Genomic DNA, 461,373 nt, shown 5'->3' on the forward strand with positions numbered 1-461,373 from the left:
CAATGGACTCCTGGCTCGCCGGCTGCTGGTTCCGCTGCCTGCTTGCGGAGGCCTACGCCAAAGTCGGGATGCGCGATGCCGCCTTGCGCGCGCTGGACGGTGCGCTCGCGACCGCAAGACGGACCGGCGACCACTCCTACCTCCCCGAAGTCTACCGCCTGCAAGGCGAGATCACCCTGTCGGACGGGGATCCGTCCTCGGTGCAGGAGGCCGAGGACCTGTTCAACCTGTCGCTGGAGATCGCGCGCAAGCAGGGCGCGCTGTCATGGGAGCTTCGCACCGCCGTCAGCCTCGCGCGCCTGTCGTACGAAGCCGGAAAGCGCGAGCACGCCAGTCTCCTGCTCGTACCGATCGTCGGAAGGTTCAGCGAGGGCTTCTCCACGCCGGACCTGAAACAGGCGATGCAATTGATCGACGAACTCGGCGCGGACGCGCCTGTTCGTGCACAGGCCGATCCCGTAAGATGAGCGATCTTGCCGCCGCGCGTGCGCGTTACGTGGAGCTGATCGCAAAGCGCGAGCGGATCTCCTCGACGCGCCTGCTCGAAGCCCTCGCCACCGTTCCGCGCGAAAAGTTTCTGGCGAAGGGACCCTGGCGCATCAAGAGCGAGGCGGCGCGCTTCTATCGGCTGACGCCGGATGCCGATCCCGTTCATCTCCAGGACAATGTGCTGGTCGCGATCGATGCGCGCCGCAAGCTCGACACCGGACTGCCGAGCCTGTGGGCGCACTTCATCGATTTGCTCGACGTCGGGGAGAAAGACCGTGTGGTCCAGATCGGCTGCGGGCTCGGCTATTTCTCGGCCGTGCTGTCGAAGATCGTGGGCCCCAAGGGCAGGGTGCAGGCAATCGAATGCGACGAGCGGCTTGCGGCGCGCGCCGCGACCTATCTTGGCGCCTATCGCAACGTCGCGGTCGTTCATGGCGACGGATGCGAGGACATCGGCGAACCCGCCGACGTGATCATCGTTCATGCCGGCTTCTCGCAGCCGCATCCGCTCTGGCTTCGGTCGCTTCGTCCGCGCGGCCGGCTTCTGGTGCCGCTGACCCAGCGGGACCGCGAAGGCGCCGCGCTCAAGATCACCCGCAAGGGCAAGGGGTTCGAAGCCGAGGCTGTGCAGCAGATCCGGATCTTCCCCGGTCACGGTCGAGGCGTGACCGCGCTCGACGACCGCGTCGCCGACTGGTGGCAGCGCGCCTCCGCGCTGGCGCCGTTGCGCTTTCGCGGCATCGCGCAGGGGCTGCCGTCGGATGGCTAATGCTTCGTTTCATTTTACCTTGATTGCGAATGTAAGTATTCAACACGCCTCGGCGCCGCTATGAGTACGGCCTGATCGCCATAAGAGCGCGCGCCATGCATTCCGTTGCCCTGCTGACCGCCAGCTACGCCAAGGATATCGAGCGCTTTTCGCTGCTCAGCGAGAGCATCGACACCTGGTTGACGGGTTACACGCGGCATTATGTTCTCGTTAACGATGAGGATCTGCCGCTGTTCGCGCGGTTCGCTTCCGACAAGCGCGTCATCGTTCCGGCCTCGCGCTATTTGCCGAAATGGCTGTGGGCGCTGCCGCCGGCTCTGCAGTTCATCAGCAAACGGCGCGTCTGGCTGTCGCTGCTGTCGTCACCCGTTCATGGCTGGCACATCCAGCAGATCCTCAAGATCGCCGGCGTCCTCAACGCGCCCGAGCAGCGCGTCTGCATCCTGGATTCGGACAATCTGTTCTTCCGCGAATTCGACGTCGGCCAGTATGCCGGCGGCGAGAAGACGCCGCTGTTCGTCACGCGCAACGGGATCGACGCCGCCCACCCCTTGCATGTCCTGTGGCTCCGCACCGTCGATCAGCTCCTTGGCATCAAGGACAGGTCCTTCCCCGCGGACGACTATGTCGGCAATGCACTGGTGTGGGACAAGGACACCGCGCGCGCGATGACCGACGCGATCAAGTCGGCGACCGGATTGAACTGGGTTCTGGCGCTGTGCCGGAAAAAGAAGTTCTCGGAATATCTCATGTACGGCCATTTCGTCGCGAACGCGCCCGCTCATCTGGCCACTCATCGGGTCACCGAGGACAGCATCGCGGTCTCGCATTGGGATGACACGCGCCTCGACCGCCCAGCCATCGAAGCGATGATGCGCGCCGCTTCGCCCGACCAGGTTGCGCTGTGCATCCAGTCCTATTCGTCGACCTCGATCGACGACATCCGCGACGTGTTCCGCCTCAGCTCGCGCGACCGTCGCGGTCCGAGCCTGTCGCCCGATCACATGGGCGATGCGGTTGAATTCGAAGCACCGACGAAGACGCGCTAGGGCATGATCCGGAAAAGTGTGCAGCGGTTTTCCGAAAAGATCATGCTCAAAGTAAAGCCGCTTAAGCGTCCCTCGTGAACTTGCCGATCACGTTCATGAACGGCTTCGGCTTGAACTCGCCGTCGAGCGGCAAAGGACGGTTCGGCTGCTTGTCGGCGCGGGCAAAGGTGCCGTTGATCCAGCTGTAGCGGTCCGAGAGGCCCCAGGTCAGGATCGAGCGCACCGGTCCGCTGGTCGAGATCGCGGTCAAGAGATCATCGACGCGCTTGGCGACGATGGCATCGCGCTCCGCCGGCGTCCCCGTCAGCTTCTGGTCGTCGACATCGAGCTCGGTGACATACACCTCGAGGCCCCAGGCGCGCAGCTCGGTGACGAATTCGGCGAGCCCATGGGTGTCGATCTCGAGCTCGGCATGCAGATGCGATTGCAGTCCCACGGCGTGCAGCGGCACGCCCTGGTCGAGCAGCTCCATGATGAGTTGGCGGTAGGCCGCGCGCTTCGCAATGAACGTGTCCTTGGCCGACTCGATATCGTATTCGTTGATCGCGAGCTTGACGAAGGGGTCGGCCGCGGCCGCCGTGCGGAACGCCAACGGAATCCAGCGATTGCCCAGATGCTGCGTCCAGAACGACTCGCGCCGGTCTTTTGGACTGCGTGGATTGTCCGGGATCGGCTCATTGACGACGTCCCACGACGTCAGCTTGTCCTTGTAATAGGAGACGACCGTGCCGATGTGGTCGACATAGGCGCGCTCGACACCCTTGGCATCCTTGATCTGCTTGGTCCAGTCCGGAATATCGTGATACCAGGCGAGCGCGTGCCCGCGCATCGTCAGGTCGTTCTGCCGGGCGAAATCCAGTATCGCGTCGGCGCGTTCAAAGGCAAAGGTGTGCGCGTCGGGACGCAGCATCGGCCATTTCAGCTCGAGCACCGGAACCACCTGCGTGCAATAGGTGCTGATGGCTTCGCCGAGCCTGGGATCGGCTTGCAGATCCCAGAGCGTGGCCGCGGCACCAAATCCCTGATAGCGCTGGGCGAGTTTCGACGCCGGCGCTGCGGACGCCGATGCACCGGCCGCGAGGGCCGCCGCGCTGCCGAGGAGAAATTCGCGTCTGTCGAGCCTGGTCACGGCATTCCTTAATCGCACCAACGCGCCATCGTACCAAGCGACGCCTTGCAACGCCGGGGTTTCCCCTCGTTGGGTTAACTTTGCCATCTGCGAAATCACGGTTCCTTTCGGTGGCCGTGCCGCCGTCAGGGAAGGGCAAATTTAACGCTAACCCGCGAAAGCGGCCTCAAAGCCGCATTCGCCGCCCGATCTCCAGACTTATGTGACATTCTTGAGAGATGCTGCGGCGCAATTCGCTCGCCCCGCCATGGTCCAATTGATGAACGGCCGTCACACTCGCAACAATGTTGCCGGTCCCGTGCTCGCATGCTGAACCGCCATTTCTCGATCTATCTCGTCGCCTACATCCTGCCTGCGGCGGTGGGCTTCTTCGCCGTCACGGCCTACACGCGGCTGCTGACGCCGGCGGAGTACGGCGTCTATGTCGTCGGCATCAGCCTGGCGGGCATTCTGGGCGCGATCTTCTTCGCCTGGATCAAGCTGTCGGTGTCGCGCTATCAGGCGATGTCGGCCGAGGTGGATTTCCGCGGCACCGCAATGGTCGCCTTTGCGCTCACCGTTGCCGTCCTCTGCGCCACCACGCCGCTGGTCTTCCTGTTCCGCAGCGATCTCAGCGTCGGGCTGCTGCTTGCCAGCATGTTCGTCGCGATCATGGCGAATGCCGTCGATGTCGGCCAGGAGTTCGAGCGAGCAAAACTGCGCCCTTACAGATTCGCGGCGATCTCGATCGTGCGTAGCGTGTCGAGCGTCGGTTTCGGCCTGCTCGGTATCTGGCTGGGCTGGGGTGGACTGGGACTGCTTGCCGCGTTCGGCCTGGGTTCGCTCGCCGGGATCATCCTGAACCTCGTCGGTGACCGCACCAGGATCGCGCGCTTTCAGCGCAGCCAGTTCATACAGCTCGCGCGCTACGGCCTGCCGCTGACGCTGGCCGGCCTGTCCGTTGCGGTCTACTCGGCCTGCGACCGCCTCATCGTGGCTTATTTGCTCGGCAAGGACGCCGCCGGCATCTTTGGCGTCGCCGCCGATCTGCCGCGACAATTCATGGTCATGATCGCATCCAGCGTCGCCGCGGCGACCGTGCCGCTGGTGTTCCGGTCATTGTCGGACAAAAACACAGAGACGACGCGGCAGCGGCTGACCGAGAGTCTCGAGCTTCTGCTCGTCGTGGTCGCGCCCGTCGCCGTCTGGCTCGCGCTCGCAGCCGACCAGGTTGCCGGCACGCTCGTCGGCGTCGACTTCCGCGCCGGCGTGTCGGTATTGCTGCCGACGCTGGTGCTCGCGCGCTTGTTCGGCATCGCCAATCAATTCTACGTGCAGATCAGTTTCCAGCTTGCAGAGCGACCGTTCATGCTGGCGGCGCAGTCGTTCCTGACGCTGGTCGTCAGCGTGGCGTTGATGTTCGTGCTGGTGGCCGGCCATGGCCTCTACGGCGCGGCGCTGGCAACGCTTGCGACCGAGGCGATCGGCTTCCTCGTTGCCGTCGCCCTGATGCATCGCGCCCATCCGGTCCCGTTCGACCTCCACCGCCTCGCCGGCGTTGCCGTCTCCGCCGCGGCGATGGCGGCCGCGATTCTCGCGGCACGATCCCAGGTCAATGGCATCGGCCTTGTCCCACTCATGGTCGTGAGCCTTGCGGGCGGCCTCGCTTATGTCGCCGCAGCGTGGTTGCTGAACGTCGCAAATGTCCGGACGCTGTCGTTGCGTTTCCTGCGAACCTTCAATCGGAAGGCGTTAGGCGTTTAGCAGCGGCGTCTGACGAGGCTCGTCCTCACCGTCTGAAGCCCTGAAAGCGCCGCTTGACTTGGCGATGGCTCGGTTTCGACCGGAAGCGGTCCAGGTGGTGGGCGATTTTGTTGCATCCTTGGCCATAACCGTGCTTCTTGGGCGGCATGTCGGGAGCAGAGCAGATATGAGCCAAGGAATACCGGAAATCCGCGCATCGGCGCAGTTGCTCGCCCGCTATCGCGAGCCCGACAATGCGCGGGGTGTCCTCGAACTGGCGATTACGGCGATACCGTTCGTCGTCATCTGGGCTCTGATTTGGGCCGCTCTTGACCAGGGCTATTGGTTTGCCCTCCTGCTGGAGGTGCCCGCCGCGGGTTTGCTGGTCCGCCTCTTCATGATCCAACATGATTGCGGACACGGCTCGTTCTTCCGCGGCCGCGTTGCCAACGATTGGGTCGGCCGTGCCCTCGGCGTGATGACACTCACGCCATACGGCTACTGGCGGCGTAACCATGCAGGCCATCATGCGAACTCCGGCAATCTCGATCAAAGGGGGTTGGGCGACATCGACACGTTGACCACGCGCGAATTTCTCGGGCGGTCGCGATGGCGTCGGACGCTGTATCGCTTGTATCGACATCCCCTGGTGATGTTTGGCGTCGGCCCCTCGTATTTGTTCATCTTGAAGCACCGATTGCCGGTGGGGATGATGCGTCGCGGCTGGAAACCCTGGCTGAGCACGATGGGCACGAACATCGCCCTCGCGGTTCTCGTCGTCACGATGATCCAGCTGGTCGGCTATGGGCCGTTCCTGCTCGTGCATCTGCCGATCATTGTTCTGGCGGCGTCGATCGGTGTCTGGCTGTTCTACGTCCAGCATCAGTTCGAGCACACGCACTGGGCCCACGACGAGACCTGGAATTTTCACGACGCCGCGCTGCACGGCAGCTCTCACTACCAATTGCCGGCTGTCTTGCGATGGTTCACCGCAAATATCGGCGTCCACCACATCCATCATTTGTCCAGTCGAATTCCCTACTATCGCTTGCAGGACGTGTTGCGCGACAATCCGCAGTTCGCTGGTGTCGGGCGGATTACGCTGCTCCAGAGTTTGCGGACCGTGCGGCTGACCTTGTGGGACGAGGAGCGGCAGCGGCTCGTCTCCTTTGGAGAGGCGGCCTTGTTTGGAAAGGGAGCCAAGCTTGTTTGAAAAGGCAGCCTTGGCCCCAGCGGTTTCGCTTACGCCGCCCCCGCGCGGCCGCCGAATGGCGTGAATCCGCGCGTGCGGGTGTTGGGTTGTCTGTGAACGGTCGATCGGAAGGCCTGGGCGTTCAGCGCCCGTTCAAGGTGGCCCGCCGTCCGACGCCGGGCACTGGCAGCCGTGTCAGCGACCCCCGGTCATTCTGTCGCAGCGATAGACCGCCAGCTTCGGCCGCGCGCCGCCCTTCCGCCTGCATCAACCGTCGTATATGAGATTTATCGCCGGAACGTGCCGAATGTCGCCACAGACGGAACGTAAGGCGGCTGCGATTTCTTAATTCAAAGATCGCAATCTGATCAATGACCGGCGGACTGGCATTTCGACCGAGGATGGCATGAGAAACCTGATGACAACGGCGCAATCCACCGTGGCGATGCGGCGTTGGGGGCCTCCCGGAATTGTGACCTTGGCGGCGATGCTCGCCTTTGCGGCCGTGGCCCCGGCCAATGCGGCCAAGCAGGCGCGTCAGCCGGCCGAGGCGGTGGCGCCGCGCGAGGCCGGCGAACCGATCATGGCGATCGTGTCGATCAAAAGCCAGCAGGTCACCTTCTACGACGCCGAGGGTTGGATTTTTCGCGCGCCGGTGTCCACCGGCACGACGGGACGCGAGACGCCGGCCGGCGTTTTCGCCATCGTCGAGAAGGACAAGGACCACCACTCGACCATGTATGACGATGCCTGGATGCCGAACATGCAGCGCATCACCTGGAACGGCATCGCGCTCCATGGCGGGCCGCTGCCCGGCTACGCCGCTTCGCATGGTTGCGTGCGGATGCCGTTCGGTTTCGCGGAGGGCCTGTTCGACAAGACCAACATCGGGATGCGCGTGATCATCTCGCCGAACGACGCGGCTCCGATCGACATCGTTCATCCCGCACTGTTCATGCCGAAGCGGGACGCCATTGCCGCGGCGCCGGGCCAGATCGGCAAGCTCTCCGGCGAGGCCGAGGAGGCCACAAGGGCGGCCGACGAGGCCAAGAAGGCCGCGACTTTGGCCGCGAAAGAGGCGGCATCGCTGCCGGCCTCGCTGCGCAAGCTGGAACAGCAGAAGACCCGCGCTGACGCCGAGCTCGCCTTCGCCGACAAGCAGCTCGCGGCCGCGAAGACCGATCAGGCCCGCGCCAAGGCCGAGGATCTGAAGCAGAAGGCCGCCATCAGGGCCGCCGACGCGGCGACGCAGCTCGATGCCGCCAAGGCCGCCGCACAGCCGAAGCGCGATGCGGTCGCGGCCACGAAAGAGGCCGCCAAGGCGGCAGCGGCCAGGAAGGCCGACGCCGTGAAGGCTGCGACCGACGCAAAGCTCGCGCTCGAACCGGTCTCGGTCTACATCAGCCGCGCGACGCAGAAGCTCTATGTGCGGCGGAATACGCACAAGCCGGCACCGGACGGGGGCGGCGAGGTGTTCGACACCAGCATCGAGGTTCCCGTCACGATCCGCAATCCCGACCAGCCGCTCGGCACGCATATCTTCACGGCGATGGCGAAGAACGATATGGGCCTGCGATGGAGCGTGGTCACGATCGAAGACAGCGACAGCGCCAGGAGCGCGCTCGATCGCATCACCATCCCGCAGGAGGTGCTCGATCGCATCGCGCCGACCGCGTTGCCGCGGTCCTCGATCATCATCTCGGACGAGCCGCTGAGCAGCGAGACCAACTACCGCACCGAGTTCGTCGCGGTGCTGAGCAACCAGCCCCAGGGCGGTTTCATCACGCGCAAGCCGACCGCGCCTCCGATGGCCATGGCGAGCGACGATGGCTGGGACAATGGCGGCAACGGTTTCGGCTTCTTCTTCCAGCGCGACCCGAACCCGCAGCCCGTCAATCCGCGCCGGCGTGGCCAGTATCAATACTATCAGCCGGCGCAGCCGATGCAGCGGGGCTTCTGGTAGGAGGCGGGCAGATCGAAGCCCGTTACGACCGCCGCGCCTCGATCACGATCGCCTGGATCTTGCCTTCGATCGGTCCGGACCCATGGCGCGTCCGGATCGCCGCGGCGACGATGTCGGTCGCAGCCTGAAGCTTGCTGGCATCGCGTGCCTCGATCTCGCTGCGCAGCGGCGTGCCCTGGCAGAGCGCGATCGCGACGTGCTCGGGCGACGGCGCGCGGCTTATTTCAGCTCGCGTTTCGATCGATATGTCGCGGAAGCCTGCGCGTTCGAGATCGGTTCTGATGACGGCCTTGTCGTGATAGCCGTGCGGCGTCCGGGCCATGAAACGAGGCGGGTCGTCGGGAAACAGCTTTTCGAGCGCCACCGTCGCTTCATGCGTCAGCACATTGTCCTCGATGCGATCCCAGACGTTGAACACGAACGTGCCGCCATCCTTCAGGACGCGCTTCACTTCCCCGTAGGCCTTGAGGCGGTCCGGAAAGAACATGGCGCCGAATTGGCAGCAGACCACGTCGAAGGCGGCATCGTCGAAGGGCAGGGCCGATCCGTCGGCCTGGCGCCACGAGATGCGATCGTCGTCTGCCTGACGCTGCGCCGCGACGGCGAGCATCGGCTCGTTGAGGTCGGTGGCGACATAACGGACGCCGCGCGGCAGCGCCGCCGCCACCGCGCGCGTCACGGCGCCGGTGCCTGCCGCGATCTCGAGCAGCACGGAGGGAGAGCGGGCCGCGACACGTCTTGCGATGTCGTCGGCGTAGACGGCGAAGATCATCGGGACCAGATATTCGTCGTAGAGTTTCGGGATGGAGCCGGCGAAAACCTTGTCAGTGTTGGACATGCTTGCCTCGCTGAAGGTTCGGACACGAAGCTCACGTTACCATGAATTGCCGTCTAACGCGCCAGCTGCGCGGTGAACCCGGCCGATGCCTGCATCGCCTTGCCGGCCGCCGGCGTCATCGGCTCGCGCCGACCTCGCGAATCGGCCGCGTGCCATCCCAGCTCAAAGCAGCCTGCCGGACCTTCTCGAAGAACGGCCCCTTGGCGCCGCTGATGTCGGAGATCTCGATCACGGTGCCTGGATGGGCCTGGGTGTCGAAATAGGCAAAGCGCCCTCTGTCCCCGCCGATTTGGCCCTCGTGGCCGATCCTGTAGCCGAGCCCGAGCGCCTTGTCGTAGAGCGCTTGGTAGTCGTGGCTCCAGTAGGACATGTGCTGGAGGCCTTCGTGGCCGGACTCGAGGAATTCCTTGTACAGCGAGGGCGCGTCGTTGCGCTGCTGGATCAGCTCGATTTGGAGATCGCCGGAATTGGCCAGCGCGATGCTCATCTCGACGGCGGAGTTTTCGCCGCGATGGCGAAACCAGTCGGTCTTGACCCGGTCCATGTAGTACCAGGGACCGACGCCCATCACCTCGATCCAGTGCTTCATCGCGGCGTGGATGTCCCGCACCACATATCCGTTCTGGCGCACCGCGCCGAAGATGCGGCTCATATCGGCGCCCCCGTTGTCACCTCGTTCACCTGATCTCGATTCACTTCACTTCAATGCCCGCGTCCTTGGCGACCTGCTTCCAGGCCGCGATGTCGCGGGCGTTGATGTCACGCTGCTCGTCGCCCGGCACGAATTGCGGCGTGATGCCGAGCCCCAGCAGCTTCTCCTTCACGGCCGTATCGCCGAGCGCCTCCTTCAGTGCCGCCGACAATTTTCTCGCGATCGGCTCGGCGAGGCCCGCAGGCGCATACATCGCCCAGGACAGGCTGCGGTCGAACGGCACGCCCTGTTCCTTGTAGCTTGCGACATCCGGCAGGCTCGGTGAGCGCTCGCCGCAGGCCGCCAGCGCCTTGATCGAGCCGTCCTTCACCAGCGGAGTCGCGGTCGCCATGTCGAGCGTCGCCAGCGAGATGTGGCCGCCGAGCAAATCGCCGGCCAATTTGGCAATGCCGTTGAACGGCACGTGGTCCATCTTGATTCCGGTCTGCTGCATCAGGATTTCGGCGCAGAATTGTCCGGTCGAGCCCACGCCCCAGCTCCCGTACTGGATCGGCTCGCCCTTCTTGGCCAGCGTGATCAGGCCCTTGATGTCGTTGGCGGCAAAATCCTTGGTCGCCACCAGCATGATCGAGGACGTGCCGATGCGCCCGATCGTGGTGAAGTCCTTGATCGAATCGTAGGGCAGTTTCGGATAGATCGCCGGCGCCAGCACATGCGTGGTCATGCCGCCGACGGTGATGGTGTAGCCGTCATTCGCGGACGCTGCGACCATCTGGGTGCCGAGCGTGCCGGCAGCCCCGGTGTGGTTCTCGATATAGACGCTCTGTCCGAGCGTCTTGCCCATCCTGTCGCCGAGCAGCCGGCCGATCACGTCGCCGCCGCCACCGGCCGCATAAGGCAGCAGCATCCTGATCTTGTGTGTGGGATAGGCGGCCGGGTCCTCGGCGCGCGCAGGCAGTATTGCCGAGGACGTTGCGACCAATGACAATGTTGCGGCGCGCAGCAGACGAAAATGGACGAAGCGCGCCATGACCTAGTCTCCCCAGATTGCTCTCCGCTTCTTTGAGAGCGGAGTTGAAACGAACGATCCTTCGTACGGTTGACTAGCGAACGATCGTTCGTTAGTCAAGTTTGCATGGCTGTCCACACCACCAGCGCGGCGGAAGCAGCTGCGCCCACCACCCGCGCGCGCATCCTCGCCGAGGCGCTCGATCTGTTCGCGCAGAGCGGCTATGGCGGCGCCTCGATGCGCGAGCTCGCGCGCCGCGTCGGCATTCGCGAGAGCAGCCTCTACAATCACTTCGCCGGAAAGGCCGCGATCCTCGAGGCGATCGTCAGCGAGCACGGTCCGGCCAGCTCGGCGAGCCGGCTGGAAGAGCCGCGCTACAAGCAGCTCGCGCGCCAGCCCGCCGCGTTCTGCCGCCAGTTTGCATTGGACCTCGTCGAGCAATGGTCCGATCCGCGCGAGCACCAGTTCCAGAAAGTCATCACCGCCGAGCGCAATCGCGTGCCCGGCATCCGCGCCAAATTCGCCGATCATTTCTACGCGCGCGAGCAGAGCATGATGACGGATTACTTCCGCGGCTTTGCACTCGCCGGCCTGGTCTCGACGCCGGACCCGCGCGAGACCGCGCGGCTGTTCGCGGCAGGGCTGATCTACATCCGTCTCGAACATTACGTGATGGGCGCGGCACCGTCGCCGCGGCCGAAGGTGATCGAGGCGATCGACCGCTATCTCGCCTTCTTCCTGTCGCTGATCGCGGCGGATGGCGGGACGCGGGACAACAAGAAACGAAAAGCCAAGGGAGAGAATCGTGGCAAGGCTGCCCCTGATTGATCCGGAGACGACCAGCGGCGACATCCGCGCCTCGTTCGACCGCATGCCGGTCAAGCTGAATATTTTCCGCATGATGGCGCACGCCGAGGCCAACATGATCCCGGCGATGCGGCTCGGCAACTCGATCCTGCACAAGCAGAAGCTCAGTGCGGTCAATCGCGAGCTCCTGATCCTCCAGGCCGCCCAGCTCGAAGGCGGCGCCTATGAATGGCGCCAGCACGTGCCGATCGCGCTCGGGGTCGGCTGCACGCAAGCACAGGTCGATGCGGTCGAGCGCGCCGATTACGATGCCGCCGCCTTGAGCGAGGCGGAGCGCGCGCTGCTGAAATTCGGCCGCGAGGTGGTCGAGAACGTCCGCGTTCCCGAGGCAATCTTTGCCGCCATGCGCGAGCATTTCAGCGACCAGGAGATCGTCGAATCCATCGTCGCGCTCGGCTTCTACATGATGATGGCGCGTGTCACCGAGGCGACCGAGACCGATCTCGATCCGGCAGCCGGCATGAAGGTGTATGACGGCGGCAAGACATAGGCGGCTCGCATGTCCGAAAATCCCGACACCAGGCCCGACCGCTATGTCCGCCCGCCGAGTGCGGAATCGCTGGGCGAAGCGCCGGGCAGGGGGCGCCTTAGGGGCCGCCGCATCCTGATCGTCGGCGGTGGCCAGCGCGTGTTCGATGCCGCCACCGATCCGATCGGCAACGGCCGCGCCATGAGCATTCTGTGCGCGCGTGAGGGCGCCAAGGTTGCGGTCGCCGACCTCAACCGAACCTCGGCCGAGCACACCGTCAAGCGGATCACCGACGAAGGCGGTGAAGCCTTTGCGATTGCCGCCGACGTCACGGCGGAGGCCGACGTCCTGCGCATGATCGACGTGGCGCATCGCGCCATGGGCGGGCTCGACGGCATGGTGCTCAACATCGGCACCTTCGGCAAGGTCGGGCTCGATGCCGTCAGCCCGGAGGAGTGGAATGCGATCTACGACGTCAACGTTCGCGGCCCGATGCTGTGCTGCCGCGCGGGCCTGCCGAAATTCGACAATGGCGGATCGATCGTCTTCATCTCCTCCATCGCCGCGCTGAAAGCCGGCTCGCAGATGGCGGTGTATGATTCCTCGAAAGCCGCGCTCGGCGGCCTCATGCGCAACATCGCCCATCTCGGGTCGCGCCGCGGCATCCGTGCCAATTTGGTCTATCCCGGCCTGGTCGACACACCGAACGGCCGCGAGGCCGGCGCCGGCCGACCCAACCGTGGCAAGGGCCATGTCCCGTTCGGCCGTCAGGCCACCGCCTGGGAGATCGCCTATGCCGTGCTGTTCTTCCTCTCGGACGAGAGCGTCTATGTCACCGCGCAGACGCTCGCGGTCGATAGCGGCCTGAGCGGGATGTGAGACGGCGTCTCGCGCCTATGGCCGGGGGCCGCGCGCTTGGCAGATCAGGTGGTCGAGCGAGACGCGTCCCGGCCCGTAGGCCATGATGCCGAGCGCCATCGCCGCCCAGGTGATGTGGATCGGCCAGCCGTCAGGCACGGTCAGCTCGACGATGACGGTCATGAACAGCAGTCCGAGCGCCGCAAACCGGGTGCCGAAGCCGAGCAGCAGGAGGATCGGCAACATGATCTCTCCACATCCCGAGAGGAACGCCATCACCGTCGGTGCCGGATAGTGATAGGGCCCGCCCGGCAGATGCAGCATGAACTCGTCGCTGAACAACGTCACCGCGGTGTCGTTGAGCCTGAGGAAGCCTGCCCATTTGAGCATGCCAGAACGCCAGAACGGAACCGCCAGCGCAAAGCGGAGCACGAGCTGAACGACCGACGGCGAGGCGATGGTCTGCACCAGATGATTGGCCTTGTCGACGAGGAGCCCGAGCGAGGGGAGGCCGCCGCCCGCCTGCATGCGTTGGTCCGTGATCATCAGACGTCTCCGAAAGCGATTGAAGTGAAGGCGCCTGCCTCGATCAGGCCGGCGATGTTCGAAGCGAGGTCGAAGTCGGCCGCCGCCTCCAGCGCGCGTGCGGCGGCCTCGCCGAGCGGCCGACCCGACATCAGGCTGCTCGCGAATACTGCTCCGCCGGGCGGCAGGTGCCGGACCACGACATCGAATTCGGCGCGGGTGACCAACGCGTCTTCCGGTGTCGCAGCGTCGATGTGCCCAACCGGCGACGTGTCGCGGTTGGCGGCGAATATCGTCACCGCCGCGAATTGCGACTGCACGATTCCCGCCGCCGGGTGCCGTACGAGGACGAGGTCGCCCAGCCGCTCCGGCGCAACCGCGGCAAGCTGCGCCGGCGACAGCGGTGCCGCGTCGGCGGCGTGATAGGCATCGAGCCAGGCCCGCTCGATGCGTGCGACATCTGCGAGCCATGGCATCATCTGCGCATGCTCATATTGCGCAATGAAGTCCGCGAAGTCGCGGCCGTAGTCGAACAGCAGGGGTGAGATCGGCGGCGTCAGGCGAACGTGGAAGCGGGCCATGGCGCGGAAGAAGTCGATGCCGGTGATGCGCTGCACCGCCGGATAGATCGCAGCGAGCGCGTCGATCAGGCTGACCGTGACGTTGTTGCGGTAGACATCGTAGCGCTTGCCAGGTGCCTTGCCGTTCGGGCCGGTCACGATCTCAGGCGCAGGGCGCACCGGGTCCAGCAGCGCCGGTGCAAAGGCTGCGGCAAAGCAAAGGTCAGGCTCAGGCGGCATGACGATCTCCCGTCAGCTCGACCGGGCGGCAACGATCGAGGATCGCCTGCGCAGCGGCCGCCTCCGCTCGCAGGACCGGCCAGTCCGGGATCTTGCTGTCCCACTCGATCAGCGTCGGCACGCCGCCGCGGCGCCGGACGACGATCTCGTACAGCTTCCACACGGCGTCCGCGACCGGGCCGTCATGGCTGTCGATCAGCAGCAGATCGCCTTCGTCGTCGACCTGCTTGGCATGGCCGGCGAGATGGATCTCTTCGACGCGCGGCAGCGGAAAGTCCGCGAGGTAGTCGAGTGCCGAGAACCCGTGATTGGTCGCGGATACGAAGACGTTGTTGATGTCGAGCAGCAGCCCGCAGCCGGTTCGTTCGGCAACAGTGCGGATGAAATCGGTCTCGCTCATCGACGATTCGCGAAAGGCGACATAGGTCGACGGGTTTTCCAGCAGCAGCGGGCGGCGGATCGCGTCCTGCACCTGATCGATGTGATCGCAGACGTTTCCGAGCGTTGCTGCGGTATAGGGCAGCGGCAACAGATCGTTGAAGAAGCTGGTCTCATGCGTCGACCAGGCGAGATGCTCCGATACCAGCGCGGGCTGGTAACGCGCCACCAATCCGCGAAAGCGGGCCAGATGCGCCTTGTCGAGCGGCTGTGGTCCGCCGATCGACATGCACACGCCATGCAGTGAGACGGGATGGTCGCGGCGGATCGCTTCCAGCGCGCGGTGCGGCGGTCCGCCTGCGCCCATGTAGTTCTCGGCATGGACCTCGAAGAAGCCGCGCTGTGGTTTCGCGCCCAGAATCGCCTGAAGGTGTTCGGGCTTGAAGCTGGTCCCGGCGACGTCGCCGATCGGCGCGGAATAGCGGAGGGGCACCGCAGACATGTCAGGCGCGATTGCCGTCGTCATGGTTTCTCTCCGCTGTTCCTTGTTGTGGTGGCCGCGACGCAGCGCGTCAGACCGGCTTGAGCGAGCCCTTCTTGCCGCCCGGCAGGTCGATGCTGGTGCAGGTGCCGCCCTGAACGAATTTCCATGCATTGCCCTGGAAGTCGGCGGTCGAGGTGCCCTGGCAGGTCGTGCCCGGTCCGGCCGCACAATCGTTCTGGCCCTTCAGCGCGACGCCGAAGCATTTTTCCTTCTTGGCGGCGACGGCCGCATCGCCCTCGGCCTTGGTCAGCGGAGCAGCAGCGGCCAAGGTCGCCAGTGCGGTCGACATGGCGCCGGCGAGAACGAGCGTGGTCACGGCAAGTTTGGCAGACATCGAAGTTTCTCCTGTTCGAGATGGCATCGCCTGGCAGGCGAAGAGCGCCTTGTTCGTTCGCCTCGCAGCCGGCTCGCGTTACCGATCGAGCAGGTCACGAGTTCGTGAGGCCGTTAGATGGGCGCACGGGCTGTGCGCTTGGATCGGATTAGCGGGTGACGGGCCGGTCAATCCAATGCCTAGTCTCTATCGAGACGTTAGCCGGAGAGCATTGGCGGCGGCACGCGGTGCCTGCCACAGGTAACGAATGCACGCGTGGCACGTAGAGCGGTAACAGGAGGTGGCCGGTCGCCGCTTTGCCGGAGAACGGAAACAGCGATGAATGTTGATCCCGGACGGCACCTGCGCGCGCTCGCGAAGCTGACGGTCAGCATCCGCCTCGCCGTCTCGGCGCTGGTTCTGACTGCGATCCTTTTGACCGCCGCCCTCTCCAGCCTGTTGTGGTGGCGCACGGCAGAGGCGGCGAGCCGGCAGCTCGCATCGACCATCAACGAGCAGATCGTGGCCGCTGTCCGCAAGGAGGTCGCCGCGATCGTGGACGAGGCGCGTGCGGCCCACACCGCCATTCGAACGCTGTTCTTGCAGAACGTGCTCGACACCCGCGAGGCCGACAAGCGCGAATTCGTGTTCCTGTCGCAACTGCAATCGCAGGCGACGATCTCCTGGGTCGCCTTTGGCTGGCCCGACGGGACCTTCTTCGCCGCGCACAAGCTCGGCGACCGCCGCCTGGAGATGATGGAGATCTCGCTGACCGATCATGCCGGCCAGCGCCGCATCGACGAATACGAGGTGGTGCCCGGCGACATCGAGTTCGCCAATCGCCGCTTCGAGCCGACCGATTTTCGCGTCGCCGATCGCGCCTGGTTCAAGACCGGGCTGGCGGCCGGGGAGCCGGAGTGGTTCAAGGTCCTGGACCATCCGACCGGCGAGCGGCCTTCGATCGCCTTTGCCGGTCCGATCGACGTCTACCAGGAGCGGCAAGGCGTCCTGGCCATCGTCATCGAGTACACCAGGCTCGCGCGCTTCCTCTCGCAGCTCGAGGTCGGGCGCACCGGAACGGCTTTCATCATCGACGGCAGCGGCGAGTTGATCGCGGCGCCCGACAAGGACGCCGACGAGCTGCACGTTGCGAAGGGCGATACGACGCTGCTACCGCTGGCGCGGATGGCACTCGTGAAGGCGGGCGAGGATGGCCGCAAGGAAGCCTGGCGAAGCCGGCTGACGTCGGCTGGCGCGGCTTACGAGGTGGCGCTGACGCCGCTGCCGTTTCCCGGCTGGTCGCTCGCAACCGTGATCCCCGAGGCCGAGTTTCTCGGTCCGGTCGAGACGACGTTGCGCCGCCTGATCCTCGGCCTTGGCATCGGCGCCGTGCTCGCAGCGCTGGCCTCGGCGATGCTGGCGCGTTCCGTCATCGCCGCACCGCTGTCGCGCGTCGTCGGCGAGCTGCGTCATGTCGAAGCCTTCGCGCTGGAGCAGGTCCGCCGCCATCCGTCGCGGCTCAAGGAGATCGCAAGCCTGTCCGGCGCGATCGCCGAGATGGCGGCCGGCCTTTCCGCGTTCCGCAAGTTCATCCCGGCTGATCTGGTCCGCTCGCTGTTGCGCCAGGGCGTCGAGGCAAGGCCAGGTGGCAGCATGCAGGAGCTCAGCGTGATGTTCGTCGACATCGCCGGCTTCACCGGGCTGTCCGAGCGGCTCGGTGATCGCGTGGTGCCGTTGTTGTCGCGCTATCTCGACCTCGCCTCAGAGGCCGTCGTCGCCAATGGCGGCACCATCGACAAGTTCATCGGCGACGCCCTGATGGCGTTCTGGGGCGCGCCGCAGCCGCAGGCCGACCACGCGCTGCGCTGCTGCCGCGCGGCGCTCGGCTGTTGCAGGGCGATCGCGGCGTCGGGCCTTGCCGACGATCTTGGCCAGCCGCTCCAGATCCGGATCGGCATCAATTCCGGCCGCATGCTGGTCGGTAATATCGGTTCCGAGCTGCGCCTGAATTATACCGTGATCGGCGATGCCGTGAACGTCGCAAGCCGCCTCGAGGGCGCCAACAAATCCTACGGCACGCAAATCCTCATTGGCGAAGCGACCGAACGTCTCGCACGCGGCGCCATCATCACGCGCGAGATCGACAGCATCGCCGTGTATGGACGCGAGGAGGGTTTTGCGGTCTACGAATTGGTCGGACTCGTCGGGGAGGACGGCGGCGAGACGCTCGATTGGATTGTCCACTATGAACAGGGCCTCGCCAACTATCGCGCGCGCCGGTTTGCGGCTGCACTCGCTGATTTTGAAGCCGTGCTGAACATGCGCGGCGCGGATCGCCCGGCTCAATTGATGCGCGATCGCTGCCGGCTGTTGATTGAGAGCGCGCCTGATGTTGCGTGGCGCCCGGTCGCGGCACTGACGACGAAGTAGTCGCAAAAGATTGGTTGCTGACGGACGAGAGCTGGCGACGATCCTGTCCGCATGATACGCAACTGACACTCGCCCCCTTGCGCTCCCGGACCATCTCAAGACATGAAAACCACACTGCTGAAATCCGAGGACTATACCCGCTCGCACTGGAAGAACGGCGGCGGCATCTTTACCGATATCGCGGATGCCCATCGCGCTGAGTCCAATGCGAAGGATTGGGACAGCCTGCTGTGGCGCTTCGCAGCCACCCCGATCGTGGCGCCCGGGCCGTTCTCCCATATGCCCGGCATCGATCGTTTGCAAATGGTGGTCGGCGGCCGCGGGCTGGTGCTGAAATCGCCCACCGAGGAATTCGACGAGCGCGAGCCGTTCACGACGGTGCGCTTCACCGGCGAACTCGAGATCGTGACCAGGCTCGAGGAAGGGCCAGTCGAGGTGGTAAATTTGATGGGCCGGCGCGGTGCGGTGGCGCTTGAGCTCGAAGCGCTTAAGGCGCCCGGTGAGCGGCGATTGTCCGCCGGCACGCATCTGATCTATGCGGCGCGCGGCGACTGCGGCATCCGTCTCGACGGCACGGATTTTTCGATTTCGCACGAGGACACGTTGAAGGTCGAACTGACGGGGGCGTCGACGCTTGCGCTTGTGTCGGGGCTGGCCGTGCTGAGCTCTATTCAAATCGTCGGCTGAACCGCGTTCCAGCCCGCCGGAGCGGTGCGCACAATCCGTGCAACTGGCTAGTTGACGCCATCGCGCCGGAGCACGATATCTGCCCTGATGCAGCCGCTGCCCCGAGCACGATGTGGGCAGCCACGATATGAACGGGCAGATATGACCGCGCGAGACAAGAACGCCACGCTATCCGACGGTGTCGTCGATTGGCTGATCAACGGCACGCGCGACGAGCGCTTCATCGACAAGATCTTTGCCGAGATGTGCATCCGGCTTCAGCAGGCCGGCATTCCGCTGGCGCGGTCGACGGTTCACGTGCTGATCCAGCATCCGCAATGGCTGGGCGCCCGCTTCATGTGGGCCGACGGCATGCGCGAGGCGGAGATTGCGCGGGTCGACTACGACGTCCGCGAGCGGTCCGAATACATCGGCAGTCCTGCCAACGAGATGTTCGACGGCGCAACCGAGGTGCGCGAGAATCTCGAACGCGACCCCGCGCTCGGCCGCAAGCACACGCTCTACCGCGAGATGCGCGCGCAGGGGCTGACCGACTATGTGGCCTGGCCGCTCTATCATACGCTCGGCAAGCGCCATCTCGTCACCTTTGCGACCAACCGGCCCGGCGGCTTCGACGACACCCATGTCGCCGCCCTCAAGAATATATTGCCGGTGCTGGCGCTGGTCAGCGAGATCCGCATCAAGAACCGGCTGGCGCGAACGCTGCTCGAGACCTATGTCGGCTCCCACGCTGGCGAGCTCATCCTGGCCGGCGCCACGCGGCGCGGCACCGGCACGACGGTGCGCGCCGCGATCATGATCTGCGATCTGCGCGACTTCACCAAGATCTCCGACAATTGGCCGCGCGACGACGTCATCGATCTGCTCAACGATTATTTCGACGCGATGTCGGAGCCGATCGCGCGGCATGGCGGCGAGATCCTGAAATTCATCGGTGACGGCCTGCTCGCCATCTTTCCGCTCAGCGAGCCCAACGCCGGCGCAAACCTGCTGCATGCCGTGACCGAAGCCCGTCAGGCCATGATCGCGCTGAACGCGCGCAACGACGGCACCGGCCGCGCGCCGCTGAACTACGGCATCGGCGTCCATGTCGGCGACGTCATGTACGGCAATATCGGCTCGTCCACCCGGCTCGACTTCACCGTGATCGGTCCCGCCGTCAACATGGCCTCGCGCCTCGAAGCCTTGACCAAGCAATTGGGAAAGACGGTGCTGCTGTCACGCGACTTCGCCGATCTCGTCGGGGGCCAGTTCGATCTGGAGCGCGTTGGCGAGCACGGTGTGCGCGGCTTCAGCGAGCCGATCGAGCTGTTTGCGTATCAGGGGTGAGGCAAGGACCATCACTGTTTCGATCCGGTCCAGCTTCCGACACATCCATCGGATCGCTGGAACGTACCGGAGCCGCTGCGGCCTGAAAATCGCCCGGACATGGTCCAACTCAGGCTTCCGGCGGCACCGACGCCGGAGGTGGAGCCGTTCGGACTGACTTGGGCGGTGCCGTACTGTCCCACCAGCTTGCCGCCGGTGATGACCACGGTGTCGGTGGATGTGCCGCAGGACGCGCCGACACTGGTCAGCACCCATGCTCCGTCGAGATTGCCGCCTCCGCCGCTCTTTTGCGGCGCGCGGCGCGGCCCGTCGTCTGCGGGCTTGCCGCGTCGTGCCGGCTTCGAAGGCTCGGTTGCCCGCGGCGTCTCGCGCGAACCGGACAGCGATTTTTCGTCATTGCCGATGCTGCCGCCGGCGCTCCCCGACTGCGCACGCGCCATGTCCGGCAAGGCGACGATTGCGAGTGTGGTGGACAACAGGGTGGCTTCACAACAAGCGCGAAAATGGCTTTGCATATTGCACTGGTTTCAAATGAACAGGTGTTGACGGCGGATCGTATTGCCAATGGGCGAGTGTGTCACTACGCTTGACCTTGGGTAGCCCAAACGTTGCTTCGATCGGCCGCACGTTCATGCCAAAATTCCTCCGCATCGGAATCCATCAGTCGAACGTATCGGGTTACACGTCGAAGGCGTGGTGCGTCCGGCGCGTCGGCACGGCGATCCTCCTGAAATGGGGCGCCGTGGAGGTCCAGGGCGCCGGTGACGGACGAAAGGTCTACTGGACCCGTCTGCCGCAGGAGAAGACCATTCGCTGCGGCAGCGCGCAGCGGGCCCAGGACTACGCAAAGGCCGCGATCGCGCGGCGCCGCAACCATCGCTATGAACCGCTGGCCGGCGCGATCGTGCTCCGGCGCCGACCGGCCGCGGGCAACACCGAACTCAAGCGAGCGCTCGCCACGATCCTGATCGTCGATATCGTCGGCTCCACCGCAAAAGCCGCAAAGCTCGGCGATGTCCGCTGGACCAAAATCATGGGCCATTATTACGCGGCCGTCCGCAAGGAGCTGAAGAGCTCGCGCGGCAAGGAAGTCACGACCACGGGCGACGGCGTGCTGGCGACGTTCAAGACGCCGGCCGCCGGAATCAATTGCGCGACCGCGATCCAGAAGGCCGTGCGTACGCTCGGCCTTGAGATCAGGGTCGGCCTGCATGTCGGCGAATACACGGTGAGCGGCACCGAAGCGGTCGGCCTCGCCTTCCACATCGGCACCCGCGTCGCCGCAAAGGCGCGCGCCGGCGAAGTTCTGGTCTCCAGCGCGGTGAAGGAGCTGATGACGACGCAGTCCGAGATCCGCTTCAGGGATCACGGCGTGCATCAGCTCAAGGGCGTGCCGGAGCGATGGCGGCTGTGGCGGGTCGAGGGCTGAGGTGATTGGGCGGGCCGCATCCGCGCCCTCATCTCATCTGGACGACGATTTTCCCCTTGGCCCGTCCCTTTGCGAGATAGCCCAGTGCCTCTTTCGCCTGTTCGAACGGAAAGACCTTGTCGATAACCGGCCGGATGCGCTCGGCCTTGAGAAGCTCGCCGATCTCAGCGAGCTGGCTGCCGTCGGGATGCACGAACACGAACGAATAGTCCGCGCCGATCTTGCCGGCGTGGCGAATGATCTTGCGGCTCAGCAATCCGAACAGCAGCACCATGAAAACATTCATGCCCCGGGCGCGCGCGAACGCGGCGTCCGGCGGCCCGATGAGCGAAGCAATCCTGCTCCCCCGCTTCAGGATCCGAAGCGATGTCTCGAGCGCATCGCCCCTGAGCGTGCCCAGCACCGCGTCGTACTCCCGCAGCACCGCTTCGAATTGCTGGGTCTTGTAGTCGATCACCTCGTCAGCGCCGAGGCTGCGCACCAGATCGATATTGCCCGTGCTGGTCGTCGTCCCGACTTTTGCTCCGAGATATTTCGCGAGCTGTATCGCGAATGTGCCGATCCCGCCGGCGCCTGCGGGAATGAACACCTTCTGGCCTGGCTTGAGACGTATGTGCTCGCTAAGAGCTTGCCATGATGTCAGGCCGACCATCGGGATCGAGGCCGCGTGCACGAAGTCCAGGTTCGGCGGCTTGAGCGCGGCGGCATCCTCCGGCACGATCGCGAATTCGGCGAGAGCGCCGGTGCCGAGATCGAAGATGCTGGCAAAGACGGCATCGCCGGGCTTGAAGCGGGTCACGCGGCTTCCGACCTCGACGACGATGCCCGCGAGATCGCTGCCCAGCGTGGCCGGCAGCTGAAACTTGAGGATCGGCTTGAACGTCCCTTTCGGAATCATGTTGTCGATCGGGTTCAAGCCCGCGGCGTGAACCTGGACCAGGATTTCGTTCGGCTTCGGCGTCGGCCGCGGGATCTCGGCCAACGCGATCTGGTCCGGCTTGCCGTAGCGCTTGAAGACGAGGGCTTTCATTTTTTCTCTCGGTCCGGAGATTCTTCGCAACGGCAAGCTTGCGGCCGGTCGCACGCCGTCAGAAAGCCCGCGCGGTGCGGGCGGGCTGTGGCGCCGCCACCACGTCGAGCCGCAAATCCTTTCGAAGCCCGGCATCCACCAGGGCTGCTGGCGCAAACCGGCGTAGCAATCGCAGGCGCTTCGCAAGGCTGCCGGCCGCGTATTTGAGTTGCGGGTGCGCCGCGCTCGCGGCCTTCAGCACGGTCTCGGCCACGACGCCAGGTTGTTCGGCCGTCGCCATCACCTCGTTCACCCGCTTGGTTACGCCGGCGCGCGCCTCGCGATATTCCTCGAGCGTGGCGTCGGGCTCCATGAAGTTCGCGTCGAACGGCGTCTTGGTGTAGGCGGGCTCGACCACGGAGACCCGGATGCCCCGCGTGCGCAGTTCATGGTCGAGCGATTCCGAATAGCCCGCCACCGCGTGCTTGGTCGCGGCATAGAGCGCGCCATAGGGCATCGGCAGAAAGCCAAGCACCGAGCCGATATTGATGATGCGGCCATTGCCTTGGCGGCGCATGTGCGGCACGACGGCGCGCGTCATCCGGATCAGGCCGAAGAAGTTCGTCTCGAAAATCGCGCGCGCCTGCTCCATCGAGCTCTCTTCCGCGCCGGCAGGGGCAACGCCGAAGCCGGCATTGTTCACCAGCAGGTCGATGCGGCCCTCGCGCCGGATCACTTCGCCGACGGCGGCTTCCACCGACGCATCGCTGGTGACGTCGAGGGCCAGCATCTCGAAGGCTTGCTTGCCCGCCTGCGCGCCCGCCTGCTGGTGCCGAACACCTTATAGCCGGCGTTGGCGAGCCGCTCCGCCGTGGCCTGGCCGATGCCTGAGGAGGCGCCGGTCACCAGCGCGATATTCGGTGTAATCCTGTTCATAATGCCTCTCCGACGCCACTACCGGGCCTGAAATCGTTTGATTACGATCGTAACTATTGATATACATGACGATCGTAATTATAAAAGTCAAGCCCCGTGCCCGAGGATCGGTCCCATGCGCGTCTCAAAGGAACAGGCCGCCAAAAATCGCGAGCATATTCTCGAGACCGCCTCCCGCTTGCTGCGGGAGCGGGGCATCGCCGGCGTCGGTGTCGACGCACTCGCCGAGGCGGCCGGAATGACCCACGGCAGCCTGTACAGCCAGTTCGGCTCCAAGGAGCGGCTGGTCGAGGAAGCCGTGGCCCATGCGATCAAGGCCAAAGGGGAGGAATTGCCCGAGGCGTTCGCGCTCGAGGACTATCTTTCGCAATATCTCTCGCCGGGGCATCGCGACGATCCCGCCGCCGGCTGCCCCTTCGCTGCGCTCGCCTGTGAGGTGTCACGTCAAGGCGGCGGCCTGAGGGCGCGCTTCACCGCCGGCGTGCGCGGCACGATCGCCCTGCTGAGCAGCCGGATGGCCGCCACGCTGAAGCCGCGGCAGCGCGAGGACAAGGCGCTCGCAGCCGCCGCCGCCATGGTCGGCGCCCTCGTGCTGGCCCGCGCCGTGGACGATCCCAAATTGTCGGACGATATTCTTCGCGCGACGAGGAAGTCGCTGGCGGGGTGAGGGCGCCTCTCGGGGGACGCCAAAAAGCCGGAACAAAATTCCGGTGTCGACGTTCGATGTCGCGGATAGCCAATGGCAATGGCTGCCGATCTTCGACATCGACACACGTTTCGAACGCGCATGGATGATGACAGCGATCTGGTGCTCGGCATGTTGGCCCTGGCCGTCGCTGCCGTCCTATTGGTGGCGGGCGAGCTCTATCTGGTGACGCGGCCGGAGCCGCTGCAAACTCATGCGCCGGCCGCACCGGTCGTAACATCGTCGGCCGAAACCATTTTTTGTCATGTCGATATTGGAGCGTAAGCAGACCAACTCGAAGAGGTGGGCCATGGGAAGCACTGCAACTGTTCCGATGCTGTCGCCTGAGGGCGGATTGACACATTACCTGGCGGAAATTCGCAAGTTTCCGATGCTGCGGCCCGACCAGGAAATGGCCTACGCGAAGCGATGGCGCGAGCATGGCGACCGTGAGGCAGCCTATCATCTGGTCACAAGCCATCTGCGGCTCGTTGCCAGGATCGCGATGGGATATCGCGGCTACGGTCTGCCGGTTGCGGACATCATTTCCGAAGGAAACGTCGGCCTGATGCACGCCGTCAAGCGCTTCGAGCCGGAGCGGGGCTTTCGGCTTGCGACCTACGCGATGTGGTGGATCAAGGCGTCGATCCAGGAATACATCCTGCGGTCCTGGTCGCTGGTCAAGATTGCCAACAGCGGCGCGCAGAAGAAGCTGTTCTTCAAGCTTCGCCGGACCAAGGCGGAAATATCCGCCCTGGAGGATGGTGATCTCCGCCCCGAGCACGCCAGCCAGATCGCGCGGCGGCTCGGCGTGCAGGAGAACGACGTGATCGAGATGAACCGGCGTCTCGGCGGCGACCTGTCGCTCAATGCTTTGGTGCGCGACGCCGACGGCGGCGAAGTCCAGGACTGGCTCGTCGACCCCGCGTCCGGTCCTGAAGCCGATTACGCCGAGCGGCAAGAAACCAGACGGCGGCGTGAAGCCCTCGCCGCCGCGCTGGACGTCCTCAAGCCGCGCGAGCGCGACATTCTCGAGGCGCGTTGGCTCTCCGAGCCGCCGCTGCGACTCGAGCAGCTCGCGGCGCGGTATGGCATTTCACGCGAGCGGGTGCGGCAGATCGAAATGCGCGCGTTCGAAAAGGTTCGGGCTGCCATCGGGGGGCGCTTGGCAGCCGCCTCTTGAAACCAAATCGCCGCCTCCTAATTCTTTTGGCAACTCCGACCGAAACATCGAGCACAAGCAGGTGCCTGACGAGCTGATCGTCCGGGCTTTGCAGCGCCGGTGCGTGGCCTTCGCCGCGCGCCGAGCTGCCAATCGACCACCAAGACAGGAGATAAGGAGAAACGACAATGGCACTACGCGATCTCATTCCGTGGAACAACGGCTCACGCAACATGGCCGTTCAGCGCGGCGAAGCCGGCAATCCGCTGCTTGCGCTTCACCGCGAGATGAACCGGCTGTTCGACGACGCCTTCCGCAGCTTTGATCTCGGCCCGTTCGGCTCCTCGACCGCGATGGGCTGGCCGAACGTCGAACTCGACGAGAGCGACAAGGAAGTCAAGGTTGTCGCCGAGCTTCCCGGTCTCGAGCAGAAGGACGTCAACGTCGAGCTTGCAAACGGCGTGCTGACGATCAGCGGCGAGAAGAAGAGCGAAACGGAAGACAAGGAGCGTCTCTTCAGCGAGCGTTACTATGGCCGTTTCGAGCGGCGCATTCCGGTCGATGACGTCGACCAGGACAAGGTCGCGGCTTCGTTCAACAACGGCGTTCTCACGGTCACCCTGCCGAAGTCACCGGCGGCACAACAGAAGGTGAAGCGGATCGCAATCAACAGCAAGTAGGCATGAAGCGGGCGGGAGCCAGCGCTCTCGCCCGCGCCCGGCCGGCGTCCGCATTCGCGTCGATCCGTTGGCTGCAAAATTTTCCGGAACGTCCGGAAACTTCAATTCCGGTCTGGCGTTTTGCGGTCGGTTTCCAAGTTCTGGGAGTCGCACATGAAGAAACTTGCTTTGGTCCTGACGATGATCTCGGCGCTGTTCGGGGCGGCCGCTTCGCCGGCGGAAGCCCATGGCTGGCGCGGCGGCTGGCACGGCCATTGGGGAGGCCCGGGTATCGGCTTCGGTCTTGTTGCCGGCGCGCTTGCGGCGGGGCTCGCGGCCGATGCCTATTATGGCCCGCGCTACTATGGCCCGCCCTACGGCTACTACGGACCGCGCGTCGTGCGGCGGGCCTATTATGTGCCTTACGCCTACGCTCCGCCGCCTTATTGGGATCCCTGGTGGTGACGAGACAAGGCCCGGACCATCATCCGGGCCTTTTGCGTGAGGGCAATCCGTCAATCGTTCGCGGCGCGCCTATTTGCGGTTCGCTCCCGTGGAGCCGGAACCTGGGATAGCCTGCTGGCCGCCTTGGGTTTGCCTGGTGTCGTTGTCGCTTGGCCGTGTCGTCGACGATTTGGCCGGTGCGTTCGCGCCGCCGCCATTGTTGTCCGATGACGTGTTGAGGCTGGAGGCTCCCGCGCCCGTCGTGCCGCCGGTGCTTGAGGAATCGATGCTCGACCCGGTCCTGGAGGCACCCGCGCCTTGTGCGAATGCGGCAGGGGGAAATGCGAGAGCCGCGACGAGCCCTGCGAGAACCAGCTTTTTCATGTCCGCTCCTATGCTTGACGTCGTCACATACCGTGCCGAGGCAAAGATTTGGGGACGCGCGTGTTCCTGCGCGGGCGCGGAAATACGCACCAGCGACGATTAAGTCATCCCGGACTCATCGCGCCCGGGGCGATCAATTCCTGCGCTTGCGGCGTCAGCTCGTAGCGGTCGCCGGCTTTCACCAGCCAGCCCGCCTCGATCATGCGTCGGGTCATGCCTGCGCTGCACAGCGGGTGGCTGCCGCCGGGATGAAACAGCGCGCCCTCGCGTTCGATCAGGTAGCCGTAGAGCCGCGCCTGTCGAAGCGGGTTTTGCATCCCTGGTGTGGGCGCCTCCATGGTCTTTCGCGCAGTGCTCCATGATGGGTTGAGATGACGGGCCGATCCCCGTCAGGCGGCCCCGGCCTGTGGCCCGGGGCGGGGCTTCGAGCCGAGGCCGCCATTGCCGGAATCGCAAGGACCCGGCGCGGCCCAATACGCAACGGCCCCAGGTCGTTCCTACAAACCTATCGGCCGTTGCACTTCCCGGATTGCTGCCGGCGAGGCGAAGCGCCTAGGCCGACCAACGATCCTGCTCTTCCTGGTGGGCATGCTCGTTCAGCCGTTCGGCGATCTGATCCGCGATCTTCTCCGACGCGGCCGAGGCGACCGGCTCGCCCTTGTGGGTCCTGAGCTTGTCCTTGTCGGCTTCGATGGGGAAATCGTCGGGCTTCAGTCCGGGATCCCTGGTCATGGCGCGCCTCATTGTGTCTCGCATCCGGAAAACACCGATGCAGGCCGTTCGTTGCTGGAACAATGAAGCTGCGATCGAGAGTCACAGCCCGGCGCAAGCGCCGCGCTGCTCAGGCCCCGCCGACGGCCCGGATCACGGTCCCGCTGCCGCCGCAGGTCGCGCAGGGCGCGCCGTCGATCCGCCCCTTGCCATGGCAATCGGGGCACACATCTTCGCCCGTGCCCGTCGTTCCCGGTGCGGCTTCATCGCCGGGGTTGAGCGCCGCCGAACCGGCCGGCGGTGTCCCGGTCGATGTCCCAGTCTTGGCGCCTTGCGCGTCGGTCTTGGTCATCTGCACCTCCTTCGAAAAGACCGCAACGCGCCTTGCCGCAGGAAGTGCCAATCGAGGATGTCAGGTGCGGTGCTATCGAGAAGCACTTCGCCGGCGGCATCCGCGCGAACTAGCCGGGCGGGGAGGCCATCACCCCATCATCACCGCACGCCTGTACCCTTGCAGCGCTGGCACTTCACCACCTTGTCGCCCTTCTTGAGCAGGCCTTTGCCTTCGCAGTTCTTGCATTTCTGCTTCTTCTTGATATTCGGGCCTTTTTCACTGGCCATGGGAGTCTCCTGCCGCGGGAGGGCGGACTGGTGCTTGGTATAGGCCGGACTCGGGGAGGGCGGTAGGGCTACTATTTTGCGCTCGCGAAAGCACCCGCCGCGTAGACGATTTTGCCGCCCACGACCGTCAGCAGAGACGCCGTGGCGCCAATTTGCTCGACGGGGACGGACAGGAAATCCCGATCGAGGACCGCGAAGTCGGCGAGCTTGCCGGTCTCCAGCGTGCCGCGCCGCGTCTCGTCGAAGCAGAACCACGCGCTTCCCACGGTGTAGAGGCGCAAGGCATCTTCGCGGCTGGGTGTTTCGTCGGGGCCGCGCGTCGACAGTCCGCCGACGGTCTTGCCGTCGAGCATCCATTGCAGCGCCACGAACGGATTGTAGGATGCGACCCGATGCGCATCCGTGCCGGCCCCGACATGGACCCCGATGCGCAACGCCGTGACGAGGGGCGGCATGCTGCGCGCGGCTTCGCCGGCCTGCGCCACGATACGGTCGCCGCCGAGATACATCGCGTCCTGCATGGTCCAGCCGACGCCAAGGGCTTTCATGCGCGCCAGCGTCTCGGGCGAGGTGTTGTCGAGATGAGCGATGGACCAGCGCAACGGCGCGAGCGGCGTCTCCTTGTTGACCTCGTCATAGAGGTCCAGCAGGTGATGGACGGATTTGTCTTCCTGCCAGTGGATGGTGACTGTCAGTCCTTGCTTGGCCGCCCAGCGAATGATTTCGCGGAACTTGTCCTTGGCGGCCGCGTCGGGCGCATTGTTGTTGTACATGGCGCCGGTGATCCGCTCGCCTAGTCCGTTGAACCGCAGCATGTCGTCGCCGAATCCCATCGGCAGGAACGGCGTGAGAGACTTGTACTCATCGAATTCCGCGCCGACATTCTGGGCGAACAGGCTGAAGGCAACCCGAACCGACAGCGATTTTTCACGCCAGAGCTTTTGCAGGGCGGCGTAATGGCTGGGATAAATGCTGAAGCCGCCGGGATCCACGATCCCGGTCACGCCAAGACGATTGAGCTCCGTGAAGAACTGCCGGGTCCCGGCGACATTCTCTTCGAAATTCGGCCTCGGCAGCCGATCGAACAGCGCGGAGATACTGACAATGGAGCCGTTGAGCCAGCCCGTGGTGTCGCCCGACGCGGCCGTGATACCGGCCGGCAACTGATCCGCGGACATCCCGAGCGCTTGTTGCGCCTTCGGCGTCATCAGCACTGCCGAATAGAACAGCTGGATGTAAGCCGGATTGTCGGGAACGGCCGACATCACCTCGGCGAGCGCTGGCCGCCGCTTCTCCGCAAATTGCAATTCGCTCCAGCCACCGGCCACGATGATCCAGGCCGCCGGCCGCGCTTTTGCCGCCTGGCGCAAGCGTTCCATGGCCTCGGGAATCGTCTTTGCGCCGATCCAGTTGACCTCGGTCGCGTAGGTGAGGCCGGCGCGCACCGCGTGAATATGGGAATCGATCAATCCCGGAATGATGGTGCGTCCACCTGCGTCGACACGGCGCGTCGCGGGCCCGATCAGGCCTTCCATGGCATCGTTGCTGCCAATTGCGACGATCTTGCCGTCGCGGACTGCGAGCGCCTGCGCGATCGTCGATGCGGGATCCAGCGTCACGAGCTTTGCGTTCGTGACAACGAGGTCGGCCTTTTGTGCGTAAGCCAAACTGGCCCAGCACGAGATCAGCAAAATCGCCAGAAGCTTGCGCATCATCAGTCCCGAAATGAGAGAGGCCGAAGCGGCGCCACACATCCGCCGCCGGATGCGCCCGCGGACATCGCGTGTCGCAACGGGGAGTGTGGTGATCCTGACCGTGTCTGGCACCAACAAAATCGGCCGGTCCACCGGAAAATTTGGTGACGGCTCAAGCAGTTGATGTTACAGCCCGCCTTCTGCTGCCGACTATCGGGTACGTGCCGATAGCCACGGCATCGAGAAGATCGGAGATATGCTGCTCAAGAAGCTCGGTACCTGATCAGTTGAGCCGCCGCTCGATAAGGCGCTGCACCCAATGTTCAATTGTAGCGCTCGGGATTGTGACGCCGCCAAATGAAACGAACAGATCGGCGACCGCCTTTTCGACGGCGGGAGCGAGCGCGGACAGGGGCGTGTCGAGCGGGATCTCCACCTGCGCGGTGATCTGATCATCATGTGCCGTACCGCCCATGATCGTATCGAATGGATCGGCCCACCGCGAGAGCTGACGCCCGGCAAGTCCCTTCCAGCGAAATGCAAACGCGAGCGTCGTTTTATCTGGCTCCCAACCGAGTGCCTTCGCGTATGAAATACCGACGGCAATTGCTTCGGCAACGCGAATGATAGTTATGACTGGATCAAGCGCAGTTCCAGGCTGAACTCGATCTGGAACGCCGTCATCCTGAAGCACCCGGTGTAGGTAGAATTCGCCTTTTGGGTTGAGCCTCCAATAGTCCAGGTGAGCGGACCACCCTGTCACGATTGAGAAAATCAACGCCTCGAGGCATCCGCCTGTCACCTTGGGGCGATTGCGCGCGTCGCTTGCCGCTCGAGTGTCGTGCCAAACTGGCCAGCCCGTATAATTCGGATTGCTTGATGCGATCGTATTTATGAATGTTTGATCCGGTTTCGCTGCGGGATGCGCTGGCTCAATGACGAGAGCCACACTCCATGAACCGAAGTCCACAAGCTGTTGTTCTTCGGCGCTGAGTTGTCTTGCGCCGATGGCGCTCGAAAACAGCTTCTCGCCCTCGTCGAGAAGAGTGGTGCTGCGCTCTGAGAGTGTCGGTACGGGAGGCGGTAGGGACGTGCCGTACTGAGCAAGGCTTGCGAGCAAGCCGGGCAAGTCGCGGCCGGCAAGATGCCGCCGCAGGAAGCGGCCAATGTCGGCCTCGCGATTGTCAAAGCAGATCTCTAGAATATCGCGCCAGTCAGCCGGTCTCGCTTCGGACGAACTCGGAACGCCGTTAGAGGCAAGTGTGCGGAAGTAAACTGCTCCGACCCGAATTCTTGTTCGACCTCCATCCTGGAGATCGCGCGTAGCTGCGACCGGGGTCTTCACGCCCGGTGGGACGACGATCACCGGATGCTCCTTGCCATCGCGGGAGCCAAACGCGACAGCAATCTCAAATGGCTCCTGCGAATAGCGCGAGATGATTGCTTGGATGTCATCGAGATTGAAGATTGCCCGTACATTCGCAGGTCTATTGGCAGTATCAGGCGCGAGCGTCTTATCGTCGAAGCCGATCAGCATATATCCGCCATTTCGATTGCGGAGCGCGAATGTGGCTTTGACAATTTTTTCGATGCCCGCAGGTTGAGCCGGGTCGATCCACGTCTTTATTTCGACATTGAGTGCTTCAGCAGGAGAAGCGACTAAGCTGTCGATAACTGATTGTTCGAATTGCATCTTGAGTAATGAGTGAGTGGGTGATTGGCCAAGCGCGGAACGCAAAAGGAAATCCTATGTTGACGCGACCTAGACAGTCAACCATGGAGCGCATAGATTTATAGTTGTACCCTGTAGAAACGAGCAGCCGGTCAGGAATGCACCGTAAGCGCTCCGCTGGTTTAATGCGAGCACTCCACGGCCGACGCAAAAGCGTCGGATGCGCATAAGCCGAAAGCCATCACGCGTATCTGTTGGAAGGTCGCTCGATCAAAATCAGTTTCTCGGAAATTACGGTGACAGTGCACTCAATTGTGAGCCTTCGAACGCGCGAAAGCGGTCGGGCTCATTGAGTGCACCGTTACGGTAATCCAGTAGCGGGTGCACTAGACCGCAGACGCGGACGGAAATGGAGTGAATTTTTCCGCAATTTCTAACCGTTTCGATCAGTAGTATAACCCACCTTTGAAGGTTGAGAATCGTGGCGCTCATTGATCCGAACAGAGTTAGATATCCCCCCGTTGGTCGCTGTATCTATTGCGATGGCACTGAAGGTCTCTCGCGCGAACACATCATTCCGTACTCGCTGGGGGGAACGTGGGTCTTGCAAAAGTCAAGCTGCACGGCGTGCTCTCACATCACGAGGGACATAGAGCAGGATGTTGCTCAGAAGATGCTCGGCACCATGCGGGCGCAATTTGGCTTTCCAACTCGTCGGAAGAAGAACCGCAAGAGCCACGCGCGGTTTTCGGTACATCGCGGCACCGGGCGACAGGACCTCACGGTCCCGATGGATCAGAGCCCAACATCCCCGGTGGCGCTTCCAGTGCTGCCGCCGCCCCTTATTCTATCTAGTATAGAGCCGGTCACAGGACCGACAGAAATCGAGATGCAGATTTGGACTATTGAACCCGTCGGCGACCAAAAAGAGCGGTTCATTGCCTTACTTGGACCGGAAGGTGGCTCCGTATCGGTCGAAATGAACTTCCCGTTTCGGTCTTTCTTCAGAATGCTTGCCAAGATCGCCCACTCCGCTGCAGTAGCACTGTTCGGGGTTGACAGTTTTAAGCCCCTGCTGCGCGAACAAATACTAGGAACCGCGCGGCTAGACATCTCACATGTCGTTGGTGGCTGGACGAAGATCGCAGCAGCCCGACCGGAGATGCCGTGGGCTATTGAGCCTGGGATCTACGACTGCAAAGACAAACGATATCTCACAATGAAGATCGAACCGCTTCGTAACTTCCAAACGCCCTGCTACTGGGTCGTGGTGGCGGAAGCGTCGGACGAACTGGTGATGAGAGTTCTCGGCCGTGACCCGCGTATGATAAGCCAGTGATGCGTTCATATCGCGCAGGGTGATACCGCCTGTGCCAGCTCCCCGTCATGCCTCGTCGAAATCGACGCGTCCCTCGTTGTCGCGCTTCGCCTGAAAAACGGCGATTTGAGGGTTGAGCGCCTTGGCCTTGGTGACGATGTCCTGCTTGTCGGCGTCGGTTATGGCGGCACCGAGATAGAGTTCGGTAATCTCCTCCGGATGATAGGCTAACGTGTTCCACGGCTCCTCGCCCTCCCTTAAGGGAATGACAAGGCGGTATTCACCCTCGTGCTGCCACGCGAGAGTCTTGGCATAGGCAATCTTGTCGAGCGCGGCCCGGCATCGGGCCTGGAGATTGCCGAACAAGCCGCCCGCGATGAATTCCAGCGTGTCGTCGTAAAGCGGAGGCCGCTTCTCGCCGTAGACCACGGGCTTGAATAGCTGAAATTTGGAATCTTTCGCAGGACTGGGCTCGATTCTGATGGCAATGCCCTTGTGGTTCTCGGCATAGCCGCTCCACATCGCCTCGGAATGCCGGTGGGTCGTCACGCAGAGAACACGGCAGCCCTGCATATAGTCGTTGATTTCCTTTATGAAGGAGTCCGCGCGCGCTCGCATATGCTCCACATCGAAGACCGGCTTGCCTCCCTTTGCAATCTCGGCCTTCACCATCTCGGCGGCTTGCGGGTTGGTGCGGTAGGCGTATTGGATGAGGGCGACCTTTTCCCGCATTGGCGAGCTACACGTCGGCGGATCGTCGAGATGCTTTAAGATCACATCCGTGAAGCCGTTCGACAGCCGCGTCAGCGCGGCCTCTGTTTCTTCTGGGAAGAGGCTGTTGATGGTCAGATCTTCGATGTCGTTGAAGTCCGACGGCTTGGCGTGCTTGAAGGTCCTGTTGCCGAGCGTCAGCTTTGCGCCTTCGACATTCAGATATTTATAAAGGGGCGGCAACGACATGGGTCACCCGCGGGGCCAATGCGATAATAGAATCCGCCAAATCTGCCATCCTTCCGGTGTCCGTGGAAGAACGTTGCATTCACAAATGGATCGATCGGATCGCGCCCAGCAATACGGTGACACCGTATTGCTCAATGAGAGGGACGAAATGTAACCAAAGGAATTGCACTGGCTAGACTTCCGGGGCGCGCCTTATCTCTCTACCCGCCGGCCTTGGTGCCAAAATAGAACCCTATCACTACTAGAGCGATCTCCTTGAGCCACGACGCCGGAGAGTCGCTCAGAAATGACGCCAGGCAGAAGGCGCCTATGACGAAGAACGCCAAGTTCGCCTTGATGTCCATTGCGCCGAATGCGAAAGTATCTTTAGTAACCCCGATGATTTGTGAGAACCAATAGATCACAAACAAGATGATAACCAGCTGTAGGATCGGGCGCGTGAAGGTCCAGATCCGCAACATCGCGCCAGAAATATCTTCTCCTACGGTCCTCATGACCTCGTTGGTGCTGTCCCCGGCACGAAACCTGAAGTAGACGTTCAGTCCATATAGGGTGACGTATGCGATTCCCAGAAAAACTAGGGCTGTGATCATCCAGCCGATTACAGAGTTTGGATCGTACCTGAGCTGCTCTGTCATGTGAAAAGCCTTTTGTTTCAAGCAATTACTAGTTGTAGCACGAGAAATGGGCTCCGGCAAAGTTCAGCTGTGTTGCGCAATTTTGGTACAATGACAGAGCACTTCATCAATGAGCCTTCGAACCCGCGAAAACGGCCGGTGTGATTGCACTGTCACCGTCTGTAAGGATGAGTTGATATGAGTGCTCTCACCTATTTGGCAGTCTGGCGCCTTATCTCCGGCAGAATTCGCGGGATTGAGAAGGCGGCTCTGGTGCATGCTGGTTTCTTAGCAGGTAGCGGCAAGTCGGCTCACGGCGCGGACAAGGACCTGCAGCGTCATTGTGTAGACATCCTGGATAGCATCGAAAAGTTTCAGAAATCGTTCGGAAAGTTGCTTCCCGACGCTGCGCATATCGCAATCGAAAGTTTCGTCGCCGATGCCGGAAGCCAGATACGCGGTAACACAGCTGGCGACGCGATGTTGGTCCGTACGGTTATCGTGAAGCTCGTGGCCTTCGAGGCTGAGATGACCTTCTGCCTTAACAGTCCGACGGAGAGCGTCCGTTCAGCATCTGAACTAGCATTCATGCACCTTCAGCGACTTATTGTGGTGGATGAAGAATATCGAAACAAATGGCAGACAGCGTTCGCCACTCATGAGACGCATTGCGAAAGACTAGGCGGAGTGCATCTTCTTTGGCACGGTATTTGGGCTTTTAAGGTCGATGCCAGCGGAGGAAAGACGGACCTAGTGTATCAAGAGCCGCTTCGGACTGGCACAATCCCCGTTGCTCTTGGAATGGTGCTGACGGAGTGGAAGAGGGCTGCTAGTAAAGCTGAGGAGGCATTTGCAGACGCAAAGCAACAGGCCGCCATCTATTCCGGCGGGGTGCTCGGTGGTGTAGAGTTGGCAACGCACCGCTACCTTGTGATAGTTACCAAGAACCAGATTGTGCCGCCAGCGGACATCATTGATGGTGGGGTTGTCTACCGACACATCAACATCGCAGTTGATCCCCAATCGCCTTCCGTGACTGCAAGGAAGTTGGCAAAGTAAGGTGTTACCTTGCAAGACACCGAGGTGACGCACAATCTGCGGGTCACATCGTCTTTGCTTTAGTCTTTCGGAAGCTGGTGGGCCCGGCAGGACTCGAACCTGCAACCAGACCGTTATGAGCGGCCGGCTCTAACCATTGAGCTACAGGCCCCGCCGCGAGACGGCCCGCGGGAGGCGCGGCCGGCAACGGTGCGCGGTTCGTTTACAGGGACGGAGGCGGGGGTGCAATGCTGGCTCGGGCGGTCGGAAACGCCGGCGTGGCAAGGCCCGATTTTTTTGAATAACCGAAATTGGCGATGATGCCCTTATAGTCCTGTTTTGCCCGACGGCGCAAGCCCACCTCGCCGAGCCTTCGCCCTCGCTCCTGGCAATCGCGTCAGCGGGCTCGGTTTCGATTCTGTAACCCCTTGTGATCCCTAGATCTTTCTACTGTGCATGGGGTTGTTTTCGCACATTTTGTTGGGAGGGGTCTTCCGATCCCCTCCGATGTCGCGTTGACGCACTGCAGGCGCGCGGCAGTTCCACAGCGCTAGTCCACCGACACGCCGGCGAACTCCACCACCTTGCGCCACTTCTCGGTCTCGTCGGTGACGAGCTTGCCGAACTCGGCCGGCGTCATCGGCTTGGGGATGCCGCCGGTCTCGGTGAGGCGCGCGACCAGCTTCGGGTCCTTCAGCGCCTCGTTGACGGCCTTGTTGAGGATCTCGATCACGTCGGCCGGCGTGCCCTTCGGCGCGGAGATGCCGTAGAAGCCGACCGATTCGAAGCCGGGCAACGTCTCGGCGATCGCGGGAACGTCAGGCACGCTCGGCCAGCGCTGCGGCGAGGTGACACCGAGCGCGCGAACATTGCCGCCCTTGGCCTGCTCCATCGCGGAGGGGAGGTTGTCGAAGATCAGCTGCACCTTGTTGGAGATGATGTCGGGGAACGCGATCGCAGATCCCCGATAGGGCACGTGCACCATGTCGCACTTGCTCATCACCTTGAACAGCTCCGCCGACATGTGCACCGAGGTGCCGTTGCCGGACGAGGCAAAGGAGATTTTGCCGGGATTGGCCTTGCAGTAGTCGATGAACTCCTGAACCGTCTTGGCCGGGAAGGCGTTGGAGACCACCAGCATGTTGGTAAGCTGCATGATGCTCGCCACCGGCACCGTGTCGCGCAGGAAGTCGAACGGCAGCTTCTTGTAGAGCGAGGTCGAGATCGCGTTGTTGGGCGCGACGAACAGCAGCGTGTAGCCGTCCGGCGGTGAGGTGATCGCGGCAGCGGCCGCGATGTTGCCGCCGGAGCCGGTGCGGTTCTCGACGATGAATTGCTGGCCGAAGCGGTCGGTCAGCCACTGCGCCATGATCCGCGCCACGATGTCGACCGGGCCGCCGGCGGAGAAGCCGATGATCCAGTGCACGGGACGGTCGGGATAAGCGGCGGAGGCGGGAGGTGCGGCGCCCAACAGCGTTGAAAGGAAAACCAGCCCGAAAACACTGTTACGCAAAATTCGCAACATGACGCCTCCCATTGTTCTATTGTCGTTGGGCTGCATGCTTTCACAAAATCGGGGCGCTGCCTACATCGCCGCAAGTCGATGTTGACGCGCCCCCGCCGGGACCGACCATGAGATTCGCGATCACCCTTGTTCTCGGCGCGGCGCTGCTGGTCAGCCCCGCCGCCGCTCAAACCGGAGGCAACGCCATTCCGACCACGACTCCCAGCCTGACGATCAGCTTGGGCACCGCGACGCCCGGCGGCGGCTTTCCGCTCTATGGCAACGCCTTTGCGCAAGCGATGAACGTGGCCGATCCGCAAACCATCATCGCCCCGCGCAACACCAAGGGCAGCAACGAGAACATTCCGCTGCTGGAGAAGGGCGAGCTCGATCTCGCTCTGGTCGCGGGCGAGCCGGCCTATGAGGCCTTTGCCGGCATCGGCCGCGTGCCGGTACGGTTGAAGATTCTCACGGCGATCTATTCCAACCCCGGCATGTTCGTGGTGCGCGCGGACAGCCCGTACAAGTCCATCCGCGATCTCGTCGGTCAGCCCGTCGCGTTCGGCGCCAAGGGCTCCGGCCTGCCGATCCTGGCGCGCTATGTGCTCGATGGTCTCGGGTTGAAGCAGGACGAGGACTTCAAGGCCGTCTATCTCGACCGCGCTGGCGACGGCCCCGCCATGGTCGAGGACGGCCGTGTCGCAGCACTCTGGGGTGCCGGCATCGGCTGGCCCGGTTTTTCCGCGGTAGCCTCGAGCGCATCAGGCGCGCGCTTCATCGCGCCCAGCGCCGAGGACATCACGCGCATCCGCGCCAAGCACGCGTTCCTCAAGCCGCTCACCGTGCCGGCCGGCAGCTATCCGAACCAGTCCGAGCCGATCGCCTCGCTCGGGTCCTGGAGCTTTGTGCTGACGCGCGAAGATCTGCCCGACGATGTCGCCTATCGCCTCGCGAAGACGCTTCACGGTGTCGAGCCGGCATTCTGCAAGCAGCTCGCGCAAGCCTGCGAGACCACGGCCGCAAACACCGTCGCGGCCGCGCCGAAGCCGGAGCTGATCCACCCGGGCGTGATGAAGTATTTTCGCGAGATCGGGGTGGTGAAGTAGGGCGCGGTTGTACCCACAATCGTCATGCCCGGGCTTGTCCCGGGCATCCACGTTCTTGGCGCCGCTCGGAGATCGTGGATGGCCGGGACAGGCCCGGCCATGACGACTTCCCTCGCGCGTCGCTACACCCTTATTTCTTCACCATCGCGCACGCCGGGTCCGGCGGACCGAACGCCTTGTCGCCCGAGATCGTCGTGAGGATCTTGTAATAGTCCCACGGATATTTGCTTTCCTCCGGCGTCTTCACCTGCACCAGCCAGAGGTCGTGCACCATCAGATTGTCCTCGCGCAAGCGGCCGTTGCGGGCGAAGAAATCCTCGATCGGCTTTTCCCGCATCTTGGCGGCGACCTTGAGCGGATCGTCGGTGCCGGTGTCCTTGATGGCGTTGAGATAGTGCATCACGCTCGAATAGACGCCGGCCTGCCACATCGACGGCATCTTGTTCATCTTGGCGAAGTAGCGCTTCGACCATTCGCGGGTCTTGTCGTCCAGGTCCCAATAGAACGAGGTCGTCAGCAACAGCCCTTGGGCCGCCTGCAGGCCGAGGCCGTGGATGTCGGTGATCAGCGCCAGCAGCGCCGCCATCTGCTGGCCGCCCTTGAACACGCCGAACTCGGAGCCGGTCTTGATCTCGTTCATGTTGTTGGGCGGACCCGCGGCGATGCCGATGATCTTGGCCTTGGAGGCCTGGGCCTGCAGCACGAACGAGGAGAGGTCGGGCGTTGCCAGCGGCGGCTTCACCGAGCCCAGCACCTTGCCGCCATTGGCGGTCACCACCGCCGAGGCGTCGCGCTCCAGCGAATGGCCGAAGGCATAATCGTCCGTGATGAAGAACCAGCTGTCGCCGCCGCGCTTGACCACCGCGTCCGCGGTACCGACCGCGAGCGCACGGGTGTCGAACACCCACTGGATCGCATAGGGCGAGCAGAACTTGCCGTGGAAATCGGCGGTGCCGGTGGAGTGGGTGATGAACAGCCGCTTCTTCTCGTTGGCCATGTTCTGCACCGCGAGCCCGACCGCGGAGACCGGCACGTCGACGATCAGATCGACTTGGTCGACGTCATACCAGCGCCGTGCAATCGCGCCGCCGATGTCGGCCTTGAGCTGGTGGTCGCCGACGACGATGCTGATCGGCTTGCCGAGCACGGTGCCGCCGAAATCGTCGATCGCCATCTGCGCCGCCGTCACCGAGCCCTGGCCGGTCGGCGCCGAGGCCGGACCGTTCATGTCGGTGAGCACGCCGATCTTGACGACGTCGTCGGACACCTGCGCCATTGCGGCGCCCGGCATCAGCGCTGCCAAGAACGTCGCCGCAAAGCCGGCAGCGACCGGCAGACCAAATCTCGTTGGCTTCATATTTGTCCTCCCCTGATCCGGCGCGTTGGCCGGTCTGCCCCGGGTATGGCCCGGCTGAATTGGTTTCTTTTGCAACTATTTGGGGGCGGGCGTCAACGTCAGGCGGCGAAGCGGATTTGTCCGGCCGGGGAGGGATCGTAGCCGGTCAGCTCCTCGGCGCGCTGGAGCAACCGCTTTTCGCTGAGGAACCGGATCAGGCCCTGCATGGCGGGGCGGAAATAGCTGCGCTGCCGCATCGCGAGGTCGAAGTTCTCCCAGACCAGCGGCACGAAATCGAGGCCAGCCGAGCGCGCCGACGCACGCGTCGCGATGCCGCAATCGGCTTGTCCCGCGCGGACGATCTCGGCGAGATCCGGCCCGGTCAGGGCGGGCGTCTCGATCCGGCGCAAATCGCGTGTCGAGGCGCCGGCGCGCTTGAGCAGCACATCGAGCAGCATCTGCGCGCCCGTGCCCTGTTGCCGCATCGCCACCTTGGCGCCGAGCGCGAGCACGTCGGAAAGGCCGCGCAGCCGCTTGGGATTGCCCGGCGGCAGCACGAGACCCTGCTCGCGACGCACGAACGCGACCAGCAATGCATCATGCAGGTCCGGAGCGTCACGCAGGACCGTCGCATTGGCGTCAGCGGCAAGATTGCCGTCGGCATCGAGGCTGTGGAAGTGCATTGCCACGGCCATCACCTCGTCCCGCTGCAGCCGCTCGAGCCCGCGCGCGCTGCCCTCGCTCATCGATCCCAGCCCCGAGCCGGATTCGCGCAGCCCCCAATCCAGCAGCTCGTCCTGGCTGCCGCCGACGACCGGCGGCGGCTCAGCGATCAGCATGCCGGCCGGACGCGCCAGTCCGGACAGCACCCAGAGGTCGAGCTCATGTCGCGGGAAGAGCCACTTTCCGGTCACCTTGGTGCATGGGATCGCGCCGGTGGTGACGAGTTCGTAAAGCTTGCGTTCGCCGAGCCGAAGATAGTCGGCGGCTTCGCTGGTCGTCAGGAATTCCATCCTGCATTCCTATGCAAATTCTTGCTTCTTTTTGACGTTCGACGCAGGTGGAATTCTGCATTTCAAGATCTGTCAGCAAGGACCATGCCCGATCATCTCGCTGCTTTGCAACACATCCCCACGCGCGATCTCTGCTTTGGTGAACGATCCTGAATCGCTCGCGTGAGGCGGATCTCGCGGCAGTCGCGCGCACCGCATTGCCGGAATTTCCCGACACGGCGGGCACAACGAGCAAACGCGTCACGAGTGCGGCGCAATCGATCAGCATCATGAGCGCGTCATAGCCAGTGGGAACCCGATCATGGCCGTCCGCCGCCTCTCCGTTGCACTCGCGCTTCTCTGCGGCCTTGCCGCAGGCGTTGCGGCGTCATCCGCGGAGGAACGCGCCATCGTCATGGCCACGACCACCGCGACGCAGGAGTCCGGCCTGCTCGACTATCTGCTGCCGATCTTCCGTGAGAAGACCGGCATCGAGGTGACGGTGATCGCGCGGCGCGCCGACGAGGTGCTCGAGGGGGCACGAAGGGGCGAAGTCGACGTCGTGCTGATGCATGCGCGGCCACAGGAGGAGAAATTCGTGGCCGACGGTTTTGCCGCGAGGCGCTTCGACGTGATGTACAACGACTATGTGCTGATCGGGCCGAAGAGCGATCCCGCCGGCGTGAAAGGCAAGGACATCGCGACCGCGCTGAAGGCGATCGAGGCCAAGGGCGCGCCGTTCGTGACGCGCGGAGACCGCTCGGGCACGCATGCCGCGGAGCTCGCGCTCTGGATCGTCGCCGGCATCGACATCGCCCGCACCAAGGGTGCCTGGTACCGCGAGGCCAAGCAGGACATGGCTTCCGCCCTCGACGCAGCGCGCACGGCGAACGCCTATGTGCTGTCCGACCGCGGCAGCTGGATCGCTTTTCGGGAGCGCGGCGATCTCGACATCATGGTCGAAGGCGACAAACGTCTGCTCAATCAGTACGGGGTGATGCTGGTGAACCCCGCGAAATTTCCGAACGTGAAGAAGGAGCTGGGGCAGGACTTCGTCGACTGGCTGATCTCGCCCGACGGACAGGCGGCGATCGCCGGATACAAGGTCGACGGACAACAACTGTTCTTCCCCAATGCGGACAAGTCCGGCGGCTGACGTTCGTATCGCCAGCGGTTGCCAAACCGGGCGATGCATGATCCATCATGGCGCATGACCCAGCGCCTGCCGCCATCACTGACGCCGCTCGACGCCGCGCTCGCCGCGTTGCTGACAGGGTTTGATCCGCTCGCGCCGGTGGAGTTGCCGCTGAGCGAAGTGGCCGGCTGCATCGCGGCAGGCAATCCGCTGCTCCCAGCCCGACCGTCTCGTGACGTCGCTGCCGCGGACGGCTGGGCGTTCTGCGCCAATGATCTGGTCGGCGCGTCGTCCTATTCGCCGCTGCCTCTCGGAACAGCGCCCCCTTGGGTCGATGCCGGCGACGCGATGCCGGCGGGATGCGACTGTGTGCTCGATGCCGACGCGGTCGAGGTATCTGGTCCGCTCGTCCAGGTGTTGGCGGAGAGCGCACCGGGGCAGGGCGTCAGGCGCGCTGGAAGTGACATCGACGGACGCACGCCTGCCGCGGCAGAGGGGTATCCGGTCGGTCCTGGCGCTCTGCTGCTCGCGTGCGCCGCCGGACTGGACCGACTGAGCGTGCGCCGTCCGCGGCTGCGCATTGTCAATGTACCAGGCGCAACGGGGACCATGTATCTGATTGCGGACATCGCACGCGCCGCAGGACTGGATGTGCAAACGCACGAGGCCGGCGCGCGAGACGCGGGATCGATTGCGGGGGCGTTCGGCGCGCCCACCTGCGATCTCCTGCTGACGATCGGCGGCAGCGGTGGAGGTCGCAAGGATGCAGCCGTCACGGCGCTGGCTCGGCATGGTCATGTGATCGCCCATGGTCTTGCGCTCCAGCCCGGACGCACCGCCGCAATCGGGCGGCTCGGAACCATTCCTGTTGTCGCCTTGCCCGGATCGCCGGATCACGCGCTCGCGGTCTGGCTCGCGCTCGTGCTGCCGCTCGTCAACCTTCTCTCGGCTCGGCTGCCGCGCCGACAGGTAACCTTGCCGCTTGCGCGAAAAATTGCATCCAGCGTCGGCATTGCCGAAATGGTCCTGCTGGCCGAGGAACATCATGCGTGGGTGCCACTTGCGGTAGGAGAATGGCCGCTCCAGGCAATGGCCCGCGCGGATGCATGGCTGCTTGTTCCCGCCAACCACGAGGGATTTGCAGCGGGCGCGCCGGTCGATGCCTGTCTGATGCGGGAATGATATGGGTTTAGCATGACCATGATCCCGCAATCGCAAGTCCGCAGCGCGCTCGAGCAGGAGCAGTTCCTCAAAATCCTTTCCCGCGAGGAGGCCTTGGCTCGCTTCGAGGCTGCGCTGTTCCCGCGCGCGATCCCAAGCGAAAGACGCAAGCTCGCCGATGCACTCGGCGCGTCGCTCGCTGAAGACATCACTGCGCCAATCGACGTACCGCCGTTCGACCGTTCCAATGTCGACGGCTTCGCGGTGCGCTCAGCGGACCTTGCCACAGCCGGCGAAGGCGCGGCGGTTTGCCTCGGCTTGAATGGCGAGACCATTCACTGCGGCACTGTGCCGGCGCTGCAAGTGGCGGCGGGAACGGCAACGCCGATCGCCACCGGCGGTCCGCTGCCGCGGGGTGCCGATGCCGTGGTCATGGTCGAGCATACCCAGCCGGCGGGATCGGGTGCGATCGACGTCCGTCGCGCGGCCTCGCCCGGGCAATTCATATCCTACGCAGGGTCCGATATTGCGCACGGCGAGGCGCTACTGCGCGCCGGCACGATCATCGGCTCGCGCGAGGTCGGCATGCTGGCGGCCTGCGGTCTTGCCGAGGTGCGCGTCGTGCGCAAACCTCGTGTGGCCGTGATCTCCACCGGCGATGAACTGGTTCAGCCGGGCGAGGTGCTCGCGCCTGCTGCGATCTACGACACCAACGGCGCGATCGTCACTGCTGCGATCGACGAGAACGGCGGAGAGGCGGTTTTCCTCGGCGCCATTCCCGATGACGAAGCCCAGCTCGAAGCCGCCATGCGGCGTGCGCTGGCGGACGCTGACATGCTGGTGCTCTCCGGCGGCACGTCGAAAGGCGCGGGCGATCTCTCCCATCGCATCATCGGCCGGCTCGGCAAGCCCGGCATCATCGCGCATGGCATTGCGCTCAAGCCCGGCAAGCCGCTGTGCCTTGCGGTGTGCGACGGCAAGCCGGTGGTCGTCCTGCCGGGGTTTCCAACCTCGGCGATGTTCACCTTCCACGACATGATCGTGCCGGTGCTGCGCAGAATGGCTGGACTGCCGCCGCGCTCCGATGCCAAGGTGAACGCGACCGTGCCGGTGCGCATTGCTTCCGAGCTCGGCCGCACTGAATTCGTCATGGTCTCGCTGGTCCAAGGCAAGGACGGCTTGATCGCTTATCCCTCCGGCAAGGGGTCCGGTGCGATCACGTCGTTCGCGCAGGCTGACGGTTTTCTGCGCATCGACGCGCTCGCCGACCAGATGCCGGCCGGGAGCGAAGCCGAAGTGACGCTTTTCACGCCGCATGTGCGGGTGCCCGATCTCGTCATCGTGGGCAGCCATTGCACTGGCCTCGATCTCGTCACGGCGCAACTCGCGCATGCCGGCCTGACCGTGCGCTCGATTGCGGTCGGCAGTCTCGGCGGACTTGCGGCGGCACGGCGCGGCGAATGCGATCTTGCGCCGATCCATCTGTTCGATGACAAGAGCGAGACCTACAATACGCCTTACCTCGTTGAAGGGCTCGAGCTCGTGCCGGGCTGGCGGCGGATGCAGGGCATCGTGTTCCGCAAGGGCGACAAGCGTTTCGAAGGCGACAGCGCGAAGGACGCCGTCGCCGCGGCGCTCGCTGATCCCTCCTGCATCATGGTCAACCGCAACCAGGGCGCCGGCACGCGCATCCTGATCGACCGGTTGCTCGGTGGTGCGCGCCCGGACGGCTATTGGAACCAGCCGCGCTCGCACAACGCGGCGGCCGCAGCGGTCGCACAGCACCGCGCCGACTGGGGCATGACCATTGCACCGGTCGCCCATGCGGTCGGCCTCGGTTTCATTCCGCTCGCCGAGGAACATTATGACTTCGCGCTGGTGACGGCGCGCAAGCAGCGTCCTGCGGTGCAAGCCTTTCTCGCCGCACTCGGTTCGGACGAAGCGCGCGCCGCGCTGGAGCGGGCCGGATTCCGGCCGGCGTAGCGCTTGATTAATACGCCGCATCCAGTGCGGCCAGCCGCTCGGCTTCCGCGATATCCTCGACCGTGTTGGCATTGAAGAACGGATCGAGCGGCTCCGTCGGCCACGTCACGGTCGCGAGCGGATAACGCGCTGTCCAGCGGTCGATCTTGCGGAGGTCCTCGACCACCAGCGCGTGACGCAGTTCGTCGCGCAAGCCAACCCGCCACAAGCCGATCACCGGATGCGACTGGCCGCCTGATGCCGCAACGGCGAGCTCGGCATTCGCCGCGATGCGTTCTTCATGCAAGCGCGCGATCAAATTTCGCGGCAGGAACGGGCAGTCGCCGGCGGCACTGAGCACCCATTCCACCTCAGGCCGGTTCGCCGCGGTCCAGTCGAGTGCGGCAAGGATGCCGGCGAGCGGACCGGGAAAGCCGGGCACGTCGTCTGCGACGACCTGCAAACCGAACGCGGCGAAGCGGGCGGGATCGCCGTTGGCATTGAGGATCAGCCCGCTGCATTGGGGTGATAGGCGCGCGATCACGCGTTCCAGGATGGTGCGGCCGCCGATGGTGCGCATCGGCTTGTCGCCGCCGCCCATGCGCCGCGCGAGGCCGCCGGCGAGCAGCACGCCTTGCGTGGTCGGAAAGCTAATCGTCACCACTTTCACCCTTGCGCTTGTGCTTGGCCGATTCCTCCTCGACATAAGCGAGGTTCTGGTCGTAGACGATGCGCTCTGCCCCCGACAACGCGATGAACCGTTTGCCGCGCGCGCGGCCGACCAGGGTCAAGCCCACCTGCCGGGCGAGATCGACGCCCCAGGCGGTGAAGCCGGAGCGCGACACCAAAATCGGAATTCCCATGCGGACCGTCTTGATCACCATCTCGGAGGTGAGTCGTCCCGTGGTATAGAGGATCTTGTCGGATGCATCGACGCCGTGGCGGTACATCCAGCCCGCGATCTTGTCGACGGCGTTGTGACGGCCGACATCCTCGGTGTAGCAGAGCGGCTCGCCCTCCCTGCACAGCACGCAGCCGTGGATCGCACCGGCCTCCAGATAGAGCGAGGGCATGGTGTTGATGGTCTGAGTCATCTGGTACAGCCAGGAGGTACGCAGCTCCGCCTTCGGCAACGCGACGCTCTCGACCGCCTCCAGCAGATCGCCGAAGGCGGTGCCCTGCGCGCAGCCCGATGTCTGCGTGCGCTTCTTCAGCTTGGCTTCGAAATTGGTGTGGTGCTCGGTGCGCACCACCACCACCTGCAGGTCGTCGTCGTATTCGACGTCGGTGATCGCGTCATCATACTTCAGCATATTCTGGTTGAGCAAATAGCCCAGCGCCAGATATTCCGGATAGTCGCCGATCGTCATCATGGTGACGATCTCCTGCGAATTCAGGTAGAGCGTCAGCGGGCGCTCCACCGGCACCTTGATCTCGATCCTGGCGCCGGACTGGTCGGTGCCGGTCACGCTCTCGGTGAGGCGCGGGTCGTCGGTGTCAGGGACGATCAGGGGCACTGGGGCTTTGTCGATCTTCATCATGGCCGCGACGTTAGCATGACATTCGGATCAAGCCGATATAAGCATGGCCGGCGGAAAGCGGAAATGTGCCTTCTCGTCATTGCGAGCGCAGCGAAGCAATCCAGAATTTATCCGCGGAGGCACTCTGGATTGCTTCGCTGCGCTCGCAATGACGGAACGGGCGGTTCCAGCCCCGTGATACGGCTGGCGGAGATCACATTGTGATGAAAGTCATCGGCCTTGCAGGCTGGAGCGGTGCGGGCAAGACCACGCTGTTGACGCGGCTGATCCCGCATTTCAATGCGCTTGGCTTGCGCGTCTCGGTCATCAAGCATGCGCATCACCAGTTCGACGTCGACGTGCCCGGCAAGGATTCTTGGCGCCATCGCGAGGCCGGCGCGGCCGAGGTGCTGGTTGCTTCGTCAAATCGCTGGGCGCTGATGCACGAATTGCGCGGGGCGGCGGAGCCGCGCCTGCCGGAACTGTTGAGCAAATTGTCGGCCGTCGATCTCGTCGTGGTCGAGGGTTTCAAGCGCGAGCCACATCGCAAGATCGAAGTGCATCGCGCCGCTAACGACAAGCCGTTGCTGTTTCCCGATGATCCCGGAATTTTCGGGATCGCGGCCGATGTGGCCATTGAAACCCGACTGCCGACCGTCCATCTCGACGATATCGCCGCCGCCGCGGAATTGCTGCTGCGCGCGGCGATGCCGGTCGAGGAAGCGGTCGCGAAAAGCGCTGCGATGCGCTGACGAGGCACCATGGCGCAACTGTCGGACGATTGTTTTGCTTTTGGCGGACCGATGATGTCGGTCAATGAGGCCGTGGGTCTGATCACGACGCGCGTCAACGCGATTGTCGATCTCGAAACCGTGGCGCTCATCCATGCTGATGGGCGTGTGCTGGCCCGCGATATCGCGGCGCCGCTGCCGTTGCCGCCCTTTACCAATTCCGCCGTTGACGGCTACGCCGTGCGCAACGCAGATCTTCCTGATAGCGCCGAGCGGGCACTCCCGCTCGACGGCCGCATCCAGGCCGGCGGTCTGGCACTGGTGCCGATCAAGGCCGGCCACACCGCGCGCATCTTCACCGGCGCGCCGATGCCGCCGGATGCCGAAACCGTCTTCATGCAGGAAGACGTCCGCCTCGACGATGCCGGACGAGTTGTGCTGCCGCCGGGGCTGAAGCCGGGCGCGAACGTCCGCCCTGCGGGAGAGGACATTCCCCAAGGCCATATCGCGCTGCGCGCAGGCCAGCGCTTGCTGCCGCAGCATGTCGCGCTCGCGGCGGCGTTCGGCCTGGTCAGGCTCGATGTCGTCAGGCGCATCCGTGTTGCAGTGTTCTCGACCGGTGACGAACTGGCCTCGCCCGGCGAGCCGCGCGCGGCCTCGCAGCTGTTCGATTCCAACCGCTTCATGCTGATGACGATGCTGCGCCGGCTCGGCTGCGACGTCAGCGATCTCGGCATCTTGCGCGACGAACGGACGTTGCTCGCGAATGGCCTCAAGCAAGTCGCCGGCACGCACGATCTGATCCTCACCACCGGCGGCGTATCGACCGGGGAAGAGGATCACGTCAAGGCGGCAGTCGAGAGCATCGGCTCGCTGGTGTTGTGGCGGATGGCGATCAAGCCTGGCCGGCCCGTGGCGATGGGCATCATCGAGGGCACGCCGCTGATCGGATTGCCGGGCAACCCCGTCGCGAGTTTCGTCACCTTCGCCCATGTGGTGCGGCCGACGGTGCTGGCGCTTGCGGGCAGCCTGCCGGCGCCGCTGTTGCCGATCCCGGTGCGCGCGGCGTTCACCTACAAGAAGAAAGCGGGCCGACGCGAATATGTTCGCGCCTCCTTGCGACGCACGCAGGACGGCGCACTCGAGGCCATCAAGTTTCCACGCGAGGGGGCTGGGCTGTTGTCCTCTCTGGTCGACACCGACGGCCTCATCGAGCTCGATGAGGAGGTCACGCGTGTCGAGCCGGGGCAGAGCGTGGGTTTCTTGTCCTATGCCGATCTGCTCTGAGTCTGAACGTGATGTTGGCACTGCCTTGGCGTTGACGCCATCGGCCCCTCCCGCCATGTTGCGCCGATGACCAGAACGACGCTCGATCTCACCGGACTGAAATGCCCGCTGCCCGCCCTGAAGACGCGCAAAGCGCTGAAGCCGTTGCAGCCGGGCGATCAGCTCGAAGTGTACTGCACCGATCCCCTGTCGGTGATTGACATTCCGAACCTGATCCGGGAGACCGGCGACACGGTGGAGATCACCGAGCGCAGCGACGCGCGTATCGTGTTCTTGATTGAGAAGGCCGATCGATCGATAGAAAATCTCAATGGTGCGCCGCCCACTTAGCCGGCGGTCACTCGGTTGATACCTACCTTTTGTCTATCGACATCGATCATCACTTCTGCCCCAATCGAGTTCCTCCGTCGAGACACGGAGGTCGAGTCGTGCCTGCGATATGCGGAGCAAATGGGCCATCGAAAGAAGCCCGGCCGTGGCGTCGGGCATAGTCCCCCAGGTAAGGGGTTTAACGTCTCGGATGCGCGTGACGATCCTGGCGCGCGTCGATCATTGTGCGGGGCAGCAGGGACAAAGGCTGCGCTGCAACGGCTGAGGAACAGGACCGTCGTGGCAGGCCGTTCAGAAGGGCGGCTTTAGGGGAGGAATGCATGTCTACCATCGAGAGCGCTGGAACACTTTCGGGTGCCGGCGCAGGTTTTCTGGATCGCGAGCGGACCATCGCGACCGCCGGGTTCAATCGCTGGCTGGTGCCGCCGGCTGCGCTGTGCATCCATCTCTGCATCGGCATGGCCTACGGCTTCTCGGTGTTCTGGCTGCCGCTGTCGCGCGCGATCGGAGTGACCGCGCCGAAGGCGTGCGCAGAGATGTCGCTGTTTCAGGAGCTGTTCACGACCAGCTGCGACTGGAAGGTCGCTAGCATGGGATGGATGTACACGCTCTTTTTCGTGCTGCTCGGTATCGCGGCTGCGGTCTGGGGCGGCTGGCTGGAGCGCGTAGGTCCGCGCAAGGCCGGCTTCGTCTCGGCGCTGTGCTGGTGCGGCGGCCTCTTCCTCGGTGCGATCGGGGTTTACACCCATCAGCTCTGGCTGTTGTGGCTGGGTTCGGGCGTGATCGGCGGCATCGGTCTCGGTCTTGGCTATATCTCGCCGGTGTCGACGCTGGTGAAGTGGTTCCCGGACCGCCGCGGCATGGCGACCGGCATGGCAATCATGGGTTTCGGCGGCGGCGCCATGATCGGCGCGCCGCTGGCGAACCTCTTGATGAACTACTTCAAGACTCCGACCTCGGTCGGCGTCTGGGAGACCTTCGTCACGATGGGCGTCATCTACTTCGTGTTCATGATGATCGGCGCGTTCCGCTATCGCTTGCCGCCGCCCGGCTGGCAGCCCGAGGGCTGGACGGCGCCGTCGAAGGCCAACGCGATGATCTCGAAGGCCAACGTTCATCTCAACGACGCGCACAAGACGCCGCAATTCTGGCTGATCTGGTGGGTGCTGTGCCTGAACGTGTCGGCCGGCATCGGCGTGATCGGCATGGCCTCGCCGATGCTCCAGGAGATATTCGCCGGCAAGTTGATCGGCCTGCCTAACGTCGGCTTCAACGCGCTCGATGCGGGACAGAAGGCGCAGATCGCCGCGATCGCCGCGGGCTTCGCCGGATTGCTGTCGCTGTTCAACATCGGCGGCCGTTTCTTCTGGGCATCGCTCTCGGACAAGATCGGGCGCAAGAACACCTACTATACGTTCTTCATCCTCGGCATCGCGCTCTACGCGCTGGCGCCGACCTTTGCGGCGATGGGTTCGAAGCTCCTGTTCGTGCTCGGCTTCGGCATCATCCTGTCGATGTATGGCGGCGGCTTTTCCACCGTGCCTGCCTACCTCGCCGACATGTTCGGAACCCAGTTCGTCGGCGCCATCCATGGCCGGCTGCTGACGGCGTGGTCCACCGCGGGCATCATCGGCCCCGTCGTGGTCAACTACATCCGCGAGTTCCAGCTCGCGGCAGGCGTGCCGCGCGACCAGCTCTACAACACGACGATGTACATCCTCTGTGCGATGCTGATCGCGGGCCTGATCTGCAACTATCTGATCAAGCCGGTCGATTCGAAATGGCACATGAAGGAGGCTGATGTCGCCAAGTTGCAGGCGGCAAGCGCCAGCGCCGCCGCCGCCGGGCCGCACGGCTCCTACGGCATCGGATTTGGCGGGCTTGACGCCAAGGCGGCGCTGTTCTGGGCCTTCGTCGGCGTCCCCCTGCTTTGGGGTGTCTGGAAGACATTGGAGAGCGCGGTCAAAATCTTCTGATCCGCCGTCGAGACAGAAGCGGGATGCTCATCAGGCGTCCCGCTTCGTTGGCCTTTCAGACATCATCAAGAATGGGACTTAGGGGGATTGAAATGATTCGCACCCGAACTTGCCTTCGAATTTGCCTTGCGGCCATGTTGCTCGTCGCTGGGCTTCATACCGCATCCGCGCAGACGGCGACGACACCGGCGGCACCTGCTGCAACGAGCGAAGCAAAGCCCGGCAAGATGAAGCTCACCATGCAGAAGCTGAAAGACATGAAGGCGAAGTGGGCGACCAACAAGCCGAAGCTCAAGGCTTGCCGCGCCGACGTGAAGTCCAAGGGACTCGCCGGCGACGACCGCTGGTTCTACATCGAAGAGTGCATGAGCAAGACCTGAGATCGGGTTCCGTCTGATGCACGCGCAAAGGGGCATGGCGGGCGACCGCCTGCCTCCTAAATCATTCTAGAGACGCTCTAAATTGTCTTGCATCTGGCATACCAGAGATTAGAGTTGCGTCGAATTCGGATTGGTCGACGCGACGCAGGAACCGGTGGCTCCGTTGATCGAGCCAGGAAATGAGGCCTGATTGCCTTGGCGATCCGGCCTGAACTCATCACGCATTTGAAGAGAACGCGACGTCTCCATGAGCAGCAACGACGACGTTCACAAGGTTCGCGAGTTCGAACATCCCGGCCAGGGACGGAAGCGCGCCAAGTCCACGCCCAAGGGGCGACAGGTCGATCCCACCGCCGCGCACGAGATCGAGCAACTGCTCGGCGATCGGCCGCGGCGTCGCGACCTGTTGATCGAATATCTGCACCTGATTCAGGATAAGTACCGCCAGATCTCGGCCGCGCATCTCGCTGCGCTCGCCGACGAGATGAAGCTCGCGTTCGCCGAGGTGTTCGAGACTGCAACCTTCTACGCGCATTTCGACGTGGTGAAGGAAGGCGAGCCCGATATCGCGCCGCTGACGATCCGCGTCTGCGATTCGCTGACCTGCGCGATGCTCGGCGGAGAAAAGCTGCTCGCCGATTTGCAGGACGCGTCCGGTCCCGGCATCCGCGTGGTGCGTGCGCCCTGCGTCGGTCGCTGCGACACGGCGCCGGCCGCGGAAGTCGGACACAACTTTGTTGACCATGCGACGGTCGCCAGTGTCACGGCGGCGGCGAAGGCTGGCGACACCCACGCTCATCTGCCCGAATATGTCGGCTATGACGCCTATGTCGCCGGCGGCGGCTACAAGCTGCTCAATCGACTGCGCTCGGGCAAGCTAGCGACGGACGACCTGCTGAAGGCGCTCGATGACGCCTCGTTGCGCGGTCTCGGCGGCGCCGGCTTCCCGACGGGGCGCAAATGGCGTGCGGTGCTTGGTGAACCCGGCCCGCGGCTGATGGCGATCAACGGCGATGAGGGCGAGCCCGGCACGTTCAAGGATCGCGTCTATCTCGAGAGTGATCCGCACCGCTTCCTCGAGGGCATGCTGATCGGTGCCCATGTGGTGCAGGCCTCGGATATCTACATTTACCTCCGCGACGAATATCCGGCCTCGCGCGAAATCCTCGAACGCGAGATCGCAAAGCTCCCGCCGGGCGGTCCGACGCTGCACATGCGCCGCGGCGCCGGCGCCTATATCTGCGGCGAGGAATCCTCGCTGCTCGAAAGCATCGAGGGCAAGCGCGGCCTGCCGAGGCACAAGCCGCCTTATCCATTCCAGGTCGGCCTGTTCGGGCTGCCGACGTTGATCAACAACATCGAGACCTTGTGGTGGGTGCGTGACATCGTCGAGAAGGGTGCCGACTGGTGGAAGGGCCACGGCCGCCATGAGCGGCACGGCCTGCGCAGTTTCTCGGTCTCGGGCCGCGTCAAGAATCCCGGCATGAAGCTCGCGCCTGCTGGCATCACCGTGCGCGAGCTGATCGACGAATATTGCGGCGGCATGGCCGATGGCCATCAGTTCTATGCGTACCTGCCGGGCGGCGCGTCCGGCGGCATCCTGCCGGCGGCGATGGACGACATCCCGCTCGATTTCGGCACGCTGGAAAAATACGGCTGCTTCATCGGCTCTGCCGCGATCGTGATCCTGTCGCAGAAGGACAGCGTGCGCGCGGCCGCGTTGAACCTGATGAAGTTCTTCGAGGACGAGAGCTGCGGCCAGTGCACGCCGTGTCGCGTCGGAACCCAGAAGGCCGCACTGCTGATGCAGCAACCGGTCTGGAACCGCGCTCTCCTGGACGAATTGAGCCAGGCGATGCGCGATGCCTCGATCTGCGGGCTTGGACAGGCGGCATCCAATCCGCTGTCCACTGTGATCAAATATTTCCCTGACGAGTTCAAGGAAGCGGCCGAATGACGAAGATTACGTTCGAGCTCGACGGCAAGCAGGTCGAGGCCAATGCAGGCGAGACGATCTGGCAAGTTGCAAAACGTCAGGGCCACGAGATTCCGCATCTGTGCTATTCGCCCGCGCCCGACTATCGCCCCGACGGCAATTGCCGCGCCTGCATGGTCGAGATCGAGGGCGAGCGTGTGCTCGCGGCGTCCTGCAAGCGCACGCCATCGGTCGGCATGAAGGTGAAGACCGAGAGCGCGCGCGCTGTGTCCGCGCAAAAAATGGTCATGGAGCTGCTGGTCGCCGATCAGCCGGCGCGCGAGACCTCGCACGATCCGGACTCCAAATTTTGGCACTGGGCCGAAACCACGGGGGTCACCGAGAGCCGCTTCCCCGCCGCCGAGCGTTGGGCGACCGATGCCAGCCATCCGGCGATGCGCGTCAATCTCGACGCCTGCATCCAGTGCGGCCTGTGCGTGCGCGCCTGCCGCGAGGTCCAGGTCAACGACGTCATCGGCATGGCCTATCGCAGCCACGGCTCGAAGATCGTGTTCGACTTCGACGATCCCATGGGCGAGTCCACTTGCGTTGCCTGCGGCGAATGCGTGCAGGCCTGTCCGACCGGAGCGCTGATGCCGGCCGTGATGCTGGATGAGGCGCAGACCCGTGTCGTCTATGCCGACAAGAAGGTGGATTCGCTCTGCCCGTTCTGCGGCGTCGGCTGCCAGGTGACCTATGAGGTCAAGGACGAGAAGGTGATCTATGCCGAGGGCCGCGATGGCCCGGCCAATCACAACCGCCTTTGCGTCAAGGGCCGCTTCGGCTTCGACTACATCCACCATCCGCATCGACTGACTAAGCCGCTGGTGCGGCTGCCGAACGCGAAGAAGGATTCCAACGACCAGGTCGATCCTGCCAATCCGTTCACGCATTTCCGCGAAGCGAGCTGGGAAGAAGCGCTCGACATCGCGGCCAAGGGCCTCGTCAAGATCCGCGACGAGAAGGGCGTGAAGGCGCTGGCCGGCTTCGGCTCGGCGAAGGGTTCCAACGAGGAGGCCTATCTGTTCCAGAAGCTGGTGCGTACCGGCTTCGGCTCCAACAACGTCGACCATTGCACCCGTCTGTGCCACGCCTCGTCGGTCGCGGCGCTCTTCGAAGGCCTGAGTTCGGGCGCGGTGTCGGCGCCGTTCTCGGCGGCGATGGACGCCGAGGTCATCATCGTGATCGGCGCCAACCCGACCGTGAACCATCCGGTCGCCGCGACCTTCATCAAGAACGCGGTCAAGGAGAACGGCGCAAAGCTGTTCGTCATGGACCCGCGCCGGCAGACGCTGTCGCGCCATGCGACCAAGCATCTGCAGTTCAAGCCGGGCTCGGACGTCGCCATGCTGAACGCGATGATCCACACGATCATCACCGAAGGGCTGACCGACGACCAGTACATCGCCGGCTACACCGAGGGGTTCGAGGACCTCAAGGAGAAGATCAAGGAATTCACGCCGGAGAAGATGGAGGCGATCTGCGGCATCCCGGCGCAGACCCTGCGTGAGGTCGCGCGAACCTATGCGCGGGCAAAATCGTCGATCATCTTCTGGGGCATGGGCATCAGCCAGCATGTCCACGGCACCGACAATGCGCGTTGCCTGATTGCGCTGGCGCTGATCACAGGCCAGGTCGGTCGCCCCGGCACCGGCCTGCATCCGCTGCGCGGCCAGAACAACGTGCAGGGCGCTTCCGATGCCGGTCTGATCCCGATGTTCCTGCCGGACTATCAGCCGGTCGGCCGCGACGACATGCGCGGTGCCTTCGAGAAGCTGTGGGGCCAGGATCTCGATCCCGTGCGCGGTCTGACCGTGGTCGAGATCATGAACGCAATCCATGCCGGCGAGATCAAGGGCATGTATATCGAGGGCGAAAACCCTGCGATGTCTGACCCCGATCTCCAGCATGCGCGCCATGCGCTCGCCATGCTCGATCATCTCGTGGTGCAGGATCTCTTCGTCACGGAGACCGCGTTCCACGCCGACGTCATCCTGCCGGCCTCGGCGTTTGCCGAAAAGGAAGGCTCCTTCACCAACACCGATCGCCGCGTGCAGCTCGCGCGCCAGGTGATCAAGCCGCCGGGCGATGCGCGGCAGGATCTCTGGATCATCCAGGAGATCGGCAAGCGCATGGGCCTGCCGTGGAATTATGCCGGTCCCGGCGATGTCTTCACCGAGATGGCAGAGTTGATGCCGTCGTTGAAGAACATCACCTGGGAACGGCTGGTCCGCGAGGGCGCGGTGACCTATCCCGTCGACGGTCCCGACATGCCCGGCAACGAGATCATCTTCACCACGGGCTTCCCGACCGCGAGCGGCCGCGGCAAGATCGTGCCGGCTCACGTCATCCCGCCGGACGAGATCCCTGACGCCGAATATCCGATGGTGCTCTCGACCGGCCGCGTGCTGGAGCATTGGCACACCGGCTCGATGACCCGCCGCGCGCAGGTGCTCGACCAGATCGAGCCCGAGGCGGTTGCGTTCATGTCGCCAAAGGACATGCACAGGAAGAAGCTCGCGCCCGGCGATTTCATCCGGCTCGAGACCCGCCGCGGCGCGGTCGAGGTCAAGGTGCGCTCCGACCGCGACGTTCCCGAGAACATGGTTTTCATGCCGTTCTGCTACGCGGAAGCGGCGGCCAATCTCCTGACCAACCCGGCGCTCGATCCGTTCGGCAAGATCCCGGAGTTCAAGTTCTGCGCGGCCAGGGCCGAGCGCGCGGAGATGCGGGATGCGGCGGAGTAGGACGGCGCCGTCATTGCGAGCGAAGCGAAGCAATCCAGACTGCCTCCGCGGCAAGATTCTGGATTGCTTCGTCGCTTCGCTCCTCGCAATGACGGTGGTAAACGTGGCACATGTCCAAAGCCACCCCAGCCACACGCGTGCTCACAGCCGCCAGTGTTGCCTTCACCGTTCACGCTTACGATTATGATCCCGATGCCGAGAGCATCGGCCTCCAGGCGGCCGCTGCGCTTGGCGAAGACCCCGCTCGTGTCTTGAAGACGCTGATGGCGCTGGTCGACGGCAAGCCGGTCTGCGTGATCGTCCCGTCCGACCAGGAAGTCTCGATGAAGAAGCTCGCCGCTGCTGTTAGCGGCAAGTCGGCGCAGATGATGAAGCCGCCGGAGGCCGAGCGCCTCACCGGCTTCAAGGTTGGCGGTATCAGCCCATTCGGGCAGCGAAAGCCCGTCCGCACCGTGATCGAGCAGAGCGCGCTCGCGCATGATTACGTCTACGTCAATGGCGGTCAGCGCGGACTGCAGGTGCGGCTCAGTCCAGGCGATGTGCGGGACGTCTCGAAGGCGATTGCGGCAGAACTGGTCGCCTGAGCGCCGCGCTCTGCTACTGCTTTTGCAACAGCTTCAGCCGACAGCGCAGCGCTTCGCGGATGTGTGTGCGCGCGAGCTGCTCCGCTTTGCCGCCGTCGCGAGCCGCGATGGCTTCGATGATGGCCTGGTGCTCACCGTGGCTGGTCGAGGGGCGGCCCGATATCGTGAACGTGGTTGGACCGAGCAGTGCGATCCAGTCCTGCAATTCCCGTGATGCGTTATCGAGATAGCGGTTGCGCGCGGCGCGGCAGATCGCTTCGTGGAAGGCGCGGTTGAGCCGTGCCAGTTCTCTCGCGATCTCGGCCGCATCGGTCTCGGAGGCTTCGACAAAAGCCTGCTCGATATCACGGAGGGCATCGACCTCCGTCGCCGAGGCGTGCTCGGCGGCAAGTCGGGCGGCGGCGCCTTCCATGATCTCGCGCATGGCGTAGAGCTCGAGCACCTCGGAGATGTCGAGGTTGCGTACGATCAGGCCGCGGCCGCCGGCGGGTTCGACGAACCCGCGTGCCGCAAGCCGCCCCAGAGCCTCGCGCACCGGCGTGCGGCTGACCTTCAGCCGCTGGGCGACCTCTTCCTCGCGCAGGCGGTCGCCGGCGCGATAGCTGCCGGCCTGCAGCGCCTCGCAAAGCGAGCGGAACACGGCTTCGCCCAGCGCCACGCCGCCGCCGCGCGCGATCGAGCCGCCTGCCTTTGTCGGACGTCTTGCCATCCATCCTCATGGGCTCGCGCATCCTGCCCATGCAGCGATGGCGCTTGCCGGACGTCTGTATATCTTTGTATACAAAGGTGCGCAATGGTTGTCGGATTGACCGGGGCCGCCGGCGGGGCAGAATGTCTCCAACTTCGTCGCATCGGGCAGACGGCATGAGCAGCAAATACGATGTGCTGGTGATCGGCGGCGGCAACGCGGCGCTGTGTGCGGCGATCAGCGCGCGACGTGGTGGGGCGTCGGTTCTGGTGCTCGAAGGTGCGCCAAAATTCTATCGCGGTGGCAACACGCGCCACACCCGTAACATGCGTTGCGCCCATGACGAGGCGACCGAAATCCTGACCGGCCCCTACACCGAGGAGGAGTTTTGGGAAGATCTGCTGCGCGTGACCGGCGGCCAGACCGACGAGGTGCTCGCCCGGCACATGATCCGCGAGTCCAAGGACATCTTGAACTGGATCGTCGAGCAGGGCGTGCGCTGGCAGCCCTCGCTCGGCGGCACGCTGAGCCTTGGCCGCACCAACTCGTTCTTCCTCGGCGGCGGACGCGCGATGCTGAATGCGCTCTATCTCACCGCCGAGAAGCTCGGGGTCGACGTCGAATACGACGCCGAGGTCACCGACCTCGTGATCGAGGACGGCATGTTTCTCGCCGCTCGCCTCAAGCGGCCGATCATGGGTGACACCGAGATACGCGCGACGTCGCTGGTCGCCGCCGCCGGCGGGTTCGAGGCCAACATCGAATGGCTGAAGCAATATTGGGGCGACGCCGCCGACAATTTCCTGATCCGCGGCACGCCCTATAACCGCGGCTCGATCCTGAAGATGCTGCTCGCCAAGGGCGTGCAGGAGGTCGGCGACCCCACCCAGTGCCATGCGGTCGCGATCGACGCCCGCGCGCCGAAATTCGACGGCGGCATCATCACGCGCCACGACTCCGTCGTGTTCGGCATCGTCGTCAACAAGCACGCGCAGCGCTTTTATGACGAGGGCGAGGACATCTGGCCGAAGCGCTACGCGATCTGGGGCCGGCTGGTGGCCGCGCAGCCCGGCCAGATCGCCTACATCATCTTCGATTCCACCGTGGTCACGAGCTTCATGCCGACGCTGTTCCCGCCGATCGCCGGGCAGACCGTGGCTGAGCTCGCCGGCAAGCTCGAGCTCGATCCGGCCGCGCTGGAAAAGACGATCACCGAATTTAATACCGCGGTGCAGCCCGGCACCTTCGACCACACCATTCTGGACGACTGCCGCACCGAAGGCATCACGCCGCAGAAGACGCATTGGGCGCGGCGGATCGAGACGCCGCCCTATCTTGCCTATCCGGTGCGACCCGGCATCACATTCACCTATCTCGGCACGCGCGTAACCAGGGAAGCACGGATGCTGATGGCTGACGGCAAGCCGTCGGCGAACATGTTCGCGGCCGGCGAGATCATGGCCGGCAATGTGCTCGGGAAGGGCTATGCCGCTGGCATGGGCATGACCATCGGCAGCGTGTTCGGGCGGATTGCAGGACAGGAAGCGGCACGCCACGCGAAGAACTAGGACGAAGAAAAGGCAAGGGAGGAACCATGCCACGCACTGCGATTTCTGCGATAGCGGCGCTGCTGATCGTCGGCCACGCCCATGCGGCCGAGCCGATCACGCTACGAGACATGGGTTCGTTCCATGTCGGTGGCCGTCCTGTCGAAATCTCGGGCAAGCCGGTGAGGGAGGTCGTGTTCGCGCCCGGCGGAGTGCCGGCCAAGGTCGATCCCAACGGCACGTATCAGGTCGAGCAGATGTACGTGCAGTATTTCCTGCCGGCCAACGAGAAGGGTGCCTATCCCTTGCTGATGTGGCACGGCGGCGGATTGACCGGCGTCACCTACGAGACCACGCCTGACGGACGTGAAGGCTGGCTGAATTATTTTCTGCGCAAGGGGTGGGCGGTCTATAACTCCGACGCGGTAGAGCGCGGACGCGCGGGCTGGGCGCAATACCCCGATATCTTCAAAGGCGAGCCGGTCTTCCTGACCACGGCTAATCCGTTCGAGCGTTTCCGCATCGGTGATGGGCCGAACTCATACGATCCCGATCCCGACAAGCGAAAATTGTTGCCGGGCAACCAGTTCCCCGTCGAGGGTTACGAGAATTTCGTCAAGCAGAACGTGCCGCGCTGGACCACGACCGACGATGCGACCATCGCCGCCTATATCGCCGAGATCGATCGCATCGGCCCCTCGGTGCTTCTGTTCCACAGCCAAGCCGGCACCTTCGGCTTCAAGGTCGCGCAAGCGCGTCCCGACAAGGTCAAGGCGCTGATTGCGATCGAGCCGGCCGGCATCGGCGATCCCGCCAAGGCGGATGTGCTGAAGAACATCCCGACCCTCATCATCTACGGCGACTATATCGAGCGCGATTCGCGCTGGCCCAAGATCCGCGCCAATGGCATCGCCTTTGCGGACGCCATCAAGGCAGCCGGGGGCAGCGTCGACATCGTCGATCTCCCGCAGGCCGGCATCAAGGGCAATTCGCATATGGTGATGATGGACAAGAACAACCTCGAGGTCGCGGCCCTGATCCAGAAATGGCTCGAGGGCAAAGGTCTGACGAAGTAAAGCCATGCACGGCACCAGAATTTTGGACGAAGCCGACCGCCTGATGACGGTCTGCAATTCCTGCCGTTACTGCGAGGGTCTTTGCGCGGTCTTTCCCGCGATGGAGATGCGGCGCGCCTTCTCCGACGGCGACCTCAATTATCTCGCCAATCTCTGCCATGGCTGCGGCGCCTGCTACGTCGACTGCCAGTTCTCGCCGCCGCACGAATTCAACGTCAACGTCCCGCAGACGCTGGCGATCGCGCGCGCGGAATCCTACGCGGCCTATGCCTGGCCGCAGGCGCTGTCCGGTGCCTTCGCGCGCAATGGTCTCGTCATCAGCATCGTCACCGCGCTCAGCATGGGCGCCTTCATCCTCGGCTTTGCGGCCCTGAACGACCGCAGCGTGCTGTTCGGCGTGCACACCGGCCCCGGCGCGTTCTACAAGTTGATGCCGCACAACGCGATGGCGGCGTTGTTCAGCGCCGCCTTCCTTTATGCGATCTTCGCGCTGGTGATGAGCGTGCGTGCCTTCTGGCGGGATATCGGTCCGCCGATCGGCCGTGCGGACGGCGGCTCGATCTTTCAGGCGATACGCGACGCTGGTGAGCTGCGCTATCTCCACGGTGGCGGCGTCGGCTGCTACAATGAGGATGACAAGCCGACCGACCGGCGCAAGCTGTTCCATCACCTGACCTTCTATGGCTTCCTGCTCTGCTTCGCCGCGACCTCGGTCGCAACGCTGTATCACTATTTGCTCGGCCGCGAGGCGCCGTATCCGTGGTGGGATCTACCGGTGGTGCTCGGCACGCTCGGCGGCATCGGCCTGATCATCGGGCCGATCGGCCTGTTCGTCGCCAAGATGCGGCGCGATCCGGCGCTGCTCGACGGGCAGCGCTACGGCATGGATGTCGGCTTCATCGCCATGCTGTTCCTGACCGGGTTCACCGGCATGCTGCTTCTGCTCTTGCGGGACACCGCCGCCATGGGCCCGCTGCTGGCACTGCATTTGGGGGCAGTGTTCGCGCTGTTCATCACCATGCCCTACGGCAAGTTCGTGCACGGCATCTATCGCTTCGCGGCGCTGGTGCGTTACGCGCAGGAGCGCCGCGGAGAAGCCGGTTCTTGAGATTCAGACGGTCGGAAGCGGCCGATGGGGCATCGCGCCTCGCCTGATTAAGGCGCCTCGTGCATGTCTCTTACGCCACCTCGCGCTCCGCGCCCGAGGCCTGCTCGCGGGCCATCGTCGTCGCGGTGACGTAGTCGGTCTTGCCGGTGCCGAGCAGCGGCACCTTGTCGACCACCATGATCGCCGCGGGAACGGTCAGCTCGGATGCGCCGATGGCCTTGGCCTGGCCCTGCATCGTACTGCGCTCGGCACCCTTTTCCGTCGTCAGCAGCACGACGCGCTCGCCCTTGCGCGGGTCCGGGATCGACACGGCAACCGATGCGGCCTGCGGCCACAGGGTCGTCGCGATGTTCTCGACCGCGGACAGCGAGACCATTTCGCCGGCGATCTTGGCAAAGCGCTTGGCGCGACCCTTGATGGTGATGAAGCCGGCCGGGTCGATCGCCACGATGTCGCCGGTGTCGTGCCAGCCCTCGGCGAGCGGTTCGAGCACGCCGGGATTTTCGGCCCGCAAGTATCCGAGCATCACGTTCGGTCCGCGCACCGAGAGGCGTCCGCCTTCCTCGATGCCGGGGACCGGGTCGAGGCGGCTTTCCATCAGCGGCGACAGGCGGCCGACCGTGCCGGGGCGGTTGGCCATCGGCGTATTCATCGCCAGCACCGGCGCGGTCTCGGTCACGCCATAGCCTTCGAGGATGCGGATGCCGTAACGCTCCATGAAGACCTGCCGGGTGCGATCCTTGACCGCCTCGGCGCCGGCGATCACCAGGCGCAGGGTCCGGAAGTCATAGGCATGCGCCGAGCGGGCGTAGCCGGTGAGGAAGGTATCGGTGCCGAACAGGATTGTGGCGCCGGTCTGGTAGATCAGCTCGGGCACGATCCGATAGTGCAGCGGCGAGGGGTACATGTAGATCGGAATGCCCGCGAGCAGCGGCATCATCATTCCGCCGGTCAGCCCGAACGAGTGGAACACCGGCAGCACGTTGAACACCTTGTCGTTGGCATTGGCATCGACCCGTGCCAGCGCCTGTGCGGCGTTGGCAAGGATGTTGCGGTGAGACAGCACAACGCCCTTGGGTGTGCCTTCCGAGCCGGACGTGAACAACACGACGGCCGGATCGCTCGCCTGGCGAACGACGCGCGGCGTAGTACCGGCGAGCAGGCCCTTGATCTTGTCGGCCGTGCCGATCGAGGCGCGGACATCCTCGAGATAGACCACCCGGACCTCTGCGGAGATCGCAGCCATCAGCTTGTCGAGCTTGCCCTTCTCGATGAAGGCCTTCGACGTCAGCACGGTCTTGACCTGCGCGGCCTTCATGGCGGCGAGCACGTTGACCGGCCCGGCCGAGAAGTTGAGCATCGCCGGGACCCGGCCCATGTTTTGCAGCGCCATGAAGACGACGGCGACGCCTGCGGAATTCGGCAGCAGCACGCCGACATTCTCACCGACAGCGGTGCCGTTCTCCAGCTTCCGGCTCAAGACCTGAGCGCCCAGGATCAGCTTGCGATAGGTCAGCTTGGTACCGAGCGCGTCCTCGACGATGACCTTGCCGGTGTCGCGGTCGCGATAGGCGTGTCCGAGCGCCTCGAACAGGGTGTGATCGAGCATGGCGTTCTTCACCATGGCGTCGATCATCACGTCCTGAAGTGCTGCGCCCGCGGCGTTGCGGCGCGTCTTGCCCTTGAGCGACGGATCGACCGGAAGCTTGACCGGCGGCAGGATGGTGACGGTCACCCGCGGAAACCACGAGCGCTTGATCTGGCTGCCGTTGAGATAGCTGAGATGTGAGCGCTGGGCGCCTTCGATGCGGACCGGGACGACGACCGCGTCGGCCTTGTCCGCAATCATCGCGGTGCCGTCATAGACCTTCATGAGCGAGCCGGAGACGGTAATGCGTCCCTCCGGAAAGATCACCACCGGCTCTCCGGCGGCGACGAGCTTGATGAGATCACGCGCGGCCAGCGGCTTGCTGGGGTCCATGGTGTAGTGCTTGACCACCCGCAGGAACGGCTTGGCCCACCAGGCCTTGGCGATGCCGGCATCAACCGCGAAGCTCGCGTCGATCGGCAGCACGGCGTGCAGCAGCGGGCCGTCGATCAGGCTGACATGGTTGGGCGCGATCAGCATGCGCGTGCCAGCGGGCGGCAGGTTCTCCAGCCCGCGGACCTCGGTGCGGAACAGCGCGCGGAACAGCAGCCCGCCAAAGTCACGCACGCCTTCCTTGCCCCACTTCGTCAGCACGAACCAGACCGCGCCGAAGCTGGCGACGCCGAGGCCGAAGAAGATCCAGCCGATGTGCAATCCGCCGGCCTGCAGCAGCGCGACGAACAGCGAGCCGGCCACCATGAAGGCGGCCTGTAGCACGTTGCCGGCGGCGATGATGCGGGCGCGCTCGGAGGGGGCGGACCAGGCCTGGACGGCGGCGAAGGACGGAACGACGAACAACCCGCCGCCGAATGCGAAGGCGACGAAATCGAGGAGCATGCGCAGGCCCGCGAACGAGGTCGCGAAGTCCCCCGCAGTGATGTCCTGTCCCTTGGTGCTCATGCCGATCGCCCAGGCGAGGTCGAGGCCGGCAAACCCCATCATGATGGCGCCGATCGGCACCAGCGCGAGGTTCGGGCGAACGTGGCTCAGATTCGCGGCGAACAGCGAGCCGATGGCAATGCCGATTGCGAAGACCGCGAGACACAACGTCACGACACCCTCGGTGCCACCGATGACCTCCTTGACCAGCGCCGGCAGCAGCGAGAGCACGATGGCGCCCACCAGCCAGAACCAGGAGGCGATCACGGTGCCATCCCACAGCCGGTGGTCGGCGTGCAAAGTCTTCAACAGGCCGAGCGTCGAGGTCCACGGATTGGCGTTGACCGGAAGATCGGGTGCAGACGGCGTCGTCGCGGGAATGCGGGAGGCGAAGATCCAGGACAGCAGGGCCAGCACGACCACGGCCGATGCGACCCAGCCCATATGCGCGGAGCCGGCCACGAACTGGCCGCCGGCAACGGTGCCGAGCAGGATGGCCATGAAGGTCGCACCTTCGACCAGCGCGTTGCCGGTCGCGAGCTCGCCGAGCTCGAGCTGGTCCGGCAGCATCGCGTATTTCACGGGACCGAACAGCGCGGCGATGACGCCGAACAGTGCGAGCGCTGCGAACAGCAGCGGCACCGAGTGCAGGAAGAAGCCGGCCGCGGCAAAGCCCGCGGCAAAGATCTCGGCGAATTTGAGCCGCCTTGCGACGACGGATTTGACATATTTGTCGGCGAGCTGGCCGCCGAGCCCGGACAGGATGAAATAGGGGAAGATGAAGACGGCGCCCGCGACCGTCACCAGCGCATCGCCGTGGCCGGTCGCGGCACTGTAAAGCAGGATGATGACGAGTGCGTTCTTGAGCACGTTGTCGTTCAGCGCCGAGAAGAATTGCGCCCAGAACAGCGGCGCGAAGCGGCGTGACGACATCAAATCCCTGATCATGACTAGTCCTGTTTTGGAAACGCTGTCTGAGGTTGTTTCATTGTCGGATGGACGTCGGGACCGGAGGAGATGCGACGGGCATTTGCGGGTTGACGACGATCGTCCCGGCCTGCTCTGCGCCTTTGCCTTCCGATCCTGTTGGTCTCCGCGTGGCGTGGTTTGGTTCGCAAATGGTTGGTCGCGCTCTGCCACGCCCCGGCAAGGGTGGCGTGCGCGCCTCAGGTGAGATGGGCGAGGCGGCGAAAGGGCGAGAGGCGGCCGAGCAGGCTAATGCGGCGGCCCTCATGACGGGCACGGCCGCGGTTGGCCCGCCACATCCGGAAGGTGGCGCGGCGCTCAGCCAGGACACCGGCGATGTCGCAGGCATTTGCGATACGATCGATCGGCCCGGTCGCGAACCGCAGGAGGGCGCGGCCAAATCCGGTCACGAGAGCTGTGGCGTCATCGACGAAGGTGGAAGCGATATCAACAGCGAGGGTTTGCATTTTGCAGGTCTCCGGGTTAACTTGAACATTGTTCAAGTGAGTATCATGAAAATGAACAATGTTCAATACGAATCGTTGCGAGACCGAAAAAAATCTCGGCGGCGGCGGCAGATCGTGGAGATCGCTCGCAACATTATTGCGAGTAAAGCGCTGAAATCATTGAAGGTTCGGGACGTCGCGGACGCCGCCGGCTGCTCGGTTGGGAGTGTCTACAACGAGTTCGGCGACTTCGACGGGGTGATCCTGACCGTCAATCGGGAGACGGTTAAGGCGCTGACGGTGCGGCTGGGGCAGGTTCCCGCCGAGGAGCCCGTTCGCCAGCTCTACGGGCTTGCCACGACCTACCTCGAATTCTTCGCGGAGCAAGCCAATCTGCTGCGCTCGCTGTTCGAGCATCGGATGGAGGACGACCGCCCTTACCCTGATGACATCCTTCAGATGGTGATGGACGCCTTCGCGCTGATGCATGCGCCCCTGGTACGACTGCTTCCGAATGCAGACGACGTGCAGATCGCGCTGCTGTCACGCACCCTGTTTTCCGCCGTGCACGGGATCATCTCGCTCGGCCTCGAAGAGCGCATGGTGGCCGTACCGCCGCAAATGCTGCGCCAGCAGGTCGATCAATTCCTGGATGCGCATCTCGCGGGGCTGGGGATTCTGCCAGTACGATAAAGTGGTGAGCGCTGCTACGCGCTGGCGGACTTGCGTTGCCGAGAGGTGACGACGAGGACGTCCGTCGTCCCGTTGTCGACCTGAACACGGTTGCGTCCGTTCTCCTTGGCGCGATAGCAGGCGGCATCCGCGCGCCGCATCGCGTCCTCGAGCGTGGTGTTGCCGTCGGTGATGCAGGCAACGCCGATGCTGGCGGTCACTGCAAAGCAACGATCGTCCCACGCGAAGACGGATAACTCGAGCGACCGGCGCAGCCGTTCGGCGATATCCACGGCGTCGTACGGCGTGCTTTGCGGAAGGATTAGGCCGAATTCGTCACCGCCGAGCCGGGCCACCAGATCATGCGGCCGCCGCTCCTGTTGCAGGAGACGCGAGATCTGGCAGAGCAGGCGGTCGCCGGCGAGGTGACCGCAGCTGTCGTTGACGTCCTTGAACTGGTCGAGATCGAGCAGGATCAGGCCGAGCGACCCCGCCGCGGTGTCGTCCAGCTCGCTTTGCAGGCGCGCCTCGAAGGCGCGGCGGTTGGACAAGCCGGTCAGCCAATCGTGCGACGCCTGCCAAGCCAGGCGCTCCTTCTCGGTATGCAGGGCATCCTCGAAGGCCTGTCGTTGCAGCACCAATCGCCGCGTGTGCCAGATCAGGAGCAGGATCAGGATCACGGCCGTGACGATATTGACTCCAGTCAGCGTCATCTTGATGGCGCGCGAGCCTTCGCCGAGAACGGTGGAGAACCGCTTGGCGTGCACCGTGAACTGAGTGTTGAGCTCCGACAGCCGCGACGACAATAAGTGCAGGCGCTTGCTGTCCTGAACGGGCCCGTTCTTCAGCTCTGACCGGATGACCTCGCCGAACACGCTGAGCTCCAGCAGCATGGGGTCTGTGGCAGCCCACTCGCGGATGGCTTCCTTGAGAAAGCTGACCTGTTTGAAGTAGCGAAACAGCCAGATCAATCCCGGCACGTCATCGGGATGATTGCCGCCTTGCAGGAAGCCGATGCGGGCGGCCTCGACGTCGGCCGGATCGCGCTCGAGCGCCCAGCGCGCGAACTCGTCGCCGATGGGAACGGCCAGCGAGGTCTGATATTGCGCAAACTGGCTGGCGTCGCCCGAATGCAGATAGAGATTGAGGAAATAGACGGCGTTCTTCTGCGAGCGCGACCACAAGGCTTCGCCCGCGACATAGGCGCGGACCGAGGACATCACCTCCAGGCTGAATCCGGCGATCGCCGCCTGCAGCAGGACGACCGTGACGAAAGGCGAGACGAGCTTGATGACGTGAAGGAAGTTGCGTCCCTTCGTTGATGGCGCTGTTCTGCGAAACACGTTGCGTTCCCCAAGTCGCTCAACGACCCCAGCGGAGCGATCCGCTCATAACGCGGATTACGCACGAAAGGTGCTTAACTCGACTTGAAAATGCCGGGAGACCGCGTCGCAGGGTGAAGGCGTTGTGAAGCGGATGCTCGCAGATCGTCGCAAATGCCGTCGAACCGGAACTGACGCGGCATCGGCGAGCCGATGTCGCGCATTTGCCCCAAGCGGTTTACCTGATGGAAATAGAATGCTCTGACGCTAGACCAGCACCGGCTTGCGCACGCGGCCGGCGTCGCCGAAGACGCGCAGATAACGTTCGATCTCCGAGGGCAGGCCGGTCGCCTTCTCGGGATTGTCGGAAAGCTTGACGGCCGGATGTCCGTCGACCGACGACACCTTGCAGACCAGCGAAATCGGATCGAGGTTGAACGAGCCGTCCGGCGTGCAGCCGACGAAATCATTGGTGAGATTGGTCCCCCAGCCGAAGGAGAGCCGCACCCGGCCGGTGAAGTGGTGGTAGGTCTCCTCGATCGAGCCCACGTCCATCGCGTCGGAAAACACCAGCAGCTTGTCCCTGGGATTGCGGCCCTTCTGCTCCCACCATTTGATGATCTCCTCACCGGCCTGGATCGGCGGCGCGCTGTCGGGACGGAATCCGGTCCAGTCGGCGACCCATTCCGGCGCATCGCGCAGGAAAGCCTTGGTGCCGAAAGCGTCGGGCAGCGCGATCAGGAGGTTGCCGCCATAGGTCTGGCGCCACTGGTCGAGGATGCGATAGGGCGCCCACCGCAACTCCTCGTCGTCGCTGGCGAGCGCCGCCGCGACCATCGGCAGTTCATGGGCGTTGGTGCCGATGGCTTCGAGATCATTGTCCATCGCGAGCAGCACGTTGGAAGTGCCGATGAAGGACGGGCCCAGGCCTTCCTTCACGGCCTCGACGCACCAGCGCTGCCAGAGGAAGCCATGGCGGCGACGGGTGCCGAAATCGGAGAGCCGCAAGCCATCCAGCTTGCGCAGGCGTTCCACCTTGGTCCACAGCTTGGCCTTGGCGCGGGCATAGAGCACGTCGAGCTCGAAGCGGCCGCGGCCTTTCATCGCTGCGCGCGAGCGCAATTCGTTGAGGATGGCGAGCGCAGGAATCTCCCACATCGTGGTATGGCTCCACGGCCCGTGGAAGTGCAGCTCGTACTGGCCTTCGACCTTGCGCAGCTCGTATTCAGGCAGCCGGAATTCGGCGAGCCAGCGGATGAAGTCCGCCGAGAACATGTGGGTCTTGCCGTAGAAAGTATTACCGGCAAGCCAGATCAGCTCTTTCTTGGTGAAGCGGATGGTGCGGGCGTGGTCGAGCTGGGCGCGCAGTTCGCCCTCGTCGATGATTTCGGCGAGCCGCACATGGCGCGATCGGTTGATGACCGAGAATGTCACCTGCTGACTCGGGTAAGATTCCCGAATCATTTGCAACATCAATAGCTTGTAGAAGTCGGTATCAAGCAGGCTGCGGATGATGGGATCCAGCCGCCAGCTGTGATTATAGGTCCGGCTCGCAATGTCGGTCACTGTCATGGGGGAATTCTAGCGTGGCGGCCCCGGCGCAACCAGTGGGTTTGACGGGGATCAGGTTTTCGCGGGGCCGGGGTGCGAGGCCGTCGCCGCCACGGTCTCGAGCTGGCTTCTGATCCAGCGATGCGCCGGGTCCTTCTGATAGCGCTGGTGCCAGACCATGAACATCGGCAGCTCGGCCAGGGTTCGCGTGCGCGAGGCCAGCGGAATCCGCGCCTGCGCTAAGCCGTGCACCACGCCGGGCGCCAGCAGGCTCGGCATGCTCGCCAGCATCTGCGAGCCACGCAGGAAGGACGGCACGCCGGAGAAGCTCGGCACCGAGATCGCGATGTCGCGGTGGAAGCCGTTGGCTGCAAGCCGGCGGTCAAAGTCGAGCCGCTCATTGTCAGTGTAGACCACCGTGATGTGACGCGCCGCGAGATAGGCGCCGCGCGTAACCGGCGCAGCACGCGCTTTGGGGTCGTAGTAACAAACGTAATGATCTTGCAGCAGGCGCTTCTGCACGATGTCCACGCCGGACGGCGGCAGCGGCGTGATCAGCAGATCGCAGCGGTTTTCGCGCAACATCGCGGGCGAGGGCGACTGCGAGGGGATCACGCGCAGGTTCAGGCTCGTCACGTGCGCGGCGACATGATCGAAGAACCGCGGCAGCAGCAGGTCGCGCTGGAAGTCGTTCGCGGCGATTGTCAGCGAAAGCTGCGCGTTCGCCGGCTCGAACGTGACGCCGCCGGCAAAGCTCCGCATCTCGTCGATCAGCGCTCGCGCCTTTGCCGCGAGCGCCTGGGCGTGCGCCGTGGCCACAATGCCGCGGCCGGATTTGGCAAACAGCGGATCGCCGACGATCCGCCGCAGCTTGTTCAGGGTGTGGCTGACCGCGGACTGCGTCAGCCCGAGCCGCGTCGCGGCCGCCGTTACCGAGCCTTCTTCCAGCACCGCCAGGAACAGCTCTAGCGCGTGGCCATCAAGCGCCAAGTGATCGATTTTGTTCATGGAATTCATTATAATCGATCTATTTATCTTGAGAATAGGCGGCGCCATCATCTCCCGATAAGTCGTGCGCCCCAACGGGAGCGCCACAGGGAGAGACAACGCCGATGCATGCCCAGGCGCCAGCCTTGCGGGAGCCCCGCCTCAACCACCCCGAGCCGTTCACGCCGCCGCTCGGTGACGGCGGCTTCTTCCAGCGCGACCGTTCCATGCATCCGCCCGCGCACGCGCCGGGATACAAATCCTCGGTGCTGCGCTCGCCGCGCCAGGCGCTGCTGTCGCTTGAGAACTCGGTCTCGGAGATTACGGGGCCGGTGTTCGGTCACAACGATCTCGGAGCGCTCGACAATGATTTGATCCGCAACTACGCCAAGGACGGCGATCCCGTCGGCGAGCGCATCATCGTCCACGGTCGCGTGCTGGACGAGACCGGCCGCGGCGTGCCGAACACGCTGGTCGAGTTCTGGCAAGCCAATGCAGGCGGCCGCTACCGGCACAAGAAGGACACATATCTGGCGCCGATCGATCCGAATTTCGGCGGTTGCGGTCGCGCGCTGACCGACGACACCGGCTACTATTGTTTCCGGACGGTGAAGCCGGGACCCTATCCCTGGCGCAACTACGTCAACAGCTGGCGTCCCGCTCACATCCACTTCTCGGTGTTCGGCTCGGGCTTTGCACAGCGTCTGATCACCCAAATGTACTTTGAGGGCGATCCCCTGATCCCGGTCTGCCCGATCCTGACGACGATCCCGGACAAGGACGCGCTGGAGCGTCTCGTCGCGCCGCTCGACCTCAACGCATCGGCTCCGTTCGACTCGCTCGCCTATCGCTTCGACATCGTCTTGCGCGGGCAGCGCTCCACATACTTCGAAAATCGCACCGCAGGGAACTAGGTCCATGCCCCAGCCGCTCAACTACCTCAAGGAAACCGCCTCGCAGACGGCCGGACCCTACGTGCATATCGGGTTGATCCCGGCCATGGCCGGCTTCGATATTTTCGAGAAGAATTTCTCCAACGTGCTGGTGACGCCGAACACGCAAGGCGAACGCATCACGCTGGAGGGCAAGGTGATCGACGGCAGCGGCACGCCGCTGCGCGACGTGCTGCTGGAGATCTGGCAGGCCAACGCGGCCGGCCGCTACAACCATCCGGCCGATCGGTCGACCGGCGCGCTCGACGAGGAATTTCGTGGCTGGGGCCGCGCCGGCTCCGACTTTGAGAGTGGTCTCGTCACGTTCGAGACCATCAAGCCGGGCGCGATTATCGACAAGACGGGCCGCAGAGGCGCTCCGCACATCAATGTCTGGATTGTCGCGCGCGGTATCAACATCGGTCTGAACACGCGCCTCTATTTCTCGGACGAAGAGGCCGCCAACGCCGCCGACCCCGTGCTCAACCTGATCGAGCAGCCGGTCCGGCGCTCGACTCTGATCGCAAAACGCAGCGAACGCGCCGGCAGGATCGTGTATTCCTTCACGATCAATTTGCAGGGGCCGGAAGAGACGGTGTTCTTCGACGTGTGATCGTCTCAGGTCTCCTCGCCATGGAGCTGCGCGCGAAACGCGCGCGGTGACACGCCCGTGGCGGCCGCGTAGACCCGGCTGAAATAGGCGGGGTCCTCGAAGCCAAGCGCATAGGCGATCGTCGAGACCGGCAAATTGGTGTAGACGAGGTTGCGCCGCGCCTCGCGGATCAGCCGGTTGAGGATCAGGTGCGAGGCGGTGTCGCCGGTTGCTGCCCGCGTCACCCGGTTGAGATGGGTCGGCGTGATCGACAGCGCACTCGCATAGTCCGCAACGCTCCAGCGTTCCAGATGATGCTGTTCCAGCAGCGCCTCGAAGCGGCGGAATAGTCCGCTTTCAGCCGTGCCGTTGCCACCGCCCTCGCCGGTGAGCGCGCGGGCGACCAGCCCGATCATGGCCGCCGACAGTGCACGCAGCACATGCGCTCGGCCGAAATCGCGCGCGGCGTGTTCGGCAAAGATCTGCTTCATGGTAGTCCGGATCTGCGGAGTGCCGCGTATCACGGCCGAGCGCGACAAGGCACCGCGCAGTCCTTCGGAGGCGAGCAGCGCTTCGTCCAATATTTCCGCGGCGATGGTCAGCACCCAGCCCTGGGTATGAGGTACGAAACGGAAGCCATGGACGTGGCCGACAGGTACGTTGACGATCTGCATCGGCTTCAGCTGCACCACGCGTCCGTCGAGCGTGGCTTCGCCGCCGCCGCGGTCGATCAGCAGCACCTGGTGCAGCCGGGCATGGCGGTGCACGGCCAGCGTCCAATCGTGCAGCACCGAGCGCGACGCTATCGTCTCGCAATGCACGACATCGGGCAGATCGCCGGACTCGCCGAACAAATTGTAGACCCGGATCGCCGGGGCGGGGGCTGCGCTTCTCATGTTCGAATAGTACAAGACAAAGACGAAAGCCTCCATCGGTCAGCGGCGCTGAATCTGCAAGAAAGTGCAGAGGAGGACGCAAATGTGAAAGTTCAGGTCTGTATCGTCGGCGGCGGGCCGTCCGGGCTGCTGTTGTCCCAGCTCCTGCACCTCAAGGGCATCGACACGGTCGTGCTGGAAAAATCCAGCCGCGACCACGTGCTTGCCCGGATCCGTGCCGGCGTGCTCGAGCACGGCTTCGCCAGGCTGATGCGCGAGGCTCAGTGCGGCGAGCGGATGGACCGCGAGGGCGAGATCCACAAGGGATTCGAGATCGCCCATGACGGCGTGCTCTCCCAGATCGACCTCCATAAGCACTCCGGCGGCAATTCGGTGCTGGTCTACGGCCAGACCGAGCTGACGCGCGACCTCTACGAGGCGCGCGACCGCCTCGGCGGCAACGTCGTGCACAATGCCGAGGACGTGACGCCGCACGAGCTGACCTCGGATCGGCCTTACGTGACCTATCGTTCGAATGGCGAGACCGTCCGAGTCGATTGCGACTATATCGTCGGCGCCGACGGCTTTCACGGCGTCAGCCGCAAGTCGATCCCGAAGGACGTGCTGCGGGAATACGAGAAGATCTATCCGTTCGGCTGGCTCGGCGTGCTGTCGCGCACGAAACCGGTGTCGCCGGAGCTGATCTATGTGAAGCACGAGCGCGGCTTCGCGCTGTGTTCCTTGCGGTCGCAAGTGCTGAGCCGCTACTACGTCCAGGTGCCGCTCACCGACAAGGTGGAGGACTGGAGCGACGATGCGTTCTGGGCCGAGCTGAAGCGTCGTTTGCCGGACGAGGTTGGCGGCCGCCTTATCACGGGACCGTCCATCGAGAAGAGCATCGCGCCGTTGCGCAGCTTCGTCGCCGAGCCGATGAGCTACGGCCGCCTGTTTCTCGCCGGCGATGCCGCCCACATCGTGCCGCCGACCGGCGCGCGCGGGCTGAACAGCGCGGCCTCCGACATCTACTATCTCTACCACGCCATGCTCGCGCACTATCAGAACGACGATGATTCCGGGCTCCAGGGCTACTCCGCCAAGGCGCTGGCGCGGATCTGGAAGGCGCAACGCTTCTCGTGGTGGATGACGATGCTGCTGCATCGCTTCCCCGACCGTTCCGAGTATGAAGACAGGCTGCAGCAGACGGAGCTGGAATATCTGCTGTCGTCCGAGACGGCGCAGCGTCTGCTGGCGGAGAATTATGTGGGGTTGCCGTTCTAGCGTGGAGTGGATCCGAAAAGGCGGTGCGACGCTGCGCTACTTTCCTTCTAGAATGTTCACCGGGGTCCAATCCGACCCCGGTGGATTTGTAGCGAGCGCAGTCGCGCGCTTGCCAAAAAGCGCTGACGCCGGATCCATTTCCGCCGTTCGCCCGAACGCATCAGCCGCCTTCGCAAAATCCCTTGCCCGCCAGCACGCCAGCCCTTCCGCATACGCGGCGGCAATTTTCGTCTGCCCGGCACTCTCCGTGCCCTTCTCCGCGAGGGGCTCGAACACCTTGATCGCCTCGCCGCGTCCTATCACTTTGATGGCGTCGAGCTCGCGCCAGATGAAAGTATCCCCTGTCTGTGCGACAGTCGTTTCTGACGCCATGATGGAGGTGCCATAATATTTGTTGGCGCCTTCGAGCCGCGAGGCGACGTTCACGGTGTCGCTCATCACGGTGTAGTTGAAGCGGCGGCGGGAGCCGATATTGCCGACCACGGCCTCGCCGCTGTTGAGCCCGATGCGGTGCGACAGGCCGTGGCCGGCGAAGGCGGCGCTGCCGGCGTTGAGCTCCGCCAACTTTTCGTGACATTTCAGCGCGGCATGGACGGCGTGGCGCGCATGCGCGGGATCGTCGGCGGGCGCACCGAACATGGCGACAATGGAATCGCCGATATATTTGTCCACGTAGCCGCCATGGCTCTCGATGATGTCAGTCATGGCCGACAGATATTCGTTCATCAGCGTCACCAGCTCGCCCGGCGTCATTGACTCGGCGATGGAGGAGAAGCCGCTCAGGTCGGAGAAGAACATGGTGACGTTGCGCATTTCGCCGCCGAGCACCGGCATCTTGCCGGAGGCCACCATCGTCTCGATCACTTCGGGCGCGAGATAGAAGGCAAAGCTCCTGCGCAGGAAACGCTCGTCACGATCGGACAGCACGAAACGGTAGCCGATGATCATCGCGAGCGCGGCAAGGCTTGCGAGTGCCGGCTCGGTCAGCGGCAGCGCCAAGGCGTGGACGAATGCACCGACGGCCACAGCGGCGTATACCACGGTGAGGCCGAACCATGCGATCAGTGCGCCACCCGGTGCGAGCACGCACGCCGCGCAGGCCACGATCGCCGCGAACACGATGGTGAGAATGCTCCGCAGTGGAAAGCCGAGCTCGGTCACCGCATCGCGTTCGATCAGATTTCGCACTGCGTTGGCGTGCACGAAGACACCGGCGACGTCGCTGCGCGCCTTTTGTACGGTGCTTGCCGCGGCGGGCTGGGCGCATCGTGGCCCCGGTGTTCCGTCATACCCGCCGGACAGTCGCATCGAGGTGAGCTTGCGATCATCGAAATTCAGGGCGGTGCCGAGCAGCACGACCTTGCCGCCGAAGGCGCGGCGAAAGAAATCGCGGTCGCCTGTTTCGACGCAGGCTCGCAGATCGGCGAAGGAGAAAGTCGGGATATCGTGGCCCAGTCCTCGAAAATTGAGGGCCAGTGTATTCGGCACCGCGCTCGGAATTGCATAACCGGACAATTCGGTCGCGCCGGACGGTGCAATCTCGGGCTTTCCATCGAGCGCGCGCGCGGCGAGCTCGACCGCCATCGCGGGGACCGGCTTGCCGTCGATCGAGAAGCTCAGCGGCATTCGCCGGATTACGTCGTCAGTGTCAGTATGGACGTTGAGGGCGCGGATATTGTTTCTCACCACCAATTGCTGCGCGCGGTCGGGCCTTTCCTGATGGTCGTTGCTCAAGATCTCGCCGAGCACCAGCTTGCCGCTGTCGGACAGCTTCCGCAGGGCGATGAGATAGTCTCGGTCGAATCCCTTTAGTCGCGCGCCAAGCGGCGCATCGCCAAAGGGAATCTCCGACTGCTCGATCGAGCTCGGGAAGATGACGTCGAAGCCGATCACCTTGGCGCCGCCGTCGTCGATGCTGCCGAGAACCCGGCCGATCTCGCGGGTCCAGGTCTGCGTTGGCGATCCCTTGAACGGCGGAGTGTCGTAGGTCTCGCCGTCGATAGCCACGACGACGACCGGTGATGCCGCGGGATCGCGGTGGTCGCCGACAAGCTTGCCGCGCAGTGCTGTGAGGATGTCGAGCGACAGGCCCTGCAGCGTCTGCAACGGCGGAGACGCCACGACGGCGCCTGCAAGAAGCGCAATCAGGATCGCTGCAACAATGTCCCGTCTGCCGATCCGCCGCATCGCCCGTCGCTAGCTGCCTATTCGAGCCGCAGCAGGCGCCCGACGATCGGCGTCGGCGACGACGTGGCGCTGGGATCGACCTGGAAGGCGTAACGCTTGGTGCCGAGGATGGCGAGATAGCTGCCGCCCGGCGTCAGCGACTTCCCGGCCTTGGCGAAGTCATAGAACTTGCCTCCGACCATCGTCTCGCTCTTGAGCGGCACGCTGATCGTGGGCTCCTTGCCATCGGTGCGCTCGATCACCAGGGTGCTGCCGCTCTTGGCCTGCACCAACGGCGCGACGCCGTAGAGCGTCGGCAGCTTGGCCGGAGCGTTGCCCTTGGCGTCCGACCGCATGGTGCGGAAGGTGGTCGCGGCACTCTGGTTCGCCTCGCGCTCCGACAGTTTTGCCGCGTTGGTATCGCAGGGCACCTTTTCCCGCTTGACCTCGCCGAGTTGCACGGTGCTCTGCTCGGTGCCGACCATGACGACACCTTCGCTGATAGTCTCGCGCTGGCACGATTTGAGATAGCTGAGCGTAATGGTTGCCTTGGGCCCCAGCTTGATGATCTTGCCCGGCGCCACATAATCCATGAACGCGACGCCGTCGACCTTGCCTTGCACATCCTCGACGATAGCGGCCGGGGTCTCCGCCAAAGCGGGGGCAGCAAGACAGCATGCGCCGACAACAGCGCCGATCAGGCTTTTCATGGCAATTCTCATCCAATTCGACCGATATTTGTCCGGTCCCCGCCCAGGCCCGATGCTTAGCAGCGAAACGCCCAGGCAAGTGTGACCGGAATCACTCTCAGATATCAGTGCACTCTATCAGGAAGAGGTTCAAACCGGCGACCGGAGAAGAAGTGCGCCGGCAAGCTGTTGGCCGGATGGATCATGTCATTCGGCTGGGACGGCCTGGACCGGGTAGCCCTCCGCTGCACTCTCTATATCTATAATGGGCGCGAGCGTGGCCTCGGTCTTCTGATACGGCGTCGCCTGCTGACCGGCGGCGATCTCGACCACTTCCTCCCAGCGCGACAGGAAGGCCTCGACACAGGCCGGGTCGAACTGCCGGCCCTGGTTTTCTTCCAGATAGTCTCGCGCCACGTTCAGCGGCATCGGCTGTTTATACGGCCGTCGCGTCGTCAAGGCGTCGAAGACGGCGACGACCGATGCCGCTCGTGGTTACCGCCCCCTTGAGTGACGGCCAGAATTGGAGCAGGACTTTCCGCAATAAGTTTCAACAATTTCTCATTTATGCGTCGTAATCTCGCGGTCATGGAAAAGCGCAAAGTACGCCGACGGCGCGTCTTCAAAGCCGCAATGATCCAATTTCCCGGAGGCGCCTTCAGTTGCGTGGTGCGTGACCTCTCGGACGTCGGAGCCCTCTTGGAGGTACCAGGTCAAATTGGCATTCCGCACGAGTTCAGTTTAAGCATTCCGACGGCGGAATTGCAGCGGCCGTGTCGAGCCGTGTGGCGTTCGGCCAAGGGCATCGGGATCGCTTTTGTGTCCGAGGAGACAGTTTTGTCGTAGACGCAAATCTGACTTTCTCCCACGGCTGAAGTATTTCAGGTACAATGCTCATTAGGGGTCGGTTGTGGCATCTGTGCTTCTGGTTGAGGATTAATCGCTTATCCGCATGATGATTGCGGACATGCTGGCGGAACTCGGTCATAGCGTCGCTGGTGAAGCTAAAGATTGCAAAGCGGGCTCTTGTTTACATCTGCATCGGGCATCGATGCAGCCATCCTCGATATACTGCTGGAAACAGATAGTTCTGAACCGATCCCAGAATTGCTGAAAGGCAGGCGCATTCCGTTTGCGTTTGCTGGCGGATACGGTGCCGACGGGTGAAGGGGTTTAAGAACCCGTCTTTGAAAAACCATTCCCTCTCGAGGAGCTTGAACGCGGTTGAGCGTCTCTGTTGCGCTAGCAAAGCTCAGCCGTTTGTTGCAGGACGCGGGCCAGCTCTTCCTCCGAGAACGGCTTTCGGCATGGGAGGGACGACTGGTCGGGGCTCCCCAAGGTCCCCGTGCCCGGCTGGAGGCGTCGGCACGAGGAAGCCGTTAACGCGCGCAGCCTGTCTCGCTGGGTCAGACGCCGAACGAACGCGTTATCTGCTTTGCCATGACGAGAACCGCATCAGTATACTTCCCGTTTGATACTTGATGATCGCACAACGCCAAAAAAAGCAGCGCGAAAGTAGCAATCATGCACGCTTTGAGCATAACGGTCTCTCCCACGAAGAGACTGCCAACCGAGCAGGTTTAGACGATAACTAGCGGAACCGAAGTCGCTGCCGCGACGAGTTGCTGGCTCTCGACATTGGCAATGACCTATTAAGGTTCCGTAAAATCAGAACTAAAGAGGCAAGCGCCGGCGGGACTGCAGATCTCTGCAGTCGACCCGGCGAGTGCGCCTGATCAGCCTTGCCGCCGCTCACGTTGCGCCACTCTCGAGATCGAAGCTGCCGCTTAGCGGACTTGAAGCCCTTCTGTCACCGGCCAAAACTGGCCTGCTTGCTGATCAATTTTGGACGATTCCAGTTTGCTTTCTGACTATCAACAAGGGGAGAGCGCGGTGCCCGCTGTGCCACCGGCGCAATAGGTTGCCATTTGCACAAAGCTTGGCGATTCGCGAAAGAAGGTCATGAAGGCGGGCGAGAATAGTGGCAGCAAAAGCGAACAAAAAGTACCCCGCCGAAGCGGGGTTGTTGATGCGATGCTGGTCAATGCTAACCTTTAGCCATGCATTCTTTGACATACGCCCGCTTCTTCGACAGATGGAGCCCCTGCGCAGAAGCCTCCTTCTTGCATACCTTCTGCCTCGTGAGCCACTCGGGGCTCTGCGTCGCACTCCCTGCAAGCGCAGGCGTGGCGATTGCAGCTGCCAGCGCAGCGGCTGTGATAACGGCAATGTATTTCATAAAATCTCCAGAAGTGTGATGCACCGAGGACCATGTTAGGTTCCCTGATCACGAAGGCAATGTAGAGGGCGCTCAAAATAGCATCAAACTCGCTCGCGCTTTGAATAATGAAGAGGCAGCCTGGCGAAGAACCATGCAAGCGCGCGCTACCTCCCGTCTTCTGATTTCGGCGAAGTTCGTTTTCATGCCGACTTCTGGTCGTCCACACAGCCGAAAGTTGGCGAGCCGTCGTACACCGGCAACAGGCACGACGCGTCGCCCCAACTTCCGCTTGTGGCCCTGTCCGCCCTCGATGATCAATTGCAGACTATAGGGCGCTCGTGACCTACGTTCGTCGTTAATCAACCCCGCTGAAGGGCACGCGCCCACACGGCGGTGGAAGGTTCGGGGATGCCGTACCTTGCAGTACCCAGGTCCGGGTGGTTCAAATAATGCAGCGGAGCGCGCGCTGCGGTTTTCCGGAATTCCTTCAAGCGCCGGGGCTGATGTCGATTGCCGCTGTGCGCCGGGTCGAGACCGCCGACGACGGCATAGAATTGTTCTGAGTTTGTCGCCTGCGTTGCGCATGCGGCACCGGCAATTGAGCAATCAGCTTTGCAGTCCGTTAACCGTGCCGCAATACGCGGCGTATGGGTCATTGTCACGCCCTGGAGTTGATTGCAAATACGTCTGAATACTATGACGGATGTTTTTCATGCTGAGCGACGGCAAATATGCGGCCTGGTTCAGGACTCCGCGTGGCCAGGGCACGGGCCTTGTGGACCTTGTCGACGGGCGGATCTCCGGCCGTGACAGCTTCTTCACCTATGGCGGCTCCTATCAGGTCCATGAGCAGAGTTTCACGGCCGTCCTGACCGTTAAACGTCATACCGAGGGCAACCCGAGCGTATTTGGTCCCGATGAGGTCGAGGTCAACCTGACGGGCAAATGCAGCGGCGCGATGGCTACTTGCTCGGGCACAGCGCGAGAGGTGCCAGACGTTCGGTTCGAGTGCACGCTGATCTATAGTCAGGAAGGAGCACTGCCAGCCGATGCCAAGAGCGCGGTCGTCAAGCTCAATCCCGATAAATTGCCCAAGGGGCTCGACAGCCGGTCGCGGTCGCGGGCGCGGGCGCCGTTCGCGCCCGGGTGATTGGGGGGCGTCTCCCGGGTGCGAGTCGGTAGGTAAAGCAAAGCCGCTCGGACGGGCGCCCTCGAGTAGCGCCGTAGCGGGCCGGCGGCTTTGCAGTGGTCACAGGCAGTCCTCCGGCAGGATCAGGTTGCGACACGGCAACGCAACCGACAAAGCTGCGACCTTTAATCTGGCCTGGCTTCAGGCTCGCTAGGTTAGAATGGCAGCCAAAGACGGCATCCCTGGACGTTCTGCTCTGCCGGAGAACCGACCGCTCGACAAGCTGGCCTGCCTCCGTTCTGATGATGTTTCCAGAAATCGACAGCCGCACGCGATTACTCCGGCAGCTGAGCAAAGAACTCCCCGCTCGTCCTGCTCGCTCGCCCCCGCTGCTTTCGAAAGCGCTGCAAGCGAGCGTAGACCGCCTGACGCGTGCGGCCCAGCTCTTCTCCGATCTCGTCAGCTGTGGCGCCCTCGCCGAACAGCGCGAGCAGTCTCCCCTCTTCGTTCGGCAACCACGGACGCGTTAAGGAGCGATTATTGGTCATCCGCAAAGCCCTGCAACGTTCTAAATGCGCGGCGGCGCCGGTCGGCGCGACGGGTCCGGAGATCGGGAGGGCCGCTCCGTGCGTGGCGGCGCTGGCAAGCGGCCTGGCTCAGGCGCGCGGTTTCCGCGCGTCATCCATGCTGCTAGACGCGCGTAACTTCGCCTGAGAGCAGGCACCAACCAGGTCGATACATCATCGCGGTCCATGCCGTCCAAGAATGCCTTGAATCCCTTTAAAAAACATTCATGGCTGATCATCAATGGCACGAAGCCTCCCGATGATCGAAACTGGACCGTAAGACGATACTGCAGGACATTGCACACCGGCAAAGCTCACCCCGGGTTTTCAATCAGCATCACCGCCAAATTCCAGACTCCCGCGCGATCTCCATTGGGTTTCCACCGGAAGATGCCCGCCACACCAGAATCGCGCTCGCTCTCCTGCGAAGCCGTTGAGCGGGTGGCGCATCCGGTGACGAGGCGACTGGGCAACGACTCCCCGGTAGATGGCGGAAACTGCGTCAGCCCGCTCCGACAAAAGATCGGCAGGCCGTACGCTGGCGACCAAATTTCATGCTCGCGGCGGCGCCGCCGAGACCCCCCAACCAATAGGCGGCCAACCGCTGGCAAAAGGATGAGCCTGTCTGCGAGCTGCAGGGTGGGTGCGAGCGTCCATGATTATCCTTCGAGCAGATAGTCGGCGAGCTCATAGAGAAAGATCAGCCAACCCAAGGTGCTGAGCGTTATGGCTGCGATGTACGTGATCTGGCGCGCTTTGTCGGACATTGCATCTTTCGATCAGCCCTCCAGCTGTAAGCCTTGATGGGCGGCCCGGCTGCTCAGAAAGCTTTCGCGTTACAATCGCCTTCGCATGAATTTTGCGCGCCGGCGTGCCGACACGGCAGCGCGCACGCCGTAGCCGCACAGGCCACCGGCAAGAAATGCGCCGAGCGCGATCGCGACTACCAAATTCAGATCGACCACAATCCGTCCTATGCCAAGTTTTCCCTAACGTCCTGCTGGCTGGAAGCGTTCCTCCATGCTCCCCAGTATCCTCTTGGGCCCTGCGCCCGGGCGCGTATTGGCCGCCCCAAAAGTGCGCGGACGGCGCCGGCCTCACTGTAGCTGGCGCGCATGCATTTGGCCGCAGAGCTTGACTTCCCGAGGCTGGCGCCCCGTAATCAGGTATTCGGAGTCGATTATGGACAGCCGTATTTTGGTTTCTGCATTTGTTGGCGTTTTTTGCTTCGTTTTGATCCTGGCTTCGATCACGACCTACAGGCACATTTCGCATGGGTCGGAGCCGGTCATTTCAAGGCCGAGTTGACGCTCCGATAAACAAAAAGACCGCTCAAAGGCCTCTCTGCTGCTGACTGGGCTGACATCAGGCGGCGCCGACAGCTGATGCTCAGCTATGTCGGCGACAAGCAGCCGTTGAACCAACTCCGCAGAAAGCCAGCATCATCATGCTCAATTGGCAGGTGCGGGGATCGCGCTATGGTAGTGACCGCGACGTTGTCGAAGTGGTACTGAGAAGGCCAATTAGAAGCGGCAGATGCGGGCAACGCAGCAGTTATAAGCGGCTGCGGGACGCCGCTGCCTGCCTGTAGGGCACCTCGGCGCAACGCGTTGCTCCTGTGTTTCCAGGGATTTCGCCGAGGTTACGAAATGCTTCGTGCAAAACTGGAGAACAGGTCCGCGCTTCTCGCTAGTGGACGCGACTTCCTTTGTCACCGGCTTTGCATACGCCGCACCTCACCGGCGGGACGCCTCTTCGCGATCGTGCCTGCGATCGACACACGTAATTCGCACATTCAATCATCAATCTCAAAAGAGACTTCATGATGGTTTGCCGCCTGCGGCTGGCGGAGGAGCACATGACTTACCTCAAACCACCGCGGGACGATGGCTGCTCGGCAGCTGACACACTCGCCGACTTCTATTTCGTCTCGCATAAGGGCGTGCTACAAGGCTCCGCTATCGGCGGCGGCGCCGAAGCGCTCGGCTCCCGTGCTCCGGACCAGGTGCGGACCTCCAGGCACGGGGGCCGGATTGGCGCTGAATTGCCATCGTAATTGGCGCAATGGCGCCCGCTTGTAGTGGCGACCGTGGCTACACGTCTCGGCAAGCAATACCGAAATTGTCACAAACGAGAGCGAACGACTCCTTTGCCTTCGCATCCTCGAAGCAAAAACGGGTTCCGACCTCCGCGCGATCGATCCACCAATCAAGATTCTTGCCTTTGGCGATGCGGGAAGCTTCGCCGCGCAGGAGGTCCAGTTGTCTTCCGGCAGCATGAACGACAAGGCAATTTTCTTTGGGCACTACTATCCTCCCATGGCGATCAGAAAGTCGCGATAAATCCAGGCAAATTGGATAAATAAATTGCGGTGGCGGCCATCTTGACTCTGGCGCAAAGCACTGTGAACACGAACGCTGCAGCAGGTGACTGCTGCGGCCGGCGCGTCAAAATCCGGGTGGAAAGCTCGAAGCCCCCGGTGAACCTCGTACCGGAGATTTCCGGGCTCTGATATGATCCAGTTCACAAACGGCAGCGTGCTCAACATGCGTCGAAGTGCGGGTGTATCAAGCTCCTCGGCAGCTTGACGGCCTTGAAAGGCGATCGCGCTGTGACGCGTCCTCTCGGCATGCAGAGCTGGGCGAGGCCGCTGCGTAATACGGTATTTTGTCCCGGTACCAGAGTCGCGCTGCCGATCCATCCGTTGAGCAAACGAGAGAATGTATTTTGGGCGCATCCGAGAGCTTTGAGGCCGCTGTCCAGCCGGCTCTCCGAGCGGTCGCGAAACTCTACGCTGCAAGTTGAGGATCGGCAAAGCTCTCATCCGCCTCGGCATCCGGGCCCAGGCCGTCCAGGCTCGCGATCAACTTGTGTCATGACAGCGAATATTGCACCGCATCGTCAGAAGTGGTGATTGACGGCCAAGCTCAAGGAGCGCCCACGTGAACGCCGCGAGCAAGCTCATGCTGACTTTGCGGGGGTAGGAGCCGTTGGTTGCTCACGGAGCCCTTTCGCGTGCGCGCCGAGGGGCGCGACCGTCGTGACGATGGCGACAATCAGTGCGGTCCAGAAGCACACGTCGAACGCGATCAAAAGTAGTTTGCGCATCTTGCTGCTCTCGCCGATGAACGGACCGACGCGGCCGAATATGTTGGCGCGCCGGCTCCGCCATGAGGGCCCCATCGGGGCAAAGCACGGTTTGAGCACGCTAGTTTGTGAGCGTCGACAACCGGACTCTCGGATCAAGCTTGATATCGCGCGGGCAGGTTGATTCTGGAAAGCCGGCCCGCGAAAACTCGGCCCGGCTAGACCACGAGGTCGCAAGCAGCATCAAGATGTTGTTCTACCCGTCGAGCCAAGCATCGATGCGAGGCTTAACAACTAGGAACCTAAACAAAAACGCCGTAGCAAGGACGAAGAATACTGCGGTAGTCGTGTGCATTGCGCTTGCTCCTGCAGGCCCCGTTACTTTTAATAACCCGACGCCTCACGTGTCGGTTGTTGCGGTTCTGGGCCTGTAGTTAAGGCCGCTGCCGTTTGGCTGCTGACCTGACGTTGGGGGCCCAAAATCGAGATCGCAGATAAGCTTTCTGGCTCCCGAGTTAGATCCGGGCCGGGCAGGCGCGTGCTTGGGCAAGTGGTTTCCTCCGCTAACGCGGAAGGGCCTGCCCAGGGCGAGGCGCTGTTTCAGGTCGAGGCAGACATCCAAGAAATGTCCTGATCAGGCATCACAGGGAAAGCTATGGCTGAGCGCGCTGATCTCGCAGCTACGTGGGCGTGTTGATCTCATGAGTCGAATCCTCCAGAAAGGGGCCACCCTTGGAATGTCCGATGTATGCCAGCCGACGTACTGGTGCTTGCGCTGCGACTGAAATGCGTGAATGGAATGCTGCATTCAACGAGGCGCGGACCGTCGAGGCGACGCTTCGATATGCGACCTTCGAAGACGGGAAGGTGGCGACATTGAAGAGCTCGGTCGTATGGAAGAAATAGCAGCACGAGATGCGATGAAATGAATCGACGGCCTTGTAGACATGCCGCCCGTGCTATCGCTTGCGGTTGAATTCGCCGGTAGCTCTCGGTTTATTGTATAAGTGCTTCCAGGTGCGAGCTTTAAGCCTGCACCTGAGCCAGGTTATCCGGTTGATTTAAGCGGATGCGCCTTCTGGTGCCAGGCCCAGGCGGTGCGGATCACGGTCGACAGATCGGAATGTCGCGGCACGAAGTCCAGCACCTTTCGGGCGGCCGAGGGGTCTGCGACGAGATAGGTGGGATCACCGGCGCGGCGCGGCTTGACGACATGCGGCACCTCGCGCCCGGTCTCCTGCCTGATGGCAGTGAGGATCTCGCGCACCGAGAAGCCTGAGCCGGTGCCGAGATTGAAGCTGCCGCCAGCATGCCCCAATTCCAGCAGCTTCAAAGCCGCGACATGGGCAGCAGCGAGATCGGCAACGTGGATGTAGTCGCGGATCGCGGTTCCGTCGGGCGTGTCGTAGTCGTCGCCGAACACGGCGAAGTCGACATGCCCCTGCAGCGCCATCATCGCGCGGGGAATAAGATGCGTCTCGTTTTCACGCAATTCGCCGATGCCGCCTGCCGGATCGGCGCCGCTGGCATTGAAATAGCGCAAGCAGAATGCGCCGAAGCCGTAAGCTGCACGGTAGTCGGCGAGCATGCGCTCGATCATCCACTTCGAAGCACCGTATGGGTTGATCGGCGAACAGGGAAAGTCCTCCCGTAGCGCCTTGGAATCGGCACTACCGTAGACTGCGCCGGTCGAGGAGAATACGACGCGGCGGCAGCCGGCGTTGCGCATCGCCTGGAGCAGTGACAGCGTGCCCTGAACGTTGTTGATATAGTATTTCTGCGGGTCGCTCATGGACTCGCCGACAAGGCTCGCCGCCGCGAAATGCATCACCGCCTCGATTTTGTGATCGGCAAAGGCGCGAGCCAGTGTCGCGCCATCGAGCAGATCGCCCGTCACCAGCTCCCCTGTAACGAAGCCGCGATGACCCGTTGTGAGATTGTCATAAACAACGGGCCGATAGCCAGCAGCGAAGAGGGCACGGCAGGCATGCGAGCCAATATAGCCCGCGCCTCCTGTGACGAGAACAGTCGGTCGGTCGGTCATGTATGCTTACCCCAAAACGAGCGCAACGATCATCCAAGCCGCCGTTGCTAGCAGTAGATTCACGCAAAGCACAAGCAGCGCAAGGGAGAGCCACCGAGGTCCTTTGCGGCGCAAGCGGGCGAAGTGGTGCCTCAAGCACGATATGTCGCTCGAAAGGCTCTCGGCACAAGAGGTAGCTTTCGGCGGCATAGCAAGCGACGGAAATTCGAGCGAACTCAAGCAAATGCCTCTCGATTCACATATGGGATTGGACCGCCTGGCAGCAAACATCCGGAGCATAGAATTATCGCGTCCGCCTGCAAGCAGGTCGGTTCAGAAACGCCTCGAGGATCCAAGACGTCAGGGTTTGTTCGGCTGTATGGAGCGTACAATGCCCATTTTGCTCCTTCTCGGGAACGAGACATTCCGGGGCCGCTCGCCCGCAGGCCCCTCAACTTCTTCCATTGGGGTCACGCGTTCATCGCCCCCGCTTGTTTAACTTCAATTGACCATTTTGCCGCGAAAAGGTCCCGCGATCGCGCCGTCGCAACATTACCTTCAAACCTGCAACCTAGGTTGAGGCCCATAACAGGAAATGGACAGGGCATGCCTCAGATCTGGATGACTTATCAGGAGCTTGGGACACTTTGCGGAGTTAGTGCTGATCAGGCCAGATTGCAGGCTCAGCACCTGCTGCTGGATCGGCGTAGGAGCCGTGATGGAAACACCCGAGTGAAGTTGAATGCTCCCTTGATCGCCCGGTTCCTCGAGACAATGCGCGAAGCCGAGCCTGATCTCGACGACGCGATCGCTGCATTGCGCGATACTCACCAGCAAATGTCAGGAGGTTTCAGGCCGAGAAAGGTGAGTCTCGGCCGAGGAGCCGCCTAGCACGCCGCTCGCTCCTGACATCTTCGATCCGGTATGATCCTTCAACCGGAATTCTGCGCGACTGACAGTGTTCCACAGCGCATCGGGGGCAATGGGTACGGTCGGAGGATGCCATGAAGGAGCCCTGGCATCTTGCCGGTGCGACGTTGTTGCGCTCCGTCTGGTCGCGAGACAGTCGCTGGTTGCGAACGGTCAATTTGCAGGCCGAGCTCAAGGATGGCAACAACGTGCCGATGAACACGAGTACCGGTTAGGCAGGCGGAAGCCGGGTTCGACAGCGGCACGAAGGTTGTAACCTACACGGGCACGTGTTCCGATCTTCATGGGCCCGGCGCGGTCGACAAGAACGCCGGCACTGCCCTCGCATTCAGGTCGGCGTCGAGCCCGATCAAGGGCACGGGGACCTTCAGCGATATGCAGCCTGCGAATCTTCTGGGCGACAAGTTTGACGCGAACATCCACAGCGCGGCCATCGCCGAGCTGCGCGGACCGATGGCGAAGCAAGTCCACGTTTGTTCTTGACATCGGTTGATATGGTCCGCGTGGCGGAGGCCGGCGTTAGGTGGTCGGGCGGGGCAGAAAAGCAAGGATTGTCTGAGCAAAGAGGACGCCGACGATGCCGCCGGCCGCCCTCCTGCAGAACCTCCATGGCTGCGAAGCTGTGATCTGGGATCAGCATTTGTGCAAGCCCGAGTCCAGTTGCGACTGCGATTACGAGGCAGCAGCAATCCGACCTGGCAGCAGAAAGGACAGGAGAAAGCCAAGCAGGCCGTAAACGCTGAAGCGCTCAATGACAATGACCGATAGGACTCGGCATGGCCGACGATCACGGGCCTTCCTAACAGCCGGGCTAGCGTAGCGTAAGTGATGAGCGCAAGGCAGAGTCCGGCTGCCGTCATGAGATGATTGCGACGCATGTTGTAGCATAACCAATCCGTCGGCGGCATCGCTGCGAAAGGCATGAATATCGTTAAGGCGGTACAACTACCAGTGCTGTGCAGCCTTTGAGGACTGCGCGGCGAAACTGTGCAAGGCTTTTTCTAAAGCAACCTGTCCCCGATTGGGTCCCGCGCGGCCAGGCCAGCAGTGCGGTCTCGTTAATCGGAGTAGGGGTTGCAGTCGAGCGCTGCGAGGGCGAGCAGGTTGCCGAACTTCCGTGCGCCGGAGGCGATAGCGTTTGAAGTGTCCCCCGTAGCATCGTTGCCCTCCGCTTCGTTAGTCGGTGGGATTGCTCAAATGCATTTAGTGCGAAGATGGCCAGGAGCGCTTGCTGCATGAACAGTCTTTGGTGGGGCGTTGGCCCAAGCTATTGAAACGTGCGGCCCAACGAGACAGACGCCAGGCGTGATCCGAGCCATTCAGGCGGCGATTGAAAGTAACGAAGCCTCCGATTGCCGTGCAGTGGAGCTCGTTCGGAGGTGGCTGTCCACCCAGAGTACTCAGACTTTCTTGGCATTCTTTGGCTTGAACGAAACGCCGAGCCGCAGCGCCATGCGCTTGATCGCTTCAGGTGGTCGTCCGAGCTGTTTTGCTGCATCTTCCAGCGAGATCGAAGACTTCGCCAGCTCCATGAGCCGGCGATCCTCTTTGAATGACCAGGGCCTGCGTGCCATTTTCTCGGTTGATCCTCTCGTACACAAGACGAAAGCCGCCAAGCGGATGCTCAACGGCTTGCTCGGTTGGGCTGGGCATTTCGAAAGCCCGGTGAAGAGAGGGATAGGAGATCTGGAAAGTTTCGCAACAAACACCGGGTGTTAAGCTAACTCTTCAACCTTACCGGACGCAGCCGCGAGCCTGCTTGCCTTGCTGCGGGGCGACTGATCGGGTTTGGCCCGGTACTTAACTTTGGTGCGAGATCTGAATTGCGCGGACTTGGCCAAGGCGCTAGTTGCAGGTAATCTGCGCCGCCATCATTTGGGTGTAGACGGTAGAGATTATGTCTGGTGTGTATTTTGGGCTCAGGTGGCTTCACGCAATAGCCAGTATTAACTTTGGTATTTGACGCAGGTTGCAACATGATTGCTCCAGGCAACGCGCCTCCCCGAAGATATTTTGTTGATGCAGTTGGTCGGCGGGTTCTGATTGGCCTGACGATCGAGGAAACACAAGAATTCGAAGGCTTGGATCGGAAACAGGCCGGGCAGGGCACGAGCGATCGGGACGGAGAGACCACGAGTGCGCTCGGGCCCGATGAACAGAGATGGATGGCGCTTTACGAGAAGCATGACAGCGCTTGGCGGAACTGGATCGTTCACGCGGTCTGTGTCTAGTCGTTAAATCTTCATTAACCACAGAAGAGCGATCTTCTTCGAACGCTGATCTCGAACGAGTATTTCATCCATGTTCCAGCTGTTTCTGAGTGCTCGCAGCCAGAATTTCCTTCGCCGTGTCGGTGTGTCCGAATTTCGGGTGCGCTCGGCTGATCGAGACGCCGAAACCGATCAGCATCGGGTCGGAGCGATCATGGCTGCTATCGAGGGTGCTCTGGAGGCGGCGGAACGTGAGCGGGCGGGCCTTGGCCGGCGGGTCGACGATGTGTTAGCCCGAGCGGCGGTTACTCTTGGCAACGGCGACGACGAGTATCTGCATCGGGAGCCGCTCGATAGCCATCATCACGACCTGTTCGACGCCGAGATCGTAAACAGCCAGAAGCGGCTAAAAGAGCTTGGGACTGCGATCGCCCACTTCAGGTTCGTCAAGGTGGCCATGCAGAGCCGGTTCCCGGATTTTCGGCCTTGAGCGCCTTGGCGGCTTCATTAGACCCCAAGCCGTCGCGTGTGTCCTGACGCGAAAAAAGCTGACATCAGTGCGATCGGGCGCGGCTTAACGGACCTGGGCCGTTGGCGATCATTCCTCCGCGTGTAGCAAATCTCAACAGCGCGCCGCCGACATAACTGATTTGCAGCAGGACGGCAAAGGTTGCAACAGAACCGCAGGCTTGCCAAAGCGATTGCGGCGAGATCGCGCAAATCGCGACCGCCCCAACAAGAATAACAGGCACGAGGACGAAGACTCCGTACCGCAGACCGAGGACCAGCCCCGTCGAAATACTACCTGCTATCAGCAACATCGTTCAGGGACTCCAAACCGTCCCCTAGCTCTAGTGCCGGCGGTCTAAGATTGGCTGAAGTCGATGCTTCAATTTGTCTGCAACATGAACTTTGTTGGACATGAATCTCAGGCCGGCGCGGACGGCAGTTTCGGAAGTCCTAGAACCCATTGCAAACGAGCCAACTGCTCAACTGGGCGGCTATACCAAGGGTGTGTGTTTCCATCCCTCATCAGGTTTGGGGGCCGACCTGGTCTTGTGTCCGTCAGACTACCTCGCGGTTACGATGGAGTTTATGTTTGCTGCATTGGTTGTAGCCGCGTCCAGCGGCGCCATGATCTTGATGAATTCGGTCGACGGAGATTCTGCGACCGAAATCACGTCGTGATCACGCATTCTGAACGAATCTGCCTGGAACCAGCCGTCAGGTTTGCTCATATCGAACTTGTAAACGGCAGGTACCTCAATTGTCGGGAATCCAGCTACATTGAGGCCAACGCTTTCCATCAGTCGCCTGGGCTCGAAACGGTAGACGAAAACAGATTTTGAGTTGGCGCGGCTGCCGTCGAGACCGCCAGCCTTGGCCAAGGCTTCAGCCAGTGACATCTCCGCATTTTCGAAGGTAAAGCGACGATTGTTGGTGCCACCAATGGAGCCGGGCGAAGGTGTGGACCCGAAGGCCATGAATACCCGCGGAACGCGGGTCAGGAAAACGACGTCTCCCGGGGATAGCAATACGTCTTCGGAAGGTCGCTGGACCACGCTTGAAACGTACTGCGTGTAAGTTCGGTTTCCCCGCTTGAGAGTGACGGTGACCTCATAGTCCGGAAACTTGGGGCCGCCGGCCTTGGCGATCGCCGCCAGCAAATGCAGTCCACCCGGGTCAATCGGGAAACGCGACGGGGTGTTGACCTCTCCGAGCACGCTGACCTGGTTACCTCGTTGTTCGGCGACAGCCACGACGACTTGCGGCTCGATTGCGCGGTCCTTGAGGCGGTCGCGGATGATATTTGACACCGCGCGCGGATTTTGCCCTGCGACCCTGATTGACCCGGCGTAAGGGATGTTGATGCTTCCCGATTGATCAACCTGCTGTCGCGGAATGTCGACGAAATTGCCGGACCTGACGCCGGCTTCACCGGGAATGAAAAGACCTCCCGCCTGTGCCTCAAATACGGTGACAGTCAGAATGTCGCCCACGCTAATGGGCGCTTCACGATAGTGCCCGCCCGGTACAGAAGCGAAGGAGATGCCTGTCGCATTGGTGATCGCGTTCGACGCTGTGAGGACGACCGGATTGACCGGCATCAGGACATAAGGAAGCGGTGCGGATGGGGCCGTGATGATGGCGGCATTCTCGTGAACGGCAGCGGCATCCGGTGCGTCCATCGGAATGACACCAGCGCAGCCGGTCATCATCACAAGGACAAGGGCCAGCGCCACGACCTGATGAATGCTGATCTCAATCGATGGTCTACTTGTTTCGCTCGCCACTATCACCTCACGCCGTCCGTTTACTGCGCTCGAGCGTAGCAATCATCCTATCGTCGAGTCACTCTCATCGGGTTTTATCGAAAAGAAACGCGCGACTTTGTGGCCTTCCTGCAACTTACTCGTAATCCATTGTCAGCTTTTGTGATCAGAGACTAGGCAACATGTTTGCTTTCTCGCCACAATTGATTTGTGAGCAAAGTTTGCCGCACGAGAGACATCTTTGGGACATGATCGGCATCAGAGTTCGCGCGAGTTGCTGCGCGTACATCATCGAGCGACAGCACGCCTCGAACGCAACCGGGCTCGTTCGAGCTCATCTCCGGGTAGGAACCGTCAGCTCAACGCCGGAAAACTGGTGCGAGGGCAATGAACGATCGAAATGTAATATTCTGGAAGATGAACTGACGGGCATGCCAGAGATGGCGTTGATGCCGATGTTTCGAGAGCAAGTCTGCCTCAATTATCTCCATCGATAAAGATGTCGCAAACCACGAGGACGCGCGGAACGCATCCCGGAGGTCGGCGTTTGATCTCTGGCCGACCTCGCAGGGCAGGGTCGGTTCAAGCTGATGCTGTTAACTCAACGTTGCCCATCCCGCCAAAGGGAGGTGATAGCCGAGTGGAACTCGGGAGGTAGATAAAACTGTATTATTTGGTTTGAGCTGCGCGAAACAGCTCGCATGTCAAAAAGCCCCCTTGGAGCCCGCAAGAGGCTGACGACGGGGGCGTTAATGTCTACTGCAAACTATGGATTTTCAGCTGACTTTTCCGCGGCTCCGAGCCGTGAGGCTGTCGATGGGCTCGCGGCAATCGCTTCGGCGCTTGACCAGGGGTTCGTCGGGGCGGCCAAGTCACGCGGTCAGTTTCTTGATATCTGCGCGATCGCGCTGGGCTGGGCCGTTCTCGTTGCCGTCGTCCTTCACCCTGAATTGCAGCTAGCGGCCATCGGAGTCGGTATCGCACTATTTGCCGTGCGACCGGTGTGGCGACTGGTCCTCGGACCCGCCGAGCAGACCTGTCCGCTCCGGCGTTCGGCGAATCGTTCCGCTCTCCAATACAGCTAGGACGCGCCCGCCCCGCCCGGCAGCTCGCTGTCCGAAGTGGGAAGCTCCAACTCGCCCATCTGGATGGGATAGGAGTGTGAAGTCTTGTCCCACACCAGAGGCCGGCCGGAAACGCGGTGGCTTGTATAGATGCGGACAGCGCGCCATGTGGCAAAGAAATTGACGAAATTCCCGACGATGAGCCGTGGCGCCGACATAAGAGCATGGCGCAGATTGTAAATCATGCCAGTGAAGATCATGCGGTTCAGCAGCCGCCATATGAGGAAGCAGAAGGTCACCCAAAATAGGGTCTTCGCCCAATCTGACGACAGGATGGCGTAAGAAAGCTCGTGATTGGGGTCGAGATACCAGCGGAAAGCTTCGAACAGGATCAAATTCGCCATGGCGAAGTAGGCAAGCATGACCGCAGGACTGGTGATCACACCTTTTCGGTCGCGCGCCAGAAAGTACTTCGTGCCGAACTTGCCCTTCCAGCCGATTTCTTCGGTCCCCTGAAAGACGATCCCCAGCAACCATCGGGCGCGCTGCCGGTACGCTGCTTCCAGCGCGGAGGGAAAGAATTCACGCGTTGCGATCGGAAGGCTCCGGTGGAGGATGCCAGGATTGCCGGTATCGATATCGATGTCGATGGCGTACTTCGCCGGGTAGGCGATGAAGGCGGACTTGAAACCAAGCTCCGAAACGCGAAAGGCGATGTCGTAGTCTTCGGTGAAGGACGTGACGCGGAAGGCTTCGCCCTGGTTCTGGTCGACGAGATGAAGCATCGCTTCGCGGCTGAAGCAGGCGGACACGCCCGCGCAAGGGATGACGCCGGAGATGCGTTGCCGGACCTCGAGGTCCTTGGTGTGCATTTCCGCAAACTCGTCCATGTAGATGCCGCCGATCAATGACAGAACGGGGCGAGAGAACGAATAGACCGGCAGCTGAACGAAATCGTAGAGATCGACGAGTTTGTTGAAGAGCTTCAACTCGAGAGGATGAATGAGATCCTCGGAGTCGTGCATGACGACCCCGGCAAACTGGATCGATTTCTCGGCCTCGAACATGAAGATGTCCGAGACAATCTGGTTCAGGCAGTCTGCCTTGCTGGTCGGACCATCCCGGGGTACCAGGACCATATGAATGTTCGGATAGAGGCTCTGCGCCTTTCGGATCTCATCCTGGGTCGGCGGATCGTTGAGATAGACGCCGACGAAATAGTGAGCTTGTTGATAGCGAAGCAGCCGGGAGTTTGAAGACAGCATGGAAAAAATAACGTCGTGCTCTTTCCAGCATGGGATCATGATCGCGATTGGCCGCTCCGGCAGCTGCTCGAGAAGCTCTACGTCGGGCAAGTCCCTGGTTCTCGTGATGCCGAACAGCCGCCCGGTCCAGTACAGCACATCCACCACGAGATCGTCGAAGCTGGACACAACAATGATGATGCCCGCCACGAGCATCATGATCTCAACCGAATAAAGATACCACGGAAGATAGGCGGTCAGATTGGCCATGAGTCAGGATGCATGCCGAAGAGGAGCAATTGTTGCTGGTTTCTGGTCCTGGCCAGTCACGAAATACCGGTAGAGGACCTCGACGATTCGGCGGCTGGCGTGCCCGTCGCCATACGGAAATACGGAGCGCGCCATCTTCGTATATTTTGCCGGCGTTTTGTTTAGCTCGTGGAGCGACTTGAAGACTGCTTCGCGAGAGGTCCCCACGAGCTCTACAACGCCCGACGCGACTGCCTCCGGACGTTCGGTGACGTCCCTCAGGACCAGGACTGGTTTGGCGAGGGCCGGAGCCTCTTCCTGCAATCCCCCACTATCCGTCACGACGCACCAGGCATTCTGGATGGCCGCGACCATGGCCCGGTAGCTGAGGGGTTCAACGAGATGAATCCTGGGGTGACCAGAGAGAACCTCCATGGCCGCCTCGCGGGCGTTCGGGTTCGGATGGACAGGGAAGTAGACGCCAACATCCGGGGTGAGGTCGACAAAAGCTCTCACTGCCGTGAGAGCATCCCTCAATCTCGTGCCGAAATTTTCTCTGCGGTGCGCAGTCAGCAGTATCATGCGTCTCGCCTGAAACTCCGGCGGGGCAGGCGGCCTGGTGGCGGCGATTTCCAGGAGCGAGTCAATCACCGTATTGCCTGACACGAACACCTTGTCTCTCGGCACGTTCTCATTGATCAGGTTTTGAGCCGCTGCTGAAGTTGGGGCGAAATGTAGCGCTGACGAAACGGCGATTGCGCGCCGATGGAATTCCTCAGGGAAGGGCGCGTCGAGCTCGGGGGTCCGCAATCCGGCTTCAATATGAACGAAGGGTGCCTTTCGGTAAAATGCGGCAACCGAGGCTGCATATGCCGTGGTTGTGTCTCCCTGCGCGATGACACAGTCCGGTTGTTCGCTTTCGAGAATGCGATCCAGTCTGCCGAGAAGTCGACTTGCGGTCTGCGCGGGGCTAAGGGAGGTCCCACGGTGCCGGATTGCAATGTCAGGTATGAGTCCGAATTCGGCCAGTGTCAGATCAAGCAAGTCGCTCTGTTGACCGCTGGTTACGACCCTGACGTCGGCCCATCCTGTGCCGCGCAGGCGCCGGATAACCGGCGCCAGCTTGATGACTTCCGGCCGGGTGCCGATGACGACAAGAAAGGTTCGAACAGGAATAGAACGCGTGAACTCGTCCCGATGCGGGAGATGCATGTCCGAAGCCCCAAAATCGACTCGCCAGTGCGGTCGATGCGCCGCACAAGGCCGAATTATCTGTCGGTATTTAGGGGAACCAGCTTAATCGGAGCCCGCCCTTCATACAAATGATGTTTCGGCAATCATGAAGGGAAAACAAAGCATTGGCAATACAGGGTAAATGTTACCCGAAAAATGAGCAGGCCGGAGGGGAGCAGCTGGTGCCAGACGAGCGGGTTATACGGTTGCCGAATCGCGCCATACACTGGCCTCATACCCGTCGATGACCTGGCTCGTGTGGGTAAATTCCTCGAGCTGACGCAGGGGTTCGATAACTTTTCGGGCGATCAGGACTGTGTTGGGCTCGGCGTGCTTTTGCATATGGCCGGCCACATCGATGACCCTGTCGGAAATGGTCTCCAGTGGGGTCGAGTCGTCGAAATAGACGAGACCGGCGTTGACGCCGCAGCGCACAGAATAATCGGCCTTCGAAATCTTCACGTCCCGGTTGAACCCCTTGAGGCTCTTGATCACGTCCTTGCCGGCCTGGCACGCGTCCTCCACGTGAGCAAAGCAGGCCATGACCCCGTCAGGTGTCCAGGCCGTCTTCAAGACACCGCGGGCCCGGAATATGCGCTCCACCAGCTTTCGGTATTCAGCAAAGTCGTACTGAACCGACGCGGGATCCTCGCCGGTTTTCATCTGGGCAGATCCGACGACATCAACCGCCAGAAACGCAACTTCTCGTCCGAATGAATCGAGTTTTTTCTTCGTTTCAGCGAACACCTTCAAAAGGTCTTGCCGGTTTACCGCGTTATCGCTTTCCGCGACTCTCAGTTTGCTCTCCAGCTGCTTGTCGAGGGCGGAGCCCGGTTTCACACCCTCCTTCTCGCGCCACTCCTGCGCAGAGGCTCTAAGCAGGCGGCGGTTGAACGAGTGCTGGCTCCTTTGAGCCAAAGATCCAACCGTGAAAGTAACGAGGATCGCCAGGCCTATCAGAATCCAGTCAGATCGATCGGCGCCGGCAATGTTCGTCGGTATGTAATGATGAAGGAGCGGTGATGCCTTCTTGAGAATAAGGTCCCGCGCGTCCAGCAATGTTGCCGAGAAACTGGCCCCCTTCGGATTGTCGAAAAGAAGAAAAAGCTTGGGAGCGAGCAGCGTAAGCGCGAGGGCGAATGTCGCAATTCCAAGCAATCGCCGTGCTGTGAAAAGAAAACTCACAACGAACGATTTCCGCGCTTCCCTATAGACCACTTAATCATCTCCAGAGCGACCCAGGCGATGCGGGTCCCGCCGGACTATAGCCCGCGTGCGACAGCGGGCGCAATTGCCGGACAGCATCCATCCGGGATGATGCTTTCGAGACTCGCGCAGCTAGCCTGAGAGTTCAGTGAAGTTGCATTGCATGAGGCGTCACCGTCAATCCGGCGTTTGGCTGGCGAAAGTCGGCCGGGGTGGTCGGTGAAGTCGGCGGTGTGGCACCTTGTCGGCGACTTCAGACCGGGACGCCCGTCACGGATAAGGGCGCTTTCGTATGATGCGCGTCCCTGTGTGATCTCTCAGTTCGATGCACTCGACGTCCGGACAAGTGTGCAATGAGGCACGCCTCCGTGCGGATCACAAGTGTCAGCTTGCTGAAGGCCTTGAATGGCGCCGGCCATTGATCGGGTGACGGCAAGGCGATCGTGCAGTTCGTTTCAAAGCCGACGTGGAAGACTTCTTCCCGATGGTCGATGCGATTGAGGTCCGCAACACCCAGGCTCGGGGACGGCGGTGCTCAAACAGTCCAGCTCACTTGATACCGGGGATTGCGTCGCGGTAGTCGCGAAGGATTTCAATCCCCATATGGAGATCACCTGGGACTATAGGCCTGCTGCTGTAGCTGCTTTACCCGAGCCCTCCATACGGGCCGTGCTCATTTCTGGCTTCGCGGGCACCAGCTTGACGGCTTATGGGCGCAAGTCGAGGCCAGCATTAAGGGCCATCTGATCCGTGATCAAGGTTTGATACTGGGCGGCCTTCGGGCGGCCTTTGCCAGCCTGCAGGCGCGGTATAGCAATTTGGCCCATCAAGGGACGCGGAGGGCCACCCGCTCCTCGGCCGATGCTGGCGGCAAACCGGACATCACAGTGCGAGCCGTTTGATGGCGCCTAGCCGAGACGAAAGACGCGACGGAAAACCTTTTCGGCGAGAAACGAGACGAAAAACCCAACCCAGCCACCAAGCGCTTTTTCCAGTGTGTCGATCAGGCGCGGGTCTCGATCTGGAACGACGAACTGCGCAAACTCGAGTCCAACGATAATCCCCAGGATAGAGATCGCGACCAGCCTTGGGCGATCAGGGACTGAAAGCCGAAAAAGGAAGCCGAGTACGGCGTAAGCGCAGAACCGTTCAAAAGCTGTGATCAGCTCTGTGTCGGTATTGACAAGAGTTGGCCTCGAGGAAAGCCGGGACAGGGTCGCAAAAACAATAAAGGCAAGCCACCCGAGGGTGGCGAGGCGCAACAGGATTCTGGCTGCTCGCATAAGACGTGAAACTCCAACGAAGTCGGGGTGCGATAAGGCAGGCGCACTCTGTTGGCCCCGGCCGCAGCCAGGAGGCTCAGGAGCAGGCCCGTGCTGGTACAGGGGGCAACCTGGCAGTTTGCGTTGCACCCGAAACTGATCGGAGAAGCGAAAGTGGGAAGCACGCGTAAACAGCCCGGCAAGGCTGTATTTGCCTGCATTGTTCGGCCCGGAAGGGGCCGGCGCGCGCAAACCACAAGGCTGGCCGAAGGCTTCTGCTGAACCACCTGAAAAGGTAATTCGCTGTGCTCAATATTGGCCGCGCAGCTTGACATGGACAGGTTCTGACCGATTGTCGAGCGTCCGTGGGGGTTTGGTCGACGCCAGGCTATTGCTTGTCAAGCCACGCGTCGATCCTGGGTTTAAACGCGACAAAGGACAACGAGAAGCAGGCACCAAGCACAAAGCAGATGGATGCTATCGAAATCGCACACTCCTGTTCGCCTGGGTAGACTCATGTGCTGCCAAGCAGGATTGTTTATTCGAATAACAAGGCAGCCAGGTAGCCGATCGGTTGCCATACCAACCAACCAATCGCGGCAAGCCAGACGACAGTAACGACGACCGCACTTGCACTGAATACCAGAGGGAAGAACAGGTCGGAACGTTTGCGGCTCTCAATCGCCACATCACTTTGATCTGCTGTCTTGTCGAACATTGGGGTTTCTTGACCTTCGACTGCGGCTGTGGCCTTGACGTCCGGCTGCTTACTGGATTGTCTGCAATCCAAAGTCGCATCTTTTAGCTCAGCCGCCGCTCGATTCGCTGAAAGCTCTTTCACCAGAGCTATGTGCTTGTGGGGGACGACCGCTCATTCGAGGCTCCGGACGTGCGGCGACCTCGCCCAGCCGCTGTCCACGGACCCTCTGAACAGGTTCTCAACCATCGTGTTTTCCTCCGGCCGTTCGATACGCGTGCAGAACACAGCGTGCCGCTCGATCTGCTGATACAGCTCTTCGGCGCGCTCTCTCGCCTTGTCGATAGCGGGAGGGAAGCCCAATCTGTCATGGGTGAGCGCTTCATGGTCCGAGGGTCTTTGAATGACATCCGCGCGCTCCAGCAAAAGGTGGGCCGCCAGACCTGGGGGCGTTGCTGGCGGCCCATGCCGGACAGTTCAAATCGTGGTCTTCGGGGATCGACCTGGGGGCAAGACCATCCGCGACCGGCGCGACAAGCATTAGCCGGGTGCGCCCCTGGTCTCAAGGACAGGTTCGGATTAACCTCACTTCTCAAGGTTAAGGGAGATCCCGTCTCCGTTAGCAACAAGGCAGGACGCTCAAGGCCGTCTCTGCATCAGTGGCGGCGCGCCGCCCGCACGTCGTATCGGCACAAGCCCTCCGGCAAGCAACGCGCCGAGACCAGTTGCGATGGCCAGGTTGAGCTCGATCATTGTTTGCAATCCCCATCTCTGTCGGCAGTATTCTCGATACCTTGCCAGCCGGTGCCGTTCCCAAGTACGTGATCGGGCTTGCGGAACGAAACCGCCGATACTGGCCTATCCCTGCAACAGCTGTCCGGAGGGCAAGATGTCCCGCTTCACCACCTGGGTCATTGCCGTAATGTTGGTCTCTACACCTGCGCTGGCGCAGGTCGATCTGCGACAACCAAACGGGCCCGTTGACTTGCGTGTCGATGGACGTCCGAACAAGCGCGAGGGCTTGCCGCCGAGCGCCGCCGATAAAGGTAACAGCAGTCGTCAGAACTCGATTTACCAGAGCGATTGCGCCGAAGTGGATCAGCTCAATCCAAATGCTCGGCCGCGCTATCAGGATAGAGTGCGCCGAGCCTGCGACCAATGAAAAGAAAGACCGCCCGAGGCGCTCTCTGTAGTTGTTGATGAGCAATTGAGATCAGGCAACAAGCGGGCCTGCTTGCGACGATGTCAGGCTGGAAAGCGTACACCATGAAAGCCGGAGAGCATCATCGACGAGGTTGATGGTTCAGGCACAATCAATGTGCCTGACGTATAGCTCGTCACTCCGGCGTATGGATCGTCAGTTGCCGGCAGATTTCCGCAAAACTGAAGCTGGATGCTGAGTTGGAAAGTAATCGCCTGCGAAGTTACCGAAGCCGACCAACTTGACCCCGTGATTGGTGCCGCTGTTCTTGAACAGGGTAGGAGGAAAGGTCCGAAGACGTAGTGATCACCGGACGGGCTCAAGATACCTCTCACCAAGCCAGGCGTCGGGTTGAAGTTTGTCGCCAAGCTAAATTCAATCCGGTCCGGAGTGTGCCCTGCTCCAGTTGTCGCGTCGAAGTGGGCTCGTGATTCTACCGAAGGGTCCTTTGAGAGTGCTTGAGAACCCGACGCCTGAGAACGCAATTTACAACCGCACTCTCTGACAGGTCCTTTTCATGGGACCCCTGGTCGGTTCTTCAGCCCGATTTCGCTATCGACATCCCGATTGCCCCGGCGAGGATCGAAACGCATCCAGCCAGGATCAGCCAATGACCGGTCTGCAGTTCTGCGAAGTAGCTCATAAATGCGCCCACGAAGACAAAAGACCATTCGGCTCTATGGTTGCGGGCGAGTCAATCCGGCACGGAAGCAATGACTGCCACTCCGTGCTGCTTGATTTCTCAGTTGGTTGCACTGCGATCATCGAATCGGCCAGGGTCTCGCCTGGCAGTGGTGCCCGCGTCGGAGGGATTCGCGTTGCTGGTCATGGTGGCACCGGTGCGAGGCATTCACGATCCTTCTCATGTTTGCGCAATGCTGGTTCATTCTCCGGCACGGCCCGGTAACTCTGTTCCATGGCTTCCAGGCTCCGGGCGGCCAAAACAGAAGTTGACCCTTTTGGGGACGGATCCATGCGCATGTCGTTTGGAAGCCGACCCACAGGGCTTCTCGGCTCATATTTGGTGCCGAGCGTAAGTCAGACTGTGGGGAACCTGGTTGAGCAGGCACGGGCGCTCAATCCAGGCATGCCGCCGGGCGCTCAGGAAGACCGGGCGGCGGTTATGACCAATCCATCCGACAAGGCCCTCGTCCAACCTGACGGCGAATCCTTCAAAGAGGTGGCGCCCCTAACGGGGCAGGAGCAGGACGATGACGCCGGAGTGAAGGTGCAGGAACGTGCTGGCGCACAACAGCCAGTGCAGCGTCGCCCTGCCTTAACCATGCTTCGGGGCAGAGAGCCGGCGCCTAAATTCATGTTGCTCCGCACAGACAACGAGCCTAAGCTTAAAATTGCTAACAAAAAGTTATTGGGACGTTTGTCAAAAGCCGATTTTTGTGGTTCATCTCCCCGATTAATTTGCCGTTAGAATTTGGTGAAGTTTGATGTCGATTGGTTCGGATATTCGCGAGAAAGAAGCGCGTCAGGTCGACCAGGCGCATGTCCAAAAAGGAACAATCTGGTCGTCGGACTTTATTCCCTACGCATTGTCTACCTCGGACGCGCTCGTCATCATTCTGGCGAGCATTGGTGGTGGAATAGTCTACCATCTTGCAGCGGGCAGCCCCGTACCGAGCCTGCTGCCGTGCTGTGCGGTCGGCCTCATGGCTGCATTCATCTATATCCTGCGTATGAGCGGGATCGGCTATTATGACCTGCCCGACAGCGCCAAGCCGGGGGTCGAGATCACGGAAATCCTCGTTTGCTGGTTCAGCACCGGAATCCTGCTGGCGTTCTTTGCCTTCATCCTGAAAATCGGCGGAGATTATTCGCGCGGCACCTTCTTCGCTTTTTATCTGGTGACTCCGATCGGTCTCCTGGCTGTCCGCAAGGCGACCAAGACCAATTTGGCGTCGGCTGTTGCGAAGGGGGGAATCAGACGCAGGGATGCAGTCCTTGTCGGGGATCAGAGAGAGCTTCTTGCCCTTGCCCCGAGAGATCGCCTCGCGCTGTTCGGGGCAACGGACGTCAAAGAGTTCTTGTTGAGCAGCGAGCCCGATTGCGAGAAGCGGCTGGCTGCCGACGAAGGCGTTTTTGGCCAGGTCGGGGCCTTTGTTCGTCGCAACAACTGCCGGGAGGTGCTTCTGGTGCTCCCCTGGAACGATGACGCGCGAATTGAATTTGCGCGGGAGAAAGTCAAGAACTTACCGGTTTCCTCGCGGTTGCTGCCGGATTTGCACGTTCGATCGCTGTCCAATTTCGTGTCGTCGGCGCGTCAACGGGTGCTCGCCGTCGAAATCCAGCGTGCGCCGCTGAGCGCGGTCGAGCGGGTCGTCAAGCGTGCGATGGACATCCTGGTTGCTGGACCGGCTCTGGCTGCACTGCTTCCGATTTTTGTTCTCACGGCGATTGCCATCAAACTGGACAGTGAAGGGCCGGTCATTTTCCGTCAGCGTCGAAAAGGCTTCAACGGCAAAGAATTCGTAATGCTGAAATTCCGCACTATGAAAGTGCAGGAGGATGGTCCAGTCGTGGTTCAGGCCAGTCGGGAGGATCCGCGGGTGACGCCGATCGGGCGCTTCCTGCGGGCCGCCAGCATCGACGAACTCCCGCAATTGCTCAACGTTCTTACGGGTGAGATGTCTCTGATCGGTCCCAGACCTCATGCGCTTGCCCATGACAGCTATTTCGAGAGAATCCTCGAAGACTATGCCTTCCGGCATCATGTCAAGCCAGGGCTGACGGGGTGGGCGCAGTGCAATGGCTCCCGGGGCGCCACGCCCACCGTGGAGGCCATCGCCGAGCGCGTAAAACTCGATCTTTGGTACGTCAACAACTGGAGCCTTTGGCTCGATGTCCAGATCCTGATCAAGACCTTTTTCGAGGTTGCCCGAAAGCGGAATGCCTATTAGCGCGAGAATTGCGTGCGGATCGCAACTGCAGGATTGCTTTCCCGCGGTGACATCAATTCGCCAATAAATTATTCTTAGCTTCTTTCTTTCAATGGCTTGCACTTATTCCATGCCGCGAAGTACCAACTTTGCGGGGACGGAAATAAATCACACTTGGAAAAATGTGAAAAAATGGAACATCATTCAACATATCGAATCATGATGTGCCGAGTTCACGCAGCGGAAGCTGCTACGCTACGACGGACGGATGAAGAAGCCCAATCTGGAAAGCATGTCGCTGGATGAGCTCTGGCAGCTACACGAGGAGCTCAATGAGCTCTTGTCGGTACGGCTGAACGCCGAGAAGCGAGCTCTTGAGAAGCGGTTGGCGCAGCTTCGTCGTGAGAATGAGGCCGCCAATCCGCCCGTCGCTCCCTCTTCGCGCGAACGACGGCCTTATCCTCAGGTTCACCCCAAGTATCGCAATCTGAGTGCTCCCTACGAGACATGGTCGGGTCGGGGAAAGCAGCCGAAATGGCTCACGGCCGCACTACGGGCCGGCCGCTCGATCGACGACTTCCTGATCTCAGGCCGCCGCTAATTCGGATCTGGAATTGATCGCGCCGTTGCAGCGCTCCATTCAGCAAGGAGGAGGCCCCAGGTGAAACTCGTTATGGCCCTGATCATCGGCCTTGCCTTGCCTCAGCTCGCGCAGGCATCGACGGAAGATTTCAGCCGCGCGAAGCTCCGGCTCGCCGATGCGGCAAGTGAAGCTTGCACGGCCAATTGCGACAATCAGAACGCAGCATGCAAGCGGGTCTGTCCGACCACCCTCGGCGCTCCATGCTTCGCGTCCTGTGACAGCCAGGCGCAGGTCTGTCGCCAGAGTTGCCAACCCAGGTAAGATCTACCGGGACCCCTGCTCGGTTATTCGGAGCTACGGCAGTCTCGAAGCCAATCTGACCGTGCACTTTTGCGCCTCGTCAGAAAGCTTCTGTGCAGCCCTGCCGTCCCGAGAGGACCGGCTTGAGGCAGGATCAGTCTGGTTCATTCCCCGCACGCTGAAACCCGCCGCCCGGGATCCCGGGCCGGAACGGCTTTTACGTTGGATTAACCATGATGATTTACCAGTTGTTTACGCTCGAATTCCCGCGCGTGCGCCTTTTTATGTTCGGAGCTTGCTTTGCCGATGTCTCGTGGCCACCTCACGGGTTCTGTGGTTTGCCTGCTCGCAAGCCTCGTCGCCGGCTGTGGCGCCCCGGGAATCGTCAGTCCGACCCTGAACGTTCAGCCCAGGTTATCAGGCCAGCCGGTATCCTTCGAGGCGAACGCCCAGGACCTGATGCCGACGGGTGCCATCGCGCTGCCGTCACCATCATCCAGGGCAGTCGCCACCGTTGAGGGTGGCGACGGCCGGATGATCGGCTCGGCAGCGGCCAAGTCAAGCTCGGTGGCTGCCAATGGCAATGTCGTCCTCAATCTGGCCAACGTTCCCCTACAGCAGGCAGCCAAGACGGTTTTGGGAGATCTCCTCGGCGTCAACTATGTAGTCGACCCCCGGGTCGACGGGGTTGTTTCGGTCCAGACCAGCAACCCGGTCTCCAAAGCGGATGCCCTCGAGATTTTCCAGACGGCCATCGCTCCGATCGGCGCAGTGCTGGTACAGAACCGTGGCATTTACCGGATCGCTCCGGCCGACCAGTCTGCGACCGGGGCTGTAAGCACTGTCCGCGACGCTACCAACAGTGCGGTTACCGGCAGTGGCGTTCGCATCGTCCAGCTGAAATACGTCGCAGCCACGGAAGTGGCGCGCGTGCTCGAACCGATGGTGCCAAAGGGAGCTATCGTGCAGGCCGACGATGGACGCAACATCATCGCGCTGAAGGGCTCACAGGCCGAAATCGACAGCATGCTCGACTCGGTTTCGATCTTTGACGTTGATGTGATGAAGGGCATGTCATTCGCAGTCGTACCTGTCAGGGCAGCTCAGCCTGAAAGGATGGTCGACGAGCTGAAAGCGGTATTTGCCTCGGACAAGGAGGGTCCCCTGAAGGGGAGGGTGCGGTTCATCGCCAATACAAGGCTCGGTGCAATCCTCGTCGTTACCTCCAATCCAGGATATATCCCGCGCGCGCAATCCTGGATCAGGCGACTTGACGCCCGCGCCAGCGGCACAGAACCGCAACTTCACGTCTATCAAGTCCAGAACCGGACAGCCGGTGAACTCGCCGGAATCCTTCAGTCCATGTTCTCGCAAGAGATGAAGGTCGTGCGCCCGACAAGCCGCAACGTCGCGCCGAAATCGAAGCAGATCTCCTTCGGAAGCGATGCGAGCAAATCCTCGGCGACCGGCATCGGCGCTTCGGACCTCACCATGCAAGCAGGTTTGGGGAAAGCGGCAGACACGATGGTGGCATCGCGCTCTTCAAACGGCGATCCCGACGGAGCGTTGGCTGACATGGTGGACAACAACACGGCATCCAGCACGGGCGCTGAGCCAGTGATGAAGATTGTTGCTGACGACACCAAGAATTCGCTGCTGATCATGGCCAATGAGCGCGACTACCAGCGTGTGCTGCGCGTCGTGCAGGGTCTTGACGTGGTGGCGAGCCAGGTCTTGATCGAGGCTGTGATCGCGGAGGTGACCCTTAATGATGATCTTCAGTTTGGGCTGCAGTGGCAATTTGCGAAGAATGGAACTCCGACCGCAACATTCTCCAATGCTCTTACCGGCGGCGTGGCAGCCGCGTTCCCCGGTTTCAACTATGCCATCAACACTGCGAACATAGCGGCGACCCTGAGCGCGCTGAACGCCCTGACTCATGTCAATATCATCTCCACACCGTCTCTGATGGTGCTCGACAACAAGACGGCGCGTCTTCAGATCGGCGATCAGGTTCCGATCACGACGCAGACTGCGACGAGCACGGTTACCGCCCAGACGGCAATCGTGAACTCCATCACGATGCAAGATACGGGCGTGATTCTCTCAGTGACCCCGCGCATCAATGAGAGCGGGCGGGTACAGCTCGATATCGAGCAGGAAGTCAGTAGTGTCGTCAGGACAACGACGTCGAATATCAATTCTCCCACCATTCAGCAGCGACGGGTCAAGACGACGGTTGTCGTGAGCGACGGTGAGGTCCTGGCGCTGGGCGGCATGATCCAGGACAGCGCCAGCAAAAGCAGCAACCAGTTGCCGATCCTGGGAGACATTCCGGGGGTTGGTGCGTTGTTTGCAAACAAGAAGGACGCGGTTGCGAAAACCGAGCTCGTCATCTTGATCACGCCGAAGGTTGTTCGCGACGGGACCGAAAGCCGGCTGGTCACCGAAGAATATCGCCGCAAGATGAATGTCTATATGCCGCACGCCACAACGCGCCAGCGGGCGCCCCTCAATACCGCGCAGCGCCTGGTGACGCCGTGATACGAGGCGCTCGGCTGGTCTCCCGGTTGGTTAGCGTTTGCGCATTGCCGTATCTATTGGCCGGTTGCTTGACCAGCCAGCCTTACGTGATTGATCCGCCGCCACCCTATATGCTGTTGCCCGTCGATGAATCCATGTCCTGCAACGCGATCGCGGGCTCGTTCCGCTTCTCGGTCAAGCGCGCTGCTCGCCTCGAATACTGGCTCGCGGCAGGATCGCTGGCGGGCTATGATTCCGACCGGTTTCCGCTCGATGCACCAAAGCAGCTGGCTGACGAACGCCGGCGGCTGGATGCTCTGACCGATCTTCAGCGTACGAAAGGATGTACGGTGCTCGAGCCTGGTCCCGCTGTAGCCGAAGAGAGAGAGCGGCTGGAAGAATCGGCGAGAAACTCCAGGTCTCAGGCCGTTCTTCGGTCAAAGGGTTGAACGTCCTGTGTCGGCTTTATAGCTTGAAGCAGGTCTGGGCCGGGCCGCTGTTCGGCAGTTGGCTTGCGGCGGCGCCTGAGATGATGTCGCCACGTCGCCATTCGCGGATGACGTAGGGTTGAGTGGAGGCTCCTCCAAATGACACCAGAGCTTCCCGAATGTACCGTGACCCGTCGATTGCGCGGATGTCGACCCGAACAGTGAAGCTCCCGGGCAGGGTCGGGCGTCTGGCTTCGGTCTGCCCCGGATTGAGGCCCATCAGCAGGCGCAAGGCTGGTGTCATCACCTCTGGCACAGGCTCTACCCGGCCCGATAGAGTAGTTGTGTAGCGGATTGCGGAACGGAGCAATGCGGGCGACATGCCGTCGATCTGATCCAGCTCCAGGATCGTTGAAAAGCCCAAGCGTTTTACGTCGTTCGGCGCGTTCGTTGGTGCGGTCTGATTGCCGGTGAGCGGGGTTTGACTAGCGGTCTCTTTGTGCTGGAGTGACTTCCGGAAATTGACGACGTTCTCGGCAATTCTGTCCCCGAGCGCCTTGTCCTTCGCGACCGCCACGAAAAAACGCTCCAGGGTCGGCAGCCCGGCGGCATTGATGTCGATCTTGCCGACCTCCTCCTCGACGACTATTTCGGCCTGCTCGCCTCCGGGCATTCGGCATTTCTTTGGAAAGCCGGTATCCGGCGTCGGCGAGAGCATGCTTGCGATGGAAAAATTCACGGCACTTTCTGCAGCTGCAGCCGCTGAGAGCACCGAGCCGTCAGCCAGCGCGGTCCTGGCGCGATAACGGGCGCCAACGATCACGGCTGCACCGAGCAGCGTGAGGAGACCAAGACCCCAGATCACCGTAATCAACGCGAAGCCGCGGCGCCCGCAGGAGCCGAAGGGATGGCTGTTCGGGACTTCGCGACGATGCCGCATGCGGCGACATGCAGGCGCAATCGACATGGACCGTCCTTGCAAGGATTGACCTCGTTCGCCGCATCGATTGCGAGTTCGTATATGAAAATGGCAAATAAAGTATGAAAAGCCTTAATTAACAAAATCGTTCTAGCGTGTGGATGGCCGGATGTCAGGATCTCCGAAAACCCATGCTCGCCCATGCACAGACATTGATATGCGAGGAGTCGCCGACGACGGGTTTGGTCAATGTTCCCAAGCCGAAGGAGGACGGCTTCGCCGATGCGTTCTCAGCGCTTCTGGTGCGCGAAGGCCTTGTCGATGCAGGAGCGATTGCCCGGGCGAGGCGCGCTTCGGAAGCCGCTTCCGAGCGCCTGGATATCGTCATGGTGAAGCTCGGCCTGCTTTCGGAGGCTGATCTCTGTGGTGCATATGCTGCTTATTGCGGGCTCGAGGTCGTGCGATCGTCCGATGTCCCGGCGCAACCGGTGCTCGCAGATCGCCTGAAGCTCCCTTTCCTGAAGACCAGTCGCACATTGCCGATATCGACTTCCAACGGGGCTCTGCTGTTAGCAACTGTCGATCCGTTCGACGAGGAGGCGCACAGAGCGATCGGCTACATGCTTGGCCGGAAGGTGGATCTCGCTGTCATTGCTCCTGCGGACATTGAGCGCGCATTTCGCAAGCTCTACCAGGATACTGGTGCGCAAGCATCCGGCGACGATCAGGGCATTGTCGCGCCCGGCGTAGCGGATGGAAACGAGATTGACGTCGAACGCTTGCGTGACATCGCCAATGAAGCGCCGATCATCCGTCTGGTGAACCAGATCATCGCAGGTGCAGTCGAGCGTGGAGCGTCCGACGTCCACATCGAGCCGGGACGGGACACAGTTCTGGTTCGAATCAGGCTTGATGGATTTCTACAACAAGAGCGCGTTGTGCCATCGACGCTCAAGGCTGCACTGACGACACGCATCAAGATCATGGCAAGGCTGGACATAGCCGAGCGTCGATTGCCCCAGGATGGGCGTATCAAGACCGCAGTCCGCGGAACCGAGATTGACGTGCGCGTCTCGACGCTGCCGACGGCGTTCGGCGAGAGCCTTGTCCTCAGAATTCTCGACCGGACCAGGGTCGAACTGGATTTTTCCAAGCTCGGTCTCGATCAAGACATTCAGGCGGGGCTTCATCGTCTCATGTCGCTGCCAAGCGGCATCATTCTGGTCACGGGCCCGACAGGAAGTGGCAAGACGACAACGCTATACACTGCGTTGAACGAGCTAAATCGCCCGGAATCGAAGCTCTTTACTGTTGAAGATCCGATTGAATATCAACTCGCTGGCGTCAATCAGATCCAGGTCCAGCCACAGATCGGGCTGGATTTCCCCGCCGCCCTTCGCTCGATCCTGCGCCAGGATCCGGACATCATCATGATCGGTGAAATCCGTGATCTGGAGACCGCCCGCATAGCCGTTCAGGCGTCGCTGACCGGTCATCTTGTATTTTCCACGCTCCACACCAACAGTGCCATCGCCGCGATCACCCGCCTGATGGACATTGGCATTGAACGTTATCTGCTCGCCTCGACGCTCACCGGTGTGATGGCTCAGCGTCTGGTACGCAGGTTATGCCCGCACTGCGCGTGTCCAGCCGCCTATCGCGCCGAGGTTACGTCGCGCCTGAAATGGCCAGTTCCGGAAGGTCTTGCAATTGACTGGTCGGGTGCACGTGAGGCCGTCGGTTGCGACGCCTGTCACGGCACCGGTTATCTCGGGCGAACGAGCGTTGCCGAGCTTCTGGTTATTGATGACGATGTGCGGGAAGCGGTTGGCAGACGCAATAACGATCGACGGACCATGATCTCTCTCGCACGACGTGCGGGTTTTCACACGCTCTACGAGGCCGGCCTCATCAAAGTCTCTCTCGGTGAGACGACGATTGAGGAAGTGCTCAGGGTCTCGCGATCGAGTTAGGGAGCATCGCGTGTCCACTTTCCAGTATCGTGCTTATACCAGGCAAGGCGTCGTTACCTCGGGCACGATCGTCGCCGAAGAGCTGGATGCGGCGGTCGAGGCGCTCTACAGCGCCGGCCTCACGCCAGTGGAGACAGTGCTTCGTGCGGACAGCCGTTCACATTCGACTACCTCTCTGATTGAACCCGGAAATGCTGGTTTGCTTGGGCGGGGCTCCAGGCGCGTCGGACTGAAGGAGCTGTCTGCATTTACCACTGAGCTTGCGTCCCTCGTGAGTTCCGGCATTCCGGTCGATGCTTCATTTCGAGTGCTCGCCGGCCCTGGCGCATCACCGAGGCGGATTGCCCTCGCGAACGGATTACTGAAGGATATCCTGGCCGGCCTGCAGCTGTCTGAGGCCATGGCGCGGAGGCCAGAGGTTTTCCCGCCTGACTACATTGCAATCCTGGCAGGCGGAGAGGCCGGAGGACAGACGGCACAGGCGCTCATGCTGATTGCAGAAATGCTGGCTCGGCGGGTTGAGATCAGAAACAAAATCCGCGGATCTCTGGTCTATCCTGCAATTCTGTTGCTGATGTCGCTGATGTCGATTGCCGTGATCATCTTCGTGCTCATTCCGAATCTCACGCCGATTTTCTCTGACTCAGGTCTGCCCCTGCCCGGCATTCTGGCAGTCCTTGCCGATCTGCCGGATAGTTGGGCCCGGCTTCTGCTTTGGTGCGTACTGGCGGCGATCGCTGGTTGGATCGCCTGTCGCAGGATAGTCAGTGACGAACAGACGATGAAGAGGCTCGATCATCTCAAATGTCGCCTCCCTGTCGTTGGATCTCTCATCCAGCGACGTGAGGCGAGCCAGTTCGCTCGCTCGGCGGGCAGCCTCGTGGAAGCCCGGGTACCACTCATGGCCGCGCTGCAAACGGCACGCTCATTGGTGAACAATCGATATCTGAGCGCCCGTTACAGCGAGGCAATCAGTCAGGTGCCCGAGGGCAAGGCGCTGAGTCAGGTGCTCGGTGGATCGGGGTTGATTCCTCCAGCAATGATACGCCTTATCGCAGTGGGCGAGGAGACCGGCCAGCTTGCAAAAATGCTCGTCCGCGTCGCTTCCAGCCTGGAAAGTGAAGTTCAGGGCAAGATCGAGCAACTTGTCGGACTTCTGACTCCGCTACTTACCGTCGGGATCGGGGGACTGGTGGGAGCCCTGATCCTGCAGGTGATGAGCGCAGTTCTGTCCATCAACAATCTGGCGTATCAATGAAAAGGATCGCTTCCGGTTCTGGCGGTTTCTCGCTGATAGAGACACTCGTTGTGCTTTCGATCATAGCGCTTGTCTCGGCCTCTGTCATGGCAGCGAAGCCAAGAACAGCGGCTGCGCGGATTAACGCCGAAGCTCGCTCGATTGCAGCGAGTCTCCAGCTGGCCCGCAGCAGGGCCCGGGCTCGCAACGCTGAAATTGTCGTTGGCGTCGATACGCAGAACGGCCGCTTCGGAGCCATCGACGCGATGCGCCAGTTGCCTGCGGGTATGGAGCTGGCCCTGACCGTCGCTGTGACTGAACGACATGGTGCAGTCGGGGGCGTACGATTCTATCCAGATGGCCGTTCGAGCGGTGGAGAGATCCTGCTCACTTATCGGGGGCGGAGGGAGCGCGTCGTCGTCAACTGGTTCACCGGCGACTCGAGAATCGAGTGATGTCCGCTCGCACTTCTACATACAGTTCGCCCACTCATGGCAGGCGCCTCGCAGCCCAACGCGGCTTCACCCTGATAGAAGTGCTGATCGCCTTCGTTGTGCTTGCCGTTGGCCTCGGCACTCTGGTGGTTGGAATCACGACGGCTTTGCGGGCTGATGCCAAAGTGCATAACAAGCAGGTCCTTGATCAGATCGCTGAATCCAGGCTTGAGATGGTTGGCCGCGCCGCCCCCTTCAGGAGCGGTCGTCGCGAGGGGCGGATCGGGCGATACCGCTGGCGCGAGATCGTGACGCCCGTTCAGCCCGCTAAACTCCGAACGCCGGATGGAGCCGCTCCAGCGGGAACCCTGTTGATGATGTTATGGGTTGAGATTGTCGTCCAGGATGAGGCAGGAGCAGAAGTCAGGCTGGCCGCTCTCAAGCTTGCCCCAGGACAGAAGCAATGACCCGACTTCGGCTTAAAAGGCTTCGCAGATCCTGTCAGCACGAGTCCCAGCGCGGGCTTACCTTGATCGAGCTTCTGGTGTCGCTGGCGATCCTGACGATCCTCTCCGGCTTTATCGTCGGAGGATTGTCTATGGCTGTTCGTGCCTTTGATGCAGACCGACGCAATAGTATCGAAGCGGCGACCAATGCGGCGCGAGAGAGCCTCCGCAGCCTGATCGCTTCGGCCATGCCTGCGCCCGGTGCGAAGCAGGCCGGCAGCTTGCTGTTTGATGGACAACAAGAAGAATTGCGCCTCGTCGTTCTGAGCGAGGGGCGCACCTTGCAAGGGGGCTTGCAGGACGTCCGCATTCGTCGCCGTAACGATGAACTGATTGTCGAGGTATTCGGATTGTTGAAAGAAAGCGAGGCTCGCAAGTCGCCGGTTTCCTCGACGACCATCGTCACGGGCTTGCGCGACATACGTTTTCGCTATTTCGGAGTCGCTGGCAGGGAAGGCGATGCTGTGTGGCGCGACGACTGGATCAAGGCCGCGCGGTTGCCTGCGCTGGTCGAAATAAGCGTGAATTTCAGGGACACGGGACGCAACGGTCCCGCGATGATCGTGGCGCTTCGCAACGAAGGGATGCCGGGCGGCTCGTAACCCACGCCCGCGTTACGCCTCGTAAACAATTGGTAAATATACTCGACAGATCGATGTTCGGACTTGCAGGGAAATCAGGCCGATGACCGACGTCTCGGTGAGCAGATTGCAGACCCCGCGTGCGCTTGCGGAGGGGTGGCGGCAATTCACCCATTGGTGGATGGATGAGTTGCGTGAGTGCATGCCAGCCGCCTGGCGTCACGCGTTGCAGGCTCGAAGTGAAAGGCGACTATTCGTCTGGACGGAGGACGATACCGTCGTGTGTCACCTGGTGGCTCCGCCTGGCGTTCGGGAATGCCGCTTCCAGGCAAGTCGTCTGAATCGCCTGCAGCTGGATGAGTGGATCAAGGAATGTGGATGCACCGGCGATGCCGTACAGGTCGGTGTCGTACTGCAGTCCGATCTTTTCTTCCAGCGCGAGTTCAGGCTGCCTCGATCAGAGCTCGACGCGCTGAAACGGATTCTCGCGCAAGAAGTCGTTCACCGCACGCCGTTTCAGCTTACCGAGATCTGGCATGGTGTGACGCCGGACAAGCCTTCGAGTGACGGCGTGGCGGGCTTTCGCCACTGGATCATTCCGAGGGATCGGGCCGGGTCCGAGATTGCCCGGCTGGGTTTTCAGGTATCCGAGATCGACTTCATTGCGGTCAAGCCGGTGACTGGTACTCCGATCGCCGTTGTGACCCTCGGAGAAAGCCGGCAGGAGGATCCAGCCTGGGTGTTGCGAGCGACCCGCATCCTTGCGCTCGCTCTGCTGGTTGTGACGATGACCGGTATGCTCGCATTCGAGTGGTGGCAGTCAAGGCGAGCGGCGGGGCTCGAGGAAGAACTTTACCAAGCAAAGCAGGGCGTACAACTTGGGCAGCAGGGTGCAGGATCGCCTGCGCAACTTGTGGCGCTCAAAGCTGTGCCGGGCAGCCTCGCGGCCTGGGACGAACTGTCTCGTGTCATTCCGGACCATACATTCCTGACGGAAGTCCGGGTTGCCGGGGGCACCATCACGTTATCTGGTCTGTCGTCTGATGCTGCCCGACTGGTGCGGATTCTGGACGGTTCCCGGCTTTTCACGGGAGCAACTCTGGTCGGGCCGATCACGCCGGATGCCAACGAGCAGCGGGACCGGTTTCGCATGAGCCTGAAGCTCCGGAAGGGTGCGGGCCGGATTGCGATGCCGGCGGAGAGGCCACAATCATGACTGGCGCACTTCTCCGGCGGCGGCTGATTTTCTTCGGCATGAACTGTGCGATCGTATCGGCTGTATTCTTTGCGATTATGGGCCCAATCGCCTCTCATTTCGCCGAGCGAAACGATGACATATTGGATAGCGCAGCGCAGCTCGCACAGATCCGGCATGTCGCAGATGAGGCGTCTAGGATCGCCAAGTCCTCTCCATCGGATACTGACCCGTATCTGCCGGGAGCCGAGGAGCGTGTCGCGAGTGCAGACCTTCAGGCCAATCTACAGGCCGTGGCCGGCGCGAAGGGTTTGGCGGTGCAGGCTGTCCGCGGTCTGGCGGGGCGTCGGGCGGGACAGTGGCGAGCAGTTGCGGTCGGGCTGGAAGTCGAGGGCGCGGCTGCGGCCATGCGGGAGCTTATTGCCGCGATCGAGACGCAAACGCCGTTCCTGTTCATCACAGACCTGTCGCTACGAACGCTCGCCGACGGAGACGATATGCGTATGCGCGCAAGCCTGACGGTTGAAGGAGCGCTACGTAGCTCGCCTGCTTCGACCGCCGGACCGTTGTTGACCGAGAACCGGCACGACAGCGACGCGAAGGCGGCGAACAAATGACCGAGCTGGTTTCCCAAAACACTCGGTGGCAACACTGGCAATCAGCCCTGAGGTCCCGTCTTGAACTGGCGTCCGCGGGTGTTCGCCGGCGTCTGCCGGGTCAAATCCCCAGCCGCCGCGAGCTGAAGTCCTTGGCGCCTCTCAGGCGAGGATTGCTGGTCGGCCTTTCCGTGCTGACCGTGCTCGCTGCCGTTGGGCCGATCCTGGCCATCGTGTCGTTGGAGCTGGCGATCGCCAACCAGTCGGCGTCAGGCGGTGGTAACCGAGCATCGGCGGGTCGGGAGAGCCGGAGTGGCGGAACCTACGAGAACATCCTGCAGCGTCCGCTCTTTTCCAGGAGCCGCCAGCTTCTGGCTGTGGCCGCGCCTCCTGCCGTTGTCCCATCGACATCGACGCGAGCGATGCTCGACCCCAGCGTCGCGCTCAGAGGTGTCTTCATCAACGGCGAGCAAGCCAAGGCGTTTCTGACCTTTTCGGAGAACCCGGTGGGGTTCTGGATCGCATTGAACGAGCAATGGTTGGGCTGGCGGCTCTCCGAAATCAGGCCGAACCAGATTGTGCTCGAGTCTGATGGTGAACGGCAGACCTTGCAGCTGACTGTCCTGGCGAAATGATCGCCGAGCTGCGCAAAACAGTGACCCGGACCGGACACTATTTGGCGCGTGCCCTGGTTTGCCGCGAGCCCTATCGAGACCAGGTAATGGTCGTTTGGGTCCTTGTTGCTGGATTAATCTGGATTCTCACGACCGGGTCTGCCAATCAGACGTGGACCATTTATCTGTTGCTGAGCGTGATGCTCGGCTCACTCCTGGCAGCTATCTGCGCCATCGACGCCCGTTTTGGTATCATCCCGGACAGACTTGTCGGAGCGCTGGCTGTCTGCGGCTTCGCAGCAGTGTGGCTCCTGGATCTGGGCGAGATAATGTACCGGCTTGCGGAAGTCGTGTTCGTGCTGATCGCGATCGTGGCTTTCCGTTCGATCTATCGTTGGGTCCGTGGTTACGACGGGTTTGGCTTTGGCGACGTCAAATTTCTCGCTGCCGCTACATTGTGGATCGGCTTTGGTTCGCTGCCGGCCCTGCTTTTGATCGCCGTCGTCTCGGCGCTTGCCAGCGCCTTTCTGCTCAGGTCTGCGCGATACGAAGTCGAGGGCCGGCATGCCATTCCGTTTGGCCCCCATCTCGCCATTGGGCTATGGCTGGCGTGGGTATTCGATCCGATGGCAATCCTTCCTGGATAAACAAGCAAGCGGCGCCGGGCCTCTAGCCCGAAGGCTTGTTGGCAGATCGAACGAACTGAATCGTCGCGACGACGGCAACGCCGACGCAGCCGGCTACGATCTTTTCGGACGCGTCCATCAGGGTGCCGTGCCGATCGGGAGTTAGTGTTTGAAGCAGTTCAAAAACCACAGCGATGCCGGCTACGATCGAGCATGTCACAAGCGGACGCCGTGGGTAAGCCAGTGCGAACAGGATGCCTAGCATCGAGAAGGCGATCACGTGCTCCAGGTGCGCCCACGTCGCCATGTTCGCCCCGAACAAAAACGGCTTTATTTTTCCGTAGACGACATAGATGAATTGGACCTTGGTCAGCGTCGCATAGCCAATCAGGGACACCATTCCCCAGGCAGCAATTGCAAGCGTCGTCGTGACGGTCGATCTGTTCATGCTCCTTTTATGCAGGGCAAAGGGCCAAACGTCGATAACTTTTAGCGATGAGTGCCCCTGGCACCACGGTACCTTGCATTGGTCAGTGCATCTTAACCATCGTCTCGCTGGAAGCTTAACCACATCTCAGGCGAGAAGTACTTGTCTGGTCCATGACCAGGATAGACTGATCACCGTCGCGCTTTGATCACCGTCGCGCTTTTAGCGGTGGCCGAACAGAGGGAGGAGATCCATGCAAGCCAGGACGTTCACACTAACCACCGTTGCAGTATTGGCCATGTTCGCGCCTTCCATGGTCGAAGCGAACGACAGGACGGGACCTTATCGCAAGCCTCATTGGCGCAACGCATACGGTTACGATGCCCGCCTTTCGCGGATTGTACCTCCTGTTGTGACGGTCGTGACACCAGATCTCTCCTACCCGGTCGGACGTTACGCCAACAACAGACTGGACGATGGTTACGACTATCCCTTCGGATACGGCGAATACGCGATTTATGGTAAGTGGGCGCGAGACGCCTATGGGCGGCCCGACGTGGTGCGGTGTCGTCTGGTCTGGTTTGACGGGCCGCGATTGCGCACTCTCAACCGTTGCGATTAATCGGGTCGAGTGCCGACGGATCGGTTTACGGCGCTAGCCGGGGGGCGTGAGCCGGCAGCAAGCATCGATCAAAATACGGCGTGAATGAAGATCACTTCCCGTTGCCATGCATTCGCTTGAGCTCATTCCGCTTGGGCCTCTTGGTTGCCAGGGTTGAGCTTTCCTTTCGTACGGCCTTGCGAAGCGCGAGAACCTCTGCATAGCGCAGGCATAGAGACTTCTCGACCGGGTCGAGCACAATGCTCTTGGATATGTTGATGCGCTGCAAGTCGACTACTCCCGCAACCATTCAGGTTGGCTTCTGACCTTACGAGCTATGGTGCGGATTATAGGAATTGCCGGATCGCGCGACAAACAGAGTCGCTGGTTAAGCTTGATGGCCGATCTGGCACATCTATCAGTGCCGTTAACTTGCCGAAAAGCTTAACGCCTGCCTTGCGCGCAGCCTGGCATTTTCACCGGGTTACTACGCCCGTATTCAGGCTGGCTCGAAGTTACCCGTTCTATTAACCCGATGAACACGGGACGCGATGAGGATACCCCGAAGTACGAGCGTATCTGTTTGGGGGCATCATGACCGTCGACACGCGTAAATCTTCAGCGCCACGTCGCTTCAGAAATCTTCGTCATGCCAAGCCGCGATCGGCGGCGGCCGGCTATACGTTGCTGGAGTTGCTCGTTGTGATGGGCATTCTCGCGGCTTTGACTGCCATGGCGACACCGCAAGTCATGGGGTATTTCGGAAAAGCCAAGACGCAATCGGCTCAGCTTCAGATCGAGAACATCAACACGGCTCTCGAGATGTATTATGTGGAGAATGGTTCATATCCGAGCCCGGGCGCGGGACTCCGGGCGCTGGTTGAAGCGACTCCGGAAGCTCCTCGCTGGAATGGCCCATATTTGAAGAACGCCAGAACCTTGCAGGATCCCTGGGGTCGGCCCTATCAGTATTCCGTCACCGAGCAGGGCGATTACAATGTCTACTCGCTCGGGCCAACCGGAAAAGGAACTAAGAAGACGGGGCCAGCGGTGAGCACGAATCGCGCCTGGGCAGACAACGGGTGAGACGGCTGATGTCCCTTCATCTTCCGAAGGGGTGTCGGGTGCGGCGAGTCTGAAGAAGCTGGGCTTTGATGTGGCGACGTAGGTCGCGAGCTTCGGGAAACAGTCGATCGGGACTAGGCCAATAAACTCCGTGCTTGATGCACGTTCATTTCCGGTTTTGCATTCCAGCGTATGCGCCTTCAAGCCAAAAACCCGGCCCTAAGGTCCCGTTCAGAACTTTCGCGAGTGTGGGCTCCGGCGAGCGACAGGAATGTGGCTGACGAAAACCGTGCTCGCGCGGGGCTCAGAGGTTCCTGTGGTGCTAAGGGGCGACTGAAAGAAGTCTTCCGGAAGACATTACGTTACACTTCCGTTCCAGCATCGCGCAGTTGATCGTCTACTCGTACCGGGCTGTCGTCCTGCATCGAATGTTTGAGCCAGGGTACCGCCCGGCAAGCCGCCCTTTACGTTTTCGAGTTGGAACGGGCCCGCCTAATTGACATGTGCCACGTGACCGCGCCGCGGAGCTTTGATCGATCCGCTCGCGCTTGTTCTGCTTCGACTTCTTCCCTCAGCTTGAGTACTTCCTGGTGCATGCGGCCGAGAGCTTCGGATGGCGACTGGCTGTCTGAAGTCCTGGTTTGCTTTTTGCCCATGGGCAGAGCAATAGCGCAGCTCGCGGAACAAACAATACGACTCGGTTTTTAACCTAACCGGTCAACCTTACCGTGTGATGCCCCTTCGTCTGACGACTTTGTCAGCAGGCCGACCGTTGCGCAACTGTTGCCGGGAAGTCCGGAAGTTCTATTGGTGCGGCCTGGGCGGCAATTCGATGCGGTCGCTTTAACGGAGTGCCGCAATATATCGAGGAGCGTGAGCTATCCTGGCTGGTGGATCAGAGAATACCCATCGCCCGTTGTTTTTGTGGTCTGCTGGCTCATGCACCTCGTTTACGTCGAACCTCGATCTCCACGTCGAGCTAAGCCGCACCATGCGTTCTAGGAGAACCATAAAAATTGAGCAGCAGTTTCAACGCAGTTGAAGCACGTCTGGCTTAAGATGGGTAGGCTTGGAAAGGGAGATATCGCGATGAATTATCCGCCTGATCACGGCCTGCCACTCGTTCAGTTGAAGGAGCGGCGTCGAGAACTTGTTGTGGCGCTGCGAAACCGCGTGGGTGAGATCGACGACGAGGAAATGAGGCAGATCGCGCTCCTTCAACAGGCAATCTCTGCCTTCGAAGATGTGATCGCCGACCTGGATTGCGAGCAGAGCGAGACTGCCTGGGACAGTGCCGATCGGTCCGTTCGTTCACTCCCTATATTCGGACGGCGCAGCATCGTTCATTCGCCAGCATAAAACCGATGTTGTAAGCGCTTTTACGGGCCGCTTGCTGCATGACAAAGTGATCTGCGGTCTGCGGTTTGATATTAAAGTTGGTCGTGCAGTGCATGCTGCTGTCACCGAGCCGATGCGGCGGCTTGAGGTCTTCACCGTGGCGGTGATTGGCGGAAGCAGCGGCGACGGCGAGGTTTGGTTTGTTTCTGAGGTCGTGGCGAGTTGGCAACTTGCTGTGTTCTGTTGCGTGACGACATGGATTGTCGCTGCAGCACTCGTTTGGCTGGCGTGAATTGCCGAGCAGCCGAAGGGCGGTCATTCCGGACAGAACGAACCATGGTGGTAACGCCAGATTGCAATAAGATGAAACAAACCGGATTTGGAACACTTAGGAGCCTTCATAGTTCATGACAACAGCATCTTGGTATGCCGATTCATCCGAAATTGTGAACCCCCAGTGCGAGCGCTGTTCTTACAACAGCGGCCCTTGCTTTGGCGCCCGGAGGGGAAGCAGCAGCTCAAAGAGAGCCCATCGATCCCTCGCGCCTGAAGCCGTCGCAGAAGAAATGTAAGATCAGCCAGAGCGCTCGATGCGGCCGCTCATAACGGTCTGGTTGCAGGTTCGAGTCCATCGCATCCCCTACCGTGGCCAGTCGCCCGCGAGCCATCAGCTTCGCCGGCAAGAGCCGGCTAGTCGTCTGAGGATAGCGAAGGCTGACGGGTGGATCGTCGATCAATGGGGCGACGACTTTCCAGTGTCAGAGAACGCCCGTCCACTCATCGTTCTGTTCCTGCAGAACGTTCCGATGATGCGGGCGAGACTTCTTTATTGGTGAGATGCCGACTATTTCGGTCCGCCGCTTGATCCCGCCGCCATGCCACCCTCGGGGGCAGCTTCGTCCGATGTTGCGAAAAAGACGTAGGCGAGCATGTCGCCTCGGCTCGTTGGAGAGGCCTGCAGCTTTGGTATCTTGGGGCGGAGTCGGCGGTCTGGCACCGCTGCGCAGTTCAGCCTTGTTATCGTCTTGAGCGCGGCCATCTCCCCGCCGCGTTTTCTCGCATGTGCCAGTGCGCTCCGCATGAAAGGCACGCGCTTACGCAGCTAGCCCGCTTTGCGACCTTGGCGACTGCGGCTTTGATGCCCGTCGAGCGTAGGATACGACTAGCTTGACACCGCTCAGGCCGGGGCGGGTAAACGTTTGCGGGAAAACGGTTCAGAGGGTCTCGGCCTTCTGAGGGGCCGGTGTCGATAGCACTTCGGCGGACCGTCTCTGTCACGCCGAAGCAACAGATATGATGCGAGCATTCCGGCGCACCTTCACGTAAGCGGTGTCGATGAGAGATAAGGCCAGTCGCCTCGATCAGAGGGCGACGAAGGCTTTTTACCTTGTTCATCGATCTCGCTACACGGGCTGGTGCCCTCGCGTTGGCCTGTCGTCCCCATGATCTGTTGCAGATAGCGACCCAGCGGGTGATGGCCTGAACGTAAGCCTCCTGAACCAAGGCGGTTCGCCGACGCTCTCGGACCCCCGGAAAGCAGGAGCCAAACGGTCGCGGGTCACCCGGATTCGGCGGCGTTGACCGCCGCGCCGGGCTAGGGTGTGCCGGGGTCTTCCAGGGGGCCCGAGGCCGGCCTTCGACTTCAATCAGACGGCAGCAGAGTCGAACATCTTGCCCAAGAGACCGACATCCGGGTCTTCACTATGTCGGCGATCCGCGTTTGGCGTGTGAAAACTTGTTCTACGGAGAACCGCCCGCAACCATGCAAAGCCGCGCGCCCGCTACGGCGCTATTGGGAGCGCGCGTCCGAGCGGCTTTGCTCTACTGAGCTAAACCACCACTGCCAGTACGTCGTGCCAAGCTGATGGTTCCTTGTGGTGCGAACCAATCCGGCCAAAGGTGTAGCAAACAGGCTGGAATCGAGTCTTGTGGGTGCCGTGGCAACCGCTATGCGGACGGGAGCCATGCGGCGTGCGGGACAGGCCTCGATGGAAGAGAGAATCCAGCGCGATATTAATCTTTTCGTTCTTTGTTCTGGTAGGTCGCCCAGACTAATCGAATCCGGGCGCTTGGCGGACGACCGCCCGAACAGCAACTTTTGGCTGCAACGCTCCAAATCGCCTGCTTCTAGGTTCAAGCATGAACCGCAATTGTTCACATCGTGCATTTCGACAACATGAATTTGGCCCAACGGCTCTGCCCACAAATCGGTGCGAGCACCGACGCCTTCACGAATTCGTCGCTAAGGCAATTCGTGACACATCAACAGCCATCAGAGCCAAACCGTCCAAGTCTGACGTCACGAGGATGGTTGAGACGGTCTGGCTTGCGCCGCAAGCCGGAATGCATCTTCGACTTCGTGCAGCGGATTGCTGCGTTCGTGCGGGGCAACGTTCATCAATCGCTCGCTTGAACTCGGAGGCAAAGCATCGCGCTTGAGGAGGGTGGTCTGAAGGGGCAGCTGCGCAGTCAATTACGACCGAGCGTCCTTCCCTACAAAGACATGTACTTTGCACAGATCCCGGCAAGTCCGGGTTGGCGGCGCATACCGGCCTTTGGAACGAGCCGGGCCTGCGGCCGAACTTGCGAATTAAGCCGCCGCTACTTGGCGCGCGCCCTTTTTACAGTCTTCAGAAATTCTTCCGGTTCGACTTCTAGCTTATCAGCTAGACGACCGATGATCTTGATGCTGACGTGATACACGCCCTTTTCGAGCTGGCTCAAATAGCTACGGCTTATCTTGGTTTCCAACGCCAGTTCGTCTTGAGACCATCCCTTGCTATTGCGTAGACGACGCAAGTTTGTGGCGAATGTCTCCCGCAAATCCATGCGGGAAAGGATGCCGCTTGCTCAGTATATTGCACCTCGATATACTCAACAAAGCGCATCTTCCAAGAAGCCCTGTGAGATTATGCAGACACCGCCGCTTAATCCTGACGTGGCTGACCTGGCGCCCACCGAACCAGCGTTGACCTCATATGATGAGCAGCACGTGATTACCTACATTCGGCTGCTGCAGGCCGATGGTGAGGGAGCGAACTGGCGGGAAGTAGCCCGATTAGTTTTACATATTGATCCCGTCAGGGAGCCGGAGCGCGCCCTCAACGCTTACTTGAGTCACCTTTCTCGCGCTAAGTGGGTATCTGAACAGGGGCGTCTTTTCGGGAAAAAGCATAAATGAGAAGAAATCCGTCCTCTAAAAGTTCAGGGTGAAAATCCTTTCTCAGATCGACCCGCGGTGCGCCTGGGGCACCACGTGGTGCTCAAATGGGGACTTCCTACAACGGAATTGTTAACAAGTATGGCGCCGCAATCTCAGTGGGTTGCCCGTAATGGAATTGAGCTCATGCCTGAATTCAATTGGCGTTCGCCCGCGTCCTACCTAGACCTTCAAGACGTTGAAACTCCGGACATCGCTTGGGAGTGCCTACGTCACAATGTGGATTATCAACGCGACTACGATGCGATGATCGCCAGCCGCCCAGATCGCCAAGTGACGCCGGAATTCAGGAGGAAGTGGGGTATCTGCTTTCGCCCATGACCCGCGGCGGTCATTCAGGCAGGAGACCATCCACTGGGCGCCGGAAGTTCTTCCGTGAGTCGTCTCAATCGCGCTAGGGCGGCCACCCTTCGACCCGGCGGCTGCATCTCCCCGTTCTCTTGACCTCGCGTCCGGGGTAGACATGTCGCAATGATGATAATTGGCACGCGGTCCGCGCGTTGGCGCGGTCGATCGTTGTCTTGTCCAGCAGGAATGTCGCACATCCGAGGCTGCTGAAGAAGACGACCGGACACCGATGCCTTTTGCAGAAAAAGCAAAGTGATGACCGGAGAGGATCCTTCTAAAGGTTCCGGAACAAGCGCAACCATAATTCAGCCCGCGAGCGTCGAACGGCAAAGATCGATGCCGTAATGGGCGATCTGCGACTGCCGATAGGGGGAAGAGTGATTGCAGTACTTGCTGATCAGTATGTGCGAGAGCAGCGCCAATGTTGCCAAGCCACCATCGATAAACGGTTCCGGCGCGCCGGAGTAGGCGACCGTGTTGCAGGCTCGGCAGGTGTATTTAGGACGCGTGGTACGCACTACGTGAAGCTGCGCCGGCACCCAGTCGAGCATCTCGCTGACGCTCTCGCCAAGGTGAAGAGCACCGCCACAATAGCTGCAGAGCCTGCCGTGGACGTCGAACAGAATGTGTTGTCGTGGCAGGTAATCCGGCGACGCTCTGCGTCGTGGCTGCGTCGCCTTGTCTTCCGGAGCGGTCATCGGTTGCGCTTCCGCGCGCCAATTTCGCCGTCGAGATCCTTCAGACTGAGAGCAAGCCGGTCGGGGTTGATGCGCTCGGAGCTGCGTCCGAGTGCATGCGTTGCAGCAAAGAGATGACCGGAGAACGGGTCCTTCTTCAGCACGTCCTGAACCAGCATCGCGAGTCCGTCCATGCCTTTCCGCATGTCACTGTAACCGAGCGCCAGGTGCACTTTCAGGCCCGCTGGAACTATCATCATGGCGCCATTTTTCCGCTTTCGATCTGTGCTCGCGCGGCATCCGGATCGATTCCGGCCGGAGCGAAGATGCGACTTCCATCGGAGAGGCCAACGACCATCATGCCCTCCGGCGGACGCACGAGATCGCGCAGAACATGCGCTGCCGGAGCGTCGTCGGGGATCACCACTCGGGCGAGCTTCGAGCGTTTCTTTGCACGATGCCAAATTGCGAACGCCAGCGGAACAGCAGCCCGGTGACGATCCCGCGCTTGCGCGCAACGGCAGAGACCTTGGCGCCGGCTGCTCGGTTTCCTTCGCGATCGCGAGCTTCTCCTCATCGCTGAAGAAGCGCCGAACGGGCGCTCGAGGCGCCGTCGGATCGCCGATTTCCGCGGCTGTCAAGCGACGTTCGGGGCCGAGTTCCTGGCACTAGTGCTAGGGCGAGCGAGCGGAGGGGTGAAGATGCGCGCGCCAGTGATTGCGAACTCGCCGGCGTCCAGTCGGTCACGCCATTTGCGCAACGAATGCGGCGACAGCTGCATTGCAGCGGCGTAGGCGCGCAGCCCCATTCCGCTCCAATTCATCGCCTCCACATGCATTGCCCAGAACGCCTGAGAGGCCCGATTGCGGACGTCCGCAGTAACCATGAACCTGCGCTGCTTCTGCTTTCGCAGCGCCTTTTCGCGTTTGTCCCGGCAGCGCTCGCGGCGCAATTCCGTCTGATATTTCTCGAGCTTAAGCGCAGTCTCGTCGCCGGCGAGCCGCTTCAGCCAGCGCCGAAACGTGCTCTCGGTGAGGCGTTGCTGAAGGCAATATTTACGGATTCCGAGATCGCTTCGGCGCCGTGCCTCGATGTGCAGCGACCACCATTCACGTCGCGCTTTGTTCTGGAAGTGTTTCGGTCCCACCAGAGAATCTCCACAGCAGCAGAGAACCCGAAATAGAACGACATCGCACGAGGAGGAAGATGTGCAGAAACCGGACGCTTACGAACGCCCGATTAGGAAGGCTCTTCAAATCGGGCTTCGAGAAACCGGTGCACGGCGATAGCTGCCGTGTGGCCGAATCCGGAGCCCGGTGCGACGACTTAGGTCGTCGTTGCCACACAGGAGAACTCCGATGAAACTCTACGTTGGATTGGACGTCGGTCTTGAAGAAACCATCCTTTGCATCGTCGATGGTAAGAGTCTCACAGTTCCGAAGCGAAGGTCAGCACGGAGCCTGAGGCGATCCGGTCCGCTGTGGAGAGCTGCGCGGATCGCCTCGATAAGTGGGAGTCTAGGCGTCATCGCCTGGCATCTGGCTCCATCGCGAACTACAGCCAGCCGGGCTTCCGATCATTGTCGTGGAAGCGCGCCATATGCGTGTTTCGTTATCGACGATGCGCAACAAAACGGATCGCAACGATGCGCGCGGCATCGCGCAGATGATGCGGCTGGGCGTACCGCGCCGTCCATGTCAAGAACACCGAGACTCAGAAAATGCGCTCGCTGCTGACCAACAGGAAGCTCCTCAAGCGTAAGCTGATCGACCTTGAAAACCACGTTCGTGGCACGCTGAGGGCGTACGGTCTGATGGTTGGAGCGGTTGGCCGCGGAGGATACGAAGCGCGGGTCCGCGAGCTCATCGAGCACAGCGATCCGGTATTTTCCATGATGATTGAAGCCATGTTGGACGTACGGCGAGCGATCTTCGAGGGCTACGAACGATTGCATAAGGTGCTCCTGCAGGTCGTCCAGCATGCCATCTGTCGTCGATTGATGGCCGTGCCTGGCGTCGGTCCTGTTGCCGCCCTTTCGTTCAAGGTCGGTGTTGATGACCCTCTTCGGTTTGCACGATCCCGGACAGTCGGCGCGCATTTTGGCCTGACGCCAAGACGACACCGGTCTGGAACGTCCATCGACTACGAAGGCCGAATTACCAAACAGGGCGACGTCGCGGTTCGCGAGGCGCTCTGCGAGGGGGCGGCAAGCCTGCTGCTGCGGGTCAGGAAATGGTCGGCGTTGCGGGCGTGGGGCCTGCGGATCGCCAAACGGTCGAGCATGCTGTGCGCGATCGTCGCGGTCGCACGCAAGCTTGCGAGCATCCTGCACAGGATGTGGGTCAATCAGACCGATTTCCACGTTGGGTTCGGCGCCAGGGTCACACAAAGATTGCGTTTGAAGCCTGCGCAGTAATTGCTGCGGGGACGCAAAAGTTTAGCGCTGGTGTTGCGGCCGGCATGTTGAGAAGGAGCAATAACTAGAGATCCGCGCGCGCGGTGAGCGTCCCGTGGCGGGGCCGCGAAACGGGAACGTCCGCTACCTCTTGCCTGCTGCCATCTAGTGATGAGAGCGCCAGACTGCCTGGACAGCCCTGTTTACGGACCTGATGAAGAGCATGCGACGGCCGATGTGCTGAACGCGAAGGAACGCATGGATCCCGCCTGGTGAATGCCGATCGCAAGCGCGGTTGTGGGGACACTTGTGCGTTGTTGATGCAGGGAGTCGGTAATGGCTGAAGTGCGAAGAGTCGAAGAAAAGCGTAGGAATGAGTTGACTTTGAACGCCCGATAAAGACCGCCCGATAAAGACGGCCCGATTAAGACGGCGAGATAAAAGGGGCTCGCCGGTCGAACAACAAGCCATTGGCACGGCTTCAGTTTCGGCGTGCCGTTCAGTTGGGGCGCGTGCCGCGCCTTCCCGTTTGAACAATGCATTCAAAGGCATCTTCGGCACTGTGGGCACTTTTTGCGCCTAGACGGGCGGGCGTGACCATTGGCGACCGCGACTTCCTGTGCGGCCTGAGCGTATCTGCAGCACTCGGGTGCCAAGGTCCACGACCTTTCATCAGCCACATGCTAGTGTCGCCAAGAAGGCCCGACATGTCTCGATTCCGGCTGCCTGTAGCATGCGATAGCGGCTAGCCGTTCGGCCATCGCAGGCCAACCCCAGCCACAGCCGGTTGCAGCCCGGCACGGCGTCTCCTCGTGAAGGTGCTTGCTGGTGGTTGAAAGGGCAATCCTTCCGCTCAGGGCGATCACCGCTCAGCTCCACTGATGGCCGTCTGTTGTACCTGAAGCGCGATGGCGGAACCCGAGGTGGTTGGCGCGCCGAGCTCTTCTGTTTGGTAGAGACCGCGCAGGCGGCTTTTGATGAGCGGTGTCAGGACGCCAGCCATTTATTCTGTGCATCATCTCACCCGTTTCCGGCGAATTGACCGACCTCAGAGCATTCACGCGCGACCTGGCAAAGCTGATTAAGATCGAGCTCGGTCGTGTCCCCAGTGGTGGTTTAGCTCGGTTAGCAAAGCGGCCCGGACGCGCGCCCCCAAGAGCGCCGTAGCGGGCGGGCGGCTTTGCGGTTGCCGCCGGCAGTTCTCCGGTAGGATCGGGTTGCGACACGCCAATGCAATCGAGGAACACGACCGACGAGACAACCTGCGCACGCTGGTAACGAACACCCCCGACGCCGATCTTCTGCGCGAGCTGATCGGGTTTGCCGCCCGGCTTCTGATGGAGCTGGCGGGAGGCGAGACTGGCCCAGCGCAACGGTTACGGCGACCGGATCCGGGCGACCCGGCGCGGTCGAGCTGCACATCCCAAGCTACGCAAGGGCTCCTGCTTTCCGGACTTCCCGGAGCCGCGACGGATGGCCGAGAAGGCGCTCACCGCCGTGATGCAGGAGTGTGCAGGGCATTCGACTCGCTTCGGTCGACCATCTGGTGCAGGCATGGGCATGACCGGCATCTCCAAGAGCCAGGTCCGCCGAGCTGCGGCGAGATCGACGACAAGGTGCAGGCCTTCCTCGCCCGTCCGATCGAGGCGACTGGCGGTATCTGTGGATCGACGCCACCTACGTGAGATACGCCAGAATGGCCGCAGAAGTCGCGGTGATTGTCGCGGTCGGCGTCAACAGCGACGGCCGGGGAGGTTCTCGGGATGGACATCGGGCCGTCCGAGGCCGAGACGTTCTGGACGGCGAGGTGGTCGGCATCTTCCCCGATGAGAACGCGATCGTTCGCCTCATCGGCGCGACACGAACGTGCGGCATCAGCACCTTGAATGAAACGCCGGTCCAGATGCTCAGCGCCTAACGGGCGGCCGCGGCACTCCCGGCGCTCTAATCCGCAATTGGATCGGCTGCCGGGAGCATTAGGGGCTGGAAATCGAGCCGTGCCATTTTCACGTTCAGACGACAATACGTAGAAGATCGGGGTACGGTAGTTTTCCGGAGTCCATTTTCAGAACGGGGTGTTCTACCGTAGGAACACCGGCGAGATTTAAGCACCAATTTGTTGATTTTTCCCGGGATGGCCGCAGTGGGGCTGGAACCACGCTGCGGCCTTTCGCCTGAGCGAACCCAATTCGTTGTTGAACCGTACCTGGCGAAGCAATCTTTGGCGGGAGGGTCTGTGAGCATCCAAGTCATCCTGGCGAGTATGTTGGAGCGCGAGCTGGCGGCGCGAGGTGTGCAATCATTGGGGCATTCCGATTGCATGGAGATCGTTGAAAACCTCCTCGGACGCTTGAAGGAGCTGGACCGGGAATTGGCGGCGCGAACCATCGAGCAACGCTGAAGGCTCCCTCGATCGAAGGAGAGACGGCCCCGGCTTGGAGGGTCATTGGGAGGATAGGGCCGGGGCCGCTCCGCTAGCTTGGGCGAGCCAGCGAAGCAGCAAGCCGGGCAAGGACGCCCGGTTCCTACTGCAGTCGCCAGCGGATCCTGGCCGGGCGTAACCGGCCGCAGCGTGTAGAGAAAGAGGTAGTTGATCTTCTCGATATGGATTCTGCCGTCCTGTACCGCCTCGATACCCGAAGCGAGCAGAGCGAGTTGGCGGGCGGCGACTTCCGGATGGGCAAACGGACGTTCGGCGATAAGTTTCATTGCTGGAATCAAGCCTCGACCCCATCCCTGGCCTGACTTGGCCGCGGCTGTCATGCCAGTCGCAGACAATTGCACAGATCCTGTGGAAGCGTGTCCAGCCGCAATTCAACCGCGCGATCGCAGCAACGGTCGAGGTGTTGGAAATCGAGGTTACCGTTCGCGCCGCCTCTGCTCACAGGGCGGCAAAGTGAGTGTTACCGACGGCAGGAACGCTGGAGGGATCTCGGGTTTGGTGGCTTGTCTAGTCCAAGAGGATTCCCCATGTCCAATCGAGATCGGAATTACCGGGACAACCCCATAGCCTGGGTGGTCGTCTCAATTGTCGTGATCGCCGCTATCGCGGCAGTTTTCTACAGCACTGGTAACGACACCACCGCGTCCAACCAGACCAGCGCGCCAGCAACCAAAGCCAGCTCGGCCAACCCATCCACAACGACGGGGTCGGGCACCACTTCTCCCGCAAGCGCGGCATCCACGGCACCTGCAAACCCCGGGACAGGGTCGAATAGCCAGCGCAGACGCGGGTCCGGAGTTGACGTGATCAGGTCGAGCGGCCGCCCAACCGGCCTCATGTTCGCAGCGGCCAGATATCGACGAGCGCTGAGCGTCGGACCCGACAGGCGGCCCCAAATGCGCCAACGGGCTCTTGCCCTCACTGCCTAACCAGTTTGGCCCGCATACCGGCCATCATCGTGTAAGCAAGGCGCCGCCAAATCAGGTTCATCTGGATTGGCAGGTTGGCATCCCCGTGCTCGCTGCTGTCACCATCCTGCCCGTATGTTTCACCGTGATTTCGCCGGTCGGGCGATCGACTTCCCGAGCCGGCGCGGACTCGACCACTCGATAACCTGCTGCATCCTCTTGCTGCGATCACAAACTCGGATCGTGAAAGCACCTTGTGATCACCCGGCGGCTCGGCGCCGGGCGCCCCGCCCTTTGCAATGCCGACGGGAAACTCAGGCCGGCAACGTCGTCGAGGCCATTTGAGCCGCTTCGGACCATTGGCATCTCGCCGTCGGCCTGGAGCACCCGGATAACTCGCCCGGTTTCGGATGTATCAAAGCGAACACGTTCGTGGAGATTTGCGAACACCAGTTCTTCAGGTTGCCGATCAACACCGGCTTTGCCGAGTGGACCAAGACTCAATTTATGTTCGTTTGTCGCAGAGGATCCTGAGTGGCGTTTGATCGGAGAAACGCGAGGAGAGACGAAAAACCGAGATCAGACAATTCGAGCTTGAAATTTTTGGACTTGAGGGGACGTGTCGGTCGCGGCGTCCGGCGCAACCGGACAAAAATCGGCTTGTTGTTTTAACAATCCGAACCTTGTCTGATCCGCTCGCTTTTACGAGGAGAGCGCCGATTCCGCGACAGCATGAAGGTGCAGCTTTACATTCGCTTTGATGCCGGCATCATCGCTTTGGTCTTGTTAATCGATCCATGAGAGTCGATAACAGTTCGAACGCAAACGAAAGTTACATCTGATGCGCTTCTTCGTCTTGCTGATGCGGTGAAGATCGCTTTTCCTTTGGGGCGGGACGACGGTCGCAGGGTTGCGGCGCGAGCGCGATTTGCAATCGACTCGTAATTGAAAAGATTGCCGGCAAGGAATTCACAACGCTGGCTTATGTCGAACGGATGCGAAATTTATGCCGCGAAGGCGCAAGGGGGCGAGAGTTCAGCTCAACGCCGCTCGTCAAGAGGAGTGCGGACAGCTTGCTCACAAGGCAGCCTCGATCTTCAGGGGCAAAGGCCGGGATATTACCGCAGGCTGCCCTGCCGATGAGATTGCGGCCATGGAAGAAATGTTGAGGAATTATAATATCTCGAACCACACCCCAAAGCGTCGGGTTCGTCACGCAGACGACATCGCAATTGCGGATCTCCTCTCGATTTACCTTGAGGCGCAGCTAGAGAAGCTTCGGGAGCGCTTTAACGTGGATGCCAAGCGCGAAGATTCCATTCCCGACGTTCGCAAGTTCAAGAAGCGAATTGGACGGCTAAACGATTGGTGGGGAGCAAAGATGTTGGGTGAACTTAACGGAGAGGCATGTCGTTCCTATGCCAAACAGCGTTGTAAAAGGGGAGGCGCGCGCCGAGACCTTGAAGATCTCCGCGCCGCGATTGGCTACCATGCGGCCGAAGGATATCATCGGGAAATCGTTAGAGTCTCGCTGCCTGAGAAGGGCCAGCCGCGAGATAAGTGGCTGACGCGTAGCGATACGGCGAGATTGATCTGGACTTGCTGGCGCTATCGCGAGATGCAGAAAAGGTCACACCGATCCGCGGACGACGTAAAGCTCCCGACAAGCAGACGTCCGCTGCGCCACCTTGCTCGGTTCATCTTGCTTGGCGTCTATAGCGGGACTCGTGCCGGAGCGATTGCGGCCGCATCCCCCAATCCGGGGATCGGTCGCTCCTATGTCGACCTGGAGCGTGGGCGATACTACCGGCTGAAGCGGGGAAGTTCTAAAACTAACAAGCGGCAGCCCACGGTACCAATACCCATGCGCCTGCTGGCCCACCTGAGACGCTGGCATCGGATTGATCCGGAGGCGCAGCATTTTGTCGAATACAACGGGAAGGCAGTCAAGTCGGTCAAAACAGCGTTCAAGAGTGCGGTGAGGCTGGCGGGGCTCGGTCAGGGTATCTCACCTCAAACACTGCGACATACAGCAGCGACCTGGCTCATGCAAAGGGGCGCGGACCCTTGGCAAGCAGCAGGTTATCTCGGAATGTCGCTCGATGTGCTGCTCAACACCTATGGTCATCACCATCCTGATTATTTGTCTGATGCAGTCGACAAGATCGCGAAGCGAGATCCCGTGAGAGAACGAAAACCGCAGACTTCTGGTGCTGTCATTCCAATCAAACGGCGAGGCCTCGTGAGCTACTGATACACTGGAAGCTCGATTCGATCCTCTGGCCAAATCGTTCTGCGTTACTCCTATGTCGCCCGGTTTTCACGAACGCAGAGGCGACCGCAGCCGAAGCAGGCGCCTGAACTTCAAAATGGACACGGAAAGGGGGAAAACCGCTGCTACGTTTTGCGGATCAAAAGGCCATTGCAAAACTGGGAACCATTTCTGGAGCCACCATCACGCCAAATGCCTCGGCAGGAGCAACCTATAGCGCCACCTTCCTCGACCGGCGAAGCGGAATTCGGCTGCTTCTCGCAGAAGCTTCGTCCCAGGGTGTCGTCGTTGTAGCTCACGGTGGAGCGTCCGCGCCGAAATTGGGGCGAGCAAGGCTTCAACTTCAGTATGTAGCTTTGGCCCGAAACCAGGTAGCCGTGTCAGTGCTGGTGATATCCAGCTTACACCCTGTGCAACTCTTAAGGAATACCGCGCTCGTCCCCCCGGGGCCAGGAGCCGCGGGACAACCCCGGGTGCGGGCGGCGCTCTGGACGCCTGAGGTGATCCGTGACGATGTTGTCAAGGGCTGAGAATAGCTTGATATCCGACGCACAATCGTTCGAATTGTTACCGGTCAATTTCCCGTTGAGTTTATCCTCGTAAGTGGGTGCAATTATCAATCGCGGCCATCTACGATCAATGGGATCACAATCTTGGGATTACGCGTGGGAACGTCTTTCAGCCTGTGATGAATTGCGTGAGCGAAATCATCCGACTGCTGTCGCGGAACAGGTGCTGCGGCTCTGGTAGCTGCTTGCTGGGCGCTGACTTCGGCCTCAGGATTGTCGCTGACCGAGCGCTTGCGTTGAGCTAAAGGTACTTTCATGGTTCTGGCACTTACATTGATTGCTCTGGCATGTAATCCGGGAGATCGGTTGCTGGATCTCTCTGCCAAACTGCCACGAGCCGTCAAGACTGTCGACGTCCTGATTTCTGTGGAGCCATTTTACGCCCGGTTGTATCTCTACCAGCCTGGTTTTCCCGACAGCTCGCAAAGTTGCTGCCGCAACCAGCCCAGCTCGGTGCTCAAACTTCCGGTCATTGACGGACGATTCTGCATTAAGCAGAGCCAGTCGCAGATGAAATGGAAGTTGCAGATCATCGGTCGGCCCGACGAGGAAATCTAGACGGCTAGTGTGCCTGTTCAAGGAGGTAGTATGCAACAGATACGTAAACTGCGCACTAGCTGGAAGTTTGCTGCAAGATATTTGGCCCCGGTCCGTAAGAAGAAGGCCACGCGAGGCCAACTGATGGGCCTTGGCCACATTGTGAATCTGTTGTTCATTCCAAATTTCAGCGTTGGCGTAACGATAACAGTATTCGGAGAACTGAAAACAAACTTCTGCCCGGACATTGTGACGTAGTTATATTCAACCTTTGTAGTCCATTGCGTCGTCGGAAAAGCATATTCGATCCGCCACCGTACAGTGCGCCACCGTTGGTATTTGAAACGAAGGTGGTCGTCGTATTCAAGGCCAGCGGCGAGTTGATCGCGAGCGTTTGCGTCACCCAACCATAGCCCACCTTGCCGTAGAAGAGCGTGGAATTAACGGCATAACCGAGCGCAAACCAATGCTGGTTGTCCAATTGAATTGCCCGGTTGTTTTCGTGAGGCCGGCGGGTCCTCGAGTGGAGGAAGTCGATGACGAGGGCTGGAGCTCATCCAGTCACCGTCGATCTCTGCACCCAAAACAGCCGAACTGATTTGATAGTTGAACCCTGCCTGGAGCCCGCCAATAAAGCCAGTGTTCGTCGTGTTCCAAGGGCACCAAAAGTCCTTGTGGTCTTTTGGGAATTCCAGGCCGCACCCAAATTATAGCCAGCGTAGAAGCCTGTCCAAGTGTAAGCGCTGTTTCGGTCCCACCTTCCATTGAACGCGTCGAGCGAGGAATGATCGATCTCTGATTGGAGATCGGCTTGTGTATAAGTTTGACCATATGCTTGAGCCTAGGACCTCGGTTCGTCGCTCTAGCTAGCCACGGCTCAGAACCTCCGCAGATGACCAAGCTGATCACGATGTCTGCCCGAAGGCTTGGAGAGACCCGCTGGGCCCTTCGGTTATCGAGCCGACGCGAAGTACCGCTTCGACGCGCTCTTGCGCCGCGCCATTTCGCGAGCGACCTCCCAGATCCTGTTGGACGATTTTCTCGATCGTGCCTCCTCAAATCCCCGGCCGCATCCGGGCTGCTCCATCGGGAAAAATGCCATCAACCCGAGCGGCAGCGCTCTCGAAGGAGACGATCAGGAAAACACGGAAGCGCAAGGCCGCGTTCTCATTGAAGCGGTCGTTGAGCCTCAACCTGAAACAACCTACTGTGCTGATATTCGCGCAACGTAGCAAGACGAGTGCCGTCTGGCAAAAAGGAGTTGTGAGCGCTTCAATCGAGCGGATCGTTTCCCTTCGGCTGCTGCAAGAACTTCATCGTGTGTCCGCGCGCTTCACGGTCGCGCGGGGCGGGGCGTTCGGACGGGTCGCGGCCGAGCTTGGACTGCAGCTCGACGAGGTCGGTGAAGACGTCGGCCTGGCGGCGCAACTCGTCCGCGATCATCGGCGGCTGGCTGGCGATCGTGGAAATCACGGTGACCCGCACGCCGCGGCGCTGAACGGCCTCGACCAGGGAGCGGAAGTCGCCGTCGCCCGAGAACAGCACTATCTGGTCGATGTGCTCGGCGAGCTCCATGGCGTTCACGGCGAGCTCGATGTCCATATTGCCCTTGACCTTGCGGCGGCCGGAGGCGTCGATGAACTCCTTGGTCGCCTTGGTGACGACGGTGTAGCCGTTGTAGTCGAGCCAGTCGATCAGCGGCCGGATCGAGGAGTACTCCTGATCCTCGATGATCGCGGTGTAGTAGAACGCCCTAAGCAGCGTCCCGCGGCTCTGAAACTCCTTCAGCAGGCGCTTGTAATCGATGTCGAAGCCCAGAGTTTTCGCCGTCGCGTAGAGATTGGCTCCGTCGATGAAGAGCGCGATCCTGTCGGTAGAGGAAGGTGACATTGTGGCTGAGCCTTTGGCAGCGCGTTGAGGGAGCGGAGCAGAGCCCGCTCGAAACATTCGGGGAGCATTATGAGGTCCGCTAATTGTGATGGTGCGCAGCCTGCTTCGTCGTTGACCACGCTGTGCTCTGGAACTCAGGCTGACACGGCAAATCAAGACGGGCAAGTCTGACATACTTTCTGCGTACTGAAATCCTGCTCCTGTTTGGTGGAAATGATTTAGTTCAGATCCGCGATGCATGTCATGAGGCCTGCAAATTCGCTCGCTCTGATTGCGCAATCGCAGGCGTGGCCGCGCCTGGCGCTGTTCCGTTTCCGGCAAACTGGGACCGTGCTTTTCGTGGGAGCGGCGCGAACCAAGCATGCCCCAGTACATGGCCAGACGAGCGATATTTCATCTGCGCTAATGACAATCTCACATCGAAACCGTACGCGCTGGAGCTGAACCGGAGTCAATTTACTTCGGCTTCTTTTCCCTCTAGTCTCCGGCAAGTGGTAAAAGAAATTTTTGATTTCGGAGCGCTTATGCCGAGTGCAATCGAGTTGATCGTTGAGGGGTATGCACGTCTGAAAGACCGCGAGTCGCTCGAGCATCTGAGAATGCACCGCCAGCGCCTGGCCGTCGACCTGAAGGCAAGGGCGGGGTTTGACTGCCGCCCTTCGATCGCCCAGCTGGAAGAGGACATCGCTACTATTGAGGCGGGGCTCAGAACGCTTTCCGGCCCAGTCGCCGGGTAGATCGGCTAAGGCCTGCCGCAGACGGGACCAGCGAGAAGGCCGCCCGAAGGGAAGGTGGGGTGGCGCGAGACCAGGCGTAAGGCGTCCTGCCGCGGATGGGCGCGTGCACCTGACGTTTGCATTTGGCGTAGCTGCGAAAAAGTGCTGCACCAATCTTGCGCACGGTCCAGGTACATTCCACTCCCGCTTGCTGTCATCCAGAGCGAAGCTGGCAACAGCGGTAGATGGAGCAAATTGCCCCGCCGCAGCTTCTTGATCAGTGCCGCGTAATCGGGAGTGCCGCCTGGCACCCTAATTCCAAGGGTGCAAGTCCATACAGCGGCCTGGACTGTCGGCTGCGGGAATTAACAGGGCAAACCGCAAAAAGACACAACCGAGGCTTTGCCCTGTTAGATTCAGAAAGCTTCAATAACCGGCGCCTGTGGCGGGTTTTCCCGAAGAGGGTGTAACGGGAATTCCGGGTCTTCAGGACGGGATCGGAAATCGAAATTCGCTGAAACGGGGGCGTCAAAAGAGCCCGGACGGCCGGGATGGTGTCTCCCATCTTGACTGCTTAGGGCGGTCTTTTGCTCGCGAATGTTGACTTTGGACTAAATGTTAACGATATTTAACATGTTGAAAAAGGAGCTTTTGTCACGATTTAAAAAAAGGGCGAGCAGATGATTAGAAAAGGCATTTTATTTTCTACAGCCGCTTTGTTGGTGGCGGTAACCTGCACAGCAATCCCAAAAGCAAGCTCGGCGTCTGTCGCGCTGACCGCAGACGGCAATGCACTGGGTTTCAGCTTGAGCACATTCGCTATTACCGATCCGGGCAACACAGGCTCATTTAGCTTTGGCCCGTTCGGTCTCGCTGCCACAAAAGATGGCCATGTTTTCGTTTCCGATTACGCCCAGAGCAAGACTTGGGTATTCAACAACGTCGCAGGTCAGCCGGTGCAGACACCTGCAACTGCTACCTCAACGCTCAACAATTCTTTCGGAACTGTCGGAGCGACTGCTGTCGGAAACACGATTTGGGGCGCTGGCCAAGGGAATGGCAACGTTGGCGGTACCTTCACAACGTATAACACGAGCCTAACTACAGTTACGCCCCAAACCGTCACGGTCGGCGGCTCCCCTGTCCACCCATACCTGGGCATGGCAGCAACACCTGATGGCCATGTCATTGCCACGACGGATAGCGGGCGAATTATAGAAATTACTCCTGGCACTTCAGAAGCGCGGGTGATTACGAATGCTTATGCAGACGGCGTCTCCGTGAGCCCGGATGGTACGAAAATCGTTGCCGAAGTTGCAGGTACCGTCCAAGTCTTTGACCGGGCATCAGGAGCGCTGCTCCATACCTATTTTCCCAATAACTCTCCGGACGGGACCGGCGTGATCAGCGGCGGCGCGTTGGACGGGTTTATCATTGCAGCGGGAAACGACGGGACGGTCGCCTTGATCAATCCTGGCAGCGGCGACATCAAAACAATTGTGAGCGGCATCACCCGCTTTGACTACACCACAGCTGATCCGACAAATGGATCGCTATTGATCGATGGTTCGGAAGGCATCTTCCGCCTTTCCTGCGAAGGCTGCTCGATTGGCAGTCCACCCGTCGTCGCGGGCGTGCCTGAGCCTTCCACCTGGGCCATGATGATCCTTGGTTTCGCTGGCGTCGGCTTTATGGCCTATCGTCGCCGCAACCAGGCGTCGGCCCTCACCGTGGCCTGATAAACCAGCCGCATCAATCTGCTGAAAGGCCGCCTTCGGGCGGTCTTTTTTTGTGCCGGTCGGAGATTGATTGAACGGACGATGGTCATGCTCGCCGTCGCCTATGGGCGCCCTGCCAGATTTCGCGGGAACAGGTGAGCACCTCAGAGATCAGACGCCGGGAAAAGTCGGAATCTCGCCTCGAGAGACGACGGATCGGGCGCCTTAAAAAGGCTAAGGCCCTTAACAAGCATTCTAATCGAAATTTAATAAAATCAGGAACAAGTGGCAATGTCGGCTCTTATGCCTGCGATCCGGCGCGCTGTGCGCCGCGTCACGATGGAGACTGACATGAGGTTATTACTATCGGGAATTGCGGCACTTGCCCTGACCGCAGCAATTCAGCCCGCCCAGGCAATGGTGGTGGGTAGCTTAGGGGGCGGCACCGGTCCCTTTCTCAGCCTGAGTAGCGCCGGCCTGAATGGTGGATCGGTCGCCACACTGACCGGAGGCACGGTCTACACCAGCGACGAGCCGTTCGCTGACATCCCAAAGGGAGGGGTCTACGGCGGGACATTCCTCGCAGCCGGTCCGACCTCCGGTGAGCCTGCGGTGCTCACCTTCCAAAACCCGATCAACTATTTGAGCTTTCTCTGGGGGTCTCCGGACACCTACAACCTGCTCCACGTCACATCGACGACCGGGACCTACGACTTTACTGCGAGCAGCCTGAATTTCGCCGTGACGAACGGAAATCAGGCATTCTCCCAGTATGTCCAGTTCAATGCGACGCCGGGAGACCAGATCCTCTCGGTCAGCTTCAACAACAGTCCCGCGCAGGACGCCTTCGAAACGGCGAACTTCAGCGTGTCTGCGGTTCCTGAAGCGTCTACTTGGGCGATGATGATCACCGGCTTCTTCGGCATCGGTTTCCTGGCCTATCGGGGTCGACGTCAGAGCGGCGCCGCGTTCCGGCTGGCTTAGCTCCGACCTTGAGAAGGTGGGGCCGCGCTGCGCGGCCCCCCAACGTCTGTTGTTCCAAAACCAAACGTTTTGAAGTCACTGCAGTCTCAACTAGGCTTCGACTTTCCCAATTATGCTTTTGAGGCGTTGTTTCATGCACACACGCTCCAAACGATACATGCGGCGTCATCGTGCCAAGCAAAGAGCATTGCGTCACCCTCTTCCTGCCGAGCCATCCGAACGTCTCCCTGTTCAGATCAAGCGAGCGATGGATCGGGCGATGCCCGGTTCGACACCACCGATTTGGTGGTTTCCGACGAGCGGCGCGCCAGTGGCTGGCGTTCTCAGGCCATAGCTGTCCGCGTCGCAACCAGGCGCCCGCCCTTCAACTGCCACTGATAGTCGGCCCCGTCAGTGCGCAGAAAGCCGCCATCGGGCGGCGGTCTTTCTTGCGCCGATTGGAGAAAATGGATCTCGAGCATCATGCCTGTAACCTCAAAGGGAAGAGCGTTCATGCTCGTCGCCGCTTGATATTCGCCTCACAACGATGTCCTGACGTCCATGTTGGGACGGAGAGCACAACGCGCGCGACGTGGATTAAGGTTTACGCACTGATTGAGATGCAATTGTTGGAGGCGCCAGTTAGGACAAGGCATGCCTGAGAGAGTGCGCCATGTTGCCTATGTTGCGGCTATCACCGTTGGCACGGCGGGGTGGCTGTTCTTGTTATATGAGGTGGCCGAACACCTCATCGGAGGGTAGTGGCGCCCTTTACATCGGATCGAGGTCGCTCCGTTGCGAATTCAGCTCGATCTGGCGGCGAGCCCGTCGCGCCGGGACTAAAGCCCGGATTGACGAGGGGCATCTACTGGTTCAACTTAGCCTTTTTATTGAAAGATATGGCCATGTTTTTCTCACGGGCGAATGCTTCGAAACCGAAAATGACGCTTAGGGCATTCTCGAAGATGCTGCGGGCCGAGGCCCAGAAAAGCGATGCGACCACGATCGCAAATCCTCCAGTTCCCATCCTCGCACAGAAGATCGTCTCCGCAATGCGGAATGGAGAGCAAGAAGACTCTGCGGGCGCGGCAAACTGATCTCGCCTCCCCGTGCCTTTCCTCAATTGATTTCAGTACTACCGATAAGAGGGCACGTTTTTCATGCTCCGGGTCGTTATCACTTTGGTGGTCATTTGGATTGCGATCAATCTCCTCTTTGTGGTGTTGGTCATTCCGCCGCGCAAGTCCCAATCCGAATCCGATCCATTGTACCCTGTTGAGAGTGATAGAGCCGTCGGGCGACGGGGCTCGAAATCGGATCGTCCGCCGACGCCATGGCAAACCGCGGTTTCCCTAGTCTCGGGTGCATGTTTCTCGCTCGTCCCTCTTTTCGTTGCCGCGATTGAAACGATAAGGCGATTGTTGGGAAAGAGCAGACGCTGAAATTCCCGTCAGTCAGAAGCTGCAGAGTTGTGTCCGTTATGAAGGCGGCCGCGCATCGGCCGCTTCGCAGCGGTTAAAACTTGCCAGCGCCCGAGCTTCTTCCCAAGTTTGAGTTGGCTCTTGCCGGCGGGCGGCCGCACCGCACCGGCTTTTGGTGTTTCGCTGTGGCGAAGGCTCCGCGCCAGCTCCCGTCACTCACACCAGGGTCATGGCTAAAGACCCGGTTCTCCAACCAAGCGGCCAGTGTGTCGTGTGCAGTGTAATCGGTCCGCCAGCATTCAAGCGCGATGGGGTTTGGACCAGTGTCGTGAACGCGTCTTGTTGAATAGCTCATCCCGGAAGGCGACGCCGCACCTTAAGGAAGGCGTACTGCATGGGTTTGCCGGACGCAGAGAAAAGGCCGCCAGAGGCGGCCTTCCGTTCATAAAATCGAGCGGTTGCTTTTAGGCGCAGCGCAGGTGGGCTGACGACCGCCGACGGTAGGTAACGACGCCGATCCCCGCGAAACCAAGCAGCATCATGGCCCACGTGCCGGGCTCGGGGACTGCCGCGATGGACGTCACCGTGATTTCTCCAGTCACTGAATTGGAGTGACCGACAGAGAACTTGCTCACATCGTCAATTGCGAGGGTGAAAGTTCCGCCGCTCCAAGAATAACTATGCGCCGTATTATCAAAGTCGATGGAAACAGCACCGTTCTGACCTTGCTTAACCTGCCCTTTCACGGTGGCGGCGAAGGCGCTGGCTGCCCCGTTCGGTGTCACGTTGCTGGGCAGCGTGAAAAGCACCTCAAGCGTGAATTTATCGTTGGTGTAATCGTGAGTACCTGGTGAAAGAGCGAACGTGCCCAAGTTGATGGCCAAGGTGTCATCAGTGCTGCCGCTGAATGTGCCGAACGTATAAAGGAGGTTCGGATTGTCTTTTGGTGTCTGCGAAAACGTATTGCAGCCCAGACCAAAGCAGCCTGCCGTAGTTCCGGCAAAAAGAACCGCCGCCTGCGCAGGCTCCGCGGCAAAGCTCAGCGCCAGCATTCCAGCGCCGACCATCGATAAATATTTCATTTCAAACCCCCGGCCGCGTTAATAATCATCTAACACTCTCGTTTTAATATTAAATATTATTAAAGGGGTCAAGCCTAAATTGGTCGCTTGGTGCCCTAAACGGCGCCATGGTTTAAAAGAATGGTTACGCGCAACGGTGAACTTCTTTCAAGCTCAGAGCGGCGGAAAACGTTGTTCGCTCAACGAAAAGACCGCCCGAAGGCGGTCTTGGTACTCTACGGTCGCTCCGATTCAAGCAGTAATCGAGACTGTCCCAGGCCGGCGACGATAAGCTAAGAAGCCTACTCCCGCAAAGCCCAGGATCATGAGCGCCCATGTGGAGGGTTCAGGGATTGCGGTGATAGCGATGTTGTCCAAGCCGCTCGCGTGGTCACCGTCGATGCGCGTTGCCGAAAAGACCAGGTTCTGGCCGTCGATAGCCGTGAAGCTCCATGTTGAGGAAACCCAAGACAAACCCGGATCGATCGTCTTAGAAAGCCCACCATAGCTCACAGTGAAGGGGTCTGCGCCGTAACCCGGGCGCGCAACGCTATCGAATGACACCGTGTAGCTCTGGCCAGCCACGAGGGTGCCAGTATCAATAGTGATGACGCCGAGGTTCGAGCTGGAATAACTCTGAAGGAAGGCGGCGTTCGTGCCCGCACCGGGGGCCGCCGGAAAGCCCCACGCCGGCGCGTTGTTCTGGACTCCCGAGGTGCCCGAGAAACCGACACCCGAAAGCGAAACCGAGCTCCCCGACGGCTGAGAATATCCAGCGGTATCGGAAGCGTAGGAATATTGGCCGGGAGTCACGTTCGAAGCTTCAAAGTCCACGACGAGCACGGAAGCCGAAGCCGCGCTTGATGCCATCGCGAGAGCGGCGGCGGCCAGAAAGAGAGCTTTCATAAATTCCTCAAGGTTAACGAATCGACGTGATGTGTTGCCGGTGTTGCATGTTGCTCCTGCCCTATCAAGACCGGGTCCCCCCGGGGCACCACATCTTTGCTCTTGCTGGCAGCGCCGTGATCCAGAGGCCTGTTGCTCAGCCAAGGATTATCCTCCGGTCCTTGGCTGTTGCTGCGGTCCTCCTGTCAGAGCTCCCCTAGACGCGGGCCTCTGAGCTACTCCAAGCTGAGAGATCACAGGCCAAGCCGCGGCGACCAAGAAGCTAGATTCGAGCTGACACGGCAAGGTCACCGGCACTTGTTCCGGCTCTCTCTCCGCGCTGCGGAAATCGGCCGGGAGGCGATCGCTGCAGCCGGAGCGGCCAAACCCTGGAGCTGAGCGCGGCGACCGCTAACGCTCACCTGCGCTATTAGCCAGAACTGTACGGAGATGGATTGGAACTCAGGAGCGCCGGGCCGAACGAGGAAAGCCGGCGAGCCCCGAGCCCGCCGGCCTCCTGCGATAGCAGGGATGGTGCAGCTCAAATATGTTTGACGACAGCGATCCTACGGCATAAATAAGCGATAGCGACGTCGATCAACACTCGGTCGCGATGCTTAGAACCCGAGCAAAAATGAAATGCTAACGAGCTGCGCAAGTGATGCGCCTCGGAGCTTGCTGGTTTCTGGGCTTCTTCATCACCCAAAACTCCTGCTCTGTGCGCGCATGCCGCCGATGGAGTGGAGATGGTAAAGCAGGATGTGTCCCATCGGGGACCCGTCTCGGAGACCGAGACTTACGAGGTAGGCTACGGCAAGCCGCCCAAGGAAACCCGTTTCGGTGCACGACCCCAGCCTCACCGAGCTGGGCGAGCTCGCGCGAGCGCATCTCAGCACGCGGGAACAGACATTGCTGAGCTGCTCGATCGACCGATTGAGATCCAACGCAATGGCAAGCGGCAAAAGGTGCATCCTCACGAAGCGATGCTGGAGGCCCTGTTCCTAGGTGCCATGGCTGGCAAAATCGGTGCGCTAAAGCAATTCCTAGCGGAATGCACGCGCGCAGGCTTGCTGGAGCCGTCGCTCGCCCTTGCCTGCGGGGCGGTGCAGGCTCCTCGTGACGTGCCGCTCGACCTCGCAGGCTACATTATTCGCAACGAGGGGCTACCGCCTTGGGACGACCGAATCCTCAAGCACTATCGGGCTGAGTATGAGGCTGATGTTGCCAGAATCGCTGAATTGAAAAGGGAGGCGTTGGCGAAAGCCCGGGCCGATGGCGAAAATGTCTACTAAATCGGATGATAGTGACGCGGTCTCTGCACCGGGGCGCACCCCTCCGCCGGTCGAAAGTCCGTTTCAAAAAAGGACAGTCCGGTAATGCGCGCGGTCGCCCCAAAGGCGCTGTCAACGTGCACGCCCGCACCAAAAAGTTTGCACACAAGACGCTCACGGCTCGCGTGTCGGGCAAACAACAAAGACTTAGCCGACTTCAGCTCGTTATTCTCAAGCTTCAAGCGCTGGCGGCCGAAGGAAAGCCTGCTGCCGCGGCGCTGATGAGCAAGGTTCGAGATCGCGCGGCAGTAGCGCCAACTTCCGACTCAGGGATTCTCCTTGTTCCGGCCGCGGTGTCACTGGATGAATTTATCACGCGAGAGCTCGAGCGAACCAAGGACGCTATTCAGCCCGGCACGGCCATCAACCTAGAGGCCGAAGAGTTCATAAGAGCCGCGCGCGGCGAGCCTACGGCCTTGGGCGAGGCCTTACTTCAATTTCACAGGAAGTACGTGGGCTAGCCAAGATGCCTGAGCAGACTTCCGCAAGCCTGTACGAGCTGTTTGATGAACTAGACGTCCGATACTGGGAGAGGCTGATCAAAAGCGGCACCAACCCGAACAAAGAGCAGCTTGCCGCCCTAATAGAGGCCAATGCGGCGAAGCCGCTGCCAGCGTGGCTCAATCCCCTTATCCTGAAGGGGCTGAAGGGGGAGCTGAAAGGCAAACCGGGGCGACCGAAAAAATCAATGTTGGACGACGTCCGGTTTGAGGTCGCTGTTGCCGAATACAAGCGTCTGCTGAAGGCGTTAGCAGTCCGGGAGGAGGGGAGCGTGAAAGGCGCGAAGAAGCGCGCACGCTCGACGGTCATCGAGCCCCGGCATCAACGTGCAGCGAAAATGGCCATCAAGAGCTGGGGCCTGCGAATGGATTGGCGGTCTCTCCTGAACGAGATCTCTTCAAAGAAATAGCCTACCGATTGTTCTGAATGCGATGAGGGGTAATCCTTCTTAGAAGCTCCCGTGTAACAACCAACGGAGCCCCTCTCAGATGAGTCGTCAACAACCGAAGCGTCAACTCTCAATCGTGTACCAGGCTATCACCGACCTCAAACCTCGCGCCAACAATGCCCGGACGCACTCCAAAAAGCAGGTTCAACAAATTGCAGCTGCAATCAAAAGGTTCGGATTTACAAATCCGGTGCTAACGGACGAAAGCAACAGCGTCATCGCCGGTCATGGCCGGCTAGAAGCCGCCAAATTGCTCGGTCTCAGAGAAGTTCCGGCGGTTCGGCTATCCGATATGACGGAGCCAGAAATCCGAGCGTACGTTATTGCGGATAATAAGCTTGCCGAAAATGCAGGTTGGGACAAGAACCTACTCGGGATCGAATTCAAGTATCTCTCGGAGCTTGAGATCGATTTCGACGTAACAATTACAGGCTTTGAGGTCCCTGAGATCGATATTCTGATCGGCACTGCAGCTCACATCTCGCCGGATGGCGACACAGACGAGTTTGTCGAAGCGGGTTTGGGGCCCGCCATCACTCAACCAGGTGACCTTTGGCAAATCGGCGAGCACCGTCTGCTCTGCGGGGACTCAACCAAGGCCGAAATCTACCGGGCCTTGCTCGGCGACAAACGTGCTCAGATGATCTTCTCGGATCCTCCCTACAATGTGCCGATCGAGGGGAATGTCTCAGGGAAGGGCGAAATCGTTCACGCTGAGTTCGCCATGGCGTCGGGCGAAATGTCCAAGGCAGACTTTACGAGCTTCCTTGCTTCGGTTTTCCGAAACCTTGCCGACTATGCCATCAATGGTGCGATCCATTTTCAATGCATAGACTGGCGGCATATTGAGGAAATGCTCGCTGCCGCTAACGGCGTTTACCGCGAACTTAAAAACGTTTGCGTATGGGCGAAAAACAATGCCGGCATGGGATCGTTCTACCGCTCTCAACATGAGCTTGTCTGTGTCTTCAAATCCGGCTCCGCACCACACATCAACAATATCGATCTTGGTCGCTTCGGTCGCAACCGAGCGAACGTGTGGAACTATCCAGGCGTAAGCGCTTTTGGTGAAGGCCGCTCGGACCTTCGATTGCACCCGACCGTCAAGCCGGTTGCTATGGTTGAAGACGCGATTCTCGACTGTTCGCGGCGCAAAGGAATTATCCTCGATCCGTTTCTGGGATCAGGGACGACTTTGATCGCGGCGGAGCGGACCGGACGTATCGGGTGCGGCATTGAGATCGATCCGCACTACTGCGACGTCGCGCTCCACCGTCTCAAGGCGGTATGCGGATTGGACGCAATACTGGAAACCACCGGCGAACGCTTCGAAGACGTCGAGACCCGAAGGGAAGAGGAAAACGCCCGCGGATTGGCCCAAGCCGCTGAATAGCCTCACGACGGCCGGCACCGATCTCGTGTGCCGGCCGATTTGTGCGCAGTCTGCACATTCGCGCCGGGATTCAGCCGAAATGCCCCGCTCGATATTGGCGGTGGCGTTTTTGCGCTCACCGAACATGAAGTTCTATCGGCGTATCCTGATGCGGAGCCGGTGCAAAGGCAGCAAAGCGCCGCGCAAGAACGTTTTATGATGCGGGGACATGTCGCTCATCATCTTTGTTGCTCGGTCGTTGTTCGAGAAGCTCAGTCCTCGGGTCGTTCTTCCCCACCTTCGTTGCCGGCAGTCGTCCTCAGGCGCTTCAGTCCTCGTCGCTGTCGTGCTCGAGCTGCTTTCTCGTAGCGATTCAGACCTGCGACCTGCTTCATTTGGTGGGGTTCTGTGCAATCCATCAGATCGGTAAGCATCTTTAGCCGAACCTGGCGGATGTCAGCCAGCCAATGTCGGGCTCGTGCAAGATCCTTGGCTGCGTCCGCTCGCGACTTGTCTGCCGCTTCAGCTGCGAGCGTCATGCTAAGCGCCTCCAGCCTCGGTCTTTCGTTATCGCCCTCGCTCGATAGTCCGTGTCGATATGCGTTGCGGCTCGATCGTGTTTTTCCCTTGATTGTCCTGGGGCCGGTGCTCTTGGTCGCATTTGCCCGATTGGCTTCGATTTGTCGTTTCGATGTCATTTGACTCACCTCATCCTTGCGCGGCGATGCTGGCCGTATCCCTTCGCGCCGCAACCTGATCAAAATTCTGAGGTGAAAAATAGCAAGAATCTTGCTCCAGAAAGGACTGGCAATCTTCGGCGACTGGAGCGTTACTGAGTCGGCCGGGCGCGATCCCGGCACCGGTATCTGACCTCGCGGACGCGGGGCTTAAGGCAGTGCGGCGGACAACGTCGCAATCGCCTTCAGCGTCGCGTAAACAGGAGATACCATTGCGTACCATTGTGACTGAATCTGTGGCAGGTCCACGGACCCCCATCGTCAAATTCAACCCCAACGACCGGCGCCATTTCATCGGTGGCTCGGACGCGCGCACCATTATGGGCGACGACCCGGATGCGCTCGTTCGGCTGTGGCAGGAGAAGCGGGGGGACGTCGCACCGGAAGACCTCACCGGTAATCTCATTGTTCAGCTCGGTACTGTGACTGAGGTGCTGAACCGGGCTTGGTATCAACGATGCTCTGGCCAAACCATCAAGGACATCCAGAAGCGAATTCGTCATCCCGTGCACAAATGGATGGGCGCGACACTGGACGGCGTCGTCGAACAGACAGGGGCGGTCTTCGAAGCAAAGTTCATGCTGCCGTGGTCGTTCAGCGAGGAAGCTGCGGCGGAAAGCATATGGCGCAGCTACAGCACAACATGTGGGTGACGGCCGCGCGGAACGCCGTACTCTCGATCATCACCGGAGGTGGCAAGTGGGTCGAGATCACGGTTCACGCTGATCCGCTCTATCAACATCTCCTGCTCACGGCGGAAAAGAAGTTCTGGCGTTGCGTTCAGAGCGGGGAGCCGCCCATTCTCTTCAACATCGAGACGCCCCGTCCGAGGCTTGAGGCCGTCAAGGTCGTCGACATGTCCGGGTCGAACCTGTGGGCAGATCTCGCAGCCGTTTACCTTCGGACCCGAGAAGCCCATGGTGAGCACGAAGCGGCCAAGGCGGATCTGAAAAAGCTCGTACCGGAGGATGCCAAGGAGGCGGCCAGTCATGGCATCAGGGCCAAACGCTCCAAGTCAGGCGCTGTCAGTTTTGAGGGCCAAGCTGTCGCAGAGGTGGCCCATGCACCAATCCAGTGAGCGCATCGGGACCATCGCTGCGGCCCTTGCGCGGGCCCAGTCCGAGTTGATGAACCCCGAGAAGACGCTGACCGCGGTCATTCGGTCACCGTTCCCTCGGGAGGAAGATCGGACATTTCGGTATGCCTCGCTGGCAAGCGGACTGGAGATCGTCCGCAAGACGCTGAGCCAGCAGGAAATCGCCACCATCCAGACCACTCGGGTTGAGCAGCCTACCGGGCACATCCATCTCACGACCCTGCTGGCCCATGCATCCGGCGAGTGGATCTCGTCGGACTGGCCGGTCTGTGCCTCCAAGGACGTCGAGGCCCCACACCGGATGGGGGCGGCGCTGACCTACGCCCGGCGCTATGCCCTGTTCGCTCTGGTCGGAATTGCCGGAGAGGACGATTTGGACGCGCCCGACACCCAGGCAGGACCTTTAGTGGCGGCCGAGCCACAAACCGCCTCAGGGACGAAAGGAAAGCCTCCCAAGAGCGTCTTGAACCGACCCCCAGTCCTGCCTCCTGAGCGCTCGGCGGAATTGCTGAACCGGCTACTGGCCGAGCTCGCCACCCAGGTGGACGGGGAGGGCCAGGGCGGCCTCCTTGCTTGGGCCAAAGCAACCCTCCCCCTCAAGAACAGGCTTCGGGAAGCGGATGCGAGAGCTTTGGAGGCCGCTTATGCGGGCAGGCTTGCGGAGCCAACCGGGGCGGGCGCCGATCTCCAGGTCCATCTAACTTCGCCAGCGGAGGAGGCTGATTCCGACCCGCCAATGCCGCCGGATCTAAGGCTGCGTGCCACCGAACCACATCACCGGTTTGCGGATCCAGGCGGCAGCCTTGCTTTCCCAAAGGAGCCGCCTCGGAAACGAAGCAAGGCACATCTCAGTTTCGTCCGGGGATTGCCGTGTCTCATCTGTAAGCGGACGCCGGTCGATGCGCACCATCTCAAATTCGCGCAACCGCGTGCGCTTGGGCGGAAGGTCAGCGACGAGTTTACCGTTCCTTTGTGTCGGCCCCACCATCAGGCTCTGCACCGGCAAGGTAATGAAAAGGCATGGTGGGCGGACATGCAGGTCGATCCGCTGCTTGCTGCGAGGGATCTCTGGGCCACCAGCCCAGTTCATGAGACTGGGAGCGCACCACCGTCATACTCAGAAACACCGAGTGCGCTGGAGGCACCGCCAAGATGAACGCGCCGTTCCAAATCGCACTACGCCCGAGTTACGTTGCGCCAGAGGAGCTGGAAGTCCTGCGACCTGAGCCTCTATTGTTGCCCGGAGAAAGCCGCGAACAGTACGACGCGCTCCAGCGCATTGTTCTCGGAGACATCGCGCCGAGATCCGCCATCGAGTGCTTGCTGGCGTTCGACGTAGCGGAGCTGTCCTGGGAAATTCGCCGCTACCGGTCGCTGCGTCACAAGCTGCTGGAGGCCTTTCGGCATCGAGCGGTCGAAAGGGCGTTGAGCCAAATTGATCTTGTCGGTATCGACGACCGCACAAAGCAGCTCGCAAGAGCGCATATCGCAAAGAATGTGGTGGACTGGCGAGTCAATCCTAAAGCTGCGGCTGAAATCGACCGTCGCCTCTTGGCGTACGGCTTCGATCAAACATCTATCAGTATGGAAGTCTATTTGCAGGTCCGCGAGCAATACGCTTTCTTTGAGGGGCTGATCAATTCAGCCTCTCTCCATCGTTTCAACCTGCTCCGCGAAATTACTCGGGGGCGATTTGCTAAGACAGCAAATCTGGCGCGGTGAAAGGAAGGCTGCAGGCAAAGTACGCAAGTCAAGATTAGGCGCAACGTAATCTTGTGCCGTCGAGAGCAGAAGAGCGGTCACATCTATGGTCTGTTCGGCCGCACTGCGACATATCTCCGGCGCGATGCGCCGACCAGCACGTAGAACGCCAATTCGAGTTGAGCGCTTTTGCCGCGCAAGCTCCGTCACGAGCACTAACCTCTCATGATCGATCTGCGCCGTTTAGCCCGCACTTTTTTGCGGTCCGCCACGCCAGCAAAAGCAAGTGGCATGGTGAGAACCTTTCCTCGGTTAACCGAGGATTGAGAAACTCGCCCGAAGGCCTTGCGAAGGCTGATTCTCCGCGGCACAATTAGAAATTGATCAAGGCGCGAGATTTTTATGAGGCGGCCGAGCATTGCGGAAACTCTATCACTCTATCTGCACCGCGCAAAGGTGGTGCATGCGGAGTTCGGCTTTCGGGAGTTAATCGGTCGCGTGCTTAGGCGACTGGGCTTCCAGGACCGGGCGATAGCTGCTTGGCGAAAGCAGAAGATGGAGGCAGACGTCAATTTTGACCAACGCTTTGGTACGGATACAGGAGGAGTGCAAAACCTCGCAGGCCAGGGTGGCATCGTTGGCGAGAATGCAAAGCATGGCCTTGCGCACATCGCGACCGAGCCAGCGCAATTCAGTCAGATAATGCAGATGCTTGATCTGCCGCTTTCAGAGTTCACTTTCGTCGATCTTGGCTGTGGCAAGGGCAGAGCCCTAATCCTTGCCGCACAATTTCCATTCAAGGCGATCATTGGAGTGGATTTCGTGCCGTCGTTCGTTGAAGCCGCTCGCAAGAACGTCAGTGTTGCAGCTGCCCAAGGACTACGAGGGGACATACAGGTCTTAGTCGGAGACGCAGCGCAGTTTGTTCTGCCTTCCGGGGCAGCGCTCGTGTACCTCTACAATCCATTCGATTCACACGTGGTCCGGAAAGTTGCCTTGCACCTGCGGGCTTCCTACGAAAGCGATCGCCGTCCAATTTTCATCGTCTACTCCAATCCCGTTCACATACACGAGTTTACAAGCTGCGGCTGGCAGCCTGTAATTCAAGGCAGCGGGTGGGTAGCCTTTAATTATCTCGACTGAAAATCACACTCTGTGTCTCAGGAGAACTGCGCTCTCAAGAATTTCGCGCTGTTGCTTCATATTTTTCAACTGCCAGGCGACGCATGTTCTCTTATTTTTTCTCACGAATAGCTCATACGAAGATTGTGAGCAGCCTCGCGCTCGGCCTCGCAATTCTAAGGCACGCCCATCTTCTGAAACGGATGCTATTCGCGCGGCGAGCTAGTGCGCTCGGTCGCTATCTTCGCGTTCGCCCGGAGATCATCGAGATCGTTTACGGTCGATTCATTTCCGCGAACTGGGATGCTGCAACGAAACTCAATACCGCGATAAGCCATGTCGAAACGGTCGAGGCAATTGGAGGGGCGCTAGGTGCAGAGGCGGACATTGTCACCGATCTGATCGAGCTGCCCGAGGGTTCTGGTTACAGGATCAGTCTTGATCAGCCGCGATGGTTGCTTAGAGAAGGTCAGCTCGCCTTGAGTCTGTGGGGAGGCCCTGACCGGATCTTCAGTGTTAGCTTCTCGTTGCGGGCGGATGCAGCTGGACTAAATGCTTTCATCGGGGGAATTCAGGGGCGACGGCAGGTTGAGGGTGAGGAGGATGTTCTCGAGCGCTATAGGCGTTTCACAAAATGTGCCCATGGTGTTCGCCCTAGAGATTTCATCCTTGAGGTCTTCAAGGTGTTCTGCAAGGTCATTGGCGTTGACCACATTCTAGCCGTAGCGCAAGCCAACCATCCCCTTTCCGGAAAGAGTGACGGATTTTCACTGGCTTATGATGAGATTTGGCAGGAGCGCGGCGGCCAATATGATGGTCATGGATTTTACGCCTTGCCCATTGGTTTTTCGACCAAGGCAGAAGATGAGATTCCGGCCAAGAAGAGGAGTCAATATCGAAAGCGTAGCGCAATGTTTGCGGATATTGAGGACCGATTGTCCGAACGCCTGGTGAAGCAGCGCTTGGAGAGGCCCCGCCCTGCAGCTGAGCTTCAGCAAGGTGACGTAAGGAGCCTGGATACACTGCTGCGGTTTCTGGCTTACGCAGGCGCAATATTCGTTTTAGCGTCCACGAACTTCATGGGCGGGACCTGGATTGGATTTGCGGTTGGCTTGGCTTTCGTCCATGCGACCTACTGGATGCTGAAGGGGAATATCCCCGAGCGAGCTGGCGAGCGAATAAGGACACTGGCTCGACTCAGGCGGAGCCCTATAGCTGTTCGTGCAGGAGTAGCGATAGCCATTCTCGCCTTGGGATTGGCCGTTGATGTCCAATTGGATGCGGACAGAGCGCTGGGAAGAATCTTCAAACTCTATTTCATCCTTGTGTTCGTAAGTTCTCTTTGTCTCGGAACGCGTGTCACCTTAGTTGTCGGTGCGGTTTGTCTTGTGGCTCTTAATTTTCTGCACCTACCACCACGATACAGCTTTGCGATCTCGAATTGGCAAGAGGCCCTGGATCTGCTGACGTTCGGCGCTATGGCAGCCCTAGTTCTGGTGATACCTCGACTCTTGCTCGCTTCCATCGAGCTGGGCGCGCTCAAGCGCCGGCGCATTAGATAGGGCTTTCAGCCACATGAGGCAGCTTAGCTAGCACTCCCACCGTTCGGGATGGCCTTGGAGCTTGGATGTCTGTTGGTCTGGGCGTCCAGTTAGGGGAACTTGTATGCGTCGCTATCTGAGCGGCGAGGATCACGATCAACGTGCCTACGATTTCAACGATTTAAAAGCTGAGTGGGTACTGCAAGACCTGCCTGAGAGCACGCCAATTGCCGGTCGTGATGACTCCAATGCAATCGCGACGGCCAATTCTCAAGAGATGCTGGCCGCAAGCGTTGCCGCGCGTGTGCTTCGCGACAGTAAAATCGACTTCCTCCAGATGTGTGTCCGCTTCCAGGCCGGTAAGCGCTGAACCGCCCTCATCCATTGACACGTTACGGAACATGCCGGACATTGAGTGCATAAGGAGTAGCGTGATGAATTTATTATCCCGAAGCCTTTTAGTCCTGCTTGCCGGCTTGGCCTCGCCATCGATTGCGTTGGCTCTCCCAATCGTAGCAGTCGGAGATACGTTCACCGGAACGATACGGATCGATCCGTCGACCCCTTGTTCGTCCTGCAGCGTTTCGAGTTCGACTGTCTATGAAACGTTCAGCAACGCGGGATCCATCTCCGTTGATCTAGCAGGCAACCACTTTACGGGTAGCTCACTGTACATCGAAGTCTCCTATGACAATACGCCCAATGGGCAACTTGGCCAATGGGCGGGATATACGCCAACGCTCAGCGGCGGGATTCAGGTTCTGCTAGACGGGCCATATCGTTCCACTTCGATCCTGCCTTTGGACCTAACGCAGTATCAGCCGTTGCCTCCAATCGACCAGATATCTTTCAACGAGGCGGACTCGACAGGCGCGCAGTATAGCTATGCTGGTAATTTTACGTCGCTGACGAAGCTCGACGGGCTAGGCAACTTCGCCTTTGAAGGCACCGTTACCCAATTCGAAGTCTTCTCCTCGGCAGTTCCGGAGGCTTCCACTTGGGTGATGATGATTATTGGTTTCCCAGGCATTGGATTCCTTGCCCTTCGCCGCCGGATCCTAATGACGTCGGACGCTACCTGGCCCTTGCAGACCTCAATTCTGGCGACAAGAAACTGCCTTCGGAGTTAGCTCGTGGCGCGCCTTGTCGCCTGAGGATTGAAGCATCATTCCGCTGGTACGACGGTCTTATCGGGCGACCGCCGCAGCCGGTCGATCAAAAGATAGATCACCGGCGTCGTGTAGAGGGTGAGGATCTGAGAGACGAACAGCCCGCCGATGATGGTGATGCCGAGCGGGCGGCGAAGCTCGGTGCCGGGGCCTGTCGCGATCACGAGAGGAATGCCGGCGAACAATGCCGCCATCGTCGTCATCAGGATCGGGCGGAAGCGCGCCTGGCAGGCCTCGAAGATCGCCTCCGCCGAAGACAGGCCACGCTGGCGTTCGGCATCGAGCGCGAAATCCACCATCATGATGCCGTTCTTCTTGACGATGCCGATCAACAGGATGATGCCTACGAAGGCGATCACCGTCAGCGGCGTATTGGTGAGCTGCAAGGCCAGCAGCGCGCCGAGGCCCGCCGAGGGCAGCGTCGAGATGATCGTGAGCGGATGGGCGAGGCTCTCATAGAGCACGCCGAGCACGATATACATCGCCACCAGCGCGCCCAGGATCAGGAGCGGCTGGCGGCCGCTGGTCTTGGCGAAATCGCCGGCATTGCCGTCAAAGCTGCCGCGGATGCCTTCCGGCATATGCAGTTCCTCGACCGCGCGCTGGATGTTCTGCGTCGCTGCTTGGAGCGGCACGTCAGGCAACAGGTTAAAGGACACCGTGGTCGATGGGAACGATTGCGAATGGTGGACGGCGAGTGCGGCGACCCCCCGCGTCGCATGCACCACGGCAGACAGCGGCACCTGTACGCCGCCCGAACCGGCGACATAGATGCGGTCGAGGTTGGTGGGATCGACTTGAAACTTCGGGTCGATCTCCAGCACGATCATGTACTGGTTGCGCTGGGTGTAGATGGTCGAGATCTGCCGCTGCGAAAACGCGTTGTTCAACGCGTTGTCGATGTCCTGCACTTTGACGCCGAGCATCGATGCCTTTTTGCGGTCAATAGAGAGTGTCAGCTGTAAACCGTTCGGATCGCGATCGCTGGAGATGTCCGTAATCCCCACGACGGTTTCCAAACGCTTCGCGACGATAGGAGCCCATTGCTGCAACAGGCCGAGATCGGTGCTGGTGAGTGTATATTGGTAATTAGAGTCGCTTTGCCGTCCGCCGGCGCGCACATCCTGGGCGGCGAACATGAACAGGCGAATCCCGGCGACCGGATAGAGAGCGCGGCGCAATCGATCGATGACGCTTTCCGTGGAGACAAACCCGCGATGCTCAGGTGGTTTCAAGTTGATGAACATGGTGCCGCGGTTTGCGCCTTGGCCTCCTGGGCCCCCGCCGCTTCCGACAACTGAGCCGAGACCGGCCACGGCCGGATCGGCGAGAACAATGTCCGCGAGCTGTTGCTGCAAGCCCAGCATCGATTGGAACGAGGTGTCCGCGGAGGCGCGCGTTGCACCGATGACGAAACCGGAATCGTCAGTCGGAAAATAGCCTTTCGGGACCTTGATATAGAGAGTAACCGTCAAAGCGATGGTTGCGAAAAACACCAGCAATGTCAGGAATGGGAATTCGAGCGCGACGCCGAGGGTGCGGGTGTAGAACGAGACCGTACGCGACAAGAAGCCCTCGACGAGGCGGTCGAATAGTGTCGCGCTTCTGGAAGTGGTATGCCGGATGTAATGGGCGCAGATCATCGGCGTGACGGTCAGCGATACCAGAGTGGAGACGAGAATCGCGAACGTCAGCGTCAGTGTGAATTCTCGCAGCAGGCGGCCGACAATTCCATCCATAAAGATCAGTGGAGCGAAGGCAGCGACCAGCGAAAGGCTGATGGAGACTACAGTAAACCCAATTTGCCGCGCGCCTTCCTGCGCAGCCTGGAATGGTTGCATACCCAGCTCAAGATTGCGGTGCATGTTCTCGATCATGACGATGGCATCGTCGACCACAAAGCCAACCGAGATCGCAAGTGCCATCAGTGAGAGATTGTCGATCGAGAAGCCTGCGACCCACATACCGGCACTTGTTCCAGCAAGGGCGAGTGGCACCGAGACGCCGGCGGCGATCGTGGGCGGAAGCCGGCGCAGGAACACGAACACGACGATCATAACGAGGAACGCGGTTGCCAGTAGTGTCCATTGCATGTCCACCACGCTGGCACGGATTGTGCCGGTGCGATCGACGAGAGTGGAAATCTCGACCGCGGCTGGGATCCACTGCTTCAGCGCCGGGATAAGTGCTTTCACGCGGTCAACCGTGTCAATGACGTTGGCGTCGCCTTGTTTTCTGATCTCGATGAGGACGGCCGGCTGCTTGTTGAACCAGGCAACCGAACGAACGTTTTTGACGGAGTCTTCGATTTCGGCGACGTCGGAGAGACGCACGAAATTACCGTTGGAGCTCTTGATGACGATGTCACGAAATTCCGTCGCCGTGCGCATCTGGCGATTGACCGACAAAGTCTCGCTTTGGTGCTCGCCATTGAAGATCCCGACGGGCCCAAGCGGATTGGCGTTGATCACCGCGGTTCTGACGTTGTCGGTTGCGATCCCAGCGTTCGATAACGCCGTGGGGTTGAGCTGAATTCGCACCGCCGGCTGATCCGCCCCGCTGACCGTAACATTTCCAACACCTGGCACCTGCGCGATGCGCTGCAGTAGTACGGTGTCGGCGACGTCGTAGAGAGCGCTGGTCGAGAGTGTCTTCGATGTAAGCGCGAGGACGTAAACCGGGGCGCCGGAGGTATTGGCCTTCCCAAAACGTGGCAAGGAAGGTAGGTCGCTCGGAAGATCGGGCACCGAGGCGTTGATTGCGGCTTGAACGTCCCTCGCAGCGCGATCGAGGCTCCGACCGATGTCGAACTGAAGGAGCACGCTGGTCAGACCGAGCGTGCTGGTCGAGGTGATCTGGTTGACGCCCGCGATTTCGCCAAGCCGCCGCTCAAGCGGTGCGGCCACGGTGCTTGCCATGATGGAAGGATCTGCGCCGGGGCGAAACGCGTAAACGAAGATGGTGGGAAAATCGACGTTCGGCACGGACGCCACCGGCAAGAACCTGTAAGCGACGATGCCAAGGAGCAGTAGCCCGATAGAAAGCAGTGTGGTGCCGACGGGGCGTCGAATGAATGGTTGTGAGATCGACGGCATCGCCTTTACGTCGCTACCTCACGGGTCAAAATTTCAGACGGCGCCGAGCCGTGCTTTTTGGTTGCTACGGTCCGGAATCGCCTGCCAGCAGTGCTTGTTCGCGCAATACCCGCAACCGGACCGGCGAACCTGTTTCGAAAGTTTCCGCCATTTGAGGTCTACTGACGATAGAAGTCGGCCTCGGCATTCCATGCCGCAACCTCGCTCCAATTGAATTCCGCTTCGTTGATCCTATCCACGTTAATGCGGGTCATAGGTTCGGTGAATTCAGTTTGTTGGAGCAATTCGATCGGGCAAGGCATGTCTAATCGGGCTTCCATTTCGCGAGCGAAACGTTGGGCAAACGCTCCTTGGCTTTCGACGTAGAAGGACGGATTAGTGCGAACAATACCGTTCTTCGACGGCAAAAACTCGCAAAATCTAGCGTACGCGACGGCAAGCAGGTCAACGTGAATATTGTCGCGTACGTAGAGCGGGGTCTTAACGGAGGGCGTCTCACCCTTGTACCATGCTTGGATCAGGTAGTTGCAAAAACGGGGTTCTTCGAAGGGGCCGAACGGATTGGGAATGACAAATTTCCCAAGACTGAAGCCCATGGTCTCGCTCAGGAAGCGGAAGTACTGCCAGGTCAGCCCCTTCGATAGCCCGTACGGCGAGAAGGCCCGCAGAGGCTCGTTGCCGGCGCCCTCATCCTGCTCGAAAATTGAGCCGGTTAGGATGACACCCGAAAGACCTTTGTCATTCAAGGTTCGAAGCGTCGTACTCAGATTGAGCACGTTCTCGGATGTTGCGCGGAGTGCGTCGAAATTCGCGCTTCGGTAATCGTTTGTTTGTGATGCGTGATGACAGAACAGATTGAAGTGCCCCTGCGCCGCGACATCGAGGAAGCGTGCGGAACCGAAGGAACAATCGTGTACGACTTCAGCAACCTTGCTGAGTTTCGACACTCGCTGGCCACGAAGTCCCGAATAGTTGCTTGAGCGGAGAGGGGCGGTGACGCTGTGACCCCTTTCAGCCAGTGCTTTGGCAAACCAAAGCCCTGTGAAGGAACTAGCTCCAGTCAGCAGAATTCTCACGTCAGCCCCCGAAGCAGCTCCGTTCCGTGAAAGGTTGGACTGAAATCCGGCCAAGCCCTATCTTTCGAAGAAACTTCGACGGGCGTGTTGGGCCATTCAATATTGAAGCGAGGGTCATCAAATCGGATGCCCCGCTCCTGTTCCGGTCCATAAAATTCGCTCACCATATAGAATGCTTCGGTATCATCCGAAAGCGTCAGGAAACCGTGTGCGAAGCCTTTCGGCACCAAGAGCATCAGGCGGTTTTCGGCGGTCAGCTCGATGCCGAACCATTTTCCGAAAGTCGGAGAATCCGGTCTGATGTCGATGATCGCATCGTACAGTGCTCCGCGTACGCAGCGGACCACCTTGATTTCGGCGGCCGGCGGCAATTGATAATGCATGCCACGGAGCGTGCCGGCCTTCGCGCTGAGCGAATTGTTGATCTGAACGGCTGACATTGGAGCGCCCGCCGCATCGAATTCCTTCTGGCAGAAGAGCCGGGCGAAGAAGCCGCGATCGTCTCCGCGCTTGTCCAGTTCGATCGTGTAGGCGCCGAGTAGAGAGGTCTTGTGGAATTTCATGCGTCTCTCGAAGTCATTGCCAAAAGAGGTCGGCAGTAAGTCGTTCGTTTGCAATGTGCCCCTTCAGGGTACGAAGCCGCATCAAAGCGGAATCTCTGAAATCCCTGTCTGAAAAGTTCATCGTAGCGAGACCAGTGCAAAGATTTCGGACGGATTGTGCGATGGGCGTGGCGGGCACATGCGAAGGAGCAAGCTTCGCGAATAACGAGAAGTCCACCTGATAGGATCGTTTGTCGGGCGGTGCGTCCCGGTTGATGCTGACCTTAGTACCGGGCAATTCGGCTGCGACAACTTCCGCAAGCTCCTTCACTTGATAGTTGCCATTCGTGCTTCCCACGTTGACGAGGAGTACGTCGCCACCATTATCCGCGCATCTGCTAATGGCCCATTCGATGGCGCGTGCCATATCGGACACATCAATGAGCGGACGCCACGGCGATCCATCGCTCAGGACGGATATTTCCTTAGAGGCAAGTGCGTTTGCGACGAAGTCATTGAGCACGAGGTCCAGGCGAAGTCGGTCTGACATTCCACAGGCCGTGGCAAAACGCAGGCAGGTTACCGTCATGTTGCCGGCATTGTGGGACCGCAGCGCATTTTCCATCGCGACTTTGGATCGAGCATAGGCCGTGAGCGGATTGAGCGGGTCGCCTTCCCGACGAGGGCCACCCTCTGCTGCACCGTAGATGCTGCAGCTCGAGGCGAACACGAAGTTCTTTACGCCGCGCTCCGCGGCCATTCGCGCAAGCGCGATGCTCGCACGTTCGTTGATCGCCTCGGTTACGCTCTCGAATTCGGTGCCCATCGGATCATTAGAAATAGCAGCCAGGTGCACCACAGCGTCGACACCGTCTAGGAGCTCCGCCGGAAACCGCCGGATATCGCCGAAATGTAGTCGATCCAGGCGGGTTTCAGGCAGTGTTGCGGCGGCGGTGAGGTTGTGGGCGAAGTAGCCGCTGTCGAAGCCGATCAATTCGGCGGACGGAAGGGCCTTTCGCAGGTGCCGAGTCAGGACTGGGCCCACATAACCCATAGGGCCGGTGATCAGAATGCGCATTTTGAATGGTCCGTTCAATTTACCAAGTTTTCCATGGCGCCTTATTATTTGCCCAAAGATCTTCGAGGTAGCGTTTGTCCCGAAGTGTATCCATCGGATGCCAGAACCCGCGATGGAAGAAAACGCTCAGTTGAGCTTCCTCGGCGAGATTGGTCATGGGTTCCTTCTCCCAAACGGTGGCATCCCCCTCGATGTAGTCACCGACTTTTGGTGACAGCACAAAGAAACCCCCATTGATCCAGCCGCCATCCCCTTGCGGTTTTTCCTGAAAGCCGGTCACACGGTTGCCCTCGGATTTGATGGCCCCAAATCGTCCCGGTGGCTGAGTGGCGGTGACGGTTGCAAGACGTCCTTCTCGCTTGTGAAGTGCGATTGCCTCCGTAATATCAATGTCTGCGACGCCATCACCGTAGGTGAGACAGAACGCGTCATCGCTCCCGACGAAGGGCAGAATCCGCTTGATCCGGCCACCGATCATCGTCTGTTCGCCCGTGTCTATCAAAGTGACGCGCCACGGCTCAGCATGCTTGTGAAGCACCTCCATTCGATTTTCTCGGAGGTCGAAGGTGACGTTGGACTGGTGCAAAAAATAGTTCGAGAAATATTCTTTGATGACGTATCCCCGATAGCCGAGGCAGATGATAAATTCGTTGATGCCATGGCTCGAGTAAATCTTCATGATGTGCCAGAGGATTGGCTTTCCTCCGATCTCGATCATCGGCTTTGGTTTAACATCCGTCTCCTCGGCGAACCGCGTCCCGAGACCGCCGGCCAACAAGACTGCTTTCATACGGGTACCACCGTTCTACGAGACGTCGGGGCCTGGGTGACATACCAGGCGAATATGAATTGTAACTCCGAACTACACCAAGGGCCGGCTTCTAGCCAGAGGCCAAATTATTGAAATGCCCAAATGGTTTATTTAAAAAACGTGCGAATGCTGTTCCGAAAATGAGCATGAGGGATACTGAAGAAGTTCGTCCAGTTCACGTGACTAACAAATTGCGAGAAGTAATATCCTACCTCCAGCCAATGTAAAAGATCCTCATGGTTTCTGTTTCGCGAAAGCAGGATTCTCTACCTCAATCAAGGCAAAACCTTTTCTGAACACGCTGTGACGGACTAGATCGAGAAGCATGTGGGGCGGAGTCGGATCGTGCTTGCGGGTGAGCCGCACGCGCAGGGACCAGAGAGCTTGGCCCAGGATGGCGCCAACGTCGACCAATGCTGCGTAGGCGGGGCCATGGTTCTTAATGAAGTAGCGGCGGCGGGCTTCCAGCATGTATGGGGGGAGCGGCTTGGGCGATGAATTGACACCCGTGGACTGCCCGACAAGATGCACTACCCGGCTGGCCGGGACGTACCAGGTCGGCCATCCCTTTTGGCGGGCGTTGAAGCAGTAGTCGATATCGTCGAAATAGGTGTAGTAACCCTCGTCGAGCAGTCCGACTTCTTCGAGAACCCGCCGTCGGATGATCATGCTCGCGCCAGAGACCCAATCGGTGGGGAACGTCTCGTCACGAACAGGCGGTGCGACAATCCAAGGCCTCAGGAGCCGGGTGACGAGACCTAGCTTCAGGTTGGCTTCAAACTCGCTGAGAGGCGACTGGAAGCGAAACGCGGAGCGTTGCGGCGTACCGTCGGGATTTTCCAGCCGGCTGCCGGCCACGCCAACGGCCGGGCTATGATCCATGAAATCGACAAGGGCCTTGAAGGCGCCGGGGCGGACAATGGTGTCGGAGTTGAGCAGCAGCACGTAATCGGGCGGATCGGCACTGTCGAGCGCCGGGCGGATTACCGCGTTGTTGCCCCCAGTGAAGCCCAGATTAACGGGCAAGGCCGTGAGCGTACACCACGCGTCCCAGCCGTTGTCCTCGATGGTGACGCTCAATCGTTCGGCGGAATCGGCCCCGGTCCCGTTCTCGCAGAGCGCGACGTGAGCGCCCGGAACGCTGCCGATCTCGGCCGCGACCGAATGCAGGCAGTCGATGGTAAGATCGGTGACGCGGTAGCTGACGATGACGATGAGGAGTTTCACTGGGATAAGACCGATCTGCAGCAGAGGGAGATGCCGATTTGAATGTGTCAGTGCCAGGCCTGCGCACGCTCGGAGGGTGTCCAACCCGATCCCTATAGCATGATGGATTTACGCCAGACGAGGGGGGTGCGACAGCGGTGGTTAAACCGTCGCGTCGTTGAACTTCCCCGCGCGTGAGGCAGTTAGTGAAGGGCGGCGGCTCTTGCCCGGCAGCAGCCGCGCGCTAACAACGTCCCGTTCGGGCATGCACGCACCCGGCGCGATCCGTTCAGATCCCCGGCGAGGCCGTGCCCATGGGCCCCATCCTGCCCTCGAACCCCGGGCCTCGGGGCATTGGCTCTGGTGGCGCTGGTCACGTCCTCGATACTGCCGGTGGCCGAAAGCCGGCGGGCGGCACATCGGCTTTTCGTGATATCCCACACCATGCGTTGACCGTATTCCCAGCGGCTTAGCGGCGTAAACCTTTTCGATACCGGAACACAACAGGATCGACCATCGAGATCAATCCGGTTAACTGGGAGAGCGACGGGAATGCCGGACATGACGCCCCACAGCGGCGGATGGCGCCGGCCCGGCAGGGCAGGGGAATCGTGGCGCCGCGGGAGGGCCTGCGCCGGCGAACCGCCGCCACGACCCGGTGGCGGGCATGGACCGCCTTGGCTTGGTCGTCGGCCGGGTCTCAGGTTGCCCTGATGTGACTAGCCTAGATTGTGCGCCGTGCGGTAAAACCGCGCCATCGCGCGATAAATCGTCCGAACCTTTACCGCAACCGATGATTGGACTTCACGATGACGTCGAGAATGGACCGCAGAACCTTCCTGCAGGGCGTGAGCGTCGCGTCCTTGACCTCGCTGCTGCCGGCCAGCGAGATTGCGGCGGCGCCCGCGCCGTTGGCGGCGGCTAGGTCAGCTTCATCAACCACCAACAAGAAGCTGCAGGTGAACTTCAATTTCCTGCAGACGGGAGGGGATTATCCTTTCTTAAATCACCTTAAGACAGCTCAAGCTTGGTCTTTTGTTGATAGCTCTGCACGTCCCACCTCACCGGCGCCGAATACATTGGATAGCGATGGTTATCCACTAACGCTCTCAAACGGGGGGCTAACTACGGTCTTCTTTATTCCTTCTCAAGATCCGATGAAGGGGCGTCCCGGCCGCTACGTTGTTACTTGGGAAGGCGACGGCACCATTAGTACGCCGGGCACCGCAGTAAGTGGCGCAAAGAGCGGGTTGAATGGTCGCTACGAGTTCATCCCGAGCAGCACGAGAGTTGTATTCTCCATCACCGCGACGAATCCCGCGAATAGGATTCGAAACATCAAATATTTTCACGTGGCCGACGAAGCTCGGATCAAAGCCGGGGAAGTCTTCGCAGTAGACTTTAAACAACGGTTGGCCGACGCAAATTTCGGAGTTTTCCGTTTTTTGAATTGGCAGAACGGTAATTTCTCAAATGTCACAACATGGGCGTCGCGGAAGCCAGTCTCGTATGTTTACTACGCGGGATATGAGCTACGTGGAAGTATATATGCTGGGATCACGACTAACCAGGGGGACAATTACTCAATTTCGTTTGGCTCTGGGGCACCCAACGACAAGCAAACAATTACTGTGCTTTTCAATGCAAACGCCGCGACGACTACTCCAACGCTCAATCTAAACGGCGCTGGGGCTGTTCCCATAAGAAACCAGTTTGGATTGCAACTGGACACCACCGAGAAGCCCAGCCAGCGTTACGCGACCCTCGTCTATGATCGCTCCCTCGGAGTTTGGCTGAAAAAAGGGGGCGACGCGTCTGGATTCAACCAGGGTCTGGACAATGGTGTTCCTCTGGAAATTTGCCTCCAGCTTTGCGTTGAGATGGCCGTTCATCCCTGGTTTGTCACACCTTATCTCGCTGTTGATCCCGCTACAGATTTTATCGCTGGTTTGGCTGCGTATTGCAAAGCAAAAGCGCCAGTTTGGATGGTGCCTCGATTTGAGGTTGTCCCCAACGAATGTTGGAACAGCGTATTCTGCGCAACACAAATTGGATATCTCAAAGCAAAGATTCGCTGGCCCACGGGCGGATCATACAACATCCACAACTGGGCTGGCATGGTCGGCTCGATCGGCGGTCAGGCTGTTAGCGCCGTGTACGGTAACGATGGTTCGAAATATCAAACCATCTGCGGCGTGCAGCAGTCATCTGAGCCTTCCGCAAGCCGTGACCGCTTAGCCTCCTCTGCCTACGTCGCTGACGGCGGTACTGCGGCGAGTAAGTGGATTACGCACGTCGCACCCGCCTGCTATTTCGGAGCTTCGTACTCTTGTGCTCAGGAGGTTGCTGCAGCCTACAAATATTCGTTGGCCGACACTGCTATGCGAGCACAGCTCGCTACGGATTTTGTGAACAGTACACTCGTCACTGTAAATTCAAACAACGCGACGGGGCCAATAACAGTCAAGATTGCATCGTTCACAGCTTGGAAGACGTGGGCAGCCGGCTTTGGCGTAAAGCTCACCGCATATGAAGGAGGATGGTCGCCGGACTATCCGGCTACGGATTCCAACTCACCTATCTCAGGAGCAACGAAAGGCAATCAGTGTGTGCTTACCTTGGCTACGACTAATGCTCCAAACAACTCTGCTAGCAAAACCGGCACCGGTGCTGTGCCAGGCATGATGCTCAAGATTACAGGTGTCAATGGCATGGTGGAGCTGAATGGAAATACCTACAAAGTCATATCGGTTAACGGAAACAGCGTGACAATAGACGTCAATAGTTCAAGTTTCGCTCCGTACACCTCGGGTGGCACCGCGTCGTATCAGGGCGACGCTGTAAATAGGACAGCGTTGCGAAAAGCATCGAAATCCTCAAATGTTCTCCCTATCGCGTGGAAGCAGTTCTACACGGGCTTAGCGGGATTGGGCACGGAGTTTCCCTCGGTTTTTCAGTTCGCTGGTGCTGACAATAGTTGGTCTGTGCTCGATCCGGACATTTACTCATCGTCAACCTCCCAACAATGGAATGCCATCTTGACATTTGGCCGATAGTTCCTGGGCGGCACAGTCCCTCTAGGAGGTAACTCAGACGACCCTGCCTTTGGTGGGACGTTCGCATTGATTCTTCAATTGTGTCCTTACCTTAAGGGTGTCGTTCACCTTTCGTTGGAGGCTTACATGTAGTATCAACAGCCTGTCCTTGACCGGTTGCATTGGCCTTTTTGAATGACTGGCAACATCTTCAGCTATTTTGTCCTCTTCGCTTGGCCTGCTGTAGTTATATTCTTGTTTGTTTCGCGCCCTCAAAATCAAGCGCTTATATGGAGTGTCCTTGGAGCGCAATTGATTTTGCCCGAAGTTACGTCCTTCAAAATCGAGATGCTTCCTGCTCTCGATAAGAATTCCGTGGCGGTTATTGCCCCTGCATTGGCTTGTACAATCCTCGCTAGCCCGAAGGTGCGCCAAAATAACCAATGGGGTTTGACCGAGTTTTTATTGGCGACCTATCTGGTCTGCCCTCTTGTCACTTCATCGTTTAACGGCGAGCCGATAATACTCGGTTCAAAAATTTTACCCGCGGCAGGTTATTACGATGCAGTCTCCGCTTCAATCATTCAGCTTCTAAATCTGCTGCCATATCTTCTTGGCCGACGATTGCTAGGAGCTAGTCCCGACACCGAGCAGATTTTGAGGGCCTTGGTTCTGGCGGCCCTCTTCTATTCTCTGCCAATGCTGCTCGAGATACGGCTTAGCCCCCAACTTCATCATTGGATTTATGGAGTATTCCAGTCGTCGTTCGTAAACGAAGGGCGTCTTGGGGGCTTTCGGCCGACAGTATTTATGAAGAATGGTTTAGCTGTCGCTTTTTTCTTGCTGACCAGTCTCATTGCAGCAGCAATGTTCTGGAGAATAAGGAGAACCGTCTTCCATTTAGCTCCCGGGTGGTTTGTTCTGTATCTAGGTGTACTCCTCGTTCTTTGCAAAGCTGTTGGAGCGTTGGTTTATGGTTTGATCCTTGTTCCTGTCGTTCGGTGGATCCAACCAAGACGTCAGATTCAGATTGCGATGGCGTTAGTGCTTATTGCGCTTTCGTACCCGATTCTGCGCGCCTATGACTTTTTTCCGACGGACTCGTTAGTTGAAACTGCCAAAGAATTTAGCGTGGATCGCGCCGCATCTTTGAAAACTCGTTTCGATCAGGAACAGCAACTTCTTGTGCACGCCTCAAGCCATTTCTTTTTTGGGTGGGGACGCTTCGGCCGAAGCCGAGTTTATGACGAATACGGTAAGGATGTCACTCTGTCGGACGGCCGATGGATCATAACCATGGGCACATTCGGGTTTATGGGATTCCTTGCGGAGTTCGGGCTTCTGGTTCTTCCGGTGCTGAGAGTTGCAAGCGCGTTCCATCGCGTCAAGACCTACCAAGAGCAGTCGCTATTGGCGGCTCTCACGTTGATAGTTGGCGTCAGTTGTATCGAACAATTGCCAAACGACTCCTTGGGTCCATGGATGTGGTTGATTGCTGGTGCGCTTGCTGGAAGGGCCGATGTCTTGCGAAGGACGAAGAAGCCTGGCATGTCGCATGCGATTCCGGTTGCTCCAGCTAGTCAAGTGATGTGAGGGCGCAGCATCCGTTTGTCGCATTGTAGTCACACCAGAGCGAGCGAAGGTCCTCAGTAAGCATGATCAATCGGCATTCGACTTCGTTTAGGCATCGCGTTTTTCTGGCTGGCGCATGGAGCGTGTCTGGCTACGCACTCAGCACCATAATCCGATTTGGAACAAACCTTTTGATGACTAGGCTGTTAGCGCCTGAAATGTTCGGGGTGATGTCAATCGCAACCACAGTAATGGTCGGGCTGGCAATGTTTTCCGATGTCGGACTGAAGCAGAGTGTGGTGCAGAATTTGCGTGGCAGCCAAGCTGACTTTCTCAATACCGCTTGGGTAACTCAGATCGTACGCGGATTTGTGCTTTGGCTGTCGGCTGCGGGTGTTGCGCTTATGATCTTAGCGTTGAATCGCGCAGAATTATTGGCTTCTTGGAGCGTTTACGCCTCGCCAGATCTTCCCTATGTCATTCTCATTGCCGCGACCACTGCCATTTTTGCAGGATTCGAATCCACCAAGTTATTTGAAGCTAGTCGGGATATATCGCTAGGTCGCGTAACCTACATCGACATCGGCTCACAATTAATTGGACTAGCAATTATGCTGGCATGGGTAAGTGTCGATCACTCGATTTGGGTGCTCGTCGCCGGCGGCGTGTCATCGAGCTTAAGTAGAATGATCCTGAGCCATGTCTGGCTCCGGGGTACTTCAAATTCGTTCTCGTGGAACTCGGCTGCATTTTCGGAAATTGTGAAGTTTGGCCGGTGGGTTTTTCTAGCTTCGATTCTGGGATTCTTCGTCATAAACGGGGACAGGCTTCAAATTGGTGCGCTTGTTGATAGTAAGACCTTCGGCGTCTATGTAATCGCAGCTCTCACCTTTGGTGCGATCGAACAAATCTTCGTAAAAGTGATAAGTGACGTATCGTTTCCGGCCTTGAGCGAAATCGCGCGGCAGCGCTCCACGGAGTTGCGAAGAAAGTATTATCAGTTTCGACTATTGTTTAGTTGTCTCGCAAATGTCAGTGCGGGCGCTCTGCTGGTATGCGGAGCTGCGCTCGTCTCAAAAATGTATGATCATCGCTACATGGATGCCGGGTGGATGCTGCAAACGCTCGCGCCATGTCTCCTTGCCGCTCCGTTTCAAGTCTCTTCACAATGCTTCGTGGCCGTCGGAGACTCTAGAGCGCTGTCGCTTCTTGCAGCTGTTCGCTTCGTTGCCCTTTTCGCGTTCCTAACTTCAGGGTTCTGCTTGGGTGGATTGCAGGGTGCCTTGTGGGGGATTGTCTTGAGCAGGCTGTCCAATTTGCCACTTACGTTTTATTATAAAGCGAAGCATAGCATTCTGGACGTCCGGATGGAGGCAAAGCTGCTGTTGTTCATGATCCCCGGTGTAATCGTCGGTTTCGGAATAGATCGTCTGATCGCCAAATAGGGCTAGCGGCTCCGATGCCTGAATATTGATGGAATATTAGATGAAGCTTTCTATATGTGGATCGTTTGGATTCGGGAACGTCGGGGATGAAGCGATACCTCTGGCAATAGCTGATCTTGGACTCAGCCTGGGTGTTCTAATTGAACCTATAGTGATTGGTCGATATGACGAACCGGCACTGGCAGAGGTAATCGGTTGGTCAAATCGCGATAAGGAGCGTCGCGAGACGTTGCGCGGAGTGCCACTGGTGTTCAGCGGTGGGGGAATCATCGACAGTACTCCCAACGCAGTTCTGTTTCGATGTTCTAAACTCTTGGAGCGCGGGTATGCCTCTAAGGCGAGCGTCTTTGGCGCTTCAGTGGAAGCGGGTGTTAGTTACGACTGGCGTTGCAGGTGGCGTCTCAAACGCCTGTTGAGAAGTATAGGCGTAGTCTACACCAGAGATGATCTGTCGAACAGAATGCTAAAGTTGATTCTTCCGCAGATAGAAGTGAAGACGATCGGAGATTTGGTGCTGTGGTTGAAGCCGAAATTTGATGAGAAGATCTGCCTCCCGACGCGATACATTGCCGTTAATCTTGCTCAGAGATGGAGCGGTGATCCCGCTTGGCAGCAATGGATTGTAGTGGAGTTGGCGAGCCTGTCGAAGCTCCTCAATCTGGGGATTGTCTTTGTTCCGATGACTGGCGAATACGATGACGATCGTATCGAGCATCGCCTTATAGCTGAGAAGCTCCGGCTCGTCGCGCCAGAAATCGAAGTCCAATGTCTCGAAGAGACGTTGAATCCTCGGCTCGTCGCAGGCATTTTTGCGAAAGCGGAGCTTGCCGTTTCTATGCGGTTGCATGGCTGCGTGATTGCTTTTGCTCAAGAGACCGCATGCGTGGGCATTGGCTATCACCCAAAGCTGTTTGGCTTCTTCGAGACGGTAAACCTTACAGGCGCAATCATCCCTACAAGCCCGCCTGCCATTCAAACAAAAGGAATATACGGCTATTCCTTCGCAGATTTAGGAGTAAAGGATGGGGACTTGGTCAGAGCTGCCCAGGACTCATTGAGTGAGATCGATTTCTCCATGCTATCGGTCCTAAAGGAGCGCTCGGCGGCGGCTTTTCTGGATATTCTTGGTCTAGCCAAATCCACTGCGACGTCAACGCGCAACGTGCTCAGGGTATAAAATGCGTGTCACCTTTGTTTTGCCTACTGTCGAGTTCAGTGGCGGAATCAGAGTTGTCTCAGTTTATGCCAGAGAGTTAATGAAAATGGGGCATCGCGTTTGCCTTGTCTCTCCGCCTCCAAAGCGGCGCTCGTTTTGGTCAAGGTTGATTGGCGATAAGCATGGCGAGAGCGAACAAGCAAGATCGTTTTTGGACGATGAGATCTTTGATCATCGGGTTATCGATCGGTGGCGACCGATTCGCGACGAAGACGTGCCTGACTCCGATGTTGTAATTGCTACTTGGTGGGAAACTGCGGAATGGGTCAATGCATTAAGTAGAAGCAAAGGGGCCAAGGTCTATTTTATCCAGCACCATGAAGTCTTTCCATATCTTCCGGTAAATCGATGTAGGGCGACTTATCGTTTTCCAATGCATAAGATCGTAATTGCTCGCTGGCTTAAGGAAACGATGAGTGCAGAGTATGGCGATAACAGTGCCGACCTTATTCCCAATAGTGTTGATAGGTCGCAATTCTTTGCCGCACCAAGAGGTAAGCAGTCAGTGGCGACGGTGGGTGCTCTTTACTCTGTCGCGCCGTTTAAGGGATTCGATCTAACCTTGAGAGCAGTCGCGCAGGTCCGAGAAAGGGTTCCGCATCTGAGGTTTTGTGTTTTTGGGAGCGCTTATCCGGTCGAGCGATTGGCGCTGCCGTCGTATACCGAATTCCTTCACTTACCGTCTCAAGATGATATTCGTCGTTTGTATTCAAGATGTGATGTCTGGGTAACGGCTAGCCGGACTGAAGGCTTTAATCTCCCCGCGATGGAAGCTATGTCGTGCGCCACTCCAGTTGTTTCTACGCGTACCGGTTGGCCTGAAGAGGCGATAGTATCTAAGTGGAACGGCATTTTAGTCGATGTTGAAGACGTAGAAGGTCTAACCCGCGGAATCGAATGGGTACTTTCGTGCGATGAATCGGCTTGGATGACGATGTCTCGAAATGCACAGCAAACCGCGGGCGAAGGATCTTGGGAAAAAAGTGCCCGACTATTTGAGAGTGCGCTTATGAGGGCGATTATGAGATCCCAACACGGAGAGATATAGCGCTTTTGTAAGACGCTGCTTACCATAGATATCGGCGGAAAATTTTAAGCTCGGACAGATTTGCCACTATAACCAGGAGTTAGTCGATTCAACTCCATCGATGCGAGAAAAATTGCAGAAGGTAGTGCCACTAGGCAGGTTTGCCTTTGTCGATGCGCTGCGCGGCTTGGCTGCGCTTGCTGTTGTGCTGTTTCATGCGCTAGAGGGTGGGCACATTCCAACGCTTGAGGAGGCTATGCCGGTCTGGCTGAAGTTCGTCTTGAGCCATGGTAACGAGGGTGTTGCCGTCTTCTTTGTGCTAAGTGGATTTGTGATTGCGCACTCGTTGTACGCTGTACGGGTGACGATCCCCATTTCAATTAGGTTTATGGCGCGCCGGTCCATCCGTTTAGACCCTCCATACTGGGCGGCCATTGTCGTAGCAATTGCGTTCGGGATGGCGTCCTCCATCATTGTGCCTGGGAAGATGCTGTTTGATGTGTCGGCGGCCCAACTGCTGGCGCACCTTTTTTACCTCCAGGACATCCTAGGCTATCACAGTCTCAACACGGTTTTTTGGACGCTGTGTTTGGAAGTTCAGTTCTATTTGCTGTACGTCGCGATGCTGCTTATAGCTCGGAATAATCCGGACTTGCCACACCAAGGTCGAGTAGCGCCTACGATCTTGACCGTTGCGATGATCGTTAGTCTGCTTTGGCCGACGAGAGTTGTGACGTCCCCTTTTGGGAACGGATCATTTCTGCCTTTCTGGCACGGCTTTCTCATAGGCGCGTTGGCGTATTGGTCATGGCGAAATCGTAACCTCGTCCCGTTACTATTTGCCACCATCGCAATACTTGTGGCGTTTACGAATTGGAATCCGTTCTCCATCTGCTGTGCCATTGCTGCGTTGTCCCTTTGGGCGGCTGCGTGCTCGGGCTCCATAAAAACGGCCCTCGACTGGAAATGGCTTCAATTTCTTGGAACGATCTCCTACTCGCTTTACCTTATCCACAATCCGATTACCGGAGCCAGCTTTCGAGTTGGGTACATGATTACTGGACATGCTTTCTGGTGGGAGCTCATATGGTGGTCTCTGTCACTAGTGGCGTGCATTGTGGTTGCGTATGCCATGTGGTGGCTTGTCGAGCGCCCGAGTATTGGCATGGCGCGTCGACTTAAGCTTCTTCCAGGGACTTCAAATAGTGCAGGCTGAGATGCGAGCTCGCTTCGTTGCTAGGCTCGGCATTCTCGCTACCTTGGAAAGGAAGCTCCACCGATCATTCCGATCGCGACGAGCCCAAAGCCGCAAGCGGCAATAACCTTGCCGCGCCATGGAGTGAAGTATTGATCTCTTCGAAGCTTGATGACGCGGTCAACGCAGAGAAACAATGCGGAAGCAATGATCAGCCCCAGCATTACTGAAAGAGAGTGAGAATAAATGGATCCCTCCAGGCCGAGGCGGGAGAATGCTGCGTTTATGACAAAGGTCGCAATCCAATGATTCAAGTACATTGGAAATGAGATGCCGCCGAGGAATGACAATACCCGGGAATGCGGCCCTCGTTGAGCGAGGAGCATGACAATGCTGATTGCTGTTGCCGGAGCGCCTATCCTATAGGGCACAAAATCCCTATAGGTCGCGGCGAAACAAGATGTGGCAATGACGGCTAGTGATCCGATGGCCCATCTCCGAGAGTGCCAGTCTCCAATTTTTGCGCGGATGACTGCTGCGAGAACGCCCAGAGAAATGGACCCGAAATAGCTCCACCATGGGCTTGCCATTGTAACGGCCGCGATCGCGCACCAGAACCAGACCGACCGTCCGAAGCGGATTGGAACGGTTATCAGGAATGGCGCTAGCAGGTAAAATTGTTCTTCGGCGCAGATGCTCCAAAAATGATTCCCCGTTCCCGAGAGGGGCATCTGGCTTACAGCGGTGCTTAGCTGAGGTGGACCAAAAAAATTGTAGACGAAGGTGAAGTCGTAAAAGACGAACTCGAACCATTTCAGCGTGATGTTATCTTTGAGGAGGCTCGCGATCACTAGCAATGAAATCGCGAGAGAATAGGGAATCCAGATACGAGCGGCCCGATGAAAATAGAACCGCGGAAGGTCTTGTTTCGATCGCAGCAATATTCCGCCGATCAACCATCCGCTCAGCGCAAAAAAGACCTGAACTGAAAAATCTCCAGCGTAATACCAGATGTGTGCGCCGGAATGCGAGAACGCCACCATCGAAGCTAGAACAATGCGTAGTACGTCAAAAGCAGGAAAGTATTCTGATTTCTCTGTCTCGGCTTTTTCAGACATGCCAACCAAAAGTTTGCGTTACCCCAAATGAGGGCTTGAAAGGCGTCCGTTCTAGCTGGGTTCTAGATCCAGTCTAGTCTGAACTTGGCCTGATACCCAGATGCGTTGATGCGTTCACGTAAGGCGTTGGTCGCTTCCAGGAGGGAAGGCTGCTGCGTTTCGTGCGTCTCGACAATCGCCAGATCAATCAGGTCCATTGCTCTCGTATCGATCAGGCGATTGACCACCGCTATTTCGGCGCCCTCAATGTCGATCTTGAGCAACCGGACCGGCTTGTTAAGGGAAGTCACGAACTCGCTCAGATCAATGCATTCGACCTTGGTGTGCCGAGCGCTGGATGGGCTTTCGTGAACGAACGACGAGGCGACGGTTGATTCCAGGTCGTCCCAGTTTTCATGGGCGTTTGGGCTGTTCAAGACCAGTGAACATTTTCGATCCATCACACCCTTGTGGAAGCACGAGACGTTGGGCGTCAGTGAAAAGCGCTTGCGCAGAACCGAGAAGCAAAGTGGATCGGGTTCGAACGCATAGACGGTCGCACCGGTCCGCGCGAAAGATGAGGTAACGTCTCCCACATTGGCGCCGCAGTCGATCAAGACGTCGCCATCCCTGATATTGATCTCCAGTCCGATGGGGGCGAGGTAAAGCTTTGGGTCCAATCGGATCTTTTGTTGAATGCGTTCCACAGCGCCATTGTATCGAATGGAGCGTCTTAGAAATTTGTTCAACTGCATGCTTCCGCCTGTCGAATGGGCATCGTCGGAAAAGACATCATTGTCTGTTGGTTTCGGTCTCACCAAAGAGCATAGCGTAGCCCGAAATTGGCCCGCTACCAAAAACCGCGCCTAGCAATCGGTCCACCGCGGCCGGATAGGATTGCGACCGATCCAGAAATTGCAGGGAGAGCGACTGGCATTCGGCCCAGATCTGGCTGCGCAATGCAGCCGATTCGATCAGCGCGACGATCGCTTTGACGTAGCTTCCGACATCATCCGTTTCGGCGCGAATGGTCGCCGGGCCGATCACATCGAAGGCGTTGGCGACCTGGCTGGTGATGACCGGAAGGCCCGACAAGACCGCCTCCGCACACACCTGGGGCATCCCCTCGGTGAAGTCGCTGCGGGTGGGAACGATCGCGGCATGCGAGGCCGCGTAGACCCCCAGCAGCGCATCGCGTTCCAGCCGGCCGTGAACGTTGATCAGGTCGCCCAGCCGTTCCTGTTCGATGATCGTTCGGAGTTCGGGCAGGGCAGGGCCGTCGCCGCAGATCTCGAAGACGACCTTGACCGGCGCGACAGCCTCGAGCTTCGCAGCCATCTGCGCGATGTCCAGTACGCCCTTGTTCCGCTCTGCGCGCCCGACAAAGACGATGCGGAAGGGGCCGGCCTCATAGGGGAGCGCCTGCCTGAAGCCATCGGGTCTGAACTGGCAGCGATACTGGAAGAACGGTGTCCGATAGCGCGATTCCGAGACAACCTGCCGCTCGCATTCGGGCGAAACGCCGATGGCGCCGGCCGCCGCAAAGCGGAAGAACAGGCGGTTCAGGGCGCGGATGATCCGCGGAACCGGCCCCGCAGGAGGAAAGCCGGCGGGCCACAGCACGTTGTGCAGGTTGACGGCAACGGGGATTCGCAAGGCGCGAAACAGCATCAGAACGAAATAGTGGGTCGATCCCGAATCGATGATGGCGACGTCTGCCCCGAAGCGGGCTGCGCGAAACGCGAGATAGGCTCCGTAGAGAATCTGCGAGAGATGAAACAGCAGTCCCCCGCGGTTCCGGAGCGGCTTGGGCCGGTTTTCCATCGCGATGGTTTCATCCTCCAGCCGATCCACCTTGACATGCGAGGAGATCGCAAGGGTCTCGATCTGGCACGCCCTGCAGTAGGCGAACAACTGTTCGGAGAACGCGATGCTGGTCTCGTTGATAGCTTGGCCGGCGATCTGCCGCTTGCGCGCGCCAACGATATCTCCTGGTCCCAGCGCGGTGAACAGTCGCAGCCCGCTTTTCATCGCCTCGCCTCCAGCTTGGGTTCCAGCGCTACGACAATGCCCCGCCACGCCCGCCGGGGCCCCCCGCGCGGCGGCGCCGGAGCGGCGGAACTGGGTAAATTTCTACTGTGCATGGGGTTGTTTTCGATATTTTTGGAGATCGGAGGCCCGGGCCGAACGGGGCGTGGTCCGCGGCCGGCCCAACGAAGAGACCATGCTCATCGGGTCGCCTCCAGCCATGGCTCCAGCGCCACGCCGATGCCGTCGTCGACCATCCGCTGGCGATCGGAGGCCGGCTTCCAGCCGAGCTCGGCCCTGGTGCGCGCGCAGTCGAAATAGGCCTTCTGCGTGCGCGATTCCCAATCGGCATAGCTCGGCCGGCGGATCCGGTCGGGGTGCTTGACCAGCACCTTCACCGCCCATTTTGCCAGGTCCGACAGGTAGAACTTCCAGATCGGCTGATGAATGATCGTCAGTTTAAGGTCGCCGCGCTGCTGCAGCTCCTGCAGGTAGTCCCGTGCCGTCAGCAGCGGCTCGTCGACCAGATTATAGCTCTTGCCGTCAATGCCCGGCGCATCGAGCGCGCGCACCAGCGCCGCGGCGACGTCCGTTACCAGCACCAGCGGCAGCTTGTTGCGCCCATCGCCCCACACCTCGCAGACGTTCTCGGAAAAGCGGCCGACGCCCCAGTGGAACGGGCCACCGCCGCGGCCGATCACGATGCCCGGCCGCAGGATCACTAGCGGCAGGCGCCGGCTTCGGCTCATGTCGGTCAGGATCTCCTCGGCCATCGCCTTGGCGCGCGCATAGTAATTGCGTCGCCCGATCGCAGGGTCGAGCGGCGTCGCCTCGGTGATGGCGCCGGCCTTGGCGCCGGCGTAGTAGGAATCGATCGTGCCGGTATAGATCAATCGCTTGATGCCGGCGGTGAGGCAGGCCTCGCCGACCAGCCGGGTCGGCTCGACGTCCCCGGCCAGGTATTCGTCCCAGGTTTTGCATTGCGCATGGGCGAGGTGGTAGACCACCTCGATCGCCCGCAGCGCGCTGTCGAGGTCGGCGCGCTTGCCAACGTCGCCGCGCACGATTTCGAGGCGGTCGAAGCGGAATTCCTCCAGCGCCAGCGCCGATCCCCGCACCATCGCGCGGACGCTGTGGCCGGCGGCGAGCAGCTGACGGATCAGTTCCTTGCCGATAAAGCCGGCGCCGCCGAGAACCAGAACCGTCGGTGCCACGGCAAGATCGGGCCGATCTGTGGCGTTGGTGAACTCCTGCGCCGCAACTGAGGTATCGATGCCAGAAGCTTCGATGACCTTAAGGCATTGTGCGATCACCGCGCGGCCGGTGTCGCCGGCAATACGAACATCCAGCGGCTGACGGTGGCGTATTGCGGCATAAAACGCCGCAGTACTGTCCTGGATCGAATTCTGGTAAGGGTTGCCGCGTCGAACTAGCTTCAGCTTTCCAAAAACATACCGTCCGAGCACGGCAAGCGCCTGCGCGCGCAGCTGAGCGGCCACCGCACGGCTCCGTTTGAAGCGATCGAAATCAACGTCCAGCGGGGTACGCCTATCAACTACGCAGGTATCGGCATCAAAATCGAGCAAGGCCGATCCGAACAGGCCTCGAACGTAGATCGTCCGCTGAGGAAATCCCGGAGAGAAATTGATGTTGATATCGACGGCGGTACGCCCCGCGGTCGCTCGCATACGCCAGCGGCGAAAAATGCTGCCGCGGTTAGGTAGTGTTACCTTCCGGTCGGCGATGACGGATGCCTCCTTTAGCTCGCCCACAAGATCCAGCATCGCAGACAAAAGATGAGGACCGGTCTCAAGGATGACATTTCCGGGATTGCGCAGCATCCAGCTATCAAATGGGCCGAAACGAATTTGCCCCAGTTCGTAGAAATGGTTGAACGTTATATGATCGATGAGCCCAAGCTCTTTGGAATGGACGAGGTCGCGCAAGCTCTGGAATGCTGTCGAAAACAGAAAATTGTGGCTAACGCCTAGATACAGGCCCCGCTTCTCGGCGAGCGCGACCAAATCCTCGGCATCTGCCGTTGAAGTGCACATCGGCTTTTCGAGGAATACGTGGACGCCGGCCTCGAGCGCCTCCTTTGCTTGCGCGTAGTGAAGATCGGGCGGCGTGAGGATGTGGACGCAATCGACTCGTGCGGACTCGAGCATCTTGGAAAGGGAATCCCAAGCGTGAGGGGCGTTCCAAGCATTAGCGAAGGTTTCAGCTCTCGCAAGGTTTGCGTCACAGGTCGCAACTAGTTGCACGTCGGCAACTTCAGCTATCGCCCGTGCGTGAAATTGCGCAATGTAACCGGTCCCCACAATCGCCGTACGCAGGGGATCCCGGTCGCTTGTATTTACGGGCATCGGTCCAAATTCCTTATCATCGATTCCATCTACTTGTGTTCGATTAGTCGGGGGCGGCGTCCCAACAGCCGATCACGCCAAAATTGGGTCACACCAATCCCCTCAGGAAAACGCGCTAAGATCTGGAAGGAGGCGAGGCACATACGATCAGACATAGAGCCCTTAGCCTTGAAAAACAGGCGCGCCAGCTGCATCGGATAGACTAACCAGAAGATCCATCCAATTTGGGGATACCGGAGTGAGACTATGGCTAATCCCAATGGTAGCAAGAGGGCCCAGGCGATTGCACGCCGCGTCTCACGAACAAAGTGACGTTCTGGAGCAGAGCCATGCAAATCAGCCCCCTGCGCAAATGCATATCCCGCACGCCTGGTCCTTCGCCACCACTGAATAAAGTGTACCATCGAGGCATCGTGGAGTGCCATTTCGTCAGGGAGTCGCCAGATGCGCCAATTAGCTCGCCGGATTCGAACGCATAGCTCGTCTTCCTCAGCTGCAATAACGTCCTCGCGATAACCTCCAACAGCTCTAAGTACATCTGCGCGAAGCAGTACGTTACCAGCGAAGGCAAGAATCTCTCCGGTGGGGCGTTTCCATTCCTGGTCACAAAGCCAGTTGTACACAGACCGGTCTGGATGCCGCTCTCGAAGCAAGCCACACACGGCAGCAACGCCATCCTCGGCATCGAGGAACGTCACTGCTGCTTCGAGCCATCCATTGACGAGCTCGCAGTCGCCGTCCAAAAACTGAACGTAGACCACCTCGGGCAGAATTGTGAGAAGCCGAGCAAAGCCTGCGTTGCGGGCGCGCGCTGCGGTAAATGGGATGCTAAGATCAAGTTCAACGACGTCAGCTCCAAAGGTGCGCGCCTTTGCAACCGAACCGTCCACCGAGCCCGAGTCGACGTAAACTATTGTGGCCTTTCCAGACACGGAGCGTAGGCAGGTAACGAGCCGCTCTCCTTCGTTACGGCCGATGATGATTGCGCCTAGCCTTTTGGGATAGGCAGAAATGGTGCGAACGGATGTCTCGATCAAATTGCAATCCCGTCAAAGCAAATAGAGCGCATTCTGAAAAACCGGCCACTCGGACCTCTGTCGGTTTCAGCCGAAAACAAGATACGATGGCTTTTGCTGAGCTATCATCTCTCAGAAGAAATCGCACCATTTTCGCCATTCTTAGTCAATTTTCCTGGGTAACCTACAGCCACTCCAAAAGACGCAACATCATGCAGAACAACGGCGTTGGCGCCAATTCGGGAGTGAGATCCAACAATGATCGGACCGAGCACCTTTGCGCCTGCTCCAATATCTACATGGCCGCGAACTTCTGGAACACCGCCACGACCTCTGCTGCCAAGCGTGACCTGATGAAAAATCAAACAATTCACCCCGATTTTGACGTCGGGATGAATAACAATTCCGTTGGGATGGGGGATCAGCAGACCTCCGCCAATCTCACAGGTGAGAGGAATTTCTGCACCTGTAACTATGCTCCAAAAGCGATGTCTAAGGGCAATTAGCTTGCAGCAGATACGGCCCAAAATCCCGCCTCGGGCACGCCAGTACTGATAGCGTCGAAGCGTCCGGAGCAGCTTGCGACCGGGATCCCAAAATCCGTTCGGAACCTCTCGGGACCAATCTGGCATTTCAGCGCTTATTAGTCTGTCAGACGTTGAGTTCAATTGTGTCGCCCGTGTTAAATTCAGCAACAGTAGTTGACGCGAGGACCAATGCCAAAGCTTTCCAATACTTTGGGCTTGACAATATTCTTAACTATCCCGTTCGGTTCATGTTTTCGAGGAGATCTCATGTAAGAGCCTGCGCCGAGGGTATCAAAGTCCCCTTCAGATTCGTTGTAAGCCATAAATAAAGAAATTTCTCGCCTAGTCCCATTATCGAGATTAATTATGGGACTCCGATGCGCTTTCGAAGTGTCTGGTAAACGTGGTATCGATCTGGTCTCTAAAGCTTTTGATTGGTTGGCATTTTTTAACTGTTCGCGCGAGATTAAATTGAAACTTCCTTCAGCGGTTTGCTTTTCCTCCCAGCGCCCTCTTCAAAAAATTGTAGAGTCGAAAATCCTTGGCGCCGGTGAAAAAATCAACGAGGTTGCGCGGCAGGTCTATGGCCTGCTCGGTCTGCCCGTCGACGCCATCGATTTTAGGACACTAATGGAGACGATGGATGCCGCCGTCGCCCAGCGCGAGGCATTTCTGATCTCAACCCCGAACGTCAACTTCCTCCTTAAGAGCCACCGCAACGCAGCCTTTCGTGCCAGTATCCTCCACAGTGACCTCTGTCTCGTGGACGGAATGCCGCTGATATGGATCGCGAAACTCCTTCGCGTGCCGATCCGTGAGCGGCTCGCCGGTAGCGATCTGTTCGGCAGGCTCAAGGCAAGGGCCGACCGGCCGCTGCGTGTGTTCCTGTTCGGCGGAACTGGCGATCTCGCCGTACGGGTCGGAGTCAAGCTGAACCTCGAGAAGTCCGGCCTCGAATGCGTTGGCGCGCTCAATCCAGGCTTTGGCACCGTCGACGATCTCAGTTCCAGCGAAATCATCGAGACTATCAATCGCAGCGGAGCTGATCTTCTTGCGGTTTTTCTGAACGCCGAAAAGGCCCAGGCATGGCTTCTCCACAATCACGCCCGCCTGACCGTTCCAGTCCGTGCCCAATTCGGCGCTACCATCAATTTCGAGGCGGGAACTGTGAAGCGGGCGCCCCAGCTCCTCCGTAGTACCGGTTTTGAATGGCTGTGGCGCATCAAGGAAGAACCCTATCTTTGGCGCCGCTACTGGAGTGACGGCTGCTCCCTCTTGGGCCTCCTTCTTTTTAGTGTACTTCCGCTTGCAGTTGACGCTGCCCTGAATCGGCCGCGCGACAACCTTTCGGTGCAGTTCCGCGATGGCGGTGACCATGTCACGATCAGTCCGATTGGCTCGGCAGCCGGCGCCGATGTCGAAAGGATCGTGCCTCTGATCGATCGCGGTCTCGTGGCCGGAAAGCCGATCAAATTCGACCTCTCCCGGACATCCCATATCGACGGTCGATTTTTCGGCGTTCTGCTCGCGTTGTCGCGTGAACTGGCCAAGATGGGTCAGTCGCTCGATGTTTCGGGAGTACCGCCCCGTCTTGAGCGCTTGTTCCGCTTGAACCGGTTCGAGTTTTTGCTAGCTAGTGACTAGCTGTTCGCCGCTATTTTGCGTGCAAGGATTATGTGAGCAAACGATGTCGAATTCTCATGCGGTAAAGTCCCGTTCCGTCCGCAGATCCGTGAAGCTGTCGGCGGTCTCACTCCTCGCGCTGCTGCTCGGTGCGTGCGGTTCACCCGAACAACGCGCCCAAGAATACTATGAAAGCGGCATGGCCCTGACCGCCAAGAAAGATGACCTCGGCGCGAGGCTCGAGCTTCTCAAGGCCGTGAAGTACAAAAGTGACAAGGTGGAAGTCTGGAGGGCCCTGGCCGGGATCGATGAGCGCACGAAGTCGAGCTCGTTGTTTCTCGATCTGCGAAGGATTGTTGAACTCGATCCAAAAGATACCGACGCGAGAGTGAAGCTCGCGAGGATCATGGTCGCCGGTGGAGGCGCGGAGCCGGCAATCAAGATTCTAGATGCCGCCAACGAAGGTGATAAGCCGAATGCCGGGTTACACGCGGTAAAGGCCTTGGCCTTGGTGAGGATGAACGATTCCGCTGGCGCAGTCCGCGAGGCCCAACGCGCTTACGATATCGATCCCACCAACATTGATGCCGTTACCTTGCTCGCCTCCAAGAAGCTCGCTGACGGCGATAGCGGCGCCGCGATCAAGATGCTTGACGCGGTTCCTTCGGAGGCTCAGGAAGGCGACCGATTGCGCGCGACACGCTTGCGGATCGACATCCTCCTCAGGAAGGGCGATCTTGCGGAAGCGGAAAAGCTGGTGCGTCAGCTTGTAGCTGACTATCCGCAAGAAACCTCAACTCGCCTTCAGCTCATCCAGATTCTTACAGCCGAACGAAAATTCGATGATGCCGAGAAGGAATTGCGGGCGCGTGTCGCATCCAGTCCGACGGATAGCAAGCTTGAGCTTGACCTTGTTCGCTTCCTGAACACGTTCAAAGGTGCTGACGCGGCACGGGCTGAATTAGAGTCTCGGATTAAATCCGGCGGCGACGTGTTCGACTACAGATTCGCGTTGGCCGAGCTCAATTTCATAGGAAATCGCCAAAATGATGCGATCTCGGATTTGCAGAAGCTGGTGTCAGAGACCGGCAACGGCGACCAGAAGTTGAAGGCGCAGGTCAGGCTCGCCGAAATGTTGACTGCTAAGGGCGACAAGGCCGCGGCAGAGCCCTTGATCGCGGAAATTCTCGCGAAAGACCGCCGCAATTCCGGCGCGCTTCGCCTGCGGGCCGCTTTCAGCCTCGACAAGGGACAGACGGATAGTGCCATTGCGGACCTGCGCGAAGCGCTTGCAGACCAGCCAAAATCGCCCGAATTGCTGATTGCTCTTGCGCTCGCGTATGAGCAAGGCGGGAAGCCTGAGCTAGCGGACCGCCAATACGCGGAAGCCCTGAAGAACTCCAGCTCAAATGTCGAGGTTGCCCTAAGATATGTCGCTTTCCTTCAGCGCCGGAACGATGCCGTGCGAGCCGAGGACGTTTTGACGGACGTTGTAGCTCGATACCCCGGTAATCTGCAGGCGCTTTCTTCGCTCGCACAGATCAAGCTCAGTCGTCAGAATTGGGATGGTGCCCTCGCGCTTGCGCAGACCATTGCCGCTAATAAGGATGGTCGTGTCGTTTCTGACCAAATCAAGGCCGCAGCATTTGCTGGCCAGCAGCGCATTGGCGAGAGCATCGCCGCGCTTGAAGACGCCCACAAGGCCGCGCCGGATGCGATCCAGCCGGCGGTTGCGCTGGCATCTTCCTATATTCGGGCCGACCGTGCTGCCGATGCGGCGACTGTCTTGCAGGAAATGAACAAGCGTTTTCCTGATAATGCGGAGCTTTGGGTCATTCTTGGCCAGACGAGACTGGCGCAGAAGAAAGACCAGGAAGCAGTCATTAGTTTCCAGGAAGCGATCAAGCGGAAGCCAAAGGATCCGTCCGGCTATAGCGCTCTGTCGGATTATTACATCCGTGTCAAGAATTACGATGCTGCCGGCACCGTCTTGCAAACCGGCTTGAAGGAGAATCCTCAAAACATGGCTCTGAGGATGTCATCCGCGAGCCTTCAGATCTTGAAGAATGACAATGCAGGAGCGATTTCCCAGTACGAGTCGATTTTGAAGGAGCAGCCGCAGGCGCAGTCTCTGATCGTGATCAACAATCTTGCCAGTCTGCTCCTCGATACCCGGTCCGATAAAGAAAGCCTGGACCGAGCTGCTGCATTGGCGGAAACGCTGAAAGCGTCAAATGTACCGCAGTTCCAAGATACGCTGGGATGGGCACGCTTCAAGAAGGGCGACATCAAGTCGGCCATCGCCATTTTGGAGCCATCGGCGGCGAAATCGCCGAACCTCTCTGCGGTGCATTATCACCTGGGTCTCGCCTACGCCGCGGACGGTCAGGCTCAGAAAGCCAAAGAGGAGCTGGAGACCGCCGCCAAGCTCGAGCCGGATGGCAGCGAGCTCAAGAAGAACATTCAGGATGCTTTGAAGACGCCCTAATTTCCGTGCGGGAGGACGAGGAAATTGTGGGTCGCAACGAACAGTACGCTGTGGGAATCGGCAGCGCCGGTGCCTGATACCGTCGGGGTTCCGCTCAATGGATCAAAGATCCTCGTTCCTGTGCTGGCGAAGCGATGTTGGTAGCGATAGCTAAACTGCAAGGATACGTCCCGTACGGGATTGTAGCCGTAAGTTGCAGAGACTGAAGCGTAGTCAGTTGTCGTCCCGGTGATCTGCCGGTTGCCACTGGCCGAGATTGTCAGGTTTTCGCGGCTGTTGATCAGATAGTTCACGCTCGCGTTAACGATGTCGCGTTTGACCAAAGAACCTACTATGCTCGGTCCAACAGACTGACTGGCACTGAGCGAGAGCGTCGCGGTCTTCATGAATTTGTAAGTGAGAATGGCATCGCCAATCCAGTCGAGGGTAGTACTACCGAGTGGGCTGCTCGAAGTCACTCCGCCTATCGCCGACGTCGAAACGCCGCGATCAGTTACCAGATAAGCAGCGCCGATATTGCCCCTGAAAGAAAGCAAAGAGGACAGGGCGGTGTCTACGCCTACCTGATTACGAAAGATGCTCACCTCAGTGCCGAATGTATTGTCGTAGGCGAGCAACTCGGCTTCGGACGATAGGCTGAGACCAGTCGTGGGACCAACGCCGTGTCGCCAGGATCCTCGCGCCAAAGTATCAGTAAATGCAGTCCCACCACTCGAAGGCTCGTAATATGTGCGAGTTGATGTCGCGAATAAATTGATGCTGTCACGGGCGTTAAGCGATCGATCGATTCCGCCCCTCGCCGTGAACCGGTCTATCGAGCCTGCTACGGGTAAAACGACGCCCAGATCGTTCAACAATGCCAATGAAGTGTTCTGCTGCGTCCAGATGGCGTCGACGAATTCTTTGTCGAAGCGGTTCTTCCCGAACTGCTCGTAGTGAGCCTTCGCCCCGTACGAAAGAAACTCCGAGGACGTTCCTTCGGCGCCTGGTCCCCAGTACTTTCTGTAAGAGCCATCGCCATCGAGGACGAGCTTGGAGGTGGGAGTTAACGCCTCGGCGGTCCCCGTGATTGTCGAGTACGAACCGACGGAGCCGGCTGGAGATGATCTCAAGAACTGGTTGCTGTTGAGTTCAATCGTCTGACTTTCCGAGGTGCGGAGCGACCAATCCCACGCGAAAGCGGTCGTCGGTGTAAGCCCGAGCGACATCGAGACCGCGATCGCAATCCTCTTCACAGTTGGTCCCGCCCCGGGTGCACCTTAGGTTTCGTCTAGTCGAAGAACCCTCGTTCTGGCACCATGATGACGTCGCCGGCTCTCAACGCAACGTTACCTTCGAGATCCTCACCGGCCTCATAAGCCCTGTAGTTGAACACGAAGATTGTCTCATCGCCCCCCGGGGCGCGGCGGCGCACCTGTATCCGCTTCTTCGAAGCGTAGGGGCCAAGCCCCCCGGCAAGCGAGATGGCCTGCATCAGTCTGGTGGGCTGCCTGATGACGTAAGGGCCTGGCCGCAAAACCTCGCCTGTGATGAAGATCTTGGGCTTGAGGTCCTCTTCGGGAATGTCCTTGGGGGCGTTGGCCAGTGCGACCGTCACGTCCAGGGCGTCATCTTTGTAGTTTGGCTTCAGCTTCGCTCTGAGCACGTTTTCGAGCGCAAGGGGGGTGAGGCCGCGGGCCCGGATATGGCCGGCCAGCGGAAAGGCGATCTCCCCGAGGGGGTCAACGACCACATTCCGGTCGAGCTTCGGATCCTGCAGCACGGTGATCGAGAGGGTGTCTCCCGGCTTCAGCGTCTGGGAAAAGGCGGATGTGGCAAAGATTGCCATGAACAGTGCCAGCAAAATCGTCCGCATGTTGGTTCCTCTTCGCGAAGGCTCGGATGTGCGAAGTTAAAGTATTAACCCTAATCTTTGCTGAAGAACTCAAGCGAAGACCTGCCCGAGCGGGCAACAGCGGGAAAATAATGGATTTCAGCTACTTAGGGAACCCGGGACAGCTGCTTCACGGGAAAAATGCTGTACTGTTGCTTGTCTGCAATAACGTCCCGAACCAATTGATCGCTCACGACCTTTTGGTCATTGGCGAACCCGTACACCAGAGCGGTGTCGCACAGGACATTGATCATTCGGGGAATCCCGCCGCTGGCGTCCCCGATCAATGCGCAGGCCTCCTGGGTAAACAGCGGGCGTGGGGCGCCAACGGCTTGAAGGCGAAAGGCGATGTAGTTGGCAACCTCCCGGGCGTCCAGCGGTCGCAAGTGAAAATCCGACGAAATCCGCTGGGCGAATTGGTGCAGCTTCGGCAACAGGAGCAAATCTCGCAACTGGGGCTGCCCCACAAGTATAAGTTGTAATACTTGGAACTTGTCCGCGTTGATATTTGAAAGCATCCTCAGGTGCTCAAGGGCTTCCGGCTCGAGATTTTGCGCTTCGTCAATGATCAGGACCGTTCGCCGGCCAGTTGCAAATTGGCCATGGAGGAAGTCTTGCAAGTTCTTGAAAAGATGAGGATAATTTCCGTCAAACGGTTGCCCTAACGCCATCAGGATCCACTGCAAAAGCTCCTCGCGTCCTTGCGGCGACGTGGAAATCAATCCCAGTGTCAGCGTTGGGCTGAGCTTCTTGAGCAGGTGCCGAACGAGGGTTGTCTTGCCGGAGCCGATCTCGCCGGTGATGACGGTGAACCCGGCGTTGTTCATGATGCCAAACTCCAGCATCGTGAACGCCATAGAGTGCATCTTGCCCCAATAGATCAAATCCGGGTCGGGCAGGATCGAGAAGGGCTTCTCGCGCAGCTGGTAAAATGACTCGTACATCCTGCCGTTTCTCTAGCCTACCTCGACCGCCTTATAGCTGAACCCTCGGAAAGCTCGCTATCGATTGCCAAGTCTTGAACGAAATTGCCTAAACAAACGACTCAAGATCATCATTAAGGCTGACGATTTAAAAGCTGTCGCGACGCAATAATTCATGAGCCTCCATGCAATTTCGATGCTAAAATCATTTCAAAGTTTCATACCGCGCACGGACTGGGCCCACTGAAGAGACGTTTCCGCGCTTTGCAGGTCGTGAGCAACCGGGTTCCATAAGACCATGCTGCAGAAGATCGATTTCGAGGACAGTTTTGACGCTCCGGTGGAACAGGACCGGTCGCATCTGTTGAGACCATCCTACTATCTGGACATCATCAAACGACGTTGGGTCGTTTTCCTGGTTCCGTTTGTCTTGATTGCGGCGGCAGGAACCGCGGCCGTGCTGATCTGGCCGCCGACCTACCTTTCCGAGGGCAAGATCCTCGTCCAGTCACAGCAGATCCCGACGGAACTCGTGCGACCAACGGTGACAAGCGCCGCGCAAGAGCGAATCCAGGTTATTCAACAGCGCACGATGACGCGCGATAATCTCATCGCGATCGCTGATAAATTCCAGCTGTTCCCCGAGAAGCGGACGCTAATGTCGGTCACCGAGTTGGTCGACCTGATGAAGAAATCCACCAAGATCGCGCCAGTCGATCCGATCCTGGATTTCAAGCGGCAGACGCGGGCGGCTTTGGAGAATCCGACGATCGTCTTTTCGGTTGGTTTTGAATATGGGGATCCAGCCGTTGCGGCTCGTGTTGCCAACGAGCTGATGACGCGAATTTTGAATGAAGACCTTCGCGACCGAACCAGCCGTGCGACCGATACATCGCGCTTTCTGTCTCGAGAGGTCCAACGTCTGCAGACCGAGAATACGGCGCTAGATGCAAAGATTGCTCAGATTCGGATTGCTCAGGGCAAACCTGCAACGGGGTCCGGTCAGGATCAGCCGCCCAGCACGCTTGCGCAAATGAAGGCGGAGCTAGTCCAGAAGAGCGCGCTTTATTCGGACAAGCATCCGATGATCCAAACGTTGAAGCGCCAGATCAAGGCGATGGAGAATGTGGCTCAACCGCCGGCAGCGAATGGAAACGACGCTGCGGCGGCTGCAAGCCTGGATGCCCTTGTTGCACAGCAGGAGGGTCTACAAAAGAACCTCGAAGCTGCCACGGCCAAGCTGATGGCCGCGAGGCTTGGCGAAACTCTCGAGAAGGACCAGCAGTCCGAAAAGCTCGAGGTGATCGAGCAGCCCACCGCTCCTCAGGAACCCATCAAGCCGCATCGCCCGAAGCTGCTAGCCCTCACCATTGCGTTCGCGTTGGCAGCCGGCGCGGGCCTCTCCTTTGTCCTTGAACTGACCGACAAGGCTGTCAGGCGCAGCAGCGATTTGTTCACCATTGTTGACAACCGTCTTATCGTCCCGATTCCTTATATCGCAACGAAGGCCGAGTTGCGCCGCGCGAAGCGCCGCAAGATCGCGGCAATCGTGCTGGCGGTCGTGATTGTGGTCAGCCTCATTGGCGGCGCTTACGTCTTCCTGCCACCACTCGATCTCATGCTCGCCAAGGCGCGGGCAGGGCTGTTCCGGTAACTCAGAGGTTCCCATGGACTCGATCAAGCAGGCCGTGGAGCTCGCGCGCTCCGGTGACAGTCTGGCACATCAGGAGTTCATCGGTGGATCGAAGCCGATTGCAACGGGGCAGGAGACTGCGTCCGCGCGCGAAGTGCGCCTCGATGTGGATCATCTCGAGGCCAATCGCATTGTGGCGTTCGCGACCGGGAGCGAAAGCGGTCGCTATTACGACATGCTGCGGACCCAGGTGCTTCAGGAGATGGACAAGAAGAACTGGCAATTCCTGGCCATTACCTCGCCTACAGCTGGATGCGGAAAAACCGTGACCGCATGCAATCTGGCGATGAGTATTGCGAGGCTTCCTGAACGTTCTGCGGTGGTTGTGGATCTCGATCTACGAAAGCCAATGGTCGCAAACTACCTCGGCTTGCCGCCGAGCGGCGGGGTGCTGAGTGTGCTGGACGGGCAGGTGCCGATTTCGTCCGCTGTCATCAAAGCGGGAGTGGGACCTAACAGCCTGTTCCTGTTACCTGGCTCGATACCGACGTCCGGCTCGTCTGAATGGATGTCTTCGCAGACGATGACGACCTTGCTTCAGGCAATCAAGCGGGAGTTCCGGTCCCACACAGTGATCTTTGATTTGCCCCCGATGCTGCTTGGCGATGACGTGATTTCCATTCTTCCTCGCATGGATGCCGTCTTGCTCGTGACCGGCGTGGGAAGCTCATCCGTGGCTGACGTCAAAGAATGTCAGAAACACTTAGACCGTGTCCCGGTCGTGCGAGTGGTCGTGAACAAGGTGTCGGAGGATGTGGATACCTACTACGGGTCTTATTATTGAGTAGCATCGATCGATCAAGTAGGAGGGACGACGGAGGTCGTTTCATTGCGTATCAATCGTTCCGGGGGGAACGAAGGCCGCAATCTCTGCCGCAGGTACGAAGTACTTCGCGACGTCGTAGTTTTCTTCTTTCTTGGTGACCTGATTGATCCGCTTTTGGCTGATCTTACGACTCATGATGCCAAGCAGGCACTTCTCCTTCACGTCAAAAACGCCTGATCCCGAGTTGCCCGTCTTAGCCACGTCCACAATGGCTGTGCTGAAGCGCCGAGCTCCCAGCGGAATTCGGTCAGGGGCAATGATGTGAGAGCGAACGACGGCTTCAGGGATGACAGTGACGACCTCCTGGCCTGGTCGAGGCGGAGCGTCACACAGACGCAGGCGCCGTAGCCTCAACCGCATGGGCAAGAGGTTTTCTTCCACGGCCAGCAAAGTGAGGTCCGTTCCCTCGAGCTTGCCCTCCTTGACGACCTGGGTGGGGTACTCATGATCGGCGATCGTGACTTTTGGCCGTGTGAACCAGGTTCGCCCCCCCACGTGAGCCGCCGTCAGGAATTTGCCTTTTCCAAGAAAAATGCCGTAGCCAGGCCCCCATGTCTGCATGGGGGTCTGGTGGATATTCACCGCATAAGCAAGCAGAGTATCTTCCGGCATCTGTGCGGTAGCCGCTCCAGCCGTCGGGAGCTGCAACGTCAGGTACACCAAGAGCCCAACAAAAGAACCAGCTGCTCTGCGACCTGCGGAGCGAGAATGATCACCTGTGTTGTACCTGCCTACCGAGCGCATCGTGATCCAGGGCAATCAGGATTTTCCCAGGAAGAAGCCTCTTTCCTGGGCAGGCAGCGCAACCAGCAAATCCTTGATGAATTGATCCTGCAATTTGAACGAAGCTTCCTTGCTCAGGCCGATCGTCGATATTCTGAACAAGGACCCGTCGGGAAGGATGCCGCGTAAGCCGTATTTCAAACGGCTGATCTGATTGTCGACGACCCCGTTCGAGACGTCATCGCCGATCTTCATCCAGTAGGTGATAGGCTCGAAGCGCGACTCGCGCTCTGCAATCAACCTCGTGACCTTCAGCGACCCACCGGAATAGTTCAGGCTGGAGCTGTTCTTGTCCGAGACGCGAAATCCGTTAGCCGTGTAGCAGATCTCGGGGCGGTGCGCCTTGAGCTTATAATTTTGCACCGGGCCGTATGCGACCAGCAGCATGACGATGTGACCGGCGCCATCCGTGTAGCCCCGTGCCACTTCCTGGCTGTAAACTTTCGCGGAGAGGGGATCCGGGGGCTGCACAAAAGCTTCGGGGTCTACAGGCTTGACCGGGCTGATCTCGGGGACAAGCTTCCAGTTCGCGAACTGTTTCGGAATGACTGTTTCCAGGCTTTGGGAAGCCGTGGTACGGGCCATCAATTGCCGGGGCGCAAACAGCTCGGCAGCTATGGCGGTCCCCGCAATTGCAATTGCCGCGAGAACAACCCCAACTCGGTTGGACTTCATTGTGTGCTCCTGTTCAAACAATCGATAGCCGTCCATTGGCCCAAAATATAGGGGCGACAGCCCTGAATTACCTCACGAAATCGTCACGAGAGGTTCATTGTCCATAAATCCCGGCATTAATCTAAATATCTGAATTTAAGCCCGGCTCAACCTCGTGTCTCGACGGCCGCGGTATAGCCACCTAATGATTGAGCTTACATTTCCTGTTCCGAGCAAGTCTAGGCCGCTCGGCGCGTATCATGATCAACTGCAAACACGGAGCGTCAGGTGAAAAGGCTTGCCAATTTGCGCACTTGGGGCCTGGCCCTGTTCCTGACCGCGTCCGGTCTTGCCTTGGCCTCGTGCGGTCAGCAAAGCGGGGAGAAGGCAGCTGCTACCAAAGGGCAGGTGGTCGCTCGCGTGGGCAACGAGGTCATTACGACGCAGGAGCTCGACAATGAGTTCAGGCTGGCCGGCATCACACCGGACAAACAGAAAGATCCAGAGGTTCTAAAGCGCGTCCTCGGTGAGATCGTTGTTCGCAAGTATTTGCTGCAGCAGGCCATGAACGCGAAACTGGACCGCGAGCCGGGAGTCCTGTTGGATTTATTGCGCGTGCGTGAGCAGGTTCTTGGCAACGCGGTGCTGAACCGCGCAGCATCAGCCAAAGCGCCGACCAAAGCCGATATCGACCGCTACATCGCGAAAAACACATGGAAGTTCGCCGATCGCAAGCTGTTCAGCGTCGACGAAGTCGTCATTCCGCTCACTCCTGCCACCCAGAATTTTGTAAACGCCAACAAGGACGCCAAATCGCTGGACGAACTTCTTCAGCAACTGACAACAAGCGGAATTCCACATGGTCGCCAGCTCGGCGTACTCTCGAGCAGCGACCTGCCTGAGGAGCTTGTCGGATTAATTCAAAAGCGGAAGGACGATGATATCTTCTTCACCAGGATCGGCTCAAACGGGCTCTTCTTCAAGGTCAGGGCTGAGGAAGCTCGTCCGATCGAAGGAGATGCCGCTGTCAATCTGGCGCGGCAGATGATCCGATCGGACGCCCTTGCAGCAGAATTGGGCCTTGCGGCCTATTCGGCGAAACTCGAAGCCAAATACGAGGGCGAGTACGCCGACCTCATGAAGCAGGGGGAGCCCAAGTCGCAATGACCCGCATTCGAGTTCGTCCGCCCAGCCATTCCCTTTTCACCAGCGTGGAACATGGCAACATTATTTGACGTCGTCACCGTTACGAGCTTTGTCGGATTGGTCATCGCTTTCTTTCAGTTCTCCGACCGCGAGATCCGGACTCTCGTCTATTTTATGCTGTCAGGTATCGTGTTTGCCGTTGCCAATCAGGTCGGCAATGCCGGGCATTATATCCTCGCCGGAATTTTGATCCTGGCGGGAATAGGGTTTGCCGCACTGGTCCTCAAGAGATAGTCGATTGTTGGCGCAGGCAAGCGATGCTAGTTTCTACGTCCAGGTGGAATTGATATTTAATTACAGAGCTTGAATTGATGACCGATATCCATATCCGCAAGTCGCTTGGAACTGGTCTGTCCGCTTCCCTGCTCGGGCCCGTATTGATGGGGGTGGCCATCCTCGGCGCCTACACGCCCACCATTCGAGGCTTGATTAACGGCCCATGGCAGACGGAACAGGAGGGCCACGGTCCCCTTATCATCGCAGCGACGCTGTGGCTGATTTGGCAATCGCGCGACCGCGTGATGCGCGCCAAGATCGCACCTGCACCGGTCATGGGTTGGGCCATCTTGGCCATCGGATTGGTGTTTTTGTACCTTTCGCGGTTGCAGCAAGGGCTGCTGACCGTCGAAATGGGGTCGATCTTGCCGGTGATCGTTGGATCGATCCTGATCTGCGCGGGTTGGCCTACGCTTCGGGCCTTGGCCTTTCCGCTCAGCTTTCTGGTCTTCGCGGTGCCGATGCCTGACTGGCTCGTCGACGCAATGACGGTCCCGTTGAAGGTCTTCATTTCCGATACGGTGACTCGAGTCCTTTACGCTGCGGGCTTCCCTGTCGCGCAGAACGGCGTCATGATCATGATCGGATCCTATCAGCTCCTGGTCAAGGATGCTTGCTCCGGCATGAACTCGATTTTCGCCTTGTCCGCGATCGGGGTGTTTTACGTCTACGCATTCAGATGGAAAGAAAAGCTCCGCAGCTTCATGCTCATATTGGGGATCATTCCTATTACGATCCTCGCCAACTTTTTCCGCGTGTTTGCGCTGGTGCTGATGGCCTACTATGGCGGCCCTGATCTTATCGAGGGCACCATTCATGATCTGACAGGAATCAGCCTGTTTGTGGCAGCGCTTCTCCTCCTGTTCGCTTTCGACGGTGTTCTCGGAATTATCGGTAGCCTCGTGACGAGATCGCGGGGCAAAGTGGCTGCTACGTGACACGCCCGCCGGTGATCTTGAGCTCCGTTGTCCAAGACTAAGTGGGGTAGGGGCGCCGACAAAGGTTCTAGCCTAATGTCGGGCCCAATCGATGCGGTTCTCTCAGGAAATCCGCCGCGACACGGTGGCTCTCTTAAGGGCTGACCATGAGTCTTACCTATGCCATTCCTGACCTCCATGGCCGGCTCGATTTACTCGAGCGGGCGTTGTCGCGGATTCTCGAGCACGTCGGTCCTCAGACGGCGCGTGTCATCACCCTGGGCGACTACGTTGATCGAGGACCGAACAGCCGCGAGGTGATCGAATTCCTGATGCGGTGGTCGTTTCCGAATTTGCAGCTAACGGCCTTGAAGGGGAATCACGAGGCGATGATGTGGGAGGCTTGCAACAATCTTGTCGAAGCTACGTGGTGGATCGAGAACGGGGGCAACGAGACGTTGGCTTCCTACGGCGAGTTCCTTCCCGGCATGCCGCTTCGGACTGTGGTTCCACCGCATCACCTGGCATGGATTGCTGAGCTTCCGACCCTGTTTGCCGACTCGAAGCGCGTATTTGTGCATGCAGGATTGGATTCACGGCTTCCTCTCAGCCAGCAAAGCGAACGGACGCTGCTATGGAAGCGCTATCCCAAGCGAGGGGCGTCGGGGTATGGCAGCCGGCATGTTGTCCACGGACATGATGCGGACGAACGGGCACCTTTAGTGTCAAGTGGCAAGACAAACTTGGATGCAATGGCCTGGAAGACGGGGCGTCTCGTCGTGGGAGTGTTTGCAGAAGAGCATCCTGGGGGAGCGGTCGAGTTTCTAGAGGTAGTCGAAAGTCCGCTCTGATTACGACCGCCCCGAAAGAGCTAGGCCTGTTTCAACTACGCTGCCTGAAACAGTTCGGCTAAACGCAGGGACTCACGATCGATGTCGTGAAGATCGATGACTTTTGTTCGAGCGCTCTCTCCCATGCTTTCGATCTCCTCGTCGGAGCATTGGAGGCAAGCCTGCATGGCGGTCGCAAGGCTGTCCACGTCTCCCGCGGGAACAAGCCAGCCGTGCTTGCCCGGCTCGACCAATTCAGGAATACCCGCGACGAAAGTGCTGATCACGGGACGTCGCAGCGCCATGGCTTCCATGAGTACGACGGGAAGGCCTTCTGCGAAGCTTGGTAAGACCAGCGCCCTGGAGGCCAGGATGTGCCCCCGCACTTGGTCGCTTGTGATCCAGCCCGTAATTCGCACGACCGCCTGCAACTGGAGTTGCTCGATGCTGTGCTCCAGCTCTGCTCTCATCTCGCCATCGCCCGCAAGAACAAGCTCGAATTTGACGCCCGCGTCGATCAGCCGTCTTGCAGCCTGCAGCAGCAACAGCTGCCCTTTTTGCTCAGAGAGTCTTCCAACACAAACAAGTCGGGGTATCTCAGTCGGCTGCCTTATTGTGTCATGCTCGTAGAAGGCGGGTTCAAGGCCGCACCTCACAACCCTTATTTTTTTCCATTGTTCGTAGCCGATCTGACGGAAAAGTTGACTGCGTCCAAACGAGCTGATTGCGACAACAAAGCTGGCGGACCCGATCTTTTCTGCCAAGCCAATGAAACCGGCCTTGTCGAATTCCTCCGGACCGTGGGCTGTGAAGCTCCAAGGTGGCCCGCCCAACGCGTGGGTCAACATTGCGACTTCAGCGGAGTTGGTGCCGAAATGGGCATGGAGATGCTGCGCGTTTTCGGCCCGCAACAAACGATAGATCAGGCACGCCTCAATCAGATAAACAAGGTGGACCGGAAACGGTCGTTCCGCCCGTCGCCCCAGCCTCCATACCAATGCCAGGGCCTTAACCATGTGAACTGGTCGCGATGTAAGCACACAAAGGAATGCGAGCAGAAGGCCCCTGCCGCCCCGATGAAGGACGAAATGTGTGCGCTGCGCTTCAATCTGATCTTCTGGGCTGAGAGGGTCCTCGTTGCCCCCTCGGATTGAGATGCGCAAGATCTCGTGCCCTTGACGTTCGAGCGCGAGAATCTCTCTTCGGATAAAGCTGTGGCTGACTGCCGGGTAGCGATTAACCAGATAGGCGATTTTCATTGGTTCGATCTTGAGGTGTCTTCGAACTGGGCATGGAGATTTGACTGTTGGGTCGTCCTGTTTGTAGCTTCGGAAGCAGTGAATAGCTGTAAGGCGACCAGACCGTTCTTGTTGGAGCATTGTTGACCCCAATGAGTATCCTCGGCCCTGCGGAAAGCAATGGATGTTGGTATTTCTTACAGCATTGAACGCATTGGCGTTAATTCCCACGCTGGTGCTCTTTGTCGAAGTGCTGGGAGCGGTAGCTTCGCGCGATAAGGTGGATGTGCAAATCCCCCAGACGCCCGGCCCGGTCGTCATTGCCGTACCGGCTCACAACGAGAGTTGCGGCATCATCCCCACCTTGATGGACCTAATCCCTCAATTGAGAGAGTGCGATCGTCTGCTCGTGGTGGCCGACAATTGCAACGACGATACGGCAGCAGTTTCGGCCGCACAAGGCGCGGAGGTGCTCCTGCGCGACGAGCCAGATCGACGAGGCAAGGGATACGCAATGGCATGGGCTATCGCCCATCTAAAAGACAATCCGCCTGAATTCGTTCTCTTCGTGGATGCGGATTGTCGGCTGCAGCCAGACTTCGTCTCAAAGACGCTCGACCATTGTGCACAAACGGGTCAGCCTGTTCAGACGCTTTATCTCATGACAAGCGCGCAGGGCGTTCAGGTCGACCAACTTGTCGCAGAGTTAGCTTGGCGGCTGAAGAACTGGATAAGGCCACTGGGGCTACATCATTTTGGCCGACCGGTACAACTGACGGGTGCGGGGATGATGTTCCCCTGGGGGGTGATTGAGTTAGCGCCACTTGCCAGCGGCAACCTCGTCGAGGATTTGAAGTTGGGATTGGACCTGGCTTTAGGCGGCACACCAGCTCGCTTCCTGCCGACAGTCCGAGTAACCAGCGAGTTTGCAGCAACAGAGCGAGGTGCTGAAAGTCAGCGGAAACGTTGGATCGAGGGGCACTTGCGCATGATCGGGGGTTACGTCCCCCGGTTAGTGGCGGCGTCGATCGCGACGCGCAATTTGGACGCGCTGGTTCTCGCGTGTGATCTCCTCGTGCCCCCATTGTCGCTTCTCATACTGATAGCGTTGGGCATGGTGGCGCTGGGAGGCATCTATGCGTGGCTCGGAGGGGCGTTGCTTCCCACAGTGTTGGCCGTTTTGAACCTCTCGTTGCTTGCCGGAGCGCTGGCCTTGGCCTGGCTGAAATTTGGCCGGGACATTTTGCCCGCATCGCGAATTCCTTTGGTGCTAGGGCAAGTTTTGCGAAGGTTCCGTCTCTTGGGAGTCCTTGCGCGTCGGAGCTCTTCCGAGTGGGTACGCACGGATCGCGGTAGACCGGAATAGTTTAAGCGCTGTGCCTCACTGCCCGGGCACCAAGTTCGGCGATCTTTGAAACTACCTGGCTTATCCGTGCTTCAGCGGTTGAGAGGTGCCCGCGTCGCCTCAACTGCATAGTAATTATGCAGAACCTGTCAACGTCGACAGTTTGATGCGGTAGCCAATTATCGCGCGAGATCCAGGATTGAATCCTGCCATCGAGCATCTGCGGAGTTCAACTTTGCGCTGTCGACTGAGTACTTGCGGCTGCTGCAGAAATGTCACGGTGCGACAAGATATTCCTTAAGCAAGCGCATATGTCGCTTCAAGACTCAAAGCACTCGATGTAAGTGGGCATGCCGGCTCCGAAGAGGTCCTGAAAGACATGTCGAATCACATGCCCGACCCGATCACGCGAGTGCTGCTGGCGGCGCTCAATGCCGCCGACGACGTCGTTAAGCGTAAGTTAGATCTTGCCGAGACCATGAGTGGCGAAGTTGCTTCAGTTGCTAAAGCATTGTCGGAATTGACCACCATTCAGCTTCCAATCGCGGATGATCGACAAAATCGCTTCGCGTCGACGATTTGCTTAAGCATGGAAAAGTTCAAGTCAGCCTCTTAATGAGGCTCCGCGATTCAAATCGACAGGATATAAGTCCTTTTTGAATAGTCATTGACGAGAATCTTATTTTGGCTGAGATTCGTGACAACCGAATCATGAGTAGGTTATTTGGGGGACTGGGAAGATGATATTTAGATCGATTATGGCTGCGGCCCTCGTTGTCGGATTTGCTTCACAGGCCTCCGCGAATTTAGTGTCCAATGGTGGGTTTGAGGCTGGCGATTCTAGCTGGACTATAGTTGGCGGTGGCGGGTTTCCTCCCTACACCGGTATCGATACGTTTGCCCCTCATACGGGAGACTATGGAGCATTTATCGGCACGGCAGATAGCTCATCATTTAGTCAGTCCATCCCGACAATGGCGGGCACAGCTTACACGATCTCATTTTGGCTTCAGGTCGAGGCCGATGGGTTTCGTGTGGCAACTCCGAACAGCTTCTCAGTTAGCTTGGGAGGAACGACGTTCGCCTCATTGAGTAATCTCGATATATCGATATATCAGCAGTATTCTTATACCGTCGTTGCCACTCAGAACAATGGTTTGCTGTCTTTCGTAGGCTCGGATAGTCCAGCTTTCTTGGATTTTGACGATATATCGGTCACGGCAGCAGTCCCAGAGCTGTCGACTTGGGCGATGATGATCGTTGGCTTCCTGGGCGTTGGGATCGTGAGCCGCGCCTCTCGTAGATCCAAGGCGCGCCGACAGCGTCTCACCCCTTTTCTCTGAGGGCTTTGAAGCCCTGTCCCACGAGCGAGCGGGCAGTCCAATTACATAGAGTGACCCTTAAGACCGTCCGAGCGAGGTCAAATGATAGGTCACGCGCCCCGATGCGCGAGCCCGCAGTTTGCCTTACCCACTTATGTCCCCGTGGCCGATTGGCGCTGAATGTGATGGCCCCGGCCTTTTCAAATCGAGGCTGCTTCAATACAACTCTGGGTACGCGAAGCCGGATGATAAGCCTAACTTTGCTGCTCAGTGATTCCCCGGCCAAAACGAGCTTCAATGGGATTGCGGCATTTAATCTCCTTAAATTTTAAATATTGATTGACTAGAACAAATTTACACTTTATTGAGCAAGGGCTGTCGGCAATTTTGTAATCCTTAAGAAGGAGTTTCATCGATGAAAATGATTGGAAAGGGCATTGCTGCGCTAGCTTTTGCAGTAGCCTTGGGGTCGTCCGCCCACGCGGCGGTCGTAACTGTGACGGCTGGCGCGCCTGGCTACCTTGGGCCCGCGAATGCCATTGGCTTTGAAGATGTCGGCACTGGTAACATCACCGCTGCTGGTTTCACTCGCTCTGGCGTGTCGTTCTCCAACATCGGTTCCGTGCCGTTGGCGATTACGCAGCAGGGTAGCAACGGCAACGGCGCTAATCCTGCGGGCTTTCCGAGTGGCAATACTTACGTCTCGGTGCTGCTCAATGGCCTGCTGCAAGTTAGCTTTGGGTTGACCAATTCGATTTCGCTGTTTTGGGGATCTATTGACCCCTCGAACGAAATCACGTTCTACAACGGCAACACGCAGGTGGGACAGCTGTTCGGATCTGGTGTGACCCCTCAGCTTACCGCGGACGGGAACCAGGTTTCAGATAACTCGAACCGATTTGTGACGCTGAGTGACACCGACGCCTTCAATCGAGTCGTGATCACTTCCGGTCAGAACTCGTTCGAGCTTGATAGCTTCGTTGCTCCGGCGGTTCCCGAACCTGCCACTTGGGCGATGATGATGCTGGGCTTCCTGGGCCTCGGCTTCATGGGCTACCGCAAGCGCAGCAAGACGGGCGGCGCTTCGTTCCGTCTCGCGTAAAAGTGCGAAGATACATCCAATAACGAAGGGCCGCCATTTTGGCGGCCTTTCTCGTTTCGGGATGGTGTCCCGGGTCTTAACAAGACGTGAGAGGGGCGCCCGCGCCTTAACAAGGAGACATGCCATGAACATTATTGGCACTTGCATCGACTGCTTTCCGGCATGCAGCAGCTTCCTCCTCACGTGTGGGGTCGCGACGGCCGCTCTCGGATTGGCAATCTACCGTTCAATGGCAGGGCATGCGACCGGCGCAAGCTGGGAAGCAATGGGAATAAGACAACGCGCGGCGTAGCTTTCGCGAAGCGGCTCTCGTCCGGCTTGGCCGGGGCGAAGTCCATGTCCGACCTTCTTCGGGGGGCGACCTTTTCGCCTATGTGTCGCGTACATCCTGAGAAGGTATCATCCGTGGCCAATTCAAATGCGTGGCCTTCCAATTTGATCGTCGGACTCGCGATGCTTCTCCTGGATTGGGTCGGGTGTGCCGCGGCGGAAACGACGCGCATCAAGCGGCCGGCGCCGAGCCCGGAAGAAGCCCAGAACATCGCTGTGGACATCGCCAAGAACGACGGGCTTCTTCGTGAGGGCGACATCATCGTGACCCCGCGGGGATTTCTGGTGTTCAGGGGCGTTGCCTCGGACGGCTACACCAATGAATTCGAGCCCGTGCCAAATCCTTTGAACCAGAATCGCGGTCAGAAGAACTAAGGCCGCAGGAGCAACTGGGCATCACCACCTTAACGTTACGGATGCTATTTAAAAAAAAGCTGTCCGGTTTCCGCCAAATTAACGACATGGGGTCGGGAACAGGCTAAACAACGGGTTAAAGGGTCCGCGTTCGGGCACTGCTGGAGAATTTGGAATGCTGTCTCGCTCGTTTTCGTTCGCTGCGTTTCTGGCCGCTGGCCTGGCGTCGTCGTCCGCGCTTGCGGGCGTTGTGTCGGTGACCAGCTACGACATGAATAACGGCAACGGGTCGACCCAGTATACGTTTGGCTACGACTACCTTGATTTTACTTACAACGGCGCCAATGCGTCGACCAATGGATCGAACAATCCGGTCCCCAACAACTCTACGCCGCAAGTTGGAAAGCTGACCGGAGGGACTGGCCTGCTCACCGACGGCGTCATCGCCAAAGAAAATTATTCCATGGTCAGCGGAAGCATCGCGACCGGTGGAACGGTCATCGGCACCCCCTATAACCTGGCTTACGCCGGCGGGACGACGCAGTATGTCGGTTGGAAGTATCAGGATCCAACGATCACCTTCCACCTTGCGGCCGGTCAAAGCGTCAGTTCGATCGCAATCTATGCTGCGGCTTACAACCCGCTCCTCGGGGACTCGAACGGCCTGGTAGCAGCCCCGGGCGCAGTCGATCTTTGGATCAACGGAAACCTGGTATCCGGCGCCTCGCTTCAGACCACGTCGCTCAGCGGCAACGCTGCACAGCTCCTGCTGGCTGGATTTGGGACGGTCTCGTCCGACTCGATATTCCAGTTGAGGTTCGATCGCGGAGAGTTGCAGCAAGATGGGATCGATTATTTCAACGATCACGTCTTGGGTGCTTACAACAACGCGTACAGTTGCACCGTCTTCTGTGATCCTATCAGCGGTTTCCTTCAAGAAGCCGCTGGTGGTGTCGCGACGGGTCCCATGACCAATGGGGGGCTCGAACCCTGGATCATGCTGAGCGAGGTCCAGTTCTTGACCACAGCGGTGCCTGAGCCCTCCACCTGGATTTTGATGATCGCGGGCTTCCTGGGTCTCGGCGTCGTCGCCTGTCGCAAGAGCAGTAAGGTGGACGGCGCTTCGCTCAGTCTCAGCTGTTGCAAGGTGCACACCGCGGGCCGCCATGCGCGCTTTCAGCGCGGCTCTGCAGAACGGCTGATCGTCTGAACAGAGAGTGTTTTGTCGGGTAGTAATGCAGTACTGGCGAGACCCAGCCATTGACCTGCGAACGGAAACGAGTAAGTTCACGCTAGATTTATTTGAATTCGGAGAGTTAGATGAAATCCTATTTAAAGCAAGTAGCTATTGCTGGCGCACTCCTCGCAGCAACATGTGTGCAAGCATCAGCAGCACCGTTCACTGACGGGCTCTTTAATTCACCTCCCGGCTCCGGATCCTTCCAGACGGTAGCTGGAGGATCTAGCCTGGGCGCTTGGTCAGTGACCGGCGACAGTGTCGATTTCATCGGCAGTTACTGGAATGGTCCTGCCGCAACAGGCGGCAACAGCGTTGACCTGAACGGCAACGGTCAGGGTGGAATTGCTCAGACTTTCGACCTTGGTCCGGGCACGTACCTCCTCGGCTTTTACCTCTCTGGCAACCCCGACGGTTTGCCGGCCGAGAAAAGCATCGGTGTGACGCTCTCGCCGGCCACGCCGGCAATTAGCAACAGCTATACTTACTTGGCCACGATCAACAGCAATCACAGCTTGAACTACGAGTATCACTCCTTCCTGTTCACCACGACGGGTGGCTTAGAGACCTTGTCGTTCTTCAGCAATGACCAAGGCGCATATGGCGGTGTTGTTGGCGGCGTCACGATCTCCGCCGTTCCCGAGCCATCAACTTGGGCGATGATGCTGCTTGGTTTCGCGGGGATTGGCTTTGTCACTTATCGCCGCCGCGCGAGCGCAATGCTTACATCGTAGCACGTGAAATTCGAAGGTCCCCCGCGGGTGGTGGCCTAAGATTGCCTCATTAAGTGCGACGACGAGAAGGCCGCCTCCAGGCGGCTTTTTTGTTATTGCGCTAGGCTGCGCCCGGAGTTTTGCCAGCGTTGTCAGTCGACTGCCCAACAATGCGTCTGGATCCCCGCGAGGGCCCAACATTCGGTTGAAGGACTGCGGGCTTCGCCAATCCGAACGGGTCCCGCTACGCAATCCCCTTGTTCAAACAAAAACCCCAGCACCGGGTTGAGATCGGGGCTGGGGTTTAAGCTTACCAAAAGGCCTGTCCGGGATTGGGCCGGGCAGAGTCGGATCCTAGTCGTTGAAGGTTAACTTTAGGTTGTCTGACCTGGCGTCTATTGGATCGATCAAAGCGAGGCCGCTGAATTAACCGAGGGCACACTTTCTCAGTAGGTGACTCGACATTTCCCTCAGGACCATTATTAATATCGCGGAACTTAAATATTTAAACGCTGAATTATTGGAGAATCGGTTATGAGGCACAGGACCTTCAGGACCGCGATACTGGGCGGCGTAGCCCTCCTTTGGGGTACATTCGGAGCCTCAGCGTCTCTGGTTAGCCAAAACGTCACCTTCACCTTCAACGTTGTTGACGCTGATACGCTCCGGCTGACGCTTGATGGTGTCCTGGACGCCACCGGGAATTGGGCTCCCGTCAAATTCCTCGACGCATTCGACGTCAGAAATGTCGGTTCATTCTCCGCGGCCTCGGCCGCTTATCTCGGAAATTCGCAATTCGTGGGCGGCGTCCCGGGAAAGCAGGTGACCGGCGCGGGTGTTGGCTGCGCTAATGGCGGTGGGGCTTCCGCCTGCTTCAATTGGACTCCCAATCTCACACTGACCAATCACATGGTCTTCAATATCGATTTCACGCCCAGCGGCGATGGCCTCGATTTCAGCAACCCACATCTCAAGGTCGCCTTCTTTACCAACAACAGCGATAGCAAGAAGACCGGCGATCTCTTGTCGGCAAACTTCGCTCCTGACCAAATTGCATCGGTCCCCGAGCCCTCGACCTGGGCCATGATGATCCTGGGCTTCGCTGGTCTGGGCTTCATGGCGTATCGACAGAAGAACAAGCCTTCGTTCCGCCGAGTCTGAACTCAGCCTCAAAGCGACAACCAAAGCCGCCTCAGTTGGGCGGCTTTTTCTTGAGCTCGACGTGGACGGGGTCAGGGACGGTGGTTCAAGGAAGGTTGGCAGTATCCTTGAAGACAATCGCTTGATTCGATCCGCAGGATCGCGCGCGATCAGCAACCCGATCTCACAGCGCTCCCAATCGGCTCTCAGAAGGCGCGCGGTATTGAATGCCAGACGGCCCTAGATGAGAGGCGAGGTGCTGATCTACGAACAGGCCGAATGACGGCCACTGAATCAGAGCTGCCCAAACAGGAGGATGGCGGTAGAGCCGGCCAACATCTCTTTACTTCGCGGTGCATGTAGCAGCATTGAGCGGCCGCCCGCTGAAGTCCCAAAGTCGATATAGGCCCGGGCTGCGGAAAGCTGCGACGAGGCCGAATAGAAAGCGGCAGCCCGACCGGTTCCCGTAGGGTTATGCAATGAACTGCCATTGGAGCGGCTCCCCGAGAAGCGGGTATGGTTTAAACCGTAGTTTGAACGGTGAAAAAAGCCGAGATCGGCCCAGCAGCCTCCATTTTCTTATGGTTTCTTGACAAATGCCGCCCAATGACCCACTCATTGCCATTAGTTAACTTAAATGGGAGGAGTTTTTATGCGCAAATTGCTTTTTGCTGCGGTCCTGGCTTTCACCGCGACTACCGCCGGAGCCAACGCAGCGGTCATTAACTGGACGACGTGGGGCACCCCCTCCTCAACCGGCAACTCTGGAGGAGCTGTCAGCGGTACCAGCGGTAGTGTCGGTGTTACTTATAGCGGTGAGCTGCAAGAGATCCGGACTGACATTATTTATCAGACTCCCGCAGGTACTTTCAGCGGCGGCTCTATCAGCAACGCCCCCGCAGACGGACAAACTTCCGTTCGGCTCATCGGCGGCGGCAGCGTAATTGATACTGTGACTTTCTTGACGCCCGTCGTGAATCCCGTGTTCGCGATCTGGAGCCTCGGTCAAGGTGGTATTAATGCTGAGTTCGACTTCCTCAATTCTCCTGTCTTCACGATACAGAGTGGCGGTCCATCGGCGCAGTACAACGGTGTGTCGATTGTAAAGAACAATGAGACCATTACTGGTGTCGAAGGGAACGGCACGATCCAGTTCTTCGGGACGTACACTTCCATTTCGTGGACCAATCCCGTTCGTGAAGATTGGTACGCGTTTCAAGTAGGAACGGTCGGCGCAGTTCCTGAACCCTCAACGTGGGCGATGATGATCCTGGGCTTCGCTGGCCTGGGCTTCATGGCGTATCGACAGAAGAACAAGCCTTCGTTCCGCCAGGCCTGAACTCAGCCTCAAATCGACAACCAAAGCCGCCTCAGTTGGGCGGCTTTTTCTTGACCTCGACGTGGACGGGTCGCGGCCGGTGGTTCAAGGAAGGTTAGCAATATCCTCGAAGACAACCGGTCTATTTTCGATCCGCACGATCGCGAGCGATCAGCAACCCGACCTCACAGCGCTCCCGATCGTCTCTCAGAAGGCGCGCGGTATCGAATGCCAGACGGCGCTTAGATGAGAGGCGAGGTGCTGATCTACAAACAGGCCGAATGACGGCCACTGAATGAGAGCTGCCCCAAACAGGAGGATGGCGGTAGAGCCGGCCAACATCTCTTTAACTTCGCGGTGCATGTCCCAAAACGTAGCAGCATAGCGATCAATTGTCGACTTGCAGCTTGCAAGAGGGACACCCGTCCGCTCCTTCCCAGTCAGGAGCGCGCCTCGACGCGCTTTGGTCCTGCTCTCGGCGGGAGCACTTCGTCAAAGGAATAGGCAGCGCAACAAAAAGACCGCCAGAAGGCGGTCTTCGTGCAAGTCCGAACAGGATTTAGCTATGCCGCAAGGCGTGCAGAGCTTTGGTTACGACGACGGTACGCCATGAAGCCGAGGCCGGCAAAGCCCAGGACCATCATGGCCCAGGTTGCAGGCTCGGGGACGGCCGAATTGATCGAGAACGTTCCGTGTAGGTGATCGGTTTCGGTCCGATAGCGGATGGTCGTGCCGAGCAGAACGTCATCAAGGGTCAGCGTGTACTGACCACCAGGGAAGGCCATACTCTGGGGCTGAAAATCGATATAGACTAGGCCGCCGAGGACGGTGATGAAGCCGGTGACACTTGCCGCGAACGTCTGCCCGGTCGTCACAGGGGAGGTGAGATAGACCGTCAGATTGAAGGCGTCCCCGAGAAACGCGTAAGGGTTAAAAAGCCCAGTGTTCTTGAGCGTAAAAGAACCGAGATCGACGGTTTCTCCAGCGTTGGCGGTGAATGGGGAGGCCGAAGAGATTCCGTTAAAGGAAAGGTTATGATCCGAGGTCGAGCCGCACACAGGTGAGCCGAAGCAGCCCGTGGTTGTGCCCGTGAATGTGGATGCGCTGGCGCTCGTTGCGCTAAATCCGCATGCGAGGACAGCAACCAGTGCCAGGTCCCGAAACAGTTTCATAGTGTCCTCAGGGTAGATAGTTCGGCACAACTGCCCAAGGGTCGGAATAATTCAGGATTCGGGGTTGTGTCAATATTTATTAAACTTCGAAGATTTAAATCCAGATGATTATGGCTGAGCGGCTGACCCACGGCAAAGACCGCCCCACGGGCGGTCTTTCCGTTCGCGAGAACCGGACGATACTCAAGCCGCAGTCAGGGGACCGTCTTGCTTGCGACGACAGGCAAGGAAGCCGATGGCCGCGAAGCCCAGGATGAACATCGCCCAGGTCGAGGGCTCGGGGACTGCGCTCGTGAATGTCGCCGAGAATGTGAGGTCTGAAAAATTGTTGATCGCCGAATTCCATGCCGTCTGGGTCAGATTGGGTGTGGGAAGGGGCACGGTGTCGGAATAGATCGTGCTCCATACCAACGTGCCGAGATTGGAAACGGAGTTGGCGGTGCAGCCCCCGAAGTTCAAGCAGGATCCAACAGTCGCCGAGCCGCTATTGTTGGCAATTCCGTAGGTGCTGAGGAACGCCACATAGCTCTGGCCTAGCGTCACGTTGGCACCCACCGGCGAGAAGTCGAGAATGCCGGCACTCCCGGCCACCACCGGGCTCTGCCAAAGCAAGGCGGTCGGCTTGGAGCCGTCCCAAGCGTAGACGGCAGCGTACAGCGAGGTAAGGCTCGAGCTATTGAGCGTGAACTTGAAGTCCGTGAGCGAGCCGGTCACCGGAGCGGTGAACGTCTCCCCAACGAATTGCGTTTGCTGGCCGCCGGTCAACGAGCCCGATAACGAGCCGAAGCTATAAGTGTTGGTCGGATTGCTGATCACATCAGCTGAAGCGGGTACTGCATGGGCCAGAACTGCTGCGACGGACAGCGCAGCTACTTTACGAAACATCAGAAACAACTCCCTTGCTTTGTGGTGCAGGGAGAAGTCGCACAACGGTTCCGACGTCCTGATGACAGTGAGGCGACAGTGTCCGGGCAATTTGCCGCAGTAAACCCGCTAGTCCTGGAACGCGCGCTTTATGCCAGAGCCGACATCTTGGCTTCAACTTTGGTAGCAGTCCAACTGGGTCCTCGCGCCTTCTTGTGAACCCGCACAGGGTAGGCCGGTTCACGTTTCCGAACGGGCCATGAGGGCCGTTCATCTGGAACTGCTCACGCTCCCGGCGTAATCAAAATTGACGAAAACCGAGCTCCGGCGGTAGGCTACGACCATTCTTGTGACAGACCGCGCTCGTGCGGATTTTCTCGCCGTACGACTGCCAGCGGAATGGCGCGCTGGCTTATTCAGCTCCGTCGGGATCGCGGTCATCACGGGACCTTGATTGAACGAGCTCGCGCACAGGCGCGACCAAACTTCGCTCCGGTGGGGCATGTCGGCTTTGTTGGTATGTGTTTTGCTTTTCGTTGGTTTTGGAGATTGCCATGAAGGACGCATTGCACAAGGGGCGCAAACCTCGCGAGCTGAAGAAGGTCCAGCGGATGTCGAAGAGGGCTGCCGCCCCCGAGACTATCGCGAGCCGCTACCTGGAAGTATTGCGGCTAAGACAGCGTGTGCTCGAGGCTGATTCTTCGCGCGCTGTACGCCACTAGGGATAGTTAAATGCGCTCGCTTTACGTGACGTCGCTGGTAGTCGGGATGGTGGCTTGGCTTTGGGCCTTGACCACGGGTATCGCCTGGATGTTCGGGGCATAACGATCGTCCGCTGAGAGGCGATTGGATCGCCTGCCTTCGCACGGACGGAAGCCTTTTACGGCACGGGCTGCCCCGCTGCTTCGGCGTGATGGAGCACCTTCTAGCCGCTTCCGTTTGGACGTCCTGTAGCTCATGTTTTATGCAGGGAAGGCTGTGAAGGGCGGCGGGATGATGCAGGTCTCACCCGATTTCTGCCTTTTGATTACGACCGTCTTAACTTTTCTGCGCTTGCCTTGAGCATTCACGCAAAGGGAGTGCCTGATGGCTAAGGAGAGGAAGTCGATCCGAGAACTCTCGGAGATGATCAGCGGGGTCGTCGGAGTGCCAGGGCTCGACCTCACCATCCGGCCTGACCACGCTTACGGCTGGCAACCGGTAGTGTTGTCAGCGCCGGGCAATCCCATCGGCTTTCAGAGGAGGGTGGAGGAGATCGCCCATCGCATGCGAATGCAATACGATCTGGCTACCTAGTCTGCCAACGTCTACGCGATGGGGGCTCGACTTGTTTGTTGGGCCGTGGCAGGGCCTGATCCGGGAATTCGTACCCTTCCCCATTGAGAAGCCGCTGCATTTTGGTCAGCAGGGCGAGCCGCTTCTCGGCTTCAATGATTGATTTCTGATTATTATTTCCGAACAAAATCTGAGACGACTTCTTCATCCCGGGTCCTCCAAAAGAAGCAAAATGCCGATAGTCGCCGGGGCTGTCTGTAACCTAAATTACTAAGTCTCTCTTTTTGTGTTCATTCGAGCTGGCCCGGCTGGAACTCTGCCGGCGGAGTTCCGGCGCGCCTCCACGGGATGAAGCTAGTGTTGATCGCCAAGCAGTTTCGCCCGTGGCGAGGCCGTAAGGCAGCCGACCTCATGATGTTGCCATAAAGCCGGTTCGCGCTGACGGCCACCTCTCACCCGGTCTCCCGGCGCCGGCGATACGCCTACCGCCCTTAGCAACATGTGCGGTGCTCGCTCGCAATAGCCCTCACAACCTTGTGGCACCGGTTTGCAGATACGGTGACACAGGCCAGCAATGGGCGAACAGAAGCAGCCCGTCAGCATCAGCGTATCCATTCAGCGTAGGCCGCAGGATTACCGCCTGAGCGGTCCGAGGTTCTCATTGTAGAACCTAATCAACTCGATGAGGTTTTCGATTCCGAAGTCTGTGAACGCCTGGATGCCGTCTTCTCCGACGCCATAGACCCAGATGACGCCGTCCTCGATCCCATTTCGTTGGCGATGTCCCATGGCCAATCCTCGTCTTTTCTCCGAGGTCTTTCGCGACCTGGACGATGGTGGTGACGTGATCGATCTTGTTGACGTGCGTGATCATGCACTCGAGCAGAGACTGCCGATGCCGGCGTCAAATTCCAGGGCAGAAGTTCGTCCAGCCGATGAGCCGGATGGGCGAGGATGCGGGCGAGGATATAGGTGAGCCAGGCCTGTGGGTCGATGCCGTTCATTTTCGCCGTGGCGATGAGGCTGTACATTGCTGCGGCGCGCCGCCCTCCGCGATCAGATCCGCAGAACAGCCAGGACTTCCATTCAAGAGCGATGCCTCGCAAGCCCCGTTCGGCGGTATTGGTCGAGAGGCACACGCGTCCCTCTTCCAGGAACAGAGTGAAGCTCGTCCATCGCTTCAGGATGTGGTTGAACGCCTTGGCCAGGTTATGGCGGCGGGACGATTTGGAGAGCTGTTCGCGCATTTAGACCCGTAGTTCTTCGACCATCGGCCGGCTCAGCATCCGTCGCACCTGAAGGCGCTCCTCGGCGCTCGTGCCGTTGAGGGACCGTTCGATCTCGAACAGCGCATCGATCCTTCGCACGACCTCGATCGCGACCGGAAAGAGTGGGTTTCCTTTTTGCCGGCGGCCTTGCGCCGGGCATTCTCTTCGATGTCAGCCATGGCAAAGAATGGGCGCCTTCCATGCGACCAGCAGGCAGCTTCCCGGATCGATCCGGGCTGGCGCCCGGCCAGATAGAGCTGGTTGTACCCGTCATAGGCGTCGGCCTGCAGGATGCCGGCATACCGGGCCAAATGCCCCTGCGGATGCTCACCCTTGCGGTTGCGGGAGTAGTAGAACATCGCTGCTGTTGGGTCCGCGCCCGCAAACGGCCGGCTTCCCGAATGTCGATTCAACATCGTCCCGCTGGGGCCCGTACGGGCGGCCTCGCCGAATAGCGCGGTGCCGATGTCGCCTGGCTCGAACGGTGCGACCAATGTGCCCTCGGGCCGGCCGCGCATCGCACCAGATTGGTCTTGCGCACGCTCAGCGGCAGCTGGTGCAAATCCTGGTGGCCGAGCGCGAAGGCATTGAGGCTAAGCTGCACCTCGTCGTCATGCTTGCGCGAATGCAGCGCGTTGAAGTCGGAGACGCCGTCGAGGATCAGGCTAGCGTAACGATCTGTAAGTATTAAGCATGCAGAATAGCGCCTTTCGGAGCGTAATCAATTTGGCCACAGAGATTAGGATGACCTCAGATCATGACGAACTGGCTATTTTGACGCGAGAGATCGCCTACAAGGCGACGTATGTTCAGGATCAAACAATTCTGATCGAGGTTCTTGAGGAGGATGGACATGACGTGTCGGACTATAAGAGAGAGCTAGCCAAAGAGCGCTCTCATTTGGCGACACGGATCGCGAGGCAATTCAAGCTGCTTGAGATAGCATCGGCCAGTGAAGGACACGTCCCGGCCTCGTTAACTCAGGGATGATCAATGCCCAACCGCCGGAAGATTGATCGTTCTGACGTCGACTTGGCCGCATACATCTTTGGAGACGGCGGTACTCAGCGTTGCCGCGTGTTCAACCTCTCGGAAGACGGTGCTGGGATCGAACTGCCGACGAAGCTGCACGTGCGTGCTACATTCAAGATCATGTTAGAAAGAGACCGTACAATCAGAAACTGTCGTCTCGTTTGGTCTAGTAGTACTCGCATCGGCGTTGTGTTCACAGCCGATTGAGTTGGCTCTGCCAGGCTTGGCCGGCCAACAGATAGCCGCGCGGTCCCTCCAGATCTCGGACGCCAATTCAAAGCGGCATCGTAAGTACCTCGCAAATTGTTGATTCCTAGCGGGTCAGTGATAGTCTCCCGCTACTGCCTATAGCGGTGACGGAGGCTTGGGGAATTTAAGGCTGAGACGCGCTGTAGGGGTGAGTGAAAGGCTACAGCCGGCGTATCAAGCGGATGGATCTCGAACCCGAAAAGGAAGCTCTCAAGCTGGCGCGGTGCCTTCTCGCATGGGAGTTCCTCACTGGTACAACGGCAGAGATGATACGCGACCTCCGAGCAGAGCTTCGCGAGCAACTCCGCGCCTTGGAGAATAACCGCTAACGCCGCCTCAGTGGGGCGGACTGCTCGTATAGGCTCCGTCACTCGGCCAACCTTCTTCGCACCACGCTCAGTGGATCGCCACCTGAGCGGGCGCGTCCGAACGATGTAGCCGAGCATGACATGCGTCGATCTCCGATTGACGGGGGACGGGAAGCTCATCCACCTTATCCAGCGCTTGGATCAATTCCGATAGCCAAGCAGCGCTGCTCGCGGGGGCGCTTGAGTGAGCCGCTCCCTTGCTCTTCATGCCAGGAATGGACGCCGAAATGACGCCACCGTAAATCGCGTCCAGAAGCATATTCAACATCGTCGCCATCCCTTATTGGTTGGAAACCACGCTAAATGCGGATTGTTTCAGCGTTGCTTCGCGGCTCTGCGGAACGGCTTCGTGGGCAGCTGCTGCGCACAGCCGCGGAGCAGGGCAGCTGGATGCCCCAAAGCCGCTTCCCATTAGGTCGTCACAGTGAATGGCACGGGAACCGGGGGCTCACGGAAGATCGGCTGGAGCAGCCGGCGGCAACCAAACCGAAGGCGCGGGCGCAAGTCGCACGAGGTGATTGCCGAAGGTTGTGCTGAATAGGATCGAGCGCCCGCAGATGCACATCACGCGGGGTCCGGGAGAACCTGCCGCGGGTGACGCGGGGCCGGCGGTGCCGCCCCGACAGGATGGACGAGCCTTGCGACCGGCTGGGCCGGCGATCGAGCATTATCAGCGGGAAAGGCCGAGGGCCGTTACAAGGACCGGGACCGCCCAGAGAATACTGAGCGCAATGGAGGCATAGCAAGCCTGCTGGCTGAGGGCCGCTCCTGGAACTTCATACAGGACATGACGGGATGCAGTCGCGCGACGCTCGCGAAAATTGCGAAGCCGGCGTGCCACCAGATCGCCAGCCCGAAAACATCAACGCCAGCGCAATACGGAGGGACGCCGCCATGCCGCTCGCGGTTACTGCACCCTCAAGTGACCGCCAGAATTGAGCATAATTATTCGCAACGAGTTTCAACAACTTCTGATCTATGTCTCGTAATCTCGCGGTCATGGAAAACCGCAAAGTACGCCGGCGCCGCGTCTTCATAGCCGCATTGATCCAATTCCCCGGTGGCACCTTCAGTTGCGTGGTGCGTGATCTCTCCGAGACCGGGGCCCTCTTGGAGGTACCAAGTCAGCTTGGTATTCCGCACGAATTCAGCCTAAGAATTCCGACGGCGGAATTGGACCGGCCATGTCGAGCTGTGTGGCGCTCGGCGAAGGGGATCGGGATCGCTTTTATATCCGGCGAGATAGTTCTGTCGCAAACGCAAATCTGACCTTCTCGCGCGGCTGAAGCATGCAAGTACAATGCGCCTTAGGGGAAGAAGTAGTCAGCTCAGGTGCCTTCTGGCCATTCGATCGGCGAGCATTGCAGTTGCAGTCCGCGGCGCTCGATCTCTTGGCGCAGTTCCTCTGCGCGCACTTTCGCCGGTGCGCCCATCAAACGAAAGCCAGACCTCGCATCGGCACGGACCTGAGTGCGGATGCTCTCGTACATCTGGAGGATGTACTGGTCGGAAAGATTTTCAAACGACATGTTCGCACAATCCTTGAAAAGAAAGGGTGGACCGCCAGAGTTCTCGCGTCGCTGGCGGCCCATACCGGACAATTGAAATCGTGGTCCTTGGGGATCGACTTGGGGGGTAAGACCAGCCGTGTCCGGCGCGACAAGCAGTAGCGGCGCGCGCGACCGGTCTCAAGTCGACTTTCGGATTAACCTCACTTCTCAAGGTTACGGGCGAAAGGGCGGCCATGGACCGCGTCACCGCTCTGGTCGCGCTCGCCCGTCTGAAACTGCGGCTGGAGCTGCTGCCAGCGCAATCCGCAACTGTTGGAGGCTATCGACATGAACCGCACATTAAGCGGCCGTTCGAGCTGGCAGGCTTTCCCGGCGGGCTGACCCGCGCCGAAAAAACCGAGAGCGATCTCGCCGTCAGGGCGCGCGCACTATGACACGGTGCTGGCCGACATCGACGACCAGCACGCATTGCTGAAAACCCATGTCGGCTCGCTCGAGGTCGCCCGCGCCGCGCTCGACCAGGTCATCGACCGCATTACCGCGACCTATGGCGACCCAAATGATGGCTCAAGCGAGCAGGGGCGGCTCGTCCGAGGTCGCCAGGTATTGACGGGAAGCCCGCCTAGAGGCCGCCGGCGGCCGGGGCGTTTCTTGGGGAATCGCTGGGTCGGCGGACTTTCGGGCGGGACTGGGAGCCGCGCGAGAAAAGCTTAGTGAACCGCTACGTGCCAGGCAATTTTGGCAGGTAGACCGTGATCCAGGCCAAGGCCTTCGGCACTCATCGCCGCATGCTGGCCGAGCTCCGCGAGACCCTCACGGTGCGCGGCTACAACGGCGCGCGCGAGCCGCGCGCCGGCGGCCGAGCCCGTCGCGCTGGCGCGCGTCGTGGGTACCCCGCGGGGGACATCGTGCGGTCAAGCAGGGCGACCGCAAGGTGATCCCGCTCAACGATCCCGCGGCCGTGGTGCCCACGCTGACGATCCAGAACGTGAATCTCGACTGGTATTTGACTGTCAGCGTGCCGGCGAATCCCAGCCCGTAGCCGTCTTATTCTCCGTCGGCACCGACATACTGACGCGAAGTCGTCGAATCCAATCGCTTCGAGCTCACGCCGACATTGGTTGAAGCGCCGGCCCAACGGAATCAAACTGATTTATGCGGCTAGCTGTCATGATCATTCTCGCCACCGAACTCGCCGCTTCTTCGCCTGAAGACGACGTAACCGGGTCGACAAACGCTAACGCTGTAAAGTTATACTCTGTGTTTGATCCGAAGCATTTGATCAATGTGTCAATGCCTGCATCAAGTGCGACCACGGGTGATGAACGACGTGCTCGGCGTCTTGCCGTTTGAAGGGAGCCCGCTAGAAACTTTGGTTCATTTTTCGGCCAACCGCGCGGACTCCATTAGCTACCGCCGCGATGCCCGTGATCAGTTTCATCAGGACAACGGCCTCTGCGGCCGACTTGACGGGGTGGCCATATTGCTGGCGCGTTTCGCGGCAGGGGCACATAGGCAGCTGGGCCAGAGGCAACTGCGCGCGTGAACCTCAGGGGGGCTCGTCAGCGGCCAGTCGCGCAACGCTAGCCGCGCGGTCCAGACACTCAGTGAGCAACTTCATACAAGTTGGCTCGACTGGCGTGTTAACCGACTCGCAGATTTTCAGCTGACGACTTGCCGCGGTTGTCGCGTTCCTCATAGCTGACCTTAGCGCCTTCGTTGAGTGTGCTGAGACCAGCTTTCTCGACTGCCGAGATATGAACGAAGACGTCTTTACCGCCATTGTCGGGCTGTATGAACCCGTAGCCCTTCGTCGGATTGAACCACTTCACAGTACCTACGGCCACCGAACGCTCCCTGAATATAAAAGGCGATGAGATCCTAGTTCGTCGGAATAGGGCAATGCAAGGGCGGACCCGGTCGGAAAGGACGCGCAGTGGCTCTTTGGGAGATACGGAGATGCTTCAAGGCATTCGATGAAATTCGACAACCCGCCTCTTGATCGAAACCCTCGCCCGCAAGCCTGCATGCAGCCATGCTCTAGCTTGGCTGTGCGCCAGTTTCAGCGAGATCTCATTGCTCCACCAGGCGGTAAATCTGTATGCTGATGCTGGGAGCTCTCGCCCAAGGATCGCTTCTATCTCGGAAAAGGTGAGGCGGATGACCTGGCGGCTATCGCTCAGCAGGCTCTGGCGCAAAGGATCGTAGACCGACTTCCGAATGATTATGCCTCCGCCCGAGGGATGGCGAGCCTAGCCTCATGTTAGGACTGCGGGAAGGGCGCCCGGAGAGGGATCTTGTGGGGAGCGGACCTCTCTTTCGGAAGGTTACTACCCTCGGCTTCTGGCCCGACGCCGTGAGCGGCTGAAGCAAGCCACACGACCTATTTTCAGGAATACCCGCAAAGGGCCACCGCGACCCGCTGGTGAGCGATTCCCAGGCACGGCGGCGCAGTGACCGCCAGCGAGCGAGAGGTGGCCATTTGGTCGCGGCTCCACGAGCCCGTGACCGACAGCACCCGTCCGTGGGTGAGCGGTACCGGTGGTGGTCAGCTGGGCTATAACTATCAGTTCAGCAGGAACCGGGTCTTCGGTGTTGAGGACGACATCGGTGCTGCTAACATCCACGGCTCCCGGACTGTCGGCACCAAAGCATTCGGCGCCGGCATGACCTCGGCTTACTTCGTCGCCGAGGACAAGCCGAACTGGGTCGCCACTGCAACCGGTCGCCTCGGCTCTGCGTGGGGCCGTACGCTCCGGTACGTCAAGGGCGGCGCTGCCTTCTGACAGGCAAGCCCAACGGCAGGCTGAGCGTTACGACCAAGGCCGCGCTTGGCCATTATTTCACGATCGGAGGCCAGCCGATCGAGCCCGACAAGATCAGCCTGACCCAGACACGGGTGGGAGAGCTCACAAAGCATAGTACCCGGGTCTTCCCCATCCAATGCAAGAGCGACGAAACCTTAAAGGGCCATTCGTGCGTAGCAAACGAGAAGCCGGGTGCGGCTGCGGCAACGTCGCGCAAAAGCGATGACGACGAAAAGCCCCGCCGCAAGCCATCGACCCGCGAGGCGGATCGCGACCCGGTCAAGCGCGCGAAGATCGAAAACGTTGCGCCCCGTGCCCGGCAGCAAGCCGTCGCACGTCCGAGCATACGTCAGCGGTGGTAGCGGTCATAGCACGATGATCGGCGTTGGATTTTGAGACGACCGAAGCCGGCCGAGTCAAGGGGGGCTTTGATGGAGCAATAAGGAGTGGACATGAAGCGGCTTTACTCGCTGGCGCTTGCTGCAGCGGTCTCTGCGCCGTTCGTGATGATTGCCATTGCACCGGCCGATGCGGATCACGGAACGCAGGTCACCGGTGCAAGCTCCTTCACATCGCGCCACCTGCCTGCATCCCCGCCGGGCGGTGACTGGACACATGATCCCCATAACCCGTATTGCCGCAGTACCTACGGGCGCCGTCTGTGGCGGCCCCCGGTGTGGTCGTGATTTCGTGGCTGATGCTCGGGATCGGCTTCTGATTTGCAGTAGTCAATGGTGCTCGGCGCGCCCGAAGAATCCGCCCAATTCAAGCTAGCGGGACCTCTGGGGTCACAGCTTGGTTCGCTATTGCGGACTTCAGGCTTGATCCCGTTCTGCTGGTCGAACCTCCTGACCAAGGATTGAATGTAGCGCGGATCATCCGAACGAAGCTGCTCAAATAAACGAAGGTCGTACGCGGTGAATTCCACTAGGGATTCGTCAATCGTGCCTCCTTATCCTGCCCATATCTAGGTTGCTGTAGCGGGAAAAGTGGTAATCCCAAAAGGCCGCTTGAAAAGATCGGTGCGTGATGCAGCGCCAATATAGAGAAAGCCCCACCTGGGGGAAGCGGGGCTTCTGGTGGGGGGAAGCTTAGGGAGGCTTCTACCATAAAGACGCTCGATCGGGGACAAGGTCCAAAGCTAAAAAACGAACCACGCCAATACCGCGATGATCGGGACCATTGCACTCCGAAATGCTTGCAGGTGGCGCTACTGATCGGCCCCGCACGCGCTGAACGACTATTGACGATAAGTCAGTCATCGAAGCCGGCTGTGCCAACAGCCAATCGACGCCTGGCGTAGCGATACGCTCATTGCGCTTCTCAGCCCATGCCCGACGTCGTTCATGACATCTGATGATTAGCGAAGAACATGAAGCGGTTTATTCACCGCGTGCGTCCCACCCATCCGCTTCGTAGTCGGGCTAAGGCATCTTTGGCGGCACTGGTACCAAAGCACCGCAACGCCGTAAATTTCCGGTGGCCGGGAGGAGCTGGGGATGTCGATCGTGGCAACCACAACCTTGAAACAGCGATTAAGTCCTTTGAAGGGCAGAAATGCTGTGCAACATTATCACGTTTTTATGATTTTTTAACTTTTTTGCGGGGCCCGTCGTGAATTACAGCGGCAAGTTTTCTTCCAATGCATTGCACGGGGACGCTGCTCACCTTGCGTTTGACGGGGCTGAGACGACCACCGTCAAGGCCGTTCAAGTCCTAGACGCCCACCTCCTATTCTCAGGCGAGTACCAGCGGCTCGGCTCCGATCTCATCATCTCGGATCCATCAAGCCGAGTCGTAATCACAGACTATTTCAAAGGGAATGGTCATGCTCGCCCGCTGCTCGTGTCCCAGGATGGCGCGCCTCTTGGGTCTGCGATCGTAGACGCCCTGACCGGCTACACAACTTATGCTCAGGCCGACCCGCAGAGCACCGCAGGTAAGGTGGTCGGGCACGTCGTTAAGATGACCGGCAGTGCGAGTATCGTTCGCAACGGTGTCACTATTATCGCAAACACGGGCGACGTAATCTATCAAAATGATGTTGTGCAAACCGGCAGCAACTCGACCATTGGCCTGGTGCTCGACGATGGTTCCACATTCAACCTGTCAGCTAACGCGAGATTCTTACTCGGTGATCTTACATATGATCCGGGTAGCACATCGAACAGCGCATTTTTGACGCTAATACAAGGCGCCGCCAGCTTCGTGGCCGGACAAGTCGCCAAAACCGGTGATATGCGGGTGGCAACGCCGGTAGCCTCAATCGGTATCCGAGGGACAGCGGTCAATCTTGAAATTTCTTCGGCGGATGGGAAGACGGTATCGATCTCGGTCATTGATCAGCGCGATAATTCCGTGCACGCCGTTGAGGTCTTCAATAACGCTGGCGTATTGATTGGTACGGTGACGAGTAATGGCACGTCGCTCACCCTCACTCCCACCGCAACGTTCGAGGTGATCGCGCAGCAGGTTGACAAGACGGCTGATCAGGTCGCGAGAGAATTCAACGCTTTTCAGCAAGTTCTGAGCACCTACGACGCAGCTAAGCAGATCCTTCCGAACCTGCCCGAACACACTGATAATGGCGACCATCAAAACGATAATAATGCTAGTCCGAACAGTACAAAGTTTGCCGGAAGCCCGCCGCTCAATCCTCCGGGCACCGAATACCACTCACCCGCGGGAACGAACACCACTCATACGGCGAGTGGCGAAACGCCAGTAACCACGGTCCAAGTCACCATAGGAACGCTTACGCCAGCCGAAAAGTCGACCACATCTGGCGTCGACGTCGCGCCTTCCGTAATCCAGGTAAAGCTTACCTCACTTCCGTTTGTGATCACTCCTCCTTACGTCAACGTTATCGCTTCAGGGCCCGGGCATCACAGCGGGCCTGTCATGAGTGCGAACGGCGACGTCGTGTATGATCCCGATGGCGCGATTTACTTTTACGACCGAGCAGCAAACAGCACGACGACAATTGCCTCGCCTGCGGGGGGGTGGATATACGGTTCACCCACGATCAGTTCTGATGGCCGCTATATCCTCTACGAAGGTTCAAACGGCAGCCGCAGCTACGTCTTTGTCTACGGAACAGATCCTTCGGATTCGACCCACTATCATGTTCAGACACAGATCGCTCTTGGTCAGGCCCCCGCTGTTAGCGGCGACGGCAGTACGATCCTTGCCCGACAAGCAGATGGCGACATCGCAATATATGGTCTGCAGGGTAATCTGAAGGGCACAATCACGGCCGCGGCGGTTGGTAGCTCTGGTGCGGTCTGGACACCTGCCATCAGCGCCGATGGTCATTTGATTGTTTTCTGGAATTCCGATTCAAATGCGATTGGCGGCTCAGGTCACCTCTTTTGTTTCGATCTTTCAACGGGGGAGTTTAGCCACCTCGCCGATACTTCCGTGGGTGCGGGTGCGAGCCTTCCTACCTTGAGTGCCGATGGGCGCCTGATCGCCTATCAGAGCGTAGACGCAACAGGCCATTCTGAAATTTATTTGTATGATCTAGAAAGCAACGCCGTTCTCTTTCACACTGCTGACGCTTCAAGCAGCTTCAACCCGGTCCTGAGTCCGGATGGGAATTTTATAGTATTTACAAGCGACGCGAAGCTGTCCGCCGCTGACAACAATGCAGTCGCGGATGTCTATATCGTCGATGTCACATCGCCTGCCGACCCCGTTTACAAGCTTGTTTCTGAGGGGGTGGGCGTCACATCAAAGGGCGGCGTGGCCATCAGCGCCGGTGGGCAATACGTCGCATTTGCTGGCGACAGCGGTATATTTCTTGCAGACCCGACTTTGAGACATAGTGCGGTCATAACCGAGACAATCAACTCTTCAAGCGTGCTGCAAGCGAGCGGCCTGATACCAATTACGGGTACCTACGCGGATGTCGTCATCAGCACTGCAGATCAGTTCGGAAATGCAGATCCGAATTTCACAGCGAAGTTCGACGCTGTCGGAAATATCAGCTGGGCGTTCAGTGAAGAAAAAAGCCATTTCGACGCGCTGCCCTATGGTCGAGATGCCACTCAGAAATTCGTCATAACGCTTTCCGCTGATGACGGGGTGGTGACTATCCCGGTGTATGTGACCGTGCACAATGGTGTGCAGCCAAACATTAACGTTGTCGACTTTAAGCCCGTTGCGACCCCCGTAACTCTGCAGGATGGCCAGCAAGACGCGTCGTATACGGTCACGTCGGCCGCGTTGCTCAAGGGTGTGGTCGACGTTGACGGCCCCTCGTTATCGATTTCCTATCTCTCGATTCGAGACGGCGGGGGCAGTCTGGACCAAGTTGATAACCAGACCTGGAGATACACGCCGGATCCGGGGTTTAGCGGCCGTGTCATCTTCAACTACGACGTCACGGACTCCATCAAGAGCGCTGCTTCGATTGCCAGCCTCGATATTGCATTGCCATTATCCCTTGTTTCGATCGCTCCAGATACGGAGCTGAATGGAGATTTTGTTACGAGCAGCCAGAATTTGACTGTTCTTGGAACAAACGGCGCGATTTTCTTCGGAGAACGGATTCAGATAAGTAGCGATGGTGGTGTCAACTGGAGCGACGTCGCTCAGACTACTGCTTCGACCTGGAGTTTTGTTGATCCACTGCCGCACGGTACGAGCTTTACTTATGACGTCCGCGTCCTAGATTCGGCCGATGTGGTGATCAACTCGACGAGCCGAGTGGTCACAATTGACACCATAGCGCCTATCGAGGCGCTGGCGATCACTGCGATCACCCAGGACACCGGCACGGCCGGTGACTTCATCACCAGCGACACGTCGCTGACGGTCTCCGGCAGCAATGGCGCGCTGGCCTCCGGCGAGAAGATCCAGGTCTCGAGCGACGGCGGCGTCACATGGGCCGACGTCACCCAGTCGACGGCCACGAGCTGGAGCTATCTCGACCCGGCGACCCATGCGACCAGCTTCAGCTACCAGACCCGGATCGTCGACACCGCCGGCAATGTCGGGACCACCGCCAGCCAGGCGGTGACGATCGACACGAGCGCGCCCACCATTACGATCTCCAATGCCGGCGGGTCCACCAACCAGGCGAACCAGACCATCACCGGCACGGTTGATGTGGCTGATGCCGGGGCCACCGTCACCGTCTATGACGGCATCACGCCGGTGAAGACGGCCATCGTCCAGGGTGACGGCAGCTGGAGCGCACTCGTCACGCTTGGCAATGGCAGCAACTCGCTGACGGCCAAGGTGAGCGATGTTGCCGGCAACACGACGACCAGCAACGCCGTTGTCTACACGCTGAGCACGACCGGCCCGGCGGTGACAGAGCATCTGACCTCCGATACCGGCTCTTCGGCGCTTGACCAGATCACCTCTAACCCTGCGCTGAGCGGCACCGGCCTGGCCAACACGACGGTGCACTTCACTATCGATGGCACCTTGATCGCCACCACCAGTTTGGCGGATGGGAGCGGGAACTGGTCGTTCACACCGAGCGGTCTCGCTGATGGACTGCACACCATCGTGGCAAGCCAGACGGACACGTTTGGCAATACGGGCAGCGCCTCGCTGACCTTGACGCTCGACACCACCGCTCCGACCGAGGCGCTGGCGATCACGGCGATCAATCAGGACACCGGCACGGCCGGTGACTTCATCACCAGCGACACGTCGCTGACGGTCTCCGGCAGCAATGGCGCGCTGGCCTCCGGCGAGAAGATCCAGGTCTCGAGCGACGGCGGCGTCACATGGGCCGACGTCACCCAGTCGACAGCCACGAGCTGGAGCTATCTCGACCCGGCGACCCATGCGACCAGCTTCAGCTACCAGACCCGGATCGTCGACACCGCCGGCAATGTCGGGACCACCGCCAGCCAGGCGGTGACGATCGATACGAGCGCGCCCTCCGAGGCGCTGGCGATCACGGCGATCAACCAGGATACCGGCACGGCCGGTGACTTCATCACCAGCGACACGTCGCTGACGGTCTCCGGCAGCAATGGCGCGCTGGCCTCCGGCGAGAAGATCCAGGTCTCGAGCGACGGCGGCGTCACATGGGCCGACGTCACCCAGTCGACAGCGACGAGCTGGAGCTATCTCGACCCGGCGACCCATGCGACCAGCTTCAGCTACCAGACCCGGATCGTCGACACCGCCGGCAATGTCGGGACCACCGCCAGCCAGGCGGTGACGATCGATACGAGCGCGCCCTCCATTACGATCTCCAATGCCGGCGGGTCCACCAATCAGGCGAACCAGACCATCACCGGCACGGTTGATGTGGCTGATGCCGGGGCCACCGTCACCGTCTATGACGGCATCACGCCGGTGAAGACGGCCATCGTCCAGGGTGACGGCAGCTGGAGCGCACTCGTCACGCTTGGCAATGGCAGCAACTCGCTGACGGCCAAGGTGAGCGATGTTGCCGGCAACACGACGACCAGCAACGCCGTTGTCTACACGCTGAGCACGACCGGCCCGGCGGTGACAGAGCATCTGACCTCCGATACCGGCTCTTCGGCGCTTGACCAGATCACCTCTAACCCTGCGCTGAGCGGCACCGGCCTGGCCAACACGACAGTCCACTTCACCATCGATGGTACACCCGTCGGTGCAACCACGGTCGCAGATGCTTTGGGGAACTGGTCGCTTACGCCAACCGGCTTGGCTAACGGTCAGCACACCATCGTGGCAAGCCAGACGGACACGTTTGGCAATACGGGCAGCGCCTCGCTGACCTTGACGCTCGACACCACCGCTCCGACCGAGGCGCTTGCGATCACTGCGATCACCCAGGACACCGGCACGGCCGGTGACTTCATCACCAGCGACACGTCGCTGACGGTCTCCGGCAGCAATGGCGCGCTGGCCTCCGGCGAGAAGATCCAGGTCTCGAGCGACGGCGGCGTCACATGGGCCGACGTCACCCAGTCGACAGCGACGAGCTGGAGCTATCTCGACCCGGCGACCCATGCGACCAGCTTCAGCTACCAGACCCGGATCATCGACACTGCCGGCAATGTCGGGACCACCGCCAGCCAGGCGGTGACGATCGATATCAACGCTCCGTCCGCTCCGGTGATCAGTACGGTCACGGACGATGTATCGCCGCTGACGGGTTCAGTTGCCGAAAACGGCTTCTCGAATGACCCGACACTGACGGTGGCAGGTACTGCGGAAGCCGGCAGTACGGTGACACTGTACGATACCGACGGCGCGACAGTCCTCGGCACGGGCATTGCGGTCGGCGGCAGCTATTCAATTGCGACAGCGAGCTTGAGTCAGGGCAGCCATACGCTGACGGCCAAGGCAACCGATGTGGCGGGGAATACGGGTGTAGCGTCAAGTGCATTTCATGTCACGGTGGACACGTTGGCGCCAGCGGACATCATTTTGTCAAACGCGAGTGTCGCAGAAAATAGCACGACAGGAACGGTGGTCGGTTCCCTATCTGAAATTGATCCCGGTGGTACCGGAACAGCGATCTTTTCGCTGTTGGACAATGCCGGTGGCCTGTTCGCAATCAGCAATGGCAATTTGTTGGTCGCCGGGATCCTAGATTACGAGACGGCCCAATCGCACCAGGTCACCGTGCGAGTTACCGATGCGGCCGGCAATTTCTTCGACAAGGATCTCAAGGTAGCTGTTCTCGACGTGGCTGGTATCACGCTGACTGGCGACGCTGGTGCCAACGTTCTTATAGGTACAATTGAGGCCGATAGTATTTTCGGGCTTGCCGGGAATGATCGGCTACAGGGGCTTGGGGGTAACGACAGTCTGGACGGTGGGGACGGGTTTGATCGCGCAGTCTATACGGACGCGACCGGCTCGATCACCGTCAACCTCGCGGCCGGCACGGCCAGTGGAGCCGGGGTCGGCAGCGATACGCTCATCAGCATTGAAGCCGCCGTGGGCGGGGATTTTGCCGACACGTTCGATGCGACCGGCTTTACGGGATCGAGCGCACAGCCCGGTGTGGCCTTGGGCCAAAGCGCTTTTGAGGGCCGGGGCGGCGACGACGTGATCACCGGCCGCATCAACGATCTGGGTCAATCGTTGACGCGGGTTGAGTATCTCGGCGCCTCGGCTGCGGTGACGGTCGATCTTGCCGCCCGCACCGGGCAGGGCACGGCGGCCGGCGATGTGGCCAATGTCGGCCACGACACGTTTACCAACGCCTTGCAGGGCGTGTTTGGGTCGGCCTACGGCGATACGATCTACGGCAGCAACAACGCCAGTTTCACGTATGAGGTCTTTGAAGGCCGCGGCGGCGACGACTATATCGACGGCCGTGGCGGGTATGACATGGTCGCCTACAATAACGACGTGACGACCACGTCGGGTATCACGATCAATCTTGCCGCTGGAACCGTTGTTGGCGATTCCACCATTGGCACGGACACGCTCCGTGACGTAGAGGCGGTGCGGGGCACCAACTTCCACGATGTCTTTGACGCGACCGGTTATGGCCTTGCCGGCGCCCTGAACGTCTCTTCGACCAACGGCACCTTCAACGATTTCGCAGGCGCCGGCGGCAACGATACGATCATCGGCAACGGCAACACGCGCCTTAATTACTCGAGCGCGCAAGCCGCCGTTACGGTTGACCTTCAGATCACCGTCGGCACGGCCCTCACAGTGGCCGGCAGTGCCACCGGCGCGACCGAGGGCACCGATACCTTCACCGGTGTCAACGCCGTTCAAGGCTCCATTTTCGCCGACACGCTGCTGGGCAGCAGTTATAACAATACGTTCACGGCCCTGGGGGGAGACGACTACATCGACGGCCGCGACGGGTTCGATACGTCAAGTTATAACAACCTGAACACGGTGACGGGCGGGGTTGCCGTCCACATGGCGGCTGGCACGGTGATTGGCGACGCCTCGAGCGGCACCGATACGCTGCGCAATATCGAGGGGGTTCAGGGCACCGGCTATGCCGATACCTATGATGCCACCGGCTATGGACTGGCAGGCGCACTAAACGTCTCGACCAGCAACGGCAGCTTCAACCAGTTCGAGGGTCTTGGCGGCGACGACATCGTCACCGGCAACGGCAACACGCGCGTGCTTTACAGCAACGCCACCGGCGCGGTCACGATTACGATCGGGGCGGGAGGCGCAGGTTCGGCGTCAGGCGATGCCTCGACGGGGCACGACACCTTCACTGGCGGCGTCAACAGCGCGATCGGCAGCAACTTTGCCGACAGCTATAACGCCTCGACCTTCAACAACGGCTTCAACTCGTTCCAGGGCAACGGTGGCAACGACACCATCACCGGCAACGGCTCAACCCAGGTTCAGTACAGCAATGCCACCTCCGGCGTGACGATCACGATCGGGGCCGGCGGCGCCGGTTCTGCATCTGGCGATGGCTCGGTCGGGTCGGATACCTTCGTCAGCGGCGTCAACAGCGCCGCCGGCGGCAATCTGAACGATACCTATAATGCGTCTGGTTTTGGAGCCGGATTGTACAACTCGTTCCAGGGCAATGGCGGCAACGACACCATCACCGGCAACGGCTCGACCCAGGTTCAATACTTCAGCGCCACCTCGGGCGTGACCATCACGATCGGGGCCAGCGGCACCGGCTCTGCATCCGGCGACGGCTCGGTCGCGTCAGATACCTTCGTCAGCGGTGTCAACAGCGCAGTCGGAGGCAACCTGAACGATACCTACAATGCGTCCGGTTTTGGAGCCGGATTGTACAATTCGTTCCAGGGCAATGGCGGCAACGACACCATCACGGGTAACGGCTCAACCCAGGTCCAGTACAATAACGCCACCTCGAGCGTGACGATCACGATCGGAGCCGGCGGCGCCGGGTCGGCCTCGGGGAATAGCTCGGTCGGCACCGACAGCTTCAACGGCGTGAACAGCGCGCTGGGCAGCAATTTCGACGACATCTACAACGCATCGGCGTTCAGCGCCGGCCAGTTCAACTCGTTCTATGGCAATGGTGGCAACGATACCATCACCGGCAACGGCTCGACCCAGATTGAGTACTTTGGCGCCAGCGCCGGCGTGAACGTCAACCTGACCACCGGAGTTGCCTCAGGCAACGCTTCGGTCGGTACCGACACGATCACCGGCGGCGTAAATGGCGTCCAGGGATCGAACTTCGCCGACACCATCACCGGCAGTTCAGGCAACGACTCCCTGTTCGGCGATGGTGGCGACGACATATTGTCCGGCGTGGGCGGCAATGACTATTTGGCTGGCGGGTTGGGTGCGGACACGTTCGTCTACTCTATCGGCGGGGCGGACTATATCGGCGACTTCAATCGCAGCGAGGGCGACCGGATCGACCTGACCGGGGTAACGGGTGTCTTCACCCTCGCCGACATCCAGGCCCGTGCGACGCAACAGGGTTCTGATACGCTGATTAACTTCGGCGGCGGCAACACCATAACGCTGGCCAATGTCACGGTTGGGAGCCTGGTTGCCAGCGACTTCCTCTTCAACAACAGCATCATCGGCACGTCCGCCAATGACGTGCTGGTCGGTACCAGCCAGAGCGACGGCATCTTCGGGCTTGCCGGGAATGATCGGCTACAGGGGCTTGGGGGTAACGACAGTCTGGACGGTGGGGACGGGTTTGATCGCGCAGTCTATACGGACGCGACCGGCTCGATCACCGTCAACCTCGCGGCCGGCACGGCCAGTGGAGCCGGGGTCGGCAGCGATACGCTCATCAGCATTGAAGCCGCCGTGGGCGGGGATTTTGCCGACACGTTCGATGCGACCGGCTTTACGGGATCGAGCGCACAGCCCGGTGTGGCCTTGGGCCAAAGCGCTTTTGAGGGCCGGGGCGGCGACGACGTGATCACCGGCCGCATCAACGATCTGGGTCAATCGTTGACGCGGGTTGAGTATCTCGGCGCCTTGGCTGCGGTGACGGTCGATCTTGCCGCCTGCACAGGGCAGGGCACGGTGGCCGGCGATGCGGCCAATGTCGGCCACGACACGTTCACCAATGCCCTGCAGGGCGTGTATGGGTCGGCCTACGGCGATACGATCTACGGCAGCAACAACGCCAGTTTCACCTATGAGGTCTTTGAAGGCCGCGGCGGCGACGACTATATCGACGGCCGTGGTGGGTATGACATGGTCGCCTACAATAACGACGTGACGACCACGTCGAGCGTCACAATCCATCTTGCCGCCGGAACCGTTGTTGGCGATTCCACCATTGGCACGGACACGCTTCGTGACGTGGAGGCGGTGCGGGGCACCAACTTCGACGATACCTTCGACGCGACCGGGTATGGCCTAGCCGGCGCCCTGAACGTCTCTTCGACGAACGGCAACTTCAACGACTTCGCAGGCGCCGGCGGCAACGACACCATCATCGGCAACGGCAACACGCGCCTCAATTACTCGATCGCGCAGGCCGCCGTTACGGTCGACCTCCAGATCACCGTCGGCACGTCCATCACGGTGGCCGGCAGTGCCACGGGCGCGACCGAGGGCACCGATACCTTCACCGGCGTCAACGCCGTCCAAGCCTCGGTCTTCGCCGACACGCTGCTGGGCAGCAGTTACAACAATACGTTCACGGGCCTGGGGGGAGACGATTACATCGACGGCCGCGGCGGGTTCGATACGGCAAGTTACAACAACCTGAACACGGTCACGGGCGGGGTTGCCGTTAACATGTCGGCTGGCACAGTAACGGGCGATGCCTCGAGCGGCGCCGATACGCTGCGCAACATCGAGGGTGTTCAGGGCACCGGCTATGTCGATACCTATGATGCCACCAGCTATGGACTGGCGGGCGCGCTGAACGTCTCGACAAGCAATGGCAACTTCAACCAGTTCGAGGGCCTCGGCGGCGATGACATCATCACCGGTAACGGCAATACGCGCGTGCTTTACAGCAATGCCACCGGCCCGGTCACGATTACGATCGGGGCGGGCGGCACCGGTTCGGCATTGGGCGATGCCTCGACCGGCCACGACAGCTTCACCGGCGGGGTCAACGCGGCGATCGGCAGCAACTTTGCCGACAGCTATAACGCCTCGACCTTCAATAACGGCTTCAACTCGTTCCAGGGCAACAGCGGAAACGACACCATCACCGGAAACGGCTCGACCCAGGTTCAGTACAGCAACGCCACCTCGGGCGTGACGATCGATCTGATCGCGGGTACGGCCGTCGGCAACAGCTCGGTGGGAACGGACACTATCACGGGCGGCGTCAACTCCGTCCTCGGATCCAACTTCAACGATGTGATTTCTGGGACTAACAATGCGACCGTCACGGACGTCTATTTCGGCGGCGGTGGTAACGATACAATCGATGGTCGTGGCGGCTACGATCTCGCAAACTACAACGACAGCAGCGTCTCCGCGGGTATCAATGTCAATCTTGCAGCTGGAACCGTTGTGGGCGACGCCTCAACGGGGACTGACATATTGCACGGCGTCGAGCTCATTCGAGGCACCAGGTTTGCAGACTCGTATGATGCCACCGGCTTCAATGGCAGCAGCACGAACGCCGGTTCCTATGATGCCTTCAATACCTTCGAAGGCATGGCGGGCAACGACACCGTGACAGGAAACGGGGACACCCGTGTTGATTACTCGCATGCACTCGCCGCGGTTACTGTTGATCTAGCTGCTGGAACGGGACAAAGCGCCGCCGCAGGTGATCTAGCAGGTGTCGGTTTCGATACCTTCACGAGCGGTGTAAACTCCATACGCGGTTCAGATTTTGACGACGCACTCCGTGGTAGCAATAATGCCACTGGTGCGGAGGAATTTATTGGGGGCGCAGGCAACGACACCATCGACGGACGTGGCGGATTTGATCGCGCCATGTTTTCGGCATCGTCCAGTGATACGACCACCGGAGGAATTGTCGTTGATCTTGCAGCGGGCACGGTCGCCGGCGACGCCTCGATCGGCAACGATACATTGAAATCGATCGAATCGATCCGCGGGACCAACTTCGCTGACACATTCAATGCAAGCGGGTTCAGCGGTTCGAGCGTGAACGCCGGCAGCAATGGCACGCTAAACGAATTCGAGGGGGAAGCCGGCAATGACACCATCGCGGGAAACGGCAACACGCGAATAGCGTTCTATCACGCTGCCAGCGGCGTAAACGTAGACCTCAGCACTGGAATCTCCACGAGCCTCACAAATGGGGACGCCGCACATGTTGGAGCCGACACATTCACTGGGGTTGCTGCTGTGCGCGGCTCAGAGTTTGGCGATCAGATCACCGGCAAGTCGGGAAGTATAACGTTGGACGGCCGCGGAGGCGACGATATCCTCATTGCAAATGGAGGAGCGAACACACTTATCGGGGGAGCGGGCAACGATCAATTTAAGTTCAAAGCAGCTCTTGCGAATGGTGCCACAATCTCTGACTTTGCCGGCAATGGCGCCGCAGCTGGAGACTCTATCGAGTTTGAGAGTTTTGGCACGGCGGCGCAAGGTGCGACATTTACCTTCTTAAGCGCCGCCGGTGCTGATTCTATTTGGCAAATCCACTCCGGCTTGGACGGTCACAACGAACTAATTACGCTGAAGGGCATCGCTACGTCCGGTGGTGTTCATAGTAGCGATTATTTGTTCGTTACGTAGATTTGGGCGCATTGATACGATGGTGGCTCTGATGCTGAGTCGAACCTACAGGAGAGTCGAAGAGGTTGAGAGGTCATGCCACTGAGTAGTCGCATTTCGAGGTCCGTAGCTGAGCAGAGTGCAGTGGCTGTGAGACTGGAGAAGGGCACTCGCATAGCTGTGGCCCAATCAGCTGGCCCCAGGCTCGCCGGGAAGCGGGGGGTTGTCGTCGGAAATGGCGCGACCATAAACCAACTCAGGGTTCAGCTGGACAGTTCCAAGCACTGCATAACTCTTCACGTGCGTTTCCTGGGCCGGGAAGCTGAGCCTTAGCTGACGGGGTGCCAAAATTTTATGAATTGGAGAAAGCGACCGTGACTCCTGATGAGCTAACCAAAGAGGAGCGTGGGCAGCTTGTCGAGAAGCGACGCACGGCATGACAGCGACGTCGTGGGTCGTTGTTCACGCGCCTGCATCGCCACCGGCGGGCTTTTGCTTCGTGCAAACGCCCGCGGGCTAAGTTGGTCTGTAATAGGTTAACGCAGCTACACCCATTGGGAAGTAGCGATTTTGAAAAAGGAAAATTGGAGCAGCTAATATGTCAATCGTAAGGGCTACTGCTTTGTTTGTGATTGTCGCATTAGGCGGCGCGGGGAGCTTGGGGCTGGCAACCAAACGATGCCGTGTTTGCCCGTAGCGCTCCGAGCTCACCGCGAACATCGTTGAAGCGCCGGCCTAACGGGATAAAGGTAGTTTATGCGGCTCGCTGTCATAATCATACTCGCCACCGTGCTCGCCACTTGTTCGCGCGAAGATGACGTAACCGGTTCGACAAATGCTTGCGCCGCAAAGTTATACTCCGTGTTCGACCCTAAAAGGTTTGATCAATGCGTCAACACCTGCATCAAGTGCGACCACGGTGTGATGACAACGTGCTCGACGTCTTGCCGTTTGAAGGGCGCCCGCTAGAAACTCTCGTTCGTCTTGTGGAGGAAATCGCGAACGCCATGAGCTGATCGACGCAACGCTAATGGTTGCAGCGGGTTCGTTTCAGGCGCTCCAAGGGCGGCCGCTTCATTGATAGTAAGTCGACCTTGTACCACCTTTACCAGATCAGCCCTGTAGCCCTAGCCTTGAGCCCGAGTTGGATCAGCCGTCGAAAGGCTTCTGAGCGGGTTGTCCTTTCAGTGATTGAGTAGACGTCAACCGCGTCGACCATGTCCTGAGGCAACTGCAGCTGGACACTGGTGCCCCATCGCCCACCAGAGGCCGCTGGCGTCTTTTTGGTGCTACCTTAATTGCCTTCTTCATGATTGTGGGGCCACCTTAAAAATCAGACCGACGGGAAGATGACAGCTTCCGCGTCTGGCCTAAGGTACGACACACAAAACTAGTGAGGTCTGATCGAAGTTGAAGATGCTGTCCGCAGCGGCACAGTAGGCATCAATGGAGGTCTTGATCCAGGTCCCGTAGCAATCGATTGAGAAAATCGCTGGCGTGATCATATTGCGCACTGCCGTTCACAATCTGATGTGCGAGCGGCGATAGAGTGTTGCCGGCGGCCTCTGAGCCGATCAGTCTCGCGCGGGTCGACCACTTTTCCAATAGATCGTCCGGGATATCATCGCTCGATCCGAACAATCTCAGCAACCGGTCTTCAGCTATGCCATTGCAATCGTGATGAGCCTTGGCCGCATAAAGGGCAAACAATCCACGGAAGGCATCACGGGAAACGGAGGGCTTTCCCATCGCAAATGATCCCGTAAACAGTCGTCAATGGGAGCAAGTCTGAAGCGTCCTGCGGGAAAAGCCAGCAAAAAAACGGGTTGCGTCGCATCATAAACAAAGAGGCCGCCTGAAGGCGGCCCCGTTAGTTCAATGTGACGCTGACAGAAACGTGCTCAAACTAGCTGCGCGGCACGTGCCGCGCTAGCTCCGGGTAAAAATAGATACGCGATAAAACGTGCCAGCCCCGGTGCCCGGAGCATGCCATGGTGACTTGGCGCTGCCTAGCCAAATCTGACAAACCTTCGGGATAATGTTGCAATTCTTGTTCTATGTTAGCTTTGGTCCAGCGGGAACGCAGCCCCATTTGCTTGTAACCGTTGTCCGGCCGGCCCCGCTGAAAAAATGTTAGCGGTGTGGACACAGTTGGTCTGGGCAACGGGCCCGGCAGCGGTCTGGAGGGAGTGGCGATAGTCGGGGGCCGCCCTGCCAGCGGGGCTGGCGTCTAAACAATGGTGAGATCGAGGTCATCGTTCCTACGGACCGCCACGTAGTCGCGGTAAGGCCGCATACCATCCGGCTGCCTCCGAGGCGGAAACCGACCGAGGTGGGGTGATGTGGTCTGAAATCTTCATCTCGGCGAGTGACACAATAGCATCTCGGACCGATGCGTTCAGGATCGCGATGCGCGAAGAGGACAGGGCTGCCGCTGCATGAGTTTTGGCAGGCATAAGATACCGGAAGGTTGCGCTGGTGGATCAGTTTAATCGCTGGCGCTCGCGGATTTGATGCCCCAGGCGATTTATAGCGCCTCGACAGCTTGGCTAATGTCAAAAACCCTTCATTTTGAAAACTAGATGTATGTCTTTCAAAATTTCCTTGATTACCCGGCAAGCCTCGTCCAGGTCGGGAGGCCTGATGTCTGTCATTTTTTCGGGATAGCGTAAAACGAAATCTTTGTGCAACGGTGTTAGAAACTCGATAAATTTGATCCTGGCCCGGCTGAACATAAGACCGAAGGTAGCGCAGGGCTTCATTGCTCGAAGAAGATCGTGGCTTTTATAATCGCCGGGGTGCTGGTGTTGATGCGCGATGAGGTATGCCGCAAGCATGTCGCGTGTCCAAGCATACCGATCACATGAGGAGCGTAGCGCGAGGGGTGAGGCTAGAAGTTGGCTGTTTTATCTTTTCAAAATGAGTCCCATTGCGCGCGCCATTCGCCTCACTGATCCGGTGTGCCGACCCAGCGCCGCCGCTATCTCCGACACGACACGACGCCGCGCCAGCCAAGCGAGCCGCTTTCGTTCAGCCTGCGTCCATTCCTTTGGCTTAGACGATTTCATTTCGATATGGTCGAATGATCTCGATGCGACCGACATTGGGAAATCTACGGGTAGCGGCGAGATCAAGGCACGGCGGGGCGCTCCGAACGAAGATAAGATTGAATTCACGGCAGTCGGTGCTGTGGCGGCGCCCCTACCGCCGGCAGGCTGCCCGGGCACCCGGTAGTGCCGTTGATTTATCGCAAGACAGCGCGGGTCGAGCGGCGGCAAACTTAGCTTGTAGCCGAACAGCTTGCCGACGATGTTGCTCAGGCTATGGGCCCGGCTTCTACACACCGGTCCCTTCTTTTTTGCGCCAATCAATTCCTAGCTTACGATCAGCCACGTCAGCCCGGCGATCGTGCCGTAAAAGCCCGCGAGTGCAACAAGTACGAAAGCTCGCTCGATTTTGTCCATTGAATTTCCCCCGCAAGAAAGCCAATCGGAAAAGACGAAGGTTACTCCCGCTCAGGTTCGGTTCAAGCGCTCTTGTCAAGTTACGGCAACCACAGGGCTGTGGATAACGGGGAAAATGCGACGCCGTTGTTGGTAAGCACGCGCGGCGCCGACTACGGCGCGCGCCGATTTGTCACTGCATCAAAGTTTCGCTGTTGCGCCGGTGGCGTCAAAGACAATCCTGAGCAGCACTTCACAGAATAGTATCACGGTCGGTGCGTAGTTTACGTTGCGGTGCCGGCAACTGGCATGGGAGGCGCAAGTATTCACTTTCGTATGTATTGAACCCCGGAAGGCCGCCCATGGCTGACGTCAGCGGCCTTTGTTTTGTCCCGGGTCCTGCCGGACCCATTTCCGGGCCATGACCACAAAGCTCCCGTCCGGATTGGCCTTGATCTGAAACTCTCCGCCATAGACTTGGCGCATGCCCTCGGCGATCAGAAGTGCGCTTTCGAGTGGGCTCAGTCCTCTGCAGGTCTCGGTGAGCCCTTCAGCGAGCTGTGGATCTGTGTCCTGTTCAGAGCGCTTGCGTGCCATCGTGATCTTTCGCGAGAGCGGGCCCCAGCTCTGGGGGCTAGGGGGATTGCGAGCTGGGGCCGCGCCTGGAGATATCAGGAAAACCTGGCAATTGCAGTAACGTTCCTAACGAAAAGTCTCTCAATTGAGCGGGTCCATGACTCGCGAGAACAGCTCCTTAGGCTGTTGGCACGTGCCGTGGGACGCATTGAGGCGCGAGTGATACCTCTAGAGCCGCACCGTGGCACCTGCGCTGTCACACTTCAGGCGAGAGGGCCACCGTTCTGCAACAGTGGCCCCCGCGGGGTTTGCAATGACGCTCCTTATGACGCCCTTTAAGCTTAAGTCCACTTACACGAGGCGGAACGCCGCATGCTGGTTGCGCCGACGATAGGCCAAGCAACCAACGCTGAAGAACCCCAAGACCATCATCGCCCAGGTCGCGGGTTCAGGCACGGCAGAGATGTTGGCCGCTTGGATCACTTCCAGACCGCCGGATGCGTTCGCAAAGGTCGCGCCAATTGTAAAGACCTCGGCGCCCGCGTTGTTGGCAATCGTGTTGTTAAGTTGGATTTGTTCGGCCGGCGAGAGTCCGAAGATCAACCCCGAACCGCCGACTCCGCCTGCTTGCTGCAGAAGGGTTTGATTAAGGGGGGTACTGTGCTGTTCAAGCAGAGTCCCGCTTGAACTGAAAACGTTCAGCGTGATCGTATTGGCAAGGCTGGCGTAGGTCGCCAGCGTGCTGTTCGCAGTCGTGACCGATGGAGGACTTTCGGATCCCGGCTCTGACAAGTTCACGATCAGCCCTAGCTGGCTCGCGCTAGTAATGCCGAGGTCAGCCAAGGTGAAGGTGGTGGACTGAGACGCACCGGTCTTGGCATTCCCGAAGGTCGTGCCATTGAAAAGGACGCCTCCGCTTTCCGTAGTCGATCGCCCTGGCGACTGAAGGGTCAAAGCCGTCGTAGTAGCACCTATGCCTTGACCACTCAGGTCGGCCGCGGAGATTAGTACAAGCTCGGCGCTTGCAGGCGTAGTAGCTAGGCCTGCAGCGAGAGCTGCTGCCGCAAGTAAGATGGATTGTCTCATAGCCAGTCCCTTTCGACACAACGCACCCGCCCCAGTCAGCAAGCTGCCTTATGCCGTTTGTTCCCGCTCTATCCCCGGTTAACGATTTCAGAAAAAGCTTCTATTCCAAAGGTAATAGTAAGATGTTTGCCGAAAAATCCCGACAGGTGTTAGCCGACTGAGACGCCCAAACCTAGCGCGCGCACGCCACCCCTCCGCAGATAGAACCAAGGCCTGTCCGAAAGCTGCTAGGGGCATGACGCAAACCGGCCGCATCAGGGAATACTGCCGCGGCCCTGCGTGTGGTCAAATGAGCCCGGGTGAATTGATCTAAGCGAATATTTGGCCAGCCCCGGTGAGATGATCGTACTGCAGCATCTCAGGCTTGTCGGCAGAAGGCTGTTCGTCAGACGGCGAGCGCGTCGAGAATGCAGCTCGCATGCGGCCCTGAAATAGCCAGGTGAGATTAAGGTAAGAGATCAAGGTTAGTGCGCGGGCTGAGCAACTTCCGGCTCTGAAAGCCGTTCAGGCGGAAGGGGTCGCGCCGCCGCGTTAGCTCGGTGCGTCGGCAAGCTCGCGAACAGGGCCTACTGTTTTACAAGAGCTAGGCCGGGAGGATTTTTCCTGATGGGAGATCACCACGATATTTTGGCATTTCAACGGAAGCTGGCGCACTGTCGCGAGCTGATCAAAGAGTTTCCCGACGGCCCAACGGCGAAGCACATCCGAGAGCTTGAGGAGGAACTGAGATCGGCGCCAGCAGCCGAACTACATGATCTCAAGCGGCAGTAAGCGCCGAGCCAAATCGCAGTGGCCAATCGGTCAAACTTGATAGCTGCACGTCGCTTTTGTCAGAAATTGGGAGCAATTCCCTAGGTTTCAGGATTCATATTGATGCTCGCTGCCGTTCCTCATGGCAAGCACAGCTCGCAACGCAAGATTTTGGCTTACCTTATCGATCGACCCGAGAGATGGAGAGAGGAAGCGGTGGCCCCTTCGAATGGCCGCCGCATCGAACTGCACCGACAGCACGGCCAGCGTCAACTTCATCTCGTTTAGCTTTTGCGATCGATCGTCCTGATCCATAGAGGACGTCCTAACGTCAATTTGACGTACAGTTCAGATCCGCCTACGCGGTCACTTCGCGGATTTGGACCTCGCGAATGCTCATTCCTGAATCCAACAACTCTATTAGCCAGCGTGGCCGCTTGCCTCGGCCATCGCTCCGTTGAACCAGACGGAAGCGGCCATTGCTATTAATGGTTAAGGAGATCTAATTTGTTCGGTCTCTATTCTTGCTTATTAAAATGCTTTTAATAGAGTGACCCGGCCTCGGCTATATACCTGAGGATATAGACCCGGGGTGAGGGTTTAGCCGATGCTCAGAAATTGCCCAGACGATGAACCGTACGCTCGCTGCATCCGGCTGGTGATCGCTGAACGGCTGCCGATCCTTTTGCAGGGGCTAACCTCCGTATTTTCAACCCAGAGCGATTTTGAGATTATCGCGTCGTGTAGCGATGCGACAGCCTTGCTTGAAGCGGTCCAGACGTTCTCGCCCGATATCGCGCTTATTTCCGATTCCTTGCCCCGGCCGACCCTTTCCGCGATCCTCACTATTGTTAAAGCTGAGAAGTTACCCACCCGGCTGGTGTTGTTTACCGAGCATGAACACGACGAACTCACATCGGCGATTGCGGCTGGCGATTGCGGTGCAATTTCTAAATTGGTGTCCTCTGATACTCTACTGGGACTTTTGAGGTCGATAGCTGAGCGGTCTGCGCCGCCGGAAGGATCCCAATCGCCAGTTGAACATGAGTCCGACAGCGTCAAACTGGAAAAAGTGCTGGGACTACTAACTCAGCGGGAGCGGCAAATTGTACAGCTCGTGTCGGACGGACTGTCGAACAAGGAGATTGCTCGTCAATTAAACTTGTCTCTCGGCACAATCAAAGTGCATCTCCATAACATATTTCAGAAGCTCGCAATAAATAACAGGACCATGCTCGCCACCCTTGCAGTATCGCAACGGTCGGCCGGTCTCGGTACGCTGTTGCTCACCGCATATGCGTTCGCAATGCTGGACGACGTCAAAGCATCGGACAATGACTCCTTCGATGAGGACGACAGCACTCGGTCTAACGGCGGCCCCGACCACTTGGGATTTACGCCAAGGAGATCAGGCGTGCCGAACACCGTCGAAGAGAACAACAAGATCACGGCTTCGGCAGTTTTTGATAGCAAGGCCGGGGTAAGAACGTCTCCAGCGATCTCAGGCTCGCTTGAGGCAGGTCACCCAATCATTCTGTCTGCTTCCGCTAGAAGCGAGGCCCCGCCTGGATCGGGCAGTCTCCAGCCTCCTAGTTCTTCACCATTGCTACCGATGGCAAATTACCAAATCGGTGCAGTGGCGCAACAGCAATTCCCTGTGCCCCCGCTTAGTGCGAACCAGATGAAGGGCGCTAGTTATGGCATTTTTACCGCCTTGGCGGGTGCGTGGATATTCGCACTTGAAAGCTCGCGTGCTGTAGCACAATCACTCGGCACGGGAGAAGAACAGTCCGACGATCTGATTGTCGCCATCAATCACACCGCAACAAAACCGGGATCGACAACGGGCCATCGCGAGTTCACGTCGGGGGCGGGCACGATCAACCTGACAGCATTCGGCTCCTTGGCGTTGCTGCAGATGAGGTCGGCTAGCCAGTCAGTGCCGCCCCACACCCTCGCATGGATCTATAACTCCGCGACCGACGAAACGATCGTTTACGTGAATCAAACGGATCGCAGCCTAGATGTTGGTGATGCTAGTCTGCTGGAGATTCATGTTCGAGGATTTGTTTCGGCCGAGACCTTACATTCCATGTTCGGGTCGCAGGCCGCACTGGCTGCCGCTGCGAGTTTAGAGAACACGGATGCTGTAGGTATCACCGACAAAGATGTTTCTCTGACGACTGACGCTGCGGATCCCTTTTTTCAATCTGATGCGGAAGAGGGCGCAAGCGGGTCGGCTCATCTCTGGACCATGCCGGCGGACAATGGCTTTGGCTTACATTTTGAACGCGCCCGGATCGGCGCCAACATTTCGTCGAGGAGCACCAGTGCAAGCGGCGATTTGCCTAATTCAACGCAAGAGACCAACGACCGGGTTAGCACCTCAGTCAGCGTTTCACCGATCGTGCTCGCTGGTATCAAAGCAACAAACACTTTCGACGAGATCATCACATCAAAAAAGGAAGCCCTCGATAGAAGTAGCGGCGGTTTACCGACTGAGCATGACAAAGTAGCGTCAAACTCTGGACCTGAGTTTTCGGAGTTTGCCATGCTTGGAGCGGCAGCCGAACCAGCTGCCGCGCCAGGCAACAGCGGAGCTCATTCAAACGCGCAGCACGCTTCCGAGACGACTACCGAGGTGGCTGCGGCAGCCGGCCCGGCCGAACCAGCTGCCGCGCCGGGCAACAGCGGAGCTCATTCAAACCCGCAGCACGCTTCCGAGGCGATCTCCGAGGTGGCTGCGGCAGCCGGCCCGGCCGAACCAGCTGCCGCGCCAGGCAACAGCGGAGCTCATTCAAACGCGCAGCACGCTTCCGAGGCGACCTCCGAGGTGGCTGCGGCAGCCGGCCCGGCCGAACCAGCTGCCGCGCCAGGCAACAGCGGAGCTCATTCAAACGCGCAGCACGCTTCCGAGGCGACCTCCGAGGTGGCTGCGGCAGGCGAGCCGGCAAGCGCCGCAATACCGATTTTTGCCTCGGGCTCCGTCAGCTCGGAGACAGCCGTCGATGCAATCGCCACGAGCCCGGACTTCAACAATGGCGCGGGCCACGCGGGCCAAGGCATCTCGACACCCATTCCGAAGTTGACAACCAGCGATTTATCGGATCCCGGTGGCCCTGCTGCAACCAGCTCTGAGATCGGCGGCGTCGACAGAGAACAGGCGTTCCACTTCGACAGCTTTGCTAGCGCTTCCAATGTCGAAGCCCATCCCAAGCTCGAGGCACTCAACGATGTGCCCGTTCAGTTCGTTCCCCACTTCGAATTAAGGGCCATCCTCAAAGGAGGGGAACCTCCCTTGGTGGATCACGCAATTGATCACAGGAGCGATGCATTGCATCATGCTATGGTAAGTTCGCACAACGATCTCATAGTTTGATGATAGCTATTGTTGTCGCAATGGCAGCCTTCGCTGGTTCTCCTCTGGCCGCCGAAGACAGTGGAGATCGTCGGGCAAACGCTCCTACTGATCTTTAGGGGATGAAGCCGACGCCGCATCACTCGCATGCCCGAGCAGACGCAGAAGATAGCGCAGGTTCGTCCGATCTATCATTGAATAGCCTCGCCCCATTCGGGCGGCGGGGATCGTCCTTTGACACGCAACCGTGCGCGGCAGGATCATTGAGGTTGCAGCGGCATTGCGTCGCCCGGGCAGCAGAAGGCCGCGCGCATCTCGCCAGCGTGTGACGGGAAACCGTCGCGCAAGTTGCGGTTTTCGCGCCGTTTACGAGCAGGGCCGCACAACACTACGACCGGATAATCAAACTCGGGCGGTGGACAGGCTTATTCTAAGCCGCCTTATGCAAGGCAGGAAACAATAGCCAAGACAACATCCGCGCCGAGGTCGCCAGAATACATCGAGAACAGTAATCCTGCACCGAGAGCGACTGCAACCAGTTTGAGCATGATCATTTGGAATCCCCTCTCACCACGGGTGCAACATACGCTCGGTCTGTTTCTGGCATGCTTCGAGGAAACAATAGATCGTTTCGTTGACCCGACTGTTACCAAGGGCGTCCTAGCCGCTGGTCCAAGAGGGTGCGCAAATTTTAGGCACATTGCACCGGAGTCGCAATTGACACCCGATATCGGGTTGTGCGTTTCAAGGACGCGGGTCCTTGTGCGTGACACCTAAGCCCGGCTTGCCTCGTGCCATCCATCCGCGCGGCCTCTGTCGTAAAGCGACAGGAGCCTTTTAGTTCGTCCAGGAACTTAGCCCGAGGGACGCCTGGCCGTTTTCTCTCGATGGAGGGCGAGCTCCGCTCTTGCGAGTGCCTGAGCCTTCTCTAGTGCCTCTGCCCCGGTCAACAGGTTCGGCGCGAGCCGCCGTCCGGGGATATTGTCCCAATAGAAGTAGACGCTGGGCGGTCCATCGGCGAAGCAGACTTCGTAGCTGCCGGTCTGGGGCACAGCTTCGTGTGTTCGTTGGGGACAGCGAAAGGCTGCTGGTTACTGCCCAAGAGCGATCACCCTCAAACGCTCGGCAGCTTCGTCCGAAGCACGAGCAGAGCCGTGCTTGTGCGGCCCGACTGGATCCGTTCCTCACAAGGATTATTGGAAACGATTGATGCCGAGAAAAACATCTGGCTGCAGCTCGCAAAACCCACAAAGGTCAAGCTTGATCTGCACAAACGGCCTCCACGAGTTTCGCAGGTTAGCAGGCAGCGACAGCGGAGCCCGCCGCATCGCGGGCATCTATCAGTTGAGGTTGAGAGCCCTGTCGGATGGGTAGCAGGTGAACGCGAGATGATGAAGCAGCGGCGCGAGACGCGTGGAATAAGCGTTTTAAGCCCTGCGAAAGTGCGGGCTCTTCACTGTAACGCAGTTTTGTTGGCGGCAAATATTAGTGCGACCTGAAAGACCGGTCCTGAGGCCGTCCGCACCTCGATGGCAATATCCGACCGATGATCTTGGCCCGCAACTTCTTTCGCCATGTCCCGCGCCAGTTGCGCCAAGGTGCCCGCAGCCTCCACCTCGGCATCTGTTTGCAACTGCAGTTCCACGCCTTCCTCATCGGAATACAGGTCCAACCCGCCTCTGACATCGAAAGAGTATCGGGTCACAGCACGCCTTTCCAGTAGCGGTTGAGGTGCGGAAGTGCCCACCAACAAGCAGAACCTTGTCGGCCTAAAAACCAGACCCAGAATGTTTTCGTGCATATCAGCGCAGTGGACGCGCCGGCTTATCGGGCTCGGCTGAGGGCCAGAAAATCTCATAAAAGGTCAACTTGATCGCAAGCGCTGCAAGAGCAGCGTGGAAATCTGCGTGTTTAGCTGTTGCGGCCATAACACTGCGGCTTTGATCATTGCATTTTTTGTCCGAGGGCTCTCAGGAGCGCGTGGAGAAATTCACTTGCATGGTCGTATTGCGCGTGGCCATCAGTGATTTGAGTTTGACGGGCGCGCGGCTCCATTGGGCGGCCAACGGTTTCGGAGCCGAGCAGATCAACTCTGTCCGATCACTGCAGCACTAAACTATCGGGAATGTCTTCGGCAAATCCGAATAGCTCCAGAAGGCAATGTTCGCCCTCGGGTTTATGATCAGGGTGAGCCTTCGCAGCGCAGAAAGCGAACAACCCGCGAAAGGCATCACGGGAAACGGCAGGTTTGCCATTGCAGCGTGTCCCGCGAAAAAGCTAGGTTTAATACAGCGCAATTCTGAAGCCGTCGTGCGGGAAAAGCCAGCAAAATTCACCTTTGCACTGCAACTCATTACAGGGAGGCCGCCCGAACGCGGCCCCATCAGTTCATTACGGTGATCGAGAATCGTGCTGAAATTAGCTGTCCCCACCGATCCGACGCGGGCGGCGCGACAAAATAGATCAGCGAAGAGAGTGCCCGCCGCAGTGTCGGAGGATGGCAAGGTGGCTTACCTCCGCCCAGCAACATCGGACAAATTTCGGGACAATGTTGCAACTATTACGCGATGTTCTATTCAGTTTCTTCCAGCTCCGGCAGTCTCTCGGAGCAGGGCGCCGGATCACGTCCGTGCGCCGGCAAGCTCGGCAGCTCGGGGTGCTGCTCTACAAGCGTGGATCGTCGGCGGGATTTTCAGATCAAGGCCGGCATTCGCTTACATCCATTTAGAAGAAGGGGGCGCCTTGCGGCGCCCCGTCGTTGTAGATGAGCTCCATTCAACTAGGTGGAATGACACGTGCTGATTGCGCCGACGATACGCCAAGCAACCAACGCCGAAAAATCCCAAGATCATCATTGCCCAGCTGGAGGGTTCAGGAACGGCAGAGATGTTAGCCGCTTGTATCACTTCCAGACTACCACGCGTTCGCAAAGGTCGCACCAACTGTAAAGACCTCGGTGCCCGCGTTGTTGGGCAGTCGTGTTATTGAGTTGGATCTGTTCGGCCGGCGTAAGTCCGAAGATCAACCCTGAACCGCCGACCCCGGGTGATTGTTGCAGCTTGGGGGCTGTGCTGTGCTGTTCGAGCAGAGTCCCGCTTGAACTTAAAACGTTTAGCGTGACCGTATTGGAACGGTTGCCATAGGTCGCCAGAGTGCTGTTAGCAGTCGTGACTGATGGAGGACTTTCGGATCCCGGCTCTGACAAGTTCACGATCAGCCCTAGCTGGCTCGCGCTAGTGATGCCGAGGTCAGCCAAGGTGAAGGTCGTGGACTGAGACGCACCGGTCTTGGCGTTCCCAAAGGTCGTGCCATTGAAAAGAACGCCTCCGCTTTCCGTAGTCGATCGCCCTGGCGACTGAAGGGTCAAAAGCCGTTGTGGTAGCACCTATGCCTTGACCGGTTAGGTCGGCCGCGGCGATTAGTACAAGCTCGGCGCTTGCAGGCGCGGCAGCGAGGGCCTGCGGCGAGAGCCGCTGCTCCAAGTAAGATGGATTTTCGCATAGCGAGTCCCTTTTGACACAACGCACCCGCCCCAAGGCAGCATGCTCTATGCCACTTGTTCCGCTTTATCGAGCGTTAACGAGCGAAATGAAAATGCCTCTATGGCATAAGTAATAGGAAGGCGCTTGCCAAGAGATCCCGGCCTACGCTAGCCCCGCGGCAATCTGCACACATTGCCAGCTTCTGCCCACCGTGGTCGTCGGTCGGGAGAAAGCGGGTGTAAGGAAAGACTACCACGTCCGTTGAGCTACTCCGATCGCTGTTAATGTCCCTAAGCCGAAGGGTGTCCTTAGCTGAGGTGATGTCCTGTCGCTGCTAAACCGGACGTTTTGGGTGAGCGGAGGCATTATTCCTTTCGCGCACCAGCCGGGCGAGACTGTTTACATATCGTGACGCTTCAACAGCCTCTTTAGTGCGCCCACCATGCTGGAAGTTGCCATTGAGCTTCCCGGTCGGCGCACCGCCGTGGGCGCCGTGCATCCGACAGACGCGATATCCCGTCACCGCCGGCGATCGACAGGGTTGGCCGGTTCGCTTTGAGTTGGCTTGGCACCTGGGAGCTAAATTGCAGCGGTGCATGGGGTTGTCGGTCATCCGGCTTTTTGCCCCCTCCCGGCCTTCACGAGCTCCGGCTCCATAAACTGCTCTATGGGCACCTCGCGCTTTGCCTGCAGCGCAGCGTCGTGGTGATGGTCTCTGCAATCATCGCCTGGTCCGCATTAACTTGCTAGACGGTTATCGACTGCTGCCCTCGGGCTCGATGGTGGTCCAGCCTTTCAGTCAACATCAGCACGGTACGCGTCGACTTGTCGGCAAGCTGCAGGTATTTTTATTCGCGCGCCTGGAAACGTTTTTTTGAAGGCGTTTTAAATCACTGATATCGCTGCCGGGCCAGACACAACTTGTCAGGCTCCGTCGAGCTAAAACGCTGTTTCGGTTATCCTTAAATCCTCAATGGTCTTTCCGTTTCTGAGAAGTGCATAGACCCATTGCGGCGTCTTTCCGCGTCCCGACCATGTCTGCGAAGGTTCATCCGGATTTTGATACTTCGGAAAAACTTTGGGATATGGCCGCCGTCGTTCCGTTGACGGCGCGTCGTGAAGCAATTGGCTGAGCCTCGTTTCGAGTTTTGTTTTCTCAGCCATCAACCGCTTGGCAAGCAGGGAGCCAACTTGTGAGTAAATTTCCCACAGCTCGTCATCCGACGCCGTATCAATGTTCACTTTCATCACCTTGCCTCAAAGGCAGAAAAAAATCATTTTAAAAAAATGAAGGCCGCCTACATGGCGGCCTTCATCGATCAATTAGAAGACCGCAGGCTTAGGCGATACGGAACGAACTATGCTGCTTCCGGCGATAGGCCATGAAGCCAACGCCCGCGAACCCAAGAACGAGCATTGCCCAGGTCGAGGGCTCAGGTACCGCCCCGGCGATCGTCGTAACTCCACCCAAGCGCACCTGCCGAACATCGTCGAGCTCACCATTAGCCGATATCGTGATCGTGCGAATTAACTGATTGTCCAACGACGACACGTTGAAGAAGCCGCTGTTATCAATAGCCAGAGTGTCGGTGAAAATGCCTCCGAACTGATCCAGGGCTGTAACCGTTATCTCCGTTGCACCGCCGGTTTTTGAGGGAGTTACCTTGAACACTCCATCGGTATAGGCTTGCGTAATATTTGTCAGCGTCCACGACAAATCCATAATGTTGCCGTCGGTACCGGTGATCGTCGCCTGACCGCCAGACCCTACCAAAGCTTCTAAGCCCGTAAATGTAATAGCCGTCGGCGTCTTGGCATTCGTCGTTGTATAGAGCGTCTTGCCGTCGGCTGAGGAGGTCGGGTTTTGGTACTGCACGAGCTCATCAAAATCTCCGTTCCCGGTGTTGATGACGAGATTAGCATTTGCTGCAGACGTTAGCGCAAATGCTGCCGTAAAAGCCATCGATGCAATTAGTCGTGTCTTCATATCTAAACTCCTTACAAAAAATTGAACTGGCTAATTGTTTAACAGATTTAAAGGTTTTTAATGGCTGCAGTCTATATACCGAAAGATATAGATGACAGGTTGTCGGCCTATGCCGAAAGATACTAGATGGCTATTTGGCGGCGAGGTGCTTGGCGAACACCCGCTACCCAACTCGTTTTAGGATTGAACTGACCTGCACAGCAGTCCACTGACCACCGCGAGCCGTCGCAACATCGCGGGCATTAAGAGCTTGAGCAATAGCGCGGAGGGATGCAATGGCGCTGCCCATGAATTTCCCTGATGATCGGTGCGACGTTATTTGCGAAGCGGTCTCCGCTAGCCTTTGTGCCCGCCACCGCAAGAGATGCGGAGCTCGGACGCGAGCAGGCGATTCTTGCCAATAACCCGTGATGAGTGATCGAAGGTGCCGGATGCATGACGGGCCGTCTCCAGGCGCTCCCAAGGACAAGAGAGGCGCGCTCAAGCACGGCGGGTACAGCGCAGACGCGATTGCACGACGGCCCGAAATATCGAGGCTGGTTACCGCAATGAAGGATACGACCCGAAAAATAGTGAATACGGGTCATTGCTGAACGGAGTGAACGATGCCGGTATCTCGACGCCAGGATCAAGTGCAATATGCAGCCAGCTCATCGGCCCGAGACGCGGACTCCGCCATCGGCAGGCATGGCGGTCGCTACGGCTCCCGTTGAGGCTGAGAAACGCGAGCCGGCAAGAGTTTCGGCGGGCACCATCCCATCTCTGGAAGAACAGCTCGTCTCCGCAGATACGAAGGGCAGCTACTGACGTTTTAGCAGCCCGCGGGTAGCCAGCGCTTCCTCCACCGCCTTTGCGAGAACGTGGCAGCGTTAATAGTCCTCGGCTTCGCCAAGGTCCGTTCTGGCGAACTCTGGACATGAGCCGCCATCGATGAACCACTTGGTGGCTCCGATTGCAGCAATTACCCGACAATTCGGACACTGCACCTGCATTATGTAGGTATGCCATATCGAACGACGATTCGGATACTAAAAGCGGGGTGGCAACGGCCATCAGCGCGAGCTGCACATCAAGCGCGTGGTCGATTTGGCGGTGATAAAGCCCTGCAAGGCGGCCGAAACATCATCATTGCTGTCGGGCTGGGCGCCGCGCCTGCGCGTCCGCGACCTCGCAAGTGGCGTCCCGCGACCATCCCTCGCTCGCGTTGAAGCACACTTTCCGGCATTGCCTCACTTGGCGAGCTTGTCGAAACCCGCCACGGGCGACCGGCGTGGGTTTGAGTAGCCGGCGGGGTCGATTCAAGGCACCACGGGGCCGCGCTACGGATCCTCGCGCCGGTTCGCACCACGGCGGTCTAATTCTCCTGTCGGTGTTTGCCTGCCGTAAGACCCTGAGGTCGGCTCAGAAATTCGGCACTGCCGGCCAACGTCAGATAGCTGCTGGCCAGAACGAGAACACTCGACGGCGCTTGACGTCGTTGGCTATCCTCATGACGCTCAGGCAGCCGCCGCACGAAGATGTCGAACGTGGTGACCCATGAGCAAACCAGTCTGACATAGACCAACAAGCGCCTTACTGGCCGCGATCATCAATCGTTGTTTGCATCGCCCGGTGATTGATCTCACTCGAAGGGTCGAATGAAGTCAGACGTGCGGCACTCGCCAGTACCGAGGCGAAGGCCCATATAGCCCAACATGTGGTCAGCATTGGTGATCTCAGACTTGCTATGGCGGATCATGGCCGCTCGCAAGTGTTGCAATCTTTTTTGCTGAGCTCAATTGCGGACTGATGGTAATCTAACTTCTCAACCTTAACGCGGGCGACTGGCAGCCAATGCTGCACTCGAATTCGCACCACCTTGGCTGATCATCCATTCGATGGCGCGTAAAACAAAACCAGCAGGCTGGCCGCCACCTCCCGCCAAGCTGTCTGCCGGGCGGCGCGAGCTTCGGGAGACGACCGGCAGCCAGAGCGATGTTCAGTAGTTGATGGATGTCTGCGCGAAAATGCCCTCGGCACGTTTGTCGCCTGCCAGCCTGAAACGGTATTGCAGCGTCAATTCCCAATATGAGGGGGGCGCAACATATTTGGTCTCACCGAACCAGTACCGGATCGAGCCGCCGACGCCGGCCGAGTAGGCGTCATGAACCGCGAACGAATCATCATAGCTGGCCGCGATCACAGCGTGCGGAAAGAGCACGAGATTCCTGCTGACAGGATCCAGCCGGAAGCTGTGACCAAACCGCCCTTCGAACAATCCGACCAGCTGCGTCTTCTCGAAGAAGCGGTCGACCTCCGTGTAGATGTACCAGGTCGGCCAATGCGTATCGATCGCCCGCAAGTCCGTGCCGACAGAATAGGAATAGGCTCCCCTAAGGAGCGTATCATTGCGGGCCGCGTCACCCAGCCTGAACAGCCTGTCGACCTCGAGGACAAGATTGTGCTCCGAGAACGGCTTCCACCGCGCGCCGGCCATTCCTTGCGTGGTGGGCAGTCCGGTCGGCCCGCCCGCCTGGTCATAAAGCGTCTCGAACACGCGGCCGAAGACCTCGAACAGGGCGCCGTTGCGGTTTCCGAACGCTTCGGGGCGGTAGTAGAGCTCGGATCCGAATTGCGATGTATAGCTGCTTCCGGGCGAGTTGATCGTCAGGAAGGGATTGGGAGCCGATCCAACCTTGCCGTAGGAGATTGAGCTGTTGATACCCCACGTCCGTGTGAGATCGGCGACCGTTCGCCGGGTCTCGAACAGCTTCTGGTCATCGATGTTGATGCGTCCATCAGCTTTCGCTTCGATGCCTTCCTTGAGATACGCAACAGCTTTCGGATTTTGAAACCGCCGCATGGCCGTGTAGCCGGCATCGATGGTGGCACGTGGCGGAAGCGCGCCCTTGGCTTTCGCGCGATCGAACAGCTCCAGAGCCACTTTGTCATTGGCAACGGCAACCCCGATGTAGGCCACGTCCGCTTCCCTGATCGAGGCAAGTTGGCCGCGAGCGATCGCCGCATCAAAGATCGCGCCTGCCTCGGGTTTCCTGCCCAGCTCCAGGAGAGTATTGATCTCGGCCTGGATGGCAGCATCTCGCTGGGTGTTGCTGGTCGATAAGCGCTCCGCAGATTTGAAGTCGCGCAACGCTTCTTCCTTGTGTCCCAGGCTTTGGTTCGCGTAAGCGCGCCGGATCGTGAATTCATAGTCGAGGCGAGTGCGCGGAATGGCCCGGATCGCCCGTTGGGGTTCCCTGGCCTTGAGCGCGGTGTCGACCAGCGCGAGACGGACATTCCGGACTTGCTCGACTGGAAGCCCTCGCGCCAGCGAGGTTTCCCAATCTGCCATCGCACCCCTGTCCTTGCCAATGCGGACACGCGCGAAGCCCCGTTGGGCATAGATCTCGGCGGTCGCCAAACCTTCCGCGATCGCACGGCTCGCGGTGGCTTCCGCCTCAGCCGACCGACCAGCACTGAGCAGCAGGTTGATCAGTAGCAAGCGCGTGCTGGCGATCTCGGGCATGCCCGCAACCGCTTTCCTGGCTTCCTCGATGGCTACCCCGTAATTCCTTGCCCGGCTGGCCTCATAGGCTCGTCCTGCCGCCTCGATGCCTTCGGCCTTCCTGTCGATCGGAGTGGCGATACTCTGAACGTAGGGCGCTTGCAGACTGCATACGGAGCCGTACGGCGTGTCGCGGCAATCCTGCACTGGCATGGGTAAGAGTTTGCCGTCGCCTTTCAGCGTCGCCTTGCCTTCGGCAACCGCATCAGCGTCGCCGATCCGTGTAACAACCAGCGGATCCGTTTTTGGATACGGCTGAAGCAGGGTTTGAACTGCGCGGTAGTCACCGGACGCAAGTGCTGCATCAGCCGCAATCAGCCGAATCTGCTTTTTCTCAGCGTCGGTGAGGTCGGGAAGGGCGAGTGCCGCGTTCAGGTCGGCCACGGCGAGGGTCCGGTTCCCAAGCCTCTGGTAGATGTAGGCCCGCCAGACGACCGGCACATAATTGCCTGGATCGAGCCTGATCGCCTCCGCTGCGGTTTCGGCAGCCGCCGAAAGGCTGTTGTCAGCGAGCTGGGCTGCGAGCAATAGCAGGCGGTAGGACATCACGTCCGGCCCGTACTCCACGGCCCGGCGGGCGGCGCGAATGGCGGCTTTGGTATCGCCGCGTTCCAGCGCCTTGTAGCCCTCCCCAGCCGGTTGCTGCGCGAGGCGCTGGCGAATGCTGGACTGCCGGGACTGCAGTTCCTGGTTGGCGGAAAAGGTTGAAAGCGCCGCCGCTGTCGCCTGCTCGGCTGCTGCGAGATTTCCTGCGGCGATAGTTGAGTCAATCAGCAGCAATCGCAGGCGAAGGATATCGGGACGCAAGTTCACCGATGTTGCAGCCTGGTTTGCTGCGGCTTGATAATTGCCCTGTTCAAACGCCTTATAGGCCGCTTCAGCAGAGGTGTAGGCTTCCCCTTCGAGCGGACGATCCGGATCAGCCGTTTGGGCAGTTACCGGGCAGACCAGGACAAGCGAAAGCACCAGGCCGCCGATGACAGCCTGCAGCTTACGTCGTCCTGGACGTTCTGCGCGCCAGATAATCATAGCCCCCACAGGCATGTGAAACCGAGGAGACCAGCCTAGCTGAGCTACGGATTTGGCGGAACCGGAATCCGGCGGACGATCAGAGCAACGTCTTCAAAATTCATGCTTTTTCCGGGCGTGTTGCTGAATTGCTGCTGTATTTCTTCAGCAATTTCAGGCACAAAATTATACGTCAGACAAAATTAAGCTTTTTATCGATTTGACAAGGCATCACTAACCTTGGCGCGCCAGTCATTGGGGCTGGAAATACTTTGCGGTGCCCATTCGCCAAGGGCGTCAGGTCCGTTCTGTATCTGTGCTTCGTTGAGCTGCCAGACCAGATATCTGATTGGCGCGGCCGTGAATTCAGGGGACCGGAGATATTGCAGGAGCGTAGCCCAGGGCCCGACGTCTCCGGGATTCCACTTCAGCGCGACGGGGCGGTCAATCCTGTTGGACAGTCGCTGCGGAAAGCCGAAGTAGGGCTGCACGAAACTGTTGCCGACCACGGCGACCGCAGATGGGTCCGGGTCGAGCAGTCCGGCGGCCGGCGCAGCGGTCGCCCGTATGACATAGACATCCGGCCCGATGGCCCGCTTCCGGTCCGGAGGCAGGAAGTTGGCCGCGAGGTCGCCAAGATGCCGATCGCTCATCCATTCGCCCAACCGGGTTCCGCCGCCGGGCTTCCCCGGCAAAGGCGCCCCGGCGGCGATTACACCAGCGACAAGATCCGCTGTCGCTTCGGCAGCGAACGTCGTCCAATGAAAATCGGTGCGGTAAAATACTTCCTTGCCATCGGCCGTGACTGTCTTGAAGGCATCCCGGAGGTCGGGCGCATTGACTCCAGCAGCACGGAGTCCGGTGAGCTCCCGGTCATAGCGCCCGCGAACAGCGTCGGACATCGCTGACCCGTCGGGTAGCAAGCTCTCATAGAATCGGGGCTTGAGCGGGACAATTGCCACAATCAATTTGACGTTTTTCTGAGCCAGCAGGCGTTCGACGTCTGAAATAAGCTGGATGGACGTGCGCTCTGCGTCAGGGCGGGTCACGGTGAGGCTCTCCCAACCGGCAAAGAGCCAGTTGGACTTCCCCTCGATGACAGCGTCGTGTGCCACTGCAGACGACGCGAGTGCAAGCGACGCGGTTGCAACAGCCACCATTAATCTTGTTGGGCGAGGGTTCACTGAATCACCTGATCTACCGCATGAACTTCTTCTCGCCCTCACTAAGAGGGACGACGAGGGATCGCATAGGCCACTCCCATATCACCACCTTGTTCTTGTCCAGGCTGCCAGCTCTTTTCTCGAGGGTTTCAAGCAGCGCGCCGGCGAAGCCGCCGCCGGGCTGGCTGACCTGGGCCACTTCTCTGGTGAGAGCAGCCTGAAGATACTCGAAGAATCCCGAGTTCAACGAAAACGAAGATCCAGCCAGAATGATTGACGGTTCGGCTGCGTCGTCGAGCAGTCCGCGCGCGTGCGAAATCTCGGCTTTGACCTCCTGCTCCTGCTCGGGAGCCGGGGCCAGCGCACGTGGCGCATGGGTCAGCCCGGATTGTCTTAACAAATCACCGGTACGCTCGCGTAGTGGCCCCTCGATCAGTTTGACTGCGTCTTGTCCGGGAGCGAGCGTGCCAGAAACGGCCTGCCTGATCCGCTCGACGGCAAAGCGTGCGCCAGCCTGATCCCAATGCGTATCGGTCCTCCAATAGCCAGGTCTGGGCCAGGTGTCGCGGAGGTCGACGACAAACGCGCCGTCGACGCGTGCCAGTTCACTCCAGAATCGGTCTCGCAAGCGTGATTGTACAGCCGTGATGCCGCAGAGCTTGTCTTCCACCTGGTCTGCCTTGTCCGGTACAGGGACAATAACGAGTCGCGCGCCCGATTGTTTGATTGCCCGGACCAGCCGTTGCAGCATCTCCGCGCGGAGAGCCATCCTTTCGCGATCATTGCGTTCGGCCCGCACTTCTTCGATGCTGTAGAGCCAATCACCGCACCCGGCGCGGACCTGTGGCCCGGCGTCGCCCAGTAACCGATACTCCAGCCCTGTCACCAGGCCGTCCAGCGTGACGCTTCGCGGCACCGCTCCAAAGATTGCTTTGTCGATTTTCTGCGCGAAGCCGCCGTAGGCTAGATCGTTTACTGTCGTCGTTTTCAACACCTGGCCGAGTGCTTCGTGACCTCTGGTCAGCACGGCGACGAGGCCCGAGAAGATCACTGCGAGTACGAGCAAAGGCCGGATCATCCCGCGTCCCTCAGAACTGGAAATACAGGAAGGGAATCACGGTACGGCTTTGCATCGTCCATAACGCGCAGAGCCATAGCAAGAGCGCCAGTTCAAACGGTGGACGATCGATGTAACGTCGCAGCGGGTATTCAGGCAGTGCCGGGGCGTACACTACGAAGAGGCTCACCCCGAGCGTGAGCAGTTCGACAGGTCTTGCCGCCGCGATCATTGGTGATGAAAGGGACAGCCCGTTAAGCCCCAGCAGTGCCGTCATCATTGTCTGGACAACATGCCAGTCCTGGGCCCGAAATAGCAGCCAACCGATCATCACAAAAATCAAGGTCAGAAAGTGGGCGGCTACTGAAGGGATCGCCGGTCCGCCAGCTGCATGCCACAGCCGTGCCCCCATCAATCCAACTCCATGCCAAATGCCCCAGACCAGAAATGTCCAGCTCGCTCCGTGCCAGAGCCCGCCGAGCGCCATGGTCAGCAAGAGGTTGAAATAGGAGCGAGCCTTGCCAGCGCGGTTTCCGCCAAGGGGTATGTAAATGTAGTCGCGGAGCCAGCTTGACAGGCTGATATGCCAGCGGCGCCAGAACTCGGTGATGGATCTGCTCAGATAGGGATTGTCGAAATTTTCCGGGAATTTCAGGCCGACCATCAGTCCCAGCCCGATGGCCATGCTACTGTAACCGGCAAAATCAAAATACAGGTGCAGCGTGTAGGCTGCGGCCGTCAAGGCCACATCGGCCGTGCTCGGGTTTGGCAGCGCATACCCGGCGTCGACAAGTGGTGCGAGCGTATCCCCGAGCAGCACCTTTTGTGCAAAGCCGAGCATGAAACGGCGCCAGCCTTCCGTGAATTCCGCGAGGTCGAAGGAGCGTGACGACAGCCGTTCCGCGACGGACTGATAGCGGACCACAGGACCTGCGACCAGGTGGCCAAACATGGCCTGGTAGGTTGCGTAATTCACGAAGCTGGTCTCGGCGGCGACCGTCTTCCTGAAGACGTCAACTGAGTAGGATATCGCGCCAAACACGAAGAATGAGAGGCCGATTGGCAAAGGAATCGCGGTCCAATGTCCCGCTGAAGCACCAAGGGCCAGCGCGCTTTCAGCGAGAAGGTTGGCGTATTTGAACCAGATCAGACTCGCAATAGGCGCAAGGATAGCAGCGAGCAGGGCAAATTGGCGCTCGCCGCCATCGCTTCGGACGATCCAAAGGCCCGTCGCCCACGACCAGCAGGCAATCGCAACGAGGAGAGGCAGAAAATCGAATCGCCACCAGCCGTAAAAGATCAAGCTGAACACGAGGATCGTGAAGTTACGGAATCTTGCAGGGGCGATCGCATAGGCGAGCAAAAACAGAGGCAAAAAAACAAAAATGAAGGAATCGCTGACAAACACCATCGATGCGTGGCCTAGCGCTCTCGATAGGCTTCGATCTCATCCAATTGTCCGGTGAGACGAAGCCGCCCGGAGCCCTTGTGAAGGAATAGGCTGTAGTAATCGCCGGTGCGGAGTTGGGGAAGCGTCAGGAGCGCGTTGTCTTCGCCGCAGGACCCTTCGAGTTTGGCGATCACAGGGTTGATCGTTCTGGACTGGACGGAGGCGAACGAAGTTTGTTCAAAGATCGTTGGGCCGCCCGCAATTTTCAGCATCGCTGTGCACCCGGGTACGAGATTGAAAAAGCGCAGCCTGGCTTTCAGGCCGTCGCTGGAGCTTTGCGCCTCGTCAATCGACTGCAGGGTCCAGACCGAGTTGGTCTTCGAGACCACGAGGGTGTGATACGTCTCGGCGCCTGGCACTATATCTTTCGAAACCGCAGAGCCGTCGATGGAGAGGTTTAGCGGCTGATTGCCTGGAACGGCGCGGTAGGAGCTCGCCCCCGTAGCCTCGCTCATCGGCAAATCCAGGAAGTTGACCTGAATCCGAGGGACATGTCCGTCGGACGCCATGACAATTCTTACGAAGGCATATCCCGGCGGGGGTCTCGTCGCATACAACCGACCGATCTCCTGCCCAAGACTTTGACCGGGCCGGACGATCGAGAGTGCCAGTAGCAGCACGGCAAAGCCGAACAGCCTCCGAGAAAGGCGATGACAGGGAAGAAGAGGTGCCATTTTTGGATTCAGGGCCTGGTTGAACAACGCGCCGGCTGCTTAACAGCCAGCCATGAGAACGGCATCCGGCCAATACCTCTGGTCGCATGGGAAACAGATTTTAGCAAAGCGGGAGACGGCCAGCACTCGGTTGCGATCCTGCCATCCTGACCAGCCGGGCCGAATGTGGCAGATACATCGCAGCGAGGATCCCGCGGACCGCAAATCCTCTGGAGTTGGCTCTGTAGCCTTGTCCTGTGAATGAGAGGCCATTAAGACTATTCATCCCTGTTAACATGAATCGGACGGGTCAGAGGGCCATACAATGCTGAAACTGGCTGGAGCGGTCACCGGTCTCTCGATGATGCTGGCGGGAGGCGTATCGGCCTCGCCGCTTGTTGTCCAGGCCAGCGCAGCTCAGGCCGACGGTGCGCTTGAGCAGGTGAAGGTGATCTGTGACGAAAGCGGCCGCTGTCACCGTCCGCCGGTCCGCCGGCCTGTGGCGCGCTGGGTCTATGGCGATGGCAATTTTTACGGTCCTTTCGACGGTCCGGGCCATTATGGCAATCCGAGGCTTCGCTACCGGGTGTTTCCTTACTTCTGGTGGTAACACGCCGGATAGTCGTACGACGACATAAACACTGCTCTGGTGGTCCGTTTGGGGGGTACCCGTAGGCTTGCCGGGAATGACTGTCTTTCCTCAGTCAACGGATAGCGTGTGCGCGACCGGATCGGCGCTTCTTGCCCGCAACTGCGCTTACGTCCCGGCCTGCAACAAAAGTGCTCCTTCGCCGCGGCTGCCGGACGTACGCAGCCTGCTCGGCCACGCGACCACCAGCAAGGCGTTTTTCAACATGCGCGCGAGCACCGCGAACTGTGCTCTCTACCCGAAAATCGGCGGCTCGGAAGGGCGAGGTTACCTGGTCCGAACCGCATGATCAGGGCCGGTGGCCGCACCATTGACCAGACGTGAAGCTCAACGTCAGAAACAGGTAGTCACCTCGTTGTCACCGTGTCTTCAGGCCATTCGATAGGGGGACAGTACAGTCCCCGACTTTCGATCTCACGACGCAATTCCTCTGCACGCTCTTTCGCCGGGCCGCCGAGCAGCCGAATGCCTGACCGGGCATCCGCACGCACCTCGTCGCGGATGCTCTCGTACAAGCGGAAGATGAAATGGTCCGAGAGATTTTCGAAGGGCATCTGCGCACCAATCGCTGCAAAAGTGGGGTGGGTCGCCAGACGGGGGCGAAAGTCTGGCGGCCCTGCCAGACTACCAATCCGTGGTCTTTGGCATCAACTCAGACCCACCCTGTCCAGCGCGGCCAAGCGTTAGAGAAGCACGCGCCCGGTCTCAAGGCGAACTTCGGATTAACCTCACTTCTCAAGGTTAAATGTCTGCCTGGACTGTGCTTCTCAGCCTTGGTCGCGATTTCACAGCCTGCTGCGGCTCAACCAGATCCGGCGCATTCGCGGCGGTTTCAGGCTATCCACATGAAAGCGTCCATCAAGCGGCTGGAGGAGCTGGCTGGCTTTGCCGGCCGGCTCACCGACGGGGAGAACGCGACGATCTCGCGGTCAAGGGGCAGCGCCGGGATTTGCCGCACTGACCGACAGCACGCCGCGCGGAGGCGGATGTCACCCGCCTGCGCCGAGTGAGCGTGTCATCGGTTGGATGATCGCGAGCAGTGCCGGCCCAAACGGTGATCGACCCAGGAGAGCGGCTCCTTCGGGTCGGGCAGGGCTTTCGAGGAGGCCACCTGGAGGCCGCCGGCCCCGGGGGCGAAACTTGGGGTTTGCGCGGGGCCGGCGGTCTTTTGGGCGGGACTGGGGGTCACGCCCCGGAAGCCTAGCCGACTCTTGCGGGCCTTTGAAGTGCGACCTTGGATGCAGGACATGACCTCTCGGCCGATGCCCCGGATGGACTGTCAGCGGCAACAGCGGCGGGCATGTGCTCGTCCGCGGCCATGCTGGCAGGGGCGTCGCGTGGCTGTCGGCGGCGAGCCGGGTCTCGCCAACTTGAGGCCGCGCAGAACAAGATCATCATCAGCCAGTGGTCTGCTCGCCTTGAAGGCGGTGTTGCTGGCCGCACATCGCGTCGTCAGATCGCCAGACACTTCGCGAGCGAGCCACGTCGGCTTAAAATCTGCCCTTGGCCGCGTTGGGTGTTGGAGTGGCGCCCGCCCGCAAGGCTCCGGGCCGCCGCCTTAGAGTCAGAGCCAAGGGAGCCGGTTCGAATGATCGTGCGTAGCGCTTACGTTTTCACCAACTAGGTGACCGCCTCGCCTGCATCCCGTTCGCTGAGGATGATGTGGTGCAGTCGCCCGGAAAAGAGCCGAAGGATTGGCGAACGGAGTGCACCGCCGCCAGGCTGCCCGCACCGAATATGCTCATCGAGAGGCTCCCCACGGAAGATGGATCAGACAAACCAGAAATCTGACCGGCCTTTCTTTCCAATCTTTACAGTTTCTCTGTCCACGAATATCCTGAAGCAATTATTTGATTTTCCAGGTGATGTTATGAAAGCTTTTGCGCTAGCTGTTGCGCCCGCTCTCCTGCCCGTGACTCATGACGCACAAGCGGAGACCGGCGCTCGTCAGCTACCACAAAGAACGCTCAGCAGCCGCTGACCAAACGTGTACCAAGTTGCACACGTGCCATGCAGATGTCAGGCAAACCCCGGCAGGGTGGCTAATCATCAAATATGAGATCCTCGCCGATAAGTCTGGTGAGGTTTTCTCTTTCTCGTGGCACGCAACTTCGGTCTGCGGGCCCTTTTGCAGGTCCTGATAGAAACAGCCATTGTGGATGCATACAGATGCAGGTGCCGTGCCCAAAATGCAGAGTGATCGTCGCCATTGGCGCCACCAAATGGTTCTTTGACGGAGGCGAATGCAGGGAGCTTCGCGGGACCGCTGCGGGCCGGGCTGAACAGTATGAAAAGTGTCCCGCCCTGATCGAAGCGGTGTCGAAGGCAGGGAAGAATGCCGGTAGCTAGCCGAAAGCCATTGATCATCTCACCGAAAAGCAGAACAGGTTCAAGCGGCCTCTGGCACCATTTGGAGGGCGCGATGAATCTGATTGTACTCGAGCCTGGTCGGCTGTAGGGGCCCACGATGAAGGCGCGATATCATGTGAGCTCGGCGCGGATGTTGTAGTGGCGGATCGACGAGCTCCGTCTCCAAGGTATGGCAGAAGAAACCGGGCGGGCTGGATCCAGGAGGTAATCGATCAGCAACGCAAACTGAATTGAGGTCTCCGCACCGAGCGCCACAATCCACCGGAGGATCAATGCTGGTTGCTCGATCGGGTCAGACAATCGCAAACTGGGCTGAATCCAGCACGCGCATCAGCACCTCTTCAACCAAAAGACCGGCCCGAGGCGGTCTCGAGGTCCGCGGTGAGGAGGCTGGAGATCAGACTGCACGCAAGCCGACGTTGATACGCCTGTGGCCAAGCCAATGGCTGCTGAAAGATCAATTAAAGAGCTTCTTGATTGCTATTGACGGCCACCAAAAAAATGCGAATAATCTATTATATTTAAATTTGGGGTATTTATTGGTTCGCTGCGAGTAACCAGTTGGAGCTATCTAATGGGCCGGGCAGGACTGCAAATGTCTCATTTGCGACGCCTCCAGGCGGCGCTCGAGAAGATTGCGGCTGATCTTGACGAGATCGAGGGACGTTCCCACGCGCGGCTGCGTTACATTGCCCAGGATCTGAGCGAACCAGGTTCGGCTCGCAGCCTCGAATCGTTCGTTTCCAACTTCGAAATTGCGGTAAGAGGCCGATTGCTCAATTGAGCAATTGAATACAGGAATTATGCGGCGGGGCGGTGCGTCGCTCGCGCTTGGGCATGCCGCGCAAGACAGTACTTTTCAGGCAGGCGAGGGTGCCTCCTGTTTTGGTTGATCCAAGCGAGGCGAAAGCGGCGCGGAAGATCTGGGCGTCTCAGTGGACGCTCGCGCCTGTCACGCAGTCGTTCTTGAGCCATAAAAGATCAGCGGTCTGCGGCCGCATGTCATTCCAGGCCATTCTAATGGACCTACCCGGTCTCAAAAGTCGGCTTGGTCTTTTGGACTCGGATCAGGAAAGGTTGTCTGAGTGCTCAGTCAATGGGCAAGGATCTCGACGCTCGCGGTACGCGCAATGTCGCCACGCCAACTAGGCGGGCTTGGTCACAAAAACCTGCGCGGTCGCTGCAAGCAAACTCCCGCCAAGCCGACCTGTGTTGTCGGTACTGATCTCCCGCCGGCCCGGGCGCTGCCGCAGCGGCTACCGTTCTCTTTGACGTTGAAAATACAACCTGGAATCGCGATTGCGGTTGTATGAGAGAACGCCCGGGAACGCCGCTTCGGCTTCGCGGTTGGAGAGTCGTGAACAAGGTAGGTAGGCCGCCGTTATCGCCGCCCTGTTCAATCCGGCCAATCCCACAAATCCACCTTTCGTTGCTAAACTCAGTGTAGCTGCGGGCGCGAAGGGGATGACAGTGCTGCCATTCGCGTTGAAGTTTCCCAGCGAACTTGATGCCGTGTTCTCGGCGCTCGCGGAGCAGCGTCCGGACACCCTGCAATTCATAACCGATTCAGGGAATGTTGATCTGGCTGACCGCATTGCGGCGCTGGCCATCAAACATCGGATTCCCACCTTTTCCAATTATTCGCAGTTCGCTATTTTGGGCGGGCTTTTGACATATGGGACGACCGAGCGGGATCTATTTACCGGGCGTCATCTTACGTGAGACGGATTCTGAATGGCGCGGCGCCGGGTGAACTTCCGGTGGAGCAACCGACGAAGATTGCGCTGGTCATCAACCTGAAAACCGCCAAGGCACTCGACCTCAGCCTTCCACCAACGCTGATTTCTCGCGCCGACGAGGTAATCGAATGAGCGCGGCCACTTCCCCTATTAGGCCCACAGCCGACTTATCGCCAGCAGCCGTTCCAGGGCTGCATGTGACCCACAGCGGTCATCGGAAGGAGCGAGCGTTGAATTTACTCAAGCTCAAGCAAACCTTCGTATGTTTTTCAACTGATAAAATTAATCGCGAAACGAGCGCAGTGTGTTCAATAGTGAACACAGCTTTGTTGTTGACTCCTAACGGAAGTTAAAATTTACTAAGTTCGTTTGATATTTTCGTTAATTAATTGGGAGCTACAAAATGTGGTCACGTACTTGGCTCGCCATACTAGCTGCCGCAAGCATTGCTAATTGCGGTTCGGCAGATGCTCTGACTCTTACGCAGGCAGGCATCGACGACGGATTTACACTCAACCTGTATATGAGTGGAATCCCGGCGACGAGCGGAACACCATCGTCAGGTTGCTGCGGTCCCTTGGGCATTGCTACGAACAGCTCCGGGCAAGTCGTGATGCAGGTGTACGGCTCGGGCAATTATCTTTTCAGTGATGGGAACGGCCTAGTGTTTAATCCGGCCGCGAAAACGTCGTCGCTGACGGCGACCCAATATGGAATGGCCATCACAAACGTTAATGGCGTTCTGTATGCTGGTAACCAAGACGCGGGCGGCGTGCTTCAAAGACTGAACAGCGACGGCTCACTCAACTCCAACGTGGTGACGAATCCTGCGAATTTTATCGCCGGACATGGCATTTCCACTAACCCAGTGAACGGCAATATCATAACCTCGTCGTCCAACGGGCTTTGGGAAATCAATCCGGCAACCGGCCAGGCCCGGCAAATTGCTGCGACGGGTGCTGCAGTCGATGGCGTTTCAGTGTCAGCTGACGGCAAGATCGTTTATGGAGCCCTGGATGGGAACGGCAACGTCATCGGTGGCTGGGATATGGCGACCGGAAGCGCGGTTCCGGTTTTTGTTTCACAAGTGTTGAATGATCCCGATGGTACGGGCGTTATCGGTGGATCAGGGAAGTTTGCCGGGGATATTGTTGCAAACGGCAACTTCGGCGAAGTTTGGCTGATCGACCATGTCACCGGCGTCGCGACGCTGATCGCGACAGGCGGTACACGCGGCGACTACGTGGGCATCGATGGTAACGATGGGTCGTTGTTCCTCACGCAAACGAATGAAGTCTACAAGCTCGGCTGCGGCCCAGACTGCGGTTTTGTGGGCACGCCAGCTGTGCCCGAAGCATCTACTTGGGCGATGATGATCCTCGGCTTTGCGGGCGTTGGGTTCATGGCATATCGCCGGAAGGCGAAGCCATCGTTGATGGCAACAGCTTGATTCACCTAAGTCAGGATTGAATTAAGAGCCGCCTTCGGGCGGCCTTTTCTTTGCGCGATTTGGCAAGCGCGATGACCGTTGTTGGCCCGTTTGAGACCCTGCGATGGCGCTAAAGACGTCTGCTCATCGGGGCTATCGTGCAGCACGCGCGAGCGTCATGTCGCTCACATCGCCCTTTTCCATCTATGGAAGGAAGACCGGGATTGGTGGGATTTCCATGACGATCCGACATCGGGTCGCACGCTGCGGGATGCCTGCCGTGACTACATCGAAGCTATGGCCATCGATTCGGACGAAGACGATCAGGACGATGGCTATGATGATGAAACCTGACTCGCAGCTCCATTTGAGGGAGTCAAAAGTCCGGCCATAATGATCTTTAAGGCAGCTGAGAATTGCGATGGCGGACGCTCTGGGGGCGTTTCCCCTGGGGGCGACCGCGGATGGTGAAGCAAGCGCGCGTTCCAAGTCGTAACTGCGTGATCAGGCCAGGGCTGAAGAGGTCCTTCTCTCCGCGCCGAAATTCCTTCCCTGTATCGTTCGCGAGCACCGCATGTGCACCAAGAGGCGTGGCGGAGCCGTGTGGTCCGTCAGAACACAACGCTTCAACCAGGACGAATGTCCAGTCGGAACATTGCGCTAAATGAACAGCGTTGGCGCTCGAAACGAAAGCCAACCGCAGCAAGCGCGTATCGAGTCGCGGTCGAGAAAACAAAATTTTGTTCTGACGCATAATCATAATGACTCCAACGTAAAAGCAAAAAATAAGGTGGGGAAAACATGGGAGGCTGGAATGGAAACCGCACCGCGCTTGCGCGCGATGGCGGCGCTCTGTCGGCAGAGTGCCGCGCTTCATCCTGACAGAAGCTGGAAACTGCTCGCCGAGGCAGAATACTGGGAGCATTTGGCGGCGACTCCTCTCCCAACCGACATTGAAGGCTGCTTCACCCCTGGTCAGCATGACTTAGCTGCTGCCTAGCGCTCACCATTTGTCATTTCGAAAATTGAATTGGGGTAATTGGGGTAAATGAGTATTCTTTGGGGGCAGTGGATGACTGCGTGTATCAACGAACGGCCGATGTGTCCGGTATGCAAACACCGGATGGCATTGACGCGCATCTCTCCCGGCAAGTCCGGATTCGAGAAGCGCACGTTCGAATGCTCGACCTGCGAACGTACCCAGACGGCGTCGTTCGCTGTGGATCCAATGAAGACAGATGCGGTCGGTTGGCTTGCAGGCGAATTGAACCCGCCTCGGTGAGCTTGGGTGTAGTTGGTGATGCTGCCGGATGAATGTCCAATCGGCAGCACGAACGTTGTGCTATCGTGAGTACAATGGTGTGCCGGGACCTAGGTGGCGAGTGCGATATATTTCAGCGTTGCTGTGATCTCGAACCCGAATTGCAGAATCGTGGGACATCAGTTCTGGTCGCACCAGCGTGAGCTCTGCCACGAGACGTTCTGCTTGGTCTGCCGCTCCTTGTCGACTTCAAGGATCATTCCGCCCTGATGCTGGCATGTTGCATCGGTGACAAGCTCGATTCGTAGTACGGCATGAAAGCCTCTCTACTTCTGAGCTTAACTGCGCTCCCCATCCAGTGAATCATCGTATGTGAATGCGAAGTCCGGTTTGTGGAAGGATGCGGACCGCGGTCGACCATAGCCACATCGGGTGACCCTGTGACGGGGTGATGCTATTCGCCGAAGTCCACAAAAACCGCGCTTAGCTAGCAGGCAATCTCCGTACCACCATACCGAAGCCTTAGTTGCGAGGCGCGAAAGTTAGTAGCTTTGGCACGATCAAGGAACTTCGGAGCTTCAACAATATTCTGTCATGATCAACAAGGAGGGATCCGCATGCCGATCCAGACCGTGATGGATAGTACCGGCGACAGCCGTCACTTCTTCGATGCGGACGACGCAGGGGAAGTAGCCAAGGCGGAGCAGCGATTCCGCGAGCTGACGAACGTCGGCTTCACCGCCGCGGTCCGAACCGGTTCAGGTCAGGTGTCGCGGATCCGATCGTTCGACCCCACTGCGGAAGAAACTCTCTTCTTCCCCCGGCTGGTCGGCGGCTGAATCGCTGAGCCGTGTGGCGGCTCAGGCGGTCGCGGCCGGGTGAACGCTCACGGATGAGGCCTGCAAAGGCGCTGTTCATTCACGGTGCCGAGTGGACTCCGGAAGGACGCGCGCTGCTGCTGCTGCGGCATTACCTCTCGCCTGTCCAACGGCGGCAATTCTCGGAGAAGGGTTATTTCGAGGTAATCGGCGGCGACACGGGCAACCGCTACAGAATCTATGCGGGAGCGGCTGCGAATGTTTGCGAGATCGACGAAAACGGCCGTCTAGGGATCGGCTTGTGTTTCCTGCCCGTTGGCGACCTTCCGATTGGAGACGTCATGCTGGCCCAGAAGATCGCGCTCGAAACGTGCGAGGGCAGCGCGCTCGCCCCACTTCGGTAGTCACGGCGTTGTGTCAGACAAGTTTGGGCGTGACGTCGCTTATTGGGCCTTCGCCTCCATGACGGGCTGCCGCTACATGTCCGTTCACCGGGCTAGACCGGAAGTCATCACATCGGGGAGCAGGCCGACGCGATTGACCCTGGCTGTGTGAAAACGCCGTGCCTGCTATGATTCCCGCACTGAATCGGCGGGGGCTGGCATGGCTCGTTTCGTTCAAGGAGCTGATCGCGGGCAATCTACTTTGTTGCCGGAATGCCTGGACGACCGGGTTGCAGATGACAATCCGGTTCGCGTGATCGACGCCTTCGTTGCAGCCCTCGATCTGGCTGAACTTGGGTTCGGTGGCGTTGAGCCTGCCGGCACAGGTAGGCCGTCGTATCATCCGGCCGCGCTCTTAGGGCTCTACATTTACGGTTATCTCAACCGTGTCCATTCGAGCCGCCGGCTTGAGCGTGAAGCTGGCCGCAATGTCGAAGTGATGTGGCTGCTCGCCAGGCTTGCGCCCGATCACAAAACGATTGCCGATTTCCGCAAGGACAATGGTCCCGGCATCAAAAAGGTCTGCGCGCGCTTCGTCGAGGCGTGCCGCAAGATGGGCTTGCTCGCGACAGCCAGCGTTGCGATCGACGGCAGCAAATTCAAAGCAGTCAATAATCGCGATAAGAACTTCACGCGCGGCAAAGTCGAGCGGCGGCGCACGCAATTGGACGAGAGTGTTGCGCGCTATCTCGCTCAGCTCGATAACGCCGACCGGCAGGAGCCGTCGGAAACACTGGAGTTAAAAAAGACGCGGATCAAAGAACGGCTCAAAAATCTGACCGTCGAAATGGCGAAACTCGCAGCGATTGAAAAACAGGTTCTGGCGTCGCCCGATCAGCAGATATCGTTCACTGATCCCGACAGCCGTTCGATGGCCTCGAGCGGCCGTGGTTCTGGCGTCGTCGGCTACAACGTGCAGACGGCGGTCGATACAGAAAACCATCTGATCGTCGCGCACGAGGTGACAACAAGCGGCTCAAACCGGTCGCAACTTGCAAACATAGGCCGGCAAGCCAAAGCCGTTCTTGAGGCCGACACGCTCGATGTTGTCGCCGATCGCGGCTACTTCAAGGGTGAAGAAATCGTGGCGTGCGAGCAATCTGGCATCATGGTGACTTTGCCCAAGCCGATGACATCGGGTGCGAAGGCTTCGGGACGCTCCGGCAAACAGGACTTTGGTTATCTGCCAAATGAGGGTGTTTATCGCTGCCCTGCCGGTGAGAAACTCAAATGTTATTATACCAACGACGAAGACGGCAGCAGAAGCTGCGCAACTATTGGACAAACGCCTGCAAAACCTGTCCACTCAAATCGAAGTGCACGCCGAGCCCACAACGCCGAATCAAGCGATGGTGCACGAGGACTCGAACGCGCTCAGGCGCGGCTCGACAAGAATCCAAACGCCATGCGCACACGCCGCGAGACCGTCGAGCATCCGTTCGGCACACTGAAGATGCGCATGGGCGCGACGCACTTCTTGTGCGTGACGCTGCCGAAAGTTGCGACCGAGATGGCGCTGTGCGTGCTCGGCTACAATCTGACACGCGTGCTGAACATCGTCGGGATGAAACCGCTGCTGGCGGCGGTGAGGTCGTGATACCGGCGTTGCCGCGCGCCGTTGCGGTTCATGGGGCGCGTAAAAGAGCCCCGACATTGCCTCAGGATGAGTTCTGGTCGAGCGGCCGTAAAACTTGCCCAAATTGATCGGACCGCGATAGCCTGAGTTCGACCGCGCCGGTCCGCGTCATGGCGTTTTTGCACGACCAAGACCCAAAGCCAACGTCTCAGGGGCCAGATTTTAGATTTGTGACCGTAACGGTCTCGCCGATCTCGAAGCTCATCAGGTCTTCTCCGACAACAAGCAGTCCGGCATACGTCTCGCGGGTTGCCGTGATCAGATCGTCAACGCTCGGTGCCGCCACGGAGTCACTGGCGAGCATGACGAGGTGGGTGAAGGCGGCGAGCTTCGGCCGTGTCTGCGCAAACACGCGTCCGGCTTCCTGCGGCGAGGTGTGATGATTGATGATGCGCTGAATGTCGGCTTGGCCCAGCAGTTCCGGCGGAGCCATCGCAACCTCGTGCACCAGCAGATCGGCGCCCTCGCCGTAGCGGAGCAAGTTCACGTTGTAGCGAGTGTCGCCGGAGATCACCGCGACCCGACCTTGATACTCGATGCGAAAGCCATAAGCCGGCTTGATCGCGTCGCCATGATCGACGGTGAAGGCGATTACGCGCAGGTCGCCGGCCTGATAGACGACGCCGTCCTCACCAAATTCTTCTACTGCCACTGCGACATGCTCCCGGGCGAGCTTTTCGTCCTCGACACGAATCTCGATGTCGTGCGCATAGGCCGCTTCGAGATGATGCATGAGCCTCGCTGTGCCGACCGGGCCGATCACGTTGAACGGGCGCCGACGGTTGCCGAAATGCGAGCTTAGCCAGCCCGTCAGCCAGAGATCTGGAATGCCGACAGTGTGATCGGAATGAAAATGGGTGAGCAACAGCGCATCGATCCGGCCAATCGGAATGCCGAGATGAAACAATCGCATGGCAGCGCCTCGGCCGGCATCGATCAGTACAGTGTGACTGCCGGCTTCGATCAGCGTGCTCGGGCCAAAACGATCGGGACGGGGAATTGGCGTCCCCGTCCCGAGGAGCGTCACGCGAAAATCTGATGTCACTGTTACTGCACCTTGATGCCGGCGTCGGCGACGACCTTGTGCCAGTGCGAAACCTCATCGCCGACCAGCCGGCCGAATTGCTCGGGCGTGCCGCCTGCCGGCTCGGCACCGATCTTAGCAAGCGCCTCGCGCACTGACGGCTTCTCCAGCGCCTTGTTGATGGCAGCGTTGAGCCGCGCGACCGTCTCCTTCGGCGTGCCATGCTTGACTGCGAAGCCGGTCCAGTCCTCGACCACCAGCGAGGGATAGCCGGCTTCGACGATGGTCGGCACATCAGGAAGAAGCGGCACACGCTTCGGTCCGGTCACCGCAAGCGCCCGCAGCTTACCGGTCTTAATCAGGTCGACGACGGGCAACATGGTGATGAACATGAAGGCGTTGGTGCCGTTGAGCAGGTCGCCGATCGCCTGCGGGAATTGCGCATAGGGGACGTGCTGGGCACGCGTGCCGGTCTGCTGCTTAAATTGCTCGCCGATCAGGTGGGCGGGCGTGCCGAAGCCGCCGGACGAGAACGTCAGCTTGTCGGGCTGGCTCTTCAACAGAGCCACCAACTCTGCCACGGTCTTGGCCGGCACCGACGGGTTCACCACCAGGACGTTGTAGGAAACTGTTGCTTCAATGACAGGGTCGAAATCCCTGTCCAGGTTGAACGAGATTTTCGGCACCAGCGATGGCGCCGCGACCGACGGCACCGACATGGCATAGAGGCTGTTGCCGTCCGCCGGCTGGGTCAGGACATCGGTCGCCGCGATGGTAGTCACGCCGCCGGGCCGGTTCTCGACGATGACGCGCCAGCCTTCGGCTTCCGTCAGTTCCTTGGAGACGATGCGGCTGATGATGTCGGGCGGCGTACTGGCCGAGAACGGCGCCACGAAGCGAACCGTCCCCGATGGGAACGAGCTCTGCGCTGATAGTTGCGGTGCTGAGGCTGCGAGCAGGGCCAGGGTCGCGACGGACAATGAGGCGCTGCGGAAGAACAGGTGGGGTCTCATGGAAGTCTCCATCAAACGCTGAAATTTTCGATGCCAATTCCAAAGTGCAACCTGCAGGCACGCCACCTTCTGACGCGCTATCTAGATTTGCCACAAAAATCGACGTATGTTTCACATTGTGGAATGACACGTTTCACAGTGTGGAATAGAGAATGGCGGTGGCGGGTCCGAAAATCATCAAGAGTCTGGAGCGCGGCCTTCGTGTCCTGCAGGCTCTGCAGATGCAGCCCGATTCCTCGCTGCAGCAGCTTTACGTCTTCACTGGTATCTCCAAGCCAAGCCTACTCCGTATCCTTCACACGTTGGCACGGTCCGGCGTGGTCACCCGGCGGCTTGCAGATGGGCGTTATCGCATCGGCGCGACGCTTTCGCGCGCGCCGTCACGCCGGGAGCGTCGCGATCGAATCGCGGAAGCCGCCGCTCCGGTGCTCGAGCGGCTGTGTCGGCGCGTTTCGTGGCCTTCGGATCTCATGATGCCGGCAGGAGACCACATGGAAATCCGTGAGACCACCCGTGCGCGCAGCCCGATCCTGTTGCAAGAGGAGAGGGTTGGTCTGCAGGTGAACTGGTTGCTGACCGGTGTTGGACGAGCCTATCTGGCCTATTGTCCGGCCAAGGAGCGGCAGGAGATCATCGAGATGCTGCGGACTTCGAACAAGGCCGAAGATCGTCTGGCGCGAGAGCCCGCGCGTCTGAATACGATTCTCGCGGAAGTGCGAGCACGCGGCTACGCAACGCGCGACCCTACCCATGTCGGCGGCTGGTATGGCAAGCCGCCGCATGCCGATGGCTTGATCTCAATTGCTGTTCCCCTGCGCGATGGCGCGCGCGTTCTGGGCTCGATCAACATTGTCTGGCTCAGGACCGCCTTTTCGGTGGAGGTCTTCGCCGCCCGGCATCTCGAAGAACTTCAGGACGCTGCAGCGGAAATTGTCAGTTCGGTGCGAGGTCGCAGAGCGCGCTGAGGGCGGCTTTTGGTTTAGACCGCCTCACTAAGGCGTTGAGCAGTAAGGACGGTGTCAGCCTGAACGGGCGCCCGGGAACTTTGCTCGAAAGTCAAGCGGTCGCATCCCTCCGTGCCGTCTGAAAAACTTCACGAAGTTTGTTGGCTCACTGAACCCTACCTCTGCGGCAATTGCTTCAACCGTGGGGCCGGCGTGTGCAAGCAATCGTTTCGCTTCCAAGATCAGGCGTTGCTCTATCAGAGCTTTGGGTGAGGAACCACACGCCATCATGCAGGCTCGGCGGAGTGACTTCGCTGAGCATCCAATAGCTTCCGCGTAATCTTCAACGATCCGCGTTTGTGCGAACTTCGCGTCGACAGCTCGACGGAATCTCCGGAACGTCCTGCGATGACTATCCGTCATGGAGAGCGCATCGCTCTTGCCGTAATAGCCTGCGATCGTCAGGAGCATTGCATAGAGGAGATGCTGGAGGATAGCGGCCGATAGCTTCGAGCCATCTGCTTTATGATATGCCCGCTTTATGGCCGACAGGACGCTGACGACGCTCTCCAGCGCATCAGGCCGTAGGTCCGTGACGTCTTCGGGAACGATATCATCGACCAAGGCTCCAAAAGCCGCTCCGTCCGCCGCTGAAGACGCGGGAAAGATGAATTCTGACGTGAACAGCAGGATATCCGCCTCCAGTTTTTGACCAAGGACGAACTGCTGAACTTGACCCGGGCGAGCATGGACAAGCGTACCTGCCTTGCACCTCACGCGGCGAAAATCGAGGAAGTGATCTCCGCTGCCAGCGGTAAATAGTATCAACAGATGGAAACCGGGCCGCTGTGGCGAGGCAAAGTGACGGGGCGATACGCGTCCCAAAAGATCCGAGAAGCGCAATGCTTCAATGCCAAGCCTCGGAAACTTGGGATTGTTATACTCGACTCCGAATATCGACTGTTGCGACAAACCTTTCACGGCGCACGCATGTCCGTTTTTGACCATCGATTGGTACCAGCTTGACCTGTCGAGGCACAACGGGGCAGGCATAGTAGATCGCAGAAATCCGGGCCTTACTGCATCTTTTTCAGGAGAAAGCGATGATCTGGAGCTTTTCCTTACGGCAATTAGCGATCGCCACCGCTTTCATTTTCATTTTCGGAACGGTCAATCTCCACGCAGAGCAAAAGTCCGACATCGAAGCTGTCACTGCGGCAAATCTAGCTTTCGATACCGCCCTTTCGGCTCGCGACATTAATGCGATGGAAAGGGTTTGGGCGGCTGAGACCTACGTCATCGCCGTGCATCCATCTGCCATGGCTGCAGCTTTTACCGACGACGCCATTAGGGTGACGCCAAGCGGTATGTTCGTAGGCCGAGAAGCGATTCGGCGTAATCTGCAGGATGTCGTCGACTTGGACCTGCACGACTACTCTGTAGAGCGCAACGTGTCGCGGTCTTTCGGCAACTTCGTGTTCAATGCTGGCGAGTGGCAGGCCAAGATCGGCGACCAACCGCTACACGGCTACTATACCGCAATCGTGGTCCGAGACGGCAGCGTGGCGAAGATCATGGAAGAGACCGCGACCGTGGCTGCTCCTGGGCAGTGATGAAGCTTTATCATGAGGCGGCCATGGGCGTGCTGCGCTGCCGAGCAGAGCTATGATCTCGCCGCGATGGCGCTGGCAGACTACCTGACGCGCGAGCGTGACGCGGCCAGGGGACTTTGGGCTAAGGTCTGCAAATGAGTGGTCAAAGGCGGCTCGCAACGCAAGCTCAGCTCGGCGTCCGGTTTAGCACCGATAGCGGGCATTACGGCGCTTGAACCGCTCTTCGGCTTAGGGCCATGAGCTGAAGTGCGCGGTCTGACAGGTCCGCCGCTGCGGACGTGTTGTTGCGCTATTGCGGAATCCGTGACGTGGTGTGCAACACCATGAACCAACGTCCATCCCGTTTTTCGTACATGTTGGTTGTGAAGGCCGTGAAGCTCACGGCATCCCCATTCTTGAACTTCCCTTCAGCACTCTCAATTCCGACAACCCATGCCACGTTGTGGGCGACATGAATTTGCGGCCCTTTCATCGATACTGAAATCTCGGCGAAGCGAGCAAAAGTCCCCTCCCAGCTCTTGCGAACCGCATCCCATCCGACAATCAAGACTTTGCTGGTCGACGTCTTTGCGATTGTATGCCTCGGCAAAATTCTTCTGCAGGTCGGCATACTGGTCGGCGGTAGTCTGCTGAGCGGCAGCAACATAGCAAGCCGACATCAATAAGAATGCGGCAAGTACGATGGTACGCAGCATCGGGCTCCGCCTTCGTCAGGACGATGAGGTCAGAACCACTCGCCCGGCATGTACTTGTCGGCAACAATAATGCTGACCGACATGAGCAAGCCGGCAAAGCAGAATAGCGATACCGACACGAACGTCTCGAAGTCGGCAATCGCCTCGACCGACGCCTTGGGAAAAATACGGGTAGCCAATGCCGCCATGTTACCCTCCAAATTGCTCTATCGCGGCTGAGCCAAACTCGCGCTCAGCCCATCCCGGCGCGGAAGTTCAGCGCCTGTTTTTACAGCATCGATCCGCAGCATCTCGTCAAGGCGAGCCTGGCAGTACTCTTCATAGACTGCGTTGATGATCGTCCACATGACATGATGTCCCCTATCGACCTGATGCAGGCTAGGGCTGGTCTGTTTCAGGATCGCTTCGTGGGACCTGCCATATGGTTTCCTCGCGCTAGAAGCCTTCGGCTCCTGCCTCGTTGAGCCCCCTTTCCCCTGGAGCGCAACCGCCATTTGTACGCCTTGGACCCTGGGAAATTTCCCAAGTGTCCGGCCGGTAGGTCGCCGCTAAACAGCTCTTGGAACGTGGGGAAATAGAAGAGCGAGAATGGAAGAACTTATTGCTCAACTTGAGAAGTTTCGAGCGGACGCAGGCTATTGTGCTCGCTTGGCGAGAACTGCGCCCGATAGGCAGACGCGAGCGCTGTTTGAACGGCTCGCAGAACGGGTGCGAGAGATGGTTCAGGAAATCGAGACGACGATCGCGGCGCGAACGAAACCGAGTGGTCGCTGGCAATGATCGTCCGGTGACGAACTCCACAGGCTGTGGAAGCATGTGCAGCGTCCACATGAGATTTTTGCGGGTGGCTTCGCTCTGTTAGGTCGCTGCCCGGGGGCGGGTGCTTTCAGACGAAACGGTGATGGCCGTGTACGAGCTGCGCCGGTCAATAGTTGAAAGCGCTGGCGCGCGAGAGGGCCCAGCGCGAGGACCGATCCGTGGGAATGGCAGAAGTGCGGGAATCTATCGACCATCAACGTTCGCTGCTGCGGGGCTCTCCACGGGTGCGCCCACTGAACGAATGACGCGGCGTTGGACCGAAAACGTAGCTGGACACGCCAGATTCCAAGCTGCACTCCTCAGCCCCGAGTTTTGGAGCAAAACCGCAAGTCAAGCTTTGGAAACAAAATCCCTTTCCGGCGAAAGCAGGTTTGTGCCGAGGGACTCGCAACAGTCGGGGCGGTTCTTGGGGTTCGACTCAAGCCGAAGGCTTAGGCTTACTGCTCCTTCCGCCGCAACCGCCGGGCAGGAGGGCGCCCGGGGCCCTCGTGCACAGGGGGCCGACAAGGGGGTAAAAAGCCCGGAGGGATAAGCCGTGTCCCAGGCGAGGGAACCGCGCCCACACGGCGCCGTGTCGCGGTCACGGCCGAAGGCGCGTGGCCAAAGGGACCAATGGTGACCTCGTGCCCACGCTCCATCAGTGTCGCGCTATATCAACCAGCAACGTCTGCGGCAGACAGAGTTGCGATCTTCATTTTTCTGATGCCCGCCTCCAATCATTTGAGCTGACTGTATTTGCCGCGCTCTCTATATAGATTGAACCTTAGGGTCATCCCGGCGCCGCGACTACGCCGTCTGATGAGCTTTCATGTACGGCCCGAAAAGGCGCGGGGCTTCTTCGTAAAATTTGGCTATAGCCATGAATACGTCTCCGCGTTTTTTGACCCATGTCGGGCGCTCCGGACCCGCAATATCTTGCATCATCGTGATGGCAAGGTTCAGGTTGATCAGATGCCCGCGGATTTTCTCGACGTATCTCTGAACGTCTTCACCGAAGAAATAGGGGACGCGATCGATCGCTCGTCCGTATCGAAAAAACAAATCGTCAGGCGCGGTGCCGTTACGGCAAGCCTCGCCCACAATGCTTCTAATCTCTTCGAAAATGGCAAGCCGTTTGTCGAAGAGATCCAGTACGATTTTTTCATTGGAAGTTTTCCAGTTGCGCTCGGCAATGTCTGCCTGGACTTTCGCTACGGCGATCTGGCTTTGGCCCAGACGGTAGGCGATCCAGCCCGCCATGATCGCCGCAAATGCGGTCGCCGCTGGGCCGGCGAAATCTTTGAACCGGGTGAGGTCTCGGCCGAACCGCGACTACCGTCCAGAAGGCGGTTGCCGCTAGTGCCCCGAGGGCAGTCTCAGATGCTCCACGCCGCATTGCTCTTGTCAGCTCCGAGCCAAACAGAGCGACACGTGGAAAATCGCCCGCATCGCTACTTTTTGCAGAGATTGGAGAAGGTGCGACCGCTGGGCATGTGCAGATTGCCGCTTTTCATGCAGCTCTTCATATCCGCAAAGCAGGCCTCTTTCGTTGCCCCCATGCTGACGCACTTTTGCGCGACCTCCGTACAGCTTCGTTCGCAGGCGGCGTGCGAAGGAGACGCGACCACAACTGCAGCAAACGTCGCAATACATAGCGATGAAAATCTCACTGTATCCTCCAAATTTGTAGAGAAACAATAGACAGTCTAAGCTCCAAGAAATTAGCTGACAATCATGTTTGTGGCGCGATGTGAATCGGTCGCTCAGAGCCACATCACCAGCGATCCCCGATTCAAGCAGCGATCTCTTAACGCCGCGACGCAGGAAGCATCTCACTTCATAGGCTGGCACACGCGCTGCACCTATCAAACCAGCGGCCTAACCGCCTTCATGAATTCGTGCCCAAACGCAGTAAGTTGATACCGCGCAAATGTTCTAGAGCCGGTTTGCGCGACAGCTGAGACGATAGGCTCGGCGTTCTGATATTGCAAAACTGCAGCAAGACCCAGCTTGTCAAGATGTTCGAGGTAAATTGCGACATTCGCCGGCGTAACCAGACCTTCTCTTGGAAGTTCATCGACTTCAACTATTCGATTGAAAAAGCGATTCGTGTGGCGGTCGTAGTCATCGGTGAATCGAAACTTGTAATGGTCGTTCTGAAGCAGTTTCTCGTATATCACCTTCAATATGACCGCTTCTCAAACAAAAGTTGCTTGATCAGAGGTGCAAACGCCGGGTGCTGGTAACGCAGCGAGTCTCGATCAAAGGCTTTAGAAAGTAGCTCGTTATACATGTCGGAGATGAGACTGTCGTCTTGCTCATACTTTATCGCCTCCAAAATCGGCCCAGCAATCTGAGAAGGAGGAAGGACCCGTCGTTCTTCGGGCACCTTCCTAACGAACCGATCTAAGAAATCTACGTAACGATCTTGCAGCGCGGCTGTGAATTGCAGAGGTGCGAGAGCAAGATGAAGCGCCTTAACAAAATTGACCAGTGCCGATCTCGTCTTCCGCATCGCCGGGGAAACGCCGTCCTGATAAACTTCCTTGATTGGGACTTGCTTAACAAGCTCCGTGGCTACGGCGGTGGCTAAGTCTATCTCGTTGGGCAAATGCCCCTCCTGGACGTGACCCTCACAATAAATCAAAGCGCAACCAAGGCGCGAACGCAAGCAATGGTGCAGCGAGTCTGCGAGACTTTGGACCTAGGGAAATTTACGGATATCGCGTTGCGGGTCTACAGCTGCAATCCAATGATAAATCGGATGGCAAAAAGGCTCCGGTCACAACGGCGGCGGTCGCGCTGATCGCAAACAGGATCCTCAGGCTCTCGTCCACAGTGCCTCGCACGCAAGACGACCCCCGGCTTGGGCAATGGTCGCAGCCAACGAATACCAGTCGGAGCCGGTGCTTTCTCGAGAGTTTAAATGATCGACAAACAAAAAGACCGCCCTGAGGCGGCCTTCCTGCTGCGCTGATGGGGCTGGCTATCAGGCCGCGGTGATTACTGTCACCTGGTTGCTGCGCCGGTAGGTCATGAAGCCGATGCCTGCGAAGCCTAGCATCAGCATTGCCCAGGTCGAGGGTTCTGGTACCGCACCGACGTTCACCTGGATGTCCACCGAGGCGAGGGTAGCGCCTCCGCTATCTTTCGTCGTCAGGTCGATTGAATAGATCGCCGCAAGGGTAGGATCGAACAAGCTGAGAGAGAAGGGGAAGAAGCCGATATTCTCGCTATTCTGTGCAGCTGTGCCGGCAAACGTGTTGTCGAAAACGAAAAGCGCAAAGTCGGAGAAGGCGTGTCCGTGATTGTCGCTGATAGAAATGTAGGTCGTGGTCCCAGAATTCGTACCGGGGTCGTAGGAATATTCAAAGTTCCAAAGAGCAAGCGTTGATCCGGGGCTGCTGACAGGCGCAACGTAAACGTTGCCGGATGGCGTTATCGGACCGACGAAGCGAATTGCTGCACGCAATCCTAACTCGGCACCGTTCTCCTGGTCGACGGTGAAGTGTCCATCGACCGTTCCAGTGCCGTTATGCCATCCGGCCGTGAGTGTGGTGTTATTTACAATAGTCGCCGAAGCGTTGTTGATTCCCGCGAACGCCAAGACGGTCGCGACAGCCCATGCCCTGCAGATCATTTCCAATGCCCCAAATCTTGTTTCAAGCGCGAGACAATTCGCGCGCGGAGGCAACTTACGCGTGCAGCATCTTTGCGGCAATAGGCTGAGGGTTCAGGAGTGGGCTTTGGACTGGGCGGGGGCAGGCACCTGACAATAGGCTGCCGTGGCGAAAAAGACGCCTAGCGTCGCACCCCCAAATTTGCCCATCACGGCTCCCCAGCCGTTGCTCGTGGCATAGAACCGCAACCGGAACGAGAGCGCAAGCCGTAGTGAACGGGGGTCGCAACATCTTTAGTGGGGATACTTAACACCGATCCTCTTTAACGCCCCGACGCAGGAGCTGCGTTCCGCAGCGCAATTCGCAGGCCTCAGTTGCTGCATCCTACCTCCAGCCGGTTTCCCGATATGGAATGGTGGCAGTGATATCCGCATCTTTACCCGAGGACTGGCGCCAGGCTGCGATACCGAAACACAACGTCAGCGTCAACGCGGTCGCCAACAGCAGCACGGACAAAAACTGGCTCACGCGCACCCCCACAGCGACAACATGGTGAGGCAGCGAGCACGCAGGGTCGATTCGAAAAAAGCAGGCCGGCTGACCTAGAGACAGTTTTCCCCAGGTTGTAAAATGGTGGATTAGCACTTTGGATCTTGGACCCGCCCGACTCGGGAAGTGATGCGATCGGAGAACGAGTGCGAGGGATGAGGGATGAGGTTAGGAGGTTGGCTGATTTATCTTTTAAGAATGGGGCCCATTGCGCGCGCCATTCGCCTCACTGATCCGGTGTGCCGACCGAGCGCAGCCGCGATCTCCGACACAACACGCCGACGCGCCAGCCACGCAAGCCGCTTTCGCTCAGCCTGCGTCCATTCCTTTGGCTTGGACGATTTCATTTCGAGATGGTCGAATTATCGCGACGCGAGCGATATTGGGAAATTTACGGGTGGCGGCGAGCGATCAAGGTACGCTGAGGCGCTCCGAACGAAGATATTGAATTCACGGCAGTCGGCACTGTGGCGGCGCACCCGACACGAGTGCCGGCAGGCTGGCCGGGCACCCGAGCCCGCTAGTGCCGTTGATTTATCGCAAGACAGCGCGGGTCGAGCGGCGGCAAACTTAGCTTGTAGCCGAACAGCTTGCCGACCATGTTGCTCAGGCTATACACCGGCCCTTCGTTTTTGCGCCAATTAATTCCTAGCTCACGATCAGCCACGTCAGCCCCGCGATCGTGCCGTAAAAGCCCGTGAGTGCAATAAGCACGAAAGCTCGCTCGATCTTGTCCATTGAATTTCCCCCGCAAGAAAGCCAAACGGAAAAGACGAAGGTTACTCCCGCTCGGAGTCAATTCAAGCGCTGTCAGGTTGCGGCAGCCTCGGGACTGTGGATAACGGGAAATCCCAAGCGGCCGTTGGTAGCATCTGGGCCGGCGCCGACTAAGGCCCGCGCCGATTTGTCACTGCATCAAAGTTTCGCTGGCGGCGCGTTCACGGCGAAGCTCGGTTCAGCTTTTGTAGTCCGATGAGTGACGATAGCGGCATGACTGGGTTTATACGAAGACGGATGCGGACCGCCTTTGGGCGTAGGCGCTGGGGCCGCAGGACACGCCTTCCGGCGCATGCATTCGCACGATCGGCGCGCCCGCTCACGCCGGGCGGCTTCCCTTGGAATTTGATGTTGCATTTCTTCTGAATGCTCGCCTGCTCGAGCGCGACCATTTGGCCTTTCATGTTGGCGAGCTCGATATGAGTGTCCCGGCGGCGCTTGCCACTGGGTGACTATTCCCAGCGCGGGCGATCTAAGCCATTTGTGAGAGATTTGAATCATCCAATTTACCGGATCGAAAATTGGGTTCCGTATATCTCCGGTATTACCAACCTAAATGCAGGGGCAGAAGATGGTCTTGATTAAGCGCTTTGTTTCAGATGAGAGTGGTGCGACCGCAATCGAGTACGGGCTTATCGCTGCAGGGATTGCGCTGGCGATCATCACCGTGGTCAACAATCTCGGCAGCACGATGAACGACAAGTTCACATCGATTAGCAGCTCCTTGAAGTAATTTCCGCCGCTAGCCAGGAGCGCCGAGGAAGTCGTTACGGTTGCTGAGTTGGACGAGCGCAGACTCTTGGTGCAGTCCGCCTCAGCAATGGGGGCGGGCTTTCACCCGAAGCCTAATGCCTGCTCGTTAGGAGAGGCAAGCGACGATCGCGAGAACCACGTCGGCGCCAAAATCGCCCGAAAATACCGAAAAGAGAATGCCTCCGCCAACTACCACTGCAATCAACAATTGAAGCGCGACCATTTGAAATCCCCTCGTAAGTGAGAGGAAGCTAGACCCGGACCATTTCCGGAGTGCTTCGCGCGAGCCGGCAAACGGTTTCATTCACTGAGGCGTGTCCGAAAGCTGCTAGAGCATGTTGTTTTTACCGGAATCGGGATTCCCAGGGAGCCGATTTCTGATTCAAACTTCGTGCTGGAGAACGGAGGCCAGCATGGATGACGCGACCCTATTCGGAAGACCTTCGTGAACGGGCTCTGGCGCGGGCTGACGCAGGGGAGACGGTTCGCTCGATTGCAGAGGCGCTTGAGATCAGTCCGTCCTGTGTAACCAAGTGGAAGAACCTGAGGCGGGAGACTGGAGGCGTTTCGCCAGGCAAGATTGGTGGTCACAAGAGGCCGGTTCTATCAGGTGCCAATGCCGACTGGCTGCGCAAGCGCGTTCTCTCTGGGCCATTCACCTTGCGGAAGCTGACACAGGAGTTGGCGGCGCGCGGGATCAAGACAGATGTGCGGGCCGTCTGGACGTTTGTGCATGCCGAAGGACTGAGTTTCAAAAAAAAGATCCTGCCGGCCAAACAAGATCGCCCGATATCGCTCGTAAACGGACGCGCTGGAAGGCCCATCAAGGCAAGATTGACGCTTCACGCCTGATTTTCGACGAGATCTGGATCAAGACCAACATGGCGCCACTGCGCGGCTGGGGTCCGAGTGGACAGCGGCTCCAGGCATCCGCGCCTTTCGGTCATTGGAAGACCATGACTTTCATTGCAGCGCTGCGGCACGACCAGATTAGCGCACCTTGGGTCATCGACGGCCCCATCAATGGGGAACTCTTCACCCTCTATGTCGAGAAGGTTCTGGTGCCAACGCTGACAAAAGGCGAGATCGTCATCCTCGACAATCTCAGCAGTCACAAAGGCAAGTCCGCCCGCAATGCCATCCGCGCCGCCGGAGCGCATCTGCTCTTCCTGCCGCCCTACAGTCCCGACCTCAATCCGATCGAACAGGCCTTCGCCAAGCTCAAACATCTGATGCGAGCTGCAGAGCCGCGTGACGTCGAGGCAACTTGGCGCAAGGTCGGTCAACTGCTCGACCTCTTCTCCGCCCAGGAGTGCGCCAACTATCTCAAAAATTCAGGCTATGTTTCCGTATAAAAACAGCATGCTCTAGCGGATGAGCGGCCTCGCTCGATTTCCTGCCGGATGAAAGTGGCCCCAGATCTGGGGAAACGGGTGTTGCGAGCTGGGTCCGGACGCGCCCTGAGAGGGGCGCTGGGAAACCTGGCGACAGCAGCAAGGTGCGAAGCGCGAAGGGCCGCTGTGGTGAGACAGCGGCCCTCTTTCCGGGTTTCAAAATGCTCGAAATGAAATCGCTGCGCCTCCCCGGTTTGCCGAGTTTTCCCGGTCCCTTATGTTCCAGCTATAACATTTGTTAGGCGGTTGTCTTAACTTCGAAATCGGTGCATCCCACCGGTCACAGCCGCAAAGCCGGGCAGGCTTTCCGCACGTGCCCCTAACAAGAAGATCTCCAGCATCTGACAGCAAAAGGCCGGCCGGTTCAGGCCGGTGGGCCTCTGTGCTAGCACCACGGGTGTCGCGCCGATCGTGCGGAACGTCGCGGCGTCGGTCGCAGGAGCAGCCTTTAGCCGTTCCTGCGACCTTCACTTTCGCGGCTCCGGCGCTCTAATCCGCAATGGATCGGCAGCCGGGAGCATTGGGGGCTGGAAAGCCAGCCGTGCCATGTTCGCTCCAAAGTGACAAGGCACCTCCGGTAGTTGTACGGAGTCCATTTTCGGAACGGGGTGTTCTACTGTAAGAACACCGGCGCGATTTAAGAACCAACCAATTTCAAGTTGTCCGGGAATGCCGCAGTGGGGCTGGAACCACGCTGCGGCTTTTCCCATGAGCGAACCCAATTCTTTGTTGAGCCGTATCTGGCCGGAGCAATGTTTTCCGAGGGGACGGATTGTGAGCATCCAAGGCATAGTGGCGACTATATTGGAGCAAGAGCTGACCGCGCGGGCGTGCGGTCATTGCGGCATTCCGATTGCATGCAGATCGTGGAAAACCTACTCGTTCGCTTGAAGGAGCTGGACCAGGAATTAGCCGCTCGAACGATCAAGCAAAGCTGAGCTCGTATGAGAGACGGCCCCGGCTTCAGGGGGCTTTGAGGTTAGGCCGGGGCCGCTCCGCCAGCTCGGGCGGCGAGCCAGCGCGGATTCAAGCGGAAACGCCCCCGGCAGGTTCCTTAAGGCGCCAACAAATCCTCGCCCGGCGTCAGCAGCCGCACGTAGGTGCCGCTCTCATGCAGCTCCAGCCAGCCCTTCTCGACAGCGCACCTGATGCCAGCGCCGAACTCTGCCCCGCTTGCTTTAAGCGTGTAGAGGAAGGGATAGTTGATCTTATCGATATGGATTCTGCCGTCCTGTACCGCCTCGATGCCTGAAGCTAGCTGAACTAGCTTGCGGGCTGCGGCTTGTGGATCGGCAAAAGGGCGTTCGGTGACGTGCTTCATCGGCGGAGTCAAAACCTCAAGCCCATGCTTGGCCTGACTTGCCCGCGGCTGTCATGCCAGTTCGGGACGATATGCACAGATCCTGCGGCGCCGCACGCTGAGCAGACCCGGCGCAAGCCGACACGCGACCACGGCTGATCCTGCGGGAGTGCGTCGGGCCGCACGTTGACCCGGCGATCACAACGGCCATTTTGGCACTGGATGCTGCAGGTCACATGGCCGTCGGCCAGCCATTCAGCGGGGCTGCGAGGCGGATAATGGCCGGCCCATTTCGTGTATCGGCGAGTGCGCATGCCGCCATCAAGGCATCGCGAGTAGCGCGCAAATTTTCGGTCGGTAGTAGCTCCAACGGTGCCGGAGCTACTGCCTATTGCGGCTCTGGAATTGACGGAGCGGCTTCCACGCCAGGCTGGGGCAGGTGCGCCGGCCTAGTAACGAAGTGTTACAAATCGGTTACAATGGCCGTTTGTGCCGCATTCGTTCCAGAGCGACCGTATATAATGTCATGAGTGCGTCGGATTCGGCCGGCGAGGTTCGCAGAGCAATATTTCTCAGGGGCAGCACGCTCTTGCCCATTCCTTCCAATGACAACCACCGGCTGCAACCACGCGGCCTACGCCGTGCCGATGCGGCACGGTACCTCGGGATCTCTCCCAGCTATTTCGATACCCCGCGTAAGGCCGGTAACATTCCAGCGCCGAGGCAGATGCTCGGCCTGGTGCTATGGGACCGCAACGACTTGGATCCCTTGTTCGATGGTGTTTCGGTCGGGAACGAAAACGACGACTATTGGGATAAGCAATGCGGCAGCGGAAGCCAAAATACGTAAACGAATATCTCGATAGGCACGGGCGACCCCGCGTCTATCTGCGCAGGCCAGGCAGGCCGCAACTTGCTTTGCCCGCGCCTCTCTACACACCGGAATTCTGGACGGCCTATCGCGCTGCTATGAGCGCGGACCAGCCAACGCCGGAGGTGCGCCGTATCAAGCCCGGCACGATTGCTGCTGCTGTGCGCGGCTATTACGGCAGCGCCGAATTCAAGGGGCTGGCTGAGAGCACGCAAACCATTTATCGCAACGCGACCTGTATCGTATAGCCTCGTGCGCAACTGACATGCATGATTACCCTCATAAGTTGGCCCCAATGCCGAGCTATTCGACTGCCGCAGCACTTGTCTTCCTGTTTTCCTTCGCGCCAAGTTTTGCTCAATCCCGTCAGGAGGAGGGGATTTTGAGCTCCTCATCCGACGACGGACCGATGCCTTTTATCGACCTGCTGGCGTCGATGTCAGGGCATTGCAAGACGTTGACGGTCGCTGGCCGCAGCTTCAACTGCAAGACCATTGCTTACGCTCATGGGGACAAGGGCCGGGTGAATTTTGCAGTCGCCGTCGACGATCCCGAGGATGAGAATCACGTGGTGTCGTTCTCCGGCGAGAACGGGAAGCGGGCCGACGACAATTCCTATGAGCTGCCGATCGACCGCATGCTGCTCAATTCCAGGGACCGCCCCAAGGTCGATGGCCTGCCGGTACCCAGTAAACAGGCCTCAACGGGCGTCTGCCGCCAAACCGGCAATTTCGCGGCAAGGAAGGTGAACGACGTCACCTGCTTTGCCATCGACAGCGAGGGCCGCCGCTACGAACTGCTGTTCGTTTCTGACGGCACGCCCGTAAGCGTGCGTCGTATCAGGCAGTCGGCGCCGTCAATCCAGGATCCGTTCAAGTGAGAGCTGCGAATGTGGACACAGGAATCACAACGCAGATAAAAAGATCGCCTGTTCAGCCTTGCGGTGTAAGGTCCTCAAACCACGCCTGGCGCGCCCAGATGGTCGCCGGGCGGGAGAAAGCCTGGGTAACCTAGCGCGTCGCAGCGGCTGGACTTTCCTGAACAGCCGTCTCCCGGCATCGCTCTCGTTGATCAGAACGGGTCGGTTCGGCCTGGGGGTAATGCTGATCACGCAATTCCGGCTCTCGGCTGCACGGCTTGCCGTCCGAAAATCTCTTCATCCGCCATCGAGCGGGGCGACAGCCTCGACACTATCTGTCCAGGCCAAGGTGCTTCCGTTCTTCCTTTTGATCCCGGCTTCGCCGTTCAGGGCTCTTGAGAGTGGGCGGCACCGCTCCGGCAGCTCGGCGGCAGCCTTAACCTTCGACCAAGTTCCATATTCCTTTCCCGGAGTAACGGCCGCATAGCTTACTGGTTTTCAGCTCGAGATTTTCCGATGAGGTCTCTGCCATGTCCCAAGGCGTCGAAGATCTGCAGATGTTGCGTCTCATCAGGGCTTTTCAAAAGATCACTGATCAGGACTCTCGGCGCATGGTTGTGATGTTCGTCGAGGAGCAGCTTGACAAGCAAGTGGCGCGAACCCGACAAAAGCTTGGGCGGACCGAGCACTAGCGCGAGATCAAACCATTTTCCTCGTGCGGCGTGATGGCGCTACGGGCTGAAGATCGCCGGTCGGACGCAGTCCGATCAGATCGGGCCGGCGCACCTGCCGAGAGGGCGCTCGCCGAGACTGCCGCGCAAGATGTTTCACATCAGCAACCCGCCGCTCACGAGGCTGCACGACCAGTCCGGGCTCGATTATCTCGGCGTGTTTACTACAGTGCTCCAGCTCAACGACCGCAGGCCTGTCTTGCAAGGGCGCAGTCGAGGACGAGCGTTGGCGCGGCGTCCGAGGGGGGCTCCATGAATCAGGAGACCACCAGACCGCAATCGCGGGGATGCGGGACCGACGCCAAAGGAAACTGTAAGGCAGTGATTCGCGGCGAGCCGCATGGAAGTACTGCGGGCAACGTTCTCCAATACGCGCATCTGCCGTGGCTTGACGATCAGTGAGCGTCCGGTTGCGCGAAGCGCGGGGCTTGGAAGGCTCGCTCGCCCGTCATCAGTTGGGCGGGAGACTCGCGGATGGCGAGTGAAAGGACCGACACACCAACCTTCAGAGAATTCCGTCGCTCAGAACAATCGCGTCCCAATGACAGCTGGCCGGAAGTTGCTCACCAGAGGGAGACCATCACGGCCCCGGCAACTGGATATCGCACGCAGGCCATCGCCGGAATGAAACTGCATCATCGAGGTGTTAGATAGAAGGCATTTTGATGCTTATACCGCGAGCAAGCGGGTGCCTTGGATGCTCATGAGCGTGAGATTTCCAGTTGCATACGCCCCTGTATCGATGTTGGCCCGGTTGGCACGTAACTCGGCGCTGCGCACCGGAGTATGACCGTGCACGATATACTTGCTGAAGTGTTCGTCGCTCTTCAAGAACTCGTCGCGAATCGACAGCAAGTCGTCTTCGTGCTGTTCGGACAGGGGCAGACCGGGTCGAATGCCGGCGTGTACGAAGAAGAAGTCTCCGCAGGTAAAGGACAGTCTCAAATTGCGCAAGAACTCGACGTGACTACGCGGAATAGCTCGGGCAAGCTCCCGCAGCAGGTTGGTCGGGTCTCCCCTCAAATCCGCCGATGAAACTCCATAAGAGGCGAGCGTCTGTGCTCCGCCAATCCGAAGCCAGTCGTTCAGAAGATGGGGCTCACGCAGGACCCTGACCAGGAATGACTCGTGGTTCCCCTTCAAAAAAACGGTGTTATTTCGCCGGCTGCGTTCAATTAAGATATCCAGGGTCGATCGTGTGTCGGGGCCACGATCGATATAGTCGCCCATGAACACCTCAATCGCGTGTGAAGGCCGACTATGAGCCAGATCGGCATCGATCACGCGCAGCATCGGCATCAACAAATGCGCACAGCCGTGGATATCGGACATTGCATAAACCCGAACCCCCTCCGGCAGCTGGGGTTTCGGCTTCGAAAGGCGTGATCGGAAGAAAGGAAGCATTCTGAAGCTGGCGCTTGAAACCTGTTGGTCGAGCAAGGTAGTTCGTGAGACATCGTTGGAAGTTACCAGGTACAAAGTCAAACGGGGCTTTCGTGCTGAAGAACCGAGCTGACGAATACGACAGCTTTGTGTGCGGAATTGACGAGACATCAGAACGCGTCGATCTGGTCATGACCATATTTATTCGTACGTTTAACGAGCGCAGCGGGGTATCTGCGGCTGATAGAGAAATCCGGACCTGGAAGGCCGGACTCAACGCGCCTCATTCCAAAACAGAGCAACCCTGCTGGTTGAGCGATTTCGTTCTTCTCGTGCTGATTTGAAAAGGGATGAGGACTCTGCCTTGGCTCATATAACCAGGGTGTGACGCCGTCATGTTGTCAATGCCACGAGCAGATTAAAATACACGCATCGCGGGAACACTATCCAAATTCAGAGCCCAGCTCTGCGATGCAAGAAAAACGCGTGCGGTGCCACATTGTCGCTGCGATCTGTCAACACCCTGTGTCGCGAACACCGCAAATCATCTGCGTTGCGATGAGTGCACGAGCGCTCGGCACTTAGGGGTATCGAATGGTTGTTGCAACTTACGGCTCTGATGACGGTCATTCGCTTTCTGCCGCGCGCGGGACCGCACTTCAAAGACCATTCCAGGTTTTCGTCATCGCCGCTGATCTCTTGCTGATCTTGATCTGCTACGCAGCGGCATCCCGGTTTTACAGCGCAGCGACGGCCTCAGTCCCGGAAGGCACCTCGGTTGGCGCGGGCCTTATTGTGGGCGTGCTGTTTATTTCAATCGCCTACTTTCAGGGCGTGTACGACACACATCGCTTGCTGAAGCTCGCCTGGCAGTTGCGCAAAGCCATCGTCATCTGGGCGGCATCCTTGATGATACTGGCCGTTTCGGCGTTCCTGCTGAAGTCGACGGACAATCTGTCGCGAGGCACGGTCATCATTTTCGCCGGTGCCGGCGGCGTCGGACTGATGAGCCTTCGGTTCGTCTGGCAAGTGGCCCTGGGATCGAGCTTTGCAAAAGGACGTCTGGTCGATCGCAAGGTCGTTCTGCTCAGTCTGAAGCCGCTCGACTTCACTTCGAACCGCTTCAAGGATTTGAGGAAGAACGGATTTGATGTCGTTCGTCATTTTGTCATCGGTGCGGATGGCGAAGAGGGGTGGGAAAGACTGATCCGCGACGTCATTCGCCAGTCGCGGGCGGCGGACGTTGATGAGTATCTGCTGGCGATTGACTGGAACGAACTGCCGCTGTTGCAAAAGATTGGACAGCATCTGCGGGCGGTCTCGCAGCCAGTTCGGCTGTTACCGGACAACTCGATTGCTGATCTGGTCTCGCGTCCGTTCCTTCCGGTCAGCGGGACCGTGGCAATCGAGCTCCAGCGCCCTCCACTGACCATATTCGAGCGGTTGCAAAAACGCAGCCTCGATGTGGGCCTGGCGTCGTTCGGCCTGATTGCATTGGCGCCGTTGTTGATGACGATCTCGGTTCTGATCAAGCTCGACTCGAGCGGAAACGTGCTCTTCCGGCAAATGCGCCGCGGATGTAACGGCAAGCCGTTCCAGATTTTGAAGTTCCGGACCATGACGGTTGCCGAGAACGGCGATACGGTTGCGCAGGCGACGAAGGGCGATACGCGCGTAACCAGGTTGGGGCGGTTCCTTCGTATGACAAGTATGGACGAGTTGCCCCAGCTCTGGAATGTGCTGCGGGGTGACATGTCGCTCGTCGGCCCACGCCCGCACGCGTTGGCGCACGACAACTACTATGACGAGCTGATCCGCAACTACATCTATCGCCATCACATGAAACCTGGCTTGACGGGCTGGGCCCAGGTCAATGGCTTCCGTGGCGAGACGCCGACGATCGACCTGATGGAGAAGCGGGTGGATTACGACGTCTGGTACGTCAGCAATTGGAGTATCTGGCTCGATCTAAAGATCATGGCGCGCACCGCCGCCGCCGTCATGTTCCAGGAAGCCTATTGAGGGGGAGCGCATGTCCGGACCAACGCGCAGCTGCTCCGGCTCTGGACTCAGCGGCCCCGCCATCGTCCGAGGACCCGCACGAGCTCGTTGCGGAGGGCTATGAGCGGGGGGACCAGCATGAAAAATGCGCCCATCGCGATCGAGATCACTACGTGACGGAGTGAGAGCGGCTCGTCATGATCAAGTTGGGCAGTGCTCTTCTCGATCTGGGCGGGCAACAAGGCTGTCCCGGAGGGGGGCCCCAGTTTGCGCGGCGGAACCATGATCAACACAAAGAGAATATTGATCAGTAACCACATGCTCAAAAGAACGAGGGCGGTCAACATCGAAGTCACCGAAAAAACAGCCTATACAACGCCACGCAAGCTCCAGGCAACCCCGAAGAAAAGAGTGCCTGAAATTTGTGCGACCAGGTTGAGCAGATCAGTTTGGCCTAAACTCAGCGTTTCCTGTCAGAGAGGCCGCTACAACAGAAATTTGCCAACGCTGCGAGCGCGTACCGCCAACAGCTAGGTACGGCAATCAAGGTCGTTTGTGGATTCCGGACGAATACGGAAGATCCACCCGGCCGCTATGGTAAATGCGCTTTGGTAAAGAGAGAGCGTGCAATGGACACGCTGGGCCCGGTTCCCATTCCCGATTGAGGCGAAATCGTTCTTTCCCGACGCTGATGATCGGTTCCGCTGCGCACCCGGTTGTGGAGGCTCGTGCAAAGGCTTCGGACCCTCAAGCAGGCTCGACGTAGTAACTGTCGCGGTGCTTGCCTTTGTACGCTTCGATGCGCTTGAGCATCTTGGGGTCTGCCCGATTGAGCACGGTTCCCAGGAGTTTCTTTTGCAGGACTTCCGAACCGGAAATCGACTCCTGAAGTGCGCTCCGCGTCGTCTTTCCCCACTCGATCACATAGACCATGGCATCCATGAGGAAGCTGACCGCCTTGGAGTCCGCGACCGGCATGACCGGTGCGAGATCGATAACGATATATTCGTAATGGTTGCGCAACGCCGCGAGGAGATCCGCCATCGCTTTAGACGCAACGATGTCGGCGGAGTTGACCATGCGTGATGCAAAAATAGCAGGCAGAAAATCGAGACCCGTTTCCTTGCTCCGCTGCACCTGGTACTCGAATGAACCTGGATCGCTAAGCGCCTCTACCAGCCCCGACCTGGCATCGGGAGCGAGCTCACGCGTCAAGGAGCGCGTGTGAAGGTCTCCGTCGATCAGCAGCGTGCGGTGCCCTGTTAGCGCGATCAGATGAGCAAAATTCGCCGCAACCGTCGTCTTCCCTTCCTTTGGCAATGACGAGACGATACCGATGACCTTAACGTCTCGGGTCAATCGCGCGACATCCACCGATACCTTGATGTTGCGTAAAGTTTCTGCGAAGCGCGAGAATGGATGATCGAGGACGTATCGGGAAACCGGAGGCGGCCCGATCGCCCCGGTCGATGCGGGGACCTTCCGTGCAGCGCGGATTTCCGGAAGAATACCGAGGCACTTTACGCCAAGCTCGTCTTCAACTTCGCCTGGAGTCCGGAGAACGTCGTTGAGAAGTTCGCGCGCAAATGCCGCGCCAAAACCAAGGCAAAGTCCTCCGACCAGGCCTCCAACAAGCGCCAGAACCGTTTTCGGAGAGCTCTTCTTGTTGGGCTTTGCGGCAGTACTGATCAGGCGTGCCTCGCTAATCGGAAAGCTTTGATTTTGCGTGGCGCTCTGAAGCTTCTCGAGGAAGTTGTTATAGAGATTACGGTAGGTGTCGGCAGCACTCTCCAGGTCGCGCAGCTTCACCCCTGCCTGGCCAGTATGGCCGGCCTGTGCGACGAGGTCCTTCATGTTGCGCTCAAGCGACGCTTCCCGGCTCTTGGCAATCTCGTAATCACTGCGATAGGCGTCGCCGATACGACGAACTTCGTCTGAAATGGCCTTGCGCACCTCGTCCATCTTGTTCCCGAGGTTGACCGTAGCCTGATGGGTTTTCCCGTAGCGCCGCGACCAATCTGCATATTGACTCTGCAGATCAAGATATTGTGCTCGAAGGCGTGTGATGACGGTGTTGTTGAGCGCATCGCTCACTGTAGATTGCGCGAGGTCCTGGTCTGAGATCGTGTCTATTCGATCGAGGCGAGCCTTGGCCTCCGCAGTTGCTGCTCGGGCCTGGACAAGTTGCGTATTCAGATCCGAGAGCTGCTGCTCGGACATCAAGCCGCGGCTCGTTCCGACGATGTTGTTTTCCGCCTTGAACGACTGAACCGCCCGGTCGCTGGCGGAGGCTTGCTGGCTCAGCTCGGCGCTGCGCTGTTGCAACCACTCGGTCGCGCGCTTGGTCGATTGATATTTCGCCTCCAGAGCCCCCACGATGTAGGTGTCCGCGATTGCATTGGCGATTCTGACGGCCTGGTCCGGGCTTTCCGACCGGTAGCTGAGCGAAAGGACATAAGTCGTCAGCACTCGCTCGACCCGGAGATTTTTTTGGATCAGCTCGACTGCGGCGTGTTCGATGCGTTCCTGCGACGGAGGCTCGCTGGAGTCAAACATCGACATAATTTTGCCGACAGCGGTGCCGAGGAGGCCTGGCTTGGAGCCCCTGAACTCAGGATCATCTGTCAGATGAAGACGGCGAACCACGGACAGGATGAGGTCGTCCGAGTTGATTACCTCGACCTGGCTGTCAACGTAGCCCGTGTCAATCAGAGCGGTGCTGTTTCCGCTGTCCTTGTCGAGCACCTGGGTCTGGCGGGTGTCCATCAGGATCCGCGCATTCGCCGTGTACATCGGCTTTGCCATCACCAGATATATCAGCACGAGCAGGAGGGAAAGTCCGACGGCTCCGGCGATCAACGGCCACTGCCGGCGCAGGACATCGGCCACGCGGTCGAAGCTGAGGACGGCCCCGCCAAATTCGATTCCGAACCGGTGCCCGGAATGGAATTGCTCTCTCGGTTGATACATAGGTAAATTCACTGCCTTGCTGCTGACGATTATCGCGGTATCGGAAGGGGCTTGAATGGATCGGCTAATTTCGTCTTCCACTCTCCCTCCAGCAGGCCAGCGCCACGGCTGGGCTGCTTGCCGTCCCGACGTTGTGCGGGAGACTGCACCGCAGCTTCGTCCTCTCCGGCGGCCGAGTATCCGGCGATCACGGTGAGGTCTGCGACCCGCTGCACAAATTCCCTGATCTTGCGCGCGGCATCACGTTTGGTCGACGTGCATCTCGCTTCGGCCAGGCGAAGCGCCGCGCCTATCGCCGTCCGATCGGACGAGGTCGCCTCCGTAATCAGCGTCTCCACGGAGGGCAGAACGGCCGGATCCGTAGCAACGTAGGACGCGAGCAGAAACTTCAGCTTTTCCTTGTTGTTGCGAAGCCGCTCGAGCAGGGAGGAGGGGGCTTTGGTGAATGCATCGAGGTCAGCGCGAGGCGCGCGGTCGGAGGATTCGACGCATTGGGCATGGACTGGGCAGACCGTGGTTCCAGTCAGCGCCACGCCTGTCAAGATCACTGCTAATGCTTTCCAATCCGCGCCGGAGCTGGTGCGGAGCTTCCCAGAGTTCACGCTCATCCACGTCTTTCGTCTGCTGGCCAGAACGACGAACTTCGCAGACAACTGTGTCATTTTTTGTGCGCTGCAAGATTCACACGTATGTGCAGTAATGTTCCCGCGCAGATTGTTCAACCAGAAGAATGTGGGCGGCGTGCCTTCGGGATGTGCAAGCTCGCGCTCCGATGTTCATGAACCGGTCACACGTTGCCTGCTGCCTTTGCAAATGGCGCTGAGGGTCTGCGCAACGTGTCGCGTATCATCGGGCACCGTTCCAAACTCAGTGTGGCCATACAAGCGACAAAATATCTCCACGCCGGCTCCGTATCGCAACGACGCCGCCATTTCGCAAAGCTTCGCCAGGTATCGCGAACGTTTGCTGATGTGGGTCACCACAAGAGTTGTGAGCGATGACATTACTGCAAGCGGTCATGCATCGGCGAGCAACTGGCTTCGCTGCGATTGAACGCGTGCGCGAAGTGGTTCAAGCTGCTGCAGTACAGGATGAATGGGAATGTCGACGTGATGCAGTCAGGTCATCGAGAGAAGCCGCATGTCCTGCCACTCGACAGTATCCGGGGTATCGCCGCCACCTCCGTCGTGATCCATCATCTTCTTTTGATGCCGACCTTTCTCGCGGCGTTCCCGCATAATGCATGGATAAACTGGTCGTTCTTCAGAAGCGCCTGGCTGCTGGTCGATCTGTTTTTCGTTCTGAGCGGAATCGTGATGTCGCTAAGCTATGTCGACGGAGACTTCGGCCGTTTCTCACTTCGGGATTTCTTGGTGAGGCGTCTCGCGCGCGTGTACCCGCTTCATATCGTCATGTTGCTGGCGAATCTTCTCTTCCGGCTGCTGCGCATCGGGCTGGTCACGGCAGGTGTCGTTGCGGCAACGCCGGCGGCATTTGAGGTGAACAACACCTATTCGTTCATTCTGAATCTCTTTCTCCTTCACTCCATGGGATTCATCGACTACCTCAGCTGGAATGCGCCAAGCTGGAGCATCAGCGTTGAATTTTATACCTACGTGATTTTTGGACTGGTGCTGCTGCTCGCGCAGCGTTTCGGTTCGTCAATCTCTTTTTATGTGACATCGGCGCTGATCGCCGCCAGCAGCTTGGGTTTCATCATTTTTGTGCTCGACAAGCCAAGTCTTGGGCTTCAGACCGACTTCGGCATTCTGCGCTGCTTTACAAGCTTCTTTCTTGGAGCTCTTGCCGTAAGAATCGTCAAGGACGTGCCGCGCACGGTGTCTCCGTTTCTTCAGGGGGCATTCCAGCTCGCCGCCATGACCGCAAGCATCGTGCTGGTGTCGATGGTGGAAGCGTATCCCGCAGCGAGCTTCCTGGCACCGATCGTGTTTGCATTCTTCCTTGGTAGCCTGCTGGCGTTTCCGAATGCGAAGCTGATTCCTCGAATGCTGGTGGCCGGGCCGCTGGTATGGATGGGGCGTCGGTCCTATTCGATTTACATGGTGCATGCGCTGATCGTACTTCTCGCAGAATATTTCGTACGGGCGCTCGGGCATCGCAATATTGCTGCGCTTGATTCGATCCTGCCTGGGCTGCCCGCCACGGCGAATCTCATCGTGTCTCTGGCCGCGGTGCTGGTTGTGTCGCACTTTACGTATCTCTACGTCGAGATCGGTGGCGGAAAGCTATTGCGGAGCGTGTTTGGAGGCCAGGGGCGGTTCACAACATCACCAGAGCCCTCGGCTCGTCCATCAAATTGAGCGCAAACATGCTTGCCATGGTGCGCCCTCGACTGACGATCATCAGCCTGAATATCGAAGCGCTCGCGCTCGGCGTTTATCTTGTTCGTGACGCGTTTGGCGGCGTGATGCGCTACTACACCAGCATTCTCCATCTGGATGCGCTCTGGTATGTCCCGGACGCGATTGCGATGCTGTGCCTGGTACAGTTCATCGCCTATTGCATCATCCGCAATCGCAGCATCATGGCGACGCTGGTGCTGGTGCAGATCATGCTGTCCCTGGTGCTAGGCTATATCATGCTCGGCACGGCCAACGCCGCCCTGTCTGCGTTCAAGATGATGTTGCCGGTTTTCGTCGGATTTTGCTTTTGTGATACGAATCTTGGCTCTTACCGGAAACTGCTGTCGGTCATCGCCGCGACCTTCTACCTCTCGATCGTTGGCGTTTTGCTAACGAAGTTTTACGTGATGCCGTGGGTCGGGTTCAAATATGAATCGTTCGGCGCGGTCCGGGAGGCGGGACGGCTATGGTGGGCTTACGGCGGGGATGATCAGCGGCTGATGGGTTTTGCCGCCGACAACACAATGGCGGCATTCTTTATTCTGGCATCATTCGCGATTACGTCGATCCGTAAGAGTACGCGCTGGTGCCTCGCTTTTGGCGCGCTTGCCATCTATGTCACCCGGCTGACCACGAGCAAGACGACACTGATCGTTCTTGTGCTCTATCTCCTGCTGCTCTTGATCGTGCGAATGCTGCCGGAAAAGTCGCGTTTCGTGGCCATTCGCAGCATCGCGCTGTGGTCGTTCGCTGCTATTCCGCTGCCGTTCTTCATGATCTGGGCTGCGTCGGGGACCGTGCCTATCCCGCATTCGACGATGTTCAGCATTCTCGACCGGATTAACAACAGTTGGCAACTTCCGTTCGTCTATCTCGGCCAGCTGATGCCAATCGGCGTGATCACCGGGTGTGGCGCCGGCTGCTTCAATTATCCACAGAAGCTGTTTTCGCCGCTCGCCGCGTATTGGGTGCCGGTCGATAATTTCTACATCGGGACGTACCTGATGTTTGGCCTTCCCTTCGCTGTGTTCATGGTCATGGTGTTCCGTGCAACCTTCGCGGTGACCGATATCTACAAGCTGACGCTCCTCTTTGTCGTCAACATGTTCACCATCACAGTTCTGAACTACGGCCCTGCATCCGGCCTACTTCTGATCTCACTGAGTTTCAGCGGAGTTTTCACCCGAAAAGCGGCGGTACAACCGCTGATCGTTCCAACGAGCCCGCCAGAGGAGGTTCTCGGACTGGGATCGGGTGGATTGGGTGGTTATCGCGGGACCAGTCCGAAACCGGCTTAGCGTGGCCGACGGGTGAGACAACGAGATGCATAAACGACTTGCGTTCATCGATACGTTGCGTGGCATAGCCGTACTCGCTGTGCTGCTGCAGCATGCGCTCGAGGTGATCGTCCAGCATCACCCGACCGGCGACTACTACTGGGCGTTTCACAACGTTCTCGGTTACTACATGAACTTCGGCCGGTTTGGCGTCGTGCTGTTCTTCCTTGTCAGCGGCTTCGTCATCCCCTTCAGCTTCCCGAACAGTGCAGCGCCAGTGCGGGATTTTGCGGTAAGCCGGGTTTTCCGTCTCTATCCCGCCTATTGGACCTCGATCCTGATCGGGCTGGTGACACTTCTGGCACTGGATGGAAAAACCTATGCGCTGGCGCAGTTTCTGGCCAATCTCACGATGCTGCAGACATTCGTGAACGTGCCGAATCTCTGGATCTTCTACTGGACGCTCGCCATAGAACTGTTGTTCTACATCGGGTGTACCATCCTCTTTGCGATGGGGTTGCTGAACCGGAGCTATACGGCCGTTTCGATCGTTATTGGCGCGGCGCTGGTCGGCACCATCGTGCCGATGTTGATCGACAGCCGGACGGTCTCATCGTTGTTGGAGGTCGCCCTGAACCTGTCGGCGATGTTTCTTGGCAAGATCATCCGCGACACGGTGATCGAAGAACGACTGCGATGGCGGCATGTTGCCGCATGCACGCTGCTTTACGCGATCTTTGCGGTGACGCTGGCGGAGAGGAGGTTCGGCGGCGTGTACCACGAGAATTTCTTCTACAGCTATTCGATCGGCTCGGCTTACGTGCTTGCCGCTCTCGTCTTCATCGTGTTTGCCACGTTCGGCGAGCGGATGGCATTGCGGTCCCTGGCGTTCGTCGGCGTCATCAGTTACTCGTTGTACCTGATGTCGCCCTTCGTGATCGTCTGGATTCATCGTCTTGTCGGCGTCGGTGACGGACCGCTTGGGTGGTCGCTTTTCGTTACCGCGATCGTCGCATTGTCGCTCGTCGTGAGCTGGCTGACTTACACGTTTACGGAAAAGCCATCGATCGCATTCGGGCACAGGTTCCGGTCGGACAGGCGGAAGCGAGTCGTTCTCGAGCCTGCTCTCAGCAGCCAGGGAGCCGCCGAGTGAGGGGCGGAGCACGCGATGCATCGGCCGGCTACGATGGATCGTTTGTGCCGTCTGTGCAGGGACTTCGTGGCATTGCCGCTCTCAGCGTGCTGATGGACCACTTTTACGACATGCCGAAGGGGGGCATGTACGACATTCTCGATCCCGGGTTCCTCCCGCCGCTGTGGCCGTGGTTGCAGTCGGTCATCAATGTCGGCGGACACGGGGTCGAACTGTTCTTCATGATCAGCGGATTCCTGATCCCGGCAAGCCTGGTCCGGCACGGGTCGTTGGCGAAATTCTTCTTTGACCGCATCTTGCGCATCATGCCAGTCTTTATCATCCTGCATCTTGTGCTGTTTTCGGTCGGCCCTTTGGTCGGTTACAAGTTCTTCCGTGGCATCGACGCTGGCAGCTATACAGGTATATTCGTTGCCAACCTTTTCTTTCTCCAGGATGCGCTAGGGCTTCCGATAGCGCAGCAAAATGCCTGGACGCTGACCTATGAGTGGGCATTCTATATCTGGTTTGCGCTGACGTTCAGCGCGCTGCGGATCGGCGGCCGGCTGCTGGCGGCTCCACTCGTTCTGCTTGGGCTCGCTTGCCTGATGCACTGGCCGATCACTGCGTTCTTCTGTATTGGAATGCTCTTTAGCGCCATCGGCATTCGCTTTTCCGTGCCGGGACGTCTCGGCGTTGCCGCTGGCCTGATCTGCGCGGTCGCGATGTATGCGAGCCTGGTGCTGTTCCATCCCTTCATCGGTCTCGTGCCCGGTGCTCTGTTGTTCGGGATGGTGCTGGCGCGCGGCTCGGGGATCGGCAATCTGCTCAACACGCCGGCGCTGCAATATGTGGGGAAGATCAGCTACAGTCTCTATCTGGTGCACCCTTTCGTTCTGTTTCCTTTGCAAGTGGCCGGTCTCAAGCTCGTCGCGACCGGCATCGACCGATGGATATTGTGGGTGGCCTTCATTGGACTGGGACTGGTGCTGTCATTGATCGCCAGCGCGATCAGCTACGAGCTGATCGAGGTGAGGCTCAGGCGCCTGATCGACGGTAGCCTGCGGGGCCTGTTCTTCCGTCCGATCGCAGGCACCGAGCATCCGGTTTCGCCATAACGGAATTGCCGCGCCCACCTAAGCGGCAACGCGGCGATAGCTTGTAAACAGATTGTCGGCGATGTGATCCCAGTTCAGCGATCCTTGCGCTGTTTCCCTTGCGCCGTCGGTCAGGCTTGCCGCCAGTGATCTCGAGGTGAGGACGCGCTCCAGCGCGTCGGCCAGCGCAGTCGCGTCTCCTGGCGGAACCAGCAAGCCATTGATTCCGTCGGTGACAACATCAGGAATGCCTCCTGTTGCGCTGGCGACAACGGGGCGGTGATTGCCAAACGCGGATGCCAGCACGCCGCTCTGCGTCGCATCCTTGTAGGGAAGCGCGACGACCTCTGCAGACTGGAAGAGGGTACTGGTGTCGGCGGCCGAGATATAGGCGTCGATGGTCTCGATGGTCGGCATAGCGGCCATGCGTGTGGTCAGTCTCACCATTTCAGGCCCGCGACCGGCAACAACTGCGTGGTGGCGAACGCGCCGTTTTGCGAGCAAGTCGATGGCGTCGAGAAAAACGTCAAGCCCCTTGTAGGCCCACATTCTGCCGAAGAAGAGAATTCGCCCCTTGATCGATTGCACGGCTGCAGTATCGGTTCGCGGCACCGTCAGCACGCCGTGCATGGACGAGGTGATTTCGCCCACATAGCCTGGTGAAGCTTTGCGGAAGTCGGAGATGCAGCTTTGACCATGCACCGTGATGTGCGTTGCCGCTGCACGCATGCGGTTGCGCAATCTTTCTTCGGTCGAGTTGGTACCCGATCCCCCCTCGGAATGGGGAATTGCATCATGCACTGTCAAAACGCGTGGCAGGCTGGTCAGTCGCAGCAACTCCATCAGGCCCGCCGTGAAATATTCCGGACATTCGTGGCAATGGACGATGTCGGGGCGAAATGCGAGTACGTCGAGGAAAGAGCTCGGAAGCCCGATTGCTCCGAAGCGACGAATGCTGAGGTCGCGCACACGGGTATCGAACGGTTCGGAAGACGGAATCCAGGAAAGGTCCCACTGCTGGTTGGCGTCCTTGCGATTGAGCACGAGACGGACTTCGCAGCGCCGTGCCAGCCCCGCGGCAAGCCTGTAGGAATATTCGGCGAAATGCGGCGCGTAGATTGCGACGCGGAGGCGCTTAGCCATCTCAGTTCTCTCCGCTCCAAAGGTCGATCGGGAATGCACCCATCAGGGCACGATGATCAAAGTTGAGGCGCGCAGCTCCACCCATCTCGCGCCCTTCGTCGATGCTTGAGGCAAACTCGACGCCAAACCGGCCGGTGCCTTCGTAATAGTCACGGTACTTGAACTCAGATTCCCCGCTGCTTAGCCGCACGTAGCGCGCCGGTATTCCGAATGCCTCGGCGACGATGATGCCATGGAGCGAGCTGGCCAGAACCAGCTCGGCTTCCAGAATGGCGTCAATACGTCGATTCCAGGATCCAAGGGGTGAGACCACTGTATTGGCAGTATGGTCGATCAGATTCAAATCGTGCAGGTTCGGCACGAACACCCATTGCTTCGTGGCAGTTGGATGAAAGCGATTGGGAAACAGCCGGGGAATTAGCAGCGCAGGGTCACCAAACACCTCGGGCACAGTAATGCCCCGGCGTCGCAGGATCTCCAGTGTGCGCGGGCCGCGCACCGCGCGTACATCCAGGGTCTGCACGCGTCGATTGAGGTCGCCCTGGCCCGGGCGTCCATTCACCCCGCTGCCCCAGACGACGTCACCATTTCGCGCATAGTGGAGCACCGAGCCGATCGCGAATATGCGCTTTTGCAATGGCACCTCGTCCGCGAGCGTGTAGCCGAAATGTCGCAGGAGATGGTCGACCACGACCACCGACAGATAGTCACCGAAATTGATGGTTCCGTCGTCTGGTCGCCAGAAGAACAACTCCACGTGCGGATATGGCAGCGGATGAATGAAGTCGCAGCCGACTTCGTTGATCAGTCGTCGCAGATTGCCCCGGAAATTCATACTGCCTCGAATTGTAGCTGCTTTCTCGCCGTAGTGTCCTCCTAAACAAGGCGACTATTGGACCATTGCAACTGATGGCTCAATGACGAGCGTTCGGCTAACCCGAGATGTGACAGGCTTCCATTTGCGCCTCGAAATTATCAAGTCGCGCTCGATCATTTCGGGCGTCATCTGGTCAGCGCTCGATTCGGCGGTCGGCCAGTCGCTCACGCTTGTCATCTACATGATGATGGCGAGGTTGCTATCACCGCAGATCCTTGGCGTCGTGGCAACCGGCGCCCTGGCGCTCGATTTCTGCCGATCCGTTCTGATCGAGAGTGTTGCGATCGCCGTCCAGGCGCGTGCCGAGCCGAAGGACGAGGATTACACTGCCTCTTTTTGGCTCATCGCCGGTCTCTCTTTGCTTGCGGCGCTCGCGCTTTTCGTTTCTAGCGATGCGATCGAACGTTTTTCCGGCCTTTCGGACATGGCTCTCGTTCTCAAGGGGTTTTGCATCGTGGTTGCGGTGCAGGGCTTGTCGCGGACGCACGAGGCCTGGTTGACCCGCAATCAGCTGTTTCGATCCCTTGCAATCCGCTCGCTGCTGTCCATTTCGGCGGGCGGGGCTGTTGGCATTGCGCTGGCAAGCCAGGGCTACGGAGTCCTTGCGCTGGTCGGGCAGCTCGTCACAACGTCGCTGATTTCGCTGATCAGCCTGTGGACCCTCACGCCCTGGACACCCGGTTTCCGCTTCAGCCGAAGGGCCGCCACTGAGCTTCTGAGGTACGCGCGCTACGTGGCGTTGACGGGAATCACGAACTTCGCCAACGCCAATTCCGATCTGATCTTCGTCACATGGTATACCGGCGCCGCCGGCGCGGGCTTCTACAGCCTGGCCAAGCGGCTGGTCAATGCCGTAAGCATCGTGATCGGAAATGCGTTGAACCGCGTCTTCTTTGCGACGATCGCCGGCCTCCAGCATGATCAAGGGGCTTCGCGGGCGACGCTTGTCGATTTCGTCATGTACACGTCGCTGCTGACGGCCCCGATTTTCGCTGGAATTGCGGCGCTGGCGCCGGATCTGATCGTCGACTTCTTCGGGTTGAAGTGGATTGAAGCGGCCCCGCTCCTCTCCATCATGTCGGTCACGGGATTCCTGACGACGATTGGCCTCTACAATCACTCTGTTATTCTGGCCTTCGGAAAGCCCCATTGGCAGACCTGGCTGACGCTGATCTATGCAGTTTCGAACATCACGATCTTCGTTGTTGCCGCGCCGTTCGGCCTGATTGCGATTGCGTCCGGCTATGTCGTGCGAGCCCTGGCGCTGTATCCGCTATCTGCGGGAGCCTCGATGCGCATCCTGTCGCTGGGGATCAGGCCTTATATCCTGGCGCTGATGCCCGCATCTGTAGGCTCCGCGGTGATGACAGGCGCGGTCGTGGGTGCATCCGTCGCCCTGCCGGCGATGTCATCGTGGCTGCGTCTTGCTGCGCTCGTGCTGTTCGGCTCCGCCGTCTATCTGGTCGTCGTGTTCGCGATGGCCCGTCCCGCCGCGATGCGGATATGCCAGGCAGCACTGAGACACGTCAGGCGATCGTCCAGCACCTAGCCTTCAAGACCTAGCTTGCGTTCGCGGCCTGTCTGGTTTCGGTGAGATCGAGTGGGGCGGCGGTCGAAGCGCGGGTCAATTTCGGGTCCCCCGGCGCAAGCCGGTTGAGCAATTTTCGTGCGGGGTTTTCAACGTAGTTATATGTGACGTCGGCAACGACCGTCAGGATGATGCAACAGACCAGGGCGAAAACCGGAAAGAAGCCCGGTTGCAGTCCGAAATAATGCCAGGCCGGCTTGAACAGCAGGATAAGCACCAGCTCGTGCACCATGTAGATCGCGTATGAGGTGTTGCCGAGCCGGCCGAGCCAGTTCGAGCCTGGAAATCGGTCAAAGGCGCTTTCGCCGAGGGCGGTGCAAAGGATTGCCAGAGAGAACAGGATAATCGCGAGATCCGGCTTGGCATATACGTTCAGGACCAGGACCGAAACCCCGAACAGTGCGATGCCGGCGATCGCAACCGGCTTCCTTCGGTAGTCCTGGGACAGCTTGAAGAGGACCGTCAGCAGGATCCCGTTCAAGAAGCTCGGCAGCGCGCGCAGCATGCCAAAATCGAAATTCGCTCCGTACATCTGGGATGGCTCTTGCCAAATCGGCAGATGGCCATGAGCCAGGATCGCGTAGGAGATCGCCACGATAAGCGCCAGCACGAGAGGCGGCACGCTGGCCGCGGCGAGTATGAGAACCGGAAAAAGCAGGTAACAGAACAATTCCGCGCTGATCGACCACGAGGGCGAGTTGAAGCTTAGATGATCGGTAATGCCCCAGGCCTGCACCAGAAAGAGGTTGTAGACGAAATCCAGCGGCCCCGTATGCGAGGTGGGACCCGCTATTCCGATCCAGGCGAGGGTCACGAATGCGAACAGCGTCAGTAAGTGTAACGGGTAAATTCGCGCGACGCGCCGGACCAGGAAGCGACCGTAGGAGCGGATCCCCGTCGATTTCGCGGGGTAGGAATAGGAAATCACGAAACCGGAAAGGATGAAGAACATATCCACAAACAGGCCATAGGAACCGTTCCAGGCCGGGGAGATGCCCTTGTCTATGTTCTTGAGATGGAAGATGAAGACGCCGAGTGCGGCGACGAAACGGTAGAAATCGAGAACGACGAAGCGTCCTGGTCCACGAGAGTCCATGTCGGCGCAGAATTCCTTCGAGAACGTTGCCTCCTTCTAGGGATCAATTGTGACGCAACTTCGCAGAATGCCGGGCGGCGCTCCGCAAATCGCGACGGTCCGCTCTGCGTTCCCGGCGGGCTCTTGCAACGTCAGCGAAATTGCAAAGTCAGGTGCCCAAGGGGGCGGCAGGCGCCCCAATGATTGCTCGGGCGATTGGATCGGCGTCCAACCCCCGCGCGATGCTGATGCACGTTTGCGACAAGCTCCCGCCTTCAAACGAAGAGGAAATTGTGGCTTGTCAGACTGGCGACGCTGACGTTCTTGATAAGGATCGAATCGCTCTCCGCGAGGGAAACCACGGCGTCCGCGCCCGATTGCGTGATTTGCAGGTGGCCGTAGTCAGCCGCCAGCAGTTTCGAGATCTCGATAACGTCGTGGTTGCCGGCATTGCCGGCATGGAAGTTGGCGATCTGATCGAGCCCATGGTCGTAAGCGATGGTCGTCGAGCCGGGCGCCGTCGAAAACACGTCGTTGCCGTTTCCGCCCGCGATCGTTACACCAGCAGCGACCGCTGTGACGTTGTGCGCACCCGCCGCATTTGTGGTATCAAAGTATTGAAGCGCATTGGCGGCATTGTAGTGCTCATGCTGCACCGTGCCCTGCTGCCCCTTGAAGTTGAACAGGAGAACGTCCCGGGATCCGTCTACATTGTTTGCGACCTCCTGGGTCTTGGAGCCCGCGCTGTCATAGATGTCGGTCAGCTTGCTGCCATCATCGTGGACGACTTGAGTATAGTCCAGGGTGCCGTCCGCGTGCGTCCTCGTGATCGAATCTATGTTGCCGGAAGCGTCGAGGTGCTGATGCTGAGTGGTGTAGCTCTGGCCGCCCACGTTGTAGCTCCAATTGTCCGAGCTGTGATCGGCGTTCGTAATGTAGGCGGCGGTCTTGATGCCGTTGTTATAGACTGTGGTAGAGCTGTAGCCATCGCTCTTTGTCGTTACCTCGCTCGTTAGAATACCCTTGGCGTCATACCAGTCCGACGTCTTGGTGCCGTCGGTGCTCTGCTTCAGCGTGAAGGCCAGGCTGTTGTCGGCGTGCGTCCGCACGATGTCGCTGAGGAAGCCCGTCTTGTCATAGACGTCGTGCTCGGTGGTGTAATTCTGACCGACGACGTTCAGCAGAAAGACGTCTCGCGAGCCATCAGCGTGGAAATCGGTCTCCGTCATTTTGACGCCGGAAGCGTTGTAGTTGCTGACGACGCTGCTTCCGTCTCCATGGACCAGCTGGCTGTAGTCAAGCGTGCCGTCTGCGTGGGTCCGCGTCATCTCCGTTAGCTTGCCGGAAGCATCGAGATGCTGGTGCTGGGTCGTGTAGCTCTGTCCCTTGATGTTATAGCTGTAATTGTCGTGGCTGAGGTCCGCATTGGTGATGTAAGCTGCGGTCTTCACGCCGTTGCTGTACACCGTCGTGGAATCGTAGCCGTCGGTCTTTTGCACAACCTCGCTGGTGAGACCGCCCGTGGTGTCGTACCATTCAGTAGTCTTCGTGCCGTCGCTGCTCTGCGCCAGCTTGAAAGCCAGGCTGCCATCGGCATGCCGGCGCACCAGCGTTGTCAAGAATCCTGTCGCGTCGTAGATGTCGTGCTCGGTCGTATAATTCTGGCCGGTAACATTATAGAGCCAGACATCCTTGCTGCCATTGGCGTGATAATCCGTCTCCTTGGTCCTGCTGCCAGCTGCATCGTAGTTGGTCACGACGCTGCTGCCGTCGCTGTTGATGATCTGGGTATAGTCCAGGGTTCCATCGGCGTGCTTGCGGGTTACGCTCGTCACTTTGCCGGAAGGATCGACATGCTGGATCAGCGTGACGTAGCTCTGGCCGGTGACGCCGTAGCTGTAATTGTCCTGGCTGCCGTCGGCATTGTGCACGTAGGCCTTGGTCTTCAGACCATTGCTGTAGAGCGTAGTCGAGTTGAAGCCGCCGGCCTTCTGCACGACCTCGCTGGTCAGGTTGCCTGCGGCATCGTACCAGTCGGTGGTCTTGGTCCCGTCCTTGCTCTGGACCAACTTGAAGGCGAGGCTGCTGTCGGCGTGCCGGCGGACCAGCGTGGTGAGGAACCCGGTCGAGTCGTAGATGTCGTGCTCAGTCGTGTAGGTCTGGCCGGTGATGTTGTACGTCCATACGTCCTTGCTGTGATCGGCGTGATAGTCGGTCTCAACCAGCTTGAGGCCCGAGGCGCTATAATTGGTGATGACGCTGCCGCCGTCGCTGGTGAAGACCTGGGTCGAGTCCAGCGTGCCGTCGGCATGGGTGCGAGTCACGGAGGTGAGCTTGCCGGTCGTATCGAGGTGCTGGACCTGAGTAGTATAGGTAAGTCCCTTGATGTTGTAGGTGTAGTTGTCCTGGCTGTGATCGGCGTTCAGGACGTACGAGGCAGTCTTCAAGCCATTGGTATAGATCGCTGTCGAATAGTAGCCAGTGGGCTTCTGCACGACCTCGGTGAGAAGAGTTCCGGCCGTGTTGTACGTGTCGGTGGTTCTGGTTCCATCAGTCGCTAGATGGATGAAGGAAGACTTTATGCCTGCGGTATAGCCGATCGCATCCTTGGAGCCGTCCGAATTGACAATTGTGGTGGAGACTGGAAGTCCGCTGCTGTTGAGCCCGGTATCCGCCGTTGAGACGAGCTTTCCAGTGGCGTCATAGGTCTTCGTGTTGATCCAGCTCGCTGCCGAGTTCGTCACTGAGAACGAATATCCACCCTGTATTTTGGACAGGGCGCTGCCGTAGTGGGCGATGATGTAGTCCATCGTCGCCTTCGACGCGACCGGCAGGATGTGCGTGTCGGTTAGCGAGATAGTTTTCAGCGCAGCCGATGAGCTCAAGTCGGACAACTGCGGCACAATCTCCGCCGCCGTACCGCTCACACTTGCTTGCGTGCTCGGAGGCGTCGACGTGGTCGCAGGCGCGTCGATCTCGATAATGAGCGGGTGATCGCTAACAGGGATGGTGATCGTGCTGACATCGGTGTAGCTGGCGATCGCCGACGTTCCCGTCAATGTGTCGTAGACCTTTACGGAATGATGCACGCCGCCCAGATTAAGGGTGACGGTCTGGCTCGGGTTGGATATCTCGGCGTCGGCCGCATCGTTCCAGAGCTTCGGCTCCGCCCACACAACAAGCTCGTAGGCCCCATTGCTCTTGCCCAGCACCATGCTGTTGCCCGAGGCCGGCATGTTGCTCAGCGTATAGTTCAGTGGATCAGTCGGCTCGTGGCCGCCCTTGCCGTCATCTGCGAGAATGCTCGTCAGATTGTGAATCGCCGTCGCGGCGAGCTTGGGTGTCCCGTCCGAGTGGAACAGACCGAACTTGGCTTCCGGGTTGGTATTGCCTGTCGAAGAGTCCCGGTCGAACATCTCGTAGAGATAGGTCGCGCTTACACCCCCCTTGTAGGCATCGACCAGGGTGTTGAGGATGGACTTGGCCTGCACGGTCTCGTCCACGCCGAGATATTGGGTGTTGGCCTGAGTCGTGTAACCCGTCTCGGTGATAACGACGGGCTTTCCTGGTGCCGCGGCCGCCACGGCGCTTAGTGTTGCAGCCAGTGAGCTGTTCGGCGTGGCGCCGGTGCTGACATAGGCGTGGGCGTTGACGAAGTCGACCGAGCCCGACATGTTGCCGAGCTGGCTGTAGCCCTGCGGGTCATTATAGGCGAGCGACAAGTTGTAGACGGGAATGCCGGCCAGCGCCGCGTCGCCCTTCACCGCATGATACAGCACGCTCTGATACTGAGCTGCGGCCCCAAGCGTCGAGCTGCCATTGTAGCTGAACGGCTGGTGATTGGCTTCGTTCAGCCCCTCGATTGCGCTGATGCTGCCGGGGTGGCTCATCGCGAATTTTTCGAGCGATACGATGTAGTTGGCCAGTCCCGCGCTACCCTGGCCAGGCAGAGCGGACGATACGATGAAGTCGAACTTGTAACCGGCAGCCGCCAGCCCTTCAACGACCGGCTGTGCCGCCGGGTTGGTCGCCATCGCGTCGCGGAGATGGGTGACGCCGAGATACTTCAGGTCATCGACCATCAATGCGAGATTATTGTAGTCGGTCCACCCGAAGCCGGCATGCGTGTTGACGCCGATGGAGTTGATGAAGCCGCTTGCGGAGAGGACGGTTTGATCTGACGACATTTCACACTCGAATTTCTACGCGAACGAAATTGCTCGCAGGGATTTGCGTTCAACCTTCTCGATCGAGTGTGAATTTCAGATAAAAATCGGAGCTACAAATCGAGAGCGATCAGCAGTTCCTCGCAGGAACAGGTCGACTCTGATTCAAGAGAATAACGATGTCGTGCCGACGCAGCATGACCTGAAGATGGCGCTTCCAAGAATTCGCAAGATTTCACTGCTGAATATATGCGCATGTGGCGCTTCGATGATGCATGTGAGTTGGGCGCGGATGCGGTTTGGGCTTGTCAGGCTGACGAGACATGCTGGTACAACTTGACGGTCAGCCCAAATCTTTTGGTCCTGCTCAGAAGGAGATCGACTGATCACCGATAGCTTGGGCCGACGTCATGTTTTGGCGCGAGTAAATCACTCGGTATTCTCGTAGGGGTTGCCAGTCACTTTGCCGCGTCTTGGAGCGAAGCAGAGAGTTCCATCGCGGGAACTTCGCGACCGTGAGCGGAATGTCAGTGGCCCTCAGTTCCAGAGAGGAATCGCGAGGGGATCCGTCGACAGATCAGCTCGGGCGGGCCAGGAGGAGAAAGTTTCCGCGCCAGCCGACCGCAGCCGTGGCGATTGCGGCGATGACGATTTTTCCAGCAAGCCACGCCGCCTGCTCGCTCGGCGCATGACTGAGGGATCCGATCAGGATAGCGGCTGCGAGCGCCTGAAGGACCAGAGGCCAGCGCGGGACCGCCTCGAATCTGAGGGTAGGGCCAAGCCCGGCCACGATCGCTGCGAGCGTGGCGATCGAGGCGCAGGTGACGGCTGCTTGTGGCGAGAGGCCGGCCCAGACGGCAACCAGGGAGAACGCCGCAACCATTGCAAGCTGCCCGGCAGCAATGACGACGAGCCTGGTCGCGAGCTTTTCCAGGTGGGGAACGACCGCGATCGTCGCCTGCAAATGGGTATGGAGGAAGTAGAAAGCAGCGACCGCCGGCCCTGTCGCCAGGAAGCCCTGGACGCTCTCCCGCGGAACCAGGATGCGGGCCGCGTCCGGAATGAAGGCGACAAGCCCACCCAGCAGGACCAGGGTCGTGCAGATCATGAACTCGAACATGTGCCGCGTCGATTGTCTCGATGTCGTGGCGCTCCCGTGCTCGAAATCATTGACCACGTCAGGATAACTCACGGTGTGGATCGCCGCGTTGAGGACCCAGAAGGGACGTTGCAGCAGGTCGAGCGCAATGGAAAATCCTGCACCGGCTCCCGTGGCGCCCAGTCGCCCGACGACAATGATACGGAGCAGAACCGGCACGGACAAATGGATCACGGATGCGCCGGCCGCAAGCATGCCGTAACGCGAGAAGTCTTTCCAGTCAGCCAGCATTGTTCGCAGCGACACGCGATCCAGCGGCGTGCGATATGCGATGAGACCGGCAAGGAGCCCAAGCAGGTGACCCAATGCGATGCCGAGCAGCGTCGCTTCGGCTGTGCCTGAGATCATTCCGCCCGAGACAGCCCCGCCCAAAAGAGCCGTCGCACGCAAGGCAAGGAGACAAGAGGCGGTTCCCAGCCGGTTCGACAGTCGTACCGACAAGAAATACAAGTCGGTCGAGCCCTGAAGAACGGCCACGCTCAGGCCGAGGGCGATCAGCCGTGGCGTGAGGCCGCTGATCAGGGAGGCGCTGCTCCCGACCGCAACGAGCGCAGCGGCGCTCATGAGTGCCGCTGCAAAGAGCGACGATCTCAGTCGGGCAGCCTCGCTCTCCTTGGCGGCCGCGAGAAAGCGCAGCCCCGCGAGCTGCAGCCACTCGAACATGAGGACGCAGAGCAACTGGCTCGAGGCCATCGCGAGAGAATAATTGGTGTAGTCGGCGGCCGGCAACAGGTGACTGATCACAAAGATCAGGATGATCGCTGCTGCGCTTTGGTAAACGTAGCCGGCGATCGCGAAGAGACGTGTCATCTCGGAATGAAGCTACTCTTTGCCACCGCATGCGCTTGTGGCACCCCGGCTATTGCCGGGCGCACGGACGACATCCGTCGCTCACGCAGTTGTTCATACAGGTTCTTGTACGACGACAATACGTCGGAAAAGATCCACTTGTTCGTGTCCGCGATAAGCCGACGGCTGATCTCGTCGATCTTGTGCGGATCCGCAGCGATTTCGCGCATGCTCCTGGCCAGAGATTGTGGATCCGCTTCGGTCAACCACCCGGTTACGTCATGTTCGATCGCCTCCGGCATGCCGCCAAAGTGCGTACCGAGCAGCGGTCTGCCCGCCGCCTTGGCGTCCGCGACGACGAGCGGGCCAGGATCGTGCCAGATGGATGGCGCGACCACGACGTCGACTTGCCTGTAGAATTCATCGGGAGATACGAATCCCATGAACTCGACCCGTGCATGCGGCGCCAGTGCCCTCAGGCGCTGTTGTTCCTGATCGCCCAAGCGGCCGGCAATCATCATCCGGATCCGATCAGGTGGCAGCATGGCAAGCGCCCGCATGAGATTGTCGATGCCCTTCTCCTCGGTGATCCGGCCGATGAAGCCGAATGTCACTTCCGTCGTGCAGACAGGCCGCGGGTAGGGCGAGCGCGGCGGCTCGGTCGAGGCATTGCGGATGACGGTGCGGATTGGCGTCTCGGCAAACATGCCCATATCGGTGTGAATCGAAAGGACCCGCTCGCTGACGCCGACCACGGCATCGAGCCAATGCGTAGCGCGCTTGCGGTGGTACGTCAGGATCCCACAGCTCGTACAGGTGCGGTCGCAGGAGTGGCCCTTGTCGAAGCGGGAGCAGCGTGGACACGTCAAATAATAGTCATGAAGCGTATGCAGGACCGGAACTCCGAGCTTGGCAGCTACCCGCCAGATCGCCGTGGTCAGGCCCGATAAATTATTGGAATGCAGAACGTCCGGCTTGAAGGAGCGAATGCGCTCCGCGATCAGCGGAGCCTCGATCTGCCAATCGTCAATCGCATGCCAGATGCTTCGTTTCACGACGTTCTTTTGCTCCGTGAACGGCGCATACACGTTTTGCACCGGTGCGGAATAGACGTTGATACCGTTGCATAGTTCGCGCCCCTGCTCGGGTGCGGATGCGGCGCGTACCACCTCGACCTCGTCGCCGCGCTGAGCCAGGCCCTCGGCAAATCTCCGCGCGAAGATCTCTGCTCCGCCGACGATCTTTGGTGCCTGTGGGGTCGGGTAAAGTGTGGATGTCAAAAGGATCTTCATCGCGTCAACCTCTTTGTGCCGATCCGATTACCGTGCCGGCCGTATATCCAGTGCGGGAATGGCGTCATTATTGGCCGCGATCAGGACCGGCGTGCTCGAAACCGGCAGCCAGATCCCGGAGGCTGGCCTTGCGGTTGCATCGCAGGGGGCCGCGAAAGTCGCGCCCGGCAGATCGCCTCTGATCCGGACCTCGTAGCGTCGATCCGGGTCCTCGGACCAGACCGCGACTTTGCCGCCGGTGCTCGAGGTTGCTCCGATCGACATCACCCCGGTGGCAAGGCTTCTACGTTCCGCGGTCAGGGTGGACCGGATGAATGCCCAGGCGCCACGCGCCGCGCAAGCTACGGGTTTGGGCGAGTTGTCGAAGCCGTAGAGGCCGAAATTGTCCTCCAGCTCGGCCGGATTGTGGCCGCTGTTTTTGAGCTCATAGATCCACATTCCCTTGAGCCAGCGCGCCGCTGTCGAGGCCCACAGGATGAGCTGTGCCGTGTTATCGGCCTGGGCCTGCTCGCTGACACCGCATTTGTTTGCAGCCGTGGTCCAGCCAGTTTCGGTCACGTACACCGGGAAGTCGGGATTGCCGCTCGCCTGGCCGACCAGCCGATGGAAGGTCGTGAGGCGGTCGATAATCTCGGTCGAAGTGCGCTTCGCCGGCGCCATGCAGAAATTATAAAGATGAACTGAGGCGCCATCGGCGTATTGAAGGATGCCGGTTTGCAGCATCTTCTCCGTCCACGTCCAACCGGGATCGTCGCCGATCGCGCCGACGACGAAAGGCGCATTCGGCACCGCCTGCTTGACCGCAGGGCGTGCTGCCTTGGCGAGGGCCAGGTAATTCTCGGCTGAGAACGAAGCGTCCTTCTTGGCTGCCAGATTCCACTCGTTCCAGAGTTCGAAGATCGGGCGCTGCGGCGCTACTGATCGCGCGGCCGCTCCCGCATAGTCCGCGAACCGCTGCCGGGCTTCGTCCGTCGTCGGGGGCGACGAGTTCGGCACGAGGTGATGGCCGAATGCAAGGATGAGGAGCGGCCGGGCGATGCCGGACTGAACCTGCGCGTCGAGCCTGCCCAACCGCGGCGTGAATCCCATCCGATGGCCAGGCGATTCGAAATCAGACCAGGGAAAATCGTCGCGGAACGCGTTAAAGCCCAGTTGCTTGATCTGACCGACGTTCACGGAGGGCACGTAGCCTCGCGAACTGACCGGCCCTCCCAGTCCCTGATGGGTGCCGATACCCAACAGAAATCTGCTTTCAAGCGTCTGAGCCTGTTGAGCGCATGCCGGGACCGACAGAGAAACAGACGCGATGAGGCTCGCGATCCAGAGAAGCCCGTTGCGACCCAAGGTACGGTGGCCTGCCATCGCCTGGATCATACTCGTCATCATTACTCGCCTGCCGCAACTCACCTCAAGAAGGATTCGAGAGGTCCGATTGCAGTGCCACGTTCTGCTCGACCCCGCTTTTGTTGTCGTCGAGGAGCTCGACATAGACCTGATGCAGCTGGCGGTGTGTCTTCTGGACGTCATAAAACTGCTTGAAGCGATCGTAGCCGCGTTGCCCCAGGACCTCGAGATCCAGATTGATTATCCGTCGGAAGCCGTCGATGAGAGGTTGAACCGCGACAGGCTCGCAAAGCACGCCGGTAACTCCGTCAACGACGATTTCAGGGAGCGCTCCGCTGTGGAAGGCCAGGATGGGCTTGGCCGCACGCATCGCTTCCAGAGCGACGAGGCCGAAGGCCTCCCATCGTGACGGGATGACGACGAGATCGGCCGCCTCCAGGTGAGTCTCGATTTGCTGACGATCCAGCCAGCCCAGCAGCGAGACGTTGGCGGGAACCGCAGCTCCGTCGAACTTGTTGACGACGGAGGCGCCGACAATGCGAACATCCAGAACATCTTCGAGGGATCGTGCGGCCTCGATCAGGAGGTCGAAGCCCTTTTGTCGATCAAGGCGGCCGATGAAAAGGACCTTGGCCTTCTTTGAAGTCCATTCTGTCGCAACGCCGTGCGGCAGTGGGCGGCTCTTGGAGATGCCATTGTGTACCAGGGTCAGACGGTCGGTCGGAATTCCTGCCCGGACCGCTTCATTGAATTCATCGCCGGAAATGCAGATGATTCGATCCGACGTGCGGGCCAGAAGAGTCTCTGCAGCCTTTGCCGCCAGATGGCTCAGGCGGCCGGTCTCGCGCGAGAATGCCCAGCCATGCGGGCAATAGACGACGCGCGGACCTTCAGAACGAGCGGCCAACGCGGGCCTGAGAACGAGTCCGGCAAACGACGAATGGAGATGCATCACGTCGGGCTTGAAGGCGTCGAGCGCGTGCATGCTCGCCCGCAACATCTGAAATAGTCCGGCGATGCTGCGGCCCGATCTGTCGAAGGTCGTGATCTGGCTGTCATCGATTCCAACGAGGTCGTGGCGATGATCCGACGGCACAACATAGTGCACGTTCTCCGCGCCGAAGCTCGCTTGCTGCTGCGGATGCAATTCGTTCAGGTAGCTCGCTATCCCACCCCGGATGGTTTCCGCGACATGCAGCACCTTCATCGCCTGCCTTGCGGAAGATTGAGTTGGGACGATCGACATGGCGCATCCTTAATTGAGCATCAACGGATGCGATCACAATCCATCCAATCCATAGCGAGATTTAGGCAGCGGTGTGGTGTTGTTGCGCCGCGATGTCGAAGCTCGCTGCTTCGAAGTCGGACGTGCGCATGGAACTCGTTGGATGCTGAGCCGCTGTTGGTCGCTATGCGCGCGACGCGAGAAAATCCAACAGTGCTCGCGCCGAGTCTTGCCACGAGTATAATGCAAGACGATCCTGTTGCTTTCTGCGCTCCTGATCAGAGATTGCGCCGACTGCCAACCTTTCGAGCATAAGCTGTTGCAGCGCTTGAGCGTCGTTGGCGCAAAAATAAGCAGCTGCTTCGCCGCACGTTTCCATCACCGCATCAGCCGTCGAGGCTATGACCGGACAGCCGAAGATCATGGCCTCAAGTGGCGGTACACCAAAGCCCTCGTAAAGAGAGGGAAAGACAAACGCCAGAGCGTTCGCGTACAGAGCTGCAATCTCCCCGTCCGCCAGGCGTCCCGCCAGAAGCAGGCCCGATTCGCTCTCGCCCAGATTTTCTTGAAATACCTTGCTGTTGTCTCCGCCGACAATGACGAGTGGGACGTCCTTTCGTTCGAGCAGCCGCGCCGCCTCGATTGCAACGGCGAGATTCTTGTTCTTGGTTCTGGAGCCGACAAAGAGAAAATATTTTCCCGTCTGAAGCCCCAGTCGGTCGAGAATACCGGGATCAGGCGTTGTGGACGCGAAATGCTCCGCGCTGTTGGGGAATATCGGAATGTCCGTTTTCGAAAGGCCAAGCATTGCAGCCAGTTCATTGCGAGAAAAGGCCGATACGGTCGCGATCGTGGCCCGGCGTGCAAGCAGGCGCCCCATCGTGCGGTGGACGGCCAGATAGCGCCAATTGAAGAAATCGGGCCGGCGGAAGACCTGTGCGTCGTGGATGACGACGATATGATCGCGATGAAACACAGGTCCGGCATTGGCCAGACTGATCAGGCGACCTCCAGCGGCAGCGCGCGCAAGTTCGATCTGATCCCATGCATGTCCGCTCAGCCGTCCTATCTTGCGCACCTTGATGCGCGTGAGATTGATCGCTTCGCTGGTCTCGCTCGGCACGAGCAGTTGCCACTCGGCTCCTCTGAGGGCAGCGGGCAACTGGTCGGATGCAAGCAGGGTATCCATCGATTTGACCAGTTCGGCGGCATAGCGCTGAACGCCGGTCAGCTTTTGCGAGAGAAAGCGGCCGTTGATGAAGAGTTTCAAGTCGTTACCGTGGTTGATCGAGTCCGTTTACGTTCTTGTGCTGCATGGATCAGGCCAGCAGTCGAATCCATAGAACCAATTGTTGGGAACGAAAATATGACGGGCAAGAACGTCGTCGCACCCATCGATTTCTGAACGGCGTGGCGTACGGGCGTGATGAACGTTGCGCCGTATGTCTCGGAGGAGAAGACGCGGGTTGCTGGGCCAGCTTCAGTCGATTCATTCGCGGAAAGGCGAGCGAGCGGATCGATCGGAACGCCGTCTCTCCTGATGGCTTCCAGTTTGCCTACACGGTTGCTCCACGTGTCCTCTCAGCTCGCGGGTCGAGACACATCGCGTCAAACGGCAATGGCGTCGCGGAACAAATGGCTTGTACGTAGGTTTCTGCATCGGGGGCGCGTAAAGGAGTGCGACGTGGTCTGGTTACTCTTTTCCCTCGCGATCGTGTCGCTGGTCGTCCTCGCAGGCCGGGCCCACAGTCACCATCTGGACCGGCTGCAAGCTGATCCCGTGCGCCAGCTCATGCTGGGCCTGAGCTTTGAGAGGTCCGTCCCCGCTAGGGTCTGTCGTCATCGCGCATAGCTTCAGCAGGCGACGCTGGACCTCAGCTGAACCGTGGCGGGACAGTCATGCGGCTACTAGGCCGTCGAAGGGCCACCACCGTTACTGAACACGATTTTTCAGATGATCGGCGCGCTCTCCTGAAAGCTCATGAATGTCGCCGGGCCCGCAACATTGCTTATCCCGTCGGAGAATAGGCTGCTACCAAGATGCCGTCCCACGCATCATACGCGGTCATCGAAACGTCGTGCTGGCGGGGGGGCTGGAAACAGCACCCCAACGACCCGGCTGAGCAACGCGGCATCGACAAGCTGAAAGTCATCGAGTTATCGAATTGGGGTGCCGATGCCGGGATCGACATCCCAATCGACACATTGGGTCAATATCCCGAGCTCAACCCGAAGACCGCGAGCGGGCTCGACGGGCTCCAGCTTGTATTTGGGCCGAACACGATCGCCCTTCGGTAATTCAGCGCAGGCCTCGCCACGGATGTCCCGCTCGGGAAAAAGCTGCGGCCGGACGTGGTATTGCGTCGAACGTGCCGAGCACCAATGCACCTGGTGCAATGAACCGCAGCTGGGCTGGGTCGGGAGAGCGCCGGTTCGTGAAGGAGCCTTATCGCAAGCGTAGAAATAACGGCAGCGACAAGACGCTCGCTCCCCGAGCAGAGCCGTTGACCTGCGTCCGCTACCTCCGGTGGGAGCTTCACCACGCGGAGATCGATCCAGTGAACCTTTATTCGCTTCGATTGCGATAGGTTAAATCGATGCCTGCATCTTGCGGCGTTCCAGTTGCATGATCTTGATCTTGATCGTGTGGCCTTTTGACGTCGGAGACAGGAAAATCCACAAGGCGATGGGGCATGCGGCGAAATACCTCGTCAGCGGGCGCTCTGTTCGTCAAAAAATGTTGAGAACCGCTATGCGGCCGTCGGCGCCAAATTGCGGCGGCGATAAGCGAGGAAGCCGACACCGACAAAGCCTAGGACCATCATCGCCCAGGTGGAAGATTCAGGCACCGCAGCGACCGTGAAGACAAATTGCTCGTCGGTGTAATTATTGTCAGTCCAGTGCGTATCGCGCTGACTGAGGTCCTCGAAGCCAACATAAGTCCCGGCCGGAATCTTTCCATGGCCGGTGAATGCCGTGGAGTAGACGTGATTCACGTGATCATCGTTCCTGGAAATGTCGGAATAGTATTTGAACCCTGTCGTCTTGACGTCGACGTAGAAGACCAGCGTGTCGCCGGCACTCACATTGCCGAAGTTGTACATCGTGCCGAAAGGACTGCTGTGGTTATCAAGGGCCGTGCCCCTGTCCTGGCCGTTGACGAGCAGCCCAAGGCTCTCGCTGAACAATGCTCCCGATCCATAGAAATATGCGTTCAGCGAACCGGTTGAACTCGCGGCAAAAGTGTACTTGGTCGGATTTTCCGTCCCTTGGTGTTGGTAGGGAATCGTAGCTGCTTGTGCTGATGTGGCCGCAACGAGGCCCAAGAGGGCGGTGGCAAAACACGTCTTCATCATTACAGGTCTCACACGTTAACCATTTAATATTTGATTTATTATTCAATAAATTTTAACGGGGGTCAATCGGTTTAATTGTGAAATTGTCCCTTTGGGGGGAGCTGGGGCTGCGGGGAGCGACGGGCCAGCCGGTGAGACTGACCGCCAACTGTCCCAAACTGCCGCCGCGACTCGCGGGGTGCCTTTCGAGCTTGGTCGCCTGATGCGCTATCGCTTTTGCACCTGTCTCGTTGTGGACGAGTTGTCCGACGGGTGCAAGGAGGTCTGCTTCAGATGATGCGCCCGCAGCTCGGCCTGTGCCACCCGCTCTCGCAGAGAAATGATGTCGGACATCAGACGGAGGAGGTCGGCATCGGAAATTGGCTCCTTCCACACCATTCTTTTCATCGGAAGTTTAAACCGGGGCATTTATGAACCGAAGAAATGGCTTTGAAACTGGAATAGATTGCATCGGGAGAACCTCCCGAATGTTGAGACGTTCCAATTATGCGCCTGGACCAGGAGCAATCGGACGAGCAAATTATTTCTGCATGTTGCGGGAAGCAATTGCCGGATGGCTTCAGTTCATGAGCACCTATGCCGCCTGGAAGCTGTCCGAGGGGGTGCCGTAACGGAAGGACCATTTGTAGTCAGGTTGATCAATCTAGTTTCATCGCGTCGTCATCGACCGGCGCACTGCCATCGAAATTTGCTTGATATCTCCCGATTTCGCCAGCCGGTCGTAGTGGAGACGCTCCTGGCAACACTGCCAGCCAACCAATCTCTCTGATAGTGTTTGTTGTGACTGCCCAATCCTTGCCCCAGGTCTGGACACTACTTCGCGGAACGAAGGAATGAAGGAATGACAAATTCTCGCGCCGTGATCGTTACCGGCGCTGCCGGCTTCATCGGAATGCACGTTTGTGAACGGCTGTTGGCGCGCGGCGAACGTGTCGTTGGCATCGATTCATTTACACCTTTTTACGACCCGGCGCTGAAGCGCGCGCGCCTCGAAACCCTGAAGCACCATCCAGGCTTTCGCTCCTATGAGCTCGACCTCGTCGATTTTGCTGCGCTAACGTGCGTATTCGACGAGGTTACTCCTGATCGCGTCGTTCACCTTGCGGCGCAGCCCGGCGTGCGCGCCTCGATCGACGATCCCATCACCAGCATCCGCGCCAATTGTGATGGCTTCGTCACCGTGCTCGAAGCCGGCCGGCGCCACGCTCTGGCGCATCTCGTCTACGCCTCGTCGAGCTCCGTGTATGGCGCCAATCGCACCTTGCCGTATTCGACCGAGCATTCGGTCAATCATCCGGTCAGCCTCTATGCCGCTAGCAAGAAGGCCAACGAACTGATGGCGCACACGTTTGCGCATGTTCACAAGCTGCCGGTGACCGGTCTTCGCTTCTTCACTGTGTATGGTCCATGGGGCCGGCCCGACATGGCCGCCTGGCTCTTCACGCGCGCGATCCTCGCGGGTGAGCCGATCAAGCTTTTCAATAATGGAAAGATGTGGCGGGATTTCACCTATGTCGACGACATCGTCGAGGGGGTGATCCGCACCCTCGATCGTCCCGCGACACCGAATCCCGCGTGGAGCGCCGAGCAGCCGGAAAACTCGTCGAGCTATGCGCCGTATCGCGTCTACAACATCGGCAACAACCGCTCGGTCAATTTGATCGAGTTCGTCGAGACACTGGAGAAGATCATCGGCAAGCCCGCGATCCGCGAGCTTCTGCCGATGCAGGCCGGTGACGTCCTCGAGACGCGCGCCGACATTTCGCCCCTGCAACGCGACGTCGGCTTCACGCCCTCGACGCCGCTGGCGGATGGCTTGGGCCACTTTGTCGAATGGTATAGAAATTATCACCGCATATAAACCCCTCTGATCGAGTAGCTCACACGTGTCCCAAAAAATTATTCCCCTGATCATGTGCGGCGGTGCCGGAACGCGGCTGTGGCCGGCTTCGCGCGAGGTGCGCCCCAAGCAATTCCTGCCGCTGTTCGGCACCCGCTCGACGTTCCAGGACACGCTGTTGCGCGTCTCGGAGGCCTCGCTGTTCGATCGCCCGATTGTCATCACCAATGCCTCCTACCGCTTCATGGTGCTGGAGCAGCTCGCGGAAATCGGCATCGAGGCTGACGTGATCCTCGAGCCGATGCGGCGCGATTCCGGGCCGGCGATCGCCGCCGGCGCGGTGTTCGCGCAGAACCGCGCCAGTGAGGCGATCGTGCTCGCGCTCGCCGCCGACCACGTGGTGCAGGACAACGCCGCCTTCGTCGCGGCGTGCCGCCAAGGCCTCACTGCCGCAAGCGCCGGACGCATCGTCACCTTCGGCGTCAAGCCGGAGCGGCCGGCGACCGAATACGGCTATATCAGCCCGGGCGAGGTCATCTCCGGCGAGGTGCACGCGGTCGCGCGCTTCGTCGAGAAGCCGGACGCCGTGAAGGCGGCCGACTATGTCAATTCCGGCTATCTCTGGAACAGCGGCAATTTCATGTTCCCGGCCAGCGTCTTGCTCGACGAATACCGCAAGGTCGATGCGGCGAGCGTGGAGGCGATCTCCAATGCCGTCAGTAACGCCGGCCGCGATCTCGGCTTCGTGACGCTGGAGCCCGAGGCGTTCGGCGCGGCCAAGGCGATCTCGATCGACTATGCGGTGATGGAGAAGACCGCGCGCGCCGCGGTCGTGCCGGTGTCGTGCGGCTGGTCCGACGTCGGCTCCTGGCACGCAGTGTGGGAATTGTCGGACAAGGACGCGCAAGGCAATGCTTCGCACGGCACCGCCGTGTTCGAGGATAGCCGCAACTGCAACGTCACCACCGACTCTGCGCTGGTCGCACTCGAAGGCGTCGACGATCTCATCGTGGTTGCGACTGCCGATGCGGTGCTGGTCTCGCGCCAGAAGGATGCCAACGGGCTGAAGCGGCTGGTCACAAAACTCAAGGCGGTCGCGCCGAAAGTCACCGAGGAGCATCTCAAGGTGCATCGGCCCTGGGGCAGCTACCAGTCGGTCGACAATGGCGAGCGCCACCAGGTCAAGCGCATCGTGGTGAAGCCGGGCGGGCGGCTGTCGCTGCAGAAGCACCATCATCGTGCCGAGCACTGGATCGTGGTCCGCGGCACCGCCCGCGTCACCGTCAACGAGACCGTCAAAAGCGTGCACGAGAACGAGTCCATCTACATCCCGATGGGCGCGGTGCACCGGATGGAGAACCCCGGTAAAATCATGCTGGAGCTGATCGAGGTCCAGACGGGAAGCTATCTCGGGGAAGACGACATCATCCGGATTGAAGACGACTATCAGCGTTCCTGAACTCGAGCGTGCCTGCCCGGGTTGACCCGGAGGGCCGATTTGTCCAAGAAGGACCGGCTGTGCGTCGGCTGCGCAGGAGTGGCTGCGCCGCCGGTGACATGTGCGACGGAACATCTTGACCGGACTTGAGGCTTCAGACCATGCGCGAGCGGATCGCTCTCATCACCGGTGTGACCGGTCAGGACGGCGCCTATCTCGCCGAATATCTGCTGTCGCTCGGCTATGTTGTGCACGGGATCAAGCGGCGTTCGTCCTCGTTCAACACCGCGCGGGTCGATCATCTCTATCAGGACCCGCATCTGGGGAACGTGCCGTTCCTGATGCACTACGGCGACATGACCGACTCGACCAATCTGATTCGCCTGGTGCAGCAGATCCGGCCGACCGAGATCTACAATCTCGCCGCCCAGAGCCACGTCGCCGTCAGCTTCGAGAGCCCGGAATACACCGCTAACGCCGACGGCATCGGCGTGCTGCGCCTGCTGGAAGCGATCCGCATCCTCGGCATGGAAAAGAGGACGCGGTTCTACCAAGCCTCGACCTCCGAACTCTATGGCCTCGTCCAGGAGATCCCGCAGAAGGAGACCACGCCGTTCTATCCGCGCTCGCCCTACGGCGTCGCAAAACTCTACGGCTACTGGATCACGGTGAACTATCGCGAGGCCTATGGCATGTTCGCGAGTAACGGCATCCTGTTCAATCACGAGAGCCCGCTCCGCGGCGAGACCTTCGTCACCCGGAAGATCACGCGCGGCGTCGCCCGCATCGAGGTCGGCCTCGAACAGACGCTCTATCTCGGCAATCTCTCGGCCAAGCGCGACTGGGGCCATGCCCGCGACTATGTCGAGGGCATGCACAAAATCCTACAGGCCGACAAACCCGACGATTTCGTGCTCGCCACCGGCGAGATGCACTCGGTGCGTGAGATGGTCGAGCTGTCGTTCTTGCAGGTCGGCCGCCGCATAGAATGGCGCGGCGAGGGCGTCGACGAGACCGGCGTCGACACCAAGACCGGCAAGACGGTGGTGAAGATCGATCCGAGCTATTTCCGCCCTACCGAGGTCGATCTCCTCGTCGGCGATGCCAGCAAGGCACGCGAGGTGCTCGGCTGGAAGCCGAAGCGGAGCTTTACAGAACTCGTCGCGGAGATGATGGCGAGCGATCTGGCGAACGCAAAGCGGGATGCGGCGAGTGGCAAACGTACCGTTTGAGCTGACAGGCAAGAGCGTCTACGTCGCCGGCCATCGCGGCATGGTCGGCAGCGCGCTTGCGCGCCGGCTCGAGCGGGAGAACGTCAAACTCATCACCGTGGACCGGCGCGAGGTCGATTTGCGCAACCAGGCCGCGGTGTTCGACTGGTTCGCGAAGACGCGGCCGCAAGTGATCTTCCTCGCCGCGGCAAAGGTAGGCGGCATCGCCGCCAACAACACGCTGCGCGCCGAATTCATTTACGACAACATCGCGATCGCGGCCAACGTGATCCAGGCCGCGCATCAGAACGGCGCCGGCAAGCTGATGTTTTTGGGCTCGTCCTGCATCTACCCGAAATTGGCGGCGCAGCCTTTGCGCGAGGATTCCGTGCTCACCGGTCCGCTGGAACCCACCAACGAGCCCTATGCGATCGCCAAGATCGCCGGGATCAAGATGGCCGAGGCCTATCGCAGCCAGTATGGCAGCGACTTCATCAGCGTGATGCCGACCAATCTTTACGGCCCCGGCGACAATTATCACCCCGAAATGAGCCACGTGGTCGCGGCGCTGATCCAGCGCTTTCACGAGGCCAAGGTTACGGGCGCGAAGAGCGTCGTGGTCTGGGGCACGGGCACGCCGCGGCGCGAGTTCCTCTATGTCGACGACATGGCGGATGCCTGCGTGCACCTGATGAAGACCTATTCGAGCGCCGAGCTGGTCAATATCGGCACAGGCGAGGACATCACCATCGCCGAGTTTGCGCGGGTCGTCGCCGAAATTGTCGGTTACAGCGGCGAGATCAGTTTCGACAGCTCGCGGCCAGACGGCACGCCGCGCAAGCTGCTGGACGTCAGCCGCCTCGCAAAACTGGGCTGGCGTGCCACGACATCGCTTCACGATGGCATGAAGCGCGCATACGCGGCGTACCTGTCGCATACGTAGAATGTAACAAATGCATGTTGAGTGATTCGTGGTGTTGTCCGCTGGTGTTGTTCGCGACGCCTGTCACGCCGGGCGTCCAAGGTTTATTCGGTTCGCGAAGCAACCTGGCCCAATGTTGGGCGTGCGGACGGATGGAGGGAAAGTCTAGGGAGTTCAATGAAACATCCGTCTTCAGCGGTAGAGGTTTTCCTAGATTGCTATAACCGGCACGAGCTATGTGGGACTGGTGTCGGAGGCCTGCTTTGTGGATTTCGGTCGCGACGTCATCTGCGTCGACAAGGGCGACAATAAAGTCGCGGCTCTTCATCCCGGCAAGATTGCTATCTACGAGCCTGGGGTCGACGAGCTCGTGGCGACCACGCCAAGGCCGAGCGCTGAAGTTCATCACCGATCTGTCCAAGCCGGTCGGCGATGCCGATGCCGTGTTGATCGTAGTCGGCACGCACTCGCGCCGCGGCGATGGCCACGCCGATTTGTGCTATGTCTATGCGGCCGCGGAAGACATCGCGCAGTCGCTGTCCGGTTCAACGTCGTGGTGACCAATTCGACCGTACCGGTCGGCATCGGCAACGACGTCGAACGCATCATCCGCGAGGCCAACAAGGCCGATATCGTCGTCGCATCCAACCCTCAATGCCAGCACTTAGTTAAGCGGAGAGGTTCAGGTGGAACTGCGTTCCCTCTCTCACGTTTGCGGGAATGGCAAAGAAGCAGGTCGGAATAGAAGTCATTGAAGAGGGGAGAGAGCGTTTTCTCGTGAAGACGTTCGACGATGGTTCCAAGGAGCGTCAGCCGATCATGGCGAGGCCGCGCAAGAAGCGACCGCGACGCATCGACTGGAGTCGGAAGCTGAAGTCGGGCCTGAAGAAAGGATTCTAGAAAGAGATAGCACCGCGCTCGTGCTTCAAGAGAGCGTACTCAACTGCTGTGGCCGCATTTTATTCCAGGCACTCCAGTTTGCAATTGCCTCACCGATCGAAGCGATAATGGACATTTACCAATCACCCTCGTGACAGCAGATGTGGGCTTGCCGACCTGTTGCACGAGGCGCCGTCAAGCGGCGGATGAGGGCCGCGTCTTAGGCCACTTAGATGGCGACTCCGACAACGATGCGACAATGGAGCAACAGTCCACATCGCCCCTCGCGCGAGCACGCTAGTGTTTATCTGCACGAGGGGGCCCGATCAGGCCAGCTGTCCGAAACAAACTAGAAGCTGCCGCGGGTAACAATGAAGGTCACACGTGGAATCGGCGCTGCAGCCATTTTCCTAATCATAATTAGCTCGGAAGCGCCGCGGGCCATCACAGACCGGGCGAGCGAATTTCCTGCTCGGAAGTCAGGTACTACATTGCTCAGCCCGAGTTGGCGGATCGGGATCGCTGGCCTTCACCGACTAATGGCGGTGCGGGGCTGGTGCCGGCGCTCGGCTCGGCACTTTGACCGCGGCGCGGCCGGAGAGGTCGACGCGGATTTTGGCCGGCAGTTGCGATAGCTGGCTGTAGACCGACACCGGCGCGATGATCTGCAGCGAGCCGAGAACGCCCGTTGTCACCAGCTCTGCGGCCCAACCGGATTGCGTCGTGATTGCCGGCCCGCTTGCCGCCTTGAAAATTGAGCCCGGGCGCGCCAGGCCTTTTGTAACGTCGGCGTCGTACGGAAAATGCTTCGCAGCAATAGCGCAGCGGGTGTGCCGTCGCCTTGGCTGAGGACCATGGCGGTCGCCACCCGCGAACGTAGCACCCCGCGCCGGCGCGCCGCGCTCTCGGCGCAGGTGATTGCCGTTGATCAGACGGCGGCAATCGGCGCGAGTCTGGACCGCGACGCAGCGGTGCGCAAGTTAGATTGTGCTATGTTGCCAACATGCCGCTCACGCAGCACAAGCGCCGCGATCCGGTCCGGGTCGATCAGAGCTATGATGTCGTAGCAATGGCTACTACGATTGGGACCGTAATCCGCGAGAACTCGGACCCACGCTGCTCGAGGTCACGTTGCGCGTGACGCGGTCGCCTTAACCTTGAGAAGTGAGGTTAATCCGAACGTCGGCTTGCGACCGGACGCGCTTGCCGCTAACGCTTATTGCGCCGGACAGGGCTGATCTTACCCCAAGCCGATCCCAAAGACCACGATTTCAATTGTCCGGCGCGGGCCGCCAGCGACGCCCCACCGCTGGCGGCCCACCCGTTTTTGCGAGGATGTTGGCGCAGATGACGTTCGCGAATCTTTCAGACGAATACATCATGCACATGTACGAAAGCATCCGCGATCAAGTGCGCGCCGATGCGAGGTCTGGCATTCGTTTGATGGGTGAGCCGGCGAAAGTACGTGCAGAGGAACTGCGCCGCGAGATTGACCGCCGCGGATTGGAGTGCCCCCCGATTGAATGGCCCGAAGGCACCTGAACGATGTAGCAGTGATTACCTGCCGGGTGACGCTCCGCCGACTGTCGCGGATCGCCTTGCATCGCGGCGCGGGGTGCGCCTCAATTTCGCCGCCCGACTCAGGCTGAGGTTGTATTGGTTGCCGGCGTCTCGTTTACGACGGTTCTCGATCCCGAACCGGCGCACAACGAAGCGGAGCCGAAGGCCCGGCGAGAACCCCATCGAACCGGGCCTTTGCGCTCATTCATTTGCGCGAAGCGCACGCGACAACGTCATCGCATAATCGTGCCGATTCGCTTTGCGCAGCCAACGTTGCTTTGCGGGGTCCAGGTGAAAGAGCCAACTTCGCTGGCTGCTTCGATCGAGTCGGCTTTGGGCCGATTTTGTTGCAAAAGTCGGCTGCAATGGATTTGGCCGCTGGGCCTTTCGTTGAGCCGCGCTTTGAAGCGCTGGCCCTGACGCATTTTTACGCAACTTGGACGCTACGCTACGCGATGCGCAGAACCTGAGCCGGCGGCGGTCGTGCGACCAGCGATGCAACCGCCTCCTGGCGGCTAGAACTGCGTCCGCGGATCTGGGCTTCGATGAAGTAGAGCCCGGCGATACGTTCGAGCGCCTCGCTGGCGATCGGTGCGGGACCGGCCGCGGCGAGTTCGTAGAAGCGCCGGCGCACATGTGACCAGCAGAACGCCAGTTCTACGTCACCGCGCTCGGCCATGACCCCAGTTCACCCTCGCAGCCACCGCCCAGAACCTCCGCAAAATGGCCAAGCTGATCCCAATGCCAACCCCAAGGCTCGCATAAGAACTGGTGAGCCCTTCGTCCGCATCGCAACTCGTACCATTACAGCGGACTACTTCGGGCCTTTTTCAACAGAATCGGTCACAAGCGGAATTGGCAATGCCGTGCGAGGAACCACCAAACTAGCGGCCCTCAGGGGCCCTTCCCTTTGCAAGACCTAATTGCCGAATTGAGCACGTAGCGTGATGGATCATTTGATACTTCGCTTGCCGAACGGCTTGCGGCGTATGTCAATTAAACTGACATATATTTGGGATTGCCGGATTATCCCGGCAGTCGCCAGATTCTTGTTGGCAGAAGCGAGTCATCTTGGCATGCTCCTGTCACCGGAGCTGCACGTTCATCTCGCATCTATTTACACCCGGGGCCTGAAGCTACGGCAACGCTGCGGCAGGCGTTTCAGTACGTGTTGTTTACATCAACTAATGAACTTCTGAGGCCGCCTTTAGGTGGCCTCTTCGTTGAGAATTCAATTCTGCGGGGACATTGCAATGGCAAAACCAGCCGTTTCCCGTGATGCTTTTCGTGGACTACTCGCTTTCTACGCGACGAAGGCTCATCACGATCACAAAGCCGAAGCCGAGGAGTGCCTTTTGAGGGTGTTCGGATCTGCAGAATACATTCCTGATCGCCTCCTGCAGCAATGGTCCGAAAAAGCTGATCTACTCGGTCCAGAAACCTTCGGTAGTGTAGTGGAGCCGCGGGCCCTTGAAATCGCGAGCGGCGGCGCGCGGTACGACCATGCGAGTGATTTTCTCCACTCGCTCCTGAGAGACCTCGGGCGAAAAGTGTAGTGATCAGATGCGCCGTTTCCGCTGCTCTTGCCGGACCGGTCAATGACAGACCATCGCCAGGCACGACCGCGCTTATGTATCGACAGATCAAAAAGAGCAAAATCGCCAGCGTTCATCGCGGGAAACTTTCAAATACGCACTTGGAAATGGACAGGATACATTACAAATCTGACGGGAAAACTTTGGGGCAACGGATATTAGTTGAAGCTTAAAACGTTTGAGGCTATCCGACGATCTCCGGTAACTATCCATATAGAATGCGACCGAAATTTGCGTCGTGAAGTTCCGAGATGCTTTTAACCCGGACTGCCTCACCGAAAGCCTCCAGATGTCCTGCTCATCTACCGATAAGGTCGCGCTCTTCATCGATGGAGCTAATCTCTACGCGACGGCAAAAACTCTGGGCTTCGACATCGATTACAAGCGCCTGCTGAAGGAGTTTCAGAGCCGCGGGACGCTGCTGAGGGCGTTCTACTACACCGCGATCATCGGGGATCAGGAATACTCCTCGATCCGGCCGCTGATCGACTGGCTCGACTACAACGGCTACACCGTCGTCACCAAGGCGACCAAGGAGTTCATCGACGCCTCCGGCCGCCGCAAGGTCAAGGGCAACATGGACATCGAGCTCGCCGTGAACGCGATGGAACTCGCCGAGCACATCGATCAGATGGTGCTGTTCTCGGGTGACGGCGACTTCCGCTCCCTGGTCGAGGCCGTTCAGCGCCGCGGCGTGCGGGTCACAGTGGTCTCCACAATCGCCAGCCAGCCACCGATGATCGCCGACGAGCTGCGCCGCCAGGCCGATGTCTTCACCGATCTCATCGAGCTTCAATCCAAGGTCGGCCGCGACCCATCCGAACGCCCCGCCCCGCGCGACCGCGGACACATGCCTAGATTCTTGCAAGAGCCCAAGGGAAACGACTCCCTCGCCTAAACGATCGGCGAATGCGACTGGACAGGTCGGTAAGGAACGCTTTTGAGCTACCCGTGGCACCTACCTGTTCCTTCCGGGCGTGCCACACATCGGCAGTAACGTCAGACAAGATCGCGACGCGTTCCTGTGACAGTGTCGCCACCCGCCAAGATGGCTCTTTCGAAGAGCTTGGGGAGATGGTGGTCCGTGGGGGCGCGGCCGATCCAGCAACCGTTGCTAAGTGCGAGCTCGCTAAGCCACCGATCAGATGTCAAAGCTAAAGAATAAGGGCCTTTTCGCCGTCACCTGGTGCGATGTTTCTTTGGGTCTTGGGTGTGTGCAAACGAATAGGTCGGCAAGCGGCCGTGGTCGCCAATCGGATGCATCGCGTCGGAGCGTCCAATGACCGGTCAAAGTGGTTATCGCGACGCGATATTGCGCTTTTGGAGGCACTTTCTGGCCTTCAAGCGGCGCAAATGGCTGCAATCAGGCGCGGTTTGCCGACGATGTTCATTGCCCGGGTGAGGTTATAGGCGAGAACATGCAGGGCCATCTCAGCGGCAACATTCCGTAGGCGCTTCATCAGGAAGTGGGTCGCACCCATACGGGCTCTGATCGTGCCGAAGGGATGCTCGACCGTCTCGCGCCGCGTCCGCATGGCGTCGGGATTGGAATCGAGCCGTCTCTGGAATGTTGGTGTGGTGATAGGGCAGCAGCTGGCCGGACGGGCAGCGGTAGACGTCCTCATCAGGCGGGTAGGCGAAGTCCTGTTTGCCGAACCGACCTTCCGCCTTGGCGTTCGAAGTGATGGGCTTGGGCAGCGTGACTGCAAAGCCAGCCTCTTCGCAGGCCAATATCTCCTCTCCGTCGAAGTAGCCACGGTCGGCGACCGCCTCGAGTTTGTCCACTTCGAGCACTTCTTTGGATTTCTTCGACATCCGAGCAAGCTGCCCACAGTCGTTGCCGACGTTTATGACCTCATGCGTAACAATCAGATGGTGTTCGGTGTCCACCGCGACCTGGACATTGTAGCCGACGACACGCGTCCGCTGGTGGCCATCGAACGGGCATCCGGATCGGTCAGCGATATCTGTTGATCCGGCGTGTTGCGCATCTGCGCATCAAGCGCCGAAGCTGCGTTCGCAATGTCAGCTTGCGTGGCCAGAGCCGAACTAGGTAATGCACCTAGGGCGATCCATGGCGTACGCTTAACCATCTGTAAGGTATCATGCATTTAAGATGGAGGCTTCCTAGCCTCACCATTTGTATATATGAGATTGCCGTGGCCTCAGATAATGATGACGAGCTGGCTGTTTTGACGCGAGAGATCGCAGACATGGCGATCTATGTTCGGGATCAAACAGTTCTGATCGAGGTTCTTGAAGAGGATGGACATGACGTGTCCGAGTGCCAAAGAGAGCTAGCCAGGGAGCGATCGCATTTGGCGACACGGATCGCGAGGCAATTCAGGCTGCTCGAAATAACGTCGGCTCATGAAGGAAACGAGCCGGTCTCGCCGACCCAATGATAACCATGTCGGATCGCCGGAAGATCGACCGTGCGGAGGTCGACTTAGCCGCCTACATTTTTGGAGATGGCGGCAGCCAACGTTGCCGCGTGTTCAACATCTCGGAGGACGGGGCGGGGATCGAGTTGCAGACGAAATTGCATATGCGTGCCACATTCAAGATGATGTTGGAAAGAGACCGTATCATCAGAGATTGTCGTCTGGTTTGGTGCAGCGAAACTCGCATCGGCGTTGTGTTCAAAACGGATTAAGTCGGCTAGGCCCATCCGCCATCACCGCGGGATTTCGGTGCTATCGCGCCATATCGGCCGGCCTGTCGCCCTGGTGAAGCGCGCGCAGAGATCTCCTCCAGGTTATCATCGTCTTCGGTCAAGACAAGAACGCTCTCAATTCGGATCTCGATCATGCCGGTTACCGCCGAGGGCGCGTGTCCGAAGGGGCCAATCGTAACCTCTGTCCGCGCTCCACTAGCGTTGCGGTGTACCAACCAGCGCCATCTGCGGCGCAACTGCAAGCCGCAATCGTTTCGACCGTAGGCTCAGTCTCCACTGCAAGTGCTGGACCATATGACTGGATGAGCAATAAACCATATGTTGCTTGCGCACAGCAGGCTTACAGCCACAGCCAGTTAGTTACCCAGTTCTGCGGTCATACGGCCGGTGTGATCGCCTACAACCGCGATCGTCGCGCTTGCTACAGGCAGAATGGCTACCCGGATGCCTAACGTTGTTCACGCGGTGATCCGCGACTTCAAGTTCCCCGACCGCATCGTCCTCGGCACCGCCGACGAGTGCGGCCGCAAGGTGATGAGCGACAACTATGGGCCGCTCTCGCTGAACCAGGCGCCGCTGATGTTTACGGAACGCCGCACCGCCGAGATAATCAAATACGCCGCCAACGCATTCGTCGCGACTATCACCTTCATCAACGAACTCCGCAGACGTCTCCGAAAAGTCCGCGCCAACGTGCAGGAGGTCGCGCGCGGCATCGGCCTGGAAAACCGCGTCGGCGCCAAATTCGCATGCAGGTCCCGGGTTCGGCGGTCGTGCTCTCCGAAGGACACGAAGGCGCTGATCAAGATCGCGAAAAATCACGACGTGTCCTTGCATTGTCCTCGCGGTCAACGAGAACCGCAAGCGCGCGATGGCGCGAAAAGTGAGCCAGGCCCTCGGCGGCTCACTGGCGCGGCAAGACCACCGCCGTGCTCGGCTCACCTTCAAGCCGAATACCGACGACATGCGACGGCTTCGTCTATGAGAGCGTCTGACGGTCGTCCCAAGCTAAACTTAAGCTCGGCCGGACAATGCGGAGTTGAGCGTCGCTTCCCCAATGAGGAGCGGACGGAATAGTCTTCAGTGTGGTATGCTGCTCGCCGGCGAGCATTTCGTTCATCAGCCTTGGCTTCCGATGAGGACGGTCATGACCGAAGACACGCACACGATCCGCAGCGGTCGGCTCACCGCGACCATCAAGGCGCAAGGCGCGGAGATGTGTTCGCTGGCGAGCGATGCCGGCATCGAGTTCGTCTGGCAGGCGGAGCCGGCCTGGCCGCGTCATGCGCCGCTGCTGTTTCCGATCGTCGGGCGTCTCGCCAAAGACGAATTGCGGCACCGGGGCAGGACCTACCGGCTGACCCAGCACGGCTTCGCGCGTGACAGCCGCTTTGCGTGGGCGGAACGTGGCGAAAGTCGCTGTGTCCTGGTGCTCGAAGACAGCGATACGACGCGCGCGCTCTACCCCTTCGCGTTCCGCCTGACGGCAACCTATGCGCTCGACGAATCCGGTCTCGATGTTTCACTCGTGGTCGCGAACACCGGCAAGGAGATGTTGCCGGCCTCGCTCGGCGGCCATCCCGCTTTCAACTGGCCGCTACAACCGGGACTGGCGAAGGAGAGTTACGCGCTGAGCTTCGCGAACGCAGAGCCATCTCCCGTCCGCCGTCTCGACGGCGGCTTGCTGCGTCCGGTAACAGAGCCGAGCCCGATCAAAGGCTCCGTGTTGCCTTTGTCCGAATCCCTGTTCGTCGACGACGCAATCATCTTCGATCGGATCGCGAGCAATTCAGTCCGCTATGCCGCGGAGCAGGGCGCCTTCACCGGGCCGTGGTTGAAAATGTCATGGCACGGCTTTCGCGAGCTTGGCGTCTGGTCGAAACCATCGGGCGCGCCGTTCCTCTGCATCGAGCCCTGGCGCGGCTATGCCAGTCCCGCCGGCTTCGACGGCGAGTTCAGCGACAAGCCGGGCCTGATGCACATCGCGCCCGGGACGGAAGAGCAATTGTCATTTCGGATTGAGGTTGGATCGTCCTGAGGCCGGACGGCCTTCGCGCATCTCGAGTTCTCAGACCTCGATCCGCGTGAGGTCCTCGCCGAGCACGACAGGACCCGAATAGTCCCGCCTGACATCCGCAAGCAGCGCGTTCAGCATGGAATCGTCAGTGCGAGGCCGGTGATGGGTCAGCGCGAGCTTCCTGACGCCGGCCTTGGCCGCGACCTTGCCGACTGTATCGCCGCAGGCCATCGTGAATTTCGCAAGCCGGCGCAGGTGCTCGTTGTCGATCTCCGGCGTGGCGAGGAAGCAGCACTGGACCAGCAGGTCAGCCCCCTCAGCCAGTCGCTCGAGACCGGGGCAGGGCACCGTGTCGCCGGAAATTGCGATGACCTTGCCCTCGGCCTCGAAGCGATAGCCGAGACACATCCAGCGTGCGAGGAAGGCCGGGGACATGTCGAGGCCGTCGCCATGCGAGACGAGTTCGGCGCTGATCTTCCAGCGCCCGGTGTCGAGAACGGGGCCGGGTATGATGTCGGTCGCGACGACCGGTTTCCAACCGCCGAAGCTCGGCTCGCCCTGATCGCGCCAGGCGATGTCCTTGTCGTAGACCTGCGTGACCAGCGTATTGACGAGCCGTTCGGTATCCGGCGGACCATAGATGCGCAGATCGTCCTTGCGCCCGTGCAACCATGAATTGAGCATCACGTCGTAGAGGTCGCCGATGTGGTCGAAATGGTGATGGGTGAGAAAGACCGTATTGATGGAGCCGAGCGGCACGCCAGCCTTGCTGAGCTGCACCATGACGCCGCGGCCTGCGTCGATCAGGATGTTTTCCTCGCCGAGCCTGATCAGCGTGGTCGTCGCCATGCGGCGCGGGTCCGGGCGCGGGCCGCCGGTGCCGAGCAGGATGACTTCCATGGCGCCACCTCCTGGGGGCAGACTTTTCGGGCGTTACAGTAGATTTGAAGCTCTTGGCATGGCAAGCGGCCGCGGGATGGGCTTCAGCCCGCACAACAGCCGCTCGTACGGGGCTCCCGAACATGCTGCGCGAGATGAGAAGTGTGGGCCAATTCATACTTAATCCAGCTGGATCGTGACCAATGTTGTTTGGGCGCGCTAACGCGCCTAGTATTGCAGCAGGCAATTCGAGGGGGCTCGAACAGTCGTGAATGTACGTTCACAGGGCGGCGCGCTCGGCGACCTGAGCTTCCAGGTCGGCCCACAAGCACACAGGACATCCAACATCGTGGCTGATTCCTCAGGTCAGGAATTGCGTGTCGCTGGCCGGGAGCGACTGATCGTCGTCGAGGACGATCCGGTGACGCGGACGATGCTGGTCGGTTATTTCAGCGAGAACAATTTCGACGTGGTCGGCGCCGGCTCCTGCGCCGAATGCCGCCAGGCGCTGCGGACGCGGACCGATCTCGTCTTCCTCGACGTGCAACTGCCCGACGGCGACGGCTTCGATCTCGCCAAGGAGATCCAGGCGACGAGCAATGCGGGCATCATCTTCGTGACCCGCCGCGACACCGACGTCGATCGCATCCTCGGCCTTGAGGTTGCGGGCGACCACTACGTCACCAAGCCGATCAATTTGCGCGACCTGCTCGCGCGCGCGCGAAGCGTGCTGCGACGGCGCTCGATCGACCGCAAGGCGGCGCGCACCCACAATTCGATCGCCTTTGGCGACTGGATCATCGACCTGACGCGGCGCGAGCTGCTCGGCAGCGACGGCAAGCCGGTGGCGCTGACGCGCGCCGAATTCGACCTGCTCGCGGCGCTTGTCGGTGCCGACGGCAGGCCGCTCAGCCGCGACTATCTGATCGAGGTCGTCAGCAACCGCCAGGCCGAGGTCGACATCCGCACTGTCGATGCCCTGGTGGCGAGGCTGCGCCGCAAGCTCGTCGGCAGCGGCACGCCCGTCATCACCACGGTCACCGGCGTCGGCTACAAGCTCGCGCTGAGCGAGCGGCTCTAGACTCGGGCGCAGCACAAAATGGTGCCGGCGGCGCCAACGGGTTCAGCCACTGAAACCGACGAGGAACCGAATCGCGAGAAAGGCCGACAAGGCCACGGCGCCGGTCGCGACGATTGCAAACAAAACTCTCAAACTATTGTGCATGATCTCTATTCAGGTTCGGTTTCAAAGTTCGGTTTCAAAAATGTCGTTCGTCCAACCGCTGCTCGTCTCACGGCAGGCACTTCTATTGGCGTGATGCCACCCGTTTCCACTTGGCTTCGACGCGGCCTTGATGAGGCGGACCCGGGCTTCCTGTGCTGCCCAATATGCCCTGCTCGCGACCGCCGTGCCTTGACGGTAACGCGCGTAAACGTCCTTCGGCCGTGCCGGTCCCTTTTGATTGTGCGCTGACCTCTGATGGTCCGCTGACTTCGAGACGGTGGGCGGCGTAGTTGGCGCCGGTGCTACATCTGGGACGGCCGCAGCCTGGCTTCCCACGCTCGTCGAGTTCATGGAGACAGGACGATTGCGGGCGCGATGACAATAGACCTGGGAGCGCGGAGTCATGGACTCCTCGTCATGACCTGCTCGATATTTCATCAGGGCACGGCAAAGGTCCCCGCCTGCCAGGCGCCATGCGCGGCTCAGATAGAGAAAGCCGTAGTGGATGTTGATATCGGGCTCTGCGAGCTCTGCGTTATTTCCCCGGAATCCGAGCATTGCTGCCGTTTCGGGCCGAACCTGCATGAGGCCGATCTCGCCGACGGCGCCAATGGTGGCCGGATTGTATCCGCTTTCAACGAAGACGACGGCCTCCGCGATGTCCGCGGGCAGATCGGTCTTGGCCGTTTCTCTTTCGACGATTTTTCGGATTGCCGCCCGCGATGCCGGCGTCTCTCCAGCGCCGAGATCTGCATTGTGGCCGCCAGCCGCCAACGCCGGTTCCGCGTCGTTCTGAGCGTGCACGGAGGGGGATGCCAACCAAAGCACAGCGATCGCAACGTGTGTCCACGTCGCGCGGGCATTGATGTGTGCTCGATCCCGCAGCATGGAGCAGGTATTATCTCTTTCGAGTTAACAACCGATTTTCTAACGGCCCGGGGCGCGGCCCGGCTCGGACGGCGAGCGGCCAGAGGCGCCATGAGGCTATCGCGACCGCGAGCTCTGGTCGGTTGATGTGCCTGGCGCAGCCCCGGCCAATTTGTCGTCGACCGCATAGAGCGTGCAGGTGGGCGACCATTTTGTGCAGGCGCCAAGTGAATCGCGCTGGGCGTCGTCGGCCGTCGCCCGCCCCGAACGCCAGCCGTAACCGCCGTTCGGCGACACCGCAAAAGCCTTGTGCGGCATCGTGCTGGCGAGATAGCGCGCGAACTCGGCCCGCGCGGCCTCGCTGAGCTGGCCTGGCGGCGGGAGCGGATCGGGCGGGCTCAGGACGTCGTGGCCGAGACCTCGCTCGCGCAGGAAGGCGTCGAGATACGGCGTCCATTGCGGACGGCTCACCACCGAATAGACATAGTGGCCATCGTCGCCGTAAGGCGTCGCTGCGACGAATTTCGCGTTGCCGCCGCTGGCGCGAAATCCGTCATGGAGGCGGCGCGCGAGGTCGGGACCGAAGTAGGAATCGTTGCTGGCATAGACCCACAGCATCGGCGCGCGCGAGGTCTTGCCGAACGTGGCGAAGGCCTGCACCAGCCCGTTCGGATTGCAGACGTCGTCGTCGTCGCGCGAGCCGCGCCCGCCGGCAAAGCTGATCGCGGCGGCGAGACCCGCTGGCGCCTGCGCGGTCAACGCGACAGTGGCGAACCCGCCGGCGGAATGGCCGGCTGCGATCATGCCCGAGGTGGTGACGTCGGCCCTGCGCGCCATCGCCTCGATCGCCGCGCGCAAATCCGCCACCGCGACCGCCGCGGCCGGCAGATAAGCGGCATTGGCGCAGCCGCCGACGCTGTCGACGCGCCCGCCGGCCGAGGTGCCGTAGCCGCGCCGCATCACGATCAGCGCGGCAAAGCCGCGTCGGGCATATTCGAGAGCGATGCCGTAATATTTGTGCGCGGACATCGTCGCGCGATCGTCAAAACTGCGCGGCGAGCCGTGGCTGAGCAGCGCCAGCGGATAGCGCCTGGTCCCGGCCGGCCGCACCAGGAACGCCTCCAGCCCCTGCGGTCCGGCCTCGGCCATCGGGATGCGCAAATCCTCGGTGTAGAACTCCGCGGCGATCGCATCGGGCGCGATGCCCGCCGTCGCAAGCCAGGCCACCAGAACAACCAGAAGCCTCTGAAACAGCGTCATGCCCCGACTCGAAAAGCCCCGATCGAAAGACCATAGCATGATCTCAGGAACGGCCGCCCCATCGCGCGTGTTGTGCTCTTGGCGGGGCCTTGGCCGATGCTATGGTATTGCGCAAATCTCTACGACAGGACGAGGTATATCCAGTGGCTGATGTTCATCCCGCGGCGGGCAAGCAGGCCTCGCCGGACGCGCTCACCAACGTTCCGCGGCTGGTGACGGCCTATTTCGCCGGGAAGCCGGATGTCGCGGATCCCGCGCAGCGGGTGGCGTTCGGCACCTCCGGCCATCGCGGCACCTCGTTCAAGACCAGCTTCAACGAGGGCCATATCCTCGCGACGACGCAGGCAATCTGTGATTACCGACGTGAAAAGGGGCTGACCGGTCCGCTCTTCATCGGCATCGACACCCATGCGCTGGCCGAGCCGGCGCTGGTCAGCGCCGTCGAGGTGTTCGCGGCCAACGGCGTCGATATCATGATCGACAAGGACGGCGGCTACACGCCGACGCCAGTGATCTCGCACGCGATCCTGACCTACAACAGGGGCCGCAGCTCGGGCCTCGCCGACGGCGTCGTCGTCACGCCCTCGCACAATCCGCCCGAGGACGGCGGCTACAAATACAATCCGCCGCATGGTGGACCGGCCGACACCGACGCGACCTCCGTGATCGAGAAGCGGGCCAATGCCTATCTCGCCGACGGCTTGAAGGGCGTGAACCGCATCGACTATGCCAGGGCACGCAAAGCTGCGAACGTCCACGCCTATGACTACGTCACACCCTATGTCGCCGATCTCGGCAACGTGGTCGATCTCGACCTGGTCAAATCCGCCGGCGTCAATATCGGCATCGATCCGCTCGGCGGCGCCGCCGTGCATTACTGGCATCCGATCATCGAGCGCTACGGCCTGAAGGCGACCGTGGTGAACGAGGCAATCGACCCGACGTTCCGCTTCATGACGGTGGACTGGGACGGCAAGATCCGCATGGACTGCTCCTCGCCTTACGCGATGGCGAGCCTGATCGCGATGCGCGACCGCTTCGACGTCGCTTTTGCCAACGACACCGACGCGGACCGCCACGGCATCGTGACGCGCACCGGCGGCTTAATGAATCCGAACCATTATCTCGCGACCGCGATCTCCTACCTGTTCGCGCACCGCCCGAACTGGGGCAAGGACGCCGCGATCGGCAAGACCGTGGTGTCGAGCTCGATCATCGACCGCGTCGCGAAAAAACTCGGCCGCAAGCTGGTCGAGACGCCGGTCGGCTTCAAATGGTTCGTCGATGGCCTGCTCACGGGCGGCTTCGGCTTCGGCGGCGAGGAGAGTGCAGGCGCCTCGTTCCTGCGCCGCGACGGCACGGTGTGGACCACCGACAAGGACGGCATCATCCTCGGCCTGCTCGCGGCCGAGATCATGGCGAAGACCGGCCGCGATCCGAGCCAGCTCTTCAACGACCTCACCGCCGAGTTCGGCGTGCCCCATTACGCGCGCATCGACGTCGCCGCCACCACGCCGCAGAAAAACATCCTGAAGTCCGTCACGCCCGAGCAGCTCGGCCTGAAGGATCTCGCCGGCGATCCCGTCCGCGCCACCCTGAGCAAGGCCCCCGGCAACGGGCAGCCGTTCGGCGGCATCAAGGTCGAAACCGATTTCGGCTGGTTCGCCGCGAGGCCCTCGGGCACCGAAGACGTCTACAAGATCTACGCGGAGAGTTTTCGCAGCCCCGAGCACCTAATGCGAATTCAGCAGGAGGCTCAGGCGGGATTGGCGAAGGTGTTCGGGGCCTAGTCGTCGAGCCAAAGCGACGCTGCCACTGCTCCTCCAGGGGGAGACCCGCCGCATCAACAGCTGTCATCACCCGCGAAATGTTTAGACCGGAGACATAGCTGACGCTTGTTCGGACACATCACTGACAGGTTGGCCACTGGTCAAGTCGATTGATGCGACCTGCCAACTGGCGAAGAAGATTCCGTAATGGCCGTCGCGGTCGAGCGGTCGGATGGCGAGCCGCTCGCCGCAGAAGGCTTGTGGGACTTTCCACATTTGCCCCTGGAAGGAGATGTAACTCCGAGTCGAGGAGACGGTGCGAACGATCTCTCCGGCATCGTATTGGACCTGCGGAACTCGTTCCGGCATGGCGCGAGAACTTGGCCGGTAGCGATCGGCGGGGACCCCCATGCCGAGACTTTCATGAGGCCGTTCCAGATTGTAGAGCATGCGCCAGCTATCGAGGGCGTGTTGGACTTCCGCCAGAGTGCGGAACGCGCGCAGAGCAAACACTTCCGCGTTCAGGCTGCGATGGAAGCGTTCATTCTTGCCCCGGCCCTGGGGATGGCGCGGCCTGGCATGCACCACCCTAATGCCAAGCTTGAGTAGCCAAACCTTCAGCGCGGTCCAGCGGACGCCAGACGTATCACCCCAAGGGGAGCCATTGTCGATGTAGAAGGCCTCCGGCAGGCCATAACGGCGGAAGGTATCGATCAGATGCTTCTGCACGGCGGGACGCTGCTCGTTGGCGCATGCCTCCAGACACACGGCATAGCGCGAGTGATCGTCGACCATGGTCAGCGGATGACAACGCGTTCCGTTGGCAAGGGGCATGTGGCCCTTGAAGTCCATCTGCCACAGCTGATTGGGCGCCTCCTTCTCAAAGCGATGGCCTGGAGGGCTCGGCGGGGCCTTCTCACTTGGCTTGATCCGCTCGTTCCGGCACAGGATCTGATGGACCGTCGAAGGCACAGGCACAGCCTGGCATTCGCGCTTTAGGCAATGGGCAATCTTGCGCGCCCCCCAGGCTGGATGCTGGTCACGCACAGCCAAAACCTGCGCCTCCACAGCAGGCTCGCTGCGTTTGGGCATCCGCTTCGGACGACGGGGCTGATCCGCCAGTTCATGGTCGCCAGCCTGCCAGCGCCTCAGCCATTTGTAGCCCACATCAGGACTGATCCCGAACCGCCGGCACAGCTCTCGCCGGTTCGTTCCCTCCTGCAAGGCAAGTCGCACGAACTCTCGTCGTTGATCCATCACCGACACCTCGTTCCAGGGCATGGACGGCCTCCCGAATCGACCAGACCAGCCCATTTTGATGTGTCAGCTATGTCTCCGAACACCTGTCAGTGATCTGTCCGGTCCAAACAGAAGGCGGGTGATCCAGTACGCCGTGCCGCCAGTTGAGTGAACCGATGACAGCCGCGGCGTACTGGATTCCCCGCCTTCGCGGGGAATGACGGCGGAGAAATATGTATACACGATCCATCATCAAGGTATTATAGTACGTTCAAATTGCCCTTGAACCATTCCATTCCCCCGCTAGTGTATACATAACGTATCCACAAGCCTTGGGAGTGAGACCGGTGACAAAACCCTTCCCGATGAACGCCTGGTATGCCGCCGCCTGGGACGCCGATGTGAAGCCGGCACTGCTGCCGCGGACGATCTGCGGCAAGCACGTCGTGATGTACCGCAAGGCCGATGGCTCGGTGGCTGCGCTCGAGGATGCCTGCTGGCACCGCCTGGTGCCGCTGTCCAAGGGTAGGCTCGAAGGCGACACCGTCGTCTGCGGCTATCACGGCCTGAAGTACAACGCGCAAGGGCGCTGCACCTTCATGCCGTCGCAGGAGACCATCAACCCGTCGGCCTGCGTGCGCGCCTATCCCGTGGTGGAGCGTCATCGCTACATCTGGCTCTGGATGGGCGATCCCGCGCTGGCCGATCCCGCGCTGGTGCCCGACCTGCACTGGAATCACGACCCGGCCTGGGCCGGCGACGGCAAGACCATCCACGTCAATTGCGACTACCGCCTCGTGCTCGACAATCTCATGGACCTCACCCACGAGACGTTCGTGCACGGCTCGTCGATCGGCAACGAGGCGGTCGCTGAGGCGCCGTTCGACGTCACCCATGGCGAGAAGACGGTGACGGTGACGCGCTGGATGCGCGGCATCGAGGCGCCGCCGTTCTGGGCCAAGCAGCTCGGCAAATCCGGCCTCGTCGACCGCTGGCAGATCATCCGTTTCGAAGCGCCGTGCACCATCGCCATCGACGTGGGCGTGGCGCCGACCGGCACCGGCGCGCCCGAAGGCGACCGCTCGCAGGGCGTCAACGGCTTCGTGCTCAACACCATCACGCCGGAGACCGAGAAGACCTGCCACTATTTCTGGGCCTTCGTGCGCAACTATCAGCTCGGCGAGCAACGCATCACCACCGAGATCCGCGAAGGCGTCTCCGGCATCTTCCACGAGGACGAGCTGATCCTCGAGGCGCAGCAGCGCGCGATGGACGAGAACCCGGACCGCATCTTCTACAATCTCAACATCGACGCCGGCGCGATGTGGACGCGCAAGCTGATCGACAAGATGATGGCAAAGGAAAACCCGCCGCAGCACCTCCAGGCCGCGGAGTAAGCCGACATGGCCGAGCGTGAGGTCGACCGCTCCGTCTCGCAGACCGTGAAGGCGCAGCTCGCGCTGCGCGACCAGCTCCTGTCGGGCTCGTTGCGTCCGGGCGAGCGCATCTCCGAGCTCCAGGCGGTGGAGACCACCGGCGCCTCGCGCACCCCGGTGCGCATGGCGCTGGTGCGGCTGGAGGAGGAGGGCCTCCTGGAGGCGATTCCCTCCGGCGGCTTCATGGTGAAGGCGTTTTCGGAGCGGGACATCTCCGATTCCATCGAGCTGCGCGGCACGCTGGAAGGGCTCGCCGCGCGCTTTGCCGCCGAGCGCGGCGTGTCCGCGCGCGAGCTCGATCCGCTGAAGGAGTGTCTTGCCGCGATCGACGAATTGCTGCGCCAGGTCCCGATCTCGGTCGATGCGTTCTCGTCCTATGTCACTCTGAACGCGCGCTTCCACGCGCTGCTCACGGAATTGTCGCGCAGCCCGCCGCTGATCCGGCAGATCGACCGCGCCTCGTCGCTGCCGTTTGCATCCCCAAGCGGTTTCGTGATGGCGCAGTCCGCGCTGCCCGAGGCGCAGCAGATACTGATCATCGGGCAGGAGCACCACCGCGTCGTGATCGACGCAATCGAGAACCGCGAAGGCGCCCGCGCCGAAGCGGTCATGCGCGAGCATGCGCGGCTCGCGGTGCGCAATTTGCGGCTTGCGCTACGCAACCGGACCCATCTCGACCTTCTGCCGGCGCTTGCGCTGATCAAGACCGCAACCGATTGAGGGGAGTGTCATGCGCTTCATCGAAACCTGGATTCCGGCGACGCTCGTCTCGACGCGCGATCTTGCGCCGGGCATCCGCGAATTCCTGATCCGGCCGGACCAGTTCGATGGCGCCGCCTATCCGGTCGGCAGCCACATCAATATCAGCGTCACCATCGACGGGCAGCCCGAGACGCGGTCCTATTCGCTGGTCGGGGAAGCCTCGTCGCAGGGTTTGAGGATCGCGGTGCGCCGCGCCGAGGATTCGCGTGGCGGCTCGCGCTATATGTGGTCATTGCAGCCGGGCGCGCGGCTCGACATCACGACGCCCGCCTCGCTGCTCGCAGTCGACTGGGGACGCCAAAATTACTGCCTGATCGCCGGCGGCATCGGCATCACCCCGATCCTCGGTGCCGCGCAGGCGCTGGCGCGGCGCGGCGCCGATGTCACGCTGCATTACGCGGTGCGCTCGCGCGCTGACGCGGCCTATCTCGACGATCTCGCCGCAGCGCTGGGTGATCGCCTGGTCGTTCACGCCAGCGATGAGGGCAGGCGGCTCGATCTCGATGCCCTGTTCGCCTCGGTGCCAAAGGATGCGCTGGCGCTGTTCTGCGGCCCGATGCGCATGCTGGATGCCGCGCGCCACGCCTGGATCGGCGCCGGCCATCCGCTTCCCGATCTGCGCTACGAGACTTTTGGTTCCAGCGGCGCGCTGCCGACCGAGACATTTCGCGTGCGCCTGAAAGGCTCAGATGTCGAGCTGGAGATCCCGCGCGAGCGCTCGATGCTGGACGTGCTCAACGCCAGCGGCCACGACGTGATGTACGATTGCAAGCGCGGCGAATGCGGCCTGTGCGCCATCGACGTGGTCGCCATCGACGGCGAGATCGACCATCGCGACGTCTTCTTCAGCGACCATCAGAAGCAAAGCAACCAGAAGATCTGCGCCTGCGTCTCGCGCGCGCGGGGCACCATCACCGTAGACACGCTGCTGCGTGCGGATGCCGTCTGACCGAATTGCAGAGGGATCCATCTGGCGGAATGGAAGGCGCCGCGGGCTCGACCTCTCCCGCTTGCGGGAGAGGTCGCGCCGAAGACGCGGGTGAGGGCTCTCTCCTCTTTGGGACTCCCTCTACGGAGACACCCTCTCCCCAGCCCTCTCCCGCAAGCGGGAGAGGGGGCTCAACGTCCCTTGCGGCCGGCATTCGGGCCCATCTGATTCAACCTACGCCGCGTAAGTCGCCCGCAGCTTCTTCGTGTCGAGCAGGGCCAGTACGCCATCCGCCGACACCGGCCGGCTGATCAGATAACCCTGCACCTCGTCGCAACCGATCTGGCGTAGATATTCGAGCTGATCGGCGGTCTCGACGCCTTCCGCGACCACGCCGATGCGCAGGTCGCGCGCGAGCCCAATCACCGATTTCACGATCGCGGCGCAGTCCGGCTGCACCAGCATGTCGCGGATGAAGGATTGGTCGATCTTGATGCGGCTGAACGGCAGCTTGCGCAGGTAAGTCAGCGAGGAGAAGCCGGTGCCGAAATCGTCGAGGGCCACGGTGACGCCGAGCTCCAGCAGCGCGTTCAGGACGGACGCGGCGGAGGCGTATTTCGACAGCAGCATCGATTCCGTGATCTCGATCTCGAGCCGGTGCGGGGCGACCTTCGCGTCCGCAAGCGCCTGCACGATGATCTGGAGCAGGCCGTTGTTGTGAAACTGCGCGGCCGAGAAATTCACCGCGACCCTGATCTCTTCGGGCCACTCGGCAACCGTCGCGCAGGCGCGGCGGACGACCCATTCGCCGATCTCGTGGATCAGACCGGTTTCCTCGGCGATCGGTATGAATTCGCTCGGCGGCACCAGTCCGCGCTGGGGATGCTGCCAACGCAGCAGCGCCTCGAAGCCGGTGATGCGGTTGCCGCCGAGGTCGAGAAAGGGCTGAAAGACCAGGAACAGCTCGTCTCTGGCAATGGCGCCTTCCAGATCCGATTGCAGCGCCTTGCGGTCGCGTGACGAGCGGTCGTCGGCCTCCTCGAAGAAACACACCGTGCCGGATCCGGCCTTCTTGGCGCGGTAGAGCGCGGTGTCGGCGTTCTTCATGATGTCGAGTTGCGTGCTGCCGTCACGCGGCGCCAGCACGATGCCGACGCTGGTCGCGCCGACGATCTGGCGGCCCTCGATCTGGAACGGTTCGTCGAAGGCCGCGACGAAGCGCTCGGCGATCTCGAGCGCATCCTCGGGGCGCGCCAGGTTGGCCATCACCAGCGCGAACTCGTCGCCGCCGATGCGTGCGACATGCTCGGCCGCGCGGGTGCAGCGTTGCAGGCGACTCGCGATCTGGACCAGAAACTCGTCGCCGGCGGGATGGCCGAACTTGTCGTTGACCTCCTTGAAACGATCGAGATCGAGCAGAAGCACCGCGAATTCCTCGCCGGACAGAGCGAGCCGCTTCAAGGCGGCGTCGAGCGTTTCGTTGAATGCGACGCGATTGGGCAGATGTGTCAGCGGGTCCTGCCGCACCGTACGTTCGGCCTCGATCTGCCGCATCACGCGCCGTGCGAACGCGATCGAATTGACGAACACGCTGCGCAGCAGCACTGATCCGTAGACCACCACCAGGAAGGCGATCAGCAGAAACGCCGGATCGCCATTCCTGCCGAGGCAGATCGCGATGCCAGCGAAGATCGGGGCCGTGAATGCGATCGCCGCGATCGGGATCGTGGCGAAGGCCAGCGCGCCCCCCGCCAGCATCCCCGAACAAAGGCAGGTGATGACGAGCTGCCCGCCCGTTGAGGCATCGGCGAAGAATGCGACCGGAACGGTGCCCCAGGCGGCGCCGAGGATGAAAGCATTGCGCACCAGCCGATGCATGGCCCGGCGCGAGACGAATTGCGGCTTGGTGATGCGGCGCGCGGCATGGGATTGCAGGCCGAACGCGATCGCGGCGCCCGCCACGATGGCGGCCCAGATCAAAGCCAGCTTCAAGTCCGGCGAATGCCACAGCGCGACGACGAGTACCCCGGCGTTGCAGGCATTGGCCAGCATGATGCCGACCGAATAGCCGAGCACCATCGATATCTGTTCGGCGCGGATATGGCCGGCGACGGCTTCGTCGGTTACGGGACCGCCAAAGGCCGACAGATCGCCGGCGAACAGCCGCGCGAAATAGCTGGTCGTTTGAGTCCGCATTCCAGAGAGCCTAGCAGCATGGGCCGCTTGTCCGGCCCGGTCAGGAGACTTCGCTGCAAACCTTTGATGAACTATGAATTATCTGAGCTTGCGACGATTGCTGTGACCACTTCTGCGTGTTCGTGACGTCGTATCGATAACAAATCGATACAAATGCGACGCCCCGCGTTACGGCTGTAACGGAAGGCGCGCTCGGCCTGCATGGTTCGAGACGCGCCGCTAGCGGCGCTCCTCACCATGAGGGTCTAGGATGTCGCCTCGCAACGAGACCTCATCCTGAGGAGCCCGCCAAAGGCGGGCGTCTCGAAGGATGGCTGCAAGGAAGGCTGCAGAAGCGATGGCTTCCAGATCACCGCCCCAACTGCTTCGGATCGTAATAGAACCGTTCTTCGATCAACTGATCGCCCCGCCACGTCTGCCATGCGATCTCGTCCAACGTTCGGATGATGCCTTCGGCATTGGTGAAGCTGAATTTCCAGCGCGTCGCGACATGATCGCCTTCGATCAGGCTCGGCCCGATGCGCACCGCCTTGACCTCCTTGAAGGCTGCCAGCACGCCGCGCTCCTTGGCCGCGAGCTTGTCGCGTCCGACCACGGGGTCGCCCTGGTTTTCGTGGGTAGCGGCGTCTGGCGTGTAGTAGTCGAGGATCGCTCCTACGAAATCCCCGTCCTCCAATCGTTTGGCGAAAGCTTCGACGACATCACGGCTCGGCATGGCGCACCTCACGAGTAAAACCGACTATTGGTCGGTAAATACCGACCGACGGTCAAAAAGTCAACTGGCTGTCCTGGTCCATTTCGATTACAGCAGAGGCATGGCGAAACAGGCGGAGCGGCGGGCTGCGACATCGGAGGCGATCCTGACGGGCGCGCGCCGCCTGTTCGGGACGCAAGGCTTTGCCGCGACGACGATGGACGAGATCGCCGAAGCCGCCCACGTCGCCAAGGGCGCGGTCTATCATCACTTCAAGACCAAGGAGGCGGTGTTCGAAGCGGTGTTCGACCAGATCTCGCGCGATCTCGTCGCCGAAATCGACAGCACGGCCCGTGCCGAGAAGGACGTGCTTGCCGCGATGGTCGCAGGCACCCAGCATTATTTCGCCGCGACCGCCAAGGGCCCGACCGGCCAGATCATCCTGCGCGATGGCCCGGCCGTGCTCGGCTGGGAGCGCTGGCGCGAGATCGACGCCAAACATTTCGGCGGCAAGCTGCCGCGTGCGATCGCGGCGGCGATGGAGGCCGGCCTCATCGCGCGGCAGCCGATCGAGCCGCTGGCCCGGCTGCTGCTCGGCGCCGTGACGGAGGCCGCGGTCGCCTGCGCCGGACGCGCCGATATCGCAAGGGCGGGTGCGGAATATGCCCGTGCGTTCAGGTCGCTGGTCGAGGCGCTGCGCGTCGCTGGATGATCGTGCTAAGTGATGATTGGAAACGCCCACACCAACAAAAAGAACAGTAGCGCATGAACGCAACTTCTTCCCTGACGCCCTCCGACCCTGAATTCGACTACGTCATCGTCGGTGCCGGCTCTGCGGGCTGCGTGCTCGCCAACCGGCTGTCGGCGAACGGCAAGCACAGCGTGCTGCTGCTCGAGGCAGGCCCGAAGGATTCCAACATCTGGATCCACGTGCCGCTCGGCTATGGCAAGCTGTTCAAGGAAAAGACCGTCAACTGGATGTACCAGACCGAGCCGGAGCCCGAGCTGAAGGGCCGTCAGGTGTTCCAGCCGCGCGGCAAGACGCTGGGCGGATCGAGCTCGATCAACGGCCTGCTCTATGTCCGCGGCCAGCACGAGGATTACGACAGATGGCGTCAGCGCGGCAACGCCGGCTGGGGCTATGACGACGTGCTGCCCTATTTCAAGAAGGCCGAGAACCAGTCGCGCGGTGCCGATCAATATCACGGCAGCGGCGGCCCGCTGCCGGTGTCCAACATGGTGGTGACCGATCCGTTGTCGAAGGCGTTCATCGATGCCGCGGTCGAGAGCGGTCTGCCCTACAATCCCGATTTCAACGGCGCCACGCAGGAAGGCGTCGGCCTGTTCCAGACCACGACGCGCAACGGCCGCCGCGCCTCGACGGCGGTGGCCTATCTCGGCCCCGCAAAGGCCCGCGGCAATCTCAAGATCGAGACTGGCGCGCTCGGCCAGCGCGTGCTGTTCGAGGGGCGCCGCGCGGTCGGCGTCGAATACCGTCAGGGCGCCACGCTGCGCCGCGCCCGTGCGCGCAAGGAGATCGTGCTGTCGAGCGGCGCCTACAACTCGCCGCAGCTGCTCCAGCTCTCCGGCGTCGGGCCCGGCGACCTCCTGCGCAAGCACGGCATCGATGTCGTGCTGGACGCGCCGGGTGTCGGGCACGATCTCCAGGACCACATGCAGGTCCGTATCGTGATGCGCTGCTCGCAAAAGATCACGCTGAACGACACCGTCAATCACCCGCTCCGACGCACCATGGCCGGCGCGCGCTATGCGCTGTTCCGCAAAGGCTGGCTGACGATCGCCGCTGGCACGGCGGGCGCCTTCTTCAAGACCAGTCCGCGGCTGGCCTCGCCGGACATCCAGGTCCATTTCCTGCCGTTCTCGACCGACAAGATGGGCGAGAAGCTTCATGGTTTCTCCGGCTTCACGGCGTCGGTATGCCAGCTCCGTCCCGAAAGCCGCGGGTCCTTGCGCATCAAGAGCGCCGACCCGACGGTGCCGCCGGAGATCCGCATCAACTACATGTCGACCGAGACCGACCGCACCACCAACGTGGAAGGTTTGAAGATCCTGCGCAAGATATTGCATGCACCGGCGCTGAAGCCGTTCGTGGTCGACGAGTACGATCCCGGAGCGAAGGTCGCCACGGATGCCGAGCTGTTGGATTATTGCCGTGAGCGAGGCAGCACCATCTACCATCCGACCTCGACCTGTCGTATGGGCAATGATGCACTCGCGGTGGTCGATCAGCGGCTGAAGGTGAGGGGGCTCGAAGGCCTTCGTGTGGTCGACGGCTCGATCATGCCCGATCTCGTATCGGGGAACACCAACGCGCCGATCATCATGATCGCCGAAAAGGCCTCCGACATGATATTGGAGGATGCGCGGTAAACTCGCGTTTTGAGGGGATTTGGGCTTGGCTACGCGATTCAAGATCGGCACACGCAAGAGCGCGATGGCGCTGGCACAGACGGAAGAGATCGCGCGCCGCCTGACCGCCGCCATGCCCGATCTCGACGTCGAGATCGTCAAGTTCGACACCACGGGCGATCTCGACCAGACCAGCAAGCTGCTGCCCCATGGCGGCAAGGGCGGTGCCTTCGTGGCGCAGATCCGCGCCGCCGTGCTGTCGGGCGAGCTCCAGGCGGCGATGCATTCGCTGAAGGACATGCCCGGCAACGAAGACACGCCCGGCCTCGTGATCGGCGCCACGCTGTCGCGCGATCCTCCCAACGACGCGCTGGTGCTGTGCAACGGCGTGACGCTGGAGGCGCTGCGTCAATCGCGTGGCAAGGGTTTCAAGATCGGCACCAACGCCGTCCGCCGCGCCGCCTATGCGCGGCGATTGTTTCCCGACGTCGAGATCATCCACTTCCGCGGCGCCGCGGACACGCGCGTGCGAAAACTCGACAATGGCGAGAAGCAGCGCCTGCCGGAGGGTGACGCGGTGGGGCCTGCGGATGCGCTCATCATGGCGCGATCCGGCCTCGACCGCGTCGGCCTTTCACAGCGCATCGCCTACGAGTTTACCGCTGCCGAGATGCTGCCGGCAGCGGGGCAGGGCATCGTCGCGGTCGAATGCGCGGCACAGGACTGGCAGACGCGTCGCATCCTCGCATCGATCGACGATCCCGCTGCCCACGCCTCTGCCGATGCAGAGCGCGAAGTGCTGTGGGTGCTGAACGGCCATTGCAATTCGCCGGTGGCGGGCTTTTCGACCATTGCGGGCGATCAGATGTCGCTCACCGCGTCCGTGCTCGATCTCTCCGGCAACACCATCATCGAAGCCTTGCGTTCGGGCCCCGCCGATCGTCCCCGCGAACTCGGGCGTGCGGTAGGACTGGATCTGCTGGCCAAGGGCGCCGCCGAGATCATCGAGCGCAGCCGGCCGCGCTAGGTCGGCCGCGAGGCGGGCATCGGTGCGATGATGGCATCATGCGCCTGTTTTGCCCGACGGGTCAAATGTTGGCGCGACCTGATGTGATGACGGCGCACCTGATTTCCGTCCGCCCTAAGTCATTGATCGGGCGTGGCCTTTCTACTGTGCATGGGGTTGTTTTCGCGCTTTTTTGTTTTCCCGCTCCCCAGGCGCAAAATAAATCAGCCCCGCACCCGCTTCAGCATCTGCTCGACATGGGCGATCGGTGTCTCAGGCTGGATGCCGTGGCCGAGATTGAAGATGAAACGCCCTTGCGCGAAATTCGCCAGCGTGTTGTCGACCGCGTGGTCGAGCGCGGCACCGCCTGTGATCAGCACCAGAGGATCGAGATTGCCCTGAACCGCGACCTTGCTCTGCACGCGCTCGCGGATGAAGGCCGGCTCCGCGGTCCAGTCGATGCTGACGGCGTTGACGCCGGTCGCCTCGACGAACCCGGGCAGTTGCGCACCGGCACCGCGCGGAAAGCCGATGATCTTCGCATCCGGCACCTTGGCGCGCACGCCTTCGACGATGCGCCGGGTCGGCTCGACCGACCAGCGCGCGAACTCGGCGGGTGGCAGCACGCCGGCCCAGGTGTCGAAGATCTGCAAGGCGTTGGCGCCGGCCGCAAGCTGCGCCAGCAGATATTCGATCGAGTTCTCGACCAGCACGTCGATGATCTCGGCGAACGCTTCCGGATGCCGGTAGGCCATCATCCGCGCCGGCGCCTGGTCGGGCGTGCCCTGGCCGGCGACCATGTAGGTCGCCACCGTCCATGGCGCGCCGCAGAAGCCGATCAGCGCGATCTTGGGATCGAGCGCGCCGCGCACGATTTTGAGGGCCTCGAACACCGGTGCGAGCTTGCCGAAATCAGCGTGCTTCGCCAGCGTCGCGACCTTGGCGGGATCATCCAGCGGTTCGAGCCGCGGACCTTCGCCGACCTCGAAGCGCACGGAACGTCCGAGCGCATAGGGGATCACCAGGATGTCGGAAAAGATGATCGCCGCATCGAAGCCGAACCTCCGGATCGGTTGCAGCGTCACCTCGGCGGCAAGCTCCGGGTTGAAGCAGAGATCGAGAAAGCCGCCGGCCTTGGCGCGCACCTCGCGATATTCCGGCAAGTAACGGCCGGCCTGCCGCATCATCCAGACCGGTGGAATGACCTGCCGCTGGCCGGAGAGGACGTCGATGAAGGGCTTTGTCGCAGACTGGGGCACGAATGGTCCTGAAGATGGTTACGGCTCCTGATACACCGCCGCGGCCCTGAGCGGAACAGGGGAACCAAGCGCAATTGGGCCGCGTTGACCAGCCAACGGAGGACGAGACCATGGCTGAGACATTCAACCCCGCGCCGCATGACAAGCACGCCGATGATCTGCACGAAGCGCTCGCCGCCGATCGCCACGCCAAGCTCGACGCCGGTCTGAAAGATACCTTCCCGGCGTCCGATCCCGTGAGCGCCGCCCAGCCGACACCCTCGAAGGCGGATGCGGAGGCCGACAATCCCTCGCTCTGGGACAAGGTTAAGGCCATCTTCAGCTAGCGGCGGGTGCGCGGGATTCCGATAGGTTTGCTAATGCCTTGTTAGCGATGCGCTGAGTCCGGCGTCCGTACGACTACGGGAAACCGGGGACATCGTTGCATATTTCTCCCGGCGTTTCAGGGTTCACTAACAGAAGCAGCAGAGTTTCCGATCTTCGGAGAATTCTGCCGCATGAGTGCTGTGACCCAAAGAGCCGGATGGAGCCGCCTGCCGCTGCGGGCGGCCGCGTTTGTTGCGCTGACCTGCGTGGCCATCCTCGGCGTCAGCGGCTGGCGGGAATGGGCGGCCCGCGATGCGGTGCTCAAGGGCGCCGAGGCCGAGATGGCGAATGTTGCGCGCTCGCTGACCCAGCATGCCGAGGACAGCCTCGATCTGCTGGATTCTGGCGTCGTCGGCGTTGTCAGCCGGCTGGAGATGGACGGCACCGAGCCGGCCACGATCGCCAAGCTCACAACTCTGCTGGAGGCGCGAAAGAAGGCGATAGAGCGCATCCACAGCCTCGCCATCATCGACGACCACGGCAACTGGTTGACCTCGCCCGGCACGATCGGCTCGACGCTCAACGACGACGCGTTTTTTCGCTATCACCAGCTCTCGCCGAAACGGGAGCCACATGTCGGCCGTCCCGTGAAGAGCCTGCTCGACGGCGAGTGGGTCGTCACCCTGTCGCGCCGCTTTAACAAGCTCGACGGCAGTTTCGGTGGCGTGGTGCTCGCGACCATCAGCTCGGGATACCTCTCGCATTTTTACGAACAGTTCGAGATCGGGCGCAACAGCTCGGTGGCGTTGACACACGGCGACGGCCTGATCATCGCGCGCTACCCGAGCAACGAGAAGTTTATCGGCCGCAGCGTTGCCAATACGCCGCTGTTCCGCGACGCCGCCCTGCAGCGGCCGGGCGGAGTCTATCATTTCAAGTCGCCGCTCGACGGCGCCGAACGCGTCAGCTTCTTCAAGCGCTCTGGCCGTTATCCGCTGGTCCTGCTTGCTACCGTCGACAAGGACGAGCTGCTGGCACCCTGGCGCTCTGCGGCGATCTCTCGCATGCTCTACGCGCTTGCGCTGGTCATGCTGATCGCGATCATCGGTGCTGTGCTGGTGCGGCAGTTGCAGCGGGGCCAGAGCATGGCGGCCGCGCTGGTCGAGAAGGAAGCGCATTTCCGACTGCTTGCCGAAGGTTCCAGTGACATGGTGACGCGTATCGGGCTCGACGAGCGGCTGCGCTATGTCTCGCCGTCGTCGATCCGCGTCGTCGGCTGGCGCGCCAATCAGCTGATCGGTACCCTCGCGCTCGCCGGCGTTCACGCGGACGACCGGCCGCAGGTCCAGGCTCTCGTCGATGCCATGAAGCTCGGCGAAAAGGAGGAGGTGCGCGTCACCTATCGCAACGCGCACCGGCAGAATTCCGAAGTCTGGCTCGAATCGACCATGCGGGTGACCCGCAAGGAGAATGGCAGCGTCGACGGCGTGGTCGCGATCTCGCGAGATATCACCGAGCAGAAGAAGCTCGAGACCAGGCTCGAAACGCTCGCGATCGAGGACAGCCTCACCGGGCTTGCCAATCGCCGCCGCTTCGATGAACGACTGAAGGAGGAGTGGGCGCGTGCCTATCGCGAGCGCTCCATCCTCTCTTTGCTGATGATCGACGTCGACCACTTCAAGTCTTACAACGACGAATACGGCCATCCCGCGGGCGATGCCTGCCTCCGGCAGGTGGCCCAGATCATCGCTGCCGAGGCGCAGCGTCCCGGCGATCTGGCGGCGCGTTACGGCGGCGAGGAGTTCGCCATGCTGCTGCCGAACACCGACGCTGCGGGCTGCGCCCTGATCGGCGACCGGATTCGACGGGCGATCCGCGATGCGGGCCTCGTCCACACCAGCAACCATGCGGCTGGCTGTGTCACCGCTTCGCTCGGCGGTGCTGCCTGCCGGCCGGCGCTGGAGCGCACGGCCGGCGTGGTCTCGCTGATCGAGGCCGCCGACCAGGCGCTCTATGCCGCCAAGGAGGCCGGGCGCAACCGGCTGATGATGTCGGGCGAGGTGAGCAACCTCCTGCTCAAGGCGTCCGGTCAGTAATCCCGCTCAATAATGCGGCGGACGCTCATTGGCGGCTCCCGGCGCATTCGCCTCGGCCTCCTGCAGCCGCTCGCCGAGCTCTGCGATCCTCCGCGTCAGTGCGTCGATCTGCTTCCACTGCGCGGTGATGGTCTGGTTCAGCGTCTCGATCGCGTCGTCCTGATAGGCGAGGCGGGTCTCCAGCGTGTCGATGCGCTCGCCGAGCGTCTTGATCTCATTCATCACGTGCCGCGTCCTTATTCCGTTCGCGCAATCCAAATTCTTGCAATCGCAGTTGTTGCAAACCATGGCCGAGCGCGACACGCTCGTCGAACACGAAGCATTCGCCGCGCCAGCGGCTCTCGGCCTCCGGCACCTCTTCCAGATATTTGAGAATGCCGCCCTTGAGGTGATAGACCTCGGCAAAGCCGCGCGCGAGCAGGTGCGCGCTCGCCTTCTCGCAGCGGATGCCGCCGGTGCAGAACATCGCGATCTTGCGGTGTTTGGCGGGATCGAGCTGCTCGGCCGCAAAATCTTTGAATTGGCCAAAGCTCCTGATGCCGGGGTCGAGCGCGCCGTCGAACGTCCCCATCGCCACCTCGAAGGCGTTCCGGGTGTCGAGCACCAGCGTGTCGGACGCCGCGATCAGCGCGTTCCATTCGCTCGCGTCGACATAGGTGCCGACCTGCCGCGTCGGATCGGCGGCTTCGTCGCCGAGCGTGACGATCTCCTTCTTCAGCCGCACCTTGAGCCGGCCGAATGGCATCGTCTCGGCGGTCGAGAACTTCAGTTCGAGATTGTTCAACCTGCCGCCGAACATGTCGCCGTTCGCGAGCTCATGGGTGAGCGCGTCGATCGCCTCGCCCGGGCCCGCGACCGTGCCGTTGATGCCCTCCTGCGCGAGCAGCACGCTGCCCTTCAGCGCCAGGCCGGCGCAGAACGCGCGCAACGGCTCGCGCAACTCGCGGTAATCCGGGAGGGCGGCGAATTGGTAGAAGGCGGCGACCTTGTAAATCATGGCGCCCGTTTAGCAGGCGGAGCCAGCCCGGAAAACCCGCAACGAGCAGCTCTATTCCCAACGGATGGCAGCCATTTCCCTGGCATGCCAGCATTGCCCCAGCGGGCCGGAATGTGTCATGTAGGCCCGGCTTTTTCCGAAACGACACGCCATCCGCACCAGACGCCAACGAGAGCAAGAATTCGATGAGAAACTTCCATTTCCCGGGCAGGTCCACGGTCCACGCCACCAACGCGATGGTGGCGACCTCGCATCCGCAGGCGTCGCTCGCCGCGATCGAGGTGCTGCGCGAGGGCGGCACGGCCGTGGACGCGGCAGTCGCGGGTTCGGCCATTCTCGGCGTGATCGAGCCGCAATCAACCGGCATCGGCGGCGACTGCTTTGCGTTGATCCAGCCGCGCGGCGAGGGCAAGATCATCGCCTATAACGGCTCCGGGCGCGCGCCGAACGCGGCGAACGCCGACTGGTATCTCGAGCGCAAGATCAACTCCGTGCCGCTGACCTCGGCGCATGCGGTCTCGATCCCCGGCGTGATCGACGCCTTTGCGACCGTTTTGCGCGATCACGGCAAGTTCGGCTTCGACCGGCTGCTCCAGCCCGCGATCAAGGCGGCCGAGGAAGGCTACGTCGTTGCCCCTCGCATCGCCTTCGACTGGAAGAACCAGTTCGAGAAGCTGAAGGGTGGCACCAACACCGAGCGGTATCTGCTGCCGCACGGCAAGCCGCCGGTGGCCGGCGACGTCATCCGCCAGGCCGAGCTCGGCAAGACGCTGCGGGCGATCGCCAAGGACGGGCGCGACGCCTTCTACAAGGGCCCCATCGCGGAAGACATGGTGGAGACCCTGCGCGGAATCGGCGGCCTGCACACGCTCGACGATTTCGCCGCGCACACCACCGAAACGACGACGCCGATCGGCACCATGTACAAGGGCTACGACGTCTGGCAGTGCCCGCCGAACGGACCCGGCCTCACCATGCTGCTGATGCTGAACATTCTGTCGCGGTTCGACCTGACCAAATACGCGCCGCTCAGCGTCGAGCGCTTCCACCTCGAAGCCGAGGCCGCGCGCATCGCCTACATGCATCGCGAGCTGCATGTCGCCGATCCCGAGCATATGCAGGTCGAGGTCGCCAAGATCCTCGCCAAGGAATACTGCAACGAGCACATCGACAAGATCCGCATGGAAGGCATGCTCGACCTGCCGAACGTCGCGCCGCCGATGAATCCCTCGACCATCTACATCACCGTCGTGGACAAGGACCGCAACGTCTGCTCGTTCATCAACTCGGTCGCGCATTCCTTCGGCTCGGCGATCGTCTCGAACAAGACCGGCGTTTTGCTCCAGAACCGCGCCGGCGGCTTCCGCATCCAGCCCGGCCATCCGAATTGCATCGCCGGCGGCAAGCGCCCGCTGCACACGATCATGCCGAGCCTGCTCACCAAGGGCGGCCGTTCCGTGATGCCGTTCGCGGTGATGGGCGGACAGTATCAGCCGGTTGGCCAAACCCATGTGGTGACCAACGTTCTCGATTATGGCTGCGACGTGCAGGAGGCGATCGATATGCCACGCGGCCTGCATTACGAAGGCCAGTACCAGCTCGAGGACAGCGTGCCGGCCAATATCGTCGAAGGCCTGAAGAAGCTCGGCCACAAGACCACCAGCGTCGTCAGTCCGCTCGGCGGCGCGCAGGCGATCTGGATCGACTGGGACAAGGGCACGCTCATCGGCGGTTCCGATCCGCGCAAGGATGGTTGCGCGCTCGGGTACTGACTATCGCGCACGGGGTTCCCCGCGCGAGATCAGGAAAAGTTGACGAGGGGCGACGCGGCATTTGCTGCGTCGCCCTTTCCCGTTCGGAACGGAGTTCATTGCTTCAGGTTAAGGGTGCAGGCGTGCGCTGCTTTTGCTCCAAGCGGCGGAGGCCCTCCCATGTCGGAAAAACCAGGTTCCGGATCGTCCGGATTCGATCGGCGCGCCTTCATGGCGGGCGCTGCCGGCAGTGCGCTGGTCCCGATGACGGCGCGTGCGGCCGCCCAGGATGCGAGCGTGGCGGCCGCCCAGGATCCGGCGCTTCCCGTCGATGTCACGTTGCGCGTTAACGGCAAGGACAAGCGCCTGCGCATCGACGCGCGCACGACGGTGCTCGACGCGCTGCGGGAGCATCTCAAGCTCACCGGCAGCAAAAAGGGCTGCGACCACGGCCAATGCGGTGCCTGCACGGTCCTGATCGACGACCGGCGCGTGGTGTCGTGTCTGACGCTCGCGCTCGCGGCCGAGGGGCAGGAGATCACGACGATCGAAGGCCTTGCCACCGACGATCATCTGCATCCGATGCAGCAGGCCTTCGTCGACAACGATGCGTTTCAATGCGGCTATTGTACGCCTGGCCAGATCATGTCCGCCGTGGCCTGCGTCAAGGAGGGGCATGCGGGCAGCGAGGCCGACATCCGCGAATACATGAGTGGCAACATCTGCCGCTGCGCCGCCTATCCCAACATCGTCGCCGCCGTGAAGCAGGCCGCGCCCGAGATCATGAAAGGCTAGGCGCATGCGATCGTTTTCATATCAAAGAGCAACAGACCCGGACATGGCCGTGCAGGCGCTCAGCGCTGCCGCGGCCGCGAACAATCCGCTGACCAAGGCTACGGCGCAGCCGCTCGCGGGAGGGACCACGCTGATCGACCTGATGAAGCTGGACGTGATGCGGCCCGCCGCGATCGTCGATATCAACCCGCTGGCGCGGGGCTGGTCGGCGATCGAGCCCGGCAGTGACGGCTTGCGGCTCGGCGCGCTCGCCAAGATGTCCGATGTGGCCGCGCATGCCGAGATCCAGCGCCAGTATCCGGTGATCGCGAATTCCCTGAAGCTCGCCGCCAGCGCCCAGCTGCGCAACATGGCGACGCTCGGCGGCAATGTGATGCAGCGAACGCGTTGCAGCTATTTCCGCGATGTCTCCTACGAGAATTGCAACAAGCGCAATCCGGGTTCGGGCTGTGCCGCCATGGATGGCGTCAATCGCATGCATGCGGTGCTCGGCACGTCCGATCAGTGCATCGCGACCTATCCGGGCGATTTTGCCCAGGCGCTGATCGCGCTCGATGCGACGGTCGAGATCACCGGCAGGTCCGGCACGCGCAACCTGCCGTTCGCAGAGTTGCACAAGGCGCCCGGCAGGACGCCCGACATCGAGACCACGCTTCGGCCCGGTGAGCTGATCTCTGCGTTCGCCGTTCACGGCCGCTGGCCGCGCTCGGTATATCTCAAGGCGCGCGACCGGCAGTCCTACGAGTTCGCGCTGTCGTCGGCTGCGGTCGCGCTCGACGTGTCGGATGGCACGATCAGGGACGCGCGTGTTGCGCTTGGCGGCGTTGCCACCGTGCCGTGGCGGGCGCGCGAGGCGGAGGCGATGCTGAAGGGACAGACATTCGACGGCGGTCTGGCGCAGCGTGTGGCCGATGCCGCGTTTGCCGACGCCAGGGGCCGTCAGCACAACAGCTTCAAGATCGCGCTCGGCAAGCGAGTGGTGGCGCGCGCGCTCCAGCAGGCGGTAACGATGGAGATCTGATCATGACCGCTGCAGCTCCCGAGCCAAAAGCGAACATGGGTCGTCCCGTGCCGCGCTACGACGCGGCCGCAAAGGTCACCGGCCGGGCGACATATGCGTCCGACATGCCGCTCGACAATCCAGCCTACGCATTCCTGGTCACCAGCGCCATCGCCAAGGGCCGCATCGACGGTTTCGATCTCGATGATGCCAGGCAGGTCCGCGGCGTGATCGACATCGTCACGCACGAGAACGCTCCGAAGCTGAAGGAATCGAAACTGTTCAGCAATGGCGGTTATGCCGGCACCACGATCCAGCCGCTGAAATCGGCCGACATCGCCCATGATGGCCAGATCATCGCCGTCGTCATCGCGGAGAGTTACGAGGCGGCGCGCGAGGCCGCCAATCGCGTCAAGGTCAGCTACGCGGCCGTGGCACCGAGTGCGAGCTTCGACTCGCCGGGGATCACCACGGCAGCGGCAAAGGGACAGAACGCACAGTTCAAGGAAGACCCGGAGGGCGGTGATTTCGCCAAGGCGTTCGACGCGGCCGAGGTCAAGCTCACCGCCTCCTATGAAACGCCGACCCAGCACCACAATCCGATGGAGCTGTTTACGACGAGCTGCGCCTGGATGGGCGACGAACTCGTCATCTACGAGGGCAGCCAGTATGTCTACGGCCTGAAGAACGGTGTTGCCGAGCAGCTCGGCATCGACCCCGACAAGGTCCGTGTCGTCAATCCCTATGTCGGTGGCGGCTTTGGTTCGCGCGGCTCGATGACGCCCCGCACCGCCATCATCGCCGGCATCGCCAAACGCCTGAACCGGCCGATCAAGCTGGTGCCGACCCGCGATCAGGGCTTCACCATTGCCACCTACCGCGCCGAGACGCGCCACGAGATCAGGCTTGGTGCGGGTCTGGACGGCAAGCTGGTGGCTTTGCGGCATGACGGCGCGGAGGTTTCATCGCGTCCGGACGCCTATTGCGTCGGCGGCACCAAGACCACGACGCGGCTCTATGCCTGCCCGAATGTCGCCAGTCTGGTCTCGATCGTGCGCGCCGACCGCAACACGCCCGGCTTCATGCGCTCCCCGCCGGAGGTGCCGTATCTCTTCGCGCTGGAGAGCGCGATGGACGAGCTCGCGGTGAAGCTGAACATGGACCCGGTCGAGCTCCGCCGCATCAACGACACCACCGTGGAGCCGATCGGCGGCAAGCCCTATACGTCGCGGTCATTGATGGCGTGCTTCGACGAGGCCGCCAGGGCGTTCGGCTGGTCGCAGCGCTCGCCGCAGCCGAAATCGATGTCGGACGGCGACTGGCTGGTCGGCTATGGCTGTGCCGCGACCTGCTATCCGACGCAGATGGCGCCCTCTGCCGCGCGCGTCCGCCTCCAGCGCGACGGCCGTACCCGGGTCGAGATCGCCGGTCACGAGATCGGCACCGGTGCGTATACCGTCATCGCCCAGACCGCGGCCGAGCGGCTCGGCGTGCCTCTGGAGAAGGTCGCTGTCTTCCTGGGTGACAGCGATCTGCCCCCGGCGCCTGTTGCCGGCGGTTCGAACTCGACTGCCAGCACCTGCTCGGCGGTGATGATGGTGTGCGACCGGATTCGCCAAAGGCTGTTCAAGGCCGTGATGCCGAGCGACAGCATCGCCGACAAGGCCAAGGAGACTGTCGGTATCAGCCAGGCGCCGAGCACGCAGGCGGCGCAGAGCGATCGTCCTCTCGATCTCGAGAAGGCCTTCGACGCACTCGGCGTCGGCATCGTCGAGGAATACGGCGAGTGGAAGCCCGAAGGCGCGCCGCTGGATTCCTTCACGGCCATGCACAGCGGGCACGCGCGGCTCGTCGGTGGCCATCAGATGAAGGACAAGATCGCCTATGCCTTCGGTGCCGAGTTCGTCGAAATCCGCGTCAACCGCTTTACCCATGAAATCCGCTGCCCCCGGCTGGTGGGGGCGTTCGCGGCGGGGCGCATCATGAATCCGCGCACGGCGCGCAGCCAGCTCATGGGCGGCCTGATTTGGGGCATGTCCTCGGCGCTGCTGGAAGCCACCGAGATCGACGAGCGCAATGCACGCTACGTCAACGACAATCTTGCCGACTATCTCGTGCCCGTGAATGCCGACGTGCCCGGTGTCGAGGTGATCCTGCTTTCCGAGCAGGACGATCACATCAACCCGGCAGGCGTGAAGGGCCTCGGCGAGCTCGCCAATGTCGGCACCAATGCGGCGATCTGCAATGCGATCTATCACGCCACGGGCCAGCGCATCCGCAAGCTGCCCGTACGGCTCGAAAATATCGAGGTGTGAGGGGTGGCAACGGCGTCGGCGTTGCGCTAGACACCTTGCGCCTCAAACGGAAGGTCTCTTATGCAGCGTTTACAGCGCGTGCTCCTCGCCATCATGTCGGCACTCGCGATCACCGTGATCGCCGGCGTGTCCGATTTCGTTTCCACCACGGCCTCGGCCCAGACCGCAGGGAAGACCATGACCACAGCTTCAGGTTTGCAGATCACCGACAGCGTCGCCGGCACCGGTGCTTCGCCCAAGCCCGGCCAGATCTGCGTGATGCACTACACCGGCTGGCTCTACGATAACGGCCAGAAGGGCAAGAAATTCGACTCGTCGGTCGACCGCAACGAGCCGTTCGAATTTCCGATCGGCAAGGGCCGCGTCATCGCAGGCTGGGACGAGGGTGTTGCCTCCATGAAGGTCGGCGGCAAGCGCACGCTGATCATTCCGCCGCAGCTCGGCTATGGCGCCCGCGGCGCAGGCGGCGTGATCCCGCCGAACGCGACGCTGATGTTCGACGTGGAATTGCTCGGGGTGAAGTAAGCCCGCAAACAAAAAGACCGGCCTCTCGGCCGGTCTTTTCGCTTTCAGTGCGACGCGTGGTTATTCCGTCGCGCGCTTGGCCGAAGCCGCAGCGCGATTGACCGCGTCCTTCGCGGCATCCTTGGCGTCACCCATGGCCTGCTGGCCTTTGCCCTTCACTTCCTGGACCGCACCTTCACCCTTCAGGCGCTCGGACCCGGTGGCTTCACCGACGCCCTGCTTGGCCTTGCCCATTGCCTCGTTTGCGGTGCCCTTGATCTTGTCGGTCGTGCTACCCATGAAACTCTCCTCGCGTTTTGCTCGCTAGGACAACGTTCGACGGTTATGAGGGTTCCGATTTTGTTATGGCTCGATGTCGCGGCTTTGGGTTAGTTTGCCGCACACGGAACAAAATAGAAAGCAAGTCCCATGACCGGCCATGACCATTCGCATTCCCACCATGACCACGATCACGACGATCGCTGGAAACATGACGGCGTGCGCGTCATTCCCGGCAACCAGCTCGATACCAACGTGCCGTCGACGGCGGGTATGGACCGCGCCGCCGCGATCAATTTCGCGCGCGTCGGTGCGCAGAAATTGTGGGCGGGCACGGTCAGCATCAAGCCCGACGCCAAGACCGGCGCGCACCACCACGGCCATCTCGAAAGCGTCATCTACGTGGTGAAGGGCAAGGCGCGGATGCGCTGGGGCGAGAGCCTGCAATTCACCGCGGAAGCCGGCCCTGGCGACTTCATTTTCGTCCCGCCCTACGTGCCGCATCAGGAGATCAACGCCAGCCCGGACGAGGTGCTGGAATGCGTGCTGGTGCGCAGCGACGGCGAGGCGGTCGCGATCAACCTCGACATCGAGCCGGTCGAGAAGCCCGAGACCGTGCTGTGGGTCGATCCCATTCACCGCGATCCGAACGAGAAGAAGTGAGGAGCGCCTGAAAGCCAGTGGGTTCTGTGCGACAGAACCTCGCAGGCAAGGGTCCAAAAAAGATCCGGAAGCCGTGTCGGATCGCCGCTTGGCCGTCCGTCCTTGGGCAGAACCCCGCCCAAGGAGCTCCGATGCCCAGGATGATTTTCCTCAATCTGCCCGTGACCGACCTCAAGCGCGCCACTGCCTTTTACGAGGCGGTCGGTGCGACCAGGAACCCGCAATTCAGCGACGACACCGCGAGCTGCATGGTCTTTTCCGAGACCATCTACGCGATGCTGACGACCCACGAGAAATTCCGTCAGTTCACGCCGAAGCCGATCTCGGACGCAAAGACCTCAAACCAGGCGCTGTTCTGCCTGTCCGCGGACAGCCGGACCGAGGTCGACGAAATCGTCAGCAGGGCCGAGGCTGCAGGCGGGGTCGCCGATCCCAGCCCGAAGGACGAATACAGCTTCATGTACGGCCGCAGCTTCGAGGATCCGGACGGCCACATGTGGGGCGTGAACTGGATGGATATGGCAGCCTTCGCGGCGCAGTCCGATGTGGCGAACGCCTGATCTAAGCCCACGACACCAAGAATCTGAAGAGGAGCATTCACGATGTCCAAGCTCGTGCCCTGCATGTGGTTCAAAGGCGATGCCGAGGAAGCCGCGAAATTCTACGTCTCGCTCGTGCCGAATTCGGAGATCACGCACGTTCAGCGCAACGTTTCAGATGGGCCGTCCGGCAAGGAAGGCTCCGTACTCGTCGTCGAATTCACGGTGGCGGGACAGCCCTTGGTCGCGCTCAACGGCGGCATGAAAATGGAATACACCCACGCGATCTCGCTGATGATCCATTGCGACGATCAGGCCCAGGTCGACAGCGTCTGGAATGCGTTCCTGGCCCATGGCGGCAAGGAAGAGCAGTGCGGCTGGCTCAGGGATCGCTGGGGCGTGGCCTGGCAGGTCGTGCCGAAGGTGATGTTCGAATTCCTCTCGAGCCCCGACAAGGCGGCTGCCGCACGCGCGATGCAGGCCATGATGACGATGGTCAAGCTGGACGTGGAAACCTTGCGCCGCGCGTTCGAGGGCAAGTCGGCGGCGTGAAGGGCGTGCCCTTGCCACATACTCACTGTCGTCGCCCGGCTTGACCGGGCGATCCAGTACGCCGAGACGGCCGTTGGTCAATCGATAGACCGCGGCGTACTGGATGCCCCGGTCGAGCCGGGGCATGACAGCGGAATTTGAGGCGAAGGCCCACCGCTAATAATTGATCCGCAGCCCCACGCCGCCATGGATGGTGTTACCCACCGGCTGCGGGCCGAGCGTGCCGTTGGCGAACAGGTCCACGATCCAGCCCTTCTGCACGCGGAAGCCGAGCCGGCCGCCATATTCGAACCAGCCCTGGTTGCCCATGGTCGGCACCACCACGCCGTCGCCGGTCACGGTGGCGACGATGCCGCTATGGGCAGCGAATGACTGCACCCAGCCGCCATTGATGTTGGCCTCGATACTGCTGCCGTAGAGATGCGTCCACTGGCCGCCGATCTTGACCAGGCTGGTGCGGTCGGTGCCGGTCGCGATGCTGGCGTCGAACGGATTGAACGCCACTGCGCTGTCCGTGTAGCCCGAGACGCGCTGCCAGAGCTGCCAGACCTCGACCGAGGCGGCGACCTCGTCGCGGGGGGACACGCGGCTCATCCAGCCGGCGCGGCCGTAGACGGCGTAGTTCGCGGCGTTGGTCGCACTCGTGACGCTCACCGGGCCGAGGCTGGTGTTGTAGCTACGGGTGTAGCGCGCCTTCTCCCACGGCGTCAGGATCGTGCCGACGTCGAAGAACGGACGTGACGAGCCCCAGTCGGTGAAGTCATAGCGTAGCGCGAATGCGCCGATCGGCGCGCTGGTGATGTTGTAGCCGCCTTCGCTGTATTGCGTGTAGGCGATGCCGGCGAGCAGCGACAGATTGTTGGTCAGCTCCTTGCGGCCGTGGATGCCGGCCGAGAACGAGCCGGCGGAGCCGAACGCGCTGACGCAGTTGCTGCAATTGACCTGCTCGTTGACGCCGAGCAGCACCGTGCCGAGCACCCGGTTGCTGATCATCTGGTTGAAGCGCTGGTTGGCAAGGCCGCCGATCGAGCCGCCGCTGGAATCCGCGCCGGTCGGTGTTGGTGTCGGCGTCGGCGTCGGGCTCGGCGAGGAGGACGGATAAGGGCTCGGCGACGATGACGGGTAGGGGCTGGGCGAGGGCGAGGGGCTGTAGGTCGGCGTCGGTGAATACGTCGGCGAAGGGGAGGGCGTCGGCTCTCCGCACTCGGACTCGCAAATCGTGGCGGCTGCCGCCGGACGGGCATCGACCGCGACAAACGCAAACGCAGCCACGGCGGTCAGCACGCTCGCGAGCGTGACGCGCATGACGTTGGTGGATATCGCCATCTTCAGCGTCCGCACAGCATGCCGTCGTCGTGGACGGCGGGCGTGATGGTCGGCGACGCGTCCGCATATTGGTTGACCGCGCACAGTCCCGCGCTCGCGGCGCAGGTCGCGGCAAAGGTCCAGGGCGGCGTATTGGTCTTGCTGATGGAGACCTTGCCGCCGGTTGAGGTGATGATTGCGGTGTCGCCGGGCTGGGTGAGCTGTACGCATTGTTGACTCGTCGAGCAGACGCTGGCGGCGCCGTCCTGCAGGACGACGACCGAGCGGCCGCGCTGCGACAGGATATCGAGTGTGGTGCCGCGCACGCCGATGGTCGCGAGCGGGGTCGTGATCTTGTAGGCGGTCTTCTCGGAATGTCCGGTGACGAAACGGAATGCGCCGGTCGTCATGCGGATTGCGACGTCGCGATAGCTGTGCTCGTCGTTGAAGACGGTGCGGTCGAGCTTGAGCGTGGCGCTCGGACCGAGCGACAGATTGGTGCTGTCGGCCATCACGAAGCGCGCCGCGCTGCCGGCGCCGGTGCGCACGGTCTCGTCCCGCAGCATGCTGTCGCCGACGCTGATCGGCGTCGTTGTCGCGGCCACGCGAACGACTTCATTCTGAATCACGACGGCTTCACCGACGCGCGTCTGCGCCTGGGCGCAAGGGGCCACGCACAAGGCGGTCGACAACAGCGTGGAGAAAAGCCAGAAACGCAAATTCATTTCGCAACCGATCGATGTGTCCCTGATCGTACCGGATCACGCGCGCTTGCGATGTGGCGGAATTATCACAAGCAGCGCGAGACCTGCGTTATGCTTAGTGACAGTTGCGGCAGAATGCGTTCAATGAAAACCGCGATCCCTATTATTCTCGGCGGTGACGCAAAATTGCCACGCAAAACATCCCCACAAATGCCGCTCGACTTGCCTGCGGTTCCGATGGTGTCGCGGAGCGCAGTGATTGCTGTCGCGATTTTCCTGGTCGCGCATCTCGCGCTGCTGATAGGCCTCACGACGCCGGAGAAGTTCGTCTTCGACGAAGTGCACTACGTGCCGGCGGCGCGGCAGATGCTGGCGCCAGCGATGTCGCAACCGATGCTCAATCCGATGCATCCGCCATTGGCGAAAGAGCTGATCGCGCTATCGATCGCGGTCTTCGGCGACAGCGCGTTGGGCTGGCGCTATCCGGCGACCTTGTTCGGTGCGCTTGCGATCGTCGCGATCTATCTGTGCGGCCTGGCGCTGTTCGCGGCGCAGGGGCCTGCGATCGCCGCCGCGCTGATCGCCGGCTGCAACCAGATGCTGTACGTGCAGGCGCGCGTCGCGATGCTCGACATTTTTGCACTCGGCTTCGGCCTGCTCGCGATTGCCGCCTTCATGCACGGCTTTCGAAAGGACCGGCCTCACGCATTGTTCGCGGCTGCCGGCAGCCTGTTCGGCTGTGCTGCGGCCTGCAAATGGAGCGGCCTGTTTCCGCTCGGAATCTGCATCGTCATCGTCGCGGTGATCCGCCTGATGCAGGGCTGGCACACCCTGTTTGCCGACGCGAAGCCGGGGGATTGGTACCGGCCCGATCTCTGGCCCGACTTCAGACTACATCACGTCGTGCTCTGCTTCATCGTCCTGCCCGCGGCGACATATCTTGTGGCCTTCGTCCCGCTCTACGGCATGTCGCTGCCGGATCTGATCGAGGCGCAGCGCCGGATCTTTGCCGACAACACCACCACTGCCATCGCCGGCCACACTTATATGAGCGCCTGGCCGTCATGGCCGCTGCTCGCGCGCCCGGTGTGGTTCCTGTTCGACAAGACCGCGGACGACAATGTCTCCGCGATCGTCTTCCTCGGGAATCCCCTGGTGCTGTGGCCGGCGCTGCTCGCGCTCGCCGTCGTGCTGCGCGACTTCGTCGTCGCGCGTCGCCGGGATGCGTTCCTGATCGCGGTCTTCTATTTCGGATCCTGGCTCGCCTGGGCGTTGCTGCCGCGCACGCTCGCCTTCATCTATTACTATCTGCCGGCCGCGACCGTGGCGTCGCTCGCGCTGGTCTACGTGCTGCGCCGGGACGGTCTGCCACGTTGGCTGTTGTGGGCTTATGTCGCGGTCGCGGCAGCGGGCTTTGCCGCCATGCTGCCGATCTCGGCGGCCTTCGTCGGCACGTCGATGCAGACTTTCGACCGGCTGATGCTCTTCCAAAGCTGGATATGACATCGCCGCCTGCCGGGGGAACGGCAGGCGGCGTCCTTATTGGTGATGACCAGAAAATTACTTTGACGCGGTCTTGGTGTCCATGTTCACGACCTGGACGCGGCGGTTGATCGGGTCGGCGCCGTTGGCGGCGTCCTTCAGCTTGGTCTTGCCGTAGCCGACGGTGACGAGATCGGTGCCGGTGAGGCCGTAGTTCTGCACCAAATATTTCTTGATGGTGTCGGCTCGCCGCTCGGAGAGCCCCTGATTGTACCCCTCCGTGCCGACCGCATCGGTGTGGCCGGCGACCACGAAGGTCGAGCCCTTCAGCGAGGGATCGGACAGCGCCTTGCCGAGCGCCTGCACCGACGGCACCGACGTCTTGGCAATGTCGGCGGAGTTGTAGTCGAACTGGATCTCCAGATCGATCTTCGGCTTGGTCGCGGCGAGCTCGGCAATCTGCTCGCGCTCGCCCGTCGACAACGACCGCGTTGAGCGGTTGCGCACGGTGTTCAGGAACGTCGATTCCTTGGCCTGCACCGCCGGATCGACCTGCGGACCTGCGGACAGACCGCGGGTCACGGGCTTCGGCTTCAATGCATCCAGGATCTGGTTGGTGGAGACATTGCCGTCGCCGGCCATGGCCAGGCCGGCCGTCATCGACAGAAGTGCCGAGAGGGTCATCGCCTTCAGTGCAAAAGACTTATTAAAACTAGTCATTGTCGTATCCTCGTTGTGACGCCTGATGGCTATTTGATGCTGCAAGCATAGGGCAGGTTCAAAACCCCTGGTGTGATCTTGGTCACGGTGGAAACGGGGCCCTCCGGGGCCATGCAGCGAATTTCAAGCGGTTTTGGGGTTTCGTGGAGGGCCGACCCGCGGTCCACTCTGTGGACGGACGCTAACGCGTGAAGAGAGTGGTCGCGCGCTGCCTGGCGAGCGTTCGAGCCGTCGCAGTCCTGTCGTGATCCGCATCACTGAGGACCGCGCGCCCAGGTGCCGCTCGGGGGCTGGGGCCCGGTTCACTCAGGAAACCTGTGCTGACCGATTGTCGCAAAGCCGTCGCGTGATGGCCCGTCTGCGAACAATTTTTCGGCCAGATGGATGCCTAGGGCGGAGCCTCCGACAAGCGCAACGAAGGGAGCCGAGTTCCATCAGTGCCGAGGACAAGTGATTACCAGTCCAATCGCAGTGGCCCGCCGGATCGGACCGTGTCCCTGAGTTCCATGCCTGTCTACATCGGCGCGGCGATGATTGCGGTGGCGATCCTGCTGTCGACGCTGATCACGGGGCTGACCTCCCGCTATGTCGGGCTTCAAGCGCCAACCGACGAGAACATGTGGCTGGTCGATCGTCTCACCGGCAGCGTCTATCGCTGCCAGGCGGAGGAGCGCGGCAAGGCCTCGTGCGAACCCGATGTCGCAACAGGCAGCGTGGGCGACCGGTCTAAAGCCCCGAAAGCTGACCGCTGAGCCCTCCGCCTTCGCACCGCAGCAAGAAAATTCTCTTCTCCACGAAACGTCTTCGCCGGAGAATACGTATTGCGAAGGCTGGCATGACGCCGGTTTCGTTTTACTGAGGAGACTTTTCGATGAAGATCTTGCTCACAGCTGCAGCTTTGGTCGCGTTCGCCGTTTCCCCTGCATCCGCCGCGATGATGGCGTGCACCAGCGATAATATGATGAAGTCCGCCGCGATGATGGGCGGCACGGCGGATACGCCGGCCAAGACGGCCATGAACAAGGAAATGGCCATGGCCAACACCGACATGAGCAACGGCAAGATGAAAAGCGCCTGCATGCATTACATGAAGGCGCAGAAGGCCATGTCGATGAAGTAGGCGCGGGTAACGTACCTTCCGACCGCGCTGTCAGCAGATGGCAGCGCGGTTTTTCCTTGTCCGCTCCTTGATCGGCTTCTTGCCTGGATGCGAATCCCGCTACACTGCATTCCGCAATGTCCCGCGCGCCCAAACCGCTTCCGATCACCACGACACAGGCCCGGCAAATCTGGCTCCATGCCCAGCGGCTGGACGAGCGCGCGCCGTTCGGTGATGGCGCGCAAGCCGTCGCCGACGCGGTCGCCCATCTCGGCTATGTGCAGATCGACACCATCAACGTGATCGAGCGCTGTCATCACCACATCCTGTTCAACCGCATCCCGTCCTACCGCCGCGCCGACCTGCGCCACGCCCAGAGCGTCGACAAGAGCGTGTTTGAATATTGGACGCACGCGCTGTCTTACGTGCCGGCCGGCGACTTACGCTTCTTCCTGCCGGCGATGCGCGAGCACCGCCGTGAGGGGCACAAATGGTTCGCCTCGGTGAAGCCTGCCGACACGCGCAAGGTGATGCGCTTGGTGCGCGCCGGCCCGCTGACGATCCGCGACATCGAGGACGACGTGCTCACTGAGAAGGAGCATCTCTGGCAAAGCCGAAAACCCTCGAAACGGGCGTTGCAGCTCGCCTTCTACACGGGTGCCGTGACCGTCAGCGAGCGCCAGGGCATGCTCAAGACCTATGAGCTGATGACGCGCCATTTCGGCTGGGACAAGCTGCCCAAGCCGGCGTCGGCAAGGGACATCACGGCCTATCTGCTCGATCGCGCGCTGCGATCGCAAGGTGTCGTGAGCCTCGATTCGGTCTGCCATCTCGACGCGCCGCGCAAGCCGGCGGTGGCTGCCCTGATCGCCTCGCGCGTCCGCCGTGGCGAGCTCGTGCCTGTCGCCATCGAGAGTGCCGGAAAGCAGGAGCACTGGGCACTTCCGGCTGCGCTCGAGCCGGGCGAGCGCGCGCCACCTGATCTCGTCCATATCCTGTCGCCGTTCGATCCGCTGATCATCCAGCGTAAGCGCACCAATCTCATCTTCGGCTACAACCATCTGTTCGAGGCCTATGTGCCGAAGGCCAAGCGCAAGCTCGGCTATTTCGCGCTCCCCGTACTGGTCGGCGACGAGATCGTCGCCGCGCTCGATCTGAAGACCGACCGGCAGGCCAAGAAGCTGCTGATGCAGAAATGGACCTGGGTCGGCGAGGGGAAGAAGACCGTGGGGCGCAAGGAACTCAAGCGTGTCATCGAGGAAGAGCTCGATCGGTTTGAGAAGTTTCAATTGGCGGAGTGATTGTGCGCGGCGCGGATCACCGAGCTCTGTAGTAGCGCAACGTGGTGGCCGGCTGCGCCCCTTGCATTGCTTGCTCCATTGACTCTTTTGCGGCGATGCTCAAAACCCCGGATCAGCCCATAAAAGCAACAACCCCGGGGGAAGCCATGAGCCAGACCACGACCTATGCCGGTTCGACCGGCGCAGCCAAGTCGGAAATCGAGACCTCGACGATCCGCGCCATCTCCTGGCGCCTGATCCCGTTCCTGGTGCTGGCCTACTTCTTCTCCTATCTCGATCGCGTCAATCTCGGTTTCGCCGCACTGACCATGAATGCCGAGCTGAAATTCACGCCGCTGATCTTCTCCTGGGGCGCCGGCATTTTCTTCATCGGCTATTTCATCTTCGAGGTGCCGAGCAATCTGGCGCTGGAGAAGTTCGGCGCCAGCCGCTGGATCGCCCGCATCATGGTGACCTGGGGCATCATCTCGGCGCTGATGGCGCTCACGAGCGGCGTCACGAGCTTCTACGTGCTGCGCTTCCTGCTCGGCGTCGCCGAAGCCGGCTTCTTCCCCGGCATCATCCTCTATCTCACCTATTGGTATCCGGCCGAATATCGCGCCCGCTTCCTCGCGGCCTTCGCCATCGCCGTGCCGGTCTCCACCGTGATCGGCGCCCCGGTCTCGGGCCTGCTGCTCGGGCTCGACGGCGCGATGGGCCTGAAGGGTTGGCAGTGGCTGTTCATCATCGAGGGCATTCCCTCGGTGCTGCTCGGCATCGTCACCTGGTTCTATCTCACCGACAGGCCGGAGAAGGCGGATTGGCTCTCGGCCGAGCAGAAGGCATGGCTCAAGACCAAGCTCGATGCCGAGATCGCGGCCAAGCAGGCGGTGAAGCATTTGTCGCTCAGTGAGGCGCTGACCTCACCGAAGGTGATCATGCTCGCCCTGGTCTATTTCGGCTTCGTCGGCGCGCTGTACGGCATGCAGTTCTGGCTGCCGCAGATCGTCAAGGCGTTCGGCCTCACCAACGCCCAGACCGGCTTCGTCACCGCGATCCCGTATTTGTTCGGCACCATCGCGATGATCCTGTGGGCGCGGCATTCCGATGCCACGCGCGAACGCGTGATGCATGTCGGCGCGCCGTTGCTGCTCACCGCCGTCGCGCTGGGCGTCTCCAGCTATCTCACCGACCCCACCCTGACGATGATCGTGCTGACGGTCGCCGCGATCGGCGTGTTCTGCTGCTTCGGCGTGTTCTGGACCCTGCCGACCGCCTGGCTCTCCGGCACGGCGGCGGCCGGCGCCATCGCCCTGATCAACTCGATCGGCAATCTCGCCGGCTTCGGCGGGCCCTATCTGATCGGCTGGGTCAAGGAGGCCACCGGCCAGACCTCGAGTGGCCTGCTCGTGCTCGCCGTGCTGCCGCTGATCGCCGGCATCCTGGTCTTCATCGGCGGCCACGACAGCAAGCACGAGTTCGCGGAGCAGGGGCGGTAAGGGCTGCTATTCCAGGACGGTGCTTCGGACCGTCCTGGAAGGGCGAAGCTGCAGCGGCGCGCGGATCGCTAAGCCGTGCCGCGGGTTTTTTGTGAACCAGCCAGCCCGAGAAACACCAGCATGGCGCGATTGAGGCGCAAGAGGTCCTCGTCGTCGAGCCGCCCGATCGGAACGCCCATCTTGGATTTCGGTATCGTTGTGACCTTGTCGACCATCAGGCGGCATGCCGCTCGGAGGCCATTGCGGTCGTTCGGTTCGACCTGCAACCTGAAGAGCGGTGCCTCGGTTTCGGACGTTGTGATTGGGCAAACCGTGATCGATTCCGTTGCGTCAAAATCGTCGTCCTGCACGATGATTACCGGTCGCGGTTTCCCCGCGTAATCCTTTGCGCCTGCTGCTGTCCAAACTTCGCCTCTCTTCATTGGTTGGTGGACCGCCATGCTGGGACGCTCAGTTGATCGACCTCCGTCCGCGCCGACGAGCTTCAGGAGGAGCGAGTTTAGGCCGGAGCCTGCTGCGAAACTGTTTCGGGCCTGAGGCCCTGCCGACTAGATCCCCTGCGCTGTTCGCAGGGCTATTCTGTATCGCAAGGCCAATCGGAGATCGCATCGACGAAAGCCTGATCGTCCTCCTCATGCGGGTTCGATGCGACCGCCAGTGACTGGCGATGGGCCTCCGCCTTGAAGGAGGCTGAACGGACATCCGGAACCCAAATCTGGATCGGACGGAGTCCCTGCGCGCGCAGCCGGTCTCGATGCTCGCGGACCTTCGCTCGGGACGACTTTGGCTTAGAAGAGGACGGCATAGGTCCCTCCGGTCGGTTACATGTAACCATATCAGGAAAAGGGAGCTCCGCCAATTCCGGAGAATCGTTACCGCCCCTTAACGATCACGCTTTCCTGATGACTGACGATTATTGACTTTTATCAGTGATTAGTCGACATTCCTCTCATTGTAGCCGAGGGAGTGTCCTCCGATGTTCGTCCGATCCGTTTTGTCCAGCTATTCGAGGCTCTTGGCCGGTGTTTCGCTGGCGCTGATGGCTGCCGCCCTCGCTGGGTGCAATGACACCGTCGCTGAAAAGGCCGAGCCGCCGCGGCCCGTCCTGGTCGCCACCGCCCATTACGATGCCGAAAAGCCCGAGCGCAGCTTCGTCGGCACCATCAGGCCGCGGATCGAGAGCGACCTGGGCTTTCGGGTCGCCGGCAAGGTCGCCAAGCGTCTGGTCGAAGTCGGCCAGACCGTCGAGATCGGCCAGCCGCTTGCGGTCCTCGATGAGGTCGATCTGAAGCTCCAAGCCGAGCAAGCTGTCGCCGAGCAGACCGCTGCGACCGGCGTGCTGGCCCAGGCCGCCGCCGCCGAGCAGCGCGCCAAGGATTTGAGGGCCAAGGGCTGGACCACCGACGCGCAGCTGGATTCGAGCCGCGCCGCCGCCGACGAGGCCCGCGCCCGCCTGAACCGGGCCGAGCGCTCGGTCGAATTGACCAAGAACTCCCTTTCCTACGCGACGCTCAACGCCGACGCCCGTGGCGTCGTCACCGCAACGCTGATCGAGCCTGGCCAGGTGGTTGCCGCAGGCCAGACCTCGATCCGTGTCGCCCGCTTTGCCGAAAAGGAAGCGGTCGTCGCGATCCCTGAGACGCTGGTCGGACGTGCCAAATCGGGCGCCGCCAGCGTCACTCTTTGGTCGGAGCCGGGCAAGAAATATACGGCCAAGCTGCGCGAGATCGCGCCCACCGCGGATCCTGCGACCCGCACCTATCTCGCCAAGTTCTCGCTGCCCGAGGCCGACGACAAGGTGTCGCTCGGCATGACCGCGACGCTGACGCTGTCGGACCCTGCCACCGAGCGCGTCGCGCGGCTGCCGCTGTCGGCACTGTTCAACGAAGGCGGCAAGCCGTCCTTCTACGTCGTCGACGACAACGGCGCGGTCACGCTGCAGCCGGTCGCGGTGAAGTCCTACGAGAGCAACGACGTCGTCATCACCGGCGGTGTCGAAGAGGGCGCCAAGATCGTTGCTCTCGGTGTGCAGAAGCTCGATCCGAGCCAGAGGGTGCGGATCGTGTCGTCACTGTCCTTTTAAGTCTCGCTTACGAGTTACGTCGTGTGAGGTGAGTTTCGGCCCAAGCGCAAATGCTTTGGCTGAAGCGGCGAAGCGATCCAGAACCTGCCCAGCCCCCTGGATTGCTTCGCTGCCTCGCGACGACGCGTCGAACAGGGTGGCTGTCGTTTTTTTGCAACCGGATCATCTTTGGAGAGTGCGATGAAGCGCTTCAATCTTTCGGCCTGGGCCGTCAGCCATCCGACGCTGATCCTGTTCCTGATGCTCATTCTCGGCGTCGCCGGGTTTTTCTCCTATCAGAAGCTCGGCCGCGCCGAGGACCCGTTCTTCACGGTGAAGGTGGTCAACGTCTCCGTGCTGTGGCCGGGCGCAACCGCGCAGGAAATGCAGGCGCAGGTCGCCGACCCCATCGAGAAGAAGATCCAGGAGCTGCCTTACTTCGAGAAGGTGCAGACTTATTCCAAGCCCGGCTTCACCGCGCTCCAGGTCACGTTCCGCGATTCCACGCCGCCGAAGGACGTGCCGTATCTCTTCTATCTCCTGCGCAAGAAGCTGGCCGACGTGCAGGGCCAGCTGCCCGCAGGGATTCTCGGGCCCGTCGTCAACGACGAGTTCTCCGACGTCGATTCCATCCTCTACATGATGACCGGCGACGGCGCCGACTACGCCCAGCTCAAGAAGGTCTCCGAGGGGTTCCGTCAGCGCCTCTTGAAGGTGCCGGGCGTGACCAAGGTCGACGTCTACGGCAACCAGGATGAGCGCATCTTCGTCGAATTCAGCCATGCCAAGCTCGCCACTCTCGGCATCACGCCGCAGGCGCTGTTCGATTCGCTCGCCAAGCAGAACAATGTGACGCCGGCCGGCACGGTCGAGACCTCGTCGCAGCGCGTGCCGCTGCGCGTCACCGGTGCGCTCGACGGCGCCAAGGCCGTCGCCGAAACTCCGGTCGAGAGCAATGGTCGCGTGTTCCGCCTCGGCGACATCGCCACCGTCACCCATGGTTACGTCGACCCGCCGAGCTTCATCGTGCGTCAGGAAGGCAAGGCCGCGATCGGCATCGGCGTCGTCACCGCCAAGGGCGCCAACATCCTCGATCTCGGCAAGGAGGTCGAGAAGGCGACGGCTGAATTCATGAAGGCCGTGCCGCAGGGCGTCGACATCAAGCTGATCGCCGACCAGCCCAAGGTGGTCGAGCACGCCGTCAGCGAATTCGTGCACTCCTTCATGGAAGCCCTCGTCATCGTGCTGTTCGTGTCGTTCCTGGCGCTCGGCTGGCGCACCGGCATCGTGGTCGCGCTGTCGGTGCCCCTGGTGCTCGGCATCGTCTTCGTCGTCATGAACACGATGTCGCTCGATCTGCACCGCATCACGCTGGGTGCGCTGATCATCGCGCTCGGCCTGCTGGTGGATGACGCCATCATCGCTGTCGAGATGATGGTGGTGAAGATGGAGCAGGGCTGGGATCGCATGCGTGCGGCGTCCTTTGCCTGGGAGTCCACTGCGTTTCCGATGCTCACGGGAACGCTGGTCACGGCCGCTGGCTTCCTCCCCATCGGCTTTGCCAATTCCGCGGTCGGCGAATATGCCGGCAGCATCTTCTGGATCGTGGCGATCGCGCTGGTCGCGTCCTGGTTCGTGGCGGTGATCTTCACGCCCTATATCGGCGTCATGCTGCTGCCCAACATCAAGGTGCACCACAATCACGATCCGCACGCGGTCTACGAGACCCGCATGTATCGGGGCCTGCGCACCATCGTGCAGTGGTGCGTCAATCACCGCATCACCGTGGTCGCTGCGACCGTCGGCGTCTTCATCGCCTCGATCGTCGGCTTCGGCCACGTTCAGCAGCAGTTCTTCCCGCTGTCCGAGCGTCCCGAGCTGTTCCTCCAGCTTCGCCTGCCCGAGGGCACCGCCTTCAACGTCACGGAAAAGGCGGTGAAGAAGGCCGAGACCATGCTCAAGGACGACAAGGACATCGAGACCTACACGGCCTATGTCGGGCAGGGCTCGCCGCGCTTCTGGCTCGGCCTCAATCCGCAGCTTCCGAACGAGGCTTTTGCCGAAATCGTCATCGTCGCAAAGGGCGTCGAGGCGCGCGAGCGCATCAAGGCCAAGCTCGAAAACGCCGTCGCAGAGGGCGCGCTCAACGAAGCCCGCGTGCGCGTCGACCGCTTCAATTTCGGTCCCCCCGTTGGTTTTCCCGTGCAGTTTCGCGTCATCGGCCCCGACGCCAACAAGGTGCGCGAGATCGCCTACCAGGTCCGCGACGTGATGCGGCAGAACAAGAGCGTCAAGGACGTCCAGCTCGACTGGAACGAGCAGTCGCCTTACCTCAAGCTCGTCGTCGACCAGGATCGCGCCCGCGCCATGGGCCTGACCCCGCAGGACGTGTCGCAGGCGCTGTCGATGCTGATCTCGGGCTCGCAGGTGACCACCGTGCGCGACGGCATCGAGAAGGTCGGTGTGGTCGCGCGCGCCGTCTCGTCTGAGCGGCTCGATCTCGGCGCAGTCGGTGATCTCACCATCACGTCGCGCAACGGCGTGGCCGTGCCGCTGCAGCAGATCGCGAAGATCGAATATGCCCATGAGGAGCCGATCATGTGGCGGCGTAACCGCGATATGGCGATCACCGTGCGCTCCGACGTCGTCGACGGCGTGCAGGCGCCCGACGTCACCGGCCAGATCGCGCCGAAGCTGAAGGCAATCAAGGACCACCTCGAGCCGGCCTACCGCATCGAGGCGGGCGGCGCGTTCGAGGAATCCGCCAAGGGCAACGCCTCGATCTTCATTCTCTTCCCGCTGATGGTCATGGTGATGCTGACGCTGCTGATGTTCCAGCTGCAGAGCTTCTCGCGCCTGATCCTGGTGTTCCTGACCGCGCCGCTCGGCATTGTCGGCGCCTCGTTCGGGCTCAACATCGCCAATGCCCCGTTCGGCTTCGTGGCGCTGCTCGGCCTGATCGCGCTCGCCGGCATGATCATGCGCAATGCGGTCATCCTGGTGGATCAGATCGAGACCGACGTTTCGCATGGCCTGACCCGCCGCGAGGCGATCGTGGAGGCCACCGTGCGCCGCGCCCGTCCGGTGGTGCTGACGGCGCTCGCCGCCATCCTCGCCATGATCCCGCTGTCGCGCTCGGCGTTCTGGGGGCCGATGGCGATCACCATCATGGGCGGATTGTTCGTCGCGACCTTCCTCACGCTGCTGTACCTACCGGGCCTCTACGCCCTCTGGTTCCGCAAGAGCCTGGATGAGGCGGGTACCCCCGAGCAGCCTGCCGCGCCGCAGCATGGGAGCGATGACCAGAACGCAATTCCGCTTGCTGAGGCGGCTGAATAAGTGAAGATGAACTGCTGATTGACGAGTCCTGACAGATGACACTGGTTTCGGAACATATCGAAGGGGACACCCGGGATCGTATTCTTGAGGTGGCCGAGCGGCTGTTCCGCCAGATCGGTTATCTCAAGACCACGGTCGGGGACATCGCCAAGGAGCTCAAGATGAGCCCCGCCAACGTCTATCGCTTCTTCGAATCGAAGAAGGCGATTCATCAGGCGGTGGCCCGCTCGCTGATGGGCGAGGTCGAGCTGGAAGCGCAGCGGATCGTGGCGAGGCCCGGTCCGGTCCTGCCGCGCTTCCGCGAACTGCTCACCACCATCCATCGCATGAATACCGAACGCTATGTCGGCGACAATAAGCTGCACGAGATGGTCGAGATCGCGATGCAGGAGGACTGGGACGTCTGCGTCAACCACATGGAGTGCATTGCCGGGGTCATCGGCCAGATGATCGCGCAAGGCGTGGCCTCCGGCGAGTTCGAGGCGCCGGACCTGCAGCTGGCCGCGCTGTGCGCCTGCACCGCGATGATGCGCTTTTTCCACCCCCAGATGATCGCCCAGTGCGCCACCAAGCCGGGCCCGACCATCGACCAGATGATCGATTTCGTCATCGCGGGATTGTCCCCGCGGCACTGACGGGGCGGCGAATTTCCTCCTATAAGCAGGCCGACCGCCCCGGAATGATGGCTGGTGGCTGGCAAGAACGGATCAACAAACTCCGTCATTGCGAGCGAGCGAAGCAATCCAGACTGTCTCTGCGGAGGGATTCTGGATTGCTTCGCTGCGCTCGCAATGACGAGAAGGAAAAAGCGCGTGACCGACAAAGACCTGCACTTCTACGAGCCCGCCAAGGGCCACGGCCTCAAGCACGATCCCTTCAACGCGATCGTCGCGCCACGGCCGATCGGCTGGATTTCGTCGCGAGACACCAAAGGCCACGTCAACCTCGCGCCCTACAGCTTCTTCAACGCGTTCTGCTATGTCCCCCCGATCATCGGCTTCTCCTCCACCAACTGGAAGGATACGGTCGAGAACATCCAGCAGACCGGTGAGTTCGTCTGGAATCTCGCCACGATGGACCTGGCCAGGCACATGAACGCGACTGCGGCGCATGTTGGCCCTGAGGTCGACGAGTTCGAGGTCGCCGGCCTTACCGCCGTGCCCGGCAGGCTCGTCAACGTGCCGCGCGTGGGCGAGAGTCCCGTCGCCTTCGAATGCAAGGTGTCCGATATCGTCCGGCTCAAGGGCGCCGACGGCAAGGAAGCCAATGCCTGGTTGACGCTCGGCGAAGTCGTTGCCGTCCACATCGACAAGGCCATGATCAAGGACGGCGTCTACCAGACCGCCGCCGCCCGCCCGATCGTCCGGGCCGGCCGCAGCGGGGATTATTTCGAGATCAAGCCGGAAAACATGTTCGAGATGGTGCGGCCGGATTAGACCGGCCGGCCGTAGTCTAGCCCCCCTCCCGGAACTGCCACCACGCCTCGGCCGTTATGGCTCTGGGCGGCTGCCCGGCCGCGTCAATTCGCGTCTTTTTGCAGGCGAAGTGTTCACCGCCGCCGGCCACTTTCCGCTAAAATGCCCGATCACCGCGCCGATGCATGAGGTCCGCCATGAGCTTCCGCCGCGACACCCTGACAAAGCCGATTTTCTCCTGGGCGCGCGGCGTGCTGCCGGCGATGTCGGACACCGAGCGCGAGGCGCTGGAGGCCGGCGACGTCTGGTGGGACGCCGATCTCTTCACCGGCAACCCTGATTGGTCGAAGCTGCTGAAGGTCCCACAGGCAACGCTGACCGACGAGGAGCAGGCCTTCCTCAACGGCCCCGTCGACGAGCTCTGCGCCATGCTCGATGAATGGAAGATCTTTTGGGAATGGCGCGACCTGCCGCCCGATGTCTGGCACTTCATCAAGCGCGAAAAATTCTTCGGCATGATCATTCCAAAGGAGTTCGGCGGCCTCAGCTTCTCGCCCTATGCGCATTCGGAAGTGGTGCGCAAGATCTCGACCCGCTCGATTGCCGCCGCGGTGACGGTGATGGTGCCGAACTCGTTAGGCCCCGGCGAGCTCCTGATGCACTTCGGCACCAAGGAGCAGCAGCAGCGCTGGCTGCCGCGTCTTGCCGATGGCCGCGACATTCCCTGCTTCGGCCTCACCAGCCCCGAGGCCGGCTCCGATGCGGCCTCGATGGTCGACACCGGCATCATCTGCAAGGGCAGCTTCGAGGGCCAGGAGGTGTTGGGTCTGAAGCTCAACTGGCACAAGCGTTACATCACGCTCGGTCCCGTCGCGACGCTGCTTGGCCTCGCCTTCAAGGCCTATGACCCGGATCATCTCGTCGGTGATCAGGAGGAGCTCGGCATCAGCGTGGCGCTGATCCCGACCAACCTTCCCGGCGTCGAAATCGGCAAACGCCATCTGCCGTCGATGCAGGTCTTCCAGAACGGCCCGAACAGGGGCCGCGACGTTTTCATTCCGCTCGACTACGTCATCGGCGGCCAGGCGCGGCTGGGGCAGGGCTGGAAGATGCTGATGACGGCGCTCGCCGCCGGCCGCGGCATCTCGTTGCCCTCGCTCTCCGCCGCCGGCGCCGCCTATGCCGCCCGCACCACCGGCGCCTATGCCCGCATCCGCGAGCAGTTCGGCATCTCCATTTCCAAATTCGAGGGCGTCGAGGAGCCGCTCGCGCGCATCGTCGCGACCGCCTATCAGCTCGATGCGGCGCGACGGCTGACCTGCGCCGCGCTGAATGCCGGCATCCATCCCGCCGTCATCTCGGGCATCATGAAGCTGCACGCGACCGAGCGGATGCGCACCGCGGTCGACGACGCCATGGACATCCATGGTGGCAAGGCCGTGATCGACGGTCCGCAAAACTATCTCGGCAATCTCCACCGTGCCGTCCCCGTCGGTATCACCGTCGAGGGCGCCAATATCCTCACCCGCAATCTCATCGTGTTCGGGCAGGGCGCCATCCGCGCCCATCCTTATCTGCTCGACGAGATGAATGCGCTCGCGGATGCCGATCGCGAGCGCGGCCTCACCGCCTTCGACAAAGTGTTCTGGAAGCATGTCGGCCACAGCTTCGAGACACTGTTGCGCGCGTTCGGCCGGAGCTGGAGCTTTGGTGTCTTCGCGCTTGCACCCGATGCGGGTGACGCCAGGCCATTCTATCGTCAGCTCTCGCGTTACTCGGCGGCGTTTGCCCTCTGCGCTGATATGGCGCTGCTCACGCTCGGCGGCGCGCTCAAGCGCAAGGAGATGCTGTCGGCGCGCTTCGGCGACATCCTGTCCGAGCTGTATCTGCTCTCGGCTGCGCTCAAACGCTGGCAGGACGAAGGCCGGCAGAAGGAGGATTTTGCCGCGCTCGAATGGTGCATGGCGACGGGCTTCCGGACCATCGAGAACCGGCTTGCGGAGATTCTCGCCAATCTGCCCAACCGCTTCGTCGCAGGCATCCTCAAGTTCGTGGTCCAGCCCTTCGGCGCCCGCGTGCTGGGTCCCTCCGACCGGGTGGTGCATCAATGCGCAAGCCTCGTGCTCGAGCCGTCGGCCGCGCGCGACCGCCTCACGCCCGACCTCGCCTATGTCGATGACGATGGCGGCTTCGCCCGGCTGGAGCGCGCTTTCAACCTGGTCGCAGGCACGGACGCCATCGCCAGGCGCATACGCGCGGCTCATATCAGCGACTGGAAGGATGCGGTAGCCAAGGGTGTGATCACGCAGGCCGAGGGCGAGCAGTTCGCCGCGGCCCGCGAAGCCGTCACTGCAGTGATAGAGGTCGACGATTTTGTGCCGGAGGCGCTGTCGCCGATTTACAAAAAATCCGGCGACGTGCATCAGTTCTTCCAGGAACTCGGTGAACAGAGGGCGGCGGGCTGATGGCACGACCGGTTTTCATCGTCGACGGCAGCCGGACGCCGTTTCTCAAAGCGCGCTCGGGGCCGGGGCCGTTCACGCCGGTCGATCTCGCCGTGCAGTGCGGCCGGCCGCTGCTGGCGCGCCAGCCGTTTTCGCCGGATAGCTTCGACCAGGTCATCCTCGGCTGCGTCAACGTGATTGCGGACGAGATGAACCCGGCCCGCGTCGCCGCGCTCCGGCTCGGCATGGGCGAGGACATGGTCGCGTTCACCGTGCAGATCAATTGCGGCTCGGGCATGCAGTCGATCGACACCGCGTACCGCTACATTCGCGAGGGCCGTGCCGACATGATCCTCGCCGGCGGCACCGAAGCCTTGAGCCACGCGCCGCTGGTCTGGCCGAATTCCGGCGTGCGCTGGTTTGCCGGCCTTGCCACGGCCAGGGGCGTCGCCGCGAAGCTTGCCGCAGCCTTCAAGCTGCGGCCGCGCTATCTCAAGCCGATCATCGGCCTGGAACGCGGGCTGACCGATCCCATTACCGACCTGAACATGGGCCAGACGGCCGAAGTCGTCGGCCATCTCTTCGGCATCACCCGCGCGCAGTCCGATGCCTATGCCGCCGAAAGCCATCGCCGGCTTGCGCATGCGCAGGCGGAAGGTTTTCTCAAGGGCGAAGTCGAAACGGCGTTCTCCCGCGACGGAAAATTCTTCGACCATGATGATGGCGTGCGTCCGGACTCGACGGCCGAGAAGCTCGCCAAGCTGAGGCCGGTGTTCGAGCGTCCGTGGGGCCAGGTCACGGCCGGCAATTCCTCGCAAATCACCGACGGCGCGTCCTGGGTGATCCTGGCCTCCGACGAAGCGGTCGCCAGGCACAGGCTGACGCCGAAGGCGGTCATCGTCGACAGCAACTGGGCCGCACTTGATCCAAGAATCATGGGTCTCGGTCCCGTGATGTCGGCGACGCCGCTGCTGAAGCGCAACGATCTCACCATTCAGGACGTCCAGACCTGGGAGCTCAACGAGGCCTTCGCCACCCAAGTGCTCGGCTGCCTCGCCGCCTGGAATGACGACAAGTTCTGCCGGGAGATTTTGGGGCTGGATGGCGCCGCCGGCGAGATCGACCGCGAAAAACTCAATGTCGATGGCGGCGCTATCTCGCTCGGGCATCCCGTCGGCACATCGGGAAACCGCATCGTGCTGCATCTCGTCAACACCATGAAGCGGCTCGGCACGCGGCGCGGCGTTGCCACCGAATGCATCGGCGGCGGGCTCGGCGGCGCCATGCTGATCGAGGCGGTGTGACCATGGATTCCAAGATCATGACCGCGCTCGGCGACCGCGTGCTGGAGCTCGGGCCCAAGCCCGCTGCCGATAGTCCCTACAAGCATTTCAAGCTGACGCGCGACGCCGACGGCGTCGCCTGGCTGCTGTTCGACCGCGCTGACGCCAGCGCCAATACGCTATCCTCGGACGTGATGGAGGAGTTCGACGCCGTGCTGGCGGCGATCGAGACCGAGCGTCCTGCCGGCCTCGTGATCCGCTCCGCAAAGCCGTCCGGCTTCATCGCGGGCGCCGACGTCAACGAATTTCGCGGCGCCGATGATGCCGGGATGGTGGAGACGCGGATCCGCGCGGCCCATGCGGTGGTCGACCATCTGGAAGCGCTGAAGCTGCCGACGGTCGCGGTGATCCACGGCTTCTGCCTCGGCGGCGGGCTCGAAGTCGCGCTTGCCTGTCAATCGCGCATCGCCATCGACGGCGCGCGCTTCGGCTTCCCTGAGGTGATGCTGGGGCTACATCCCGGTCTCGGCGGCACCGCGCGTTTCACCGCGCTGGTCAATCCGACCCAGTCGATGGCCCTGATGCTGACCGGCCGCACCATCGATGCCCGCCGCGCCAGATCGCTCGGCCTCGTCGACACCGTGACGCAGGAGCGCCACGTTCGCAACGCCGTCAAGGATGCGCTGTTCGGCCGCCTCAAGCGGGCGCGCCCGGGCTTTCTGGCGCGTGCGGCGAATTTCGGCCCCGTGCGCGGGCTGTTGGCCAGGCGGATGCGATCGGAGGCGGCGAAGGCCGCGTCCCGCGAGCATTATCCTGCGCCTTACGCGCTGATCAATCTCTGGGAAACCCATGGCGGCAGCAAGGCCGCGATGCTCAGGGCAGAGCAGGCTTCGTTCGCCAAGCTGATGGTGACGCCGACCGCGCAGAACCTGATCCGCGTGTTCTTCCTGCGCGAGCAGATGAAGAAGGCGGCAGGCTCCGGCAACACGGTCAAGCATGTCCACGTCATCGGCGCCGGCGCCATGGGCGGCGACATCGCGGCCTGGTGCGCGGGGCAGGGGCTGCGCGTCTCGCTCGCCGACGTGAAGGCGGAGCCGATCGCGGGTGCAGTCAAGCGCGCCGCCGAGCTCTACGGCAAGATCATCCGCAAGCCGACCGACGTGCGCGACGCGTTCGATCGCCTGATCCCCGACATGGACGGGGAGGGCGTCCGCAACGCCGATCTCATCATCGAGGCGGTCCCGGAGAAGCTCGAGCTGAAGCAGAAGGTCTACGCCGGCCTCGAGCCGCGGATGAAGCCGGGCGCGATTCTCGCGACCAACACGTCGAGCATTCCGCTCCAGGATTTGCGCACCACGCTGGCGCGGCCGGAGCGGCTGGTCGGCCTCCACTTCTTCAATCCGGTGTCGCGGTTGCAGCTGGTGGAAGTCGTCAGCCATGACGGTAACGATACGCAGGTGCTGAAGGAGGCACTCGCTTTCGTCGGCGCGATCGATCGGCTGCCGTTGCCGGTGAAGAGCTCGCCGGGCTTCCTCGTCAACCGCGCGCTGACGCCCTACATGCTGGAAGCGATGGTGATGCTGGACGAGAAGATCGACCAACGCCTGATCGACGCCGCCGCGGAGCAGTTCGGCATGCCGATGGGACCGATCGAGTTGGCCGACCAGGTCGGGCTCGACATTTGTCTCGACGTCGGCGACATGCTGCGCAGCAAGTTCGGCGATCTGTTGCCGCCGACGCCGGCCTGGCTGCGCGAGAAGGTCGCCAAGGGCGAACTCGGCCGCAAGACCGGCAAGGGCTTTTACGTCTGGCGCGACGGCAAGGCCGAGAAGGCGCCGTTGCCCGAGACTGGTCCACGCGTCACTGACCAGATGATCGATCGCCTGGTGCTGCCGATGTCCAACGTCTGCGTCGCCGCGCTTCGCGAAGGTATCGTCGATGATGCCGACATGGTCGACGGCGCCATGATCTTCGGCACCGGTTATGCACCGTTCCGTGGCGGTCCGTTGAACTATGCGCGCACGCGCGGCGTGGATCATGTCGCATCCACATTGCGCGCGCTGGCCGGGAGATTCGGCGAGCGCTTTGCGCCGGATCCGGGCTGGGACAATTTCAACTGAGCAGCTTCAAATGATCAATTTTCAAGTGAGCAATCTTCGAGTGAGAGAGGCATGAACGAACAAGTCGACGCCGGGCCGGGCGGCGATCTCTGCATTCGCACGCTGGCGATGCCCGCCGACACCAACGCAAACGGCGACATCTTCGGCGGCTGGCTGCTCAGCCAGATGGACGTCGGCGGCGGCGTGTTTGCGTCAAAGGTCGCAAAGTCGCGCACGGTGACCGTCGCCATCGAGGCGATGAATTTCCGCAAGGCCGTCTATGTCGGCGATCTCGTTTCGGTTCACGCCAATCTCGTTCGCGTCGGGCGCACGTCTGTCACCGTGCATCTGGAAGCATGGGCGCTGCGCCGCGGCGAGCAGCCACCGTTCCTCGTCACCGACGGCAACTTCACCTACGTCTCAATCGACGAGCACGGCCGCCCGCAGCCGGTTCGCCCGACAGACACCGCGATCGCGACGTAATCGCGCGCGGCGTTGCGTCTCATTTCGATCGCGGCCCGCCAAACGCGGCAGGAGTGAGCCACCGCGTCTTGGCTTCGCCAAGAACCAGTCATAAAAGGGATGAGGTCCAAGTCTACTCAGTTGTGGGTCGATTCGGGGTGGAAACCGGCTGAGTGCCCGAGGAACTTTCGGGCAGAGATCCGGTTATTTGCCCGCATTGAGGAATCTACGGGCCATGCCGGATAGCTACATCATCGAGGTTAATTCGCAGACCGCGGGCATCGTTGTTCGCGGGGACCGAGGCTACTGTTTCTTTGCCTCGTCGCACCAATTCAATCGCCTCGAAGGCCAACTCTTCCGCAACGCCCGCGAAGCCGAGCGCGCCGCGCGCAAGCTGGTTAACGGTGATGTGAAGGAAGCGGCGTAGCCGTGCCGCTGGTCATTCCGGCTCGCGCGTAGTGCGAGAGGTGGGAATCTTTTGCCGCGGACTCTGCCTTCCCTTCTCCCCGTGTGAGAGAAGGCGGCGTGAAGCGCCGGATGAGGGGCCGCTTCATAAGATTCAGGAGCGAGAGATTCGTTCTCGGAGAGAAACCCCTCACCCGACTTCGCTTCGCGAGCCCCCCTCTCCCGCAAAGGGGAGAGGGAAGAGCCGTTGTTCACAACTTCGTCGCCGCCCGTGAGAGCAGCTTCCAGTCGTCGCCCTGCTTCTGCCAGTTCATCAGGATGTGAAGATTGGTCGGCACTTTTTTCCCATCGGCCGCCATCTCCTGTTCCGCCACCCAGTGGAAGCGCACGATCGCAGCGGGGCCGACGACCTTGATGGTCGGGTCCTTGTACTCGATCGACAGGAATTTGGATTTGCCGTCGGTGGCGTTGGCGACGAAGGTCGCCTTGTCCTCGACCTTGCCGCTGGAATGGCTGTAGCTCACCTCGTCGGCGCAGAGTGCGCCGAGCGCCTTGGGATCGGCCGCGATCTGGGCGAGACGGAACGCCTCGACCTTCTTCGCTACGGCTTCCTCGTCGGCCGAGGCCGCCAGCACCGGTGTCGTGAGCGCTGAAACTGCAAGCGTGGAGACGGCAAGAGCTGGGACGGCAAGAGTCGAGAGAGCCAGATCGCGTCGGTTGATCGTCATCGTTTCCTCCTTTTTGATCTTGCACGGAGTGTTGCAGCCGCGCGCGACTTTGTCGAGTGTCGCGTAGTGGTCATGCACGTGCGTCATTGCGCGATTGACGCTGTATTGATACGGCTTTCGTATCGATGCGCCATCTATTCGGGAAAGTACGGACATGATCGAGGCTATCGGCAAAGAGACGAGCAGGGCGTTGCTGTTCGACATCGACGGTACGCTCGCCAACACCGATCCGCTGCACCTGAAGGCCTTCAACCAGGTGCTCGGCCCTCGCGGCCATGTCTTCGATCACGCGCGCTTCTCCAGGGAGCTGCAAGGCTTCGCGAATATAGCGATCGGCGAGCGCTTTCTGCCTGACGAGGCGCCGGAACGGCGTGCCTTGATCCTCGATGAGAAGGAGGAAGTCTTCCGCGAACTCGTCGCCGGGCAGATCGAGCCGCTGCCGGGCCTGATGGCGCTGCTCGACAGGGCGGATGCGGCCGGTATTCCCATGGTTGCGGTGACCAACGCCCCGCGGCTGAATGCGGAGCTGCTGCTGTCCGGCCTCGGCATCACGGACCGCTTCAAGGCGCTCGTGATCGGTGCCGAGCTGTTGCACGGCAAGCCGCATCCGCTGCCTTATCAGGAAGGGTTGCGCTTTGCCGGCGCCAGCGCGATGGCCTCAATCGCGTTCGAGGACTCCCGCACCGGCGTGCAATCGGCCGTAGCGGCCGGCATTCCGACCATCGGCATCCGGACCAGCCTCAGCCATGCTGATCTCGTCACCGCCGGGGCTATCGCCTCCGCCAGCGCCTTCGACGATCCCACGCTGCTGGCGCGCCTCGCCGCCGCAATGGCGTGGTGAGGACCTTCGTCCGTTAACCGTGATCGGCGCGCGCATTGACCGAACGCGCGAACCGCCGCACCATGCAGCTTCCTGACTTGAGGCCATCGCCGTGACCGGACTGACCCATCGCCAAGCCGAAATCCTCAACATTGCGCGGGCCTCGGGCCGCGTCATGGTCGAGGAGCTGGCGCGCCGTTTCGAGGTTTCGGCGCAGACCATTCGCAAGGATCTCAACGATCTCTGCGAGCGCCGCTCACTGACCCGCATCCATGGCGGCGCCATCATCGCCTCCGGCGTCGAAAACCTCGCCTATGAGGCGCGGCGCTTCGTCGCCGCCGACGAGAAGAAGGCGATTGGAGCCGCGGCCGCCTCGCTGATCCCGAACGGCTGCTCGCTCTTCATCAACATCGGCACCACGACCGAGGAGGTGGCGAGCGCGCTGACCTCGCACGAGGACCTCCTCGTCATCACCAACAATCTGAACGTCGCCATGCTGCTCTACCGCCATCCCCGCATCGAGGTGGTGGTCGCCGGCGGCACGGTACGACGCGCCGACGGTGCGGTGGTCGGCTCGACCGCGACGCAGCTGATCGGCCAGTTCAAGGTCGACTACGCCATCATCGGGGCGTCCGCGATCGACGAGGAGGGCGCGCTGCTCGACTTCGACTATCGCGAGGTGCAGGTGGCGCAGGCCATCATCGCCAACGCCCGCAGCGTCATGCTGGTCGCGGACTCGACCAAGCTCCGCCGCAGCGCGCCGGTGCGCATCGCACATATCAGCCAGATCCAGACCTTCGTCACCGACCAGGAATTGCCCGAGCGCCTCGCCACCATCTGCCACGGCAAGGGCATCGAGGTGATGGCGGCGATGCCGAAGGCGGCGGACGTTGATGAGGCTCAGGCCGATGTGCAGGATGCAGCACCTGAATCGGCGCCGGTGGTGCGGCTGAGATAGGACTATGGGTCATCCCACGGGTTGAGCAGCGGCACGCCGAATACTGTAAAGTCCTTCACATTGCGCGTCACGAGCATGAGGTTGTTTGCGAGCGCGGTCGCGGCAAAGAAGCCGTCCATGACAGACAATGCGACGCCGCTTCTGCGGCTCTGAGCCATCAGGTCACCCCAGCGTTCCGCCACCGCGTGGTCGATTGGCAGGGTGCGCCCGGCAAAACGCTCCGGCAGATCGTGGGCAAGCCAGGCGGCCAGTGCTGCGCGCCGACGGCCGTCCTCCAGCAATGCGATGCCGCGGCGAAGCTCGGCGATCGATGCCACGCTGATGAACGCACGATCCTCGTCGATCGTATCAAGCCATGACAAGACTTTCGGCGAAGGGGCCGGCCTCTGGACCTCCGACAACACGTTGGTGTCGAGCAGCAGATTCACGGCGTCTCGTCGTGCGGCGCGTCGTGCACGCGTTCAAGCTCGAGATCGGCGCTGCGCAGCGGCGAAGCCAGCAGGAATTCGGCTAGGGTACCTTTGCGCGCCGTCTTGCGCGCCCATTCCTCGGCGGAAACGATCACTGCACTGGGCTTGCCGTGTCGGGTGATGATTTGCGGGCCGGCTTGAGCACGGTCGATCACCTCGGATAGCCGGGCCTTGGCGTTGGCAAGCGTCCACGAGTCGGTCGCTGGTGAGTCTGGTGCAGTGCTGTGGTCTGTCATGCAGATAGTGACCAATATGACTATCATAACTAATAATGGCCATCGACAACTATTCAAGAGCAATAATGCTGCTCTAGTCCTCTCCTGAACTGCCCATTTCCGCAGACATTTGCCCACTTAAAAGTTCCGCTTTCACTTCCTTCCTCCTCTCTTTCATCTTGCTTTCGTTTTTTGATGTGATCTAATCAAAAGCGAAAGTAACCGCTCGATTGAACGGGCGGTCGCCGGGGGATGCGTCTGTTGGAGCGTATTTTCGACCTCGCCATTATCGGAGGCGGTGTTAACGGCTGCGGCATCGCGCGCGACGCGGTGGGCCGTGGCAACACGGTTTTCCTGTGCGAAATGAACGATCTGGCGAGCGGGACGTCGTCCTGGTCGACTAAGCTGGTGCATGGCGGCCTGCGCTATCTCGAATATTACGAGTTTCGGCTGGTCCGCGAGGCGCTGATCGAGCGCGAGATTCTCTGGGGCATCGCGCCCCATATCATTCGCCCCCTGCGTTTCGTTTTGCCGCACCATGCGGGTCTGCGACCGGCCTGGCTGCTGCGCCTCGGCCTCTTCCTCTACGACCACATCGGCGGCCGTCATCTGTTGCCGGCGACGCGCTCGGTCGACCTTGGGCGTGACGAGGTCGGCCGCCCGCTGATCCCGAACCGCTACGGTCGCGCGTTCGAATATTCCGATTGCTTCGTCGACGACGCCCGTCTCGTCGTGCTCAACGCGCGCGATGCCGCCGACAAGGGCGCCGAGATCCGTACTCGCACGCGCGCAACGGATATCAAGCAGTCCAACGGCATCTGGACCGTCAGCATGATCGACACGCTGACAGGTGCCCGTTCGTCGATCCAGGCCCGCGCGCTGGTCAATGCCGGCGGTCCCTGGGTCGAGGATGTGCTCGGCCGCGGCGCCGGCGTCAACGCCAAAGCCAAGGTGCGCCTGGTGCAAGGCTCGCACATCGTGGTCAAGAAGCTCTACGACCACGACCGCGCCTACATGTTCCAGAATGCCGACGGCCGCATCATCTTCGTCATTCCCTATCAGGACGATTTCACGCTGATCGGCACCACCGACCGCGACTATGACGGCGATCCCGCCAAGGTGAAGGCGACAGCCGAGGAGATCCAGTATCTCTGCACGGCGGCAAGCGAATATCTGGCCAAGCCTGTCACGCCTGACGACGTGGTCTGGACCTATTCCGGCGTGCGTCCGCTCTATGACGACGGCGCCAGCGAAGCCAAGGCCGCGACGCGCGATTATGTGTTCGAGCTCGACACGCCCGGGGGCGTGCCGCTGCTGTCGATCTATGGCGGCAAGATCACGACCTACCGCCGTCTCGCCGAGGAGGCGCTGGAACGGCTCGCGCCCTATCTTCGCAGTGCGAAAGCGCGCGAAGGTTGGACCGGCAAATGGCCGCTGCCCGGCGGCGACATGGGCGTGTCCGATGTCGACGGCCTGATCGCCGAGCTTCAGCGCGGCTATCCCTTCCTCAGCCACGAGCATGCGCGGCGCCTTGCGCGCGCCTATGGCACGAGGGCGATCAAGCTGCTTGGGGATGCGAAATCGGCGGCCGATCTCGGCCAGGCCTTCGGCGCGACGCTGACCGAGCGCGAAGTCCGTTATCTCATGGCCAACGAATGGGCCGTTACCGCCGACGACGTCGTCTGGCGCCGTTCCAAGCTCGGCCTGCGACTAAGTGCCGACGAGATCGCGGCGCTGGACGACTGGATCAGAACCCACGCCGTGCAGCAAAGTCCCCTGCTGGAAGCGGGAGGACGCTCATGACCGTGACACTCGATCACGTGACCCGGACTGTCGACGGGATCCCACATATCCGCGACGTCTCGCTGACGCTCGAGAGCGGCACGCTCAACGTGCTGCTCGGGCCGACGCTGTCGGGCAAGACCTCGATCATGCGGCTGCTCGCTGGCCTGGACAAGCCGACATCGGGCAAGCTGCTGGTCAACGGCAAGGACGTCACCGGCGTCGACGTACGCCAGCGTTCGGTTGCCATGGTCTATCAGCAGTTCATCAATTATCCTTCGCTGTCGGTCTACGAGAACATCGCTTCGCCCTTGCGCGTGCAGGGCAAGCCGCGCGCCGAGATCGAGGCGCGCGTCGCGGAAGCCGCCCGGCTGCTCAGGCTCGAGCCGTTCCTGAAGCGCACGCCGCTCCAGCTTTCCGGCGGCCAGCAGCAGCGAACTGCGATGGCGCGCGCGCTGGTGAAGGGTGCCGACCTCGTGCTGCTCGACGAGCCGCTCGCCAATCTCGACTACAAGCTGCGCGAGGAGCTGCGCACCGAGCTGCCGCGCATCTTCGAGGCGTCCGGTGCGATCTTCGTCTATGCCACCACCGAGCCGACCGAGGCGCTTCTCCTTGGCGGCAATACGGTGTGCATGTGGGAGGGGAAGGCGCTCCAGATCGGCGAGACGCCGAAGGTCTACCGCCGCCCGCAGACCTTGCGCGTCGCGCAGGTGTTCTCCGATCCACCGCTCAACCTCGTCGGCATCGAGAAGAAGAACGGTTCCGTGCAATATGCGGGCGGCATTGCCGCGCCGGCGTCCGGTCTCTATGCCTCGCTCGCGGACGGCGCCTATCGCGTCGGATTTCGCGCCCATCAGCTCGCGCTTGCCAATGGCGAGACTGACCGCCACGCCTTCCATGCCACGGTAACGGTGACCGAGATCACCGGTTCGGAGAGTTTCGTGCATCTGACCCGCGACGGATCGAATTGGGTGGCGGTGCTCCACGGCGTGCACGAGTTCGAGCCCGGCCAGACCATTGATGCCGTGCTCGATCCCAACGACGTCTTCGTTTTCGATGCGGCAGACCATTTGGTCGCCGCTCCTGGCAATAATTGAGGGGGATGCGACATGGCCCGCATTGACCTCGTCGATCTCGCGCACTCCTACGGCGGCAATGACGCGCCGCAGGACAGCTTTGCACTGAAGCCCGTCACCATGACCTGGCGACAGGGCGGCGCCTACGCGCTGCTCGGGCCGTCCGGCTGCGGCAAGACCACGCTGCTCAACGTCATCTCCGGCATCATCACGCCGTCGCGGGGCAAAATCCTGTTCGACGGCGAGGACATCACACCGCTGTCAACCCAGAAGCGCAACATCGCCCAGGTGTTCCAGTTTCCGGTGATCTACGACACCATGACGGTGGGGCAGAATTTGGCGTTCCCTCTAAAGAACCGCGGCGTGCCGAAGGCCGAGATCGACAAGCGCGTCGCCGAGATCGGCCGCCTGCTCGATCTCGAGCCCTATCTGAACCGCAAGGCGACGCGGCTCACGGCCGACGCCAAGCAGAAGATCTCGCTCGGTCGCGGCCTCGTCCGCTCCGACGTCGCCGCCGTGCTGTTCGACGAGCCGCTCACCGTCATCGACCCCGAGCTGAAATGGCAGCTCCGCTCCAAGCTGAAAGCGCTGCATCGCGAGCTCGACCTGACGATGATCTACGTCACCCACGACCAGACCGAGGCGCTGACCTTCGCCGACACCGTGGTGGTCATGCATGACGGCCGCGTGGTGCAGAGCGGCACGCCGGCCGAGCTGTTCGACAAGCCGGCGCACACCTTCGTCGGCTATTTCATCGGCTCGCCCGGCATGAACATCCTGCCGGCCGAGGTGAGGGGCCGTGAGGCCAAGATCGGCGGTCATGTGATCGCGCTCAACCGCAGCTACGACAAGCTGCCTGATGGCGCGAAGATCGAGATCGGCGTCCGTCCGGAATTCGTTGAGGCCGTCGCGCCTGCGCCCGGCCTGCTCAGTGCGAAGATCGAACGCGTCGACGACCTCGGCCGCATTCGCTTCGCGCGTGCGCGGCTCGGTGATGCAAGGCTCGCGGCCCGCGCGCCGGCCGGCTTCACCAGCCCGGACGGCACGGCCGGCCTGAAATTCGACCCGTCGCACCTCCACGTCTATGCCGACAGCCTTCTGGTGGAGGGAGCCGCCTGATGGACAAGACCGTCAATCAAAAAGCCTGGTTCCTGGTGCTGCCGGTGTTCCTGGTCGTCGCCTTCTCGGCAGTGCTGCCGCTGATGACGGTGGTGAACTATTCGATGCAGGACACCTTCGGCAACAACCAGTTCTTCTGGAACGGTGTCGGCTGGTTCAAGGAGTTGCTCGATCCTTCGACCGATCTCGGCGGCCGCTTCCTCGCCTCGCTCGGGCGCAATCTGTTCTTCTCGCTGGTAATCCTCGCGATCGAGGTGCCGCTCGGCATCGTCGTCGCGCTGTCGATGCCGCGCCAGGGCTGGACGGTCGCAGCCTGCCTCGTCATCCTCGCGCTGCCGCTGCTGATCCCGTGGAACGTGGTCGGCACGATCTGGCAGATCTTTGGCCGCCCCGACATCGGCCTGCTCGGCTATGTCCTCAACGCCATCGGCATCGACTACAATTACGTCTCCAACGATATCGACGCCTGGGTCACTGTCATCGTGATGGACGTCTGGCACTGGACCAGCCTGGTCGCGCTGCTCTGCTATGCCGGCCTGAAGTCGATTCCCGAAGCCTATTACCAGGCGGCGCAGATCGACGGCGCCTCGCGCTGGGCGGTGTTCAAGGCGATCCAGCTGCCCAAGATGAACCGCGTGCTGCTGATCGCGGTGCTGCTGCGCTTCATGGACAGTTTCATGATCTACACCGAGCCGTTCGTGGTGACAGGTGGCGGGCCCGGCAACTCGACGACCTTCGTGTCGATCGAGCTGGTCAAGATCGCGCTCGGCCAGTTCGACCTCGGCAAGGCCGCCGCGTTGTCGCTGGTCTACAACCTCATCATCCTGATCGTCTGCTGGATCTTCTACACCGTCATGACCAATGCCGGCGCCGACCGGAAATCGCATGAAGGAGCCGTGTGATGCATTCGATCCCCGGCCGTCGTCTCATCATGGCGCTGTTCTTGATCTTCCTGCTGTTGCCGATCTACTGGCTTGTCAACATGAGCTTCAAGACCAACGCCGAGATCGTCTCGACGATGACGCTGTGGCCGCACGCCCCGACGCTCCAGCACTACAAGCGCATCTTCACCGACGAGAGCTGGTATTCCGGCTACATCAACTCGCTGGAATATGTCGTCCTCAACACCATCATCTCGATCTCTGTGGCGCTGCCGGCGGCCTACGCGTTCTCGCGCTACCGTTTCCTCGGTGACAAGCATCTGTTCTTCTGGCTGTTGTCGAACCGCATGGCGCCGGCCGCGGTCTATGCCCTGCCGTTCTTCAACCTCTATTCGGCGATCGGGCTGTTCGATACGCCTTGGGCGGTTGCGCTCGCGCATTGCATCTTCAACGTGCCCTTAGCGGTGTGGATCCTGGAAGGATTCGTCTCCGGCGTGCCGCGGGAGATCGACGAGACCGCCTTCCTCGACGGCTATTCCTTCCCGCGCTTCTTCATCAAGATCCTGGTGCCGCTGATTGCGAGTGGCATCGGCGTCGCCGCCTTCTTCTGCTTCATGTTCTCCTGGGTCGAGCTGCTGCTCGCGCGCACACTGACCTCGGTCTCGGCCAAGCCGATCGCGGCGATCATGACGCGCACGGTGTCGGCCGCGGGCATGGACTGGGGACTGCTGGCGGCGGCCGGCGTGCTGACGATCATCCCGGGCGCACTCGTGATCTGGTTCGTCCGCAATTACATCGCGAGCGGTTTCGCGCTCGGTCGGGTCTAGGGAGGCGTCAATGGAATGGATTGCATGGATGGCCTGGACGCCGCCGACCGCGATCTTCTTTGTCGCGCTCTCCTGCACGCTTGCCGTGATGACCTGGCTCGCGGTGGCCTATCCCGAAGCCGAGCGGGTCGGCGTGCTGCGCATCCCGACCACGCGCGGCGATCGCCTGTTCATCTCCCTGATCACCGCGGCGGTCATCCATTTGCTGTGGATCGCCTTCGCCGGCACCGACGCCCTCGCCACGCTGCCGATCGGCGAGGACGGACTTGAAATTTCGCGGCTTTGGATCGCATCAGGAATTTCGCTGGCCACGGCCGTGCTCATTTTCCGCACGGTCTAGCCCGCGAAGGAACGGCCAGATCCGGGACCAACCCGGGCCTGTAAAAAGTTTGTCGCTGCAACGGAGGAATAACATGCGGCAGTTTAGGAGAAGGGAACGTTCATTGACCAAGAATAGCTTTCTGACGATGTCCAGCGTCGCCGCCATCGTCGCGGTGTCGCTGGCCGTCTCGGCGCCGGTGCGCGCCGCCGACGACGCTGCGATCCAGAAGTGGATCGCGGAATTCCAGCCCTCGACGCTGTCGAAGGAAGACCAGAAGAAGGAGCTGGAGTGGTTCGCCAAGGCCGCCGAGCCCTTCAAAGGCATGGAGATCAACGTGGTCTCCGAAACCATCACGACCCACGAATACGAGGCGCAGACGCTGGCCAAGGCGTTCTCCGAGCTCACCGGCATCAAGCTCAAGCACGACCTCATCCAGGAAGGTGACGTCGTCGAGAAGCTGCAGACCCAGATGCAGTCCGGCAAGAACGTGTACGACGGCTGGATCAACGATTCCGACCTGATCGGCACTCACTTCCGCTACGGCCAGACCATCGCGCTGTCGGACTACATGACCGGCGAGGGCAAGGACGTCACCGATCCCATGCTCGACGTCAACGACTTCATCGGCAAGTCGTTCGGCACCGCGCCCGACGGCAAGCTCTATCAGCTGCCCGACCAGCAGTTCGCCAACCTGTACTGGTTCCGCTACGACTGGTTCACCAACGCCGACTACAAGGCCAAGTTCAAGGCCAAGTATGGCTACGAGCTCGGCGTTCCCGTGAACTGGTCGGCCTATGAAGACATCGCCGAGTTCTTCACCAACGACGTCAAGGAGATCAACGGCGTCAAGGTCTATGGCCATATGGACTATGGCAAGAAGGACCCGTCGCTCGGCTGGCGTTTCACCGATGCCTGGCTGTCGATGGCCGGTAACGGTGACAAGGGCATCCCGAACGGTCTGCCGGTCGACGAATGGGGCATCCGCATGGAAGGCTGCCGTCCGGTCGGCTCCTCGGTCGAGCGTGGTGGCGACACCAACGGTCCGGCGGCGGTCTACTCGATCACGAAGTACCTCGAGTGGATGAAGAAGTATGCTCCGCCGCAGGCTCAGGGCATGACCTTCTCCGAGTCGGGTCCGGTGCCGGCGCAGGGCAACATTGCCCAGCAGATGTTCTGGTACACCGCCTTCACCGCAGACATGGTGAAGCCGGGCATCGCCGTGATGAACGCGGACGGTACGCCGAAGTGGCGTATGGCTCCGTCGCCGCACGGTTCGTACTGGAAGGAAGGCATGAAGCTCGGCTACCAGGACGCGGGTTCGGCGACGCTGCTGAAGTCGACTCCGGCGGATCGCCGCAAGGCGGCCTGGCTCTATCTCCAGTTCATCGTCTCCAAGACGGTGTCGCTGAAGAAGAGCCATGTCGGTCTCACCTTCATCCGCGAATCCGACATCTGGGACAAGTCGTTCACGGAGCGTGCGCCGAAGCTCGGCGGCCTGATCGAGTTCTACCGCTCGCCCGCGCGCGTGCAGTGGACCCCGACCGGCAACAACGTGCCCGACTATCCGAAGCTGGCGCAGCTGTGGTGGCAGAACATCGGCGATGCGTCGTCCGGTGCCAAGACGCCGCAGGCCGCGATGGACTCGCTTGCCGCGGCCCAGGACTCCGTCATGGAGCGTTTGGAGAAGTCGGGCGTGCAGGGTGCCTGCGGTCCGAAGCTGCACAAGAAGGAGTCGGCCGAGTTCTGGTTCGCCAAGGCCCAGAAGGACGGCACGATTGCTCCCCAGCGCAAGCTCGCCAACGAGAAGCCGAAGGGCGAGACGGTTGACTACGACACCCTGATCAAGTCGTGGCCGGCCCAGCCCCCGAAGCGCGCGGAAGCGAAGTAAGCGCCACGTCGAGCGAGATAAAAAAACGAAAGGCCGGGAGCGATCCCGGCCTTTTTCTTGTTTTGCGTGACGTAGTACTCTCTCGATTATCCTCCGCTGTCATCGTCCGCGAAGGCGGACGATCCAGTATTCCAGAGGCGGTCGTGATTAAATCGAGAAGCCGCGGCGTACTGGATGCCCCGCCTTCGCGGGGCATGACAGCTGTGCCCGCCTTACTCCGCCGGCTCAGCCGCCAGCGCCGGGTAATCCGTGTATCCCTTCGCGCCGCCGCCGTAGAACGTGTTCTTATCCCAATCGTTCAGCGCCGCGCCCGTCTTCAGCCGCTCGACCAGATCGGGGTTGGAGATGAAAGGCTTGCCGAACGCGATGAGATCGGCCGCGTCCGCGTCCAGCACCTTGGTGGCGAGATCGAAATCATAGCCGTTGTTGGCGATGTAGGCGCCGGGGAAGCGCTTGCGCAGACCCGCATAGTCGAACGGCGCGATGTCGCGCGGACCGCCGGTGGCGCCTTCGACGACGTGGAGATAGACTAGCTTGAGCGCGGCGAGACCGTCGACGATATGGTCGTAGAGGGCTTGCGGGTTCGAATCCGAGATGTCGTTGGCCGGCGTCACCGGCGAGATGCGAATGCCGGTGCGCTCGGCGCCGGCCTCGGCGACGACAGCCTTGGAGACTTCCAGCATCAGCCGCGCGCGGTTCTCGATCGAGCCGCCATAGGCGTCGGTCCGCTTGTTGGTGCCGTCCTTGGCAAACTGCTCGAGCAGATAGCCGTTGGCGCCGTGGATCTCGACGCCGTCGAAGCCGGCTTCGAGTGCGTTCTTCGTGGCGCGCTTGAAGTCGTCGATGATCCCTGGAATTTCGGAGAGCTCGAGCGCACGGGGCTCGGAAACATCGGCGAAACCGCCGTTGACGAAAGTCTTGCCCTTGGCCCGGATTGCGCTCGGCGCCACCGGGGCTGCGCCATTGGCCTGAAGATCGACATGCGAGATACGGCCGACGTGCCAGAGCTGGATGAAGATCTTGCCGCCGCGCTGGTGCACCTGATCGGTGACCTTGCGCCAGCCGGCAACCTGCTCCTTGGAGTAGATGCCGGGGGTGTCCTGGTAGCCTTGGCCCTGCTGCGAGACCTGGCTCGCTTCGGTGATCAGAAGCCCCGCCGAGGCACGCTGGGCGTAATAGTCGGCGGCGAGTGCGCCCGGTACGAAGGTGCCGGGAACGGCCCGGTTGCGCGTCAGCGGCGCCATCACGAAACGGTTCGCAAGCGTGATCGGGCCGAGCTTGTAGGTCTCAAACAATTTGGTCGAGCGGCTCATGAGAATGCTTCCAGGCGATGAGTGGTCCGAAACATTTGTGCATCGCGGCAATCAGCGCAAGGGAGGGAGCCATACAGAAACTGCAGGCGAGCTGCGCAGCGGAGGCGCACAGCATAAATCATATGCAATTTCAGCCGCTGCAGCAGATTCGATCTCCCGCCGCGGCTGCCTGAATGATCGCTTATCAGTTCGCGCCGAGAAAATCGCGCTTGCCGACCTCGACGCCGGCGTGGCGCAGAAGGCCGTGGGCGGTCGCGGCGTGGAAATAGAAGTTCGGCAGCGAGAACGCGCTCAGGAATTGCTGGCCCTTCATGGTGATGGACTTGTCGGGACCGGCCGGGAAGGTGACGTCCTTGGTGTCGGCGCCCTCGAACTGGTCCGGCTTGAACGATTTCACATAGTCGATGGTCTTCGCCAGGCGCTGCTTCAACTCCGCAAAGCTGGTCTCGGTGTCCGGTGTGGACGGCACGTCGCTATGGGTCAGCCGGGCGCAACCTTTGGCTGCGAAATCGGTGACCAGCTGGATCTGCTTCGACAGCGGCAGCATGTCCGGAAACAAGCGGGAGCCGAGCAGGACGGCGGGATCGACCTTCTTGGCCGCGCAATGCGCCTCGGCTTTCGTGAGCAGGCCGGTCAGGCTGTTCAGCATTTGCAAATAGGCGGGAACGACGGCGTCGTGGAAGGACATGTGATGCTCGCTCTGTGGTGGGAAATCTCAGGAGAAACCTGAGCCACTCACATGGGAACCTCATGGAAAAATACAATCGCACGAGCGGCTTGTGCAGTGCGAAAATTCTATCGCACCATTCCCGCCGGCTGCGCCTGCGCCGTGCCACCGCGCATCCGGGTCAAAAGCTCGGCCGTCGGCCAGGAATCCGCCGGCAGACCGTATTTGATCTGCATCGCCTTCACGGCGGCGCGGCTTTGCTGGCCTAGCACGCCGTCGACCTTGCCGACGTTGAAGCCAGCCTGGACCAGAAGCTGCTGCAATTGCTTGAGTTCGTTGAAAGGCAGTTGCGCGACCGGTGTGGACGGCTTTCGCATCGGAGCCGCGCCCGCGATGCGGGTGGCGAGATAACCTGCGGTGGTCGAATAGATCAGCGAGTTATTCCACTCGGTGTAGGCCGCGAAATTCGGGTACGCCATGAAGGCCGGCCCGTTCCGACCCATCGGCAGCAGCACCGACGCGGCAAGATTGTCGTTCGGCAGCGGCCTCCCGTCGGGATAGGTCACCCCCAGCTGCGCCCATTTCGAGCGCGGCAGCTGCACCGTGAGGTCGGTCTGATCCCACGGCAGGTTTTGCGGCACCTTGATCTCCTCGAGCCACGGCTCGCCGCGCCGCCACTTCAATCCGTTGGCGATGTAGTTCGCGGTCGAGCCGATCACGTCGTCCTCGCTGCGGAGGAGATCGCGCCGTCCGTCGCCGTCGTAGTCGACGGCATAGTTGACGTAATGCACGGGCAGGAACTGGGTCTGTCCGAGCTCGCCGGCCCAGGAGCCGACCATCTCGTCGGGATGCAAATCGCCGCGGTCGATGATCTTCAGCGCGGCGATGGTCTCGTTCACGAACATCTCCGAGCGGCGGCAATCATAGGCCAGCGACACCAGCGATTTCAGTGTCGGCAGATTACCCATGTTGACGCCGAAGTCGCTCTCCAGTCCCCAGAACGCGGCGATCACCGCCGGCGGTACGCCGTATTCCTTTTCCGCCCGCGCGAACGCGGCCGCATGTTGCTTGATATGCTGCTGGCCATTCTGCATGCGATAGGGCGCGGCCATGCGGCCGGCAAATTCGGTGAAGAGCTGGCCGAACACGCGCTGGCCACGGTCGCGATTGACGATGCCCTGGTCGTAGACGAGGTAAGGCGAAGACGCCGCGATCGTCCGCTGCGAAACGCCGGCGGCAACGGCCTGCTGTTTCACATCGGCCAGGAAGCGATCGAAGTTCGCGCCGTTATGGCACGACGCCGCGCGCGGCGAGGGCGCGGTGGCCCTGGGGGGGGCGGGTTTTGCGGACGGCGCCGCAAGCTGGGCAGAGGCGGGAAGGGCGAGCGTGAGCAGGGCGGCGGCCGCGATCGCAAATCGGGTCTGGAGCATAGGGTTTCCGCAAGGGGAGGAGACGCTTGGATTCTCGGCCAAGCTTAATGGAACGATTGACTTCAAACCAGTGCCGCGGCTCCGCGACGCACCCGGAAACCTTGCGGGCGGGCCGGGGTCATCCCTACCTCATGCTCGCCGGCCCGCAACGCCTCCAGCGGCCACGGCCGGCCTCGGGAGACCGCCATGAACTATCTTCGTACCGCAATGCTGCTCGCAGGCCTCACCGCCCTGTTCATGGGTGTTGGCTATCTGATCGGCGGTGCCGGCGGCGCCGTGATTGCGCTCGTCATTGCCGCGGCGACCAATCTCTTCACCTACTGGAACTCCGACCGGATGGTGCTGTCCATGTATGGCGCCCATGAGGTCGACCGCAGCAGCGCGCCGGATCTGGTCGGGCTCGTCGCCGAGCTTGCGGGCCGCGCCCGCTTGCCGATGCCGCGCGTGTTCCTGATGGACGAGCCGCAGCCCAACGCGTTTGCCACCGGGCGCAATCCGGAGAATGCCGCGGTCGCGGTCACCACCGGGTTGATGCGCCAGCTCAGCCGCGAGGAGCTCGCCGGCGTGATCGCGCACGAGCTTGCCCATATCAAAAACCACGACACGCTGCTGATGACTGTGACCGCGACCATTGCGGGTGCGATCTCGATGCTGGCGCAGTTCGGCATGTTCTTCGGAGGCGACCGCGACAACAATGGTCCGGGCATCGTCGGTTCGATCCTGATGATGATCCTCGCCCCGATCGGCGCCATGCTGGTGCAGATGGCGATCAGTCGTACGCGCGAATACGCCGCGGACAATCTCGGCGCTCGCATCGCCGGTCAGCCGATGTGGCTGGCATCGGCGCTGGTGAAGATCGAAGGCGCGGCGCACCAGGTCCCGAATGTCGAGGCGGAACGAAATCCCGCCACCGCGCACATGTTCATCATCAATCCGCTGTCGGGCCAGGGCGTCGACAATCTGTTCGCCACCCATCCCTCGACGCAGAATCGCATCGCGGCGCTTCAGCAGCTCGCAGCCGAGCTCGGCGCGCAGGCGTCGCCGTCGGTCGGCGCCAATGAGAACTATCCGCCGCGGAGCCCGTGGGGTCGCTCGTCCTCGCGCGGGCCCTGGGGCTGACGCAGCAGCGGCTCTAATTTGCGCGCTTTGTGACCTGTCGCACACAGGACGGTCCCGGCCGGTGTTAACACCCTGCCGTGACAGTTCCTGCGAAAGGGGATGCGTGGCCGGCCCTCTGCCTGCCACCGTCGAAGATGACCAAAGCTGCAGTACCATTGTTGATTGTCGTAGGCGTGCTGATTGGCCTGTCCACGCACACCGTCGTCAATTGCGGAGACGAGGACGAGCCCGACATCTGTTCGGCCGTGATCGGCTTCTCGCCGCTGCGCGGCTCGCTGATCGCTTTCGCCTATGAGGGGCGCGGACGGATCGCGCTACGCCACGGCGACTGGCGGCGGGCGATCGCGGATTTCGACGAGGCCATCCACCTCAATCCCAACCGCGCCACGCTCTATCGCGATCGGGCGCTGGCGCGCCGGCAGAACGGCGAGCTCGAACTTGCCATCGAGGATTACGACGAGGCGATCGCGCATGATCCCAGGCACGCCGCGCCCTATCACCAGCGCGGTCTCGCGCTCGCGGCCGCCGGCGATCTCGATCGCGCGATTCTGAGCTACAACACCGCGGTCCGCCTCGACCCCTCCGATGCGCAGCCTCGGCTCGACCGCGGCCTCGCCTTCCTGGCCCGTGGCCAAGCGAATGAAGCGCGCGCCGATTTCGAGGCCGCGCTGGCGCTGCCCGCCGGCAAGGATGCCCGTACCCACGATGCAGCGCGCGCAAAGCTCGCCGAACTCGCGAGCGCCGAGCCGACCCGGCTCGCCGCGCCAGGAAGGTGAGGGAGGTTCTCTCCCTCTCCCCGTTCTTACGGGGAGAGGGTTGGGGTGAGGGGCCCTATCCACACGGTCGACTGGCGCGACACCTGCACCCCCTCACCCGGATCGCAAGAGCGATCCGACCTCTCCCCGCAAGCGGGGCGAGGTGAAACGCGCCAGCCGCACCTACTTCGCTTTCTTGGTTTTCTTCTTCGGCTTGGCTGCCTTCTTCACCGGCTTTTCCTTGGGCGCCTTCTTCTCCACCTTCACCGCGACCGGTGTGCTGGCGGCGATCCGCATCGACCGCGCGTAGCTGTCGGCGACGTTGTCGGCGGACATCTGCAGGCGCTTGGCGGCGGCAATGGCCTGCTCCATGGTGGCCTTGGCCATCATCTTGAAGCGGTCGCCGGTCTCCTTGCCCTTGGCCTTGGCCGCGAGGCCGTTAAATCGATCCCGGCGCTCCTTGGCGCGGGTCATCAGGCCCGTATGCAGCTGTCTGGCCAGTTGCCGGATCACGACATCCAGGTCGGCGTCCGCCATGTTGTTCTATCCTCTTCGAAAACAGTATCGATGCGGGCGGGACTATGCAGATCAGGCCCCACCTTGGCAATTCCCGGCCACGCGTCATCCGCAGCTTCCGGTGACCAAAACAAAAGAGCCGCGCTGCGCGCGCGGCTCTCGGGCTTGGTTTGGCGCTTTCTGTCTTACTTCAGCGAGGCGACCGGGCCGCTTGCCGCTGCCGGATCGGGGTCGAAGCCGAACACGCCGACCAGATATTTGTAATAGTCCGGCAGCTTCTCCTTGAGCGCCTCGCGCGACTTCGGGTCGTGGAATTCGCTCTTCCCGGCCAGGAAGATGCTGGCAGTCACCGCAAAGAATTCCATGTGATTCTTCAGCGCATAGGATTCCTTGGGCAGGAGATCCTTGGACTTGGCGTAGGCGTAATAGCCGATCACGCCCTTGTTGGCGTAGCCGTCCGGCAACAGCCGCGCGTGGTAGGCGTGCAGCAGCTCGTGCAGCAGCACGGCTTCCTTTTCGTATCGCATCATGTCCGGCCGCAGCATGATCACGCCAAGGCCGGAATCGACCGCGAGGTCGACGGCGTTCGGATTGCTCCAGCGCTGCTTGTTGGGATCCCAGACCGTCAGCGTGCGGGGAGCGGTGCGCTGGATGTCAGGCGTGACCCGGCCGTAGCACGCGGTCGCGGCGCCCTCGTCGAGGCAGGCCAGCTCGCTGGCGATGATCGGGACGGTGCGGAAGAAGCGCAGCACGCGCGGCGAGAGGCCGGCAGCCTCGACCACGTCGATCTGGCTCTTCACATTGTCGGTGAGCTTGTCGACATCCTTGCGGTCGGAATTCTCCGACAGGTCGAACATGTAGCCGCGGTAGCTCTGGAAGCCCGGCGGTAATGCCTGCGCTGCGCCGGCGGACGCATCGAGCGGTCCGGCATGGGACGGATTGGCAAAGAGCGCGCCGACAATGGTCGCGGTCAGCAGCAACGCAATGCGCATGATGAACCCCCTGATGTCACTTCACGCGGCAGGATAAGCCGCCGTTGTTTGCGAAAAGTGAGTGGGGCGAGACTAAGGCAGCGATGTTGAGGCGTGCTTAATCGATGGTTGCAGATCGCGGAAGTGAATTAGCGCCGGGTTAACCAAGCGTGGATTGCCCGCGCGCTTCGGCGTAGCATGCGATCCGGGCACCAAGCCCCACACCAGATAGCCGGAAGGGAGGATGCCATGTATGCCGCCATCCGTCAGGCCAAGGCAAAAAGCGGGAGCGCCGAAGAGCTGGCGCGCCGTATCAAGGAAGGCGCCGTACCGATCATCAGCGACGTCGACGGCTTCCGAGCCTATTACGTCGTCTATGCCGGCGACGACACCGTCACGGCGATTTCGATCTTCGACAAGTTCGAGCAGGCGGAGGAGGCGAACAGGCGTGCGATCGCCTGGATCGAGAAGGATCTGGGCGCGCTGCTTGCAGGCGACGCGCGCGCCGCCGCAGGTCCGGTGATCGTGCATACGCTAGCGTAGGGATTGGGTGCAGCCGCACATTCAACTGTCATCGCCCGGCTTGATGTTTGGACCGGACAGATCACTGACAGGTGTTCGGAGACATAGCTGACACATCAAAGTGGGCTGGTCTGGTCGATTCGGGAGGCCGTCCATGCCCTGGAACGAGGTGTCGGTGATGGATCAACGACGAGAGTTCGTGCGACTTGCCTTGCAGGAGGGAACGAACCGGCGAGAGCTGTGCCGGCGGTTCGGGATCAGTCCTGATGTGGGCTACAAATGGCTGAGGCGCTGGCAGGCTGGCGACCATGAACTGGCGGATCAGCCCCGTCGTCCGAAGCGGATGCCCAAACGCAGCGAGCCTGCTGTGGAGGCGCAGGTTTTGGCTGTGCGTGACCAGCATCCAGCCTGGGGGGCGCGCAAGATTGCCCATTGCCTAAAGCGCGAATGCCAGGCTGTGCCTGTGCCTTCGACGGTCCATCAGATCCTGTGCCGGAACGAGCGGATCAAGCCAAGTGAGAAGGCCCCGCCGAGCCCTCCAGGCCATCGCTTTGAGAAGGAGGCGCCCAATCAGCTGTGGCAGATGGACTTCAAGGGCCACATGCCCCTTGCCAACGGAACGCGTTGTCATCCGCTGACCATGGTCGACGATCACTCGCGCTATGCCGTGTGTCTGGAGGCATGCGCCAACGAGCAGCGTCCCGCCGTGCAGAAGCATCTGATCGATACCTTCCGCCGTTATGGCCTGCCGGAGGCCTTCTACATCGACAATGGCTCCCCTTGGGGTGATACGTCTGGCGTCCGCTGGACCGCGCTGAAGGTTTGGCTACTCAAGCTTGGCATTAGGGTGGTGCATGCCAGGCCGCGCCATCCCCAGGGCCGGGGCAAGAATGAACGCTTCCATCGCAGCCTGAACGCGGAAGTGTTTGCTCTGCGCGCGTTCCGCACTCTGGCGGAAGTCCAACACGCCCTCGATAGCTGGCGCATGCTCTACAATCTGGAACGGCCTCATGAAAGTCTCGGCATGGGGGTCCCCGCCGATCGCTACCGGCCAAGTTCTCGCGCCATGCCGGAACGAGTTCCGCAGGTCCAATACGATGCCGGAGAGATCGTTCGCACCGTCTCCTCGACTCGGAGTTACATCTCCTTCCAGGGGCAAATGTGGAAAGTCCCACAAGCCTTCTGCGGCGAGCGGCTCGCCATCCGACCGCTCGACCGCGACGGCCATTACGGAATCTTCTTCGCCAGTTGGCAGGTCGCATCAATCGACTTGACCAGTGGCCAACCTGTCAGTGATGTGTCCGAACAAGCGTCAGCTATGTCTCCGGTCTAAACACTTGACCGGGCGATCCAGTACTCCGAGACGGCAGGGATTGAACCGATAGGCCGCGGCGTACTGGATGCCCCGCCGGAGCCTGTCATCGGGCTCGTCGAAGGCGAGACCCGGTGGCGGGGCATGACAGCGGTGTGCCTCACAACTCCCGCGCATTCGAGAACGCAAAACTCGAAACGCGCCGCGTCGTCTCGTCCAGGATCAGCGTGCGCGTGATCGGCGGCTCGGCGCGCTGGGCGCAGTTTTCGCGCTCGCAGAGACGGCAGTTGACGCCGATCGGCGTGCCCTCCGTTTTCTCCAGATCGATGCCGGCAGCGTAGACGAGGCGCGCGGCGTGACGGATCTCGCATCCGAGGCCGATGGCGAAGCGCGGCTGCGGCAGCGGGTGCGGCGCGACGGGGCGGCGCACCATCTGTGCGATCGAGAAATAGCGCGTGCCGTCCGACAGCTCGATCACCTGTTTCAGCAGGCGATCGGGCGTGTCGAAGGTCGAGTGCACGTTCCACAACGGACACGTGCCGCCGAATTTCGAGAACGGGAACGTGCCCGACGAAAATCGCTTCGAGACGTTGCCGGCATTGTCGACACGAAGCAGGAAGAACGGGATGCCGCGCGCGTTCGGCCGCTGCAGGGTGGTGAGTCGATGGCAGACCTGCTCGAAGCCGGAATTGAAGCGCTGCGCCAGCAGATGGATGTCGTAATTCAGCGCTTCCGCCGCCGCCAGGAAAGCCGGGTAGGGCATCATCACGGCGGCCGCAAAGTAGTTGCCGAGGGTGATGCGGAACAGGCGGCGCGGTGTGTCGTCGAGCGGGCCGGCGCGGCCGATGATGGTCTCCAGATGCTGCGCGCATTCAACCAGGCCGAGCTGGAAGGCGAGCTGGAACGCGCGGCCGGGCGGATCGACCAGCTCGGAGATCAGGAGCTGTCGGCGATGGCGGTCGAAGCGCCTCAGCGTCTCGCGCATCACATCCACCGGCATGATGCGGGTCTGGATCGAATGCTTTTCGCGCAGCCGTGCCGCCAGCGCCGCATAAAGCTCTTCGGCCGGCGCGTTCAGTCCGTCGCGCAGAGTCTCCGCGGCCTGCTCGAGTTCCGGAAAGTAGTTGCGGTTGGCCTCGATCAGCTCGCGGACGCGCTCGACCGGATTGGCCTCGTAGCGGGTGCCGACGTCGCGGTCGGCCATTTGTGCCGCGGCCAGCGTCTCGCCCTGGCGGGCCTCGGTATAGGCGGCATAGAGCCGTTGCAGCGCATGGGTGACGCCGGGGCAAAGCTCGGCAAGATCGCGCAATTCCTGCTTGGGAACGTCGATCTGGCGGAACAGCGGGTCGGAGAAGATCTCGTTGAGTTCGGCGAAAAAGCGGTCCTCGTCGGCGGTCGCGAGGTCGCGCAGGTCGAGGTCGTAGGTTTCGGCCAGCCGCAGCAGGATCTGCGCGGTCACCGGACGCTGGTTGCGCTCGATCAGATTGACATAGCTCGGCGAGATCCCGAGCCCCTCGGCGATCTGGGTCTGCGATAGCCCCAATTGCTGCCGGATGCGCCGGAAGCGCGGGCCGACGAAGAGCTTCTTGCTGGAACCGGCTGGCATTCTCAGGTCTCCAGAGACATCAAGGGCAGTCTTGCTGACCTATTGATTTACAATATTTACAAAGTTACATCTATTACAAGTACCGATGTTACATGACATCACCATTCAAATACAAGCCTACTATACGAGCTGAGCTTTCTCGCGTTTAGCTTCTGACACGCATCTCGCAATGCATTGTCAAGAATGTCGATGGCGGTGCCATCGGTAGTGAAAGGATCAGGCACATGAATTACCAGCCCCGCGGCATCAGCACCCTCCAGGCCCCCGCCTCGTATCAGAGTGAGGTCGAGGCGGCCCGGTCGCTCCTGGAGACCCAGCCGACCTGGAACGGGGTGTCGGCCGAGGCCGTCGCCCGCATGCGCCTGCAGAATCGCTTCAAGACCGGCCTAGATATCGCCCGCTACACCGCGGCGTTGATGCGGGCCGACATGGCCGCCTATGACGGCGACCCCACCAAGTACACGCAGTCGCTGGGCTGCTGGCACGGCTTCATCGCCCAGCAGAAGCTGATCTCGGTCAAGAAGCACTTCGGCAAGACCGATCGCACCTATTTGTACCTGTCCGGCTGGATGATCGCGGCGCTGCGCTCCGAGTTCGGCCCGCTGCCGGACCAGTCGATGCACGAGAAGACCTCGGTGCCGGCGCTGATCGAAGAGCTCTACACCTTCCTGCGTCAGGCCGACTCGCGCGAGCTTAACGATATCTTCCGCAACCTCGATAAGGTCCGCAAGGAAGGCGACAAGGTCAGAGAGAAGGAGTTGATCGAGAAGATCGACAACTTCCAGACCCATGTCGTGCCCGTCATCGCCGACATCGACGCCGGCTTCGGCAATGCGGAGGCGACCTATCTGCTCGCCAAGAAAATGATCGAGGCGGGTGCCTGCGCGCTCCAGATCGAGAACCAGGTCTCGGACGAGAAGCAGTGCGGCCACCAGGACGGCAAGGTCACCGTGCCGCACGAGGTGTTCCTGGCCAAGATCCGGGCCTGCCGCCACGCCTTCCTCGAACTCGGCGTCGAGGACGGGATCGTGGTGACCCGCACCGACTCGCTCGGTGCCGGCCTGACCCAGCAGATCGCGGTCAGCCACAAGCCCGGCGACCTCGGCGACCTCTACAACAGCTTCCTGGATTGCGAGGAAGTGACGGCGGAGAACGCCCGCAACGGCGACGTCATCATCAACCGCAATGGCAAGATGATGCGTCCGAAGCGGCTGCCCTCAAACCTCTATCAGTTCCGCCCGGGCACCGGCGAAGACCGCTGCGTGCTGGACTGCATCACCTCGCTGCAGAACGGCGCCGACCTGCTCTGGATCGAAACCGAGAAGCCGCATATCGAGCAGATCGCCAAGATGGTCGACCGCATCCGCAAGGTGGTTCCGAACGCGAAGCTGGCCTACAACAACTCGCCCTCGTTCAACTGGACCCTCAACTTCCGTTGGCAGGTCTACGACGCGATGAAGGAAGCGGGCCAGGACGTCAGCAAGTACAATCGTGCCGAGCTGATGAAGGTGGAATACGACGATACGCCGCTGGCGAAGGAAGCCGACGAGCGCATCCGTACCTTCCAGGCGGATTCGGCCAAGCGTGCCGGCATCTTCCACCACCTGATCACGTTGCCGACCTATCACACGGCGGCGCTCTCGACCGACAATCTGGCGAAGGAATATTTCGGCGACCAGGGCATGCTCGGCTATGTCAAGAACGTCCAGCGCGCCGAAATCCGCCAGGGTATCGCCTGCGCCAAGCATCAGAACATGGCCGGCTCCGACATCGGCGACGACCACAAGGAATACTTCGCCGGCGAGGCTGCCCTGAAGGCGGGCGGCGCCCACAACACCATGAATCAGTTCGGCTAACGCATCACGCTAATCGACAGGAGACTGACAATGACCAACAGCAATTTCTGGGTGATCGGCGGCGAGTTCGGTTCGATGAACTTCCACAAGCTGGTGGAAGGCTCGGCCCAGGTGCAGGGTCCGTTCAAGACCCGCAAGGAGGCCGAGGACGCCTGGCGCTCGGTCTCGGAAGAGAACCGCCACAAGGCCGGCGTCCGCTTCTCGATCGTGGAAGAGCCGTCGCGGGTCTCGGCCTGACAATCTGAACTAACATGCCAATCTGAATAAGAAGACGTCCAAGGACGGAGGGTCCCATCCGGCGCAAGCCGGGTGGGATCGTCTGTTTTTGGCACAGGTGAAAGGCCTGTGGGCACCGTAAGTAACTGGAATTGTAGGGCCTTTGCGGACACTTTGGTTGCTGATAGGTTAATCCGGCCAAGTGAGGACGAGGCCGCCAATGTCAGAGCCCGAGACCAGCGGGATCCATCCCAGCCAGCCGCGCCCGGTCCGGCTGCGCGATGCGCTGTTGCGGGCGCGGATCGAGGCCGCCGACCGGACCGGCGTCGTCGTCGATTTGCGCGATGCCGAGGTGGCGCGGCTCGAGATCCTCAACGATTCGCTCGATCCCCTGTTCGCGCAGGTGCCGGACCAGATCGACCTGTTCGATCGCGGCATCAGCCAGGGCGATACGCCCAGGCTCTGGATCGACGTCGTCGCGCACATCTTGATGGGGCGCGACAAGCGGATGTACCGCTTCGTGCAGGACACCCGCTTCGGCCGCATCGTGCTCGCCGAATCGCACGACACCGCTGTCATCGTCGAAGCCGTGACCGATTACGTCGCGCGCCGCATGATCGAGCGCGAGCATGCGATGGTGGTCCCGCCCGAGCCGAATCCCGAGGTCGCGCCGCCGCGGCGCCGCTCGCGCCTCTGGCCGTTCGTGTTCGGATTTGTGCTCGGCGCCGCCGCACTGTTCGGGGTTGCCGTGCTCGCGGCCCTGCGGAGCTGGTGAGGCGTCGTCATTGCGAGGAGCCCGCGACAAAATTGCGAAGCAATTTTGCGCTGGCGACGAAGCAATCCAGGCTGCCTCCGCGGAGGGACTCTGGATTGCTTCGCTGCGCTCGCAATGACGGCGTGGGACTAGATCAATCTGACATGCTTGATCTGCCCGATCTGAAGTCCTGCCCCCAGGCTCCGCACCGTCTGCTCGCAACGCCAGCCGGTGTTGTCCTTGTAGATCGTGAACAGATTGTAGGCGGCAGCCGGCGTGTGCCCGTGCGCGAGCGCGGAGGCCGACGGCACGCCGATCGAGGGAATGTTGCCGTTGGGGCCTTCGAACCACATCGTCGAATGAATGTGGTCGTGTCCGTGCAGAATCAGCTCGACGCCGTGGCGTTTCAAAACCGTCAGCAGCCCGGCCGAGTCGGTCATCCGCTTGTGGCGCGCGCCGGACTTCAGCGGATGATGCACCAGCAGCACGCGAAAGACGTCCTCGGCTGCAAGCCGCTCGAGCACCTGTTCGAGCGACACCAGCTGATCGCGTCCGAGCGTGCCTGTCGCCATCAACGGCAAGGTCGGCAGCGCCGTGGACAGGCTGATCAGCGCGAGCGGCCCGCGCCGGCGCAGGCTCGGAAAGCCGATGCGGCCGTCGTCACCCGCAAGATAGGGCGCGAAGGTTTCGCCGAAGCGATGAAAGGTGTCGCGGACATAGGCGTCGTGATTGCCGGGAATCGTGGTGACGCGGTCGGGCGGGCCGACGCCGTCGAGCCAGGCGCGCGCCGGCGCGAACTCCGCCTCCAGCGCCAGATTGACGAGATCGCCGGTGACCGCGATGTGGTCGGGAGCTTGCGCCTTCACGTCGGCGACGAGTGCGTCGAGCACCTCGCGGCGCTGGTACTTGTGACGGTTGCGCGTCCAGTTGACATAGCCAAGCGCGCGCTTGCCGGCGAGCTCGATCAGCCGCGGCTTCGGCAGCGGCGGCAGATGCGGGTCGGACAGATGGGCGAGCGTGAAGGGGGCCATGGGGCGATTGCCTCGCTATTCGCCCGCTGTAATGGCAAGGTCACAGGCCAGGTGCAAGCGGGGCATCAAGGGAGCCCGATGGGAGAACGTCTGAACAGCGTCCGACGGAGATTCGAGCCGCTGCTGCGGCGAATCTTCCACGCCTATTTCCTGCTGGTCCGCGGCATGACGCTCGGCGTCCGCGCCGTGGTGCTGGATGCCGACACCAGGGTGTTCCTGGTCAGGCACAGCTACGTCACGGGCTGGTATCTGCCCGGCGGCGGCGTCGATCTCGGCGAGACCATGGAGCAGGCGCTGCGGCGCGAACTCAAGGAGGAGGGGGATATCGATCTCACCGGCGAGGCCGTGCTGCACGGCATCTTCCTCAACAGTCACGTCTCCCGCCGCGACCATGTCGCGGTCTACGTCGTCAGGCAGTTCAAGCAGGATCGCCTGCCCGCGCCCAACCGCGAGATCGCCGAGTGCGGATTCTTCGCGGTCACCGCGCTGCCCGAGGGGACCACGCCCGGCACGCGGTTGCGGATCGCGGAAGTCCTGCACGACGGGCCGCGGATTGCGACGTGGCGATGACCGGAATGGCTCAACCGACGGACCGGCTGCTGCGCTCCTTTGCCTGCAGCTCCAACGCCAGCAGGCTCTGCTCCTGGATCAACGCGCAGTTCTGCCGCTCAAGCCTGTGCAGCCGTGCCGTCATGTTGTGCATGAAAGCGAAGACCACCACGAACAGGACGCCGAACATCACGACGAAGGGAAACACGACGCCGGTCAAATGGCTGATGAGATAAGCGAGCCTTGGAAATAACGCAAAGCCCGCGGGGAGGATCGCCACCGTGGACAGCAGCAGGAAATCATAGAGATCGAACTTGCCTTGCAGCGTCTTGCGCAGCAGCACGAGCATGTAGATCAATGCAAAGGCGGAGATGACGACGACGGTCTCTACGCTCGGAAGGATGGTTGTCACTGGCGCCCCCTCAAGATGTTCAACGCGTGATGAAGTCGCAGATAGGCACGGAGGAGCGCAGTGTCATGGCGACCTCACCAGACGCGCGAGCAGGATGTAGCCGAGGACGCGGATCATGTAGCTCGCCGACTTTAGTCCGTCGATCGAGCTGACCCCGGTCTCCCGCGCCCGCATCTCGACCGGGACCTCGCTGACCGTCAGGCCAGCGCGCATCGCCCAGGCCAACGAGATCGGCTCGGGAAAATCCGCAGGATACGCCTTGGCGAAGAAGGTGATGGCGGAGCGGTCGAGCAGCCGCATGCCGCTGGTCGGATCGGTGATGCGGCCGCCCGTGAAGAGACTGTTGAGTGCAAACCCGATCAGCCTGATGCCGGCGCGGCGCATGCGTGTTGAGCAGAAGCCGGCATTGTCGATGAAGCGGCTTCCGATGGTGATGTTGGCCGGGTCCTTGCGGTAGGCGTTCAGCAGCGTCTCGATAGCCTGCGGATCGTGCTGCCCGTCGCCGTCGATCTGGATGCAGAAATCGAAATCCTGTCGCGCCGCGTATTTGATGCCGGTCTGGACGGCGCCGCCGATGCCGAGGTTCTGCGCGAGGCGGGCGACGGGCGAACGGCCGCTTGCCACCGCGGATGTCGCATCAGACGAGCCATCGTCGATCACCAAAGTGTGGTAGCCGCGGCCGGTCGCCGCGATCTCGCTCAGGAGACCGCCGATCGAGGCCTCTTCGTTGAAGCAGGGAATGATGAGCAGAATTCGCGACGCGCGGTGTTGCGGCGCGGCGCCGCCGGTATGGCGCGTGTCGGTTGAACCCAAGCCCATGTCGGTCACGTCTGCTTCACCTCCAGAATCCCCACCCTGCTATACTTGCCGGTGCTTTTCCTGTACAGGCGAGGGCCATTTTAAGCTGCGCGGGACCGCCCGGTGAACGCCGATGAGAGCTGTTAAAGTCTTTTTTTCAATTGTGTTTCTGGCAATTCTGGCCAGCAACGTCCGGCTGATCTCGCGGTGGAGCGAGAGCCGCGGTGTCTATGACGACATCTGCTATCTCAGGCAGGCGCATCTGTTCCAGCGCTTCGGCTGGCAGGGGCTCGACACCAGCCTTGCCCGTGAGACCGACGGCTATCTCGCCGCCAGGCTGCGCAGCATCGATTATCCGGACTGGAACGATCGGACGCGGGCGCCCTGCCATACCCAAACTGCGGACGGCAGCAAGCAGGTGATGACGCCCCCGCCGGGCACGGGCTTCGTGTTGGCGCTGTTCCCCGAAGGGTTCCAGGTCGTTCCGCTCTATGTGGCGGCCAATGTGATCATTGCAGGCTTTGCACTGTACGGGCTCTGGCTAGCGCGTGAGAAGGTCGCCTTGACGCTCGCCGCGTTGTTCGGCGCGCTCTCGATCTACTTCATGATCAACCCGACCAAAGCGAGCTATTCGATGGCGCCGACCATGGTTGTCTGCGCGCTGGCGGGGCTGCTCACCGCAAGACTGTTCGTCCATGAAGGTCGGCAACGCCTGCTGATGGTCGCGGCTGTCGGCGTTCTGCTCGGTCTGTCCGCAAGCTTTCGGATCGCGAACGTGGTTCTGTCGGCCGGCTACTTCCTGTTCTTCGGCCTGTCCTTCCTGATCTGGCGCACGCGCGAGACCTTCGCGGCCGGCCTTACGCTGGGCCTCGCGTTTCTCGTCGGCCTGTTGCCGGTGTTCGCGGCGAACCTGGTCAACTCTGGCAATCCACTGGTCTCGGCCTATGGCGGCCAGGATACCGCTGCGCCAAGTCTGGATCCTGCCGTCCTGCGCGCCTATCTCCGCGACACCCAGTTCCCGTTGGTCGTGATCGCCTGCTTCGTGACCGCGCTGCTGTGGCGCTTCGCGAATCATTCCGGCGTCAGGAAAGTCGCGCTGCTGGTCGCCGGCAATCTCGCGCTGAACCTCGCGTTCTTTGCCACGCACCCGGTCTTCACGCAGTATTACATCATCCCGATCTTGATGCTGTCGCTCTGGACACTGCTGTTTGTGGCCGTCCTCACCCGCAACCCGGCACGCGGTTTCATCGCCCATGAGGCGGATGGACCGCGGGCGTCCGAGATGTTATCCCGCCCGGTAACATGACCGATCTCTCGCTTTCCATTCTTCCCGAAGCTGCTGGCGATGCCCAGGCGATCGAACGGCTGCACGAGCGCACCTTCGGGCCCGGCCGCTTCGTGCTCAGCGCCTATCGTATCCGCGAGCATGTCGGCCATTTGCTCGATCTGTCCTTCACCGCCCGCATCGGCACGCTGCTGGTCGGCTCGGTCAGGCAATTGCCGGTGCTGGTCGGCGAGACGCCGGCGCTGCTGCTCGGACCGCTCACGGTCGAGCCGCCGTTCCGCGATCGCGGCATAGGCCGTTTGTTGATGGAGCGCGCGCTGAAGGATGCCAAGGCAAAGGGCCATGCCATCGTGCTGCTGGTCGGGGACGAGCCCTATTACAGCCGCGTCGGCTTTAAGCAGGTCACCAAGGGCCGCGTCACCATGCCCGGCCCGGTCGACGCCGCGCGCATTCTGGTTTTCGAACTCGTCGATGGCGCCTTTGGGGACGTGTCGGGACCGGTCGGCCCGGACTGGAGCAAGGCGCGGGGATAGGTCGCTCCATCCGGGGCTACGACACTCTCATACGGAGCATCGACAATGCAGGTGCGTCCCGCCGATATCAGCGAGATCGATCATCTCGCGCGCGTGTGGCACGATGCCTGGCATGGGTCGCATGCGCATCTCGCGCCGCCCGAACTGGTCCGCCTCCGCACGCTCCCGAACTTTCGCGATCGGCTCGCGGTCCTGCTTCACGACATCCGCGTCGTCGGCCCTGCTGGCGCGCCACTCGGCTTCTGCGCCCTCAAGGGCGACGAGTTATACCAGCTCTTTGTGTCGCCCGAAGCGCACGGTTCGGGCGTGGCTGCAGCGCTGATCACTGACGCGGAAGCGCGCCTCGCCGCGCGCGGCGTGGAGCTGGCGTGGCTGGCCTGCGCCGTCGGCAACATGCGCGCCGCTCGGTTCTATGAGAAGAGCGGCTGGCGTAGCGCCGGCACGTTCGTCATGATGTCGGAGACCTCGAACGGCCCATTCCCCGTCGAACAATGGCGCTTCGAGAAGCAGCTCGCGCGCGCGACGTGAGTATCTCGGGGCCTGCGGGCCCCGATTGCCTCCAGATCAGAACTTGAAGTTGGCAAAGGCCCTGACGCCGATGCCGGGCATCAGCACCTCGTCCTTTGTATAGGACACCGAGTTGCGGATGTTTTCGTTGAGGAGATTGTTGCCGACGACGCCGGCGATCATCTCGCGCGCACCGAACCAGTTGCGGTCGAGCCTGGTCTTGTAGCTGACCTCGGCCTTCAGCAAATTGTAGCCCGCCGTTCGGGTCTCCGCGATCACGGCGATGTTGTTCTGCGCGAAGGCGTGCAACAGATTGACGCGCATCAGCCAGTTGTCGTCGCGCCAGAACACGCCGCCGCCCAGTCTCACCGGCGGAATCCGCGGCACGTTGGTGCCGTCGGTGAAGGTGGCACGGACCACATCGAACTGGTTCTCGATGCCCCAGATGCCGCCCTGGAACGCACCGACGTCGAGCTGCGACTGGAATTCGCCGCCGCGGAAGTTCGCGTCCCGCTGCGAATAGACCGCCTGGTTCACCTCGGCGCCGGGCGTGCCGCACGAGGCAAAATCTTCGTCGCACATCACGCCGGTGAGACGGCGATAGATGAAGTTGTTGAAGTGCGTGTAGTAGACGGTCGCCTCGAACCGGAACGGTCCCGTCGCCTTGCGCAGGCCGACCTCGACGGATTTTGCGGTCTCGAGGCCGAGGTTGGGATTGCCGATGTCGAAGGTCGCGGTCGCATCATGCGCGCCGCGCGAGAACAGCTCCGCCGCCTTCGGCGCGCGCTCGACATATTGCGCGGTGATGCTGCCGACCAGGCCGCCCGGCAGGTCCTGCAACAGGCCGACGCTGCCGCTCTTCGGCGTGAACGCCGGATTGCGGCCGATACCCGCCTGCGGCGTGCCGTCGGGCAGGAAGTCCGCGGGAAAATCCGGCGTCGTGCCGTGCAGCTCGACATGCTCGATCCGGCCGGCGATCTGCGCCCGCGTCGCGTCCGTGAACTTGAACTCGTTGAAGGCATAACCGGCGACGCGCGTGCTGTTGTTGGGGTCCCACAGGCCGTTGAACAGCGTGCCCGGATTGTCCGGGCTCGGCGCGCTCAATTCCTGATGGCCGACCTGGAAGCCCAACGCGGTCGTCACCTCGGCGAAGCGCGCGTTGAAGGGCATCAGCTGCACCTCGGTGCGGATCTCCTGCTCCTTGTTGGTGAAAGTCTGCCGCACGCCGTCGGTGTTGGGATCGGCGGGATCGGCCAGCCCGATCTCGTTGTGGCGATAGTCGGTCGCACCGGCCCAGAAGCGAACGACGTCGATCGCCGTAGCGTCGGGATGGTACTCGCCCTTGACGTTGATCTTGGTCTGATGGCCGTCGATCCGGGTGTTGTGGTCGGCGCCGTCGATGCCGGGGATGTGGTAGAGCGAGTCGTTCTGCGTGATCGCCGCGCCGATATAGCCGCCCTGGAAGAAGTACGAGCCGCCGATCGAGGCGCCGTCCGAGCGTGTCGCCGAATTGGGCTGGCGTCCGTTGGCGACGGTCCGCGTCTGGTCATTCAGATACGGGTAGCTCGGGATGCTGTAGTCGGTGGTGTTGCGGCCGTAGACGTCGGCATGGAACGCAAAATTGCCGCCCCCGGTGTCGAGCAGCACGCCGCTCTCGACACCGCGGTCGACCGAGCTGAACGCGCTGCGCGTCTCGGCGGTGACGCAAGGCGATGTCGCGGCGCTCGCGAGCGGCGCCTTGGTGGGCATGCCGTAGGTCTGGAACGACGGAGCGCAGTTCGGCAGCGCGTCGGGAATCCGATTGTTGGTGGCGCTGACGACGCCGCCGATCGAGGTCGAGCCGTAGCGCAGCGCGGCGGGCCCGCGCACCACCTCGACCTGGTTGGTCGCGAGCGGATCGATCGGGACGAAATGATCCTCGCCGAGATCGGAGGCGCCGCCGGCATTGGTGCCGTTCTCGACGATGCCGACGCGGTTGACGTCGAGCCCCCGGATAATTGGCCGGCTGGAAGCGCCTGGCGCGAAGCTCGAGCCGGTGATGCCGGGTTTCGAGAACAGGAGATCGCCGAGCTGGCCGCCGCCCTCGCGGCGAATCTCTTCGTTCGGCACCACCGTGACGGTCGCGAACTGGTTGGTCACGATGGGCAGCACGCCCTGCTGAGGTGCGGCCGGCGCCGCGGCTGCCGGCGTGGCGTCCGCCGCGCGTTCGTGGCTGCGTGCCCGCGCGGTTCGCGTGGGTCGGCCCGGGTTGCGGGTCGGCAACACCGCCCTGCGCACGATGGGACTCGGGGCCGTCACGGTGACGGCGGGGATCTCGGTCGATGACTTATCCTCGGCCAACGCCGAGGTGGCGGCGCCGAGCAGGAGCAGGCTTGCTCCACCAAGACGCTGCGCGCGCCGCAATTTGAATGACATGGTCCTGATTCCAGTCAGGCGCCGTCCGCAAGTTCGTTTGCTGATCGGAGGTGGCCTGCCGTCGCTGCGCGACGGAATTCGACTTCAACTGCTCCCGGGCACGCGCCTGAAAGCGGCGAGCCCGGGCGTGATCAAGCTGGAGTCAGGACGCGGGAGGGGCGCGGGGCTGGAATGCCGTGCCGGCCGATTTCAAATGGACGAATTCGGCGTCGGTGGTGCGGTAGAGCAGGTCGATCGCCTGCGGCAGCAACAACACAGGCGGCGCCGCGAACATGACGGTGCCGGCCATCGCGACCAATGCGCAGATCGCGCAATTGTCCTCGCCCGGGTGCTCCCGGTCGGGAGCCAACGGCGATTGCCTCTCGACGGCGGCGCGGTCGATCGAAGCGAGACCTTGGGCGCTGTCGGTCTGCTGAAGCGAGGACTGGGCGAGGGGAGCGGCCTGGGCGAACCAATGGCTATGGCCGAACGTCAGCGCGAACTGCACCAGCATCGCGAAGATCGCGAGCCGGGCGCCGTGCCTGATATTCGACCGGAACCACTTCATCTGGAAACGCCACCCCCACATCGCCAGTGCCAATCCCCTCGGCGTTCCGCGATGTTATAATGTAACATCGCCCGATCAGTCGGCGGATGTCAACCGCAGCCACGCCGATCCACTCGGGCGATTGCCGGATGTGTCGTTCGCGCAACGGAGTTTCACCGCCCCTCGCGGACCCACGTCGCAGCAAACGCGCCGAGCAGCAGCAGCAGCCCGATCAGGCCGGCGAAGATCGGCAGCACGCCGACGCCCTTCACCACGCTGGCGTCGCGCATCCGCACGCCCATCCAGCCGTCGCCATGGAAGACGCTCGCCGAGCGGACCGGTAGGATGCGCGGCAGCGCGACGCTGGTGCCGTCGACCACGCGCACGGCGTCACCGCCGGTGGCCTGGGTCAGGGGCTTCAACGTCTCGGTGGTGGAGGTGACTTCCGAAAACTCCTTCGGATTGGTCGGGCCGACATTGATCAGCGCCTTCAGCGTGCCGTCGGTGGCTTGCCACAGGCCGAGCTCGCTCGCGGGCAGGCTGGCGCGCCATTCGCCGGGATCGCCGGCTGCAAGCGTCAGGTCGCGCGACACGCCGGACGGCGAGGTCACGCTCACCGGCTGAACGCTGTCCGCCATGGTCTGGCGCACCACCACGAGATTCTTGCCCTGCACCTGCAGGCGCAACGCTTCCTCATCCAGATCAGGCTGCTTCATCAGCCAGTGCGACATCCGCCGCAACAGATCGAGATGCGGACCGCCACCTTCATAGCCGCGCGCCCACAGCCAGATGTGGTCGGAGAGCAGCAGCGCGACGCGGCCCTCGCCGAAGCGCGAGAGAAACAGCAGCGGCTTGCCGTCGACGCCCGTCATGACCGGCGGGTTGACCGCATTGCGGGTATCGACGGTGCGGAAGAACCGGCTCCAGCGCGGCGGCTCGGAGGCGGAGCCCTCGAGGCCACGCGTGACGGGATGGCGTTTGCCGACGTCGGACAGATGCGCGTAGAACGGCTTTTCCGTCACCCCGACCGGTTCGGCCGGCAGCACTGAATCCAGCGGCGTGCGCCAGATGCTGGTGTTGGACGCGTAGTCGGGGCCGGCCGAGACCAGCACTGCGCCGCCGGAACGCACGTAGCGTGCGATGTTGTCGAAATAAGCGATCGGCAGCACGCCCTGGCGGGCATAGCGGTCGAAGATGATCAGCTGGAATTCGTTGATCTTCTGCTGGAACAGCTCCCGGGTCGGAAACGCGATCAGCGACAATTCGTTGATCGGCGTGCCGTCCTGCTTCTCCGGCGGCCGCAGAATGGTGAAGTGGACGAGATCGACGCTGGCATCGGATTTGAGCAGGTTGCGCCAGGTGCGCTCGCCCGAATGCGGCTCGCCCGAGACCAGCAGCACGCGCAGCTTGTCGCGCACACCGTCGATGGCGACGACGGCGCGGTTGTTCACTGGCGTCAATTCCCGCTCGAGCGGCGAGGCCTCGATCTCGACGATGTTCGGCCCGGAATGCTTGATGTCGACGTCGACGCTTGCGGCCTGGCCGCTCGAAAGCGTGCGCTCGTTGATGACCTCGCCGTCTCTGCGGACCGTGACCTTGGCGCGCTCGCCGCTGACGCCCTGGTCGTCGAGGCGGTAGGTGATGGTCTGGGGCTGCCCGACGATGCCGAAACGCGGCGCGGCGATGACCGCGATCCGGCGGTCGCGCTCGTCCTTCTGCCCGGTGATCAGCGCGTGCACCGGCGCCTGGAAGCCGAGCCCGGCGGCATTGGCCGGAATGTCATGGACGCGGCCGTCGGTGATCAGGAACGCACCGGCGACGCGGTCGACCGGCACGTCGGACAAGGCCGAGGCCAGCGCCCCGAACAGCTTGGTGCCGTCGGTCTCGCCGTCGGCCTGTCCGGCATCGACGACGCGGACCTCGAGCCCCTTGATCTTCTTCAGGCTGTCGACCAGCGCTTCCTGCGCCTGAGCGGCCTCGCGATTACGATTGCCGAAATTCTGGCTCGGGCTCTTGTCGACGACGATTGCGGCGACAGAGGTGAGGGGATCGCGGTCCTCGCGGGTGAAGGAGGGATTGGCGAGCGCCAGCAGGAACAGCGCCAGCGCGGCCACGCGCACGGCAGCGCCGCGCGCCCGCGCCAGCAGCAGCACGAGCGCGATGACGACGATCGCGGCCAGCGCGAGCCACAGCACGATCGTGGGAACCAGCGGCGTGAATGCGATGCCGTAATTCATATCGATCCTATTGCCCCAGCCGTTCGATCAGGGCCGGTGCGTGCACCTGGTCGGCCTTGTAGTTGCCGGTCAGCGTGTACATCACGATGTTGGCGCCGGCGCGGTAGGCGAATTCGCGCTGGCGGGGGTCGCCGCCGGTCACCGGCAGCATGGCCTGGCCGTCGGGCCGCACGGCCCAGGCGCCGGCAAGGTCGTTCGAGGTGATGATGATCGGCGAGACGCCGTCGCCGCCGCGCGCCGGCCGCTGCGCGCTGTCCTCGTCGTCTTCGCGCGGCAAGGTCTCGACCCAGGTCTGGCCGGTTGTGAAGCGGCCGGGGAAGTCGCGCAAGAGAAAGAATGTCTTGGTCAACACGTGCTCGCGCGGCACCGGCTCCAGCTCGGGCACATCGAGCGAGGACAGGATCTCGCGGAGCGTCTGCATGGCGGGGGTCTGTGCCGCGCCGTTCGCGCCGGGCGGCGCTTCGACCGCGTCGCGGGTGTCGAACAGCACGGTGCCGCCCTGCTTCATATAGGCGTCGATCTTGTTGATCGCGTCCCGCGACGGCTTGGGCGCGCCCGGCACGATCGGCCAGTAGATCAGCGGGAAGAAGGCGAGCTCGTCGCGCGCCGGATCGATGCCGACGGGATCGCCGGCCTCGAGCGCGGTGCGCTGCGCCAGGAACAGCGTCAGTCCTGACAGCCCGGCCCTGACGATGGAATCGACGTCGGCATTGCCGGTCACGACATAGGCGAGGCGGGTCTGCGACACCGCCTTCATCGCGAACTCGTCGGACGCGCTGTCCGCGTGCGACGGCGTCGGCGCGAACGAGGCGAGGCCTGCGAGCACCAGTCCGAAGACGATCATCGCAGGCGCGGCGCGGCGGCGCAGCAGCGCGGCAAGTCCGCCGCCGAGCACCGCGACGATGATGGCGTCGATCAGGAATAGCGCGAGCGCCGTCGACAGCAGCCAGCCGCGCAAGTCCTGCGGCTCGGCATTGGTGTAGGTGGCGTGCCGGGCGCGCAGGCTCGCGGTGTTCAGGGCTGCGATACGGTCGGCGCTGGCAAGCGTGTTCACGGCGAGCGGTCCTTCTGCCGGACCATAGAAGCCCGGCGGATGATCGGGTGTGGCGCGGTCGCGATAATCCGCGGGCAGCGGCTTTGCGGCGGCCGGCGGCGGACCGAAAGCGCCGAAGCCGTCGAGGATGTGCAACGGCGCCACCGTCTCGGCGGTCCCTTCAGTGGCAACGCCTGCGCCTGGCTTGGCGGTATAGCCGGACATGTCGACGACGCGCCGCAGGATTTCGACGAAGGTGCCCGACATGGGCAGATCCGACCAGCGCATGTCGGCGCTGACGTGGAACAGGCTGACGACGCCCTTGCCGCGATGCTCTCCTGTTACCAGCGGCGTGCCGTCTTCCAGCGAGGCCCAGCTCTTGGTGGCGAGCACGGCGTCGGGCTCGGCCAGCACCTGGCGGCTGATGGTGACGTCCTTGGGGACCACGACGCCGGCAAACGGACCGTCGGCGGCAAAGGAGGCCAGATGTTGCGGCTTTTCCCAGGTCAGGCTGCCGCCGAGCGTCCGGCCGCCCTTGCGCAGCTTGACCGGAACGAGATCGTCCTCGGCTTGCGCCAGCCGCGGACCGGCAAACCGCACCAGCACGCCGCCTTGGTCGATCCAGCCATTGAGACGCTCGCGGATCTCGGGGGCGATGGTGCCGACATCGGCAAGGATGATCATCGGCAGCTTCTGGTCGAGGAACTGCGTGATGCCCTGCTGCGGCGAGCCCTTGTCGGCGAGCCGCACGTCGGCGAACGGCGCCAGCGCGCGGGTGAGATAGAAGGTCGGCGCCAGCAGCGGCTGCGCGGTCTCGCTGGTGGAGCCCGAGACGATGCCGATGGCGCGGCGGCGCCAGCGCTTGTCTAGCAGCTGCACTGCGCCGGCGGAGCGCTCACCGGCAATTTCCAGCCGCGTGATGTCGTTGCGCAGCTCGACCGGCAGATCGAACGAAGCTTCGGTTTCCTTGTCCTGCGGGCCGAACGAATAACGCGCTTCACCGATCGGCGAGGCCTTCTGGTCCAGCGCGCGCACGGTGCCGATGGCGATGCCGCTGTCGGTGCGCAGCACCTTCACCGTCATCCTGGCTGCGGCATTCTCTGCCGCGACCAGGGCCAGCGGCGACGAGGTGCCGCCTTCGAATACGGTCAGGCTGCGGTCGCCGACGGTCTTGCCGAGGCCAGCAACGAACTCCTCGCCGCGACCGGTATCGACGCTGTCGGAGAGCCAGGCGATCTCGCAGTCACCGGTCGCCTTCAGGAAGCGATCGATGGCGGTCAGGGTCTCGACGCGCTCGATCGAATAGGGCTTCGGCGTCAGCTGCCGCAGCGCGACGCGCGCGGCGCCCGCCGGCATCAATGTGATATCGCGGTTCGGCTCGGACAGCGGCACCAGCGCAATCGCACGGCGGTCGTTCTCGGCACTCGCGATCAACTCGTCGGCGGCCCTGATCCGGATGTCCCAGTTCGAGGCCGCGCTCCACCCGTCGTCGAACATGATCATCAGCGGCGCCTTGCTGGCGGCCGCGCCTGTTTGCGGATTCCAGATCGGGCCGGCGGCGGCGAAAATAACCAGCGCCGCAGCCAGCAGCCGCAATGCGGTCAGCCACCACGGCGTCCGCGACGGGGTCTCTTCGCGGGGTGCGATGTCGAACAGCAGGCGCGTCGGCGGAAACTCGATGCGGCGCGGCCGCGGCGGCATCACGCGCAACAGCCACCACAGCACCGGCAGGCTGACAAGGCCGATCAGGAGCAGCGGTTCGGTGAACGCGAGCGGCAGTCCCATCATGCTGCCGGCCCCGCCTTGATCGTGGTGGTACGCGCGCCCGACTTGCTCACCTGCATGCCGGCATGCAGGAACAGCAAGAGCTCCGCGGCCGAGCGGTCGGTGGCGTGGGTCGTGAACAGCCAGTCCAGCTTGTTGGTCTCGGCGCGGATCTGGTCGCGGTGCAGCGCGAGTCGTGCGGTGTAATCCTGCGCCCAGCTCTCGGCGCGGCCGGCGGTGATCACGCCGAACCCTTCGGGCTCGACGAACTCGACGCGGCCGGAATACGGGAAGGATTCCTCGGCGGGATCGACCACCTGCACCAGCGTGCCATGCGCACCGGAGCCGGACAAGCCGGCGAGCGTGGTCCTGATCTCGGAGATCGGCGACCAGAAGTCCGACAGCACGATCGTCTCGGCCAGCGCCGCGGGCACGAAGGACGGCGGCAGGCTCAAGCGGTCGGCATCGTCATGCAGCATCGCCTGCGCCATCTTGTCGATGACGCTGCGGCTCGCGGTCGGTGCCATCAGCCCGGGAATGCCGACGCGTTCGCCGCCGGAAACCAGCAGCTCGGCCAGCGCGAAGGCGACGATCAGCGTCCGCTCGAGCTTGGATTCGCGCGCCTGTTTTGAAGCGAACGCCATCGAGGGCGAGCGGTCGGGCCAGATCCAGACCGTGTGCGAGGCTTCCCATTCGAGCTCGCGGACATAGAGAAGATCGTCGCGCGCCGAACGCCGCCAGTCGACGTTCTGCGACGGCTCGCCGGAGACGAAGCGGCGGTATTGCCAGAAATTTTCGCCGGAGCCGGCGCGACGGCGGCCGTGCAAACCGTGGATGACGTTGGCGGCGATGCGGCGGGCCTCGAGCACCAGGCGCGGCAAGGAAGCTGCGAGCGTGCGGCTTTCGCCATCGGCACGTCGGATCGCGATGACCTCCTTTGCTGCGTGCCCGTTCTCCGCCGCCATCAACCGATCCGTGTTTTCAGTTGCCGGATCACGTCCGGAATCGTGCGGCCTTCAGCGCGCGCCTGGAATGTCAGCGCCATGCGGTGCTTCAGCACGGGCTCGGCGAGGTCGAGCACGTCGTCGATCGAGGGTGCGAGGCGGCCGTCGATCAGCGCGCGTGCGCGCACCGCGAGCATCAGCGATTGGCTGGCGCGCGGGCCCGGTCCCCAGGCGATGAACTTGCTGGTGTCGCCGCCGTCCGGACCCGGACGGGCCGAGCGCACCAGCGACAGGATCGCCTCGACCACGGAATCGCCGACCGGCAGCCGCCGGATCAGTCGCTGCGCGGTGATGAGTGCGTCAGGTGTCATCGCGCCCTTCGCCAGCGTCTCGTCGGCGCCGGTGGTTTCGAACAGGATGCGGCGCTCGGCGTCGCGGTCGGGATAGTCGACGTCGATCTCCATCAGGAAACGGTCGAGCTGGGCTTCGGGCAGCGGATAGGTGCCTTCCTGCTCCAGCGGGTTTTGCGTGGCGAGCACGTGGAACGGCTTCGGCAGATCATGACGCGCGCCGGCAACGGTGATGTGCTGCTCCTGCATCGCCTGCAGCAGCGCGGATTGCGTGCGCGGGCTGGCGCGGTTGATCTCGTCGGCCATCAGCAGTTGCGCGAACACGGGGCCGGAGATGAAGCGGAAGGCACGCTTGCCGGAGGTGCTCTCGTCGAGCACTTCGGCACCGAGAATGTCCGACGGCATCAGGTCGGGCGTGAACTGGATGCGCTTGGCATCGAGGCCGAGCGTGATGCCGAGCGTCTCGACCAGCTTGGTCTTGGCGAGGCCGGGGACGCCGATCAACAGCGCGTGGCCGCCGGAAAGGATGGTGACCAGCGTGTTCTCGATCACGCGGTCCTGGCCGAAGATGACGGACGCGATCGCATCCTTTGCCGCGCGAATCTGGCTCGACACCTGCTCGGCTGAACGGACTACTCCGTCTTCGAGCTTCTCGACACTCTCCGCCATCCGTTAGCTCCTTCAGCCTGCCATGCGGCTCGCTTGCGTCGTCATGTCGTCACGTCCTCAACTCAAGACGTGGGCCCTATGCTAGACTTGCAGGAAGGCCATGTATTCGTTGAATTAACCTATCCCCACCTTATCGGCTTAGGGATATGTAGGGCATCACGAAGTGGCGACCTCCACACCGGACGAATGCGGGGTGGAACCGAGCACCCGGATACAACGTAAACCTGCACCAATCGTGCCAAATGACCGATCGTGCCAAATGACAAAGTCAGGGCAAACCATGGCGAACCAAGGGCAGAGCGCCGATCGTGGTCTTGAGGGGCTGACTGCCGCTGCCAAAACTGCTGCCGATGCCGAAGGCGCCAAAAAGGGCCTGCCTCCGGTGCATTTGTGGAATCCGCCGTTTTGCGGCGATCTAGACATGCGAATCGCATCCGATGGTACTTGGTTCTATTTGGGGACGCCAATCGGCCGTCATGCTTTGGTCCGCCTGTTCTCGACCATCCTCAAGCGTGAAGGCGACAAGCATTTCCTCGTCACGCCGGTGGAGAAGGTCGGCATTCGCGTCGACGACGCGCCGTTCATGGCGGTCGAGATGCAGAAGGACGGCGAGGACAACCGTCGCGTGCTCCGCTTCCGCACCAATGTCGACGACTGGGTCACCTGCGATGCCGCGCACCGGCTGCGCTTCGAACAGGCCAAGGACGGCGGGCTGACGCCCTATCTGCATGTCCGCGACGAACTCTGGGCCAAGGTCACCCGCGCGCTCTATTACGATCTGGTTGACATGGGTGAGGAGCGGATGGTGGATGGCCAGCCGATGTTCGGTGTCGAGTCGGCCGGCGAGTTCTTCGCCATGGCCGATGCGGAGCAGGTGAGGGCCGCGCTTTGAACAAGCCTATCTCCAGGAACGATCCCGCCGTGATCGGTGCGGCCGATTTCTTCGCCCGCTCCACGGCGCGGCTCGGCTTCGACGTTCCGCCCGGCCTCTACGATCCCAACATCATTCCGGCCTCGGGCGATCCCGGTACCGACAAGATGCTCGAGATCATCGCGCGCGAGCAGCCGGTGCGGCCGGCAGCGGTCCTGATCGCGGTGGTCGATCATCCAGAGCCGACCATCCTCCTGACGCAGCGCTCGGCGCATCTGAACGACCATGCCGGCCAGATCGCTTTTCCCGGCGGCAAGATCGACGCGATTGACCGCTCGCCGCTCGATGCGGCGCTGCGCGAGGCCGAGGAGGAGGTCGGGCTGTCCAGAGACTTCGTCGAGCCGATCGGGTATCTCGATCTCTACGGCACGGGCTTCGGCTTCCGCATCCTGCCGACGGTTGCCAGGGTGCGCCCGGGTTTTGAGCTGACGATCAATCATTCCGAGGTTGATGATGCGTTCGAAGTGCCGCTATCGTTCCTGATGAACCCGGCCAACCACCAGGTGCACAGTAAGGAATTCCGCGGCATGGAGCGGTCCTACTACGCGATGCCGTTTGCCGAACGCTACATCTGGGGCGCGACGGCCGGCATGCTCCGTGTGCTCTATGAGCGGATCTATTCCTCATGATCCGGCCGATCCTGACCGAGATCGGAATCTTCCTCGTTCCCTTTGCCGTCTATGCGCTGTTCCTGGCCGCGACGCGTTCCGGCCTGTTCGTGCAATCGTCCTGGCCGATCACGATCGTCGCGCGCCTCATGCTGGCGGCGCTCGTGCTGGTGATCGCGGGGCTGATCGGCTTTGCGCATTTCTCCGGCGCTGCGCCGGATTCGACCTATGTCCCCGCCCATGTCGAGAACGGCAAGCTCGTGCCGGGCGTGGAAAGATAGGGCTGGCCGATGAGCGCGGTGCCCATGCTCGCCGATGCGCCCTGGCTGATTGCGGGCGGGACCGCGCGCGTCCTGCAATTGCTCAACGCGGATGGCGAGGAGGCGCGGGTCGTCGGCGGCGCCGTGCGCAACGCGCTGCTCGGCCTCGTGCCCGGTGACATCGACATCGCGACCACGGCGCTCCCGCACGAGGTGATGCGGCGCGCCAAGAGCGCCGGCATCAAGGCCGTGCCGACCGGCATCGACCACGGCACCGTCACGCTCGTCATCGACAGCCAGCCGTACGAAGTCACGACGCTGCGCGAGGATACCGAGACCTTCGGCCGCAAGGCCAAGGTCGCGTTCGGCCGCGACTGGGTGAAGGACGCCGAACGTCGCGACTTCACGATGAACGGGCTTTCGGTCGATGCTGATGGTGTCGTCCACGATTACGTCGGAGGCATCGCGGATGCGGCCGCGCGGCGCGTGCGCTTCATCGGTGATCCCGACCAGCGCATCGCCGAGGATTTCCTGCGCATCCTGCGCTTCTTCCGCATCCACGCCGCCTTTGGTGCCGGCGATCCCGACCGCAACGGCTATGTCGCCTGCATCCGGGGACGCGCGGGCATAGCGAGCCTGTCAGCCGAACGGCTGCGCATGGAGATGCTGAAGCTGCTGGTCGCTCAGCGCGCCTCTGCCGCCGCGCTCGCAATGGCGGACGGCGGATTGCTGCAGGCGCTGACCGGCGGCGTCGTCTACACCGGACCCCTCTCGGCGATGATCGCGATCGAGCGCGAGCTTGGCCTTGCCGCGAGCAGCACGCGCCGGCTCGCCGCACTGACGGTCGCGGTGACCGAAGACGCCAAGCGCGTCGCCACGCGGTTGAGGCTCTCCAATGCGGAAACCAAGGCGCTGGATTCGATGGGGCACCGCTGGTGGCGTTTGGCCACCAAGGGTGAAGCCGATGCGCGGCGGCTGCTCTACCGGCTCGGCGCGGAGCGCTATCACGATCGCGTGTTGCTGGGCTGGGCGCGAGCCGGTCGTGACGTCGGCTCGTCGCGATGGCGAGCGCTCGCCGAGCTGCCGCAGCGCTGGACTGCGCCGAAATTTCCGCTTCGCGCCGCCGACTTCATCGCGCGCGGCATGGCGGAAGGACCCTCGCTCGGACATGTCTTGACGCTCGCCGAGGACGCTTGGCTTGCGGCGGATTTTCCCCTAGAGGAAGCCGCACTCGCTTCCATCGCCGATCAAGCTGCGGCACGCATCAGCCGCGATGAGAGAACGTGACCATCGTCTCAGGCTTCGCCGACATCTCGATCTTTCAGCTGCTGCTGGTCGCATTGATGGCGTTGTTTGCTTCGATCATCGGTGGTCTCGCCGGCTACGGCACCGGCGCCTTGATGCCGCTGGTGCTGGTCCCTCTCGTCGGCGCCGAGCCGGTGGTGCCGATCATCGCGATCTCCGCGATCTTCACCAATTCCAGTCGCGCGCTTGCCTATCTCCGCTATGCCGATCGCCGCCGCGCGCTGATCGTGTTGGCCTGTGCGGCACTGACGACGGCGCTCGGCGCCTACGGCTATACGCGGCTGACCAATGCGGGCGCGGCGCTGGTGATCGGCTCCATGCTGATTCTGAGCGTGCCGCTGCGCCGTGTGCTCCGCCGCCGCCAGGTCAAGATCGGCGACACTGGGCTTGCGGCCGGCTCGGTCGGTTATGGCGTGCTGGTCGGCGGCACCTCCGGCTCCGGCGTGATCCTGCTGTCGCTGCTGATGGCCGTGGGCCTCGAAGGCGCCGCCGTCATCGCGACCGATGCCATGATCTCGCTCGGCACCGGCCTCATCAAGATCTCGGTGTTCGGCCTCGCCGGTGCCGTCACCGCGCAGGTGCTCGCCTTTGCGCTTCTGATCGGCGCGATTGCCATTCCCGGCGCGTTCCTCGCAAAAGCCTTCGTCGAGCGGATGCCGGTGCACATCCACACCGCGATCCTCGACGTCGCGGTCATCACCGGCGGGCTGGTGATGATCTCGGCGGCGGCCAGGCAGCTCATCTAATCAAATCGGATGTGGCACGTGCCTCGCTGCCGGTTTGAATCACGCCTCAGGTCTAGCGTGAGGGACTGCAGTCCAGTTCCTTGATCCTGCCGGCGGCGTCAAACGCCAAAAGTGCACTCATCACGCCCGCACTGGTGAGGTAAGAGATAAGGGTGCCGTTGTTGCGCCAGGGATTGAGATCATCCAACGTGCCTGCCGGATATTTCCGGAGGTGATCGACCCAATAGGCACGAAGTGCTTCGTGGCCGATGATGGTTTGGCCGCCGCCGCAGCCGCAGTGCACAACGGCATCTTCAGCATGGAGCTCCAAAATCGCATCGATATCGCCCGCGCGATACGCATCAAGCCAGTCGACCGCAACGGCCATGGGGTCAAAGGACATATTTTTCACTCACATGCGTCCAAATCTGGTTCAGGCTGGGGAACCACCAAGCCTCCTATGATTTTAATATCCCACCCGGCCACGGCCATATGCCGAAGGACATAGAGGACCGGGCCGAGGGCAAGATCGATGTTGGACGCGTCCGCCAGGCAGGGGATACTCAAGCCCATCCGGCTTTTGCTCGTTGATCCACAGCCGATTGTTTTGCAGGGACTGAGGTCGGTCCTCGGGACGCAGCCGGACTTCGAGGTTGTCGCAACGTCCAGCGATCGGACGAGCTGCCTCGAAGCAATTCGGAAGCTGACACCTGATGGCGCGCTTCTTGCCGACAAGGTGCCGGATCTGACGGTCTCCGAGATCCTCGCGATTGTGAAGTCTGAGAAGCTCTCCACGCGGCTGGTGTTCTTTACCGAGTCCGACACCGACCACGATCTGACTTCCGCCGTCGCAGCCGGCGCCTGCAGCGCAATTTCGAAGTATGCCTCTCCCGCCACGATGCTGCGATCACTGCGGCTGATGACGAAGAGCGGTGTGGCACTGGAACAGTCCGATCTCTCGGCAACCGGCAAGGAAGCGAAGGGCGACGACAAAGTCGAAAAGATGCTGGAGTTGCTGACGCAACGGGAACGTCAAATCGCACGACTCGTGGCGGAAGGACTGTCGAACAAGGAGATCGCGCGTCAGCTCAAGGTTTCCGACGGGACGGTCAAAGTCCACCTGTACAATATCTTCCAGAAGCTTGAGATCACCAACAGGACCGTGCTCGCGACCATCGCATTGCTGCAACGCCCCTCCGGCCTGGCCGCGCTCTCCCTGGCGTTTCTGGCGCTGGCAATTGCGGACGAACTCAAGGCGTCGGAAGCGAGCGACATCTTCCCGGATGACAACGGCGTCGGCCACGCCGACGAGCACGCCGCGTACGAGCCCTGGAAGAAAGGGATTCTCCGGCACCTCGTCGTCTGGGAATCCGGCGAGACGCCCACGCAAGCCCAGAGAGACTTGTTCGCCAAGGCCATCCAAATCACGCACCCGGCGACTGCAATGGAAGCGCTGCGCGCGGCTGAGCAATCCGGAGGCGCGAAACCGTGGACACACCACGCTCCTGTTGGATCGGGCACGCCCGATCTTCCTGCGCGCTTACTGCGAGACGCAATCGACATACAGATCGGTGACGACCCGGCCCCGGAACATCAATTCCCGCGGCTTCTTTCCAATGCGATGTCGACGCACGGAGGGTATGGCAACTTCGCTATCCTCACCGGTGCGTTGATCTACGCACTGCAGGACCCTCATCTCGCCGCCCACGCGCATGACCTCCGCGAAGCCTCGATCGACAGCATCCTGGCCGTCACCCAAGCGAGTGCGACTACAAAGCTGGCTGCGATCACTCATGCTGCCGCCAATCATGACGACCATTCAGCCCCAAGTATCCTTTCACACGATGTCCACCTGCCTTCCGCCGTTGTGACCGCTGGACACGACAATGCCGCTCAAGAAGACGCTCTGGTTCAAAAAGGCGCAGGCGATGCGGGTGACAATCTCCATACACCTGTTGGCGCGGACCCTGCTCACGATGCCGGTAGCGGCTTAGGCGGCAACGTTGAAAGAATTGTTTATCGCTCCCCGATCGACTCCGAGTCTAACCATTTCAACTCGACCTCTTCCGACGCCGTGTTCGACTTCGCATCTGGGTCGAGCAGGATCAATCTTGCGGCTTTCGGAGCGCTCGCTTGGCTGCATATGACCGCGGCGAGCAAGTCTATACCGCCACATACTCTCGCCTGGGTCTACGACTCCGCAAGCAACGAAACGATCGTCTATGTGAATGCGACCGATCGTGTCCTTGATGTCGGCGATCGCTGCCTGCTGGAAATCCATCTGGAAGGGATCGTATCGATTGCGGAGGCGGATGCCGCCTCCGCGCCAGATGACGCGGCCGTCGTGACCACCCTGGAGCAGCTCGAAGCAGTGCTGATATCGGCGACCGAAACCGATGAGGCTGTTTCCAGCAAGGACAATGTCCACACCAGTATCGAGGGGGGCGAGAGCTCGCTCGGGGCGGCTGGAGCCTGGGCCCTTCTGGCCAATAACGGCTCGGGTTTCCAGTTCGGGCAGGCCCGGACCGGCTTGGGAACGTCAACGAGGTTCGGAAGCTCCACCGACTCGTCGGCGGATGCAATGGAAGAGAGCGATGCTGCGTCTGCCGCGTCGGCTCACGGATCATCCATCGAGCTTGCTCATAGCGCGACGGCCCCGGCAGTCCCAAATGTGACATCGAACAATGGGCCGATCAACGCAGGCACCGGCGCTTCGTCGACTGCACCGAACGAGATCGTCCAACCCAACGTCGTAACCGCCGACAACGCGGGCCACGGCAACTCGCAGCACGCTTCGGACCCACCGACTGAAGATGGCTCCGAACCGGGCAACGGCGCCGGCAATGGCGCCGAGCATCACGATAATGGCCCGGAGGCACCGGGAGAGTCAGCGAAGAAGGCAGAACCAGACGGCGCGGAACACGGCAAAGCCGGGCACTCAAACGCTGCAAAAGCACCGGACGTAGCTGAGACCGATCCGGACGTCGCAACGGCCGCCAACGCGGGGCACGGCAACTCGAAGCACGCTTCGGAGCCGGGGTCTGCAAAGGCGGCAGCCGACGAATCTACTGAAGCTGGCTCCAAACCGGGCCACGCCGTCGGCAATGCCGCCGAGCATCACGCTTCGGCTTCGGATGCTCCGGGAGGGGCGGCGAAGAAGGCCGACCCAGAGGGCGCGGAACATGATAAATCCGGGCACTCCGCCGCCGCAAACGCACCGCACGCAGCCGAGATCGATCCGGGCGCCGCAGCGGCTGCCAGCGCAGGCCACGGTAGCTCGCAGCACGCTTGGGAGCCCGGGTCTGCAAAGGCGGCGGCCAGCGAATCGACTGAAGCTGGCTCCGAACCGGGCAACGCCCATGGCGCCGATCATCATAACGCTTCGGCCTCTGACGCTGCGCACGGACCAGCGAAGACGGCAGAACCAGGTGCCGCGGAACACGGCAAGTCCGGGCACTCAACCGCTGCAAACGCATCGGACGCAGCTGAAACCGATCCGGGCGTCGCAACGGCCGCCAGCACAGGTCACGGCAACGCGCAGCACGCTTCGGAGCCAGGCTCTGCAAAGGCGGCAAGCACGGAATCGACTGAAGCTGGGTCCAAACCGGGCAACGGCACGGGCGATAGCGGCGAGCATCACGCTTCGGCTTCGCACGCTGCGGGGGCAGTGAAGACGACAGAACCAACCACCGTGGACCACGGCAACTCGGAGGTCGAGTTACACTCAACCTCTGGCAACGCATCGCAAGCAGCCGATATCGGAGAGCCGAGCGTCGCAGCCGGCGGGAACGCTGGACGCGGCAACTCGCAACACGCTGCGCAACCTGCTGCAAGTGCATCAGAAGACGCACACCCCGCCAAAGGTGCGGTGGAGACCGGCGGCCTCGAGCAAGGAGCGGTGTTCCGCTTCGATAGCGGACCAACTCCTTCTACTCTCGTCGCGGTCGTTGAGCTGAAACAGCTCAACAATCCGTTCGATCCGCACGTTCCGCATGGTCAAGCGGAGGACCTCGCCAAGCCCGTCCCTCATGCACTGAACGGACACGCGGACGATCACGGCAACAACGGCGCGCATCAAGCGATTGTACCTGCGCATCATGATTTGCTGATTTGAACTGTGATCGCGACGGCGGCGATGGTCTCGCTCGCCCTGCCATATACCTCGGCAACGATCATCGCTGGACCGCTTGATGGAACTAGCCGTCAAACGCGCGTTGGCAGATGTGGAGTCGCGAGGAACGATCGAAGCAAAGCCGGATTGGGCCCTAAACTTTTTGAAAGGGCCTCTCATGCGTCCAATCGCGTTCAGCTCCTGCGTAGCAATCGTGCTATCCATTTCGTCCGCGGTTCATGCGCAATCCGCAACAGAGGATATCAAGTCCAAGGCCCAGCGGCTTGTCGCGCCTCTTGTCGAAAGTCGCGACAGCCGGCTGCAATCGGTCGTGACGTTTGAGCATCAGGTAACCGGCGTCACGGTCGCCCCGGACGGCCGTATCTTCGTGAACTTCCCGCGCTGGACGGAGGATACGCCGGTCTCGGTGGCCGAACTCATGCCGGACGGCTCGACCAAGCCATATCCCAACGAGGAATGGAACGGCTGGCGCAACGCGCGAATGTCGGAAGTATCGCCCAATGATCACTTCGTCTGCGTTCAAAGCGTCGTTGCGGACCGGCGCGGTTCGCTTTGGGTCGTCGATCCCGCGGCTCCCAATGCCGAGAAGACGGTGAAGGGTGGACCCAAGATCGTCGAGGTCGATCTGAAATCGAACACTGTGAAGCGGACCTTTCCGATCGCGGCGGACGTCGCTGGTCCGGCCAGCTATCTCAACGACATCCGTATCGCTCCCGACGGAAAATTCGCGTATCTGACCGATTCCGGTTCGCCCGGCGGCCTGGTTGTCCTCAACATCGAGTCCGGGCAGGCTTGGCGTGTGCTGAGCGACGATCCTTCCACCCAATTCGATCCGAGCGTCACCGTGATGACAGATGGCCAGCCCTTGCGGCGGCCGGACGGACGGCAGCCCTTGTTCAATGCCGATAGTCTGGCGCTCTCGAAAGACGGCAACACCCTCTATTGGCAGGCCCTGACCGGAAAGACGCTCTACCGGATCGCCACGTCCAGTATCCAGAGTGTGGACGCGGCGGCTCACGCTCGCCCGGAAACAGTGGCAACGACGGAGCCCGTCGATGGGCTCTGGACCGGCGAACATGGCGAAATCTATCTGAGCTCGATCGCCAACAATGCCGTCAAGGTCGTCAACCCCAGCGATGGGACCGTGCGACAGCTGTTGACGGATTCGCGCCTGCGCTGGCCGGACACCTTCTCGCAAGGTCCTGATGGCGCAATCTATGTCACCGCGTCGCATATCCAGGATTCGCCCTGGTTCCACATGGCGTGGACCGACAAGAACTTCACGCTGTTCAAGTTCATGCCCGGCGACGCGAACACCGTCGGGTCAAGCCGCGACCCGAACCGGCAGTAAGCGCAAGGCTCCGGAAACGCCGCAGGGCGAGGAGGAATGATGGCCTACTGGCTTGAGCCTTTAGCCGGCGCGCTGCTGATGGCACTGATCCTTGCCGACGTATTCCTCACGGTTCTCTACGCACGCGCCGGCACCGGAATTATCAGCGACCGCCTGGCCAGACTGGTTTGGCTTGCACTGCGCCGGGCTTCCTCGCCCGGCAATGGCAGCCACCTGCTTTCATTCTGCGGCCCGTTGATCCTGGTCGCCTTGCTGTTCACCTGGTCTATTCTGCTCGCGCTCGGGGCTGCACTGATTGTGCACCCTCAGCTCGGGACTAGCATTACCAGCAGCAACCAGGAGACCCCAACTGACTTCGTGACCGCGCTTTATGTCGCCGGAAGCAGCCTGTCGATCGTAGGCGGCAGCAACTTTGGTCCGCAGAGTGCCGGAGCGAAGCTGTTGTTTGTTCTGAATTCGGTGATCGGGACGTCAGTCATATCGCTCACGATCACCTACCTGATGCAGATCTACGGCGCGCTCAGGAGCAGGAACACGCTTTGCCTAAAGATTCACGCGCTTTGCGGCGAGACCGGCGATGCCGCGGATCTGCTCGGGCATCTGTTCGCAAATAACCAGCTGAGTGCGGGTTACAACAATTTGTCCGAGTTGGCCGCAGAGGTTACAGACACCAAAGAAGCTCACCACTTCTATCCCGTCCTGTTCTACTTCCGCTTCCCTGAACCGTTCTACTCCGTCTCGCGGTCGTCACTCATCGTCCTCGATGCAGTCTCGCTGATCAGAAGTGCATTGCCGAAAGACGCCGATTGGCTCAAGCAATCCGGCGCAGTCACCCAACTATGGTCCTCCGCGCTGCTGCTCCTTTCGACTCTCAACAATGTTTTCCTGCATGAGAAAGCATCGGATGAAGCCGACGACGGAGATCGGCAAGTCTGGCGGGTCCGGTTCGACAATGCGCGACGGCGGCTGCGGCAAGCTGGCATCAGTGTAACCGACGACCTTCCGCATTCGTGCGAATCCTACATGGAACAACGAAGAAGGTGGGACTCTCTCGTTTGCGTGCTTGGCAATTCGATGGCTTACCGGCCTTCGGACATCGATCCGGCGATACGAAGGGCGTAAACCCCTGGCGGACTCTCGCAGGTCAAGTTCGCTTTGCTTGGCGGGCTCCGATTCTGGCGCGAGACTTCCCACAACCGAACCTCTCGGTGAGCGCACCTGGCTTGGTCTCGCGTCTCAGAAACGCGACGCCTTCGGCGGATCAGCTTCATTGAGCGGAATTGTTTCAGGGTTGCAGCCGTGAGAGCAGACGTTGCCGATCCTGATCGCGACGTCGCTGCTCCATCCGCATCCGTTCGAGTTCGCCTTCCGCTTTGGCTGTGTCCTCGTTCTGGCGCTTCATTTCAATGATCAGCGCCTCTTGCTCGGCGAGCCGGCGTTCTCCTTCGACCACATCGCGCTCGATCTGCCTCAGCTCATCGTATATCGCCGTCGTGTACATCGCGGTCCTCGCGCGGCCGTGCTGCAGAAGGCACGCCGGAGAGTAGTTTTCGCCTCTTCCAGGAGCTTGATCGGGCCGCTCGGTGCGGCCTTGACCGAAGCGCAAGGCGCATGACTTTCAACTCAATCAGCTTCTCGAACGTTCCGGCTGTTTCCATTTTTTCCCGAGCTTTGATCGGTCGAACGAGCGGCCGCGTTGTAATCATTTTGGCGGAAGCGGCTCACCTAACACGCGACTGCCTGGAACGGATCTCGTCACGGTGACAATGCGCTCGGCTCACGGCGGCGCTTCAGCCAAGTTGCAAACAAGTGGTCGGCACAATATCGTCGACCGTCCGCCCGCATGTCTGACGTCCGATCTTTCAGGAGCCAACACTATGAATGTGGTCTCAGTGCCCGGCGGGATCCATCGCCCTCCAGGGAAGGTCGATATCCCGTCTGCCTGGCGGGGCGCTGAGATGAAAGCCAATCACGATCGATGGTTGATATCGCTTGCGGCCGGCGAGATCGCGGAACTTGAGGGCGCGGCTGAAACGTATCTTGGCAAAAACAAAAGAATCGCCGAGATCACGAAGGACAGCTTTCCGCTTCCCCGCTTCGGCGCGCATCTGGAAGAGCTTAAGACAACGCTCCTGACTGGGGTGGGCTTCGAAGTTATACGCGGCCTGCCGGTGGCAAAATATAGCCAGGAGTTTGCCGCTACGATCTTTTGCGGAGTGGGCGCGCATCTTGGATCGGCGCGGTCCCAGAATGCAGCAGGGCACATTCTCGGTCACGTCCGTGACACCGGCGCCGATGCGAAGGATCCGAACACCCGCATTTATCAAACGTCGGAACGGCAGACATTCCACACGGATTCCTCCGACGTGGTTGGATTGTTATGCATTCGCGAGGCGATGGAGGGAGGGGATTCTCTCCTGGTCAGTACGGCGACAATCTACAACGAGATGTTTGACAGGCGTCCCGACCTTGCCGCCCTCTTGTTTGATCCGATCGCGACAGACCGGCGAGGCGAGGTGCCGGAGAACGAAAAGCCATATCTTGAAATCCCCGTGCTGAATTGGCATGCGGGGTTCCTGACCGGGTTCTATCAGCGCCAGTATATCGATAGTGCGCAGCGCTTTCCCGATGCGCCGAGACTGACGCCGGCTCACGTCGAGGCGCTCGATCTCTTCGACACGCTCGCAAATGATCCCACTCTGCATTTCGGCATGCGGCTTCAGCCGGGCGACATGCAGTTCGTTTACAATCATGCCTTGCTGCATGACCGGACCGGATTCCATGATTGGCCCGATGCAGGCCAGAAGCGTCATCTGTTGCGCCTTTGGCTCAGCATGGAAGGCGACCGGCCGCTGCCCGATTGTTTCAAACAGCGCTATGGTTCGATTGAGATTGGCAACCGTGGCGGCATCATCACCAAAGGTACCAGCTTGAACGTTCCGTTGGATTGACGTTCCGGATGGTTTGAACCGGAAGCCCGGACCCAACTTGGCCTCGCAAGCTCTAGCCGCAGGAGCAGGCCGGACAATCCTTTCGACAGCGCCAAGCTGAAACTCTCAACGTGGCTCGACGCGACCAGGGCGAGTACCCATAAATGCCGCTTCTCGGCCTAAAGCGGACTTACGCATCACCCGAGCTACTTGAATGCCGCGGTCTCCGCCGGGGCGGGTGTACTTGGCCGCACGAATACAATGGTGGAGTTCACTGGAATTTCCGCGTTCTCGCGGGTGCCCTGGCCGATGAGAATGAGGCCTGCTCCACCATTGGCCACCGTCAGGATGACCGGTTCACCCGCCCATGTCCTGATCGGCTCCATCCCGATGATGAGAAACTCACCGATTGGCTGGTCCAAGTACTGAAGTCTCAGCTGCGGAGCGATTTCTGCGGGCGCAAGTCCGAAACCCAGCCGTTGCGCGCGCGCATAGATTTCGGTCAACGATGCTGTCTCGCCCTCGAAGCCGAGCTCAGCGGCCGAGACAGGGACGAGCTCCACGTCCGTTTTCTTGCCACTCAGAGTAAAAGCCGGCCGCGCAAGGACTTCAGCAGCGGCGCTTCCGACGTCGCAGCCCATTGCACTCATCGCCTTGCGAAGGGCGCGCATGTCCCTGAACGTCCCTATCGCAATCGTCTTCCACAGCCGAACATCGGCGGCCGAACTGACGGGAGTCTGCGATCTCGGCACCGGAGGAGCGGTCTTGAAGTTCAGGTGATTCCGCAGAACGTCCTGCGCGGTGCATTGAGCCTTGGCCTCGCTTGCGAAAGCGAGGATAAGCGCGCCACAGAGCAGCAGGGCAATGACGCCGCTGTCCCGGTCTGTCGAACGATTCGGCCCCGCGATGTTTCGGTGCGAGGCGATGTAGTCGATCTCGCCACGCGTCGTGCCGATGTCCATGAGCTCCCTGTCGCTGAGGCCGCACAGGGTCGCTTGTGCACTCTGGCGTCTGCGGCGCTCCCGCCATGCGCTCAAGAATTGCCGGACCAGGCTGACAACGCGCTGCGTTGATCCGAAGGGCCGTCGCATCCCCGCGGCGCCATAGATCGCGCTCATCGCAATCTCCTTTGGCTTGCTTCTCACCGAGGGCTAAGGTGCCAATGCTTGGTCCGGCACGCTTGACGAGGGGCTTACATTTTTCTTACCGGCGGCTTATTCTTTGCGTCCAGCCGGTGCGGGGGCGTTTCCGTGCGGCTGACGTCGGCCGATCCCGCGACGCTGGGCAAGGCACACTTGATATTCGGCTTACATTTTTCCGTTCGAAGGCCTATCCTCGCCGGACAATCGCGGCGCTCTCGGCAGTAGAGGGCAAGCCTGGGGAATGGTGCCATGCGCTATTTCTTCGAGGACTGTATGCTGGATACCGACCGGCGCGAGTTGCGGCGCGGGGCCGATGCCGTGCCTACGACGCCACAGGTACTTGATCTGCTCGGCTATTTGATCCGCAGCAGGGATCGCGTCGTCAGCAAGGATGATCTCATAAACGCGATTTGGAACGGTCGGATCGTGTCCGATGCGGCGCTTACGACCCGATTGAACGCGGTCCGACGCGCGATCGGCGACTCAGGCGTGCAACAACGTCTTATCAAGACATTTCCACGAAAGGGCTTTCGTTTCGTGGGCGCTGTCCACGATGACGAGCGATGTCCCGAAACTGCGGTGACATCAGGCGCCCTCGCAGAACCGTCGAATCTTGCGCGCGCAGCCGCGGAGGCAGCGGTTTTGGTCCCGGAGTTCTCCGAAAAAGTAGCTTTCAAATGGCGGTCCAAGAACTGGGTGCGTCACATCAGAGGCCCTCTGAAGTTCGTCGGCGGGACGCTGGCGTCTGTGGCTGCCATCGGTGCAATTGCCGGCGGCCTTGTCGGTTATTGGAATGTCTGGAAGACGCTCCGTACCGACGCGGTTCAGGAAGCTCGAGAGCTTCACGGACAGCCGATAGTCAGGCCCGAGATCGCGCATCGTCTCTCTCTCATCGTGTTGCCCTTCGCCAACCTCACCAATGATCCAGAGCAGGATCACCTTGCCGATGCCATCACGACAGATTTGACGACCGATCTTGCGCGAGCGCCCGCCACTTTCGTCATCGGACGCGAGGCCGCCCGCACCTACAAGAATAAGTCGATTGATCTGAAGCAGCTTGGAACGGATATCGGCACCCGCTGGGCGGTGCGCGGCGCGGTGAAGCGCAGCGGAGATCAGGTGCGGATCAGCGTATCGCTGACTGATCTTCAGACTGCGCACGACGTATGGTCCGACCGGTTCGACGGCGATCGGACAGATCTAGCCATCTTGCAGAAGAATATCACGGTGCGGCTCCTCTGTGTTGCGCACCTGCAGCTCCGCCAATACGAAGAAGCCATCGAACCGTGTAGCCGGTCGCTGAATATCGGCGCGGGCCCTCAGGCTTACACAAGCTGATCTCGGCTTACGGCCGACGGGACAAATGGAAAATCATCGTGACGGTGCCGGCTGCACCCCTTACGCGAAACACGATGATCCTGAAAGTATCCGCCGAGGAATCCCGTCAGCAAGGTAACGGATGCTGACAAGAGGATGAATCCGGATGACGTCTCGTCGGCCGTTCTGCCATGCAGCGATGTCCGCTATCGCGCCTTTTTGGCGGAAAAGCGGACATCACGCGCGCCGGAGCCGAGCACTCCGACCTACGAGGACGCGGTCTAGCCGCGCTTACTCCTCGTCTTCGTCGTCATCCTCGTCTTCGTCGTCGAGCTCTTCCAGTCGATCGAGCACCGCGAGCGGCAGCGTCTCGCGAAACAGATCGCCTTCCGCGCCCATCCAGAGACAGATCACGTCGTCGCCCTTCACGTCCGCGACGGTGAGCGGCTGCCCGCCGGATTTCAGCATGACGATATCGCCGGCTTTTAGTTCCATGGATGGTCCTTTCGGGTTGATTGACGGAGAAGCTAGCAAACCGGCATGACATGCCGATCACGGGCTACTCGGTCAATTTATGTGTTGCGGTAGCGCGCATCCGCCGGCCGTGCTGCTGAAACGTCGATCAGAGAGCTTTAGGCCGGAGCGATCCCATCACGAGAGGCAGTGGCGCCTGTTCGATGGATGGAGCAAGGGCTCTTCCGTCCCGTGCGTCGCGACCATGACACCATGCGCCTGTTTTGCCCGACGGAGCAAACGATTTTGTCAGATCCGCAGTTCGCGTTTACCGCAAGTCCTTGATTCTGCTGCGGCCGTCTACTGTGCATGGGGTTGTTTTCGATGTTTTTGTTTGCGCACCCCGATTGCAGTCAGCACGGCACCAGTTCTGTCAGCGAGCGGATGATGCGGTCGGGCTTGACGATCGAGCCTTCGGGCAGGCCGTCGCCATGCACGTCGATCCAGATCGAGTAGATGCCGAGACGCTGCGGCGTCACGACTTCCCATTCCAGATTGTCGCCGATCATCCAGGTATCCTCGGCGGTGACGCCGAGCGCGTCCATCGCGTGCAGATAGGCACGCTCCTCGGGCTTGCCGAAACCGTGCTCGCCCTCGATCTGGATGTGGTGGAAGCGATGCGCCAGCTCGAAGCGCTCCACCTTGGCGCGCTGGGTGTCGGCGGCGCCGTTGGTCACCAGCGCGAGCTTGATGCCGAGCGCCTTGAGCCTGTCGATGGCGTCATGCGCGCCGGGGAAGACGAACATCTCCTCCTCGCGATAGGTGGTGAAACGGTCGGCGAGACGAATGGCGAGGTCGTCGGGCAGGGCGCGATGACCGGCGGCCGCGAGCGCGGCAAAACCGCCCTTGACTGTGAGGTGACGAGCCTCGGCGAGCTTCATCCGCCAGGAGGCGTCCGCATTGGCCCAGAAATTTTTCGCGAACGACAGGACGGTGCTTGCGACCAGCTGTGGCGGCAGCGGCGCGAGCTCCTCCGCGAACTCCGCTGTGATCGTGTTCCAGGCGATCTCGGGCCGCGCATAGGCCGACAGGATGGTGTCGTCCATGTCGATCAGCATGGCGCGCGGCAGCGGCCTCATTGCGGGCTTCATCGTCGTCATGGCCACTTCACCTCCGGCGGCAGCGACGACAGGATCGAATCCACATTGCCGCCGGTCTTGAGACCGAAGATGGTGCCGCGGTCGTAGAGCAGGTTGAACTCGACATAGCGGCCGCGCCGGATCAACTGCTCCTCGCGATCCTCCGGGGTCCAGCTCGTCGCGAAATTGCGCCGCACGATGTCGGGATAGATCTTCAGGAAGGCGCGACCGACATCCCGGGTGAAGGCGAGGTCGGCGTCCCAGTCGCCGCTGTCATGCCAGTCGTAGAAGATGCCGCCGATGCCGCGCGCCTCTTTGCGGTGGGGCAGATAGAAATACTCGTCGCACCAGTTCTTGTACTTGTCGTAATCGGCGACGCCGTTCGGCTGCGTGCAGGCCTGTTTCATTGCGGCGTGGAAGGCGATGCTGTCGGCATCCTCCTGCGTGCGCCGGCGGTCGAGCACCGGCGTGAGATCGGCGCCGCCGCCGAACCAGGCTTTTGTGGTGACGACGAAGCGCGTGTTCATGTGCACCGCCGGCACGTGCGGATTGCGCAGATGTGCGATCAGCGAGATGCCGGAGGCCCAGAACTTCGGGTCGTCCGCCGCACCGGGAATCTGCGCGCGAAACTCGGGCGCGAATTCGCCATGCACGGTGGAGCAATGCACGCCGACCTTCTCGAACAGGCGGCCTGACATCATCGACATCACGCCGCCGCCGCCGGCCGCGCCGGTATGATCGGTGCGCTGCCACGGCGTGCGTTTGAAGCGGCCGGGCTCGCCCGGATAGAGGCTTCGCGGGGCACCGTCCTCCAGCCGCTCGAAGCTCGCGCAGATGTCGTCGCGCAGGGCTTCGAACCAGGCGCGTGCGCGGGTCTTGCGGTCTTCGATCAAGCTCGGGTCCATTGTGGATGCCATTCTCTCAGCCCTGCGGACCGTAATAGGTGCAGCTCTCGTTGCAACTATCGCGGTGGATGCTGACGCGGGTGAGCTTGCCGATAGAGGCGAGCCGCTCCCAGACGAAGCGCGAGAGATTTTCCAGTGTCGGTGTGCCCAGCGCCTCGATCTTGTTGAGGTACTTGTGGTCAAGCGTCATGCGCACGTCCTCGATGGCGCGCTGGACCAGGCCGAGATCGACCACCATGCCGGTTTTGGGATCGGGCGTGCCGCGCAGCGTCACCTCGGCGCGGAAGGAGTGGCCGTGGATCTCTTCGCTGGCGGCGCCAAACGTCGTTCCCGACAATGAGTGCGCCGCCTCGAAGCGAAACGATTTCGTCAATTCCCACATCTGTTCGAAAACCAATCCTATCTGATACCAAGCGACTTATGCGTCTGCACGCTGAGCCGCCATTGCGGATGATTGAGGCAATAGTCGATTGCGCCCGCGGTGTTTTGGGCGACCTCGGGCCCGTCCATCGGCTGCAGCGAGAAGCGCTCGAAGGCGAGATCCGCGAAGGCCTCGGGCATGGCGAGCGGCTGCGGATAGACCAGCTTCAGCTCGTGGCCGCGCCGGATCACCAGATCGCTGCCGCCCTTCGGGCTGACGCAGATCCAGTCGAGACCCTCGGGCGGGGCGATGGTGCCATTGGTCTCGACCCCGATCTCGAAGCCGCAGGCATGGAGCGCGTCGACCAGCGCGGCATCGACCTGGAGCAGCGGCTCGCCGCCGGTGAGCACCGCATAACGGTTGCCGGTGGAGGCTGTCCATTGCGCCGCGATGGTGCCGGCGAGTTCCGCGGCCGAGGCGTAGCGCCCGCCGAGGGTGCCGTCGGTGCCGACGAAATCGGTATCGCAGAATTTGCAAATGGCCGCGCCGCGGTCCGCCTCGCGCCCGCTCCAGAGATTGCAGCCCGCAAAACGGCAAAATACGGACGCGCGCCCGGCATGGGCGCCTTCGCCTTGCAGTGTCAGGAAGATTTCCTTGACCGCGTAACTCAACCGTCTCTCCTCAACATCTCAGACTTGCGGGTTCCGGAGCTGCCGCAGCGCTTCGCCTGCGGCCATCGCCGCGGTCATGGCGACATTGAGCGACCGCAGCCCCGGAGCGATCGGGATCACCAGCCGGGCGTCCGCCGCCTCGACCACCGCCTCGGTGACGCCGGCGCTCTCGCGCCCGAATAGCAGGATGTCCGCCGTCTGGTAACGGAAATCGCGGTAGTCGGTCGCCCCTTTGGTGGTGAACAGCAGCAGGCGGGCGCCCTGCGCGGCGCGCCATTGCTCGAATTTTGACCAGGAGTCGTGCCTGACGATGCTGACCTGATCCAGGTAGTCCATTCCCGCCCGGCGGAAATGCCGGTCGGAGACGGGGAAGCCCGCCGGTTCGATGATATGGGCGGCCACGCCCAGACAGGCGCAGAGCCTGAGAATCGTGCCGGTGTTCTGGGGGATGTCGGGTTGGAAAAGCGCTATCTGCATGGGCTGTGCAAGGCCTATATTGGGTTCGGTGCGGACCGGAAATGTCTCAATAAAACATCGCTGGCCGCGGAATTCGTGCATTGCACGCTCCCGCGCCGATAGCGGGCTTGCGCTCGCCCGGCAAGGGTGCCAATAGAACGATTCTGGACTGCTGTTTTCGCCTTGTTTTGGTGGGGGCACGCGAAGTTCTGCCGCCGCGGGGGGCCGCGGGCGCCGGCAGGCTGTTCTGGGGACCTTGGGGGCTCCTGGAGCGGTTCCGCCGGCTGCATAAGAAGAAAGGGTTGGAATCGTGACGACAGCGTCTTCGGCGGACCATCCGACACGCCGTGATTTCTTATTCGTTGCAACGGGGGCATTTGCAGCAGTAGGCGGCGCGGCCGCGCTCTGGCCCTTTATCTCCCAAATGAATCCTGATGCGTCGACTATCGCCGCCGGTGCGCCGATCGAGGTCGATCTCAGCCCGGTCGCCGAGGGGCAGGACATCAAGGTGTTCTGGCGCGGCAAGCCGATCTATATCAGCCACCGCACCAAGAAGCAGATCGACGAGGCGCGCGCCGTCAACGTGGCGAGCCTGCCCGATCCGCAGTCCGACGAGGCCCGGGTCAAGTCCGGCCATGAGCAGTGGCTGGTCGTGATCGGCATCTGCACCCATCTCGGCTGCATCCCGATCGCCCACGAAGGCAATTACGACGGGTTCTTCTGCCCCTGCCATGGTTCGCAGTACGATTCGTCCGGCCGCATCCGCCAGGGGCCCGCGCCCGCGAACCTGCCGGTGCCGCCGTACCAGTTCGTTTCCGACACCAAAATCCAGATCGGCTGAGCTTCGGGCCCTCGTCCGAAGCTTCGCGCCGTCTCGTCGTACTATTTCCTCAGGATCGCATCATGAGCGGACCATCCGACTACCAGCCGAGCAATCCGGCCCTGCAATGGATCGAGCGGCGTCTGCCGATCCTCGGCCTCATGCACTCCTCCTTCGTGGTCTATCCCACCCCGCGCAACCTGAACTATTGGTGGACCTTCGGCGCCATCCTCTCGTTCATGCTGGGGATCCAGATCCTGACCGGCGTGATCCTGGCGATGCACTACACGCCGCATGCCGACCTCGCCTTCAAGTCGGTCGAGCTGCTCGTCCGCGACGTCAATTACGGCTGGCTGCTGCGCAACATGCATGCCGTCGGCGCCTCGATGTTCTTCGTCGCCGTCTACGTTCACATGCTGCGCGGTCTCTATTACGGCTCCTACAAGGAGCCGCGCGAGGTGCTCTGGATCCTCGGCGTCATCATCTACCTCCTGATGATGGCGACGGGCTTCATGGGCTACGTGCTGCCGTGGGGCCAGATGAGCTTCTGGGGTGCCACCGTCATCACCAATTTGTTCTCCGCCATTCCCTATGTCGGCGAGAGCATCGTGACGCTCTTGTGGGGCGGCTATTCGGTCGGCAATCCGACGCTGAACCGCTTCTTCTCACTGCACTATCTATTGCCGTTCCTGATCGCGGGCGTCGTCGTACTCCACGTCTGGGCGCTGCATGTCTCCGGCCAGAACAACCCTGATGGCGTCGAGCCCAAGACGGAAAAGGACACGGTTCCGTTCACGCCGCATGCGACCATCAAGGACATGTTTGGCGTGTCCTGCTTCATGCTGCTCTACGCCTGGTTTATCTTCTACATGCCGAACTATCTCGGCGACGCCGACAATTACATTCCGGCGAACCCGGGCGTGACGCCGCCGCACATCGTGCCGGAATGGTATTACCTGCCGTTCTACGCGATCCTGCGCTCGATCCCGAACAAGCTCGCGGGCGTGATCGGGATGTTCTCGGCGATCCTCATCCTGTGCTTCCTGCCCTGGCTCGACGCCGCCAGGACGAAGTCGTCGAAGTACCGTCCGCTGGCCAAGCAGTTCTTCTGGATCTTCGTCGTGGTCTGCATCCTGCTCGGCTATCTCGGCGCGCAGCCGCCGGAAGGCATCTATGTGATCGCCGGCCGGGTCCTGACGTTCTGCTACTTCGCCTACTTCCTGATCGTGCTGCCGCTGCTCTCGCGCATCGAGAAACCACGTCCGGTGCCGAACTCGATCTCGGATGCCGTGCTGGCTAAGACCGGGAGCCGGTCGACTCCGATGGTGTCGAGCGCGATCGTGCTTGCGCTGGCGGGCGCGTTGTTTGCGGGCTCAGCCGACAGCGCGCGTGCCTCCGAAGGCAGCGACAAGCCGCCGGGCAACAAATGGTCGTTCGCCGGTCCGTTCGGCAAGTACGACCGCGGCGCATTGCAGCGCGGCCTGAAGGTCTACAAGGAAGTCTGCGCCAACTGCCACGGCCTGTCCTACGTCGCCTTCCGCAATCTCGCGGAAGCCGGTGGTCCCGGCTATTCGGTCGCGCAGGCTGCAGCCTTCGCCTCCGACTACAAGGTCAAGGACGGCCCGAACGACGCGGGTGACATGTTCGAGCGCGCGGGCCGGCCGGCGGATTATTTCCCCTCGCCATTCCCGAACGAGCAGGCCGCGCGTGCGGCGAACGGCGGCGCGGCGCCGCCCGACCTGTCGCTGATCACCAAGGCGCGCTCCTACGGCCGCGGCTTCCCGATGTTCATCGTCGACTTCTTCAGCCAGTATCAGGAGCAGGGCCCGGACTACGTCTCGGCGCTGCTCCAGGGCTTTGAAGACAAGACGCCCGAAGGCGTGACCATCCCGGAGGGTTCCTACTACAACAAGTACTTCCCGGGCCACGCCATCAAGATGCCGAAGCCGCTCAGCGACGGCCAGGTGACCTATGACGACGGTTCGCCGACCACGATCGCGCAATATTCCAAGGACGTCACCACGTTCCTGATGTGGACCGCCGAACCGCACATGGAAGCGCGCAAGCGCCTCGGTTTCCAGGTCTTCGCATTCCTGATCATCTTCGCGCTCCTGATGTACTTCACCAAGAAGAAGGTCTGGGCCGACTCCCACTAAGCGTCCGAAGCGAGAATGAAGAGGCCCCCGCAAGGGGGCTTTTTTGTTGGGCACGAGAGTGTGTTGTCAGGCACGATTGCCTATCGCGCACTCAGACGCCAAAATGCCGCCAACCGCTCCCCAAAAACTCGTCGGAGGACACCATGGGAACCGCCATCACGTTCAAGCGCCCGGACGGCAAGGACGCATCGGGCTATCTCGCCAACGCCGCGCGCGGCAACGCGCCGGGCGTGGTCGTCATCCAGGAGTGGTGGGGCCTGTCGGACCAGATCAAGGGCCTGTGTGATCGCTTCGCGCTGGCCGGCTTCGATGCGCTGGCGCCCGATCTCTACAAGGGCAAGGTGGTGCCGTATCACGACACCGACGCCGCCGGCAAAGAGATGAACTCGCTCGATTTCATGGACGCCACCACTCAGACCGTGCGCGGCGCCACGCAATATCTGTCGCGCAACGGCGCCAAGGTCGGCCTGACCGGGTTCTGCCTCGGCGGCGCCGTCACCATCATCGGCGCGGTGCATGTGCCGGAGCTCGCCGCCGGCGTCGTGTTCTACGGCATTCCGCCGGAGCAGGCGGCCAAGCCCGCCGACGTCAAGATCCCGCTCCAGGCCCATTTCGCCAACAAGGACGATTGGTGCACGCCGGAGCTGGTCAATGGCTTCGAAAAGGCCATGAAGGCCGCCGGCAAGTCGCTGGAGCTGTTCCGCTATGACGCCGAGCACGCCTTCGTCAACGAGCAGCGCCAGGCCGTCCACGACCGCGAAGCCGCCGAGCTCGCCTGGGGCAGGGCGACGGAGTTTTTCCGCAAGCATCTGGGGTAGGGGCAGGTCGTATTTGGCACGCAGCTTGTATATATTCCATCCATGACCAAGGTCTTGGATGATGTGATCGAGAAAGTGCGAAGGTTGCCGGAGGATCGGCAAGCCTATGTCGCCGAGGTGCTTGAGCAGATTGTCGCCAACGACAGCGATCTGTTCGTTGTACCGGACGACCATCGCGCGGCCGTGCTTGAGGGGCTTGGGCAGGCCGAGCGAGGCGAGTTCGCGACCGACGAGGAAATGGCCGCGCTCTGGAAGAAGTGCGGGCTGTGAAACTCCGGTACGCTCGGCGTGCCCGGACTGACATCGATGGAATTCACGAAAATATCGGTCAGCACGACAGGCGTGCTGCAAGCGCCGTTGTGCGGCGTATCCGGTCGGTCACCCAATTGCTTGCGAAGTATCCGGGGCTCGGGCGTCCGACTGATATGGCCGGCGTTCGGGTCTTTCCGATCGTCCCGTTTCCGTACCTGATCTACTACCGCGTCGTAGATGATGCGCTGGAGGTCATCCACGTGCGTCATGGAAGGCGTGATATCCCCAAGCCGGATGAATTGGTCTGATCCGAAACTCGATCTCGCTGTCAGCCGGCCGTTTGTATGGGCAGCAAGGGCCCCCAGCCACCCTTGACGCCGTCCCCGCGCCATGATGAGTATCCGTCCATGAGCACCGCCGTCCGCCTATCCCGTCTTTGGTGGCGCACCTCCTAAGAGGTGGCCGGTGCGATTTATTCTCCCAAAATCGTCTGAGGTCGCCCACGCAGTGCGGCGGCCCGATCGTTTGTCCTGTGTGGCGTTCCCTCGACAAGTTTCGTAAGAGGACCCCATGAACAGGACCGTCTTTGCCCTTCCGGCTCGAAGCGACTATGTGACCCGCGCGGGGCTTGCGATCACGCGCGTGGCGGAACAGTTTTCCGGCGGCGCCAGCCGGCTCGACGATCTCGTCAGCCTGCTCGACCGCCGCCGCGGCGTGGTGCTGTCGTCGGGTACGACCGTGCCCGGCCGCTACGAGAGTTTTGACCTCGGCTTCTCCGACCCGCCGCTCAAGTTCGATACCACCGGCGTCAACTTCAAGCTGGACGCGCTGAACGCGCGCGGGGAGGTCCTGATCGCCTTCCTCGCCGACGTCTTGCGCGAACCCTGCGTCGTGATCTCCGAGACGACGCCCACGCGCCTTGCCGGTCATATCATTCGCGGCGAAGCCCCGATCGACGAAGACCAGCGCACGCGGCGTGCCAGCGTGATGTCGCTGGTGCGCGATCTCGTCGCCGCTTTCTCCGCCAATGACGACGGCGTGCTCGGTCTGTTCGGCGCCTTCGCCTACGACCTCGTGTTCCAGATCGAGGACCTCGTGCAGAAGCGCGCGCGCGAGAGCGACCAACGCGACATCGTGCTCTATGTCCCCGACCACCTGCTCGCCTATGACCGCGCCACCGGCCGCGGCGTCGTGCTCACTTATGATTTCGCCTGGAAGGGCAAGTCCACCGCGGGCCTGCCGCACGAGACCGCCCAGAGCCCGTACCTCAAGACACCGCGCCAGGGTTTTGCCGATCACGCGCCCGGCGAATATCAGGCTACGGTCGAGACGGCGCGCGCCGCCTTTGCGCGCGGCGATCTCTTCGAAGCCGTGCCGGGCCAGCTGTTCGCCGAACCCTGCGACCGCTCGCCGGCGGAAGTGTTCCAGCGGCTCTGCGTCATCAACCCGTCGCCGTACGGCGCCCTGATGAATCTCGGCGAGGGCGAATTTCTCGTCTCGGCCTCACCGGAAATGTTCGTGCGCTCGGACGGACGCCGGGTCGAGACCTGCCCGATTTCGGGTACGATCGCGCGCGGTACCGATGCGATCGGCGATGCCGAGCAGATCCGCCAGCTCCTGAACTCCGAGAAGGACGAGTTCGAGCTCAACATGTGCACCGACGTCGACCGCAACGACAAGGCGCGCGTCTGCGTCCCCGGCACGATCAAGGTGCTGGCGCGCCGGCAGATCGAGACCTATTCAAAACTCTTCCACACCGTCGACCATGTCGAAGGCATGCTGCGGCCCGGGTTCGATGCGCTCGATGCGTTCCTCACGCATGCCTGGGCCGTCACCGTCACCGGCGCGCCAAAGCTCTGGGCGATGCAGTTCGTCGAGGATCACGAGCGCTCGCCGCGCCGCTGGTATGCCGGCGCGATCGGGGCCGTGAATTTCGACGGCAGCATCAACACCGGCCTCACCATCCGCACGATCCGGATGAAGGAAGGCCTCGCGGAAGTGCGTGTCGGCGCCACCTGTTTGTTCGACTCCGATCCTGCCGCCGAGGACCGCGAATGCCAAGTCAAGGCCGCGGCCCTGTTCCAGGCGCTGCGCGGCGATCCGCCGAAGCCGCTGTCGGCCTTCGCGCCCGATGCGACCGGAAGCGGCAAGCGGGTACTGCTGATCGACCATGACGACAGCTTTGTGCATATGCTGGCCGATTATTTTCGCCAGGTCGGCGCCGATGTCACCGTGGTTCGCCATGTGCATGCGCTCGACATGCTCAAGCAGAAGCGGTGGGATTTGCTGGTGCTGTCGCCCGGGCCCGGCAGGCCTGAGGATTTCGGCATCAAGAAGACCATCGACGCGGCACTGGAGAACAAGCTGCCGGTGTTCGGCGTCTGCCTCGGCGTCCAGGCGATCGGCGAGTATTTCGGCGGCGAACTCGGGCAGCTCACGCATCCCGCCCACGGCCGGCCCTCGCGGGTTCAGGTGCGCGGCGGGCGGCTGATGCGCAATCTGCCGAACGAGATCGTGATCGGCCGCTATCACTCGCTCTATGTCGAGCGCGACAGCATGCCAGAGGTGCTATCCGTCACCGCCAGCACCGAGGACGGCGTCGCCATGGCGCTCGAGCACAAGACCCTGCCGGTCGCCGGTGTCCAATTCCATCCGGAATCGCTGATGTCGCTGAGCGGCGAGGTGGGCTTACGAATTGTCGAGAACGCGTTCCGTTTGGATGCGCGCGTTGATTGAGAGGCACAATGACTTTTGACCACGATCTGAAGGCGAGCGTCCGCACCATCCCGGACTACCCGAAACCCGGGATCTTGTTCCGCGACATCACCACGCTGCTCGCGGATGCGCGTGCGTTCCGCCGCGCGGTCGACGAACTCGTCAATCCCTGGGCCGGCAACAAGATCGACAAGGTCGCCGGCATGGAAGCGCGCGGCTTCATCATCGGCGGCGCGGTGGCGCACCAGGTTTCGGCCGGCTTCGTGCCGATCCGGAAAAAGGGCAAGCTGCCGCACACCACCGTGCGGATCGCTTACTCCCTCGAATACGGCATCGACGAGATGGAGATGCATGTCGACGCCATCCAGCCCGGCGAGCGCGTGATCCTGGTCGACGACCTCATCGCCACCGGCGGCACCGCGGAAGGCGCTGTGAAATTGCTGCGCCAGATCGGCGCCAATGTGGTCGCCGCCTGCTTCATCATCGACCTGCCCGATCTCGGCGGCGCCGCCAAGCTGCGCGCGATGGACGTGCCGGTGCGCACGCTGATGACGTTCGAGGGGCACTGAGCGGCAACGGCGCCGCTGGTGACGTTCAGATCGGCTCGGCCTTCAGCTCCGACAGCCAATGCAGCATGCGCTCTTTGAGCCGCGCATTCCTGACATAGGCAGTCTCCTCATCCTCCAGACGCTCACATTCACCAAACGTCAGGCCTGTCTCGCCATGCGTGTTCCACGCAGCCTGGAGGCCACGGCAGGTGTGGCTGCCCTGGCGCAGCGAGAACCAGATGCGGTTCTGGATGGTCTCGAGGTTCGGGGCCTGACCGACCCAGGCCTCGCCCGATGCCGCGCAGCGGACGACGTAGATGCCCGCAACGGTCTTCCGGTCCTTGTAGGCGGCGATCGCTGCTTTCCGGTCGATGGTCACGGTGAAGGGGCCTTGCTGAGGAACGCTGGTGCGTAAACTCCAGTAACCGAAGGGCCGCTCGACGTCAATATTATCCGGGTAAAATATTCAGGACCGTTGCAGGATCAGGCTGAGCTCGAGCTCGCGGAAGGCGAGATAATTGCGCCGCGTCCACTGGTGCAGTTCGGTCGAGGCATCCTTCTCCTGGCGCAGGTAGCCGGTGAAGGAGAAGTTCAGGCGGCCGATATAGGTCTTCAGGAAGCCGGGCAGCGCCGGCAGGCGCAGCAGCCGGCCGCCGGCCATCGCTTCCGGCAGCTCGCCGCGCACGATGTGCTCGTTGTCCACCGTGATCAGGTTGATCCGCGGGATCTGTTCGCGGAGCATCTCGTGAGCGCGGGCCGAGACGCGGTCGGTGTCGGCGACGAACAGGATCATCGGCGCGACGTGGCGGCGCGCCGCCTCTTTCAACAGGCCGATCTCCTCCGTCATCTTGAAGAACTCGTCAAAGGCGTGGAAGCCGAGGTCGATCACCTTGGCAACCCCGTCATCGACGATGACGCGATCCATCAGCTGCATCTTGCCATAGGTGTCGATCACGTCGGCGGTCTCCGTGATCTTTGGCAGATAGTCGAGCAGCGACGGCTCCTTCAGGTTGACGTCGAAGGCCGCGACGTTGCCGTTCTTGAGCAGCAAAAATTCGCTCAAAAGCCGCGCCAGCAGGGTCTTGCCGACCTGCGGGCGGGGCGAGCAAATGATGTAGAGGGGCGTCGCGGGCATCGATAGCTATATCAGTCGAACTTGGCGACCAATCCAGCCGTATCCGCCGGGCTTGCGCAACTATTTTTCGCTGTTGCGGCTCCCGGATTTCGTCGAGCCGACGATATCGGTCAGCCGGATCCGGTCGAACTCACTCCAGACGTTCGCAAGCCAATGCCGGACATATCCGCGCAGCACGAACGAATAGTTCGCTGCCTCGTCGTTGATGCCCTTGTTGGCGACGAATTTCAGGAACGGGACGGAGGACACCTCGACCTGCTCATAGGCCATTTCGTTGAGCTTGGGGATGGTCAGCTCGGTCGCGTCCTTGATGCGGTTGAAATACGACTGGTAAGTCGCCTGATCCCATTGGAAGAACTGGGTGTCGTTGATGAAGTTCTTCACCAGGAAGTATTTTGCGCCCCCCATGAAGCCCGCGGTCTCGGCGATTTCGTCCAGAGAGGCGATCGAGGGTCCGAGGATGTGGAACACGGCAAAGGTGATCTGGCCGGCCTTGGCGGCGTCGAGGAATCCGATGTCGCGCAAGGAGGCGAGCGCCGGCGAGAGCAGGCCGGCCCGGACGTCAATCACGGTGACCGACGGGCTCGTCGCGTTGAGCGTATCGAAGATCTTCATCTGATCCGACGTCGTCGTCATGTCGACGATCTCGGTGATGTCAGGGTGGAAGCGCTTCAGGGTTCCGCGCGGCGACTCCGTGTCGAAGGCGCGCGTCGGCACGTTGTTGGCGGAAAAATAATCGAGCAAGGTGCGAGATACGGTGGTCTTGCCGACCCCGCCCTTGTCTGCGCCCACCACAACCACTGCCGGCTTTGCCATTGCTGTCCCCTAACGCGCGCCCCCGACCGCGAAGTCGCAATCGGCCGGGCCCCAAATCGATGTCCCAAGGATGTCCCGGGGATGTCCCATGTCTGCTGTTGGGCGCGAACATGGCAGAAACAAGGGAGAATTCAATTCCGCAGGGCCCAGTTACGGCAATTCCCGAGGTTTTTCCCAAGCGCGACGAATCCTCCCGCGCGCGGCGTCAAATCACGCTCAATGGCGGCCCCAAGGACCCAAGGAATTACCTCTCGGGTTGCTGCTGGCGGTTCCGGCTGAGCTGGGTGCGGGCACCGGCGGCGGATTGGCCGCGCCGCCAGCGTCATTCCAGGGACCCTGCCGCAGCGGCGGTGGGGCGTCCTGCCGGTCGGCTTGCGCGTCTGGCTCCTCGGCCTCGTCGGCGGGAGGCGACAGCGGGCCGGGATCATGGCCGCCGGCGAACTTGACCAGCGCATCGACCCGGGACTGCACTGAAGGGTGGGTCGCGAACAAATCGGCAACACCCTCGCGCGGATTGTCGACGCAGAGCTCCATCACTGCCGAGGTTGCGCCCGGTAGTTCGCCGCGGTTCTCGATCTTGCGCAGTGCCGAGATCATGGCGTCCGGGTTTTTCGTCAGCTCGATGGAGCCCGCGTCCGCGAGATATTCGCGCGAGCGCGACAGCGCGAGCTTCACCACCTGGGACAACAGCCAGGCCACCACGATCAGCACGACCGCGATGATGATGACGATCACCGCGCCGCCCCCCGAACTCTTGCTGTCGCTTGACGACGAGGACGATCGTGACGACGAGGAGGAGCCCGACGACCACGAGCCGCCGGAGCCCCAGCTGAAATTCGTGAACAGGCGGAAGAACAGTTCGCCGAAGAACCCGACCACACCCGCGATGATGACGGCGACCACCATGAGCTGCACGTCGCCGTTCTTGATGTGGGTCAGCTCATGGCCCAGCACCGCCTCGATCTCCTTGTCGTCGAGAGCATTGAGAAGACCGGTGGTGACGGTGATCGAATATTGCCGCGGATTGAGGCCGGTCGCGAACGCGTTCAGCGCCCGGCTCTCCATGAGCTTCAGCTTCGGCATCGTGATGCCGCGCGAGATGCAGAGATTTTCGAGCAGATTATAGAGCCGCGGCTCTTCCTGCCGGGTGACGTCGTGACCGCCGGTCACCGCATCGATCATCGACTGGTGGAAGAAATAGGCGATCACGATCCAGGCCGCTGCCACGACGGTCGCAACCGGTGCCGCGACTTTCAGATCGTAGAAGGCGCGTCTCAGATAATGGACGACGGTCTCGTCGCCATTGATGACGACTTCGGCGATCAGCGCGCCGGCATAGACCAGCACATAGACCAGCGCGAACAGGCCGGCGAGCAGCAGCATCGAACGAAACTTGTTCGAGGCGATGTGCGTGTAGAGACCATACGCGGCCATGACGCGATGCCCTGCCGGCCTATCGGCTCAACTCAGAACTTCACCTGCGGCGTGGCCTCGACCTCGGTGCGGCTGGCGCCGAGATCGAAGAAGTCCTTTTTGGTGAAGCCGAACATGCCGGCGAACAGAGCGGCGGGCATCTGCTGGATGCCGGTGTTGTATTCCTGGACCGCGTTGTTGAAGAAGCGGCGGCTGGCTGCGATCTTGTTCTCGAGATCGGACAGCTCGCTGGCGAGCTGCTGGAAATTGGCGTTGGCTTTCAGGTCAGGATAGGCCTCCGACAGCGCGATCAGCCGGCCGAGCGCGCCAGAGAGCTGGGTCTCGGCCGCGGACACTTGCGCCGGTCCCTGCGCCGACATCGCCGAATTGCGCGCCTTGATGACGTCGTCGAGCGTGCCGCGCTCATGCGAGGCATAGCCCTTCACCGTTTCGACCAGGTTCGGGATCAGATCGTGACGCTGCTTGAGCTGCACGTCGACGTCGGCAAAGGCCTGGCCGACGCGTTGGCCCAGCGCCACCAGCCGGTTGTAGGCGGCGAAGGCAAAGAACACGAGGACGACGATAACGCCGAGGACGATCCAGCCGGTCGACATGGAGAACTCCTGAAGGGGGAAGAAGGCGGGCGCTAGGGTAGACCAAATTGACGCGGAGCGAGAGCCCGGCGCAGAGGGAAGGTAGGATTTGGTCGGATGAGAGGCTATCCGAGTTCAAGGTGAAAGAGCCGGAGGAGGTTAACTTTCGGACAGGTCGGCATCGCCCCAGCGCCAGCGGCGGGCGCTCGCATAGGCGGCCTTGTCACGGCGCGGCGCCTTCGTGATCGCGAGGCCTTCCCCGGTGCAGAGCTTTGCCGTGATCTCGGCCTTGCCGACATCCGGCGGCGCCAGCACGCGTGCGGCGCGGGTTGCGGGCGGCGTGCGGGTCAGCGCCACGTAGATGAATCGCTCGTCCTCGAACGGCACCTCGCCGCCCTTGATCTGGCGGTGAGCCTGCGAGCGCGGCAAGCGTTGCGAGAAATGGCACCAGTCGGGCGCCGTCAACGGACACGGCTTTTCGTGCGGGCAGGGTGCGGCGACATAGGCGCCCGCCGCGATCAGTTGCTGGCGCAAAGCGATGATGCGCGCGTAGCCGGCGGGCGTGCCGGGCTCGATCACGACCAGCGCGTGGCGCGCTTTCGCCCACATCGCTTCCGCGAACTTGCGTTGATCGCCCTCACTGAGCTCGCCGATGACATAGCTCGCGACGACGAGATCGGCTTGCGAGACCTCGGCGAGGTTCGCGCCGGCATCGCCCGGCAAATAGTGGCAATCCGTCAGACGCGTGCTGTCGCGCGCCAGTTCGAGCGCGAGACGGCTGAGCGTGGCGTTGGCGTCGAGCAGGGTGAAACCCTGCAGCGAGGAGAACGCCTCCGCCGCGGCCCAACTCGCGGTGCCCGGACCTGCGCCAACGTCGAGCAGTGTTTCCGGAGCGAGGTCCGGTACGATCTCAGTCAGCGCATTCAGACTGGCCGCCACCGCAGCGTAGGTCGCCGGCATGCGCGCGAGCGCATAGGCGAGCGCATCCGCCTCCGACTTGATCGTGCCGGAGCCACCGCCTGCGCGGTAGGTGGTGGAGATTTTCTGCGATCGCTGCGCAGCGTCGGTGCGGGAAAAGCCCTGCAGCTTGCCGTCGAGCGCCGCTTTCAGTTCGGCGGGGAGGGTCGGAGAGATCATGTTTCATCATCCGCTTTCGCGGATGACGACGTCAATGGGTGCGCGACCGGCGCGGGTTCACGCCACGTTCTGGTCGAGAATGTCCACCGCCTCTTGCAGGTTCACCGACACCAGCTGCGAGACGCCGCGTTCGGCCATGGTGACGCCGAACAGGCGGTTCATCCGCGCCATCGTGATCGGGTTGTGGGTGATGATGATGAAGCGCGTGTCGGTCGAGGCGGTCATCTCGTGCAACAGGTTGCAATAGCGCTCGACGTTGTGGTCGTCGAGCGGAGCGTCGACTTCGTCCAGCACGCAGATCGGCGAGGGGTTGGTGAGGAACACCGCGAAGATCAGCGCCATCGCCGTCAACGCCTGCTCACCGCCGGAGAGCAGCGACAGCGTCTGCGGCTTCTTGCCCGGCGGCTTGGCGATGATTTCGAGGCCGGCTTCAAGAGGGTCATCGCTCTCGATCAAATGCAGCGCGGCTTCGCCGCCACCGAACAGCTCGACGAACAGGCGCTTGAAGTGGTTGTTGACGACCTCGAACGACGTCAGCAACCGCTCGCGCGCCTCCTTGTTGAGGCTCTGGATGCCCTGGCGCAGCCGCTTGATGGCCTCGACGAGGTCGTCGCGCTCGGTGACCAGACCGTTGTGCTGGGTCTCGACCTCGCGCAGCTCTTCCTCGGCGCGCAAATTGACAGCCCCCAGGCGCTCGCGATCGCGGCGCATCTTTTCGAGGTCTTCCTCGATATCGTGCAGCGGCGGTAGCTCCGTGCCGGGTTCGATCTCGGCGAGGCCGGCAACGGCCTGCGGTTCGACTTCCAGCATGTCGCGGATCTCGCGCTCGATGTCCTCGAGCCGGCGCCGCGCGCCTTCCATGCGCTCCTCGGCGCGGGCGGTGGCCTCGCGCGAGCTCGACAGCGCCTCCAGCGTCAGCTTGGCGACGCGATCGGTCTCGGCCATCGCGTTTTCCGCGGTCGCCAGCGCGTCAGCGGCCATGCGGCGGTCGTTCTCGGCGTATTCGATCTCGGTGATCAGCGCGCTACGCTTCTCCGCGAACACGGCCGGCGCGTTCTCGAGATCGCTGCGCTCGATCGTAAGCTCGGCAATGCGGGCCTGAATGGTGTCGATATGCGAGGCGGCACTCTCCTTGCGGTTCTGCCACTCGGTGCGTTCGGCGAGGATCGCCTGCACGCGGCGGTCGGCCAGCTCGGCTTCGCGCGCCAGCGCCTGGGCCTCGGCGCGGACCTGGGCGGCCATGCGGCGATGGCCTTCGATGTCGCTGCGGACGGCGGCGAGACGGGTTTCGGTGTCCTCGCTCGACGGCAGCTCGGAGATCCCGGCTTCGGCGTATTCGTAGGCGGCTTCGGCCTCGGCACGGTCGGCGGCCAGGCGGCTGTGCGCTTCCGACAGCGTCGCCTTGCGCGCGGCGTGGCGGCTGATCTCGCGCTCGACCGTGGCATGGCGCTCGCGCGCGACGTTGAGCTCGCGCTGCGCGGCGCGCCAGGCTTCGCGGCTCGCACCTTCGGTGCTGGCGGCCATCTGCAGCTCGGCCTCGGCGTTCTCCAGCGCCTGACGCTTGATCTGCGCGTCGATGCGGGCCTGCTCCAGCTCGTTCTCGATGTCGACGAGGCGGGCGCGCTCGGCAAGCCGCCGTGCTGCGCCGGTCGGCGCGTGGGCGGCTGCGACAAAACCGTCCCAGCGCCAGACGTCGCCTTCGGGCGAGACCAGCCGCTGGCCGGTCTTGAGCTGCGAGACCAGCTCGGCGCCGCGCTCGCGCGGCACCACGCCGATCTGCGCCAGGCGGCGGGTCAGCTCGGCCGGGGCCTGAACGTGGTTGGCGAGAGGCACGACGCCTTCGGGCAGTTCCGGATCGCCCTCGGTAACGCCGGCATTGGTCCAGCGCATCGGCGCGGACGGATCGACCGGGGCATCGAGATCGTCGCCAAGCGCCGCGCCGATCGCCTTTTCGAATCCCTTGTCGACGGTGATGCCGTCGATGATCGGCGGCCACAGATTCTTGGTCTCGCCGTTGAGGATCTTGGAGATCGTGCGCGCCTCGGTATCGAGCCGCTGCACGCGCTTGTCGGCTTCGACGAGCGGCGAGCGCGAGGATTCCAGCGTCTGCCGCGCGGCGACGTGCGCGGCTTCGCTGGCCTGAGCGGCGGCTTCCGAGGCTGCCAGCGTCTGCTCGGCGTTCTCGACCGTCGCGGTCAGCTCGCCGAGATCGCCGAAGCCGCCGGTCGCCTCGGTGAGCTTCTGCTCTTCCGCCGCGACGTTCGAAATCTCCTGGTCGAGCCGGGCGAGCTTGTCGCGGTGGGTGCGAACGTTGGCTTCGAGCTGATTGCGCTTGGCGGTGAGGTCGGCGAGCGCGGTGGTGAGCTCGGCGAACTGCTGCTCGGTTTCGGTCAGCACCGCCTCGGCTTCGGCGACACGCTCGTCGACGCCGGAACGCTTCTCGACGCGCGACTTGATCTCTTCCTTCAGCTCGGCATCTTCGGCGTCGAGGCGCTGCAGCGCGACATCGGCGTCCATGGTCTGCTGCTGGGCGCGCGAGATGTCGCCTTCGAACTGGGCGAGGCGCCGCTCGAGCTCCGCGACGCGCTCCTTGGCGCGCTCTTCCTCGCGATCGAGCAACTCTCGGGCGTTGGTCAGGCGCTGCAGCCCCGCCGCGGCGCGCGCTTCGGCATCGCGCAGCGCCGGCATTTCGGCAGCGCGGATCGCCTGGATGCGGGCGGCCTCGGCCTGGTGCTGGGTACGCTCGGCCATCTCGCGGACCGCGAGATCGTGGGTGTGGCCGGATTCGTTGACGTCGGCATGGGCGCCGATCCAGCGCAGATGGAACAGGGTTGCTTCGGCCTTGCGGACCTTGGCCGCAACTTCGCGATAGCGCACGGCTTGGCGCGCCTGCTTCTTCAGGCCTTCCATCTGCCCGGCGAGCTGGCCGATCACGTCCTCGACACGGGTGAGGTTGGTTTCGGCCGCCTTGAGCCGCAGCTCGGCTTCGTGGCGGCGGGCGTGCAGGCCGGCGACGCCGGCGGCGTCTTCCAGCACGCGGCGGCGCTGCTCGGGCTTGGCCTGAATGATCTCGCCGATCTTGCCCTGGTGGACGAGGGCAGGCGAGCGCGCGCCGGTGGCAGCGTCGGCGAACAGAATCTGCACGTCGCGGGCGCGCACGTCGCGGCCGTTGATGCGGTAGACCGAACCGGCCTCGCGCTCGATACGGCGGGAAATTTCCAGAAGCTGGCTGTCGTTCATCGCCGCCGGCGCGGTGCGATCGGAATTGTCGATCGTCATCGTCACTTCGGCGTGGTTGCGCGCGGGACGATTGCCGGAGCCGGCGAAGATCACCGCATCCATGTCGGCGGCGCGCAGCGACTTGTAGGATGTCTCGCCCATCGCCCAGCGCAGCGCCTCGACGAGATTCGACTTGCCGCAGCCGTTAGGGCCGACCACGCCGGTCAGTCCGGGCTCAATGACGAAGTCCGTGGCCTCAACGAAGGACTTGAAGCCGTGAAGGCGCAGGCGGGTGATTTTCATAAGCACGCATCTCTGTTGGCAGGCGCGAATCCCCCTGCCGGGACAATACCATGGAAGGCAATGTCGGTATCCGGGCGAGTCGCGCGAGGCGCCTCATGCGGCTGGACAATGGCCGCGGTGCGCCGCGAGGGCAACCGGCGAAAGCCGCTTTTCCCAAGGGATTTATGCCGGGAAAGATACGGCTATCGAGATGCGAATCAGAATCTTGACGAGCGAATCAGCTCTTGAGCAGCGGATTGATCTTCTTGGCGAATTCCTCGAACGAGGTCTCGCCCTTGATCTTCTCGCCGTTGACGAAGAACGTCGGCGTCGAATCGACCTTCAGAACGTCGCTGGCATATTTCTGGTCGGCGGCGATCTTGTCGAGCAGCGCCTGGTCCTTCAGGCAGGCCTCGACCTGCTGCTGGGTGAGACCGGCCTGCTTGCCGATCCGCGTCAGGGTCTCCGTGGTGTTCTTCACCACCCAGTCGTTCTGCTGGCGGAACAGCATGTCGGTGACGGCAAAGTATTTCGGCGCGTCGCCATTGGCGATGCAGCGCGACAGCATCGAACCGGCGGCGGCTTTGATGTCGAGCGGGAACTCGCGGAAGACGTAACGCACCTTGCCGGTGTCGATGTATTCCGACTTGATCTTGGGAAACACTTGCTCATTGAAGGCCGCGCAATGCGGACAGGTCATCGAGGCGTATTCGGTGATGGTGACGGCGGCGTCCTTCGGGCCCAGCGCCATGTCGGGCAGCGACACCGGCTTGGCCACGTCGCCAGCCGCCGGCTGCGCCATGGCTTCGGGGATCATGGCATCGGAGATGAACCGCAGTGGCGAGAACCCGGCGAGCGCGGCAAGCCCGGTCAGCGACAGCATCGAGGTGAAGGCGCGGCGGGTGATGATCAAGGTCGGCTCCCGGATTGGCGTGGTCTCGCCCAAAATTCCCATTCAGACGGCCTGTCGCTAGCTTGAAACGTCGCTTGAGGCAATGGCGAGCGGCAAGGAGAGGTCCAGTTTGGCCGCAGAATAAGGCTCAATTTCGCTTGATGGCGGCCCCGAGGCGCGCCAGCGCCGACTTCAATTGTTCATCTTCGATGTCGCCCAGGCGCTCAGCCACCTCGGCCACCGATTTGGCGTCCGGCGGGGCGGGCCGGGTTGGCCGGCGGGCGCGCGACAGAGGGGCCTGGCGGAAGGCCAGCTTGCCGACCGCGCTCCAGCCGAAGAAGCGGTTGACCCGCTGCAGGATCACATCGGCGGAGTGCTGGATCTCCAGCGCCATCGGCCCCTCGACTCGCAGCACCAGCGTGGCGGGCTCCTGCGGCTGACCCTCGACCGGCCGCGGCCATTGCATCTTGAGCGGCTCGGCATGGGCCGCGATCTCCGGTCCGGCAATCTGCGCCCACCGCGTCACCAACTCGCGCGCGGCAAAACCCTGCTTGGCATAGGCCTCGGCGAAGACGTCGTTGAGCAGGAGCGACAGCGGCTTGGCGCTGATAGGACCGGGTTTCATGGGGCGAAGCTTGGACATGGGACCTTATAGCACTCCGCCGCGTCGGCCACAGGCTCTTCGCCGCGAAGAAAAACGTGGACGCCCGCGACAAGCGTGGGCACGACGTGGAGAGATCGACGCATTGCCGTTACAGTGCGAACATGAGCCCCAAATCCGCCCTCAAGGCGAAATCGGAACCCGTTCAGCCGGAGACCTCGTCGCGTCCGCTCGCGCTGCTCGATTGGTACGACCTCCACCGCCGCCGCTTGCCCTGGCGCGCTGCGCCCGGCGAGGCATCCGACCCTTACCGCGTCTGGCTGTCCGAGATCATGCTGCAGCAGACCACGGTGAAGGCGGTCGGGCCCTATTTCGAAAAATTCGTCGCGCGCTGGCCCGATGTCACCGCACTCGGGCGGGCCTCGCAAGACGACGTGCTGCGGATGTGGGCCGGGCTCGGCTATTATTCTCGCGCCCGTAATCTCCATGCCTGCGCGGTCGCGGTGACGCGCGAGCACGGTGGCGCCTTTCCCGACACCGAAGTGGGCCTGCGTGCGCTGCCGGGCATCGGGCCCTATACGGCGGCAGCGATCGCGGCGATCGCGTTCGACCGCCGCACCATGCCGGTCGACGGCAACATCGAACGCGTGGTCTCGCGGCTCTTTGCAGTTGAAGAAGAGCTCCCGCAGGCCAAGCCGCTGATTCAGGAGTTGGCTGCGACGCTGCTTGCCGATTCTCGCGCCGGCGACGAGAAGTCTCGCGCCGGTGATAGCGCGCAGGCGCTGATGGATCTGGGGGCCTCGATCTGCACGCCGAAAAAGCCGGCTTGCTCGCTATGCCCGCTGAACGAGGGCTGCACGGCGCGCGCACTGGGAACGCAAGACACGTTTCCGCGCAAGGCGCCGAAGAAGAGCGGCGCGCTACGGCGCGGCGCCGCCTTCGTTGTCACGCGCGGCGACGACCTTCTCGTCCGCAGTCGTCCCGAAAAGGGTCTGCTCGGCGGCATGACCGAGGTACCGGGGTCGGATTGGCTGGCCGGGCAGGACGATGCCAAGGCAAAACAGCAGGCACCCGAGCTGAAGGGGCTGTCGCGCTGGCAGCGCAAGGTAGGTGTGGTCACCCACGTCTTCACGCATTTTCCGCTGGAACTGGTGGTCTACACCGCGAGGGCCGAAGCGCGGACGCGGGCACCCGCGGGCATGCGCTGGGTGCCCATCGCCACGCTCGCCGACGAAGCGTTGCCCAACGTCATGCGCAAGGTGATTGCGCATGGATTGGATCCCTAGCAGCCCATCCTGCTGACAAGATGCTGGCAGCAGGCCTGCGTTAGCTGTGGTCGGCAACGGAGGCTCCCATGATCAAGACCGCGCTCGACAACTTTCCCAAGCCGCCCTGTGCCGAGCTATTGGGGTGGCGCCTGCTCGACGCCCGCCCCGGGGAAGGCTGGATCAAGCTCGCCTTCGACGGCAAGCCGGAGTTCTGCAATCCGGCCGGCTTCATCCAGGGCGGCATGCTCTCGGCCATGCTCGACGACACGATGGGCCCCGCCGTGCTGGTGATGAGCGAGGGCCGGCTCTACACCACCACCATCAGCATGACCGTGAATTTCCTGGCGCCCGCGAAGCCCGGACCGATCATCGGCGAGGCCAAGGTGACGCAGCTCGGCAGGACGATTGCGTTCGTCGAGGCAAAGCTGATGGCGGAAGACGGTACGCTGCTGGCGACGGCGACCGCGAGCGAGCGGCTGCTCGAAGCGGCGAGGGTGGTGGGCAAATAGCTGCCGCGCACTCTTCCTTCCTTCTCGCCTTGCGGGAGAAGGTGGCGCGAAGCGCCGGATGAGGGGTATCTCTCGGCGAGGTCAATTTGTCAGAGATGTGCTCGCGGAGACAGACCCCTCACCTGAGTGAGTCCGCGTCTACCGGCGTCGCTGCCCTCTCCCGCAAGGGGCGAGGGCGCATCAACGTGCGTCTCGCTTCGTGCGAATACTCATTTCGTCGCGCGCGCACCCGCGCTCACGATCGGCGGCTTCGCATTCAGCGCTTCGACCTGGAAGCCAGCGACGCGCTTGTAGTTGGCGGCAACATCCTCCAGCTCCTGTTGCGACAGCACGTCAGTGACGACCTTGTAGCCATCCGGCGCGCGCTCCTCGACCAGCTGCATCACCTGTTCGGGGCCGTTCTTGCGGTTGAGCAGGACGAGACTGGTGGTTGCAGGCCGCCGCTCGGCCTCATAGGCGAGCAGGGCCGCCTGCGTCGGGCCGTGCACCAGGATCTCGCGGGTGATGGTGCGGGCATCGAGGATCGCCTGCGAGGCGCCGTTGGAGCCGATCGGATACATCGGATGTGCGGCGTCGCCCATCAGCGTGACGCGGCCGAAGGTCCATTGCGACACCGGATCGCGGTCGACCAGCGGATATTCATAGGCGTGCGGACAGTTCTTGATCAGGCCGGGCACGTCGAGCCAGTCGAACTGCCAGCTCTCGAACCAAGGCAAGAACTCCTCCAGCCGCGCGGTGCGGTTATAGTCCTCGCGACGCCATTGATAGGTCGGCGGCATGTGGCGCTCGGCAACCCAATTGATCAGATGGTTGCCCGCGGCGTCCGGCTCCTTCGAGATCGGATAGCAGACGAATTTCAGGATCTCGTGGCCGGCCATGATCATGGTGCGGCCACTGAGGAAGGCCTTTGCAGGTGTGACGCCGCGCCAGAGGATGCGGCCGTTCCAGATCGGCGGGCCTTCGTCGGGATAAAGTTTTTCACGCGCGGCGGAATGGATGCCGTCGGCGGCGATCAGGATCGTGCCGTCGTAAGTCCCCGCGGCCTTGCCGGTGGCCTTGTCGATGAAATCGGCGCGCACGCCGTCGGCGGTTTCGCTCCAGCCGCTCAGATGATGGCTGGTGAGGATGTTGTCGCGACCGAGGCGCTCGATCGCGGTGTCGAGCAGCAATTGCTGGAGCGTGCCGCGATGGATCGAAAACTGCGGCCATTTATAGCCGGCCTCCAGCCCGCGCGGCTCGCTCCAGATCGGTTTGCCGTGCTTGGAGAAATAGGCGAGCTCGCGGGTGCGCACGCCGCTCGCATCGAGCTTGTCCATCAGCCCGAGCTCGATCAGCTCGCGCACCGCATGCGGCAGCACGTTGATGCCGACACCGAGCGGCCGCAGTTCGGCGACGCTCTCGAACACTTTTACGGGAATGCCGATTCCGTGCAGGCTGAGCGCAAGCGTCAGCCCGCCGATGCCGCCACCGGCGATGAGTACGGTCATGGGAAAGCCCCTCCAACTCGGGGCGTCTTGGCACAGCCGGGCGCCGGTGGGCAACTGCGAAGAGCAAGAGCGCCGAGAACGCTGTGCTATGGACCTCGGGCCCCGCAGCCGTTACCTTCCACCTTTCCCATGAGGTCCGACATGCTCAAGCTCTACTACGCCACCGGCACCTGCGCGCTCGCCACCTACATCACCCTGGAAGAAGCCGGCGCCGACTACGCGGCGGAGCGACTGAGCTTCAAGACCAACCAGCAAAACAGCGCGGAGTACCTCGCGATCAACCCGAAAGGCCGCGTGCCCGCGCTGGTGACTGATCGCGGCGTCCTGACCGAGACCCCGGCGATGCTGGCCTATCTCGCCCAGACCTTCCCCAAGGCGAAGCTGGCGCCGCTCGACGATCCCTTTGACTTCGCCCAGGTGCAGTCGTTCAACTCCTATCTCTGCTCGACCGTGCACATCAACCATGCCCACAAGATGCGTGGCGCACGCTGGGCGAGCGAAGAGAGCTCGTTCGCCGACATGAAGGCGATGATCCCGAAGACCATGGGCGCCTGCTTCTCCCTGATCGAGCAGAAGATGTACAAGGGACCCTGGGTGATGGGCGAGCAGTTCACGATCTGCGATCCTTATCTCTACACCCTGTCGACCTGGCTCGAAGGCGACAGCGTCGACATCAACGCGACGCCGAAGATCGCCGATCATTTCAAGCGCATGTCCGATCGCCCCGCCGTGCGCAAGGTGATGGACGCGCAGAAGGCGTGACAAACTCGATGTCGTCCCGGGCAAGCGCAAGCGCAGACCCGGCAACTGTTATGTTGGGTTGGTTTGCAGGTACGATTTCCTATCGCGCATCATGGCGTTGAGGACAGTCAGCAGCTTCCTGGCGACGGCAATGAGGGCGAGCTTGGCCGGCTTGCCGGCCTGTCTCAGTCGTGAGTAGAAGGTCTTGAATGGGCTGGCTCTGCGCACCGCGTTAAGTGCCGCCATATAGAGGGCGTCACGAACGCGCTTTCGACCGCCTGCGATCTTGCGTTTGCCACGGAAGGCGCCGCTGTCGACGTTGAAGGGAGCCAGGCCGGCGAGCGCCGCCACCTGCTTCGGTCCGACCTTGCCGAGTTCCGGCATCTGCGCGATGAGCTGCATGCAGGCCACGGGGCCCACGCCGGGCAGTGAGCGCATCAACTGTGCATCATCCGAGATCTCCGGCTCTGCTTTGATCAGTGCGCTGATGTCGGCCTCGATCTCGGCGATCTCGCTATCGAGAACCTCGATAAGGCGGCTGATGCGTCCCGCCATGGCGTGATCCTCGGCTTCGCTGCGTCGGGTCTTCTCCTGGGCCCGCATCAGGACCAATTGATCTCGCCGTTTTGCCAGTTTGGCCAAGGTGTTGCGGGCCGGATCGGCGAGTTGCTCGCTGACCGGCTGCATGGCCCGCGCAAAGGCTGCCAGCATCCGTGCATCGATCGGATCGGTCTTGGCAAGCCGACCGCTGGCGCGTGCAAAGTCGCGGGCCCGGGCCGGGTTGATCCGGGCGAAGCGGATGCCGGCCTGACGCAGTGCCTCGCGCAGTTCGAGGTCATAGACGCCCGTAGCCTCGAAGACGACCAGCGTCTCGCATCGCCAACGCGCCACCAGCTGTGTGATGGCCTGTGTCGCGTTGGCGATGCGCTCCGGCACGCCCAGGACTTCATCGAAGATATCGAGATATTGTTTGGAGACGTCGATTCCGACGTAACGAAGCGGTATGATCACGGCGCCTGTCCCTGTGATGCGAGGTCTGTTGCTGCAGCCTCGTGCAACTGTTCAGGTTAATAGATGGAACGGGCGGGAGACCGCGCCGGCTCACGGCGTCAAGCGCCAAGGACCCAACGGCTTCCCGCCCACCCTCATCATGACAGACTTCCAAGACACAGGGACCCATACCGCGGAATCTATCGATTGTGCTCGGTTGAAGTACCGAACGACCAGTCTTCGTCAAACTACAGCCTGGGGTTATGGGTCCCGGATCAGCGCTCCGCTTCGCTGCGCTTGTCCGGAACGACACCGAGATTGGTGAAGCCGCCTCTTAAGAAGCTTTCTTCTCCAGTTCCCGTCCCGTCTCCAGCATCAGCCGCCTGAGCCAGATCGAGCCCGGATCCATCTGCGCGCGGGTCGGGTAGAACATGAACTGCTCGTCGACCCCAGGGTCGAGCGGTGGCGTCACCGTGACGAGGCCGAGCTGCTTGGACAGCGCCGCGATCAGCCGGCGCGGCACGAAGGCGACGAGGTCGGTGCGGGCGGCAACGTGCAGCGCTTCGAGATACCCCGGGACGACGAGAGCGATGTGCCGGTCGACGCCCTTGGTGCGCAGCCAGGTGTCGATTAGGTCCTCCGGCTGGCCGCGGATAATTACGCCGACATGGCGTGCGGCCAGGAACGTCTCGCGCCGTTTCAACTTCGCAGCCATGGGATGGCCGCGCCGCACCGCCAGCGCGTCGCTGTCGGTGTAGAGCAGCTGGCGGTGAAAGCCCTTGAAGGCGTTGCCGATTGAGATCACGAGATCGATGGTGCGGGCGAACTCGGCGTGGAAAATCGCCGGTCCCCGCCACGGCACCACGTCGATTCGGACATTGGGGGCGGCCTGCGTCACCTTTTCCATCAAGAGCGGCATCAACAGCTCGACCGCGAGGTCCGGCATCATCAGTCGGAATTGCCGCTCGCTGCGCGCCGCGTCGAATCCATCCGATAGGAACAGCCCGCGCACCTGGTCGAGGGCCTGCGCCAGCGGCGCGCGCAAGGCTTGCGCCCGCGGCGTCAGCTCCATCCGCGCGCCTGCGCGGACCAGGAGCGGATCGCGAAAGATGTCGCGCAGGCGCTGGAGCGCATGACTGGCCGCCGGCTGCGACAGCCCGATCCGCAACGCGGCGCGGCTGACGCTGGCCTCGCGCAGCAGCGCGTCGAGCGCGGTCAGGAGATTGAGGTCGAGCGAATTCAAATTCATGCGACGAATAGATATCATACCCGCTATCGATTTGAAGAATTTCAAGCCGGCGGCGATGATCTCGGCGTTTTCACCAAGGGAGATGCCGCCATGAACGCGAGCGCCAACAAGAAGCTGATGCAGGATATCTTTGCAGCCGCCGCCAGCCCCGATCCGGCTGCGCGCGATCGTGGCTTGTTCACCGAAAGTCTTGCCGACGACGCCAAATGGATCGTGACCGGCCAGTACTCCTGGTCCCGCACTTTTTCGGGCAAACAGGCGATCCTCAACGATCTGCACGGCTATGTGCGGACCCGTCTTGTCGACCGGACGCGGACGGTCGCCCACCGCTTCATCGCGGATGGCGATGTCGTCGTCGTCGAAGCCAAGGGCGACAACGTCACGCCAGAAGGCGTGCGCTACGACAACGACTATTGTCTCGTGTTCCGTCTCGAGGAGGGCAAGATCAAGGAGATTCGCGAATATTGCGACTCGGTGCTGACCGAGAAGGCGCTCGGTTCGTTTCCGCAAGCGGCCGCGAAGGCCGCGAGCTGAGCGGATCGAGCGGCGTCGCGTCCGTCGACCGGTGCCATCCGCGGCGGTCGGCGATGATCGTGTCGGTGGCGCAAGCCGGACAGGCTGCAGCGGCCTGCATGGCGCTGCGGACTTCTCGCCAAAACCTTGCTCACCTGCCGATAAAATCAGCAGATGTTGTGCCATCCGATCCATGCGCGCGCGAAAAATTTGAAGGTTCAATTAACGAGTGTCCCCCATTGTGTCGCGGTGCAGCGTGGGTCGCGAACAACGCGACGCGCGGCTGCCAGGGTGGCCGGTGACGATCGCCGGATTAGGCCGGCCGCTCGAATTGAAATGCATCTGGGTGGACAGTGGGAATGCCGAGTTTTCGTTTGCGGATCAGGGGACGCCTGTACGCAGGTTTCATGGCCTTGGTGGCGGTTGGTCTTGTGATGGCGGTGGTCGCCATCTGGAATTTGCGGTCCGTCCAGGATCAGGTCGCAAAACTCTCCAAATTGTCGGACAGCACGGCGCGCATCCTGGAGATATCGACCCATCTTCAGGCCATCCAGCGGGCCAATCTGCGCTACATTTACGACGCCAACGAGCCTGCGATGCGGGAGGCTGCCGAGCGAGAGACCGCGGCGACCGGGCTGTTGCAGCTCGGAGCAAAGGGCACCCTCTCGGAGGAGCGGCGGAAGCTCTACAACGATCTGATCGCCGACATCGCCAAAATGAAAAGCCTGCGCGACAGTCTCGGCGACGCCGTCAACGAGGCGCGGACGGGCAAGGCGACGCTGTTGCCGAGTGGCGAAGAGCTGACCGTCAAGATGGCCAAGCTGGTCGATGTGGCACGCGCCGCCGCCGACGACGACACGGTGTCGCTCGTCGCGGACCTCGAGTCCCGGGTCCTGCTGGTTCGAATCGCGAACTGGCGCTTCCTCGCCCTGCGCGATACCAACGGGCCCACCGCCTTCAGAACCAATGTCGACAGGGCGGTGCAGCGGCTCGCAGCCGTCGAAAGGAGCCCCCAGGCGGCGGACCTTCGGTCGTCTCTGACGCCTGTGAAGACCGCGCTCGGTATCTACAAGTTCGCGTTCGAAACGACCTCTGGCGCGATGCTGCGGTCCGACGAGATCTACCACAAGGATCTTGCACCGCTCATCTCCGCTAGCATCGCCAAGCTCAAGGTCGCGGAAACCACCTTGAAGACGGATTACAAGGATTCGCGCATCGCGGCCGATGCCGTGATCGACGGCACGACCTCGCTGCAGGAGATCGCAGGCGGCCTCGCCGTCCTGTTCGGACTGATCGTCGCCTTCCTGACCGCCCGCAGCATCGTGGGGCCGCTGACCTCGATGACGCGCGCTATGGGGCTGCTTGCCGGGGGCAATCTCGCGGTCGAGATCCCTTCGCGCGGCAAGGCCGACGAGATCGGCGACATGGCCAAGGCGATCGACGTCTTCAAGACCAACATGATCGAGACCGAACGGCTGCGCCATGAGCAGACCGCAACCGAGGCCCGGCAGGCCGAGGGCCGCAAGGCCGACATGGCCCGGCTCGCCAGCCAGTTCGAGCAGGCGGTGGGCGAGATCGTCGATACCGTATCCTCGGCATCGCACGAGCTCGAGGGCTCGGCCGGCACCCTGACCGCGACCGCGAGGCGCGCTCAGGATCTCTCCACCGAAGTGCAATCCGCCTCCCAGGAAGCCTCGGCCAATGTGCAGGCGGTCGCCTCCGCGACCGAGGAATTGTCCTCCTCGGTGACGGAGATCGCGCGACAGGTGCAGGAATCGGCGCGCATCGCGGGCGAAGCCGTCGGTCAGGTGAGCAAGACCAACGCGCGCGTGAGCGAGCTGTCCAAGGCTGCCGCCCGCATCGGCGACGTGGTCGAGCTGATCAGCACCATCGCCGGCCAGACCAACCTCCTGGCGCTGAACGCCACGATCGAGGCGGCGCGCGCGGGTGAAGCCGGCCGTGGCTTTGCCGTGGTCGCCTCGGAGGTCAAGGCGCTCGCCGAGCAGACCGCGAGGGCCACCGGTGAGATCGCCCAGCAGGTCTCGGGCATCCAGGCCGCGACGGAGGAGTCGGTCGGCTCGATCAGGGAGATCAGCGGCACCATCGAGCGGCTGTCGGAGATCTCGTCGACGGTTGCCGCCGCCGTGGAGGAGCAGGGTGCGGCGACGCAGGAGATCTCCCGCAACGTGCAGCAGGCGGCGCAGGGCACGCAACTCGTGTCGTCCAACATCGGCGACGTGCAGCGCGGGGCGTCCGAGACCGGCTCGGCTTCCTCACAGGTGCTCTCGGCGGCCCGCTCGCTGTCGGCCGACAGCAATCGCTTGAAGCAGGAAGTCGCCAACTTCCTGAGCTCGGTCCACGCCGCCTGAGCCTCAAAAGCAAAAGGCCACGCGCGTGCGCGTGGCCTCGCATTGTGATCTGACGCGATCAGGCGACTTTCGTCGTCATGTGCTTGAACATGTTGCTGCGGGCCTCGTCGTCCATCTCCGCCTTGAAGGTGAACTTGTCCTTCAGAGCGATCGCGCGCGTCGCCGCAGGCCGCGCCGTGACCTCGTCCACCAGCCGCTTGACGTTCGGGTATCGCGCGAAGGCATCGTCGCCGAGCTTGAACGGCAACATCCGTGCCCAACCCCACAGCGCCATGTCGACGATCGAATAGCTGTCGCCGACCATGTAGCGGCGGCCATTGAGATGACCGTCGAGAATCTTGTAATGGCGATCGGTCTCGAACTGATAGCGGTTATGCGCGTAGTCGTGGTTCTGGTCCTTCGGCGCGAAATGCTTGAAGTGCACGGCCTGACCCGAATACGGCCCGACGCCGGTGGCGACGAACATCAGCCATGACAGCATCTCGCCGCGAAAATTGGCGGCGGGCAGGAATTTGCCGGTCTTCTCGGCCAGATAGAGCAGGATGGCATTGGAATCGAACACGATGGTACCGTTGTCGTCGATCGCCGGCACCTTGCCGTTCGGATTGATCTTCAGATAGTCCGGCGTGAACTGCTCGCCCTTGCGGGTGTCGATCTTCACCGGCTCAAAGGCCAGGCCCGACTCTTCGAGATAAAGCGCGACCTTGGTCGGGTTCGGCGAGCCATTGAAATAGAATTTGAGCATCGGGCATCTCCCCTATGTTTGTTGGCCAAGAGTGGAGGCAGCAACATGTCCGCAAGCGGCCTTGTCTTGCCTGAACCTTATCGGGGAGGGCAACCGGCGAGTTTGCCGGGCGGTATCTGCGCGCCACGCAGATCAGCCGGCGTAACAAAGGCCGATCGCCGCCGTAATGACCATGGCCGCGCCCACGACCTCCAGGCGCAGCCCGAGCCCGGTAGCGATATGCATGTCGGAGGCCCGCGCCGCGCGCTCCGATCCGCGCGCGTAGCCGTGAACGATGACGTCATGATTGAAGTTGTCATGGGCCTCGTTGCTGCTGGCGAGCCCGACACAGACCACGAGCACGCCGAACAAGGCGAGGCCGAAAAATCCCAGCAGCGCGATCAGGAACATCGGAAACATGCCGACTAGGAAGATCGGCAGCAACGGCACCAGCAGCAATGTCTCGGACTGTCGTCGCATGGCTCGACCGGTCAGGACGGGGCGCAGGCGATCAATCTAGTCCCGCCGGCCGCTGTGTTCAACCAGTCTCGTCATACCGGGGCCGCGCCACGAGGCGCGCGCCGGGATGACGAAAGGAAGGCTACCCCGCCGCCATGCCGGCGCGGATCTCGGCGCGGAGCTCGTCGATCAGCTTGAGACCCTTCTTGGTCTCGATGTGCCAGAAGGTCCAGCCGTTGCAGGCTTGCGCGCCTTGCGCCACCGCGCCCATGCGGTGGATGGAGCCGACCTTGTCGCCGAACATGATGGCGCCGTCGGCGCGGACCAGCGCGCCGAGCTTCTTCTTGGCGTCGAACAGCTTGGTGCCGGGCATGATCATGCCACGCTCGATCAGCTCGGAGAACGCAACCCGCGGCGCTTCGCGCGCCGTCATGAACGGGGCGAGGCTTGCCTCCGGCAGCGGCTCGACCGCGGCGATGCGCGCTTGTGCCGCTTTCGCATAGGTCTTGTCGCGCTCGAAGCCGATATAGGAGCGGCCGAGGCGCTTGGCGACCGCGCCGGTGGTGCCGGTGCCGTTGAAGGGATCGATCACGAGATCGCCGGGCTTGGAGGACGACAGCAGCACGCGCGCGAGCAGGCCTTCCGGCTTCTGCGTCGGGTGCACTTTCTTGCCATCGGCGCCCTTGAGGCGCTCCTCGCCGGTGCAGAGCGGGATCAGCCAGTCGGACCGTGCCTGCACGTCCTCGTTGGCGGCTTTCAAGGCTTCGTAGTTGAAGGTGTAGCCCTTGGCCTTTTCGTCGCGCGCGGCCCAGATCATGGTCTCGTGCGCGTTGGTGAAGCGGCGGCCGCGGAAATTCGGCATCGGGTTGGTCTTGCGCCAGACGATGTCGTTCAGGAGCCAGAAGCCGAGGTCCTGCATGATCGCGCCGACGCGAAAGATGTTGTGATAGGAGCCGATCACCCAGATCGTCGCCGACGGCTTCATCGCGCGGCGGGCGGCAAGCAGCCAGGCGCGGGTGAAATCGTCGTACGCGGAGAACGAATCGAACTTGTCCCAGTCGTCGTCGACCGCGTCGACATGGGATTCGTCGGGGCGCTTGAGATCGCCCTTGAGCTGGAGATTGTAGGGTGGATCGGCGAACACCAGGTCGACCGAACCAGCCTGAAGCTTCGACATCTCGGCGACGCAATCGCCGAGGACGATGCTGTGCGAAGGAGACTCAAAATTTGTGCGGGGCGCCCTTGCAGACGCCCCGCGACGCGACTCTACCATGACTCAAGAACTCTGACTCAGGCGACGCTGTCGGCGACGCGGGACCAAACAACCGACTGACCGTTACATTGAAGCGGCAAAGTAAAAATCGACTTAACCCGCCGCCTTCGTGAATAGCTCTCACATCGCGCCTTGCACTGGGTTCGCTCGGCTCATTCTCCATGTTTTGCAGTGTATTTCGCGTTTCTTCGCGTTGCGGCTGTGATCGGCGCGCAAAAAGAATCGAAATTCCACTCGGAAAAAATTGCTCGATGCCCGGAAAAAATTGCTGGCATTGCCATGCTGTTGCACTAGGCAATAATTGCCGAGCGGGATATTGATTAACGCAATGGAAATTTTACGTGCATGGTGCGTTGAGCTTTGCCGCGTTTGCGCCCAATTGATGCCAGCCAGGACCGAGGGAAGCCGCCATGCGCTACGATGATTTCCGCCGCAGCGACGACATCGAGGATCGTCGCGACGATGGCGGCGGCGGCGGTGGAGGAGGCGGGTTCGGCCTTCCCATGGGCGGCGGCGGGCTCGGCATCGGCACCATCATCGTGCTCGGCCTGGTCGGCTACGCCTTCGGCATCGATCCGCGCATCCTGATCGGCGGCGCCGAGATCCTCACCGGCGGCGGTCAGGCGCCGTCCTACCAGACCGACCGCCAATCGTCGTCCAACGCCAAGCGCGGCGCGCCGACCGACGAGATGGGCAGCATGATCTCCGGCATCCTCGGCGAGATCGACGATCGCTGGAGCGAGATCTTCCAGGCCTCGGGCCAGTCCTTTACCGGTCCGAAGGTCGTGCTGTTCCGTAACGTCACCAATGGCGGGCGTTGCGGCCGGGCGGAGTCGGCGATGGGACCGTTCTATTGTCCGCCCGACAGGACCATCTTCCTCGACACTGGTTTCTTCCGCGAGGTCGAGACTCGTTTTCGCGGCTGCTCCGGCAAGTCCGCCTGTAACTTCACCACCGCCTACATCATCGCCCATGAGGCCGGTCATCACATCCAGAACCTGCTCGGCATCATTCCGCGCGTGACGCGCCTGCAGCAGCAGGCCGGCAGCAAGGCGGAGTCGAATGCGCTCCAGGTGAAGGTCGAATTGCAGGCCGACTGCTTGTCCGGCGTCTGGGTCAATCGCGAGGCGAAGAAGCGGCCGAACTTCCTGGAGCCGGGCGACATCGACGCCGCACTCACCACGGCGAGCGCGATCGGCGACGACACGCTGCAGCGCCAGTCCACAGGCCGCGTCGTGCCCGATTCCTTCACCCACGGCTCGGCGGCGCAACGCAAACAGTGGTTCATGACGGGCTACCAGCAGGGCACCGTCCAGGCCTGCAACACGTTTGGTGGCGGACAGTAGGGGGTATCCGTCATCCTGAGGTGCTCGCCAATTGGCGAGCCATCGAAGGATGGCGAGCCCGTGGCCCATCCTTCGAGACGCGCAAGAACGCGCACCTCAGGATGACGTCAGTGGGCGGTGAAAGAAGGTGTGTTGCAATGACCTCCATCGACGAGACAAAACAGTTCGTCCCGCTCAACATCGCGGTGCTCACCGTGTCCGACACGCGCGCGCTCGCGGATGATAAATCGGGCCAGGCCCTGGCCGACCGTCTCCTTGCGGCCGGCCATCATCTCGCCGCGCGCGAGATCGTCACCGACGACGTCGAGGCGATCCGCGCCGTCATCCGCCGCTGGACTGCGGACGCAGGCGTCGACGTCGTCATCACCACCGGCGGCACCGGCTTCACCGGGCGCGACGTCACGCCGGAGGCGGTCGAGCCCCTGTTCGAGAAACGCATGGACGGTTTCTCGATCGCGTTCCACATGCTGAGCCACGCCAAGATCGGCACGTCGACGATCCAGAGCCGCGCCACGGCCGGCGTCGCGGGCGCAACCTACATCTTCTGCCTCCCAGGTTCGCCCGGTGCCTGCCGCGACGGCTGGGACGGCATCCTCAAAGCCCAGCTCGACTACCGCACGCGTCCCTGCAATTTCGTCGAGATCATGCCGCGGCTGGACGAGCACCTGCGCCGGCCGAAGGCCCAGGGCGCGACGGTGTGAGTGCTTGCTTCCCTTCCCCCGTTGTGGGGAAGGTGGCATAGGCGGCCTTGGGCCGCCGTCTTAAAGAACGCCGAAGCGAAGCTTCGGCTATGGCGCCGGATGAGGGGTATCTATCGGCACGGAGTGCTCGGAGACATACCCCTCACCCTAGTGAGTGTGTGTCTACCAGCGTCGCTGCCCTCTCCCGCAAGGGGCGAGGGCACATTTATGCGCATCTCGCCCGCTGTTGCAGCATCAGAGATCCCGCTCCCACGTTTCCCCAATCAGATCCTGCCCGAAGTTGTGATGCGGCTCGGTCTTCACGAGCTTGAAGCCTGCACTTTGATAGATGCCACGCGCGGCGACCAGGATGCTTTGTGTCCACAGCGTCATCTTGCTGTAGCCCCTCTCGCGTGCGCCCTGGATGCATTGGTCGACCAGCGCGCGGCCGACACCGAGTCCCCGCGCTTTCTTCTCCACCTGCAACAGGCGCAGCTTGGCAATCTCATCAGTGGCCTTGACCAGAAAGATCGAGCCGACCGGCTCGCCATCCACTTCCGCGATCCAGCAGTGCTCGCGCGCAGCGTCATAGTTCTTGATGAACTGTGCGCAGATCTCGGCGACCAGGGCCTCGTAGCTGATATCCCAGTTGTAGTCGGCCGCATAGGCGGCGGCCTGCCGGGAGATGACCCAGCCCATGTCGCCGACGCGATGGCTGCGCAGCATGAAAGCCGCGGGCTGGCTTCGACGCTCCAGCACAGCCTCGATGGTCGCCATAGCCTGCGTGAGCCGCGTTGCATCGCTGATCGAAAGCTGAGCCAGCATTGCGGCGACCTCGTTTTGCGAGCCCAGGTTCAGCTTGGCAAAGCTCTGGCGCCCCTTGGCGGTGAGGCTGAGCTGGTATTGCCTGCGATCCGCGGGCAGGGGCCTGCGGGTGATCAGCCCCTTTCCGTCGAAGCTCTGCACGATGCGGCTGAGATAGCCGGGGTCGAGGCCAAGCTCGTTGCCGATCTCCTTTGCGGCAAGGTCGTCCCGTTGCGCGAGCTCGTAAAGGACGCGGGCCTCGCTGAGCGAGAACGGGCTCTTGCCAAGGTGCTGGTCGAGCACGCCAAGCTTGCGGGTATAGAAGCGATTAAAGGCGCGAACCGCCGCGACGTGGTCTTCGGTACCGTTAAATGCCATGGCTCACCTCAATACTTGCCATTGTCAAACAATTATTTGACTTTGGCAAGTATCGAGGTGCCTCAGCCGACCATGACGATCCGGCTGCGCAGCATGATCCGCGACGAGCGGCCGAGGCGCCGGAGCAGCCGCGCCTCGGAGCGGCGAGCCTGGGGCGGGTAGCCGCCGATGCGGTCGTAGTGATCACGCCCGATCAAAAGTCCCTGATCGGCGAAGGGGCCGACGAGCTTGCGAACCAGGGCCCAGAGGATACCGCGGAAGCCGGTATCGGCGTAAGGCGAGCGGGCATAGCGGAAGACGGCCGCACGATCCCGGCCGCTGGTCGAGACGGACTGGATGAACTGGGTGGTTTCCTCGATCCAGCCGGTTTCCAGCACGGCGCCCGCGGGGAGGAACATCAGCCAGGACGAACGGGCCTGGAGTGCGCCGGCGGCAAGCGCGGCGCCTTGCGTGGATCCTTCGAAGCCGATGAAACGGCAGCCCGCGACATCGGCAACGCGCTCGATAACGCCATTGCGGGTGCCGTCGACCAGGAGCACTTCCCTGATGATGCCTGCGGCGGCACCGGGCACCAGGGCGGCCAGAGTGGCGACCGCTGTCTGCTCGACACCTTCGGTCGGAATGATGACGCTCAGCATGATTGAGGCTTCAGTGTCCACACTTCGGGAGAAGCGTAGCTCATTATGAGGGCGTCATAAAACATGTGGCGTTGCCGAGCGCAACTTTGCGGCCGCGCTTCGGTAGACGATGGTAAACCGCTGCAGCCGTCGCATCCAAATATGTCCCGTACGGGGCGCGATATTGCCGAATGTGTCGGCCCCAGCCTGTCCTGTCCGTATTAATCCGGAGGTGTGCCGCAATATTGCCCGGTGTGCCTGCCGTTCGCAATCCTGCAAGAAGAGGATGCGATAGCGGACGAGCGCGAGAACGGGAAAAACGTGCAATCACGCTGCTGACGAGGGCTTCGAATGAACCCCGGTCAACTTGCTGTTCGCAGCACCGCCGCACAATGTCGTGCGATCATCAGTTCCTCGTTCGTTGGAATGATGAAGACATCGACTGCGCTATCGCCATCGCTAATGCGCTCGCGCGCCACGTCATTCGCAGCCGCATCGATGCGCACACCGAGCCAATCGAGACGCTCACCGATCGCGCTGCGGATTTCGCTGGCATGCTCGCCGATGCCGCCGGTGAAGACCAGGCAGTCCAGCCCGGCAAGCGTCGTCGCCATCGCCGCCACCTCCTGCGCGGCGCGGAAGGTGAAGAGCTCGACCGCCTCCCGTGCCGCAGCTTCGCTGCTCGCAAGCAGCGTGCGCATGTCCGACGCGATGCAGGAGACGCCGAGCAGGCCCGATTCGTGATAGAGCAGGTGCTGGACATCTTCGACCGACATCTTTTCGTGCTGTTGCAGATAGAGCAGCACGCCCGGGTCGAGCCTGCCGCAGCGCGTGCCCATCACCAGCCCGTCGAGCGGCGTCAGTCCCATCGTGGTGTCTATGCTGCGGCCGTCGCGCAAGCCGCACAGGCTCGCGCCATTGCCGAGATGCGCGATCACAGTGCGTTTTGCGACGAGCTGTGGTGCGATTCGGGCGAGCCGTCCCGCGACATATTCGAACGAGAGGCCGTGAAATCCGTAGCGCCGGACGCCGCGCTCTTCATAACGTCGCGGAATGGCGAAGCGGCTGACGGGCGGCGCAATGCCGTGGTGGAAAGCGGCGTCGAAGCAGGCGATCTGCGTCAGGTCTGGCCTGATCGCCCTGATGGCGCGGACCGGCGCCAGGCAGCGCGGCTGGTGCAGCGGTGCCAGCGGCGTCAGCGCTTCCAGCTTTGCGGTGACATCGTCCGTCAGCTCGACCGGAGCGGAATAGTCCGGACCGCCATGGACGACGCGGTGGCCGACGGCGCGCAAGGGATAGCCGCCGAAACGATCCTCGATGAAGCCGAGTACGTCCGCGAACAGATGATCGCTGGCCGCATCCGATGCCTCCCTCCGCTTCTCGAACAGGTCTTCACCCGCGGGGCTCTTCACGACGAGCCGCGGCTTCGTCTCGTGCTCGTCGAGCAGGCCGTTGCAGAGCAGGGTGGGCTCGGCCGCCGAGATCTCGAACAGGCCGAATTTGATGCTCGACGATCCCGAGTTGAGAACGAGAACCGAGTTCAACATGGCTGCTGTCAGTCGCCTGCCTCCGCCGGCGTGTTGCCGCCAGCGC

409 protein-coding genes, 1 tRNA gene and 14 pseudogenes (2 of these 424 cut by a window edge) are annotated in these 461,373 nt (G+C 61.0%); 238 read left to right on the forward strand and 186 right to left on the reverse strand.

Annotated elements, in window-relative coordinates:
• The 3 genes from BRA1417_RS0112680 to BRA1417_RS0112690 all read left to right on the forward strand — a co-directional run.
• Positions 1-467, forward strand: partial view of an AAA family ATPase gene (locus BRA1417_RS0112680; protein WP_027516081.1) — the final stretch only. It extends 3,004 nt beyond the left edge of the window; 467 of the gene's 3,471 nt are visible here — the last part of the coding sequence; its start codon lies off the left edge, out of view; the stop codon is at positions 465-467.
• Positions 464-1,258: a protein-L-isoaspartate O-methyltransferase gene (locus BRA1417_RS0112685; RefSeq protein WP_027516082.1), complete on the forward strand. Its 795-nt coding sequence runs from the start codon at positions 464-466 to the stop codon at positions 1,256-1,258. The genes BRA1417_RS0112680 and BRA1417_RS0112685 overlap by 4 nt, the downstream gene beginning before the upstream one ends.
• A gap of 95 nt (positions 1,259-1,353) precedes the next feature.
• The gene (locus tag BRA1417_RS0112690; protein ID WP_027516083.1) at positions 1,354-2,307 is read left to right on the forward strand and encodes a DUF6492 family protein; all 954 of its coding nucleotides are present in this window, start codon (positions 1,354-1,356) and stop codon (positions 2,305-2,307) included.
• Positions 2,308-2,368: 61 nt separating this feature from the next.
• Here the strand turns inward: BRA1417_RS0112690 and BRA1417_RS0112695 are convergent, their stop codons facing one another.
• Positions 2,369-3,436 (reverse strand): endo-1,4-beta-xylanase, encoded by a 1,068-nt coding sequence (locus BRA1417_RS0112695; protein WP_027516084.1) that lies wholly within the window; start codon positions 3,434-3,436, stop codon positions 2,369-2,371.
• A gap of 306 nt (positions 3,437-3,742) precedes the next feature.
• On the opposite strand from BRA1417_RS0112695, the gene BRA1417_RS0112700 reads away from it, so the two are divergent.
• From BRA1417_RS0112700 to BRA1417_RS0112710, 3 genes are all read left to right on the forward strand, one after another.
• Complete coding sequence (locus BRA1417_RS0112700) at positions 3,743-5,179, forward strand: lipopolysaccharide biosynthesis protein (protein WP_027516085.1); 1,437 nt, start codon at positions 3,743-3,745, stop codon at positions 5,177-5,179.
• A 166-nt stretch (positions 5,180-5,345) separates the two neighbouring features.
• Positions 5,346-6,371 (forward strand): fatty acid desaturase, encoded by a 1,026-nt coding sequence (locus BRA1417_RS0112705; protein WP_027516086.1) that lies wholly within the window; start codon positions 5,346-5,348, stop codon positions 6,369-6,371.
• A gap of 385 nt (positions 6,372-6,756) precedes the next feature.
• Positions 6,757-8,313, forward strand: a complete 1,557-nt coding sequence (locus BRA1417_RS0112710; protein ID WP_027516087.1) for a L,D-transpeptidase — start codon at positions 6,757-6,759, stop codon at positions 8,311-8,313.
• A gap of 22 nt (positions 8,314-8,335) precedes the next feature.
• Here BRA1417_RS0112710 and BRA1417_RS0112715 read toward each other — a convergent pair whose 3' ends face one another.
• From BRA1417_RS0112715 to BRA1417_RS0112725, 3 genes are all read right to left on the reverse strand, one after another.
• A complete protein-coding gene (locus tag BRA1417_RS0112715) occupies positions 8,336-9,151 on the reverse strand; it encodes a class I SAM-dependent methyltransferase (RefSeq protein WP_027516088.1) in 816 nt (271 codons plus the stop codon).
• A 115-nt stretch (positions 9,152-9,266) separates the two neighbouring features.
• A complete protein-coding gene (locus BRA1417_RS0112720; RefSeq protein WP_027516089.1) occupies positions 9,267-9,803 on the reverse strand; it encodes a VOC family protein in 537 nt (178 codons plus the stop codon).
• Between the two features lie 40 nt (positions 9,804-9,843).
• Entirely contained in the window at positions 9,844-10,833 is a 990-nt protein-coding gene (locus BRA1417_RS0112725) for a tripartite tricarboxylate transporter substrate binding protein (RefSeq protein WP_035968486.1), read from the reverse strand.
• Positions 10,834-10,938: 105 nt separating this feature from the next.
• Here BRA1417_RS0112725 and BRA1417_RS0112730 point away from each other — a divergent pair, with 105 nt between their 5' ends.
• Genes BRA1417_RS0112730 through BRA1417_RS0112740 form a run of 3 tightly spaced genes read left to right on the forward strand, consistent with a single transcriptional unit; the run spans position 10,939 to position 13,027 of the window.
• Complete coding sequence (locus BRA1417_RS0112730) at positions 10,939-11,640, forward strand: TetR/AcrR family transcriptional regulator (protein WP_027520510.1); 702 nt, start codon at positions 10,939-10,941, stop codon at positions 11,638-11,640.
• Positions 11,618-12,169: a carboxymuconolactone decarboxylase family protein gene (locus tag BRA1417_RS0112735; protein WP_027516091.1), complete on the forward strand. Its 552-nt coding sequence runs from the start codon at positions 11,618-11,620 to the stop codon at positions 12,167-12,169. The genes BRA1417_RS0112730 and BRA1417_RS0112735 overlap by 23 nt, the downstream gene beginning before the upstream one ends.
• Positions 12,170-12,178: 9 nt before the next feature.
• On the forward strand, positions 12,179-13,027 hold the full coding sequence (locus tag BRA1417_RS0112740; protein ID WP_027516092.1) for an SDR family NAD(P)-dependent oxidoreductase: 849 nt from the start codon (positions 12,179-12,181) through the stop codon (positions 13,025-13,027).
• A 15-nt stretch (positions 13,028-13,042) separates the two neighbouring features.
• Here the strand turns inward: BRA1417_RS0112740 and BRA1417_RS0112745 are convergent, their stop codons facing one another.
• The 4 genes from BRA1417_RS0112745 to BRA1417_RS40270 are packed head-to-tail and all read right to left on the reverse strand — an operon-like array spanning position 13,043 to position 15,587.
• Positions 13,043-13,552 carry a DoxX family protein gene (locus BRA1417_RS0112745; protein ID WP_027516093.1) on the reverse strand — a complete coding sequence of 170 codons (510 nt, stop codon included), beginning with the start codon at positions 13,550-13,552 and terminating at the stop codon, positions 13,043-13,045.
• Positions 13,552-14,331 carry a DNA-binding domain-containing protein gene (locus tag BRA1417_RS0112750; protein ID WP_027516094.1) on the reverse strand — a complete coding sequence of 260 codons (780 nt, stop codon included), beginning with the start codon at positions 14,329-14,331 and terminating at the stop codon, positions 13,552-13,554. Before BRA1417_RS0112750 ends, BRA1417_RS0112745 begins: the two co-directional genes overlap by 1 nt.
• A complete protein-coding gene (locus BRA1417_RS0112755) occupies positions 14,321-15,235 on the reverse strand; it encodes a DUF692 domain-containing protein (protein ID WP_027516095.1) in 915 nt (304 codons plus the stop codon). Before BRA1417_RS0112755 ends, BRA1417_RS0112750 begins: the two co-directional genes overlap by 11 nt.
• 46 nt (positions 15,236-15,281) lie before the next feature.
• Positions 15,282-15,587, reverse strand: a complete 306-nt coding sequence (locus tag BRA1417_RS40270) for a DUF2282 domain-containing protein (RefSeq protein WP_035968488.1) — start codon at positions 15,585-15,587, stop codon at positions 15,282-15,284.
• Between the two features lie 318 nt (positions 15,588-15,905).
• Between BRA1417_RS40270 and BRA1417_RS0112765 the strand changes: the two genes are divergently transcribed.
• The 3 genes from BRA1417_RS0112765 to BRA1417_RS0112775 all read left to right on the forward strand — a co-directional run bounded on the left by BRA1417_RS0112765 (position 15,906) and on the right by BRA1417_RS0112775 (position 20,012).
• Complete coding sequence (locus BRA1417_RS0112765; RefSeq protein ID WP_027516096.1) at positions 15,906-17,996, forward strand: adenylate/guanylate cyclase domain-containing protein; 2,091 nt, start codon at positions 15,906-15,908, stop codon at positions 17,994-17,996.
• 102 nt (positions 17,997-18,098) lie between these two features.
• Complete coding sequence (locus tag BRA1417_RS0112770) at positions 18,099-18,683, forward strand: HutD family protein (protein ID WP_027516097.1); 585 nt, start codon at positions 18,099-18,101, stop codon at positions 18,681-18,683.
• A 141-nt stretch (positions 18,684-18,824) separates the two neighbouring features.
• Entirely contained in the window at positions 18,825-20,012 is a 1,188-nt protein-coding gene (locus BRA1417_RS0112775) for an adenylate/guanylate cyclase domain-containing protein (RefSeq protein ID WP_027516098.1), read from the forward strand.
• Between the two features lie 11 nt (positions 20,013-20,023).
• On the opposite strand, the gene BRA1417_RS0112780 is transcribed toward BRA1417_RS0112775, so the two are convergent.
• Positions 20,024-20,527, reverse strand: coding sequence for a hypothetical protein (locus BRA1417_RS0112780; RefSeq protein ID WP_027516099.1), 504 nt, complete (start codon positions 20,525-20,527; stop codon positions 20,024-20,026).
• 116 nt (positions 20,528-20,643) lie between these two features.
• On the opposite strand from BRA1417_RS0112780, the gene BRA1417_RS0112785 reads away from it, so the two are divergent.
• Entirely contained in the window at positions 20,644-21,441 is a 798-nt protein-coding gene (locus BRA1417_RS0112785) for an adenylate/guanylate cyclase domain-containing protein (RefSeq protein WP_027516100.1), read from the forward strand.
• A 28-nt stretch (positions 21,442-21,469) separates the two neighbouring features.
• On the opposite strand, the gene BRA1417_RS0112790 is transcribed toward BRA1417_RS0112785, so the two are convergent.
• Together BRA1417_RS0112790 and BRA1417_RS40275 are read right to left on the reverse strand one after the other, a co-directional pair.
• The gene (locus BRA1417_RS0112790) at positions 21,470-22,471 is read right to left on the reverse strand and encodes an NADP-dependent oxidoreductase (protein WP_027516101.1); all 1,002 of its coding nucleotides are present in this window, start codon (positions 22,469-22,471) and stop codon (positions 21,470-21,472) included.
• A 58-nt stretch (positions 22,472-22,529) separates the two neighbouring features.
• A pseudogene (locus BRA1417_RS40275) lies at positions 22,530-23,386 on the reverse strand (oxidoreductase).
• 115 nt (positions 23,387-23,501) lie between these two features.
• Between BRA1417_RS40275 and BRA1417_RS0112800 the strand changes: the two are divergent.
• The 5 genes from BRA1417_RS0112800 to BRA1417_RS0112820 all read left to right on the forward strand — a co-directional run bounded on the left by BRA1417_RS0112800 (position 23,502) and on the right by BRA1417_RS0112820 (position 26,357).
• Entirely contained in the window at positions 23,502-24,053 is a 552-nt protein-coding gene (locus BRA1417_RS0112800; protein WP_027516102.1) for a TetR/AcrR family transcriptional regulator, read from the forward strand.
• Between the two features lie 72 nt (positions 24,054-24,125).
• Positions 24,126-24,356, forward strand: coding sequence for a hypothetical protein (locus BRA1417_RS0112805; protein ID WP_027516103.1), 231 nt, complete (start codon positions 24,126-24,128; stop codon positions 24,354-24,356).
• A gap of 25 nt (positions 24,357-24,381) precedes the next feature.
• Complete coding sequence (rpoH, locus tag BRA1417_RS0112810) at positions 24,382-25,254, forward strand: RNA polymerase sigma factor RpoH (RefSeq protein WP_027516104.1); 873 nt, start codon at positions 24,382-24,384, stop codon at positions 25,252-25,254.
• Between the two features lie 167 nt (positions 25,255-25,421).
• Positions 25,422-25,913 (forward strand): Hsp20/alpha crystallin family protein, encoded by a 492-nt coding sequence (locus BRA1417_RS0112815; protein WP_027516105.1) that lies wholly within the window; start codon positions 25,422-25,424, stop codon positions 25,911-25,913.
• Positions 25,914-26,066: 153 nt separating this feature from the next.
• Positions 26,067-26,357 (forward strand): hypothetical protein, encoded by a 291-nt coding sequence (locus BRA1417_RS0112820; protein ID WP_027516106.1) that lies wholly within the window; start codon positions 26,067-26,069, stop codon positions 26,355-26,357.
• 467 nt (positions 26,358-26,824) lie between these two features.
• Here the strand turns inward: BRA1417_RS0112820 and BRA1417_RS0112830 are convergent, their stop codons facing one another.
• The 6 genes from BRA1417_RS0112830 to BRA1417_RS0112855 form a co-directional block, all read right to left on the reverse strand.
• Positions 26,825-27,037, reverse strand: a complete 213-nt coding sequence (locus BRA1417_RS0112830; protein WP_245286215.1) for a hypothetical protein — start codon at positions 27,035-27,037, stop codon at positions 26,825-26,827.
• A 235-nt stretch (positions 27,038-27,272) separates the two neighbouring features.
• Positions 27,273-27,452: a hypothetical protein gene (locus BRA1417_RS0112835; RefSeq protein WP_027516109.1), complete on the reverse strand. Its 180-nt coding sequence runs from the start codon at positions 27,450-27,452 to the stop codon at positions 27,273-27,275.
• A 109-nt stretch (positions 27,453-27,561) separates the two neighbouring features.
• Positions 27,562-27,783: a hypothetical protein gene (locus BRA1417_RS0112840; protein ID WP_027516110.1), complete on the reverse strand. Its 222-nt coding sequence runs from the start codon at positions 27,781-27,783 to the stop codon at positions 27,562-27,564.
• Positions 27,784-27,923: 140 nt separating this feature from the next.
• Positions 27,924-28,052 carry a hypothetical protein gene (locus BRA1417_RS45995; protein WP_256379163.1) on the reverse strand — a complete coding sequence of 43 codons (129 nt, stop codon included), beginning with the start codon at positions 28,050-28,052 and terminating at the stop codon, positions 27,924-27,926.
• Between the two features lie 71 nt (positions 28,053-28,123).
• Complete coding sequence (locus BRA1417_RS0112850; RefSeq protein ID WP_035969307.1) at positions 28,124-29,764, reverse strand: amidohydrolase; 1,641 nt, start codon at positions 29,762-29,764, stop codon at positions 28,124-28,126.
• A gap of 265 nt (positions 29,765-30,029) precedes the next feature.
• Positions 30,030-31,484, reverse strand: a complete 1,455-nt coding sequence (locus BRA1417_RS0112855) for a helix-turn-helix domain-containing protein (RefSeq protein WP_156948709.1) — start codon at positions 31,482-31,484, stop codon at positions 30,030-30,032.
• Between the two features lie 415 nt (positions 31,485-31,899).
• Here BRA1417_RS0112855 and BRA1417_RS46235 point away from each other — a divergent pair.
• Together BRA1417_RS46235 and BRA1417_RS0112860 are read left to right on the forward strand one after the other, a co-directional pair.
• A pseudogene (locus BRA1417_RS46235) lies at positions 31,900-32,043 on the forward strand (HNH endonuclease); the annotation flags it as partial.
• Positions 32,044-32,091: 48 nt separating this feature from the next.
• A complete protein-coding gene (locus BRA1417_RS0112860) occupies positions 32,092-32,757 on the forward strand; it encodes a hypothetical protein (RefSeq protein ID WP_245286216.1) in 666 nt (221 codons plus the stop codon).
• A gap of 45 nt (positions 32,758-32,802) precedes the next feature.
• Here the strand turns inward: BRA1417_RS0112860 and BRA1417_RS42040 are convergent, their stop codons facing one another.
• Together BRA1417_RS42040 and BRA1417_RS0112870 are read right to left on the reverse strand one after the other, a co-directional pair.
• A complete protein-coding gene (locus tag BRA1417_RS42040) occupies positions 32,803-33,696 on the reverse strand; it encodes a DUF2971 domain-containing protein (RefSeq protein ID WP_063628385.1) in 894 nt (297 codons plus the stop codon).
• A 200-nt stretch (positions 33,697-33,896) separates the two neighbouring features.
• The gene (locus tag BRA1417_RS0112870; protein WP_027516114.1) at positions 33,897-34,334 is read right to left on the reverse strand and encodes a hypothetical protein; all 438 of its coding nucleotides are present in this window, start codon (positions 34,332-34,334) and stop codon (positions 33,897-33,899) included.
• A 177-nt stretch (positions 34,335-34,511) separates the two neighbouring features.
• Between BRA1417_RS0112870 and BRA1417_RS0112875 the strand changes: the two genes are divergently transcribed.
• Entirely contained in the window at positions 34,512-35,372 is an 861-nt protein-coding gene (locus tag BRA1417_RS0112875; protein ID WP_027516115.1) for a hypothetical protein, read from the forward strand.
• Positions 35,373-35,447: 75 nt separating this feature from the next.
• Here BRA1417_RS0112875 and BRA1417_RS0112880 read toward each other — a convergent pair.
• Positions 35,448-35,523, reverse strand: a tRNA-Ile gene (locus BRA1417_RS0112880).
• Between the two features lie 378 nt (positions 35,524-35,901).
• On the reverse strand, positions 35,902-36,876 hold the full coding sequence (locus tag BRA1417_RS0112885) for a tripartite tricarboxylate transporter substrate binding protein (RefSeq protein WP_035969311.1): 975 nt from the start codon (positions 36,874-36,876) through the stop codon (positions 35,902-35,904).
• A 107-nt stretch (positions 36,877-36,983) separates the two neighbouring features.
• Between BRA1417_RS0112885 and BRA1417_RS0112890 the strand changes: the two genes are divergently transcribed.
• On the forward strand, positions 36,984-37,961 hold the full coding sequence (locus BRA1417_RS0112890; protein WP_027516117.1) for a TAXI family TRAP transporter solute-binding subunit: 978 nt from the start codon (positions 36,984-36,986) through the stop codon (positions 37,959-37,961).
• A 130-nt stretch (positions 37,962-38,091) separates the two neighbouring features.
• Here BRA1417_RS0112890 and BRA1417_RS0112895 read toward each other — a convergent pair whose 3' ends face one another.
• Positions 38,092-39,318 (reverse strand): ABC transporter substrate-binding protein, encoded by a 1,227-nt coding sequence (locus BRA1417_RS0112895; RefSeq protein ID WP_027516118.1) that lies wholly within the window; start codon positions 39,316-39,318, stop codon positions 38,092-38,094.
• A 98-nt stretch (positions 39,319-39,416) separates the two neighbouring features.
• On the reverse strand, positions 39,417-40,310 hold the full coding sequence (locus BRA1417_RS0112900; protein WP_027516119.1) for a helix-turn-helix transcriptional regulator: 894 nt from the start codon (positions 40,308-40,310) through the stop codon (positions 39,417-39,419).
• Positions 40,311-40,611: 301 nt separating this feature from the next.
• Between BRA1417_RS0112900 and BRA1417_RS0112905 the strand changes: the two genes are divergently transcribed.
• The 3 genes from BRA1417_RS0112905 to BRA1417_RS0112915 are packed head-to-tail and all read left to right on the forward strand — an operon-like array spanning position 40,612 to position 44,568.
• On the forward strand, positions 40,612-41,445 hold the full coding sequence (locus tag BRA1417_RS0112905; RefSeq protein ID WP_027516120.1) for a substrate-binding domain-containing protein: 834 nt from the start codon (positions 40,612-40,614) through the stop codon (positions 41,443-41,445).
• Between the two features lie 54 nt (positions 41,446-41,499).
• Positions 41,500-42,606, forward strand: a complete 1,107-nt coding sequence (locus BRA1417_RS0112910; RefSeq protein WP_027516121.1) for a molybdopterin-binding protein — start codon at positions 41,500-41,502, stop codon at positions 42,604-42,606.
• A 12-nt stretch (positions 42,607-42,618) separates the two neighbouring features.
• Entirely contained in the window at positions 42,619-44,568 is a 1,950-nt protein-coding gene (locus BRA1417_RS0112915; RefSeq protein WP_027516122.1) for a molybdopterin biosynthesis protein, read from the forward strand.
• A 7-nt stretch (positions 44,569-44,575) separates the two neighbouring features.
• Here the strand turns inward: BRA1417_RS0112915 and mobA are convergent, their stop codons facing one another.
• Together mobA and fdhD are read right to left on the reverse strand one after the other, a co-directional pair.
• Positions 44,576-45,253: a molybdenum cofactor guanylyltransferase MobA gene (mobA, locus tag BRA1417_RS0112920; protein WP_245286217.1), complete on the reverse strand. Its 678-nt coding sequence runs from the start codon at positions 45,251-45,253 to the stop codon at positions 44,576-44,578.
• Positions 45,198-46,088, reverse strand: a complete 891-nt coding sequence (fdhD, locus tag BRA1417_RS0112925) for a formate dehydrogenase accessory sulfurtransferase FdhD (protein ID WP_027516124.1) — start codon at positions 46,086-46,088, stop codon at positions 45,198-45,200. The genes mobA and fdhD overlap by 56 nt, the downstream gene beginning before the upstream one ends.
• Before the next feature lie 203 nt (positions 46,089-46,291).
• Here fdhD and mobB point away from each other — a divergent pair, with 203 nt between their 5' ends.
• The 8 genes from mobB to ybaK all read left to right on the forward strand — a co-directional run bounded on the left by mobB (position 46,292) and on the right by ybaK (position 56,077).
• Positions 46,292-46,819, forward strand: a complete 528-nt coding sequence (gene mobB, locus BRA1417_RS0112930) for a molybdopterin-guanine dinucleotide biosynthesis protein B (RefSeq protein ID WP_007600666.1) — start codon at positions 46,292-46,294, stop codon at positions 46,817-46,819.
• Between the two features lie 9 nt (positions 46,820-46,828).
• Complete coding sequence (gene glp, locus BRA1417_RS0112935) at positions 46,829-48,085, forward strand: gephyrin-like molybdotransferase Glp (RefSeq protein ID WP_027516125.1); 1,257 nt, start codon at positions 46,829-46,831, stop codon at positions 48,083-48,085.
• Positions 48,086-48,151: 66 nt separating this feature from the next.
• Positions 48,152-48,415, forward strand: a complete 264-nt coding sequence (locus BRA1417_RS0112940) for a sulfurtransferase TusA family protein (protein ID WP_027516126.1) — start codon at positions 48,152-48,154, stop codon at positions 48,413-48,415.
• A gap of 320 nt (positions 48,416-48,735) precedes the next feature.
• Positions 48,736-50,391, forward strand: coding sequence for an OFA family MFS transporter (locus BRA1417_RS0112945; protein WP_027516127.1), 1,656 nt, complete (start codon positions 48,736-48,738; stop codon positions 50,389-50,391).
• Between the two features lie 92 nt (positions 50,392-50,483).
• Positions 50,484-50,771, forward strand: coding sequence for a hypothetical protein (locus tag BRA1417_RS0112950; RefSeq protein WP_027516128.1), 288 nt, complete (start codon positions 50,484-50,486; stop codon positions 50,769-50,771).
• A 247-nt stretch (positions 50,772-51,018) separates the two neighbouring features.
• A complete protein-coding gene (locus tag BRA1417_RS0112960) occupies positions 51,019-52,728 on the forward strand; it encodes an NADH-ubiquinone oxidoreductase-F iron-sulfur binding region domain-containing protein (protein ID WP_027516129.1) in 1,710 nt (569 codons plus the stop codon).
• On the forward strand, positions 52,725-55,493 hold the full coding sequence (gene fdhF / locus BRA1417_RS0112965) for a formate dehydrogenase subunit alpha (RefSeq protein ID WP_027516130.1): 2,769 nt from the start codon (positions 52,725-52,727) through the stop codon (positions 55,491-55,493). Before BRA1417_RS0112960 ends, fdhF begins: the two co-directional genes overlap by 4 nt.
• Positions 55,494-55,603: 110 nt before the next feature.
• Positions 55,604-56,077, forward strand: a complete 474-nt coding sequence (gene ybaK, locus BRA1417_RS0112970; RefSeq protein ID WP_027516131.1) for a Cys-tRNA(Pro) deacylase — start codon at positions 55,604-55,606, stop codon at positions 56,075-56,077.
• Positions 56,078-56,090: 13 nt separating this feature from the next.
• Here the strand turns inward: ybaK and BRA1417_RS0112975 are convergent, their stop codons facing one another.
• On the reverse strand, positions 56,091-56,786 hold the full coding sequence (locus tag BRA1417_RS0112975) for a GntR family transcriptional regulator (RefSeq protein ID WP_027516132.1): 696 nt from the start codon (positions 56,784-56,786) through the stop codon (positions 56,091-56,093).
• Positions 56,787-56,941: 155 nt separating this feature from the next.
• Between BRA1417_RS0112975 and tcuA the strand changes: the two genes are divergently transcribed.
• From tcuA to tcuB, 3 genes are read left to right on the forward strand one after another with little or no spacing between them, the layout of a single operon-like run.
• Entirely contained in the window at positions 56,942-58,333 is a 1,392-nt protein-coding gene (gene tcuA / locus BRA1417_RS0112980; protein WP_027516133.1) for an FAD-dependent tricarballylate dehydrogenase TcuA, read from the forward strand.
• A 26-nt stretch (positions 58,334-58,359) separates the two neighbouring features.
• Positions 58,360-59,388 carry an esterase gene (locus tag BRA1417_RS0112985; protein ID WP_027516134.1) on the forward strand — a complete coding sequence of 343 codons (1,029 nt, stop codon included), beginning with the start codon at positions 58,360-58,362 and terminating at the stop codon, positions 59,386-59,388.
• A 4-nt stretch (positions 59,389-59,392) separates the two neighbouring features.
• Positions 59,393-60,496: a tricarballylate utilization 4Fe-4S protein TcuB gene (gene tcuB, locus BRA1417_RS0112990; protein WP_027516135.1), complete on the forward strand. Its 1,104-nt coding sequence runs from the start codon at positions 59,393-59,395 to the stop codon at positions 60,494-60,496.
• A gap of 70 nt (positions 60,497-60,566) precedes the next feature.
• On the opposite strand, the gene BRA1417_RS0112995 is transcribed toward tcuB, so the two are convergent.
• Positions 60,567-63,971 carry an acyl-[ACP]--phospholipid O-acyltransferase gene (locus BRA1417_RS0112995; RefSeq protein WP_027516136.1) on the reverse strand — a complete coding sequence of 1,135 codons (3,405 nt, stop codon included), beginning with the start codon at positions 63,969-63,971 and terminating at the stop codon, positions 60,567-60,569.
• Between the two features lie 536 nt (positions 63,972-64,507).
• On the opposite strand from BRA1417_RS0112995, the gene BRA1417_RS0113005 reads away from it, so the two are divergent.
• Positions 64,508-65,128: a TetR/AcrR family transcriptional regulator gene (locus BRA1417_RS0113005; protein WP_027516138.1), complete on the forward strand. Its 621-nt coding sequence runs from the start codon at positions 64,508-64,510 to the stop codon at positions 65,126-65,128.
• 14 nt (positions 65,129-65,142) lie between these two features.
• Here the strand turns inward: BRA1417_RS0113005 and BRA1417_RS0113010 are convergent, their stop codons facing one another.
• The 3 genes from BRA1417_RS0113010 to BRA1417_RS0113020 all read right to left on the reverse strand — a co-directional run bounded on the left by BRA1417_RS0113010 (position 65,143) and on the right by BRA1417_RS0113020 (position 68,997).
• A complete protein-coding gene (locus tag BRA1417_RS0113010; protein WP_027516139.1) occupies positions 65,143-66,450 on the reverse strand; it encodes a GGDEF domain-containing protein in 1,308 nt (435 codons plus the stop codon).
• Between the two features lie 246 nt (positions 66,451-66,696).
• Entirely contained in the window at positions 66,697-68,001 is a 1,305-nt protein-coding gene (pncB, locus tag BRA1417_RS0113015; RefSeq protein WP_027516140.1) for a nicotinate phosphoribosyltransferase, read from the reverse strand.
• Positions 68,002-68,052: 51 nt separating this feature from the next.
• Positions 68,053-68,997 (reverse strand): LysR family transcriptional regulator, encoded by a 945-nt coding sequence (locus tag BRA1417_RS0113020; RefSeq protein WP_027516141.1) that lies wholly within the window; start codon positions 68,995-68,997, stop codon positions 68,053-68,055.
• Between the two features lie 95 nt (positions 68,998-69,092).
• Between BRA1417_RS0113020 and pcaH the strand changes: the two genes are divergently transcribed.
• Both pcaH and pcaG read left to right on the forward strand, forming a co-directional pair.
• Positions 69,093-69,881, forward strand: coding sequence for a protocatechuate 3,4-dioxygenase subunit beta (gene pcaH, locus BRA1417_RS0113025; RefSeq protein WP_027516142.1), 789 nt, complete (start codon positions 69,093-69,095; stop codon positions 69,879-69,881).
• Positions 69,882-69,885: 4 nt separating this feature from the next.
• On the forward strand, positions 69,886-70,512 hold the full coding sequence (gene pcaG, locus BRA1417_RS0113030) for a protocatechuate 3,4-dioxygenase subunit alpha (protein ID WP_027516143.1): 627 nt from the start codon (positions 69,886-69,888) through the stop codon (positions 70,510-70,512).
• A 5-nt stretch (positions 70,513-70,517) separates the two neighbouring features.
• On the opposite strand, the gene BRA1417_RS0113035 is transcribed toward pcaG, so the two are convergent.
• On the reverse strand, positions 70,518-71,423 hold the full coding sequence (locus BRA1417_RS0113035) for a helix-turn-helix domain-containing protein (protein WP_027516144.1): 906 nt from the start codon (positions 71,421-71,423) through the stop codon (positions 70,518-70,520).
• A 48-nt stretch (positions 71,424-71,471) separates the two neighbouring features.
• On the opposite strand from BRA1417_RS0113035, the gene pobA reads away from it, so the two are divergent.
• Positions 71,472-72,644 carry a 4-hydroxybenzoate 3-monooxygenase gene (gene pobA, locus BRA1417_RS0113040; RefSeq protein ID WP_027516145.1) on the forward strand — a complete coding sequence of 391 codons (1,173 nt, stop codon included), beginning with the start codon at positions 71,472-71,474 and terminating at the stop codon, positions 72,642-72,644.
• A gap of 36 nt (positions 72,645-72,680) precedes the next feature.
• Here the strand turns inward: pobA and BRA1417_RS0113045 are convergent, their stop codons facing one another.
• From BRA1417_RS0113045 to BRA1417_RS0113055, 3 genes are all read right to left on the reverse strand, one after another.
• Positions 72,681-74,831: an adenylate/guanylate cyclase domain-containing protein gene (locus tag BRA1417_RS0113045; RefSeq protein WP_027516146.1), complete on the reverse strand. Its 2,151-nt coding sequence runs from the start codon at positions 74,829-74,831 to the stop codon at positions 72,681-72,683.
• Between the two features lie 17 nt (positions 74,832-74,848).
• The gene (locus BRA1417_RS0113050) at positions 74,849-75,520 is read right to left on the reverse strand and encodes a hypothetical protein (RefSeq protein WP_027516147.1); all 672 of its coding nucleotides are present in this window, start codon (positions 75,518-75,520) and stop codon (positions 74,849-74,851) included.
• 186 nt (positions 75,521-75,706) lie between these two features.
• Positions 75,707-75,928, reverse strand: coding sequence for a hypothetical protein (locus BRA1417_RS0113055; RefSeq protein WP_027516148.1), 222 nt, complete (start codon positions 75,926-75,928; stop codon positions 75,707-75,709).
• A gap of 159 nt (positions 75,929-76,087) precedes the next feature.
• On the opposite strand from BRA1417_RS0113055, the gene BRA1417_RS0113060 reads away from it, so the two are divergent.
• Positions 76,088-76,345 (forward strand): PilZ domain-containing protein, encoded by a 258-nt coding sequence (locus tag BRA1417_RS0113060; protein ID WP_063993707.1) that lies wholly within the window; start codon positions 76,088-76,090, stop codon positions 76,343-76,345.
• Between the two features lie 1,201 nt (positions 76,346-77,546).
• On the opposite strand, the gene BRA1417_RS0113065 is transcribed toward BRA1417_RS0113060, so the two are convergent.
• On the reverse strand, positions 77,547-77,738 hold the full coding sequence (locus BRA1417_RS0113065; protein ID WP_027516150.1) for a hypothetical protein: 192 nt from the start codon (positions 77,736-77,738) through the stop codon (positions 77,547-77,549).
• 694 nt (positions 77,739-78,432) lie between these two features.
• On the opposite strand from BRA1417_RS0113065, the gene BRA1417_RS0113075 reads away from it, so the two are divergent.
• Positions 78,433-78,870, forward strand: coding sequence for a hypothetical protein (locus BRA1417_RS0113075; protein ID WP_027516151.1), 438 nt, complete (start codon positions 78,433-78,435; stop codon positions 78,868-78,870).
• A gap of 2,403 nt (positions 78,871-81,273) precedes the next feature.
• On the forward strand, positions 81,274-81,471 hold the full coding sequence (locus BRA1417_RS0113095; RefSeq protein ID WP_156526836.1) for a hypothetical protein: 198 nt from the start codon (positions 81,274-81,276) through the stop codon (positions 81,469-81,471).
• 37 nt (positions 81,472-81,508) lie between these two features.
• Here the strand turns inward: BRA1417_RS0113095 and BRA1417_RS42705 are convergent, their stop codons facing one another.
• Entirely contained in the window at positions 81,509-81,721 is a 213-nt protein-coding gene (locus BRA1417_RS42705) for a hypothetical protein (protein WP_084462212.1), read from the reverse strand.
• A 1,829-nt stretch (positions 81,722-83,550) separates the two neighbouring features.
• Complete coding sequence (gene galE, locus BRA1417_RS0113110) at positions 83,551-84,546, reverse strand: UDP-glucose 4-epimerase GalE (RefSeq protein WP_027516155.1); 996 nt, start codon at positions 84,544-84,546, stop codon at positions 83,551-83,553.
• 983 nt (positions 84,547-85,529) lie between these two features.
• Here galE and BRA1417_RS43945 point away from each other — a divergent pair.
• A complete protein-coding gene (locus BRA1417_RS43945; RefSeq protein WP_156948713.1) occupies positions 85,530-85,670 on the forward strand; it encodes a hypothetical protein in 141 nt (46 codons plus the stop codon).
• 1,185 nt (positions 85,671-86,855) lie between these two features.
• Here the strand turns inward: BRA1417_RS43945 and BRA1417_RS46000 are convergent.
• On the reverse strand, positions 86,856-86,987 hold the full coding sequence (locus tag BRA1417_RS46000) for a hypothetical protein (protein WP_256375666.1): 132 nt from the start codon (positions 86,985-86,987) through the stop codon (positions 86,856-86,858).
• Between the two features lie 769 nt (positions 86,988-87,756).
• On the opposite strand from BRA1417_RS46000, the gene BRA1417_RS0113140 reads away from it, so the two are divergent.
• On the forward strand, positions 87,757-88,155 hold the full coding sequence (locus BRA1417_RS0113140; RefSeq protein WP_027516158.1) for a hypothetical protein: 399 nt from the start codon (positions 87,757-87,759) through the stop codon (positions 88,153-88,155).
• Between the two features lie 64 nt (positions 88,156-88,219).
• Here the strand turns inward: BRA1417_RS0113140 and BRA1417_RS43955 are convergent, their stop codons facing one another.
• The 7 genes from BRA1417_RS43955 to BRA1417_RS0113180 form a co-directional block, all read right to left on the reverse strand.
• On the reverse strand, positions 88,220-88,486 hold the full coding sequence (locus BRA1417_RS43955; RefSeq protein ID WP_156948715.1) for a hypothetical protein: 267 nt from the start codon (positions 88,484-88,486) through the stop codon (positions 88,220-88,222).
• 249 nt (positions 88,487-88,735) lie between these two features.
• Complete coding sequence (locus BRA1417_RS0113145) at positions 88,736-89,959, reverse strand: polysaccharide biosynthesis/export family protein (protein WP_035969317.1); 1,224 nt, start codon at positions 89,957-89,959, stop codon at positions 88,736-88,738.
• A 1,060-nt stretch (positions 89,960-91,019) separates the two neighbouring features.
• A complete protein-coding gene (locus BRA1417_RS40285) occupies positions 91,020-92,516 on the reverse strand; it encodes a glycosyl transferase family protein (protein ID WP_051448326.1) in 1,497 nt (498 codons plus the stop codon).
• A 3-nt stretch (positions 92,517-92,519) separates the two neighbouring features.
• Positions 92,520-93,707: a non-hydrolyzing UDP-N-acetylglucosamine 2-epimerase gene (gene wecB / locus BRA1417_RS40290; protein WP_051448327.1), complete on the reverse strand. Its 1,188-nt coding sequence runs from the start codon at positions 93,705-93,707 to the stop codon at positions 92,520-92,522.
• 219 nt (positions 93,708-93,926) lie between these two features.
• On the reverse strand, positions 93,927-94,946 hold the full coding sequence (locus BRA1417_RS40295; protein WP_156948716.1) for a hypothetical protein: 1,020 nt from the start codon (positions 94,944-94,946) through the stop codon (positions 93,927-93,929).
• Positions 94,947-95,842: 896 nt separating this feature from the next.
• Positions 95,843-96,217 carry a hypothetical protein gene (locus tag BRA1417_RS0113175; RefSeq protein ID WP_027516161.1) on the reverse strand — a complete coding sequence of 125 codons (375 nt, stop codon included), beginning with the start codon at positions 96,215-96,217 and terminating at the stop codon, positions 95,843-95,845.
• A gap of 517 nt (positions 96,218-96,734) precedes the next feature.
• The gene (locus BRA1417_RS0113180; RefSeq protein ID WP_156948717.1) at positions 96,735-97,037 is read right to left on the reverse strand and encodes a hypothetical protein; all 303 of its coding nucleotides are present in this window, start codon (positions 97,035-97,037) and stop codon (positions 96,735-96,737) included.
• Positions 97,038-97,782: 745 nt separating this feature from the next.
• On the opposite strand from BRA1417_RS0113180, the gene BRA1417_RS43960 reads away from it, so the two are divergent.
• The 6 genes from BRA1417_RS43960 to BRA1417_RS0113215 all read left to right on the forward strand — a co-directional run bounded on the left by BRA1417_RS43960 (position 97,783) and on the right by BRA1417_RS0113215 (position 104,840).
• Positions 97,783-98,055: a hypothetical protein gene (locus tag BRA1417_RS43960; protein ID WP_156948718.1), complete on the forward strand. Its 273-nt coding sequence runs from the start codon at positions 97,783-97,785 to the stop codon at positions 98,053-98,055.
• Between the two features lie 1,012 nt (positions 98,056-99,067).
• On the forward strand, positions 99,068-99,523 hold the full coding sequence (locus tag BRA1417_RS40300; RefSeq protein ID WP_156948719.1) for a hypothetical protein: 456 nt from the start codon (positions 99,068-99,070) through the stop codon (positions 99,521-99,523).
• Between the two features lie 16 nt (positions 99,524-99,539).
• Positions 99,540-101,006, forward strand: coding sequence for an undecaprenyl-phosphate glucose phosphotransferase (locus tag BRA1417_RS40305; RefSeq protein WP_084462213.1), 1,467 nt, complete (start codon positions 99,540-99,542; stop codon positions 101,004-101,006).
• Positions 101,007-101,253: 247 nt separating this feature from the next.
• Positions 101,254-101,586: an H-NS family nucleoid-associated regulatory protein gene (locus BRA1417_RS0113200; RefSeq protein WP_027516165.1), complete on the forward strand. Its 333-nt coding sequence runs from the start codon at positions 101,254-101,256 to the stop codon at positions 101,584-101,586.
• Between the two features lie 588 nt (positions 101,587-102,174).
• The gene (gene gspD, locus BRA1417_RS40315; protein WP_084462214.1) at positions 102,175-104,412 is read left to right on the forward strand and encodes a type II secretion system secretin GspD; all 2,238 of its coding nucleotides are present in this window, start codon (positions 102,175-102,177) and stop codon (positions 104,410-104,412) included.
• Between the two features lie 68 nt (positions 104,413-104,480).
• The gene (locus BRA1417_RS0113215; protein WP_035968497.1) at positions 104,481-104,840 is read left to right on the forward strand and encodes a hypothetical protein; all 360 of its coding nucleotides are present in this window, start codon (positions 104,481-104,483) and stop codon (positions 104,838-104,840) included.
• Positions 104,841-104,856: 16 nt separating this feature from the next.
• Here the strand turns inward: BRA1417_RS0113215 and BRA1417_RS0113220 are convergent, their stop codons facing one another.
• Complete coding sequence (locus tag BRA1417_RS0113220; protein ID WP_156948720.1) at positions 104,857-105,786, reverse strand: hypothetical protein; 930 nt, start codon at positions 105,784-105,786, stop codon at positions 104,857-104,859.
• A gap of 143 nt (positions 105,787-105,929) precedes the next feature.
• Between BRA1417_RS0113220 and BRA1417_RS40320 the strand changes: the two genes are divergently transcribed.
• From BRA1417_RS40320 to BRA1417_RS40330, 9 genes are all read left to right on the forward strand, one after another.
• On the forward strand, positions 105,930-107,711 hold the full coding sequence (locus BRA1417_RS40320; protein WP_084462215.1) for a GspE/PulE family protein: 1,782 nt from the start codon (positions 105,930-105,932) through the stop codon (positions 107,709-107,711).
• Between the two features lie 10 nt (positions 107,712-107,721).
• Positions 107,722-108,969: a type II secretion system F family protein gene (locus BRA1417_RS0113230; RefSeq protein ID WP_027516168.1), complete on the forward strand. Its 1,248-nt coding sequence runs from the start codon at positions 107,722-107,724 to the stop codon at positions 108,967-108,969.
• On the forward strand, positions 108,966-109,403 hold the full coding sequence (locus BRA1417_RS0113235) for a GspH/FimT family pseudopilin (RefSeq protein ID WP_027516169.1): 438 nt from the start codon (positions 108,966-108,968) through the stop codon (positions 109,401-109,403). The genes BRA1417_RS0113230 and BRA1417_RS0113235 overlap by 4 nt, the downstream gene beginning before the upstream one ends.
• Entirely contained in the window at positions 109,403-109,849 is a 447-nt protein-coding gene (locus BRA1417_RS0113240; RefSeq protein ID WP_027516170.1) for a prepilin-type N-terminal cleavage/methylation domain-containing protein, read from the forward strand. Before BRA1417_RS0113235 ends, BRA1417_RS0113240 begins: the two co-directional genes overlap by 1 nt.
• Positions 109,846-110,490 (forward strand): prepilin-type N-terminal cleavage/methylation domain-containing protein, encoded by a 645-nt coding sequence (locus tag BRA1417_RS40325; RefSeq protein WP_084462217.1) that lies wholly within the window; start codon positions 109,846-109,848, stop codon positions 110,488-110,490. Before BRA1417_RS0113240 ends, BRA1417_RS40325 begins: the two co-directional genes overlap by 4 nt.
• Before the next feature lie 82 nt (positions 110,491-110,572).
• Entirely contained in the window at positions 110,573-111,685 is a 1,113-nt protein-coding gene (locus BRA1417_RS0113250) for a PilN domain-containing protein (protein WP_027516171.1), read from the forward strand.
• Positions 111,682-112,281, forward strand: coding sequence for a type II secretion system protein GspM (gene gspM / locus BRA1417_RS0113255; protein WP_027516172.1), 600 nt, complete (start codon positions 111,682-111,684; stop codon positions 112,279-112,281). The genes BRA1417_RS0113250 and gspM overlap by 4 nt, the downstream gene beginning before the upstream one ends.
• Complete coding sequence (locus BRA1417_RS0113260; RefSeq protein WP_156948721.1) at positions 112,278-112,895, forward strand: hypothetical protein; 618 nt, start codon at positions 112,278-112,280, stop codon at positions 112,893-112,895. Before gspM ends, BRA1417_RS0113260 begins: the two co-directional genes overlap by 4 nt.
• Positions 112,892-113,521: an A24 family peptidase gene (locus BRA1417_RS40330; RefSeq protein WP_051448330.1), complete on the forward strand. Its 630-nt coding sequence runs from the start codon at positions 112,892-112,894 to the stop codon at positions 113,519-113,521. Before BRA1417_RS0113260 ends, BRA1417_RS40330 begins: the two co-directional genes overlap by 4 nt.
• 22 nt (positions 113,522-113,543) lie before the next feature.
• On the opposite strand, the gene BRA1417_RS41745 is transcribed toward BRA1417_RS40330, so the two are convergent.
• Positions 113,544-113,948 (reverse strand): VanZ family protein, encoded by a 405-nt coding sequence (locus BRA1417_RS41745; RefSeq protein ID WP_051448331.1) that lies wholly within the window; start codon positions 113,946-113,948, stop codon positions 113,544-113,546.
• A 232-nt stretch (positions 113,949-114,180) separates the two neighbouring features.
• Between BRA1417_RS41745 and BRA1417_RS43965 the strand changes: the two genes are divergently transcribed.
• Positions 114,181-114,549 (forward strand): hypothetical protein, encoded by a 369-nt coding sequence (locus BRA1417_RS43965; RefSeq protein ID WP_156948722.1) that lies wholly within the window; start codon positions 114,181-114,183, stop codon positions 114,547-114,549.
• Positions 114,550-115,122: 573 nt separating this feature from the next.
• On the forward strand, positions 115,123-115,614 hold the full coding sequence (gene gspG, locus BRA1417_RS40340; protein WP_084462218.1) for a type II secretion system major pseudopilin GspG: 492 nt from the start codon (positions 115,123-115,125) through the stop codon (positions 115,612-115,614).
• Between the two features lie 1,008 nt (positions 115,615-116,622).
• Here gspG and BRA1417_RS43970 read toward each other — a convergent pair.
• The gene (locus tag BRA1417_RS43970; RefSeq protein WP_156948723.1) at positions 116,623-116,814 is read right to left on the reverse strand and encodes a hypothetical protein; all 192 of its coding nucleotides are present in this window, start codon (positions 116,812-116,814) and stop codon (positions 116,623-116,625) included.
• A 70-nt stretch (positions 116,815-116,884) separates the two neighbouring features.
• On the opposite strand from BRA1417_RS43970, the gene BRA1417_RS43975 reads away from it, so the two are divergent.
• The gene (locus tag BRA1417_RS43975) at positions 116,885-117,223 is read left to right on the forward strand and encodes a hypothetical protein (protein WP_156948724.1); all 339 of its coding nucleotides are present in this window, start codon (positions 116,885-116,887) and stop codon (positions 117,221-117,223) included.
• Positions 117,224-119,532: 2,309 nt separating this feature from the next.
• Here BRA1417_RS43975 and BRA1417_RS0113305 read toward each other — a convergent pair.
• Positions 119,533-119,760: a helix-turn-helix domain-containing protein gene (locus tag BRA1417_RS0113305; protein ID WP_027516176.1), complete on the reverse strand. Its 228-nt coding sequence runs from the start codon at positions 119,758-119,760 to the stop codon at positions 119,533-119,535.
• Positions 119,761-119,842: 82 nt separating this feature from the next.
• Between BRA1417_RS0113305 and BRA1417_RS45595 the strand changes: the two genes are divergently transcribed.
• Complete coding sequence (locus BRA1417_RS45595) at positions 119,843-120,112, forward strand: hypothetical protein (protein ID WP_027516177.1); 270 nt, start codon at positions 119,843-119,845, stop codon at positions 120,110-120,112.
• 165 nt (positions 120,113-120,277) lie between these two features.
• Complete coding sequence (locus BRA1417_RS45600) at positions 120,278-120,472, forward strand: transcriptional regulator domain-containing protein (protein ID WP_084462219.1); 195 nt, start codon at positions 120,278-120,280, stop codon at positions 120,470-120,472.
• A 332-nt stretch (positions 120,473-120,804) separates the two neighbouring features.
• On the opposite strand, the gene BRA1417_RS0113315 is transcribed toward BRA1417_RS45600, so the two are convergent.
• From BRA1417_RS0113315 to BRA1417_RS45620, 5 genes are all read right to left on the reverse strand, one after another.
• Complete coding sequence (locus BRA1417_RS0113315) at positions 120,805-121,197, reverse strand: IS66 family transposase zinc-finger binding domain-containing protein (RefSeq protein ID WP_027516178.1); 393 nt, start codon at positions 121,195-121,197, stop codon at positions 120,805-120,807.
• The gene (gene tnpB, locus BRA1417_RS45605; RefSeq protein ID WP_245286218.1) at positions 121,194-121,436 is read right to left on the reverse strand and encodes an IS66 family insertion sequence element accessory protein TnpB; all 243 of its coding nucleotides are present in this window, start codon (positions 121,434-121,436) and stop codon (positions 121,194-121,196) included. Before tnpB ends, BRA1417_RS0113315 begins: the two co-directional genes overlap by 4 nt.
• Positions 121,433-121,603 (reverse strand): hypothetical protein, encoded by a 171-nt coding sequence (locus BRA1417_RS45610; protein ID WP_245286219.1) that lies wholly within the window; start codon positions 121,601-121,603, stop codon positions 121,433-121,435. Before BRA1417_RS45610 ends, tnpB begins: the two co-directional genes overlap by 4 nt.
• Positions 121,597-121,677: a hypothetical protein gene (locus BRA1417_RS45615; protein ID WP_245286361.1), complete on the reverse strand. Its 81-nt coding sequence runs from the start codon at positions 121,675-121,677 to the stop codon at positions 121,597-121,599. Before BRA1417_RS45615 ends, BRA1417_RS45610 begins: the two co-directional genes overlap by 7 nt.
• A 136-nt stretch (positions 121,678-121,813) precedes the next feature.
• On the reverse strand, positions 121,814-122,323 hold the full coding sequence (locus BRA1417_RS45620) for a hypothetical protein (RefSeq protein WP_245286220.1): 510 nt from the start codon (positions 122,321-122,323) through the stop codon (positions 121,814-121,816).
• Between the two features lie 549 nt (positions 122,324-122,872).
• On the opposite strand from BRA1417_RS45620, the pseudogene BRA1417_RS40360 reads away from it, so the two are divergent.
• The 6 genes and pseudogenes from BRA1417_RS40360 to BRA1417_RS43980 all read left to right on the forward strand — a co-directional run.
• Positions 122,873-123,592 (forward strand): annotated as a pseudogene (locus BRA1417_RS40360) (IS110 family transposase); the annotation flags it as partial.
• Positions 123,593-124,806: 1,214 nt separating this feature from the next.
• Positions 124,807-125,373, forward strand: a pseudogene (locus BRA1417_RS42720) (transposase); the annotation flags it as partial.
• Positions 125,374-125,807: 434 nt separating this feature from the next.
• Positions 125,808-125,972, forward strand: coding sequence for a hypothetical protein (locus tag BRA1417_RS44765; RefSeq protein ID WP_198034825.1), 165 nt, complete (start codon positions 125,808-125,810; stop codon positions 125,970-125,972).
• A gap of 2,103 nt (positions 125,973-128,075) precedes the next feature.
• On the forward strand, positions 128,076-129,176 hold the full coding sequence (locus BRA1417_RS0113360) for a site-specific integrase (RefSeq protein WP_245286221.1): 1,101 nt from the start codon (positions 128,076-128,078) through the stop codon (positions 129,174-129,176).
• An 893-nt stretch (positions 129,177-130,069) separates the two neighbouring features.
• Positions 130,070-130,321 (forward strand): hypothetical protein, encoded by a 252-nt coding sequence (locus BRA1417_RS0113365; protein WP_027516183.1) that lies wholly within the window; start codon positions 130,070-130,072, stop codon positions 130,319-130,321.
• Between the two features lie 1,007 nt (positions 130,322-131,328).
• On the forward strand, positions 131,329-131,532 hold the full coding sequence (locus tag BRA1417_RS43980; protein ID WP_156948725.1) for a hypothetical protein: 204 nt from the start codon (positions 131,329-131,331) through the stop codon (positions 131,530-131,532).
• Between the two features lie 40 nt (positions 131,533-131,572).
• Here the strand turns inward: BRA1417_RS43980 and BRA1417_RS0113375 are convergent, their stop codons facing one another.
• The gene (locus BRA1417_RS0113375) at positions 131,573-132,190 is read right to left on the reverse strand and encodes an NYN domain-containing protein (protein WP_027516185.1); all 618 of its coding nucleotides are present in this window, start codon (positions 132,188-132,190) and stop codon (positions 131,573-131,575) included.
• A gap of 524 nt (positions 132,191-132,714) precedes the next feature.
• Between BRA1417_RS0113375 and BRA1417_RS0113380 the strand changes: the two genes are divergently transcribed.
• The 3 genes and pseudogenes from BRA1417_RS0113380 to BRA1417_RS46245 form a co-directional block, all read left to right on the forward strand.
• On the forward strand, positions 132,715-132,927 hold the full coding sequence (locus tag BRA1417_RS0113380) for a hypothetical protein (protein WP_027516186.1): 213 nt from the start codon (positions 132,715-132,717) through the stop codon (positions 132,925-132,927).
• A 1,607-nt stretch (positions 132,928-134,534) separates the two neighbouring features.
• A pseudogene (locus BRA1417_RS46240) lies at positions 134,535-134,645 on the forward strand (PEPxxWA-CTERM sorting domain-containing protein); the annotation flags it as partial.
• A gap of 849 nt (positions 134,646-135,494) precedes the next feature.
• Positions 135,495-135,608: pseudogene (locus BRA1417_RS46245) on the forward strand (choice-of-anchor C family PEP-CTERM protein); the annotation flags it as partial.
• A 323-nt stretch (positions 135,609-135,931) separates the two neighbouring features.
• Here BRA1417_RS46245 and BRA1417_RS43985 read toward each other — a convergent pair.
• Entirely contained in the window at positions 135,932-136,102 is a 171-nt protein-coding gene (locus BRA1417_RS43985; RefSeq protein ID WP_156948727.1) for a hypothetical protein, read from the reverse strand.
• 336 nt (positions 136,103-136,438) lie between these two features.
• Here BRA1417_RS43985 and BRA1417_RS43990 point away from each other — a divergent pair, with 336 nt between their 5' ends.
• Entirely contained in the window at positions 136,439-136,684 is a 246-nt protein-coding gene (locus tag BRA1417_RS43990; RefSeq protein WP_156948728.1) for a hypothetical protein, read from the forward strand.
• A gap of 788 nt (positions 136,685-137,472) precedes the next feature.
• Here BRA1417_RS43990 and BRA1417_RS0113410 read toward each other — a convergent pair.
• Together BRA1417_RS0113410 and BRA1417_RS0113415 are read right to left on the reverse strand one after the other, a co-directional pair.
• Positions 137,473-138,090 (reverse strand): PEPxxWA-CTERM sorting domain-containing protein, encoded by a 618-nt coding sequence (locus BRA1417_RS0113410; protein WP_027516189.1) that lies wholly within the window; start codon positions 138,088-138,090, stop codon positions 137,473-137,475.
• 231 nt (positions 138,091-138,321) lie between these two features.
• Positions 138,322-138,975 carry a PEPxxWA-CTERM sorting domain-containing protein gene (locus BRA1417_RS0113415; protein ID WP_027516190.1) on the reverse strand — a complete coding sequence of 218 codons (654 nt, stop codon included), beginning with the start codon at positions 138,973-138,975 and terminating at the stop codon, positions 138,322-138,324.
• Between the two features lie 725 nt (positions 138,976-139,700).
• Here BRA1417_RS0113415 and BRA1417_RS43995 point away from each other — a divergent pair.
• The 11 genes and pseudogenes from BRA1417_RS43995 (at position 139,701) to BRA1417_RS44000 (ending at position 149,933) form a co-directional block, all read left to right on the forward strand.
• Complete coding sequence (locus BRA1417_RS43995) at positions 139,701-140,246, forward strand: DUF5681 domain-containing protein (RefSeq protein ID WP_156948729.1); 546 nt, start codon at positions 139,701-139,703, stop codon at positions 140,244-140,246.
• 5 nt (positions 140,247-140,251) lie between these two features.
• The gene (locus tag BRA1417_RS0113435) at positions 140,252-140,746 is read left to right on the forward strand and encodes a DUF5681 domain-containing protein (RefSeq protein ID WP_027516193.1); all 495 of its coding nucleotides are present in this window, start codon (positions 140,252-140,254) and stop codon (positions 140,744-140,746) included.
• Positions 140,747-140,751: 5 nt separating this feature from the next.
• Positions 140,752-141,195, forward strand: a complete 444-nt coding sequence (locus BRA1417_RS0113440) for a hypothetical protein (protein ID WP_027516194.1) — start codon at positions 140,752-140,754, stop codon at positions 141,193-141,195.
• A gap of 79 nt (positions 141,196-141,274) precedes the next feature.
• Entirely contained in the window at positions 141,275-142,627 is a 1,353-nt protein-coding gene (locus BRA1417_RS0113445) for a DNA methyltransferase (RefSeq protein WP_027516195.1), read from the forward strand.
• Positions 142,628-143,564: 937 nt separating this feature from the next.
• Positions 143,565-144,421 (forward strand): annotated as a pseudogene (locus BRA1417_RS40370) (YqaJ viral recombinase family protein).
• Positions 144,405-145,595, forward strand: coding sequence for an ERF family protein (locus BRA1417_RS0113455; protein WP_027516196.1), 1,191 nt, complete (start codon positions 144,405-144,407; stop codon positions 145,593-145,595). The pseudogene BRA1417_RS40370 and the gene BRA1417_RS0113455 overlap by 17 nt, the downstream one beginning before the upstream one ends.
• A complete protein-coding gene (locus tag BRA1417_RS0113460) occupies positions 145,592-146,161 on the forward strand; it encodes a hypothetical protein (RefSeq protein WP_027516197.1) in 570 nt (189 codons plus the stop codon). The genes BRA1417_RS0113455 and BRA1417_RS0113460 overlap by 4 nt, the downstream gene beginning before the upstream one ends.
• A 381-nt stretch (positions 146,162-146,542) precedes the next feature.
• Positions 146,543-147,283, forward strand: coding sequence for a trans-aconitate 2-methyltransferase (locus BRA1417_RS41750; protein ID WP_051448332.1), 741 nt, complete (start codon positions 146,543-146,545; stop codon positions 147,281-147,283).
• A gap of 83 nt (positions 147,284-147,366) precedes the next feature.
• Positions 147,367-148,824 (forward strand): DUF535 family protein, encoded by a 1,458-nt coding sequence (locus BRA1417_RS0113470; RefSeq protein ID WP_027516198.1) that lies wholly within the window; start codon positions 147,367-147,369, stop codon positions 148,822-148,824.
• A 103-nt stretch (positions 148,825-148,927) separates the two neighbouring features.
• The gene (locus tag BRA1417_RS0113475; RefSeq protein ID WP_027516199.1) at positions 148,928-149,173 is read left to right on the forward strand and encodes a hypothetical protein; all 246 of its coding nucleotides are present in this window, start codon (positions 148,928-148,930) and stop codon (positions 149,171-149,173) included.
• A 64-nt stretch (positions 149,174-149,237) separates the two neighbouring features.
• On the forward strand, positions 149,238-149,933 hold the full coding sequence (locus BRA1417_RS44000) for a hypothetical protein (RefSeq protein ID WP_156948731.1): 696 nt from the start codon (positions 149,238-149,240) through the stop codon (positions 149,931-149,933).
• A 35-nt stretch (positions 149,934-149,968) separates the two neighbouring features.
• On the opposite strand, the gene BRA1417_RS0113485 is transcribed toward BRA1417_RS44000, so the two are convergent.
• From BRA1417_RS0113485 to BRA1417_RS0113510, 6 genes are all read right to left on the reverse strand, one after another.
• Positions 149,969-153,067 carry an efflux RND transporter permease subunit gene (locus BRA1417_RS0113485; protein ID WP_027516201.1) on the reverse strand — a complete coding sequence of 1,033 codons (3,099 nt, stop codon included), beginning with the start codon at positions 153,065-153,067 and terminating at the stop codon, positions 149,969-149,971.
• Positions 153,068-153,225: 158 nt separating this feature from the next.
• Entirely contained in the window at positions 153,226-154,143 is a 918-nt protein-coding gene (locus BRA1417_RS0113490) for an NAD(P)-dependent oxidoreductase (RefSeq protein WP_027516202.1), read from the reverse strand.
• Positions 154,140-154,706, reverse strand: coding sequence for a dTDP-4-dehydrorhamnose 3,5-epimerase (rfbC, locus tag BRA1417_RS0113495; RefSeq protein WP_027516203.1), 567 nt, complete (start codon positions 154,704-154,706; stop codon positions 154,140-154,142). Before rfbC ends, BRA1417_RS0113490 begins: the two co-directional genes overlap by 4 nt.
• Positions 154,707-154,719: 13 nt before the next feature.
• Positions 154,720-155,763, reverse strand: coding sequence for an NAD(P)-dependent oxidoreductase (locus BRA1417_RS0113500; RefSeq protein WP_027516204.1), 1,044 nt, complete (start codon positions 155,761-155,763; stop codon positions 154,720-154,722).
• 19 nt (positions 155,764-155,782) lie between these two features.
• Positions 155,783-156,553 carry a glucose-1-phosphate cytidylyltransferase gene (gene rfbF / locus BRA1417_RS0113505; protein ID WP_027516205.1) on the reverse strand — a complete coding sequence of 257 codons (771 nt, stop codon included), beginning with the start codon at positions 156,551-156,553 and terminating at the stop codon, positions 155,783-155,785.
• 255 nt (positions 156,554-156,808) lie between these two features.
• Positions 156,809-157,801: a glycosyltransferase family 2 protein gene (locus BRA1417_RS0113510; protein ID WP_027516206.1), complete on the reverse strand. Its 993-nt coding sequence runs from the start codon at positions 157,799-157,801 to the stop codon at positions 156,809-156,811.
• An 800-nt stretch (positions 157,802-158,601) separates the two neighbouring features.
• On the opposite strand from BRA1417_RS0113510, the gene BRA1417_RS44005 reads away from it, so the two are divergent.
• The 6 genes from BRA1417_RS44005 to BRA1417_RS0113540 all read left to right on the forward strand — a co-directional run bounded on the left by BRA1417_RS44005 (position 158,602) and on the right by BRA1417_RS0113540 (position 167,291).
• The gene (locus BRA1417_RS44005) at positions 158,602-160,836 is read left to right on the forward strand and encodes a ubiquitin-activating E1 FCCH domain-containing protein (protein WP_156948732.1); all 2,235 of its coding nucleotides are present in this window, start codon (positions 158,602-158,604) and stop codon (positions 160,834-160,836) included.
• A gap of 174 nt (positions 160,837-161,010) precedes the next feature.
• Positions 161,011-162,408, forward strand: coding sequence for an FUSC family membrane protein (locus BRA1417_RS40380; RefSeq protein WP_051448333.1), 1,398 nt, complete (start codon positions 161,011-161,013; stop codon positions 162,406-162,408).
• A gap of 62 nt (positions 162,409-162,470) precedes the next feature.
• Positions 162,471-163,832: an oligosaccharide flippase family protein gene (locus tag BRA1417_RS0113530; RefSeq protein ID WP_084462221.1), complete on the forward strand. Its 1,362-nt coding sequence runs from the start codon at positions 162,471-162,473 to the stop codon at positions 163,830-163,832.
• A gap of 40 nt (positions 163,833-163,872) precedes the next feature.
• A complete protein-coding gene (locus tag BRA1417_RS42730) occupies positions 163,873-165,009 on the forward strand; it encodes a polysaccharide pyruvyl transferase family protein (RefSeq protein WP_084462222.1) in 1,137 nt (378 codons plus the stop codon).
• Between the two features lies 1 nt (position 165,010).
• Complete coding sequence (locus BRA1417_RS42735; protein WP_084462223.1) at positions 165,011-166,096, forward strand: glycosyltransferase family 4 protein; 1,086 nt, start codon at positions 165,011-165,013, stop codon at positions 166,094-166,096.
• Between the two features lie 112 nt (positions 166,097-166,208).
• Complete coding sequence (locus tag BRA1417_RS0113540; protein ID WP_027516211.1) at positions 166,209-167,291, forward strand: acyltransferase; 1,083 nt, start codon at positions 166,209-166,211, stop codon at positions 167,289-167,291.
• 38 nt (positions 167,292-167,329) lie between these two features.
• Here BRA1417_RS0113540 and BRA1417_RS0113545 read toward each other — a convergent pair whose 3' ends face one another.
• The 5 genes from BRA1417_RS0113545 to BRA1417_RS0113565 form a co-directional block, all read right to left on the reverse strand.
• Positions 167,330-168,388, reverse strand: coding sequence for an acyltransferase (locus BRA1417_RS0113545; RefSeq protein ID WP_027516212.1), 1,059 nt, complete (start codon positions 168,386-168,388; stop codon positions 167,330-167,332).
• A 62-nt stretch (positions 168,389-168,450) separates the two neighbouring features.
• Positions 168,451-169,122 (reverse strand): FkbM family methyltransferase, encoded by a 672-nt coding sequence (locus tag BRA1417_RS40385; protein ID WP_051448335.1) that lies wholly within the window; start codon positions 169,120-169,122, stop codon positions 168,451-168,453.
• Positions 169,123-169,159: 37 nt separating this feature from the next.
• Positions 169,160-170,221 carry a glycosyltransferase family 4 protein gene (locus BRA1417_RS0113555; protein ID WP_198034826.1) on the reverse strand — a complete coding sequence of 354 codons (1,062 nt, stop codon included), beginning with the start codon at positions 170,219-170,221 and terminating at the stop codon, positions 169,160-169,162.
• Positions 170,222-170,595: 374 nt separating this feature from the next.
• The gene (locus BRA1417_RS0113560) at positions 170,596-172,761 is read right to left on the reverse strand and encodes a Gfo/Idh/MocA family oxidoreductase (RefSeq protein ID WP_084462224.1); all 2,166 of its coding nucleotides are present in this window, start codon (positions 172,759-172,761) and stop codon (positions 170,596-170,598) included.
• 29 nt (positions 172,762-172,790) lie between these two features.
• Positions 172,791-173,798: a glycosyltransferase family 2 protein gene (locus BRA1417_RS0113565; protein WP_245286222.1), complete on the reverse strand. Its 1,008-nt coding sequence runs from the start codon at positions 173,796-173,798 to the stop codon at positions 172,791-172,793.
• 86 nt (positions 173,799-173,884) lie between these two features.
• On the opposite strand from BRA1417_RS0113565, the gene BRA1417_RS46250 reads away from it, so the two are divergent.
• From BRA1417_RS46250 to BRA1417_RS0113580, 3 genes are all read left to right on the forward strand, one after another.
• Positions 173,885-174,283 carry a hypothetical protein gene (locus BRA1417_RS46250; protein WP_371259988.1) on the forward strand — a complete coding sequence of 133 codons (399 nt, stop codon included), beginning with the start codon at positions 173,885-173,887 and terminating at the stop codon, positions 174,281-174,283.
• Between the two features lie 411 nt (positions 174,284-174,694).
• Entirely contained in the window at positions 174,695-175,948 is a 1,254-nt protein-coding gene (locus tag BRA1417_RS40390) for a WecB/TagA/CpsF family glycosyltransferase (protein ID WP_198034827.1), read from the forward strand.
• 88 nt (positions 175,949-176,036) lie between these two features.
• Positions 176,037-178,415 (forward strand): tetratricopeptide repeat protein, encoded by a 2,379-nt coding sequence (locus BRA1417_RS0113580; RefSeq protein ID WP_027516217.1) that lies wholly within the window; start codon positions 176,037-176,039, stop codon positions 178,413-178,415.
• On the opposite strand, the gene BRA1417_RS0113585 is transcribed toward BRA1417_RS0113580, so the two are convergent.
• From BRA1417_RS0113585 to BRA1417_RS0113595, 3 genes are all read right to left on the reverse strand, one after another.
• On the reverse strand, positions 178,412-179,650 hold the full coding sequence (locus BRA1417_RS0113585; RefSeq protein ID WP_156948733.1) for a hypothetical protein: 1,239 nt from the start codon (positions 179,648-179,650) through the stop codon (positions 178,412-178,414). The genes BRA1417_RS0113580 and BRA1417_RS0113585 overlap by 4 nt on opposite strands.
• A 35-nt stretch (positions 179,651-179,685) precedes the next feature.
• Positions 179,686-180,270, reverse strand: coding sequence for a polysaccharide biosynthesis/export family protein (locus BRA1417_RS0113590; protein ID WP_035968510.1), 585 nt, complete (start codon positions 180,268-180,270; stop codon positions 179,686-179,688).
• 125 nt (positions 180,271-180,395) lie between these two features.
• A complete protein-coding gene (locus BRA1417_RS0113595; RefSeq protein ID WP_027516220.1) occupies positions 180,396-181,232 on the reverse strand; it encodes an ExeA family protein in 837 nt (278 codons plus the stop codon).
• Between the two features lie 277 nt (positions 181,233-181,509).
• On the opposite strand from BRA1417_RS0113595, the gene BRA1417_RS0113600 reads away from it, so the two are divergent.
• Together BRA1417_RS0113600 and BRA1417_RS0113605 are read left to right on the forward strand one after the other, a co-directional pair.
• Positions 181,510-182,865 (forward strand): sugar transporter, encoded by a 1,356-nt coding sequence (locus BRA1417_RS0113600; protein WP_027516221.1) that lies wholly within the window; start codon positions 181,510-181,512, stop codon positions 182,863-182,865.
• Positions 182,866-182,878: 13 nt separating this feature from the next.
• Positions 182,879-183,688 (forward strand): CpsD/CapB family tyrosine-protein kinase, encoded by an 810-nt coding sequence (locus BRA1417_RS0113605; protein WP_027516222.1) that lies wholly within the window; start codon positions 182,879-182,881, stop codon positions 183,686-183,688.
• A 42-nt stretch (positions 183,689-183,730) separates the two neighbouring features.
• On the opposite strand, the gene BRA1417_RS0113610 is transcribed toward BRA1417_RS0113605, so the two are convergent.
• Together BRA1417_RS0113610 and epsI are read right to left on the reverse strand one after the other, a co-directional pair.
• Entirely contained in the window at positions 183,731-184,342 is a 612-nt protein-coding gene (locus BRA1417_RS0113610) for a serine protease (protein WP_156948734.1), read from the reverse strand.
• Positions 184,343-184,489: 147 nt separating this feature from the next.
• Positions 184,490-185,188, reverse strand: coding sequence for an exosortase-associated protein EpsI, V-type (gene epsI, locus BRA1417_RS0113615; RefSeq protein ID WP_035969360.1), 699 nt, complete (start codon positions 185,186-185,188; stop codon positions 184,490-184,492).
• 267 nt (positions 185,189-185,455) lie between these two features.
• Between epsI and BRA1417_RS40395 the strand changes: the two genes are divergently transcribed.
• The 4 genes from BRA1417_RS40395 to BRA1417_RS0113635 all read left to right on the forward strand — a co-directional run bounded on the left by BRA1417_RS40395 (position 185,456) and on the right by BRA1417_RS0113635 (position 188,417).
• On the forward strand, positions 185,456-186,334 hold the full coding sequence (locus tag BRA1417_RS40395) for a SurA N-terminal domain-containing protein (protein ID WP_156526808.1): 879 nt from the start codon (positions 185,456-185,458) through the stop codon (positions 186,332-186,334).
• 51 nt (positions 186,335-186,385) lie between these two features.
• Entirely contained in the window at positions 186,386-186,607 is a 222-nt protein-coding gene (locus BRA1417_RS0113625; protein WP_027516225.1) for an XrtV sorting system accessory protein, read from the forward strand.
• Between the two features lie 77 nt (positions 186,608-186,684).
• Positions 186,685-187,587, forward strand: coding sequence for an exosortase (gene xrt / locus BRA1417_RS40400; protein ID WP_084462226.1), 903 nt, complete (start codon positions 186,685-186,687; stop codon positions 187,585-187,587).
• Between the two features lie 146 nt (positions 187,588-187,733).
• A complete protein-coding gene (locus tag BRA1417_RS0113635) occupies positions 187,734-188,417 on the forward strand; it encodes a metallophosphoesterase family protein (RefSeq protein WP_027516226.1) in 684 nt (227 codons plus the stop codon).
• A gap of 35 nt (positions 188,418-188,452) precedes the next feature.
• On the opposite strand, the gene BRA1417_RS0113640 is transcribed toward BRA1417_RS0113635, so the two are convergent.
• Positions 188,453-189,655, reverse strand: a complete 1,203-nt coding sequence (locus BRA1417_RS0113640) for a glycosyltransferase (protein WP_027516227.1) — start codon at positions 189,653-189,655, stop codon at positions 188,453-188,455.
• Between the two features lie 163 nt (positions 189,656-189,818).
• Between BRA1417_RS0113640 and BRA1417_RS0113645 the strand changes: the two genes are divergently transcribed.
• The 9 genes from BRA1417_RS0113645 (at position 189,819) to BRA1417_RS0113685 (ending at position 198,516) form a co-directional block, all read left to right on the forward strand.
• Positions 189,819-191,000: a glycosyltransferase family 2 protein gene (locus BRA1417_RS0113645; RefSeq protein ID WP_027516228.1), complete on the forward strand. Its 1,182-nt coding sequence runs from the start codon at positions 189,819-189,821 to the stop codon at positions 190,998-191,000.
• 370 nt (positions 191,001-191,370) lie between these two features.
• On the forward strand, positions 191,371-191,595 hold the full coding sequence (locus tag BRA1417_RS0113650; protein WP_027516229.1) for a hypothetical protein: 225 nt from the start codon (positions 191,371-191,373) through the stop codon (positions 191,593-191,595).
• A gap of 124 nt (positions 191,596-191,719) precedes the next feature.
• Complete coding sequence (locus tag BRA1417_RS44010; protein WP_156948735.1) at positions 191,720-192,322, forward strand: hypothetical protein; 603 nt, start codon at positions 191,720-191,722, stop codon at positions 192,320-192,322.
• A 394-nt stretch (positions 192,323-192,716) separates the two neighbouring features.
• On the forward strand, positions 192,717-193,403 hold the full coding sequence (locus BRA1417_RS41755; RefSeq protein WP_051448337.1) for a PEP-CTERM sorting domain-containing protein: 687 nt from the start codon (positions 192,717-192,719) through the stop codon (positions 193,401-193,403).
• 453 nt (positions 193,404-193,856) lie between these two features.
• On the forward strand, positions 193,857-194,108 hold the full coding sequence (locus BRA1417_RS0113665) for a hypothetical protein (protein ID WP_156948736.1): 252 nt from the start codon (positions 193,857-193,859) through the stop codon (positions 194,106-194,108).
• A gap of 154 nt (positions 194,109-194,262) precedes the next feature.
• Positions 194,263-195,297: a PEP-CTERM sorting domain-containing protein gene (locus BRA1417_RS0113670; RefSeq protein WP_027516232.1), complete on the forward strand. Its 1,035-nt coding sequence runs from the start codon at positions 194,263-194,265 to the stop codon at positions 195,295-195,297.
• Between the two features lie 110 nt (positions 195,298-195,407).
• Positions 195,408-196,058, forward strand: a complete 651-nt coding sequence (locus BRA1417_RS0113675) for a PEPxxWA-CTERM sorting domain-containing protein (RefSeq protein ID WP_084462227.1) — start codon at positions 195,408-195,410, stop codon at positions 196,056-196,058.
• Positions 196,059-196,571: 513 nt separating this feature from the next.
• A complete protein-coding gene (locus BRA1417_RS0113680) occupies positions 196,572-197,198 on the forward strand; it encodes a PEPxxWA-CTERM sorting domain-containing protein (RefSeq protein ID WP_027516234.1) in 627 nt (208 codons plus the stop codon).
• A gap of 631 nt (positions 197,199-197,829) precedes the next feature.
• The gene (locus BRA1417_RS0113685; RefSeq protein ID WP_027516235.1) at positions 197,830-198,516 is read left to right on the forward strand and encodes a PEPxxWA-CTERM sorting domain-containing protein; all 687 of its coding nucleotides are present in this window, start codon (positions 197,830-197,832) and stop codon (positions 198,514-198,516) included.
• 542 nt (positions 198,517-199,058) lie between these two features.
• On the opposite strand, the gene BRA1417_RS44770 is transcribed toward BRA1417_RS0113685, so the two are convergent.
• Entirely contained in the window at positions 199,059-199,667 is a 609-nt protein-coding gene (locus BRA1417_RS44770) for a PEPxxWA-CTERM sorting domain-containing protein (RefSeq protein ID WP_027516236.1), read from the reverse strand.
• 183 nt (positions 199,668-199,850) lie between these two features.
• Positions 199,851-200,552 carry a PEPxxWA-CTERM sorting domain-containing protein gene (locus BRA1417_RS0113700; RefSeq protein WP_156948737.1) on the reverse strand — a complete coding sequence of 234 codons (702 nt, stop codon included), beginning with the start codon at positions 200,550-200,552 and terminating at the stop codon, positions 199,851-199,853.
• Positions 200,553-201,085: 533 nt separating this feature from the next.
• Here BRA1417_RS0113700 and BRA1417_RS44020 point away from each other — a divergent pair.
• Entirely contained in the window at positions 201,086-201,253 is a 168-nt protein-coding gene (locus BRA1417_RS44020) for a hypothetical protein (RefSeq protein WP_156948738.1), read from the forward strand.
• A gap of 364 nt (positions 201,254-201,617) precedes the next feature.
• Positions 201,618-201,827, forward strand: a complete 210-nt coding sequence (locus tag BRA1417_RS0113710) for a hypothetical protein (RefSeq protein ID WP_027516238.1) — start codon at positions 201,618-201,620, stop codon at positions 201,825-201,827.
• 887 nt (positions 201,828-202,714) lie between these two features.
• Here BRA1417_RS0113710 and BRA1417_RS42045 read toward each other — a convergent pair.
• Positions 202,715-203,466 (reverse strand): annotated as a pseudogene (locus tag BRA1417_RS42045) (IS66 family transposase); the annotation flags it as partial.
• Positions 203,467-203,818: 352 nt separating this feature from the next.
• On the opposite strand from BRA1417_RS42045, the gene BRA1417_RS0113735 reads away from it, so the two are divergent.
• The 3 genes from BRA1417_RS0113735 to BRA1417_RS0113750 all read left to right on the forward strand — a co-directional run bounded on the left by BRA1417_RS0113735 (position 203,819) and on the right by BRA1417_RS0113750 (position 205,992).
• Positions 203,819-204,064, forward strand: a complete 246-nt coding sequence (locus BRA1417_RS0113735; RefSeq protein WP_027516241.1) for a hypothetical protein — start codon at positions 203,819-203,821, stop codon at positions 204,062-204,064.
• Positions 204,065-204,067: 3 nt separating this feature from the next.
• Positions 204,068-204,313, forward strand: a complete 246-nt coding sequence (locus tag BRA1417_RS42745) for a PilZ domain-containing protein (RefSeq protein ID WP_084462230.1) — start codon at positions 204,068-204,070, stop codon at positions 204,311-204,313.
• Between the two features lie 1,409 nt (positions 204,314-205,722).
• On the forward strand, positions 205,723-205,992 hold the full coding sequence (locus tag BRA1417_RS0113750; protein WP_027516243.1) for a PilZ domain-containing protein: 270 nt from the start codon (positions 205,723-205,725) through the stop codon (positions 205,990-205,992).
• 59 nt (positions 205,993-206,051) lie between these two features.
• Here BRA1417_RS0113750 and BRA1417_RS40425 read toward each other — a convergent pair whose 3' ends face one another.
• Positions 206,052-206,252: a hypothetical protein gene (locus tag BRA1417_RS40425; protein WP_035969365.1), complete on the reverse strand. Its 201-nt coding sequence runs from the start codon at positions 206,250-206,252 to the stop codon at positions 206,052-206,054.
• A gap of 215 nt (positions 206,253-206,467) precedes the next feature.
• Between BRA1417_RS40425 and BRA1417_RS0113760 the strand changes: the two genes are divergently transcribed.
• Together BRA1417_RS0113760 and BRA1417_RS0113780 are read left to right on the forward strand one after the other, a co-directional pair.
• Positions 206,468-206,668, forward strand: a complete 201-nt coding sequence (locus BRA1417_RS0113760) for a hypothetical protein (RefSeq protein WP_027516244.1) — start codon at positions 206,468-206,470, stop codon at positions 206,666-206,668.
• Positions 206,669-207,555: 887 nt separating this feature from the next.
• Complete coding sequence (locus BRA1417_RS0113780) at positions 207,556-207,780, forward strand: hypothetical protein (protein WP_027516247.1); 225 nt, start codon at positions 207,556-207,558, stop codon at positions 207,778-207,780.
• Positions 207,781-207,877: 97 nt separating this feature from the next.
• Here BRA1417_RS0113780 and BRA1417_RS0113785 read toward each other — a convergent pair whose 3' ends face one another.
• Positions 207,878-208,081: a cold-shock protein gene (locus tag BRA1417_RS0113785; RefSeq protein ID WP_027516248.1), complete on the reverse strand. Its 204-nt coding sequence runs from the start codon at positions 208,079-208,081 to the stop codon at positions 207,878-207,880.
• A 657-nt stretch (positions 208,082-208,738) separates the two neighbouring features.
• Here BRA1417_RS0113785 and BRA1417_RS40430 point away from each other — a divergent pair.
• The 3 genes from BRA1417_RS40430 to BRA1417_RS0113800 all read left to right on the forward strand — a co-directional run bounded on the left by BRA1417_RS40430 (position 208,739) and on the right by BRA1417_RS0113800 (position 222,631).
• Positions 208,739-209,020: an outer membrane protein gene (locus BRA1417_RS40430; RefSeq protein ID WP_156948739.1), complete on the forward strand. Its 282-nt coding sequence runs from the start codon at positions 208,739-208,741 to the stop codon at positions 209,018-209,020.
• A gap of 473 nt (positions 209,021-209,493) precedes the next feature.
• Positions 209,494-209,727, forward strand: coding sequence for a hypothetical protein (locus BRA1417_RS44025; RefSeq protein ID WP_156948740.1), 234 nt, complete (start codon positions 209,494-209,496; stop codon positions 209,725-209,727).
• Between the two features lie 928 nt (positions 209,728-210,655).
• Positions 210,656-222,631 carry an Ig-like domain-containing protein gene (locus tag BRA1417_RS0113800; RefSeq protein ID WP_156948741.1) on the forward strand — a complete coding sequence of 3,992 codons (11,976 nt, stop codon included), beginning with the start codon at positions 210,656-210,658 and terminating at the stop codon, positions 222,629-222,631.
• 1,084 nt (positions 222,632-223,715) lie between these two features.
• On the opposite strand, the gene BRA1417_RS46255 is transcribed toward BRA1417_RS0113800, so the two are convergent.
• From BRA1417_RS46255 to BRA1417_RS0113825, 5 genes are all read right to left on the reverse strand, one after another.
• Positions 223,716-223,841: a ribbon-helix-helix protein, CopG family gene (locus tag BRA1417_RS46255; protein ID WP_371259989.1), complete on the reverse strand. Its 126-nt coding sequence runs from the start codon at positions 223,839-223,841 to the stop codon at positions 223,716-223,718.
• Between the two features lie 212 nt (positions 223,842-224,053).
• A complete protein-coding gene (locus BRA1417_RS0113805) occupies positions 224,054-224,359 on the reverse strand; it encodes a hypothetical protein (RefSeq protein WP_035968520.1) in 306 nt (101 codons plus the stop codon).
• A gap of 806 nt (positions 224,360-225,165) precedes the next feature.
• The gene (locus BRA1417_RS0113810; RefSeq protein WP_027516252.1) at positions 225,166-225,447 is read right to left on the reverse strand and encodes a hypothetical protein; all 282 of its coding nucleotides are present in this window, start codon (positions 225,445-225,447) and stop codon (positions 225,166-225,168) included.
• A gap of 978 nt (positions 225,448-226,425) precedes the next feature.
• Positions 226,426-226,650, reverse strand: coding sequence for a hypothetical protein (locus tag BRA1417_RS0113820; RefSeq protein ID WP_027516253.1), 225 nt, complete (start codon positions 226,648-226,650; stop codon positions 226,426-226,428).
• Between the two features lie 330 nt (positions 226,651-226,980).
• Positions 226,981-227,715: a PEPxxWA-CTERM sorting domain-containing protein gene (locus BRA1417_RS0113825; protein WP_027516254.1), complete on the reverse strand. Its 735-nt coding sequence runs from the start codon at positions 227,713-227,715 to the stop codon at positions 226,981-226,983.
• A gap of 606 nt (positions 227,716-228,321) precedes the next feature.
• Here BRA1417_RS0113825 and BRA1417_RS44775 point away from each other — a divergent pair.
• Positions 228,322-228,486, forward strand: coding sequence for a hypothetical protein (locus BRA1417_RS44775; protein ID WP_198034828.1), 165 nt, complete (start codon positions 228,322-228,324; stop codon positions 228,484-228,486).
• Between the two features lie 87 nt (positions 228,487-228,573).
• On the opposite strand, the gene BRA1417_RS0113835 is transcribed toward BRA1417_RS44775, so the two are convergent.
• A complete protein-coding gene (locus BRA1417_RS0113835; RefSeq protein WP_027516255.1) occupies positions 228,574-228,780 on the reverse strand; it encodes a hypothetical protein in 207 nt (68 codons plus the stop codon).
• 292 nt (positions 228,781-229,072) lie between these two features.
• On the opposite strand from BRA1417_RS0113835, the gene BRA1417_RS41760 reads away from it, so the two are divergent.
• Positions 229,073-231,844, forward strand: coding sequence for a response regulator transcription factor (locus BRA1417_RS41760; protein ID WP_051448340.1), 2,772 nt, complete (start codon positions 229,073-229,075; stop codon positions 231,842-231,844).
• A gap of 1,432 nt (positions 231,845-233,276) precedes the next feature.
• Here BRA1417_RS41760 and BRA1417_RS0113850 read toward each other — a convergent pair.
• From BRA1417_RS0113850 to BRA1417_RS40445, 11 genes and pseudogenes are all read right to left on the reverse strand, one after another.
• Positions 233,277-233,570 carry a hypothetical protein gene (locus BRA1417_RS0113850; protein WP_371260019.1) on the reverse strand — a complete coding sequence of 98 codons (294 nt, stop codon included), beginning with the start codon at positions 233,568-233,570 and terminating at the stop codon, positions 233,277-233,279.
• 364 nt (positions 233,571-233,934) lie between these two features.
• Positions 233,935-234,327 (reverse strand): hypothetical protein, encoded by a 393-nt coding sequence (locus BRA1417_RS44035; RefSeq protein ID WP_156948743.1) that lies wholly within the window; start codon positions 234,325-234,327, stop codon positions 233,935-233,937.
• A 300-nt stretch (positions 234,328-234,627) separates the two neighbouring features.
• A pseudogene (locus BRA1417_RS46260) lies at positions 234,628-234,711 on the reverse strand (PEPxxWA-CTERM sorting domain-containing protein); the annotation flags it as partial.
• Positions 234,712-236,244: 1,533 nt separating this feature from the next.
• Positions 236,245-236,553, reverse strand: coding sequence for an H-NS family nucleoid-associated regulatory protein (locus BRA1417_RS42770; RefSeq protein WP_084462235.1), 309 nt, complete (start codon positions 236,551-236,553; stop codon positions 236,245-236,247).
• Positions 236,554-236,644: 91 nt separating this feature from the next.
• Positions 236,645-236,749, reverse strand: a pseudogene (locus tag BRA1417_RS46265) (PEPxxWA-CTERM sorting domain-containing protein); the annotation flags it as partial.
• A 706-nt stretch (positions 236,750-237,455) separates the two neighbouring features.
• On the reverse strand, positions 237,456-237,581 hold the full coding sequence (locus BRA1417_RS46270) for a recombinase family protein (protein WP_156948744.1): 126 nt from the start codon (positions 237,579-237,581) through the stop codon (positions 237,456-237,458).
• Between the two features lie 1,689 nt (positions 237,582-239,270).
• Complete coding sequence (locus tag BRA1417_RS41765; protein ID WP_027516258.1) at positions 239,271-241,865, reverse strand: tetratricopeptide repeat protein; 2,595 nt, start codon at positions 241,863-241,865, stop codon at positions 239,271-239,273.
• A gap of 191 nt (positions 241,866-242,056) precedes the next feature.
• A complete protein-coding gene (locus tag BRA1417_RS0113875; RefSeq protein ID WP_198034829.1) occupies positions 242,057-243,001 on the reverse strand; it encodes a twin-arginine translocation pathway signal in 945 nt (314 codons plus the stop codon).
• 40 nt (positions 243,002-243,041) lie between these two features.
• Positions 243,042-244,085, reverse strand: a complete 1,044-nt coding sequence (locus tag BRA1417_RS0113880; RefSeq protein WP_027516260.1) for a hypothetical protein — start codon at positions 244,083-244,085, stop codon at positions 243,042-243,044.
• 10 nt (positions 244,086-244,095) lie between these two features.
• Complete coding sequence (locus tag BRA1417_RS0113885) at positions 244,096-245,475, reverse strand: MBOAT family protein (protein ID WP_027516261.1); 1,380 nt, start codon at positions 245,473-245,475, stop codon at positions 244,096-244,098.
• Between the two features lie 11 nt (positions 245,476-245,486).
• Positions 245,487-246,215 (reverse strand): alginate O-acetyltransferase AlgF, encoded by a 729-nt coding sequence (locus tag BRA1417_RS40445; protein WP_156948745.1) that lies wholly within the window; start codon positions 246,213-246,215, stop codon positions 245,487-245,489.
• A 277-nt stretch (positions 246,216-246,492) separates the two neighbouring features.
• Here BRA1417_RS40445 and BRA1417_RS40450 point away from each other — a divergent pair, with 277 nt between their 5' ends.
• The 11 genes and pseudogenes from BRA1417_RS40450 (at position 246,493) to BRA1417_RS40465 (ending at position 256,473) form a co-directional block, all read left to right on the forward strand.
• Complete coding sequence (locus BRA1417_RS40450) at positions 246,493-246,777, forward strand: hypothetical protein (RefSeq protein WP_035968521.1); 285 nt, start codon at positions 246,493-246,495, stop codon at positions 246,775-246,777.
• Positions 246,778-249,458: 2,681 nt separating this feature from the next.
• Positions 249,459-249,743, forward strand: a complete 285-nt coding sequence (locus tag BRA1417_RS44045) for a hypothetical protein (protein ID WP_156948746.1) — start codon at positions 249,459-249,461, stop codon at positions 249,741-249,743.
• A gap of 17 nt (positions 249,744-249,760) precedes the next feature.
• Positions 249,761-249,970, forward strand: a complete 210-nt coding sequence (locus tag BRA1417_RS0113910; protein WP_027516262.1) for a hypothetical protein — start codon at positions 249,761-249,763, stop codon at positions 249,968-249,970.
• A gap of 680 nt (positions 249,971-250,650) precedes the next feature.
• A complete protein-coding gene (locus tag BRA1417_RS41770) occupies positions 250,651-250,908 on the forward strand; it encodes a hypothetical protein (RefSeq protein WP_027516263.1) in 258 nt (85 codons plus the stop codon).
• Positions 250,905-251,057 (forward strand): ABC transporter substrate binding protein, encoded by a 153-nt coding sequence (locus tag BRA1417_RS44050; protein ID WP_198034830.1) that lies wholly within the window; start codon positions 250,905-250,907, stop codon positions 251,055-251,057. The genes BRA1417_RS41770 and BRA1417_RS44050 overlap by 4 nt, the downstream gene beginning before the upstream one ends.
• Before the next feature lie 1,207 nt (positions 251,058-252,264).
• Positions 252,265-252,375 (forward strand): annotated as a pseudogene (locus BRA1417_RS46275) (PEPxxWA-CTERM sorting domain-containing protein); the annotation flags it as partial.
• An 81-nt stretch (positions 252,376-252,456) separates the two neighbouring features.
• Positions 252,457-252,708: a hypothetical protein gene (locus BRA1417_RS0113930; protein ID WP_156948749.1), complete on the forward strand. Its 252-nt coding sequence runs from the start codon at positions 252,457-252,459 to the stop codon at positions 252,706-252,708.
• A gap of 310 nt (positions 252,709-253,018) precedes the next feature.
• The gene (locus BRA1417_RS45625; RefSeq protein ID WP_245286224.1) at positions 253,019-253,354 is read left to right on the forward strand and encodes a hypothetical protein; all 336 of its coding nucleotides are present in this window, start codon (positions 253,019-253,021) and stop codon (positions 253,352-253,354) included.
• An 878-nt stretch (positions 253,355-254,232) separates the two neighbouring features.
• The gene (locus BRA1417_RS0113945) at positions 254,233-254,454 is read left to right on the forward strand and encodes a hypothetical protein (protein WP_027516267.1); all 222 of its coding nucleotides are present in this window, start codon (positions 254,233-254,235) and stop codon (positions 254,452-254,454) included.
• A gap of 53 nt (positions 254,455-254,507) precedes the next feature.
• The gene (locus BRA1417_RS0113950) at positions 254,508-254,837 is read left to right on the forward strand and encodes a hypothetical protein (RefSeq protein WP_027516268.1); all 330 of its coding nucleotides are present in this window, start codon (positions 254,508-254,510) and stop codon (positions 254,835-254,837) included.
• Positions 254,838-255,036: 199 nt separating this feature from the next.
• Positions 255,037-256,473: an IS1182 family transposase gene (locus tag BRA1417_RS40465; RefSeq protein ID WP_245286225.1), complete on the forward strand. Its 1,437-nt coding sequence runs from the start codon at positions 255,037-255,039 to the stop codon at positions 256,471-256,473.
• Positions 256,474-256,660: 187 nt separating this feature from the next.
• Here BRA1417_RS40465 and BRA1417_RS40470 read toward each other — a convergent pair whose 3' ends face one another.
• Positions 256,661-257,452, reverse strand: a complete 792-nt coding sequence (locus tag BRA1417_RS40470) for an MBL fold metallo-hydrolase (protein WP_245286362.1) — start codon at positions 257,450-257,452, stop codon at positions 256,661-256,663.
• Between BRA1417_RS40470 and BRA1417_RS45630 the strand changes: the two genes are divergently transcribed.
• Positions 257,366-257,551 (forward strand): hypothetical protein, encoded by a 186-nt coding sequence (locus BRA1417_RS45630; protein ID WP_245286381.1) that lies wholly within the window; start codon positions 257,366-257,368, stop codon positions 257,549-257,551. The two genes, BRA1417_RS40470 and BRA1417_RS45630, sit on opposite strands and share 87 nt — an antisense overlap.
• An 8-nt stretch (positions 257,552-257,559) precedes the next feature.
• Here BRA1417_RS45630 and BRA1417_RS0113965 read toward each other — a convergent pair whose 3' ends face one another.
• Entirely contained in the window at positions 257,560-258,549 is a 990-nt protein-coding gene (locus tag BRA1417_RS0113965; protein ID WP_198034832.1) for a tripartite tricarboxylate transporter substrate binding protein, read from the reverse strand.
• Between the two features lie 152 nt (positions 258,550-258,701).
• On the opposite strand from BRA1417_RS0113965, the gene BRA1417_RS0113970 reads away from it, so the two are divergent.
• Positions 258,702-259,514, forward strand: coding sequence for an IclR family transcriptional regulator C-terminal domain-containing protein (locus BRA1417_RS0113970; protein WP_027516270.1), 813 nt, complete (start codon positions 258,702-258,704; stop codon positions 259,512-259,514).
• Between the two features lie 54 nt (positions 259,515-259,568).
• On the opposite strand, the gene BRA1417_RS0113975 is transcribed toward BRA1417_RS0113970, so the two are convergent.
• Positions 259,569-260,501, reverse strand: coding sequence for a helix-turn-helix domain-containing protein (locus BRA1417_RS0113975; RefSeq protein ID WP_198034833.1), 933 nt, complete (start codon positions 260,499-260,501; stop codon positions 259,569-259,571).
• Positions 260,502-260,596: 95 nt separating this feature from the next.
• On the opposite strand from BRA1417_RS0113975, the gene BRA1417_RS0113980 reads away from it, so the two are divergent.
• Both BRA1417_RS0113980 and BRA1417_RS46005 read left to right on the forward strand, forming a co-directional pair.
• Positions 260,597-261,106 carry a hypothetical protein gene (locus BRA1417_RS0113980; protein ID WP_027516272.1) on the forward strand — a complete coding sequence of 170 codons (510 nt, stop codon included), beginning with the start codon at positions 260,597-260,599 and terminating at the stop codon, positions 261,104-261,106.
• Positions 261,107-261,118: 12 nt separating this feature from the next.
• Entirely contained in the window at positions 261,119-261,244 is a 126-nt protein-coding gene (locus BRA1417_RS46005) for a hypothetical protein (RefSeq protein WP_256379165.1), read from the forward strand.
• A 151-nt stretch (positions 261,245-261,395) separates the two neighbouring features.
• Here BRA1417_RS46005 and BRA1417_RS46280 read toward each other — a convergent pair whose 3' ends face one another.
• The 7 genes from BRA1417_RS46280 to BRA1417_RS0114015 all read right to left on the reverse strand — a co-directional run bounded on the left by BRA1417_RS46280 (position 261,396) and on the right by BRA1417_RS0114015 (position 266,245).
• A complete protein-coding gene (locus BRA1417_RS46280; RefSeq protein ID WP_027516273.1) occupies positions 261,396-261,752 on the reverse strand; it encodes a nuclear transport factor 2 family protein in 357 nt (118 codons plus the stop codon).
• A gap of 78 nt (positions 261,753-261,830) precedes the next feature.
• Positions 261,831-261,989: a hypothetical protein gene (locus BRA1417_RS44785; protein ID WP_198034834.1), complete on the reverse strand. Its 159-nt coding sequence runs from the start codon at positions 261,987-261,989 to the stop codon at positions 261,831-261,833.
• An 18-nt stretch (positions 261,990-262,007) separates the two neighbouring features.
• Complete coding sequence (locus BRA1417_RS44055) at positions 262,008-262,148, reverse strand: hypothetical protein (protein ID WP_156948750.1); 141 nt, start codon at positions 262,146-262,148, stop codon at positions 262,008-262,010.
• 1,258 nt (positions 262,149-263,406) lie between these two features.
• A complete protein-coding gene (locus BRA1417_RS0114000) occupies positions 263,407-263,859 on the reverse strand; it encodes a hypothetical protein (protein WP_027516275.1) in 453 nt (150 codons plus the stop codon).
• 605 nt (positions 263,860-264,464) lie between these two features.
• Positions 264,465-264,785 carry a hypothetical protein gene (locus tag BRA1417_RS0114005; protein ID WP_027516276.1) on the reverse strand — a complete coding sequence of 107 codons (321 nt, stop codon included), beginning with the start codon at positions 264,783-264,785 and terminating at the stop codon, positions 264,465-264,467.
• The gene (locus BRA1417_RS0114010; protein ID WP_156948751.1) at positions 264,782-265,210 is read right to left on the reverse strand and encodes an Abi-alpha family protein; all 429 of its coding nucleotides are present in this window, start codon (positions 265,208-265,210) and stop codon (positions 264,782-264,784) included. The genes BRA1417_RS0114005 and BRA1417_RS0114010 overlap by 4 nt, the downstream gene beginning before the upstream one ends.
• Before the next feature lie 378 nt (positions 265,211-265,588).
• Positions 265,589-266,245, reverse strand: a complete 657-nt coding sequence (locus BRA1417_RS0114015) for a PEP-CTERM sorting domain-containing protein (protein ID WP_156948752.1) — start codon at positions 266,243-266,245, stop codon at positions 265,589-265,591.
• A gap of 1,871 nt (positions 266,246-268,116) precedes the next feature.
• Here BRA1417_RS0114015 and BRA1417_RS0114025 point away from each other — a divergent pair.
• On the forward strand, positions 268,117-268,278 hold the full coding sequence (locus BRA1417_RS0114025; RefSeq protein WP_035969384.1) for a Flp family type IVb pilin: 162 nt from the start codon (positions 268,117-268,119) through the stop codon (positions 268,276-268,278).
• 437 nt (positions 268,279-268,715) lie between these two features.
• Positions 268,716-269,653 (forward strand): IS630 family transposase gene (locus BRA1417_RS42785; RefSeq protein ID WP_156948753.1). Its coding sequence is split into 2 segments (ribosomal slippage): positions 268,716-269,085 and positions 269,085-269,653, totalling 939 coding nucleotides; the frame shifts between segments, so codons are not numbered across the junction.
• A 1,093-nt stretch (positions 269,654-270,746) separates the two neighbouring features.
• On the opposite strand, the gene BRA1417_RS0114050 is transcribed toward BRA1417_RS42785, so the two are convergent.
• Positions 270,747-271,013 carry a hypothetical protein gene (locus BRA1417_RS0114050; protein ID WP_027516281.1) on the reverse strand — a complete coding sequence of 89 codons (267 nt, stop codon included), beginning with the start codon at positions 271,011-271,013 and terminating at the stop codon, positions 270,747-270,749.
• 801 nt (positions 271,014-271,814) lie between these two features.
• Between BRA1417_RS0114050 and BRA1417_RS44060 the strand changes: the two genes are divergently transcribed.
• The 3 genes from BRA1417_RS44060 to BRA1417_RS44790 all read left to right on the forward strand — a co-directional run bounded on the left by BRA1417_RS44060 (position 271,815) and on the right by BRA1417_RS44790 (position 273,414).
• A complete protein-coding gene (locus tag BRA1417_RS44060; RefSeq protein ID WP_156948754.1) occupies positions 271,815-272,111 on the forward strand; it encodes a hypothetical protein in 297 nt (98 codons plus the stop codon).
• A 47-nt stretch (positions 272,112-272,158) separates the two neighbouring features.
• The gene (locus BRA1417_RS0114065; RefSeq protein ID WP_027516283.1) at positions 272,159-272,743 is read left to right on the forward strand and encodes a hypothetical protein; all 585 of its coding nucleotides are present in this window, start codon (positions 272,159-272,161) and stop codon (positions 272,741-272,743) included.
• A gap of 509 nt (positions 272,744-273,252) precedes the next feature.
• A complete protein-coding gene (locus BRA1417_RS44790; RefSeq protein WP_198034835.1) occupies positions 273,253-273,414 on the forward strand; it encodes a hypothetical protein in 162 nt (53 codons plus the stop codon).
• Positions 273,415-274,122: 708 nt separating this feature from the next.
• Here BRA1417_RS44790 and BRA1417_RS0114075 read toward each other — a convergent pair.
• Positions 274,123-274,857: a metallophosphoesterase gene (locus BRA1417_RS0114075; protein ID WP_027516284.1), complete on the reverse strand. Its 735-nt coding sequence runs from the start codon at positions 274,855-274,857 to the stop codon at positions 274,123-274,125.
• Between the two features lie 92 nt (positions 274,858-274,949).
• On the opposite strand from BRA1417_RS0114075, the gene BRA1417_RS44065 reads away from it, so the two are divergent.
• Together BRA1417_RS44065 and BRA1417_RS0114080 are read left to right on the forward strand one after the other, a co-directional pair.
• On the forward strand, positions 274,950-275,180 hold the full coding sequence (locus BRA1417_RS44065) for a hypothetical protein (RefSeq protein ID WP_156948755.1): 231 nt from the start codon (positions 274,950-274,952) through the stop codon (positions 275,178-275,180).
• Between the two features lie 250 nt (positions 275,181-275,430).
• Positions 275,431-276,858 carry an undecaprenyl-phosphate glucose phosphotransferase gene (locus BRA1417_RS0114080; RefSeq protein WP_027516285.1) on the forward strand — a complete coding sequence of 476 codons (1,428 nt, stop codon included), beginning with the start codon at positions 275,431-275,433 and terminating at the stop codon, positions 276,856-276,858.
• A 47-nt stretch (positions 276,859-276,905) separates the two neighbouring features.
• Here BRA1417_RS0114080 and BRA1417_RS0114085 read toward each other — a convergent pair whose 3' ends face one another.
• From BRA1417_RS0114085 to BRA1417_RS0114095, 3 genes are all read right to left on the reverse strand, one after another.
• Positions 276,906-277,184 (reverse strand): hypothetical protein, encoded by a 279-nt coding sequence (locus BRA1417_RS0114085; RefSeq protein WP_027516286.1) that lies wholly within the window; start codon positions 277,182-277,184, stop codon positions 276,906-276,908.
• A gap of 400 nt (positions 277,185-277,584) precedes the next feature.
• The gene (locus BRA1417_RS0114090) at positions 277,585-279,807 is read right to left on the reverse strand and encodes a GNVR domain-containing protein (protein ID WP_027516287.1); all 2,223 of its coding nucleotides are present in this window, start codon (positions 279,805-279,807) and stop codon (positions 277,585-277,587) included.
• A gap of 29 nt (positions 279,808-279,836) precedes the next feature.
• A complete protein-coding gene (locus BRA1417_RS0114095) occupies positions 279,837-280,415 on the reverse strand; it encodes a hypothetical protein (protein ID WP_245286229.1) in 579 nt (192 codons plus the stop codon).
• Positions 280,416-280,898: 483 nt separating this feature from the next.
• Between BRA1417_RS0114095 and BRA1417_RS0114100 the strand changes: the two genes are divergently transcribed.
• Genes BRA1417_RS0114100 through BRA1417_RS40485 form a run of 4 tightly spaced genes read left to right on the forward strand, consistent with a single transcriptional unit; the run spans position 280,899 to position 285,697 of the window.
• On the forward strand, positions 280,899-282,128 hold the full coding sequence (locus tag BRA1417_RS0114100; RefSeq protein WP_027516289.1) for an acyltransferase: 1,230 nt from the start codon (positions 280,899-280,901) through the stop codon (positions 282,126-282,128).
• An 8-nt stretch (positions 282,129-282,136) separates the two neighbouring features.
• Positions 282,137-283,468 (forward strand): hypothetical protein, encoded by a 1,332-nt coding sequence (locus BRA1417_RS40480; protein WP_245286230.1) that lies wholly within the window; start codon positions 282,137-282,139, stop codon positions 283,466-283,468.
• 25 nt (positions 283,469-283,493) lie between these two features.
• Positions 283,494-284,600: an acyltransferase gene (locus BRA1417_RS0114110; RefSeq protein WP_027516290.1), complete on the forward strand. Its 1,107-nt coding sequence runs from the start codon at positions 283,494-283,496 to the stop codon at positions 284,598-284,600.
• On the forward strand, positions 284,597-285,697 hold the full coding sequence (locus BRA1417_RS40485; RefSeq protein WP_035968530.1) for an acyltransferase: 1,101 nt from the start codon (positions 284,597-284,599) through the stop codon (positions 285,695-285,697). Before BRA1417_RS0114110 ends, BRA1417_RS40485 begins: the two co-directional genes overlap by 4 nt.
• 18 nt (positions 285,698-285,715) lie before the next feature.
• Here BRA1417_RS40485 and BRA1417_RS0114120 read toward each other — a convergent pair whose 3' ends face one another.
• Positions 285,716-286,819: a glycosyltransferase family 4 protein gene (locus BRA1417_RS0114120; RefSeq protein WP_051448345.1), complete on the reverse strand. Its 1,104-nt coding sequence runs from the start codon at positions 286,817-286,819 to the stop codon at positions 285,716-285,718.
• A 1-nt stretch (position 286,820) separates the two neighbouring features.
• Entirely contained in the window at positions 286,821-287,654 is an 834-nt protein-coding gene (locus tag BRA1417_RS0114125; protein ID WP_084462240.1) for a polysaccharide pyruvyl transferase family protein, read from the reverse strand.
• An 82-nt stretch (positions 287,655-287,736) separates the two neighbouring features.
• Here BRA1417_RS0114125 and BRA1417_RS0114130 point away from each other — a divergent pair, with 82 nt between their 5' ends.
• Positions 287,737-289,245, forward strand: coding sequence for a lipopolysaccharide biosynthesis protein (locus BRA1417_RS0114130; protein ID WP_084462241.1), 1,509 nt, complete (start codon positions 287,737-287,739; stop codon positions 289,243-289,245).
• Positions 289,246-289,255: 10 nt separating this feature from the next.
• Here the strand turns inward: BRA1417_RS0114130 and BRA1417_RS0114135 are convergent, their stop codons facing one another.
• From BRA1417_RS0114135 to BRA1417_RS0114165, 7 genes are all read right to left on the reverse strand, one after another.
• Complete coding sequence (locus BRA1417_RS0114135; RefSeq protein WP_027516294.1) at positions 289,256-290,380, reverse strand: acyltransferase; 1,125 nt, start codon at positions 290,378-290,380, stop codon at positions 289,256-289,258.
• A 254-nt stretch (positions 290,381-290,634) separates the two neighbouring features.
• A complete protein-coding gene (locus tag BRA1417_RS0114140; RefSeq protein ID WP_371259990.1) occupies positions 290,635-294,441 on the reverse strand; it encodes an RHS repeat protein in 3,807 nt (1,268 codons plus the stop codon).
• Positions 294,442-295,102: 661 nt separating this feature from the next.
• Entirely contained in the window at positions 295,103-296,494 is a 1,392-nt protein-coding gene (locus BRA1417_RS0114145; RefSeq protein ID WP_027516296.1) for a hypothetical protein, read from the reverse strand.
• Positions 296,491-297,765 carry a glycosyltransferase family 4 protein gene (locus BRA1417_RS0114150; RefSeq protein ID WP_027516297.1) on the reverse strand — a complete coding sequence of 425 codons (1,275 nt, stop codon included), beginning with the start codon at positions 297,763-297,765 and terminating at the stop codon, positions 296,491-296,493. The genes BRA1417_RS0114145 and BRA1417_RS0114150 overlap by 4 nt, the downstream gene beginning before the upstream one ends.
• Positions 297,766-297,792: 27 nt before the next feature.
• Positions 297,793-299,139 carry a glycoside hydrolase family 5 protein gene (locus BRA1417_RS0114155; protein WP_245286232.1) on the reverse strand — a complete coding sequence of 449 codons (1,347 nt, stop codon included), beginning with the start codon at positions 299,137-299,139 and terminating at the stop codon, positions 297,793-297,795.
• Positions 299,140-299,173: 34 nt separating this feature from the next.
• Complete coding sequence (locus BRA1417_RS0114160; protein ID WP_245286233.1) at positions 299,174-300,355, reverse strand: glycosyltransferase; 1,182 nt, start codon at positions 300,353-300,355, stop codon at positions 299,174-299,176.
• A gap of 163 nt (positions 300,356-300,518) precedes the next feature.
• On the reverse strand, positions 300,519-301,604 hold the full coding sequence (locus tag BRA1417_RS0114165) for a glycosyltransferase family 1 protein (RefSeq protein ID WP_027516300.1): 1,086 nt from the start codon (positions 301,602-301,604) through the stop codon (positions 300,519-300,521).
• Positions 301,605-302,374: 770 nt separating this feature from the next.
• On the opposite strand from BRA1417_RS0114165, the gene BRA1417_RS0114175 reads away from it, so the two are divergent.
• Positions 302,375-302,632, forward strand: coding sequence for a hypothetical protein (locus BRA1417_RS0114175; protein ID WP_027516301.1), 258 nt, complete (start codon positions 302,375-302,377; stop codon positions 302,630-302,632).
• A 452-nt stretch (positions 302,633-303,084) separates the two neighbouring features.
• Here the strand turns inward: BRA1417_RS0114175 and BRA1417_RS46285 are convergent.
• Positions 303,085-303,198, reverse strand: a pseudogene (locus BRA1417_RS46285) (PEP-CTERM sorting domain-containing protein); the annotation flags it as partial.
• Between the two features lie 1,333 nt (positions 303,199-304,531).
• Here BRA1417_RS46285 and BRA1417_RS0114200 point away from each other — a divergent pair.
• From BRA1417_RS0114200 to BRA1417_RS44070, 6 genes and pseudogenes are all read left to right on the forward strand, one after another.
• Positions 304,532-305,551 carry an NAD-dependent epimerase/dehydratase family protein gene (locus tag BRA1417_RS0114200; protein ID WP_027516304.1) on the forward strand — a complete coding sequence of 340 codons (1,020 nt, stop codon included), beginning with the start codon at positions 304,532-304,534 and terminating at the stop codon, positions 305,549-305,551.
• 25 nt (positions 305,552-305,576) lie between these two features.
• On the forward strand, positions 305,577-306,989 hold the full coding sequence (locus BRA1417_RS0114205; protein ID WP_027516305.1) for a mannose-1-phosphate guanylyltransferase/mannose-6-phosphate isomerase: 1,413 nt from the start codon (positions 305,577-305,579) through the stop codon (positions 306,987-306,989).
• 140 nt (positions 306,990-307,129) lie between these two features.
• Positions 307,130-308,200 carry a GDP-mannose 4,6-dehydratase gene (gene gmd / locus BRA1417_RS0114210; protein ID WP_027516306.1) on the forward strand — a complete coding sequence of 357 codons (1,071 nt, stop codon included), beginning with the start codon at positions 307,130-307,132 and terminating at the stop codon, positions 308,198-308,200.
• Positions 308,172-309,122: a GDP-L-fucose synthase gene (locus tag BRA1417_RS0114215; RefSeq protein ID WP_027516307.1), complete on the forward strand. Its 951-nt coding sequence runs from the start codon at positions 308,172-308,174 to the stop codon at positions 309,120-309,122. Before gmd ends, BRA1417_RS0114215 begins: the two co-directional genes overlap by 29 nt.
• Positions 309,123-309,315: 193 nt before the next feature.
• Positions 309,316-309,756 (forward strand): annotated as a pseudogene (locus BRA1417_RS42790) (UDP-glucose 6-dehydrogenase); the annotation flags it as partial.
• A 65-nt stretch (positions 309,757-309,821) separates the two neighbouring features.
• The gene (locus BRA1417_RS44070) at positions 309,822-310,001 is read left to right on the forward strand and encodes a hypothetical protein (RefSeq protein WP_027516309.1); all 180 of its coding nucleotides are present in this window, start codon (positions 309,822-309,824) and stop codon (positions 309,999-310,001) included.
• A 515-nt stretch (positions 310,002-310,516) separates the two neighbouring features.
• Here BRA1417_RS44070 and BRA1417_RS44075 read toward each other — a convergent pair.
• Positions 310,517-310,675, reverse strand: a complete 159-nt coding sequence (locus BRA1417_RS44075) for a hypothetical protein (protein ID WP_156948756.1) — start codon at positions 310,673-310,675, stop codon at positions 310,517-310,519.
• Between the two features lie 652 nt (positions 310,676-311,327).
• On the opposite strand from BRA1417_RS44075, the gene BRA1417_RS0114235 reads away from it, so the two are divergent.
• Positions 311,328-311,522: a hypothetical protein gene (locus tag BRA1417_RS0114235; RefSeq protein ID WP_035969388.1), complete on the forward strand. Its 195-nt coding sequence runs from the start codon at positions 311,328-311,330 to the stop codon at positions 311,520-311,522.
• 496 nt (positions 311,523-312,018) lie between these two features.
• Here the strand turns inward: BRA1417_RS0114235 and BRA1417_RS0114240 are convergent.
• Positions 312,019-312,219, reverse strand: a pseudogene (locus BRA1417_RS0114240) (transposase); the annotation flags it as partial.
• A gap of 574 nt (positions 312,220-312,793) precedes the next feature.
• On the opposite strand from BRA1417_RS0114240, the gene BRA1417_RS0114245 reads away from it, so the two are divergent.
• A complete protein-coding gene (locus BRA1417_RS0114245) occupies positions 312,794-313,096 on the forward strand; it encodes a hypothetical protein (protein WP_035968535.1) in 303 nt (100 codons plus the stop codon).
• Positions 313,097-313,424: 328 nt separating this feature from the next.
• A complete protein-coding gene (locus BRA1417_RS0114250; RefSeq protein ID WP_027516313.1) occupies positions 313,425-314,033 on the forward strand; it encodes an NYN domain-containing protein in 609 nt (202 codons plus the stop codon).
• A gap of 442 nt (positions 314,034-314,475) precedes the next feature.
• Here BRA1417_RS0114250 and BRA1417_RS45640 read toward each other — a convergent pair whose 3' ends face one another.
• The gene (locus BRA1417_RS45640; RefSeq protein WP_371259991.1) at positions 314,476-314,967 is read right to left on the reverse strand and encodes a transposase; all 492 of its coding nucleotides are present in this window, start codon (positions 314,965-314,967) and stop codon (positions 314,476-314,478) included.
• A 578-nt stretch (positions 314,968-315,545) separates the two neighbouring features.
• Here BRA1417_RS45640 and BRA1417_RS0114270 point away from each other — a divergent pair.
• The 3 genes from BRA1417_RS0114270 (at position 315,546) to BRA1417_RS0114280 (ending at position 317,850) form a co-directional block, all read left to right on the forward strand.
• Complete coding sequence (locus tag BRA1417_RS0114270) at positions 315,546-315,791, forward strand: PilZ domain-containing protein (protein ID WP_027516316.1); 246 nt, start codon at positions 315,546-315,548, stop codon at positions 315,789-315,791.
• 465 nt (positions 315,792-316,256) lie between these two features.
• On the forward strand, positions 316,257-316,889 hold the full coding sequence (locus tag BRA1417_RS40500) for a hypothetical protein (RefSeq protein WP_027516317.1): 633 nt from the start codon (positions 316,257-316,259) through the stop codon (positions 316,887-316,889).
• A gap of 70 nt (positions 316,890-316,959) precedes the next feature.
• The gene (locus tag BRA1417_RS0114280) at positions 316,960-317,850 is read left to right on the forward strand and encodes an aldose 1-epimerase family protein (RefSeq protein ID WP_027516318.1); all 891 of its coding nucleotides are present in this window, start codon (positions 316,960-316,962) and stop codon (positions 317,848-317,850) included.
• Between the two features lie 30 nt (positions 317,851-317,880).
• Here the strand turns inward: BRA1417_RS0114280 and BRA1417_RS0114285 are convergent, their stop codons facing one another.
• Complete coding sequence (locus BRA1417_RS0114285; protein ID WP_027516319.1) at positions 317,881-318,729, reverse strand: MBL fold metallo-hydrolase; 849 nt, start codon at positions 318,727-318,729, stop codon at positions 317,881-317,883.
• Between the two features lie 247 nt (positions 318,730-318,976).
• On the opposite strand from BRA1417_RS0114285, the gene BRA1417_RS0114290 reads away from it, so the two are divergent.
• A complete protein-coding gene (locus tag BRA1417_RS0114290) occupies positions 318,977-319,789 on the forward strand; it encodes a response regulator transcription factor (protein WP_027516320.1) in 813 nt (270 codons plus the stop codon).
• Positions 319,790-319,954: 165 nt separating this feature from the next.
• Here the strand turns inward: BRA1417_RS0114290 and BRA1417_RS40505 are convergent, their stop codons facing one another.
• Positions 319,955-320,737 carry a transglycosylase SLT domain-containing protein gene (locus tag BRA1417_RS40505; RefSeq protein ID WP_371259992.1) on the reverse strand — a complete coding sequence of 261 codons (783 nt, stop codon included), beginning with the start codon at positions 320,735-320,737 and terminating at the stop codon, positions 319,955-319,957.
• 180 nt (positions 320,738-320,917) lie between these two features.
• Entirely contained in the window at positions 320,918-322,060 is a 1,143-nt protein-coding gene (locus BRA1417_RS0114305) for a S9 family peptidase (protein WP_027516321.1), read from the reverse strand.
• A 143-nt stretch (positions 322,061-322,203) separates the two neighbouring features.
• On the opposite strand from BRA1417_RS0114305, the gene pgm reads away from it, so the two are divergent.
• Positions 322,204-323,850: a phosphoglucomutase (alpha-D-glucose-1,6-bisphosphate-dependent) gene (gene pgm / locus BRA1417_RS0114310; RefSeq protein ID WP_027516322.1), complete on the forward strand. Its 1,647-nt coding sequence runs from the start codon at positions 322,204-322,206 to the stop codon at positions 323,848-323,850.
• Between the two features lie 81 nt (positions 323,851-323,931).
• On the opposite strand, the gene BRA1417_RS0114315 is transcribed toward pgm, so the two are convergent.
• Positions 323,932-325,110 (reverse strand): IS481 family transposase, encoded by a 1,179-nt coding sequence (locus BRA1417_RS0114315; protein ID WP_035968316.1) that lies wholly within the window; start codon positions 325,108-325,110, stop codon positions 323,932-323,934.
• Positions 325,111-325,415: 305 nt separating this feature from the next.
• On the opposite strand from BRA1417_RS0114315, the gene BRA1417_RS0114320 reads away from it, so the two are divergent.
• From BRA1417_RS0114320 to BRA1417_RS0114330, 3 genes are read left to right on the forward strand one after another with little or no spacing between them, the layout of a single operon-like run.
• Positions 325,416-326,465: an aromatic ring-hydroxylating dioxygenase subunit alpha gene (locus tag BRA1417_RS0114320; protein ID WP_027516323.1), complete on the forward strand. Its 1,050-nt coding sequence runs from the start codon at positions 325,416-325,418 to the stop codon at positions 326,463-326,465.
• Between the two features lie 6 nt (positions 326,466-326,471).
• On the forward strand, positions 326,472-327,224 hold the full coding sequence (locus BRA1417_RS0114325; RefSeq protein WP_027516324.1) for a GntR family transcriptional regulator: 753 nt from the start codon (positions 326,472-326,474) through the stop codon (positions 327,222-327,224).
• Between the two features lie 10 nt (positions 327,225-327,234).
• Complete coding sequence (locus BRA1417_RS0114330) at positions 327,235-328,215, forward strand: PDR/VanB family oxidoreductase (RefSeq protein ID WP_027516325.1); 981 nt, start codon at positions 327,235-327,237, stop codon at positions 328,213-328,215.
• Positions 328,216-328,428: 213 nt separating this feature from the next.
• Here BRA1417_RS0114330 and BRA1417_RS0114335 read toward each other — a convergent pair whose 3' ends face one another.
• Both BRA1417_RS0114335 and BRA1417_RS0114340 read right to left on the reverse strand, forming a co-directional pair.
• Positions 328,429-330,390: a bifunctional diguanylate cyclase/phosphodiesterase gene (locus tag BRA1417_RS0114335; protein ID WP_027516326.1), complete on the reverse strand. Its 1,962-nt coding sequence runs from the start codon at positions 330,388-330,390 to the stop codon at positions 328,429-328,431.
• Between the two features lie 349 nt (positions 330,391-330,739).
• Entirely contained in the window at positions 330,740-331,105 is a 366-nt protein-coding gene (locus BRA1417_RS0114340) for a nuclear transport factor 2 family protein (RefSeq protein WP_027516327.1), read from the reverse strand.
• 100 nt (positions 331,106-331,205) lie between these two features.
• Between BRA1417_RS0114340 and BRA1417_RS0114345 the strand changes: the two genes are divergently transcribed.
• The 3 genes from BRA1417_RS0114345 to hemC are packed head-to-tail and all read left to right on the forward strand — an operon-like array spanning position 331,206 to position 334,481.
• Entirely contained in the window at positions 331,206-331,796 is a 591-nt protein-coding gene (locus BRA1417_RS0114345) for a TetR/AcrR family transcriptional regulator (protein ID WP_027516328.1), read from the forward strand.
• Between the two features lie 53 nt (positions 331,797-331,849).
• Entirely contained in the window at positions 331,850-333,475 is a 1,626-nt protein-coding gene (locus BRA1417_RS0114350; protein WP_027516329.1) for a GMC family oxidoreductase, read from the forward strand.
• A 25-nt stretch (positions 333,476-333,500) separates the two neighbouring features.
• Complete coding sequence (gene hemC / locus BRA1417_RS0114355) at positions 333,501-334,481, forward strand: hydroxymethylbilane synthase (protein ID WP_027516330.1); 981 nt, start codon at positions 333,501-333,503, stop codon at positions 334,479-334,481.
• A 203-nt stretch (positions 334,482-334,684) separates the two neighbouring features.
• On the opposite strand, the gene hemE is transcribed toward hemC, so the two are convergent.
• Positions 334,685-335,719, reverse strand: a complete 1,035-nt coding sequence (gene hemE, locus BRA1417_RS0114360; protein WP_027516331.1) for a uroporphyrinogen decarboxylase — start codon at positions 335,717-335,719, stop codon at positions 334,685-334,687.
• A gap of 110 nt (positions 335,720-335,829) precedes the next feature.
• Between hemE and BRA1417_RS0114365 the strand changes: the two genes are divergently transcribed.
• Together BRA1417_RS0114365 and BRA1417_RS0114370 are read left to right on the forward strand one after the other, a co-directional pair.
• The gene (locus BRA1417_RS0114365; RefSeq protein WP_007595236.1) at positions 335,830-336,045 is read left to right on the forward strand and encodes a hypothetical protein; all 216 of its coding nucleotides are present in this window, start codon (positions 335,830-335,832) and stop codon (positions 336,043-336,045) included.
• Positions 336,046-336,216: 171 nt separating this feature from the next.
• Entirely contained in the window at positions 336,217-338,121 is a 1,905-nt protein-coding gene (locus BRA1417_RS0114370; RefSeq protein WP_027516332.1) for a diguanylate cyclase, read from the forward strand.
• A 6-nt stretch (positions 338,122-338,127) separates the two neighbouring features.
• On the opposite strand, the gene BRA1417_RS0114375 is transcribed toward BRA1417_RS0114370, so the two are convergent.
• Both BRA1417_RS0114375 and BRA1417_RS0114380 read right to left on the reverse strand, forming a co-directional pair.
• A complete protein-coding gene (locus BRA1417_RS0114375) occupies positions 338,128-338,346 on the reverse strand; it encodes a SlyX family protein (protein ID WP_027516333.1) in 219 nt (72 codons plus the stop codon).
• Entirely contained in the window at positions 338,336-339,118 is a 783-nt protein-coding gene (locus BRA1417_RS0114380) for a rhodanese-related sulfurtransferase (RefSeq protein WP_027516334.1), read from the reverse strand. Before BRA1417_RS0114380 ends, BRA1417_RS0114375 begins: the two co-directional genes overlap by 11 nt.
• A gap of 185 nt (positions 339,119-339,303) precedes the next feature.
• Here BRA1417_RS0114380 and ggt point away from each other — a divergent pair, with 185 nt between their 5' ends.
• The 5 genes from ggt (at position 339,304) to BRA1417_RS0114405 (ending at position 345,504) form a co-directional block, all read left to right on the forward strand.
• The gene (gene ggt, locus BRA1417_RS0114385; RefSeq protein WP_027516335.1) at positions 339,304-340,890 is read left to right on the forward strand and encodes a gamma-glutamyltransferase; all 1,587 of its coding nucleotides are present in this window, start codon (positions 339,304-339,306) and stop codon (positions 340,888-340,890) included.
• A gap of 159 nt (positions 340,891-341,049) precedes the next feature.
• Positions 341,050-341,664, forward strand: coding sequence for a (2Fe-2S)-binding protein (locus BRA1417_RS0114390; RefSeq protein WP_027516336.1), 615 nt, complete (start codon positions 341,050-341,052; stop codon positions 341,662-341,664).
• Positions 341,665-341,668: 4 nt separating this feature from the next.
• Positions 341,669-342,685 (forward strand): xanthine dehydrogenase family protein subunit M, encoded by a 1,017-nt coding sequence (locus BRA1417_RS0114395; protein ID WP_027516337.1) that lies wholly within the window; start codon positions 341,669-341,671, stop codon positions 342,683-342,685.
• A 2-nt stretch (positions 342,686-342,687) separates the two neighbouring features.
• Positions 342,688-344,979, forward strand: coding sequence for a xanthine dehydrogenase family protein molybdopterin-binding subunit (locus tag BRA1417_RS0114400; RefSeq protein WP_027516338.1), 2,292 nt, complete (start codon positions 342,688-342,690; stop codon positions 344,977-344,979).
• A gap of 60 nt (positions 344,980-345,039) precedes the next feature.
• Positions 345,040-345,504: an FKBP-type peptidyl-prolyl cis-trans isomerase gene (locus tag BRA1417_RS0114405; RefSeq protein WP_027516339.1), complete on the forward strand. Its 465-nt coding sequence runs from the start codon at positions 345,040-345,042 to the stop codon at positions 345,502-345,504.
• A gap of 60 nt (positions 345,505-345,564) precedes the next feature.
• On the opposite strand, the gene BRA1417_RS0114410 is transcribed toward BRA1417_RS0114405, so the two are convergent.
• Positions 345,565-345,783, reverse strand: coding sequence for a CsbD family protein (locus BRA1417_RS0114410; protein ID WP_027516340.1), 219 nt, complete (start codon positions 345,781-345,783; stop codon positions 345,565-345,567).
• Positions 345,784-345,912: 129 nt separating this feature from the next.
• On the opposite strand from BRA1417_RS0114410, the gene BRA1417_RS0114415 reads away from it, so the two are divergent.
• The 3 genes from BRA1417_RS0114415 (at position 345,913) to BRA1417_RS0114425 (ending at position 347,516) form a co-directional block, all read left to right on the forward strand.
• Positions 345,913-346,425, forward strand: coding sequence for a cupin domain-containing protein (locus BRA1417_RS0114415; protein WP_007606929.1), 513 nt, complete (start codon positions 345,913-345,915; stop codon positions 346,423-346,425).
• 131 nt (positions 346,426-346,556) lie between these two features.
• Positions 346,557-346,985 (forward strand): VOC family protein, encoded by a 429-nt coding sequence (locus BRA1417_RS0114420; RefSeq protein WP_027516341.1) that lies wholly within the window; start codon positions 346,557-346,559, stop codon positions 346,983-346,985.
• A gap of 42 nt (positions 346,986-347,027) precedes the next feature.
• The gene (locus tag BRA1417_RS0114425) at positions 347,028-347,516 is read left to right on the forward strand and encodes a VOC family protein (protein ID WP_027516342.1); all 489 of its coding nucleotides are present in this window, start codon (positions 347,028-347,030) and stop codon (positions 347,514-347,516) included.
• A 156-nt stretch (positions 347,517-347,672) separates the two neighbouring features.
• Here BRA1417_RS0114425 and BRA1417_RS0114430 read toward each other — a convergent pair whose 3' ends face one another.
• Both BRA1417_RS0114430 and BRA1417_RS0114435 read right to left on the reverse strand, forming a co-directional pair.
• Positions 347,673-348,842 carry a hypothetical protein gene (locus tag BRA1417_RS0114430; RefSeq protein ID WP_027516343.1) on the reverse strand — a complete coding sequence of 390 codons (1,170 nt, stop codon included), beginning with the start codon at positions 348,840-348,842 and terminating at the stop codon, positions 347,673-347,675.
• A 2-nt stretch (positions 348,843-348,844) separates the two neighbouring features.
• Positions 348,845-349,546 (reverse strand): FecR domain-containing protein, encoded by a 702-nt coding sequence (locus BRA1417_RS0114435; RefSeq protein WP_027516344.1) that lies wholly within the window; start codon positions 349,544-349,546, stop codon positions 348,845-348,847.
• Positions 349,547-349,597: 51 nt separating this feature from the next.
• Between BRA1417_RS0114435 and BRA1417_RS0114440 the strand changes: the two genes are divergently transcribed.
• Positions 349,598-351,028 carry a phospholipid carrier-dependent glycosyltransferase gene (locus BRA1417_RS0114440; protein ID WP_027516345.1) on the forward strand — a complete coding sequence of 477 codons (1,431 nt, stop codon included), beginning with the start codon at positions 349,598-349,600 and terminating at the stop codon, positions 351,026-351,028.
• 57 nt (positions 351,029-351,085) lie between these two features.
• Here the strand turns inward: BRA1417_RS0114440 and BRA1417_RS0114445 are convergent, their stop codons facing one another.
• The gene (locus tag BRA1417_RS0114445) at positions 351,086-351,727 is read right to left on the reverse strand and encodes an OmpA family protein (protein WP_027516346.1); all 642 of its coding nucleotides are present in this window, start codon (positions 351,725-351,727) and stop codon (positions 351,086-351,088) included.
• Between the two features lie 506 nt (positions 351,728-352,233).
• Here BRA1417_RS0114445 and BRA1417_RS0114450 point away from each other — a divergent pair.
• From BRA1417_RS0114450 to BRA1417_RS0114465, 4 genes are all read left to right on the forward strand, one after another.
• Positions 352,234-352,479, forward strand: a complete 246-nt coding sequence (locus BRA1417_RS0114450; RefSeq protein ID WP_027516347.1) for a hypothetical protein — start codon at positions 352,234-352,236, stop codon at positions 352,477-352,479.
• 119 nt (positions 352,480-352,598) lie between these two features.
• A complete protein-coding gene (locus BRA1417_RS0114455; RefSeq protein ID WP_007595197.1) occupies positions 352,599-352,847 on the forward strand; it encodes a hypothetical protein in 249 nt (82 codons plus the stop codon).
• Positions 352,848-352,963: 116 nt separating this feature from the next.
• Complete coding sequence (locus BRA1417_RS0114460; RefSeq protein ID WP_027516348.1) at positions 352,964-354,127, forward strand: winged helix-turn-helix domain-containing protein; 1,164 nt, start codon at positions 352,964-352,966, stop codon at positions 354,125-354,127.
• A gap of 146 nt (positions 354,128-354,273) precedes the next feature.
• Entirely contained in the window at positions 354,274-355,605 is a 1,332-nt protein-coding gene (locus BRA1417_RS0114465; protein WP_027516349.1) for an MFS transporter, read from the forward strand.
• Positions 355,606-355,673: 68 nt separating this feature from the next.
• Here BRA1417_RS0114465 and BRA1417_RS0114470 read toward each other — a convergent pair whose 3' ends face one another.
• Positions 355,674-356,027, reverse strand: a complete 354-nt coding sequence (locus tag BRA1417_RS0114470) for a type II toxin-antitoxin system PemK/MazF family toxin (RefSeq protein ID WP_027516350.1) — start codon at positions 356,025-356,027, stop codon at positions 355,674-355,676.
• Between the two features lie 152 nt (positions 356,028-356,179).
• Positions 356,180-356,440, reverse strand: a complete 261-nt coding sequence (locus BRA1417_RS42795) for an antitoxin MazE family protein (protein ID WP_371260020.1) — start codon at positions 356,438-356,440, stop codon at positions 356,180-356,182.
• Between the two features lie 141 nt (positions 356,441-356,581).
• Between BRA1417_RS42795 and BRA1417_RS0114475 the strand changes: the two genes are divergently transcribed.
• From BRA1417_RS0114475 to BRA1417_RS0114515, 9 genes are all read left to right on the forward strand, one after another.
• The gene (locus BRA1417_RS0114475) at positions 356,582-357,688 is read left to right on the forward strand and encodes an efflux RND transporter periplasmic adaptor subunit (RefSeq protein WP_027516351.1); all 1,107 of its coding nucleotides are present in this window, start codon (positions 356,582-356,584) and stop codon (positions 357,686-357,688) included.
• 180 nt (positions 357,689-357,868) lie between these two features.
• Positions 357,869-361,006 (forward strand): efflux RND transporter permease subunit, encoded by a 3,138-nt coding sequence (locus BRA1417_RS0114480; protein WP_027516352.1) that lies wholly within the window; start codon positions 357,869-357,871, stop codon positions 361,004-361,006.
• 35 nt (positions 361,007-361,041) lie between these two features.
• Entirely contained in the window at positions 361,042-361,641 is a 600-nt protein-coding gene (locus BRA1417_RS0114485; RefSeq protein WP_027516353.1) for a TetR/AcrR family transcriptional regulator, read from the forward strand.
• A gap of 177 nt (positions 361,642-361,818) precedes the next feature.
• Positions 361,819-362,442, forward strand: a complete 624-nt coding sequence (locus BRA1417_RS0114490) for a flavin reductase family protein (RefSeq protein ID WP_027516354.1) — start codon at positions 361,819-361,821, stop codon at positions 362,440-362,442.
• 176 nt (positions 362,443-362,618) lie between these two features.
• Positions 362,619-364,886, forward strand: a complete 2,268-nt coding sequence (locus tag BRA1417_RS0114495; RefSeq protein WP_027516355.1) for an acyl-CoA dehydrogenase — start codon at positions 362,619-362,621, stop codon at positions 364,884-364,886.
• A complete protein-coding gene (locus BRA1417_RS0114500) occupies positions 364,886-366,169 on the forward strand; it encodes an acetyl-CoA C-acetyltransferase (protein WP_027516356.1) in 1,284 nt (427 codons plus the stop codon). The genes BRA1417_RS0114495 and BRA1417_RS0114500 overlap by 1 nt, the downstream gene beginning before the upstream one ends.
• 2 nt (positions 366,170-366,171) lie before the next feature.
• Positions 366,172-368,268: a 3-hydroxyacyl-CoA dehydrogenase NAD-binding domain-containing protein gene (locus BRA1417_RS0114505; protein WP_027516357.1), complete on the forward strand. Its 2,097-nt coding sequence runs from the start codon at positions 366,172-366,174 to the stop codon at positions 368,266-368,268.
• 51 nt (positions 368,269-368,319) lie between these two features.
• Positions 368,320-368,730 (forward strand): acyl-CoA thioesterase, encoded by a 411-nt coding sequence (locus BRA1417_RS0114510; RefSeq protein ID WP_027516358.1) that lies wholly within the window; start codon positions 368,320-368,322, stop codon positions 368,728-368,730.
• Between the two features lie 214 nt (positions 368,731-368,944).
• Positions 368,945-369,136, forward strand: a complete 192-nt coding sequence (locus tag BRA1417_RS0114515; protein WP_027516359.1) for a hypothetical protein — start codon at positions 368,945-368,947, stop codon at positions 369,134-369,136.
• A gap of 229 nt (positions 369,137-369,365) precedes the next feature.
• Here the strand turns inward: BRA1417_RS0114515 and BRA1417_RS0114520 are convergent, their stop codons facing one another.
• Positions 369,366-369,842: a nuclear transport factor 2 family protein gene (locus tag BRA1417_RS0114520; RefSeq protein ID WP_027516360.1), complete on the reverse strand. Its 477-nt coding sequence runs from the start codon at positions 369,840-369,842 to the stop codon at positions 369,366-369,368.
• Between the two features lie 154 nt (positions 369,843-369,996).
• On the opposite strand from BRA1417_RS0114520, the gene BRA1417_RS0114525 reads away from it, so the two are divergent.
• Both BRA1417_RS0114525 and BRA1417_RS0114530 read left to right on the forward strand, forming a co-directional pair.
• Positions 369,997-370,683: an HAD family phosphatase gene (locus BRA1417_RS0114525; RefSeq protein ID WP_027516361.1), complete on the forward strand. Its 687-nt coding sequence runs from the start codon at positions 369,997-369,999 to the stop codon at positions 370,681-370,683.
• Positions 370,684-370,774: 91 nt separating this feature from the next.
• Positions 370,775-371,620, forward strand: a complete 846-nt coding sequence (locus BRA1417_RS0114530; RefSeq protein ID WP_027516362.1) for a DeoR/GlpR family DNA-binding transcription regulator — start codon at positions 370,775-370,777, stop codon at positions 371,618-371,620.
• A 2-nt stretch (positions 371,621-371,622) separates the two neighbouring features.
• Here the strand turns inward: BRA1417_RS0114530 and BRA1417_RS0114535 are convergent, their stop codons facing one another.
• Together BRA1417_RS0114535 and BRA1417_RS0114540 are read right to left on the reverse strand one after the other, a co-directional pair.
• Positions 371,623-372,048: a type II toxin-antitoxin system VapC family toxin gene (locus tag BRA1417_RS0114535; RefSeq protein WP_027516363.1), complete on the reverse strand. Its 426-nt coding sequence runs from the start codon at positions 372,046-372,048 to the stop codon at positions 371,623-371,625.
• On the reverse strand, positions 372,045-372,326 hold the full coding sequence (locus tag BRA1417_RS0114540) for a type II toxin-antitoxin system Phd/YefM family antitoxin (protein WP_027516364.1): 282 nt from the start codon (positions 372,324-372,326) through the stop codon (positions 372,045-372,047). Before BRA1417_RS0114540 ends, BRA1417_RS0114535 begins: the two co-directional genes overlap by 4 nt.
• 231 nt (positions 372,327-372,557) lie before the next feature.
• Here BRA1417_RS0114540 and glpD point away from each other — a divergent pair, with 231 nt between their 5' ends.
• From glpD to BRA1417_RS0114575, 7 genes are all read left to right on the forward strand, one after another.
• Positions 372,558-374,108 (forward strand): glycerol-3-phosphate dehydrogenase, encoded by a 1,551-nt coding sequence (gene glpD, locus BRA1417_RS0114545; protein ID WP_027516365.1) that lies wholly within the window; start codon positions 372,558-372,560, stop codon positions 374,106-374,108.
• Positions 374,105-375,184, forward strand: coding sequence for an ABC transporter ATP-binding protein (locus BRA1417_RS0114550; protein WP_027516366.1), 1,080 nt, complete (start codon positions 374,105-374,107; stop codon positions 375,182-375,184). The genes glpD and BRA1417_RS0114550 overlap by 4 nt, the downstream gene beginning before the upstream one ends.
• Before the next feature lie 12 nt (positions 375,185-375,196).
• Positions 375,197-376,282 carry an ABC transporter ATP-binding protein gene (locus tag BRA1417_RS0114555; protein ID WP_027516367.1) on the forward strand — a complete coding sequence of 362 codons (1,086 nt, stop codon included), beginning with the start codon at positions 375,197-375,199 and terminating at the stop codon, positions 376,280-376,282.
• Entirely contained in the window at positions 376,282-377,184 is a 903-nt protein-coding gene (locus BRA1417_RS0114560; RefSeq protein WP_007595151.1) for a carbohydrate ABC transporter permease, read from the forward strand. Before BRA1417_RS0114555 ends, BRA1417_RS0114560 begins: the two co-directional genes overlap by 1 nt.
• On the forward strand, positions 377,184-377,990 hold the full coding sequence (locus tag BRA1417_RS0114565; protein ID WP_018454979.1) for a carbohydrate ABC transporter permease: 807 nt from the start codon (positions 377,184-377,186) through the stop codon (positions 377,988-377,990). Before BRA1417_RS0114560 ends, BRA1417_RS0114565 begins: the two co-directional genes overlap by 1 nt.
• 10 nt (positions 377,991-378,000) lie before the next feature.
• Entirely contained in the window at positions 378,001-378,330 is a 330-nt protein-coding gene (locus tag BRA1417_RS0114570) for a DUF2160 domain-containing protein (RefSeq protein WP_027516368.1), read from the forward strand.
• A gap of 127 nt (positions 378,331-378,457) precedes the next feature.
• Positions 378,458-380,200 carry an ABC transporter substrate-binding protein gene (locus BRA1417_RS0114575; protein ID WP_035969390.1) on the forward strand — a complete coding sequence of 581 codons (1,743 nt, stop codon included), beginning with the start codon at positions 378,458-378,460 and terminating at the stop codon, positions 380,198-380,200.
• Between the two features lie 212 nt (positions 380,201-380,412).
• Here the strand turns inward: BRA1417_RS0114575 and BRA1417_RS0114580 are convergent, their stop codons facing one another.
• The 3 genes from BRA1417_RS0114580 to BRA1417_RS0114590 all read right to left on the reverse strand — a co-directional run bounded on the left by BRA1417_RS0114580 (position 380,413) and on the right by BRA1417_RS0114590 (position 383,610).
• Positions 380,413-381,513, reverse strand: a complete 1,101-nt coding sequence (locus BRA1417_RS0114580) for an alkene reductase (protein ID WP_027516370.1) — start codon at positions 381,511-381,513, stop codon at positions 380,413-380,415.
• Between the two features lie 184 nt (positions 381,514-381,697).
• Positions 381,698-382,201, reverse strand: a complete 504-nt coding sequence (locus BRA1417_RS0114585) for a DUF1993 family protein (RefSeq protein WP_027516371.1) — start codon at positions 382,199-382,201, stop codon at positions 381,698-381,700.
• A 107-nt stretch (positions 382,202-382,308) separates the two neighbouring features.
• Entirely contained in the window at positions 382,309-383,610 is a 1,302-nt protein-coding gene (locus BRA1417_RS0114590) for a lytic murein transglycosylase (protein WP_027516372.1), read from the reverse strand.
• Between the two features lie 186 nt (positions 383,611-383,796).
• On the opposite strand from BRA1417_RS0114590, the gene htpX reads away from it, so the two are divergent.
• Positions 383,797-384,729 (forward strand): zinc metalloprotease HtpX, encoded by a 933-nt coding sequence (gene htpX, locus BRA1417_RS0114595; RefSeq protein WP_027516373.1) that lies wholly within the window; start codon positions 383,797-383,799, stop codon positions 384,727-384,729.
• Between the two features lie 134 nt (positions 384,730-384,863).
• A complete protein-coding gene (locus BRA1417_RS0114600) occupies positions 384,864-385,505 on the forward strand; it encodes a tetratricopeptide repeat protein (protein WP_027516374.1) in 642 nt (213 codons plus the stop codon).
• 162 nt (positions 385,506-385,667) lie between these two features.
• Here BRA1417_RS0114600 and BRA1417_RS0114605 read toward each other — a convergent pair whose 3' ends face one another.
• Positions 385,668-386,021 (reverse strand): hypothetical protein, encoded by a 354-nt coding sequence (locus BRA1417_RS0114605; RefSeq protein ID WP_027516375.1) that lies wholly within the window; start codon positions 386,019-386,021, stop codon positions 385,668-385,670.
• A 164-nt stretch (positions 386,022-386,185) separates the two neighbouring features.
• Positions 386,186-386,992, reverse strand: a complete 807-nt coding sequence (locus BRA1417_RS0114610) for a hypothetical protein (protein ID WP_027516376.1) — start codon at positions 386,990-386,992, stop codon at positions 386,186-386,188.
• Positions 386,993-387,220: 228 nt separating this feature from the next.
• Here BRA1417_RS0114610 and BRA1417_RS0114615 point away from each other — a divergent pair, with 228 nt between their 5' ends.
• Both BRA1417_RS0114615 and BRA1417_RS0114620 read left to right on the forward strand, forming a co-directional pair.
• Positions 387,221-387,514, forward strand: coding sequence for an antibiotic biosynthesis monooxygenase (locus BRA1417_RS0114615; protein ID WP_007607017.1), 294 nt, complete (start codon positions 387,221-387,223; stop codon positions 387,512-387,514).
• Between the two features lie 133 nt (positions 387,515-387,647).
• Entirely contained in the window at positions 387,648-388,826 is a 1,179-nt protein-coding gene (locus BRA1417_RS0114620; protein WP_035968316.1) for an IS481 family transposase, read from the forward strand.
• Between the two features lie 139 nt (positions 388,827-388,965).
• Here BRA1417_RS0114620 and BRA1417_RS0114625 read toward each other — a convergent pair whose 3' ends face one another.
• Entirely contained in the window at positions 388,966-390,411 is a 1,446-nt protein-coding gene (locus tag BRA1417_RS0114625; RefSeq protein WP_027516377.1) for a short-chain fatty acyl-CoA regulator family protein, read from the reverse strand.
• A 224-nt stretch (positions 390,412-390,635) separates the two neighbouring features.
• Between BRA1417_RS0114625 and BRA1417_RS0114630 the strand changes: the two genes are divergently transcribed.
• The 3 genes from BRA1417_RS0114630 (at position 390,636) to BRA1417_RS0114640 (ending at position 393,258) form a co-directional block, all read left to right on the forward strand.
• On the forward strand, positions 390,636-392,267 hold the full coding sequence (locus tag BRA1417_RS0114630; protein WP_027516378.1) for an isocitrate lyase: 1,632 nt from the start codon (positions 390,636-390,638) through the stop codon (positions 392,265-392,267).
• A gap of 30 nt (positions 392,268-392,297) precedes the next feature.
• On the forward strand, positions 392,298-392,504 hold the full coding sequence (locus BRA1417_RS0114635) for a hypothetical protein (RefSeq protein WP_007595122.1): 207 nt from the start codon (positions 392,298-392,300) through the stop codon (positions 392,502-392,504).
• A 199-nt stretch (positions 392,505-392,703) separates the two neighbouring features.
• On the forward strand, positions 392,704-393,258 hold the full coding sequence (locus BRA1417_RS0114640; RefSeq protein WP_027516379.1) for a hypothetical protein: 555 nt from the start codon (positions 392,704-392,706) through the stop codon (positions 393,256-393,258).
• A gap of 128 nt (positions 393,259-393,386) precedes the next feature.
• Here the strand turns inward: BRA1417_RS0114640 and BRA1417_RS0114645 are convergent, their stop codons facing one another.
• Positions 393,387-394,268 (reverse strand): metallophosphoesterase, encoded by an 882-nt coding sequence (locus tag BRA1417_RS0114645; RefSeq protein WP_027516380.1) that lies wholly within the window; start codon positions 394,266-394,268, stop codon positions 393,387-393,389.
• A gap of 78 nt (positions 394,269-394,346) precedes the next feature.
• Here BRA1417_RS0114645 and BRA1417_RS0114650 point away from each other — a divergent pair, with 78 nt between their 5' ends.
• On the forward strand, positions 394,347-394,838 hold the full coding sequence (locus BRA1417_RS0114650; RefSeq protein ID WP_027516381.1) for an NUDIX domain-containing protein: 492 nt from the start codon (positions 394,347-394,349) through the stop codon (positions 394,836-394,838).
• 10 nt (positions 394,839-394,848) lie between these two features.
• Here BRA1417_RS0114650 and BRA1417_RS0114655 read toward each other — a convergent pair whose 3' ends face one another.
• Positions 394,849-395,229, reverse strand: a complete 381-nt coding sequence (locus tag BRA1417_RS0114655; protein ID WP_027516382.1) for a DUF2304 domain-containing protein — start codon at positions 395,227-395,229, stop codon at positions 394,849-394,851.
• Positions 395,230-395,292: 63 nt separating this feature from the next.
• Entirely contained in the window at positions 395,293-396,048 is a 756-nt protein-coding gene (locus BRA1417_RS0114660; RefSeq protein WP_051448347.1) for a glycosyltransferase family 2 protein, read from the reverse strand.
• Between the two features lie 112 nt (positions 396,049-396,160).
• Here BRA1417_RS0114660 and BRA1417_RS0114665 point away from each other — a divergent pair, with 112 nt between their 5' ends.
• The 3 genes from BRA1417_RS0114665 to BRA1417_RS0114675 are packed head-to-tail and all read left to right on the forward strand — an operon-like array spanning position 396,161 to position 398,373.
• Positions 396,161-397,333 carry a hypothetical protein gene (locus tag BRA1417_RS0114665; protein WP_027516384.1) on the forward strand — a complete coding sequence of 391 codons (1,173 nt, stop codon included), beginning with the start codon at positions 396,161-396,163 and terminating at the stop codon, positions 397,331-397,333.
• Complete coding sequence (locus BRA1417_RS0114670) at positions 397,330-397,845, forward strand: GNAT family N-acetyltransferase (RefSeq protein ID WP_027516385.1); 516 nt, start codon at positions 397,330-397,332, stop codon at positions 397,843-397,845. The genes BRA1417_RS0114665 and BRA1417_RS0114670 overlap by 4 nt, the downstream gene beginning before the upstream one ends.
• A 45-nt stretch (positions 397,846-397,890) precedes the next feature.
• The gene (locus tag BRA1417_RS0114675; RefSeq protein ID WP_027516386.1) at positions 397,891-398,373 is read left to right on the forward strand and encodes a GNAT family N-acetyltransferase; all 483 of its coding nucleotides are present in this window, start codon (positions 397,891-397,893) and stop codon (positions 398,371-398,373) included.
• Positions 398,374-398,409: 36 nt separating this feature from the next.
• Here the strand turns inward: BRA1417_RS0114675 and BRA1417_RS0114680 are convergent, their stop codons facing one another.
• The 6 genes from BRA1417_RS0114680 to BRA1417_RS0114705 all read right to left on the reverse strand — a co-directional run bounded on the left by BRA1417_RS0114680 (position 398,410) and on the right by BRA1417_RS0114705 (position 408,290).
• A complete protein-coding gene (locus tag BRA1417_RS0114680) occupies positions 398,410-400,767 on the reverse strand; it encodes a TonB-dependent receptor (RefSeq protein WP_027516387.1) in 2,358 nt (785 codons plus the stop codon).
• Between the two features lie 142 nt (positions 400,768-400,909).
• The gene (locus tag BRA1417_RS0114685; protein WP_027516388.1) at positions 400,910-401,314 is read right to left on the reverse strand and encodes a DUF2946 domain-containing protein; all 405 of its coding nucleotides are present in this window, start codon (positions 401,312-401,314) and stop codon (positions 400,910-400,912) included.
• A 152-nt stretch (positions 401,315-401,466) separates the two neighbouring features.
• Positions 401,467-403,530, reverse strand: coding sequence for a membrane protein (locus BRA1417_RS0114690; RefSeq protein ID WP_027516389.1), 2,064 nt, complete (start codon positions 403,528-403,530; stop codon positions 401,467-401,469).
• Between the two features lie 7 nt (positions 403,531-403,537).
• Entirely contained in the window at positions 403,538-406,351 is a 2,814-nt protein-coding gene (locus tag BRA1417_RS0114695; protein ID WP_027516390.1) for a DUF4159 domain-containing protein, read from the reverse strand.
• Positions 406,348-407,292: a DUF58 domain-containing protein gene (locus tag BRA1417_RS0114700; protein WP_027516391.1), complete on the reverse strand. Its 945-nt coding sequence runs from the start codon at positions 407,290-407,292 to the stop codon at positions 406,348-406,350. The genes BRA1417_RS0114695 and BRA1417_RS0114700 overlap by 4 nt, the downstream gene beginning before the upstream one ends.
• Positions 407,292-408,290: a MoxR family ATPase gene (locus BRA1417_RS0114705; protein WP_027516392.1), complete on the reverse strand. Its 999-nt coding sequence runs from the start codon at positions 408,288-408,290 to the stop codon at positions 407,292-407,294. The genes BRA1417_RS0114700 and BRA1417_RS0114705 overlap by 1 nt, the downstream gene beginning before the upstream one ends.
• A 280-nt stretch (positions 408,291-408,570) precedes the next feature.
• Here BRA1417_RS0114705 and BRA1417_RS0114710 point away from each other — a divergent pair, with 280 nt between their 5' ends.
• The 5 genes from BRA1417_RS0114710 to BRA1417_RS0114730 are packed head-to-tail and all read left to right on the forward strand — an operon-like array spanning position 408,571 to position 412,140.
• On the forward strand, positions 408,571-409,182 hold the full coding sequence (locus tag BRA1417_RS0114710; protein WP_027516393.1) for a DUF1285 domain-containing protein: 612 nt from the start codon (positions 408,571-408,573) through the stop codon (positions 409,180-409,182).
• Positions 409,179-409,850 carry a CoA pyrophosphatase gene (locus tag BRA1417_RS0114715; RefSeq protein ID WP_007607044.1) on the forward strand — a complete coding sequence of 224 codons (672 nt, stop codon included), beginning with the start codon at positions 409,179-409,181 and terminating at the stop codon, positions 409,848-409,850. Before BRA1417_RS0114710 ends, BRA1417_RS0114715 begins: the two co-directional genes overlap by 4 nt.
• Entirely contained in the window at positions 409,847-410,110 is a 264-nt protein-coding gene (locus BRA1417_RS0114720; RefSeq protein ID WP_018454951.1) for a DUF6111 family protein, read from the forward strand. The genes BRA1417_RS0114715 and BRA1417_RS0114720 overlap by 4 nt, the downstream gene beginning before the upstream one ends.
• A gap of 9 nt (positions 410,111-410,119) precedes the next feature.
• Positions 410,120-411,376, forward strand: a complete 1,257-nt coding sequence (locus BRA1417_RS0114725; protein ID WP_027516394.1) for a CCA tRNA nucleotidyltransferase — start codon at positions 410,120-410,122, stop codon at positions 411,374-411,376.
• Positions 411,373-412,140 (forward strand): sulfite exporter TauE/SafE family protein, encoded by a 768-nt coding sequence (locus tag BRA1417_RS0114730; protein WP_027516395.1) that lies wholly within the window; start codon positions 411,373-411,375, stop codon positions 412,138-412,140. The genes BRA1417_RS0114725 and BRA1417_RS0114730 overlap by 4 nt, the downstream gene beginning before the upstream one ends.
• A gap of 52 nt (positions 412,141-412,192) precedes the next feature.
• Here the strand turns inward: BRA1417_RS0114730 and BRA1417_RS0114735 are convergent, their stop codons facing one another.
• Complete coding sequence (locus tag BRA1417_RS0114735) at positions 412,193-412,522, reverse strand: nuclear transport factor 2 family protein (RefSeq protein ID WP_027516396.1); 330 nt, start codon at positions 412,520-412,522, stop codon at positions 412,193-412,195.
• A gap of 129 nt (positions 412,523-412,651) precedes the next feature.
• Between BRA1417_RS0114735 and BRA1417_RS0114740 the strand changes: the two genes are divergently transcribed.
• The 3 genes from BRA1417_RS0114740 to BRA1417_RS0114750 all read left to right on the forward strand — a co-directional run bounded on the left by BRA1417_RS0114740 (position 412,652) and on the right by BRA1417_RS0114750 (position 418,724).
• A complete protein-coding gene (locus BRA1417_RS0114740) occupies positions 412,652-416,233 on the forward strand; it encodes a response regulator transcription factor (protein WP_027516397.1) in 3,582 nt (1,193 codons plus the stop codon).
• Positions 416,234-416,561: 328 nt separating this feature from the next.
• Positions 416,562-417,602, forward strand: coding sequence for a major royal jelly family protein (locus BRA1417_RS40510; protein ID WP_245286235.1), 1,041 nt, complete (start codon positions 416,562-416,564; stop codon positions 417,600-417,602).
• Positions 417,603-417,641: 39 nt separating this feature from the next.
• Positions 417,642-418,724, forward strand: coding sequence for a hypothetical protein (locus BRA1417_RS0114750; protein ID WP_027516398.1), 1,083 nt, complete (start codon positions 417,642-417,644; stop codon positions 418,722-418,724).
• Positions 418,725-418,887: 163 nt separating this feature from the next.
• Here the strand turns inward: BRA1417_RS0114750 and BRA1417_RS42800 are convergent, their stop codons facing one another.
• On the reverse strand, positions 418,888-419,103 hold the full coding sequence (locus BRA1417_RS42800) for a hypothetical protein (protein WP_007595064.1): 216 nt from the start codon (positions 419,101-419,103) through the stop codon (positions 418,888-418,890).
• A 376-nt stretch (positions 419,104-419,479) separates the two neighbouring features.
• Between BRA1417_RS42800 and BRA1417_RS0114760 the strand changes: the two genes are divergently transcribed.
• Positions 419,480-420,553: a TauD/TfdA family dioxygenase gene (locus BRA1417_RS0114760; RefSeq protein ID WP_035968545.1), complete on the forward strand. Its 1,074-nt coding sequence runs from the start codon at positions 419,480-419,482 to the stop codon at positions 420,551-420,553.
• 185 nt (positions 420,554-420,738) lie between these two features.
• Here the strand turns inward: BRA1417_RS0114760 and BRA1417_RS40515 are convergent, their stop codons facing one another.
• On the reverse strand, positions 420,739-421,650 hold the full coding sequence (locus BRA1417_RS40515) for a DUF1127 domain-containing protein (RefSeq protein WP_084462245.1): 912 nt from the start codon (positions 421,648-421,650) through the stop codon (positions 420,739-420,741).
• A 273-nt stretch (positions 421,651-421,923) separates the two neighbouring features.
• On the opposite strand from BRA1417_RS40515, the gene BRA1417_RS46290 reads away from it, so the two are divergent.
• Positions 421,924-423,012 carry a winged helix-turn-helix domain-containing protein gene (locus tag BRA1417_RS46290; RefSeq protein ID WP_035969394.1) on the forward strand — a complete coding sequence of 363 codons (1,089 nt, stop codon included), beginning with the start codon at positions 421,924-421,926 and terminating at the stop codon, positions 423,010-423,012.
• A 270-nt stretch (positions 423,013-423,282) separates the two neighbouring features.
• Here the strand turns inward: BRA1417_RS46290 and BRA1417_RS0114780 are convergent, their stop codons facing one another.
• The 6 genes from BRA1417_RS0114780 to BRA1417_RS0114805 form a co-directional block, all read right to left on the reverse strand.
• A complete protein-coding gene (locus BRA1417_RS0114780; protein WP_027516401.1) occupies positions 423,283-423,486 on the reverse strand; it encodes a YodC family protein in 204 nt (67 codons plus the stop codon).
• A gap of 371 nt (positions 423,487-423,857) precedes the next feature.
• Positions 423,858-424,604, reverse strand: coding sequence for an HAD family hydrolase (locus BRA1417_RS0114785; protein ID WP_035969395.1), 747 nt, complete (start codon positions 424,602-424,604; stop codon positions 423,858-423,860).
• Positions 424,601-425,488, reverse strand: a complete 888-nt coding sequence (gene hemF / locus BRA1417_RS0114790) for an oxygen-dependent coproporphyrinogen oxidase (RefSeq protein WP_198034923.1) — start codon at positions 425,486-425,488, stop codon at positions 424,601-424,603. The genes BRA1417_RS0114785 and hemF overlap by 4 nt, the downstream gene beginning before the upstream one ends.
• Positions 425,489-425,504: 16 nt before the next feature.
• Positions 425,505-425,870, reverse strand: a complete 366-nt coding sequence (locus BRA1417_RS0114795; protein WP_027516404.1) for a 6-carboxytetrahydropterin synthase — start codon at positions 425,868-425,870, stop codon at positions 425,505-425,507.
• Between the two features lie 17 nt (positions 425,871-425,887).
• A complete protein-coding gene (queE, locus tag BRA1417_RS0114800; protein WP_027516405.1) occupies positions 425,888-426,520 on the reverse strand; it encodes a 7-carboxy-7-deazaguanine synthase in 633 nt (210 codons plus the stop codon).
• Between the two features lie 18 nt (positions 426,521-426,538).
• Complete coding sequence (locus tag BRA1417_RS0114805; protein ID WP_007595044.1) at positions 426,539-426,997, reverse strand: tRNA (cytidine(34)-2'-O)-methyltransferase; 459 nt, start codon at positions 426,995-426,997, stop codon at positions 426,539-426,541.
• A gap of 289 nt (positions 426,998-427,286) precedes the next feature.
• Here BRA1417_RS0114805 and petA point away from each other — a divergent pair, with 289 nt between their 5' ends.
• The 7 genes from petA (at position 427,287) to BRA1417_RS0114840 (ending at position 434,306) form a co-directional block, all read left to right on the forward strand.
• A complete protein-coding gene (petA, locus tag BRA1417_RS0114810; protein WP_027516406.1) occupies positions 427,287-427,817 on the forward strand; it encodes a ubiquinol-cytochrome c reductase iron-sulfur subunit in 531 nt (176 codons plus the stop codon).
• Positions 427,818-427,879: 62 nt separating this feature from the next.
• A complete protein-coding gene (fbcH, locus tag BRA1417_RS0114815) occupies positions 427,880-429,952 on the forward strand; it encodes a cytochrome b/c1 (RefSeq protein WP_027516407.1) in 2,073 nt (690 codons plus the stop codon).
• 143 nt (positions 429,953-430,095) lie between these two features.
• Positions 430,096-430,770, forward strand: coding sequence for a dienelactone hydrolase family protein (locus BRA1417_RS0114820; protein WP_008134159.1), 675 nt, complete (start codon positions 430,096-430,098; stop codon positions 430,768-430,770).
• A 54-nt stretch (positions 430,771-430,824) separates the two neighbouring features.
• The gene (locus BRA1417_RS0114825) at positions 430,825-431,040 is read left to right on the forward strand and encodes a hypothetical protein (protein ID WP_156948767.1); all 216 of its coding nucleotides are present in this window, start codon (positions 430,825-430,827) and stop codon (positions 431,038-431,040) included.
• Positions 431,037-431,330, forward strand: a complete 294-nt coding sequence (locus tag BRA1417_RS46295; protein ID WP_051448348.1) for a type II toxin-antitoxin system RelE/ParE family toxin — start codon at positions 431,037-431,039, stop codon at positions 431,328-431,330. The genes BRA1417_RS0114825 and BRA1417_RS46295 overlap by 4 nt, the downstream gene beginning before the upstream one ends.
• A 262-nt stretch (positions 431,331-431,592) precedes the next feature.
• Entirely contained in the window at positions 431,593-433,758 is a 2,166-nt protein-coding gene (locus BRA1417_RS0114835; protein ID WP_027516409.1) for an anthranilate synthase component I, read from the forward strand.
• Between the two features lie 8 nt (positions 433,759-433,766).
• Positions 433,767-434,306, forward strand: coding sequence for an adenine phosphoribosyltransferase (locus BRA1417_RS0114840; protein WP_007595035.1), 540 nt, complete (start codon positions 433,767-433,769; stop codon positions 434,304-434,306).
• Between the two features lie 25 nt (positions 434,307-434,331).
• Here BRA1417_RS0114840 and BRA1417_RS0114845 read toward each other — a convergent pair whose 3' ends face one another.
• From BRA1417_RS0114845 to BRA1417_RS0114885, 9 genes are all read right to left on the reverse strand, one after another.
• Positions 434,332-434,664: a GIY-YIG nuclease family protein gene (locus tag BRA1417_RS0114845; protein ID WP_027516410.1), complete on the reverse strand. Its 333-nt coding sequence runs from the start codon at positions 434,662-434,664 to the stop codon at positions 434,332-434,334.
• Between the two features lie 87 nt (positions 434,665-434,751).
• Positions 434,752-435,420, reverse strand: coding sequence for a hypothetical protein (locus BRA1417_RS0114850; protein WP_027516411.1), 669 nt, complete (start codon positions 435,418-435,420; stop codon positions 434,752-434,754).
• Positions 435,421-435,480: 60 nt separating this feature from the next.
• Positions 435,481-436,236, reverse strand: a complete 756-nt coding sequence (locus tag BRA1417_RS0114855) for a hypothetical protein (RefSeq protein ID WP_027516412.1) — start codon at positions 436,234-436,236, stop codon at positions 435,481-435,483.
• A gap of 216 nt (positions 436,237-436,452) precedes the next feature.
• Positions 436,453-437,670, reverse strand: coding sequence for a M48 family metallopeptidase (locus BRA1417_RS0114860; protein WP_027516413.1), 1,218 nt, complete (start codon positions 437,668-437,670; stop codon positions 436,453-436,455).
• Between the two features lie 32 nt (positions 437,671-437,702).
• On the reverse strand, positions 437,703-438,263 hold the full coding sequence (locus BRA1417_RS0114865; RefSeq protein WP_027516414.1) for a LemA family protein: 561 nt from the start codon (positions 438,261-438,263) through the stop codon (positions 437,703-437,705).
• 138 nt (positions 438,264-438,401) lie between these two features.
• Positions 438,402-439,379 (reverse strand): small ribosomal subunit Rsm22 family protein, encoded by a 978-nt coding sequence (locus tag BRA1417_RS0114870; protein ID WP_027516415.1) that lies wholly within the window; start codon positions 439,377-439,379, stop codon positions 438,402-438,404.
• Between the two features lie 57 nt (positions 439,380-439,436).
• On the reverse strand, positions 439,437-442,901 hold the full coding sequence (gene smc, locus BRA1417_RS0114875; RefSeq protein WP_027516416.1) for a chromosome segregation protein SMC: 3,465 nt from the start codon (positions 442,899-442,901) through the stop codon (positions 439,437-439,439).
• 217 nt (positions 442,902-443,118) lie between these two features.
• Positions 443,119-443,793, reverse strand: a complete 675-nt coding sequence (locus BRA1417_RS0114880) for a DsbA family protein (RefSeq protein WP_027516417.1) — start codon at positions 443,791-443,793, stop codon at positions 443,119-443,121.
• Positions 443,794-443,920: 127 nt separating this feature from the next.
• Complete coding sequence (locus BRA1417_RS0114885; protein WP_027516418.1) at positions 443,921-444,415, reverse strand: DUF721 domain-containing protein; 495 nt, start codon at positions 444,413-444,415, stop codon at positions 443,921-443,923.
• A 122-nt stretch (positions 444,416-444,537) separates the two neighbouring features.
• Between BRA1417_RS0114885 and mutY the strand changes: the two genes are divergently transcribed.
• Together mutY and BRA1417_RS0114895 are read left to right on the forward strand one after the other, a co-directional pair.
• Positions 444,538-445,659 carry an A/G-specific adenine glycosylase gene (gene mutY, locus BRA1417_RS0114890; protein WP_027516419.1) on the forward strand — a complete coding sequence of 374 codons (1,122 nt, stop codon included), beginning with the start codon at positions 444,538-444,540 and terminating at the stop codon, positions 445,657-445,659.
• Between the two features lie 68 nt (positions 445,660-445,727).
• Positions 445,728-446,150: a PaaI family thioesterase gene (locus BRA1417_RS0114895; protein ID WP_027516420.1), complete on the forward strand. Its 423-nt coding sequence runs from the start codon at positions 445,728-445,730 to the stop codon at positions 446,148-446,150.
• A gap of 209 nt (positions 446,151-446,359) precedes the next feature.
• On the opposite strand, the gene BRA1417_RS0114900 is transcribed toward BRA1417_RS0114895, so the two are convergent.
• Positions 446,360-447,637 (reverse strand): flavin-dependent oxidoreductase, encoded by a 1,278-nt coding sequence (locus tag BRA1417_RS0114900; RefSeq protein ID WP_027516421.1) that lies wholly within the window; start codon positions 447,635-447,637, stop codon positions 446,360-446,362.
• Positions 447,638-447,778: 141 nt separating this feature from the next.
• On the opposite strand from BRA1417_RS0114900, the gene BRA1417_RS0114905 reads away from it, so the two are divergent.
• Entirely contained in the window at positions 447,779-448,399 is a 621-nt protein-coding gene (locus tag BRA1417_RS0114905; RefSeq protein ID WP_027516422.1) for a glutathione S-transferase family protein, read from the forward strand.
• Positions 448,400-448,447: 48 nt separating this feature from the next.
• Here BRA1417_RS0114905 and BRA1417_RS0114910 read toward each other — a convergent pair whose 3' ends face one another.
• Both BRA1417_RS0114910 and BRA1417_RS0114915 read right to left on the reverse strand, forming a co-directional pair.
• Positions 448,448-449,389, reverse strand: a complete 942-nt coding sequence (locus BRA1417_RS0114910) for an IS110 family transposase (protein ID WP_027516423.1) — start codon at positions 449,387-449,389, stop codon at positions 448,448-448,450.
• Positions 449,390-449,702: 313 nt separating this feature from the next.
• A complete protein-coding gene (locus tag BRA1417_RS0114915; protein ID WP_027516424.1) occupies positions 449,703-450,617 on the reverse strand; it encodes a LysR family transcriptional regulator in 915 nt (304 codons plus the stop codon).
• 90 nt (positions 450,618-450,707) lie between these two features.
• Here BRA1417_RS0114915 and BRA1417_RS0114920 point away from each other — a divergent pair, with 90 nt between their 5' ends.
• Together BRA1417_RS0114920 and BRA1417_RS0114925 are read left to right on the forward strand one after the other, a co-directional pair.
• Positions 450,708-451,151, forward strand: coding sequence for a nuclear transport factor 2 family protein (locus BRA1417_RS0114920; protein ID WP_027516425.1), 444 nt, complete (start codon positions 450,708-450,710; stop codon positions 451,149-451,151).
• A 338-nt stretch (positions 451,152-451,489) separates the two neighbouring features.
• On the forward strand, positions 451,490-453,499 hold the full coding sequence (locus BRA1417_RS0114925; protein WP_027516426.1) for a methyl-accepting chemotaxis protein: 2,010 nt from the start codon (positions 451,490-451,492) through the stop codon (positions 453,497-453,499).
• 58 nt (positions 453,500-453,557) lie between these two features.
• On the opposite strand, the gene BRA1417_RS0114930 is transcribed toward BRA1417_RS0114925, so the two are convergent.
• From BRA1417_RS0114930 to BRA1417_RS0114940, 3 genes are all read right to left on the reverse strand, one after another.
• The gene (locus BRA1417_RS0114930) at positions 453,558-454,244 is read right to left on the reverse strand and encodes a glutathione S-transferase family protein (RefSeq protein ID WP_027516427.1); all 687 of its coding nucleotides are present in this window, start codon (positions 454,242-454,244) and stop codon (positions 453,558-453,560) included.
• Between the two features lie 132 nt (positions 454,245-454,376).
• Entirely contained in the window at positions 454,377-454,703 is a 327-nt protein-coding gene (locus tag BRA1417_RS0114935) for a hypothetical protein (RefSeq protein WP_027516428.1), read from the reverse strand.
• A 121-nt stretch (positions 454,704-454,824) separates the two neighbouring features.
• Positions 454,825-455,955, reverse strand: coding sequence for a site-specific DNA-methyltransferase (locus BRA1417_RS0114940; RefSeq protein ID WP_007607106.1), 1,131 nt, complete (start codon positions 455,953-455,955; stop codon positions 454,825-454,827).
• A 410-nt stretch (positions 455,956-456,365) separates the two neighbouring features.
• On the opposite strand from BRA1417_RS0114940, the gene BRA1417_RS0114945 reads away from it, so the two are divergent.
• Together BRA1417_RS0114945 and moaB are read left to right on the forward strand one after the other, a co-directional pair.
• On the forward strand, positions 456,366-457,301 hold the full coding sequence (locus tag BRA1417_RS0114945; RefSeq protein WP_027516429.1) for a neutral zinc metallopeptidase: 936 nt from the start codon (positions 456,366-456,368) through the stop codon (positions 457,299-457,301).
• 137 nt (positions 457,302-457,438) lie between these two features.
• Entirely contained in the window at positions 457,439-458,002 is a 564-nt protein-coding gene (moaB, locus tag BRA1417_RS0114950) for a molybdenum cofactor biosynthesis protein B (protein WP_027516430.1), read from the forward strand.
• A 234-nt stretch (positions 458,003-458,236) separates the two neighbouring features.
• Here the strand turns inward: moaB and BRA1417_RS0114955 are convergent, their stop codons facing one another.
• The 4 genes from BRA1417_RS0114955 to BRA1417_RS0114970 all read right to left on the reverse strand — a co-directional run.
• Positions 458,237-459,163, reverse strand: a complete 927-nt coding sequence (locus tag BRA1417_RS0114955; RefSeq protein WP_027516431.1) for a helix-turn-helix domain-containing GNAT family N-acetyltransferase — start codon at positions 459,161-459,163, stop codon at positions 458,237-458,239.
• A gap of 62 nt (positions 459,164-459,225) precedes the next feature.
• Positions 459,226-459,801, reverse strand: a complete 576-nt coding sequence (locus tag BRA1417_RS0114960) for a glycosyl transferase (protein WP_027516432.1) — start codon at positions 459,799-459,801, stop codon at positions 459,226-459,228.
• Between the two features lie 341 nt (positions 459,802-460,142).
• Positions 460,143-461,327 carry an acetate/propionate family kinase gene (locus BRA1417_RS0114965; RefSeq protein WP_027516433.1) on the reverse strand — a complete coding sequence of 395 codons (1,185 nt, stop codon included), beginning with the start codon at positions 461,325-461,327 and terminating at the stop codon, positions 460,143-460,145.
• A gap of 8 nt (positions 461,328-461,335) precedes the next feature.
• Positions 461,336-461,373: the 3' end of a phosphoketolase gene (locus BRA1417_RS0114970; RefSeq protein ID WP_035969399.1), read on the reverse strand. 2,377 nt of this gene lie beyond the right edge of the window; only the last 38 of its 2,415 coding nucleotides appear in the window; its start codon lies off the right edge, out of view; it ends in the stop codon at positions 461,336-461,338.

Origin of the sequence: Bradyrhizobium sp. WSM1417 (genome assembly GCF_000515415.1) — a bacterium.
Taxonomy (GTDB): Bacteria; Pseudomonadota; Alphaproteobacteria; order Rhizobiales; family Xanthobacteraceae; genus Bradyrhizobium.

Coding starts and splice junctions, on each gene's coding strand:
- BRA1417_RS46280 (WP_027516273.1), bottom strand. CDS start 261,752: ATGTTGCTGCCGCTCAGCAGACTACCGCCGACCAGTATGCCGACCTGC.
- BRA1417_RS0112910 (WP_027516121.1), top strand. CDS start 41,500: ATGACCCAGCGCCTGCCGCCATCACTGACGCCGCTCGACGCCGCGCTC.
- BRA1417_RS0113625 (WP_027516225.1), top strand. CDS start 186,386: ATGGCAACATTATTTGACGTCGTCACCGTTACGAGCTTTGTCGGATTG.
- BRA1417_RS40320 (WP_084462215.1), top strand. CDS start 105,930: ATGCTCGCCCATGCACAGACATTGATATGCGAGGAGTCGCCGACGACG.
- pncB (WP_027516140.1), bottom strand. CDS start 68,001: ATGACAGTGACCGACATTGCGAGCCGGACCTATAATCACAGCTGGCGG.
- BRA1417_RS0113605 (WP_027516222.1), top strand. CDS start 182,879: ATGGACTCGATCAAGCAGGCCGTGGAGCTCGCGCGCTCCGGTGACAGT.
- fdhD (WP_027516124.1), bottom strand. CDS start 46,088: ATGATGAAGATCGACAAAGCCCCAGTGCCCCTGATCGTCCCTGACACC.
- BRA1417_RS0113670 (WP_027516232.1), top strand. CDS start 194,263: ATGCTGTCTCGCTCGTTTTCGTTCGCTGCGTTTCTGGCCGCTGGCCTG.
- mutY (WP_027516419.1), top strand. CDS start 444,538: ATGAGCCCCAAATCCGCCCTCAAGGCGAAATCGGAACCCGTTCAGCCG.
- BRA1417_RS40380 (WP_051448333.1), top strand. CDS start 161,011: ATGACTGGCAACATCTTCAGCTATTTTGTCCTCTTCGCTTGGCCTGCT.
- BRA1417_RS0113980 (WP_027516272.1), top strand. CDS start 260,597: ATGATCTGGAGCTTTTCCTTACGGCAATTAGCGATCGCCACCGCTTTC.
- BRA1417_RS0114495 (WP_027516355.1), top strand. CDS start 362,619: ATGAGCTTCCGCCGCGACACCCTGACAAAGCCGATTTTCTCCTGGGCG.
- BRA1417_RS0113650 (WP_027516229.1), top strand. CDS start 191,371: ATGCCCGACCCGATCACGCGAGTGCTGCTGGCGGCGCTCAATGCCGCC.
- BRA1417_RS0113380 (WP_027516186.1), top strand. CDS start 132,715: ATGCCGAGTGCAATCGAGTTGATCGTTGAGGGGTATGCACGTCTGAAA.
- BRA1417_RS0114120 (WP_051448345.1), bottom strand. CDS start 286,819: ATGGCTAAGCGCCTCCGCGTCGCAATCTACGCGCCGCATTTCGCCGAA.
- BRA1417_RS0114555 (WP_027516367.1), top strand. CDS start 375,197: ATGGCCCGCATTGACCTCGTCGATCTCGCGCACTCCTACGGCGGCAAT.
- BRA1417_RS0112770 (WP_027516097.1), top strand. CDS start 18,099: ATGAAAACCACACTGCTGAAATCCGAGGACTATACCCGCTCGCACTGG.
- tcuA (WP_027516133.1), top strand. CDS start 56,942: ATGAGCAGCAAATACGATGTGCTGGTGATCGGCGGCGGCAACGCGGCG.
- BRA1417_RS0114080 (WP_027516285.1), top strand. CDS start 275,431: ATGGTTGTTGCAACTTACGGCTCTGATGACGGTCATTCGCTTTCTGCC.
- BRA1417_RS0114925 (WP_027516426.1), top strand. CDS start 451,490: ATGCCGAGTTTTCGTTTGCGGATCAGGGGACGCCTGTACGCAGGTTTC.
- glp (WP_027516125.1), top strand. CDS start 46,829: ATGGCGCAACTGTCGGACGATTGTTTTGCTTTTGGCGGACCGATGATG.
- BRA1417_RS0113805 (WP_035968520.1), bottom strand. CDS start 224,359: ATGGGAAAGCCCTCCGTTTCCCGTGATGCCTTCCGTGGATTGTTTGCC.
- BRA1417_RS0114365 (WP_007595236.1), top strand. CDS start 335,830: ATGGCTGAGACATTCAACCCCGCGCCGCATGACAAGCACGCCGATGAT.
- BRA1417_RS0114625 (WP_027516377.1), bottom strand. CDS start 390,411: ATGCCAGCCGGTTCCAGCAAGAAGCTCTTCGTCGGCCCGCGCTTCCGG.
- BRA1417_RS0114700 (WP_027516391.1), bottom strand. CDS start 407,292: ATGGCGGCGGAGAACGGGCACGCAGCAAAGGAGGTCATCGCGATCCGA.
- glpD (WP_027516365.1), top strand. CDS start 372,558: ATGCGTCTGTTGGAGCGTATTTTCGACCTCGCCATTATCGGAGGCGGT.
- BRA1417_RS45630 (WP_245286381.1), top strand. CDS start 257,366: ATGGGTGAGCAACAGCGCATCGATCCGGCCAATCGGAATGCCGAGATG.
- BRA1417_RS0113680 (WP_027516234.1), top strand. CDS start 196,572: ATGAGGCACAGGACCTTCAGGACCGCGATACTGGGCGGCGTAGCCCTC.
- BRA1417_RS0114470 (WP_027516350.1), bottom strand. CDS start 356,027: ATGAAGAGAGGCGAAGTTTGGACAGCAGCAGGCGCAAAGGATTACGCG.
- BRA1417_RS0113530 (WP_084462221.1), top strand. CDS start 162,471: ATGATCAATCGGCATTCGACTTCGTTTAGGCATCGCGTTTTTCTGGCT.
- galE (WP_027516155.1), bottom strand. CDS start 84,546: ATGACCGACCGACCGACTGTTCTCGTCACAGGAGGCGCGGGCTATATT.
- BRA1417_RS42770 (WP_084462235.1), bottom strand. CDS start 236,553: ATGAAAGTGAACATTGATACGGCGTCGGATGACGAGCTGTGGGAAATT.
- BRA1417_RS0114795 (WP_027516404.1), bottom strand. CDS start 425,870: ATGTGGGAATTGACGAAATCGTTTCGCTTCGAGGCGGCGCACTCATTG.
- BRA1417_RS45625 (WP_245286224.1), top strand. CDS start 253,019: ATGAACAGCGTTGGCGCTCGAAACGAAAGCCAACCGCAGCAAGCGCGT.
- BRA1417_RS0114425 (WP_027516342.1), top strand. CDS start 347,028: ATGTCCAAGCTCGTGCCCTGCATGTGGTTCAAAGGCGATGCCGAGGAA.
- BRA1417_RS0114645 (WP_027516380.1), bottom strand. CDS start 394,268: ATGGCCCCCTTCACGCTCGCCCATCTGTCCGACCCGCATCTGCCGCCG.
- BRA1417_RS0112710 (WP_027516087.1), top strand. CDS start 6,757: ATGAGAAACCTGATGACAACGGCGCAATCCACCGTGGCGATGCGGCGT.
- BRA1417_RS0114100 (WP_027516289.1), top strand. CDS start 280,899: ATGAATGGGAATGTCGACGTGATGCAGTCAGGTCATCGAGAGAAGCCG.
- BRA1417_RS0112690 (WP_027516083.1), top strand. CDS start 1,354: ATGCATTCCGTTGCCCTGCTGACCGCCAGCTACGCCAAGGATATCGAG.
- pcaG (WP_027516143.1), top strand. CDS start 69,886: ATGCCCCAGCCGCTCAACTACCTCAAGGAAACCGCCTCGCAGACGGCC.
- ggt (WP_027516335.1), top strand. CDS start 339,304: ATGAGAAACTTCCATTTCCCGGGCAGGTCCACGGTCCACGCCACCAAC.
- BRA1417_RS0114725 (WP_027516394.1), top strand. CDS start 410,120: ATGAGCGCGGTGCCCATGCTCGCCGATGCGCCCTGGCTGATTGCGGGC.
- BRA1417_RS0114215 (WP_027516307.1), top strand. CDS start 308,172: ATGCGGCGAGTGGCAAACGTACCGTTTGAGCTGACAGGCAAGAGCGTC.
- BRA1417_RS0112780 (WP_027516099.1), bottom strand. CDS start 20,527: ATGCAAAGCCATTTTCGCGCTTGTTGTGAAGCCACCCTGTTGTCCACC.
- BRA1417_RS0114920 (WP_027516425.1), top strand. CDS start 450,708: ATGAACGCGAGCGCCAACAAGAAGCTGATGCAGGATATCTTTGCAGCC.
- BRA1417_RS0113055 (WP_027516148.1), bottom strand. CDS start 75,928: ATGCCGCTGAACGTGGCGCGAGACTATCTGGAAGAAAACCAGGGCCGG.
- BRA1417_RS0113665 (WP_156948736.1), top strand. CDS start 193,857: ATGCTTCTCCTGGATTGGGTCGGGTGTGCCGCGGCGGAAACGACGCGC.
- BRA1417_RS0113175 (WP_027516161.1), bottom strand. CDS start 96,217: ATGCGAGCAGCCAGAATCCTGTTGCGCCTCGCCACCCTCGGGTGGCTT.
- BRA1417_RS0114445 (WP_027516346.1), bottom strand. CDS start 351,727: ATGACTAGTTTTAATAAGTCTTTTGCACTGAAGGCGATGACCCTCTCG.
- BRA1417_RS0114370 (WP_027516332.1), top strand. CDS start 336,217: ATGAGTGCTGTGACCCAAAGAGCCGGATGGAGCCGCCTGCCGCTGCGG.
- BRA1417_RS0112750 (WP_027516094.1), bottom strand. CDS start 14,331: ATGCCGCCTGAGCCTGACCTTTGCTTTGCCGCAGCCTTTGCACCGGCG.
- BRA1417_RS0112915 (WP_027516122.1), top strand. CDS start 42,619: ATGACCATGATCCCGCAATCGCAAGTCCGCAGCGCGCTCGAGCAGGAG.
- BRA1417_RS0114285 (WP_027516319.1), bottom strand. CDS start 318,729: ATGGAAGTCATCCTGCTCGGCACCGGCGGCCCGCGCCCGGACCCGCGC.
- BRA1417_RS40305 (WP_084462213.1), top strand. CDS start 99,540: ATGTCGATTGGTTCGGATATTCGCGAGAAAGAAGCGCGTCAGGTCGAC.
- BRA1417_RS0113415 (WP_027516190.1), bottom strand. CDS start 138,975: ATGAAAGCTCTCTTTCTGGCCGCCGCCGCTCTCGCGATGGCATCAAGC.
- fdhF (WP_027516130.1), top strand. CDS start 52,725: ATGACGAAGATTACGTTCGAGCTCGACGGCAAGCAGGTCGAGGCCAAT.
- BRA1417_RS0114150 (WP_027516297.1), bottom strand. CDS start 297,765: ATGAAGATCCTTTTGACATCCACACTTTACCCGACCCCACAGGCACCA.
- BRA1417_RS0114125 (WP_084462240.1), bottom strand. CDS start 287,654: ATGAATTTCCGGGGCAATCTGCGACGACTGATCAACGAAGTCGGCTGC.
- BRA1417_RS0113640 (WP_027516227.1), bottom strand. CDS start 189,655: ATGAAAATCGCCTATCTGGTTAATCGCTACCCGGCAGTCAGCCACAGC.
- BRA1417_RS0112890 (WP_027516117.1), top strand. CDS start 36,984: ATGAGATTCGCGATCACCCTTGTTCTCGGCGCGGCGCTGCTGGTCAGC.
- BRA1417_RS0113675 (WP_084462227.1), top strand. CDS start 195,408: ATGAAATCCTATTTAAAGCAAGTAGCTATTGCTGGCGCACTCCTCGCA.
- BRA1417_RS0114955 (WP_027516431.1), bottom strand. CDS start 459,163: ATGGCATTTAACGGTACCGAAGACCACGTCGCGGCGGTTCGCGCCTTT.
- BRA1417_RS40285 (WP_051448326.1), bottom strand. CDS start 92,516: ATGGCCAATCTGACCGCCTATCTTCCGTGGTATCTTTATTCGGTTGAG.
- BRA1417_RS0114345 (WP_027516328.1), top strand. CDS start 331,206: ATGGCGAAACAGGCGGAGCGGCGGGCTGCGACATCGGAGGCGATCCTG.
- gmd (WP_027516306.1), top strand. CDS start 307,130: ATGCGCGAGCGGATCGCTCTCATCACCGGTGTGACCGGTCAGGACGGC.
- BRA1417_RS43985 (WP_156948727.1), bottom strand. CDS start 136,102: ATGAACGCTCTTCCCTTTGAGGTTACAGGCATGATGCTCGAGATCCAT.
- BRA1417_RS0113435 (WP_027516193.1), top strand. CDS start 140,252: ATGATAGTGACGCGGTCTCTGCACCGGGGCGCACCCCTCCGCCGGTCG.
- BRA1417_RS44005 (WP_156948732.1), top strand. CDS start 158,602: ATGGACCGCAGAACCTTCCTGCAGGGCGTGAGCGTCGCGTCCTTGACC.
- BRA1417_RS0112755 (WP_027516095.1), bottom strand. CDS start 15,235: ATGACGACGGCAATCGCGCCTGACATGTCTGCGGTGCCCCTCCGCTAT.
- BRA1417_RS0114400 (WP_027516338.1), top strand. CDS start 342,688: ATGACCGCTGCAGCTCCCGAGCCAAAAGCGAACATGGGTCGTCCCGTG.
- BRA1417_RS0114895 (WP_027516420.1), top strand. CDS start 445,728: ATGATCAAGACCGCGCTCGACAACTTTCCCAAGCCGCCCTGTGCCGAG.
- rfbC (WP_027516203.1), bottom strand. CDS start 154,706: ATGAAATTCCACAAGACCTCTCTACTCGGCGCCTACACGATCGAACTG.
- BRA1417_RS0114160 (WP_245286233.1), bottom strand. CDS start 300,355: ATGTCGATCGTCCCAACTCAATCTTCCGCAAGGCAGGCGATGAAGGTG.
- BRA1417_RS46005 (WP_256379165.1), top strand. CDS start 261,119: ATGAGGCGGCCATGGGCGTGCTGCGCTGCCGAGCAGAGCTATGATCTC.
- BRA1417_RS46270 (WP_156948744.1), bottom strand. CDS start 237,581: ATGGGCAGCGCCATTGCATCCCTCCGCGCTATTGCTCAAGCTCTTAAT.
- tnpB (WP_245286218.1), bottom strand. CDS start 121,436: ATGATGATAGTTCCAGCGGGCCTGAAAGTGCACCTGGCGCTCGGTTAC.
- hemF (WP_198034923.1), bottom strand. CDS start 425,488: ATGGACCCGAGCTTGATCGAAGACCGCAAGACCCGCGCACGCGCCTGG.
- BRA1417_RS0113810 (WP_027516252.1), bottom strand. CDS start 225,447: ATGCTTGCGGCATACCTCATCGCGCATCAACACCAGCACCCCGGCGAT.
- BRA1417_RS0114475 (WP_027516351.1), top strand. CDS start 356,582: ATGTTCGTCCGATCCGTTTTGTCCAGCTATTCGAGGCTCTTGGCCGGT.
- BRA1417_RS0112800 (WP_027516102.1), top strand. CDS start 23,502: ATGCGCGTCTCAAAGGAACAGGCCGCCAAAAATCGCGAGCATATTCTC.
- BRA1417_RS42735 (WP_084462223.1), top strand. CDS start 165,011: ATGCGTGTCACCTTTGTTTTGCCTACTGTCGAGTTCAGTGGCGGAATC.
- BRA1417_RS0113560 (WP_084462224.1), bottom strand. CDS start 172,761: ATGCCCGTAAATACAAGCGACCGGGATCCCCTGCGTACGGCGATTGTG.
- BRA1417_RS0114610 (WP_027516376.1), bottom strand. CDS start 386,992: ATGCGCATTGCGTTGCTGCTGACCGCGACCATTGTCGGCGCGCTCTTT.
- BRA1417_RS0114915 (WP_027516424.1), bottom strand. CDS start 450,617: ATGAATTTGAATTCGCTCGACCTCAATCTCCTGACCGCGCTCGACGCG.
- BRA1417_RS0112820 (WP_027516106.1), top strand. CDS start 26,067: ATGAAGAAACTTGCTTTGGTCCTGACGATGATCTCGGCGCTGTTCGGG.
- BRA1417_RS0114085 (WP_027516286.1), bottom strand. CDS start 277,184: ATGTTGACCGCCCTCGTTCTTTTGAGCATGTGGTTACTGATCAATATT.
- BRA1417_RS0114550 (WP_027516366.1), top strand. CDS start 374,105: ATGACCGTGACACTCGATCACGTGACCCGGACTGTCGACGGGATCCCA.
- BRA1417_RS0112850 (WP_035969307.1), bottom strand. CDS start 29,764: ATGCGCAAGCTTCTGGCGATTTTGCTGATCTCGTGCTGGGCCAGTTTG.
- BRA1417_RS0112945 (WP_027516127.1), top strand. CDS start 48,736: ATGTCTACCATCGAGAGCGCTGGAACACTTTCGGGTGCCGGCGCAGGT.
- rfbF (WP_027516205.1), bottom strand. CDS start 156,553: ATGAAAGCAGTCTTGTTGGCCGGCGGTCTCGGGACGCGGTTCGCCGAG.
- BRA1417_RS0113545 (WP_027516212.1), bottom strand. CDS start 168,388: ATGTCTGAAAAAGCCGAGACAGAGAAATCAGAATACTTTCCTGCTTTT.
- BRA1417_RS0112960 (WP_027516129.1), top strand. CDS start 51,019: ATGAGCAGCAACGACGACGTTCACAAGGTTCGCGAGTTCGAACATCCC.
- BRA1417_RS0113410 (WP_027516189.1), bottom strand. CDS start 138,090: ATGAAATATTTATCGATGGTCGGCGCTGGAATGCTGGCGCTGAGCTTT.
- BRA1417_RS0114705 (WP_027516392.1), bottom strand. CDS start 408,290: ATGGCGGAGAGTGTCGAGAAGCTCGAAGACGGAGTAGTCCGTTCAGCC.
- BRA1417_RS0112785 (WP_027516100.1), top strand. CDS start 20,644: ATGCCAAAATTCCTCCGCATCGGAATCCATCAGTCGAACGTATCGGGT.
- BRA1417_RS0113965 (WP_198034832.1), bottom strand. CDS start 258,549: ATGAGACCCCACCTGTTCTTCCGCAGCGCCTCATTGTCCGTCGCGACC.
- BRA1417_RS40330 (WP_051448330.1), top strand. CDS start 112,892: ATGATCGCCGAGCTGCGCAAAACAGTGACCCGGACCGGACACTATTTG.
- BRA1417_RS0114805 (WP_007595044.1), bottom strand. CDS start 426,997: ATGCAGATAGCGCTTTTCCAACCCGACATCCCCCAGAACACCGGCACG.
- BRA1417_RS0112860 (WP_245286216.1), top strand. CDS start 32,092: ATGCTCGGCACCATGCGGGCGCAATTTGGCTTTCCAACTCGTCGGAAG.
- BRA1417_RS0114945 (WP_027516429.1), top strand. CDS start 456,366: ATGCGCTACGATGATTTCCGCCGCAGCGACGACATCGAGGATCGTCGC.
- BRA1417_RS0114075 (WP_027516284.1), bottom strand. CDS start 274,857: ATGCTTCCTTTCTTCCGATCACGCCTTTCGAAGCCGAAACCCCAGCTG.
- BRA1417_RS0112985 (WP_027516134.1), top strand. CDS start 58,360: ATGCCACGCACTGCGATTTCTGCGATAGCGGCGCTGCTGATCGTCGGC.
- BRA1417_RS0114690 (WP_027516389.1), bottom strand. CDS start 403,530: ATGAATTACGGCATCGCATTCACGCCGCTGGTTCCCACGATCGTGCTG.
- BRA1417_RS0114960 (WP_027516432.1), bottom strand. CDS start 459,801: ATGCTGAGCGTCATCATTCCGACCGAAGGTGTCGAGCAGACAGCGGTC.
- BRA1417_RS0113005 (WP_027516138.1), top strand. CDS start 64,508: ATGAACAATGTTCAATACGAATCGTTGCGAGACCGAAAAAAATCTCGG.
- BRA1417_RS42795 (WP_371260020.1), bottom strand. CDS start 356,440: ATGGTTACATGTAACCGACCGGAGGGACCTATGCCGTCCTCTTCTAAG.
- BRA1417_RS0113595 (WP_027516220.1), bottom strand. CDS start 181,232: ATGTACGAGTCATTTTACCAGCTGCGCGAGAAGCCCTTCTCGATCCTG.
- BRA1417_RS0114480 (WP_027516352.1), top strand. CDS start 357,869: ATGAAGCGCTTCAATCTTTCGGCCTGGGCCGTCAGCCATCCGACGCTG.
- BRA1417_RS0113635 (WP_027516226.1), top strand. CDS start 187,734: ATGAGTCTTACCTATGCCATTCCTGACCTCCATGGCCGGCTCGATTTA.
- BRA1417_RS0114855 (WP_027516412.1), bottom strand. CDS start 436,236: ATGGCAAAGCCGGCAGTGGTTGTGGTGGGCGCAGACAAGGGCGGGGTC.
- BRA1417_RS0114465 (WP_027516349.1), top strand. CDS start 354,274: ATGAGCCAGACCACGACCTATGCCGGTTCGACCGGCGCAGCCAAGTCG.
- BRA1417_RS0114405 (WP_027516339.1), top strand. CDS start 345,040: ATGCAGCGTTTACAGCGCGTGCTCCTCGCCATCATGTCGGCACTCGCG.
- BRA1417_RS40500 (WP_027516317.1), top strand. CDS start 316,257: ATGCCTAACGTTGTTCACGCGGTGATCCGCGACTTCAAGTTCCCCGAC.
- BRA1417_RS44045 (WP_156948746.1), top strand. CDS start 249,459: ATGCTGGTTGCTCGATCGGGTCAGACAATCGCAAACTGGGCTGAATCC.
- BRA1417_RS0113315 (WP_027516178.1), bottom strand. CDS start 121,197: ATGACCGCTCCGGAAGACAAGGCGACGCAGCCACGACGCAGAGCGTCG.
- BRA1417_RS0113760 (WP_027516244.1), top strand. CDS start 206,468: ATGGACCGCGTCACCGCTCTGGTCGCGCTCGCCCGTCTGAAACTGCGG.
- BRA1417_RS0113455 (WP_027516196.1), top strand. CDS start 144,405: ATGCACCAATCCAGTGAGCGCATCGGGACCATCGCTGCGGCCCTTGCG.
- BRA1417_RS0114305 (WP_027516321.1), bottom strand. CDS start 322,060: ATGACGCTGTTTCAGAGGCTTCTGGTTGTTCTGGTGGCCTGGCTTGCG.
- BRA1417_RS43960 (WP_156948718.1), top strand. CDS start 97,783: ATGTCCCGCTTCACCACCTGGGTCATTGCCGTAATGTTGGTCTCTACA.
- BRA1417_RS0113470 (WP_027516198.1), top strand. CDS start 147,367: ATGTTCTCTTATTTTTTCTCACGAATAGCTCATACGAAGATTGTGAGC.
- BRA1417_RS0113735 (WP_027516241.1), top strand. CDS start 203,819: ATGACCTCAGATCATGACGAACTGGCTATTTTGACGCGAGAGATCGCC.
- BRA1417_RS0113140 (WP_027516158.1), top strand. CDS start 87,757: ATGTTCCAGCTGTTTCTGAGTGCTCGCAGCCAGAATTTCCTTCGCCGT.
- smc (WP_027516416.1), bottom strand. CDS start 442,901: ATGAAAATCACCCGCCTGCGCCTTCACGGCTTCAAGTCCTTCGTTGAG.
- xrt (WP_084462226.1), top strand. CDS start 186,685: ATGACCGATATCCATATCCGCAAGTCGCTTGGAACTGGTCTGTCCGCT.
- BRA1417_RS0114380 (WP_027516334.1), bottom strand. CDS start 339,118: ATGATTTACAAGGTCGCCGCCTTCTACCAATTCGCCGCCCTCCCGGAT.
- BRA1417_RS43995 (WP_156948729.1), top strand. CDS start 139,701: ATGGTAAAGCAGGATGTGTCCCATCGGGGACCCGTCTCGGAGACCGAG.
- BRA1417_RS0113500 (WP_027516204.1), bottom strand. CDS start 155,763: ATGCGCATTCTGATCACCGGCCCTATGGGTTATGTGGGCCCAGTCCTG.
- BRA1417_RS42800 (WP_007595064.1), bottom strand. CDS start 419,103: ATGTACACGACGGCGATATACGATGAGCTGAGGCAGATCGAGCGCGAT.
- pcaH (WP_027516142.1), top strand. CDS start 69,093: ATGCATGCCCAGGCGCCAGCCTTGCGGGAGCCCCGCCTCAACCACCCC.
- BRA1417_RS0113780 (WP_027516247.1), top strand. CDS start 207,556: ATGAACGACGTGCTCGGCGTCTTGCCGTTTGAAGGGAGCCCGCTAGAA.
- BRA1417_RS0113240 (WP_027516170.1), top strand. CDS start 109,403: ATGTCCGCTCGCACTTCTACATACAGTTCGCCCACTCATGGCAGGCGC.
- BRA1417_RS0114175 (WP_027516301.1), top strand. CDS start 302,375: ATGCCGTCCCACGCATCATACGCGGTCATCGAAACGTCGTGCTGGCGG.
- BRA1417_RS0114510 (WP_027516358.1), top strand. CDS start 368,320: ATGAACGAACAAGTCGACGCCGGGCCGGGCGGCGATCTCTGCATTCGC.
- BRA1417_RS0112975 (WP_027516132.1), bottom strand. CDS start 56,786: ATGGCAAGACGTCCGACAAAGGCAGGCGGCTCGATCGCGCGCGGCGGC.
- BRA1417_RS0113020 (WP_027516141.1), bottom strand. CDS start 68,997: ATGAATTCCATGAACAAAATCGATCACTTGGCGCTTGATGGCCACGCG.
- BRA1417_RS43965 (WP_156948722.1), top strand. CDS start 114,181: ATGCAAGCCAGGACGTTCACACTAACCACCGTTGCAGTATTGGCCATG.
- BRA1417_RS0114640 (WP_027516379.1), top strand. CDS start 392,704: ATGTCAGAGCCCGAGACCAGCGGGATCCATCCCAGCCAGCCGCGCCCG.
- BRA1417_RS40450 (WP_035968521.1), top strand. CDS start 246,493: ATGCTGAAACTGGCTGGAGCGGTCACCGGTCTCTCGATGATGCTGGCG.
- BRA1417_RS0113700 (WP_156948737.1), bottom strand. CDS start 200,552: ATGTTTCGTAAAGTAGCTGCGCTGTCCGTCGCAGCAGTTCTGGCCCAT.
- BRA1417_RS0113445 (WP_027516195.1), top strand. CDS start 141,275: ATGAGTCGTCAACAACCGAAGCGTCAACTCTCAATCGTGTACCAGGCT.
- BRA1417_RS0114930 (WP_027516427.1), bottom strand. CDS start 454,244: ATGCTCAAATTCTATTTCAATGGCTCGCCGAACCCGACCAAGGTCGCG.
- BRA1417_RS0114140 (WP_371259990.1), bottom strand. CDS start 294,441: ATGGTCGATGACCTGAAGTATCTCGGCGTCACCCATCTCCGCGACGCG.
- BRA1417_RS40325 (WP_084462217.1), top strand. CDS start 109,846: ATGACCCGACTTCGGCTTAAAAGGCTTCGCAGATCCTGTCAGCACGAG.
- wecB (WP_051448327.1), bottom strand. CDS start 93,707: ATGCATCTCCCGCATCGGGACGAGTTCACGCGTTCTATTCCTGTTCGA.
- BRA1417_RS41770 (WP_027516263.1), top strand. CDS start 250,651: ATGACAGTGCTGCCATTCGCGTTGAAGTTTCCCAGCGAACTTGATGCC.
- BRA1417_RS0114515 (WP_027516359.1), top strand. CDS start 368,945: ATGCCGGATAGCTACATCATCGAGGTTAATTCGCAGACCGCGGGCATC.
- gspM (WP_027516172.1), top strand. CDS start 111,682: ATGACTGGCGCACTTCTCCGGCGGCGGCTGATTTTCTTCGGCATGAAC.
- BRA1417_RS0113200 (WP_027516165.1), top strand. CDS start 101,254: ATGAAGAAGCCCAATCTGGAAAGCATGTCGCTGGATGAGCTCTGGCAG.
- BRA1417_RS0114840 (WP_007595035.1), top strand. CDS start 433,767: ATGACTTTTGACCACGATCTGAAGGCGAGCGTCCGCACCATCCCGGAC.
- BRA1417_RS0114685 (WP_027516388.1), bottom strand. CDS start 401,314: ATGAAGTGGTTCCGGTCGAATATCAGGCACGGCGCCCGGCTCGCGATC.
- BRA1417_RS0114090 (WP_027516287.1), bottom strand. CDS start 279,807: ATGTATCAACCGAGAGAGCAATTCCATTCCGGGCACCGGTTCGGAATC.
- BRA1417_RS44790 (WP_198034835.1), top strand. CDS start 273,253: ATGTCCCAAGGCGTCGAAGATCTGCAGATGTTGCGTCTCATCAGGGCT.
- gspD (WP_084462214.1), top strand. CDS start 102,175: ATGTCTCGTGGCCACCTCACGGGTTCTGTGGTTTGCCTGCTCGCAAGC.
- BRA1417_RS0113075 (WP_027516151.1), top strand. CDS start 78,433: ATGCTGAGCGACGGCAAATATGCGGCCTGGTTCAGGACTCCGCGTGGC.
- BRA1417_RS0113375 (WP_027516185.1), bottom strand. CDS start 132,190: ATGTCACCTTCCTCTACCGACAGGATCGCGCTCTTCATCGACGGAGCC.
- BRA1417_RS0113250 (WP_027516171.1), top strand. CDS start 110,573: ATGACCGACGTCTCGGTGAGCAGATTGCAGACCCCGCGTGCGCTTGCG.
- BRA1417_RS0114410 (WP_027516340.1), bottom strand. CDS start 345,783: ATGGGTAGCACGACCGACAAGATCAAGGGCACCGCAAACGAGGCAATG.
- BRA1417_RS0112875 (WP_027516115.1), top strand. CDS start 34,512: ATGAGTGCTCTCACCTATTTGGCAGTCTGGCGCCTTATCTCCGGCAGA.
- BRA1417_RS0114630 (WP_027516378.1), top strand. CDS start 390,636: ATGAATTACCAGCCCCGCGGCATCAGCACCCTCCAGGCCCCCGCCTCG.
- BRA1417_RS0112950 (WP_027516128.1), top strand. CDS start 50,484: ATGATTCGCACCCGAACTTGCCTTCGAATTTGCCTTGCGGCCATGTTG.
- BRA1417_RS0113685 (WP_027516235.1), top strand. CDS start 197,830: ATGCGCAAATTGCTTTTTGCTGCGGTCCTGGCTTTCACCGCGACTACC.
- BRA1417_RS0114650 (WP_027516381.1), top strand. CDS start 394,347: ATGGGAGAACGTCTGAACAGCGTCCGACGGAGATTCGAGCCGCTGCTG.
- BRA1417_RS0113260 (WP_156948721.1), top strand. CDS start 112,278: ATGACCGAGCTGGTTTCCCAAAACACTCGGTGGCAACACTGGCAATCA.
- BRA1417_RS0113045 (WP_027516146.1), bottom strand. CDS start 74,831: ATGCGGCGGATCGGCAGACGGGACATTGTTGCAGCGATCCTGATTGCG.
- BRA1417_RS0114620 (WP_035968316.1), top strand. CDS start 387,648: ATGCCCTGGAACGAGGTGTCGGTGATGGATCAACGACGAGAGTTCGTG.
- BRA1417_RS0114335 (WP_027516326.1), bottom strand. CDS start 330,390: ATGCGGACTCAAACGACCAGCTATTTCGCGCGGCTGTTCGCCGGCGAT.
- BRA1417_RS0112940 (WP_027516126.1), top strand. CDS start 48,152: ATGACCAGAACGACGCTCGATCTCACCGGACTGAAATGCCCGCTGCCC.
- BRA1417_RS0113910 (WP_027516262.1), top strand. CDS start 249,761: ATGGGCCGGGCAGGACTGCAAATGTCTCATTTGCGACGCCTCCAGGCG.
- BRA1417_RS0113475 (WP_027516199.1), top strand. CDS start 148,928: ATGCGTCGCTATCTGAGCGGCGAGGATCACGATCAACGTGCCTACGAT.
- BRA1417_RS0114505 (WP_027516357.1), top strand. CDS start 366,172: ATGGATTCCAAGATCATGACCGCGCTCGGCGACCGCGTGCTGGAGCTC.
- BRA1417_RS0114785 (WP_035969395.1), bottom strand. CDS start 424,604: ATGACGACGATGAAGCCCGCAATGAGGCCGCTGCCGCGCGCCATGCTG.
- BRA1417_RS0113835 (WP_027516255.1), bottom strand. CDS start 228,780: ATGGATCAGGACGATCGATCGCAAAAGCTAAACGAGATGAAGTTGACG.
- BRA1417_RS0114865 (WP_027516414.1), bottom strand. CDS start 438,263: ATGTCGACCGGCTGGATCGTCCTCGGCGTTATCGTCGTCCTCGTGTTC.
- BRA1417_RS0114390 (WP_027516336.1), top strand. CDS start 341,050: ATGTCGGAAAAACCAGGTTCCGGATCGTCCGGATTCGATCGGCGCGCC.
- BRA1417_RS0114565 (WP_018454979.1), top strand. CDS start 377,184: ATGCATTCGATCCCCGGCCGTCGTCTCATCATGGCGCTGTTCTTGATC.
- BRA1417_RS0113095 (WP_156526836.1), top strand. CDS start 81,274: ATGACTTACCTCAAACCACCGCGGGACGATGGCTGCTCGGCAGCTGAC.
- BRA1417_RS0114820 (WP_008134159.1), top strand. CDS start 430,096: ATGGGAACCGCCATCACGTTCAAGCGCCCGGACGGCAAGGACGCATCG.
- BRA1417_RS0114660 (WP_051448347.1), bottom strand. CDS start 396,048: ATGGGCTTGGGTTCAACCGACACGCGCCATACCGGCGGCGCCGCGCCG.
- BRA1417_RS0114590 (WP_027516372.1), bottom strand. CDS start 383,610: ATGCTCCAGACCCGATTTGCGATCGCGGCCGCCGCCCTGCTCACGCTC.
- BRA1417_RS0112900 (WP_027516119.1), bottom strand. CDS start 40,310: ATGGAATTCCTGACGACCAGCGAAGCCGCCGACTATCTTCGGCTCGGC.
- BRA1417_RS0114850 (WP_027516411.1), bottom strand. CDS start 435,420: ATGCCCGCGACGCCCCTCTACATCATTTGCTCGCCCCGCCCGCAGGTC.
- BRA1417_RS0114155 (WP_245286232.1), bottom strand. CDS start 299,139: ATGATCCAGGCGATGGCAGGCCACCGTACCTTGGGTCGCAACGGGCTT.
- BRA1417_RS43945 (WP_156948713.1), top strand. CDS start 85,530: ATGAAGGAGCCCTGGCATCTTGCCGGTGCGACGTTGTTGCGCTCCGTC.
- BRA1417_RS0114965 (WP_027516433.1), bottom strand. CDS start 461,327: ATGTTGAACTCGGTTCTCGTTCTCAACTCGGGATCGTCGAGCATCAAA.
- BRA1417_RS0112700 (WP_027516085.1), top strand. CDS start 3,743: ATGCTGAACCGCCATTTCTCGATCTATCTCGTCGCCTACATCCTGCCT.
- fbcH (WP_027516407.1), top strand. CDS start 427,880: ATGAGCGGACCATCCGACTACCAGCCGAGCAATCCGGCCCTGCAATGG.
- BRA1417_RS0114675 (WP_027516386.1), top strand. CDS start 397,891: ATGCAGGTGCGTCCCGCCGATATCAGCGAGATCGATCATCTCGCGCGC.
- BRA1417_RS42745 (WP_084462230.1), top strand. CDS start 204,068: ATGCCCAACCGCCGGAAGATTGATCGTTCTGACGTCGACTTGGCCGCA.
- BRA1417_RS0113975 (WP_198034833.1), bottom strand. CDS start 260,501: ATGGTCAAAAACGGACATGCGTGCGCCGTGAAAGGTTTGTCGCAACAG.
- BRA1417_RS0114315 (WP_035968316.1), bottom strand. CDS start 325,110: ATGCCCTGGAACGAGGTGTCGGTGATGGATCAACGACGAGAGTTCGTG.
- BRA1417_RS44055 (WP_156948750.1), bottom strand. CDS start 262,148: ATGTGGACGATCATCAACGCAGTCTATGAAGAGTACTGCCAGGCTCGC.
- BRA1417_RS0112685 (WP_027516082.1), top strand. CDS start 464: ATGAGCGATCTTGCCGCCGCGCGTGCGCGTTACGTGGAGCTGATCGCA.
- BRA1417_RS44070 (WP_027516309.1), top strand. CDS start 309,822: ATGGCAAAGAAGCAGGTCGGAATAGAAGTCATTGAAGAGGGGAGAGAG.
- BRA1417_RS0113060 (WP_063993707.1), top strand. CDS start 76,088: ATGGAAAAGCGCAAAGTACGCCGACGGCGCGTCTTCAAAGCCGCAATG.
- BRA1417_RS0114000 (WP_027516275.1), bottom strand. CDS start 263,859: ATGGCGGGCTGGATCGCCTACCGTCTGGGCCAAAGCCAGATCGCCGTA.
- BRA1417_RS41750 (WP_051448332.1), top strand. CDS start 146,543: ATGAGGCGGCCGAGCATTGCGGAAACTCTATCACTCTATCTGCACCGC.
- BRA1417_RS0114665 (WP_027516384.1), top strand. CDS start 396,161: ATGAGAGCTGTTAAAGTCTTTTTTTCAATTGTGTTTCTGGCAATTCTG.
- BRA1417_RS0114750 (WP_027516398.1), top strand. CDS start 417,642: ATGGCCTACTGGCTTGAGCCTTTAGCCGGCGCGCTGCTGATGGCACTG.
- BRA1417_RS0114415 (WP_007606929.1), top strand. CDS start 345,913: ATGACCGGCCATGACCATTCGCATTCCCACCATGACCACGATCACGAC.
- BRA1417_RS0114710 (WP_027516393.1), top strand. CDS start 408,571: ATGGCGAACCAAGGGCAGAGCGCCGATCGTGGTCTTGAGGGGCTGACT.
- BRA1417_RS0113880 (WP_027516260.1), bottom strand. CDS start 244,085: ATGATCCGGCCTTTGCTCGTACTCGCAGTGATCTTCTCGGGCCTCGTC.
- BRA1417_RS42040 (WP_063628385.1), bottom strand. CDS start 33,696: ATGTCGTTGCCGCCCCTTTATAAATATCTGAATGTCGAAGGCGCAAAG.
- BRA1417_RS0114440 (WP_027516345.1), top strand. CDS start 349,598: ATGTGGCGGAATTATCACAAGCAGCGCGAGACCTGCGTTATGCTTAGT.
- BRA1417_RS0114135 (WP_027516294.1), bottom strand. CDS start 290,380: ATGGACTCTCGTGGACCAGGACGCTTCGTCGTTCTCGATTTCTACCGT.
- BRA1417_RS0114245 (WP_035968535.1), top strand. CDS start 312,794: ATGGCAAAACCAGCCGTTTCCCGTGATGCTTTTCGTGGACTACTCGCT.
- BRA1417_RS0112705 (WP_027516086.1), top strand. CDS start 5,346: ATGAGCCAAGGAATACCGGAAATCCGCGCATCGGCGCAGTTGCTCGCC.
- BRA1417_RS40515 (WP_084462245.1), bottom strand. CDS start 421,650: ATGAGCGCGATCTATGGCGCCGCGGGGATGCGACGGCCCTTCGGATCA.
- BRA1417_RS0114870 (WP_027516415.1), bottom strand. CDS start 439,379: ATGATCTCTCCGACCCTCCCCGCCGAACTGAAAGCGGCGCTCGACGGC.
- BRA1417_RS44060 (WP_156948754.1), top strand. CDS start 271,815: ATGCGGCAGCGGAAGCCAAAATACGTAAACGAATATCTCGATAGGCAC.
- BRA1417_RS41760 (WP_051448340.1), top strand. CDS start 229,073: ATGCTCAGAAATTGCCCAGACGATGAACCGTACGCTCGCTGCATCCGG.
- BRA1417_RS0114460 (WP_027516348.1), top strand. CDS start 352,964: ATGTCCCGCGCGCCCAAACCGCTTCCGATCACCACGACACAGGCCCGG.
- BRA1417_RS0114065 (WP_027516283.1), top strand. CDS start 272,159: ATGCCGAGCTATTCGACTGCCGCAGCACTTGTCTTCCTGTTTTCCTTC.
- BRA1417_RS0114250 (WP_027516313.1), top strand. CDS start 313,425: ATGTCCTGCTCATCTACCGATAAGGTCGCGCTCTTCATCGATGGAGCT.
- BRA1417_RS44775 (WP_198034828.1), top strand. CDS start 228,322: ATGGGAGATCACCACGATATTTTGGCATTTCAACGGAAGCTGGCGCAC.
- BRA1417_RS0114585 (WP_027516371.1), bottom strand. CDS start 382,201: ATGTCCTTCCACGACGCCGTCGTTCCCGCCTATTTGCAAATGCTGAAC.
- BRA1417_RS0114340 (WP_027516327.1), bottom strand. CDS start 331,105: ATGCCGAGCCGTGATGTCGTCGAAGCTTTCGCCAAACGATTGGAGGAC.
- BRA1417_RS40270 (WP_035968488.1), bottom strand. CDS start 15,587: ATGTCTGCCAAACTTGCCGTGACCACGCTCGTTCTCGCCGGCGCCATG.
- BRA1417_RS40425 (WP_035969365.1), bottom strand. CDS start 206,252: ATGTCGTTTGAAAATCTTTCCGACCAGTACATCCTCCAGATGTACGAG.
- BRA1417_RS0113610 (WP_156948734.1), bottom strand. CDS start 184,342: ATGCCGGAAGATACTCTGCTTGCTTATGCGGTGAATATCCACCAGACC.
- BRA1417_RS0114605 (WP_027516375.1), bottom strand. CDS start 386,021: ATGGCGGACGCCGACCTGGATGTCGTGATCCGGCAACTGGCCAGACAG.
- BRA1417_RS46000 (WP_256375666.1), bottom strand. CDS start 86,987: ATGGAGCTGGCGAAGTCTTCGATCTCGCTGGAAGATGCAGCAAAACAG.
- BRA1417_RS0112835 (WP_027516109.1), bottom strand. CDS start 27,452: ATGACCAGGGATCCCGGACTGAAGCCCGACGATTTCCCCATCGAAGCC.
- BRA1417_RS0114935 (WP_027516428.1), bottom strand. CDS start 454,703: ATGCGACGACAGTCCGAGACATTGCTGCTGGTGCCGTTGCTGCCGATC.
- BRA1417_RS0113035 (WP_027516144.1), bottom strand. CDS start 71,423: ATGGAGGCTTTCGTCTTTGTCTTGTACTATTCGAACATGAGAAGCGCA.
- BRA1417_RS0114520 (WP_027516360.1), bottom strand. CDS start 369,842: ATGACGATCAACCGACGCGATCTGGCTCTCTCGACTCTTGCCGTCCCA.
- gspG (WP_084462218.1), top strand. CDS start 115,123: ATGACCGTCGACACGCGTAAATCTTCAGCGCCACGTCGCTTCAGAAAT.
- BRA1417_RS40480 (WP_245286230.1), top strand. CDS start 282,137: ATGCTTGCCATGGTGCGCCCTCGACTGACGATCATCAGCCTGAATATC.
- BRA1417_RS0114525 (WP_027516361.1), top strand. CDS start 369,997: ATGATCGAGGCTATCGGCAAAGAGACGAGCAGGGCGTTGCTGTTCGAC.
- BRA1417_RS40465 (WP_245286225.1), top strand. CDS start 255,037: ATGGCTCGTTTCGTTCAAGGAGCTGATCGCGGGCAATCTACTTTGTTG.
- BRA1417_RS0114780 (WP_027516401.1), bottom strand. CDS start 423,486: ATGGAACTAAAAGCCGGCGATATCGTCATGCTGAAATCCGGCGGGCAG.
- BRA1417_RS0113050 (WP_027516147.1), bottom strand. CDS start 75,520: ATGAAAAGCCTGATCGGCGCTGTTGTCGGCGCATGCTGTCTTGCTGCC.
- BRA1417_RS0114900 (WP_027516421.1), bottom strand. CDS start 447,637: ATGACCGTACTCATCGCCGGTGGCGGCATCGGCGGGCTGACGCTTGCG.
- BRA1417_RS0114760 (WP_035968545.1), top strand. CDS start 419,480: ATGAATGTGGTCTCAGTGCCCGGCGGGATCCATCGCCCTCCAGGGAAG.
- BRA1417_RS42730 (WP_084462222.1), top strand. CDS start 163,873: ATGAAGCTTTCTATATGTGGATCGTTTGGATTCGGGAACGTCGGGGAT.
- BRA1417_RS44025 (WP_156948740.1), top strand. CDS start 209,494: ATGAAGCGGCTTTACTCGCTGGCGCTTGCTGCAGCGGTCTCTGCGCCG.
- BRA1417_RS41765 (WP_027516258.1), bottom strand. CDS start 241,865: ATGATTATCTGGCGCGCAGAACGTCCAGGACGACGTAAGCTGCAGGCT.
- BRA1417_RS0114720 (WP_018454951.1), top strand. CDS start 409,847: ATGATCCGGCCGATCCTGACCGAGATCGGAATCTTCCTCGTTCCCTTT.
- BRA1417_RS0112805 (WP_027516103.1), top strand. CDS start 24,126: ATGGCAATGGCTGCCGATCTTCGACATCGACACACGTTTCGAACGCGC.
- epsI (WP_035969360.1), bottom strand. CDS start 185,188: ATGAAGTCCAACCGAGTTGGGGTTGTTCTCGCGGCAATTGCAATTGCG.
- BRA1417_RS0113645 (WP_027516228.1), top strand. CDS start 189,819: ATGTTGGTATTTCTTACAGCATTGAACGCATTGGCGTTAATTCCCACG.
- BRA1417_RS0113360 (WP_245286221.1), top strand. CDS start 128,076: ATGGAAGAAATGTTGAGGAATTATAATATCTCGAACCACACCCCAAAG.
- BRA1417_RS0114420 (WP_027516341.1), top strand. CDS start 346,557: ATGCCCAGGATGATTTTCCTCAATCTGCCCGTGACCGACCTCAAGCGC.
- BRA1417_RS0113750 (WP_027516243.1), top strand. CDS start 205,723: ATGGAAAACCGCAAAGTACGCCGGCGCCGCGTCTTCATAGCCGCATTG.
- BRA1417_RS0114905 (WP_027516422.1), top strand. CDS start 447,779: ATGCTCAAGCTCTACTACGCCACCGGCACCTGCGCGCTCGCCACCTAC.
- BRA1417_RS0112830 (WP_245286215.1), bottom strand. CDS start 27,037: ATGCAAAACCCGCTTCGACAGGCGCGGCTCTACGGCTACCTGATCGAA.
- BRA1417_RS0114885 (WP_027516418.1), bottom strand. CDS start 444,415: ATGTCCAAGCTTCGCCCCATGAAACCCGGTCCTATCAGCGCCAAGCCG.
- BRA1417_RS0114280 (WP_027516318.1), top strand. CDS start 316,960: ATGACCGAAGACACGCACACGATCCGCAGCGGTCGGCTCACCGCGACC.
- BRA1417_RS0112895 (WP_027516118.1), bottom strand. CDS start 39,318: ATGAAGCCAACGAGATTTGGTCTGCCGGTCGCTGCCGGCTTTGCGGCG.
- BRA1417_RS45995 (WP_256379163.1), bottom strand. CDS start 28,052: ATGGCCAGTGAAAAAGGCCCGAATATCAAGAAGAAGCAGAAATGCAAG.
- BRA1417_RS0114540 (WP_027516364.1), bottom strand. CDS start 372,326: ATGACAGACCACAGCACTGCACCAGACTCACCAGCGACCGACTCGTGG.
- BRA1417_RS0114395 (WP_027516337.1), top strand. CDS start 341,669: ATGCGATCGTTTTCATATCAAAGAGCAACAGACCCGGACATGGCCGTG.
- BRA1417_RS0113950 (WP_027516268.1), top strand. CDS start 254,508: ATGAGGCCTGCAAAGGCGCTGTTCATTCACGGTGCCGAGTGGACTCCG.
- BRA1417_RS0114860 (WP_027516413.1), bottom strand. CDS start 437,670: ATGGCCGCGTATGGTCTCTACACGCACATCGCCTCGAACAAGTTTCGT.
- mobA (WP_245286217.1), bottom strand. CDS start 45,253: ATGTCGAGGAGGAATCGGCCAAGCACAAGCGCAAGGGTGAAAGTGGTG.
- BRA1417_RS0113235 (WP_027516169.1), top strand. CDS start 108,966: ATGAAAAGGATCGCTTCCGGTTCTGGCGGTTTCTCGCTGATAGAGACA.
- BRA1417_RS0112745 (WP_027516093.1), bottom strand. CDS start 13,552: ATGATCACGGACCAACGCATGCAGGCGGGCGGCGGCCTCCCCTCGCTC.
- BRA1417_RS46250 (WP_371259988.1), top strand. CDS start 173,885: ATGGCTTTTGCTGAGCTATCATCTCTCAGAAGAAATCGCACCATTTTC.
- BRA1417_RS0114485 (WP_027516353.1), top strand. CDS start 361,042: ATGACACTGGTTTCGGAACATATCGAAGGGGACACCCGGGATCGTATT.
- BRA1417_RS40385 (WP_051448335.1), bottom strand. CDS start 169,122: ATGCAGTTGAACAAATTTCTAAGACGCTCCATTCGATACAATGGCGCT.
- BRA1417_RS0113460 (WP_027516197.1), top strand. CDS start 145,592: ATGAACGCGCCGTTCCAAATCGCACTACGCCCGAGTTACGTTGCGCCA.
- BRA1417_RS0114500 (WP_027516356.1), top strand. CDS start 364,886: ATGGCACGACCGGTTTTCATCGTCGACGGCAGCCGGACGCCGTTTCTC.
- BRA1417_RS0113590 (WP_035968510.1), bottom strand. CDS start 180,270: ATGCGGACGATTTTGCTGGCACTGTTCATGGCAATCTTTGCCACATCC.
- BRA1417_RS44020 (WP_156948738.1), top strand. CDS start 201,086: ATGAAGGACGCATTGCACAAGGGGCGCAAACCTCGCGAGCTGAAGAAG.
- BRA1417_RS0114635 (WP_007595122.1), top strand. CDS start 392,298: ATGACCAACAGCAATTTCTGGGTGATCGGCGGCGAGTTCGGTTCGATG.
- BRA1417_RS0114025 (WP_035969384.1), top strand. CDS start 268,117: ATGGTCTTGATTAAGCGCTTTGTTTCAGATGAGAGTGGTGCGACCGCA.
- BRA1417_RS0112720 (WP_027516089.1), bottom strand. CDS start 9,803: ATGAGCCGCATCTTCGGCGCGGTGCGCCAGAACGGATATGTGGTGCGG.
- BRA1417_RS0114200 (WP_027516304.1), top strand. CDS start 304,532: ATGACAAATTCTCGCGCCGTGATCGTTACCGGCGCTGCCGGCTTCATC.
- BRA1417_RS0113710 (WP_027516238.1), top strand. CDS start 201,618: ATGGCTAAGGAGAGGAAGTCGATCCGAGAACTCTCGGAGATGATCAGC.
- BRA1417_RS0114740 (WP_027516397.1), top strand. CDS start 412,652: ATGTTGGACGCGTCCGCCAGGCAGGGGATACTCAAGCCCATCCGGCTT.
- BRA1417_RS0114350 (WP_027516329.1), top strand. CDS start 331,850: ATGAACGCAACTTCTTCCCTGACGCCCTCCGACCCTGAATTCGACTAC.
- BRA1417_RS0113485 (WP_027516201.1), bottom strand. CDS start 153,067: ATGCCGTCGATCTCACAACCATTCATTCGACGCCCCGTCGGCACCACA.
- BRA1417_RS0114580 (WP_027516370.1), bottom strand. CDS start 381,513: ATGAGCCGCTCGACCAAATTGTTTGAGACCTACAAGCTCGGCCCGATC.
- BRA1417_RS0113945 (WP_027516267.1), top strand. CDS start 254,233: ATGCCGATCCAGACCGTGATGGATAGTACCGGCGACAGCCGTCACTTC.
- htpX (WP_027516373.1), top strand. CDS start 383,797: ATGAACTATCTTCGTACCGCAATGCTGCTCGCAGGCCTCACCGCCCTG.
- BRA1417_RS0114735 (WP_027516396.1), bottom strand. CDS start 412,522: ATGTCCTTTGACCCCATGGCCGTTGCGGTCGACTGGCTTGATGCGTAT.
- BRA1417_RS0114270 (WP_027516316.1), top strand. CDS start 315,546: ATGTCGGATCGCCGGAAGATCGACCGTGCGGAGGTCGACTTAGCCGCC.
- BRA1417_RS0113305 (WP_027516176.1), bottom strand. CDS start 119,760: ATGGATTTGCGGGAGACATTCGCCACAAACTTGCGTCGTCTACGCAAT.
- BRA1417_RS44000 (WP_156948731.1), top strand. CDS start 149,238: ATGAATTTATTATCCCGAAGCCTTTTAGTCCTGCTTGCCGGCTTGGCC.
- moaB (WP_027516430.1), top strand. CDS start 457,439: ATGACCTCCATCGACGAGACAAAACAGTTCGTCCCGCTCAACATCGCG.
- BRA1417_RS0114110 (WP_027516290.1), top strand. CDS start 283,494: ATGCATAAACGACTTGCGTTCATCGATACGTTGCGTGGCATAGCCGTA.
- BRA1417_RS0112725 (WP_035968486.1), bottom strand. CDS start 10,833: ATGGCGCGCTTCGTCCATTTTCGTCTGCTGCGCGCCGCAACATTGTCA.
- rpoH (WP_027516104.1), top strand. CDS start 24,382: ATGGGAAGCACTGCAACTGTTCCGATGCTGTCGCCTGAGGGCGGATTG.
- BRA1417_RS0112775 (WP_027516098.1), top strand. CDS start 18,825: ATGACCGCGCGAGACAAGAACGCCACGCTATCCGACGGTGTCGTCGAT.
- BRA1417_RS0114430 (WP_027516343.1), bottom strand. CDS start 348,842: ATGGCGATATCCACCAACGTCATGCGCGTCACGCTCGCGAGCGTGCTG.
- BRA1417_RS0114940 (WP_007607106.1), bottom strand. CDS start 455,955: ATGGTAGAGTCGCGTCGCGGGGCGTCTGCAAGGGCGCCCCGCACAAAT.
- tcuB (WP_027516135.1), top strand. CDS start 59,393: ATGCACGGCACCAGAATTTTGGACGAAGCCGACCGCCTGATGACGGTC.
- BRA1417_RS0114330 (WP_027516325.1), top strand. CDS start 327,235: ATGCGCTTCATCGAAACCTGGATTCCGGCGACGCTCGTCTCGACGCGC.
- BRA1417_RS44770 (WP_027516236.1), bottom strand. CDS start 199,667: ATGAAACTGTTTCGGGACCTGGCACTGGTTGCTGTCCTCGCATGCGGA.
- BRA1417_RS0113970 (WP_027516270.1), top strand. CDS start 258,702: ATGGCGGTGGCGGGTCCGAAAATCATCAAGAGTCTGGAGCGCGGCCTT.
- BRA1417_RS0112740 (WP_027516092.1), top strand. CDS start 12,179: ATGTCCGAAAATCCCGACACCAGGCCCGACCGCTATGTCCGCCCGCCG.
- BRA1417_RS0114560 (WP_007595151.1), top strand. CDS start 376,282: ATGGACAAGACCGTCAATCAAAAAGCCTGGTTCCTGGTGCTGCCGGTG.
- BRA1417_RS0114325 (WP_027516324.1), top strand. CDS start 326,472: ATGGCCGAGCGTGAGGTCGACCGCTCCGTCTCGCAGACCGTGAAGGCG.
- BRA1417_RS45600 (WP_084462219.1), top strand. CDS start 120,278: ATGCCTGAATTCAATTGGCGTTCGCCCGCGTCCTACCTAGACCTTCAA.
- BRA1417_RS0114235 (WP_035969388.1), top strand. CDS start 311,328: ATGACGTTCGCGAATCTTTCAGACGAATACATCATGCACATGTACGAA.
- BRA1417_RS0114600 (WP_027516374.1), top strand. CDS start 384,864: ATGACCAAAGCTGCAGTACCATTGTTGATTGTCGTAGGCGTGCTGATT.
- BRA1417_RS41755 (WP_051448337.1), top strand. CDS start 192,717: ATGAAAATGATTGGAAAGGGCATTGCTGCGCTAGCTTTTGCAGTAGCC.
- BRA1417_RS0112730 (WP_027520510.1), top strand. CDS start 10,939: ATGGCTGTCCACACCACCAGCGCGGCGGAAGCAGCTGCGCCCACCACC.
- BRA1417_RS0112765 (WP_027516096.1), top strand. CDS start 15,906: ATGAATGTTGATCCCGGACGGCACCTGCGCGCGCTCGCGAAGCTGACG.
- BRA1417_RS0114450 (WP_027516347.1), top strand. CDS start 352,234: ATGCCTGTCTACATCGGCGCGGCGATGATTGCGGTGGCGATCCTGCTG.
- BRA1417_RS0114575 (WP_035969390.1), top strand. CDS start 378,458: ATGTCCAGCGTCGCCGCCATCGTCGCGGTGTCGCTGGCCGTCTCGGCG.
- BRA1417_RS0112905 (WP_027516120.1), top strand. CDS start 40,612: ATGGCCGTCCGCCGCCTCTCCGTTGCACTCGCGCTTCTCTGCGGCCTT.
- BRA1417_RS0113600 (WP_027516221.1), top strand. CDS start 181,510: ATGCTGCAGAAGATCGATTTCGAGGACAGTTTTGACGCTCCGGTGGAA.
- BRA1417_RS46290 (WP_035969394.1), top strand. CDS start 421,924: ATGCGCTATTTCTTCGAGGACTGTATGCTGGATACCGACCGGCGCGAG.
- BRA1417_RS0113820 (WP_027516253.1), bottom strand. CDS start 226,650: ATGGCACGCAAGCGCTCTGAACAGGACACAGATCCACAGCTCGCTGAA.
- BRA1417_RS0114455 (WP_007595197.1), top strand. CDS start 352,599: ATGAAGATCTTGCTCACAGCTGCAGCTTTGGTCGCGTTCGCCGTTTCC.
- BRA1417_RS0113220 (WP_156948720.1), bottom strand. CDS start 105,786: ATGTCGATTGCGCCTGCATGTCGCCGCATGCGGCATCGTCGCGAAGTC.
- BRA1417_RS0112715 (WP_027516088.1), bottom strand. CDS start 9,151: ATGTCCAACACTGACAAGGTTTTCGCCGGCTCCATCCCGAAACTCTAC.
- BRA1417_RS0112790 (WP_027516101.1), bottom strand. CDS start 22,471: ATGAAAGCCCTCGTCTTCAAGCGCTACGGCAAGCCGGACCAGATCGCG.
- BRA1417_RS0114695 (WP_027516390.1), bottom strand. CDS start 406,351: ATGATGGGACTGCCGCTCGCGTTCACCGAACCGCTGCTCCTGATCGGC.
- BRA1417_RS0112995 (WP_027516136.1), bottom strand. CDS start 63,971: ATGATCAGGGATTTGATGTCGTCACGCCGCTTCGCGCCGCTGTTCTGG.
- BRA1417_RS0114145 (WP_027516296.1), bottom strand. CDS start 296,494: ATGACACGTCTCTTCGCGATCGCCGGCTACGTTTACCAAAGCGCAGCA.
- BRA1417_RS0112840 (WP_027516110.1), bottom strand. CDS start 27,783: ATGACCAAGACCGACGCGCAAGGCGCCAAGACTGGGACATCGACCGGG.
- BRA1417_RS0114680 (WP_027516387.1), bottom strand. CDS start 400,767: ATGTCATTCAAATTGCGGCGCGCGCAGCGTCTTGGTGGAGCAAGCCTG.
- BRA1417_RS0114050 (WP_027516281.1), bottom strand. CDS start 271,013: ATGAAGCACGTCACCGAACGCCCTTTTGCCGATCCACAAGCCGCAGCC.
- mobB (WP_007600666.1), top strand. CDS start 46,292: ATGAAAGTCATCGGCCTTGCAGGCTGGAGCGGTGCGGGCAAGACCACG.
- BRA1417_RS0114095 (WP_245286229.1), bottom strand. CDS start 280,415: ATGAGCGTGAACTCTGGGAAGCTCCGCACCAGCTCCGGCGCGGATTGG.
- BRA1417_RS0114435 (WP_027516344.1), bottom strand. CDS start 349,546: ATGAATTTGCGTTTCTGGCTTTTCTCCACGCTGTTGTCGACCGCCTTG.
- BRA1417_RS0114570 (WP_027516368.1), top strand. CDS start 378,001: ATGGAATGGATTGCATGGATGGCCTGGACGCCGCCGACCGCGATCTTC.
- BRA1417_RS0114130 (WP_084462241.1), top strand. CDS start 287,737: ATGACGAGCGTTCGGCTAACCCGAGATGTGACAGGCTTCCATTTGCGC.
- BRA1417_RS0112815 (WP_027516105.1), top strand. CDS start 25,422: ATGGCACTACGCGATCTCATTCCGTGGAACAACGGCTCACGCAACATG.
- BRA1417_RS0114670 (WP_027516385.1), top strand. CDS start 397,330: ATGACCGATCTCTCGCTTTCCATTCTTCCCGAAGCTGCTGGCGATGCC.
- BRA1417_RS0113825 (WP_027516254.1), bottom strand. CDS start 227,715: ATGAGACAATCCATCTTACTTGCGGCAGCAGCTCTCGCTGCAGGCCTA.
- BRA1417_RS0114615 (WP_007607017.1), top strand. CDS start 387,221: ATGTATGCCGCCATCCGTCAGGCCAAGGCAAAAAGCGGGAGCGCCGAA.
- BRA1417_RS44785 (WP_198034834.1), bottom strand. CDS start 261,989: ATGGCGGCATTGGCTACCCGTATTTTTCCCAAGGCGTCGGTCGAGGCG.
- BRA1417_RS44010 (WP_156948735.1), top strand. CDS start 191,720: ATGATATTTAGATCGATTATGGCTGCGGCCCTCGTTGTCGGATTTGCT.
- BRA1417_RS0113885 (WP_027516261.1), bottom strand. CDS start 245,475: ATGGTGTTTGTCAGCGATTCCTTCATTTTTGTTTTTTTGCCTCTGTTT.
- ybaK (WP_027516131.1), top strand. CDS start 55,604: ATGTCCAAAGCCACCCCAGCCACACGCGTGCTCACAGCCGCCAGTGTT.
- BRA1417_RS0113440 (WP_027516194.1), top strand. CDS start 140,752: ATGCCTGAGCAGACTTCCGCAAGCCTGTACGAGCTGTTTGATGAACTA.
- BRA1417_RS0114835 (WP_027516409.1), top strand. CDS start 431,593: ATGAACAGGACCGTCTTTGCCCTTCCGGCTCGAAGCGACTATGTGACC.
- BRA1417_RS0112885 (WP_035969311.1), bottom strand. CDS start 36,876: ATGTTGCGAATTTTGCGTAACAGTGTTTTCGGGCTGGTTTTCCTTTCA.
- BRA1417_RS43955 (WP_156948715.1), bottom strand. CDS start 88,486: ATGTTGCTGATAGCAGGTAGTATTTCGACGGGGCTGGTCCTCGGTCTG.
- BRA1417_RS0113065 (WP_027516150.1), bottom strand. CDS start 77,738: ATGAAATACATTGCCGTTATCACAGCCGCTGCGCTGGCAGCTGCAATC.
- BRA1417_RS0112870 (WP_027516114.1), bottom strand. CDS start 34,334: ATGACAGAGCAGCTCAGGTACGATCCAAACTCTGTAATCGGCTGGATG.
- BRA1417_RS45595 (WP_027516177.1), top strand. CDS start 119,843: ATGCAGACACCGCCGCTTAATCCTGACGTGGCTGACCTGGCGCCCACC.
- BRA1417_RS41745 (WP_051448331.1), bottom strand. CDS start 113,948: ATGAACAGATCGACCGTCACGACGACGCTTGCAATTGCTGCCTGGGGA.
- BRA1417_RS40300 (WP_156948719.1), top strand. CDS start 99,068: ATGCGCATGTCGTTTGGAAGCCGACCCACAGGGCTTCTCGGCTCATAT.